We start from the raw sequence: 407427 nt of genomic DNA, 5'->3' as shown, positions 1-407427 counted from the left end.
ACCACCCCGAGAATCAGCGCCGAAAGGCTGACCGCCTTGATAATCGCAATCAGCGCATCATTGCCGAAGTAGCGCAGCACTGCTCGGTACATGCCGAAACGAATGAATAGAGGAACGGAAATTACGGGGGTCGCCAAAAAAAGCCATAGATGATCTGCAAGGGGATTGACCACCTCGTCAAGACCCAGGCGCACGACAAACGCCAACCACAGCGCGCCCCAAACCAACATGACGTCCGCAAGAATCTGAATCAGCCTTTTATGACGGCGCGGCAGCCCCAACAATAAGGTTCGCAACTTATCCATAAACCCTTCGAACACTTCACAGCTCCTGCACTCAAAATCGCCAACTTCACTGCAGCAAACAGAACATCTGACTAATGACATACATTCCGGGCAAATTGACCGCCAGGAATGTACGCCAAGTAGACTTTTGGCCGCAGGATGCCCCGTCAGATCAAGCGTGTGCTTGATATGCCAATTGCATTACTTCGCCAAGAACCGTGCAGGTCTTGTCCATTTCTGACGGTGTCAGCGTCGGATGCACAAGGAACATCAAGCTTGTTTCCCCGAGTTCCTGTGCCACGGAGAAGCGAACGTCGGGTCTCCAACCGGTATCGTCAAAGGCCTTCTCAAGGTAGACCTCGGAGCAAGAACCGGAGTAGCACGGAACACCACGGGCAGTAATTTCCGAAATAATGCGATCACGATTCCATTCAGCTTTCAGCTGCTGAGGCTCAACAAAGACATAACACTTGTAGGCCGCGTGAGTGCAGTATTCCGGAATGACTGGAACACGCAGCCCGCCCAGTTGGCGAGCACATGACCAAATGCGTTCCGCATGCTCAAGCCGACTTGCTTGCCACTGGGGCATTCGACGCAATTGGATACGCCCAATGACGGCCTGCACTTCCAGCATTCGCCAGTTAGTACCAAAACTTTCATGCAACCAGCGAAAGCCCGGCGCATGTTCGCGCTCATAGATCGCCTCCCAGCTCTTGCCATGGTCTTTGATAGACCACATTTTCAACCAGAGATCTCGGTCATTCGTGGTGACCATGCCACCTTCGCCGCCGGTGGTCATGATCTTGTCCTGGCAGAACGACCAAGCCCCCACATGGCCAATGGAGCCTACCGGGCGTCCTTTATAGAGCGCTCCATGTGCTTGAGCACAATCTTCAATAACCTTCAGATCGCGCTCAGCCGCCAGCGACATAATCGGGTCCATGTCGCAGGGCCATCCTGCGAGATGCACGCAAATCAATGCACGAGTACGCTCAGTCAGCACCGCACGGATGGTCTCGGCAGTGAAGTTCTGGGAGTCTGGGTCAACTTCGGCAAATACGGGAATAGCACCTGCGTTGACAATGCTGGACACAGAGGCCAGGAATGTACGCGGAGTAACAATGACCTCATCTCCAGCGCCAATTCCCAGCGCCTGCAATGCGAGGTCCAGAGCGACCGTTCCGTTGGCAAGGGCGATTGCGTGCTTTGTATCTGCCCAGACAGCAAATTCCTTTTCAAACTCCCGACACTCTTGTCCCGTCCAATAGTTGACTTTATTGGAGAGAATCACATCGCGAACTGCATCAGCCTCATCAACAGTGAAAGAGGGCCAAGGAGAAAATGGTGTATTCAACACAGCCAGTACCCATAGATTAAAAATAAAGGATCTTGCAAAGCATCCATTCAAATACGCCGTATCAAGCTCAACGATCGCCCTATACGACGCAGGTCAAGTCCTGAAAATCACCTTTGCCGGAACACCAAGCACCGTAACCGAATCTTCTACATCGCTTACCGCAACGGCCCCCGCACCAACGGTTACTCCTGCACCTATCCGAATCAATTGCCTGACACTTGCGCCGATGCCAATCCAGCTCAGATTGCCGACCTGAACACCGCCCGCCAGTCTAGCACCGGGGCTGACATGGACGCACTCACCCAAAACACAATCGTGATCGACGCTGCACCCGGTGTTCAGGATCGCCCCCTGACCTATCACCGCGTCAACATTCACCACCACACCCGCAAAGACTACCGACCCAAGGCCAACAGTTGCTCTTCGACTGACAGTGGCCGCCGGATGAACCAACGAAACCAGGGGAGCCCCCATCCGCGCAAGCTCATCAAGCTTGGCTTTGCGAATTGAATTGTGCCCTATCGCAACGACCACACCATCATAGTTCGAGAGCTGTTCTATCAACAACGAAGTGTCTCCAACGACACTCCAACTGCCGTTCGTTGTCTGCCCAGGCCAGCCGTCCGCAAAGAAATCTACACACTCCCATCCACAGCATTCGGCGGTATCGGCGACCACCTTACCGTGCCCACCCGCCCCGAGAATGGCCAACCTTTTCATGGTTTGTTACCAGTGAATTTCGACATAGTGACCTCCCCGTCAGCGCTGATCCCTTCGCGAACTACAACCTTTTTGAGGGTTAATAGAATGATTTTTATATCCAGCTTTAGAGACTGATTATCAACGTACCAGACATCCAGATTGAATTTTTCATTCCAACTCAATGCATTACGCCCATTGATTTGCGCCCATCCAGTCACTCCTGGGCGTGCCTCATGGCGTCTAAATTGCTCCGGACTGTAAAGGGGAAGATATTCCATCAACAGTGGCCGCGGCCCTACAAGACTCATCTCTCCCTTCAGAACATTCCACAACTCAGGCAGCTCATCCAAACTACTGGAGCGCAAAAAAGCCCCAAATGGCGTCATACGCTCAGCATCTGGAAGAGGTTCGCCTTTTGCGTCATAAGCGTCCTTCATCGTGCGAAATTTAACCATCTCAAAAGGTTTGCCGTTGAGACCCGGCCTAACTTGGCGAAACAAAACGGGTCCACCGAGCTTGCGGCGAATTTGAAATGCCACAATCAAAATAGCGGGAGACAACAACAGCAGGCCAAAAAAAGAAGCCAGAATATCAAAAAGCCGTTTCAACATTTTATGTTCCTAAATTGCATATCAAGGCGAGTTTCAATTTCGACCTGAAACATAATGTTATTTGCGTTTTGAAAGGCGCTTGAAAATATCGGCAAATCGTCGCACACCTTCGCTTAGCGAGAGATTATCACGATAATAAACCCGACCCTTTTCAGCTATCTCATTTCGACTCTGATCGCCAGTCAGATGCAGAGTTTGGACAGCAGCAGCCAGCGACTCTGGATTTTCCGACTCAGCGACGAGTCCGCAGCCACTCAGCCGTACCAAGTCGGCTGCATCCCCATCGACTGCCATTAATAACGGTTTACCAACAGCCATATATGCCTGTGTTTTAGAAGGGATGGTCACCGTAAACAAGGGATCTTTTTTCAGATGAACCAGCAACGCGTCGGCATTCGCAAGATAGCTGCCCACATCACTCATAGGGACGGGAGGTAAAAACACAACATTACGCAGACCACTCGCTTCAGCCTTCTGCTTCAAGCGCTCAACTTCAACTCCTCCACCCAAAAAGATGAATACCAATTCGATATTCCGCTCTTGAAGAAGATTGGCTGCGTCGAGCACTGAGTCCAGCGCTTGAGCCTTCCCCATATTCCCGGCAAACAAAACGCGAAAACTTGAGGCGTTTGGAAAGTTGCTTGGCAACTTATTATCAGAGGACACCAAAAGATCCTCTGCGCACCAGTTATAAATAATCTCAATTTTGTTTTCCGGTACGCCACGCTCAACCAGCAGGCGCTTGAAACCGGGTGAAAGCACTACAAGTTGATCGACGTTTCTATAGACGTAATCACAGACCTTTGATACCAGATTTAGCGCCCTTTCATTAGCGAACATACCTGTTGCTCGCAACGTGTCAGGCCATAGATCCTGAATATCATAAACAACCGGTACGCGCCGAAAGAAACGAATAATCGTCGCTACAATACCTACAGTCAAAGGAGGGTGATAAGCATATATCACATCAGCACGTTTACTGAAGAACAACCCATAGAAAAGGCTTGTTGCTGCAAAACTGATATAATTGATTATGCGCCCAACCCCGCTCTGACCGTGGCTTGGGTAAAGAGGCAGCCGCGTTACGCTTACGCCGTCGATCAACTCGCGCTGAATCAGTCGCATTTTAAAGCCAGGATAAATCTTGCCACCGGGATAGTTGGGAAATCCCGTAATCACCTCGACTTCAAATCCTTGCCTAACAAGCTCCCGCGCAAAAACCAGACCTTTGAAAGTCGGTTCAGGATCAAACCATTGGGTAATCAATAACACACGAACTGTCATATTACTTAGAACCTTTTCCAAACAACGCGCATAACATAATCACGATAGCTATGAATGATCCTGACTACCTTCTCCGCAACGTTTGGCATGCTGTAATCCTGAACCAATCGCAGAGTCCTTTCCTCTCCACGACTTTGCGTTTCCAAGAGTTGCAAACCTTGCATCACTCGTCCAACCTCAAGTCCGACCATCATGACAGCAGCCTCTTCCATTCCTTCTGGACGTTCGTGTGCTTCCCGAATATTCAACGCAGGGAAATTGAGAATCGAGGACTCTTCATTGATCGTGCCGCTGTCGGAAAGAACCGCCTTGGATTCAAGCTGAAGCTTATTATAGTCTTTGAAACCCAGTGGCTTGAGCAAGCGCACATTCTCGTGAAACTGCACACCCATTACATCCACACGCTTCTGCGTCCGAGGGTGTGTAGAAACAATAACTGGCAGCCCATAATTCTCGGCCGTTGTATTTAGAACATCTACCAATTTTAGGAAATTTTTATCGGAATCGATATTTTCTTCGCGGTGCGCGCTGACGACAAAGAACTTACCTGGCTCAAGGCCCAACCGTTCGAGAACATCAGAAGCCTCAATACCCTCACGATAATAGTTGAGGACTTCAAACATAGGGCTTCCGGTTTTGATCACCATGTCTGGTGACAAACCTTCACGCAGCAGATAATCCCGAGCAATAGTGCTATAGGTCAGATTAATGTCCGCGGTGTGATCGACAATTCGACGATTGATCTCTTCCGGCACTCGCATATCGAAACAACGATTACCAGCCTCCATATGGAAGGTCGGAATCTTGCGACGCTTGGCAGGAATAACCGCCATGCAACTATTGGTGTCGCCGAGCACCAGTAAGGCCTCTGGCTGAACCTCCGCCAGTACACGATCTACGCTAATGATCACGTTACCGATGGTTTCTGCACCCGTAGCACCGGCCGCGTTCAGGAAGTGGTCAGGCTTGCGAATACCTAGATCCTGAAAGAAAATTTCGTTCAGTTCGTAGTCGTAATTTTGCCCGGTATGAACAAGTACATGATCACAATACTGATCCAGAGCAGCCATTACGCGCGACAGACGAATAATTTCCGGGCGGGTTCCCACCACGGTCACGACTTTTAGTTTTTTCATTTTTTAAGCGTCACATTTCAAAAAGTGATAGACAAACAATCAGTAATACTCGCCTGCTGCTCCAAACAAACCGAAGCGACTACTCGATCGTCGCCAAGCTGCTGTCGGCTTTGGCGCAGCGCGCAGAGCCTGCTTATCGCTGCCGAGCAAGCGACGAATGTCGCGGTACATAATGACACATTGAGTCGTTTTTTTTGCGCCTCAGTTCAGCCAGTGTCTGCTTTTTCGCTCCCGGAGGCTTGCCAGCATCCATGACAACAGGTGCGGCGCTAGGGGGGTGTAGGCAAAATAAACTAAACTTATCACTCCTTCTGCCTGGATAGCCTTGAAGTCATGCCTTGAACCGGACGCCCACCCGCGATTGTCGCAGAGCAGTACCCAATGCTAGTCAACCTTGCACAAGCCCATCCCTTCTCCAGTCATGCTGAATTAGCGGATGCATTCCACGCTGAAACGGGTATCACCGCTCATCCCGACACGTTTGCAAAAGCCTTGAAGCTGGCGGGGATTACACGCACAAAGCAGCGCGCCAAGGGCAGTCTTATGTCACCCGAACCTCGCAAGTCCTATGGCTACAACGAAACGTACCGACGCCAGTTGCCAGAGCAACGATATCCCAGTTGCTTGACTGATGCTGAATAGGCACTGGTCGCCGATCTGTTTGAAAACCAGGGCGGTCGTGGTGTACCACCGCGTCATTCTCGACGGACGCTGCTCGAAGCCTGCAGCCATGTAGTACGTACTGGGTGCTCATGGTGCATGCAACCTCGCGTAGGCTCCTCACTGGGAAAATGCCTACAAGACCTTTCGCCGGTGGAGTACGCAGGGCAAATTTGAGCAGATGCATGATCGCTTGCGCGTACAATGGCGGGACAGGGAAGATCGCGATGACGCCCCGTCAGCGGCTATCTTGGATTCCCAATCGACTTGCAGTTTCCCTCAAGGCGAGGACAGTGGCTTCAACACTGGCAAGAAAATAAAGGGGCGCAAGCGAAGTCTGATAGTCGATACGCTGGGCCTGCTTCTGGCCGTGAGTATCAGCGCAGCAAGTGTGCAGGATCGCGACGCAGCGGATGACGCAGTGGCTTACTCGAAAGAAAAATACCCTTCATTGAATACGCTCTTCGTCGATAGTGCATATGCGGGAAAATGGGCTCAACGCATGCATCAAACGTATCCGTCCGGCCAAGTCATCTCCCCAGCCCCGCAAAGCCAAGACATGGTGTGCACTTAAATTTAAGTGGGCACCAGTTCTAGCCTTTTAAGCGGGCATTTTATGCAGCCACAACGCCGTTCCTACTCCAAGTCCTTCAAGGCCCAGGTGATTCAAGAGTGCGCCCAGCCCGGCGCTTCGATTGCCAGTATCGCACTCAGCCATAGCCTCAATGCAAACCTCGTCCACAAATGGATTCGGGTGCACGCGCAGAAAAACACGACGCTGCAACCTGCAATTATTCCGTTACCCATATAACTGGCCGGAGCCAACTCGCGAGCTGCATCATCGAATATCTGCATTGAGATCCAGCACTCGCGCGACACTGTCAAAGTGAACTGGCCAATTGAAAGTGCTGGTGCATGACGGCTTCGGGATCTGGCTGGCGGCTCGCCGGTTGAACCAAGGTAAGTTCCGCTGGCCAAGCATTCGCCATGGCTCTGAAATAGAGTTGGATGCCGCGCAACTCCAGGCCTTGGTGTTTGGGCCTGCCATGGCAGCGCGCGGGTTCCGGCGGCGCGATCACACTGCTTTAAGGGTTGCCATTAGCCCATCGGTCTATCGCCGCGAACTGCCTGCTCTGGCAAGATCGACACCATGACTCTTCCCAATTTTGACCACCTGAATCCTGAACAACTGCGCGCGCTCGCGGCGCAGCTGATACAGCGTGTCGAGACGCTCGACCAGCAAGTCGAGACCATGGGCAAGAAGATCAACCGCGACCAAACGGTGATCGAGAAACTGACCCACGAGATCGCGCAGCTCAAGCGATTCAAGTTTGCCAAGCGCAGCGAGCAGATGAATCCTGAACACGCCAGCTTGCTCAATGACCTGATCGACACCGATATCGCGTGGATCTGCGATGACTGCGAAACGCTGATCCAGGCACCGGTTCCGGCGCAGATCATCGACAAGGGCATCCCGACTGCCTGGCTACTTGCCCATTGATAATAACTGGTGCGAGGTACGACACGAAGTCGCTTAAAGAAGTTGTTCCCACTTGGAGGGAACCACCCGTGTCACCGGGTGAATCTAGAAGGCTGAATCAAGAGCGCCTTTGACAATGTGACGAGGCACCGCAAGGTGCGGGGTACTAATCGTGAGAGACGTACTCTTCTGGCAGCCATGGCCGGACAAGGGCTAGATAGTCGGTACGGTGAACACATGTGAATCTGCGCAAAGATCGTTAAGTTGAACGAGCGGAAATGGCTTATACGCTCGAACCAAAAGGTAACGGAGGTGGGAGCAGCGTTTTTTGCACGCGCGTTCGTGACCCACATGCCTCCCGGTCGATAGCAGGCACCTAACCCGACGTACTTCTGTAAGTGGAACGTGGAAATCCCGTATCGCTCCCGTCAGGGAAAGCCGTTTGCAAAAACTGCCCATGGCGGTGCGGGCGAAGGAACGAGGAAAAAGCGAACGCCATCCTGTAACGGGCTGGATAGAGGTTGAAACATCACTTCACGCGAAAGCGGGCAGACGTCCTCATGGTCTCTCTTCACAAGAGAGTAGGTAGAACCCTTTCAACGGAAGGAGAGCAAATGAACGCAGCAGCATTGGCGTGTGCACCTTTCGGCACGTCGTGGGACGGCATCAACTGGGCCGACGCTCAACGTCGAGTAAGAGGGCTGCAAGCGCGTATTGTGAAGGCTGTACAAGACGGCAGGCATAACAAGGCGAAGGCCCTGCAATGGCTGCTGACTCACTCGTTTAGCGGCAAAGCATCGGCCGTGAAACGTGTGTCTGAAAACAAAGGCAAAAATACCCCCGGTGTGGACAAGGTCACGTGGAATACACCTGGGGTCAAGATCAGTGCGATAACGTCATTGAAGCGGCGAGGCAACTCGCCGCTTCCGCTTCGGAGAGTGCTTATTCCGAAGAAAAACGGCAAGACGAGACCTCTCGGAATCCCCGCCATGAAATTCCGGGCCATGCAGGCGCTCCATCTGCTGGCTCTGGAACCGATAGCGGAGACCACCGCCGATCCGAACTCTTATGGGTTCAGGCCGGAACGCTCAACTGCGGATGCCGCCGCACAGTGCTTTGGTGTGCTGTCACGAAAAGCAAACGCGGAGTGGGTTTTAGAGGGCGACATCCAAGGCTGTTTTGACAATATCAGCCATGACTGGTTGATCGCCAACATCCCCATGGATAAGGTGATTTTGCAGAAATGGCTCAAGGCCGGTTATGTCTACCAGAATCAGCTATTCCCCAGCCACGCCGGAACCCCGCAGGGAGGCATCATATCCCCGGTGTTGGCGAACATGACGCTGGATGGGTTGGAGGCGATGCTGGCGAAGAGGTTTCCCAATGCAAAGTGGACAGCCCGAAAAATGCAGATGGTGCGTTATGCAGATGATTTCATCATCACTGGCTGTTCGAAAGAATGGCTGGAGAATGAAGTCAGGCCCGCTGTGGTTGAGTTCCTGGCAGAGCGTGGACTTGTCCTCTCTCCGGAAAAAACCAAAATAACGCACATAGGGGACGGGTTCGACTTCCTCGGATGGAACTTGCGTAAGTACAACGGCAAGCTCCTGATCAAGCCATCGAAAGCGAACATCAGGGCTCACCTCGCCAAGCTCCGGGAAGTGATCAAGACCAACAAGACGATCAAACAGGTCAATTTGATAGGGTTGCTCAACCCGATTTTACGGGGATGGGCGAACTACCATAGCCACGTGGTCGCCAAAAAAGTCTTCAATCAGGTAGATAGCGAAGTCTGGACAATGCTCTGGCGCTGGGCGGTGAGACGGCATCCGCGCAAAGGAACACGGTGGGTCAAGGACAGGTATTTCAAAGTCCGAGGATCGCGCCGGTGGGTGTTCCTCAGCGTTGAAAAATACGCAGACGGTAAGGCAAGGGAATACACATTACTGAAGGAATCGGACACGCCGATAGTGCGGCACATCAAGATCAAGGCTGCTGCTAACCCGCATGACCCCAATTGGGATGAGTATTTCGAATTCCGCTGGGGCAAGAAAATGCTCAAATCAACGAAGGGACGAGCGAAGCTATATCACGTCTGACGACAGCAAGGCGGCCTGTGTTCTGTTTGTCATAAGCCCGTTACCAAAGATACGCCGTGGCATAGTCGCCATATCGTAAAGTTGGCTGACGGCGGAACGGACGCCGCAGTCAATCTTGAGATCTACCATCTGCGTTGCCCCAGAGATCAGCAGTACGCCAATGTCAAAGAGGTATAGCCGGGTACTTAATAGTGCCTTTTCAGAGGCTTGAGCCGTGTGCTGGGAAACTCGCATGCACGGTTCTTAGGGGGTTGGACGCGGGTAACCGCGTCTGACTACCCGACAGCCAGATCCGACCATCGGCTCTTGGACGCAAGAACTGGCTCTTCGCAAGGTCGCTACGGAGCGGAAAACGGGCGGCGGCGATCATGGGTTTGATCCAGTCGGCGCGGCTCAACGGGCATGATCCTTATGCTTATCTGAAAGACCTTCTCACGCGCCTGCCGACGCAGCGGGCGAGTGAAATCGATCAGTTGCTGCCGCATAAGTGGCACCGGTTTAATCACGCTGGCCGTCATTGTTATGGAGTTACCGATGTTCAAATCCCCAATGCTACCAGTCGACCGAGATGGGTTTCGCAGCCGCATTCACTCGGGTGTGATGGAATTACCAGTGCATTACATGAGAGGTGGCACTTCGACAGGTGTAGTGATTTGGGAGCCTTTGTTGCCACGTGACAAGTTGTTGCGAGCAGAGCTGTTGCACCACCTCATGGGAGTCCCTCTTGCAGGACATCAGCCCGGGAATCGTCAGATAACCGGGCTCGGAAGGGGGCCTGCCACCAGCAACAAAGTGTTTTTGGCACGGGTTGAGGACACTCCGACTGGACGCCAGATCGTCAGTACGCTCGCCCAGTTGGCCAGTGATCATAGCGATATAGACTGGAGCGTGAATTGCGGCAATATGTCTTCTGCTCTGCTGCTATGGGCTATTGACACTGGGCTGATCGAGGCGCCTGCAGCTGGAAGCTTTGAGGCCGAAATAAAGAACACCAACACAGGCGTCCTCACTGTTGCGCGGATGTCGCGCGATGCCTTTGGCCGATTTGTGAACGCCGAGATTCCAGGTGTTCCAGGCGCGTTTCCCCGCGTTGATTTGTTTCTTCAATCTCCTGTGGGCAACAAGACCGTAAGCGATCCATCACCGACACATTCAAAGTCGCCAATTGAAGCCCGATGCTGTGCTCCCGATCTTTTTCAGGAGCCAGCCACCATGATGCGTCCCGACGCCAAAGTTGAAAAAGCCTACCTCTACCCCAAGCCGGTGGATTTCCGAAAATCCATCGACGGCCTCGCCGCCCTGGTCGAACTGGATATCAAGGTCGCGGTGTTCGACCCCGTGCTTTTTGTTTTCCTCAATAAGACGCGCACGCGGGTCAAGATTTTGTACTGGGAGCGCAACGGTTTTTGTCTATGGCTCAAGCGCCTGGAGTCAGAGCGGTTCAAAACATCGCCCGATGCGAGTGATGAAGCCATTGTCCTGACGGTTCAGGAGCTGAACTGGTTACTCGACGGTTTTGATCTGTGGCGCAACCGCCCGCATCAGGTTTTGACGCCGCGATTTGTCGCATAGTTGGGTATAATCCGGGCCATGATTGCCATGCCCGATAACCTCCCCGATGATCCGGTTCTGCTCAAGCAAGTGCTTGTGCAAATATTCAGTGAGCGTCAGCTGGACAAAGACCAGATTGTTGACCTGAAAGAACAGATCAAGCTATGGCGTCAACGTTTTTTCGGGCGCAAATCAGAACAAACCGTCGATCCGCAGACGCCGCAGCTCGCGCTCTTTAATGAACCCGAAAGCCTCGCGGTGCCGGTCTCCGATGAGTCTGACGAAGAAGTCGTTGCCCCCACTCAACGCCGAGGCAAACGCAAACCTCTGTCAGCCGATCTACCGCGCATCGAAGTCATTCACGAACTGCCCGAACATGAACTGACCTGCGCGTGCGGCTGCCGCAAACACACCATCGGTGAAGAAACCAGCGAACAGCTGGAGATCGTGCCGATGCAAATCCGGGTGATCAAACACATCCGCAAGGTCTACGGCTGCCGCGGATGTGAAGCGGCGCCGGTCACTGCCGACAAACCGGCACAACTGATCGAAAAGAGCATGGCCAGCCCCAGCGTCCTGGCGATGCTGCTGACCACCAAGTACGTCGACGGTCTGCCACTGCACCGCTTCGAAAAAGTCCTCGGTCATCATGGCGTCGATATCCCGCGTCAAACCTTGGCGCGTTGGGTGATCCAGTGCAGTGAGCACTTTCAGCCGTTGTTGAATCTGATGCGTGATCGATTGCTGGAAAGTCCGGTGATCCACTGCGATGAAACGCGGGTGCAGGTTCTGAAGGAGCCGGATCGAGACCCGACCAGCCAGTCCTGGATGTGGGTCCAGGCCAGTGGCCCGCCTGAGCGGCCGGTTATCCTGTTTGACTACACCACCAGCCGCGCGCAGGAGGTGCCATTGCGTTTGCTCGCCGATTATCGCGGCTACCTGATGACCGACGATTACGCCGGTTATAACGCCGTGGGCGCGCAGCCGGGTGTCGAGCGTTTGGCCTGCATGGCTCATGTAAGACGCAAGTTTGTCGACGCGCAGAAAGTGCAGCCCAAGGGCAAGACGGGCCGTGCCGATGTCGCGCTGACGATGATTAACAAGTTGTACGGCATCGAGCGCGACCTCAAGGAGGTCAGCGATGAACAGCGCTTTGCTGTTTGTCAGGAACAGAGCCTGCCGGTGCTTGCCGAGTTAAAAAGCTGGCTGGAGAAAACCCAGCCGCAGGTGGCCTCGCAAAGTGCCTTGGGCAAAGCGGTCTATTATCTGGTCAGCAATTGGAGCCGTCTTGAGCGTTACGTGGAAGCCGGTTTTTTACCGATCGATAACAACAAGGCAGAGCGCGCAATAAAACCGTTTGTCATCGGTCGCAAGGCGTGGCTGTTCAGCGACACGCCCAAAGGCGCCACCACCAGTGCGCAGATCTACAGCTTGGTCGAAACCGCAAAAGCTAACGGCCAAGAGCCCTATACGTGGCTGCGCCACGTACTGGAGCGACTGCCGCAGGCGCAGTCGGTTGAGGACTATGAAGCGCTACTCCCCTGGAACTGGAGGCATCATGAGTATCAATATTGATCATCTGAGTGTCGATGAATTAGTGACGTTGAATCACCACATCATCGAACGCCTGAAGATGCTGGAGTCGTTGGACGCTCACAAATCGATGATGCAGTTCCCTCCGGGTGCACGGGTAAGCTTCGACTCACCACATAGTGGACGCCTGTCCGGTACCGTCATGAAGTTCAACCGCAAGACCGTGACAGTGGTAACCGATAACGGACAACGTTGGAATATCTCGCCGCACTTGCTGTCGCCGATCAAAGACGTACAGGTCGGAACCGTGGTGGATATCAGGCCACAGAAGACAAAGTAATACCGCATAGAATGGCCTACGCTCCACCCTGTCTTGATGCCACCCCCCGCGTTTTGTGGATATCACGCCTGCGCGCGCCGCCTGTTTTCGAATAGGTGGGGTTCATGGAGCGCTTACCTTACGAACACCGCGACCTTGATATCCAGTTCGACCAGGGCGGCGAGGCTGTCGAGGGATTTTCGGAAATCCACCGGCTTGGGGTAGAGGTAGGCTTTTTCAACTTTGGCGTCGGGACGCATCATGGTGGCTGGCTCCTGAAAAAGATCGGGAGCACAGCATCAGGCTTCAAAAAGAGTTTTTGAATGTGGGGCTCATGGAGTGCTTACGAAAGCCCTCCCGAAAAGTAAGGAAAGTATTAATATCTGACATAAGTACGCCGATTTGTTAGATGCGTTTGATCGCACAAACATCACCAATCAAATCGGCGTTCTCGCTTCTGTGCTTTCCGGGACTCCGTAAAGAACTTTTTTATTGCAATGCTCATTCCTAATGAGGTCAGGCTTGGGTGCCCACAGCCATGGTGTAAGTATCCGGAAGCTCACGATCAAAGATTTCGTTCGCCCAAAGCATGACGATCATTTCGTCTTCACCAACGTTGGTGATGTCATGGCTCCAACCTGGTACCGTCTCTACGATTTCCGGCAACTCACCGACTGTGAACAACTCATAGAAGTCACCCGACACTATGTGGCGGAATCGGAAACAGGCTTTGCCTTTGATAACCAGAAATTTTTCAGTTTTCGTATGATGGTAATGACCGCCTCGAGTGATACCGGGATGCGCTGTAAAATACGAAAACTGGCCTGAATCCTTGGTCTTGAGCATCTCAACGAAAACACCGCGAGCATCTCCGTATTTCGGAACTTCGTAAGTAAACTCTTCAGGCGGTAGGTAGCTGAGATAGGTAGAGTACAGTGCGCGTACAAGACCAGTGCCGACGCGCTCTGTAATCATTGACTGCCGACTTTCTTTGAATGCATGCAGTTGCGCCGAAAGCTCACCTACCGTAGTAGAAAAATGTGGCTCAACTACAACGAACGGATTGCCAGATTGCTTTCCGTCCATAACCGCAACAAAACTTTTTATGACATCATCGATATAAACCAGCGAAATACTGGCATCAGGGTCATTTATACTGATGGGCAAACCACGCGCAATATTATGGCAAAACGTCGCTACGGCCGAATTGTAATTAGGCCGGGCCCATTTCCCAAACACATTAGGTAATCGGTATAAATGTACGTCAACACCCTGTTGAGTCGAAAGATTCAAGAGCACATCTTCGGCATCGCGCTTACTGGTGCCGTAAGCGTTGTCCAGTTCCGCCTGTATAGAAGACGTATAAAGTAAAGGGATATTACGACCACTGGCAGCGACTGCGTCGCACAGCGCCTGCGTCAAATTGGTGTTACCCGAAATGAACTCTTCGACATTTTGAGGACGATTGACACCGGCCAAGTGGAAAATAAAGTCCACGTTGGATACAAGCGAATGCAGACTGGCAATATCCTCTTCACGGCAGAATCGCAGCAACTCAATGTCTTTGCGCTCCTGCAAGTGAGCAACAAGGTTTTTACCGAGAAATCCATTGGCACCGGTGATCAATACTTTCATGCCTTATTCCTCAGGTGTCGCGTGTTCGCCACGCTGAATCGCACGCATAAAATCAAGTTTGAGCAGCAACTTTTGCATTCCCTCAACGTCCAGGCGCTCAGTGTTATGCGAGTTATAGTCCTCCATCGTGGAGATCTTTTCTTCGCCCTGCTCAACAAATTTACTGTAATTCAAATCACGAAGATCTGGCGGCACACGGAAGTAGTCTCCCATATCTTCTGCACAGGCCATTTCTTCTCGACTCAAGAGCGCCTCATACAGCTTCTCGCCATGGCGAGTCCCGATGATCTGGATCGGGTGCTCCGGCTGCCCCAACATCGATGTCAGCGCGCGGGCAAGGGTTTCTACCGTTGCTGCAGGTGCCTTCTGGACAAAAAGATCACCGTTGTTGCCATGTTCAAAGGCGTACAGAACCAAATCGACAGCATCCGCCAGCGTCATCATGAAGCGAGTCATGTTCGGATCAGTAATGGACAGCGACTTTCCTTCACGTATCTGCTCAATGAACAGAGGGATGACAGACCCCCTGGAAGCCATTACGTTTCCATAACGGGTACCGCAAATCACCGTCTTCTGTTCATCGACGTTTCGGGATTTGGCGACCATGACTTTTTCCATCATGGCCTTGGAAATGCCCATGGCATTGATTGGATAGACGGCCTTGTCTGTACTTAAGCAGACCACACGCTTCACACCATTGTTTATAGCGGCTTCAAGTACATTGTCCGTGCCGATCACGTTGGTCTTGACGGCCTCCATCGGATGGAACTCGCAAGATGGAACTTGCTTGAGCGCAGCGGCATGAAATATGTAGTCCACACCACGGGTAGCAGTTAAAACACTTTGATAGTCTCTTACATCACCGATATAGAACTTAAGCTTAGAGTTGGCATAGCGCTTGCGCATGTCATCTTGCTTTTTTTCATCTCGGCTGAAAATGCGAATCTCTGCAATATCACTGCTAAGAAAACGCTTGAGAACGGCATTCCCGAAGGAACCGGTGCCACCACTGATAAGCAATACCTTGTTAGAGAAATTTTCCACGCTAAACCTTCCCAAAAAATATGCGGAATTATACCATACCCATTCTGAAGTTTTTGGACAACAAACCCTTGTCACACCAAAATAGGCCGAAACGAGCCAAATTTTACATCACCAAGACAGCTCTCCAGCGCTTCCTAAGCACCATCTGCCCCCTCCCCCCCTCAAAATCAATGATCAATAAGCACCTGCGAAACCATCCCCAAACGATATTGCTTTAATCAAAAAATCAACTCCCTTATACGAAAAGTACAAAGAAGTCAGTACAACTGCAATATTTAGCCCTCTCTTACTTTGAAGGCCATAAAACATGAAAACGAAGTAAGAAAAAATAACGATTCGCTCGGCACCTACAAAATAGGCAGCCAACACCATAGGTAATGAAGCGAGTAAAGCTTCAATCCATCTGGCACGCGCATAATAAACAGACAGCAACATGAATACGAGAGGCTTCAAAATGGATCCCCATCCGCCCCATGCTTCAGTATAGAAGCCAATTTTTGATGCAATATGCTCTCTCAATACCACCAAAACCAGAGCCATTCCCACCATCAAAAAAAACAAGGACAAGAAACCATAACCCACTCGCCCTAGAGATAGTCTGTGCAAAATGAACAATACTCTTCTAGTTTGAGTAGCGACAAGCAACATCAAAGTCTGTACATGAGCAAGAATCGAAACAGCATAGAAACAATATCGAAAAAGACCTGTTAAAGCGTATCCCACCAAAAAAAACAATAAAGACAGCTTCAATCTTTCCGCGGAGAACGCGAGAACCAATAGATAAAAATTTAAATAAAAAGCAGGAAACAAAATACGGCTTACATCATTTCTAAGCATCCACAAAAAAACGTGATAGAAAAACAGGAAATTTACGGCAGAAAACAACAAATCCTTATGGACAAGTGGTGCAAACGTGTAGGAAAAGAAAAAATATCCAGGCTCACTAGTCCCGAGAGAATCCTTATAGAACTGAAAGGCTTCCGCAATGGGCAACCCTACAACCCCAGCATAAAAATTCCGATAAAATTCTTGATCACCCAAAACACAATAAGGAAAAACCAAAAGGCTTCCAATAAAAACTGGGATCGCCCAAAGGAATGCCTGTAACTTCACCGAGGAAACTTTCATAGCGTTATAAACATCAACAGTTCTCTTGACAACACAGCGCGCCCCTACACACAGCAACAGACTCAGGCCAAAGTACCTTGATCCCTTCTACTGATGAACTCTCTATCCCAGCCAAATTTATATTTAACAGCACAGTTTACAAAAGATGCGGCCGCAATGAAGTTATGATAACTTTCAGCTTTAAATAGACCAAGATCGATACTTTTATTTTCTATATCAATAAACCCATTTGCTGTATTCACAATAGAAAACGCTTGGGCCTTCGCTTTACATGAAAGCGCAGCAGTCTTCCACACATCACCACTCTGAATAATGGAAAGCAGTTTGTCCTTTATCAAACAAGATTCTTGATTGACGTTTAATTCATTATATGAAAAACCCTCAATATCGCTCAAAAAACCATATGTGATTGGGTCGGTTGTAGATTCGATTCCGATAATAGAAGGCACCCCTAAAGCCGAGGCTTCAATAATAGCTGTACCACTCCCGACAAAGGCCAGAGCCCCCTTGAGCACATTGGGAATCTCCTCGTAGGCTATAACCCCCTTGAACTTAACAGAGGATTCAAGACTCAATGAGGACACCAACTTCAAAAGTTCTGGCTCGTAAGACCCACTGCCATAAATCTCATAAACAAGATTAGGACGTACCTTTTTTAGCTCGGGAAGCAGACTAATCACATGCCGATTATAAGATTTAAAAACATGCAAGTTGCCAATTGACACTATACGATCCGATTCAGCATTACCGACCATTCCGACATCTTCACTCGGGATATCCACGCCTATTGGGACCAGCGTTGACCCCGTATAACTCTTCTCAAAGTAAAGCTCATATGACTCTCGATTCTTCTCATTAAAAAACACAATGCTTTCTGCCGGCAACAGCGAAAACAACTTCTTTGCCTTGACCGCAAAATAATAATCCACATCATCAAACATAATCTCATTTTGATGATATACACCAAACGAGAGTTTAAAATGCTGCTCGACACTCTTTAAATAACGCTTCACAAAAAGAAGCCCAAAAACCCCCATAACATGAACATGAAAGTTATATTTTTGCAAAAGCTCTTTTACTTTCGAGAAGTCAACAGGGACAAAGCCTCCGAGTTGTGACCGGAACGCTGGAGCAGAAACCCCACACGCAATATTTTTCAGATAAAAAATATCTGCGTACTGACGAATTTTATCCTCTAGCCCTTTATCAATAATATCAAATAGCACCAAGACGCCAAGGCGCTTATTCCGCTTCTTGAACTCTCGCGCCAACCTTAAAATAAATGTCGTACCACCATTGAGCTCTAACACATTAGCAATGAACAGCATCGGACCTCCCGCCCAAAGAAGTGAACCTCAAATAAATAGCGAAAACCACAATAACAACAAAAAAATAAGCAACGTACGAAATTGCGTAACCAATCATAACACCCTTGGTATCTGGGTATATTTTTAGCATCAACACTGAAAGCAAAAGAAATAATGCATTCTGTATGAGCTCCGCAGCAATGTAGACTTTTGTCGCAGCCTTTGCTACTGCGACAAACCCTATAACATACGAAAGAACTTTAAACAAGTCACCGACCAACTGATAGATTATGACATCATCAAGCGAACTGAAACTAGGCGACAGAATAAGAGGGATAAAAAAAGCACGCCATACATACAGCGTCCCCGCCCCAATGCAGAAAACAACCATCATCAACATAACAAATTTTAGTGTCAGAAAACCTATATCACGTTTAATTTCAATTCGCGAAACCATCGGCATAAAATAGTAAGCGAGAAATATTGAAAAAAAGCCGAGATAAGCACTGGACAATTTAACCGCCCCCTGCCATATGCCCGCCGCACTATAACCTGCCGAGTCAATCAGCATTTGACGAATAATAATTTCAACCACCGGAAATGTTACTGCGCTCGTCATTAACATCAGGGTATAGGATGATAAACGAATGAATTCGATTTTCTTCAATTTCACCAGAGACACTTTAGTCCTGAAGTTAGACTTCCAGAAATAATAAAGCGCCGGGATAAAAGTAATTGCATACATGACTATAATCGACAGCGTCGCCCCAACACTTCCATACTGGGAGATCAATCCCCATATGATAGGCAAAGCGCACAGGCTTCCAAATATCTGTATCTTGGAATAGACATTCGTTTGCATTAAACCATTACTGACACCCACCACCAGATTTACAAATGCAAACAGCACCTGAGCGGCAGCCAGTATTACGATAACCCAATACATACCTGAATCTTTGAAAACCAAACTTGCAATTTCTTTCGAAAACACCACCCCAAAACACATAACGACAAAACAAAATATCGCTGAGTATGTCGCCGACACCGAAATAAATCTTAGTAACTGCCTAGGTTGCCTGGCATATTCCGCAGCGTATTTTATGACTGCATTAATTACCCCTCCTCCTGCAATCATGTAGACCATTGTTGAGACACTCATAAAGTGCCCCAACGCCCCCATACCTTCGGCGCCAAGATAGTAAGCTATTATCTTAATAAGAATGAAGCCCATCACAATTCTTGATAAATGGGCACAGCTGGTTAAAATGGCGCCATTAAGTAGATTCATTTGCTGTTAGATTCTTTCCAACACATTTGAAACGGCTTCGGTCACACGCTGGCGCTCCAGAGCCTGCATGCCATACCAAATAGGTAAGCGAACCAACCGCTCACTTTCTTTAGTAGTGAATTTATCGTTCCCCGCCATCTCACCAAAGACCTTACCGCAAGGAGAGGAATGTAAAGGTACATAATGAAAAACTGTCATGACATTTTCTTTCTTCATTTCTTCAATGAATTTAGTACGGCACGCCAGGTCATCCAACTTCAAATAATACATATGGGCATTGTGCTGACAGTCTTGAGGAACGAATGGCAGCACTAACTTATCACTTAAACCGGAGAAGCAGCGATTATACTCATTCCAGGTATTTAGACGGTCTTTGTTTATATCTTCTGTAACCGTAAGCTGCCCATACAAATAGGCCGCCTGCAATTCAGACGGGAGGTAACTACTGCCAACATCAACCCACGTATACTTATCGACCATGCCTCGCCAAAACTGGCTTCTATTAGTGCCTTTTTCTCTAATTATCTCCGCCCTGCTTATAAATGATTCATCATTAATCAGTAGCAGACCACCCTCACCACCACTTGTATAGTTTTTTGTCTCATGAAAGCTATAAGCACCAAAGTGCCCTATCGTTCCTAGCGCCCTCCCCTTATAGGTGGACATCATGCCCTGCGCGGCATCCTCAATAACATAAAGTTTATATCGAGCTGCTATATCCATGATCACATCCATTTCGCATGCAATGCCTGCATAATGGACAGGTACAATAGCTTTAGTATTTTTTGTAATAGCCGCTTCAATAAGCGTTTCATCGAGATTCATCGTATCAGGCCGAATATCAACGAATACGATCTTTGCGCCTCTCAGGACGAATGCATTTGCGGTGCTGACAAAGGTGTAACTCGGCATGATTACTTCATCGCCGGGCTTGATATCTATAAGTAACGCCGCCATTTCCAGTGCTTGAGTGCACGACGGTGTTAATAATGCTTTCCTACAAGCTAACTTACTCTCGAACCAAGACTGACAGCGAATTGTAAAATCACCGTCACCTGACATTTTGGCGCTACGCATAGCAGCCATGACAAACTCGTCTTCATGGCCTGTATAAGGGGGTTTGTTAAAAGGAATCATGATTTTTGCTCATCCAGAAATTTTTGTTCCAACTCAAGGAGATCTTTCTTTCTATTTTTAACTCGTTTAGCCGGAACCCCGGTGTATATTCCCCATGATTCAGTACTTTTTGTTACCAGCGCCATTGCTCCAATGGAGCATCCCTCAGCGATACTGACACCAGGGAATATTATCGAACCGGCCCCAACGATTACATGACGCTGTAAATGCACTGATGCGAATTTTTCATTTTTGAATTTTTTCGGCACCAACGAATTCGTCAATGTTTCACCACTATAATCATCAGATTGCGAAAAAACCTTCACACCGTAAGCCAGAGTACAAAAATCTTCGAAGACAATACCAGGCGTTCCTCCGGCAACTAAACACATTGGTGTAATGTGATTATACCGACCAATTGTCACTCGCCCGGATACAACGCAAAAATCATCAACTCTAGAATAATCACCTATTTCAATTTGGTCAGCATTATAAATACTGGCCTTATCACTAATTTTTACTTCCTTACCCAGCTTTTTGAAACCAGCTTCTTTAAGCTGTACATCTGTTAAGTAGGCCATCTACTCACCAAAAAATATATGTCAGAATATAGAATTCTTAACCGTCAATCTATACGGTAATCTTCGACTCTTTAGCGATACTGATTAAGTATTGACCATAACTATTCTTACTCAATTCAGTCCCTATTTGTAGCAGCTGATCTGCTGTTAACCATCCATTGTTAAACGCTATTTCTTCTAGACATGCGACCTTATAGCCTTGTCTCTTTTCAATGGTTTCCACGAAATGAGCAGCTTCCAGAAGGCTTTCGTGAGTCCCCGTATCCAGCCAGGCAAAGCCGCGCCGCAAGAGCTCAACATGCAAGTCACCACGCTCCAGGTACGCTTGATTAATGCTGGTAATCTCCAGCTCACCGCGTTCGGAAGGTTTTACCTGCTTGGCGATTTCGATGACATCATTGTCATAAAAATAAAGACCGGTGACCGCAAAATTGGATTTAGGCTTGATCGGCTTCTCTTCAATAGTAATTGCGCGCTTGTTCTCGTCAAACTGAACCACGCCAAACCGCTCGGGATCCTTGACCTGATAACCGAATACGGTAGCCCCCTGCGCACGATCGACCGCGGCCCGAAGCATTGGAGTGAAACCCTGACCATAAAAAATATTATCGCCAAGGACCAGGCACACGCGATCCTTGCCAATAAATTCTTCGCCAATGAGAAATGCTTGCGCCAAGCCATCCGGATTTTCCTGAATAGCATAATTCAACGCGACACCAATTTGGCTACCGTCACCGAGCAACCGCTTGAACCCACTAACGTCCTCAGCAGTGGTAATGATCAGAATTTCGCGAATTCCTGCTAACATCAGCACTGAAAGTGGGTAAAAAATCATCGGTTTATCGTAGACCGGCAACAGTTGCTTCGAGACCCCCTTGGTAATTGGATATAACCGGGTCCCTGAACCACCAGCCAAAATGATGCCCTTCATGTTGTATCCTTATGCCCAAATCTAAGTTTTTTTACTCAACTACTCTCAGTTCAGCAAACGGCTGCACCGAAGCAATTGTACATCTGTTTGTAATCGATGTTTACGCTTAGCCTCGCTAAAATCGAGCAGACCCTACCATCGACATTTTACTGCAGGAGAGGTACGGAACTCAGTGTGAACAGTCCATACCATTAACGGTGATCACCAATAGAGCCGGAACCTCAACCCGAAAAACCTAATGCATTTACTCTATAACCAGAATATCTGAAGCAACCTTGCCTCCTCACACTTTAGCCCAGACACTACTTCCGTCAGAACACTGCACTGAAAAGACCTCGATTGACTGGAAATAGTCACTTCAGATTTTGAATTGGCGCCAACCACTTTACTGACGCTGAACGTCTTGAGATTCTTTCCCTTGACTTGCAAAAAAAATACGAATCAGCGCAATGACTACGCCCAATGCCAGACCCAACACCAACCCCAACAACAACGTAAGTGCCTTCTGCGGTTTCACAGGATGATCAGGACGTTCAACTACACCATCCACTCGAAACACAGCAACGTTCAAGATATTCGCTTCAAGTCCAGTATAGAAGTTATATTTAGCCTGCAAGACTCGCAGCCTATTTATAAACGGATCTTCCGATTTTCGATTTTCAAGATTAGAAATTTCAGCCTTTAAGGCCTTGGCACCACGCATATAAATAGGCAACCCTTCAAGACTGCCGGCAACTTCTTCTGCCGAATTACCGCTGATGATCGGTGGGCTTTCCAGGCCAATAGCCTCTGCTACGACCAACGCTTCGCGCAACCTGGTTATTGTGTCTTCACGCACTTTAAGCCCGACTTCTCGCACTGATGTAATTTGCTGATAAATATTTCTGGCGAGCACTCCGGATTCACCGGAGATATCTTTAATCATTTCTTTTTTTGCCAGTTCACTGGCCCGATTAATGTACTCATTAATCCATGCCACTGCTTGCTCAGGTTGTTCGCTGTCTACTGTCACCGAGTAACGATCTGGCGAGTCTTTTCCTACAACAGAAACTGCAACCTTCTTTAAAAAGTCGTCATACAACGTTCCCTGTATTTTTTTTCGTTCTACTTCTGGCAAAGCCGGCAGATAAACATTATTGAAGAAATCGCGCCGAAGTGATTCAGCCTGCAAATTTCGCAAAAAAATACTGTAAACATCCTTAACTGTAAAAGGGGTCAGCTCATTCTCGGACGTTCGACCGTAATTATAATTCGCAATATCATTTTGGGTAGGAGGAATAACAATGGCTTTTGCTTCATATATAGGCGTGCTTAAAAATGCATAGGCCGTTGCAAAAATTGTTACCACGACCACGCTTGCTACGATGACAACTCGCTGGCGCCAAAGGGCAGACATCAACACCCGCAAGTCGACCTCAGCAGCACTTGGGGAGGTAGTTGAATTATTCTGCATAAGCATTAACCCTCTCAAATCATTAAAAATGATTGCACTATCTCCGCGTAACAACCGATAGGCTTTCACAAGATGCATGAGCTTTCTTGTTTGCAATCAATACAGACCTTTCACGCACCTGAAACGAACCTTGCAAAGACTAGCTGATCACGATGCTTTGTAAATTCAGCCTCTTAAAATAGAGCCAAAATAGCTTGATTCATCAACACCCGCAAAGAGAGCCCTCTCCTTTTTTAACAAGCCCCTGGTTTACTTAAATTGGACGGCACACATTATCCCCAGGTTCCGCTCTAACCAACAATTTTAGGAGGACACTCTATGACGTGAATAGTTTCAATTTTTTACCGACATGGAACTGTAGTTCTTATCAATCCACTGCTGATAGCTACCGCTTTTCACGTGAGCAACCCATTCTGTATTTTCAAGGTACCACTCGACAGTCTTCCGTATTCCGGTATCGAAGGTTTCCTCAGGTAGCCAACCCAACTCGCGCTGAATTCTACTGGCATCAATCGCGTAGCGCTGATCGTGGCCAGGACGATCTTGAACATGGGTAATCAAGTTGGCGTGAGGGCGATGCGGTGAGTCTGGGCACATCTCATCAAGCAAAGTACAGAGGGTATGCACGACTTCGATGTTTTTCTTTTCGTTGTGACCGCCAATGTTGTAAGTCTCACCGACGACACCTTCAGTTACGACCTTGTACAGGGCACGGGCATGGTCTTCGACGTAGAGCCAATCACGAACCTGATCACCTTTGCCGTAAACCGGCAGAGGCTTTCCTTCCAGCGCGTTGAGAATGATCAGTGGGATCAACTTCTCGGGGAAGTGGTACGGGCCGTAGTTGTTAGAGCAGTTGGTGACCAGGGTTGGTAGACCGTAAGTGCGGCTCCAGGCACGGACCAGATGATCCGAACTGGCCTTGCTGGCCGAGTATGGCGAGCTTGGCTGGTAAGGCGTGGTTTCGGTGAAGAGATCTTCCGGACCTTCGAGGTCTCCGTAGACTTCGTCGGTCGATATATGGTGGAAGCGAAAATTGGTTTTGCGCACATCATCCAGGGCAACCCAATAGTGGCGTGCAGCCTCTAACAGGGTATAAGTACCGACAATATTGGTCTGGATAAATTCAGATGGGCCGAAAATCGAGCGGTCCACATGAGACTCAGCGGCCAAGTGCATGATGGCATCGGGCTGATGATCATGAAGAACGCGGTCGACCTGACCGCGGTCGCAGATGTCAACGTACTCGAACACATAGCGCGGGCTTTGATCCACTTCAGCCAACGACTCAAGGTTGCCAGCATAGGTCAGCTTATCCACGTTTACTACGGAGTTTGCAGTATTGGATATGATGTGACGAATGACTGCCGAGCCAATAAATCCTGCGCCGCCGGTTACTAAAATTTTCACGCGAAACCGTACCCTTGAGTTGCTGACAGGGCTGCCCACCGAGCGCTGTCTAATCCATGAATACAGAAGCCTTCGGTTTAGCATAGGCTTCTGACAGAGTCAGCCTGAACCGAGCGGGGAATGTACCGCCATTCGGACAGGCGGAGCATTTTACAGCTTAATGAAGGTTTTACTAATGGATATAGACAAGCCGTAAGACAAACCGATGTCCACCCCGTCATTGTCTCAATCAGACATGGTGCTTGCGTAGCGTTCTGGCTCTACGACTGAACCAGCCAAGGATCGGGCCAATCATCATTCCTAGCAGTAGCGCCAGAACCATAACGACCGATAACGGTAGATGCGGCCCAGCCCAGCCCAGGAACAGCAGCGAAACTGACTGCTGATTCTCCAGCACGAATGCCAAAACTGCCAGAACCAGCAATAAAACAAAGACTCCGAGGAGTACGCGCTTGAGGTTACGCATGAACCGCTCCTTGAATGACGACTGTCAAAGCCCCTCCTCCTCATCCTCATTCACCCGATCCCGGAGCTCTTTGCCCGGCTTGAAATGAGGAACGAATTTTCCGTCGAGGCTGACGGATTGACCGGTCTTTGGGTTACGACCGACGCGCGGCGCGCGATAGTGCAACGAGAAGCTGCCAAAGCCACGGATCTCGATCCGATCACCGGTCGCCAGGCACTGGGACATTTGTTCAAGCATGGTCTTGATGGCCAGCTCGACATCCTTGGATGAGAGCAGCCCCTGATGGGTGACAATTCGTTCGATCAACTCCGACTTCGTCATATTTTTCCCTTCTTTTTCAAGCAGCTAGATCAGCGCTTCAAAGGTTTTAGCACGCCCGAAGGAATTTGAACAGCCCAAGTATTGACTTATCCGTACAACCTCACAGACACCGCAAGATCTATGACACCGAGAGGTCTCGCGCCTAGACACCACACTCCCCTCATCTGCAGATGACCAGCATGGTGCGAGTGAAGTATCCAGCCGGATTCCACCCAAAAAAATAATCTTCAGCCTCCTCCTTGGCATCACTGGACTTGCCAATGACTCTGTACCCCTCCACCCCACACTCTCTTGCAGCACACTTGTAACACCTGTCCCAACCCGAGCCGAGCCCCGAACAATCGATCTCAATACCGCTAACGCCACGCACCACATGAGTTTTGGCGCTTGTCGTACACCCCACCAAGACCAGCACTGCCAATGTGACAACGAGCTTGTTCATTCCCCTCCTTATGCCAGGCATCACACCCAACCAATACTCGATTCAAGCTAAAGCCTAGCTCCGAGTAGACAATTGATACACCTGAACAACAGACCACCTTACACCCGCATTGTTTCCCTCTACGCCCTGGCAACCTCAAATTTCAGGCACAAAAAAGGGCGACCGAAGTCGCCCTTTTTCTATGGTCTGACAGAACTTAGTTCTGTTTTTCCATTTGTGCACGCAGCAGAGCACCAAGAGTGGTGTCAACTGGAGCATCCGTAGCAGCTGGCTTGTCGCGCAGGCTCTGGATAGCTTCTTTCTCGTCTTCAACGTCTTTCGACTTGATCGAGAGCTGGATTACGCGGCTCTTGCGGTCAACGCTGATGATCTTGGCTTCAACTTCTTCGCCTTCTTTCAGAACGTTGCGCGCATCTTCGATGCGGTCACGGCTGATTTCGGAGGCTTTCAGAGTAGCTTCGATATCGGTAGCCAAAGTGATGATGGCGCCTTTAGCGTCAACTTCTTTCACGATGCCTTTAACGATTGCGCCTTTGTCGTTCTCTTGAACGTACTCGGAGAACGGATCGCTTTCCAGTTGCTTGATACCCAGGGAGATACGCTCGCGCTCTGGGTCAACCGACAGGATAACGGTGTCCAGCTCGTCGCCCTTCTTGAAGCGACGTACGGCTTCTTCGCCCACTTCGTTCCAGGAGATGTCGGACAGGTGAACCAGACCGTCGATGCCGCCGTCCAGACCAATGAAGATACCGAAATCGGTGATCGACTTGATGGTGCCGGAGATTTTATCGCCCTTGTTGAACTGGCCAGAGAAATCTTCCCATGGGTTAGATTTGCACTGCTTGATGCCCAGGGAGATACGACGACGCTCTTCGTCGATGTCCAGAACCATAACTTCCACTTCGTCGCCGACTTGTACGACTTTCGAAGGGTGGATGTTCTTGTTGGTCCAGTCCATTTCGGAAACGTGTACCAGACCTTCAACGCCTTCTTCCAGCTCAGCGAAGCAGCCGTAGTCGGTCAGGTTGGTTACACGAGCGGTAACGCGAGTGCTTTCTGGGTAACGGGCTTTGATAGCAACCCATGGATCTTCGCCCAGTTGCTTGAGGCCCAGGGAAACACGATTGCGCTCGCGATCGTACTTCAGAACCTTGACATCGATCTCGTCGCCAACGTTGACGATTTCGGAAGGATGCTTGATACGTTTCCAAGCCATGTCGGTAATGTGCAGCAGGCCATCGACGCCACCCAGATCGACGAATGCGCCGTAATCGGTGAGGTTTTTGACGATACCTTTGACTTGTTGACCTTCCTGCAGGGATTCCAGCAGAGCTTCACGCTCAGCGGAGTTCTCGGCTTCGAGGACGCTACGACGGGAAACGACAACGTTGTTGCGTTTCTGGTCGAGCTTGATGACCTTGAATTCCAGCTCTTTGCCTTCCAGGTGCGTGGTGTCGCGCACAGGACGGACGTCAACCAGAGAACCAGGCAGGAACGCACGGATGCCGTTAACGTCGACAGTGAAGCCGCCTTTAACCTTACCGTTGATAACGCCCTTGACCACTTCTTCGGCTGCGAAGGCTGCTTCCAGAACGATCCAGCATTCAGCGCGCTTGGCTTTTTCACGGGACAGCTTGGTTTCACCAAAGCCGTCTTCAACCGAATCCAGCGCAACGTGAACTTCGTCACCGACGTTGATATTCAGTTCGCCAGCGTCGTTGTAGAACTGCTCAAGCGGGATGAGTGCTTCAGACTTCAGGCCAGCGTGAACGGTTACCCAGCGAGCCTGGTAATCGATATCAACGATAACACCGGTGATGATGGAGCCTGCCTGAAGGTTCAGGGTTTTTAGGCTTTCTTCAAAGAGTTCCGCAAAGCTTTCGCTCATTTTAATTCCTGTTGATAAGGGCGAAGAATACGCCCATCTGCCACATCCCAGACGATGTGGGTTACGTTTATATAAAAGAAAGACCGCAAGACTATGACTGGTCCCCTGCGGTATTTCTTGGTCACCCGGCGATATCGCGAATGGCGATCTCACTCATGATGCGTTCCAGCACCTGCTCGATGGACAACTCCGTGGAATCCAGCTGTATGGCGTCGACCGCCGGCTTGAGCGGGGCTACCGCTCGCTGGGTGTCGCGCTCATCGCGCACACGGATCTCATCTAGCAGACTCGACAGACTAACACCCTCGACTTTGCCCTTCAACTGCAAATAACGACGGCGTGCCCGTTCCTCGGCGCTGGCGGTCAGAAAAATCTTCAGCGGCGCGTCGGGAAATACAACGGTGCCCATGTCACGACCATCGGCCACCAGCCCCGGCGCTTCCTGAAATGCCCGCTGGCGCTGCAGCAAAGCGTCACGCACCGCAGGCAGTGCAGCCACTTGCGAGGCCCAGGCACCGACCTGCTCGTTGCGCAAATCGTCAGTGACATCGTCACCTTCAAGGATGATGCGCTGTGGATGACCTTCGGTCGCTCCGATGAACTGCACATCGAGATGAGCGGCCAGCAGCTTCAGCGACTCTTCATTGGTCAGGTCGACACCATGATTGCGCGCAGCGAATGCCAGCAAACGGTACAACGCACCGGAATCCAGCAAGCACCAGCCCAGGCGCTTGGCGAGGATCCCGGCGATGGTGCCCTTGCCCGAACCGCTCGGCCCATCGATGGTGATTACCGGAGCATGGCTGGTCACGACTGAGCCTCTTGAGCGACACGAATGCCGACTTGCGCGCACAACGCGAGGAAGTTCGGGAAGGAGGTCGCAACGTTGGCGCAGTCATGGATGCGGATCGGCGCGCTGGCACGCAACGACGCAACGCTGAACGCCATGGCAATCCGGTGATCGCCGTGGCCATGCACTTCGCCGCCGCCAATCTGGCTGCCGTCGATGATGATGCCGTCCGGGGTTGGCTCGCACTTGACGCCCAGCGCCAGCAAACCATCCGCCATCACCTGGATACGATCCGACTCCTTGACCCGCAACTCTTCCGCGCCACGCAGAATCGTCCGACCTTCGGCACAAGCCGCCGCCACGAACAACACCGGGAACTCGTCGATAGCCAGCGGAACCAGCGCTTCAGGAATTTCGATACCTTTAAGCTTAGCCGCTCGCACACGCAAGTCAGCCACCGGCTCGCCGCCGACTTCACGCTGGTTTTCCAGGGTGATATCGGCGCCCATCAGACGCAGGATATCGATCACGCCGGTACGGGTCGGGTTGATCCCCACATGCTCAAGCACCAGCTCCGAACCTTCGGCAATCGACGCTGCCACCAGGAAGAATGCTGACGAGGAGATATCACCCGGCACTTCAATGTGCGTCGCGGTCAACTTGTGGCCGGATTCGACCGACGCGGTGGCGCCGTTGACGGTAACCGGGTAACCGAAGCCACGCAGCATGCGCTCGGTGTGGTCGCGGGTTGGCGCAGGCTCGGTGACGGTGGTCTTGCCCTCGGCGTACAGCCCTGCCAACAGCAGGCAGGATTTAACCTGGGCACTGGCCATCGGCATGGTGTAAGTCAGGCCCTTGAGCTTGTTGCCGCCACGAATGGTCATCGGTGGACGACCTTCTGCAGCCGTCTCGATCACTGCGCCCATCTCGCGCAGCGGGTTGGCCACACGATTCATCGGACGCTTGGACAGCGATGCATCGCCCGTCAGGGTGCTGTCGAAGTTCTGCGCGGCCAGCAAGCCGGACAGCAGACGCATCGAAGTACCCGAGTTACCCAGATAAATCGGGCCAGGAGCCGGTTTCAAGCCATGCAGGCCGACACCATGAATGGTCACGCGACCATGGTGCGGACCTTCGATCACGACGCCCATGTCACGGAAGGCTTGCAAGGTCGCCAGGGCATCTTCGCCTTCAAGAAAACCTTCGACTTCAGTAACGCCTTCCGCGAGGGAGCCGAGCATGATTGAACGGTGGGAAATCGACTTGTCGCCTGGTACACGAATCCGCCCACTCAGGCGGCCACCAGGATTTGCCAGGAAAATCAGATCGTTGGAGTTCATAGCGTCCACATAGGCCCGGCGGGCCAGGATTTTACTGAAATGCTCGCGGGCAACCCGGGCGCGCGTAAAGACGCCCAACAGTTGGTGCCCGTCCCCTGCATCGACCGCGTCGCGCAAGGCGTCGAGATCGCTGCGAAATGTATCGAGTGTGCGCAGAACAGCTTCGCGATTGGCGAGGAAGATGTCGTGCCACATGACCGGGTCACTGCCGGCGATTCTCGTGAAATCGCGGAAACCGCCCGCAGCGTAACGGAAGATTTCCAGATTTTCACTGCGTTTGGCCAATGAATCGACCAAACCGAACGCCAGCAGGTGCGGCAAATGGCTGGTCGCCGCCAACACTTCGTCGTGACGCTCGACCTGCATGTGCTCGACATCGGCACCCAATTCGCGCCAGAGCCGGTCAACGACCGCCAGGGCAGTCGGATCGGTTTGATCGAGCGGCGTCAGAATCACTTTGTGCCGACGGAACAACTGAGCGTTGGAAGCCTCTACCCCGCTCTGCTCGGAACCGGCGATCGGATGCCCCGGAACGAAGCGCGCCGGCATGCCACCGAAGGCTTCGGTCGCTGCGCGCACCACATTGCCTTTGGCACTGCCGACATCGGTCAGAATCGCCGCCCCCAGGTCCATGCCAGCCAACAGCGCCAGCAGCTTCTCCATCGCCAGGATCGGCACCGCCAACTGAATCACGTCGGCACCGCGGCACGCGACAGCGAGGTCGTCTTCGCAACGATCCACCACGCCCAGCTCACCGGCGAGTTTTCGCGATAACGGATCGAGATCGACGCCGACCACTTCACGACACAACCCGCTTTCACGCAGGCCCTTGGCAAACGAACCGCCGATCAGCCCCAGACCGACCACCACCAGGCGACCGATCATAGGCACAGCAGGTTGCACGTCGATGACATCAACCACGGGCCAGAACCTTGGTCAGCGCCTCGAGGAAGCGACTGTTTTCAGCCGGCAGACCGATGGTGATGCGCAAGTGGTTCGGCATGCCGTAATTGGCCACCGGGCGCACGATCACGCCCTCATGCAGCAAGCCCTGGAATACCGGCGCCGCAACACGCCCCAGATCCACGCAAATGAAATTGCCCCTGGAAGGAATCCAGCTCAGCCCCAACTCACGGAAACCCGCTTCGAGTTGCTGCATGCCGGACTCGTTCAGGCGACGGCTTTCAGCCAGGTACTCATCGTCCTGCAGCGCCGCGCAGGCCGCAGCCAAGGCCAGACTGTTGACATTGAATGGCTGACGCACGCGGTTCAACACATCGGCAACCACCGCGGTCGACAAGCCGTAACCGATGCGCAATGCGGCCAGACCGTAAGCCTTGGAGAAGGTCCGGGAAACCAGCAGATTCGGGTATGCCGCAAGGAAATCCAGGCCATCCGGCAGATCGCTACCTTCGGCGTACTCGATGTACGCCTCATCCAGCACTACCAGCACATGCGCAGGCACGTCCTGCAGGAACTCATCCAGCGCCTCGGCGCCGAACCAGGTCCCGGTCGGGTTGTTCGGATTGGCGATGAACACCACGCGGGTATTGCTGTCGATGGCTGCGAGCATGGCCGGCAGGTCATGACCCCAGTCTTTGGCGGGGATCACTCGCGCTTGCGCACCGACAGCCTGCGTGACGATTGGGTAGACCGCGAATGCATGCTCACTGAACACCGCATTCAGGCCCGGCGCCAGGTAGGCACGCGCGACCAGCTCGAGAATGTCGTTGGAACCGTTGCCCAGCGTCACTTGATCGAGCTCGACCCGACACTGCTCAGCCAGCAGGGTTTTCAGCGCAAAACCGTTGCCGTCCGGATAGCGGGTCAGCTCGGCCAGCTCTTCGCGAATCGCCGCCAGCGCCTTGGGACTGGCGCCCAGCGGGTTTTCGTTGCTCGCCAGTTTGACGATTTTTGCCGGATCGATGTCCAGCTCGCGGGCCAGTTCGTCCACGGGCTTGCCCGGAACGTAAGGCGAAAGTTGTTGCACGCCCGGCTGTGCCAGAGCGAGGAAGTCGCCACTCATTGTTAACGCCTTTAGAGAACTGCTTTCGGGTAGGAACCCAACACTTTAAGTGCCACTGCTTCCTGACTGATTTTCTCCAGCACACCTTTTATCAGCGGGTCGCGGTGGTGGCCGACGAAATCAATGAAGAACACGTAGGTCCACTTACCGCTGCGCGACGGACGGGTTTCGATCCGCGTCAGGTCGATGCCATTGTCATGGAACGGCACCAGCAACTCGTGAAGCGCGCCGGGCTTGTTGCTCATCGAGACAATGATCGACGTTTTGTCGTCGCCGGTCGGTGGCACTTCCTGGCTGCCGATCATCAGGAATCGCGTGGAGTTGTCCGGGCGATCCTCGATTTTTTCGGCCAGACGAGTCAGACCGTACAAGCCTGCCGCCATGTCGCCGGCAATCGCCGCCGAGTTCCACTCACCCTTGACCCGCTTGGCCGCTTCGGCATTGCTCGATACCGCCACGCGCTCGACGTTCGGGTAGTGAGCATCCAGCCACTTACGGCACTGCGCCAGGGACTGGGCATGGGAGTAAATACGGCTGATGCTGTCAGTCTTGGTGTTTTCACCCACCAGCAAGTGGTGGTGAATGCGCAGCTCGACTTCGCCACAGATAACCATGTCGTGTTCGAGGAAGCTGTCGAGGGTGTGGTTGACCGCGCCTTCAGTGGAGTTTTCCACAGGCACCACGCCAAAGTTCACCGCACCCGCGGCCACTTCACGGAACACTTCGTCGATCGCCGCCATTGGCTTGCTGATCACTGCGTGACCGAAGTGCTTCATGGCCGCCGCTTGAGTGAAGGTTCCTTCAGGGCCGAGGTAGGCCACTTTCAGCGGCTGCTCGAGCGCCAGGCACGACGACATGATTTCACGGAACAACCGCGCCATCTCTTCGTTGCCCAACGGCCCCTGGTTACGCTCCATTACGCGCTTGAGCACCTGGGCTTCACGCTCAGGACGATAGAACACCGGCACTTCGCCTTCGGCCAGCGAGGCCATCTTTACTCGCGCGACTTCCTGGGCGCAGCGCGCACGCTCACTGATCAGCTCCAGGACTTTTTCGTCCAGGGCATCAATGCGCAGGCGCAGTGCCTTGAGTTCTTGCTCAGACATTAGCCGTGTTCCTTCTCGAACTCTGCCATGTACGAAACCAGCGCATTGATTGCGTTGATGTCGACGGCGTTGTAGATAGAGGCACGCATGCCGCCTACCGAACGGTGACCCTTGAGGTTCAGCAGACCGCGCGCCTCGGCACCGACCAGGAACGGCTTGTCGAGGCGATCGTCAGCCAGACGGAACGGCACGTTCATCCACGAGCGGTCAGCCTTGTTGATCGGGTTGCTGTACAAGCCGCTAGCATCGATGAAGCTGTACAGCGTGCGCTGCTTGACTTCATTGAGCTTGCCAATGGCCTCAACACCACCCTGCTCTTTCAGCCATTCGAACACAAGACCGGACAAGTACCAGGCCAGTGTTGGCGGGGTGTTGTACATCGAGCCGTTGTCGGCTGCGACCTTGTAGTCGAGCATGGTCGGGCAGAACGAACGGGCGCGACCCAGCAGGTCTTCACGCACGATGTTGACGACGATGCCGCTCGGGCCGATGTTTTTCTGGGCGCCGGCGTAGATCATGCCGAAACGCGAGACGTCCACGGGGCGCGAGAGAATGTCCGAAGACATGTCAGCAACCAGTGGCACATCACCGACTTCCGGGATCCACTGGAATTCCAGGCCGCCGATGGTTTCGTTCGGCGCGTAGTGCACGTAGGCCGCGTCTTGCGACAGCTTCCATTCGTTCTGACCGGGAATGGCGAAATAGTCGTAAGGCTTGGCGGTAGCGGCAACGTTGACGTGGCCGTAGCGCTGCGCTTCTTCAATGGCTTTCTGCGACCAGATACCGGTGTCGATATAGTCGGCTTTACCGTTTTCCGGCAACAGGTTCAGTGGAATCTGAGCAAATTGCTGGCTGGCGCCGCCTTGCAGAAACAGCACTTTATAGTTCGAGGGGATATTCAGCAGATCACGCAGATCCTGCTCGGCCTTGGTCGCAATGGACACAAACTCATCGCTGCGATGGCTCATTTCCATGACCGAGAGGCCCTTGCCATGCCAGTCGAGCAACTCCGACTGGGCACGCAACAGGACAGCTTCAGGCAGCGCAGCAGGACCTGCGCAGAAGTTATAGGCTCGTTTGCTCACATCCACTCTCGCTATGCATTCACGGTAGCGGACAGAGCAAACACTCTGCCCTGCTACGATTTGGTTAGTCTTGCGGCTCTTCTTCGTCAGCTGCGTCAGCCTGCTGGCTTTCGACAGTGTCGTCCGGCTCGGTGCCGGCATCGAGCACGACGCCTTCCAGCTCAACGCCTTCTTCGCCTTCCAGCTCTTCGCCTTCGACTTCCGATGGCTCCTGAACCCGCTCCAGACCGACCAGTGTTTCATCGCTGGCCAGTTTGATCAGGGTCACGCCCTGGGTGTTACGACCCAGACTGGATACTTCGTCAACACGAGTACGCACCAGGGTGCCCTGGTCGGAAATCAGCATGATTTCCTCACCATCGAGCACCTGGACTGCACCGACCAGACGGCCGTTACGCTCGTTGCTGACCATGGCGATAACGCCCTGACCGCCACGCTTGTACTCAGGGAACTCGGTGATGGCGGTACGCTTGCCGAAACCACGCGCCGAAGCGGTGAGGATCTGGCTGCCTTCTTCCGGGATCAGCATGGAAATCAGCTTCTGACCTTCCGGCAGGCGCATGCCGCGGACACCGCGAGCGGTACGGCCCATGGCGCGAACGTCGGACTCTTTGAAGCGAGTCACCTTGCCGCCATCGGAGAACAGCATGACTTCACGCTCGCCATCGGTGATGGCAGCGCTGATCAGTACGTCGCCTTCGTCCAGCTCCAGCGCGATCAAGCCCACGCTGCGCTGACGGCTGAAAGATTCCAGCGGGGTCTTCTTCACGGTGCCGTTGGCGGTAGCCATGAAGATGTAGTGACCTTCGGTGTATTCCTCGACCGGCAGCATGGTGGTGATGTATTCACCATCGTCCAGCGGCAGCAGGTTGACCAGCGGACGACCACGGGCAGCGCGGGATGCTTCAGGAATTTCGTAGGTTTTCAGCCAGTAAACCTTGCCCTTGCTGGAGAACAGCAACAGCGTGGTGTGGCTGTTGGCGACCAGCAGGTGAGCGATGTAGTCCTCATCCTTGACGCCGGTAGCCGATTTACCTTTACCGCCACGACGCTGAGCCTGGTACGCAGCCAATGGCTGGGTCTTGGCATAGCCACCGTGGGAAATGGTCACGACGCGCTCTTCTTCCGGGATCATGTCACCCAGAGTCAGGTCCAGACGCGCATCCAGAATCTCGGTGCGACGCACATCGCCGTACTCGGCACGAATGACTTCCAGCTCTTCGCGGATCACTTCCATCAAGCGCGTGGCGCTGTTGAGGATGCGGATCAGCTCGCCGATCTGGTTGAGGATCTCTTGATACTCGGCCAGCAGTTTTTCGTGCTCCAGGCCGGTCAGACGGTGCAGACGCAGCTCCAGAATGGCTTGCGCCTGTTCTGGCGACAGGAAGTACTTGCCGTCGCGCAGACCGTATTGCGGATCGAGGTTTTCCGGACGGCAGGAATCTGCACCGGCACGCTCGACCATCGCGACCACCGCGGTGGACTCCCAAGGCGTGCTGATCAGCGCTTCCTTGGCTTCCGACGGGGTTGGCGAAGCCTTGATCAGGGCGATGACCGGGTCGATGTTCGACAGCGCAACCGCCTGACCTTCGAGGATGTGACCACGTTCGCGGGCTTTACGCAGCTCGAACACGGTACGGCGGGTAACGACTTCGCGACGGTGACGAACGAAGGCTTCCAGCAGGTCCTTGAGGTTCAGGATCCGCGGACGGCCGTCGATCAGCGCAACGATGTTGATACCGAACACTGCTTGCAGCTGGGTCTGGGCGTAGAGGTTGTTGAGGATCACCTCAGGCACTTCGCCGCGACGCAGCTCGATCACCACGCGCATACCGTCTTTGTCGGACTCGTCGCGCAGTTCGGTGATGCCTTCCAGCTTCTTCTCTTTGACCAGCTCGGCGATCTTCTCGATCAGACGCGCCTTGTTCAGCTGGTAAGGAAGCTCGGTAATGACAATCTGCTGACGGCCACCGACCTTGTCGATGTCTTCAATCATCGAACGGGCACGCATGTAAATACGGCCACGACCGGTACGGTAGGCTTCGATGATGCCGGCGCGACCGTTGATGATCGCGGCGGTCGGGAAGTCCGGACCGGGGATGTATTGCATCAGCTCATCGATGGTCAACTCGGGGTTGTCGATGAGTGCCAGGCAACCGTCGATGACTTCACCGAGGTTGTGCGGCGGAATGTTGGTCGCCATGCCCACGGCGATACCGCTGGAGCCGTTGACCAGCAGGTTGGGAATACGGGTCGGCATGACCGCCGGGATCATTTCGGTGCCGTCGTAGTTCGGCACCCAGTCCACGGTTTCTTTATGCAGGTCAGCCAGCAGCTCGTGCGCCAGCTTGGTCATGCGCACTTCGGTGTATCGCATTGCCGCAGCGTTGTCGCCGTCGACCGAACCGAAGTTGCCCTGACCGTCTACCAGCAGGTAACGCAGCGAGAATGGCTGCGCCATACGAACGATGGTGTCGTACACCGCGGTATCACCGTGCGGGTGATACTTACCGATCACGTCACCGACAACACGGGCAGATTTCTTGTACGGCTTGTTGAAGTCGTTACCCAGTTCGCTCATCGCGAACAGCACACGCCGATGCACGGGCTTCAAGCCATCGCGCGCATCAGGCAGTGCCCGCCCGACAATTACGCTCATCGCGTAGTCGAGGTAGGACTGTTTCAGCTCGTCTTCGATATTGACCGGGAGGATTTCTTTGGCCAGTTCGCCCATGAGAAGCCTGATTCCTTTTTCTGGTGAAACTTCGTCACATCCATATGGGACGAACGAAGCTCGCCGCTGCAGGCTGAGTGCCAGCACCGACTTACGACAAATCAACGAGTTATGCCATGGATCTGCGCAGTAAAGGCAGCCACATCGGGCTACCTTGGAAACCGCCGGATGTTATCACAAGAGCCGCCACGCACCTATCCCCCAGATGCGCATGGAGCATAGTTAGTTGACCGGTGACAGGCGCAAAGGCGACGAGAGAGGCTTAGAGCTGCGATCAGCAGGCAATCACTGATCTTTTATTGAACTGAACACGATCTGTAGGAGCTGCCGCAGGCTGCGATCTTTTGATCTTTCCCGGCATATGCCGGTGGCAGTCCCAAAAGATCGCAGCCTTCGGCAGCTCCTACGCCAATTACGTCAGCCTTAGTGAAGACGCTTGCGGCACATCAACTGCGCCATCTTCGCGGTATCCGGCCGCTCGACGATGCCTTTTTCGGTGACGATGACGTCAATCAGATCAGCCGGCGTGACGTCGAACACCGGGTTAAAGGCATCGACATCCGCCCCCACCCGCTTGCCGCCGACTTCCAGCAACTCACGACCATCACGTTCTTCGATCGGGATGTCGTCGCCACTGGCCAGATTCATGTCGATGGTCGAACTCGGCGCCACCACCATGAAGCGCACGCCGTGGTGCATGGCGTTGACCGCCAGTTGATAGGTGCCAATTTTGTTCGCCACGTCGCCGTTGGCGGTAATTCGGTCCGCGCCAACGATCACCCAGGTCACGCCTTTGGTTTTCATGATGTGCGCTGCGGCCGAGTCGGCGTTCAGGGTCACCGGAATGCCTTCGTTCGCCAGTTCCCAGGCGGTCAAGCGCGAGCCTTGCAGCCAGGGCCGGGTTTCGTCGGCGTAAACCCGTTCGACCATGCCTTCCAGGAACGCCCCGCGAATCACCCCGAGCGCCGTACCAAAGCCGCCAGTGGCCAGTGCGCCAGTATTGCAGTGCGTCAAAATCGCCTGGGCATTGCCCTGATGCTTGCGGATCAGGTCTACACCCAGCTGCGCCATGGTCAGGTTGGCTTCGCGATCACTTTCATGGATCGCCAAGGCTTCCGCTTCCAGGGCTGCCAATGGATTGGGGTGATCCTTGAGCCGTTCCAGACGCTCACGCATGCGACCTAATGCCCAAAACAGGTTGACGGCGGTCGGCCGCGAATCCGCGAGCAAGGCAAAGTCTTCTTCCAGCGCCGCCTGCCAGTCACCGCCCGCAGCGAACCGGGCACGTGCCGCCAACACCACGCCATAGGCGGCACTGATGCCGATTGCCGGAGCACCACGCACCACCATCGAGCGAATAGCCTCAGCCACACCCACGGCACTGGTGTAGGCAATCCAGGTTTCTTCGAATGGCAAAATGCGCTGATCCAGCAGGTACAGGGCGCCATCCCGCCAATCGATGGCCTTCACCTTCTCCGCAGCCAACAGTCGATTGCGCATCCTTCACCCCGCACTCATGAACAAAAGCCGCCGATTATAGCGATCCCCCCGCGAAGACGCTCGGGTATACTTCGCCATCCTTCATAAAAGCACTGGACCGAACCCTCGATGCCGAATCCTGCCGCTGCGCTCGACTTACTCTTGCTGCCGACCTGGTTAGTACCTGTCGAACCCGCGGGCGTGGTCCTCAAAGAGCATGGCCTGGGCATCCGCGACGGGCGCATTGCCTTCATCGGCCCGCGCACCGAGGCCCTGAAGCTCAACGCCACGCAAGTCCGCGAGCTGCCGGGCATGCTGCTCAGCCCGGGCCTGATCAATGCCCACGGGCATGCGGCGATGACGCTGTTCCGTGGCCTGGCCGATGATTTGCCGCTGATGACCTGGCTCGAACAGCACATCTGGCCGGCCGAGGCCAAATGGGTCGATGAGGCCTTCGTCCGCGATGGTACTGATCTGGCCATTGCCGAGCAGATCAAGGGCGGCATCACGTGCTTTTCGGACATGTACTTTTTCCCGAAAGTTGCCAGCGAACGCGTGCACAACAGCGGCATTCGCGCGCAAATCGCCATCCCGATCCTCGATTTCCCGATTCCCGGCGCCAGTGATGCGGATGAAGCTATCCGTCAGGGTGTCGAACTGTTCAGCGACCTCAAGCATCACCCGCGCATCAAAATCACCTTCGGCCCTCATGCACCCTACACCGTCGGCGATGAAAACCTCGAAAAAATCCGGGTGATCGCCGAGGAGCTGGACGCTGCGATCCACATGCACGTCCACGAAACCGCCTTCGAAGTCCAGCAATCGGTCGAACAACGCGGCGAGCGGCCATTGGCCCGCCTGGGTCGCCTGGGCTTGCTCGGACCGCGTTTCCAGGCCGTTCACATGACGCAAGTCAGCGATGAAGACCTGGCGTTGCTGGTAGAAAGCAACAGCAGCGTCATTCATTGCCCGGAATCGAACCTGAAACTGGCCAGCGGCTTCTGCCCGGTGGAGCGCTTGTGGCAGGCTGGGGTCAATGTGGCGGTCGGCACCGATGGCGCGGCCAGCAACAATGACCTCGACCTGCTGGGTGAAACCCGCACCGCCGCCCTACTGGCCAAAGCCGTCGCTGGCTCGGCCACGGCGCTGGACGCTCATCGCGCCTTGCGCATGGCAACCCTCAACGGTGCCCGGGCGCTGGGGCTGGAAACCGAGGTGGGCTCGCTGGAAGTCGGCAAGGCCGCGGACCTGGTGGCCTTCGATCTGTCTGGCCTGGCCCAGCAACCGATTTACGACCCGGTTTCGCAGCTTATCTATGCCACTGGCCGGGACTGCGTAAAACACCTTTGGGTCGCCGGCAAGCAATTGCTCGACGACCGGCGCCTGACGCGCCTCGATGAACAACAGCTATGCGCCACCGCCACCGCCTGGGGTCAGCGCATCAGCGGACACGCCGAATAGAACGAACCCTTGAGCTGAACCTCAAGGCTGACAGCAGAATTTTTTAGATTCAGAGGATTACCCATGAGCAACGTCGACCACGCTGAAATCGCCAAATTCGAAGCCCTGGCTCATCGCTGGTGGGACCGCGAAAGCGAGTTCAAGCCACTGCACGACATCAACCCGCTGCGGGTCAACTGGATTGACGAACGCGTCAAACTGGCCGGCAAAAAGGTGCTGGATGTCGGATGTGGTGGCGGCATCCTCAGCGAATCCATGGCGCAACGCGGCGCCACCGTGATGGGCATCGACATGGGCGAAGCACCGTTGGCGGTCGCGCAGTTGCATCAGCTGGAATCCGGCGTCAGCGTCGAGTACCGGCAGATCACCGCCGAAGCCCTGGCGGAAGAAATGCCCGAGCAATTCGATGTGGTCACCTGCCTGGAAATGCTTGAGCACGTGCCGGATCCGTCGTCGGTCATTCGCGCCTGCTTCCGCATGGTAAAGCCGGGTGGCCAAGTGTTCTTCTCGACCATCAACCGCAATCCGAAGGCTTACCTGTTCGCCATCGTCGGCGCCGAATACATCATGAAGCTGCTGCCGCGCGGCACGCATGACTTCAAGAAATTCATCCGCCCGTCCGAACTCGGCGCCTGGAGCCGCCAGGCCGGCCTGAGCGTCAAGGACATCATTGGCCTGACGTACAACCCGCTGACCAAGCACTACAAGCTGGCCTCCGATGTTGACGTCAACTACATGATCCAGACCCTGCGCGAGGAATAAGCCCATGGTAATCAGAGCAGTTCTTTTCGACATGGACGGCACCCTGCTCGACACCGCGCCGGACTTCATCGCGATCTGCCAGAGCATGCGCGCCGATCGCGGCTTGCCACCCATGCCGGACAAACACATCCGCGACGAGATTTCCGGCGGGGCGAAAGCCATGGTGGCGGTGACCTTCTCGATGGACCCGGAATCGCCAGGCTTCGAGGCGTTGCGACTGGAATTCCTGGAGCGCTATCTCAAGGGTTGCGCGGTTCACAGCAAACTCTTCGATGGCATGGCAGAGCTGTTGGCCGACATCGAGAAATCCAATCTGATCTGGGGCGTGGTGACCAATAAACCGCTGCGCTTCGCTGAGCCGATCATGCAACAACTGGGGCTGGCCGAACGCTCGGCGCTGCTGATCTGCCCGGACCACGTGACGAACAGCAAGCCGGACCCGGAGCCGTTGATCCTTGCGTGCAAGATGCTCGACCTGGACCCGGCCAGCGTGCTGTTTGTGGGCGATGACCTGCGCGATATCGAGTCGGGCCGCGATGCCGGCACCAGGACCGCCGCAGTGACCTTTGGCTACATTCACCCGGATGACAATCCACGGAACTGGGGCGCGGATGTGGTGGTGGACCACCCTTCGGAGTTGCGCAAGGTTCTGGACGGCGCGTTGTGTAGCTGCTGATTCAGTCAAAAGATCGCAGCCTGCGGCAGCTCCTACAGGGGACCGAGATCAGCGTAGGAGCTGCCGCAGGCTGCGATCTTTTCAGCCCTTTTAATGGATTGTGTAGAGGTTTTTTATGTTTGATTATTCTGCCCGCCCTGAATTGCTCAAGGATCGGGTCATTCTGGTCACTGGCGCCGGTCGTGGAATCGGCGCTGCCGCGGCAAAAACCTATGCCGCTCACGGCGCTACCGTGCTGCTGCTGGGCAAGACCGAGGCCAATCTGACTCAGGTCTACGACGAAATCGAAGCGGCCGGTCATCCACAGCCAGCGGTAATTCCGTTCAACCTGGAAACTGCTCTGCCGCATCAGTACGACGAGTTGGCGGCAATGATCGAAACCGAATTCGGCCACCTTGATGGCTTGTTGCACAACGCCTCGATCATTGGCCCGCGTACGCCACTGGAGCAACTGTCCGGCGAAAACTTCATGCGCGTGATGCACGTCAACGTCAACGCCATGTTCATGCTGACCAGCACCCTGCTGCCGCTGCTCAAGCTGTCTCAGGACGCCTCGGTGATCTTCACTTCCAGCAGCGTCGGTCGAAAAGGTCGCGCGTACTGGGGCGCTTATGGCGTGTCGAAATTCGCCACCGAAGGCCTGATGCAAACCCTGGCCGACGAAGTCGACACCGTCGCGCCGATTCGCTCCAACAGCATCAACCCAGGCGCTACCCGCACCAGCATGCGCGCTCAAGCGTACCCGGGCGAAAACCCGGCCAACAACCCGACACCTGAAGAGATCATGCCGGTTTACCTGTACCTGATGGGACCGGACAGCACTGGCATCAATGGTCAGGCATTCGACGCTCAGTAAGCCCCTCGCCACACCCGCTACCGCGACGGCATACCGTCGCGGCACGCTCCTCACTGCCTTCAGGCGCCCGCCTTGAGTCAAACAAATGCCGCCGTGTCCACCACCACTAACAGCCATACAACCTAATAAATTGATTTAGAAGGAGTTTTATCCAGGTGAACCGAATGGCACGACTTTCGCTCTAACACTGTGTAAACACGCAGCGTGTTAGCGGTCGGGCAGCACCCTGTCGAGGCTTACTTTTGCTCGGCAAAGCAGACTAAACTTTGGCCACATGTCCTACGGGACTGATGGACCAGTATGACGCGCAGCCCAAAGCCGCTCTCACCCAGCCTGTAAGACAGCATTCCTGCTTAGGGGCTCACGCCATATGAAATCTCCAACCCAGACCAACGCAATTGACTTCGATAGCGCCAAATTGCAACGCCTGGGCTTTGGTCAATTGCCGCCCCTCCTGGAGCGTCCCGCCAGCCTCGGCCAATTGCGCCAGCACATGGGCCTGCAACTACAAACCAGCCTTGAGCCGCAGCGCATTCTGGGACTGTTTTTCCGCGAAGTTCAGCGCCTTGTCCCACTGGACGCCTTGCACTATGAGCACAAAACCAGTGATTTGCGCCTGGAGTTCGGTCAGCGTGGCCATCACTCGGTGAGCTACAGCCTGAGCCACGAAGGCGCACATCTGGGCGATCTGGTGTTCCGTCGCAATCAGCGCTTCAGCGAACAGGATCAGGGCAAACTCGAATCACTGCTGGCAGCCCTGCTCTTCCCGATGCGCAACGCCTTGCTCTATCGGGCTGCAACTCAAAGCGCACTGCGCGATCCACTGACAGGCACCGGCAACCGCATTGCCATGGATCAGACCCTGCAACGTGAGATCGACATGGCCCGGCGACATATGCAGCCGCTGTCGTTACTGATGCTCGATATCGATCACTTCAAACGGATCAACGACACCCATGGCCACAGTGCCGGCGATGACGTGCTCAAGGCTGTCGCAACCTCTATCAAAAACCAGTTGCGCAACGTAGACATGGTCTTCCGTTTTGGCGGCGAAGAATTTTTGATTCTGCTTTCCAACACCAGCCGCGAAGCTGCCGCGATGATTGGCGAACGCCTGCGTTATGCCGCGCAAGCCGAGGAGTATTGGGCCGATGGGACGCTGATCGGGTTGACAGTCAGCCTCGGGTGCTCGACGTTGCTGCCCGGAGAGTCCGCAGATAGCTTGTTACGGCGCGCCGACAGCGCGTTGTATGTGGCCAAACGCGAGGGGCGTAACCGGTTGGCGATGGCCGGTTGAATCGCCAGCAACACCCCAAGTCAAATGTGGGAGCGAGCTTGCTCGCAATGAACGATAACCCGGTTTTCCTGTTAAACCGGGTTGCCTGCATCGCGAGCAAGCTCGCTCCCACATTGGATCGTTGTTAAACCGAAGGATCAGCTTTCGACCAGCACCATCCGCTCACGGACTACCGGAGCCCTTTCCGAGTGTTCCAGTTGCATGCAGCGCTCCAGAAACAGGTACATATAGTCGTAGCTCTTGCAAACCGCGTCACGTAGTTCAGCTTGCAGGGATTTGCTGGGGTTCTGGCCCGCCAGCGTGCAGATTATTTCCAATGCCTCCCATGGATGGGCATCATCGTATTGAGCGTGCATTTTCAGCCACTTCATGGCGCGCTTGCGATCCTCCTCAGGGAACGATGCCGCATAAATCCCGCTGGAACATACCAGCGCCGACCACTCACCGGTCGCACCTTCAATCGCATAGTTGGTCGCTGCAATGGCAACAATCAGTGAATCCGCCGAACTGGTATGCCAGCACCAATGACTCAACGCATGAAGTTCAGGGGCAACCTGCTGCGCCTGCAAGTCCTCCAGACTGACGCCATGCGCTCGACTCCAGTGCACCCAGTAGTCGGCATGGTTAAGTTCAACCCGAATATTACGCATCAGCCAGCGACGTGCCATGTCCTCACCGGGGTGGCGGGCAAAGCGGGTTTTGGTCAGGTTTTGCGCCATGTACAACGCGAACTGTTCAACGACCGGCCAGCCACCAATGAGGTACTGGCGCATGGTCTTTGCACTGAGTTTGTTGTCACGCATCCGCTGATACAGTTCATGTTCGACAACCCGACGCTTGCTCTCGCTGCAATCCTGGATCAACTGCTGAGCCCAGGCTGGATAACTTGCGGCTTCCATAAGCGGGCCGGATCTGTTGAATGTATCGATCACTGTCGCACTCCTTTTGATTGTGATTGTACGGATCAGCAAGAGACTTCAACGGAATGTGCCAGGCGCCTTGAATAACAGAGGCCGCGGTCTGGTGGGCCGACATTGCAAGCTGTCACAGGTAAACAATTGCGGGCGTTCGATGACATACCCTTGAGCATAATCCACCCCGATTTCCAGCAATGCCTGCTCGATCTGGGGTGTTTCAACAAACTCGGCAATGGTGCGCTTACCCATGACATGACCGATGTGATTGATCACTTCGACCATTGCACGGTTAATCGGGTCGTCCAGCATATCCTTTACGAAACTCCCGTCGATCTTCAAGAAGTCTACAGGCAAATGTTTCAGATAAGCGAATGAGGACATACCGGCACAAAAGTCATCCAATGAAAAGTGGCAGCCTAACCCTTTGAGTTCATTAATAAATCTGATTGCGCTGCCTAAATTCGAAATTGCACTGGTTTCAGTGATTTCAAAACAAATCATTTCAGGCGGGATGGCATAGGCAATGAACTTCTCACGCAGGAAGTGTAGGAAAGCCTCATCACCGATCGTAATACCTGACAGATTTATCGCACACATGGCCAACGGCCCTTCGCGCTCTTGCGCGATGCCCTGAGCAATGATTTTGAAAACGTTCTCGACCACCCAACGATCCAGCGACGTCATCAACCCATAGCGCTCGGCGGCAGGAATGAAACTGTCCGGCAGGATCATCCGCCCGGCTTCGTCATGCAGACGCAGCAGGATTTCGATATGCCCACCACCCCGCTCGACATGCCCCAGCGCAGCGATTTCCTGTGAGTACAAGCAGAAGCGATTCTCTTCGAGCGCCATGTGCAAGCGCTGCACCCAAGCCATCTCGCCGAAACGCAAGGACAGCTCGGAATCGTCGGCATGATAGACCTGCACCCGATTGCGGCCCTTTTCCTTGGCCATGTAGCAGGCCATATCGGCAGCACGCAATGAAGCCTCAAGGGTGGCCGGAGCTTGAATGATGTGCACCAGGCCGATGCTGACGGTGGTCACGAACGGCCGGCCTTTCCAGACAAAATGCAGGTTTTGCACTGTCTGACGCAGGCCCTCGGCGATTTTCTCCGAAGCTTCCGGCGAACAGTTTTCCAACAGGATGCCGAACTCGTCACCGCCCAGCCGGGCCAGGGTGTCACCTTCGCGCAATCCCGACTGCAACAACGCACAGATATGCCGCAGCAACTCATCACCTGCGGCGTGTCCGCAGGTGTCGTTGACCAGTTTGAATTGATCCAGGTCGAGGAACATCAAGGCATGCCGGGCAGGTTGGCGCGTCAGGTTGTGCAGCGCCTGCTCCAGGCGATATTCGAATTCGCGACGGTTGGCCAGCCCGGTCAGGGCGTCGTGGGTGGCCTGCCAGGAAAGATTGGCGATGTACTGCCGCTCCTGGGTCATGTCATGCAGCACCAGCACTGTGCCGCTGACCTTGCCTGCATTGCGAATCGGCGAGCCCACCAGCGTCACGGAAACCGTGCTGCCGTCCAGCCGCTGAATCAGTTTGGAGTGCTCACTGCCACCACTGAGTTGACCGCTGAGAATGTGCTCGATCAGGGTAAAGCCGTCAGCCTGGGCATTTTCGTCCAGCAGATTGAACAAGGCCGCCAGCGGTAACCCGACCGCCTGTTCAGCTTTCCAGTGAGTCAACTCTTCGGCCGCCGGGTTCATGTAAGCGATGGCGCCTTCAACGTCGGTGGTGATCACGCCATCGCCAATCGATTGCAGGGTGATTTGCGCGCGTTCCTTTTCCAGCTGCAAGGCATTGGCAAACGCATGGCGCTGGGCCAGAAGCTTATGGGTTCGTAGCAACGCCAGGACAATCAACCCCAACGCCGTGGCCAGGTTGGTGAACAGCAACAACCGTAGAATCAGCCGCGACCCCTCGCCCAACGCGTCACTGAAGGCTTTGGCGGCGGGCGTCACCCCTTCGTTGATGGCAAATATCCGGGCTTTCCAGCGCTGGATGTCAGCGTCGGTCGCCTGGTTGCCGGCAATGCGCTGATGCATTTCACGGGCGACGCTATCGAGCTGCACCAGATAGGCATCACCTACGGTCCAGCGATCGATTGCAGTTTCCAGGTAGCTGAAATGCCGGAAGTTCAAATACAGCCAAATCAGACTGGAGACGTCATCGGGATGGTTACCACCCTTGAGGATTCCATGTCGGGCGGCCGCCAGATCGGGCGGCTGACTATCCAGTGCAACACGCAGTTCATGCCCGCCCTGAGGGACTGCAATAGTATTCTGGTACTTGAGGAAAATCGACTCGTCGCGACTGTCGGCGTAGAGATTGAGGTAATAGATGGCGTCTTTCTGGCCCTTGGACCACAGGCTTTCGCCGGCAACGTAGCCGCGAACCGCCGACAGAACGTACAGGCTCACGCCGCCCAACAGGGCCTGAAATAACACAACGGCGATAAATGGCCAGACGATGCCCAACAACCGTGGCGTTCCGAGAGTCCGCTTTTGCTTCATGAGGTCCCTTGCACTAGCACTGCCTGATGAACACCCGAGAGAATTCCACTCCTAACAGCACAGACTAGGCTAATTTTCAATTTTTCGAAGACATTAGGCTTCGATCAAGATCGTTTTAGGGACTACGTAACAATCAGAGGGTGCACAAGCCTGATTCCCCAAAAGGGCATCTGATCAATAAGCACAGAAATCCGGGCAAAACTCAAGGTTGCTAAAGCTGCTGCAAATGCCCATAAAGCTTGGCGTATAAACCACCATCGGCAATCAACTGCTGATGGTCGCCATCTTCGGCAATCTGGCCACCATCGAACACCAGCACGCGATCCGCCTGTTTTACCGCCGATAACCGGTGGGCAATGATCAGTGTCGTTCGACCGCTGAGAAACCGCGCCAGTGCTTGATGGAGGTTGTATTCGGTGGCGGCATCCAGCGCCGAGGTCGCTTCATCGAGGACCACGACCTTCGGCTCCGCCAGCACCATGCGCGCAATGGCCAGGCGTTGGCGTTGGCCACCGGACAAGCGCACACCGGAGCGGCCAACGATGCTGTCCAGCCCTTGCGGCAACGCCTTGACCGTAGCGTCGAGCTGGGCGATTTCCAGCGCCTGCCAGCAAGCTTCGTCGCTGCGTTCGCGGCCCATGCTCAGGTTGGCCCGGATGGTGTCGTTGAACAGTGCCGGATGCTGCAAAACCACCGCGACATTCTCGCGCACGGTTTCCAGGCCGACTTCCTCTTGAGTCGCGCCACCAAAACGGATGCAGCCCGCCTGCGGCGTATAGAGCCCCAACAGCAATTGCACCAGCGTGCTTTTACCGCCGCCGCTGGCGCCGACGATCGCGACTTTCTCACCAGGGGCGATGGACAGGTTCATCTTGTCCAGCACCAGCTCACCGCCGTAGCCGAAACTCAAGCCTTGCACCTCGATGCCCACCGTCTCGCGCCCCTTGAACGGGTCGACGCCACCTGGGTACTGCGGCTCATCGTCACGCGACAACAACTCGTTGATTCGCGTCAGCGCACCACCGGCCGCGTAATAAGCGTATTGCAGATTCAGCAGCTGCTCGACCGGCCCGATCATGAACCAGAGGTAGCTGAACACCGCAAGCATCTGGCCGATGGACAGGTCGGAGAACAGCACGGTGAGCATCGCAGCGGCGCGAAAGATATCGATGCCGAACTGGAACAACAAACCGCTGGCGCGGCTTGAAGCGTCGCTTTTCCACTGTGAGTTGATGGCGTAGTTGCGCACTTCTTGCGCCCGCATCCCCAGTCGTCCAAGGAAAAAACCCTGACGGTTGCCAGCGCGGATTTCCTGAATCGCATCCAGGGTTTCGGTCAGCGCCTGGGTGAACCGGGAGGTGCTGTCGTTCTCGAGCTTTTTCAGGTGTTTGACCCGCTTGCCCAATTGCACCGTGGCGTAGATCACCAGTGGATTGAACAGCAGAATCAGCAGCGCCAGTTTCCAGTGCATCCAGACCAGAATGCCCGCCGTGCCGACCAGCGTCAGCATCGCTACCAGAAAACGGCTGAGGGTTTCACCGACGAATTTATCGAGCGTGTCCAGGTCGGTGACCAGGTGCGTGGTCACCGTTCCGCTGCCCAGGCTTTCATATTCACCGAGGGAAATACGCTTGAGTCGCTCGATCAGTCGCACGCGAATGCGGTAGACGATGTCCTTGGCCAATCCGGCAAACAGGCGTGCCTGCAAGACGTTGAACATCAACGCACCGCAACGCAGGGTCAAGGTCACCAGCAACATCAAACCGATGTAGCCAGCGGCGCTTTGCCAGCCGGCCGGCAGCACGTGATTCATGACTTTCAGTGCCGCGTCGCCATGCCCCAGCAGCACTTCGTCCACCAGTAGCGGCAACAGCAAGGGAATCGGCACGCTGCACAGGGTCGCCAGTACAGCGACGCCGTTGGCGATCCACAGGGATTTTTTATGGTGAAGCGCCAGACGACGGATTTCCGCCCAACTCAGCCGATCGACCCGCTTGGGTTGCTGCACATCATCGGGCCGGTCATACACAGGCGGCGCGCTCCAGCCAGCGACCGAGCAACGGTGACAGCTCGCTGAGCGGTTGATAGCCATTGGTCAACAGTGCCAGTTGACCATTGCGCTCGGCCAGCAAGGTCGGGAACCCGGCGATGCCCAAATCCTGAACCCAGGTGAAGTCTGCCGCCGTGGCCGCGTGCTGATCGGCACGGTCGAAGGCTGCCGCGAACTCGATACGTGGCAAACCGGCTTGCTCGGCCAACTCCACCAACACGCTGGCGCGGGTGACGTCACGGCCCTCGGCATAAAAGGCGTGCTGAATGAGTTTAAGCAGTTTCCACGCGCAATCCGGCGCCAGACTGCGCGCTGTCACCAGTGCGCGGCAGGCAGGTTCAGTGTCGTAGACAAAACCATCGGGCAGCGCGCCTTCGAACTTGAACGGCTGGCCGGTGGCCTCGGTGACCGCCTGCCAGTGTTCGAGAATGTAGCGCCGAGTGGTGGGTTCCAGCGCCGCACCACTGCCTGTGCGCAAACCGCCGACCACCAGATGCACTTCAACGCCCGCGGCCTGCGCCTGCTCGACCAGGGCCTCGGCCACCGGAGCGAAGCCCCAGCACCAGGAACACATCGGATCCATTACATAGAGCAGGCGCGCGGACATGGTTCAGGCCTCGGTGTTGGATTGCTTGTAGTTGTAACCAATTGGGTGCGGCTGATTACGGGCCTTGGCCAGTTCGATCTGTTTCTGCCGGTCGATCGCACTGCGGCGGGTCTTCTCACTCAGCTTATCCCAGCAATGCGGGCAACTGATGCCAGCGACATAGTGCTCGGATGCACGGTCTTCGACGCTCACTGGCGTACGACAGGCATGACATTGATCGTAGTCGCCTTCGCTCAAGTCATGGCGAACGGTGACGCGGTTATCGAACACGAAGCAGTCGCCCTGCCATTTGGTTTCTTCCTTCGGCACCTCTTCGAGGTACTTCAGGATCCCGCCCTTGAGGTGGAAGACTTCATCGAAGCCCTGGCTGAGCATGTAGCTCGAAGCCTTTTCACAACGAATGCCGCCGGTGCAGAACATCGCGACTTTCTTGTGTTTGGCCGGGTCGAAGTTGGCTTTGATGTAGTCTGGGAATTCGCGAAAACTGGTGGTTTTCGGATCGATCGCACCCTCGAACGTGCCGATCGAAACTTCGTAGTCGTTGCGGGTATCGATCAGCAGCACTTCAGGATCGCTGATCAAGGCATTCCAGTTCTGCGGGTTAACGTAGGTGCCGACCTTCTTGTTCGGATCGACGCCTTCAACACCCAGGGTGACGATTTCTTTCTTGAGCTTGACCTTGGTGCGGTAGAACGGCTGCTCATCGCAGTACGACTCTTTGTGGTCGATGTCGTCCATGCGCGGGTCGTTCTTGAGCCAGGCCATCAGCCCGTCGATGCCTTCGCGGCTACCGGAAACCGTGCCGTTGATGCCTTCTTCGGCAATCAGCAAAGTGCCTTTGATGCCGTTGTCGACCATCGCCTGCAACAGTGGCTCGCGCAGGGCGACGTAATCTTCAAGGGTGACGAACTTATACAGTGCCGCCACGACAATCTGTTGTGTCATGGGTGATTCTCCAGGTGGCTACCCGCGTAAGGGGTGAACCGGATGCGAAAAAAAAACGCGCCGGCTAAGCGGCGCGTTGCGGATTCTAACAAAAAACCGAAGCTTAATGCTTGCTGCCGCCAGCGCAGGTCGGCGAGGCAGGTGCCGCGCCGGTCTTCGCCCATTCTTCAGGCGTGTACGTATGCAGCGCCAACGCATGGAACTCGCCCATCAGGTCACCCAACGTGGCGTAGACCTTCTGGTGGCGCTTGACGCTGTTGAGCCCGGCAAATTGCTCGCTGACCACCACGGCCTTGAAGTGGGTTTGCAACCCACGGCTGTGCATATGGCTTTCGTCCAGCACATCCAGATGCGCGGGCTGCAAAGCGTTCAGTGCCGATTCAATACGTTGTTGCATGGTCATTGCGGGGCTCCGCTCAAGGCTTTTTCTTGGCTGGAGCGGCGGCGTCTTTCGGCGTCAGCTCGGCAGTCATGTCAGACAGCAGCTTGTTGACCACAGGCACCGCGCTTTCCAGTTTGGCTTGAGTCATCTGGGCCGATTGCTGAGTCAGCTGAGGCATTTTTTCCAGGACTTTCTTGCCCAGTGGCGACTGGTAGAACGCGACCAGGTCCTTGAGCTCGGATTCGCTGAAGTTGGTGGTGTAGAGCTTGACCATGTCCGGCTTCAGCTTGTTCCAGCCAATGGCCGCGTCCAGAGCTGCGTTGGCCTTGGCCTGGTAGGTTTCCAGCAGGGCTCTTTTCGATTCCGGCGCTTTGGTTTGTTCAAAGCGCTGAGCGAACATTTGCTGCACTTGCATGTACACCGGAGTGCCCAGTTTGTCAGCGTGCGCCAGGGTCAGGAACGCTTCGGCACTGGCGTTGTGGCTGGCGGTATCGGCGAAAACCTGGCCGCTGGCACAGACCAGAGCAACCGCGGTACAGATGGCACGAAGACGAGTCATCGAGTTTCCTATTCTAGCAGGCGAGGTAAAACCCCAAGGGTGGCCATTCTGCGCCTAAAAAACTCATGCGCTCAACCCCTCCCCCTTGCCAGGCCTGATTTGCAGGGCCGAACGGTAGAAAAAACGACTGATGGAACCTCAAGCGCCAATCACGGCCTAAACTGCGCTATCAGACTAAAGGAAGGTGATCCATGAGCCGTATCGAAACCGACAGCCTTGGCCAGGTGGAAGTCCCGGATGAAGCCTACTGGGGCGCACAGACGCAGCGCTCGCTGATCAACTTTGCGATCGGTAACGAACGCATGCCGCTGGCTGTATTGCACGCCCTGGCGCTGATCAAGAAAGCTGCAGCACGGGTCAATGATCGCAACGGTGATCTGCCGGCCGACATTGCCCGACTGATCGAACAGGCGGCCGACGAAGTGCTCGATGGCCAGCATGATGACCAGTTCCCGCTGGTGGTCTGGCAGACCGGCAGCGGCACCCAAAGCAACATGAACGTCAACGAAGTGATCGCCGGTCGCGCCAACGAACTGGCCGGCAATCCCCGTGGCGGCAAGGTTCCGGTGCACCCCAACGATCACGTCAATCGCTCGCAGAGTTCCAACGACAGCTTCCCCACCGCCATGCACATCGCCACGGTGCAGGCCGTGCAACAGCATCTGTTGCCGGCGATCGCTGAACTCTCCGGAGGTTTGGCAGAGCTGGCCGCCCGACACATGAATCTGGTGAAGACCGGTCGCACGCACTTGATGGATGCCACGCCGATCACTTTCGGCCAGGAGCTTTCAGCCTTCATCGCGCAGCTCGACTACGCCGAACGAGCGATCCGCAGCGCCTTGCCGGCCGTCTGCGAGCTGGCTCAGGGCGGAACCGCAGTAGGCACCGGCCTCAATTCGCCGCATGGTTTTGGCGAGGCGATTGCGTCTGAACTGGCCGCCCTCTCCGGCCTGCCGTTTATCACCGCGCCGAACAAGTTTGCCGCGCTGGCCGGGCATGAGCCACTGACCACCCTGTCCGGCGCACTGAAAACCCTCGCCGTGACGCTGATGAAAATCGCCAACGACCTGCGCTTGCTGGGCTCCGGGCCACGGGCCGGTTTTGCCGAGGTCAAGCTGCCCGCCAACGAGCCCGGCAGTTCGATCATGCCCGGCAAGGTCAACCCGACTCAGTGCGAAGCGCTGTCGATGCTCGCCTGTCAGGTGCTGGGCAACGACGTGGCGATTGGTTTCGCGGCCAGCCAGGGTCACCTGCAACTGAACGTGTTCAAACCGGTGATCATTCACAACCTGCTGCAATCGATCCGCTTGCTGGGCGATGGCTGCAGCAACTTCCAGCAGCATTGCATCGCAGGCCTGGAGCCGGACGCCGAGCAGATGGCGGCGCATCTGGAACGCGGTTTGATGCTGGTGACAGCGCTGAACCCGCACATCGGTTACGACAAATCCGCCGAAATCGCCAAGAAAGCCTACGGCGAAGGGCTGACCCTGCGCGAGGCGGCGTTGCAGTTGGGTTATCTGACGGATGAGCAGTTCGATGCCTGGGTACGGCCGGAGAACATGCTGGAGGCTGGCAAGCAGGGGTGAATCTGAACGTTATTTAGCGCCCGGCAGTCAGTCATCGCGAGCAAGCTCGCTCCCACAGTAGTTTTGCATACACCACAATTCCAATGTGGGAGCGAGCTTGCTCGCGATGAACGATGACGCGGTCTATCGGCTGACCGCAGCCCGCATCCGCCGGGCCCTGAGCCCGGCAATCAGCGACGGCCCCAACGCGACCAGCGCCGAACCCAGCACCACCAGCACTGCCCCGCCGTACGCCAAACGGTTGATCTGTTCGGCCTGCACATAATCGGGCCATAACCAGGCGGCCAGCGCCACGGCGGCGAAGGTCACCAACGGGGTGATCGCCAGCGTCGCACTCACCCGCGACGCTTCCCAATGGGCCAGCGCCTCGGCAAAAGCGCCGTAGGCAATCAGTGTGTTCAGGCAGCACGCGAGCAGCAACCAACCTTGCAGCGGGCTCAATTGCAAAGCTTCCAGTGGATGCACCCACGGCGTCAGCAACAAGGCGCAAAACAGGTAGATCACCATCATCACCTGCAACGAGTTCCAGACCGTCAGCAGTTGCTTCTGGCCCAGCGCATAAAAGGTCCAGACGGTCGACGCCGCCAGCACCAGCAGCACGCCCGCGGTGTAATCACTCAATGACGTCAACAACTCGCTCAGCCGCTGATTGAAAAACAGCCCAAAGCCCAGCAACAGCACCAGCAGGCCAATCCCCTGCCCCAGGCTGAAACGCTCCTTGAACACAAACAGACTGGCGATGAGCAACAGGATCGGGCCCATCTGCACAACCAATTGCGCGGTCCCCGGGCTAAGCAGGTTCAGGCCCATCAGGTACAACACGTAATTGCCCACCAGCCCGAGTACCGCCATCAGCACCAACCAGCCACCTTTAGGGCCGAGTGCTCGTCGGCTCGGCAGACGTTTGGTCGCCGTCAGGTAAAGGAAAAGCAAACCGCCGGACACCATCAGTCGAAACCAGGTCACCGTGACCGGGTCCATCACCAGCAGCACTTGCTTGAGTTTGATCGGCAGGATTCCCCACAAAAACGCAGTCAGCAAGGCGAGGAACAGACCATATACCCAGCGACCGGACGAAATATGCATGGGAACCCCAAAGGCTGACAGCGAGAAAAGCCATTCTAGGCTGCCGTCGAGGCATCACACAGGGACAGTTGGGGAGAAGCCGTAAATGAGACTGTATCGGTCGTACCGATAAATTGACGGTCTGCCACTGATCGGATGGTCAGGCACCTCAAGTGATTCAGACATAAGCTGATTTTGTTTCGACCTTCAGGATCCACTCAAGGAGACCGCCATGTACGGCATGCGTGCCCAAGACACCGCCCCTGCCACGCACTTTCGCAGTGACCGGATGTGTCGGGTGAATGGTGATTTGTATTTCAGTACCCGGGAGAACACCCAGGAAGGACCGTTCACCAGCCATGCAGCGGCCGAGCGGGAAATTCATGCGTACATCGAGCGGGTGCAGCTAATGAGCCACGAACGTATTAGCTGAATATCTGCGCTGCCTTCATCGCGAGCAAGCTCGCTCCCACAGGTTTTGTGCGGTCCTTGTGGGAGCGAGCTGGCTCGCGATGGCGATTTAACAGGCGCTGCACATTCCAGGCTTAACGCACCGCTTCAAACAATCCCGTAGCGCCCATCCCGCCGCCCACGCACATGGTCACGATGCCGTAACGCACGTTACGCCGTTGCAGTTCGCGCACCAGATGGCCGACCTGACGCGAACCGGTCATGCCGAACGGGTGACCAATCGAAATCGAACCACCATTGACGTTGTATTTCTCGTTGTCGATTTCCAGGCGATTGCGGCTGTACAGGCACTGCGAAGCAAAGGCTTCGTTGAGCTCCCACAGATCGATATCCGCCACCTGCAAGCCTTTGGCCTTGAGTAGTTTTGGCACTGAAAACACCGGACCGATGCCCATTTCGTCCGGAGCGCAACCGGCAACGGTGAAACCACGGAAGAAGGCTTTCGGCTTCAGTCCCAGCTGTAGTGCTTTTTCCAGGCTCATCACCAGAGTCATCGAAGCGCCGTCAGACAGTTGCGAAGAGTTGCCGGCCGTGACCGAACCGTCTTCGGCAAACACCGGCTTCAGTCCCGCCAAGCTTTCGTAGGTGGTGTCCGGACGGTTGCAGTCATCGCGATCGACAATGCCTTCCAGGATCTGCACCTGACCGGTGTTTTTGTCCTCGACCTTGTACTTCACCGCCATCGGCACGATTTCATCGTTGAACAATCCCATGGCCTGCGCCTGGGCAGTGCGCAACTGGCTTTGCAGGGCGTAGCGGTCCTGCTCTTCGCGGCTGACGTTGTAGCGACGGGCGACGATTTCCGCGGTCTGGCCCATCGGGAAGTAGATGCCGGGCACCTGCTCCTTGAGCAACGGGTTGATCAGGTTGTCGGTGTTGACGCTTTTCATGGTCAGGCTGATCGACTCGACACCGCCGGCAACGATGATGTCGCTGCAACCCGAAGCAATCTGGTTGGCCGCGATGGCAATCGCCTGCAAGCCCGAGGAGCAGAAGCGGTTGAGGGTCATACCGCCGGTGCCGATGCCCAAATGCGAGAGCACCGCCACGTTGCGACCAATGTTGAACCCCTGGGCACCTTCGTTGGAGCCGGCGCCAACAATGCAATCCTCGACGCTGGCCGGGTCGATGTCGTTGCGCGCAAGCAACGCGTTGACGCAATGGGCTGCCATGTCGTCCGGACGCGTCTGGTTGAACTTGCCGCGAAAGGATTTGGCCAGTCCGGTTCTCACGCTATCGACGATCACTACTTCACGCATGGCATACCTCATTGTTGTTGTCGTTCAGGAAGTGGATCGAGCATAAATCCAGCTCCCGGCCGACCGCGACAATCATTCACCCCGCGTATGCAAACCCATCGGACTACTTCTTATCCTTTTTCGACTTCTTCTCCTGCTTGTCGGATTTCTCGAAAGCATCTTCCAGCGCGCGATTGAGGGTGCGCAGCACTTTGACCCGGGCCCAGCGCTTGTCGTTGGCTTCCACCAGGGTCCAGGGCGAAACCTCGGTGCTGGTGCGGTCGACCATATCGCCGACGGCAGTCCGGTAGTCATCCCACTTCTCGCGGTTGCGCCAGTCGTCTTCGGTGATTTTGAAGCGTTTGAAGGGAGTCGATTCACGCTCCTGAAAACGCTCCAACTGAGTTTGCTTGTCGATGGCCAGCCAGAACTTCACCACGATCACGCCGGAGGCACTGATCTGCTCCTCGAAGTCGTTGATTTCACCATAGGCACGCATCCAGTCCGCCGGGCTGCAAAAACCTTCGATGCGCTCCACCAGCACCCGGCCATACCAGGACCGGTCGAACACAGTGAATTTGCCCCGTGCCGGGATCTGTCGCCAGAAGCGCCACAGGTACGGCTGGGCGCGTTCATCCTCAGTCGGCGCGGCAATCGGCACAATGCTGTACTGGCGCGGATCGAGTGCCGCAGCCACACGCCGAATCGCCCCGCCCTTGCCCGCGGCGTCATTACCCTCGAACACCGCAATCAGTGCGTGTCGACGCATGCGTTTGTCACGCATCAGGCCGGATAACCGCGCCTGCTCGGTAATCAGTTGCTCCTCGTAATCGTTTTTTTCCAGTCGCTGGCTCATGTCCAGGCTGCCGAGCAGGCTCAGTTGATCGACGCTGGTCAGCAGCGGTGCAGCGTTGACTTTGTCCGGTTTGACCGCAGGCCGTTTGAGGGCGTTTTGCAGACCTTCGAGCAGGATCTTGCCCACGGTCAGACTGCGGTAATGCGCATCCACCCCTTCGATCACATGCCAGGGCGCATAGTCACGGCTGGTGCGGCGAATCACGCGCTCGCCGTACATCACGAACTTGTCGTAGGTGTGCGATTGCTGCCAGTCCAGCGGGCTGATGCGCCAGCTGTGCAGAGGGTCGTCCTGCAAGGCCTTGAGACGCGCCTTCATTTGTTTCTTGGACAGGTGAAACCAGAACTTGAAGATCAGCGCGCCTTCATCGCAGAGCATTTTCTCCATGCGTTCGCTCTGGTTGATCGCCTGGTCCAGCACCGCGTCCTTGAACAGACCATGGACCCGCCCCTGTAGCATCTGACTGTACCAGTTGCCGAAAAACACCCCCATCCGCCCCTTGGCCGGGAGCATCCGCCAATAGCGCCAGGCCGGTGGTCGCGCCAGTTCTTCATCGGTTTGCTGATCGAAGGTGCGCACTTCGATCAGTCGCGGGTCCATCCACTCATTGAGCAACTTGACCGTCTCGCCCTTGCCCGCGCCTTCGATGCCGTTGATCAGCACGATCACCGGAAAACGGGCCTGCTGCTGGAGATCGAACTGGGCTTCGAGCAATGCCTCACGCAGCGCCGGCACTTCGGCTTCGTAGGTTTCTTTATCGATCGCATGACCGATTTCGGCAGATTCGAACATGAGTGGCTCCCTTCCAAGATTGAGCAAGACTAGCGGATTGACCGAGTGTTTGTCCGGGCAATCCCATCCGGTTTGCCATGGATCAATCGCCTGTGTCGCGATCGGCTAGAATGGCCACCTTGCCTCGTCTGAGCCGACCATGAATCCTGAAATACTGCCGAACCCCGTACCGCATGCCCAGCTCGACTGGGACGACCAAGGTCGCCCGCGTTCGCGGGTGTTTGACGACGTGTATTTCTCCGACCAGTCGGGCCTCGATGAAACCCGTTACGTGTTCATCGAGCAAAACCGTCTGAGCGAACGGTTTGCCGAACTTCCGGCCAACGGCCGGTTGGTGATTGGCGAAACCGGTTTTGGTACCGGGTTGAATTTTCTCTGCGCCTGGCAGCTGTTCGAACAACAGGCAGTGGCCGGCGCCCGACTGCATTTCATCAGCGTCGAAAAATACCCGCTGAGCCCGCCCGACCTGCAACGCGCCCTGGCGTTATGGCCGGACCTCAAACCCTTTGCCGATCAGCTACTGGCGCAGTACGTCGCCATCCATCAGGGCTTTCAGCGGCTGGTGCTGGATAACGGCCGCGTGACGCTGACGCTGTTGATCGGCGACGCGCTGGAGCAACTGCCACAGCTGGACGCACAGATCGACGCGTGGTTTCTCGATGGTTTCGCCCCGGCGAAAAACCCCGACATGTGGACCGCCGAACTGTTTGCCGAACTGGCGCGTCTGGCGGCGCCCGGCTCGACCATCAGCACCTTCACCAGCACTGGCTGGGTACGCCGTCTGCTGAATGCGGCGGGATTCAAAATGCGCCGTACGCCGGGCATCGGCCACAAATGGGAAATCCTCCGGGGTGAGTTCGTCGGCTGGCCTGAAGAGACACCTGCCCCGGTAGTCGCCAAGCCATGGTTTGCTCGCCCGAATCAGGTTAACGGCGAACGCCGGGCGCTGGTGATCGGCGCCGGGCTCGCCGGTTGTGCCAGTGCCGCCAGCCTCGCCGCGCGCGGTTGGCAGGTAAGCCTGCTGGAACGGCATGCCGACCTGGCGCAAGAAGCCTCGGGCAACCCGCAGGGCGTGCTGTACCTGAAACTCTCGGCGCACGGCACGGCACTTTCGCAATTGATCGTCAGCGGTTTCGGGCATACCCGGCGCTTGCTCGAACACTTGCAGCGCGGTGTTGATTGGGACGACTGCGGAGTGCTGCAACTGGCGTTCAATGCCAAGGAAGCCGAACGTCAGGCGCAGTTGGCGGCGGCCTTTCCCGCCGATCTGCTGCACCTGCTGGACCAGCCGCACGCGCAGGCTCAGGCTGGAATCGGGCTCGCGCACGGCGGGTTGTTCTATCCAGAGGGTGGCTGGGTTCATCCACCAGCCCTGTGCCAATGGCAAGCGTCGCAACCCAATGTCCAACTACTGACGCACCGCGATGTTCTGGAACTGCGCAAGGTCGATGATCAGTGGCAAGCCTGGGACGGCGATACCCTGCTCGCCAGTGCGCCAGTGGTGGTACTGGCCGGCGCAGCGGAAATCAAACGTTTCGCGCAAAGTGCCGAGCTGCCGCTCAAACGCATTCGCGGGCAAATCACCCGATTGGCGCAAACCGCTGAAAGCCAGAGTCTGGCGACCGTGGTCTGCGCCGAAGGTTACGTCGCCCCCGCGCGTTTGGGTGAACATACCCTGGGCGCCAGCTTCGACTTCAAGAGCGACGACCTGACCCCGACCACCGCCGAACACCTCGGCAACCTGGAACTGCTGGAGGAAATCTCCAGCGATCTGGTCACCCGCCTGCACGCCCGACAGTTGGACCCGGAACAGCTTCAAGGTCGCGCCGCGTTCCGCTGCACCAGCCCCGACTACCTGCCGATCGTCGGCCCTTTGGCTGACAGCCAGGCATTCGCCCAGGCCTACGCCGCACTGAGCAAAGACGCTCGGCAAGTGCCAGACATCGCTTGCCCATGGCTCGATGGGTTGTACGTCAACAGCGGCCATGGCTCACGCGGTTTGATCACTGCGCCGCTGTCCGGTGAGTTGCTGGCGGCGTGGCTGGACAACGAACCGTTGCCGCTGCCCAGAAGCGTCGCCGAGGCCTGCCATCCGAACCGGTTCGCGTTGCGCAAGCTGATTCGCGGCAGCTGAATCGATTGCCGCGTTCCTCGTAGGAGCTGCCGCAGGCTGCGATCTTTTGATCTTCGGCGCCTTTGAGGACGCTAAAAGATCGCAGCCTGCGGCAGCTCCTGCTGGCCGTTAATGTTCATCCGCCGTAGGATCGCCGGATTGATGACCCGAGGTGCCTATGCTTATTCCCCACGACCAACTTGAAGTCGACACCCTGACCCGTCTGATCGAAGACTTCGTCACCCGTGACGGCACCGACAATGGCGACGAAACCCCGCTGGAAACCCGCGTGCTACGCGTCCGCCATGCATTGAGCAAAGGTCAGGCGCTGATTGTGTTCGATCCGGAAAGCCAGCAATGCCAGCTGATGCTCAAGCACGACGTGCCCAAGCACCTGTTTGACTGAGGGCTTCAGCTGCGTTTGCCGTGTACCCGTTTGGCCTGAATGCGCTCATAGACTTCGGCGCGATGCACATTGATGTTTTGCGGGGCCTCGATGCCGAACCGAACGTTGCTTCCGTTCACGGCGAGGATGCGCACAGAGATGTTGTCGCCAATGGAGATCAATTCGCCCACGACGCGGCTGAGTACGAGCATGGCTCTAGTCCTTGAGGTTACCGGGCCTTGAAGATGACCGGCTGACGCCAGGTCTTCAATGCAACGGCAGTAAAACAGTCCCGCCCTACGCAGCAGAACGATTCCCCTTACAGACCTTCCCTGCATCACAACGCCGATGGCTCAAGAGGTAGAGAATCGCGGGCCAAACAGAATGATGCTCGCGCCTAACACGCAGAGTGCAACACCTAGCCAATCCGAGCTCAGCGGTCGAATCCGCTCGACCACGCCAAGCCAGCCGATGGACGCAATGATGTAAATGCCGCCGTAGGCTGCATAAGCTCGGCCCGCGTAGGTCGATTCGACTTTGGTCAGCAAAATGGCGAACAGCATCAAACTGAGCAGCGCCGGTACGACCCACCAGGCGCTTTTGCCCTGCCGCAACCACATCCAGAAAGCGAAACAGCCGGCAATTTCGAACAGCGCGGCGAGGAAAAACCACAGGTAATTGAGCATGCACACATCTCGTCAGGGCTGCCAGATGCGGCAACCCTAACGACGCGGCCCGCTACTCGCAAGTTCCACTGGCGCTTTGCCTGGCCTTGGCGCGCATCTTGTCGGCCATCACGGTCATTTCGTTGTAGAGCAGTTGCGGGTTCTTCTGTTTGAGTGCCCAGGCCATACGGCCCTGCTCGTGGGGCAGGATCATGAACTCACCGGCGGCAACATGCTGGTAGATGTAATCGGCGATATCGCTGGCGGTAATCGGCGAGCTTTCCAGCAACTTGCCGACCTGGGCTTTCATGGCCGGGGTCGGGCCACGGAAGGAATCCAGCAGGTTGGTCTGGAAGAACGACGGGCAGACCACATGCACAGCGATTTCCTGCTGTGCCAGTTCAATCAACAGACTCTCGGACAGCGCCACAACGCCAGCCTTGGCCACGTTGTAGTTGCTCATGGCCGGGCCTTGCATCAACGCGGCCATCGAGGCGATGTTGATGATCTTGCCTTTGCTCTTTTCCAGCAGCGGCAGGAACGCCTTGCAGCCCTTGACCACGCCCATCAGGTTGATTGCGATCTGCCAGTCCCAGTCTTCCAGCGACAGCTCGCTGAAGAAGCCACCGGAGGCCACGCCGGCGTTGTTGACGATCACATCGATGCCGCCCAGCTTCTCTTCACAGGCTTGTGCGAAGGCGGTCAGTTGGCTGTAGTCACGCACATCGCAACGCTGAATGAAACCGTCACCACCGGCCTCGCGGACCCGCTTGAGGGTTTCCAGCAGACCAGGCTCGCTGACATCGGACAAGGCCAACTGCCAACCTTCACGAGCCCAGCGCAGAGCGATTTCGCGACCCAGGCCGGACCCGGCGCCAGTGATCATCATGCGATTTTGCATAGGGAGTTGCCTTGTTGTTCCGGGGAAGATGTTGCGCAGTGTAGCGAAGGATTTTCCTGCACCCATGACCATCAAATTGCTGAATATCCCAGGCAAACCGTAGCGGTTGCATGGCACAGAACTGCGTCAAGCCACCCGGGTTTTCGACAAGGTTTGACCACCGACTGATTCAGCAGACAAAAAAAAGGCCCTTGCGGGCCTTTTTTCTATTACTTGCATTACTTGTTCGGCGTGCTTTCGGTTACACCCGCGGTGTTATCCAGCAAGCTCTTGGTCGCGGTTTGCAGAAACGCTTCCAGCTTGAGCTTCAGCTCAGCGGTGCGCGGTGCATTCGGGACGACTTCGGCATGCGGGTTGGCACCCAGTTGGTACTGGTACATCTTCGGGTCCATTTCCTTTTCCTTCGGCAGAATCAGGATCTGGTCAGCCGTGACGATGGCCGTGGTCTGCTCGGTGCCCGATGGCTTGATCACGCCAAAACCGGTGTCGCCTTGCGGCAGGTTGAGCAGGTCGCGGCCCCAGCACTGTTGACGCACTTCGCCACCGAGGCGGCCCATGATGGTCGGCACGATGTCGATCTGAGTGCCCACAGTGTGGTCACGCTGACCGAACTTTTCCTGGATGCCCGGTGCAATCATCAGCATCGGCACGTTGAAGCGGCCCAGGTCCATTTCGGTGATTTGACGCTCGTTGCCAAAACCATGGTCGCCCACGATGACAAACAGGGTTTCCTTGAAGTACGGCTCTTTGCGGGCCTTTTCAAAGAACTGCCCCAACGCCCAGTCGGCGTAGCGCATGGCAGTCAAATGCTCGTTCAGGCTGCCACGATCAGTGACTTTCTCGACCGGCAATGGTGTCGGCAACGCATACGGCGTGTGGTTGGACAGGGTTTGTAGCAACGCGTAGAACGGCTTGCCTTCGCGCGCCTTGAGTTCCTGCAGGCCACGGTCAAACATGTCCTGGTCGGACACGCCCCATGTCGGGTCGGAGAACACCGGGTTTACGTAGTCGTTACGCCCGATGAAGTTGGTCATGCCCTGGTTGCTGAAGAAGCCCGACTGGTTGTCCCAGGCAAAATCGCCGTTGTAGACATACACATCGTCGTATTTACGGGCGCTGAGCAACTGCGGCAGGCCGGACAACTTGTGGCTGCCTTCCGGAGTCTGCATCAGGTATTCGAAGCCCGGCAGGTTAGGGAAGCAAGCCATGGTGGCGAACATACCCTGATGGGTGTGGGTGCCGTTGGAGAAGAAACGGTCGAACAGCAAACCCTCTTTCGACAATTTGTCGAGGTTTGGCGTGATGTTGCCCGGCGCGCCCAGAGCACCTACCGAGTGACCGGCCATGCTTTCCATCAGGATCACAACGACGTTCTTGATCGGCAGGGTCTTGTCGGCCGGTGGCGTGTAATCGCGGCGTACCGCAGCGATATCGGCGTCAACCAGCTTCTCGTCTGACAGCAACAGCATATCGCGGACGATTTTCTGGGCTTCAGACTGCTCCATGGTCGGCTTCCAGATGTTGTCGCGCTCTTCGGACATGCGGCTCTTCGCGGCCGCAACCAACTGCAGCGTGCCGTTCAGACCCAACTGGTTGGCGAAGTTCGAGTCGGTGGTGTAAACGTCACCCCAACGCAACGGTGGACCTTGACGCAGAGTGCCACGGGCGGCCACGACGCAAATCAACAGGCAGACCACGAACACCGCGATGCGCGCATACCAAGGGGCTACTTGACGGGTGCTGACGGCACCACCGCTGAACGGGCCGCGTGGGCGCGTTGCACGGTCGGCGCCCTTGAACGCCAGACTCAGCAGCCAGGTGCCAACGGCCCAGGCCAACAGATAACGGACTACGGGGAAGCCGTACCAGAGCATGCTCATGACGGTTTTCGGGTCTTCCTTCACATACTGGAAGACCAGGCCGTTGAGGCGCTGGTGGAACTCGCGGTAGAAGTCCATTTCCATCAGGCCGAGGAACAGCGCGATGCTCGAAGCAATGGTCAACCAGAAGCGAAACAGACCACGGGCTGCCATCGCCCGGACACTGAACAGCGCCAGCAACAACGGGATGCTGAGGTAGACCACCAGACGCAGGTCGAAACGCAGGCCGTTGGCGAAAGCTTCGAGGAAGGTCGAGGCTGGGGTGCTAAGGATCATCTCCCGGTTGTAAACCAGCAGCGCAAGGCGCAGCAGGGAGAGCATCACCATCATGACCAGGGCGCAAAGCAGCGTATAAGCCAGATGCGATTTGACGGTCGGTTGCAGCAAGCGATTCGAAGCTCGCTGCGAACTCAGGGCGTCAGGGTTTGCCATTTCGTTTTAGGACCCATTGGAAGTTGAAATTTCAAAGATGTTGCGGCGCCCAGCCCTCTCTTTGCCGTTGCTTGCAGGAAATGGCCGGGGGCTTGCGCGATGCGCAAATGTTGCACGATCACTCACGGCATTGCCATTCATTACTGGCAAGCCCCCCCCAAAGTCCGGCTTCCAGGGCTCTGGAACAAGAGTAAACAGAGGGTTGAGTGTTAAATCGGTGCGGGCGAATTGTCTTGGAGCACTTGTGAAAATTTCGTACAACGCATATCTGGAAACACAAAAAAGGGCCTCGCGGCCCTTTTTAGTCAGTTCCGCTTAATCATTACCTGGCTTGTTCACCGCTTGCAGCACGTACTGCGGAAGAGCGAATGCGCCAATATGGATTTCCGGGTTGTAGTAGCGCGTGATGATGCCGCTGCCGGCAAAACGCTGGCTCAGGGTTTCGCGCGACAGTTTGCGGTACGCGGTGTTGGTCGCGCCCCAGGCAAACGTCATGGCACCACCGATGTAAGTCGGCACCGCGGCCTGATAGAAGTGCCAGTCCGGGAACAAACTGCGCAGGCGCCCGGCGGTGGTTTTCACTTCTTCGATCTGCATGAACGGCGTGCCGTTCTGGGTCACCAGAATGCCGCCTTCGTTCAGGCAACGGCGGCAAGCCTGGTAGAAGTTCTCCGAGAACAGCACTTCACCCGGACCGATCGGGTCCGTGGAGTCGGAGATGATCACGTCGAATTTTTCCTGGGTGGTGGCGACGAAACGCATGCCGTCGTCGATCACCAGGTTCAGGCGTGGGTCATCAAACGCACCCTTGGAGTGGTTCGGCAGGAATTCCTTGCACATGTCGACCACGGTGCCGTCGATTTCGACCATGGTGATGTGTTCGATGCTGCGGTGCTTGGCCACTTCACGCAGCATGCCGCCGTCGCCACCGCCGATGATCAGCACGCGCTTGGCGCTGCCATGCGCCAGGATCGGCACGTGGGTGAGCATCTCGTGGTAGATGAACTCGTCGGCTTCGGTGGTCTGGATCACGCCGTCCAGCGCCATGACCCGGCCCATGCGCGGGTTTTCGAAAATCACCAGGTGCTGGTGCTCGGTGCGCACTTCGTGCAGCAGTTTTTCCATGCGAAAACGCTGACCGTAGCCTTCGTAGAGGGTTTCCAGGTACTCGCAGGTTGTGGTGGTGCTCATGGGAAGTCCCCCGGTGAAGGAAAGGCGCGCATTCTACGTCGCCGAACATGACAGGTCGAACCTTCGTCAGACCAAAAATGATTCAAGCACACAGTGAACCCTGTGGGAGCGAGCTTGCTCGCGATGACGACGGCACATCCAACATCAATCTGGCAGACAGACCGCAATCGTCGGATCGCCGCCCGGAGCAAGCTCGCTCCCACAGGGGAATGTGTTGGCTTTGAAGGCGGTGTCAGAGCCGCATGTTGCCTCTGGGACCCGCAATCGCCCAAATAACCAGGCCCAGCACCGGCAGCAGCAGGATCAGCAGCACCCAGATGATTTTCATCCCGGTTTCTGCGCCGCTTTTAAGCACGTTGATGATCGCCCAGATATCCAGCGCGAGGATGATCAGGCCAACCAGGCCATTGAAGGTGGAACCCATGGTGTCGCTCCCGGGAGAAGAATTTCCCCCTTAGGATAGTCGGGCCTGACGAGGGTCTGGTTTTATTACGTTTGGCGCAGTAACAACCTTAAACGTGGATCGCCACCTTCAGCGCTTCCAGCGATGGCGCCGCGGCAATCCCGACTTGCGCGCACAACTCCAGCACCCGTGGAACGTCGTTGCCATAGACCAGCACGGTCTGAATCTCGTCATCGAGCAGTTGGCTGAAATTCATCAGCGTGTAACCACCGTTTTCCGGGCTCATGCTGCCCATCTGAATCTGAATCCGGTTGAGCGCGGTCAACGCTTCAGTCTTGGCCAACTGCTTGGGTTTGATATTGAACGCCACGCCCGGGCCGAAGGACGCGACGATCTGCGCGAACAGGTCCATGTAGGTGTCGGCCTGAAACAGCACGGTTTCCGGCAGGCTGCCGACCACCACCCACTCACCCAACGAAATCGGGAAGGTGTCGTCGTAGTTGATGTCCGGATTAGCGGCCAGGAACGCTTCGGGATCGGCATAGGCCTGGGCGGCTTCATCGGCGATCTGCACAATTTCCGCCTCGCTCATGCAGCCGGAGCTGATTTTGCTGATGAGTTCGATGAGTGCGGCTTTCATGGGCGGATCCTGTAGCGAGGGTAATTTGAGGGCGCGAAGGATAGCGCATTCGCGAATGGATACCGAGCCCAGGAATCGGAACACAGACTTGTGGCGAGGGGACCCAGCCAGTACGCAATCCGTAGCAGCTGCCGAAGGCTGCGTTCGGCCGCGAAGCGGTCGCAAATTCGGCATCCACGGATTACTGGAAGACCGTAGCGTTTGATTTTACGACGGCTACGCCGCCGAACGCAGCCTTCGGCAGCTGCTACGGGTCATGCGGCGCGCGCCCCCTGCCTTGGGATCAGCCGAGCAGTTTCTGCAACTGCGCCGTGGTATCTGCCGCGCCCATGGTCTTGGCCGCGTCCAGTGCGCTGATGCCATTGGCGTCCTTGGCCTTGGGATCGGCACCTTTGCTGAGCAGATAGTCGACGATCGCGCTGCGATTGAACATCGCGGCCATCATCAGCGCGGTGCGGCCATCAAAGGACGAACCTTCAACCTCGGCGCCACCTTCGACCAGCGCGGTGACCACTGCCAGATCACCTTTGAACGCCGCGCCGGCAATCGGGCTTTGGCCATTGTCGTTGCGGATCTCTGGATCGGCCTTGTGCTCAAGCAGGACTTTCACCGCATCGACATGGCCGTGGTAAGCGGCAAGCATCAGCAAAGTGTCGCCCTTGTGATTACGCAGGTTCGGCGGCAAGCCTTTGCTCAGCAGCGCAGCGAGCATCGCCGCGTCGCCATCGCGGGCCTTGTTGAACACCTGCTCGGCAAACTCCGCGGCTTCTTCCGGGGTCATCTGGCGGGATTTGTCTGACATTGGGGACTCCACATTCGGTCAATCGCAAAGCCGCTAGTTTCCTTAAGCGACCTGACACCTGTCACCCCTTTTTTCTCTCGCCCGGCCATAGCCAGAATCAATAACGGAACTTGCCAGCGTGGATATCCGCCAGCACCCGTTCGGTGATCTGCACGTAAGTGTCCGAGCCCGGCAACCAGGCGTAGATCGGATCGTCGCCGGTTTTCCCCGGATCGAAGGCTTCATCCTTGAGGCGGGTCTTCTGGTACTTGAAGGTCCCGGTGGTTTCCATTTTCACCTTCACCCGCAAAAACAGCGGCACCGCATAGGCCGGCATGTGCTGGCGAGCGAAACCCAGCAATTCACTGAAGTCCAGAGTGGCCAGGGATTCGGCCGGGGTAATCGCCGCCATGCCGGCGCGGCCATTGGTGTTGCTGATCTCCACGCCATAGGCCACGGCCTCGGCAATATGAGGGTGCTGCAAAAGAATGTTCTCGACTTCGGTAGTCGAGACGTTCTCGCCCTTCCAGCGGTAGGTATCGCCGAGGCGGTCGACAAACTGTGCGTGACCGAAACCGATGTTGCGCAGCAAGTCGCCGGTATTGAAGTAGCGATCGCCCTTCTCGAAGACATCGTGGAGTACGACCTTCTCAGTCTTCTGCGGATCGGTGTAGCCATCGAGCGGCGCCTTGTCATCGATCTTTGCCAGCAACAGGCCTTGCCGGCCTTTGCCGACTTTTTGCATGAACCCCATGCTGTTGCGGATCGGCGCACAGCTGTCATGGGCGTACTCGACCAACTCCCAGGACATCAGCGAAAAGCCGATGGTGTTGTCGAAGTTGAGGATGTTGCTGAAACCGATATTGCCGTCGCTGGCGGCGTACAGCTCACAGATGTGATTGACCCCGAAGCGCCGCTTGAATTCGATCCAGACGCCGGGGCGCAAGCCGTTGCCGATCATCTTCACCACCGCATTATTACGGTCGTCGGCACTCGGCGGCTGATCGATCAAGTAACGGCACAACTCGCCAACATAGCCAATGGTGGTGGCCTGGTACTTGTGCACGTCGTTCCAGAATTGGCTGGCGCTGAACTTGCGCCGAATGGCAAAGCCCGACGCCCCGCAAATCGCCGAGCCCCAGCACACACACAGCCCCGTTGCATGGTAGAGCGGCAAAGTGCAATAGACGACATCGTCGGGGCGCATATCCAAAGCGATCAAGCCAAAACTGGCAGACGTGCGCATCCAGCGACCATGCTTGAACACCCCGGCCTTGGGCAACCCGGTCGTGCCGGAGGTGTAGATATAAAAACAAGGGTCGTCGAGATACACCTGTTGGCTGCTGCGCGGGTTGTCGGCCGGGTAATCGGCGCTGGCGCGCATCAGGTTGGTGAAGCCTGCGGGAGCTTCGCCGGGATCACGGAAGGTGTCCTGATCGGCCACCCACCAGGTTTTCGCGGCATTGATTGCAACCTGATCGCGGATAGCCGAAAACGCTTCGACCAACTCCCCGCCGACCACGATTGCCACGGGGCCGACCAGGTTCACGCTGTGCACCAGCACCTGTTGGGTTTGCGAGGTATTGAGCATCGCGCTGATCGCGCCAACCTTGGCCACCGCCAGCACCGTGACCAGCAGCTCCGGGCGGTTTTCGATGAAGATCCCGACCACATCACCTTTGCCGATACCCTGGGCAATCAAATAGTGAGCGATACGGTTGGCCCATTGGTTGACCTGTGCATAACTGAGTTTGACTGCACCTTGCAGCAGCGCCGGGCCATTGGGGTTGCGTTGCGTCGCCTGCTCGAAGCTCCAACCGAGGCCGCAGGGTTGATCCGGCTGTTTGACGTTGGCGACCTTGAGGCCCTTGACCACCCGTGGCAGGGCTTTGGCAATGGACGGCAACTTACGGAGCATCATGCCCCAGGTGATCATGTCGTTTGACGCGCTGCTCATGGTTGCTCCCGCTCGGCCCATGATTTCAGGCCTGTTTTGTTATTGTCGGGCGAACATGTAATCGGGGGTGTTCAGGCAACTTCATCCCTGTATGAGAGACGACAGATAACCTCTCGTTAGAGATTCAATAAAAGACCTGGAAAAGTTGCTGCAGGGCAAAAAGTACGCCCGCACTTATGTCGCTGTACACGCGGTTTTTGAAATGTTTTGTATCCGGGTCGATACTGCGGCGAGCGCGCAAAATGCAGGATGCACGATGGCCATTCATGCAGAATGCACGATGCCGAAAAAACGCATAATTTTTATGCCATTGATTTATAAGGTTTTTTATAAATAGTCGTACTGGCACAACCTGTGCACCTATCACTCCATGCTTGCCATTCAAGTGCAAACGGAGCTAATCGACATGAGCCTGATCCAGGAAAAATTTTCGTCCCTGTTCTCCAACTTCGACGTCACCACGCAGGCACGCCCTGACGGCGGCATTCTGCTGACGCTGAATAGCAGCGATGGCCGCGTGTTCAAACGCTCGATTTCCTACGCTCAATTACATGCCGGTGATCAACTGTCCTGGGTGATCAGTGCCATTCGCCGTGACATGGCCGAACAGGCCAGCGAACTGCCGCAGATTTCGATGCTGCAAAGTCAGCAGCGTTTCGCCCTGCCGACCTATCACACGTCGTAAGCACTCCATCGCCCAAACCTTTCAGGTCGTGCAAGCCTTGCGCTGCACGGCCTGAGTGCATTCCGAGCTCAGCTCAGCAAGCCCCGGTTGACTGCCTCGCCGACCGCTTGGGCGCGGTTGGTGACTTCGAGTTTGGAGTAGATATTGCCCAGATGGAACTTCACCGTCGCCTCGGAAATGTCCCGAATCACACTGATTTCCCACACCGTTTTCCCGGCCTTGGCCCAGCGCAAAATCTCCAGTTCCTTTTCGCTCAATGGTTTGCCCACCGGATCCGGACGCTGTCGTTTAGGTATTTTCAACACGGGCGCGCCGGCCCGGTCTGGTGTTTTCATCCTTACCCCTCTCGCCAAGAGTCCGCAGCATTGCCAAACACACAAGGCGTCTGGAGAAGCGAACAAACTTCAGGGCCGAAGAGTTACACAAGGACGAGATTAAACAAGTAAGGAAAACCACAAACAGGCATGGACGACTTATCAACAGGCAACTTCCTACACGTCCTACAGACGTACGTTGCCCGTGATGTTAGTCCCTGATGGAAAGATGGCTAACCGCACGTGTTGCAGTCAGCCGTTGTCACTCAGAAAGTAGCTGGATCGATCTGCGAGAAGCTGCTGACGCTCAGATGCCCGGCGAGCTCACCGCCTTCGCGTACCAGTCCGCAAGTGGCCATACCGGCCTCACGGGCGGCATCCAGCTCCTGAACGATGTCGGACAGAAACAGAATCTGCGCAGACTCGCAGCCAATCGCTTGAGTAATGCGCTGATAGGACTGCACCTCGCGCTTGGGCCCTGACGTGGTGTCGAAGTAACCGCTGAACAATGGCGTCAGGTCACCGGCCTCGGAGCAACCGAAGATCAGCTTTTGGGCCTGGATCGAACCGGACGAATAAACAAACAGTTGATAACCGGCCTGATGCCAGCGTTTCAGCGCGTCGACCGCGTCCGGGTAAACATGGCCCTTCAACTGCCCGGCCTGATAACCCTGCTCCCAGACCATCCCTTGCAGGGCCTTGAGCGGCGTGGCCTTGCGGTCTTCGGCAATCCAGCCCAGGAGGATTTCAATCACCCGTTCAACATCGGCGCCAGGCTCGGCGCTGTCCTGGCGAACCGCGTCAATCTGCCGGGCAACGTCGGCCCGTTGCGCCTGCTGACGGACAAAGTCCGGCAGATGTTGGGCGGCGTAGGGAAACAGCACGTCGAACACAAAACTCACCGCGCTGGTGGTGCCTTCAATGTCGGTGAGAATGGCTTTGATGGTCATGCCCTCAATCCTCAAGACGCGGGAAGCGGCTGGCGATGTCTTCGCCGGTGAAGTTGGCCACCCAGCCTTCGGGATTGTTGAACAGACGGATCGCCACAAAGTGTGGATGCTCCCCCATGTCAAACCAGTGTGCCGTACCCGCAGGCACCGAAATCAGGTCGTTTTTCTCGCAGAGCACGGCGTATACGTAGTCGTCGATGTGCAAGGTAAACAGGCCACGCCCAGCAACGAAAAATCGTACTTCGTCTTCAGCATGGCGGTGTTCATCGAGGAACTTGGCGCGTAATTCGGCTTTTTGCGGGTGATCGCTGTTGAGGCTGATCACGTCGACGGTGATGTAACCGCGCTCGGTCATCAACTGGTCGATCTGCACCTGATAAGCGGCAATCACTTCTTCCTGACTGGCGCCTGGCTGGATCTTCGCCGCCGCTTGCCAACGGTCGAAGCGCACACCTTTTTCGGCCAGGGTCGAGGCAATATCCTCGAAGTGGGTCAGGACCTTGTTTGGCAGGTCCGGGCTTGAAACGTGGTAAACGGACAGGCTGCTCATGTTGGCAATTCCTCGTTAGCGGCGGCGCCGTCCGGCTTTTACAGGCCGGTCAGGCAACGCGTTTCATCAGGCGGTTGGCGACTTCAGGTGAAGTAAGCCTTAACGGTTAATCAACGCGCGCATTTTCAGCTCGCATTCGAACAGGAACTCAAACGCTTCGATCTGCCGCAGTGCATCGCTCATCTTCGGGCCCCAGGTGTAGAGACCATGGCCACGAATCAGATAACCGACACAGTCAGGATGGCTGTCGAGCCATGGCTGCACTTTGGACGCCAGACGCTCGATGTCCTGATCGTTGTCGAAGATCGGTACCCGCACCTTGGACTCATGGGTCGAGATCCCGCTGAAGGCTTTTTGCAGTTCGTAGTCTTCGAACGTGACGACCGGACTCTGCAGCAGCCGCGACAACACCGTGGCATTCACCGAATGGGTGTGCAACACCGCACCGATGTCGGCTCGCCAATTATATAACTGGGTGTGCAGCAGGGTTTCGGCAGACGGCTTCTTGCCAGGCTCCAGGCTGTTGCCCGACATATCCGTGGCCAGCACGTCATCAATCCCCAACTGACCTTTGTGTTTACCGGAAACGGTCAACAAGGCTTCGGTGGCCGACAGTCGCGCCGAATAGTTGCTGCTGGTGGCGGGCGACCAGCCACGGCCATACAAAAAACGCCCTGCGTCGATGATTTGCTGGGCGAGCTGTTCACGGGTAAGGCTCATGGCCTGTCCTCTTGCATACGTGTGGCAATGATAACGGCTGCAGCAAAAGCTGCGAGGCTGGCAATACTAAAGGTCAATGTAGCGCCCAGGGCATTCCAGCTGTAGCCGGAATACAACGCGCCCAGCGCGCCGCCGGTGCCGGCCAGTGCTGCGTACAACGCCTGGCCCTGCCCTTGCTGGCGTGCGCCGAAGCTACGTTGCACGAAATGGATGGCAGCGGCGTGAAAGCTGCCGAAGGTCGCCGCGTGCAGAATCTGCGCGAACAGCAGCACCCACAGGAATTCGGCAAACGAGCCGAGCAGCAACCAGCGCAACGCTGCCAGCAGGAAACTCGCCATCAACACCCGGCGCACCGAGAAGCGCGCAAGGATCTTGCTCATGAGCAAAAACATCAGCACTTCAGCCACCACCCCCAGGGCCCAGAGCATGCCGATCACGCCGCGGCTATAACCCAGGCGCTCAAGGTGCAGGGTCAGAAAGGTGTAATACGGCCCATGGCTCATCTGCATCAGTGCCACGCAGGCGTAAAACGCCAATACCCCGGGACTGCGCAGTTGCTTGAGAAAGCCCTCGCCCGCCAGCCGATTGCCTTGCGCCGGCTGGGCGTTCGGCACCCAGAGACTGCTGATGACTATTCCGCCCATGATCACCACCAGCGTCACCGGGTAAATGTCCAGGCTCAACCATTCGAACAACCGCCCCAAGGCAACCACGGTGATGATGAAGCCGATCGATCCCCACAAGCGGATCTGGCTGTAGCGCGAAGTCTGACCCTGTAAATGCGCGAGGGTGATGACCTCGAACTGCGGTAACACCGCGTGCCAGAAAAACGCGTGCAGCGCCATGACCATCGCCAGCCAGGCGTAGCTTTTGCTGACGAAAATCAGCGAAAAGGTCAGCAGCGTGCAGATCGCGCCGAAGCGCACGATGGCCAGGCGCCGGCCGGTGTAGTCACCGAGCCAGCCCCAGATGTTCGGTGCGACACAGCGCATCAGCATCGGGATCGCCACCAGTTCGCCAATGCGCGCGCTGGAAAAACCCAGGTGATCGAAATACAGCGCCAGGAACGGCGCGGTCGAACCGAGCAAGGCGAAATAGAACAGATAGAAGCTGGATAACCGCCAGTACGGTAGCGCCGCCACGGCCGTCAGACCGCAGCGACGTCAGGGCATGACTTCACAGCTGGCCCAGCACCGGGGTGCTGACACGCACGTCGGCATTTTGCCCACGATTGCGCAGCAGATGATCCATCAACACGATGGCCATCATCGCCTCGGCAATCGGCGTGGCGCGGATGCCGACGCAAGGGTCGTGACGGCCCTTGGTGACGACATCCACCGGGTTGCCATGGATATCGATCGAACGGCCCGGCGTGGTGATGCTCGATGTCGGCTTGAGAGCGAGGTGCGCAATGATCGGCTGACCCGAGGAGATGCCGCCCAGAATGCCGCCAGCGTTGTTGCTGAGGAAACCTTCGGGGGTCATTTCGTCACGGTGCTCGGTACCGCGTTGGGCGACGCTGGCGAAACCGGCGCCGATTTCCACGCCTTTCACCGCGTTGATGCTCATCAGCGCATGGGCCAGTTCCGCATCAAGGCGGTCGAAGATCGGCTCGCCGAGACCCGGTTTCACGCCTTCGGCGACCACGGTGATCTTCGCGCCGACCGAATCCTGATCGCGACGCAGCTGATCCATGTAGGCCTCAAGCTCTGGCACTTTGTCCGGATCCGGGCTGAAGAAGGCGTTTTGCTCTACCGAGTCCCAAGTCTTGAACGGGATTTCGATAGGGCCAAGCTGGCTCATGTAACCGCGAATGACGATGCCCTGAGTGGCCAGGTACTTTTTCGCAATAGCCCCGGCCGCCACGCGCATGGCGGTCTCGCGCGCCGAGCTGCGACCACCGCCGCGGTAATCGCGCTCACCGTATTTGTGGTGATAGGTGTAATCGGCGTGGGCCGGGCGGAACAGGTCCTTGATCGCCGAGTAGTCCTTGGACTTCTGGTCGGTATTGCGGATCAGCAGACCAATCGCGCAACCGGTGGTGCGGCCTTCGAACACGCCCGAGAGGATTTCGACTTCGTCGGCTTCCTGACGCTGGGTGGTGTGGCGGCTGGTACCGGGCTTGCGGCGGTCCAGATCACGCTGCAAGTCTTCCAGAGACAGCTCAAGGCCCGGCGGGCAGCCGTCGACAATGGCGACCAACGCCGGACCATGGCTTTCGCCCGCGGTGGTGACAGTGAACAGCTTGCCGTAGGTATTGCCGGACATGCAGGGCGCTCCGTGAAATCGCTGAGTGACTCAACCTGAAAATGTAATGCGGCGAGTATACGCAGGCTATCCAACTAGTTCATCCTCGAACCTTATCGGTGCCTGCTAGTCCAACCGACACCTTGTGAATGATGGCGTGATGATGCTGCGAGTTATTGCCTTGAGCCTTACCCTATTTACCGGCCTGCTTTCGAATATGGTCCAGGCCTCTGTTCTGCAACGTCCGGTCAGTCTGGATACCGGCAGCGGCGAGCTTTTCGGCTCGATGTTGCTGCCAAAGTCCGACAGCCCGGTGCCGGTTGTGCTGATCATTTCTGGCTCGGGTCCTACGGATCGCAACGGCAATAACCCGGACGGCGGCAACAACGACAGCCTCAAGCGCCTGGCGTGGGTACTGGCCAAACACAACATCGCCAGCGTGCGTTACGACAAACGCGGCGTGGCGGCCAGCCTCGCGGCGACTCCGGATGAACGCAACCTGACCCTTGAGGCCTACGTTGCCGATGCGGTGGCCTGGGGCCAGAAGCTCAAATCCGACCCGCGTATGGGGCCATTGATTTTGCTCGGCCATAGCGAAGGTGCGCTGGTGGCTACGCTCGCCGCCCCGCAAGTCGATGCTGCCGCGGTGATTTCCCTGTCTGGCACCGCGCGCCCGGTGGATCAGGTCTTGCGTCAACAATTGAGCAATCGAATGCCACCCGATCTGCTGCTGCGCAGCAATGAGCTTCTGGACAGTCTCAAGGCCGGGCATGTCGACGAAAACGTCCCGACACCGTTGCAGGTGATCTTCCGTCCCAGCGTGCAGCCGTATCTGATTAGCCTGTTTCGCCAGGACCCGGCAGCGGCCTTCGCCAAACTGAAAATGCCGGCGCTGATCATCCAGGGCAGCAACGACATGCAGGTCGGTGTCGGTGATGCGCGGATGCTCAAAGCTGCGAAACCGGATGCCCAGTTGGCGCTGATCGAAGGCATGAACCACGTGATGCGCATCGTGCCCAACGACATCAAGCGTCAAATGGCCTCCTACAAAGACCCGCAACTGCCCCTCGCTGCTGAACTCGGTTCCAGGATACTGAGCTTTATTGACGGACTTAGCCCCAGTTAAGCCGGTTTTACCCTCCAGTCCTGGAAAAAACGGCCGATAAGCCTGTGTCGGCAGCCCATTGGCTGCCGCCAAGCAGGGCTTGGACAGGATCTCGCCGTTATGACTGATACCCAGAATTCACCCGACACCGCGCCAGAAACCACCGCCACAGAAGCGGTCGAGCTGCCGTGGGCGGACGTCACTGCCGAGCACCACAAGATGCTTCGCCTGGCGCCGCTGAAAACCGATCGAGCGACCGGTGGACGGCCATTGCGTTTTGTCGAGTTCGGCTATGCCGAGCGCAACAACAAAGAACGCAGCCTGCTACGCATGAGCATTTCGCTGCCCGGCCAACGGGTGCGCAAAGAACAGAACCACCTGGATGTCTGGGTCGACCATGAGACCCGTCGCGTGCACTTCGGACCCGACAGCGGTCTGCAGATTGAACCGATGAACCGTGGTATTGGCCGTTTTCTGGCCGCTCAAGGCATTACGTGGGCGAAGAAAAAGTGGTCGAGCTACACCGTCGACGGCGCGGACCTGAACAACAAGGACGCCCTCAACGAAGACACCCGCCTGCGCCGCGATCACTTCCTGCGGGTACATGGTTTTGATGTGGTCTACGCCGACGCCCAGCATTTGAAGGGCAGCGTCAAAGAAGTAAAGGTCGGCGATCTGCTGGGCGACTGGAACAGCGAAAAGCTGCAGTTCGTGGAAATCCTCGAAGCCGCGCAGATGCTGCAGCAAGCCGAGCAGAATCTGGCAGAGCAGGAAGTCAAACTGCAAAAGCAGGAAGAGAAAGTCAGCAAATACAAACGTGAGGATACGGGGCTACGCTTCACCATCAGTTGTCTGGTGGCGTTTGCGGTGTTCCAGGCGGGGCTGCTGATCTGGATCGCCACGCACCGCTGAGCAAAAAGATCGCAGGCTTCGCCAGCTCCTACGCGATTGCGTATTCCGCGTAGGAGCTGCCGCAGGCTGCGATCTTTTTTTGCATCGAATCAAACGCGCGAAGCGAACAACGCCTGATGCTGAAGGCATTGCTCGGCGCTCAGCATGAACACGCCGTGACCGCCGCGCTCGAACTCCAGCCAGGCGAAATCGACTTCCGGGTACAACGCCTCGACGTGCACCTGGCTGTTGCCGACTTCAATGATCAGCAAGCCCTTCTCGGTCAAGTGATCCGCAGCTTGCGCGAGCATCCGCCGAACCAGGTTCAAACCATCCTCTCCACAGGCCAGGCCCAGTTCCGGTTCATGCTGGTACTCGTCCGGCATGTCGGCAAAATCTTCGGCGTCCACGTAAGGCGGGTTGGACACGATCAAGTCGAAACGCTGCCCCGGCAAACCGTCGAAGCCATCGCCCTGAACGGTGAACACCCGCTCATCGACGCCATGGCGCTCGATGTTCTGATTGGCCACTTCCAGCGCTTCAAAGGACAGATCAGCCAACACTACCTCAGCGTTCTGGAACTCGTAGGCGCAGGCAATACCGATGCAACCGGAACCGGTGCACAGGTCGAGAATCCGTGCAGGCTCGGTGCCGAGCCACGGCGCGAAACGTTTTTCGATCAGTTCGCCAATCGGTGAGCGCGGGATCAATACACGCTCGTCAACGATGAACGACAGGCCACAAAACCAGGCTTCGCCCAACAGGTAAGCCGTCGGGATGCGCTCCTCGATTCGACGCTTGAGCAAGCGCTGCAAGTTCACCAGTTCGTCGTCTTCAAGGCGGCAGTCCAGGTAGCTATCAGCGATTTCCCACGGCAGGTGCAACGCCCCCAACACCAGTTGGCGGGCTTCGTCCCAGGCGTTGTCGGTCCCATGGCCGAAAAACAGATCCTCCCCATGAAAACGGCTGACAGCCCAACGAATGTGGTCGCGCAAGGTGCGCAGGCGGGAAGTGATCACGGGGCAAACTCCTGAAAAATCGACTGGCGATTCTAACAGCCTAAACCCGCCCCGACGACGCAAGAAAAATCACGGGACGAACGTAGGAATGATCCTGATTTTCAGCTTTTGATTGAACATCTGCTCAGCTCTTGACAGGCTGCAGGCCAGCAACGACGGTGCCTACGATGGTAGCGATTCACAGAAGCGCTCAGCCAGAGGACAATGTCGCAAAAGCCCCACTCGAAGGAGCCCCAGAATGTCCGTTCCAAAAACGATGTTTCAACTCAGCGGTCGTGGTTACGCGCCGGCCAATCTGGCCCATGCGACGCTGGTGATCATCGATGCCCAGAAAGAATACTTGAGCGGCCCCCTGGCCCTTTCCGGCATGGACGCCGCCATCGACAACATCAAGCAATTGCTCGCAGCTGCCCGCAAGGCGGGTCGGCCGATCGTCCATGTACGCCACCTCGGCACCGTCGGTGGCCTGTTCGACCCACAAGGCGAACGCGGTGAATTCATTCCGGGCCTTGAGCCACTGGCTGACGAAACCATCATTGGCAAATTGCTGCCCAGCGCTTTCCACGGCACCCCGCTGGAAAAACGCTTGCAAGACCTCGGCTCGCTGGACCTGATCGTCTGCGGTTTCATGAGTCACTCCAGCGTCAGCACCACCGTGCGCGCGGCCAAGAATCTGGGCTTTCGCTGCACCCTGGTCGAAGACGCCTGCGCCACGCGGGACCTGCCTTACAAAGGTGGAATCCTTAGCGCCGAACATGTCCAGCAGACTGAAATGGCGATCATGGCCGACAACTTCGCCACCCTCGCCCAGACCCAGGAACTGATCTGATCGAGCGTTTGATGAGCGGCCGATGCAGCCGCTCATCCGCAAAAACCTCTCATTCCCTGCAATTGCCTTAGCCTCAGGAACCACCCGGTCAACTCCCGGTCGAAGGGCCGATACCCATTGAGGAAGGTCGGAATGAAGATATCCGATGGTTTTGACGCTCGCCGCTTGCGGCCCAAAGGCCCGCGCAACTGGCGTTATCGCTTTGGCGCGGCATTTTCCGCGCTGCTGGCGGCCCTCGGCGTGCTGCTGGCAATGGCTGGTGCCGCCAGCCTGCTGGGCCACCCGCCGGCTCTCGGCGAGCTGAACGCCAGCCCGGCTGGCGCGGCAGTGGTTCTGGCGATTGGCCTGTTGCTGCTGTATGTCGGTGTTTCACTATGGCGTCGCTGCCGCCGCCGGATGCGCCAACCCCGCGAGCTGAACCTGGCTCCACATTTGATGAAAAAACATGACTGAGTGGCGCGCGTTGCGTTTTGACGCGCCTGATTCACCTCGACTTGGGTAAACTGGCCGCCCTTCGCGGAGGCTGACATGCAAGACGACGATTTTTCCCTGTTCAAAAGCGCGATCCAAGGCGTCAAGCCGATCAAGCACGATCGCGCTGAAACCGGCAAACCCAAAGCTGACCGCGCGCACATCGCCAAGCTGCGTCAGGCCGCCACCGTGCGCACCGATGCCACCACCGTTGATGGTCTGTCCGATCAGTTCGTGATCGATGTCGGTCCGGAAGACGAGTTGATGTGGGCGCGTGACGGTGTGCAGGAAAGCCAGATGCGCAAGCTGAAGATCGGGCAGATCCCGTTCGAAGGCAGCCTCGACCTGCACGGCATGAACGTCGAAAAAGCCCGCGAGACGCTGTGGGCTTTTCTCGCCGAAGCGACAAAATTCGAAATCCGCTGCGTACGCGTGACTCATGGCAAGGCTGTGCGCCTGGACGGCAAGCGGCCGATGATCAAGAGTCACGTCAACACCTGGCTGCGTCAGCATCCACAGGTGCTCGGCTTCACCTCGTGCCAGCCAAAACATGGCGGCGCCGGAGCGGTTTACGTGATGCTCAAACGGACCATGATGGAAGGTCGCGACGAGTAAAGCTGATGCGCTACGCTTGCAGCGCCGTGTCCGCCACCGTACCCTTGTCCTTTGCGTAAAATCCCACAGGTAGTTTCATGTCCCTGGAACAGAATTACACGGCGATCCTCGGCCAGCTTGGCGAAGACGCCACCCGCGAAGGTCTGCTCGACACGCCGAAGCGTGCCGCCAAAGCCATGCAGTACCTTTGCCGCGGTTATGAGCAGACGCTCGAAGAAGTCACCAACGGTGCCTTGTTCAGCTCCGACAACAGCGAAATGGTGCTGGTCAAGAACATCGAGCTCTACTCGTTGTGCGAACACCACTTGCTGCCATTCATCGGCAAGGCCCACGTTGCCTATATCCCGAGTGGCAAGGTGCTGGGCCTGTCGAAAGTCGCGCGGATCGTCGACATGTACGCCCGCCGCCTGCAGATCCAGGAAAACCTCAGTCGGCAGATCGCCGAGGCGGTCCAGCAAGTGACTGGCGCCCTGGGCGTGGCGGTGGTGATCGAAGCCCAGCACATGTGCATGATGATGCGCGGTGTAGAGAAACAGAACTCGTCGATGATCACCTCGGTGATGCTCGGTGAGTTCCGCGAAAACGCGGCAACCCGCAGCGAGTTTCTCAGCTTGATCAAGTAATCCGCGGTACGAAGAAAACCGGCATTCATCGCCGGTTTTTTTTCGCCTGCGAAAAATCAGGTAAGCTGCGCGCCTTTCTTCATTCGCCCGTGAGGCTTATACCGTGTTAGTAAAAGCGCTTCGTGTCGGCCTCGGCCAGCTGATCATCTTCATCGATTTCCTCACCCGCCCGAGCAAAAAGAAGCGCCCCGCCGCCGCTCAGGCCCAGGTCGAAAACGCAGCGAAAGGCCTGACGCTGTATCAGTTCCACGCCTGCCCGTTCTGCGTGAAAACCCGCCGCACCCTGCGCCGCCTGAATGTGCCCGTGGCCCTGCGTGATGCGAAGAACAGCGAACAGGATCGCCAAGCCCTGCTGGAGCAAGGCGGCAAAATCAAAGTGCCGTGCCTGCGCATCGAAGAGAATGGCCAGACCACCTGGATGTATGAGTCCAAGGTGATCATCGATTATCTGGACAAGCGCTTCGCTGCAGCCTGATGGTTTTGTGGTGTTCTGACTGAAGCCATCGCGAGCAAGCTCGCTCCCACAGTTGACCACATTCGCAAGATAGACGCAGTTCCATGTGGGAGCGAGCTTGCTCGCGAAGAGGCCCGCACAGCCACCACAAAACCCAGACAAAAATAAACCGGCCCATTCGCCGGTTTATTGGTTTTTACCCTTCCCTCACACCACCTTCGCTGCCCGAGCCTGACACACGACGCCGGCACACAGTTCGAGGAGTCGCTACGGCGTGAGCAGATGTCCGGGCGGCGATCCGCCGAATGCGTCTAAAACGGCGATATATCCCAATTGCCGATCCTTTCGTCCACAAAACCAAAAACATTATTTGCTTTATTTGTATACAAAAGCATAATTCGCTTCGTGCGAGTTCCTGACCAACCGGTCAACAAATTCGCAAGTACCTCAAAGAGCCGCTGCCCACCTCATGTGTCCGGCTCTGGAAATAACAATAAAACTCTTGAGGAGTACTCGCTGTGGAAAGCCGCAAATCCGAAGCCTCGACGCTGGAACTCTCGCCGCCATTACGCAATGGCTGGCTGGAGCGCATTTTTAAACTCAGCTTGCATGGCACCACGGTGAGGACCGAGCTGATTGCAGGTATTACAACCTTCATCACCATGGCCTACATCATCTTCGTCAACCCCAACATCATGGCGGACGCCGGGATCGATCACGGCGCAGCCTTCGTTGCGACCTGTATCGCCGCGGCACTCGGTTGCCTGTTGATGGGACTGTACGCCAACTGGCCGGTTGGCCTCGCGCCAGGCATGGGCCTGAACGCCTTCTTTACCTACACCGTGGTCGGCACCATGGGCTACCACTGGGAAGCAGCGCTGGGTGCGGTGTTCATTTCCGGTGTGCTGTTCATGTTCCTGACCCTGTCACGCGTTCGGGAATGGCTACTCAACAGCATTCCAGTGAGTTTGCGCTTCGCCATGGGTGCAGGCGTTGGCTTGTTCCTGGGGATCATCGGTCTGAAAACCGCCGGCATCATCGTCGCAAGCCCGGCCACGCTGATCAAACTGGGCAATCTGCGTGACCCTGGTCCGCTGTTGGCCGCCGTCTGCTTCCTGATGATTGCGGTGCTTAGTTACCACCGCGTGTTCGGCGCGATCCTGATCAGCATCATCACCGTGACCCTCGCCGGTTGGGGTCTGGGCCTGGTGCACTACAGCGGCATCATGTCGACACCGCCGAGCCTGGCGCCGACCTGGATGGCCATGGACATCGCCGGCGTGTTCAACATCAGCATGATCAGCGTGGTGCTGGCGTTCCTCTTCGTACACATGTTCGACACCGCCGGCACCCTGATGGGCGTGGCACAACGGGCGGGTCTGGTCGGCGAAGACGGGAAGATCGAAAACCTCTCCCGCGCGCTGAAAGCCGACAGTGCTTCGAGCGTATTCGGTGCGATGGTCGGTGTACCGCCCGTCACCAGTTATGTGGAAAGTGCTGCCGGCGTGGCCGCCGGCGGTCGTACCGGTCTTACCGCTGTGACCGTAGGTGTGCTATTTATTGCCGCGATGTTCTTCGCCCCGCTGGCTGGCATGATCCCCGCTTACGCCACTGCGGGTGCGCTGATTTATGTGGCCATGCTGATGATGAGCGGCCTGGAGCACATCAAGTGGAGTGAAGCCACTGACAGCATTCCGGCGATCGTCACGGCCATCATGATGCCGCTGACCTTCTCGGTTGCCGACGGCATTGCGCTGGGCTTTATCACCTACGTGGTGCTCAAGGCCGGTACGGGTAAACACAAGGAAATTTCCATCAGTCTTTGGGTGCTGTGCGCGATCTTTATCGCCAAGTTCATTTTCTTGTAAGCGATTCAAGCGTCAGCCAGCCTCACCCCGTCGGGTGGGGCTTTTGCACATTAGGAGGAAAGTGATGAGTCTGGAAACCTGGCTGCTGTTCAGCGGCGCTGCCCTGGTGGTAATCCTGATCCCGGGCCCCTTGTCGTTGTTGATGATCAGCAACAGCCTGAACTACGGCTTGCGCCGTTCGTACCCGGCGTTTCTCGGCGGAGTGACTGCCTCGATCTGCCTGTTGAGCGCTTCGGCACTGGGTCTGGGTGCGCTGCTGCTGGCTTCGGAGCAACTCTTCAGCGCGCTGAAGATTGTCGGCGCGCTGTATCTGTTCTATCTCGCCTGGCAAAGCTGGCAGCAATCGCGTCAGCCATCGGTAGGCGCCGAAGTGCCCCAGGCCGCGCCGGTACCACGCTTTCGTGCTCTGTTCGGGCGCGCGTTCGTTCTGGGTGCCAGTAACCCGAAAGACATTCTGTTCTTCGCCGCCTTCCTGCCGCAGTTTTTGAGCGCACAGCAACCCTTTCTGCCGCAGCTGCTGATCATGATCGCCACCTGGACCCTGCTCGACCTGTGCTGCAAGCTGGCTTACGGCCTCGGCGCGCATGGTGCCGCGCGTTACCTGCGCAGCGGCAAGGGCCAGAGCTGGTTCAACCGAATCAGCGCCGGGTTGTTCGGTGGCGCAGGGGCTGCCTCCCTGTTGAGCCGGTAAAGAGCAAAAGCATCGCGAGCAAGCTCGCTCCCACATTGGATTGTGGTGTTCATAAAACCTGTGGGAGCGAGCTTGCTCGCGATGGCGTCGGCACAGGCACCACATTTCTCAAGACGAAAAAAAGCCCGCAGTGTGAGCGGGCGAAAGACCAAAGAAGCTATATGCGCAGTCGCTTCTGAGAAAGATAGCTTGGGGGAGTCCTAGCTTCCTCTGTAGGTCGAATAGCTGTAAGGCGAAATCAACAACGGCACATGGTAGTGATCCTGCTCTGCCGAGATACCAAACCGCAGCACCACCACATCCAGAAAGGCCGGCTCCGGCAGCTGTACACCGCGCGCACGGTAGTAATCGCCGGCATGAAACTGCAGCTGATAAACCCCGGAACGGTAGTCATCGCCTTGCAACAAGGGCGCGTCGCAACGGCCGTCGTTGTTGGTCAGTGCACTGGCGACCAATTCCAGTTGCGAACCCTCAACGCGGTACAACTCGACCTTGATCGAGCTTCCCGGGCAACCGTGTGCTGCGTCCAAAACGTGTGTAGTCAAACGTCCCATTGATTCTGCGCGCCTGCCTGCGTTTGCAGCAGTCAGGCCTCGCGCCTCCTGGAGTCAGTTAAAAAGGAGACCGCACCTTTTCGGAGCACGAAAAGCGGCGGCGAGCGACTGATTAAGACACTTTTCAAAAAAATTGTACACAATAAAAACGACATTTTTACCACTGCCTCCACCATTCAGCGATTCTCGGCGAATCGTACGCCGAACCATAAGATCAGTGGACCTTCCATCCATTAGCTGACCACTCAGGCAGGTTTCTTGCAGTACCCTCGAAAGATGACAGTTGATGAAAAATGCAAAAAATCAGGCTTACAAAGTGAATATAAAGTTGTATACAATCAGTCCATCGCTGTGACGCCAGCCTGTCACCTCACCTTCAGGCCGCCACACCACCCTTATCGCGAATAAGTAACCCGAATAAGAAGGAAGACTGCAGTGAGCGCTGACTACCCACGCGACCTGATCGGTTACGGCAGTAACCCTCCCCACCCACACTGGCCGGGCAATGCCCGCATCGCCTTGTCCTTCGTGCTCAATTACGAGGAAGGCGGCGAGCGCAACATCCTGCACGGCGATAAAGAGTCGGAAGCCTTCCTCTCGGAAATGGTCTCGGCGCAGCCGCTGCAAGGCGAGCGCAACATGAGCATGGAATCGTTGTACGAGTATGGCAGCCGTGCCGGCGTCTGGCGGATCCTCAAGCTGTTCAAGGAATTCGACATTCCGCTGACCATCTTCGCCGTGGCCATGGCCGCCCAGCGCCATCCAGACGTGATCCGCGCCATGGTTGAAGCCGGCCACGAGATCTGCAGCCACGGTTATCGCTGGATCGACTACCAGCACATGGACGAAGCGCAAGAGCGCGAGCACATGCTCGAAGCCATCCGTATCCTCACCGAAATCAGCGGCGAGCGCCCACTGGGCTGGTACACCGGCCGCACCGGACCGAACACTCGTCGGCTGGTGATGGAAGAAGGCGGTTTCCTGTACGACTGCGACACCTACGACGACGACCTGCCGTACTGGGAACCGAACAACCCTACCGGCAAACCGCACCTGGTGATCCCGTACACTCTGGACACCAACGACATGCGTTTCACCCAGGTTCAGGGGTTCAACAAGGGCGACGATTTCTACCAGTACCTCAAGGACGCGTTCGACGTGCTCTACGCCGAAGGTGCCGAATCGCCAAAAATGCTTTCCATCGGTTTGCACTGCCGCCTGATCGGCCGCCCTGCCCGTCTGGCCGCATTGAAGCGCTTTATCGAATACGCCAAGAGCCATGAGCAGGTCTGGTTCAGCCGCCGGGTCGACATCGCCCGCCACTGGCATGAAACCCACCCATACCAAGGGGCGTCGAAATGACTACCTTCCAGACCTTGACGCCATCGATCTTGAGCCGCGACGCCTTCGTCAAAGCCTTTGCCGACATTTACGAACATTCGCCATGGGTCGCCGAAAAGGCTTTTGACCTGGGCCAGGACGCAGCGATCAATGAGATCGAAACCCTGCACCAGCGCATGAGCAACATCCTGTTGAGTGCCGATCACGCCAGCCAACTGGCCCTGATCAACGCTCACCCGGACCTGGCAGGCAAAGCCGCCGTCCAGGGCCAACTGACCGAAGCCAGCACGAATGAGCAGGCTGGCGCCGGTATTCACCAATGCTCGAGCGAAGAGTTTCAGCGCTTCACCGAGCTGAACGACGCCTACAAAGCCAAGTTCAAGTTTCCCTTCATCATGGCGGTAAAAGGCAGCGACCGGCATCAGATCCTCGCAGCGTTCGAAACGCGCATTCACAACTCGGTAGACACCGAATTCAAATGCGCGCTGGCGGAGATCAACAAGATCGCGTTGTTCCGATTACTGACTCTTTAGCGAACCTGGCTCGAGCGTAAATGAACGTAAAAAACGCCCTGGGCCCTGCAAGCATCCCAAGCCACTTTATTAAAGGCAGACTAGAAGAATGAAAGCTTACGCCGTACCTTTCGAGAAGTTCGTCAACCTGGCCGACGCCCGCCTGGGCACCAAAATCATCTCGGTCACCGATGACTGGTTCGCTGATGCCAACCGCCTGTTCCAGCCGACTCCGGCGGTCTGGAAAGAAGGCGTGTTCGATGACAACGGCAAGTGGATGGATGGCTGGGAGTCGCGTCGCAAGCGCTTCGAAGGTTACGACAGCGCGGTGATCCGCCTCGGCGTGCCGGGCTCGATCAAGGGCGTGGACATCGACACCTCATTCTTCACCGGCAACTTCCCGCCGTCCGCCTCCCTGGAAGCCTGCTTCCTGGCCTCCGGCGAGCCAACTGAAAACACCCAGTGGGTTGAAGTGCTGTCGGCCATCGAGCTGCAAGGCAACAGCCACCACTTCCACGAAATCAACAACGACCAGGCCTTCAGTCACCTGCGTTTCAACATCTACCCGGACGGCGGTGTCGCCCGTCTGCGCGTGTACGGTATTCCGTACCGCGACTGGTCGGCGGTTGGCGACAACGAGCAAATTGACCTGGCCGCAGCCCTGAACGGCGGTCGCGCCCTGGCCTGCTCCGACGAACACTTCGGTCGCATGAGCAACATCCTCAACCCGGGCCGTGGCATCAACATGGGCGACGGCTGGGAAACCGCACGTCGTCGCACCCCGGGCAATGACTGGGTGATCGTCGCGCTGGGGCATGCAGGCGAGGTCGAGAAAGTCATCGTCGACACCCTGCACTTCAAGGGCAACTACCCGGACACCTGCTCGATCCAGGGCGCGTTCGTCAAGGGCGGCACCGATAGCCAGATCGAAACCCAATCGCTGTTCTGGCGCGAATTGCTGCCGGCGCAGAAACTGGAAATGCACGCCGAACACACCTTCGCCGAGCAGATCAAAGCCCTGGGCCCGATCACCCACATCCGTCTGAACGTGTTCCCGGACGGTGGCGTGAGCCGCTTGCGTGTACTGGGCAAGGTCGCTAAATAAGCGGCGCGGCCAATCGCGAGCAAGCTCGCTCCCACATTGAATTGTGGCGTTCACAAAACCTGTGGGAGCGAGCTTGCTCGCGATAGCAATAGAACAGACAACAACGAATTCAAGGTAAGAAGACCAGCATGCGCACATTGACGATTGAACCGCTGACCAAAGAAGCCTTCGCCCCTTTCGGTGACGTGATCGAAACCGACGGCAGCGATCACTTCATGATCAACAACGGTTCGACCATGCGCTTTCACAAACTGGCGACGGTGGAAACCGCCACGCCAGAAGACAAGGCGATCATCAGCATCTTCCGCGCCGACGCGCAGGACATGCCGCTGACCGTCAGCATGCTGGAGCGCCATCCGCTGGGCAGCCAGGCTTTCATTCCGCTGCTCGGCAACCCCTTTCTGATCGTGGTCGCGCCACTTGGCGATGAACCTGTATCAGGCTTGGTCCGCGCCTTCGTCACCAACGGCAGGCAGGGCATTAATTACCATCGCGGCGTTTGGCACCACCCGGTGCTGACGATCGAAAAGCGGGATGACTTCCTGGTGGTTGATCGCAGTGGCACAGGCAATAACTGCGATGAGCATTTTTTCAAAGAGGATGAGCGTTTGATCCTCGCCCCCCACCAATAAGAGAAGGTCTGATCACTCGACAACAGAGTGACAGGCGAGAGGTAAAGACTGTGGAAGCACATCTGTTGGAATGGCTGAACCTGAGCGTGCGCTGGGTTCATATGATCACTGGCGTGGCCTGGATCGGCGCGTCGTTCTACTTTGTCTGGCTGGAAAACAACCTCAATCGGGTCAACCCGAAAAATGGTCTGGCGGGCGATCTCTGGGCGATTCACGGTGGCGGGATCTACCACCTGGAGAAATACAAACTGGCCCCACCGACCATGCCGGACAACCTGCACTGGTTCAAATGGGAAGCCTACTTCACCTGGATGTCGGGGATCGCGCTGCTGTGCGTGGTGTTCTATTCCAACCCGACGCTGTACCTGCTGGCACCTGGCAGCACCCTGAGCGGACCTGAAGGCGTGGCCATCGGCCTCGGCTCGCTGTTCATCGGCTGGTTCATCTACTCATTCCTGTGCGACTCGGCCCTGGGCAAACGCCCTGCCCTGCTCGGCGCAATCCTGTTCGTGCTGATCATCGGCGCCGCCTACGGCTTCAGCAAGGTGTTCAGCGGTCGTGGCGCTTACCTGCACGTGGGCGCCATCATCGGCACCATTATGGTCGGTAACGTGTTCCGCATCATCATGCCGGCCCAACGGGCACTGGTAGCGGCCATCGCCGAGAACCGCACGCCAGATCCGGCACTGCCAGCCAAAGGCTTGCTGCGTTCACGTCACAACAACTACTTCACCCTGCCGGTGCTGTTCATCATGATCAGCAACCACTTCCCGAGCACCTACGGCAGCCAGTACAACTGGTTGATCCTGGCCGGAATCGCGGTGCTGGCGGTGTTGGTGCGTCACTACTTCAACACCCGTCACGAAAGCCACAAGTTCGCCTGGACCCTGCCCGTCGCGGCAGTGGGCATGATCTGCCTGGCGTATGTCACCGGCCCTGCGCCGATGAACACCCCGGAAGTGGCCAAGGCTCCGGCGAAGATCGAGTACCAACCGTTGCCAGAAACCGCTCTCGGTGGTGGCGCCAAACCCGCTGAAGCAGCGCCTGCTGCACCAGCCGCCCCTGCTGCACCGGCGCAAGCCTCGACAGCCAGTGGTCCGGACTTCAGCAAGGTGCACAGCGTGATTCAGGAACGTTGCGCGGTCTGCCATTCGGCCAAACCGACCAGCCCCCTGTTCAGCGCAGCACCCGCCGGCGTGATGTTCGATACCCCGCAACAGATCCAGCAATTGGCCCCGCGGATTCAGGCCCAGGCCGTCGCCAGCCAGATCATGCCGCTGGGCAACATCACGCAGATGACCCAGCAGGAACGCGACCTGATCGGCGCCTGGATCAACCAGGGAGCCCGGACCAATTAAGTAGTTGAAAGCATCGTCGGAACGCCGCCCGGAGCAAGCTCGCTCCCACAGGATTTGTGTTGCCTGTGTGGGAGCGAGCTTGCTCGCGATCAACCGCGAAGCGGTTGCCTGATGTAAAAAATCACAAGAATAAAAAAGATCCGAGGTGTTGCATGTCCGTGTCATCCGAAGCACGCATCCCCGACGCACCCGCGATTCAACGACTGCCGCTGTTGCAACTGATTCTGGTCGGTCTGCAACACGTTCTGCTGATGTACGGCGGGGCCATCGCGGTACCGCTGATCATCGGACAGGCCGCCGGCCTGAGTCGTGAAGAAATCGCCTTCCTGATCAACGCCGACCTGCTGGTCGCCGGCATTGCAACCGTCGTGCAATCACTGGGCATCGGTCCCATGGGCATTCGCATGCCGGTGATGATGGGTGCCAGTTTCGCGGCGGTCGGCAGCATGGTGGCCATGGCTGGAATGCCCGGCATCGGCCTGCAAGGGATTTTCGGCGCGACCATCGCCGCCGGGTTCTTCGGCATGCTCATCGCGCCGTTCATGTCCAAGGTGGTGCGCTTCTTCCCACCGCTGGTGACCGGCACTGTCATCACCTCGATCGGCTTGTCGCTGTTCCCCGTGGCCGTGAACTGGGCCGGCGGTGGCAACGGCGCGGCACAATTCGGATCACCTGTTTACCTGACCATCGCCGCGCTGGTGCTCGGCACCATCCTGCTGATCCACCGCTTCATGCGCGGTTTCTGGGTCAATATTTCGGTGCTGATCGGCATGGGCCTGGGTTACATCCTCTGTGGCCTGATCGGCATGGTCGACCTCAGCGGCATGGCGCAGGCGCCGTGGGTGCAAATCGTCACCCCATTGCACTTCGGCATGCCGCAATTCCATCTCGCGCCGATCCTTTCAATGTGCCTGGTGGTGGTGATTATCTTCGTCGAGTCCACCGGAATGTTCCTGGCGCTGGGCAAGATCACCGGCCAGGAAGTCTGCCCACGGATGCTCCGTCGCGGTTTGTTGTGTGATGCCGGCGCATCGTTCTTCGCCGGGTTCTTCAACACGTTCACCCATTCCTCGTTTGCCCAGAACATCGGTCTGGTGCAGATGACCGGCGTGCGCTGCCGTTCAGTGACCATCGTTGCCGGCGGTTTACTGGTGGTGTTGAGCCTGCTGCCCAAAGCGGCCTTTTTGGTGGCCTCGATTCCGCCGGCGGTACTCGGCGGCGCGGCGATTGCCATGTTCGGGATGGTCGCGGCCACCGGGATCAAGATTCTCCAGGAAGCCGACATCGCCGACCGGCGCAACCAGTTGCTGGTAGCGGTGAGTATCGGCATGGGCCTGATTCCGGTGGTTCGTCCGGAATTTTTCGCCCACTTGCCGTTGTGGATGAGCCCTATCACCCACAGCGGCATTGCCATGGCGACCCTAAGCGCGCTCTCGTTGAACCTGCTGTTCAACATTCTCGGCGGCGCAGAACGGGCCGCCAACAATGACTGCCACGCTCATCAGCACTGACGGATAAGCGGACGGTCCGCCCGCCCTTTCATCGTTATCCGGTTTCACCGGTGACACGAAGTACCCGCATGACAGGCCGACCGGCGATACGACCGGTCGCTGTCAGCGGCTGTCTGCGCCTTAACAATAAGAACAATCGAGGAGCAATACGATGACAGACTTAATAACGGTGCCCCCTTGCGGGGCGCTTGAGCCATGGCGCGGGAGCCAGTATTCTCCGCGGCCGCCTGAATCGGGTCTAAAAAAAAGCCCGGATTTAATTCCTGACCAGACAGCCAACTTATCCCGGCTCTGGACGGTCACAAGGCACACCCCAATAAAAACCGAATGGACGCTTGATCGACTGTTTTCCAGCAGCCGAATGGGCGTTTTTTTGCTTTTTAAAAGCCTTGGTTCTGCTTGCTGGAGCTCGGAAACTGACCGGTTGGATGATTTTTACAGCAACGAAAAAAGGCGCCACACCAGAGCGCCGACTCAAAAAAAACGTGGAACCACTTACTTTGGGAGCAACCGAATGAAACGTACGTGCACTAGCCTGATGCTCGCTGGATCCTTGCTGGCGGGGGGCCAGGCAATGGCCGGCGATCTGCTGCAATGGCAGAACAACAGCCTGACCTACCTCTACGGCAAAGACTTTAAAGTCAACCCGAGCATCCAGCAAACCGTGACCTTCGAGCACGCCGATGCCTGGAAATATGGGGACAACTTCCTGTTCATCGACAAGACGTTCTACAACGGCAAACCTGACGCCTTCGTCGGCAATAACACTTACTACGGTGAATTCAGCCCGCGTCTGTCGTTCGGCAAGATCTTCGACCAGAAACTCGAATTCGGCCCGATCAAGGACGTCCTGCTGGCCATGACCTACGAGACTGGTGAAGGCGATGTCAACTCCTACCTGATCGGTCCGGGCTTCGACCTGGCCATTCCCGGTTTCGACTACTTCCAGCTGAACTTCTACAATCGCCACACCGACGACAAACGACCGGGTAACAACATCTGGCAGATCACTCCGGTCTGGTCCTACACCATCCCGGTGGGCAGCTCCAGCGTGCTGATCGACGGCTACATGGACTGGGTGGTCGACAACGACAAGAACAGCCAAGGCACCTACCACGCCAACCTGCACTTCAACCCACAGATCAAGTACGACTTGGGCAAAGCCTTGCATTGGGGCGAGAAGCAGTTGTACGTCGGTGTCGAGTACGATTACTGGAAGAACAAGTACGCCATCGAAGACACGCGGGAGTTCACCACCAATCAAAGCGCCACGAGCTTGCTGGTGAAGTACCACTTCTGATCCAAAGTCAAAAGATCGCAGCCTGCGGCAGCTCCTACGGGTGTACACAATCTCGGCGTAGGATCTGCAGGCTGCGATCCTTTGATCGTCAGCCAACACATCGAACATCCCGATAAAACCCCCGCAAAATTCGCAACCATTGATCAATCCGTCTGGCATAGCATGGCGCCATTCCACTCTGATCGAGGAGTTGCACCGATGACTCAATTTCGCAAAGTGCTGAGCCTGCATACCGGCCAACCCGCGTCCGATGGCGCCGGAGTCAAGCTGACCCGGGTATTTGGTGGCGCAGGTGTCGAACGCTTCGACCCGTTCCTGATGCTCGACGAGTTCGGTTCGGAAAATCCCGACGACTACATCGCCGGCTTCCCGCCCCACCCGCACCGTGGCTTCGAGACCGTGACCTACATGCTCGAAGGCCGCATGCGCCATGAAGACCATCTGGGTAACGTCGGTTTGCTGGAAGGCGGTGGCGTGCAATGGATGACCGCCGCCAAGGGCATCATCCACAGCGAGATGCCAGAGCAGGAAGAAGGCGTCATGCGCGGCTTCCAGCTGTGGCTGAACCTGCCGGGCAAGCACAAACTCGATCCGGCCAGTTATCGGGACATTCAGCCGGCAGACATTCCACGACTGAAAACCGCACAAGGCGTCGAGGTGGTGGTGATTGCCGGTTTATTCGATGACGGTGCGGTTAAACAGGTTGGCGCCGTGCAACGGCCGGATACCGAACCGCATTACTTTGATTTCCATCTTCCGGCCGGTACTAGCATCACGCCGATACTGCCGGACGGACATCGGGCACTGCTCTACGTGTATGACGGCAGCGTGGAGTTGCCGGGGCAGACCCAGAGCGTCGGCGTCAGCAAACTGGTCCGTCTGTCGGATGAAGGTGAGCTGCAACTGAGCAGCGAGTCCGGGGCCAGGGTGTTGTTGATCGCTGGTAAACCGCTGGGTGAGCCGATCGTGCAGTACGGGCCGTTCGTGATGAACACCCGGGAGGAGATCGAACAGGCATTGCGTGATTTTCGCGATGATCGGTTGACGGCGTAGTTATTTATCGCCTGAACGTACGCCATCGCGAGCAGGCTCGCTCCCACACTCGATTTGTGTAACGCCGCAAATAATCGGCACGACATAGATTAAATGTGGGAGCGAGCTTGCTCGCGATGGCCGCACTGCAGTCCTCAAGCCAGGACTGCAGGCTCCTCCAACCCCAGAAACCTGCACAACTCTTCGCGCTTGGCCAACGCATCGCGACGGCCAAGCTCGATCAACTCGCTGCAGTACCCCGCCTCGAACAGCAAATAACTCAACACCCCGGCACCGCTGGTCTTGGTCGCACCCGGCCCGCGCAGGAACAGTCTCAACGCTGCCGGCAGCTCTTGCCGATGCCGCGCGGCGATTTCGTCGATCGGCTGACTCGGCGCAATCACCAACACGTCCACTGGCGCCACGCCCAGGCTGCGGGCCATGGTACTGGCCGGCAACAAGTGACTGAACTGGTTCAAGCGTTGCAACAGCTCGATGTCGCTCTCCAGGCTGTCAATAAACGTACTGTTGAGCATGTGCCCGCCGATCTGGGCGAGCGACGGCTGCTGACCGGTGTAGGTGCGCTGCAAAGGGTTCTCGGGATCGACACCGCGCGGGTTGCCGCTGACGCCCACCACCAGCACCCGGCTCGCCCCCAGGTGCAGGGCCGGGCTGATCGGCGCTGACTGTCGCACTGCACCATCACCGAAGTACTCGTTGTCGATCTTCACCGGCGCAAACAACAGCGGTATCGCCGAACTGGCGAGCAAATGGTCGACCGTCAATTGAGTCGGCACGCCAATACGTCGATGGCGCAACCAGGCATCGATGCTGCGGCCGCCCTGATAGAAGGTCACGGCTTGCCCGGACTCATAACCGAATGCGGTGACGGCCACGGCGTGCAGTTGTTTTTGCGCAATGGCTTCATTGATTCCGGACAGGTGCAGCTTGTCGCTCAACAGATCGCGCAACGGTGAGCTGTTCAGCAGCGCCACCGGCACTTTTGCGCCAATCCCCAACAGGCTGTGGCTGACAAACCGAGTGGCCTGGCTAATGACTCCCGGCCAATCGCTGCGTAACACCAGGTCGCTGCGAAAGCCCTGCCAGAACGCGGTCAACCGCTGGATGGCGGCGGTAAAGTCCATCGCTCCGCTGGCCAGGCTCACCGCGTTGATCGCCCCGGCCGAGGTACCGACGATCACCGGAAACGGATTGGCAGAACCTGCCGGCAGCAGCTCGGCAATCGCCGCCAGTACCCCGACCTGATACGCCGCCCGAGCCCCGCCGCCGGAAAGAATCAAACCTGTAACCGGCTCAGCTGAACTCATCGCAACGCTCCATGGTGCTTGGGCCTTCAATCTAGTCTGACGAAATGGATTCAACCACGCTTGGGATACAATTTCGGCTCGCCGGGCGGACGGCTCTTGAAGCGGCGATGGGTCCAGAGGTACTGCTCAGGGCAATCGCGCACGCATTCTTCGACCCACTGGTTGATCCGCAGACAGTCAACCTCGTCGCTTTCACCCGGAAAATCGCTCAGCGGCGCATGGATCACCAGACGGTAGCCACTGCCATCGGCCAGGCGTTGCTGGGTGAACGGCACCACCAGCGCCTTGCCCAACTTGGCAAACTTGCTGGTAGCGGGCACGGTCGCGGCCAGAATGCCGAACAACGGCACGAAGATACTTTGCTTGGCGCCGTAGTCCTGATCCGGTGCGTACCAGATCGCCCGGCCTGCACGCAGCAACTTGAGCATGCCGCGTACGTCGTCGCGCTCCACCGCCAGCGAATCGAGGTTATGCCGCTCACGACCGCGCCGCTGTATGTAATCGAACAGCGGGTTTTTGTGTTCGCGGTACATGCCGTCGATGGTGTGCTGCTGGCCGAGCAACGCCGCGCCGATTTCCAGCGTGGTGAAGTGCAATGCCATCAGGATCACGCCCTTGCCGTCGCGCTGAGCCTGTTTGAGGTGCTCCAGCCCTTCGACATGGGCCAGGCGCGCCAGACGCGCCCGGGACCACCACCAGCTCATGGCCATCTCGAAGAAGGCAATACCGGTCGAGGCGAAGTTTTCCTTGAGCAGACGCTTGCGCTCGGCAGGCGTTTTTTCCGGAAAACACAATTCCAGGTTGCGCTTGGCAATGCGCCGACGGTCGGTGGCGACCCGATACATGCCGGCACCCAGCGCACGACCAATGCGCAGCAGCACCGGATACGGCAACTGAACGACCAGCCACAGCAGCCCTAGACCGCACCATAGCGGCCAAAACCGTGGAAGAAAAAATGCAGCTCTGAATTGCGGGCGATCCATTAACGATTCCGGACAGACAACAAGGCCGCGCATTCTACATCGGTTCGACCCGGCTTGCGGCTCGCGGGCGTTCTCGTTATAAGTCTCGGCACTTTTAGTGACAAGCCGTTTTATGCCGACCATGAGCCAAACCGAACCGCTAGACCAAGATCCCGTGTTCCAGTTGAAGGGCAGCATGCTCGCCATTACGGTGCTGGAACTGGCCCGCAACGACCTCGACAACCTCGACCGACAACTGGCTGCGAAGGTCGCCCTGGCACCTAATTTTTTCAGCAATGCACCGCTGGTGCTGGCCCTGGACAAACTTCCGGCTACTGAAGGCGCCGTCGACCTGCCTGCACTGATGCGCGTTTGCCGCCACCATGGCTTGCGCACGCTGGCCATCCGCGCCAGCCGCATCGAAGACATCGCCGCCGCTATTGCCGTCGATCTGCCGGTGCTGCCGCCTTCTGGCGCGCGTGAGCGGGCAATCGACCCACACGAAGGCGAAGTCAGGAAAAAACCGGAAAAACCGCCTGAACCGACCATCAAACCGACCCGGATAATCACTTCGCCCATTCGCGGTGGCCAGCAGATTTACGCCCAAGGTGGCGATTTGGTAGTAGTTTCCTCGGTCAGTCCGGGGGCGGAACTTCTCGCCGATGGCAACATCCATGTATACGGGCCGATGCGCGGTCGTGCGTTGGCCGGCGTAAAAGGTGACACCAAGGCACGGATTTTCTGTCAGCAATTGAGCGCTGAACTACTCTCCATCGCCGGTCATTACAAGGTTTCCGAAGATTTGCGCCGCGACCCACTGTGGGGTTCTGGCGTACAAGTCAGCCTGTCGGGCGACGTGTTGAACATCATTCGGCTTTAACGGATACTGCCGCATTTTCCAAGCATCTCTAAAACGTAGCGAAAACGGCTCAAACTGAAGTAGGAAAAAGGCACAAGGCAGTGTTTACCCGAGGTAAACCCCGCCCAAAGCCGGATTCCAGCCAAGGCTGTCCGACTGCAGTAGTTTTCAAGAGATGTTTTTCAGGGGCTAAAAGTCCTTTTTCCTTAGGGGTGAAACACCTTGGCCAAGATTCTCGTGGTTACATCCGGCAAGGGTGGTGTGGGTAAGACCACCACCAGCGCCGCTATCGGTACCGGCCTCGCTTTGCGCGGCCACAAAACAGTCATCGTCGACTTCGACGTCGGCCTGCGTAACCTCGACCTGATCATGGGTTGCGAGCGTCGCGTGGTGTATGACTTCGTCAACGTGGTCAACGGCGAAGCCAACCTGCAGCAAGCCCTGATCAAAGACAAGCGCCTGGAAAACCTCTACGTGCTGGCTGCCAGTCAGACGCGCGATAAAGACGCACTGACCGTAGAAGGCGTGGAAAAAGTGCTCATGGCACTTAAAGAAGACTTCGAGTTCGTGGTCTGCGATTCTCCGGCGGGCATCGAGAAAGGCGCTCACCTGGCCATGTATTTCGCTGACGAAGCGATCGTCGTGACCAACCCGGAAGTCTCCTCGGTACGTGACTCGGACCGCATGCTGGGCCTGCTGGCGAGCAAGTCGCGTCGCGCCGAAAACGGCGAAGACCCGATCAAGGAACACCTGCTGCTGACCCGCTACAACCCAGAGCGCGTAAGCAACGGCGAAATGCTCGGCGTCGAAGACGTCAAAGAGATTCTGGCGGTCACCCTGCTGGGCGTGATTCCGGAATCGCAAGCCGTACTCAAAGCTTCCAACCAAGGCGTACCAGTGATTCTCGACGACCAGAGCGACGCCGGTCAGGCGTACAGCGATGCCGTCGATCGTCTGCTGGGCAAAACCGTGCAGCACCGGTTCCTTGACGTTGAGAAGAAGGGATTCTTCGAGCGCCTGTTTGGAGGTAGATAATGAATCTTTTTGACTTCTTTCGTGCCAACAAAAAAGTAAGCACCGCGTCGGTAGCGAAAGAGCGTCTACAGATCATCGTGGCGCATGAACGCGGCCAGCGCAGTACCCCTGATTACCTGCCAGCCTTGCAGAAGGAACTGGTCGAGGTGATCCGCAAGTACGTCAATATCGGGTCCGATGACGTGCACGTAGCACTGGAAAACCAGGGCAGTTGCTCGATTCTGGAACTCAATATCACCCTGCCAGATCGCTGAGTCGATCCGGCTGGAGCCACGGCGGCTCAGGCTCTCCAATCTCCCTGTAGGAGCTGCCGCAGGCTGCGATCTTTTGATCTTCTCTTGATCTAAAACTCAAGATCAAAAGATCGCAGCCTGCGGCAGCTCCTACATTGGACATTGAGGGTTCTGAGCCGCCGTTGGCGTTTGTTACGAGGCTGTTTAATGCCGCTGTCGAATATCCGCATCATCCACCAGGACGCCGCCGTACTGGTGGTGGACAAGCCCACCCTGCTGCTCTCCGTGCCCGGTCGCGCCGATGACAACAAGGACTGCCTGATCACCCGGCTGCAAGAAAACGGCTACCCGGAGGCGCGCATCGTCCATCGACTGGACTGGGAAACCTCCGGGATCATCCTGCTGGCTCGCGACCCGGATACCCATCGCGAACTGTCTCGGCAGTTTCACGACCGCGAAACCGAAAAAGCCTACACCGCACTGTGCTGGGGCCAACCGGTACTGGACAGCGGCAGCATCGACTTACCGCTGCGCTACGACCCGCCGACCAAACCCCGCCACGTGGTGGACCATGAATTCGGCAAACATGCGCTGACCTTCTGGCGCGTACTGGAACGTTGCGGCGACTGGTGCCGGGTCGAACTGACACCGATCACCGGTCGCTCGCACCAGTTGCGCGTGCACATGTTGTCCATCGGTCATCCGCTGTTGGGCGACGGGCTTTACGCTCACCCGCAAGCCCTGGCCGCCTGGCCACGCTTGTGCCTGCACGCCAGCATGCTCAGCTTCACCCACCCGCAAAGTGGCGAACGCCTGCGCTTCGAGTGCCCGGCACCGTTTTGAACATTAGTCAGCAGCCCGTCGCGGCTGCCATCGAAAATCGTAAGGACATGGAACCCGATGACGCATAGAGTCCCCGGCTCAGCCGCCCTCGCAAAAGCGCCGCAGCAACTGCTGTACCTGGTGTATGGCAACCAGGATAATTACCGCAGAGAAGCCAAGTTCAGTATTCTGACTGCGTTGTCGCAGCTCAAGAAAGGCGAGTCCCTGTGCATCAGGATCTTTACCGACAGGCCTGAAGACTATGCCGGCTGGCCCGTTGAAACCCTGGCCCTGGATGAACAGACCTTATCCTTATGGCAAGGCGAGAACGGTTACCACCATCGCCGCAAGGCCTGTGCCATTGCTGCCGGGTTGAAGCTGGCCGAAAGAACCCTGTTCGTTGACACCGATACCCTGTTTCTCGAAAACCCCAATCGGATCCTCAAACGTATTCAACCTCAGCAGTATCTGATGGATCGTTTCGATTACGACTGGAGCTACGTCTGCAAACGCCCGTCTTATGTGAAGCTCGGCACTTGCCTGCAGGCTCATGGCATTAGCGCCGACAACAGCTTCAAGCTGTACAACAGTGGTCTGTGTGGCGTCACCGACAGCGATACACCGCTGCTTGAAAAGGCCATCACGCTGATCGATGAATGGACCCAAGGGTCCTTCGATATCCATACGATCGAGCAAATTGCCCTGTCATTCGCCATGCGCGACAAACCGGTGCAAGAAGCGCGGAAGTTCATCTATCACTACTTTGCCGAGAAAGGGTACTTTCATGCCATGCTGAAGCACTTCTTTGCCCAGCATGGCGAACAGTACCGCCCGCAATTACTGGTACTTTGCCGTGAGGTTCCTCGCAGCAAACCGTTCCCCTCTGCGTTGAAACGCCTGCGAATCAAATGGCAATTGCGCAATAAGCGCGGAAGCTTGAGGAAGGTCGGTCGCGATCTTCTGTACGGAAGTGCCGCGCCCGATCACCCGTATTACACGGTCTGCCGACATGAATGGTGGGAAAGCGCGTCTCGAGAAATTCGGCTCTGGGACGAAAGCCAAAGGAGCAAGCTCTTGCCCCTGAGTCAGGGACGCTGGCCAAAACAATTGCCCAAGCCCACAAAGCCTGGAGATAAGCAGGCAATCATTGCTTATCTGCAAAAGCGATTATCCGAAGCAAGCTAGCGGGCCTGCCTCGTGACAGTGCCATCAATGCACTTGCCCAATGCCCCGAGCCAATACGTTAAACTCGCGGCACTGCTGTCTGGAGCTACTTATGCGCGAAGAGTTGAACCAAGGCCTGATCGACTTCCTCAAGGCCTCCCCTACCCCATTTCATGCCACCGCCAGCCTAGTTCAGCGTCTGGAAGCGGCGGGTTATCAGCGCCTTGACGAGCGCGAGCCCTGGACCACCGAAGCCAACGGTCGCTACTACGTCACGCGCAACGACTCCTCGATCGTCGCCATCAAGATGGGGCGCAACTCCCCATTGCATGACGGCATCCGACTGGTCGGCGCCCATACCGACAGTCCGTGCCTGCGGGTCAAGCCGCAACCTGAACTGCAACGCCAGGGTTTCTGGCAGTTGGGCGTCGAAGTCTATGGCGGCGCACTGCTCGCCCCCTGGTTTGACCGTGACCTGTCGCTGGCGGGCCGCGTGACCTTCCGTCGCGACGGCAAGGTCGAAAGCCAACTGATCGACTTCAAGGCACCGATCGCCACCATTCCCAACCTGGCCATTCACCTCAACCGTGAGGCCAACATGGGCTGGGCGATCAACGCACAGACCGAACTGCCGCCGATCCTTGCGCAATTTGCCGGTGACGAGCGCGTGGACTTCCGCGCCGTGCTCACTGATCAGTTGGCCCGGGAACACGGCTTGAATGCCGACGTGGTACTCGATTACGAGTTGAGCTTCTACGACACCCAAAGCGCCGCCATCATCGGCCTGCACGGCGACTTCATTGCCGGTGCGCGCCTGGACAATCTGCTGTCATGCTACGCCGGCCTGCAAGCCTTGTTGACGGCTGAAACCGATGAGACGTGCGTGCTGGTGTGCAACGACCATGAAGAAGTCGGCTCCTGCTCGGCGTGCGGTGCCGACGGCCCGATGCTTGAACAGACCCTGCGTCGTCTGCTGCCTGAAGGTGACGAGTTCGTCCGCACCATTCAGAAGTCGCTGCTGGTCTCGGCCGACAACGCCCACGGCGTGCACCCCAACTACGCCGACAAGCACGACGCCAACCACGGCCCGAAACTCAATGCCGGCCCGGTGATCAAGGTCAACAGCAACCAGCGCTACGCCACCAACAGCGAAACCGCCGGGTTCTTCCGTCATCTGTGCATGGCCGAAGAAGTCCCGGTGCAAAGCTTTGTGGTGCGCAGCGACATGGGCTGTGGCTCGACCATCGGCCCGATCACTGCCAGCCATCTGGGCGTGCGCACCGTGGACATCGGTCTGCCAACATTTGCCATGCACTCGATCCGTGAACTGTGCGGCAGCCATGACCTGGCGCACCTGGTCAAAGTGTTGAGCGCGTTCTACGCCTGCCGCGAGTTGCCGTGACCCTGAATGTAGGAGCTGCCGAAGGCTGCGATCTTTTGATTTTGCTTTTAAGACAAGATCAAAAGATCGCAGCCTTCGGCAGCTCCTACACACATATCACCACCGGTCGCACAAAAGCCTCCTAGACTTACATCAACCCTCTCGACAAGGCTGTCGCCATGATCTCGATGTCGGTTTTCAACTCCATGCTCATTCCAATACTCTCGGGAATGATCCTGCTGGCCATCGGCTTCAACTTTCGCGACAAGAACGCCGGGGTGTTCTCGATGTGGATCGGCATGCTGCTGATCCTCGCCACCGTGATTTACAAAATCCTCGCAAAACTGAACGAATAAAAGCGCTGACTACGCTCGCATTGGTTTTGCCCCGCTCGTACACTCGCTCGACCTGCACCTGTTGAGGTTGACCGCCTAGTGTTCGCTCGTCTTTTCGCCCTGCCGTCTACGTTGTTCATCTGCCTGTTGATGCTGCTTCCCATGGTCCCTGCTCAGGCCGTCGGCCTGCCGAGCCTGCTCAACGGCTCATCAAAAGCCCAGCCGGAAGCGACCGAACCGCTGGGGCAATCGCTGGACGAAGTGATCAAATCGCTGGAAAACGATCAGCAACGAGGCAGGTTGCTGGCCGATCTGAAGAAACTGCGCGACGTCAGCAAAAAAGCCCAGACGCCCACCGAAGAAGGCGTGCTCGGCTTGATCGGCGGCGCCCTGGCCAGCCTCGAACAACAGTTTTCCGGTGTCGACAGTCCGCTCACTCGCTGGTCCGACGAGTTCGACCTGGCCAAGGACGAACTGCGCGCGCTGATGCTGCCGGTCAGCGAATGGCTGCCGATGCTCTTTGCCTTCGCCCTGATTCTGATGCTCTGGAGCCTGCTCGCCGCCGCGCTGATCTGGCTCGGTCATCGCGTACGAACACGCTTCGGCCTTACTGAAGAATTGCCGCAACACCCCAAGACCTGGGACATGTTGCGCTTTGCCCTGCGCAAACTCGGCCCCTGGCTGATCGCCCTGCTGATTACCGTCTACATGAGCTATGCCCTGCCGTCATCGCTGGGTAAATACCTGGCCATGGTGCTGGCTTATGCACTGGTGGTCGGCACCTGCTTCTCGGCGATCTGCGTGATCGCGTTTTCCGTGCTCGACGGCCCGCACCGGCATCGCGCCCTGTACATCCTGCGGCACCAGGCCTTCCGCCCGCTGTGGCTGATTGGCAGTTTTGCAGCCTTCGGCGAAGGCTTGAACGACCCACGGCTGGTCGCCAGTCTCGGCATTCACCTGGCCCACATCACCGCGACCATCGCCAATGTGCTGGCAGCGATTTTTACCGGCCTGTTCATCCTGCGATTCCGTCGGCCCATCGCCCACCTGATCCGCAACCAGCCATTGTCACGGCGTCTGACCCGTCGTGCACTGAGCGACACCATCGAAATTCTCGGGACCTTCTGGTACTTGCCGGCATTGGTGCTGGTAGCGATCTCGCTGTTCGCCACCTTCGTCTCCGCCGGCGACACCAGCACCGCACTGCGCCAATCGTTGATCTGCACCGTGCTGCTGGTGTTGTGCATGGTCATCAACGGACTGGTCCGCCGCCATGCACTCAAACCGCAACGCGGGGCAAAGCGTCACGCGCTGTATTCGGACCGCCTCAAGAGCTTCTTCTATACCCTTGCGCACCTGACGGTGTGGCTGGCGTTCATCGAGCTCGGCTTGCGGGTCTGGGGCATGTCGATGATCCGCTTCACCGAAGGCGAAGGCCATGAAGTCAGCGTCAAACTGTTCAGCCTGGGCGGTACGCTGATCTTCGCCTGGCTGATCTGGATCCTCAGCGACACCGCCGTGCACCACGCCCTCACCCGCTCACGCAAAGGCCTGGCCAACGCGCGCGCGCAGACCATGATGCCGCTTATCCGCAATGTGCTGTTCGTGGCGATTTTTATCATTGCGCTGATTGTCGCCCTGGCCAACATGGGCATGAACGTCACGCCGCTGCTGGCAGGTGCCGGCGTGATCGGTCTGGCCATCGGTTTCGGCGCACAGTCGCTGGTCTCCGACCTGATCACCGGACTGTTCATCATCATCGAAGACTCCCTGGCCATCGACGACTACGTGGATGTCGGCGGCCACCTGGGCACCGTCGAGGGCCTGACCATCCGCACCGTGCGGCTACGGGACATTGACGGCATCGTGCACACCATCCCGTTCAGTGAAATAAAAAGCATCAAGAACTACTCGCGGGAATTCGGCTACGCGATCTTCCGGGTGGCGGTGCCGTACAACATGGAAATCGATGACGCGATCAAACTGATGCGCGAAGTCGGCCAGAAAATGCGCACCGACCCAATCCAGCGCCGTAACATCTGGTCGCCGCTGGAAATCCAGGGTGTCGAGAGTTTCGAGTCCGGCAGCGCAATCCTTCGCGCCCGGTTCAAGACCGCACCGATCAAGCAATGGGAAGTCTCAAGAGCGTTCAACCTGTCGCTCAAGCGTCATCTGGATGAAGCCGGACTGGATCTGGCGACGCCGAGGATGAGTATTCAGGTGGTGACGGCAGGTGGTGGGTTGGAGAAGGAGTAATGGGGGGCGGCTTCGCCACCCAGCGGGAGCAAGCTCCCTCGCCACAAAAGCAGATCTACCTCGCCCACATCACCACTCAACAGGCCGAGCGTTAGCTCGCCTGCAGCCGTTGATCTTGACCCACCCGTCCCTTCGGGAGGCCGAGTGGAGGTGTTCATCAGGGGGTTGGCGCGCAGCGCCGTACGGCGAAGCCGGACACATCGAGAGGAGGTCGTCGCGCAGCAGACCGTAGGCGATGCCCCCTGATGGACACCGGAGCGAGGGAACGCCGAGCCTATGCGAGGGGCCGGACGCTTGGGGCGAAGACCTTTGCTTCCTTTGGGGCGTTTGCCAAAGGGAGTCGCCGTCAGGGCGAAACCGCCAGCAGCCGTTACCGCAGCAACGGATATGTACACCTGCAAGAGAATGGTCGGCTGTCAGGCCGCCATCGCGAGCAAGCTCGGCTCCCACAGTAGATCTTTGTACACCCCGCAAAAGACAGGCCGGCTGTCAGGCCGCCATCGCGAGCAAGCTCAGCGCCTACAAGACATCCACCCCGACATGAATCGCATCATGCCGCCAGAACTCCAGGTCACAATCGATCAACCGTTCGTGCTGATCATAATTGACCCGGGCAATCCGCAGGCCCGGGCTACCAACAGACACCCGTAAAGCCGCTGCCGCATCCACCGACAACGAAGTCGGCACAATCTCGAACCGCACCCGCCCGTAGTGCAAATCGTAATGCCGCGCATACAACTCGGTAATCGACTGATTGAGATCGAACTCCAGAATCCCCGGAAAAAACTGCGGATTCAAATAGTGCTCGACGTACAAAACCAACCGCCCATCGATGCGTCGCGAACGGCAGATCTGAATCACGCTCGACAACGCCGGCAACTGCAACCATGCGCAAACCGCCGCAGACGCAGGTTGCAACCGTGCCGAAATCACCTCGGTCGACGGCGCCCGCCCTTGCGCACTGACCATCGCGTGAAAGTGACTGCGCTGCATCAGGTTGTAGGCCAGGCGCGGTGGCGAGACGAACCAGCCGCGCCGCTCTTCGCGATAAATCTGCCCCTGGGCTTCGAGCTGCAACAACGCCTCACGCACGGTGATCCGTGTGGTATTGAACAACTCACTGAGTTTGCGCTCGGCCGGCAGCTTGCTCGCGGGCGTCAGCAGACCGTGCTCGATCTGCTCCTGCAGCACTTGACCAATGGCTGTCACCGCCTTGATTGCCTCATCGCGCATCAATGTTACCTATCTGGACTAGACCAGCACTGTTTCGGGGCAGGATCACGCCAAAAAACGCGTCCTGATACGTATTGCAAGCCTAGGCAATCCATATGACTGATCGATGACAAAGGCGCCGAACGGTTGATCCAGACCTTTGCAAATAAGCGGCCAAGTCCTTGCAAACCGGCCATCTGCCCATGGTCTACGCTTACCTCGCAGCCCTCACTACCGAGCGAAATAAATGCGAGCGCGCCTGATACCGACATCAAAGTGTCATCCAGCTCACCTAAATTGGCTCAGGTATTGCTGACCTAGACCAACCCAACCGCAAACGTAGATAAAAGCGCAGCGTTGAATACGCCCAAAGGAGCTTCGGATGAAACAGCTTTTCCTGGCATCACTGTTAGGCTCGACCATTGCCATGTGCACCGCAGCCATGGCGGCTGATACCGATTTAAAAGCCTTGGAAGCCGCTGCGAAAGCGGAAGGCGCCGTCAACAGCGTCGGCATGCCCGATGACTGGGCCAACTGGAAAGGTACCTGGGAAGACCTGGCCAAGAACTACGGCCTCAAGCACATTGACACCGACATGAGCTCGGCCCAGGAAGTGGCCAAGTTCGCCGCCGAAAAAGACAACGCCAGTGCTGATATCGGCGACGTCGGTGCCGCCTTCGGCCCGATCGCGGTCAAGCAAGGCGTGGTGCAACCGTACAAGCCAAGCACCTGGGCACAGGTTCCGGACTGGGCCAAGGACAAGGACGGCAACTGGGCACTGGCCTACACCGGCACCATCGCGTTCATCGTCAACAAGAAACTGCTGCACGGTTCCGAAGCCCCGACAAAGTGGGCTGACCTGAAAACCGGTAAATACAAGGTGTCCATCGGTGACGTGAGCACCGCCGCCCAAGCCGCCAACGGTGTATTGGCCGCCGCCATCGCCAACGGTGGTGATGAAAAGAACATTCAGCCAGCACTGCTGATGTTCGCCGAGATTGCCAAGCAAGGTCGCCTGTCGCTGGCCAACCCGACCATTTCCACCATGGAAAAGGGTGAAGTCGAAGTCGGTGTGGTCTGGGACTTCAACGGCCTGAGCTATAAGGCCAAGATGGCCAACCCGGATGACTACGTCGTGCTGATCCCGTCCGATGGTTCGGTGAAGTCCGGTTACACCACCATCATCAACAAATACGCCAAGCACCCGAACGCCGCCAAACTGGCCCGCGAGTACATCTTCAGCGATGCCGGCCAAATCAACCTGGCGCGCGGTAACGCCCGTCCGATTCGTGCTGAAACGGGTCTGAAACTGCCGGCTGATGTCGCGAAAAACCTGATCCCGGCAGCGCAATACGAAGCCGCCAAACCCAAACCGATCACAGATGCCGACGCGTGGGAAAAAACCTCCAAGGCTCTGCCGCAGAAGTGGCAGGAAGAAGTCATCATCAATATGCAATAACGCTGTAGCTCCCACATTGGATCTCTGATGGAAATCCCTGTGGGAGCGAGCTTGCTCGCGATAGCGCAAGGTCAATCAACATCACTGTTGAAGGTAAGTCCGCCATCGCGAGCAAGCTCGCTCCCACAATGGATCGAGTTAAGTTTGAGTTTTCTGAATTCCTGTTTTTCGGAGTCCCCTTCCCCATGAAGCACAACGTCATCCTTGTGGTGCTCGACGGCCTGAACTACGAGGTCGCGCGGCATGCCATGGGGCATTTGCAGGCCTACGCAAACGCAAAAAAAGCCGCACTCTACAAACTCGAATGCGAACTGCCGTCCCTGTCGCGCCCGCTCTACGAATGCATTTTGACCGGCGTAACGCCGATCGACAGCGGCATCGTCCACAACAACGTGTCGCGCCTGTCCAACCAGCGCAGCGTGTTCCACTACGCCACCGCCGCCGGGCTCAGCACCGCCGCTGCGGCCTACCATTGGGTCAGCGAGCTGTATAATCGTTCGCCGTTCATGGCTGCCCGCGACCGCCACACCGACAACACCGAACTACCGATCCAGCACGCGCACTTCTACTGGTCCGATCACTACCCCGACTCGCACCTGTTCGCCGACGCCGAGAACCTGCGTCTGCGCCATGCGCCGAACTTTCTGCTGGTTCACCCCATGAACATCGACGACGCCGGGCACAAGCACGGCCTCGACACTGCGCAATACCGCAACAGTGCCCGCTCGGCCGACATCATCCTCGCCGACTACCTGCAAAGCTGGCTCGACGCCGGGTATCAGGTGCTGGTGACCGCCGACCACGGCATGAACAACGACCGCTCCCACAACGGCCTGCTCGCCGAAGAGCGCGAAGTGCCGCTGTTCGTCATCGGCGATGCCTTCAGCTTCAATCCCGACGCGGCGCCCAAACAAACCGAACTGTGCGGCACAGTCTGCGAGTTGTTGGGTGTTGCCCACGACAAACCTGTGTGCCGGGAGCTGCTCAAGTGAATTCAATCACCCGTGGCAAATGGCTGGCGGCGTTGTGCCTGGTGCCCTTCGCCATTTTCTTCATCGTGTTTCAGATTGCCCCGCTGTGCTGGGTGCTGATCAACAGCGTGCAATCGGAAGAGTTCGGTTGGGGCCTGGCCAACTTCAACAAAATCTTCAGCTCGAAGTTTTATATGCAGGCGATCCAGTACAGCCTTGAGATCAGCTTCTGGTCCAGCGTGTTCGGCATCGTCATTGCGATCCTTGGCAGCTACTCGCTGCGCCGGGTCGACTCGAAGCTGCGCAACTTCGTCAACGCCTTCGCCAACATGACCAGCAACTTCGCCGGCGTACCGCTGGCCTTTGCGTTCATCATCCTGCTGGGGTTCAACGGCAGCTTCACTATCATGCTCAAGCAGGCCGGGATCATTCAGGACTTCAACCTGTACTCGAAAACCGGGCTGATCATCCTCTACACCTACTTCCAGATCCCCCTTGGCGTGCTGCTGCTTTACCCGGCATTCGACGCCCTGCGTGAAGACTGGCGCGAATCGGCGGCCCTGCTCGGCGCCAACGGCTGGCAGTTCTGGCGGCACATCGGCTTGCCGGTGCTGACTCCGGCCTTGCTCGGCACCTTTGTAATCCTGCTGGCCAACGCCCTCGGCGCCTACGCCACGGTCTATGCCCTGACCACCGGCAACTTCAACGTGCTGCCGATCCGCATCGCGGCGATGGTCTCGGGCGACATTTCCCTGGACCCGAACATGGCCAGCGCCCTGGCCGTTGTGCTGGTGGCGTTGATGACCCTGGTGACAGTGGTCCATCAGTTGCTGTTGAAGAGGAGCTACCATGTCTCGCGCTGAACTGGGTCCCACCGGTGTCTACCACCGGGTAGTGGTTTACCTGCTGTTTGCCATTCTGTTGCTGCCACTGGCCGGGACGCTGATCTATTCGATCGCCAGCAGCTGGTCGGCAACCGTTCTGCCCAGCGGATTTACCTTCAAGTGGTACATCCAGCTGTGGAGTGACCCGCGCTTTCTCGGCGCCTTTGGCCAGTCGCTGCTGGTCTGCGTCGGTGCGCTGATTTTATCGGTGGTGCTGATTCTGCCGCTGCTGTTCGTGGTGCATTACCACTTCCCGAAACTCGATGCGCTGATGAACATCCTGATCCTGCTGCCGTTCGCGGTGCCGCCCGTGGTGTCTTCCGTAGGGCTGTTGCAGCTCTATGGTTCGGGACCGTTCGCGATGGTCGGTACACCGTGGATTCTGGTCGGTTGCTACTTCACCGTGGCGCTGCCGTTCATGTACCGGGCGATCACCAACAACCTGCAGGCGATCAACCTGAGCGACCTGATGGACTCCGCCCAACTGCTCGGTGCCAGCACCTGGCAAGCGGCGTTCCTGGTGGTGCTGCCGAACCTGCGCAAGGGTTTGATGGTGGCGTTGCTGCTGTCGTTCTCGTTCCTCTTCGGTGAGTTCGTGTTCGCCAACATCCTTGTCGGCACGCGCTACGAAACCCTGCAGGTCTACCTCAACAACATGCGTAACAGCAGCGGTCACTTCACCAGCGCGCTGGTGATTTCCTACTTTTTCTTTGTGCTGGTTCTGACCTGGGCTGCCAATATCTTGAACAAGGACAAAAGCCAATGAGCTACGTCAGCGTCCAACACCTGCAAAAAAGCTACTCGCAAACAGGCTCCGCCGGCACCCCGGTGTTCAGCGACATCAACTGCGAAATCCAGAAAGGCGAGTTCGTCACCCTGCTCGGCCCGTCCGGTTGCGGCAAGTCCACACTGCTGCGCTGCATCGCCGGGCTGACGGCGGTGGATGCAGGCAAGATCCTGCTCGACGGCCAGGACCTGGTGCCGCTGAGCCCGCAAAAACGCGGGATCGGCATGGTATTCCAAAGCTACGCGCTGTTCCCCAACATGACCGTCGAACAGAACGTCGCCTTCGGTTTGCGCATGCAAAAGGTCAACGCCGACGACAGCCGCAAGCGCGTACTCGACGTGTTGCAACTGGTGGAACTGCACGACTTCGCCAGCCGTTACCCGCATCAACTGTCTGGCGGCCAATGCCAACGGGTTGCCCTCGCCCGCTCGCTGGTGACCCGACCGCGCCTGCTGCTGCTCGATGAACCGCTGTCGGCGCTGGACGCGCGGATCCGCAAACACCTGCGCGAGCAGATCCGGCAAATTCAGCGCGAGCTGGGGCTGACCACGATTTTCGTGACGCACGATCAGGAAGAAGCCCTGACCATGTCCGACCGGATCTTCCTGATGAACCAGGGCAGGATCGTCCAGAGCGGCGACGCTGAAACCCTCTACACCGCACCGGTCGATGTGTTTGCCGCCGGCTTCATCGGCAACTACAACCTGCTCGACGCGGTCAGTGCCAGCAAGCTGCTGCAACGGCCAATCAACGGTCGCATCGCGATTCGCCCGGAAGCCATCGAACTGAGCCGCAATGGCGAGCCGGATGCGCTGATCCGCAGCCACAGCCTGCTGGGCAACGTGATTCGCTATCGGGTCGAAGCTCGCGGCGTAGAACTGGTGGTGGACGTGCTGAACCGTTCGGCGGCTGACTTGCATGCCGATGGTCAACGTCTGGCACTTTCCATCGATCCGACAGCCCTGTGTGAGGTAGCCTGATGTTTTCGCTGTGCACACTGATGTTAAAGAGAGAGCTGCGCTGATGGCCTTGGCAATTTTTGATCTGGATGAAACCCTGATCCACGGCGACTGCGCCTCGCTGTGGAGCGAGCAGATGGTCCGCCTCGGTTGGGTCGATGGCGAATCCTTCCTGCGTCGCGACAAGGAATTGATGGATTCCTACGGCAGGGGCCACCTGGCCATGGAGGACTACATGGCCTTCAGCCTGGAGCCGATGGCCGGACGCACCCCGGAAGAAGTCGAGCACCTTGTGGCACCGTGGGTCGAGGACGTGATCGAACCGATCATCTTCAGCGATGCCTGCAAAGCCATCGCCGAGCATCGCAAGGCTGGCGACCGGATTCTGGTGATCTCCGCCTCCGGCACGCACCTGGTCAAACCCATCGCCGAACGCCTGGGCATCGATGAGATTCTTGGCATCGAGCTGGAAGTGAAGCATGGGGTTTATAGCGGCAATACGGTCGGTACCCTGACCTACCGCGAAGGCAAGATCACGCGCTTGCTGGAGTGGCTCGACGCCGAAGAGGAAAACCTTGAAGGCGCGAGTTTCTATTCGGACTCACGTAACGATTTGCCATTGCTGATCAAAGTCGACCATCCGCATGTGGTCAACCCGGATCCGGTACTGCGTGAACACGCCGAAAAGGCCGGCTGGCCGATTCACACCTGGAAGTAAAGCAAAAGATCGCAGCCTGCGGCAGCTCCTACGCGGACCACATTTCTTCTGTAGGAGCTGGCGAAGCCTGCGATCTCTTCAGGGGTCAAACCAGGCTTTCGTCGATCACCAGCACCAGCTTGCCCGACACCTGATTGGTCGCAAGCTCGGCAAACGCCGCTTCGGCGTCCTTGATCGGGAAGGTCCTGGCCAACTGCGGGCTCAGGCGTCCCTCTGCGAACAACGGCCAGACGTGTTGGCTCAGATCACTGAACAGATCGGCCTTGAACTGCTCGTCGCGACTGCGCAGGGTCGAACCCAGCAGCTGAATCCGCTTGGCCAGCATTTGCGCCAGATCCAACTGCGCCTCACGACCGCCCATCAGGCCGATCAACACCCAACGACCATCACGCGCCAGCAACTTCAGGTTCAACGCGGCATAGTTGGCGCCGACCGGATCGAGGATCACATCGAACGGTCCCAGGTCACTCAAACCGTCCAGCCCATCAGTGCGCACCACCCCGCCTTGCGCGCCCAGCGCCTCGCAATACGCCAGCCGGTCCGCCGAACCGACGCTGACCCAGCACGGGTTGCCGAACGCTTTACACAGCTGAATGGCGGCTGAACCCACTCCACTTGCCCCGGCGTGCAGGAGAACTTTCTCACCCGGTTTGAGCGCAGCCAGTTGAAACAAATTCAGCCAGGCGGTGCTGTAAACCTCGGGCAATGCTGCCGCTTCGACCAGCGACAAACCCTCTGGAACCGGCAACACATGCCGACCGTCGACCACCACCTCCTCAGCCATCCCGCCGCCGGCCAGCAACGCGCAAACGCGGTCGCCAATCTGCCAGGACGACCCCGCGCCGACCTCGCTGATCACACCTGAACACTCCAGACCCAGCACCTGACTGGCTCCCGGTGGCGGCGGATAGAGCCCTGCCTTTTGCAACAAATCGGCTCGATTGAGGCCCGCTGCCGCCACTCGAATGCGAACTTGTCCTACGTCACACGTCGGACGCTGCTCTTCAACCCACTCCACTTGACCTTCAACGCCTTGCAATGCTTTCACAGTGCCTCCATAGTGAGTCTGGACTGAGCCCGAAGCTGTAGAGCCGGGCTTTTTGCATTATGCGACCGGCCCTTGTGGAACCGGCGACTTCAAAGACGGCCTAATATGCGTTATCAATTGCCCCCGCGTCGAATCAGCATGAAGCATTTGTTCCCCAGCACCGCACTCGCTCTTTTCATTGGCCTGGGCAGCTTGTCGCTGTCGCCCACTACGTTCGCAGCCAATAGCTGGGACAACCTTCAGCCCGATCGTGACGAGGTGATTGCCAGCCTGAACGTCGTCGAGCTGCTCAAGCGCCACCATTACAGCAAGCCGCCGCTCGATGACGCGCGCTCCGCGATCATCTATGACAGCTACCTGAAGCTGCTGGACCCGGCGCGCAGTTATTTTCTGGCCAGCGACATTGCCGAATTCGACAAATGGAAAACCCAGTTTGACGACTTCCTCAAAAGCGGCGACCTGAACGCCGGGTTCACCATCTACAAGCGCTATCTGGACCGCGTCAAAGCGCGTCTGGACTTTGCCTTGGCCGAGCTGAACAAAGGCGTCGACAAGATGGACTTCACCACCAAGGAAACCTTGCTGATCGATCGCAAGGACGCCCCGTGGCTCAAGACCAGTGCCGAGCTGGATGACCTGTGGCGCAAACGCGTCAAGGACGAAGTGCTGCGCCTGAAGATCGCCGGCAAAGAACCCAAGGCCATTCAAGAGCTGCTGACCAAGCGCTACAAGAATCAGTTGTCGCGTCTGGACCAGACCCGTCCGGAAGACATTTTCCAGGCGTACATCAACAACTTCGCCATGTCCTACGACCCGCACACCAACTATCTGTCGCCGGATAGCGCGGAAAACTTCGACATCAACATGAGCCTGTCGCTGGAAGGCATCGGCGCCGTGTTGCAGAGCGATAACGACCAGGTAAAAGTCGTGCGTCTGGTGCCTGCAGGCCCGGCGGACAAGACCAAGCAGGTTGCACCGGCTGACAAGATCATCGGCGTTGCCCAAGGCAACAAAGAAATGGTCGACGTCGTCGGTTGGCGCCTGGACGAAGTGGTCAAGCTGATCCGTGGACCGAAAGGCACGGTGGTGCGCCTGGAAGTGATCCCGGCCAGCAATGCGCCAAACGACCAGACTACCAAGATCGTGCAGATCACCCGCGAAGCGGTGAAGCTTGAAGATCAGGCGGTGAAGAAGTCGATCCTCAACCTGAAACAGGACGGTAAGGACTACAAGCTCGGGGTGATTGAGATCCCGGCCTTCTACCTTGACTTCAAGGCCTTCCGCGCCGGTGATCCGGATTACAAGAGCACCACCCGCGACGTCAAGAAACTGCTGACCGAACTGCAAAAAGACAAGGTCGACGGCGTGGTCATCGACTTGCGCAACAACGGCGGCGGCTCCTTGCAGGAAGCCACCGAGCTGACCAGTCTGTTCATCGACAAAGGTCCGACCGTGCTGGTACGTAATGCCGACGGCCGGGTCGATGTACTGGAAGATGAAAGCCCGGGCGCCTTCTACAAAGGCCCGATGGCATTGCTGGTCAACCGCCTGTCTGCTTCGGCTTCGGAGATTTTTGCCGGCGCCATGCAGGACTACCACCGCGCATTGATCATCGGTGGCCAGACCTTCGGTAAAGGCACCGTGCAGACCATCCAGCCGCTGAACCATGGCGAGCTGAAACTGACGCTGGCCAAGTTCTACCGGGTTTCCGGGCAGAGCACCCAGCATCAGGGCGTGCTGCCGGATGTCGATTTCCCGTCGATCATCGACACCAAGGAAATCGGCGAGAGCGCCCTGCCGGAATCCATGCCGTGGGACACCATTCGCGCGGCCATCAAGCCGGCAGTCGACCCGTTCAAACCGTACCTGGCACAGCTCAAGTCCGAGCATGACGCCCGCTCGGCCAAAGACGCGGAATTTGTGTTCATTCGCGACAAACTGGCACTGGCCCAGAAGCTGATGGCGGAAAAAACCGTCAGCCTCAACGAAGCCGAACGTCGCGCACAACACGCCGACATCGACGCCAAGCAACTGGCGATGGAAAACATCCGCCGCAAGGCCAAGGGCGAAGACCCGCTCAAAGAGCTGAAGAAAGAAGACGAAGACGCCATCGCGGCCGAGCCAGAAAAGACCAAACCGGAAGACGATGCCTACCTGAGCGAAACCGGGCGGATTCTGCTGGATTACTTGAAGCTGAACACCGCGGTCGCCAGCAACAAAAAATGATGGCAATTTAATGCTGACGCTCCCCGGAGCGTCATCAAACAGTCATCATTCTGTCGTGAAATAAAGGACTGGGCGTGCTCTCTAACAAAGAGCGCGCCCAGTCCTTTTTTTATCGCCAGAGATCGCCATGACCACGACCGAACAGCTGAGTGCCTTGAGTTCAATCCTGGCTCAAAGTGGTTTGCACAGTCTGTTCCAGCCGATCGTTTCACTGTCCGAACGACGCATCCTCGGTTACGAAGCCCTCAGTCGCGGTCCCTCCAACAGCCCTCTGCACTCCCCCATCGCGTTGTTCGCCGTGGCCCGCCAGGCAGGCCGTCTCAGCGAACTGGAAATGGCTTGCCGGCACAGCGCCTGCCGTCGTTTCAATGAACAACAGTTACCGGGAAAACTCTTTCTCAACGTCTCCCCCGAATCACTGCTCGAAGCCGGCCACCAACCCGGTAGAACCCTGCAAATGCTTCAGGACTTCGGCATCCCGCCGAGTCAGGTGGTGATCGAGCTTACCGAGCAAACCCCGACCGACGATTTTCAGTTACTGCAAAACGCTCTGCATCACTATCGAGCCATGGGCTTTTCGATTGCATTGGATGACCTGGGTGCCGGTTATTCGAGCCTGCGACTCTGGTCGGAGTTGCGTCCGGACTACGTGAAGATCGACCGGCATTTCATCGACGGCATTCATCAGGACGCGCTCAAACGCGAATTCGTCGGCTCGATCCTGCAGATCGCCAAAGCCTCGCGTGCGCTAGTCATCGCCGAAGGTATCGAACTGCCGGAAGAACTCGCGGTGTTGACCGAGATGGGGGTCGACCTGGTGCAGGGTTATCTGTTGTGCCGTCCGCAAGAGCATCCGCCACGGGACGCCCGGACGATGATGCCCAAGCACGACAGCAGCGCAGTGGTGCTCAACGATGAAGGCAGTGACCTCAGCGCCCTGCTCAACGAACATCCGGCCGTGGACCGCGATACGCCTACCGCCGACGTGCTGGAAGCCTTCCGTCGTCAGGCCAACCTGAACTCGCTGGCGGTACTCGATGAGCTCGGCCATCCCTGCGGCATCGTCCATCGCCATTCACTGTCTGATGCGTTGCTCAAGCCGTTTGCCACCGACCTGTTCGCACGCAAGCCCATCAGCCGTCTGATGAGCGACAACTTCCTCGCCGTCGAGCTCAGCCAGTCACTGCAACAGGTCAGCCGGCTGATCACCAGCCGCGCCCGGCAACGCATCGAAGAAGATTTCATCATCACCCTCAACGGCGGCTATCTGGGCCTGGGTCGGGTGATCGATGTGCTGAAGCTGATCACCGAACTGAAAATCCAGCAGGCCCGCTACGCCAACCCGCTGACCCTGTTGCCAGGCAACGTACCGATCCAGCAGTGCCTGACCCGACTGTTGCAACAGAGCCGCGAGTCAGTGATCTGCTACGTCGACATCGACAGTTTCAAACCCTTCAACGATATCTACGGCTACGGTCGTGGTGACGAAGTCCTGCTGTGTCTGGCGCAATGCCTGAACGACCGCGTCGACCCCAGCCGTGACTTCGTCGGCCATATCGGTGGCGATGATTTCCTGCTGGTCCTCGGCCCGGAAGACTGGCGCAAGCGCCTGAACCAACTGCTCGAGGACTTTCACAGCCAATGCCGACGCTTCTACCGCAGCGAACACCTGGAAGCCGGCTGCTTCATCGCCCCCAACCGCCAGGGCGTCCGTCAGGAATTCCCGCTGCTGTCGCTGTCGATTGGTGTGGTGCATTTACACCCCGAGGCCTGTGGACAACTCGACGCCAGCCAACTCGCGGAAATGGCCTCACAGGCCAAGCATCATGCGAAGAATGTGCAGGGGCATAGTATTTATGTGATTGATAGTCTTAACTTGGCGCCTCAACTTCATATGCTGTAGGAGTAGGCGCGCCCATAATCGGGTGCGCAGCGACTTTAGACAAATAAATCCTCCCCCGACTTTTCTTTCGTTCCGACCCGCTACTCTTCCGAAATATCTGATTCAACCCAGCGCATATAAAAGTCTCTTTGCACATTTGGATCGTTCGTCAAATTTTCCTCTTCATAATCGAATATATTCACCAGATCACTTCTCGAAGCATACTTCCCCATTGTGAGCTCATATGCTTTCACCCCGAGCGACATCTGAGAAGACATACTAGATGGATGCACGTTTATTTTGGCGCCCTTACACAAAAACACCATATCAGAGTGTTCCTCCCTGACATGCCCAAAACATTCGTAAAAGTCTGTTCCAAAATAAGTTTTGCTATATCCATCCGCCATAACAAAATTAATAGTCAATTTTTTCGAGTCACAGAAAAGCTTAGCAAGCTCACGCCTGCCGTTTTTGACAACTACAATCTCTACACAGTCCATTCTCTACTCCTTGTTTGGATTCAAGATAGTGTAACGCGCGCTACGACCATCAGCACCAATAGGCGTAACGCCTAAAATATCCTTACTTTTAACACCACCTTGAATTGCTAGTTCTCGCTCACTTGAATACTTATATTTCTTCCCTAGCTCACTCTTCAAATCTCGACCTGGAATCATTCGTATCGTGTACAAAAAGCCGCTTCTCATATTGAATTTCGTCGCAAAATCTATTCCTACTTCTCTAACGGGAGAGGTACTAACGAAATTGCTCGGAGGCTTGTTACTGTCAAGCGAATGAAGCAGTAAATCATTGCTATCACCCTTAGGTTTAAAACCTTGCTCAAAAATCTCATTGGGATGGCGATCATCCCCACGATATAAATATTTTTCTTCCGGATATGTGGGAAGTTCAGCCTCACCCTCATCAACCCCCGCCTTCCCCGCCGGATCTTCCGCCTCCCCCGGTTTCTTGCACTTACCTGCACCCGGGCAGTCATTCAACCCCAACGGATCCACCCACCCCGTCGGGTTCCGGGTGTACTGATACCCGTTAATCCCACCGGCGAGCTTGCTCGGATCCGGCGTCAGGTACCGGCCAATATCCGGATTGTAGTAGCGATGCCGGTTGTAGTGCAGGCCTGATTCAGCATCGAAGTACTGCCCCTGAAACCGCAGCGGCTGCTCAAGCTGTTCTTCGCCAAACTGCTGGAGGCTGGCGAGCTTGCCGTAGGCCTTGTAGGTCGCGGACCAGACGATTTCGCCGCTGTAATCGGTGAGTTCCTGCGGGGTGCCGAGGTGATCGAGTTGGTAGTAGAACGGGCAAGCTTTGCGCGGGCCGTAGCCATCGAGCATGGCCAACGGGCGAAAGCTGCCGGGCTCGTAGACGTAGCTGCGGTGATGCTCGCGGCTGTTTTCGGCGATCAGTTGCTCGCCTTGCCAGAAAAACTCGGTTGTGTGGCTGGCGACGGTTTTCGCAGTGCGGCGGCCGAAGGCGTCGTAGCGGTAGGTTGCGCTGCTGCCGTCGGGCAGGGTCACAGCGATTAAGCGGTGCTGACAGTCGTAGCGGTATTCGGTGACCAGTTTCTGCGCAGTGCCGCGACGTTCGCGGATCAGGTTGCCGAAGGCGTCGTAGTCGTAGTGGCGGTCGCCTTGCAGCAGCAGGCGATTGCCTTTGATCGTTGCCAGGCCTGGGCGATCGTGCATTTGCAGGTTGCCGGCCGGGTCGTGGCCGAAGCTTTCCGGCTGTGGATCGCGTGAATGACGGACGCGAACCAGGCGGTTCAGCGGATCGTAGTGATAGTTGCGCTGGCCATGACGACTGTCGGCGATGAAGTCGAGGTTGCCGTTGGCGCTGTAGGCGTAATCGCGGCGATAGCGTGGTTGTTCAGCGTGGGAGACGGCGTGGGCGTGCAGACGGCCCTGTTCGTCGTAGTGGTATTGGCTGAGCAGTTGACCTTGTTGGCGCTGTTGTTCGCGCCCTGCGTCAAAGACGTGAGTGGTCAGCCGCGCGCCGTTGAGGTCGATGGCGGTCAGCGCGCCGCCTTTTGCGTGGTGGTAGTCGAGTTTGCTGTTGTCCGGCAGACGCAGGTGATTGAGCTGACCGCAAGCGTCGTAGCGATAACGCAAGGTGCCCCAGCCTTGATGCTCGGTGATCAGCCGGTCTTGCGCGTCGTATTCGAACTCCAGCGGCCAGTCATTGCCGTCGTCGACGCAGACCAGCCGGCCCAATGCGTCGTAGTGATAATTGACCTTGCTGCCATCGGCCAGGGTTTTGACCAACAGACGTCCGGCGGTATCGCGTTGATAACCGGTAATCAGCCGCGAACCGTCATCACCAAACTCGGTTTTTTCCAGCAGATGGCCGGTGAGGTCATAGGCGTACGCGGTGCGCCGGCCGTCGAAACCGGTCTCCTGACGGATCAACCCACTCGGGCCGTACTCCAGCTGATACTTCTCGCCAGATTCGTTTTCGATCTCGCTGAGCAGCAGCCGCACGTTGTCATAGCGATAGCGCAGCTGGGTGCCATCGGGGTTGATACGGCGGCTGACCAGGTGCAAGTCGTCGGCGTACTCGTAGCGCGTGACCTGCCCCAGTTCATCGCGTTCAGCGATGACCTTGCCATAGGCGTTGTAGCTGAAAGCGCGGGTCGCGCCGCTGGGCAACGTCGTTTGAATCAGCCGACCGACGACATCCCATTGATACTGGGTGAGCGCACCGTGTGCGTCCTGACGGCGGATTTGCCGGCCCAAGGCGTCGTAAGCGAAACACCGCCGACCACCGTCCGGCAACTGCTCCTCAGTGAGTTGCCCGAGGCTGTTCCAGGTGAGGACGTGACAGCTGTTATCCGGGTAGCGGATCGACAGCAGTCGACCCCGATCATCGTAGTGGTAATGGGTGATGTGGCCATCAGGATCGATCTGTTCGGTGATGTCGCCTTGAGTGTTTCGCTGGTACTTCCAACGCGCCCGGCCCCGACGCATCACCCGAACAAAACCGTTGTGATACTCGTAGTGGGTCGGTTCGTCCTCTGGCGGGATGACCGCAAGCAACCGCCCGGCTTCGTTATAGATGTATTGGGTGACGCCACCGAGGGGATCTTTCTCGGCCACCAACTGACCGTTATCGTCGTAAGCCTTCAGGTATACAGCACCGCCCGGCTCGACCTTGCGCACCAGGCGTGCCTGCTGGTCGTGGGCGTAAACCTCTTCGCTGCCATCGGCGTTATGCACCGTGACGCTGCCGTTATCGTCCCAGACGTAACGCGAATCCATCTGCGCGAAACTCGCCCAGTGGCGCACGCAGCGAGCGGCCTTGCCTTCGCGCTCCCACTCCCAGAAAAAACTCGCGCCACCGGCCAGTTGCCGCTGGAGAATCACCGCCTGACCGTCGTAATCGTAACGCTCGCTTTCGCCCGCCGCGTTGGTGGCTTCGATCAAGCGATTGCGTTCGTCATAGCGATAGGCGACCAGGATTTGCTCGGTCTGCCAGGCCTCATTGGAATTGGCGGTCGCGCGATAGACCTGATAGTCGACAGCGATCAGATGTCGTCGGTCATAACGCATCAGCAAGGCGTGACCGGCACCATTGTCGAGCCGTTTGATCCGGTCGGAACGGTCACGGCTGATGCGCAGACGGTTGTCGTACGCGTCACTGACGGCCGTGAGGTGGCCGTCGCGGAAGTGATAAAACCGTGGTGTTTCACCGGCCTGGGCGAGGATCAGCTCATCGGCGTCGTCGCCCAGATAAATCGCTGCACGGGACAGGCGGTTGTGAATGGCCGGACGTTCGGCGCTGGGCTTTGGAAAGCGCGTGCGGCGGTTTTCGTGGTCAATCCAGACGACGTCATCGCCGTCGATTTCCAGGCGATGCGCCAACGAGTGGCTCCAGCCAAACCCCAGCCCGCTATCGAGTTCCACCGCGCTGGTGCGGTACAACCGGGTGAAGGCAAATGGCAGCACGCCGCACAGTTCGCCGTCGGTGAGGGTCAGCAGTTCTTCGCCGGTGACCATCGACACCGGGCAGTTGTGGGTGGCGGTTTTGTCTGCCGTGTCGGCGCTGGCACCGTTGGGGTTTTTCGCCTGATCCGGGGCGTTGTCGTGATGCTCCTGTTTGCTCAGGCGGGTCTTGGGCCCAAACTTGTCACGGGCGATGGCCGCAGGATTTTTCAGGTAAAGGGTTGGCGCTTCACCGGGGGTAATCTTCAGCGGCCCTCGGGGTGTGGGCGCCAGCGACGCCTTCCGGGCGCTCATCATCAGTGGCTTGAGTGCACCGGCATGACTGCTGAATCGCTGGTTGCTCGATACTTGCGATAACCGGACGCTCAAGGCTGCCAGCCACTTTCGAGCCCGCTGCGACTTGACCTTCCCCAGCACTTTGGCACCCACGCCCGCCCCAAGGCCCATCGGCCCGGTCACGCAGGCCAGCAGCAATCCGATCAGCACGCCCGTGCGAATCTCGGACAACACTTCGGCTTCGTACTGCGGGGGCAGCATCCGCAGCCAACTGGTGATGGCCGACAGATAGATGAACAGCAACGGTTCATCGCTGAGCACCAGCAAGCCATTGGCAATCGCTTCTGCGGAAGCAGTGAGCAGGGTCTCGAGCTCGGCCTGAGTCAGGTATTTGAGGAGTTTTTCACTGTTGGCTTGCAGGTCGGCCAGCAGGTGATAGAACTGCTGAACGTCATCCCAAAGGTCGAGCAAGGCGCGTTCAACACCCCATTGATCCGCCTGCTGCAAGGCGTGGTAGCGCTCGACAAAGCCGCTTTGCGAAAAGCTCTCCCACAACGGCTGGAACTCGTTCGTCCACTCGCTTTGCAGCCAGTCTTCAAGCTCTGCAATCGTGGTTTGATAAGAGGTGTAGAGCGCCTTGACGTGGTCTTGAGAGACGTTGGGATAAAAGGTGATTCGGTGACGCTGGCCACGCCAGCATTTGGGGACTTCAAGGATGCCGCTGGGGCCGATAGTTGCGTGAATCGGCTCGCCGTCCACCTCATCCCCACCAGGCCCGTCGATCAATGCTTCGAGCATCACCGGGGTATTGCCGATCGGCACGAAACGCGCAGCCTCGAACATGTGCACCAGAGTCAGCGATCCACCGGCCGGACAGGACGCAACGGTGGCGCTGATCGGCGTGGTCGAGTTCTTCGGTGCGCTGAGGCTGACTTCGTTGCCGACCTTGAACACCTGCTCGACATCCAGTGCTGCGCCCGTCCAGAAACTTTCTGCCCAGGACTCGTAGTCACTGAGGCAATTGCGGAAATCATTGAAGACGGCCGCAATGTCCGGGCTTTTCGGGTTCAGCGCTGCGATGACCAGATGGCCGATGGCGGTGTTCAGGGCCTGAAGCTTTTCTGGATCGAGCATTCACAAATCTTCGCGCGGTCGTTGTGGGACGCGAGACTTTGCGGGGATTACGCGGGGAAAGAAGTCAGGACAATATGAGGATGATGTAGGGCGTTTCGTTAAAACGAAGGGAACGGATCAATCAATTAGAACGGGCACTGCTTCATGGGCGAATACTTCACAAACGCCTGTAGGAGAGTGGCTTACCCGCGATCGCGGGCAAACCGGATCAGCCAGTGCAAGAGCGGCCGTTAAGCGTTGCGCGACGCCAGCTCCTTGAGCTTGATCTCGGCCAACGGATGTCCGGCCTTGGCCGCCATTTGCCACCAGCGCGCCGCCTCCGCAGCGTCAGGGGCCTTGCTCGGCGTGCCGGAAAGGCTGATCACACCGACCTGATAGGCGGCTTTGCCGTCCCCCGCCAACGCTGCAAGACGCAACAAACGTACGCCCTCTTCGCGGGCACCGAGGCCTTGACCACGGAATGTCAGGATGTGGCCATAGAAGCTTTGTGCACCGACATCACCCAGGTTCGCCATTCGCGCAAACTGGCCTTCGAGCCAGCTCCAGCCGCGTGGCTGGCGGACCAACCATGACCAATGAAACAGCCGGCGTGCCAGCCAGTAACCGGCACGGGCTTTAAGTCGCCAGAGCATTCAGGCCTCCGCTGATTCGGGGTATTCGTACTCAAACACCCGCACCACTTCCGATGCATGCCACGACGCGGCGGCTACCCCATCGGATGGACCTGAGAATCGCCCCAGTCGCTCGACACATTCGAAGAACCCGGTGCGCGGCAAACGACTTGCCCCCTGACTGATCACCAACGAGCTGCGCAGCGGCTGTTCGGCCTTCGCGTCCAGCGCGGCCAGATGTTCAAGTGCAGCGGTCAGGGTTTGCATAGCCGGCGTAGGCAGCTGCAAACGCTCAAGCAAAGCGCGATAAGTCAGAAGATGGCGCTGGCGGCGGGCCTGATCCAGCTCGCCGAGTAAACCGTCCCAATGTTGACGACTGATGCGTACGCTCACGATTCATCCCTCCATCCCGGCACCGTCAATTCCCAGGCCAGACTGCGGCGAATCGCAGCGTCAGGTTGACGCTCGCCACTTTCGATCAAGGCCAGGTAAGACGGGCTGATGCCTACCGTGCGGGCCAGCGCCTCGATGGCGATACCCTTCCCTTCGCGCAAACTGCGTAGTTGATCCAGACCCGGCAGAACCTGGTCTGCTGCGGCCGCGTGACGGACTGTAGCTTCACGCGGTGGTTGTTCAGTGACGCCTGCTGCTTTCAATAACGCTTGATACTGAGCCCACGGCAAAACCGCATATTCGGGTTCCCCATCGCGTGCAATTATCTGAATATCCATGACTACCCCGTAGGACAACAACACTTAGCGAGTCGGCACTTTTCCTTAGAAGTGTAATCCTAACAGCCGCCAAGGTCGCGAGGGGCGATCAATCTGTGGAGGGACCTGAATCAACTCAGTTTTTTTTCGGGCCTTGCAGTTGCAATTGCTCTGGCGTATCGGGCAGACGCTCCACGACCGCGAGCTTTTCCGGAGGCTGACGGTCGCGCCAGGCACGGAAAGCGCTCAGTTCGTCATCGAGGGTTTTCATCACCCAGGCCAGCACCGCGATGTCATCGAGCATGCCAAATACCGGGATGAAATCCGGAATGGCGTCGAGCGGGCTGAGGAAGTACATCAACCCCGCCACCACCGTCAGCATCGATTTGCGACTGATGTCCCGATACTCGCCGCGCCAGTACGCCAGGCACAATGCCTGCAGCAATCGCAGGTCGTCTTTAAGCTTGCCCAAACGGTTGCCCTGGCTCGCACCTTTTCTGGCTACGGCGAACAACAGGGCCGGCAAACGCCCACGACTGATCAGCCTTCCTGCCAATGGCAGGAAACGAGCAAAATTCCAGGGTGCTTTCATTACTTCTCCCGCTGAAATGTTATCCACACAAATTGTGGATAACCTTGTGAACAGAGCCGCTTTTCACCCCTGAAAGCCCCGTTTTACAAGGGCTCAACTCAGATCGGGCGTTTTTTACTCACATAAAAAAACCCAATATTTCATTGACTTGGCAACGTACTGCGTTTTGCCGCGGCACCCTCAATGCTATGACTCTACTCCACGACGTCCGTTCGCTTGAATTGTCGGCCACTGAACGCCAGATGCAACAACGCCCCGTATGAACGGGGCGTTGTTTTTATAACAGACGCTGATTACTTGGCGGCGTCTTGTTTTGCCGGATCTTTGATCGCCAGCAGTTCCAGATCGAATACCAGCACCGAGTTGGCCGGGATTGCCGGGCTAGGGCTTTGCGCGCCGTAGGCCAGATCGCTAGGGATGTACAGTTTGTACTTCTCGCCTACGTGCATCAGTTGCAGACCTTCGACCCAACCCGGAATCACGCCGCTAACCGGCAGATCGATCGGGCTGCCGCGCTCGACGGAGCTGTCGAAAACGGTGCCGTTGGTCAGAGTGCCGGTGTAGTGAACAGTCACTACGTCGGTCGGCTTGGGCTGAGGGCCGTCGGCCTTCTTGATCACTTCGTACTGCAGGCCGGAAGCGGTGGTAGTGACACCGGCTTTCTTGGCGTTCTCTTCGAGGAATTTCTTGCCGGCAGCTGCCGACTCTTCGCTCATCTTGGCCAGACGCTCTTCAGCGCGCTTTTGCAGCGCAGCGAAAGCTTCGACCAGTTCGTCATCCTTCAGTTTCTGTTCTTTCTTGCCAACGGCATCTTCGATGCCTTGGGCTACGGCTTTGGAATCCAGGTCATCCATGCCTTCCTGAGCCAGGCTCTTGCCCATGTTCAGGCCGATACCGTAGGAAGCTTTTTGCGCCGGGGTTTTCAGCTCAACGCTGGTCTGCGAGTCACAACCCGCAAGTACCAGGCTAACCAGGGCCACCGCCGCCGCCAACCGATGCTGTTTCATGCTATTTCCTTGTTCATGCGCCTAAAGGGCAATCGAGTAAAGCCGCGAGCTTATCAGGCCGCCACGACCAATGGCTACCGGCATGAGAGCAGGAAAGATCTGATAAGTTCAGGTCTTTTAACGCATTTTGCGAGGGACGGTCGTGAAGCTTCTGTCAGCTTCTTCTCAGTACAGCAAACGCCAGTTCCTACAACGCCTGGCGTAATGGCCACTTGCCGCGCAGTTGAGGCTGAGGCATAACAAGGCTACAAATCGACAAGGATGTTTATCTTGCGCCTCTTGATCCGTGTTCTGTTGCTGATACTCGCCCTGCTGGCTGTCGCCCTGACGGTGGTCCTGTATTACATCGCCAACCCGAAACTGCCGGTCTATACGCCAGTCGAACAGGTGCATTACCTCGAGCAGTGGAACGCCGCCGACCGCCAGACCTACTACTTCACGCCACAGGGTACGCAGGTCAAAGGTCTGCGCTACGACTGGTTCACAGCACTTGAACTGCCGTTCTCGGAACAACGTTTTGCAGCACCCGAATACCTGGCACGTTTCGGCTTTCTGGTGGATCCCGCCCAGAAAGCCACGCAGAACAACCCAGGCAACCTGCCAGTGGGTTTCGCCCACCATCAGAATCCAGGCAGCAAAGAAGAGTTTCTGGATGTTACCTGTGCCGCCTGCCACACCGGCGAACTGCACTTTAAAGGCCAGGCTGTACGCATCGACGGCGGCGCGGCACAGCATGTATTGCCGTCCAGCGTACCGACTCTGCGCGGCGGCAGTTTCGGTCAGGCATTGGTCGCAAGCCTCGCCTCGACCTACTACAACCCCTGGAAATTCGAACGCTTCGCACGCAACGTGCTGGGTCAGGACTACGACGCCCAACACTCACAACTGCGCCAGGACTTCAAAACGTCGCTGGATACCTTCCTGCGCGTTGCCTGGAACGACACCCACCGCGGCCTCTATCCCACCGAAGAAGGTCCTGGCCGCACCGACGCTTTCGGACGCATCGCCAACGCCAGTTTCGGCGACGCCATTTCGCCGAATAACTACCGGGTGGCCAATGCGCCGGTGGACTACCCGCAGTTGTGGGATATCTGGACCTTCGACTGGGTGCAGTGGAACGGCTCAGCCCAGCAACCCATGGCGCGCAACATCGGTGAAGCCCTCGGCGTCGGCGCAACGCTGAACTTCTTCGATGCTGCCGGTCAGCCACTCAAGGGCGATGATCGTTACCCCTCCAGCGTTCGCGTACGTGACCTGCAACTGATCGAAGAGACCCTGCAGCGACTCAAGCCTCCGGCCTGGTCCGAAGCGCTGCTCGGCAACATCGACAAACCGCTGGCCGCCAAGGGTCGCACGCTGTTCGCCGAAAATTGCGCCGGTTGCCATGTACCGAACGTGACGACGGCCAACGGTCGGCCAGAGCAGAAATTGAAGATGTTACCGGTGGACGTCATTGGCACCGACCCGGGTGCCGCCAACAATATTGCCGACCACCGTTTCGACCTGAGCGCGCTCAAGTGGGATTTGGCCGAGTTGGAGAAACTTGACGTAAAACTGCACCCGACGCCTACGAAACCACTGGATCCGAGCAAGCTCTCGGTCGCCAAAGGACTGGCCTACGTGACCGCCTTCGTTGAGAACCGGGCGTACCGTGACGCCAATATCACACCTCAAGAGCGTTCCGGCATGGATGGATTTGGCCTGCCGATTGGCGTTCGCGAGCTACGCGCCTACAAGGCCCGTCCGCTGACAGGCGTCTGGGCGACACCACCCTTTCTGCACAATGGTTCAGTGCCGAACATCTACCAACTGCTCTCGCCGCAGGATGAGCGTGCGACCACCTTCTATAAAGGCACGTTCGAATACGATCCGCAGCACCTGGGTTATCGCACTGAAGCCTTCACCAACGGTTTTGTGTTCGACACGCGAATCACCGGCAATCACAACAGCGGCCACGAATTTCGTGCAGGCGAACGTGGCAATGGGGTCATCGGCCGCTTGCTACAGCCACAAGAGCGCTGGGCGTTACTCGAATACCTGAAGGTGCTCGGTGGCCCGCTGGAATCGCAACTGCCATGACCATCGCCCGCGCAAAAAGGACTCGAGCATGTTGATCACTCTTTGGCTGCGCATCGGCGTATTGCTCGGCAAGACCCTGCTGTTCCTGTTCGGTCTCGGCTTGCTGGGCTGGGCCGTAGCGACGGCCTGGTTCGCCTGGCATCACAGCGGACCGGTCTCTGCCAAAGAGCGCATCCCGGCCGATGAAGCGGCAATGACGCAGGACATCATCCAGACCGCCGTGCGCATCGTCGACCAACACCGCGAAAACACTCGCTACCTGCGCGATGCACATGCCAAGGCGCATGGCTGCGTAAAGGCAGAAGTTCAGGTGCTGGCCGATTTGGCGCCCGAACTGCGCCAAGGCGTTTTCGCCGAAGCAGGCAAGACCTGGCAAGCCACCGTGCGACTGTCCAACGGCAACGCTTATCCACAATTCGACAGCGTCCGCGATGCCCGAGGCATGGCGATCAAACTGCTTGATGTGCCGGGAACGCAATTACTCAAGGATCAGCAGAGTCGTGGCGAGCAGGATTTCGTGATGTTCAGCCATCCGAATTTCTTCGTCAGCAATGTCGCCGAGTACCGTCAGAACGTCGCTGCCCAGGCCGACGGCAAGCAGGTCATGGCGTTTTTCCCGAGTTGGGATCCACGTAGCTGGCAAGTTCGCCACCTGTTCATTGCCTTGGCGACCCTGGCGCCAGCACCGGCCAGCCCGACCCAGACCACTTACTTTTCCGTCTCGCCGTATAAGTTCGGTTCGGCCAACGCCAAGTTTCGCGTCGCGCCAGACCCAGACAGCTGCCCCAGCTACACCCTGCCTGCGCAGAATCAAGCACTGCCAAATTTCTTGCGCAGCGCACTCAATCAACAGCTGTCGACGGATCGGATACCGGCGTGTTTTGTCTTGCAGATCCAGCGCCAGGACCCGACCAGGTACATGCCGATCGAAGACACCAGCATCGAATGGCGTGAAAGCGATGCGCCATTCGAAACCGTGGCGCGAATCAAGATCCCCGCCCAGGACTTCGACACGCCAGCGCTGAACCTGCAATGCGACAACCAGTCCTTCAACCCCTGGTTTGGTCTGGAAGCTCATCGACCGATTGGCGGTATCAATCGTTTGCGCAAGGCAGTTTACGAAGCGGTGAGCGATTATCGGCACACCCGCAACGCCGAGTAATCGATACGAGACCGACAAGGGTGAACACTCAAAAGAATACGATTACTACGGTTTTGGCACTGCGAGATGCGTAGCCGACTTGGCATGTCTGGAATGCCAAGGAGAAGATATTTTGAACAGAATACATCGCCCCCATAAGCCAATGGCTTCATAGGTTACTGGGAAGTTATTTTGAGAACGGCACGCTGCATATGGGGAGTTGAGGATAGAATAACAAGCGGCGGCGCGTCCGACATACTGGACGTAACAACGACTCTGACAGCCCGGCAGAACGTTTTGGCTCCCCAATGGATCACAAAATGATGCGCTCAAGACCGCCATACGGACTGGTGAAGCGCGGTCAACTCACGCAACAGTTACACCCTTGAAAGGGAATTCGAATTAGATGCTCAACGAAATCGACTTCAGAATGGCCACCTTGGATGATGCAAATGCAATCAGTCAGCTAATTTTGAACCTGGCCGATTTTTTTTTGGTGAAGCCAAGGGATGAGCAAACCGAACCTTTTTTAGCGACGATGAACGAGGACTCTATTGCCAAGCTTATAACTACGCCCTCGTTCAGCTATTGGGTAGCGTTTGATCAGAGCGGGATCAAAGGAGTCATAGCTCTGCGGGATCACAGCCACGTCTATCACTTCTTCGTGTCTGAGGCCTATCAACGCCAAGGAATCGCACGTGAACTGTGGAAACGAGCAAAAGGACACGCCATGCTACAAGGAGGTTCAAGCCGATTCACTGTTAATTCTTCACTTTTTGCTGTTCCGGTCTATGAGGCTCTTTTGTTCCAAAAAGAAGGAGGAGCCGTCGAAAAAAACGGCATCGCCTTTGTTCCGATGAAACATGAAATCACTCCCCTCCCTTGAATCAGCCCCCATCAGAACAGTAGAAAAATGCCTGTAAAGACTTATCCTGAAGCGACTGGGCGAACTCGACTTTGACGATAGCCGTTTTCATCCTGCATCTGGATAAGTCTTTGGCAGTTCCCCCTATACAGCGGCAGCGTCGAGCACAAGCCACAATTAACCGTCAACGCACCCTTGGCTAACGTATGGCCTCCCCCGGCAACTCAAATAAGTCCGCTCCTGACAATCTCGTTAAGGAAATGATTGAGCCCAACATGAGCAGAAAGAGATATCCCATCGACGCTAGGAGTAGACTCGCCCGTAAATGCATCAATACCGCCAGCACTTACACACGCGCGTAACATTCGTTCTTCGTCTATTGCATTATGAAACAGACTTTGGTCATTCAATAAATAAGCCAGCATGGCAGCCAAGCCATACGCCCCCCAATTCGAACAGCTTGATACAATCAATGAATCGGTAGAAACGACCGAGGCGATTCCTTGATCACATGGACAAAGACAATGTGCTCCATACTGATGAATGTCATGAATCGCCGGCAAGATCCTGCCCATACCACACTCATTTCCAGCGTCGCCTATACCTACAGAATAAATACCCCTCTCTACAGCAGCAGTTACAACTTTATAGTATGCCCCTTCAATATCTGAATCTGGAACTGCCTTCCCTGAAGCGGAATGAACAATTCCGGCTGGGTTAGGTGCCATTGTTTCAATGGCGACGACTGCGCTCGGGCTATACGTATTCAAAATATCCTGAGAAGCCGACTCAGCCTTACCAATGTCCAATGGGAAATCGACAGCTATACCGCAGCCGGGCCGACGCATACCCGGACCTTCAAAAACAGGGATACCCAACGCCATGGAAGAGTGTTTAGTTGGAAGCAGATGCTGATTATTCAAGACAAAACAGGGAATCGCTCCCAGTCCTTTGCTGATCACCCGCGCCAATGCTGCTGCCCCTGGAGGCCCGTCGGTTTCGCTAAAAGGAACCCAAGGTGTCTGAGCCGCAACACAGGTTATCAATACATTATCACCCGGCTTTACATGATGTATAAGGCCTCTTGCAGCTTTAAGCACCATCGAAGTGCCCGCTTCCTCACGAGCCGCGTTACCCAGTAATTGTATGATGCCTCTGGGCCACTTTCTAGAGCGCATCTCTATCGTTATTGCCTGATCGATATTATTACCGATGATCTCTTGATCCGTCATAGAGCACCATGCCGAGTAGTTAAATTTACAAATTGCCCATAATTAAAAATAAAAAAGACGATTAAAAAATCGTGAACCTTGATCCGTAAACCCCACCTCCCTAATGTAGGGTCTACCGATTGACTGCAACACTCACTCTGTCCAAAAAAGCCAGCAGTGACTAGTCGACAGTCTCATACACGGAAACAATGTTTACAATTTTTTCGGGCACGAAGATAAATTTCTTTACCTCCTTGTTTTCCAGCCAGCGCTGTACCGTAGGCTCAGCCAATACTAAAACCCGGACTTCACCCTCAGTTAAATCTCGCCGAATCATCATTTTCAATCGAAGCTTACCATCGATAGAAACGGGACACTCAAACTCAGGCTCAATCAAAAAACGCTCATCTACAATAGGGTAATCTGTATTAAGTAGAAAGTCCGAATTATGAAGCATTCCAGACCATAGTTCTTCCGTAATGAATGGCGCATAGGGATGGAGTAACTTCAGGACAATCTCAAGCACTTCTTTCTTGTGGCATTTCAGTGAGGTTAGTTTATTAACACATATCATCAACGCCGCGATCGCTGTATTGTACGACATCTCGCCAGTCAGCCTACCAACTTTGGCAATTGCCGTATGCACAGCTTTTAGCTCATCGCCATTGGCAGGCCCGTCTTCCACCAAAGAGTTTCCGTTTTCGTCTTGAAAAAGTCGCCCTACTTTTTGCAAAAACTTATAGGGTCCATCGATGGATTGAGTCGACCAGGTAGCCGTCTGCTCGATAGGACCGAGGAACATTTCATGTAGCCGAAAAGTATCCGCGCCATAGCGCTCGACGAGATCGTCAGGTATCTCAACGTTGTGTTTGGATTTCGACATTTTCTCAGTCAGACGGTCGCATAAAAAGACACCTTCATTAAAAATGAAGTCGGCATCTTCATAGGATCTCCGCCAAGATCGAAGTGCATCTACATTCACTAGGTTGCTGTCATTCACAAATCGAATATCGATATACAGCGGCTGGACATCTCTCTCGCCCTTAATATCTGCAGAAACAAGCTGATGGGTGACCTTATCACGGTAGATGATGGCGGAGACCCCCAGAATCATGCCCTGGCAAAGAACTTTTTTGAAAGGCTCTTCGAAATCAATCAGCCCCCGATCCTTCAAAAAGTGCGTCCAGAACCGAGAGTACAAAAGATGGCCGGTGGCGTGTTCCGCGCCACCGACATAAAGATCCACCGATTGCCAGTATCTGATATTTTCGGGCGACACAGGCCGCGAATCGTTGCGAGGATCCATGTAACGCAGGAAATACCAACTCGAGCCGGCCCAGCCAGGCATTGTGGTTGTCTCATATTTCTGCCCATGGTAATTCCAGTTTTTTGCTCGATCCAGCGGGGGTTCGCCTTCGTTAGTAGGCAGGAACGCCTCGATGTCTGGCAACATCACGGGAAGGTCGTGGTCCGGTACCACATCAGGAATACCTTCGTGATCATAGAACACCGGGATAGGTTCACCCCAGTACCTCTGCCGGCCAAAGATGGCATCTCTAATCCGGAAGCTCACCGTTTGCACACCGCGACCTGTTTCCACAAGTTTCGCCATGATCACATCTTTTGCAGCATTGCTCGATAACCCGGTCGCCTCATTCGAATCAATCAAGTTCCCTGAGACGCACTCATAAGGAGCCTCTGACCCTTGTGCTCCTTCATAGATGTACTTAATCGGAAGATCAAAGGTTTTTGCAAATAGAAAATCCCGGGAGTCTGAACAAGGCACACACATAATTGCACCGGTCCCATAATCGGCAAGTACATAATCAGCAACCCATATCGGCAGGTATTCGCCTGTCAATGGGTGAATGCCATAGGCCCCTGTAAACTGACCAGTGCTTTGATCTACGCCCGTTAACCGATCGCGCTCAGAACGAAAAGATGTTTTCTCGAGGTAAGCTGCCACGTCTTCCTTGAACGCCTCGCTGGTGATTGACTCCACCAGTTCGTGCTCAGGCGCTAACACCAAAAAAGTACAGCCGTAAAGTGTTTCGGGATGACTAGTGAAAACCCTGACAGCCGAATTCGCGCCCGCCAATTGAAAAGAAATTTCAGCCCCCTGAGATTTCCCTATCCAGTGCCGCTGCATATCTTTCAGCGCGTCAGGCCAATCCAGCCCAGATAGACCGTCAAGCAGTCGGTCCGCATAAGCACCAATGCGTAGCATCCACTGCTTCATCTTCTTCTTATGAACCGGATGACCGCCCCGCTCAGAAAAGCCGTCCTTCACCTCATCGTTTGCCAATACCGTTCCTAATTCCGGACACCAGTTCACGTAGGAGTCCGCACGGTAAGCCAATCTATATTTCATTAAAAAATCGGATTGCTCATGTTTTGAATACTGACGCCACTGAAGCGCAGTAACAACGGGGGTATCCGCATCCGAACATGCAGCAATGAGCGTATTACCAGAAGCCTCCAGATGCGAAATCAGCTCAGTGATCGGTTTCGCTTTATTATCGACGATGTCATACCAGCTATTAAATAACTGAGAAAAAATCCACTGCGTCCAATGATAATAACCAGCATCTGAAGTCTTTATTTCGCGTTCTGAATCATAACAAAAACCCAACTTTCGCAACTGCGCTTTAAACGTGAAAATATTATTGTCGGTAGTGATTTTTGGATGTTGCCCTGTCTCAATTGCATATTGCTCAGCCGGCAAGCCAAACGAGTCGAACCCCATAGGATGCAAAACGTTATAGCCCGACATTCGTTTGTACCGACTGTAAATATCCGTGGCGATATAACCTCGCGGATGCCCAACGTGAAGACCCGCACCAGAAGGATAAGGAAACATGTCCAGGCAATAATATTTTGGCCGCGATAGATCAGAACTAACTGAATAAAGTCTTCCCTGCTCCCATCGAGCAAGCCATTTCTCTTCCATCGCCCTGGTATCATGTATCGTCATGAATAAACCCAAATAAAATAAAGTAAAATATATTATCTAAAGACAAACGTAGAATTATAACAACGGGTAACAGATCACAACTCCAAGCCCACCAAGTTTTCCGTTACCTCTATCGAAAAACCACAGCGTTTTATGCATCGATATAACTATCACTCGATATCCTACTGTTGGCCAATCCCGATTTCAGCGTGATATCCGAGGGAGACAATCCTCTCTCAACCATATCAATTAGAATGTCTAGATGAGCAACTTCTGCCGAAGGTGCCAACTGCCTTGACAATCCTTCCGCAGCGAGTCTAACGAGATGCCGTGTAGCCTCCTTGAATGTTCCAAGACCAGGACTACGTCCACTCAAGCCACATTTACTAGCCTCAAGATAGAGAAACTTCAATACATTGGCATCTTTGACATGCAAAAGATCCAATGCACTCTCAAGAGCCTCATCATCGTAAGCCAACCCCTTCCAAAACGCTGAAAGCGCCGCCACAAAGGGTGGAGAGCAGGTATCGGCGGAACGAAGTTCGACAACATTCTTCATACGCGCCTCTGGGTAGAGCGTACCAAGATGCATAACCCAATCCTGAGGTACCGCACGATATGATTGAAATCCGTGAGTGAGGAAGTCATGAAAAGTTAAACCATTCAGGTGAATCAACGTGTCATTGCGAGAGATGAACAAGACCGGTTTATGCAAAGCCCATTGTGTATAGCACTCAAATGCACGATCCGCAAAGGTTGGATCCAAAATGAACTCGGGAATGCCGGACCTCGCTTGGTCAAACATCGACCATACGTGCATCCGATAGCTTTTAAAGGGCGTGACCCCACTCTCGAAAAACGGAGAGTTTGCAAAAAGGGCTACGATATAAGGCTGACATTTCAACCCCAGTTGCAGCATCTGACCCGCGTGTCTTTCAGAGACAAAATCCAAAGATACTTGCATCGATGCCGTCATTTTCTGCCCTGCCGAGGACTGGGAGCTTCGTTCAAGAAGCGGCATCATCTCGAGGTAGCGTGTTCGGGGTACGGTCTGAACAGAGGATACCGTCCCGTACGGGCGATAACCGATGGGCAATATGGTTAATGCCAGCGAATCACAGACATCCAGTAGCTCCTTCAAGAATGTATGCAGCTCTAGCAACACATCAGCTATCAACCTTCTTGGGGAACTGGAAAACTCGATCTGCCCACCAGGCTCCAGGGTAACCATCGTACCGCTACGCTTTAACCCTACGAGCATACCTGCATCATAGATAGGCACATAGCCGAGCGGTAACAGCGTTAGCAAAATACGCGACAAACTACGCAAACCAAAAAACGGAACGCTGAGAAGCGTCATGCGGTCCACCAAAATCAACTCATACTCCAAGCCGATGAGACGCTGCTCCCGCGCTTTTTTACTGGCATGAAAAAACTGAATGCAGTCCTTCTCAGTGATAAATATCTCGCTTGAATTCCACGTCGCTTCGCCCGCCATATCAGTCCCCTACTTCCTTGTTAGGCCATCAACTTCTGGAGATCAGTCATTGCATTGACGAACCTGTCAATATCATCTTGAGTATTGTAAAGGTGCATGGACACACGCAGTCCGCCGTTCAGCCCACGATCTCTATACAAGGGTTGATTACATTGGAACCCTGAACTTATGGCGATATCATACTTATCGGATAATATCCGCGAGATAAAACCTACATCTACCCCGCCCTCGGGAACGAATGTAAATATAGGTAAGTGATGCTTGGACGTAGCAAATGGAAAATAGAGATGGGGCACGCTTTGGATTTTTTTTGAGAAGTAAGTTTCTAACGCGTGATCGTGCTGCTGAATTCTCTTATGACCGATGTCTGACAGGTAACCAAGCGCTGCTCCCAAACCGATAACCCCCTCTATATTAGGCGTACCCGCCTCAAACCGGGCGGGGCCTGTTTGGAAGGTCACCTCATTGCCGTCAACCTTATTGACCATCCCTCCCCCCTGACGATTGCATTGCATGCCGGACTGAACCTCTTTGCACGCAAACAGCACTCCAACCCCCGAGGGACCGAGCATTTTATGCCCTGAGAAAGCTAAAAAATCGCAACCTATTAATTCAACATCAACCGGAATGTGGCCAACGGTTTGCGCAGCATCGATCAGCGTCAGCGTTCTTCGACGCTTTGCAATTTTGCAAATATCCGCGACTGGCTGAATATTGCCAGTGATGTTCGATGCATGACAAACAGCAATTAGCTTCGCGGGTTTGGAAGCCAACAAGGAGTCAAGATAATCAAGATCAACCAACCCTTCCTCATCTAATCGAACAACACTGACATCACAAAATGCAAGCCATGGCAACAAGTTAGAATGGTGCTCCAGTGGAGAGATGACGACGTGATCACCGGGAACCAAAGACAACGTGTTTGCAGCCAGATTTATCGCATCCGTACAATTGGCCGTAAAAATAATTTCGTCCGTTGCGCAGTTCAAAAAATACGCTAACTCCAACCGGGTCGCCTCATAAAGCCCGGTCGCCGCTTCGGCGTAACGGTGGTTCGACCTGCCGACATTACTACCAGCATCACGATAATACCCGGTCAAGGCATTAATTACTTTCATGGGCTTTAGCGAGGTGGAAGAGTTATCTAAATAAACTCGTCGATTACCCTGTAAAAAAATAAAATCGTCGCGGGCAACCAGAGGGGCCATGCTCTCGAGTTCTAGAGTTTCCATAAACTTCTCCGTGTCAGAATGTAGGGCTACTGTGCCACAGAGGGAAGTTCTGACTTTACCAATCTAAACTTCCCGGAGCTTTCAGGCGGAATAAAGGAGACAGCAACCGTCTCTATGCGGTACTCGACACCGAACCAGCTTCTTAGCTCGCGCTCGATAGAGACCACTTCCTCCCCTGCCGAAGAAAGCGGTCCAGGAACATATTTAAAACTCACCACGTCCAACGTAATAATAAGTTGATACTGCTGGATGAATCCCCCCAGCCGACCCACCATATCGTCCAGGTCCGCTACCGTCTTAACTTCCCCCTGAGCAATGGAGAAAGAATCACTTAATCTTCCGTGCAGCTTCAACACCTCGACGTCGTCCGAGGGCAGGAAAATTTTCGCTGGGTCCGTATGAGCTGAAACCTCAATCAGATCCCCCGTCCGGTATCGAAGAAGTGGCATCAATTCATTTTTCCAGGATGTTACGATAAGCTCATAGATGTTTCGTTCGGGAATGAAAGGATGGAGTTCAAGTACAGTCTCATACCCACAACGCTTATAACTGCCCTTGCTATCCTGTAAAAACAGGACACCAAACTCAGTTGCCCCAAACATACTGAATACAGGTAGTTGATAAGCAGCCTCAAGCATACGGCGTGCCCCAACAGTCAAAAACTCGTAAGAGGAGGTTATGTACCGAGGACGGTACGTTGGTGCTCCTAGACCGAACACCACTCGTTTCGCAAGGAAAATCATTAAATAGGTGGGATCAACCTCCAGCAAACCAGGTCGAAACTGCGCAATCTCGGTATCAATACGTTGAATGTCATCTGTTGTCCATCGCGTCGGATCCGGATGAGTATTGAGGTTCAAAATGCTCCCCTGGATTCTCTGCTCATACACTGGATTATCCAGATAACAAGATGTCACAGAGCACACTGCGGTGGTCAGAAGCGCTTTTCTATCTTTGGTTATTGAATACCCTTCCATATCAGCGCAGTAGCTATAAGACCGCTCAAACTCACCAGACCACCAATTTTTGTAGCGAACCAGTTGTAATACTTGATTGCTGGAACCCGATGTATTGGCATACTCCACCGCCCGCACTTTAATCGCATGTTCAAGTGCTGGGGTCATGAAATTATTGGGAAAGCCAGAAATTATATGGCTCTTCGACAAGAGCGGAATACAATGATTCCTATCGCGATGAAAATAAGACTTGATTTCAGCATCCCAAGGCGAGTAAAGCGGTACTTTAAAGTAGGAAAAGAACATATCAAGAACTCCTTTGAATGACCGCTGAAACGAAGCCGTTCCAAATATCCATATTTTCGGGATGATTGATTAATGTTTTTTCAATATGCCCTTGCAACCCCAAGACAAAGTGTGAGTCACTATCCAGTTCAATACCTTCAATCAAGCCATCGCCAGAAGTAGCGCTAACCCTGAGCGACGCAGGTAGCCGATTAATACATTGATGATGCACAGAAGAAGCGCTTAAACTGAGCCTGTTAGTAATCCCATGAAGTCGTGTTCCTGTATTCACTTCAATCGGATGATAATTTATCCAACCATCAGGATCTATACAATGATCAACGCCGGAATACGGGATTTCCTGATGCAACGTCCCACCCTCAGCCACATTAATCAACTGCATGCCTCGGCAAATCCCCAAGACAGGTAACTTTCTTGATTTCGCTTCGTGATAGAGCGCCAGCTCCAATACATCTCGATCACAATCCGGCTGCAATATCAAAGGCCTGTTGAAAGGCTCACCTATACCCGCAACACCAGCATTGTACTGTACCTGACTTGCCTCTCCGTAAAAACTTGAACAAATATCCTGCCCTGAAGGTAACACCAGTCCATTGACCAGAGACATCAACGTTGTAATAGAGTCTGCCCCCACTCCTGGTGGTATGATCAATGGGGTACAACCGAGCGATGTAAGAATTTTTATATAACTGCTGTTGACTACTGTCATCGCGAGCGCAGCCGAGTGATTGACGGCTAAACGCTGATTCGCTGCACTGATCAATATTATCGGACGCATGTCGTTATTGGCCTGTGAACGTGCGCAGGCTAGCGCCTGCTACACGGTTCACAACGCCCCCTTTGAAATATATTGAGCATGTCTAGATAAAGGCAAATTATCGATGTAATTGACTATCGAGGCCAGCTTCAAGTTATCATAAGAATAAGCGGCATCGGGAAGTGTGTCCGGCATCTTCGTTCCGGCTCGCATCGCAGACTCCACGAAGATACCTAAGAGCGGGTTGACTTCTAGAACATAGAACTGGTCATCCACTCTGGATTTAACCATATCAATTATCGTCCCATTAACACCCAACACCTGCGCAGCCTTAAGTGCAATATCCACTTCATCGCCAAGCCGTCGCGGCATCATTTTTCCACCTGCTGAAATGTTAGTTTTGAAGCTGTGTTTTTTTTCTCGACTATACCCCCCCATCACTTCCCCATTGAAAATCTCCACCCGACAATCAACGTCACCAAAATCAATATATTGCTCAACATAATAGTCGTGAATAAAATGTTGTGTTGCCTGGATAAAGTCCAGGAATTGCTCAGCATCGCTGAATCGCATAACCCCTACTGCGCCGTGACCTGAGCGGGGTTTATAGACCAATTGCCCCCACTTTCTGAATAACCCATTGACGACATCAGCAACAACAGTAGGTCCCAGTAGCGCGGCCTCTGGGACCCTAACGCCGTGCTGACGCAATAATTGATTAGCCCTAAACTTATCGCGACACTTAAAAAAAGACTCACAATTATTGACAACATTGACGCCACTGTCCTGTAGCGCAAGAAGAATGTCAGCCTGGTAAGGCGACTGTTCGTCAGCGTTCATATGAAAAGCGACATCAAAATCGCTTAGACAGACACCGCAACCGCTATAAACTTTCCCGTCAACGACATAACATTCACGCATATCAAATTCTGAAAAAACCTTAAAACCCTTCTTCTCCAACAAATTACATAATGTACGCTTAGGAATAACGCCATTATCATTTTCGTACATCCATACGATAACCGAACGTGCAACATGACTCGACCGAATCATTCGACTGCCCCCATCTCACAATTAACTAAACAATCAGTTAGCTGGCGTTATGAACCATAACGCCAATTCAACTTACTGGATCATAGCCAACGGATTTTTATAGGAGGCACGCTGAGACAACGCGTGCCACCAGCGGCGGATATTGTCATGCGCGAAAACAACACTCTCACATTTAGCCTGGAGTAAATAGTCTGTGTATTGAACAAAAGCGAGATCCGCGAGTGTCAATTCTTCTCCTGCAAGAAACGAAGAGTTTTCCAGTGTCTTGTCCATGGCAGAATAAACCGCTTTCAGTTTCTCTTCGGCCTCTTGGATGATGCTCAGATCGGATTGCCCACCGAACATGGGTAGAAAAATCTTCTGGAAGACAACGCTGTAGGCTGGTGGCGTGAAATAGCAGGCATCAACACTTAACCATTGGTCCATCTTTGCCAGTGCAGCCAAATCCTTGGGGACAAGAGAAATACCAGGCAGTCGAGCGTCTAGATATCTGTTGATTGCTTGTGATTCGTAAATCTTTACTTCGCCATCCAACAAAACTGGAACTTTGCCAAAAGGATTCAATGCCAAGTGCTCGTCCGCTTTATGCGCCCCCGTTGACAAATCAACACTGATAAACTCAACAGGAGTATTTTTTTCAGCGAGAACCATCAATACGCTTCGGGTACAGGCACTGCTTTCATTACCAATAAGTATCATGATGATTTCCTTTATTGACCCATGCCCATTTGAGACCCCATATCCAGGGTGTTACCAAAGGTCCACCCCTTGCGAATTTTGTTATTTTCAAAATATGCAATGTCTAGGTTATCGACGTTAACAACCCGGTTTGATGCAGGGATACCTTTCAGAGGCCCTTTATGTGTCGCCGTAAAAATTCCTTGGTGAATGACAAAATCTCCCACCGACCAAAGGTTCGTCATATTGATACTGGCATCCGGAAATGCCTCCGCAAGCATCAAAAAGTCTTCTTTAGAGTGTTGCTTCCCTACGGCCAGGCCCGGCACCATCTGGTCATCCCATTCAATGTCATCACTCATGCATTCCAGCCAGGGTTCTAGCTGTTTAGTGAGCAGTAATTCATTGTAATGGCGCATTTTTTCAAGATTTTTATAATCAGGAGCGATGCTCTCATAATATGTTTGACAAGGTTTATCCAAATCAGGTACGTCACGACCGTCATCGCTTATCACGCCCAATTGAATGAGCAATGTATAGGGGTCTGCATAAGTATGCTCTTTGATAATCTTCCCTTCATCATTGGTCCAAATGAGACTGGCCGCAATTAACCCTACTTCTTTTCCCGAGGGTGGCACCCCCATGAATTCCTGCGTGTGAATAGCCTTCCATGCCCAAACTGCAATAATCATGCTGCCTTTGAAAAAAAGTAACTGGTCAGCGATTTGGGTCTGAGAGAACGTGGTTTGCCAGTTCTTATAGTGACTGACGATTTGCTCCACACCAATGCAATCGGGCTCGCCGGGCGCCTTTCTGATTGCATCAGGCGCGTAAGCCGTTTTCAACAGATCGTAATCTAAATTACGGAGTGCATTTATATAGTTCTTGCGGATTGATGATTGGCTCATTGAAACCTCACTTAGTAGATGACACATTGAAATTAAAGTTACACTCAAAAAGGACACTGGGCATTGGATCGTCACTGGGGTGTTCGAAATCAATACCAAAAATATCCTTATTCTCCTGTTTGATCCACTTATCAAAAGGATGCTGCGATGCCGCAAGTTCAGCAAATGCGCGAGTTATATCGTGGGCAGCAATGTAGCAAATAAATATATCCGCCCCCCCCGTAGACTGCAGATACCAGTTTTCTTCGACAGCATTCAAGCGCAACAAGAAATCCTTGAATTCCTCTTTTCTTTCAGTTGCCAACAGCTTGGAGAATCTTATAAGACTGTCTTTTTTATTCGCGGCAAGTGGCACAGCAAAAGCAATGGTTTGCATGGCAATATCATGTCCGTTTGATGAGTTCTAGTTTCAACCCTGGCTCGGACGTCATGAATAAACGCGCCTTGAGCTGAGGCTCAGAGCCGGAGGTAACATTTAAGCTATAGCGTTGAGCAATACGAACCAGAATGGTTCTTCCTTCGGCCTCGGCCAAGTGAACGCCAATACACTTGCGAGCGCCGGCTCCGAAGGGCAAATAAGCATATTTATGAACTGCTTTTATCCTGTCTGCAGTGAAGCGATCAGGATCAAACTTCAAAGGATCTTCCCAATAATTTTGATTCCGATGAAGCCCCCACTGAGCGATTATAAAATCCGAGCCTTTGGGAAATACATAGTTCTTATATCGATAGTCTTCTAGGGCAACCCTGCTCATTCCCCAGGAAGATGGGTATAAACGCAAAGACTCCTTGAAAACCCTTTCGGTGTATTCAAGACCTTTCAAGTCTTCAAGCGTGCAGATTTTACCTTTGAGTCGCTCGTCTACTTCAGCACTTAATTTTTCTTGTTCCGCGGCGTGAGTCGCCAATAGATAGAGAGCGAAAGCAACACCATTGGCGGTTGTCTCATGACCGGCCAAGAAGAGGTTCATAACCTCATGGCGTAGCTGCACGTCGGACATTCCCTCTCCGGTGTCGTCATAGATCGCCGACATGTACATCCCGAGGAGATCCTGATGTTCAGTAGCCGGAGCAGCACGCCGGTCATGAATAATTTGATAGATAATGGTATCGATACTTTCTTTCGCGTTTTCATAAGCCCTCTCATCGGAGTCGCTCAATGTCTGCGGCGACCAGAGCTTCATCATCGAATACTCTTGTAGCACCTCAAGTGCTGAAGTAACGCTATCTGAAAATCGAGAGATATCGGTAGAGAAAAGACATTTTATGACAATCCTCAAGGTCAGTTTTTTCATTTCTAGAGTGATGTCGAGAACGCGCTCATTGCGTTCTTCCCATTCGGCAAACATCTCATCAATGCACTCATGGAATACGTAACTAAAGCCATCGACGCTGCGCTTGGTAAACGAGGGGTTCGCAATTTTTCTCTGACGTTTCCATTGATCGCCTATCAGCGTAGAAAGACCACTCCCGATGGCCGGGCTAATTTTTTCCATTGTTTCTGCACTTTTTGAAAAAAAGCGCTCATTGCCGATTAGCATGTCTTCAATAAAAGCCGCATCCGCGACCAGATAGCCATCAATACCGCGAAGATAAACAATATCTCCATATTTTTCCAACGCCTTGGTTGTAAGTCCAAGAGGGTCCTTGAACATATATGCAGGGTCATTAAACTCTGGAGAGGTATCTCTTAGCCCAGGTACATCCTCAACAGGGGGGAGCACGCTATCACCCAAAGAAACAGCCGACATCGGTAATGTACTCATCAACAACTCTGAATCATTCATACTCTATTCCTTTGCCTATACATTTCAAATTTATGACAGCACGCAAGGAGCTTGATTTACAGCAAAAAAATTCAATGACCATGACACTTCAATATTATGAACGTGATGCCACCAACCGGCTGGCAAGTAGAGAAGGTCACCCGCTCCGAGTTCACAATCCACATAACGTGCTCGAGAAAAAAGTGGAAAATCAGAGCCTTCATAATTATCAGGATCGACCATGCTTGGCTCGTACAGGGCGTTGCTTCCAATGACAACGGGGTATAAGAATCCGGTCTCACTCGGTGCATAAAGCCGAATTCGCTTTCGGCCTTTCAGTTGGCACAAAAAATTATCAACAAGGTCCCTATGCAAACGTAACCCTGAACCTGCAGGCCCAATCCACCAGCGAGGAGTATTAAATGCAGCGCGAGAAAACACCTCAGGGTAAAGATAAGTATCCTTCAACTGCTGAGGGACGCTATTGGCTGCCATGTAGCCACTCACCTCCCCTTTATCGCTATACAGGGCATTCACATAATCAAAAAAACTCGACTTCTCATAGCTCGGAGGTTGTTTTTTAACAAAGTCATGTTCCTTTACCAACAGACTTACCTCGAGCTCTCCAAGCACATCGAAAATTTCCGAAAGTGTCATTTTGAATAACGGCCACTTGCAGCAAACTTCCGTGATAATGAAAGGCTCACCTCGACGAAAATAGCCTTCAATATTTTCACTCTCGCCCCGAACATCGCATCGTTTGAAGTCGGCACCCTGAACGCTTTTAAATTCAATTTCCGATCGACGCGCCCCATCCAGAGAAGTGTTATTGAATATGAGATTCAACAACCTCATCCCTTCTTTTTCCCCGTCCTTACTGGAATTAGCCAAGGCGCGAATTCTTAATTTTCCGGTATTTATCAACGTAAGAGGATCGATTGTTTTACTTGCAAGATCAGCAATCACACCTTCCGCTAATGAAATCTCCGTACCACACTCTCCGACACTGACACCAGTGTTAGAATATATGCGCGTATCAACGCTCATCACAAATAGAGGTTGCCCGCTCAGCGTGTTCCATACGTAGTTACCCCGTAGTCCTTCGAGTGAAGACGGCGAAACAGCTTTACTCAGCCTTTCAATCTCTTGAATCGCAACGATAGTATTTTTCATTGTGGTCAATATACCGTGACTGTACATATCAAAAGTCAAAGAGCAGTCCTTTGTAGTCATCTCTAAACTGCAGATTTATAAGAAACACTAAGTAACTCATATAAAACACCGCATAACCGTCTCTTTTTAAATCAAGCCGCGCTGCGGTTTCCAGCCATTCTTCCTTGACCGAAAATATTCTATAAAAAGCGAAGGTCAATACATACTCACTTGCCCTCAATTCAGCGTTTATAAAATGCTCCGCACCGAGCAATTCAATAACGGGTCGAACGGCTGCTTCATGTTCTGCAAATAACTTCATAAGCCATTTATGAATAATGGACTCTTTTTCCTGTCGGGCTTCAGCGTCTAATTGATCAAGGAATATTTGAACTGTCTTAGCGCAAGGTACAGCGGAGGAATCACACTCCAACAATTGACAAATCACCTGCCAATGCGAGGAATGATCGCTTATATAAGTACCCATGCTGGCTGCCAGAAAGGTACTGAAGTATTTACTTTTTCTGTGCGCCTTCGACATTAGCGTACCGGAAACATAGTCGAAAAATTTATAAATCTCCTCTCGAGTCCCTAGTGCATTAACGAGAAACCCTGGGAAATGAAAAGTAGGTGACTTCGTGTCCGTGGCAATTACACCCTGAGGCCCGAATGAATACGTCGTGCCGGTATCCACAAATTCCCGGGTTCGACCAATGGCGAACACCCGTGTACTTGGTATTACATATCCTCCGCTATAGTGGCCTGTCAAACCGTTCGCCTCAAGGGCCGCTAATGTGCGCGCAATTGTTTTTTTATTTGCATGAGCATTACCCCAAAAAAAAGATACAAGATTTACATACTCTAACGGGGTGCTTGCCGTATACTTTGCTTCGTTTGCGTTATCTTTTTCTTCTTCCACCAGCTCTTTGCGGATGGAAGAAAGGTTTTTCAGGAAGCTAACTGCCTGGTCTTTTTTGTAGGGTACAGTTGCCTTTCGCAAGTTCTCATCATCCAAGGACAATATGTCATTCATCGCCCCCGTGTAACCCGCACGCATCATCGCTTTCAATTCGTCATGCCCCAGCGAAGGTAACGAGTAACCTGACCATTTTATTTTGCGCCTTGGGTACTTCTCGTTTAGCCGAATTACCCGTTCCGCCAACTCCAAAGCGAATCCTGCTCCGCCGATATTGAGCTCTGAGCAAATAAACCAAAAATCATAAAGATCATTTTTCAATAAAAACTCAAGTTCAGCTTCGACAACGTCGATATTCCGCTTATCGATCCGTTTCCCTTTTACATCTGGTTCAACACAAAAGTAACATTGGAAGGGGCATCCCCGAGATACCTCTACAGCAATCGTCGGGGGGGTTTTCGAATGTAATGCGGAACCGTAGAAGTTTTTTATCTCGCTAACGATTTCATCGTGGTATTCAGTATTTTCAGCAGGCTTGTAAAAACCAACATCGTTGTAAATGTAATCATTGCCGTTTTTGTGTATCAGTCCCGGAACCTGTTTCAGGTTACGCCCGGACAATGTGTCATTAAAGGCGTTAAAAAAGCCATCTGGACAACCCTGTAGGCCAAGATCGATTTCGAGATACTGCGCTAATTTTCTCGCATGCGTTGTAAATCCAAAACCGCCCATAATGATTGGGGCATCAGTCAACCTGCGAATCAATTGAATTAGTTTTTTACTGTCTTCAATTGGAAAATAGGTTCTGAAAAATTTTCCTGGTTGAGCCTCTACCGCATCGTAATTGGAAAGGTCTAGCGAGTCCCCTTGACGCAGGTGAATACCTACCATCTTCGGACGTTGCGTTGTAATTACGCGTCTCAGGTATTCATACCAGTTTTCGACATACAACAAATCAATACGCTTTACTCTGATATCATTGCGCTTTGCAATTTCACTGATTTGTACAAACGCATAAGGGTAGATTGGCCTCCATGGCAGGTTGCAGCAATTGAGCAATAAGAAATCAATTTCTTCGCCTTTCATATGTAACGTCCCTTTACCCTAGCGAATGCAAACTTTAACTCACCGGCTCAAAAACATTGGTAATTTCAGTACTGCTTTTCTGGAGTTGCAACCTTTGCAAATATCCATATTCCCAAGTAGCTTTACCCTACTCTTGACAATTTCTTTCAAACGGTCATTTTCCACATGACCAATATTGGAAACATGACCAAAGTCTTGGAAGCATCCAAGAATATCCCCTTTATAACTTATGCTAAGACTCCCATCACCGACAGCGCAAAAATTTGAATTTACCCAGGTCCCCATCAAAGCATTCAACATAAACTTAACTTTTCCCATTCCTGTTTTGTACTCACTTTCAGACAGGTTAAGATTCAGTTCACTGACTAATTTTTTTCGATATTCCCCTTCGAGCTTTGCATTGATATCCCCTCCTCTGTTCCACAATGGGAATAGATAAATTCTCTTGAATCCCAACAGACGAAGGTGCGCAACTGTTTCGGCCAACGTACTGTAAATGACCGGGCCACCGGTCAAATGAACAATCACCTTGTCTGCCGCCGCCTCAGCCAGAGCCGCTATGTTGCGCCAAATTTTCTCATGATTTAGACCAACATGTACTTTGTCGAAAATCTCCTTGCGAATAGAACTTACCGAAAGCCGAATAACATCCACATTGTCAACGCAAGCGTCAATATTTCTCTGATTGAATGTCACTGCGGTAGTGGTGACATCCGTCAAGACTCCAGACTTACGCATCATCTTCAGTAGTTCATGAAACTCAGGGTGTATGGTTGGCTCTCCTCTGCCGGCGAGGTCCAGCTCCCATACATAGGATGGGTCTATCTGAGAAACAATTTTGTCCATCGTTTCCAATGTGATGAAGCCATAATCCTTGATTACAGAGCGCGGGCACATGCTGCAGGAAGCAGGACATGACGGTGTCGCCTCTACATTGACAAGTATTTTCTTGATCACCTGCTCCACCTTCTTTTATTCAATTTGCGCCCGATTCGATAAATCAACCGCGTAAATCGTGGGTTTCGCTTCAGCTCGATTGATAGCTTTCTAATCTAAAGGAGTGTTCCCCCAACCGTAACTACCGAATCAGGTAGGTTGCGCACTCTGATATTTTTTGTCTGAATGTCAGACAATTCCCATGCGCGGCCTCCCTAGCGCCCGAGACGGTAAGCAGGCTGCTTTATATACATCAAAGGAGCACAGCGGATGGATCAAGCACAAGACATCTATAGACCTGGGCCAATAAAGGCCATAACAATCATGATCAGAACTTTTTAACCAATGAGCTGCGTTAGGAGGCAGCAGGGTGAACATGTACGTTATACCTTTTCAAACTTCCCGCCAAAAACAGTTAGCGCATTATTGAAATTACGTCGCCTACCGCATATAAAACAATACTCTACAACCGCGCAGAAAAATCGCTCCCGCCTAACCCAAGGCGTAGCCTTTTAGCATGGTGAACTATAGACTTTCTATGAAACAAATGCCCTTCACCAATACCGAGCACACAGGGAAATGCATGCCGGTTCGCCGCGGGCGCTTCCTGATTAAAACAAAAACAACTATCACTTACCGCGCGTCTAGTCCACACGTTTTACTGCATAAACCTGTCGACCTTAATTAATTTATGATAAAGCATCGCACTGACTGGTCAAAAAAAACACAGCAGCTAAGCTGTGCACTCTTTTCATTAATTCACTGACCTTTATTGATACTTATATCCTTGATATTTGTAATAAAACTTGTCAGATTGCTGTCGATTGCGCTTTTTTCGAGCACGGCAATTTCAGCACTATATAAAGGAACTATAAGAATGAAAAGCTGGCAGGATGACTTACTTTCACTAACAACCCCAGGACTCTCTGAACAGCACGTATTTGATAAAATAAAAAAAGCCGCCCTTGCACTTGAATTTGAATATTGCGCCTATGGCATTCAAATTATTTTCCCAAAAGAAAAAGGTGGTGATGCTCAATAATTATCCCGCACGATGGAAAAGCCGATACGCATCAGCTAACTATATAACCACAGACCCTACTGTCGCTCACTGCAAGAGCTCACAAGCGCCGTTGATCTGGAAAGACTCCATTTACAAAAACACTCCGGCACTATGGGAGGAAGCGAGATCAGCCGGACTTAAACATGGTTGGGCACAATCCAGCCTGGATGCATTCGGTGTAGGTGGGATGCTTACGCTTAGCCGTTCTGCTCAGGCGCTCTCAAAAAAAGAAATCGAATATAGCGAAATAAGGATGCGTTGGCTCGTTAGTGTCGCCCATGTAAGTTTATCCAAGATCATCAATGAGCGATTTACCGACACACCGGAAATAAAGCTCACGACCCGTGAGAAAGAAGTACTGAAATGGACCGGCAACGGCAAAACATCATCTGAAATATCTTATCTCTTGGCTATCTCCGAAAACACGGTTAACTTCCATATAAAAAATACAATTCTTAAATTGAGTGCTGCCAATAAAACAGCCGCTGTTGTCCAGGCTTTTGCTATGGGGCTGCTAAACTAGAAACCCAGCATCTGTCATTTATTAGTCCGGACGCCATCGCGTTTTATCTATCACAGCCCCACGATGGGGCGTCCATTTCCGGTTAGCCTCTGGTCCCGACTTGTGATTTTTACACGTCAAGTTGGTACCAGGTGCCGATAATAAAAGCGCTTAAGCCTAACCACTCGCTTTCTCGCTTCAGCACTGACTTCAGAGTGCAGTCCTTAGGTAATACCTACCAATTCTAGTAGTTACCGACCTCAAACTTTTACCCTCTAATTGCAGCCTATCCAAACTGGAAGGTGACTGCCGTGCAGATCCGCAAAGGAAATCGTAGTGAGCTGGGCAAAGAACTGCTTACGGATATTTCACACTATCGTTATAAAGTTTTTGTCGAAAACCTTGGGTGGCCTCTGAATTGCCCTGATCAGCTCGAAACTGATCAATTTGATAGAGAGGACACGCTTTATGTGGCGGCCCAGAATGATGCGGGAGAAATCGTAGGAACAGCTCGACTGCTACCAACTACAAGACCTTATCTGCTGAGCCAGGTATTTCCTGATTTGCTAGGGGGACAGAGTGCGCCATCACTACAGCATGTCTGGGAACTTTCCAGGTTCGCCGCCATGGATCTGCGCTCCCAACACTTGACGAAACGGCAACAGGCCCCTTCCTCTTCCACGGCGTTATTGCTTCTGCTGGCAGCCATCAAATACGCTAAATCTCACGGAGCAATGAAGTTGCTCACCGTGTCACCTGTTGGGATCATAAGGCTCTTGCACAGGGAGAAATTCAAGGTGCGTCGATTGGGGCCTTCGAAAATATCAGAAGACCTTAAAATTCTTGCGCTGGAAATCGATATTTAGCATTCGGTTAACTCCACGCTAGGGCATTGGATCCCTGGCCCAGGAACCCCGCGGCGAATCCCCATGGTTTCTTGAATATGAATATTCCCCAACCTGGGCTTTTTACGCTTCCTTGCCTGACAAGCGCGGGGGGAGCTTGCTCTTACGTAGCTCAGTAACCTTCATATAATAAAGACTGGGCACAGCTACGGTCGCAGGCATCCAAAATCGCCATCCCCTCAAAACCGATTGCACCAACACGATGGAAAGGCATTTCAGCTCTCCTGCCCTTCATGCATTGATCAATTACTTAAAATCAATGAGCGTTTACTGTGCGGAGCTCAGCGCTGAAGGTATTTAAACCTCAACAAGATAGATCTCAGGTCCTGCGCGAAGAACAGCTATCAGTCTGATTCGGCCAGTAATCTGAAGAGTGATGGCACAGCGCCGCAAACACTAGGGCGCGTTCGCCATTTCTGCTGAACCAACGCAAAAGCTGATGGGCGAGGTGTCGTAAAAGGCGCTGCCAGCGGACCGCAGAAGGAGAAGGAGAAGGAGAAGGATTTTTATGGAATTCAGAAAACAAAAAAAGCGGCTCAAGGCCGCTTCTCTCGTAGCTTCAAGGCGTTCAGTGGGCCTTAGGGAAGCAAATATGGCGCAGCGGACGGGACTCGAACCCGCGACCCCCGGCGTGACAGGCCGGTATTCTAACCGACTGAACTACCGCTGCGCGTAGCGTTGAAAGTAAATGGTGGGTGATGACGGGATCGAACCGCCGACATTCTGCTTGTAAGGCAGACGCTCTCCCAGCTGAGCTAATCACCCTTTACCTTCGTTGCGGGGCGCATTGTGCCACAAAAATTCATAACGTGCTGATTTAATTAAGAAAATTATTAAAAAAGCTGAATTTCAATGAAACAGTGCACTTCGCATGGAACTCTTACAGCAAAAAGCCCGCGTTAGCGGGCTTTCTGTGGTGACCTGGCGTTCAGCGTTCCAGGTTACTGAATATGGCGCAGCGGACGGGACTCGAACCCGCGACCCCCGGCGTGACAGGCCGGTATTCTAACCGACTGAACTACCGCTGCGCGTAACACTGAATGCGAATGGTGGGTGATGACGGGATCGAACCGCCGACATTCTGCTTGTAAGGCAGACGCTCTCCCAGCTGAGCTAATCACCCTTCACGTTCGGTGTGGCGCGCATTCTACGGAGCAGCCCCACCTCTGGCAAGCACTTTTTAAAATAATTTTTTCAGGCCTTCCAAAGGCTTAGCTGAGGGTTGGCCTATGACGCTGCGCGGAGAATAATGCCCCCCTTTGTATAAAGGAGAGACTCACCCCATGTGGTTCAAAAACCTGCTTATCTATCGCCTGACCCAAGATCTGCCTTTTGATGCTGAGGCGTTGGAAACTGCACTGGCCACCAAACTGGCGCGCCCATGTGCAAGCCAGGAGTTGACCACCTACGGTTTCGTCGCGCCGTTTGGCAAAGGCGAAGATGCACCTCTGGTGCATGTCAGCGGAGATTTCCTGCTGATTGCCGCGCGCAAGGAAGAGCGCATTCTGCCGGGCAGCGTCGTGCGCGACGCGGTCAAGGAAAAGGTCGAAGAGATCGAAGCCGAACAGATGCGCAAGGTCTATAAGAAGGAACGTGATCAGATCAAGGATGAAATCATCCAGGCGTTCCTGCCGCGGGCCTTTATCCGTCGCTCGTCGACCTTTGCCGCTATCGCACCGAAACAGGGGCTGATCCTGGTCAACTCCGCCAGCCCGAAACGCGCCGAAGACCTGCTTTCCACTCTGCGTGAAGTGATTGGCACGCTGCCGGTACGTCCGCTGACTGTAAAAATGTCCCCGACCGCCACCATGACTGAGTGGGTCACCACCCAGAAAGCTGCAGACGACTTCTTTGTGCTGGATGAGTGCGAACTGCGTGATACCCACGAAGACGGCGGTATCGTCCGTTGCAAGCGTCAGGACCTGACCAGCGAAGAAATCCAGTTGCACCTGAGCACGGGCAAAGTGGTCACTCAGCTGTCCCTGGCCTGGCAAGACAAACTGTCTTTCGTCCTCGACGACAAGATGGTGGTCAAGCGCCTGAAGTTCGAAGACCTGCTGCAGGATCAGGCAGAACAGGACGGTGGCGACGAAGCCCTCGGCCAACTGGATGCCAGCTTCACACTGATGATGCTGACCTTCGGCGACTTCCTCCCGGCGCTGGTTGAGGCACTGGGCGGCGAAGAGACTCCGCAAGGGATCTGAACAGTCTGATACAGGTCGGTTAAAAAAGATCGCAGCCTTCGGCAGCTCCTACAGAACCTTTGCGTTCCTCCCGTAGGAGCTGCCGCAGGCTGCGATCTTTTCACATCCCCCTCTCAACAATAAGGAACAGGTCATGCGTGCACTGGCAGCACTGAGTCGCTTTGTCGGCAACACCTTCGCTTACTGGGTCTTGATCTTCGCCGTGGTGGCTTTCCTGCAACCTGCGTGGTTCATCGGCTTGAAAGGTGCGATCGTGCCGTTGCTGGGCCTGGTGATGTTCGGCATGGGCCTGACCCTCAAACTTGAAGACTTCGCTGAAGTTGCCCGCCATCCGTGGCGCGTGGCGTTGGGCGTAGTCGCACATTTCGTGATCATGCCCGGTGTGGCATGGTTGCTCTGCCAGGCGTTTCACCTGCCGCCAGAAATCGCCGTCGGGGTGATTCTGGTCGGTTGCTGCCCGAGCGGCACCTCGTCGAACGTAATGACTTGGCTGGCCCGCGGTGACCTGGCACTGTCAGTGGCGATTGCCGCCGTGACCACCCTGCTCGCCCCGTTGCTGACACCGGCCCTGATCTGGTTGCTGGCCTCGGCCTGGTTGCCGGTCTCGTTCATGGAGCTGTTCTGGTCGATCCTGCAAGTGGTGTTGCTGCCGATCGTGCTCGGCGTGGTCGCCCAGCGTTTGTTGGGAGATCGGGTTCGCCATGCGGTGGACGTGCTGCCACTGGTATCGGTGGTGAGTATCGTGATCATCGTCGCTGCCGTTGTCGCGGCGAGTCAGGCCAGGATTGCCGAGTCCGGCCTGCTGATCATGGCCGTGGTGATGCTGCATAACAGCTTTGGCTTCCTGCTGGGCTACTTCACCGGACGTGTGTTCAAGCTGCCATTGGCACAACGTAAATCACTAGCGCTGGAAGTCGGCATGCAGAACTCCGGTCTGGGCGCGGCGCTGGCCAGTGCCCACTTCTCGCCACTGGCGGCGGTGCCGAGCGCGCTGTTCAGCGTTTGGCACAACATTTCCGGGGCGTTGCTCTCGACGTATTTCCGCCGGATGAGCGAGAAACAGGACCGCGAACTGGCCGCCCAACAAGCAACCGACTGACCCTGCAACTTGATCCCCAGGTTATTAATGGGCACTATAGTGCGCATCGCGAGGACGACCTTGCGGCTCGATCGAGTTATTAATCTGGGGACGACCCCGTCTATCGATGGAGGTCTTCATGCCTTGGATCATTCTGTTTTTCGCGGGTCTGTTTGAAGTCGGCTGGGCCGTTGGCCTGAAATACACCGACGGCTTCAGCCGCCCTCTTCCCACCGTCCTGACTGTCGGCGCCATGGTGATCAGCCTGGGTCTGCTGGGACTGGCCATGAAGGATCTGCCGCTGGGCACTGCCTACGCAATCTGGACTGGCGTTGGCGCGGTGGGTACGGTCATCGCCGGGATCATCCTGTTTGGTGAATCCATGGCGCTGTTCCGGCTGGCCAGTGTCGCGCTGATCATTGCCGGATTGGTTGGGCTCAAAGTCAGCGCTTAGGCCTCTACCGTCATCGCGAGCAGGCACGCTCCCACATTGGTTCTGTGTCGTTCACAAATCAAGTGTGGGAGCGAGCTTGCTCCGGGCGGCGTTCCGACGATGAGGCCCGCCAAAACACCAACTATCTAACGGTGCCACGCAACTCGCCGACCAGCGCTTGCAACTGCGCCGGCTGCGCGACCTCAACCGCCACCGCAGGCCCCGCCACCAGGGTCACTCGCGACCAGAGGCGGTGGAACAAACCCTTGTCCGGATCGCGACTGAAGAAGCTGCCCCACAACCCCTGCAAGGCCAATGGAATCACCGGCACCGGTGTTTCTTCCAATATCCGCGTCAGCCCGCCCTTGAACTCATTGATCTCGCCATCGGCGGTCAACTTGCCTTCCGGGAAGATGCACACCAGTTCGCCATCCTTCAGGTACTGGGCGATTCGCTTGAAGGCCCTTTCGTAGATCTGGATGTCTTCCTGGCGTCCGGCAATCGGAATGGTCCCGGCGGTACGGAAGATGAAGTTCAGCACCGGCAGGTTGTAGATCTTGTAATACATCACAAAGCGAATCGGCCGACGCACTGCGCCACCAATCAGCAAGGCGTCGACGAACGACACGTGATTGCAGACCAACAGTGCCGCGCCTTCATCGGGAATCAGCTCAAGGTTGCGGTGCTGCACGCGGTACATGGAATGGCTGAGCAGCCAGATCATGAAGCGCATGCTGAACTCGGGCACGATGCTGAAGATGTAGGCGTTTACGCCGATGTTGAGCAGCGACACCACCAGGAACAGCTGGGGAATCGACAACTTGACGATGCTCAGCAGCACAATCGAGACAATCGCCGACACCACCATGAACAGTGCGTTGAGGATGTTGTTGGCTGCGATTACCCGCGCCCGCTCGTTTTCGGCGGTGCGCGACTGAATCAATGCGTACAGCGGCACGATGTAGAAGCCGCCGAAAATCCCCAGCCCGAGAATATCGAACAGCACCCACCACGTATGACCAAAGCCGAGCACTTCGATCCAGCCATGGCCTTCAAGACTTTCCGGGATACCGCCGGAGTGCCACCAGAGCAGCAAGCCGAACACCGTCAGGCCAAAGGAGCCAAACGGCACCAGGCCGATCTCGACTTTGCGTCCGGAGAGTTTCTCGCAGAGCATCGAACCCAGCGCGATACCGACCGAGAACACCGTCAGAATCAGCGTCACCACGGTCTCGTCGCCATGCATCCACTCTTTGGCATAGGCCGGGATCTGCGTCAGGTAAATCGCCCCGACGAACCAGAACCACGAGTTGCCGACAATCGAACGTGAGACTGCGGGCGTTTGCCCAAGGCCCAGACGCAAGGTCGCCCAGGACTGACTGAAGATGTTCCAGTTCAGCCGCAGCTCGGGGGTCGATGCCGCCGCGCGCGGAATGCCGCGACTGGCCAGATAACCGAGCACCGCGACACCGATGATCGCCGTGGAGACAATCGGTGCGTAGTGACTGGACGACATCATGATCCCGGCGCCAATGGTCCCCGCCAGAATCGCCAGGAAGGTGCCCATTTCCACCAGACCGTTACCACCCACCAGCTCTTCTTCGTGCAGCGCTTGGGGCAGAATCGAGTACTTCACCGGGCCGAACAGCGCCGAGTGAGTACCCATGGCGAACAGCGCCACCAGCATCAGCGACAGGTGATCGAACAGGAAACCGACTGCGCCGACCGCCATGATCGCGATTTCACCGAGCTTGATCAGACGGATCAGCGCGTCCTTGGCGAACTTTTCGCCGAACTGACCGGCCAGCGCCGAGAACAGAAAGAACGGCAGGATGAACAGCAACGCGCACAGGTTGACCCAGATCGAACGGTCACCCTCGATGGTCAGTTTGTACAAAATGGCAAGGATCAACGACTGCTTGAAGATGTTGTCGTTGAACGCCCCGAGGGACTGCGTAACAAAAAACGGCAGAAACCGCCGCTTGCGAAGCAAGGTGAACTGCGAAGGGTGACTCATCTTCCATGTCCCTGTGTGGCTTGAATGCTCTTATTGGAATGTCGTACAGCGATCCAGGCCACAACCTTACCTAAACTTTGCGAATTATTTCGCTAATCCGGCAATACACGGCGAAACAAACAACTCACCGCGCCAGGCACCTTGAACGGTGCGCTTGGAGACAATCAGCCACATGATCGCCAGCGCGACGACCAACACACTGCCAAAAATGCTGAAAAAGGCCAGGTTCAACGTGCTCGCCAGCTTCAATGTGGCCAGCGAGTAGACACCCAGCGGGAAGGTAAACCCCCACCAGCCGAGGTTGAAAGGAATCCCGCCGCGCAGGTAGCGCAGGGTGATCAACACCGCCATCAACATCCACCACAAGCCGAAGCCCCACAGCGTGATCCCGGCGACCAGACCCAGCCCGGCGGCAATTTCACCGATACCCGGCAAGCCGTTGGCGGCGAAAATCGCCGGTGCGTCGCTACCCAGCAGCAACATGCCCAGCGCCCCGGTGCCAATTGGTCCCAGCGCCAGCCAGCTCGACGCGGCCATGTTTTCGTGGGGCAGTTTGTGCAGGGCCATGCGCAGCAACAGGATGGTCAGGATGCTGAACGCCACCGGCAGCGAGAATGCCCACAACACATAGCTGGTTACCAACATCACCAATTGCGAGTGGGCGTCAGCCAGATGCGGTGCAAGCAAACCGCCACTGGCCGCCGCGACTTCCGCGGCCACTACTGGCAGCAGCCAGACAGCGGTCATCTGGTCGATGCTGTGTTCCTGACGGGTAAACATCATGTACGGAATCAACACGCCGCAGGCCAGCGACATGGCGACATCCAGCCACCACAGCACCTCGGCCACGTGCACAACACCCTCCCCCCAGCGCGGCAGACCGAACAGCAGGAAGCCATTGATGATGGTCGCCAGGCCCATGGGAATGGTGCCGAAAAACATCGAAACCGTGGAGTGGCCAAAAATCCGTCGCGCTTCATCGAAGAAAAACGCCCAGCGTGCGGCATACAACCCGCTGAACAACAGAAACAGGAAAATGTTGAACATCCACAGGCCTTCGGCGAAGGCATGCAAGCCTGGGATCGACACCGGCAATTGGGCGAGCGCCAAGGCCAGGACCCCGGTGCCCATGGTCGCAGCGAACCAGTTCGGGGTGAACTGGCGAATCGCTTCGCGCGGGTGCTGCAAGTGGCTCAAAGGCCGATTAACGGTTTTGTTGCTGTTGGGGCATTGCATCGTGAACTCCTGTCCTCGGGTGAGGTAGAGCTCATGGTAGAACCGAATCGAATATCTATATAACGGGTAATTTCTCTAACTGTTATCTGTTTTGTAGATATAGCCACTAAACACTGCCTTGCGTTTCAATCACCAACACCCGCGCCGCGCCTTGCGGATGGGCGACGTGTTCGGTGCCGACCGCCGCATAAAAGATGTCACCGACCTCCAACAGCGTAGCCTGCTCGACACCGTTCTCCCGATAGCGCATCTGCACCTGACCATCGAGCACGACAAACACTTCCTGGCCGTCGTTGACGTGCCATTTATAGGGCTGATCGGTCCAGTGCAAACGGGTGCTGATGCCGTTCATGTTGGCGATATCCAGCGCCGCCCAGGCGCGGTCACCGGTGAAAGATTTGCTGCGAATGATCTTCATGAGGGGGTCAATCCTTTGAGTAAAAACCAAGCGGTTACGCGTCAGGCGCCAAGGCTAACTCAAGCGCATAAGGACGTCTCTGCCGCACTAGGAATTGCCAGCGGCGGCGCAAACTTTTGCTGGTCGCTGACGCATCAACCCCAGCAACGCACCAAGCGAAAGCGCGATCAACACCACGCCATAGCCATCGGTGGTAGCGATCAGGCCAAAGGTCCGGGTCAGGTTCCCTGCCAACAGCGACGGCAGGCAGAACGCCAGGTAGCTCAGCACGTAGAACGCCGACATCAAACCTGCGCGCTCATGGGGCAAGGCCAGCGGAACCACGCTGCGCAAGGCACCGAGAAAACCGGCGCCAAAACCACTGCCAGCCACCAGGGTGGCGAAAAAAAACAGCGGCAGGCTGGCGCTGTGCACGGCCGTCAGGATCAGCGCGATGCCGATCGCCAACAAGCTCGCGCCCAAGCGCAGGACTTTGTCTGCCGGACGATTGCGCAACGAGAAGATCATCAGCGCGCCGCTGACCGTCAACACGGCCACCAGAGTTCCGCCGATCAGGTTCGAGGTCGAACCGGTCGCCGCACGAACCAGGGACGGTGCCAGCGACAGAAAGAACCCACCCACCGCCCAAACCGCCACATCCACCGGCAGCGCCAACCAAAGCGCCCGTCGCGCCTGAGGTGGCACATGCAAGGTGGGACGCAGCGACGCCCAGGCACCGGGTTGCCGACTGACGCTTTCGGGCAGACGCCAGACATACAGGGCTTGCAGCAGAAACAACCCGAACAGAATCCAATAAGCCAACTGCAGTGGTTGCGGCGCATATTCCGCCAGCAATCCGCTGCCCAATGCCCCGCACGCCATGCCCAACAGCGGTGCAACGCTGTTCACCAGCGGTCCTTGCTGCCGGTCAGTATCGAGCAATGCCGCGCCAAGTACGCTGGTGGCCATGCCGGTGGCGAAACCCTGAAGCACACGCGCGGCAATCAGCCAGGCCACACTGTCAGCGTTGATAAACAGCAGCATCGCCAGCATATCCAGCAGTAACGCAGCGAAGATCACCGGTTTGCGCCCCAGATGATCCGACAGCGAGCCAACCGTCAGCAGCGCCGCCAGCAGGCTCAAGGCATACACGCCGAAAATCAGCGTCAGGGTCGCCGGAGAAAACTGCAGCGCCTCCTGGTACAGATGATAAAGCGGTGTTGGCGCACTGGAAGCGGCGAGAAAACTCAACAAGGTGATCGCCAGGAACACCAGACTGGAACGGTTTGAGACAGAACTGGACATGGACACACTCCGCAAAAGCTAACTTTTTGCTTTTGCGGAGTGTGCGACTGGCTTCGGCTTAAAGCAAATTCTTTGTGTTAAGGTCCGCTGCATGGCTATTAAAGAAGCGTTACGCCCCGGCGGCCGAAGTGCCCGGGTCCAGGAATCAATTCACACGGCAGTGCGTGAACTCCTCGAAGAGCAGGAACGTTCAAGCGTGACCGTGCCGCAAATCGCCACCCGCGCAGGCGTTACACCGTCGACGATCTACCGACGTTGGGGCGATTTGTCGGCACTGCTGGCGGACGTCGCGCTGGCACGCATGCGTCCCGACAGCGAACCGACCAACACCGGCAGCCTGCGCGGCGATTTGCGCGCCTGGGCCGAGCAGTATCTGGACGAGATGAGTTCGGAGCCCGGCCGCAACATGATGCGCGACGTGCAATCGAGCGCCACGCCGGGGTATTGCGTGAGCATTCTCAGCGGTCAATTGCAGACAATTCTGGAGCGTTATCCGGATGAGCCGAAGCCGAGTGTCGACCGACTGATCAACATGCTGGTGGCGCCAACGGTGTTCCACATCCTGTTCGCGGCGGCGGCGCTTGAAGTGGAAGAGCTGCACCAATTGATCGACATCGCGCTGGCCCCGTAGGAGCTGCCGAAGGCTGCGATCTTTTGATCTTGCGGTTGCGACGAGCGCAAAGATCGCAGCCTTCGGCAGCTCCTACGGGGGGAGATTACGATCTACCGCGAAAACACGTGTGTATCCCCCTGCGACACCCCGCCACGCCACGACCTTGGTCGACGCTGACTAACCGTGAAGGTCATGCGAGACTGTCAGGCCGGGCTTGCGTCCCGGGTGTCTTTTGCCTGGAGTTCCCATGTCGCTGTCCAGCGGGCTGATTGCCGCCGTCGCCCTGGCCTATATGGCCGTCATGTTCGCCATCGCCTTTTACGGCGACCGCCGCAGCACGCCGCTGCCGCCGCGAATGCGTGCCTGGGTGTACAGCCTGTCGCTGGCGGTCTATTGCACCAGTTGGACATTCTTTGGCGCCGTAGGTCAGGCGGCCGAACAACTCTGGTCGTTTTTGCCGATTTATCTGGGACCGATCCTGCTGCTGGTGTGCGCGCCGTGGGTCCTGCAAAAAATGGTGATGATCAGCAAGCAGGAAAACATCACCTCGATTGCCGACTTCATCGCCGCCCGCTACGGCAAATCACAATCGCTGGCGGTTGTGGTGGCGCTGATCTGTCTGGTGGGTGTATTGCCCTACATCGCCTTGCAGCTTAAAGGCATCGTCCTCGGGGTAAACCTGTTGATCGGCGCAGGCCCCGACGCCATGGGCACCCGTGCCCAGGACACGGCGCTGATCGTGTCGCTGATTCTGGCGCTGTTCACCATCGTCTTCGGCACCCGCAACCTCGATGCCACCGAGCACCACCGTGGCATGGTGCTGGCGATTGCCTTCGAAGCGCTGGTCAAGCTGTTCGCCTTCCTCGCGGTCGGCGCCTTCGTCACGTATGGCTTGTACGACGGCTTCGACGACCTGTTCGATCAAGCCATGCTCGCACCACGCCTGGAGGAATACTGGAAAGAAACCATCAACTGGCCATCGATGGTGGTGCAGACCGGCGTGGCGATGATGGCGATCATCTGCCTGCCCCGGCAGTTCCATGTGACCGTGGTGGAGAACATCGAGCCGCAGGATTTGCGCCTGGCGAAATGGGTGTTCCCGGCTTATCTGGCATTGGCCGCACTGTTCGTGGTGCCGATTGCGCTGGCCGGGCAAATGATGCTGCCAAGCTCGGTACTGCCCGACTCCTTCGTGATTAGCCTGCCACTGGCCCAGGCCCATCCGGCACTGGCGCTACTGGCGTTTATCGGTGGCGCATCGGCCGCCACCGGGATGGTGATCGTCGCCAGCGTGGCGTTGTCGACCATGGTCTCCAACGACATGCTGCTGCCATGGTTGCTGCGCCGGAAAAACGCCGAGCGGCCGTTCGAGGTGTTCCGCTACTGGATGCTTTCGGTGCGTCGGGTGAGCATCGTGGCGATTCTGCTGCTGGCCTATGTTTCCTATCGCCTGCTCGGTTCGACCGCCAGTCTGGCCACCATCGGGCAGATCGCCTTCGCCGCCGTGACCCAATTGGCGCCGGCGATGCTCGGCGCGCTGTACTGGAAACAGGCCAACCGCCGCGGGGTGTTCGCCGGTCTCGCTGCCGGGACTTTTCTCTGGTTCTACACGTTGATTCTGCCGATCGCCGCCAACAGCCTGGGCTGGTCGCTGCACAGCTTCCCAGGGCTGGGCTGGCTGCACGGCAACCCGCTGAACCTGCCGATTTCTCCACTGACCCAGGGCGTGGTGCTGTCGCTGACCGGTAACTTCACCTTGTTCGCCTGGGTTTCGGTGCTGTCCCGTACACGGGTCTCGGAACACTGGCAGGCCGGGCGTTTCATTGGTCAGGAGATCAGCCCGCGGCCGAGCGCCCGCTCGATGCTGGCGGTGCAAATCGACGATCTGCTGCAACTTGCGGCGCGTTTTGTCGGTGAAGAACGGGCACGCCAGAGCTTCATCCGCTTCGCCTACCGCCAGGGCAAAGGCTTCAACCCGAACCAGAACGCCGACGGTGAATGGATCGCTCACACCGAACGCCTGCTCGCCGGTGTACTGGGCGCTTCTTCGACCCGCGCAGTAGTAAAAGCGGCCATTGAAGGTCGGGAAATGCAGCTTGAGGACGTGGTGCGAATCGCTGACGAAGCCTCGGAAGTGCTGCAATTCAACCGTGCGTTGCTGCAAGGCGCGATCGAGAACATCACCCAGGGCATCAGCGTGGTCGACCAGTCGCTGAAACTGGTGGCCTGGAACCGTCGTTACCTTGAACTGTTCAACTACCCGGACGGCCTGATCAGCGTCGGCCGGCCGATTGCCGACATCATTCGCTACAACGCCGAACGTGGCCTGTGCGGTCCCGGCGAAGCGGAAGTCCACGTTGCCCGGCGTCTGCACTGGATGCGTCAGGGACGCGCCCACACCTCGGAGCGCTTGTTCCCCAACGGCCGGGTGATCGAGCTGATCGGCAATCCGATGCCGGGTGGCGGGTTTGTCATGAGTTTCACCGACATCACTGCGTTCCGCGAGGCAGAGCAGGCGCTGACCGAGGCCAACGAGGGCCTGGAGCGACGCGTCACCGAACGTACCCATGAACTGTCGCAGTTGAACGTCGCGCTGACCGAAGCCAAAGGCACCGCCGAGTCGGCCAACCAGTCGAAAACCCGTTTCCTCGCGGCAGTCAGTCACGACCTGATGCAGCCGTTGAATGCCGCACGATTATTCTCCGCTGCCCTCTCCCACCGCGACGACGACCTTTCCAGCGAGACCCGGCAACTGGTGCAGCATCTGGACAGTTCATTGCGCTCGGCCGAGGACTTGATCAGCGACCTGCTCGACATCTCGCGCCTGGAAAACGGCAAGATCAACCCGGATCGCAAGCCGTTTGCGCTCAATGATTTGTTCGACGCCCTCGGCGCCGAATTCAAGGCTTTGGCGCAGGAGCAAGGGCTGAAATTTCGCCTTCGCGGCAGTCGCTTGCGGGTCGACAGCGATATCAAACTGCTGCGACGGATACTGCAAAACTTCCTGACCAACGCCTTTCGATATGCCAAAGGCCCGGTGCTGCTGGGTGCCCGGCGCAGGGGCGATCACCTGTGCCTGGAGGTCTGGGACCGTGGCCCGGGGATTGCGGAAGACAAACGCCAGGTTATTTTCGAAGAGTTCAAGCGCCTCGACAGCCACCAGACCCGTGCCGAAAAAGGCCTGGGTCTGGGCCTGGCGATTGCCGACGGCTTGTGCCGGGTGCTCGGGCATCAACTGCAAGTGCGTTCCTGGCCAGGCAAAGGCAGCGTGTTCAGCGTCAGCGTGCCACTGGCCCACGCTCAAACCTGCGCGCCGAGTAAAATTGCCAAGCTCAATGGCCGACTACCGACAGGCGCGCAGGTGCTGTGTATCGATAACGAAGACAGCATTCTGATTGGCATGAATAGCCTGCTCTCGCGCTGGGGGTGTCAGGTGTATACCGCACGCAATCGCGATGAGTGTGCGGCGCTGCTCAGCGACGGCATGCGCCCGCAACTGGCGCTGGTCGATTACCACCTCGACAATGGCGAAACCGGCACCGAGTTGATGGCCTGGCTACGCACCCAACTGGGTAAGCCGGTACCCGGCGTGGTGATCAGCGCTGACGGGCGGCCGGAGATGGTTGCCCAAGTGCATGCGGCAGGGCTGGAATACCTGCCGAAACCGGTGAAACCGGCGGCGTTGCGGGCGTTGTTGAGTCGGCATTTGCCGTTGTAAAGATCGCAGCCTTCGGCAGCTCCTACAAATCAGGCTGCGATCTTTTGATTTATTCCGGCAGCTCGGCCAACCCGTCGACATCGGTCATCGCCCGCTCCAGCAGATCCGCCGGCAAGCTCTTGCTGGCCCGTGCGCCGAGCAATTTGAGCTGTTCGCTGCGGCTGACCAGATTGCCGCGACCTTCCGTCAGCTTGTTGCGTGCGGCGCTGTAGGCTTTATCCAGTTGCTGCAAGCGATTACCGACCTCGTCCAGATCCTGAATAAACAGCACGAACTTGTCGTACAGCCAACCTGCGCGCTCGGCGATTTCCCGGGCGTTCTGGCTCTGACGCTCTTGCTTCCACAGGCTGTCGATGACGCGCAACGTGGCCAGCAAGGTGGTCGGGCTGACGATGACGATATGTCGGTCAAAGGCTTCCTGAAACAGATTCGGCTCGGCCTGCAATGCAGCGGAAAAAGCCGCCTCGATGGGCACGAAGAGCAAAACGAAATCCAGGCTGTGTAGACCGTCCAGCCGCTTATAGTCCTTATCGGACAGGCCTTTGACGTGATTGCGCAGCGACAGCACATGCTGTTTGAGCGCCGCCTGACCAATCGCGTCATCGTCAGCCGCCACGTATTGCTGATAGGCCGTCAGGCTGACCTTGGAGTCGACCACCACCTGCTTGTCGCCCGGCAGATAAATCAGCACGTCGGGCTGGAAGCGCTCGCCGTCCGGCCCCTTGAGGCTGACTTGAGTCTGGTACTCACGACCCTTCTCCAGGCCCGCGTGCTCCAGCACTCGCTCGAGAATCAACTCGCCCCAGTTGCCCTGGGTTTTCTGTCCCTTGAGCGCTCGTGTGAGGTTGGTCGCCTCGTCGCTCAGGCGCAGGTTCAGTTGTTGCAGACGCTCCAGCTCCTTTGCCAGCGAGAAGCGCTCGCGGGCTTCGGCCTGATAGCTTTCCTCGACGCGTTTCTCGAAGGATTGAATGCGTTCTTTTAACGGGTCGAGCAACTGCCCCAAACGCTGTTGACTGGTTTCGGCAAAGCGCTGCTCGCGCTCATCGAAAATTTTCCCGGCCAACTCGGCGAACTGCGCCCGCAGCTCATCCCGCGAGCCTTGCAGGTCGCTCAGACGTTGCTGATGGCTTTCCTGCTGCTCACGCAGCTCGGCATTCAGTGACGCGGCCTGAGCGTCCAGCCGTCGTAACTCGGCTTCTTTACCGCTGCGTTCGAGGTTCCAGGCATGGGCCGCGTCACGGGCGTTGTCGCGCTCGATCTGCAACAGCTCGACCTCACGGCGCACGGCAGCCAGATCGGCTTGCTTGGCAGCGTTGGCCTGGCTCAGGTCACTGATTTCATCGCGGCAGGCATCGAGCTGCGCATTCAGACCGTCCTGTGCCAATTGCGCAGTACTCAAGCGCTCTTCAAGCAGCGCCAGCTCGGACTGCGCGGTGCCATGGCGTCGCTGCAGTTGCCACGCCAGCACCAACAACGGCAGCGCAGCACCCGCAAGGCCGAGCAATACACTGGTCAAGTCCATAGCCATGACGATTCCTGCCGATGAATTAAAGCGCGAAGGTTAACCAAGCCGTTGGGGGTTGGACAGCTCAGTCTTCGATCTGACCGAGTTCGCGCTGGGCACGTCGGTCGCCGGCACGTGCGGCCTGGCGCAGCAGGTCCTGGCCAATACGACGATCGCGGGCATTACCGCATTCGCGGCACATCAATTGCCCCAGACGACTTTGCGCAGCCACTATCCCTTCACGGGCCGGAGCCTTGAGCAAACGTCCGGCGAAATGTTTGACGTTGGGGTTATTGCCCAGGCGAGGACTGTCGAGAAGCCATTCGGCGACTCGCATCGAAAAACGCTTGGGAGGAGTAACACCCGAGGGTGCAGAGGTAACGGAGGTTGATACTGAGCGAAACTTCATAAAGCACTGTGGGACAGATCGGAAGGCGCGCCACTCTACTCTTTTTTTCGTACGGGTAAAGTCGAAAAAAAGCCGGTACGCCCGTCCTAGAGCAAGCGCTCGGGACAATCCACAGAAGCTGTGGATAACTCAGTGGACAACCCGTCCTGAACTCGCCAGAAGCCCTGTGGAATGGGGCCCGCAGTCAAACTGACGATTTTTTCACCAGTAAAAAAAAGCGATGTTTTTCATTGACTTAAATTTCCACTACAGGCACCCACTGCGTTTGAAGGTGAAATGACAGGCGGGTGACAGTCCGCGCAACTAATGTGCACAAGTACCTTTGGGGTGGTTATATCACCGCCCTTTTTTCGTGCGCTTTGTAGGAATTCAATAGCAACCAGCCTCACTGCACCTGCGTTTCAAGGGAGATGATGGCTGACGCCACCGGGCACTTAGCGACCCAATTGTGTGCTTTACTGTTGCCGCGTCGTTTTCCCCTCGACTGCGAATGCGCCAGGTACGGCAAATTCCCGCCTGCGAGCAGAGCGGTTCAAGCCCCCACAGAAGTTTTTTTGCCTAACACACTTCCTTTCTTGAATTCAATCCGTTAGTATCCGCGGCGTTAGTACCAAGCTGAAAGTCAATTCTGGTCGAACAACTCCTGCGGTAACCTTCCCTAAAGAGAAGCCTTTACCGACATCACGGGACCGACCACCTCGATGGTTTCCAGGTAACGCTTGCGACAACACTGCCTTTGAATCGAATGCAAAGGGTGTTGCGAAGCTCACTTACTCTGACCGAACCAACCTGCAAATTGATCAGGATCTTCACCCCGGGCCCAGAACCTTTGCCCTTGATGTGCTGCCTGCCCTCCTAAGTACCTACCTGCCGGCCCAAGCGCGCAAAAATCATAGCGCTTCAACTGGCTGCTTTGTTCCAGTCGGGTTCTTCGTTCGATCAATGGTGATCGACGTTACTGGAACGTTTTAACGTTGCACGGTTCTTATCCGTGTCATTTGTAGGAACACCCAATAACCATGTCTACTCAAATCCATACTCAGGATGCCATTCGCACCCTAACCAACGCTTTTGCACCAATGAACTGCCTGATCATGGCTGCTCGCAAAGGCTGCTTCAGCTTCACTCTGGTCAATGAACACGGCATCGCTCGTCACAGCGAACGCCTGTACCCCGATCAATACTCCAGCGCCGAGCCGCTGCAGGCCGTGATCGAGCGTACCCGTCAGGCACTGGTTGCCTGATACGCCAGAAAAGCTGAAAACTTCGAAAGCCCTGCCCAAAAAGCAGGGCTTTTTATTGCCTGATATTTCTCCATTCGTTGTACCGGCTTAAGCACCAAGCGATATAACGGTTATAACTCGAAGCCAGAAATATTTTAAAAACAGAACTTTACAGCACGAATATGACACTACACTTCAACTCAAGCGGCTTGATCCGCTTCCGGCGATCCTGAACCGATCCACCGCTGCCAAGCCCCTGTCAGGAATCGCCGCCCACTTCACGTTTCGAGGGCCTTATGGGTATCGCCGCCAGCGAACTGTGCCGTTATGTGATCCGCCCGACATTGATTTACCTCGGACGCCACAGCACAACAGCCGAATCCCTGCTACTGGGTGTTGCCGCCAGTCAGTCTGCTCTCGGTTCCGCCCTGCATGACCGCCGCGGGCATGGCCTGTACCGGATTGCCGAACCTCGCCACCAGGCGCTTTGGGATCACTACCTGGCGCTGGACCCGGAACGCGCCAGCCTGGTTCGCGGACTCGCCAGCCAGCATGCATTTCTCAGCGGCCCGCACCTCGAACTGACCGTCAACCTGCGCTACGCCACCGCTATCGCCTGGCTATTAATAGAAGAACAAAACACCCCGCTTCCCGAAGCCGATGACCTGCTGGGCATGGCCCGAATCTGGCGCCAGACGTTCCAGCCGCAAGGTCGTCTTCGCGACTTCACCTGTGCCTGGCAAACCTGTGTATCACCGCTGAATCAGATCGCCTGTTAACCGGGCAATTTGCAAGATCGCGCATATAGACGCGAATTTGGTCTGATTGTCCTACAAAAGCGCTCTATCTCAAGCCATACAGCCTATGGCGCTGAAACGAAAATGTTGGTAATTTTCGCTCCGGTGATCACCAGGAGTTCTAATAATGAAAAAAGTAATACTCAAAACCACCCTTAGCCTCGCCGTTACCTTGGCATCCACCCAGATCTTCGCAAGTGGCTTCGCCCTCAACGAACAGAGCATCAGTGGGATGGGGACTGGTTTTGCGGGACGCTCTTCATCTGCCGATGATGCAAGTACTGTATTTGGCAACCCTGCCGGCATGTCGCGAATCAAGCGTCAGGAAGTCACTGGCGGGCTGGCAACCATCAATGCCTCGACTGATATCAAAGACGCCCAAGGCGCCCATCCGGGTACCAACAAAGGCGACATGGTGCCATTCACAGCCGTTCCTATGGGCTATTACGTCAAGCCGATAGATGATCACTGGGCATTCGGCCTTGGTGTCTACGCACCTTTTGGTCTGATTACCAACTATGAAAGTGGCTTCCAGGGTGGCGGCTTCGGCAGCAAGAGTGAAGTCAAGGTTGTGACCTTCCAACCTACCGTCAGCTATGCCTTCAACGACAGAGTATCGATCGGCTTCGGTCCGACCATTAACCGCATTGGCGGTACTCTCGAGTCGGATGTACCTCTTTTTGGCGATACCCACGTCAAGATCAAAGGGGACGATACCGCTCTGGGCTACAACTTCGGCGTTCTGGTACAAGCAACCGACACGACTCGCGTCGGCCTGACCTATCACTCGAAAGTGAAATACAATCTCGAAGGCCATACCGATATCACCGCAGGCGCCAATGCGCCTTCCGCCTTCCTGCAAAGCAATCGATACGACGCTTCGCTGAAGATCGAAACCCCTGAGTCGGTCGACTTCTCCGTAACACAACAGCTGACGGATGCCTGGACCCTGTATGCAGGTTCCACCTGGACTCGCTGGAGCCGCCTGAAAGACATTACCGTCAATAACGAAGGTGTCACTGCGGCACAAGGCGGCGTACTGTCCCCAGCCCTGTTCGGTACCATTACGGAAGAGCAGAACTGGCACAATACCTGGGCCTACGCCATCGGTACTTCCTACCAGTTGAACAAGCAGTGGGTATTGCGTACCGGCCTGACCTTTGACCAGTCGCCTACCAACAATACTGACCGTTCGCCACGTATTCCTACAGGTGACCGCACAATCTTCAGCCTTGGCGCTGGCTACAACGTCACCGATGATCTGACCATCGACGTCGCCTACTCCTACCTCAAGGAAGAAGCTGTCACGGTGAATCGTTCCAACGCAGTCGACAGTTACAGCGCCAAGTACGAAAACAGCGCCAATGGTTTTGGTGTCGGCGCGACCTACCGCTTCTGATTCACGGCGAGCCTGAACAGCTCACCCGTTGAATTGAAAAAGCCCCGCACTCTTGTATAGAGGCGGGGCTTTTTAGTGGGCGCTCAACAGGTCCCCATACCCAGTTGCATCAATGCCAGGCCACCCTGATGCCAGCCCCACCAGACCAGCGCCAACAGCAGCGCGCCAGCACCGGCTGCGGCGAGCCATGCTCCGACTCTGTTCATGCAGCACTCGCCTGAGCCTGCAACCGCGCTACCGGGCGCTCACGCACTGGCCAATTCAAGGCTGCCGCCAACAGACTCAGAAGAATCGCTACTTGCCAGATCAAGTCATAGCTTCCTGTTCGATCGTAAACCACTCCGCCCAACCAGCCGCCGAGGAACGAGCCCAACTGGTGAAAGAGGAAAACAATACCGCCCAGCATAGAGAGGTTTCGCACACCGAACAGCGTCGCTACCGTGCCGTTAGTCAAAGGCACCGTCGACAACCAGAGGAATCCCATGGCCATGCCGAACAAATAAGCACTGGCCTGCGTCACGGGAGCCCAGAGGAACAGGCCGATCACCACCGCACGCAGCAGGTAGAGGACGGTCAGAAGACGCGGTTTGGACATGCGCCCGCCGAGCCAGCCAGCAGTGTAAGTACCGAAGATATTGAACAGGCCGATCAACGCCAGCACGGTGGTGCCAACACTGGCGGGCAGGTGCTGATCGACCAGATAGGCCGGCAAATGCACACCGATGAATACCACTTGAAAACCGCAGACAAAAAAACCGAACGCCAATAGCCAGAACCCCGAGTGCGAACACGCCTCGTGCAGCGCCTCGGACAGGGTTTGCTCATGACCGAGCACGGGTAACGGTTTATCTTTGAGCATGCTCACCAGCGGCACAATCAGCGCCACCAGCATTCCCAGCACCAGCAATGCGGTCGACCAACCGAGCCAGCCGATCAACCCCAACGTGCCGGGCAACATCGCGAACTGGCCGAAGGAGCCGGCAGCACTGGCGATCCCCATGCCCATGCTGCGTTTCTCCGGCGGCACGGCGCGCCCCACCACGCCAAGAATCACCGAGAACGAGGTGCCGGACAGGCCAATACCGATCAACAACCCGGCACTCAGCGACAGCGACCAGGCCGAATCTGACAAGCCCATGAACACCAGCCCCACGGCGTACAACACGCCACCGACCAGCACCACTTTCGCCGCACCGAAGCGGTCCGCCAATGCACCGGTGAATGGCTGCGCCAGTCCCCAGATCAGGTTCTGCAAGGCAATAGCGAAGGCGAACACCTCGCGCCCCCAGCCGAACTGCGCGCTCATCGGCGGCAGAAACAACCCGAAGCCATGTCGCACGCCAAGCGACAGCGCAAGAATCAGTGCGCTCCCGAGTAGAACCCAACCGCTGGTACGCCACATCGATGTCATTCTTGTTCTCCGGTAGCGGGTATATACCCGCTTAAGTTCGGGCTTAAATTCGGGCTTACGTTTGGAAAGGCCCACCGCCTCAGGCGAGTTCATCCAGCAAGGCCAGCAGGGTTGCGCGTTTCTCTGCGCCCAGACGATCGATCAGCCGCTGTTGCGCCGCTTCCCAGGCCGGTAAGGCCGCTGCCAGGCGTTCACGCCCGGCTTCGGTCAGCTGCACGATGCGATTGCGCTGGTCTTCACCCTCAACCAGCATCACCAGCCCCTCCCCCTCCAGCACCCGCAGATTACGCCCCAAAGTGCTGCGATCCAGCCCCATGGCTTCCGCCAGAGTCGAAATGCTCGGTTGATCGAGACGCTGCAAATTGCACAGCAAGGAATACTGCGCAACGTTGATCCCGAATCCGTCCAGGGCGCCGTCGTAGTGCCTGCTGACGCCACGAGCGGCGCGACGCAGGTTGGTGCATAAACATTGAGAGGCTAGCATGGTGCGTGTATATACCCGCGATTGAGTTAAAGCAAGTTTGATTATCGAACAACTGTAGGAGCTGCCGAAGGCTGCGATCTCTTGATACTCAAAACAAAAAGATCGTCCGAACGCGGCCCGAGCCTTCGGCAGCTCCTACGCAATCCTTTTAGAGCAGCGCCAAACCTACCAGCACCGCCACTTCCAGCAGCTCCAGCAATGCCCCTGCCGTATCGCCAGTGGTCCCGCCCAGACGCCGCAGCATCACCTGACGCAACCAGAAAAACATCAGCGCCGCCAACACCAACGCAACCACACCGCTCCAGCCGCCGATCAGCAAGCAGGCCAACGTGCTGAGCAATAACACCTGCAGACCGGTCTTGCGCGGCAGATGGTCGGCCAGCGCCTGCCCCAGGCCGCCAGCGCGTACATACGGCGTGTTCAGAAACAACCCCAGCAACGCACTGCGACCGATCAACGGTGCGAGGATCAATCCGACCATCGAGTGCTGATCGATCAACGCCAGTAACGCCGTGAACTTGAGCAACAGCACCAACACCAATGTCACCACCGCGATCGGCCCACTGCGCGGGTCTTTCATGATGGTCAATGTGCGTTCGCGATCACCAAAACCGCCAAGCCAGGCATCGGCACTGTCGGCCAGACCATCAAGATGCAAACCGCCGCTGAGCACCACCCAGACACTCAACACCAACGCTGCATGCAGCAACGCCGGCGTACCGAGCAACAGCCAGTTCAGTGCCCACAATAACCCACCAAACAGCAGCCCCACCAACGGATAGAACAGCAGCGAGCGCCCAAGTTCTTGAGGCGCCGGCATGCCCGGCAGACGAATCGGCAAGCTGCTCAAAAATTGCACGGCGATCCAGAATGGCAGCATGTTCAGCCCTCTTCCCTGAGCATGGCATCCGCCTCGATGCGCAACGAAAACAGCGCGCCATGACCAACTTCAACGTTGAGCAATTGCTCACGCGGCAACCCTCGCGCCTGGGCCAGCAACAAACGCATGACCCCACCGTGACTGATCAGCAGCACTCGCTCGCCTGCGTAGGCCTGATTCAAACGCTCGACGGCCGCCAGCACCCGCTCGGAAAACGCAATCACCGGTTCACCGCCGGGAGGCGTGAACCCATAGGGATCAGCCCAGAACAGCCCCAGCGCCTCAGCGTCGGTCTCCATCAATGCCGCCGCGCTCTGCCCTTCCCAGACGCCGAAGTGCAGCTCTTGCAGGTTTTTGTCCAGCTCGACCGGCAAGCCCAACCGCTCGGCCAGCTCCTCGGCAAAGCGCGCACAACGTTGCAGCGGTGAGCTGACCAAGCGATCCCACGGACCTTGGTCAATCACCGCGGCGCGCATCTGCTCCCAACCTTTGGCGGTCAGCGCGTCATCCAGGCTACCGCGCAAACCGCCCCCGAGTTCGGTTTCGCCGTGGCGCAGCAGGTCCAGACGTAACGTCATGCCGGACGATCGGCTACAGCCGCTTCAGCGAAGGTCGCCATTTGCCCGTGCAGGTCGCAGGCCAGACGCAGCAACGGCACCGCCAGCGCCGCACCACTGCCCTCGCCCAGTCGCAAGCCGAGATCCAGCAAAGGCTCGGCATTCAAGGCTTCCAGAACATGCCGATGACCCGGCTCCGCCCCGCGATGACCAAACAGCAACCACTCGCGGCACGCCGGATTCAGGCGCACCGCGATCAGCGCCGCAACGCTGCAAATAAAGCCATCGACCAGCACCGCCAAACCTTCCTGGGCACAGGCCAGATAAGCACCGACCAACGCAGCGATTTCAAAACCGCCGAGGTTGAACAACGTCTGCAACACGTCGCCGCGCTGAGCGGCATGCAACGTCAGAGCGCGTTCAATCACCTGGGCTTTATGGCTGACACCTGCCGCGTCCAGACCGGTGCCCGGCCCGGTCAAATGCGCCACCGGGCAATCGAGCAGTGCACAGGCCACAGCACTGGCGGCGGTGGTATTGCCGATGCCCATCTCGCCACCGATAAACAGCTCGGAGCCTTCAGCGATCGCCCGCAGCACGCTGTCACGGCCGGCCTGCAAGGCTCGCTCGCCCTGAGCTTGGGTCATTGCCGGGCCGTGCACGAAGTTTGCGGTGCCCGGACCGATATGCAAATGACGTACGCCCCGCAGATTCAACGAAGGCGTGACAGTACCGAGGTCGACCACTTCCAGTCGTGCCTCAAGTTGCCGCGCCAACACGCTGATCGCCGCGCCACCGCTGACAAAGTTATGCAGCATCTGCCCGGTGACTTCCTGCGGGAACGCCGAAACCCCTTCGGCGACCACCCCGTGATCACCGGCAAAAATCGCAATCCACAGCTGATTCAAGCTCGGTTTGACCCGACCTTGCAGCCCCGCCAATTGCACCGCCGCCGACTCCAGCTGCCCGAGGGAGCCCGCCGGTTTGGTCAGTTGCTGCTGCCGAGCCGCCGCCTGCTCATGCGTTTGCGCATTGATCGGTTTGCACGGGTTCAACCACCAGGAATGAGTCATAACGCAGTACCTTTCAAAGTCAGGGGCAGGCCGGCGACGGTCAACACGACACGCTGACAGCGCTCAGCCAGGGCTTGATGCAGCCAACCGGCTTCATCGACATAGCGGCGAGTCAATTCGCCCAGCGGCACGACACCCAGACCGGTCTCGTTGCTGACAAAAACAATTTCCCCCGGCAGCGATGCCAGGCAATCCAACAAAGCTTCACGCTCACCTGCCAGACGCTCGGGATCTTCAAGCATCAGCAGATTGGTCAGCCACAGGGTCAGGCAATCCACCAGCAGACAACGCTCGGCGCTGGCGGTTTCGCGCAACACCCGGGCCAGTTCCAGTGGTTCTTCTATGAGTGCCCATTCAGGCGGACGGCGCTCGCGGTGATGAGCCACGCGAGCACTCATTTCGCCGTCCAGTGGCTGACTGGTGGCGATGTACGTCACCGCCAGGCCGCTTTCGCTGGCGAGTTTTTCAGCCAGACGGCTTTTACCGGAACGGGCGCCGCCGAGGATCAGTTGCAACATGGTTATAACCTTTTAATTGGCGGTGTAACGACAGGCCTCATCGCGAGCAAGCTCGCTCCCACAGGGGGAGTTGTATTGATCACAAAATGGAGCAACACCTCGCATCCAATGTGGGAGCGAGCTTGCTCGCGATGAGGCCAGCGCAGCCACCTCAAAAACCACAGAGCTCACGCAACAGCCCAGTGTCCAGATGCTTCTCCACCAAATCCGCCAAGCGCTCGATATCGCGCTCGCGCAAGGCGTGATAATCGACTTCCTGCACATTCTGCAAACCAGCCCAGCGCAACAGCGCACTGCACGCCGCCGGGGATTCGAACAGACCGTGCAAGTACGTGCCGAGCACCTGTCCGTCAGCACTTTGTGCGCCGTCGCTGCGACCGTCATCCAACAGCACCGCTGCCTGCTCCAGAGCAACGCCGGTGGTGACCCCGGCGTGAATTTCATAACCGCTGACTTCGGCGTTTTCCAGGGTCAGACGTCCGCGCACATTGCGCAGCTGTTTCTCTTCTTCAAGCACGGTTTCGAACGCCAGCAAACCGAGGCCGGTACTGGAGCCCGCCGCACCTTCCAGCCCCAGCGGATCATGCAATTGCTCGCCGAGCATTTGCAGACCGCCGCAAATGCCGAGCAGCTTGCCGCCGTAACGCAAGTGGCGGGTAATGGCCGTGTCCCAGCCGTTGCTGCGCAGGTAGACCAGATCGCTGCGCACGCTTTTCGAGCCCGGCAGAATGATCAGGTCGGCAGGCGGAATCGGCTGCCCCGGACCAACGAACTGCAGATCGACCTGCGGATGCAGGCGCAGTGGATCGAAATCGGTGTGGTTGCTGATACGCGGCAGCACCGGCACCACCACTTTGAGCACCTGCTCGGCCTTATCGGTCTGGCGTTGATCGATGCCGTCTTCGGCTTCCAGGTGCAGGTCGATGACATACGGCAGCACGCCGATTACCGGTTTGCCGGTACGTTCCTCCAGCCAGTCGAGGCCTGGTTGCAGCAAGGCGATGTCGCCGCGAAAACGGTTGATGATGAAGCCTTTGACCCGCGCCTGCTCAGTGGCTGACAGCAGTTCCAGCGTACCCACCAAGTGCGCGAATACCCCGCCGCGATTGATGTCGGCGATCAGCACTACCGGGCAATCCACGGCTTCGGCGAAGCCCATGTTGGCAATGTCGCCGGCGCGCAAATTGATCTCGGCGGGTGAACCCGCGCCTTCGACCATCACCACCGGATAGGCAGCACTCAAGCGTTCATGGGAGGCCAACACCGCTTGCATCGCGATGGCTTTGTAGTCGTGATAGGCGACCGCGTTCATGGTGGTCACGGCGCGTCCGTGAATGATCACTTGCGCGCCGGTATCGCTGTTGGGTTTGAGCAGCACCGGGTTCATGTCGGTGTGCGGCTCAAGGTTGGCCGCTTGGGCCTGCACGGCTTGAGCGCGACCGATTTCGCCGCCGTCAGCGGTCACCGCGCTGTTGAGTGCCATGTTCTGCGGCTTGAAAGGAACCACGCTGACGCCCTGACGGGTCAGCCAGCGGCATAGCGCAGTTACCAGGGTACTTTTGCCGGCGTCCGAGGTGGTGCCTTGCACCATCAGCGTGGTCATGGGGTTTCCTTGGCGTAGGCTTCGAAAGCGTGCTCGAGACGCAGCCAATCGGCCTCATCGGCCGGCAAACCAAAACGCAGGCTGCTGTTGTGAGTGAACAGCCGCAGCAAGATGCCCTGCCGAGCCATGAATTCATGCAGGTGTTCAGCGCGCTCGGTGATCAACCACTGAAACAGGGCGCAACCACCTTGTGGCTTGAAGCCGTGGCGCTCGAGGACTTCAGCCAGACGCTGACTTGCCTCTTCACTGCGCAAGCGTTGGAGCGCGTGCCCTTGGGTGTCACGCAAACAGACCTGACCCAATACCCGAGTCGGTCCGCTGACCGCCCAAGGCCCGACCTGTTCGGCAAGCAGCTTGAGCAACTTGCGCTCAGCCAGCACGAAGCCCAATCGCACCCCGGCCAAACCGAAAAATTTGCCGAACGAACGCAAGACGATCAAACCAACCTGATTGGCATACGACGACAGGCTCAACTGCGGGGTGTTGTCCATGAACGCTTCGTCGACCACCAACCAGCCGCCGCGCTGTGCCAGTCGGGCATGCCAATCGAGCAAGCGTTCCGGGGTCAGGCTCAGGCCCGTGGGATTGTTCGGGTTAACCACCACCAGCACGTCGAGGCTATCGAGAAAGAAGTCGACTTCCTGCTCCAGCACTTCACGCACGATATAGCCGTTGCGCCGCCAGGCCTCGGCGTGCTCGGCATAACACGGCGAGAGCACGCCGACTTTGCCGGCACGGCGCAGGCGCGGTAGCAGCTGGATAGCCGCCTGCGAGCCGGCGACCGGCAGCACCTGTGTGGCGCCGTAGTACTCGCGTGCGGCCTGTTCCAGGCCGTCATCGGTTTCCGGCAAACGCGCCCAGGCCCGCAACGGTATGTCCGGAATAGCCCACGGCCAAGGTGCCAGACCGCTGGACAAGTCGAGCCAATCGGCTTCGGCGATGCCGTACTGCAACGCCGCCTTGCGCAAGCGGCCACCGTGCTCAAGCATAAAACTCAGCCCCCACACAGAGAATCAGCAACCACAACCACACCCCGCGCTGAACCAGTTGCCAGCCGCGGTCGATGGAGTTTGCATCTGCCGGCACACCTTCGCCCAACTGTGGACGCTGATGCAGCTCACCATGATAGATCGCCGCACCGCCCAACTCGACCCCAAGGGCGCCGGCGCCAGCGGCCATCACCGGCCCGGCGTTCGGGCTGTCCCAGGTCGGCCCCTGGGTGCGCCAGCATTTGAGTGCCAGGCGGGTCTTGCCCAGCAGCGCGTAGGTCAACGCCACCAGACGCGCCGGGATGTAGTTGAGCACATCGTCGATTTTCGCCGCCGCCCAGCCGAAGCGTTCAAAGCGTTCGTTGCGATACCCCCACATGGCGTCCAGGGTATTGCTCAGACGATAGAGCACCACCCCCGGCGCACCGGCGACGGCAAACCAGAACAGTGCGGCGAACACCGCGTCACTGCCGTTTTCCAACACTGATTCGGTAGCGGCGCGGGCCACTTCAGTGGAGTCCAGCTCACTGGTCTGTCGGCTGACCAGATAGCCGACACGCTGGCGCGCTTCATCCAGATCGTCGCTGCGCAGAGCCTGAGCCACTGGCTCGACATGTTCGCCGAGGCTGCGCAGGCCAAGGGCGCAATACAACGCCAGGATCTCGACGATCCAGCCAACGTAGGGCAGCCAGGAAAACGCCGTCACCAACAGGGTCAGCGGCAACACCGCCATCACCCAGGCGGTGACGCCATGACTGCGCCAGCCACGGCCGGCGGAGTTGAAACGTTGCTCGATACGATCGGCAAAACGGCCGAACGCCACCAGCGGATGCCAGCGTTTGGGTTCGCCCAGCAGCGCGTCCAGCGCTACCCCGGCGACACTCAGCAACGCCACACTCATTGACTCACTCCCCAAAAATTTTCGTACAACAGTTCACTTAGCGGACGCGCCTGCGCCCAGCCTTCAAGGACCAACATCGGCGCCGGGTAAAATTCCTTGACCGGTCCCAGGCACAACACCGCCAGCGGTTTGGCCCCCGGCGGCAGGCCGAGCAGATCCGCCAATGCCTGCGGCTCGAACAACGAGACCCAGCCCATGCCCAGACCTTCGGCACGGGACGCCAGCCAAAGATTCTGGATCGCGCAGGACAACGACGCCATGTCCATTTCCGGCAAGGTCCGACGGCCAAAAATATGCCGCTCGCGATCATCCATCAGCGCGGCGACCAGCACTTCGGCGCAGTCGTTGATGCCTTCGACTTTCAGCTTCATGAACTCGTCGGAGCGTTCGCCCAGCGCCTCGGCGGTGCGTACCCGCTCCTCTTCCACCAGTTGCTGGATCTGGCCGCGTAACGCCCGGTCGCTGATGCGGATGAACCGCCAGGGCTGCATCAAGCCGACACTCGGGGCCCGATGCGCCGCTTCGAGCAAACGCCGGAGCAGCTCGGGTTCGACGCTGCCACTGCTGAAGTGACGCATGTCACGACGTTCGGCAATCGCGCGATAAACCGCTTCGCGCTCGGCCTCGGAAAATGCGTTGTCTGTCATAGCCTCTTCGCGGGCAAGCCCGCCCCCACAGGGTTCAGGTCTGGCGCAAACAGCGCGGCGATCGCCGATGGATTGGAAGGGAAATAGAAGTGCACATAAGACGCCGTCATCCGCCCTTCACGGTAAACCGCTTCGGCGCCGCGCCCACCGTTAGGGCTCAGACCACGGGCGATCGGCTCAAGCTCGGTGCTGGTCAACGAATGGTGGTATGTGTGGCCACGCAGCGCGCCTTCCGGCAGTTCGACGGCTTGCAGGGCCAACGCGGCCAGACGCTTTTGCATCACCGCATCACCCGCCAACAGCCCCACCAACTCAGCACGCGTACCGTCGACATCAGTCAGTGAGCCGAGCAAATACAGCATGCCGCCGCATTCGGCCAGCAACGGCTTGCCGGCCGCGTGGTGAGCGCGAATCGCATCGAGCATTGTGCTGTTTTCAGCCAACGCCACATGGTGCAATTCAGGATAACCGCCAGGCAGATACAGGCTGTCAGCTTCTGGCAGTTCACGGTCATGGATCGGCGAGAAGAATCGCAACTCGGCGCCCATCGCCCGCAGCAAGTCGAGGCTCGCGCCATACGTGAAGGCGAACGCTTCGTCACGAGCCACGGCAATTCGCACACCCGCCAGCAACGGCTCGGCAGCGATCACGTCAGGCGCGGCGAACTCGACAGCGGGCGGTAACGCCACTTCGCAGCTGCTGGCCAAGGCTTCGGCGGCGGCATCAAGACGCAGATCAAGGTCGTTCAACTCACTGGCTTGCACCAATCCAAGATGACGGCTCGGCAGTTCGATCCCGGTTTCCCGGGACAAGGCGCCATACCAGCGCAGGCCTTCGGTGAGGCTGCCTTCGAGCAGTTGCGCGTGACGCAAGGTGCCGACGCGGTTGGCCAATACACCGGCGAACGGCAAGTCCGGCTGATAACGCGCCAACCCCAACGCCAGCGCGCCGAAGGTCTGGGCCATGGCGGTGCCATCGATCACGCCCAGCACCGGCACGCCGAAGTGCCGCGCCAGATCGGCGCTGGATGGCGTGCCATCGAACAGGCCCATGACGCCTTCGATCAAGATAAGGTCAGCCTCAGCGGCCGCGTCCCACAACAACCGACGACTTTCCTGTTCGCCGACCATCCACATGTCCAGCTGATACACCGGCGCACCGCTGGCGCGCTCGAGAATCATCGGATCGAGAAAGTCCGGGCCGCATTTGAATACCCGAACCTTGCGCCCCTGATTGCGATGCAAACGGGCCAGCGCGGCGGTGACGGTGGTCTTGCCCTGACCGGAAGCCGGTGCGGCAATCAATACCGCCGGGCAATAACGACTGCTATTCATATAAAGAGGCTCACAGCTCAACGCCTTTCTGCGCTTTGATCCCGGCCTGGAAGGCATGCTTGATCATGCCCATTTCAGTGACCGTGTCGGCCAGTTCGATCATTTCCGGCTTGGCACCGCGACCGGTGACCACCACATGCTGCATCGGCGGACGCGCCTGCAAATCGCTGAGCACCTGGTCAAGGTCCAGGTAACCGTGCTTGAGGGCAATGTTCAGCTCATCGAGCACCACCAGGCCAATGTCCGGGTCACGTAGCAGTTCACGGGATACTTCCCACGCGGCCTCGGCGGCGGCGATATCGCGCTGGCGATCCTGGGTTTCCCAGGTAAAACCTTCGCCCATCACATGGAAGCGCACTTGTTCCGGGAAGCGGCGGAAGAACAACTCCTCGCCGGTACTGCTGCGCCCCTTGATGAACTGCACTACGCCGCACTGCATGCCGTGGCCCATCGCCCGGGCGAGCATGCCGAACGCTGAACTGCTTTTGCCCTTGCCGTTGCCGGACAGAACCAGCAGCAAACCGCATTCGTTCGGCGAATTGGCAATGCGCTCATCGATCACGGCTTTCTTGCGCAGCATGCGCGCCAGATGGCGTTCGTCACGATCAGGGGAATCAGTCATGGGGGAGCTCTCCGTTGAGGCTGGATAACGGCGGGCAGGCATAGAAATAGACGGCAAGAAGCCTGGCATCGCCCACCGTGATGCCGCTGGATGGATCAGGCCGGTCTCCGGGCTCATGAGCGGCGGGATGGCCGAACTGCGCGCCTTCCCATGTCGACCTTCGACACAGTGGCTCAAAGCGCAGTTTTTACTCATTTACCGTTGCGGGGGCAGCGCCGGGATCGTCGCCCGCTCTGTCAAAGAACGCGCCCTCACCGGCTTCCCTGTTTCACTCGGTCGACCACTGGGTCACAGAGCACCTGAAACAAGTCGCGAAGGTTAGAGGGTTGGGGGTGGAGCGTCAATTAAAGCCGGGGACTCATCGATAGATAGAAACCGACCTCAATCAATAAACTGGCGCCAATCTTGTGCCACACTGAAAGCAGTGATATCAAAGAGCCACAACCTTACACCACAAGAACAAAGGGTGAGCAGCATGCAAGGCATGATCATCAGTAATCCCAAGCTGGAATTCCTGCGTCCGGTGCTGGAGCGCTGGTTCGAGTGTATCGACCGCTACAACGCGGTACGCGGCGATAATGAAAGTCCTTACTGGTTTGACGAACGCGCCAACCTGAGCCTGCTTTCGGCAGCGGCATGGATGGCAGAAATGGTCACCCTTGAACAGACTCCGACGAAAAAGCAGATCGAGGAAGGCGAGCGCAATGGCCGCGCCGATCTGTTTATCGCCAGTGGAGAAGAGCGCGCCTATCTTCAGGCCACCCAACGCTGGCCACGGGTCAACAACCTGAACCTCACCCAGGCCCTGCTTGATACCGTGAGCGATGCGAAAAAAATCAGCTATGCCAGCGACCTGAAGCTAGGCTGCCTGTTCGTCGCCCCACAAAAGACCCAGCACAGCCCTACGCCGGAAGAACTCCAGGACATGGTCGACGACCTGCAAAAGGAGCACACCTGCGCCGTGGCCTGGTACTTCCCCTACGCCTACCGCAAATTGCACAACGAAGCCGGCAACTACCATCCGGGCATCGCACTTTTGCTCAAAGAGGCACGCGGCTGATAACACGAGGAACAAAACGTCAAAAGATCGCAGCCTGCGGCAGCTCCTGCGAGGTGCGAATTATCCAATGTAGGAGCTGCCGCAGGCTGCGATCTTTTCCATCAACCCATTACTTTTTGCGACAAAGCGTCAGACCATCACCCAAAGGCAGCAACGACAGATCAACACGCGAATCATCCTTCAAGGCACGATTAAGTGCCTGGATGGCTCGGGTGTCTTCGCTCGCGGGATTTTCTTCCAGTACTCGCCCACTCCACAGCGTGTTGTCGAAAACCGCCAACCCACCGTTTCGCAGCAGCCGCAAAGCACTTTCCAGATAAGCCGGATAGTTGGCCTTGTCGGCATCGATGAAGATCAGATCGAAGCAACCGCCCTGCCCTTGCTGCTCAAGTTGAGCAAGGGTTTGCAACGCGGGCGCCAAACGCAAATCGATGCACTCAGCAAGGCCTGCCTCCTGCCAGTAACGGCGCGCCGTGGCGTTGTACTCTCCGGGAATGTCACAGCAGATCAGCGAACCGTCATCCGGCAAGGCGGCCGCCATGCACAAAGCGCTGTAGCCGGTGAAAGTGCCTACTTCAAGCAAACGCCTGGCGCCCGTAAGCTTGACCAGCAAAGCGAGAAACTGCCCCTGCTCGGGCGCTACCTGCCAGCGCGCCATCGGCAGCGCCTGGGTTTCGTCACGCAAACGGCGCAGCAGCGGCGTTTCGCGCAAGGAAACGTCGAGCAGGTAGTTATAGAGGGAATCGTCGAGATTGAGTGTGCGAGCGGTCATGACAACCTCTGCAGGCTACGGATTATGCGCTAGATGTTCTGGTTGAATAACACGCTTGGCGCTCAGGTAGGCTCTCTGCCAATAGGCCTTGGACAAGCTGTCCAGCTTCACTGTACCGCCGGTGGCTGGCGCATGCACGAAGCGGCCTTCGCCGACGTAGATCCCGGCGTGGCTGACGTGCGAACCGCCATTGGTGGCAAAGAAGATCAGGTCACCGGTTTGCAACGCCTCTTGGCCGATTTCCGGCGCTTGCATGCCGATCATCTCGCTAGTCGAACGCGGCAGGGAAATACCCGCGGCATCACGGTAGACGTAGCCAATCAGACCACTGCAATCGAAACCCGAGTCCGGCGTATTGCCGCCCCAACGATAAGGCGTGCCGACCAGACCCAACGCGCGAATCAGCACGTCTTCAGCGGCAGGCGAGAAAGATTGAGCGGGAGCAAAAACCGGAGCGCGAACGACTTTGACAGGCGGCGGAATACGACTGGCGCAGGCGCTGAGCAGCGCTGCGAAGAAGATAAGTGCGAGGCGGGCCGACATCGTCATGTACAGAACATCCTGATCTGGCTGCGGCTTTCTCTGCCGAGAGGCTGAAAACAAAACCGCGTAAGCAGGGCTTACGCGGTTAGTTAGTCAACAATAGATCAGGATTCTAGCGGCTACGCGCCAAACTTCAAGTAAGACTTTAAGTTAGCCTTACAAAAAGTCCGCTTACTTGCGTGCCGTGACTGTCGTTGGCGCCATGGCGAGTGCTCGCTTGGCTTCAATGAAGGTCTTGCTCCAGTAGCTGTCGCCCAGGTTATCGACCCGGACACCACCGCTGCGGCGGCTGCTGGAATGGATGAACTGGTCATCACCCAGGTAGATCCCGGCGTGACTGACGCGACCGCGACGACCATTGGTAGCGAAGAACAGCAAGTCGCCAGGCTTAAGGTTGTTGCGAGAAACCAACGGGGCATCCACGTTGATCATTTCGCGAGTGGAGCGTGGCAAGTTCATGCCAGCCTCTTCACGAAACAGATAACCGATGAAACCGCTGCAATCGAAACCGGCTTCAGAGGTACCGCCCATACGGTAACGGGTACCAACCAGGGACAGACCACGTTCGAGGATGCTGTCGGCCAGAACTGGAAGCTGGTAAGGCTTGCGGCCAGCGAAATCGGCCAGTTCTTTTTCGGTCGCCAGTTCTTCCTGGTAAATAACGGAAGACTGGGCAGTCGCTGAATTTTTAATCTGCTGATCGTTTTGTTGCGAGACCGGGGAATGAACCGCGCAACCAAAAAGCAGGGTGACAAGTGCGAGAGGCACGAGGGGTGCGAAGCGATTTAGCATGGGCACGACCGTGGCTGAAGTTGTAAAGAAGGCGAGACTATGCCTTCTATCGCCCTCATTTGCAAATTCAATCGATCCAAATGTGACTTATCGGCTTCTCGTTAACATCTAAGCGCTTAAGCCCATTTTAAATCTGCACGCGCCGTGAATACCTTTCCGGAAGCGGGTTTTCTGACGTCTGAAATATGCCAAAACGCGCTGCAGGCCGCAGTTTTACCAGCCCAGGGTTTCTTTGAGGAAGGGGATCGTCAGCTTGCGCTGAGCCTGCAAAGAGGCCTGATCGAGGCGCTCAAGCAGCTCGAACAAAGCGCTCATGCTGCGAGTACCGCGAGTCAAAATAAAATGCCCGACTTCGTCGGTCAGGTGCAGACCGCGACGCGACGCGCGCAATTGCAATGCACGCAACTTGTCTTCATCGGACAGGGGCCGCATCTGAAAAATCAGCGCCAGGGTCAAGCGGGATTTGAGGTCAGCGAGTTTTACCGGCAACTCGCGTGGCGAGGTTGAAGCGGCGATCAGCAGGCGCCGACCACTGTCACGCAGGCGATTGAACAGGTGGAACAACGCCTCTTCCCAATCAGCCCGCCCCGCCACTGCCTGCAAGTCATCCAGGCAGACCAGTTCGTACTGTTCAAGGTTGTCGAGGATCTCGATACCGCGATCCAGCAACTCGGCCAACGGCAGGTACACCGCCGGCTCCCCCAACTGCTCAAAGCGCAAGCACGCGGCTTGCAGCAAATGCGTACGCCCTACACCGTCCTTGCCCCAGAGATAGATCAGGCTTTCGGTCCAGCCGGCGTCGGCTTCGCACAGCCGCTCGACATAGCCGAGTGCAGCGGCATTGGCGCCGGGGTAGTAGTTGATAAAGGTAGCGTCATCACGCAGACGCACACCTAGGGGCAGCTGAATCGGTTTCATGCTGACTGAACAGTTCCAAACGAACCGTTAGTGGCCTCTGTGTAAAGTTTGCAAAGTTTATACCCGTGACGCCGGCCGCACAATGCAGCAGACCATAAGCAAAATCAAAGGTTTGCGTTAACTTGCGGGTATCGGCGGGGTTTGTTTGACGGCGTATGTGACAGCCAGGAGTGCTCTACAGGCCTGCCCGGCAACGCGCCGGGCAACCTTGAGCGCTTAATCGACGGCACTGATCAATCAGAATCTTCCGCACCGCTGTACATTCCAGAATCCTTATACAAATCATGCACATGGCGCACCAGCACCATAATCACCGCAGCCACCGGCAATGCCAGCAAGATCCCGGTAAAGCCAAACAACTCACCGCCCGCCAGGATCGCAAAGATCACCGCCACCGGATGCAGGCCAATTCGGTCTCCCACCAACAACGGCGTCAGCACCATACCTTCCAATGCCTGACCGACCATGAACACCGCAACAATCCCGATCATCGGATACAGATCGCCACCAAACTGAAACAACCCGGCGATCAATGCCGCGCCGATCCCGATCACAAACCCCATGTACGGCACGATCGCTGCCAGACCGGCAATCAAACCAATCAACAGCCCCAGCTCCAACCCGACCAGCATCAGACCGGCCGCGTAGATCACACCCAACGCCAGCATCACCAGCAACTGCCCACGAACAAATGCGCCAAGCACCTCGTGACACTCGTCCGCCAGCGATACCACTTGCTCTTCGCGATTACGTGGCAACAGGCTGCGCAGCTTCGCCATCATCAGGTCCCAGTCGCGCAACAGGTAAAAGCTCACCACCGGGATCAGCACCAGATTGGCCAGCCAGCCGATCAACGCCAGACCTGACGCCGTGGCGTGGCTGAGCACAATACCGACGATGTCCGTGGTCTGCCCCATATGTTCGCTGATCGCGGCCTTGACCTTGTCGAACTTCCAGAAGCCGTCCGCCAACCCGAGTTTCGACTGCGCCCAAGGCATCGCCGTGTGCTGCAACCAGTCGAGCATCTGTGGCGCCAGTTCATACAAGCGAAACAGCTGTTTTGCGAGCATCGGCACCAACACCAGCAGCAGCGTCATGACGACCAAGGTGAACAGCGCGAACACCGCGACCACCCCCCAGGTGCGCGACAGGCCGAGTTTCTCCAGGCGATCCACCAGCGGGTCGAACAGATAGGCCAGCAACAACGCCACCAGGAATGGCGTGAGGATCGGATGCAACAGGTAGACAAACGCGCACAGCAGGGCCACCCCACCAAGCCAAACCCAACGCCGTGTATCGGCCATGAACCACTCCTGCTTTTATATAAGGAAAGAAAAACCTACCAGCGAAAACTCAGCTGCGCTTTTGGCGCGGGTGCCGGGGCGACCGCAGGTGTCGAACCGCCAACCGCAGGCTGAACCGGCGCAGGCGCAGGCGCAGCACCCGCTGACACTTCTTGCAACTTCGCCAGACTCAACTGCGCTCGCAGTTGATCGGCACTGCCGTTGACTCGATACACGATCCGGTCACCCTCGACACTTTGCAGGCGCGCACCAAATGGCTCCAGCAAATGCCCCAGCGCCGCGTAACGCTCCAGGTTCATGCCTTGCACCTCAAGCAGCTGTTCAGTGGACGCCCCCGGCTTGGCAACAAAACGCGGCGCCAGACGCTGACTCACTGCCAGCAATACCGCATCGGCCAAGGCCGCCGTGTCAGCCCCTTGCGCGCTGCCTTGCTCACGCTGGTCACCCAGCCACAAATGCCACTTGGCCTGCCACTGACCGCCCTCTTCATGCGCATGCACGGCCAGCAAAGCATCCGCACCGTAGCGTTCGGAAATCCCATGCAACGGCGCCGGATCGTTGCCTTCAAGATGCGGCGCAGTGGCGACGATCTGCTCGTTCAGGTCACCCAGCGGCAAACGCAATGGCAGACCGCGATGCTGAGCCGCACGCCGCAACGGCGCGGCACTGGCCTGACCGTCGCCAACCAGACTTGAGCCTTCAGCCGAATCGTTCAGCCACCAACCGAGAATCGACGGTCGATTGGCGCCCCACAAGGCGAGCCCGGCCTGACGCAGCGCCCGATCGGTACTCACCGGGTCGAAGTCGACTTGCAGGCTTTCCGGCGGTCCGGCGTCGTAGCCATATCGGCTGATAATCTGCTGCGGGTCCTTGCGAATCGCCGCCAACCCCGGGTTTTGTGCTGCCTTGGCGTCACCGGTCAGGCGCAGCACCAGGGTTTCCAGCGCACGCTGGGTAGCCTGATCGCGCTCTTCCGGGGCCTGACTGCTGACCGGCTCGCGCACTTGATAGAGACCGTTAACGGTTTGGGCATGACCCGCCAGGCTGACCAACGACAAACAGCCTGCAAACAGAAATTTACACAAACGCATAGAGGATTCCCGACGACAAAAAGCGGCTGGAACAGACCGCATGAACAGACTTGAGCAAGGCTGTGACCACCGGCCTGCGCAAAACATTCACGTGATCGATGGAAGTTTTCACCCTGTCATAACGATAGCCGGTTAACGGCTATACCTTATACAGCCACGAGCGACGTCACCAGCATGGGCATTTTCGGTTTTTTTTAACGCGATATGCCCCTGCCCGTCGGCCCGAGGATGGCCGCTGCCCCTCAAGCCTGATAAAATCGCGCGCCTTCGTAGACCGGCAACGGCTGGGAACTCTGAAATGCTTGCGCGGCAATCGCGCCACACGTATTTCAGCGTACTCGCCGAACTCGGTCGTTACCCCTGAATCCCCCCTAAAGGCCTGGATCATGAGCAAGCAACCCTCCCTGAGCTACAAGGACGCCGGTGTAGACATCGACGCCGGTGAAGCATTGGTCGAACGCATCAAGAGCGTCGCCAAGCGCACTGCGCGCCCGGAAGTCATGGGCGGCCTGGGCGGTTTCGGCGCCCTCTGCGAAATCCCGGCTGGCTACAAGCAGCCTGTGCTGGTTTCCGGCACCGACGGCGTCGGCACCAAACTGCGCCTGGCTCTGAACCTGAACAAGCACGACAGCATCGGCATCGACCTGGTTGCCATGTGCGTCAACGATCTGGTGGTCTGCGGTGCCGAGCCGTTGTTCTTCCTCGACTACTACGCCACCGGCAAACTGAACGTCGACACCGCCGCCCAAGTGGTTACCGGCATCGGTGCTGGCTGCGAACTGTCCGGCTGCTCGCTGGTTGGCGGCGAAACCGCTGAAATGCCTGGCATGTACGAAGGCGAAGACTACGACCTGGCCGGCTTCTGCGTGGGCGTGGTCGAGAAATCGGAAATCATCGACGGTTCGAAAGTCGCTGCTGGCGATGCCCTGCTCGCCCTGCCGTCTTCCGGCCCGCACTCCAACGGCTACTCGCTGATCCGCAAGATCATCGAAGTGTCCGGTGCAGACATCGAAAACATCCAGCTCGACGGCAAGCCGCTGACCGAACTGCTGATGGCGCCGACCCGTATCTACGTCAAGCCGTTGCTCAAGCTGATCAAAGACACTGGCGCAGTCAAGGCCATGGCCCACATCACCGGTGGCGGCCTGCTCGACAACATTCCTCGCGTCCTGCCAAAAGGCGCTCAGGCCGTGGTTGACGTAGCGAGCTGGACCCGTCCGGCGGTGTTCGACTGGCTGCAAGAGAAAGGCAACGTCGACGAAACCGAAATGCACCGCGTGCTGAACTGCGGCGTCGGCATGGTGATCTGCGTTGGCCAGGAGCACGTTGAAGCTGCGCTGAACGTACTGCGTGAAGCCGGCGAACAGCCTTGGGTCATCGGTCAGATCGCTACCGCTGCCGAAGGTGCGGCACAAGTTGAGCTGAAGAACCTCAAGGCGCATTGATGCAAGAGCAGATGCCCGCAACCTGTGATGTTGTGGTGCTGTTGTCCGGCACCGGCAGTAACTTGCAGGCCTTGATCGACGACGCGCAGAACGCGGACAACCCTGCGCGCATTCGCGCGGTGATCTCGAACCGCGCTGATGCCTACGGCCTTCAGCGCGCCAGGGACGCGGGTATCGACACCCGCACTCTGGATCACAAGGCTTTCGAAGGTCGCGAGGCCTTCGATGCCGCCTTGATCGAATTGATCGACGCCTTCCAACCCAAGCTTGTGGTACTGGCCGGATTCATGCGTATTCTCAGCGCTGATTTCGTCCGTCACTATCAGGGTCGCCTGCTCAATATCCATCCTTCGCTGCTACCCAAATACAAAGGGTTACACACTCATCAGCGAGCGCTGGAAGCTGGCGACACTGAACATGGCTGCAGCGTGCACTTCGTCACCGAGGAACTCGATGGCGGACCACTGGTCGTACAGGCAGTAATACCGGTAGAGTTGCACGATACGCCGCAGAGTCTGGCGCAACGGGTTCACACCCGCGAACACCAGATTTACCCGATGGCCGTACGCTGGTTTGCCGAGGGCCGACTGAGCCTTGGCGAGCAGGGTGCTTTACTGGATGGTCAGTTACTCGCGGCCAGCGGTCACTTGATTCGAAACTAGGAGATTTTATGCGTCGCGCCCTGCTCTTCGCTTGTGCTCTGTTCGCCCTGCCCCTCGCGCAGGCGGCAGATCTTCAACCGTTCTCCGCCAGCTACACCGCCGACTGGAAGCAGCTTCCGATGAGCGGCTCGGCCGAACGCAGCCTGTCGAAAAATGCCAACGGCTCCTGGACCTTGAATTTCAAGGCCTCCATGCTGGTTGCCAGCCTGACCGAGGAAAGCACCCTGAAGCTGGACAAGGACGCCTTGCTGCCCCAGTCCTATCGCTTCGAACGCGGCGGGCTGGGTAAAGCCAAGAAGGTCAATCTCGACTTCGACTGGACCACCAAGATGGTCACCGGTACCGATCGCGGTGATCCGGTCAAGGTACCACTCAACACCGGCATGCTGGACAAGTCCACTTACCAACTGGCCTTGCAGCGCGATGTAGCAGCCGGCAAAAAAAGCATGAGCTATCAAGTGGTCGAAGGTGAAGACACAGACACCTACGATTTCCGCGTGATCGGCCCAGAGAAAGTCCAGACCAAGGCCGGCTCGGTCGATGCGATCAAGGTCGAACGTGTCCGCGACCCGACACAGAACAAGCGCATCACCGAAATGTGGTTCGCCAAGGATTGGGGCTACATCCTGGTAGCCCTGCGTCAGGTCGAGACCGACGGCAAGGAGTACAACATCATGCTCCAGGACGGTACGGTCGACGGCAAGGCTGTCAAAGGCAGCTAAGCGGATCGAAATGAAGAAGCCTCGCGAATGCGGGGCTTTTTTTTGCCTTTGAATTGAAAAGATCGCAGCCTGCGGCAGCTCCTACAGAAGAAGGTGCATTACCGCAGGCTGCGATCCTTTGATCTCAAAACATGAATCTTTTGTCATGAAACTCAACGCCCTGCGACCGAATGTCACGGCCTGCAAGGGCTGCGGGATTTTTTCAATTTCTGCAAAAGATCATTACCGACCGTAGGCATTTACTTAGCAAGCTATCAAAATATATAACAAAGGCCTGCACACGCCTTGCTGCAGATCAATTGAGATTGGAGCCAGCAGATGACTGTAAAAGTAACTGAACGCGACGATTCACATATGTCCCACGAAGGCGTAGCCGCCGGTATCCGGATCTGGGACGTACATCAACAAGACATGCTGGTGGGGATGTTCCACTCCGAGAGTGATGCCCACAGCTATAAGGCCGAACTGGAAAATCTGGAACAGCAACGAGACGCCCGTTCCGTGTAATGACAGCATTGAAAACGACAAACCCCGCCAATGAGCGCGGGGTTTGTCGTTGTTGCAACCTCTAAAGGCTTACCACATCAGATCGTCAGGGATCTGATAGGCCGCGTACGGATCGTCCGCATCGACTTCTTCGGTCTGGGTGTTCAGCTGCACAATGCGCTGTGGATCGCGCTCCTGGATCTTCAGTGCCGCCTCACGAGGAATCACTTCGTAGCCGCCAGCGTGATGCACGATCGCCAGGGAACCGCTGCTGAGCTTGTTGCGCATCAGGGTGTTGACAGAGATGCGCTTGACCTTCTTGTCGTCAACGAAGTTGTAGTAGTCCTCGGTGGTCAGCTTCGGCAGGCGCGAGACTTCGATCAATTGCTTGACCTGAGCGGCGCGGGCCTTCTGCTCGGCCTTTTCCTGCTGCTGGCGATTGAGCTCCTGGTCGCGCTTGACCTTCTCGGCCATGGCCTCCTGGGCCGCACGCTGCTGGGAGTCATCGAGTTCGATCTGACCTTTATGGACCAGACGTTGCTGCTTCTGTTTTTCTTTGCCGACCTGTTTGGCCTGCTTTTGGTTGACCAGCCCTGCTTTGAGCAACTGGTCGCGAAGGGAAAGGCTCATGGTGCTTACTCACTTAGGCAACAGCTCAGCCGCAGCTGGGCAAATTCTTTTCCTGACGTTTGGCTTCGCCCCACAAGGCGTCCAACTCTTCGAGGGTGCAATCTTCTATGGGACGACCGGTATCGCGCAATGCCTGTTCGATAAATCGGAAGCGTCTTTCAAACTTGCTGTTGGCGCCGCGCAATGCGGTTTCCGGATCGACCTTCAGGTGACGCGCCAGGTTGACCACGGAAAACAGCAGATCGCCGACCTCATCACTGATGGCCGCCGAGTCGTTATCCGCCATGGCTTCGAGCACTTCATCGAGCTCCTCGCGGACCTTATCAAGCACCGGCAACGCGTCCGGCCAGTCGAAACCCACCTGCCCCGCACGCTTTTGCAGCTTGGCCGAACGGGACAATGCAGGCAGCGCCGCTGGCACATCATCCAGCAAGGACAACTGCTCCGGTGCCTGGGACTTCTCGGCCCGTTCCTCGGCCTTGATCTCTTCCCAACGTTGTTTAACCTGCTCCTCACTGAGCCGCGGGATATCCAGCGGCGCGTACAGATCACCGGTCGGGAATACGTGGGGGTGACGACGAATCAGTTTGCGGGTGATGCTATCGACCACACCGCCGAACTCGAAACGCCCCTCCTCCCGCGCCAGTTGGCTGTAATACACCACCTGGAACAGCAGATCACCCAACTCACCCTGCAAATGCTCGAAGTCGCCGCGCTCGATGGCGTCGGCCACTTCGTACGCTTCTTCCAGGGTGTGCGGGACGATAGTCTGCCAGGTTTGCTTGATATCCCACGGGCAGCCGAACTGCGGATCCCGCAGCCGGTTCATCAGGTGAAGCAAGTCTTCAAGTGAATACATCTATCAATCTCTTCACAAAACCCATGTGGGAGCGAGCTTGCTCGCGATAGGGCCGGCACATCCAGCATAACTGTTGACTGGACAACCGCCATCGTCGGATCGCCGCCCGGAGCAAGCTCGCTCCCACATAAAGCAGCCCCCACATTGATCACCGTCACGGGGTGCGGTTACGCCGGGTTTCGATGATGTTCGGCAACTGGGAAATACGCCCCAACAACCGCCCCAAGGCGTCCAGACCCGGAATCTCGATGGTCAGGGACATCAACGCAGTGTTGTCCTCTTTGTTCGAGCGGGTGTTGACCGCCAGCACGTTGATCCGCTCGTTGAGCAGCACTTGCGAAACGTCACGCAGCAAACCGGAACGGTCGTAGGCACGAATGATGATGTCCACCGGATAGGTGAGCACCGGCACCGGCCCCCAGCTGACCTGAATGATCCGCTCAGGCTCGCGCCCGGCCAGTTGCAGCACCGAGGCGCAGTCCTGACGGTGAATGCTGACACCACGGCCCTGGGTGATGTAACCGACGATCGCGTCGCCCGGCAACGGCTGGCAGCAGCCGGCCATCTGGGTCATCAGGTTACCGACGCCCTGGATCTGGATGTCGCCGCGCTTGCCTGGCTTGTAGCCGGTGGCTTTGCGCGGAATCAGTTCCAGCTGTTCGTTGCCGCGTTCCGGCTCGACCAGTTGCTGTGCCAGGTTGACCAGTTGCGCCAGGCGTAAATCGCCGGCACCCAATGCGGCAAACATGTCCTCGGCGGTTTTCATGTTGGCCTTGTCGGCCAGCTTTTCGAAATCCACCTGCGGCAGACCGAGGCGATTGAGTTCGCGTTCGAGCAGGGTTTTGCCGGCTGCGACGTTCTGGTCGCGCGCCTGCAATTTGAACCAGTGAACGATTTTCGCCCGTGCCCGCGAGGTGGTGATGTAGCCCAGGTTCGGGTTCAGCCAGTCACGGCTCGGCGTGCCGTGTTTGCTGGTGATGATCTCGACCTGTTCACCGGTTTGCAGGCTGTAGTTGAGCGGGACGATCCGCCCGTTGATCTTCGCACCACGGCAGTTGTGACCGATTTCGGTATGCACGCGGTAGGCGAAGTCCAGTGGCGTCGCACCTTTTGGCAAGTCGATGGCGTGACCGTCGGGGGTGAAGATGTACACCCGATCCGGTTCGATATCGACCCGCAACTGCTCCGCCAGACCACCGATATCGCCCAGCTCTTCGTGCCACTCGAGCACCTGACGCAGCCAGGAGATTTTCTCTTCGTAGTGATTGGAACCGGATTTGACGTCGGTACCCTTGTAGCGCCAGTGCGCGCAAACGCCCAGCTCGGCCTCTTCGTGCATCGCGTGGGTGCGGATCTGCACTTCCAGCACCTTGCCTTCAGGACCGATGACCGCGGTGTGCAACGAGCGGTAGCCGTTCTCTTTCGGGTTGGCGATGTAGTCGTCGAACTCTTTCGGAATGTGCCGCCACAGGGTGTGGACGATACCCAGCGCGGTGTAGCAGTCGCGCATTTCCGGCACCAGCACGCGCACCGCACGCACGTCGTAGATCTGGCTGAATTCCAGACCCTTGCGCTGCATTTTGCGCCAGATCGAATAGATGTGTTTGGCCCGGCCGCTGATGTCGGCATCGACGCCGGTGGCCTGCAGTTCGCTCTGCAACTGGTTCATTACATCGCTGATGAAGCGCTCGCGATCAAGGCGCCGCTCGTGCAGCAACTTGGCGATCTGCTTGTACTGGTCCGGCTCCAGGTAACGGAAGGACAAGTCCTCCAGTTCCCATTTGATATGACCGATGCCGAGACGGTGAGCCAGCGGTGCGTAGATATCGAAGACTTCCCGGGCGACCCGGTTGCGTTTTTCGTCATCGGCGGTTTTCACCGCACGGATCGCGCAGGTGCGCTCGGCCAGTTTGATCAGCGCGACGCGGACGTCGTCGACCATGGCCACGAGCATCTTGCGCAGGTTTTCCACCTGGCCCTGAGTGCCCAGCACCAACGACTGGCGCGGGCTCAGACTGGCGCTGATCGCGGCCATGCGCTGCACGCCATCGATCAGTTTGGCGACCACCGGACCGAAGCGCTGGCTGACAGCCGGCAGCTGGATATGACCTTCGCGTACGCCACGGTAAAGAATCGCCGCGACCAGCGAATCCTGATCGAGCTTGAGGTCGGCGAGAATCTCCGCGATCTCAAGGCCTGTACGAAAACTCGACGTACCTTCAGCCCAGAGATTCTTCGCCGCATTGTCTTGCTGTTCGGCCTGACGAGCGAACTCGCAGGCTTCTTTCAAGGCTTCGCGATCCAGTGCCGGATCGACACTGACCGCATGATCGAGCCAAGCCTCGAGATTGATACTGCCGTCGGTATTGATCGGCTGGTGCGCTCTCACCTGTACCATCTTGCTTACCTTCCCTACGACGCAGATTCAATGCGTCAAATCGCTGACCTTCGTTGCCCATGCGCCCTCGCTGGGCTGACGCGGCTGATGCATGGGCGGTCTAGTCGGACCAGACGAGCCATCCTAGCTCGCTTCAAATAACGCCATGGCCTCGACATGTGCCGTCTGAGGAAACATATCGAGGATCCCGGCACGTTTTAACCGGTAGCCCTGCTTGATCAATTCGACCGTGTCGCGGGCCAAAGTTGCCGGGTTGCACGACACATAGACCAACCGCTTGGCGCCCAGCGATGCGAGTCTGCGCACCACCTCGAAAGCACCGTCGCGCGGTGGGTCCAAGAGTACCGCAGAAAAGCCCTCGCTGGCCCATTTGGCATCAGCCAAAGGCTGGGATAAATCGGCCTGAAAAAACTTCGCGTTATGCAGATTGTTGCTAGCGGCATTCGCAGCGGCGCGCTCGACCATGGTCTGCACGCCCTCCACCGCCACCACTTCACGGACCTTCTGCGCCAGCGGCAAGGCAAAGTTACCCAAACCACAGAACAGATCGAGCACGCGCTCGTCAGCCGCAGGCTTCAGCCATTCCAGTGCCTGAGCGACCATCGCTTCGTTGACCCCGGCGTTCACCTGAATGAAGTCGCCCGGGCGATACGCCAGTTCAAGATTCCATTGTTCAAGTCGGTAACCCAACGCCTGATCGGCATCGACCGGTTGCGGTTCGCCTTCGCCATGCAGCCACAATTGGGCGTCATGGAATGCGCAGAATTCCTTGAGGATGCTCAGATCACTTTCAGACAGTGGCGCCATGTGCCGCAGCAACAGTGCCAGGGATGAACCGGCGAACAATTCCACATGACCCAACGCCTGAGGCTTGCTCAACCGCCGAAGCATTTCCGGCAAGCGGCTCATGATCGGCTGCAAGGGCTGTACCAGCACCGGGCAATCATTGATGCCGACGATGTCCTGGCTGCCGGCGGCGCGAAAGCCGACTTCGAGCTTTTTCGTCTTCACGTCCCAGCGCACGGCGACCCGGGCACGACGTCGGTAGGCGAATTCAGGACCGCTTAACGGTGCGGCCCACTGCTCGGGCTCGACACCGGCCACTCGCGACAATTGTTCAGCGAGCATGCGCTGTTTCAGGGCGAGTTGTTCGTTGTGGGGCAGATGCTGCACGCTGCAACCACCGCAGCGCCCGGCATGGGCGCACGGCGCCGGGCGACGCAATTGATTGGCGACGAAGACGCGCTCGGTGCGCGCTTCGACAACTTTGCCGTGGGCGCCCAGCACTCGCGCCTCGACGTCTTCACCGGCCAAAGCGCCGATAACGAACCAGGTGCGACCTTCGAAAAATGCGATACCGCGACCGTCATTGGCCAGGCGCTCGATGGTCAAGCGCTGCTTTTTGCCGGTCGGGACTTGCGGGGCCTTGCTGCCGCCAGTGGGTTGGAAGCGCAGGCCTCTCTCTTGCTTGGCCATCAGTTGGGCGCGTCGAAAATGCCGGTCGACAAATAACGGTCGCCGCGGTCACAAATGATCGCGACCATCACCGCATTTTCAACTTCTTTGGACAGGCGCAGCATCGCTGCCACCGCACCACCCGAGGACACGCCACAGAAGATGCCTTCTTCGCGCGCCAGACGACGGGTCACGTCTTCGGCTTCGCTTTGGGCCATGTCGACGATCCGGTCAACCCGGTCGGCTTGATAGATCTTTGGCAGGTATTCCTGCGGCCAGCGACGGATACCCGGAATCGCCGAGCCTTCCATCGGCTGCAAACCAACGATCTGTACGGCCGGATTCTGTTCTTTCAGGTAACGCGAGACACCCATGATGGTGCCCGTGGTGCCCATGGAGCTGATGAAATGGGTGATGCTGCCCTGAGTCTGACGCCAGATTTCCGGGCCGGTACCGGTGTAGTGCGCCTGCGGGTTATCGCCGTTGGCAAACTGATCGAGCACCTTGCCACGGCCGTCGGCCTGCATCCGCTCGGCGAGGTCGCGAGCACCTTCCATGCCCTCTTCCTGGCTGACCAGAATCAGCTCGGCGCCATAAGCGGTCATCGCGGCCTTGCGTTCGGCACTGGAGTTGTCGGGCATGATCAGGATCATCTTGTAACCCTTGATCGCCGCGGCCATGGCCAGGGCAATCCCGGTATTGCCGGAGGTCGCCTCGATCAGCGTATCGCCGGCATGGATCTGCCCACGCAACTCGGCACGGGTAATCATCGACAGCGCCGGACGGTCCTTGACCGAACCCGCCGGGTTATTACCCTCGAGCTTGAGCAGCAGGGTGTTGCTGGTGGCGCCAGGCAGGCGCTGCAAACGAACCAGCGGAGTGTTGCCGACGCAATCGGCGATGGTTGGGTACTGCAAGGTCATGGCGTATTCGCAATCCAGACTGCGGGGGCGCCCATCATACCGGCAAACGCGCGCAGGCCATATCACGCAAAGTATGGGGCTTATGGCTTATGGGAATAAGCGCTGGTTTTGTGGTGGCTTGTAGATTGCCATCGCGAGCAAGCTCGCTCCCACATTGGATCTGTGTCGCTCATAAATCCCCTGTGGGAGCGAGCTTGCTCGCGATGGCGTCGGCACTGACGCCATCAACGTGAGCCAACAACCGCATATTAAGCCGCAACCCCTGCCTGGCATTTTCCGCCCACAAGCGTCCGCCCTGACGCTGCACCGCGTTGCGCGCGATGCTCAGGCCCAGGCCAAAGCCGCCATTGCCGGGGCGTGAGCCGTCGAGTCGGGTGAACGGGTCGAAGATAGGCTCCAGGTCGCATTCGGCGACTCCGCCGCCCTGGTCTTCGAGCCACAGATGCCAATAGTCACCGTCGCGCTGGCCGTCGAGGCGCACCCAGCCGCCGGTCGGAGAATGACGAATGGCATTGCGCAGGATGTTTTCCAGCGCCTGGGCCAGGGTATTCAGATTGCCGCGAACCCAGCATGAAGCATCCACCGCGCAGTGCAGTTGCTCGGCAGGCCAGCCGCTTTCATAGCAGGCGTTTTCCGTGAGCATTTCCCAAAGGGCCTGAATCTGGATCGCCTCATCCGGTAATGGCGAGCGTTCCATGTCGAGCCAGGCCAGTTGCAGGGTGTCCTCCACTAGCCGCTGCATGGCATCGACTTCACGACCGATTCGCTCGCGCAGTTGCAGCAGGTCCTCTTCGCTTTCACTGGCCACCCGCAGACGGCTTAACGGTGTGCGCAGTTCATGAGACAAGTCGCGTAGCAGTTGCTGCTGCAGGGCCACGGAGCCTTGCAGGCGTTCGGACATTTGATCGAAGGTGCGGGTCTGTTCACCCACGCGGTTCAACGGTACCAGCCGATCAGATCTGTTCATCAAACGCACTCAATACATAACCCTTGCCCCAGACCGTGCGCACTTCACGCTCGCTGTAGCCGACAGCCTTGAGTTTGCGGCGGATCTGGCTGATGTGCATGTCCAGGCTGCGGTCGTGGGGAGCGTAGCCGCGCTGTAATACGTGCTGATAAAGGAAGGCCTTGCCGAGCACTTCATCGCCATTGCGATTCAGGGTTTCCAGCAGCCGATATTCGCTGCGGGTCAGTCCGGCCCACTGCTCGCCATAATGAACATCACACAGTTCATCGTCGAAACGCAGGCTGTGAACGTCGCTGTTGACCGGTGGCGACCCATGCCGACGGTCCAGGGCCACCCGCCGCAGGATGGCTTCGATGCGCACCCGCAACTCGGCCATGCTGAAAGGCTTGGGCAGGTAGTCGTCGGCGCCCAGACGAAAACCGCTGATGCGATCCGCTTCGGCGCCCAATGCCGACATCAGCAGCACCGGAGTGGAATCACTGGTCCGCAGGTCGGTCAGTACCGCCAGCCCGTCCATGCCCGGCAGCAAAATATCCATCAGTACGACATCGAAGGTTTGCTTACGGGCAATCGCCAACCCTTCCTTGCCGTTCTGGCACCAGGTCACCTGAAAACCACAACGTCCCAGATGTTCATGGACATAAGCCCCCAGCACGAGGTCGTCTTCAATCGCCAGGATACGAGGGGGGCCAACGGATACGGGAGTCATTAGCTTCTGCAAGTCATTCTCAATCACTGATTATTCAAGATTGCCCGGCAGTGAGCAACCCGCGACTTTCGTAGCAGGCTCCCGAGACCTTCAAACCGTCACAAAGCTCTGGGTAATTTGCCGAGATTGCCCGCCTGCAAATCGCTACACTGCGCGGGTAGCGCGTGCCGGATGCACGCATGGATCATCTATAAACAGCGTGATAGCAGGAGAGTGACGTGCTGAAGAAACTGGGGATCAAAGGTCGCGTAATGTTGTTGACCTTGTTGCCGACCAGCCTGATGGCCTTGGTTCTGGGCGGCTATTTCACCTGGATGCAGCAGTCCGATCTGCAAACCCAACTTCTGCAACGCGGCGAAATGATCGCCGAACAATTGGCACCTCTGGTCGCCCCGGCCATGGGCCACAGCAATGACGACCTGCTGGAGCGCATCGCGACCCAATCACTGGAGCAACCGGACGTACGCGCCGTATCGTTCCTGGCGCCAGACCGCACGCAACTGGCGCACGCCGGCCCGCTGATGCTCAACCAGCCGCCCACAGGCGACAGCACGCACATGCTGCAACGCACCGGCAGCGACGCCACCCGTTACCTGTTGCCGGTGTTCGGCAAACATCGCAACCTGGCCGGCGAGCTGATCCCCGATGAGTCCGATCGTTTGCTGGGTTGGGTCGAACTGGAACTCTCCCACAATGGCATGTTGCTGCGTGGTTACCGCAGCCTGTTCGCCAGCGTGCTGTTAATCGCCGCAGGTCTGGTCGGCACCGCGCTGCTGGCATTGCGTATGGGCCGCACCATCAATACACCGCTCAACCTGATCAAACAGGCCGTGGCACAACTCAAGGACGGTCATCTCGAAACCCGCCTGCCACCGCTCGGCAGTCAAGAGCTGGACGAGTTGGCCTCGGGTATCAACCGCATGGCCAGCACCCTGCAAAACGCCCAGGAAGAACTGCAGCACAGCATCGATCAGGCTACTGAAGACGTCCGGCAAAACCTCGAAACCATCGAGATCCAGAACATCGAGCTGGACCTGGCGCGCAAGGAAGCCCTGGAAGCGAGCCGGATCAAGTCCGAGTTCCTCGCCAACATGAGCCACGAGATTCGTACTCCGCTCAATGGCATCCTCGGCTTCACCCACTTGCTGCAAAAAAGCGAACTGACGCCGCGTCAGCTCGACTACCTGGGCACCATCGAAAAGTCCGCCGACAGCCTGCTGGGGATCATCAACGAGATTCTCGACTTCTCGAAAATCGAGGCCGGCAAACTGGTGCTCGACAGCATTCCGTTCAACCTGCGCGATCTGCTGCAAGATACCCTGACCATCCTCGCCCCGGCCGCCCACGCCAAACAGCTGGAACTGGTCAGCCTGGTTTACCGCGACACCCCGCTGTCGTTGGTCGGTGACCCGCTGCGGCTCAAGCAGATCCTCACCAACCTTGTGAGTAACGCGATCAAGTTCACCCGCGAAGGCACCATCGTCGCCCGCGCCATGCTTGAAGAAGAACACGAAGACAGCGTGCAACTGCGTATCAGCATTCAGGACACCGGCATCGGCCTGTCGAATCAGGACGTGCGCGCACTGTTTCAGGCCTTCAGTCAGGCCGACAACTCGTTGTCCCGGCAACCCGGTGGCACGGGTCTGGGGCTGGTGATTTCCAAGCGTCTGATCGAGCAGATGGGCGGCGAGATTGGTGTCGACAGCACACCAGGGGAAGGCTCGGAATTCTGGGTCAGCCTGAGCCTGCCGAAAACCCGCGACGATGCCGAAGACTTGCCGGCACCACCGTTGCTCGGACGGCGCGTTGCGGTGATGGAGAACCACGAACTGGCACGCCAGGCCTTGCAGCATCAACTGGAAGACTGTGGCCTTGAAGTGACACCGTTCAACACCCTGGAAAGTCTGACCAACGGTGTTACCGGTGCGCATCAGACCGAGCAGGCGATCGACCTCGCCGTGCTCGGCATCACCTCCAACGACATGCCGCCGGAGCGACTCAACCAGCACATCTGGGACCTCGAACACCTGGGTTGCAAAGTGCTGGTGCTGTGCCCGACCACCGAGCAGACGCTGTTCCATCTCTCGGTGCCCAACCCCCACAGCCAATTGCAGGCCAAACCGGCCTGCACTCGCAAATTGCGCCGGGCGCTGTCGGATCTGGTCAACCCGCGTCAGTTGCGCAACGAACCGGGCGAGCCGGTTTCCAGCCGCGCGCCGAAAGTACTCTGCGCCGACGACAACCCGGCCAACCTGCTGCTGGTGCAAACGCTGCTCGAAGACATGGGCGCCAAGGTGCTGGCGGTCGAAAGCGGGTACGCGGCGATCAAGGCGGTGCAGACCGAAGCCTTCGATCTGGTGCTGATGGACGTACAGATGCCGGGCATGGATGGACGCCAGAGCACCGAAGCGATTCGCCAGTGGGAAAGCGAACGGCATTGCACACCGCTGCCGATCGTCGCCCTCACCGCGCACGCCATGGCCAACGAAAAACGCGCCTTGCTGCAAAGCGGCATGGACGATTACCTGACCAAGCCCATCAGCGAACGCCAACTGGCGCAGGTGGTATTGAAATGGACCGGGCTGGCCCTGCGTAACCACGGGCCGGAGCGGGCCGACGCCTACGGCAGCACCAGCGACCTGCTGGTGCTCGACCCGGATGAAGGCCTGCGCCTGGCAGCTGGCAAAGCCGATCTGGCGGCTGACATGCTGGCGATGTTGCTGGCCTCGCTTGAAGCCGACCGCGAGGCGATTCGCGTCGCCCGTGAAAGCAATGACCAGAATGCCCTGATCGAACGCGTCCACCGCCTGCATGGCGCGACGCGCTATTGCGGCGTTCCGCAGCTGCGCGCGGCCTGTCAGCGCAGCGAAACCCTGCTCAAGCAACAAGACCCCAAAGCGCAGGCGGCGCTGGAAGAACTTGAACGGGCGATCAACCGTCTGGCCTCGCAAGCGCGTATTGGCGCCTGACCCAGATCAATATCACCGGGCGCCACAAAGGCTAATGTAGCAGCTGGCGAAGGCTGCGTTCGGCGGCGCAGCCGTCGTAAACCCGGCATACGCGGTTTACCTGAAAGACCGAAGTAGCTGATTTCACGACGGCTGCGCCGCCGAACGCAGGCTTCGCCAGCTGCTACGGGGACGGGGACGGGGGGAGATTTCCAGGAGGACACGATGCGCACGATTCTCTTCAGCAGCCAGACTTACGACCGTGACAGCTTTCTCGCTGCCAGGCTGCCCGCCGGTATCGAGTTGCACTTTCAATCCGCGCGCCTGAGCCTGGACACCGCGGCGTTGGCCGAGCAGCATGAAGTGGTCTGTGCCTTTATCAATGACGACCTCGGCGCGCCAGTGCTTGAACAACTGGCCGCCGGCGGCACGCGACTGATCGCCCTGCGCTCGGCCGGTTACAACCACGTTGACCTGCCCGCAGCGAAACGCCTTGGTTTGAGCATCGTGCGCGTGCCGGCCTACTCGCCCCACGCCGTGGCCGAACACGCGGTGGCCTTGATCCTGGCGCTGAACCGCCGTCTGCACCGCGCCTATAACCGCACCCGCGAAGGTGATTTCAGCCTGCACGGGCTGACCGGTTTCGACCTGTGCGGCAAGACCGTCGGCGTGGTCGGTACCGGACAAATCGGTGCCGTCTTCGCGAAAATCATGGCCGGGTTTGGCTGCAAGCTGCTGGCCTATGACCCCTTCCCCAATCCTGAGGCCCAGGCCCTCGGCGCCCGTTACCTGGCGTTACCGGAGCTGTTGGCCGAAGCGCAGATCATCAGCCTGCATTGCCCGCTGACCGCCGAAAGCAAACACCTGATCAACAGCCAGTCACTGGCACACCTGCAACCCGGTGCCATGCTGATCAACACCGGGCGTGGCGGGCTCGTGGACACACCAGCGCTGATCGAAGCACTGAAAAGCGGTCAATTGGGCTATCTGGGGCTGGATGTCTATGAAGAAGAAGCACAGTTGTTCTTCGAGGACCGCTCCGACCTGCCATTGCAGGACGATGTGTTGGCGCGCCTGCTGACCTTCCCCAACGTCATCGTCACCGCGCACCAGGCCTTCCTGACCCGCGAAGCATTGGCCGCAATCGCCACGACCACCCTGCAAAACATCACCGATTGGGCCGCTGGAACACCACGGAATCGGGTCGAAGGCTGATTTGGCCTGATCGAAGGTCGCATCCATGGGCCATGCCTGATTCTTTCGCGTGCTAGCATATCGCGCATATTTGGAGGACCCATGGTCGAACACGATTTCCGCTACAGCCTGATGAACCCGCAACACACGCTGACCGAATGCCGCGCGCTGACGCCGGGGCGTTATCAAGTCACCGGCAACGGCGGCTCGATCCGCGCCGATGACGTGCTGTTGGTCACCCTCAAAGGCAGCAAGGACTTGTCCATGCGTCTGACCGTTGAGAACGTTCGCCACCTGCTCAAGCCCATGGGCCAGTGGGTTGCCGTGGCCAGTGGTCCGGTGTTTGGTGAACTGGCGATCCACAACTGGCAAGTGAACTGCGACAGCTGCGCCAAAGAGTTGAAGTTCGAGTTCGCGGTCGACGCCAAGCTGGGCAACAAGGCCGAAAAACCGGCCGCCACTGCACGGATTGCCGAACTGGGCTGGACCACCGCCAGCGAGAAGCACCTGTGCCCGAAATGCCAGGAGCCCGTGTAATGAAACACCTCGTTCTGGCCGCGATGGCGGGTGCCAGCCTGCTGGGTTGCGCCGCTGAGCCGGTGCAACTGCAGCAGGATCGCAGCTATGTGCTGGAGTGGATCGGCGAACGCCCGCTGATCGACTACAGCCACCTGACCATCACCCTCGGTGAAGACGGTCGGGCTTATGGCAATGGCGGCTGCAACCACTGGTTCGCGCCCTACACGCTGGACGGCGACAAGCTGAGTTTCGGCAAAGTCGGCAGCACCCGCAAAATGTGCGCCCCGGCCTTGATGGAACAGGAAAAACGCTTCCTGCAAGCACTGGAAACCGTGCAGCGCTGGGACATCTCGCCCATCGAGCAAATGCGCTTCTGGCCCGCCGAAGGCAAGCCGCTGCGCTGGTGGCTTGAAGAGGGTTAAACCCCCTCGGCGAACACCGTCCCTGTGGGAGCGAGCCTGCTCGCGATGACGGCATTACATTCAACATTAATGTTGACTGACCCACCGCTATCGCGAGCAGGCTCGCTCCCACATGGATTGCCCTTGACTGACTGGCATTGGGGCTTGCCCCCCCTCGCCACAGGTGGGCGCTCGGCCCGCCGTCAATTCATCGTCTGCAACGCCTTAAGCTTCGCCATCACCCCCACCGCCGTCTGCTCTCCCATCAATTGCTCACGCACCTTGCCTTTGTCATCGATGATATAGGTCACCGGCAACGCCTCGCTGTGCGGCAAGTCGAAGCGGTCGGCCGGATCCTGGGCCAGCACCGTGAACGTGATCCCGAGTTTTTCACTGGCACTCTTGAGGTCTTCGCCCTGCACATTGTCGAAGTTGACTCCAAACACGCCAATCTTCTGACCTTTGAGCTGTTCAGACAAAGCGTTCAATTGTGGAATCTCGGTACGGCACGGGCCACACCACTCGGCCCAATAATTGAGCACAAACCATTGGCCGTCGAGGCGCCCGGACGCCACTTTCTGTCCCAGTTGATCAGTGCCGTAGTCATAGCCACAGCCGCCAAGCAGCAAGGTTGCGAAGAGGGCCAATGCTGCTGTCAGTCGCCTTGTCATGGGTAATGATCCTTACACAAAAAATAGGTTCTGCTGCAACCCATCGCCTTCCAAGGTTCAGGACTGCTCGCCGCACAGGTAGAATAGCCGCCACCTTACGCAAGATGCGAACCGCACATGACCGATCTGACGCTTTATCACAACCCGCGCTGCTCGAAATCCCGCGGTGCGCTGGAACTGCTGGAAGCCCGTGGCCTGGCGCCAACCGTGGTCCGCTACCTGGAAACCCCGCTGAACGCCGCGCAACTGCAAGGCCTGCTGGGTAAACTCGGGATCAGCGCCCGGCAACTGCTGCGCACCGGCGAAGATGAATATAAAACCCTGAACCTGGCTGACAGCAGCTTGAGCGAGGCGCAATTGATCGCCGCCATCGCCGAGCATCCGAAGCTCATGGAGCGACCGATTCTTGAAGTCGGTGACAAAGCCATCATCGGCCGTCCGCCAGAAAATGTGCTGGAGATTCTGCCGTGACTGCGCCGTACATTCTGGTTCTGTATTACAGCCGCAGTGGCTCGACCAATGAAATGGCCCGGCAGATTGCCCGCGGCGTTGAGCAGGCCGGAATGGAAGCACGCCTGCGCACGGTGCCGGCGATCTCCAGCGAATGCGAGGCGGTGTCGCCAGACATTCCCGACGAAGGCGCGCTGTACGCCAGCCTCGACGACCTGAAAAACTGCGCGGGCCTGGCCCTCGGCAGCCCGACCCGTTTCGGCAACATGGCGGCACCGCTGAAGTACTTCCTTGATGGCACCAGCAACCTGTGGCTGACCGGCGCACTGGTGGGCAAACCGGCCGGGGTCTTTACTTCGACGGCCAGCCTGCACGGCGGCCAGGAAACCACCTTGCTGTCGATGATGCTGCCATTGCTGCACCACGGCATGCTGATCACCGGCCTGCCCTACAGCGAATCGGCACTGCTGGAAACCCGCGGCGGCGGTACGCCTTACGGCGCCAGCCATCATGCCGGCGCTGACGGCAAAAGCGGCTTGAACGAGCACGAAGTCGCGCTGTGCCGGGCCTTGGGCCTGCGTCTGGCGAAAACCGCCCTGAAACTGGAGCGCTAACGTGGCCAGGAAGCCGAAGGTTCTGCCCTCCATCGAATGGCTCGAACCACGAGTTCGGGCGATGCGCGTCATCAGCCTGCTGTGCTTTTTCGGCCTGCTGGGTTTGCTCTGCGCCTACTACCTGGTGATCGCCGACCTGCATGGTGCACGGCCGTGGGTGATCCTGCTGATTGAACTGGTGCCGTTGTTGTTGCTGGCACCGGGCATGATCAGCGGCAGCGCGCGCGGGCATTCATGGATGTGCTTTGTGGTGAACCTGTATTTCATCAAGGGCGCGATTGCCGCGTTCGACCCGAATCGACAGGTGTTTGGTCTGCTGGAGATGGTCGCGAGCCTGGCGGTGTTCTGTTCGGCGCTGCTGTATGTGCGCTGGCGGTTTCAGCTCAATCGCAAGCTGGCCGGCGAAGGCGAGATCTCTGTCGCCTGATATGACGCCATCGCGAGCAGGCTCGCTCCCACAGGGGATTTGTGAACGACGCAGATCCAATGTGGGAGCAGCCGGTCGACGCTCGATTGCTCGCGATGGAGGCGACACGGTCTCAATGATTCACTGTGTAAGCCAGCATCATCGAAATCTGACACATCGGCCGGCCGCTCTCGGCGTGCCACTGGTTGAAGGCGTTCTGCACCGTCGCCAGATCGCGCAAACTGGTCGGTACCTTGTCGATGATCTCTTGCGCATTCAGCGCCGCGACTACGTCATAACTCGGCACGAACGTGTCCTTGCCGATCATCCGCAGAAACCGCGGTGCCGACAACCCGCCCAACTGATGCCCGTGTTTGGCGAGGTACTTCCATAGGCCAACGATGTCGGTCACCGGCCACTCGGCGATCAATTCGCCGAAGCTGCCCTTCTCTTTCGCCACGTCCAGCACGAACTGCGCATTGCGCGGCACGCTCTTGAGCTTGCCCAGGTGGCGGATGATCCGTGTGTCCTGCATCAGTCGCTCAAGGTGCTCGGCGCCCATCAGCACGACCTTTTCCGGATCGAACCTGAAGAACACTTCTTCGAACGCCGGCCATTTGGCGTCCACCAGGCTGTGCTTGAGGCCTGCGCGAAACACCCGCAACGCCAGGGTCGACAGGTAGCGATCGTCACTGATCTTGCGCAGTTGTGCCGGGGTCTTGGGCACGGGCAGATGGGCTTCCAGTTCGGCTGCAGAACCAAAACGGTTCAGACAGTATTCGTGCAGCCACTTGTAATCGCGCATGCCCTCTCCTGAGCAATAAAATAAAAACGGCCTGCCATAAGAACCTGTGGGAGCGAGCTTGCTCGCGATTGCGTCCTGTCAGTCGACAACAATACCGGCTGACATACCGCCATCGTCGGATCGCCGCCCGGAGCAAGCTCGCTCCCACATTTTATTCAGAGGTTGACGACGTTGACGAAGCGCGACGCAGCGGTTTCGTCGATACGCAGGTTGGTGAAGTCGAACAGGTTACGGTCCGCCAGCTGCGACGGAATGACGTTCTGCAAACCACGGAAAATGCTTTCGGTACGGCCCGGCGTCTTGCGCTCCCATTCCTGAAGCATTTCCTTGACCACCTGACGTTGCAGGTTTTCCTGAGAACCGCAGAGGTTGCACGGGATGATCGGGAATTGCTTGAAGTCCGAGTAGGCCTGAATGTCTTTCTCGTTGCAGTAGGCCAGCGGGCGGATCACTACGTTACGGCCATCGTCGGCGCGCAACTTCGGCGGCATGGCCTTGAGCGAGCCGTTGTAGAACATGTTGAGGAAGAACGTTTCGACGATGTCGTCGCGGTGATGACCCAGGGCCATTTTGGTCGCGCCGATTTCGTCGGCGAACGTGTAAAGCGTACCGCGCCGCAGGCGTGAGCACAGAGAGCAGGTGGTCTTGCCTTCCGGCACCAGCTCCTTGACCACCGAGTAGGTGTCTTTTTCGACGATGTGGTATTCCACGCCCAGCTCTTTCAGGTAGGCCGGCAGCACATGCTCAGGGAAACCCGGCTGCTTCTGGTCCATGTTCACCGCGACGATCTCGAACTTGATCGGCGCCACCTTCTGCAGGTGCATCAGTACGTCGAGCATGGTGTAGCTGTCCTTGCCGCCGGACAGGCAGACCATGACCTTGTCACCCTCTTCGATCATGTTGTAATCGGCGACGGCCTCACCGGCCAGCCGGCGTAGACGTTTCTGCAGTTTGTTCTGGTTGACCGTAAGAGTGCCCATGGCGCTTGAAATCCGCGAGGTGTGACGAAAGGCCGACATTTTACGCAAAAACGCTGACCGGGCGAAGAGCTGAAAAGATCGCAGCCTGCGGCAGCTCCTACGGAACCGGTGTAGGAGCTGCCGAAGGCTGCGATCTTTTGATCTCAAGACACAACAGCAATTAACCCCAGGGTTTACAGCGCGATTTGCTCTAAAGCCCCCCACCTGTGACAGCAAGTCCTTTCTATACTGCGACATAAGGTCGCACACATTTCAGACCTCTACTTACTTGGCCGCTGGCCCGTAGGCGCTCCGCTGGGGGGCGATAGCAATCACGAAGGAGTGACTGACTATGATCCATCACGTCGTGGGGCTTTTCACCCACCCTGATCAAGAATGGAAAGAAATCCGTGGCGACCAAGAGGAAAGCATCAGCCACATGTACCTCACCCACACGCTGATCCTGGCGGCAATACCGGCTATTTCGGCGTTTATCGGCACCACCAAGGTCGGCTGGGTCATCGGTAGCCGCGCGCCGGTCATGCTGACCCAGGAAAGCGCGCTCTGGATGACCATCATGTCGTACCTGGCGATGCTCGGCGGGGTCGCGGTGATGGGGGCGTTCATTCACTGGATGGCTCGCACCTATGACGCCAGCCCGAGCCTGGCGCGCTGTGTCGCGTTTGCCACCTATACCGCTACGCCACTGTTCATCGGCGGTCTGGCGGCGCTGTACCCACATATGTGGCTGGGCATGGTCGTCGGCACCGCAGCCATCTGCTACACCGTGTACCTGCTGTATGTGGGGCTGCCGACCTTCATGAACATTCCGTCCGATGAGGGTTTTCTATTCTCAAGTTCAGTGCTCGCCGTAGGGCTGGTGGTGCTGGTTGCGATCATGGCATTCACCGTCATTGTCTGGGGCCTGGGCGTCGGCCCGGTCTATACCAATTAGAACGGGCAACTAATAAAAGGGGCAATTGAAGCCTGAAACTCGAGCCGCTGAAGCGAGCAAAGGACGCCGCCAACAAAACAAACAAGGATCTGTCAACACAGGCCGCCGCAAGGCGGCCTTCTAACTTCTGAATTGTGCGACGACCATTCGGCGCCTGAGCGATTCGCAATGAACAGGGTTTGCAGCATACTCGACGCCTCTGGAGATCCGTTAAGCATGCCTCAGCAACTCAATACCCGCGTCGAAGACTGTTTCCAACAAGCCGAATCCTTTTTCAAACGATCCTTCAAACGCCCGGTGGTCAGCCTCAAGTTGCGCGGCCAGAAGGCCGGCGTTGCACACCTGCATGAAAACCTGCTGCGCTTCAATCCGCAGTTGTACCGGGAAAATACCGAAGACTTCCTCAAGCAGACCGTGGCCCACGAAGTCGCGCACCTGATCGCCCACCAGCTGTTTGGCGAGCGCATCCAGCCGCACGGCGAAGAATGGCAATTGATCATGCGCGGCGTGTACGAACTGCCGCCCAACCGTTGCCACACCTACGCAATCAAGCGCCGCAGCGTGACCCGCTACATCTACCGCTGCCCCTGCGCCAACAGCGATTTCCCGTTCTCGGCCCAGCGCCATAGCCTGGTGCGACAAGGGCGACGGTATTTGTGTCGGCGTTGCCGCAGCACCTTGGTGTTCAGTGGGGAAATGCGGGTCGAGTAGTGAGATTTCCGGTGTTCATTCGGACGCCATCGCGAGCAAGCTCGCTCCCACATTGGATCTGCGTCGTTCACAAATCCCCTGTGGGAGCGAGCTTGCTCGCGATGAGGCCCTCAAAACCCCTACAAAACCACCTTGTTACGCCGCAATTCCTCGATGCGCTGAGCGCTATACCCCAGCCCACCCAACACCTGATCGGTATGCGCACCCAACGCCGCGCCGATATTTCGTGGCTGAGGCAAGCCGTCCGAAAACTTCAAGGGACAGGCCATCTGCGCCTGAGTGGTGCCGTCGTTGCGCGGCACCTGGGTGACCAGTTCACGAGCCTTCAGCTGCGGGTGATCGACCGCCTCGGCCAGGCTCAACACCGGCTCAACGCACGCATCGAGCCCGGCAAACAGTTTGCAGAGCTCGCTAAAGTCATGCTTTTCGAACTCGATCTGAAACGCCAGTTTGAGCGCCTTTTGCTGCTCGGGACTGGGCGACAATCCCAGCACTGCCAGCTCCGGTTGACCCAGCGCCGTGCACAGTTGCTGCATGAAGTCCGGCTCCAGGCTGCCCACTGACATCCAGCGACCATCGCGGGTGCGGTAGTAGTCGTAGAAGCTGCCACCATTGAGCATTTGATCTTCGCGCCCCGGCGTCACACCGCAGGCCAGAAAACCCGCGCCGGCCATGGCGTTCAGGCTGAATGCGCAGTCGGTCATGCTCACGTCCAGATGTTGCCCCTGGCCACTGTGCTGACGGGCGATCACCGCCGCCAGCAAACCGATCACCCCATGCAGCGAACCGCCGGCGATGTCCGCGACCTGAATTCCCAACGGCAATGGCCCGCTGTCCTCGCGCCCGGTGTAGCTGGCCACGCCTGCCAGCGCCAGGTAGTTGATGTCGTGGCCGGCGCGATCCTTGTAGGGGCCCGTCTGGCCGTAACCACTGATCGACACGTAAATCAGTCGCGGGTTGATCGCCTTCAGCGTTTCATAGCCCAGGCCCAGACGCTCCATCACCCCAGGACGAAACTGCTCGATGAGGATGTCGTGGTTTTGCAGCAGTTGTTTGACCACCTCCAGCGCTGCTGGCTGCTTGAGGTCCAGCGCCAGGCTGCGCTTGTTGCGATTGAGGTAGGCGTGGCTGGCAGAAGTACCCTGATCATGGGGCGGCAGGACCCGCAGCAGGTCCATGCGCGTCGGCGACTCGATGCGCAACACCTCGGCCCCCATGTCCGCGAGCAACAGCGAGGCGAACGGCCCTGGCAACAGCGTCGAGAAATCCAGAACCTTGAGTGATGCCAGTGGGCCTTGCATGGGCGTTCTCCTTAAGCGATACCTGAAGCCTAGGCAGCCGATGGCCTGGCAGCAATCACCTTAACCATCAGCCGGACTGACCTTTGCGCTCAAACCGCAGGACAAAAAAAACCCGCCGAAGCGGGTTTTTCATCAACTCGATGAATTACTTCAACGAAGTCGGAGTTTGGCCTTCAGCCACCTGCAGATCGTCTTCGCCATGGGTATTGGTGATTGTGCGACCACCGGAAGCCAGTTCCGTGTGCATCTGGTCGACGTCCAGTTCCTTGACCCACTTGGCCACGACCAGAGTCGCAACCGCGTTACCCACCAGATTGGTCAGGGCGCGGGCTTCGGACATGAAGCGGTCGATACCCAGGATCAGCGCCAGGCCGGCAACCGGCAGATGACCGACCGCAGACAAGGTCGCGGCCAGTACGATGAAGCCGCTACCGGTCACACCGGCAGCACCTTTGGAGGACAGCAGCAGCACGATCAGCAAAGTGATCTGGTGCGTGATGTCCATATGGGTGTCGGTCGCCTGAGCGATGAACACCGCGGCCATGGTCAGGTAGATCGCAGTACCGTCCAGGTTGAACGAGTAACCGGTCGGGATCACCAGACCTACGACGGATTTCTTCGCGCCCAGACGCTCCATTTTGATCAGCATGCGTGGCAGCACCGACTCCGAAGAGGAAGTACCCAGCACGATCAGCAGCTCTTCACGGATGTAGCGAATCACTTTCAGCACGCTGAAACCATGAGCGCGGGCGATGCCGCCCAGCACGACCAGAACGAACACGATGCAAGTGATGTAGAAGCACGCCATCAACTGACCCAGTTGCACCAGCGAGCCAACGCCATAGGCACCAATGGTGAAGGCCATGGCGCCCAGAGCACCGATTGGCGCGAGTTTCATGATCATGTTGATGATGTTGAACATCACGTGGGCGAAGCGATCGATGAAGTCCAGGATCGGCTTGCCGTACGAACCCAGGCGATGCAGGGCGAAACCGAAGATCACCGAGAACATCAGCACTTGCAGGATATCGCCGTTGGCGAACGCGCCGACGATGGTGGCCGGGATGATGTTCAGGATGAAGCCAACGACGCTTTGATCAGCACCGGCAGCGACATAAGCAGCCACTTTGGAAGCATCCAGGGTGCTGACATCGATGTGCATGCCGTTACCTGGCTGCACGATGTTGACCACCACCAGACCCACCAGCAATGCGATGGTCGAAACGATTTCGAAGTACAGCAGCGCGTAACCGCCGGTCTTGCCGACCGATTTCATGTTCTGCATGCCCGCGATACCGCTGACGACGGTGCAGAAGATGATCGGTGCAATGACCATTTTGATCAGTTTGATGAACCCGTCACCCAGTGGCTTGAGTGCCACGGCGGTCTGCGGGTAGTAGTGACCGAGCAGAATGCCGATAGCGATGGCAACGATCACCTGGAAATACAGGGATTTGTACAGTGGCTGACGAGTCGTCATTGCAAAGTTCCTCAAGAGCACCGCGCTGCAATCATCCATCTGACGCATGCGACACCTAAAGTGCGAACCCTCCTGCGTTGGAGGGATTTGTTTTGTCGAGCTGTTGCCCTTATCGCAAAGCCCGTGCCACCTTGCCAAAATCCCCCAAAAGCCTTTTGCCATCAGGGCTGCAGAACGTTCCTTGCCTCTGACTTGCCCGATCCAGGTGGCGGATTCCCGCCCATCAACCGGATCTCGTCCTGCAATTTGGCGGATATCCGCCTTGTCCCGCCACGAGGCCGTGGCTAAGATCCGCCACTCAATGGACGGACCAGACCCCAATGCGCGAACGTACCATCGCCAGTCATTTTGCTCGTGCGGCCCTCCGTGGCGCACGCCGGCGCGGCTATGACTACTCGGACCTGCTGCAGCAATTGGGGATCAGCGCCGAATTGCTCGACGAGCCCCGCGCAAGGATCGCGCCGGAACAATTCACCAGCCTGCTGCAAGGGCTCTGGCAAGCGCTGGATGACGAATACCTGGGCTTTGCCCATGGCCCAAGCAAGCGCGGCACCTTCGCCATGATGTGCCATGCCTTGATTCACTGCCGCACGCTCGAGAAAGCACTCAGTCGCGGCTTATTATTTTATAGCCTATTCCCCGATGCTCCGCGCCTGACCCTGAGCCGCGAGGGCGAAATGGTCCGTTTGAGCCTGGACGATTCGCAGTTGTGGGACCCGGATCACTTTTTCAGCGAATGTCAGTTGGTGATCTGGCATCGACTGGGCAGTTGGCTGATCGGTCAGCGCATTCGTTTGGAACAGGCCTGTTTCAGCTACCCGAAACCCGAGCACGGCGCCGAGTACGACCTGCTGTTCCCCTGCCCTATGGTGTTCTCGGCCGAACAGAGCAGCCTGCTGTTTCACAGCCGATACCTGCACATGCCGTTGCTGCAGGACGAACGGACCCTCAAGCATTTCCTCGAACGCTCACCCGCCGATCTGCTGTCGCGCCCGGATGACGGCGATAGCCTCAGCAGCCAGCTACGGCGCCTGCTCAGCAGCGACAGTGCGCGCTGGCCAGACCTGGAAACAGTCGCCGCGCAGCTGCACATCAGCCCGCAGACCTTGCGTCGGCACTTGCGTGAAGAGGGTTCGAGTTTTCAGGAATTGAAAGACCATCTGCGCCGCGACATCGCGATTTATCACCTGAGCCGTGCCGATCTGTCGTTGCAACAGATCGCCGAACAGCTGGGCTTTTCAGAACCGTCGGCGTTTCACCGGGCGTTCAAGAAGTGGACTGGATTGACGCCAGGCGCCTATCGCGCGCAAGAGAACTGAGTTTCAGGGCTAATATTCTGGATGTTCCCACTGACCCCATCGCGAGCAAGCTCGCTCCCACATTGGATCTGCGTCGTTCACAAATCCCCTGTGGGAGCGAGCTTGCTCGCGATGGGGCCCCAAAAGCATTCCGCACCTTCCGGTCACACCACCGGGAAATGAATCCGGAATGCCGCGCCGCCAAGGGCTGAATCTCCCAGGGTCAACTGTGCGCCGTAGCTCTCGATGATGTCCTTGACCACCGCCAGGCCGATACCCTGCCCCGGATGCTGGCGGTCCAGACGTTCGCCGCGCTGAAGAATCCGCGCACGCTGATCCGGTGGCACGCCCGGGCCGTCATCTTCGATACACAGCTCAACGCCACTCATGGTCTGCCGCAGGCTGACACGCACTTCACTCAGGCACAGGCGATAGGCGTTTTCCAGCAAGTTGCCGAGCATTTCCAGCAAGGCACCCTGCTCGATCGGCACGTAGCACGGGTCCGGCAGGTCGACAGAGGTCCGTACCTGCTTGTCGCGATAGACCTTGTCCAAGGTATCGCAAAGGCTTTGCAGCACCGGTCGCAACCGCACCTGATGGCGCACCAGACCGCTTTTACGCAAGCTCGCGCGTTGCAACTGATAGCTGATCTGCTGACTCATGCGCTCGATCTGCGATTGCAGCACCCACGCTTGCTCACGATTTTCCGGTCGCTGAGCCATGTCCTCACTGACCCCTTGCAAGACCGCCAACGGGGTTTTCAGGCTGTGGGCCAGGTCATCCAGAGAGTCGCGGTAGCGACTGCGCTGTTCACGCTCGCTGCGCAACAAACGGTTCAGGGAACCGGTCAGGCGCAACAGTTCGCGGGGGTGTTCTTCGCTGAGGCTTTCAAGCGCGCCGCTCTCGATCTGGTCCAGCTCCTGGCTCAAGCGTTTCAAGGCCTGCAAGCCCCAGGTCAGGCCGATCCACAGCAGCGAAAGCAACACCAGCAACGCGGCGCCAAAACCCAGATAGAGATTTTCCCGCAGGCCTTCGAGTGTCTCCTGGTACTCACGCACCGGCTGCAGCGCGACGATACTGAACGCTGCATTTTTACCGCCGAGCAGTTTGACCTCGACGTCATAGACGAAAAATTCCTGGCCGTTGGCCTCACGAATCCGTGCGAACTGATTGCCGTGCCCGTCGTAACGCGGCTTGTAGTTGATGTCCTCTTCCTGAGTCGCCCTCGAGCGCCAGACCAGATGACCTTCGCGATCATAGATGTAGCCCAGCAAGCGACTGTCGGTAAGGTTGAAGCGCTCATCCGGCATCTGCGTAGGCATCACCAGACGGTTGTTTTCAACCCGTGCTGCGGAAATCAGCGTGGTGACATCCGAGGCCAGACGCTGCTGGATCGAGTCCTGCAACGCCAGGCTGAACGCGCCCTGCATGGCCGGCAACAACGCCAGCATGAACAGCACCGCCAGTGTCGTAGCGGCGAGCATCAAGCGCAGGCGTAGCGAACGAATCACCGGCAGCGCTCATTGAACAGGTAGCCCAGACCACGCACGGTATCGATCGGTTTGAAACCGGCCGGCCCTTCGAGCTTGCGCCGCAGACGGCCGACCAGCACTTCGATCACGTTCGGATCGCGCTCGTCGTCGTCCGGGTAGAGCTGTTCCATCAAACGGTCCTTGGCGACCACCTGCTGGTGATGACGCATCAGGTATTCGAGGATCCGGTACTCATAAGCGGTCAACGCCAACGGTTGCTCGTCAAGGGTCGCTTGCTTGCGATTGAGGTCCAGCAGCAACGGCCCGGCGATGATGGTCGACTGGGTAAAACCGCTGGAGCGGCGCAGCAAGGCATTCAGGCGCGCGTCCAGCTCTTCGAACTGGAACGGCTTGACCACGTAATCGTCGGCGCCGGCGGCCAGGCCTTCGACCTTGTCCTGCCAGTTGCCGCGTGCGGTCAGAATCAGGATCGGAAAGGTCTTGCCTTGCGCACGCAGTTGACGAATCAGGTCCAGCCCACCCATGCCCGGCAGACCGAGGTCGATCACTGCCAGGTCATGGTTGAATTGCCCGGTCTGGTACAAGGCCTCTTCGGCGTTGGCCACGGACTCGACCACGTGGCCATTGTCGGTCAGGCGGGTTTGCAGGTGATGACGCAGCAGCGCCTCGTCTTCGACGACCAGCAGTTTCATAACGCTCTCCCAGGCAAAATCAACGTCTCCACAGGTATCTCGCACCTCGATTGCTAATACGCCAGTAACGGTAACCCGGTTCAACCAAGGTGTTTGGCGAAACCTGCTGCATCATCCCGGCCAACCCTGACGAAGTAACCGATACCACAGTTGTGACTGTAGGTTAACCACAACCCGCTGAACTCGGACTGAACAGGATCGACTAGGCTGTCTGCACATCTTTTAAAGGAGCATCAACCATGCGCGTATTTATCGCACTCGTTTTCCTGGCCTTGAGCGGCCTCAGCCAGGCGGCAATCAAGACCCAGGAGATCCCTTACAAGAGTGCCGACGGGACTGAGTTGATCGGCTACTACGCCTATGACGACAGCATTCAAGGGGCTCGCCCGGGCGTGGTGGTGGTCCATGAGTTCTGGGGTCTCAACGACTACGCCAAGCGCCGGGCCCGCGACCTCGCCGGGCTGGGCTACAGCGCGCTGGCAATCGATATGTATGGCGACGGTAAAAACACCGAGCACCCGAACGACGCCATGGCGTTCATGGAAGCGGCGCTTAAAAACAGCGCGACGGCCAGTGCTCGTTTCAATGCCGGGCTTGATTTGCTCAAGAAGCAACCACAGACAAACCCGAACAAACTCGCGGCCATCGGCTACTGCTTCGGCGGCAAGATCGTTCTCGATGCGGCACGCCAAGGGGCACCGCTGGCGGGTGTGGTGAGTTTCCACGGCGCATTGGCAACCAGCACCCCGGCGACACCCGGCAGCGTCAAGGCCAAGCTTTTGGTAGAGCACGGCGCTCTGGACAGCATGGTCACTGCGGACCAAGTGGCAGCGTTCAAAACCGAGATGGACAAGGCCGGTGCCGACTATAAGTTCGTCAGCCTGAAAGGTGCCAAGCATGGTTTCAGCAACCCGGACGCTGATCGCCTGAGCCACGGCGAGCACGGCGGCCCGGATATCGGCTACAACAAAGCCGCCGATGAAAGCTCGTGGGCGGATATGAAAGCGTTCTTCAAGAAAATATTTGGCTGATAATCGGCCCTGCATATCGTAGGAGCTGCCGCAGGCTGCGATCTTTTCAGCAGATCAAAAGATCGCAGCCTGCGGCAGCTCCTACGATGTGCAGGTTTAAGCAAGGCTATCCAGCTCCTGGGCAACCCGGCAAAATGCCGGGATGAACCCGCTCCCCGCTCTTCCCGCCTGCTGCACGCCGCTCGACGCCCACTGGCCGTTGCCTGACGTGCTGCCTGACACGGTGCTGCTCAGCACTCGTTTCGATCCGTCATTGCTGGCGTTCGACGACTTCCAGCGCAGCACGATCGAACCGCCCCCCAGCATCCAGCGCTCGGTCGCCAAACGTCAGGCCGAGTTTCTCGCAGGGCGAGTGTGCGCCCGGGCCGCGTTGCAGCAACTGGAAGGTCTGGACTGCATTCCGGCGATTGGCGAGGATCGCGCGCCCGTATGGCCGGCGCATATCTGTGGCTCGATCACTCACAGCACCGGCCGGGCCGCGGCCATCGTTGCACACAAGACACATTGGCGCGGCTTGGGCATGGACCTGGAAAACCTGCTCAACACCGAACGTGCCGAGCGTCTGGCCGGCGAGATCCTCACCCCGCCCGAGCTTGAACGCATGGCCGCCAGCCCTCGTGATCAGCTGGCACTGTGGGTGACCCTGACCTTTTCGGCCAAGGAAAGCCTGTTCAAGGCGCTCTACCCCATCGTGCAGAAACGCTTCTATTTCGAACATGCCGAGGTGCTGGAGTGGACCGACAGCGGGCACGTGCGCCTGCGCTTGTTGACCGACCTCTCCAGCGAATGGCACTACGGCGCGGAACTGGACGCACAGTTTGGTGTGCGCGATGGACAGTTGTTGAGCCTGGTCAGCATCAAGGCCTGAAAACTTTCAGCGCCTGTTCGGCCGTCATCGCGAGCAAGCTCGCTCCCACATTGGATCTCCAGTGTTCGCAAATTATGTGTTCACTGCAAAATAAATGTGGGAGCGAGCTTGCTCGCGATGAGGCCCTTACAGAAGGTAAAGATCTCAGGGCTTCTCCTGATTGCGTGGCCAGCTCAGACTGAAACATGCCCCACCCAGGTTTTTACTCTTGCTGATCAACGCCCGGCCGCCATGCCAGTGAACGATCCGACGCACGATAGACAATCCCAGACCGTGCCCGCCGGACGCCCGGGTGCGGCTGTCATCCAGACGCAAAAACGGCGTGAAAATCTTTTCCCAGGCACTTTCCGGCACACCCGGCCCATCGTCTTCGACATCGACGCGACAACGCTGCTGCCCCACCTGATAACTGATCGACACCTGGGACTGGGCATGACGCATGGCGTTGCTCACCAGATTCTGCAACGCCCGATGCAGGTAACGCGGCTCGGCCTCGACCCAGGCGTCATCGCAATCGGCAGCCGACAGACACAGGCCGCGTTGAACCGTCACGTTGGCGCGTAACGGCGCCAGTTCGCCGATGACCTGATTGACCAAGGCATCCAGATCGACGCGCTGGAAGTTCAGCGCCGGCGAACCCTGCTCCAGCCGCGCATACGTGAGCATCTCGTCCACCAGGCCGTCGAGGTCCTGAATATCGTGGTCCATGCCCTCCAGGTATTTCTCCCGCGCCTGTGGCGTGTTCGCCGTGCTGATCATCTCCAGGCCAAAACGCAACCGCGCGACAGGCGTGCGCAGCTCATGGGACACCGCACGCACCAGTTCACGCTGAATCGCCAGCAATTGCTGCAAGTGCTCGGCCATGCCGTTGAACGCCGCGGCCAATCGCCCCACCGAGTCCGCACCACGTGCCGGCACACGGGTTTCCAGGCTGCCTTTGGCGATCCGCGTGGCGGCCGACTCCAGACCTCTCAAGCGGCGTTCCAACTGGCGCACCAGCAAATAGACGATCAACCCGATCAGGCTCAGGCCCAGCGCCGCAATCAACACCAACCACTCCGGCGGGTACGGGTTCATCTGATACAGCGGGCCAATTTCCAGTACCCAGGGCGTACCGACCATCCCGGCAAACACCCGGATCGAATCGCCCCCCTTGCCCAGCGCCATCACCGTGTCGCCTTCAGAGACCCGACGGCTCTGGTCCTCGTCCATGTCCGCCTGGTCGACCGTAATCAGTTGCAAATCGAAGCCGAAGCCTTTGTCCTTCTTTAGCGCCTCAAGACGCTTGGGCTGCTCGGCCACCGGATAACGCACCAACTCATCGGCCAACAGATAAATCGTCGCCCGCGCCAGTTGCTCGCTGATCTGCTGCACTTCCCCGGTGAGCATCAGTTGCTCTTTATCGCTGACCAAGCGGTAGACCTTTGCCGCGTGCGGGCCGGTCTGCTCCACCAACGCCTGGCCGTGCAGCACCCGTGTGCGCTGGCTCAGGTCGAGGTCGGTTTGGGCGAAGGTTTGCAAGGTCAAGGGAATGCCCAGCAAACGCTCCCACACCAGCAACGCGCGATGACGTTCGGTCTCGTTCATTGGTTGCAGATTGTCGGCCATCAAGGAAAACGTACCATGGGCCAGGCGTTCGCGGTATTGCTCGCTGCGCACCTGATTAAGCAAGTTCAAGGCCAGTACGCCAAGCACCGCCACCAGAATCAGCGCGGCGCACATGCCGCCATAAATGCGCAGGAAGATCGAGTTCACAGGGGCAGGTCTACACAGGCTTCAGGAACGAACAGGTAACCCTTGCTGCGAATGGTCTTGATCAGCCGCGGATGGATCGGGTCATCACCGATCTTCGGCCGGATCCGTGAAATGCGTACATCGATCGAGCGGTCCTGACCGTCGTAACCGATGCCTCGCAGCGCAGTGAAGATTTCTTCTCGGGACAGAATCCGCCCGGCGTTGGCTACCAGCAGCCAGAGCAGATCGAACTCGGCACTGGTCAATTCGATGCCGTTGTCATGCAGCCACGCTTCACGCAGGGCGTTGTCGACGACCAGCGGGCCGAACTGCAAACGACGGAGTTTTTCCGGTGCCGCAGGCTCTGGTACTTCGCTACGTCGCAACAAGGCCTGGATCCGCGCCAGCAACAAACGCGGGCGCACCGGTTTGCACACGTAGTCGTCGGCGCCCATGTCCAGACCCTGGATCTGGTCCATGTCGTCAGTGCGCGCGGTGAGCATCAGGATCGGCCCGTCGTAGCGATCACGAACCTTGCGGCAAATCGTCAGGCCGTCTTCACCGGGGAGCATCAGGTCAAGGATCACCAGGTCCGGTTGTTCGGTGATAATCCGCGCCGCCGCCAGCGCTCCATTGCCTTCTATGGTGACCCGCAGACCGTTGCTTTCCAGGTACTCACGGGTCAACTCGGCCAAGCGCTGGTCATCCTCGACAATCAATACCTGCCAGGCTTCTTGCTCCACGGGTGACCTCTTTGCCGAACATTATTAAAGGAAGGATCCACTGGTCTTTTTGTAATGATTAAAGTGGATAAGACTGTGTATGCAGTGACCGATTGTAGCAATGCCTCCCCTTGAGAACACAAGCTGGCAAATGCGCTCGGTAACCGCGTTTTTTTGTGATAGGGTTCGCGCCCGCAAAAATCCGCCCCAGGCTATTTTTCAGGGCGAAATTCTATGACAAACGGTCTACCCCAGCAGGGTCGCGGCCTACACGATGATTGGCAGTTTCATACACATTTTACGCACAGCTTTATCCACAGGTAGTACGTTGCAATCACCCCCCAAAACGCATTATCTTGTAGCTCGCGTTCAAAAAAACCCTACATGTAGGGTTTTGCACGAAAAACCAAACACAAATCAGACAAGAAACTCAAGTGCTTTTCTTGCATGTTTTTGGTTGAACCAAACGCATTTTCAGAAGCCCAAACCGCACCTGCGGGTGGCTACTGTTTTTCAGCTCCAACGGCGAAAACGGTACGGGTGTTGCAGTCAATAACTGTCGCCCAAACGGAATTCGGTTTTCGGCCCCAGGCTTGAGACCAAAGACTTCGGCAAGGAAGCGGCGCTCAACAGCCCCCTTCCTGACTGTCCCGAAGTTGTTATGCCCGGCGCTTGCCGGTTGTAGTGCTTCAGGACGGAACGGTGGGCACCTTCATGGTGCCCAAACAAACATAGAGAACGTGGAGACACCCATGCAAACCGACACAACTCGCGAGAACCCGCAGGGCACCGCGCCGATGGCCGCTGATTCGAATTCGGATCTGTCCGCCACCGCGCCAGGCCAACTGCGCGTGATCAAGCGTAACGGCACTGTCGTTCCTTACACCGATGACAAAATCACCGTCGCCATCACCAAAGCGTTTCTCGCAGTTGAGGGCGGCACTGCTGCTGCCTCGTCGCGAATCCACGACACCGTTGCCCGCCTGACCGAACAAGTCACCGCGACCTTCAAGCGTCGCATGCCATCGGGCGGCACCATCCACATCGAAGAAATCCAGGACCAGGTCGAGCTGGCCCTGATGCGTGCCGGCGAGCAAAAAGTAGCGCGCGACTACGTGATCTACCGTGACGGTCGCTCCAAGGAACGCGCCACCCGCGCGCCTGCCGAGGAAGCCGTACAGGCTCACCCGTCGATCCGTATCACCCGCGCCGATGGCACCTTTGCTCCACTGGACATGGGCCGCCTGAACACCATCGTCACCGAAGCCTGCGAAGGCCTGGAAGAAGTCGACGGTGACCTGATCCAGCGCGAAACCCTGAAGAACCTCTATGACGGCGTGGCCCTGACCGACGTCAACACCGCACTGGTGATGACCGCCCGTACGCTGGTTGAACGTGAGCCGAACTACTCGTTCGTCACCGCGCGCCTGCTGATGGACACCCTGCGCGCCGAAGGCCTGAGCTTCCTGGAAGTCGCCGAAAGCGCGACTCACCACGAAATGGTCGACCTGTACGCCAAGGCCCTGCCTGCCTACATCGCCAAGGGTATCGAATTCGAATTGCTGAACCCGGTCCTGGCCACCTTTGACCTGGAAAAACTCGGCAAGGCGATCAACCACGAGCGCGACCAGCAGTTCACCTACCTGGGTCTGCAAACCCTGTACGACCGTTACTTCATCCACAAGGATGGCGTACGTTTCGAACTGCCACAGATCTTCTTCATGCGCGTGGCCATGGGTCTGGCGATCGAAGAGAAGAACAAGGAAGACCGTGCGATCGAGTTCTACAACCTGTTGTCGTCCTTCGACTACATGTCCTCGACCCCGACCCTGTTCAACGCCGGCACCCTGCGTCCACAGCTGTCGAGCTGCTACCTGACCACCGTGCCGGATGACCTGTCGGGCATCTACCACGCGATTCACGACAACGCCATGTTGTCGAAATTCGCTGGCGGCCTGGGCAACGACTGGACTCCGGTTCGCGCATTGGGCTCGTACATCAAGGGCACCAACGGCAAATCCCAGGGCGTTGTACCGTTCCTGAAAGTGGTGAACGACACCGCTGTCGCCGTTAACCAGGGTGGCAAGCGCAAAGGCGCTGTCTGCGCTTACCTGGAAACCTGGCACATGGACATCGAGGAGTTCATCGAGCTCCGCAAGAACACCGGTGATGACCGTCGTCGTACCCACGACATGAACACCGCCAACTGGATCCCTGACCTGTTCATGAAGCGCGTCTTCGATGACGGCAAGTGGACCTTGTTCTCGCCGTCCGAAGTTCCAGACCTGCACGACCTGACCGGCAAGGCCTTCGAAGAGCGTTACGAGTACTACGAAGCCCTGACCGAGTACCCGGGCAAGGTCAAGCTGTTCAAGACCATCCAGGCCAAAGACCTGTGGCGCAAAATGCTCTCCATGCTGTTTGAAACCGGCCACCCATGGCTGACGTTCAAAGACCCATGCAACCTGCGCAGCCCACAGCAGCACGTTGGCGTGGTTCACAGCTCGAACCTGTGCACCGAGATCACCTTGAACACCAACAAGGACGAGATCGCCGTTTGCAACCTGGGCTCGATCAACCTGCCGAACCACATCGTCAACGGCAAGCTGGACACCGCCAAGCTTGAACGCACCGTGAACACCGCCGTTCGCATGCTCGATAACGTTATCGACATCAACTACTACTCGGTGCCACAAGCGAAGAACTCCAACTTCAAGCACCGTCCGGTCGGTCTGGGCATCATGGGCTTCCAGGACGCTTTGTACCTGCAGCACATCCCTTACGGTTCCGATGCAGCCGTCGAGTTCGCCGACAAATCGATGGAGGCGGTCAGCTACTACGCGATCCAGGCTTCCTGCGACCTGGCTGACGAGCGTGGCGCTTACGAGACGTTCCAGGGTTCGCTGTGGTCCAAAGGCATCCTGCCGCTGGATTCGCAACAGATCCTGATCGATCAGCGTGGCCAGAAGTACATCGACGTTGACCTGAACGAATCCCTGGACTGGGCACCGGTGCGTGCTCGCGTACAGAAAGGTATTCGTAACTCCAACATCATGGCCATTGCACCGACCGCGACCATCGCCAACATCACCGGCGTATCGCAGTCGATCGAACCGACCTACCAGAACCTCTATGTGAAATCGAACCTGTCGGGCGAATTCACCGTGATCAACCCGTACCTGGTTCGCGACCTCAAGGCTCGCGGTCTGTGGGACTCGGTCATGATCAACGACCTGAAGTACTACGACGGTTCCGTGCAGCAGATCGAACGCATCCCGCAAGAACTCAAAGAGCTCTACGCGACCGCGTTCGAAGTGGACACCAAGTGGATCGTTGACGCGGCCAGCCGTCGTCAGAAGTGGATCGACCAGGCCCAGTCGCTGAACCTGTACATCGCCGGTGCATCGGGCAAGAAGCTCGACGTGACCTACCGCATGGCTTGGTACCGTGGCCTGAAAACCACTTACTACCTCCGTGCCCTGGCCGCGACCAGCACCGAGAAGTCGACCATCAACACCGGTAAGCTGAACGCTGTTTCCAGCGGCGGCAACCACGGTGACGACTCGGTTCTGGCCGCTCCGGCAGGTCCTGCTCCAGTGCCGAAGGCGTGCGCCATCGACGAGCCGGATTGCGAAGCTTGCCAATAAGCTGAGCCAGTAAGCGCCGCAAGGCGCTTACCTGAAACCCCCGATGAGTCCTCTGGATTGATCGGGGGTTTTCTTTTGCCTCTAGGAAAGCGGTGACCGTACTGACGCCATCGCGAGCAAGCTCGCTCCCACATTGGATCGCATTTCCCTGAGGGAACTCGATCACCTGTGGGAGCGAGCTTGCTCGCGATGGGGCCAGCACAGGCAACCAGAACCTCAGCTCCTGACAAAAATCCCGGCCACAAAAAAGCCCCTCTTGCGAGGGGCTTTCTGTGAAACGGTATCAACCAACCAACATCAGGTCATCTGAATGATGGTCTGCATGATGGTACTTTGGGTCGAGATGGTCTTGGCGTTGGCCTGGTAGTTACTCTGCGCCTTGATCAGGTTGACCAGCTCGTTGGTCAGGTTGACGTTGGACTCTTCCAGGGAGTTGGACTGAATCGAACCCAGCGTACCGGTGGTTGGCGCGTCATAACCCGGGATACCCGAGGCGAACGTCTCTTTCCAGCTGGTGCCGCCTACAGCTTGCAGGCCTTGCTCGTTGGTGAAGCTGGCCAGGGCAACCTGGCCGATCGCCTTGCTCTGGTTGTTGCTGAAGTTGGCGAACAGGGTGCCAGTGCCGTCGACGGTCAGGTTGGTAATCTGGCCGGTGGCGTAACCGTCCTGAGCCGGGATCGAACGCGCAGAGTCGGCATTGAACTGCGTGGTGTTGTTCATCGAAATGGTCATGCCCGCGGCACTGGCAGTTGTACCGTTAGCTGTCCACACACCGTTGGTCACGGTGCCGGGTACCCAGCCAGCCAATGTCAGGTTGTTACCGACGTTAGGCGCTGCCGGTGTTGCAGGTGGTGTCGCTACCGAGACCAGTTTGCCGGCCGAATCGAACGTCATGATCGAAGCAATCGGGGCGGTGACCTTCGGGTCGCTGCCGGTGGCATCCGGGTTACGACCGTCTACCAGGGTGTAGGTCTTCCAGGTGTTGGCGCCGGTCTTCACCATATATTGATCCATGACGTGCGAGTTGCCCTGGCTGTCATAGATCGGCGTACTGAACGATTTGCTGTAGGTGGCGAGGGTGCCCGGGTCGAATTTGTTGGCCGGGAGAGTGTCGTCAATCACCGGAGAGGTGGAGTTCAGGTTGATCGTCGAGGACACCGTCGAAGTCGGTTTTGGCGCCAGGTTCGAGGTGTCGATCTTCAGGTCGGTCAACACACCGTTGATGATCTTGCCATTGGCGTCCGTGCCGTAACCCTGCAGACGGGAGGTTTGATCGGTATTGGTGATGAAACCATCCTTGTCGACCTTGAACGTACCGGCACGGGTGTAGGTCGTCGAACCGTTATTGCTCAGGGTGAAGAAACCCGAGCCATTGATGCCCATATCCAGCACGTTACCGGTGTTGTTGATATCACCCTGGGTGAACTGCTGGGATACGTTGGCCAGGCTTACGCCGCTGCCGACGACTTTACTACCACTACCCAGCTTGGTTGCCGAGTAGACATCCGCGAACTCGGCGCGCGAAGACTTGAAACCGGTGGTCGCAACGTTGGCGATGTTGTTGCCGGTCACGTCCAGTTGTTTGTTGGCTGCATAGAGACCGCTAAGGCCGATATTGAAAGACATATTCCACTCCTTTGTGCCGCGTTAGCCGGCTCTATATACCAATGGTTTGAACTTTGGACAGGGCGATAGAGCCCAGACCTGCAAGGTTGAGCATCAACTCGCCGCCGGTTTGACTCAGCGTCACGCTGTTGACCGTTGCTGGCAGGTAAGTAGCCAGATCGGTCGCCGTGCCGTTGACCGGAGCATTGGCCTTGACGGTGTACGTGCCCGCCGGAACCAAGGCGCCGCTGCTGTCCTTGCCGTCCCACGTGAAGCTGGCACTGCCCGCAGGCTGGCTGCCCAGATTGAGGGTTCTCACGACATTTCCGCTTGCATCGCTGATCTTCACCGTGCCATCGGAGATCGACGATGTCAGGTTGACCGTACCGGTCAGACCCTTGCTTGCATCGCTGATCTGGGCAGTGCCGGTTTGCGCAATCACCGAACGGCCAACCAGGGAGGAAGCCTGCAAGGCCTGGGAAGAGTTGAAATTACTGGCCAGGGAACTCACGGTCGTATTGAGGGAAGTGATCCCTTCAAGGCTGCTGAACTGTGCCAGTTGAGCAACGAACGCGCCGTTGTCCTGCGGCGAAAGCGGATTCTGGTTCTTCAGCTGCGTCACCAGCAACTGCAGAAACGCGTCCTTGCCCAACGCCTGACTGCCGGTGGCACTTTTCGTGGCGGCGGCAAGGCCATTCGCAGCCGTACCGGTGCTCTTGACCGAAGAGTTCGCCAGGAGATCGGTCATGCTCAGGCCGCCGGTGGAATCGGTAACGCTCATAAAAATCGCCCCTTATCACTGACCGAGGGTCAGGACCTTCTGCATCATGGTTTTAGCGGTATTCATCATTTCCGCGTTGGTCTGGAACGAACGACTGGCGGAAATCATGTCAGCCATTTCCTCAACCACATTGACGTTGGGGTAATAGACGTAACCCTTGGCGTCAGCCGCTGGATGGTTCGGCTCGTAGCGTGCCTCGAGGTTGCTTTGATCTTCCACCACGCCAAGTACCTGCACGCCCTGACCCGCAGCATCCTGGTTCTGGAACAGCGAATCGCTGCCACCGGACTGGCCGCCCTGGAACATGGTGGCGAACACCGGGTGACGGGCACGGTAGGTCTGATCGATGCTCGAAGAGACGGTCTCGGCGTTGGCGATGTTACTGGCGACGGTGTTCAAGCGAGTGGTTTGAGCACTCATGCCGCTACCGGCAATGTTGAAAACACTGGACAGAGACATGGGTTACTCCCCGCGCAGGGCTGATACCAACCCTTTGAATTTGCTGTTGAGCAGCGTGAAGCTGGCCTGGAAGTTGACCGCGTTTTCCGCGTAGTTCGACTGTTCCAGTTGGGCGTCCACGGTGTTTTGGTCAATCGACGGTTGCATCGGCGTGCGATACAGCAACGACTCGTCACCACTGCTCAGGCCTTGGGCTTCGATATGACGGCTATTGGTCATGTTCAAAGCGAAAGTGCCGTTCTTGTTCTTGTCGTTCTGGGCCGCCAGAACCGACGAGAAGTCCAGATCCCGAGCCTTGTAGTTCGGGGTATCGGCGTTGGCAATGTTGTTGGCCAGGACTTCGGCACGCTGAGCGCGGAAGCCCAGGGCTTGTTCGTGGATACCGAGCGCTTTATCGAAGCTGATGCTCATGTCGGAAACCTTTGGGTGACCTGATTTTTCGTAACAGGGATATAGCAAGCCCCGTGCCAGCTTATAAAACCCCATGAACCGGGGCTTTGCGGGTGGCGGCAAAGCGGCAATGCCAGAAAAGCGGCAACGGATTTCCGGCGCCTGCCGCTTTTCTGCCGCTCAGGATGCCGAGATGCACGCAATCCGTAGCAGCTGCCGAAGGCGGCGTTCGGCCGCGAAGCGGTCGTAAAATCAGACGCTGCGGTCTTCCAGTAATCCGTGGATACCGAATTTGCGACGGCTACGCCGCCGAACGCAGGCTGCGCCAGCTGCTACGGGGGATTGTGTTGTTGTGCAAAAAAAACGGGAGCCCCTGAGGACTCCCGTCTTTTATGCAGCACCGACTACCGGCCAATCACTTCGCCTGGTAGATGATCCCCGGGCTGCACTGGACCATCTGATAATGATCCGGCAAACCGTTCAGTGCTTCGGAAGCCCCCAGGAACAAATAACCGCCCGGCTTCAACGTGCTGTGAATACGCATCAGGATGTCTTTCTTCACTTCAGCAGAGAAGTAGATCAACACGTTGCGACAAAACACGATGTCGAACTTGCCGAGACTGGCGTAGCTGTCCAGCAGGTTGAACGAGCGGAACTCTACCCGGCTCTTGATCGGCGCCTTGATTGCCCAACGCCCCGGCCCTTTCGGATCGAAGTAACGCTGCAAGCGCTCCGGCGAAAGACCGCGACCGATCGCCAGGCTGTCGTACTCGCCGGTCTTGCAGTTGGTCAACATGGTCCCGGACAGGTCGGTGGCAACGATCTGCACCCCCATCTTCAACTGACCCATATTGACCCGCTCGAACTCGTCGATCGACATCGACAGCGAATACGGTTCCTGTCCGGACGAGCAAGCCGCCGACCAGATCCGCAGACGCTGCCCGGGACTGGCCTTGATGGACTCAGGCAGCACTTTGTTCTTCAGGACTTCAAACGGATAGGTGTCGCGAAACCAGAGGGTTTCGTTCGTCGTCATCGCGTCCACCACCATCTCGCGCAAACCACTGCGCGGCTGGGTCTGAATGCGCTGAACCAACTCTCCCAAGGACTTGATGCCTTGCTGTTCCATCAGTTTGTTGAGACGGCTCGACACCAGATACTGCTTGTTTTCACCGAGCAAAATGCCACAGGCTTTTTCCAGGAAGACCCGGAACTGTTCGAAATCCAAATTACCCGTAGACAATGATGCCGCCTCTTAAATCGTGTTGAACGCCAGGAGCGAAGGCCACTAGCTGTTGTCTGCTGCTTTGATCCGGTCGACTACCCGGGATGCCAGGTCATCAGGACGGAATTTGGCAAGGAAGTCATCAGCTCCGACTTTCTTCACCATCGCCTGATTGAACACACCTGACAACGAAGTATGCAGGATGATATGGAGCTTTTGCATGCGAGGGTCGCTGCGGATCTCGCTGGTAAGGGTGTAACCGTCCATTTCGGGCATTTCGATGTCGGAAATCATCATCAAAAACTCTTCTTCCGGCTTCTTGCCCTCGTCGACCAGTTTGCGCAGGTAATCCAGCGCTTGCCGACCGTCGTTCAACGCAACGACTTCAACCCCCACTGTCTGCAGGCATCGCGAGACCTGCTTGCGCGCCACCGACGAGTCATCGACCGTCAGCACTCGCAAGGAAATCGCCTTGTGCTGGGTTTCGGCATCGATCACTCCAGCCGAAATCACATCCGACGTCGGCGCAACTTCCGCCAGGACCTTTTCCACGTCGATGATTTCGACTAACTGATTGTCGACTCGAGTCACAGCGGTCAGGTAATGATCGCGACCCGTGCCCTTGGGCGGTGGATGGATCTCTTCCCAGTTCATGTTGACGATCCGTTCGACCGACCGCACCAAAAACCCCTGGGTCTTGGTGTTGTACTCCGTGATGATGACGAAGGGATTGCTTTGATCCTGCAACCCGCCTGAGCCGGTCGCCATTGCCAGATCCAGAATCGGAATGGTTGCCCCCCGAATATTCGCCACGCCGCACACGACAGGACTGGACTTGGGCATCAGGGTCAGTTTGGGGCATTGCAGCACCTCCCGAACCTTGAACACGTTGATCCCGTAAAGCTGCTGGCCGTCGAGACGGAACAACAACAGCTCCAGGCGATTCTGCCCTACCAGTTGCGTGCGCTGGTTTACCGAATCCATTACACCAGCCATGCCCAGACTCCTACACCAACGCTAAGTGTGTTGCGACGCACATTCATCACTAAACGGCACGGCGCTTGCTTTTTAACTGCTATGAACGCAAAAACGACATTTTCCCGACGCCTGACATCAATGTGCCGCAAATTCTTCGGCGCTTTGTCAGCCGTATGCCTGTTGAACGCTGGCAGCCCTGCCTTTGCTGACCCGGTTACCTTGCCTGATCTACTTATCGGCGTCACTCAGGGCTTTCTTGAATTCACCGTAGAAGACTACCTGGCCACCAGTCAAACCGAAGGGCGCTACGAAATCCAGGTCAGCCAGCTGGATCCGCGCCTGCGCATGCCCCCGTGCGACAAGGAATTGACAGCGACCCTGGAGAGTCCAGCCAGGCCCATAGGACGGGTTATCGTGAAGGTCCGTTGCGACGGCGCCTCCCCCTGGACCGTCTTCGTACCCGCTCAAGTCCGCCTGTTTCGCGAGGTCGTCACGACCTCTCGCCCCCTCAAGCGAGCCGGGATCATCGAGCCTTCAGACGTGGCGCTGCGCGAACGCGATATCAGCCTGATCAATCAGGGGTATCTGACGAACGTCGATCAAGCCATCGGACAAAAACTTGTCCGACCAATGGTCAGCGACCAGGTCATTACCCTCGTTCATCTGGAGCAGGCAGAAGTCGTGCGCAAGGGTGATCAGGTGGTCATCACCGCCCGCAGCGGCACGCTCAGTGTGCGGATGCCGGGTGAAGCGCTGTCCAATGGCGGTATGAGCGAGCAGATTCGGGTCAAAAACCTCAACTCCCAGCGGGTCATCAAGGCGCAAGTCATGGCCCCGGGCCAGGTTGAAGTCTCCATGTAGATTACTGGCGCACAACCGTCCTGTTCCCTAAACTGTGCCTCACGCAGGGCAAATACCGACGCGCCCGAGCTCATCACTTATTGAGCCTAAAGTTTTTCCGGGTATGGCCGAAAACATGGCAAGCGTCCAAATTCCCAGAGGTTTTTTTATCATGGTCATCGATTTCAGCCGTTTAAACAGCTCCCCCACGCTCACAAGCAGCACGCGTACCAGCGCCAACAAGGAAACCGGTGATGCCGGCAAATCCGCGCCGCCGAGTACCTCGACCGAACAAGTCAGTGCCGCCAAAAGCGGGGAATCGGTACACCTCAGCAATGAGGCTCAGCAGTTGCAGAAGATCACTGACAAGCTGCGCGATCAGCCTGCCGTCGACAACGCCCGCGTGGCCGAGTTGAAAGCAGCGATTGCCGATGGCAGCTATAAGGTCGACAGCAACCGTGTAGCCAGCAAACTGCTCAACTTCGAAGCCCAGCGCTAGCCAAAGGCCTGCGCCAGGCTTTTGGACGCTTAAAACCCAAGGCCAGCCATGCACGACACTAATTTACTGCAACTGATCACCGATGACTTTGCTCCAGCTCAACAGTTGCTGGAGCTGCTGAAGACTGAATCCCTCGCCTTGCACGGCCGTGACATGCCGCTGCTCGAAGACATTCTGGCGCAGAAACAGGCACTGATCATTCTGCTGGAACAGCATGGCCGCAAACGCAGCGAAATTCTCGCGAGCCTGAACCTTCCTGCCAACCGCGCAGGTCTGGAGCAGTTCGCCGCTCACTCAAGTATTGGCGATCAGTTGCTGACCCAAAGCGATGCTCTGACCCAACTTCTTGCAGATTGCCAAGCCGCCAACGAGCTCAATGGCCGCTCGATCCAGGTGCAACAAGCCACCACCGCCAATCAGCTGAAAATCCTCAACGGTGGCGAGCCTCCGACCCTTTATGACGCTCGCGGATCAACCGCCATGCTGGTGAAGCCGCGCGCGCTCAGTCAGGCTTGAACTCATAAATAAGCGCGCTCTATCAAGCCGCGAAACATGCTGGCAGAATGCTGGCTCTTGCGTGTGATCGTATTCTGTCTGGAGATTGATAAACCGTGTTCAACGCCTTAAGCGCGGAAGATGCTCCGCAGCCACCCAAGGTGCTCAGCACCCCGTTGGAAATCACCGGCAACCTGCGGATGCTGCAAGAGAGCCATGATCCCCTGATCATCACGTTCCACGAACGCAGCCAGCGCTTTCAGAGCTACCTGATCGATATCGATCGCGACAGCAACATGATCGCCCTCGACGAAATGATCCCTCGCGATGGCGAACGCTTCCTCCTTGCCGGCGAAGCTTTTCGGGTTGAAGGCTTTCATGATGGCGTACGCATTGCCTGGGAAAGCAACGGCACACTGACCATCGACGAGTCCAACGGTGGCCGCTGCTACCGTGGCACGCTGCCCGATGAAGTGGTTTATCACCAGCGTCGCAACGCGTTTCGCGCAGCGTTGAAACTGGCGCAACTGGTGAACATCGAACTCGGTGGCGAAAAGCTCAAGACGCCCGTCAAAGGCAAACTGCTGGACATCTCGGCGACGGGTTGCAAACTGCGCTTTGAGGGCGACATTACCAGCGGGCTTCAACTGGGTCAGGTCTATGAACGTTTCATTGCCGCCCTGCCCTTCGGCAGCATGACGGCACCGGTCGAGCTCCGTTATCTGCATCACGAAGAGAAAATCGACACCACCTTTGCCGGTGTACGCTTTCACAACATGAGCGGACTGGTGCAGCGTCAGGTCGAGCGTTTCGTCTATCAGTTGCAACGCGAAGCACGCCGCTTCGACAAAGACGATCTCTGATCCACACGCTTGAAAAAACGGGCAGTCCCTTTCGGTGACTGCCCGTTTTTTTGCCTCTAAGGTCTGGCCTCGGTAAAACTTTTTGGATGCTCCGGCCCAGGATCGTCAGGTTTTTCACCAGAGTCCCTGGCGTCCTCGGCATCTGCCCTTGCGTCCCGCTCGGGATCCGGATCAGGGCTCACGCCATTTTGCATTTGATCATGAACGACCTGCTCATCGACCCTCGGATCGAGGGCTGCCACCAATGGCGAGCTCGACATGCTGTCTGGCATGGCCACGTGATGCAGCGGCGCGTCATCAACCTGATGCAGATTCGTCACCGCTTTCGGCCTGATGCGCCATACCAGCACCAATGCGAAGAAACTGAAAAACGCATACAGCATCTGACTGCCGAACAACTTCATCAGCACACCCGCCACCAGCGGTCCAATACTGGCTCCAACACCGTAAGTCACCAGCAGCATGGCCGTCAGCGATACCCGCCGATCGCCCTCGACGTGGTCGTTGGAAAATGCCACCGCCAACGGGTACAGACAGAACTGCACCAATGAGCAGGCGAAGCCAGCGGCAAACAGCACCTCAAGCGGCACCTGCGGCATGATCGCCAACGGCAACGCCGCCAACGCCAGGCAAAAGGCAAAACTGCGAATCAGCACCGCCCGATCATAACGATCCGACAACCAGCCCAACGGCCACTGCACCACCAACCCTGCAAAGATGCAGCTCCCCATGAACAGACCGACCTGTTCAGTGGAAAGCCCTTGCTGGGATGCATACAACGGCGCAAGACCATAGAACGAACCGACGATCAGCCCAGCGCCGAGCACCGTACTGAGGGACTGCGGAACCCGCTTCATGAAGAAGCGCGGCTCCATCGGCGCCGGGTGCAGAGGCGCCGGGTGAATGCGTCGGGTCAGGGCGACCGGCACCAGGCACAGCGCAAAACACAGCGCCACCAGCATCAGCAGCTCCAGCCCCAGAGACGGGTGCATGACCAGAATCAACTGACCCAACACCAGCCCCAGGTACGAAGCGATCATGTAGCCGCTGAACACCACCCCGCGCTGCTTGGCTTCAGCCTGCTCGTTCAACCAGCTCTCGATGACCATGTACTGGCACATCATGCCCAGACCGACGATCATCCGCAGCACCAGCCAGGCCGGCAGCCAGTCGATCAGCCCATGCCCCAGTACTGCCGCGCCGACGATCCCGGCACAGGCCGAGTAGGCTCGAATATGGCCGACCCGGGCGATCAACCGGTGGCCGATTTTCCCACCCAGCACCAGGCCGAAGTAGTTGGCCGCCATCAGCGCACCGACCCACAGACTGTCGACATGGTCCGCTGCCAGGCGCAAGCCCAGGTAAGTACTGAGGAGGCCCGAGCCGATCAACATCATCAGCGAGGCGAAATAAAGCGCTCGAAAGGATTTCCAGATTTGGCGCATCGGCGTTCCGAGCGGCTCCTTGCAGTGAGTATCGGGCTACCGTCAACGATAGCCCGACGGCGACGGATCGGTTAGGCCTGGGCTGCTAAAACGCGCCGCTCCCAGGGAGTGATTTCATCAAGGAAACTGGTCAACTCCATGGTCTTCGAAGCAATGTAGCCTTCGATGAATTCCTTGCCGAACAGTTCCTTCGCCAATTGGCTACGTTTCAGACGCTCAAGAGCCGCATGCAAGGTACAAGGCAACGACAAACTTTCCGGCACTTCAAACTCGCCCTGAATGGCCGGCGTCGGTTCCAGTTCGTTTTCGATGCCATGCAGCCCGGCCGCCAGGCTTGCGGCAATCGCCAGATACGGGTTGGCGTCGGCGCCTGGCAGACGGTTCTCGACCCTGCGCGCCTGCGGTGAACTGGCTGGAATCCGCAAACCTGCTGCCCGGTTGTCATGAGACCAGCAGGCGTTATTCGGCGATGCGTAAGGATGGCACAGACGCTGATAGGAGTTCACGTTCGGCGCAAACAACGCAGTGAAATCCGCCATGCCGGCCTGCTGACCACCGATGAAGTGACGGAAGATTGCGCTCGGCTGTCCAGCGTCATCGCTGAACACATTCCGCCCCGTGCCGATCTCGACGATGCTCTGGTGAATGTGCATCGAGCTGCCCGGCGTATGCGTCAGTGGCTTGGCCATACACACCACGGTCAGATGGTGCTTGAGTGCCACTTCCTTGAGCAGGTGCTTGAACAGGAAAGTCTGGTCGGCCAGCAGCAGCGGATCGCCGTGCAGCAGATTGATCTCGAACTGACTGATACCCATCTCGTGCATGAAGGTATCGCGCGGCAAGCCGAGGGCTGCCATGCATTCATAGACCTCATTGAAGAACGGACGCAAACCGTTGTTGGAGCTGACACTGAATGCCGAATGACCTTCCTCGCGACGTCCATCCAGTCCAACCGGCGGCTGGAATGGCTGGGTCGGGTCGGTGTTCGGCGCAAAAACAAAGAACTCCATCTCGGTCGCCACCACCGGCGCCAGACCGAGCGCCGCATAACGGGCGATCACCGCTTTCAACTGGCCACGCGTCGAGAGACGCGAGCTTTCCCCGGTCAACTCATCAGCATCGCAAATGGCCAACGCGCGCGGCTGCTTGCTCCAGGGCAGACGGTGAATCTGTTTCGGATCGGCATTGAGCGCCAGGTCGCCGTCGTCACTGCCGTAAAACCGCGCAGGCGGATAACCGCCCATAATGCATTGCAGCAGTACGCCACGCGCCATCTGCAAGCGCCGCCCCTCGAGAAAACCCTCGGCGGTCATTACCTTGCCGCGTGGCACGCCATTGAGATCCGGAGTGACACATTCAATCTCATCAATGCCCGTCAATCGCTGCGCGAGTGAACGCTGGCCATCGGTCGTCATGACTCTATCCTTGTAGTGCGCAAGCCGCGAACGGCGACGTGTACAAAATAGGCACCAGCCGTTCGGAATATCAAGCACCGCCTTACAAAAATGTAGGAGCTGCCGAAGGCTGCGATCTTTTGATCTTCCGGCGTCATCAAGGACGCAAAAATCAAAAGATCGCAGCCTTCGGCAGCTCCTACAGAAGTTGTGCTCGATTAGGGCAGATAAAGACTGAACAATCCGCCGCCCAATGGGCCGCCATTTCGGATTTCGGTACGCCCGTGCTCACCGTTGCGCTGGTGCAGTTGTGCAATGCGCGCGGCGAAATACAGGCCAAGGCCGGTGCTGCCACTGGCCGGGTTAATGCCCTGCACGTAATCCGCCTGACGCTCGATCATCGGGGCCGGGAACCCATCGCCGTCGTCATTGATCGCCATTACCAACTGCCCGGTTTCTTCACCCACGCTGATCAACAGCGAATGCCGGGCATGACGAATGGCGTTGTTGATCGCGTTGGCCAGCACCGTTCCAATCAGCTCCCGATCGAAGAACCCGAGAGGGCTCAGGGGATCGACCTCATAAGTCACCAGAATGCCGCGACTCTTGAACACGTCCTGATGAGCCGCCAACTGCGCTTCGATGAAATCGTCCAGTTCGTGATAGTCCGGGCGCAACGGCAACTGGTTGACGCCGAGCTTGTAGAGCCCCAGCAACTGCACCAGCATGCCGTTGAGGTGAGCGAACTCATAGTCGATCACACCCTGCTCGGCGGTTTGCTGCTGAGCATCAGGCAAACGTGCAAGCCACTGTCCGTGGGCTTGCATGAGCATGGCCAGGGAATTCTTCATGTCGTGCACGGTGGAGGCAATCACCGTGGAAAAGTCGAGCCCCTCATCCGTACTATTCATTCGCCAAACGCCTTGCTTCGCAGCTTCTGATAACGCGGATAACGCGCGTCGCTCTCGGGCATCATGCCCACCATTTTCAGGCACGTGCGGCACTCTTCCAGCAGCGCTGCGTCGAGGTTCGCATCGGCCCCATGTAACAGCGATTGCGCCATGTTGAGCGCAATACTGATGTTCTTCGGCTGCAACAACAGTGCGCCGCGGAAAAGCTCCCGCGCCTCGGGGAGCGCGCCCGCCTTGTAACTGCGAACACCCTGGCGGTTGAGATCTGCCGCCGCATTGCCGGAGTTGAGAATCGCCGGGTCGTCGGTCTGCTTGGCGATGCCCTGCATTACCACCGGATCGTCACCGTAAATCTCTGCGCAGTTTTTCAACATCGAATTGCCGGCGTCTGCCTGCCCCAGCATCTTCAACTGCTTGGCGACCAGCAGCGCCGCTTCGGCGCTCATGAACTGCTCCATGCCATCCAGACGGGTCAGTGCCTGCTCCGTCAGCTTCTCGGCGGTTTCGGCATCGTTGAGCAGCAGGCTGGTGGCTTTCATCAAACGCGCCCGAATCTGCAACCCCGGATCGTTGATGTTTTCCTTGGCAACCGCGCTCAGGGTCTGGTTGATCTCCAGTCGAGTGCGGGTATCCAGACCTTTTTCGCTACCTTTGCTGATGAGTGCATGCGCCAGACCCAGATTGCTTTCCGGGTCCTTGAAGCGTGACTGTGCTCCTTGCGAGACCGCCTGACGATAGGCTTTCGCCGCGCCTTCGAAGTCTTCGTTGGTCATCGCCAACTTGCCCAGCAACGACTGCCTGCGCACCGCCAATGGCGACAACCGAACGGCTTCTTCGAGCACGTTCTGTGCAGCCTTGGTGTCGCCTTCAGCGACCAGCACTTCGGCCAGGCCGTCATACAGCGCCGGCATCATCGGGAAAGCCTTCAGCGCCTTTTCGTACACGGCTTTTGCCTGAGCAATCTGGCCACGCTTGAACATCAATCGCCCCAGACCGACATAGGCCCAAGGCAACGGGCGATCCGCCAGAATGCTGTTGTACAAGCGCTCCAGCGCCTCATTCTGATTCATGTCGCGCAGCGCATCGGCACGGTAGCGCAGGCACAGCGGCGAATAACGCGGGTCTTGCTTGCACAGTGCAATGCAGGCATTCAGCACTTCAACAGGATTGCCCCGATCCAGCGCCTGCAGGATCGGTTTGAGCAACGTCTTGCGCTGCTCCAGTCGCTCCAACCGCTGGGCCAGACCGGCGCGGTTGAAAGGCTTGGTCAGATAAGCATCCGGCTCATGCTCGAGCGCACTGAGCACCATCGCCTGACTGCTCTCGGCAGTGACCATCAGAAACACGCTTTCGTGGCTGATCAGCTTCTCGACCATCAGGTCTTCGAGCACCTGCTGACCGTTCTTCTTGCCATCGCCAAGGTGATAATCCTGCAGGATGAAGTCGTAGCGCTTCTGCGCACACATGCGCAGCGCCACCTCGCCCGTGTCGGCAGTGTCGACATCCTTGACACCCAACTCACGCAGCATCGACCTGACCGAACTACGGAAATCCGAGAAATCATCGACGATCAAAAAGCTCTTTTGGTGGTACGCCAGCATCGAAGATTCCAGGCAATTAAGAAGGTGAACCCAAAGACAAATGCAGGGACCAGCTCAAACTCGCTGCCCATTGAGGCGTCGCGCAGGACAACGGCCCATCGGGTTATCGGCCGTTTGTGGCGTTCCCTTATAGGTGTCGGCAAACAATTGTGGGTTTACCTGGATGCCCTTCAAAAAAAACCTCAAAAAGCCCTGGGTATGACTGACCCGCTTCAATCTCTTCCCCGCCCTGTTGCAACTGCTAAGCTACGAGTTGGCAGCGCTCAAGCCGATCCATGGGCGGCCGTTGAACGTGGCTAGCGACAGCCGGCAAGCTGCAGGGAGGCAGGCCGAAGGTGATCAAGCGCATTGGCAATTCGAGTTTGGAGACTGTGCCCGAGCCTCTCGGCCGGGAAGAGGTGGAGCAGGTGCTGAGGCGTCTACTGACCAGTCCGTTGTTTGCCAAGTCGAGCCGGATGGGCAGCCTGCTGCGGTTCCTGGTCGAGCACGACCTCCAATGCTCGGACATCCCTCTCACCGAGCATGCCATAGGCATCGCGGTGTTTCGTCGCGACCCGGCGGTCTACTGCACCAGTGACGATCCGGTGGTGCGGGTGCAGGTCGGCCGGTTGCGACGCAAGCTCACCAGCCATTACGCCACCCTTGGCCAGCAGGATCCGGTACGCCTGAGTGTGCCGCCCGGTTGTTATCGGCTGGCGTACGAGCGACTCAGGCCCAGGAGGACCGTCACACGCCACCCTGTCCTGCAGATCCTGCCGTTTACCTGTATCACCCGCCATGGCGACGACTTTACCCGGGGCTTGTACGAAGAATTGAGCTGCAGGCTGTTCGAGTCGTTCGAACAGATGCTGCCCCGTGCGAACCATGTGCTGATGAATGTGCCACGCAGTAGCGTAAAAGCACCACCCCAGGGACGGGCGGGACGAGGCAGCTACTCCCTGGAGGGCAGCGTGCGAGTGGAAGCCGCTCGCGTCCGGGCCTCGGTACGCCTGATCGATGTCGCTCAGGGCCACATTCGTTGGTCAGCGCAGTTCGATCGCAATAGACCCTATGGCATCGCCACCCAGGAAGATCTGGCCGAGTCCATCTGTCGGTCGCTGACAGGCTACTTCGCCCAAGGTGGCAGTGACGATTCCTGAGCAGAAGGGGCAACCGCAAGATTGCCCCCGATGCGGCGGCTACGCCGTGACCTCAACTCACCAGGACATCAGCCCAGACAAAGTTCCAGCTGGTTCGCTTGCCTTTGGCGATCTGGATCAGCTTGTTCTCATACACCGTGTGATTGACCGTGCCGGTATAAGTCAGGGTTCGGCTGGCGTTGTTTCCAGTCACCACGCCCGGCGTACCGCCGGACTCGACCATGGCTTTTTTCAGGTCGGCTTCCGACGGGGCGCTGCTCTGGTTTTTTTCAACGGTTACGAAACTCATGGTGTCACCTCTTCCGTGATTAGGGGATCAGTGGACAACAGGGCCCACACGCACTCGCGCCCCTGCAAACACACTGATGGCACTACTTTATTGGCCTGTAGAACGTTGCAGAAGTGACAACACGCCCGGGAAGGTAACAGTCTGGATTCGACCTGTATCAGGCAACGTAACCGATACGTATCAGCCAGTCGCGAGTCGACTTGGCGCAAACGCCCAGGATGATGATGGCGAGCTGTATCTGTCAGCCCCTTAAATAGAATAAAAAAGCCCCGCCCGGTTATCGCCCGGCGGGGCTTTTTTGACCTTCTGCTGCCACCCTGCTGCCACGGAGAAAATGATCTGCCAGGAAAGTGGTTGAAGAGGCCCGATTTATATTGGTGTCCCAGGGCAGGTTCGAACTGCCAACCTTCCCCTTAGGAGGGGGATGCTCTATCCAATTGAGCTACTGAGACACAGGCCGGCCGCAAGGACATGCGGCGCGATGGACGGCGTGCATGTTAACGGGCAAGCCCGGTTTTGTCATGTCGTCTGTAGGCTTATTAAGTGTAGGCAAGCGCCGGCTTCGATCACAGATTCGGATTCGATCCGTTTTTTGCGCTGACACCCTCCCGCGTCAGTAGAGTCAGCAAGTTATCGACCGCAGTGGAAAGCTCGCCAGAATTATCCAGCTGAAAAATCCCCTCTGCGCGATCCTGGGCAGCATCCGTTGAAAACTGTGCATTGCGCTCAAGTCGGGCTTCGATTTCCTCAGCGCTCTCGCGCCCTCGCCGCTGAAGACGTTTGCGCAGGGCATCGGTTTTGACCGTCAGCAATATAGGCAACAGCGTCGGATAACGCGCCATAGCTGCAGGGAGATGACCTCTTGAGCCGTTGATCAGTACATGGCGGCCTTCACTCAACCACTGGTCGATCTCTGCGGGAATGCCGTAATCGAGCCCATTGGCATGCCAGCACAGCGCAAAACCGCCCTCGCGCCTCATCTGAGCAAATTGCGCCGTAGAAACACCCAAAGCGTCTTCGCCGACCGACTCGGCCGACCGGGTAATCACCCTGCGCGCCACAATGCAATTGAGGTGAAGCAGAGAATCGCGGGCGGCATCGATCAGGCTGTCCTTGCCGGAGCCGGACGGCCCCATCACGTAAATAAGTCTGCCGCGCGTCCCGATATCATCTCGCATTACATGTTCGCCCTAGTAAATCGGCCATTTGCCACTATTCTGTATCAGGTAAGGAACGAAGATCGTATCCGCATAGCATGCACGTTCAGGGGCGCTCAAGCACCCACCTGACGGCAAAGAGGACGCGGTCAGATGTACGGGCCCGGTAACTGTTTTCAAACCAGTCCGCATTTCTGATAATTGGTGCTGGCATAACGCCTGCTTCCAGTTCAATATTTGTCACAGAATTGACGCCAATGATCTGGCAACTTTGAGGCATGATGCGGGCCTCTTATCAATTCAGGTTGAACATTTGGTCACGAAGCTTGTCCTACATGACATCCTGCGGCCAATTCCGAGAACCGCTCCCCTGAACTAACCGGTTAAATATATGCGCCCATTGAAACAGGCAATTTATTCCAGCCGTACGGCTGACAAGTTCGTCGTACGTCTGCCAGACGGGATGCGTGAACGCATTGCCGAGGTGGCTCGCAATCATCATCGCAGCATGAATTCCGAGATCATCGCGCGCCTGGAGCAGAGTCTTATTCAGGAAGGCGCGCTGGGCGAAGAATTGAGCATGCGCCTGGACAGCCCCGAACTGTCACTGCACGAACGCGAACTGCTTCAACGCTTCCGCCAACTCTCCCACCGCCAGCAAAATGCACTGGTTTCGCTGATTGCCCATGACGCCGAAATGGCCGCAGACGCTTCCTGATTACATCCCGAAAGTTCAAGCCAGCCATGTGCTGGCTTTTTTTTACCTGAAATTCAGGCAATCACTTTCTCGACAGCACGTCCAGCTGCCATCGAGATTACGCTAATAGATTGAAAAATGAAGGTGCGCGGCCTGCTGGTTTGAGCAGAACCGCGCAATAGAAACTCAGAGCAGGAAGATTGTCGCCAGCCCCAGGAAGATGAAGAAGCCGCCGCTGTCGGTCATGGCCGTGATCATGACGCTCGCCCCCATTGCAGGGTCGCGTCCAAAGCGCGCCAGGGTCATCGGAATCAAGACCCCCATCAACGCTGCCAGCAACAGATTCAAGGTCATGGCAGCAGTCATCACCACGCCCAGCGACCAACTGCCGTACAGCAGGTAGGCCACCACGCCGATTACCCCGCCCCAGACCAGGCCATTGATCAAACCAACCGCCAGCTCCTTGCGCATGAGGCGCGAGGTGTTACCAGTACTGACCTGATCGAGCGCCATGGCACGAACGATCATGGTGATCGTCTGGTTGCCGGAGTTACCGCCAATACCGGCAACGATCGGCATCAACGCTGCCAGGGCCACCAGCTTCTCGATAGAACCCTCAAACAGCCCGATCACCCGCGATGCAACAAACGCGGTAATCAGGTTGATCGCCAGCCAGGCCCAGCGGTTGCGCAGGGACTTCCAGACTGACGCGAAAATATCTTCCTCTTCACGCAGACCCGCCATGTTGAGAACTTCGTTTTCGCTCTCTTCACGAATCAGGTCGACCATTTCATCGATGGTCAAACGACCAATGAGCTTGTCGTTCTTGTCGACCACCGGGGCCGAAATCAAGTCATAACGCTCAAAAGCCTGTGCAGCATCGTAGGCGTCTTCATCCGGGTGAAAACTCACCGGGTCGCTGGCCATGACTTCCGAGACTTGCTTGTCTGGATCGTTGACCAACAGTCGCTTGATTGGCAGCACACCTTTGAGCACACCGTCGTAGTCAACCACGAACAATTTGTCGGTATGACCTGGCAGCTCTTTGAGGCGACGCAAGTAACGCAGAACCACTTCCAGACTGACATCCTCGCGGATCGTCACCATCTCGAAGTCCATCAATGCACCGACCTGCTCCTCGTCATAGGACAACGCGGAGCGAACGCGCTCACGCTGTTGGCCATCAAGGGTTTCCATCAGCTCGTGGACGACGTCTCGCGGCAGCTCGGGGGCCAGGTCAGCAAGTTCGTCGGCATCCATCTCCTTGGCCGCAGCCAGGAGTTCCTGATCATCCATGTCGGCGATCAGGGTTTCACGAACCGAGTCGGATACTTCGAGCAGGATGTCGCCGTCACGTTCGGCCTTGACCAACTGCCAGACAGTCAGACGCTCGGCGAGCGGCAAGGCTTCAAGGATGTAAGCAACGTCGGCGGAGTGCAGATCATCGAGTTTGCGTTGCAGCTCGACGAGGTTTTGCCGGTGGACGAGGTTCTCGACCAGATCGTGATGATGACCTTCCTGGCGATGAGTCAGGTCTTCGACTACCCGCTGGCGCTGCAGCAGCTCAACGACTTGAGCAAGGCGGTCTTGCAAGCTTTCTTGCGTTTTCTTTACTTCAACTTCAGTCATAGGCGAACTCCACTCCCAGCAGCGGGGCACGCCGGAAGGATCAATCAGTCAATTCATGATTGGTAAAACGGGATACTGAGTAACTACTGGGTAAGTCCATGGAGGTATTCCACAAGCCCCGGCGGGGCTGACGGGCGCAATCATACACCGCTTGAGGGTTTTAAACGTTAAAAAATCCTGCCTGAAACAAGCGCTTGCGAGACAAACCTGAGCACTGTCCACATCCGTGAACCTGCGACGAATCATCCTGAAAAGAAAACACACCACCGCTGAAAAATGCAGTGACTATCCTTGATCGCGACCGTCATGGAGGACGCCCAATGCCCAGGAATAAACTCGCAACCCTGTTGATCACCCTGCTCTACCTACCCCTACAAGCCACTGCAACGACCGTACATCGATGCGAAGACGCCAAGGGCCGCATCACCTACACGACGCTGAGCTGCCCTCCCGGAGAGGCGCTGTCACGGCAGAACATTTACAACCCAAGCCTTTTCAAATTCGAGGCAATGCTCCCCGGCGCCAATCACCAGGAAACATCAGGCATTAAAAGCACACAGAGAGATCCGACCGTTGTCGGCCAAATCAATGACAAATGCGGAAACATACTCAGTGCCAAGGAGCGTCGCGAAGCAATCATCAATCAGCGGATCATTCCAGGCATGAGCCAGCAGGACGTTGAAAGCGCACTCGGCAAACCAGACAAGATCAGCATTCGGAACGCGACAACGAATTATCGCTACGACAGCAAGAAAGGTCGTAGCGCGCAAATCGTGTTCGATGAGAAGGGATGTGTAAAAGGCAAATCCCAGACAGCAAAAAGCCCGCGTTAGACGCAGGCTTTTTGGTGTTTGGTGCACTCGACAGGATTCGAACCTGTGACCGCTCGGTTCGTAGCCGAGTACTCTATCCAGCTGAGCTACGAGTGCAATTTGTGTTTTTAGACCAGATCACAACTGGTTGAAGCCAGGTTACCTGCATTACTGCAAACAACCCTTAAATGGTGCACTCGACAGGATTCGAACCTGTGACCGCTCGGTTCGTAGCCGAGTACTCTATCCAGCTGAGCTACGAGTGCATTTGTTGCCGCGCATTATAGGCCGTTGAATCTTTTTGTAAAGCGCTTTTTTCTAGTAATTTCAACAACTTACCGAAGAAGCCAGATTACAACGTACTAAACAAATAATGGCGGAGAACGGGGGATTCGAACCCCCGACACCCTTTTGAGGTGTACTCCCTTAGCAGGGGAGCGCCTTCGGCCACTCGGCCAGCTCTCCGCAACACGGGGCGTATCTTAACCAACCTTTTCCCCGTTTGCAAACATAAAAAACGATAAAAATTAATGGCTTGGTTCGTCGTCCTTCTCTTTCTTGATCCGCAGGTAGATTTCCTCACGGTGAACAGCCACCTCTTTAGGCGCGTTAACGCCAATACGCACTTGATTTCCTTTGACGCCGAGCACGGTCACGGTGATTTCGCCATCACCAATAATCAGGCTTTCTGCGCACCGACGAGTCAGAATCAGCATACCTTTCTCCTCACGCATTTCATTTCAGGGACAACAGTCTGCAAAAAAAAGGCGCTCGACCTACAACCAGAACGATCGCAGCCCTACACGCCTAAGTATTGACCAGCACGAACAAAAGAACAGACTTCTATCGCACCACTCAAGAAAACAAAGGGCGCGGTCAGACCGCGCCCTTCGGGCAACGCATCACTCGCCCTGTCGGGCCGGAGCGTCCAGTTCGAAAGCCGTGTGCAGCGCGCGCACAGCCAATTCCAGGTACTTCTCTTCGATCACTACGGAAACCTTGATTTCCGAAGTCGAGATCATCTGGATGTTGATGGTTTCTTTAGCCAGGGCCTCGAACATGCGACTGGCAACGCCTGCGTGAGAACGCATGCCGACGCCGACGATCGACACCTTGGCGATCTTGGTGTCGCCAACGACTTCACGGGCACCGATCTCGCGAGCGGTGTTTTCCAGCACGGCCTGGGCCGCCTGGTAGTCATTGCGGTGCACAGTGAAGGTGAAGTCGGTGGTGTTATCGTGCGCAACGTTCTGCACGATCATGTCGACTTCGATGTTCGCGGCGCTGATCGGGCCGAGAATCTTGAAGGCCACGCCCGGGGTGTCTGGCACGCCACGGATGGTCAGCTTGGCTTCATCGCGGTTGAAAGCGATGCCGGAAATGATCGGCTGTTCCATGGATTCCTCTTCATCAATAGTAATGAGGGTGCCCGGACCCTCCTTGAAGCTGTGCAGTACGCGCAGCGGAACGTTGTACTTACCGGCGAACTCGACCGCGCGGATCTGCAACACCTTGGAACCGAGGCTGGCCATTTCCAGCATCTCTTCAAACGTGATCTTGTCCAGGCGCTGAGCCACGGACACCACGCGGGGGTCGGTGGTGTAGACGCCGTCGACATCGGTGTAGATCTGGCATTCATCAGCCTTCAGGGCCGCTGCCAGCGCCACGCCGGTGGTGTCGGAACCGCCACGACCGAGGGTGGTGATGTTGCCGTGCTCGTCGACGCCCTGGAAACCGGCAACGACAACCACGCGACCAGCCTTCAGGTCACCGCGAATCTTCTGGTCGTCAATCTGCAAGATACGCGCTTTATTGTGCGCGCTGTCCGTCAGAATCCGTACCTGGTTACCGGTGTACGACACCGCCGGTACGCCGCGCTTGATCAGCGCCATGGCCAGCAGTGCAATCGTCACCTGCTCACCGGTGGAGACGATGACATCCAGCTCACGCGGAACCGGTTGATCGTCGCCACTGATTTGCTTGGCCAGATCGATCAGACGGTTGGTCTCGCCGCTCATTGCAGACAGCACAACCACCAGGTCATCGCCGGCATCGCGGAATTTCTTAACCTTGTCGGCGACCTGCTCGATTCTCTCGACAGTGCCGACTGAGGTGCCTCCAAATTTCTGTACGATCAAAGCCATTTCAAAGCCGCCTCTGCCCATGAAGGGCGCCCAATAATCACTCAAACAGCTGCAGGCCCGTCACTAGACGACGGGCTCGGCACTCTGCCTTAAATACCCTGCTCTACAAACGGCACGGTCAGGGCCAATGCAGCGTCCAGCGCGCCAGCGTCAGTACCGCCGCCTTGCGCCATGTCTGGACGACCACCGCCCTTCCCGCCCACTGCCGCAGCGGCTTGCTTCATCAAATCACCGGCTTTGAGTTGGCCAGTCAGGTCCTTGGTCACACCCGCAACCAACACGACCTTTTCCTCATGGACACTGCCGAGCAGGATCACTGCGCGGCCGAGTTTGTTCTTCAGTTGATCGACCAGCGCCAGCAGCGCCTTGCCGTCCTGACCGTCGAGACGCACGGCCAGTACTTTCACGCCTTTGACGTCCTGGGCCGAAGCCGACAGGTCATCGCCCGCCGCACTGGCGGCCTTGGCTTGCAACTGCTCGAGTTGCTTTTCCAGCAGACGGTTGCGCTCAAGCACAGCCGACAGCTTGTCGATCAGGTTGTCGCGGCTGCCCTTGACCAGGTTGGCCGCTTCCTTGAGTTGCTCTTCTGCAGCGTTCAGGTAAGCCAGTGCTGCAGCGCCTGTCACCGCTTCGATACGACGTACGCCAGAAGCCACGCCGCCTTCGCTGATGATTTTCAGCAGGCCGATGTCGCCAGTGCGATTAGCGTGAATACCACCGCACAGCTCGACGGAGAAGTCACCCATGCTCAGTACGCGCACGCTATCGCCGTACTTCTCGCCGAACAGCGCCATGGCGCCTTTTTGCTTGGCGGTGTCGATATCGGTTTCTTCGGTTTCAACCTCGGAGTTCTTGCGAATTTCGGCGTTGACGATTTCTTCCAGTGCTTTCAGCTGTTCAGGCTTGATCGCTTCAAAGTGGCTGAAGTCAAAGCGTAGACGCTGACTGTCGACCAACGAACCTTTCTGCTGAACGTGCTCGCCCAGCACCTGGCGCAATGCCGCGTGCAGCAAGTGAGTCGCGGAGTGGTTCAGCGAAGTGGCGTGACGTACGTCAGCGTCCACCTGGGCCTGAACGGGCGAGCCAACGATCAGGCTGCCCGAATCCAGCACACCGTGGTGCAGGAACGCGCCGCCGGTCTTGGTGGTGTCGCGCACGTCGAAACGCGCAGTGCCAGCCTGGAGGAAGCCGCAATCACCAATCTGACCACCGGACTCCGCATAGAACGGCGTCTGATCGAGAACGACCACGCCCTCTTCGCCTTCGCTCAACACGTCGACCGATTGCCCGTCTTTATACAGAGCAACGATTTTTGCTGAACCGCTGTGAGCGGTGTAACCGGTGAACTCGGTGGCCACATCAACCTTGACCAGGCTGTTGTAGTCCATGCCGAAGGAGCTGGCCGAACGTGCACGGACGCGCTGGGCTTCCATTTCGCGCTCGAAGCCTGCTTCGTCGATGGTCAGGCTGCGCTCGCGAGCGATGTCGCCGGTCAGGTCCATCGGGAAGCCGTAGGTGTCATACAACTTGAACACCACGTCGCCTGGCACGACATCGCCTTTGAGCTCGGCCAGATCCTGCTCGAGGATCTTCAGGCCCTGCTCCAGGGTTTTGGCAAACTGCTCTTCTTCAGCTTTCAGTACGCGTTCGATGTGCGCCTGCTGGGATTTCAGCTCAGGGAAGGCTTCGCCCATCTCGGCAACCAGTGCGCCAACGATCTGATAGAAGAAGCTGCCCTTGGCACCCAGCTTGTTACCGTGACGGCAAGCGCGACGAATGATCCGGCGCAGCACGTAGCCGCGACCTTCGTTGGACGGCAGCACGCCGTCGGCGATCAGGAAACCGCAGGAACGAATGTGGTCAGCAACGACTTTCAGCGAAGCCTGGTTGTCGTTGGTGCAACCGATGGCCTTGGCCGAAGCGCTCAGCAGGCTCTGGAACAGGTCGATTTCATAGTTCGAGTGAACGTGCTGCAGCACGGCACTGATCCGCTCCAGGCCCATGCCGGTATCCACCGACGGCGCTGGCAACGGATGCAACACGCCATCGGCGGTGCGGTTGAACTGCATGAAGACGTTGTTCCAGATTTCGATGTAACGGTCGCCGTCTTCCTCTGGCGAACCCGGCGGGCCACCCCAGATATCGGCGCCGTGATCGTAGAAAATCTCGGTGCAAGGACCGCACGGGCCGGTATCGCCCATGGTCCAGAAGTTGTCGGACGCGTATGGCGCGCCTTTGTTGTCGCCGATACGCACCATGCGCTCGGCCGGAACCCCGACTTCCTTGGTCCAGATGTCATACGCCTCGTCATCGCTGGCGTAGACCGTGACCCAGAGTTTTTCCTTCGGCAGGTTCAGCCACTTGTCGGAGGTCAGGAAGGTCCAGGCGTAGGTGATCGCATCACGCTTGAAGTAGTCGCCGAAGCTGAAGTTACCCAGCATTTCGAAGAAGGTGTGGTGACGGGCGGTATAACCGACGTTTTCCAGGTCGTTGTGCTTGCCACCGGCGCGAACGCACTTCTGGCTGCTGACGGCGCGGGTATAGGCGCGCTTTTCCTGGCCCAGAAAGCAGTCCTTGAACTGGTTCATCCCCGCGTTAGTGAACAGCAGGGTTGGGTCGTTGCCCGGAATCAAAGAGCTGGAGGCTACACGGGTGTGGCCTTGCTCTTCGAAGAAGCGAAGGAAGGCTTCACGGATTTCTGCGCTTTTCATTAGGTTCTTCCACGGAGGCTGCGGCCAAAGGCCTGTGCGAATCGTCAACGGACGAAGCGACGGCAAAGGGCCGCATTATATCGGCGTTAGTGACCAGGTACAGTGTGTTTGTACGATACAAACAGTCAATTGGACGGCTAACACCTTCAGTTTTGCGAAAACTCGACGAAAGACGCGATCACCTGCTCGATCTGCGCCCGGCTGACGTCCATGTGAGTGACCATGCGCAAGCGCGGGGCGGCGCTAAGCTTGATCCCGCGCTCACCGGCAAACACCTTGATCGCGTCGCACTTGTCGCCCATCTGTACGTAAACCATGTTGGTCTGTACAGGCTCGACTGTATACCCCGCCGCGCGCAGGCCTTCAGCCAGAAACTGCGCGTTGTCGTGGTCATCTGCCAGGCGTTGCACGTTGTGATCCAGCGCATACAAGCCGGCCGCCGCGAGAATGCCGGCCTGGCGCATGCCGCCGCCGACCATCTTGCGCAGACGTCGGGCCTTGCCTATCAACTCGACCGAACCGCAGAGTACCGAACCGATCGGCGCGCCAAGTCCTTTGGACAGGCACACCGACACCGAATCGAAGTGCTGAGTGATTTCCCGTGCATCAACGCCCAGCTTGACCGCTGCGTTGTACAACCGCGCGCCGTCCAGGTGCAGCGACAAACCGTGTTCATGGGTAAAGCGGCGAGCTCGCGCCAGGTACTCCAGCGGCAACACCTTGCCTTGCATGGTGTTTTCCAGCGCCAGCAGACGGGTCCGGGCGAAGTGGAAGTCGTCCGGCTTGATCGCCGCCGCGACCTGAGCCAGGTCCAGCGAACCGTCGGCCTGAACTTCCAGCGGCTGCGGCTGGATCGAGCCCAGCACCGCTGCCCCACCACCTTCGTACTTATAAGTGTGCGCCTGCTGACCGACGATGTACTCGTCACCGCGCTCGCAGTGGGCCATCAGCCCCAGCAAGTTGCTCATGGTGCCCGTCGGCACGAACAGCGCTGCGGCAAACCCCAGGCGCCTGGCCAGTTCGGCCTCAAGGAGATTGACGGTCGGATCTTCGCCGTAGACATCATCTCCGGTGGCTGCCCTGGCCATTGCGTCGAGCATCCCTGCGGTCGGTTGGGTGACGGTGTCGCTACGAAGATCGATAACACTCATGAATCAGGCCTCGGAATAGGACGCTAACGTCGCTGCTGATAAGGAAAATCTGTTTCGAAGAGGATTACTGCGGCCAACGCCGCGATTAATCAAGGCCTGAGCCAGGAAAAGGCGGCTCAAGCCAACGGAAAAACCGATGTATATCATCAGAAAGCAGCGATGCGCAGCCCACAAATATGTGTTAAAAACTCTCCGCCGCCAGAAAATCTGGCAGCAAAACGTTCTCAGGGCGGGGTGCAACTCCCCACCGGCGGTAATTGCGCGCAATGCGCATAGCCCGCGAGCGCTTGGTGTCACCGATGCTTCGGCAGCAGATGACGGCAAGGTCAGCAGACCCGGTGTGATCCCGGGGCCGACGGTCATAGTCCGGATGAAGAGAGAACGGGATTGGCACCAAAGGGCCGTCCGTGGGCAGCGCGCATACACTGCACGCTTGACCTGCACGCACCCTTAAATCCCATTCGATTCATAACGCCCTGTTTTTCACACAAACAGGAGTCAGAACAGATGCAACCCACCGCAATCGATAGCAAAAGCAAAAACCATCCGGTTGAGCGCGTAGCGTTTATCCAGGCATGCTGGCACAAGGAAATCGTTGACCAAAGCCGTAAGGGCTTCGTCAGCGAGATGGTCGCTCAGGGCTATCAGGAATCGGATATCGACTTTTTTGAAGTCGGCGGCGCCTTTGAAATTCCACTGCACGCCAAGCTGCTGGCCAAGTCCGGCCGTTACGCCGGCATCGTCGCCGCAGGTTTAGTGGTTGACGGCGGTATCTACCGTCACGAGTTCGTCGCCCAGTCGGTAATCAGCGGCCTGATGCAGGTTCAGCTGGAAACCGAAGTGCCGGTATTCTCGGTCGTGCTGACCCCGCATCACTTCCATGCAGGCGAAGAGCACCAGAAGTTCTTCTTCGAGCACTTCGTGCACAAGGGTCAGGAAGCGGCGAAGACCTGCGCCGATACGCTGCACAAGATGCGCGCGCTGCGTCGCACTGAACACCGCGCGGTAGCCGTCTAAGCCTCCCACCCGCTCCCTGGGATAATGCAATACCTGTGGGAGCGAGCTTGCTCGCGACGGCGGTTTAACATTCAACGATGATGTTGACTGTTAGTTCGCCATCGCGAGCAAGCTCGCTCCCACAAGGGTTCTATGTCGCGATCGAGATCCCGGTCAGACCAGGTTTTCGCCGGTGGTCGGCACAATCAAAATGCCGGCGCGCAGGCCGTTCTTGACCTTCGGGTTCGGGAAGATGATTCGCGCACCCTCCTCCTCGACGATCCAGCGGGTCTGGGCGATGTCCTCGGCCAGCAGATAACCCTTTTTCAGCTCCGAGAAGTTCTCGATGTCCGCCGGCAGGTTCAAGTGGAAGCTGTCGCTGTGCTTGATGATTTCCCGCGCCACGCTGAACAGTTGCAAACCATCCAGGCTCTGTTCTGCCAACTCCGGCTCGGTGCCTTCGATGATCTGCTTCAACAGGGTTTCAAGACGCGAGACGTTAACCCCGTCGTTCTGCCCGAACGGCCGGGCCTTGCCCAACTCAAGGGTGAAAGACTCGGCATCGAGCTTGTCGTAGGTGTACGAGCTGAAAACGATGGACGGCTTGTTCTGCAACAGCACCGCTTCCATGCCGGCAGCGCGCAAGCGGGCCAGTTCGTGGCGGGAATGCTGGCGACCTTCTTTCCAGGGGTACAGTGCGAACTGCTCGATTTTTGAACCACGGATCGCGGTGTGCAGGTCGTAGTGCAAACGGGAACGGTCCGGCAGGCTGAAGAAACTCGCCGCCAGGCGCTCAAGCTCACAGGCACGCAGCGCTTCAGAGCCACTGCTGAGTTCGTGACGGCCATTGAACAGCCGATTGACGTCCTGCTCGATAAAACGCTCGCCGCGGCGCATGGCCTCGGGGTTGCCGAACAGGAACAGAATACGTGCGCGCGGCTTCAATTCACCGCGGGCGATGTCATGCAACAGGCGATCGAGCAACTCGATCGGCGCTGTTTCATTACCGTGGATGCCAGCCGACAACAGCAAGTCCAGGCCATTGTCGCGAGCCTCCGGTGGCCGGACTTCCAGCGCACCTTCGCTCAGCCAGCGCATCCGCACGCCTTCGACAGTCAGTTGAGTCTTCTCCGCCGGTTCACGGCCGGCGAGGGTCAGTTCAAGCAGTTTGCCGAGGGCGAGCATAGAACGAATTCCTTAGTGATCGTGTTTGCAATCCGGGCCGTGCACGTGGTCTTCGTCACCGATTTCAGCCGGTTCCATTTCCAGTTGCAGACTTACCAGATTAGTCGCCAATGGGCGCAGCAGCAGGTTGGCGTATTCAGCATCGCCTTCTTCGACGTCAACGCCGATCAGCAACTGGCCACGGCCGTCTTGCTGGATCCACAACTCTTTGCCTTGCCACATGACCGCAACGCGGGTGCAGGAAGTTTCCAGTTGAGTGCCGTCGGTGTCTTCAAGAATCAGCTGCAGGGTATCGCTCATTATTACGTTCTCATCTGGAGATAAAGCAACGCGTCCGACTCTTCATGAGCAGGACGCGGGCTTTCAATTGATCTGGAATGGATAAACCGCGCCCAGTTTAAGGATTTGCGTCAGTTCATCCAGTGCCGTCCGGCACTCAAGCAACAATTGTGGGTCCGCCAGATCGTTTTCGGTCATGCGGTCACGGTAGTGCTTGTCGACCCACTGGGTCAGCGTGCCATACAACGGCGCAGTCATGATAACCCCTGGGTTGACCGCCGCCAGCTCGGTTTCATTCAGTGCGACACGCAACCGCAGGCACGCCGGGCCACCGCCGTTCTGCATGCTTTGCTTGAGATCGAAGACTTTCACTTCGCGAATCAGGCCGCCGGAGCTGGTCAGCTCTTGCAGGTACTGCCAGACGCGCGGGTTGTTCTGGCACTCTTGCGGCACGATCAGCAGCATCGAACCGTCAGCGCGCGACAGCAACTGGCTGTTGAACAGGTAAGAACGCACGGCGTCTTCGACCGACACCTGGGAGCGCGGTACGCAGATCGCCTTGAACTGGCCGCCACGCTTGGCAAGCTTGGCCGACAGCTCGGCGAGCATCTGCTCGGTGTCGAGGAAAGCATCCTCGTGATAGAACAGCGCTTCGCCGTTACCGACCGCGATCACGTCGTTGTGGAACACGCCCTGGTCGATCACCGCAGGATTCTGCTGGGCGTACACCACGCCGTCATCACTCAAGCCGTGCAGACGAGCAACTGCTTGCGAAGCTTCGAGGGTCTGACGCGCCGGGTACTTCTGCGGTTCCGGGTAGCGAGTATCGAACGCGCTGCGACCGAACACGAAGAACTCGACACCGGCTTCGCCGTATTCACGGCAGAAACGCGTGTGGTTGGCTGCGCCTTCGTCACCGAACTGCGCCACGGCAGGCAATGCTGCGTGGTGAGCGAAGTGTTTCTGGTCAGCGAACATCGCCCCCAGCACGCGGCTGGTGGTCGGGTGTTCGATGCTGCGGTGGTATTTGCAGTTGAGGTTGGCGGCGGTGAAATGCACGCGACCGTCAGCGGTATCAGCACTCGGGCTGACCGTGGCGGCGTTGGCCACCCACATGCTCGACGCCGAGCAGTTGGCAACCAGCAATGGCATCGCCTGCCTGGCGGCCTGCTCGATCACTTGAGCGTCGGTGCCGCTGAAACCCAGGCGGCGCAGCGCACCGACATCCGGACGTTCTTGCGGCGCGAGTACGCCTTGCTGAAAGCCCATTTCCATCAGCGCTTTCATTTTCGCCAGGCCTTGCAGCGCCGCTTCCTTCGGATTGGAAGACTGCTGGCTGTTGCTCTGGGACGCAACGTTGCCGTAAGACAGACCGCCGTAGTTATGGGTCGGCCCCACTAGACCGTCAAAATTGACTTCATAGGATTTCATCAGCGAGGCTCCACGAGAATCTGTTGTTATAGGCTTCAGTAACTAACTGTTCAGTGCGACCGAGTCGCGGCCATCGCGAGCAAGCTCGCTCCCACAGGGATTTCATCGCCCTTGTGGGAGCGAGCTTGCTCGCGATTGGGCATCACGCCATTTTCACGCCAGGGGTCAGGGCGGCCGGTAGTGTCAGGCTTGGGGTTTCCAGCGAGGCCACCGGGTACGCGCAGTAATCCGCTGCGTAATAGGCGCTGGCGCGATGGTTGCCCGAGGCTCCCACACCGCCGAATGGCGCGCTGCTCGCGGCACCGGTCAGCTGCTTGTTCCAGTTGACGATACCGGCGCGGCTTTCCAGCCAGAACTGCTGATAACGCGCTTCGGAATCCGACAGCAAACCTGCGGCCAAGCCGTATTGGGTGTCGTTGGCTTCAGCGATCGCCGCCTCGAAATCAGCGTAGCGGATCACTTGCAGCAACGGGCCGAACAGCTCTTCGTCAGGACGATCGGCAACCGCGCTGACATCAAGAATGCCCGGGGTCAGCAGCGCGGCGTTAGCCTGAGGCTGAGTCATTTCCAGCAGCGACACGGCGCCATTGGCCAGCAAGTGTTCTTGCGCATCCATCAGTGCTTTGGCAGCGGCCAGAGAAACCACCGAGCCCATGAACGGTGCCGGTTGCTGATCGAATGCGCCGACGTCAATGGTCGCGCTGACCGCCACCAGACGCGCCAGCAGCGTGTCGCCCCAGGCGCCTTGCGGTACCAGCAAGCGACGGGCGCAGGTGCAACGCTGACCGGCAGAAATGAACGCCGACTGAATAATGGTGTACACCGCGGCATCAAGGTCTGCGACCTGATCGACCACCAGCGGGTTGTTGCCGCCCATCTCCAGCGCGAGGATCTTGTCCGGACGCCCGGAGAACTGCGCATGCAGGTGGTTGCCGGTACGGCTGGAGCCGGTGAAGAACAGACCGTCGATGCCTGAATTGGCCGCCAGAGCGATCCCGGTTTCACGCGCGCCTTGCAGCAGGTTCAGCACGCCAGCCGGCAGACCGGCTTCGATCCAGCACTTGACCGTCAGCTCGGCGACTTTCGGGGTCAGCTCGCTTGGCTTGAACAGCACGCTGTTACCGGCCAGCAGCGCCGGAACGATGTGACCGTTCGGCAAATGCCCAGGGAAGTTGTAAGGACCAAACACCGCCACCACACCGTGAGGCTTGTGGCGCAACACGGCGGTGGCGTCGCCCAGCGGGCCGCTCTTCTCGCCGGTACGTTCGCGGTAGCTCTGCACCGAAATGGCGATCTTGTTGACCATGCTGGTCACTTCAGTCGCGGCTTCCCACAGCGGTTTACCGGTTTCTTCGCCGATGCAGTGGGCCAGTTCGTCAGCGTGTTTTTTCAGGCTGGCGGCAAAGGCTTCCAGCACGCCGATGCGGTCTTCCAGGGAGCGTTTGGCCCAGGCCGGGAACGCCTGACGCGCAGCTTGCACCGCGCTTTCGACCTGAGCAGCACTCGCGCCCTGCCCCGACCACAATACGTGCTGGGTCACCGGGTTCAGCGATTCGAAGGTGTCACCCTGGCCAGCCAGCCATTCACCGGCGATATAAAGCGAATTCATTATTTCGACTCCCGAGCAGCAGACAACGGCACGGCACGTACTTGATCGCCGGCATTGAGTTGAAGACGTTTGGCGGTCAGTTGGTCGACCACCAGGGTACCGGCGGCAAAGCGTGCTGGAGCGGCAGTGATCCGGCAGTCTTCGCGTTTACGGTTGTGAATCAAAAATGGCGTGGCGTCGTCACCCGGGGTGCCGATGGCCAGCACCAGTGCCTGGCTGTCGCGGACCGCGCGGATCTTGCCGGTTTCGCATTCAACGGCAGGACCGGCGTCGAAGATGTCGACGTAACCCTGGTAACTGAAACCTTCGCTCTTGAGCATCGCCAGCGCTGGCTCGGTGTCAGGGTGAACCTGGCCGATCACATTGCGCGCGTCTTCAGAGAGGAAGCAGGTGTACAGCGGGAACTTCGGCATCAGCTCGGCGATGAACGCCTTGTTGCCCACGCCCGTCAGGTAATCAGCCTGGCTGAATTCCATTTTGAAGAAGTGTCGCCCCAGGCTTTCCCAGAACGGCGAACGGCCGGCTTCATCGGACACACCGCGCATCTCGGCAATGATCTTGTTGCCGAACAGCTGCGGGAATTCGGCGATGAACAGCATCCGCGCCTTGGCCAGCATGCGGCCGTTGAGGCCGGAACGGTAATCGGCGTGCAGGAACAACGAGCACAGCTCGGAGTTACCGGTCAGGTCGTTGGCCAGGAACAGCGTCGGGATTTCGCGGTAGATGTTCAGCTCTTGCGAAGCGCTGACAGTCAGACCGACCCGGAAGTTGTACCAAGGCTCACGCAGGCCGACGGCGCCGGCAATCGCGGAAATACCGACCACGCGACCGTTATCGTCTTCGAGCACGAACAGGTAGTCCGCGTCGCCGCGCCCCGCTTCGCCGCGAAAGGTCTTTTCAGCCCAGCCAACCCGATGAGACAGACGCTCTTCGTTGGCCGGCAAGGTGGTCAGGCCGGTGCCGGTGCTGCGGGCCAGGTCGATCAGAGCGGGTAAATCGCTGCTGCGTACGGGACGAACGATCATGCTATCTCCTCAAACGGGCCGCTATTGCCACCCGTGAAACTCGCTGCTCTCAAGCCTTGAATCAGGCATGCTTCTCTAGGTGTCAGACCGCCACCAGGCGCACGCTGGCACCTTCACCGACGCCCAGGGCTTCGGCGGCTTCAAGATCCAGGGTTACCGGTTTGCCCGGCGCATAATCCAGCTCGAGCAATACCGCGCGGTAATCCTGCAACTGGGCGTTGGCCACCAGGTACTGACGACCGGCACCTTTGACCGGCTCACCGATTTTCACCGGCACCACACGGCTCTGGGCGATCGAACGGATCCCCGAAACACGTGCGTGCAGCGTTGGGCCACCGTCGAAAATGTCGATGTAATGATCGGTCTCGAAGCCTTCGCGCATCAGTATGTCGAAGGTGATCTGCGCACGCGGATGCACCTGACCCATGGCCTCTTGGGCGGAGTCCGGCAGTAGCGGCACGTAGATCGGGTAATGCGGCATCAATTCAGCGAGGAAGGTCCGGCTCTTGAGCCCGCACAGACGCTCGGCGGCGGCGTAGTTCAAGTCGAAGAAGTTGCGACCGATGGCATCCCAGAATGGCGAGTCGCCATTTTCGTCGCTGTAACCGACGATCTCGGTGACGACCGAATCAGCGAAACGCTCCGGGTGACTGGCAACGAACAGCAGGCGACCGCGAGAGTTGAGTTCCGACCAGGCCGACCCCACCAGCTCCGGCAGCACGTAGAAACTGGTCAGCAGACTGTTGCCGGTCAGGTCGTGGCACTGGGAGAGCACGTGGATCTTGTTATGAATCTTCAGCTCGCGGGAGGCGTGCACGAAGGTTTCATTACGGAAGCTGTAGAACGGCTCGGAATAACCGGCCGACGCGACGATGGCCGAGCAACCGGCCAGTTTGCCGGTGGCGGTGTCTTCGAGGACGAAGAAATAGCTCTCTTCACCGTTGAAGCTGACTTCGGCAGCGAACGACGCTTCGCTTGCGGCAATCTTGTCGCTCAGACGTTCGACATCATCCGGCAAGGAAGTGACACCAATCGGGCTGTCCGCAGCCAGACGCTGTACCTCGCCCAGATCAGCCATTTGCGCGGGGCGCATCACCAGCATGGTGTCACTCCTTTCTCGAAAAAACACACAGAGGAAAAAAGGCCGGGCCGGCCTTTGAGACACCTGTGGGAGCGAGCTTGCTCGCGATTGCGTCCTGTCAGGCAACAAAGATGTTGGCTGTAAGGCCCTCATCGCGAGCAAGCTCGCTCCCACATAAAGCGGGCCCGGCATAAAATTGGGTTCGACGCCTGAATGATCAGGCGTCGAAGGGTCGATCAGGCTTGAGTCAGTTTGGCCACGGCGCGCTCGAAGCGCTCCAGACCTTGCTCGATGTCCGCGTCTTCAACCACCAGGCTTGGCGCGAAACGAATCACGTCAGGGCCGGCTTGCAGAATCATCAGGCCTTCTTTTTCAGCGGCGTTGAAGATGTCCTTGGCCTTGCCTTTCCAGGCCTCGCTCAACACGCAACCGAGCAGCAGTCCCAGGCCACGCACTTGAGTGAACAGGCCGTACTTGGCGCCGATCTGCTCCAGGCGAGACTTGAACAGATCGTGCTTGGCTTTGACGCCGTTCAACACTTCAGGGGTGTTGACCACATCGATCACCGCTTCAGCCACGGCGCACGCCAACGGGTTGCCGCCGTAAGTGGTGCCGTGAGTGCCGACCACCAGATGTTTGGCCAGGGCTTCGCTGGTCAGCATCGCCGCGATCGGGAAACCACCGCCCAGGCTCTTGGCGCTGGTCAGGATGTCCGGTGTCACGCCGTAATGCTGGTAAGCGAACAGCTCACCGCTGCGGCCCATGCCGGTTTGTACTTCGTCGAAAATCAGCAGCGCGTTGTGTGCGGTGCAGAGTTCGCGAGCGCCTTGCAGGTACGAAAGTTCAGCCGGCAATACACCGCCCTCGCCCTGGATCGGCTCCAGTACTACCGCGCAGGTCTTGTCGGAAATAGCCGCTTTGAGCGCTTCCAGATCGTTGAACTTGACGTGAGTGATGCCGGTGATCTTCGGACCGAAACCGTCGGAGTACTTCGACTGGCCACCAACGTTCACGGTGAACAGCGTACGACCGTGGAAGCTGTTGAGCGCGGCGATGATTTCGTACTTCTCTGGACCGAAACGATCGTGAGCGACACGACGGGCCAGCTTGAAGGCGGCCTCGTTGGCTTCGGCGCCGGAGTTGCAGAAGAACACGCGCTCGGCGAAAGTCGCATCGATCAGCTTATGCGCCAGGCGCAGGGCCGGCTCATTGGTGAACACGTTGGACACGTGCCACAGCTTGTTCGCTTGCTCGGTCAACGCACCGACCAGTGCCGGGTGCGCATGGCCCAATACGTTAACCGCAATCCCGCCGGCGAAGTCGATCAGCTCGCGGCCAGACTGGTCCCAAACGCGGGAACCGGCGCCACGTACCGGAATGAAAGCGGCAGGCGCGTAGTTGGGAACCATTACCTGGTCAAAATCGGCGCGTTGTACCGCAGCGTGCTCAACGGACATCGGAGTCTCCTGATGAGAAACACCCGCCTGAAACTGGCGAGCGATGAGGGGATTGTAAGGACAGTTTTCAGCCCGGCCTTGCCGCCAAGCGACAACTTCTTATAGCGCAAACCCCGGATTTCTCCGGGTTTACGGCAATGCGACAAATAGCGTCGCAAAGGCGCAGTTTAAACTGCTGGCGCGGATTTGCGGCAGGCTTGGCGAGAGATGAATGCCTGCGTGCCTAAATATGTACCGCACCGTGAACGGCGCATCTTGTTTCCCTTGACGCTCTTTGAGCGTTAATGGACCAGCAAGATGCAATTACCCGATGAGCAAACGCGAACAGCCCTGGCTGACGCAACGTATATCGCACACACCGACACTCACTATCCGCCTCTCACCCAGACGATTCCCCACTGGCTCGGGAACGCATCATCCGTCAGGCGCCTGGCGCTGAAGGAGGCACGTCCGTTACTGGCGAATCGTCTGCGCGCGGCACCGGCTCCGCAACACGCCGAACTCGGGCGACTGAATGCCGCGCACTGGACGGCACAAAACCATGTCGACCGCGCGCTGGAAAACCTGCAAGACGCCTACGCTTTTGCCGAGCCACTGCTAAAAAACGCCCTGAAAGCACGATTCGGCGTGGATCTGGACGTTAAAGGCACGTTCTTGCGCCTGTACATTCCCGCGACCATTCCCTGGTTCCCGATCAAGTCAGGCGCCGCTCGCACCTGGACGGTTTCGCTGCTGAATGCGGCGCTGCACAACTTTGAAGAACAGGAAACCCACAAGGATGCCTACGAACCCGACTCGACGTTCATCACTGAGCCTTCTTCGACCGGACAGTTCGACACCCTGCCGGCGCTCAACCAGACGATCACAGTCCAGGCCTTTACCCGGTTATGCCGCGAGCTGGACATCGGCGGCCAGTACCGCGCCTACCTTGAGGAGAATCTGGGCATCTCCAATCCGCTGGTCGCGACCGTGCTGCGCACCAGGATCGAGGCCAGCCAGAAAGCAGCACTGAAGGCGGCGCTGCAACTGGCTCGCATGAACGGCGACATTCAGGACGACTTCTTTCAGCTGATCCTGGGACTGGCTGAAGGCTCGTACAGCATCAAGCTCGGCAACGAACCCTTGCTGTGCCACGACCTGACAATCATGTCCGCCAAGCTGACCGGCATCGTGGTGTTTGCGCCGAACCTGGAACGCTCACGCAATACTGCACGAATCGCGGTCTACATCCCCGATGACCCGGAGCACCCGATCAAGGAATACACCTCGACGGCCGAGCTGATGCAAACCCTCACTCGCCAGCTGCGCACCCCGGATTACCAACAATTTTTCAGCCGCTTTGTGGCTCACGAAGACCGCGGGCATTTCTTTGGCAACCTGGCCGATCGCCTGAGTCAGGTGACCTGGCATCAACGCCCTTACAGTGACCCGCTGCCGTCATGGCGTGAAACGCCGGTAGAGCGGCCCAATCTGCAATTTTCTGTCACGCCGATCCATCGCGGCCCATGGCCCCATCTCTACCGGGAACAACTGAACAAAATCCTCAACGACGCCCGGGTCATCGCGGTTTCCACCGCAATGGCGGACCAAAAAGCTCGCTGGGCACTCTGGGACTCCTTTACCGGCGTGGCATCAGCCATTGTTCAGCTCGCCGCTTTCGTCGCCCTGCCCTTTGTGCCGTTTCTGGGGGAGTTGATGCTGGCCTACATGGCTTATCAACTGGTCAACGATGCATTCGAAGGGATCATCGACTGGGCGCAGGGGCAGACCGTCGAAGCGTTCGAGCACCTGATGACGGTGGTAGAGACTCTGATCCAGTTGGGGGCCTTCGCCGCAGGCGGCGTCATTGCCGCAGGAGAGTTTCGCAAGGCACTGCCCGCAGAGGTCGTCGCCTTCATTGACCGGTTCAAACCGGTGCAGGCGGCCAACGGCAAAACCCTTTACTGGAAACCCGACCTGAGCCCCTACGAACATACCGCGACCTTGCCACGGCACTCGATTCCCAACGCATCAGGACTGCATCACCACAACGGCAAAACCATCGTCCCCATCGAGGGCAAGCGCTTCGCGGTCAGACAAGACCCGACCGACGACTACCACATTGAGCACCCCACCCGGCCCGACGCTTACAGCCCCGCGCTCAAACACAACGGCAGCGGCGCCTGGCAGACCGAGCTCGACCGACCGCTGGAATGGGACAAACGCACGCTATTGCAGCGCCTGGGCCCTCTGAGCGAAAAGCTCTCTCCCGTCGAACGCGAGCATGCACTCAAGGCCAGCGGGTTGCACGAGAACACCCTGCGCAAAATGCATGTCGAGCATGAGCCGATGCCGTCCCTGCTGGCCGATACTCTCAAACGCCTCAACATTGACAAAGACCTGCAAACCTTTATCGACCGCCTCGGCAGCGAGCATCACGAACAGTATTCAAAGGCCGACTCTCAAACCCAACTCCAGCTGCTCACCGAACACTTCTTGTGGCCCGACAGTACAGGCCTCAGCCTGCTCGATGCACAGGGAAACATTGCCTGGGAAACCACCAGCCTTGCACGGTCGGGCATTGAGGTTCAGGAAGGTCGATTGACCGACGGCGACCTGCTCAAAACCCTGCTTGCCCACCTGAGTGAAACCGAGCAGAAAACCCTTCTTGAAGAAGACCGGGGCTCGCCGCCTCTCTCGCTGAGCGCACGCGCCGCAACCCTGAGACAAAAACTCGCACAGACCGCCGCCCGACAAAGAACATCACTGTTCGACAGCCGGTACCGGGCACTTGAACGCACCCACAACGCCACGCTTCAAAAACTGCTCGACACCACGACGGGGCTGCCACTCAGCGTGGCGACCGAACTGATGGATACCGCCACGAGTTCCGAGCTGCGGCTTCTGCAAACCGGCGAAGTACCGAAACGCCTCAAGGACCTTGCTCGCTGGGCGATGCAAGAAGTACGGCTGACGCGAGCCTACGAGGGGCTTGACCTGCCATCGCTGGAAAACCCGGACACCGATCTGCTGCGACTCCATTCACTTGAGCGTCTGCCAGGCTGGACATCCGACGTCCGGATCGACGTTCAGGACTATTCATACAACGGTCATACCCGCACCCGCATCGGCAAACAAGACTCCCCCATCCGCAAAGTGCTGGTACGGCGCGAGGATGGTCGATACGAAGCCTATGACGACGAAGGCTTGAATCTGAGCGGCGCGACCGACCTCAGCCAGGCGCTTCTTCTTGCCCTGCCCGACGCCGAACGCAACGCACTGAAGATCAATACCCATCAAGGGGAAAAACTCCAACAAGCACTGCGCGAGCATCCGCTGGAGCGCGCTGAACTACGCAACATTCTGGAGCAGAATCCGATACTGAAACCGGCCTATGACCCGACCACCCTGCGCCTGCTCGGAGGCGCCGACGGCTATGATCAACTCCCGCCGGGCCAACCGGATCTGGTGCAGAGGGTTCGCCAGCTCTACCCGGCACTCAACCCGGAAGAAGTGCTGGAGGTCATCGAACACCTGCACACCCACCCCACCGGTGCTCATGCCGAACTTGCCCGCCTGCAAGGCGAGTACACCCAACTGAACCATGACCTGCACACTTGGACCAATCAGGCACCCCACCTCGATCCTCAAACCGGTAACAGGTTCAGCGTCGCGCAGATGATGGAAAACAGGGGGCTCCGCATCGCGTTCAGGGCGGAGATGCTCCGTGGCTGGCGTCGGCAAATCACCGCCAGCATTACCGACGACGCCCTTGACGGGGTCGAGTACCTGTTGAGTTTTTTCAAACCGTTCGTGGGAGAACTGCCGACCATAACGGCAGACTTCAGCCGTATTTCGACGCTATCGATGACGAACAGCGGCACCCCGCAAGGCATCATGGGCTTCCTGCAACACTTCAGCGGGCTGACCCGCCTCGAGCTCAGAAGTGTTGCCCTGGGCGAACTCCCGCCTGCCCTGTCCAACATGCCGAAGCTCAATCAACTGCTGCTGACCGACTGTGGCATCGTGCTGACCCCGGATACGCAAGCAACGCTTTCCTCCTTCAGCAACCTGGTGACGCTGGACCTCTACAACAACCCGTTAGGTCTCTCCCCCTCCCTGCAGGGAATGCCTGAACTCAACTTCATCGACTTTTCCAATACAGGCATCAGCAGCATGCCGGAGGGTCTGCTGGGTCATCAAAGTCTGCGCACTGCGATTCTCAATGACAACCAGATAACCGATCTGGCCCCAGCCTTTTTCAATCTCCCCGCCCGCATCAGCAAAGGCATGGACTTTGGCAACAATCCACTCTCGCTGGCGAGCCGCGAACAGATCAAGCGCTACTTTAAACGAACCCGCCAGGACTTCGGCGTCATGGCCGCCCCGGCTGAAATTGATCGTGCCCAAGCGCTATACCCGCTTCTGGACAGAGAGGAAGCCAGCGACTTCATCTACCTGCTACCCGGAAACCTGGAGGTCGGCAGAGCCGAACTGACACGCCTGGAGACCGAGTACACGACGCTGCGCAACGATCTGGCCGCATGGACCTCCGACCTTCCTGCCGTGCATCCGCAAACAGGTCAGCCGTTCACCAACGCGCAGCTGACAGAAGAGCACTTCGCCCGCGACGCGTTCAAAGAAACCGTAGAGCAGTGCTGGCGTCGCGAATCCGATCAAGAAGGGGTCAATGCGGCAGGTGAGCCGCTTTATGAGCTCTACACCGATGAGGTCATCAATGGCGACTTGCCTCAACTGACGGCGGACTTCGGCCATGTCTCACGACTGCATATGGACGGCGAAGACCAGGTGACATCGAGTCTCGATGGCTTTTTACGCTGCTTTCCCAACCTGCGGAATCTGACCATCAGCGACTATGCACTGAGCACGATTCCCGAGCCAGTATTCAACATGGGCGAGCTGACGACATTGGTGCTTACCGATTGCCTGATCACGCTGACCTCGCAGACGCAGGCCGCACTGGCGGGCCTGGAGAATATCGAGCATCTGGTACTGGGCGGCAACCCACTGAACTTACCCGCCGACATCAGCCAGATGCCTCGACTCAAGACCCTCATGCTGTATGACACAGGCATCAGCGAGATCCCGCCGGGCCTGTTGAGTCGTACAACATTGCAGGTGGCGAATCTTACCGATAACGCGATCAGCGAAATCCCCAGCGATATTCTGGAACTGCCTGTCGATGTCGCCAGGCGGATCAAGCTAAGCGGGAACCCATTTTCCGAAGAAAGCCTGCAACGATTCATCGCTTACTTCCAGCGAACCGGCGAATACTTCGGTATCGACGAAGTCATCAACCGTGCGCAAGTGGAGGCTTCGAATTCCGAGAGCAGTGAAGTCGACGAGTAACAGGGGGCTGACGCTCAGAAAAATCCCCCACGCCGAACTGAAAGCGTCAACCGCGCTCTGAGGGCGCCGACGACAATTCGAACGGGCTGCTGCTGCGCCGCTGGTTGCGATCTTCCCGCGGCGTGGCGCCGAAGAAATTGCGGTAGGCGCTGGAGAAGTGTGGCCCCGAAGAGAAACCACACGACAAACCGATCTGGATGATCGACTTGCTGGTTTGCATCAACATCTGCCGGGCCTTGTTCAGGCGCAGTTCCAGGTAGTACTGGCTCGGCACACGGTTGAGGTACTGCTTGAAAATCCGCTCCAGCTGCCGACGGGACACGCACACGTGCTGGGCGATTTCGTCGGTGGTCAGCGGCTCTTCAATGTTGGCTTCCATCAGCAACACGGCTTGCGTGAGCTTTGGATGGCTGGAGCCGAGGCGATTCTGCAATGGGATGCGCTGACGCTCACCGCCTTCACGAATACGTTCGACCACCAGTTCTTCGGACACCGCACCGGCCAGTTCAGCGCCGTGATCACGGGCCAGCACCGCCAGCAACAAATCAAGCACTGACATCCCGCCGCATGCGGTCAGGCGATCGCGATCCCAATCGAACAGATGGCTGGTAGCGATGACCTTGGGGAAGCGCTCGGCGAAATCATCCTGCCAGCGCCAGTGCACCGCGGCACGATAGCCATCGAGCAAACCGAGTTGGGCCAGTGGATAAACACCTGCCGACAGACCGCCAATCACACAACCGGCACGCACCAGTTGCTTGAGCGCGCTGCTGAGCGCGGGCGCCAGCGCGGTCGGCGGTTCATCCGCCAGCAGAAACAGCTTCTGGAAATTTTCCAGCTTGCCGGTCCAGGGCTCACCCGGCAATTGCCAGGCCCCTTCTGCAGGCGTTTCGGCCTGCAGAAACGAGAGTTCGTAAACAACCTCCGGATGCACGCGCTGAGCAACACGCAAGGCCTCCTCGGCCAGCGCCAGCGTCAAGGCTTTAGTGCTGGGCCAAATCAGGAAACCAATTCGATGGGCAGTCATGGCGGGCAATCCGAAACGAAAACAGTGTTAAAGCCGAAGGCGGCTGCAACCAAATTAGACCATCTGGCGCGCGGTGCGCAGCATGACCTAATTTGGTGCGTAACGGGAGCGATTACTTCAGGCTGCCCGAGAGGAATTGTTGCAAACGTTCGGACTGTGGATTGACCAGCACTTCACGTGGGTTGCCGCTTTCTTCAACCACACCTTTGTGCAGGAATACCAACTGGTTCGACACTTCACGGGCAAAGCCCATTTCGTGCGTCACCACGACCATGGTCCGGCCTTCCTGGGCCAGCGCCTGCATGACTTTCAACACGTCGCCCACCAGTTCCGGGTCGAGCGCCGAGGTCGGTTCGTCGAACAGCATCACCTCGGGTTCCATCGCCAACGCACGAGCGATCGCCACACGTTGTTGCTCACCACCGGACATATGGCCAGGGTATGCATCTTTACGATGAGACACGCCAACCTTGGCCAGATACATCTCGGCCTTTTCACGGGCTTCGGCCTTGGACATGCCGAGCACGTGAACCGGCGCTTCCATGATGTTTTCCATCGCGGTCATGTGCGACCACAGATTGAAATGCTGGAACACCATCGACAACCGCGAACGCATGCGTTGCAGTTGTTTCGGGTCGGCGGCTTTCAGCGCGCCGTCCTTGTTCGCCACCAGTTTCAGCTCTTCGTTGTTCAGCAGAATCTTGCCGGCGTGCGGTTGCTCAAGCAGGTTGATGCAACGCAGGAAGGTACTTTTGCCGGAGCCACTGGAGCCGATGATGCTGATCACATCGCCGGCTGCCGCTTTCAGGGACACGCCCTTGAGCACTTCGTGACTGCCGTAGCGTTTATGCAGGTCTTGGACTTCAAGTTTGTACATGCTGTCGGTTCTCACAAAAACAGTCAGTCAGTGGTTTCAGTGCTTGCGCGGGGCCAGATAGCCCAGCCAGCGGTGCTCGGCCATCTTGAACAGACGCACCAGAATGAACGTCATGCACAGGTAGAACACGCCTGCGGTGATGTAGGCCTCGAACGGCAAGTAGTACTGAGCGTTCACGGTACGCGCGGCACCGGTGATGTCGATCAGGGTCACGATGGACGCCAGACTGGTGGTCTGCAGCATCATGATCACTTCGTTGCTGTACTGCGGTAGCGCCCGGCGCAACGCCGACGGCAGCAGAATGCGCTTGTACATTTTGAAGCGCGACATGCCCATGGCCTTGGCCGCTTCGATCTCACCGTTCGGCGTGGCCCGCAGGCTGCCGGCAATGATTTCAGCGGTGTAGGCACTGGTGTTGATCGCGAAGGCCAGGCACGCGCAGAACGTCGCGCTGGACAGCCACGGCCAAAGGAAGCTTTCACGTACCGCTTCGAACTGCGCCAGACCGTAGTAGATCAAGAACAGTTGCACCAACATCGGCGTGCCGCGAATCACGTAGGTGAAAAGCCAGGCACTCATGTTGACGATCGGCTGCTTGGAGACGCGCATCAAGCCCAACGGCAATGCGGCCAGCAAACCGAACAGCAACGACAGCGCGAGCAGTTTGAGGGTGGTCACCAGGCCGCCGAAGTACAGCGGCAAGGCCTCCCAAATGACGTTGTAGTCGAAGATCATAGATCAGCCGCCCTTACGCCTACCGAGTAGCGCTTCTCAAGGTGACGCAATGCCAGCAACGAGACACTGGTGATCACCAGGTACATCGCGGCTACTGCGAGGAAGAAGGTGAAAGGCTCGCGGGTGGCATCTGCCGCCTGCTTGGCCTTGAACATCATGTCTTGCAGACCGACCACCGAAATCAGCGCAGTCGCCTTGGTCAATACCAGCCAGTTATTGGTGAAGCCCGGAATCGCCAGGCGAATCATCTGCGGCACCAATACCCGAAAAAACACCTGAAAACTGCTCATGCCGTACGCCGCACCAGCCTCTGCCTGACCTTTCGGGATCGCCATGAAGGCCCCACGGAAGGTTTCCGACAGGTACGCACCGAAGATGAAACCCAGGGTGCCGATACCGGCGATCAACGGGTTCAGGTCGATGTAGTCGTCATAGCCGAGCAACGGTGCAACACGGTTGAGCAAGTCCTGACCGCCGTAGAAAATCAGCAGGATCAGCACCAGATCGGGAATCCCGCGGATCACCGTGGAATACAGATCGCCCAGCCAGGCCAGCCAGCGTACCGGCGACAGGCGCAATGCGACCCCGATCAGACCCAGAACAATGGCCAAGGCCATGGACGACAAGGCGAGCTGAAGCGTCAGCCATGCGCCATCGAGGATGACAGCCCCGTAGCCTTTCAACATGATTCAGGTCCTCGAAAGTTGGGATGAAAAAATGGCGCAAACCTCAGAGATCCTGTTGCTTGCGCCATTTCGGACTGACAGCTGCGACTATTTACTTACCGTAAATATCGAAGTTGAAGTACTTGTCCTGGATTTGCTTGTACTTGCCATTCGCACGAATGGCGACGATGGCGGCGTTGATCTTGTCCAGCTCAGCCTTGTCGCCTTTACGCACGGCAATACCAATGCCGTCGCCGAAGTATTTCTCGTCGGTGAAGGCCGGACCGACAAACGCGAAGCCCTTGCCCGAGTCGGTTTTCAGGAAGCCGTCATCCAGCAGGGTAGCGTCAGCCACGGTGCCATCGAGGCGACCGGCAGCCACGTCCAGGTAGATTTCGTTCTGCGAGCCGTACGGCTTGATTTCAGCACCCAGCGGCTTCAGGACTTCTTCAGCGAAACGGTTGTGAATCGAACCGCGTTGTACGCCAATTTTCTTGCCCTTGAGCTCGGCCAGGTTGTCGCTGACCTGAGTACCGGCCTTCATCACCAGACGTGCCGGGGTGTTGTAGTACTTGTTGGTGAAGTCCACGGACTTCTTGCGATCGTCGGTGATCGACATGGACGACAGGATCGCGTCGATCTTGCGCACTTTGAGTGCCGGGATCAGACCGTCGAACTCTTGCTCGACCCAAACGCACTTGACCTTCATCTCTTCGCACAGGGCGTTGCCGATGTCGTAGTCGAAACCGACGATGCTGCCGTCCGGCGCCTTGGACGCGAACGGAGGGTAAGCCGCCTCGATACCAATTTTCAGAGGCTTTTCATCGGCGAACGTTGGCAGGGACAGCACGGACAGTGCCAGGGCGCCAAGAAGCACGAGTTTCTTCATCTTAGGACTCCATCGGTATAGGGCGAAAACGGCAGAGTGAGCGACAGCCCAATATGCGAATGGGTGGATCTGGAAAGCTGCGCTGCGTCGTAGGATTGTTGCGTTGAGTTCAGCTCTGATTTCAACGCAGGCAACGGCGAGCGAGTGATCGGCATTCTAACGACAGGCCCGAAGCCGATATTTCTTCAATGCGACAACAAATTACAGAAGCACCGAGAAACCCGACCAAGCACATTGACAGCCCTGCAAATTCATGCAAGAGCAAAAGACAGTGAACCGATCTATGTTGCAAATTGCGGGCCTATTATTCGCAAACCCTTCTAATCCGGCAAGCGCAGCGTTGTGTCTTATTTTTCAGGTGGTCTGAAGAGGCCCTGGAACGGGGCTTTGCGTTTCCCAATGCCTCGTTATTGGGCGAGCGGTTACACATTTAGTTACTTGAGACGGGCCGGGTAACAGTGGGAATTGGCCGACAGATGAAGTCGATAATTATTGGCCGTGGCTACTCAGATGGTGATGCGGCGTCTGACAGACCGCCATCGCGAGCAAGCTCGCTCCCACAGGGGATTTGTGGGGTAACTCGATCAAATGTGGGAGCGAGCTTGCTCGCGATGAGGCCAACCCAAGCAATAAAAAATCCAGACCTGATCACATAAAAAAGCCCCACCAGGCTCAACACCGGGCGGGGCTTTCGATGACACAAGAACGGCTATTAAGCGGCGTTCATGGTCTTGTGCGTATCAATCAAATGCTGCACCACACCCGGATCGGCCAAGGTGGAGATATCCCCCAACCCGTCATATTCAGCGGTAGCAATCTTACGCAGGATCCGGCGCATAATTTTCCCCGAACGGGTTTTCGGCAGGCCTGGCGCCCACTGAATGACATCCGGCGAGGCAATCGGACCGATCTCTTTGCGCACCCAGTTTTTCAGTTCCAGGCGCAGCGCTTCGCTCGGCTCTTCGCCACCGTTGAGGGTGACGTAGACATAAATGCCCTGCCCTTTAATGTCATGCGGCACACCGACCACCGCCGCTTCGGCGACTTTCGGGTGCGCGACCATCGCACTTTCGATCTCGGCAGTGCCCATCCGGTGACCGGAAACGTTGAGCACGTCATCCACGCGCCCGGTGATCCACCAGTAGCCGTCTGCATCGCGACGCGCGCCGTCACCGGTGAAGTACATGCCACGGAAGGTCTTGAAGTAGGTGTCGACGAAACGGTCGTGGTCGCCATACAGCGTACGTGCCTGACCAGGCCACGAATCGAGAATCACCAGATTGCCCTCGGCAACGCCCTCGATGATGTTGCCCAGGTTGTCCACCAACGCCGGCACCACCCCGAAGAACGGCCGTGCCGCAGAACCCGGCTTAAGCGCATGCGCGCCCGGCAGCGGGCTCATCAAGGTTGCGCCGGTTTCGGTCTGCCACCAGGTATCGACGATCGGGCAACGGGATTGGCCGACGTTCTTGTAGTACCAGTCCCACGCTTCCGGGTTGATCGGCTCACCGACCGAACCCAGCAGACGCAGGCTGCTGCCATCCGCACCTTCAACGGCCGCCGTACCCGAGGCCATCATGGCGCGGATCGCGGTCGGCGCGGTGTAGAGGATGTTGACCTTGTGCTTGTCGACGATCTTCGCCACCCGAGTGATGTCCGGGTAGTTCGGCACGCCTTCGAACAGCAAGGTGGTCGCGCCATTGGCCAGCGGGCCGTAGACGATATAGGTGTGGCCGGTGACCCAGCCGACATCGGCGGTGCACCAGTAGATTTCGCCCGGACGGTAGTCGAACACGCGCTCGTGGGTCAGCGCGGCGTACAACAGATAGCCGCCGGTGGTGTGCTGCACGCCCTTCGGCTTGCCGGTGGAGCCAGAGGTATAAAGGATGAACAGCGCTTCTTCAGCGCCCATCTCTTTCGGCGCGCACACGGTGCCCGCGACTTTCATCAGGTCTTCGTACCAGATGTCGCGGTGCTGGTTCCACTTGATGTTGCCACCGGTGCGCTTGCACACGATGACCTTCTGGATGCTGCTGGTTTCCGGGTTGGTCAGCGCGTCATCGACGTTGGCCTTGAGCGGGATTTTCTTGCCGGCACGCAGGCCTTCGTCAGCAGTGATCACCACTTTCGATTTGCAGTCGATGATTCGACCGGCCAGGGCTTCCGGCGAGAAGCCGCCGAACACCACCGAGTGAATCGCACCGATCCGGGTGCAGGCCAGCATGGCGACCACGGCTTCGGGAATCATCGGCATATAGATAGTCACCACGTCGCCGCGATGCACATCCTGGCCGCGCAAGGCGTTGGCGAACTTGCAGACTTCTTCGTGCAGCTCGCGGTAGGTGATGTTTCGGCTCTCGGCAGGGTCATCGCCCTCCCAGATGATCGCGATCTGATCGCCACGTTCGGCGAGATGGCGGTCCAGACAGTTGTAGGAAACGTTCAGAGTACCGTCGGCGAACCATTTGATGTCGACATGGTGATCGTCGAAGGAAGTCTGCTTCACCGTGGTGAAAGGCTTGATCCAGTCGAGGCGCTTGGCTTGCTCGCGCCAGAAGCCGTCCGGGTTGACGACCGACTGCTGGTACATGGCCTTGTAGGTCGCCTCGTCAGTCAGCGTGTTGGCCGCAACCTCGGGACGAACGGGATACAGAGAAGCCGCACTCATCTTTCTTACCTCGGTGGAATAGTTGTTTTTGTATGGCCCCGTTGTAGCCGGGCCGGGCCTATAGAACCATTCGACGATGGTAGTAACAAGCCCCTACAAAACGTCTTGATACCACCCAATCCGGGGCTCCCCAGCCCCTTCTTCCCCGTAGGAGCTGCCGCAGGCTGCGATCTTTTGATCTCCTCCCACAAAAAACAAACCTCAAAAGATCGCAGCCTGCGGCAGCTCCTACGCGTTTATTTCAGGATTATTGCAAGATATGCCAAAAGTCTTTATCAAAAGCACACCTATATACGCGCAACTCGCACGCCTAAAATCAGCCTCGCCAACCAGGCAAACGTGATTAACCCAGTTGCAGCCCCCACGAAGGCAGTTAATCCAACACTCAGTCATCAAGTTCCACACGCAACCCCAAAAAGGTTGCGTGACCCCCTTCGACCTCAGAAAGGTAAAATTGAAATGAAAGCTTTATTGGTTCTGGCCCTCAGCAGTCTGTGCGTAACCGCCATGGCAGACGAGATCCCGACTGATGTTGCCAACAACACCGTACCGGTAGAGGAATACACTTACTCGACTCACCTGGACATCGCCAAAGTTATCTCCATGAGCGAAGTTCCAAGCGTTTGCGAAGTGGTACCAGCCCGCATGGAATATGAAGACTCGAACGGTCAACGGCATATTCTGCGTTACAGCGTGATGGGTAACGGCTGCTCTAACGGCTGATCATCAACGCTGAGGTCTTGCTCATTGCCGGACCCGACATCACCGCCCGACCTTCGTCGGGCGTCGTTGTGTCTGGAGCCACAGAAACCCGAACCAAAACACTACATGTAGTGTAAAAAGCCATTTCTGGTTGTTTTTCGAACAGAAAACCCCATAAACAATTGCCACCCGAAACTGGACACAATCCAGCCCATCAAAACACCCCATCTCCCCTGCAAGTCCCATCCCATCGGGCTTGTGGCGCTTTAACAGCAAACACCGACGTCTAGACCGCTCTCACGTCGCCAAAAATCCTCAAAAAAAATCTTGATCGGCCAAAGCCCTGTAAACCCTTGCTCCGCCTTGATTACGCGGCCTGCCGAGGGTTCTCTGAGCCATTTCGTCGCACCACAACCGTGAAAAAACACCTATAATGCGCCCGTAAATCGGGCCTGCAACATCCCCTTACAGGAGGATGCAGGACGCTGAGACTACCGCAGGAGCTGACGACGTCATCTCCGCCCTTAGCGACTTCAGGACACCCGTACACATTTCTGTTTTTTGCCTGCGTACTGCTGCAACAAACGATTCCTTTTAGAGACAACGCGGCCACCGAGCCGTGTGAAAAACCGACCATCAGAGTTTTCACACGGGCGACTGGCCCTCACGCAGGAGACGACACGTCATGCTGAGCTGGGACGAATTCGACAAAGAAGACGGCGAAGTTGTCGCCAAAGGCGCCAATGCTGGCCACGCAACCGAAGCCAACATGGACCGCCTCGACAGCGCCGGTGGTGCCGCAGCCCTTGAAGCTCGCGCCGTAACCGCCACCGACTCGGCTGCGATCATCCGCGCCAAGGCCGCCCTCGACAAACTCGACGTCGCCGAAGGCCTGGCCGAACTCGAAGGCGCTTCCGCCCGCGTTGCGGTCGACGAAAAGCGCATGATCAACTGCCGCGCCGACCTCAACCAACTCGTCCCGTTCAAGTACGACTGGGCCTGGCAGAAGTACCTGGACGGCTGCGCAAACCACTGGATGCCGCAAGAAGTCAACATGACCGCCGACATCGCCCTCTGGAAAAACCCGGAAGGCCTGACCGACGACGAGCGCCGCATCGTAATGCGCAACCTCGGCTTCTTCTCCACCGCCGACTCCCTGGTTGCCAACAACCTGGTGCTGGCCGTGTACCGCCTGATCACCAACCCGGAATGCCGCCAGTACATCCTGCGCCAGGCGTTCGAAGAGGCGATCCACACCCACGCCTACCAGTACTGCATCGAATCGTTGGCCATGGATGAAGGCGAGATCTTCAACATGTACCACGAGATCCCATCGGTCGCGAAAAAAGCCACCTGGGGCCTGAAATACACCCGTTCGATCTCCGATCCGAAGTTCGAAACCGGCACCGTCGAAACCGACAAAGAACTGCTGCGCAACCTGATCGCCTACTACTGCGTTCTGGAAGGCATCTTCTTCTACTGCGGCTTCACCCAGATCCTCTCCATGGGCCGTCGCAACAAAATGACCGGCGTCGCCGAGCAGTTCCAGTACATCCTGCGCGACGAATCCATGCACCTGAACTTCGGCATCGACGTGATCAACCAGATCAAAATCGAAAACCCACATTTGTGGGATGCTGAAATGAAGGAAGAAGCGACCCAGATGATTCTGCAGGGTACGCAGCTGGAGATTGAATACGCTCGTGACACCATGCCTCGTGGGGTTTTGGGCATGAATGCGGCGATGATGGAGGATTATCTGAAGTTCATTGCTAACCGTCGTTTGTCGCAGATTGGTCTGAAAGAGGAATATCCAGGGACGACTAACCCGTTCCCTTGGATGAGCGAGATTATGGACTTGAAGAAAGAGAAAAATTTCTTTGAGACTCGGGTTATTGAGTATCAGACTGGTGGGGCGTTGAGCTGGGATTGATGGCTCGGGGTTGAACTTGTTGTAGTGAAAAAGCCAGGCGGCGCGAGCTTCCTGGCTTTTTTTGCTTACCTGCAATGTACAAACCAGAGGCATGGCTGACAGGTTTACGAACACATGGTTGATTTTTGGTAAGACCCACCTGCCGATAACTCACCACTTCTTGGAACGCAAGCAGCCAGTACCGACCAGCTACGTGCCTCCAATCGTAATGAACAAGTCGGCAGCGGTAGTAGGCAGGAGTTGAGGTCAACCCCCTGACTAACTCATGAGCTAGTCAGGGGCTACAGCGGAAGAATCAATGAAGGGCGCTTCAATCTCACCTCATTATCAAAAAACTGTCTGAAAGTGATGACGTTATCGAAGCCATCGTAAGCTGATTCTTTAGCTTTCTTCAAAGACTCCGGCACAACCAGCGAAATCGAGTTCCTACCCATCTCATCAATGGCCTCACCCGACACTCGGTCATCAACAGTAGCAAGAAAAATTGCTCCAAGCGGCTTCTCTAAAGCCAACTGCTTCCATCGTTCGCGCAGGGTTGTCTTCAAGGAAACAATAACCGCATCTCCCTTCATGTTGAGCTCTTTGACGTCAGGTAAGACAAAATCCGGGCGCCGGCCACCGAAGACAGCCTGCGCTTCGTGACGAATTCGACCATCCTTGAAAAGCCTCGCTACATGATGCTCAAACGAAAGCCCAGCTCTGCTTTTTCTGGTTTGCGCCGCGCTGAGGAATATCGAGTCGAGCTCAGAGAATGCCCGAACAAGATTACCAACAGGATCACCTCCCCCGTGAAGGAGAATTCGGGCGACTTGAGCTGCACGGAAGCGAAGTTCTGCCTGCTTGTAGATGGAATACTCGATGTCCCTGCTGATGCGCATGACCGCGTCTCCAGGCCGGGAGACGGAGTACGGGTTCATGTCGCAGAAGCCGTTCTCATTAAGCCACTTGCCCTGCGCTTTTCCCGCCAATGTCTCTGGAGATGGAAGAGTCTGCTTCTTAATAAATTGCTCCAAGGTTCCATCCTTGATCGCCTGCGACAGCTCGGCTATGAGCTGGTCGGTTTCGGAAGCAGGCTCAACAAGCGAAGCAGGATCGAACAGGCCGTAGTGGAAATCGGCACCCAGCTCGAATGCGGTCTCGATAATTTCCGCTTCTTCGCTTACCGAATCAACGACGATGAACCAATAGCTGGAACCAAACCTCACTTGCTTGAGTTTTCCGATAACGAGTAGCGAGGCTGGGGAAAGTGCCTGGAATTGCTCCTTGGGCATTCCCGTGTGCTGCCACTCGTACCTTGGCTTTGCTTTCTCTTTGTTGGTTGGATTGCGCATCGAAAAATATTTGATCGTCGATGTCTTTATCTCGCCAGAGGCTGGCCAGAACGTTGGATATTCGACATCGTAAATGTGCGGTTTTTCCGGGTTGGAATTCTTCAGTTTTGGAAAGAAGTCAGACTCAGCAACAGGGCGAGGGATAAAAAAACCGTTCTGGTGCCCATTCTTGGGACTATCTGCCCAAGATGTGTCATTGCGTGACAGTTTCTTGATGAAGAGACTCTCACTCTGATTGATCAAAGTGGAAATATCATTCCATTCCGGATGGAAGCCCATCGTTGTTCCTTATTTCTGATATTCGGGCGAGTCTTTACAGACTCGAAAAATTCAACGGAACTCGCTGGTAGCCACGCCCACCGTGACAAGCCTGTATTCCACGCGAACAACGCTGTCTCTGCTTCGCGTATCCAATGGGTTCTGGAGCGTTTGACGGACAAGGACTTCAACGCTGGTGCGTTCTTCGTCTGCGAAGTTGTCGTCGAAAATACTTGCCCCCTCTCCTCCCCCCCCCCCGAGGTTTCGTTCGGATTGAGCCGGCGGAACTACCAATGAGCCACAATCACCTATCCCTATTGTGAGGACCTGCATCCTAGTTCCAACGCGTCTTCGTCGATCTGGAAATATTCCGATCCATTTATCAGCCAGCTCGCTATCAGGTCAACAAGCAATGGGGATTTATCTTTTTTCATCGACCGTACAGCACACTCCCACACGACAAGTACCCTCCACCCCATTGCTTTAAGGGCGTCTTTCTGAAGGCTGTCACGAGTCTGATTTTTTCCGATTTTCTCTAACCAGAACTCAGGACGAGTTTGGGGAACCTTAAAGTACCTGCATGCATGCCCATGCCAAAAACAGCCATGGATGAAGACAAGTGCACGGTATTTCGGTAACACCAGATCGGGCTTACCGGGAAGGTCTTTGACATGTAAACGGAAGCGAAACCCCCGTGCGTGCAGGGCTTTGCGGATTAGAAGTTCAGGCTTGGTGTTTTTACCCTGAATTCCAGCCATCATTCTGGAGCGTGTAGCCACATCCACGACATCAGTCAAATAGCCTCCATACCGGAGCGCTGGACGCTCCGGAGCTAAGGCCGACGCGGCTACCTAATCAGGCTGGAAGGGCGAATTCCAACTGAGGCTGCTCGGTGTCGGCCATTTTCTCTTTCGCTTTCAGGATACGGTCCTTCATCAATCGAGCTACCGCCTCGAAAACCGGTACGGCAACAGAGTTGCCAAACTGACGATAAGCCTGTGTGTCAGAAACTGGAATGATGAAGGTGCTCTCACCAGGCTTATCAAATCCCATCAAGCGTGAACACTCATGAGGCGTCAATCGACGTGGTCGATTAATCTGGTTCAATTCGCTATTGAAATCCAGAGCGTCGACAAAGCCTCGGTCAACAAGGATTTCAGAGCCGTCCTTGTGATACCTCGCTGACAGCGTACGCGCCACGTCATTAGGCCGAGTCAACCCAAAACCGAAGCCATTACCTTTCTCACGATGTTTCGCAGCATAGCGGTACAGGTAATCCCAGAGCTTTGGCGTCAGGATGTATTTACTGTCTACTTCTTTATCGAGCAAATCGCCAAACGTCGGTTTTTGCTTCGGAATGAGCTTGCTGATTTCACTTAGGGTGAAGCCTTGATGAACATTCAAATCGCGGCGGAAGCCTACCAGCACAATCCGCTCACGGTGCTGGGGAAGGAAGTTTTTGGCATCGATAACTTTCGGATCTGTACCCTTCGGGGCATTTACGTCTGCAACCTCATACCCAAGCTCATCAAGCGCTTCGCAGATGATTCTGAACGTGTTGCCTTTGTCATGACTCTTGAGATTTTTCACGTTCTCCAGCAGGAAAGCAGCTGGACGTTTAGCGGCAATGATCCGTGCCACGTCAAAAAAGAGAGTGCCCTGGGTTTCGCACTCAAAGCCGTGTTTACGGCCTAGCGAGTTTTTCTTGGAGACACCAGCCAGCGAAAACGGCTGGCAAGGGAAGCCGGCAAGCAATACGTCATGATCCGGGATTTTGCGATCAATGTTCAAATAGGCTTCGTCTTCACTTACCTCTGGCTTGTCGGACAGAGTTACCGAGCGGATATCCAGATTGAAGCTGTGCCGAGCAGGATCACAGTAGTGATTCGCCTTGTAGGTTTTAACGGCGTATTTGTTCCACTCGGAAGTGAACAGGCACTCACCACCAATTGCTTCAAATCCCTTTCGAATACCTCCGATCCCTGCGAACAGATCGATGAACGTAAAAGAAGGTTTATGATTCAACCGCTTAGGGAGTAGAGACTCCAGATGAGTGTACTCAGCGTGGGTCAGCTTCGGAGACGCTTTACCCTTCACCCAGCGGTTGACCGTTTCGCGACAGTGAGGCGAACCAATCTCACTGAGCTTTTCGGCCAGCTGGCCTTGGTCGTAGATCTCAAGCAGCTTATTCAGAAGTGCCAGGTCTTGAGCCGGATGAGGATCCGGCTGAAATGAATGCGGGCTCGTCTCGTCGGCTTGTGTAAATGCGGTTTCAAAAAAGTTCATGAGCCCTGCTTTCCTCTGGGTCAAATCTGTGACGAATGATCACTATTCTAGCCCTTGAGACCTCAAAGTAAATGAAATTTCTTGGGTTCCCAAACATTTGGGTTAATGACGTACGACGGGGTTAGGGATAGAAATTTGCAAATGCAAAATACTGTACGTTTAACCAGTGTAATTCACTCTTCGTCGTTGTCCAGCGATCCTTGTGCACAGAAATTTATGAAACGAACTGTGGGTTGACGGAGCCAACTGATCCTCCTACCCTCGGTCCCGAGCCTAAGAAACTCTACAAACCAGAGCGGTCCTCCGCACCCGACAGCCATGCGGCTTTTTTTCGCCAGCGGTTTTTCGACGCCTGTGAAAAAATCCCCGTTATGTCGGGAGTGGGCGAATACAAGACCCGAAAGGGGAATATGTCCGGCCCGTCTCTGGTGGGTTTCTTAGCTCCCGACACCCATAACGAATGCCCTAAGAAAGCAGCCAGAGGTAACGGATATGCCTAAGCATCTGACCTTCATGATGAAGGTGAACCACCGTATTCACGCAGTCTCCCTGACGCTTCCAGATCTGGAGGCCTGTCATGTCTGAACCACTCATCCCCACCCTTTTTACCCGTCACAATATTCACCTTCATGCCCTTCTCGTGGAGAACCAAGCCTGGTTCTGTGCTCATGATCTGGGGCGTTTGATGGGCAAGTACCTCGACGAGCGCATGTCGCGCAAGCTTGATGCAGACCAGCGACAAATGATGCTGGTGTACGCCCATGGCGCAGCGGAAGAGCGACTGATGTTGAGCGAGTCAGGTGTGTACGCTCTGTTGGTTTATCACTACTGCCCGGATTATCGACTGCTACGCGAATGGTTGACGCATCAGGTGGTGCCTACGTTGCGTGATGCGCACTCTTCGCGGGCGGTCGAGCGGCCGACCTTGAGTGTGCTGGACTGGCCGAAGATGTCGCTCTGCATGCTGCACTGGCAGGATGAGCCGTGGATTCGGTTGCGGGACATGCCTTGCGTGCTTGTGGATGATCCGTTCAATCAACGTCAATCCTGGTGGCGGAAGGCGTCACGGGTTCTGCGAGGGTTTTGATTGTTCGTTGCTGAAATAAAGAAATCCGCTACCTGAAGTTCAGGTGGCGGATTTTGTTTGTGCGGCATATTTACCGACGCCATCGCGAGCAGGCTCGCTCCCACAGGGGATCGGCGGCGGGTTTGGGAAGATCAGTGACCCGCCCGCCATCACAACCGCGCCGAAACCACCCGCCCCCATACAGAGGAATAATCCCGTCAGCGCCTCATAGACAGCCTTCGAATCCATCGATAATGTCCTTGGGCGTCTTGTCAAAATTCGCAGATATTCGGATTTCCCCCTTCAACCGCCCAGGCTTGCGCACCCGAGGCGTATCGACATGGGGCAGCAGATCCAGATAAGGCTTGCCGGCCTTGGCGATCACAACTTTGTCACCATGCCATGCACGTTCAGCAAGTTGGGAGAGCTGGGATTTTGCTTCGTGCATGTTTACTTGCACCAGTTCATTCATTTGGCACCTCCATAGAGTTAGCTAAGCTAGCCTAAGCCGGAGATTTTCTATAGGCAAGGTGTTGAGCTGACCGCCTGTCAAAAATGACCTTTCAAGCCCCTGACTGCCGATGAAGCAATCCGATCGCCATCGCGAGCAAGCTCGCTCCCACAGGGGATCGGCGGTGGGTTTGAGATTCGGTGTTATTAGGGCCGCAGGATTATCCTGCGGCCCTTTTCTTTGGGCGTAACTGCGGCTACGGGGTCATTTCCCCAACCCACTAATCTTCCACGGGCACACCGCTTCCCTCACCCCGCTCGGCCCAACAATCTCCGGTGTCTGCCCCAACGATCTCGCGCTCAGCACTTTGCCCACCTGTGCAATCAACTGATCAAACCCTAACGTCGCGTTTTCCTGCTGCAGCTTGCGCAGTTGCTCGACCACGGCGTAGGTGAAGGCGCCGTAGCTGCTGGAGCCCACCTCATACTCGTTGGCTTTTTCGTTTTCTCTGGCGGCGTAGAGCATCAGGGGCATGTAGGGGCCGTGGTGGCCGTAGAGTTTGCCTTGGCGCTGTAGTTGGGCCTTTTTCTCGGGGCGCAGGCCGGTGGCGGCGCCTTGGGTGCTGCGGGTGCGGGTGAGTCCGCGGGATGTGTGGTCGTGCTCGCTGAAGTCGCGGCCGTCGCTGTCGGCGGCGTACACCCGGCGGTCCCAGTCGCCGGCGTAGGGGTCCCAGCGCAGCATGCGGTGGCGGATGTCGCTGGGTGGGGTGATGCCGCGTACGCGGCCGGTGCCGCGGGTCATGCCGCCGGCGTAGCAGCAGTCGAACATGACGGTGAGTTTGGCGCCGTGGCCATTCGGGTCGAACGGCAGGTGGCTGTAGAACTGGCGGAACAGTTTGTCGGTGAAGTGGGTGTTTTCGTCGTCCCAGTCGAAGTCGTAGAGCACCAGGGTTTCGTCCATGCGGTCGGCTTCACCGCTGCTGCTGTAAGCCGGCAGTTGGGTGCCGTGGCCGGAGTAGAACAGCACGCGCTCGTCGCCGGCGCGGGCGCCTTCCACCAGCCACTCGAGGCGCTCGACGAAGTTCGCCCGCGTCGCTCGGGCGTCGTGTAGCAAACGAATGTCGCCGGCGTCGTAGCCGCTTTCCTGGAGCATGCGGCTGATCAGGTAGGTGTCGTTGATGCAGCCATCGAGGCGTGCGCCCGGTTCGGGGTAATCGTTGATGCCAACCACCAGGGCGCGGCGCTTGCGTTGGCCGCTGCGGGACAGGAACGCCGGCACTTCCAGAACGCCTGCCGCCACCACGTCGCGGGCCAGTTGTGGCCAGAGGCCGGTCTGGCTGGTGGCGGACGACAAGTAAGCTTGCGCTGCGTGATTGAGGTCGAGCAGGTCATCACGCAGCGGCACGCTGAACTCGGTTTGCAGGTCGACGCGCGCCGAGTCTGGCGAGGTGATCGGCCGGGTCAGCAAGCCGTCGTTGGGGTTGTAGAGGTGGAACCAACGGCGAATGCCTCGGCCGTTTTCACTCAGGCGCATGACTCGCCCGCCCCACACTTCGCGCATCACCAATGGCAGCGCGATCGGCGAGCCGAAGCTGACGAACACCCGGCCATCGATGAGTTTCAGCGCCGGGCCTTTCTTGGCCACCGAACGGCGCAAGGCGTCGTAGCCGATCAGGCTGCCCAGCCCTTGGGCGAAGATGATCTGCGGGGCGAACGCGTCGATTTTGTCCAGTAGATACCGGGTCAGTGCAGTGCGCAATTCGGCGTCTTCAATCCATTGCACGATGGCGCCCACGCTGGTGCGCAGCATCTGATTGACCGGCAGGCCCCAACTGCCGAAATCCTCGTCGGCCTTGCCCCTGGCGTCGTCCCGCAGCATGGCCAGGCCGCGGGTGATCTGGGCGAAGTCCGGCCCATCCTTGAGTTGGTCATCGAAAGATAGAAAGTCGATGTCCTGGTCATCGATGACGCGACCGTTCTGCGCCAGTTGGTTGCGGATCAGCGTGCGCCATTGCTCCTGCCAGTTCGCATCGGTGCCACCCTGCCCGCTGGCAGGCTGTGTGAATCCCACACCGGGCAGGCACAAGACCCGCAGTTGCGCGGGCACAACACCCGGCGCTGCCCCAGCCAGCAAGGCTTTGGTGGCTGGCGCCGCAACGGGAGAAACGGTTTGACCGTGGGCGGTGGCCATCAAATCCTGCAGACGCCGCAGTTTCGCTTCCAGGCTGTCCGCACTGGGCGCAGCGGACGTGAGGGCGGCCTGACCGGGATCAACCAGTGCACGGGTGCGGCTGTCGAGGAAACTGCTGACACCTTGAGCGCTGTTTTTCCAGATCTGCTCCGGATCAAGGCCGTCGAGGTAACCGGTGGCGCTGTCCACCACCTGCCGGCTTTGGGTCGCCAGTTGGGACTCGATCAATGGCAGCCCGGCGCGGCTTGGCACGGCGGTGGCTGCCAGTTTCGGCGCCGGAGCAACGCTTGCGGCAGTGCGCCAGATTGGCGCACTGCCGAAGTGCTGGGCCGCCACCACCCGTGGGCCAAGAGCGCTGCGCGGCAGTTGAAAATGATCGCAGAGAAAGGCCAGCAAACTGGTGTGATCGTAATGTTGCGCCTGGAGGCTGTCGGTCCACGGAATCAGACCCGGATTGAGCCAAGGCGAAGCGAGGATCGCCGGCACACGAATACCCAGTCGGGTGAAAGGATTGGGCCAGTCGACATCAACCGTTGTACCCGTCGCCACGCAAGTCGGTGGCACCACATGGTCATGGAAGCCGCCGTGCTCGTCGTACAGCAGTACGAACAGGGTTTTGCTCCAGAGGTCGGTGTTGGCCGACAAGGCATTGAACACCTCGCCGACAAACTGATCGCCAAAGCGCAGGTCTTCCGGTGGATGGTGCGACACGTTAGGCCCGAGCTTGCCGTTGAGCAGGCCATAACTCGGCTCGATCCAGGACAGCTCGGGGAGTTTGTTACCAGCGACATCCGACTTGAAGTCGTCGATGCTCATGTGCTGCAAACCACCTTTGACCAGCGCCGCCAACGGGATGGCGCCGTCGGAATAAATGCGTACATCGTGGCCCTTGTCGCGCAGCAGCGAAAAAATGCTGTCGCCGCCGAACTGCGCAATCAGGCTTTTGATCCCGGCCAGCACGGTGCCCGTGGACGGCATCAGCAAGTGGCCATTACAACTGCCGAGCATGGCGAAAAAGCGGTTTGGCCAGGTCGGGCCCGGCACCGAGGCAAACCAGCGGTCGCACACGGTGAAGTTGCGCGCCAGCCCCTGGATCGCCGGCAGCGGATCAGCGGCGGGGGTGGCGCCAAACGGGATGTAGTTCATCGCTCGCTGCGCCATGGATTGCGAGTAAGTTTTGTACACCTTCAGATCGTTGCGGGCCTTGTCGTAGGCGTCTTGCGCAAAGCCGTCGAGCTTGGGGGCGGTCAGGCTGGTCTTGAGTGACACGTCCAACTGCTTCACCACATCGACGAACTCGTGACCGAGGTCGAAACCTTCGCTGTCCTTGGCCGGTAACGTCGGTGGCGAAGGCGCGGGCGGCGCCCACAGGGCAAAGTAGTCAGGTGTTTCCGCCGTTTGAGTGATCACCGCTGAGTTGCCACTGGCGTCCTTCAGCGGGTTGGTGCTGGGCGCTTTACGGTTGATGCCGTCGCACGCAGGATTGATGCTGGTGTAATCCCCCAGCAGATGATCGAACGAGCGGTTTTCCATCATCAGCACAACGACGTGCTTAATCTCGTCGGGCCAGTTGTTCGACATGCTGCTCTCCCTGAGTTGTTGTGCCCGATCGCGCTCAGGGCTTGGGCTGTGGGACCGTTTTGCTGCCCGTCAGGCGAATCATCTGGCTCAACATCTTGAACCAGAAGTCGCCGCCCAACGAGGCAGCCAGCGCCGCCGTCATGACCCCAAGCAACCAGTAGCCGAACCAGGCGGTTTTGTTGTTCTGATCGTGATGCAAAAACGCCGGCTGGTTATTCCAGCCGATAGCGCCCTGAGGCAGCGCCTGCAAACCGCTCAATGCCGACTCAAACTGGCACTGGGCCTTGTCGTCCCGATTCGCACAGAGCTGATCGAGCGCCGCAGACGAGTTGTTGGTCACCAGATTGTTGGCCATCTGCATGCCCGCCGCTCGCAACGTGTCATTGCGCACCAGGCCTTGCATGAGGTCGAACGCGTTGACGTTGAGCACCAGGCAAATCACCAGCGAACAGCTCAGCGACACGACTTTGGCATTACGCCGCATCCAGCCTTCGGCGCGGTCCATGACCGCATTGATCCAGTGCTCCAGCCGGATCTTGAACGAGCACAGCAGATCCTGAGCCGTGGTGACCTTGGCCTGGGCCGCCGCAAGCAACGTCGACAGTGCGCGACGCAAGTGCTCGGAGGGCACCTGCGCAATGCCCTTGGTCAAAGCTGCATTGAGTTCTTCGAGGGGAATATCGAGGGTCGCGGTGTCGTCTTTGTGCAGCAACAGCGTGATCACCACCTGCGCCAGCATCGCCGGGTCAAGGTAACTGGGGCGTTGGCCCGGTGGCGCCATGGACTGGATCACCGGGTGATCGAGTACCTGCTGGAAGAACGCCAGGTCGCTGGTGCTCAGCCCCTTCAATTTTCCGGTGAACAACAATTTCAAGGCGTCATAAAGGTACTTCGCCCGGACCTTCTGGAAGAATGATTGAATGATTTCAGTGAGGGTGGTGACGAAAATACCCAGCAGCGTGAACAGCGCCAACATCCCGAGAATCGCGTCCAGAACGACCGAACCAAACATCTGACCTCCCTGTAGATGCAACTGACTGCCAGCTCGGAGCGGCGCCTCAGCATGAGGCATGGAGCAATGCGATCCGTCTCACAACGCTAGTCAGGCTATGGGGTCTTGTCCAATGGCGCAGGACGTTGATGCGACGAACGTGAATCAACAGGTGCGCCATCACGCGCCACCCGCTATTAATACGCCACCCACCTCTCAAGGACCAGAGCGCCCATGAAATTCGACACCGCCTACTGCATCAGCCTCGACGACAAACTGTCGATCTATGACGTGCGCGATCTGAACTTCGACGAAACCATGGACTTCGACTCGGCCAAGGAACGCTTCCAGTGCCCTAACGATGGCTGTCGGGCGGCGTTCGATGCGGCGAACGGGCTGGGGACGTTCAATGCCAAGAACGTCAATTACATCCGCACGCCGCACTTCAAGAATCTGCCCGGCACCCGGCATATCGAGGGCTGTCCTTATGTCAGCCTCAGAACGCCAGGGTCAGAAAGCGCCGAGGTGGATGACGGGCCAGAGGAGCATTTTCCGTCAGAGCTGCTGCTGACCCGGCGTCAGTATGTGCGCAAGCCGTCCACCCCAGTGCCGGATGTCGATGCGCCTCGGGATCAGCCGAAACCATCTGCCACGACCAGCACCACCGAGCACCCGCCCCGCGAATCGGCACCGGACAAAACCAGCGTCTTCGCTCACCCGGTGGAGTGCTTCGTGTCGAATTTCGATGACAAGGACCTGCTCAAACGCATGCCGCTGAAGATTGGCGAACACACTGCGTCTTACAGCGCGTTCTTCAAGAAAATCGAATACCTGCAAGACAACAAGGGGCTGATTTACTGGGGCAAGATCAAAGCGATCAAGGACTACAAAACCAGCTTCCGCATCGATTTCGAGAAGAAGGTCTGGCTCGACAAGAAGCCCTACTCGGTGAACGTCTACCTGAGCAAAAACCTGATCGAGAACTACCGCAAGCGCAAAGCCTTCCTGGAGGAAATCAAGGGCACCATCGGCAGCGAGCGGGAGCTTTATTGCTTTTTCTACGGCGTGACGCCGGAGTTGAAACAAGTGCCGAGCAAGAAAAACCCCGAGCAGACGTTCGGGGTGTTCAGTGGCGATATCGAGAATCTGGATCACTTCATTATTCGGGAGGTGCCTGGGTTGGAGGCGAAGTAGAACCAATCAAAAAATTGAGTTTGATCCGGGCTGAAAACAACTGTACAAAAACACAGTACTTATTGAATAACCCATTTCGAACCCGGAGAAAACCATGGCCTCTCTTGCGATGAAAATCACCCTGGAACGTATCGCCCTTTTTCAATTCACCCCTGAACACAGCGCGCTGGCACGTGCGATGTTGGGCTGGTCTCTGGAGGAGTTTTCCAGGGAATCGGGGGTTACGGTTGAAGCCATCCGACGGTTCGAGGCTGGCGGTGAATTGCTCGATGTCACCCGCCTGGCCCTCGCCTATCGGCTTGAAGCCGAAGGTCTGGTGTTCTTTCCAGGCTTTGCACCGGGCAGAGGCATGAGCGTCAAAGGCTCTACGCCTGACCCGGTGGGACGGGCCGATTACGCGATGATTGAGTGATCTGATTCCTCTGCTTGACGATTATTCCCATATAGGTATATTTTCACATGAGTACACGGAAGCCACTCTTGTGGGTCAGCAGTAGTAAAAAAGACCTCAAACAGATGCCAAAGGACGTTCAAGACGTTTTCGGATTCGCCCTCCACTTGGCACAGGACGGTACAAAACACCCGCAAGCTAAACCATTGAAGGGCTTTGGTGGTGCTGGCGTTCTTGAGGTGGTTGACGACCTAAACACAAATACCTATCGAGCTGTTTATACCGTTCGTTTTAGTGCCGCAATCTATGTGCTTCACTGCTTTCAGAAGAAATCGACCAAGGGCATCGAAACCACACAGAGCGATATCGAACTGATCAAAAAAAGGCTGCTGGCGGCTCAGGATCACGCAAAAGGATCAGGACATGATTGAAATCGAAGAAAGCACGGGCAACGTGTACGAAGACCTTGAAAGCGCTAATGCCAACGAGATGCGGGTTAAAGCCCAACTCGCGGCAAAGATCGGCGAAATCATAAAGGCCCGTCACCTGACCCAAGTTCAGGCTTCCGAGATCCTGGGGTTATCACAGCCCAAACTCTCCGAAATGCTTCGCGGAAAATTTCGGGGCATCAGTGAAGCCAAGATGATGGAGTGTCTCTCACGGCTCGGACGCGATGTACAGATCATCGTCAAACCAGCGCCGAGATCGAGGCGCGAAGGTCGGATTGAAGTGGTTTTTTCCTGATAAGGGGTTCCCTCCCCCCAGCACTGGCAGAGTCTGCCGTACCAGCATCTGCGCAGAACAATCCGTGAAATAGACGCACGCCCTAGCTGTTAACGACCAACTGATCTGTCGTCTCTTCAACCTCCAGCCACCAAGCCTGTCCACACTGTGGTTGGCTGAGGCTGAACGCTTCGCCCATTTGCGGCGTGGTGATGGACACGTTGCGCTCCCAGGCCAAGGCCAGGATACGGTCAAAGGGTTCGTGCCAGGCGTGCATCGCCAAGTCGAAGGTGCCGTTGTGAATCGGCAGCAGCCAATGGCCCTTGAGGTCGATGTGTGCTTGCAGGGTTTGTTCGGGTTGCATGTGAACGTGCGGCCAGTCGACGTTGTACGCGCCGGTTTCCATCAGTGTTAGATCGAAGGGACCGAACTGTTCGCCGATCGCTTTAAAACCGTCGAAGTAGCCGGTGTCGCCGCTGAAGAAAATCCGTTTGTCCCCGTCGATCATTACCCACGAGGCCCAGAGCGTGCTGTTGCCATCGAACAACCCGCGCCCGGAAAAGTGCTGCGAAGGCGTCGCGATAAAATGAATGCCGCTGACCTGAGTACCCTCCCACCAATCCAGTTGACGCACTTTGCTCGCATCGACACCCCACTTGATCAGCGTTTCACCTACGCCCAGCGGTGCAAGGAAGTGCTTGGTTTTGTCTGCCAGCTTGAGGATCGACTGATGGTCGAGGTGATCGTAATGGTTGTGGGACAAAATTACCGCCTCGATCGGAGGCAGCTCCTCAAGGCTGATCGGTGGCTGATGAAAGCGCTTGGGGCCGGCCCATTGCACCGGCGATGCGCGTTCGGCGAAGACCGGGTCCGTCAGCCAGAATTTATCGCGCAGTTTCAGCAGCACAGTGGAATGGCCCAGGCGAAAAACACTGTGATTCGGCGCGCTGAGCAATTGTTCGCGAGTCAGCGCTTGAACCGGAATCACACCAGCCGGTCGTGTGTTACGCGGTTTGTGGAAAAGCATGTTCCAGAAAATTCGTAAGGTCTTGCGAAAACCTTCTCGCGGTACGGTCGAATGATTGCTGTAGTGCCCCTGTTCCTGCCGGGACGTTTTCGGTTCAGTGGCGCTATCAGCTTGGGAAGAGAAAGTGGCCATGTTCAAGTGACTCCAGAAAAACCGACAAGGTACGGTTTTTCTTTTTCGGACGATAAATGGCCAATGCACGCACGCGTCAGCCGCAAACTCTATTTTTTAACTGCACAAACTACACTGCACAGTGTAGTTTCAAGATTGCAACAAAGCCGGGAATAAGTAAACTGCCAAGTGTAATTCCCCCCTTTTCTCTGCCGAAGCGTATTTATGACAGCTCCACAGCGCCTCACCGACCGTAAACGCGAAGCCATCGTTCAGGCGGCGATTGCCGAATTCCGTGCCAACGGTTTCGACATCACCAGCATGGACACGATTGCCGCCACCGCGGGCGTGTCGAAGCGCACGGTGTACAACCACTTCCCCAGTAAAGAAGAGCTGTTCGCCGAAATCCTGAAAAGATTGTGGACCAACGTCACCGCGCAACAGGACAACTGCTATCGCACAGACCAGCCGCTGCGCGAACAGCTCGGCCAGTTGCTGCGCAGTAAATTGCAGCTATTGGGTGACAACAACTTCCTCGATCTGGCACGGGTGGCCATCGCCGCCACCATTCATTCGCCAGAACGGGTTCAGGACATGGTCGTGCGTATTGGTGAACATGAAGAAGGGCTGACCACCTGGATTCGCGCGGCTCAGGCTGATGGCCGGCTCAAGCCTGTAGATCCTGGCTTCGCTGCCCAGCAGGTGCAGGGAATGCTCAAGGCATTTGCCTTCTGGCCGCAGATATCCCTGAACCTGCCGCCGTTGTCGCCCGAAATGCAGACCACTGTCGTAGAGTCGACGCTGGACATGTTTCTGGCCTGCTATCAACGGTAGGCATTAAATGGCTTTGAAGGGCACGGATAAGTACATGTGGAATAAATGACACTATTCACGTGTTTTACCCGATGGACGGAAGCTCTGAATAAAACACAACAAAGTGTTTCAAGGCGTATCCGGTACCAGGATCGGCGCAAAAAAGTGATCGCGTCAGCCAAGGGCATGCCGGGCTATAGTGAGCCTCAGTCCCATGGCATTGCAGAGAGCATCATGAATTCAACCAAACCCGAAGAAAAAGCCCCCGTCGACCACTTGCGCTTCCATCGGCCGCACGCCCATTTGGCGTCGACCTTCGGCAATGACACCTTTGCATTGAAGGCCGAAGCCTTTGCGCGCTTCTTCGGCACCCCGACCTTTCTCGGTGCGCAAACCCTCATCGTCGCGGTCTGGATTATTCTGAACGTCACCGGGATAACGACCTTCGACGTCTACCCGTTCATCCTGCTCAACCTCGCGTTCAGCCTGCAAGCGGCCTACGCCGCACCGCTGATTTTGCTCGCGCAAACCCGTCAGGCCGCTCGCGACAAAGCCCAATCCGAAGCCGACGCGCTACACCGCGAGACCTTGGCGATTGCCAACAGCGAACGGCAAGCGCAAGCCGCGCAGACCTCCGCGCAGTTACTGGCGTTGCTTGAACAAAACACCCGACTGACCGAGATGACCAAAGAGCTGACCGAGCGCATCGAGAACCTGACGTTGCAGATGCATCAACACGTTCTGAAGGATCAGCAACGTTCCTGATCAGGCAATCGCACCCAGCGCGATAACTCGTCGAACAGCGTCACCACCGAGCGCAATGCGCGACAGTCCGGACGGGTCAGCAGCCACAGGCTGGTGTCGTAATCGAGCAGGGCTTCGCTCAATGGGCGCAGCCCCTGCGCTGGTTCGACCAGAAAGTCCGGCAACGCGGCAACGCCAAGCCCGGCACGCACCAACTCGGTGACCGAGTGCATGCTGTTGCAGCGATAGCTCGGCAGCACACCGGGAAATTGCTGACGACGCCAGATGACCGTCGGATGGTCAGGCAGGAAGTCATCCGGAGCGATCCAGCTCAGCCGCGTCAGATCACTTGAGTCGACCGAATTCAGATACGTCGTACTGGCGCAAACCCGGTACGACACCGTGCCCAATCGCCGCCCCACCAGATGTTCCGGAGGTGAGCGGGTCAAGCGCAAGGCAATATCGGCATCGCGGCGGCTGAGGTTGGCGAAATCGTTGGAGGTGCTCAGCTCCAACGTCAGCGCCGGATACGTCGGCATGAACTGCGCCAGCGCCGGCAACAGCAGCGCATGCAAAACCGAGTCGGTGCAGGTCAGGCGTACGGTACCGCTGATGATTTCACCGCCCTGCTCCACGCCGATCCGCGCCGCTTCCAGCGCCTGTTCGGCGCGCTCGGCTTGCTCGGCAAGGGTTCGGGCCAGGGTGGTCGGCAAGTAACCGGCGCGACTTTTCTCGAACAGCGCCTGGCCCAACGCAGCTTCCAGGCGCCGAACCGCACGAAACACCGTCGACACATCGACCTTCAACAATCCCGCTGCACGGGCCAGAGAGCCGCCGCGCACCAGAGCGAGAATCAAGGCGAGGTCCGGGTAATCCAGCCGATAGTGCGTCGGTGCATTGAACACTTGGGTAAACGCCAATATTGGTTGCGTGAACGCCAATCTATAGTGGGTTCCAGGAATCAACAAGTCTTGGGAGACCCCATGGAAACAAGCCCTCAACTACGTATTGCACTGATCGGTGACTACGACCCCCAGGTCACCGCCCATCAGGCAATTCCCCTGGCGCTGAACATGGCGGCACAACACGCTGAACTTGATGTGCAATTCCAGTGGTTGGCCACCGACAGTATTGATGCAAGCACTCAACTCGCGGGTTTCGACGGCTTCTGGTGCGTGCCTGCCAGCCCGTACCGCAACATGGACGGTGCGCTGTTGGCGATCCGCTTTGCTCGCGAACAGCAGCGACCGTTCCTCGGCACCTGCGGTGGTTTTCAACACGCGGTGCTCGAATACGCGCGCAACGTCCTGGGCTGGGCCGATGCCGAACACGGGGAAACCTCGCCAGACGCCGCCCGCGCATTGCTCACGCCACTTGTCTGTTCGTTGGTCGAGACGGTAGACCGCATCCGGTTGATGGAAGGATCGCTGATCGCCAATGCCTACGCAGCCAAAGAAATTGAAGAAGGCTACCACTGCCGCTACGGGGTCAATCCCGAGTTCGAAGCGCAACTTCTGACACACAACCTCAACGCCAGCGGCCACGATTCGGCAGGAGATCTACGGGCCGTAGAACTCAGCGATCATCCGTTCTTTGTCGCCACCTTGTTTCAACCTGAACGTGCAGCGCTCGCCGGCACCCCGCCACCTTTGGTCAACGCCTTTATCAAGGCCTGCGCGAGGAACCGCAGATGATCGCCAACACACCCTCGCCGCCTTACTACGCGGTAATTTTCACGTCACTGCGCACAACCGTGGACCAGGGTTACGAGCAAGCAGCGCAACGCATGGTCGAACTCGCCCGCGACCAACCAGGGTTTCTCGGGGTGGAGTCGGCCCGAGGTGAAGACGGGCTCGGCATCACCGTTTCATACTGGTCCAGCGAAGAGGCGATTCTCGCCTGGAAACAGCACGCCGAGCACAGCGCGACCCGCGAGCGTGGGCGCTCGACCTGGTATGAAACGTTTCAGACAAGGGTGTGCAAGGTCGAACGCGCTTATGCCTTCGAGCGTCAGCCGGCCTGAACCGGACTGCGCAGCGCGGTGATCTCCGGCAAGTCCTCACGCCGCATGTAGACCCGCAGCGGTTCGGTGATGTTGATCCGGTCGTCGATGTTCTGCTCCAGCAGTAACCGGATCAGCTCGCGCTTGAGGATCATGGTCTGGCCCTGCGCCGGTGCCCAGACGAACTCGCTGGCGGGAATGATTGCGTCGTCGGCGACGTCCATGCCAAAGGAGTCTTCGCTGAAGCGGACGATGTAGTGAGCAGTCTTGCGATTAAAACCGACGAAGCCTTTGAGTTGGTCGGCGGCCTGGCAGATGAACTCGGACGTGATGCGCATGGTAAACCTCATGGATGCGTCCCGAAGGACAGCTGAACGATGGTTTACACGCAGGGCGGGATGACGAATGTTCCGGGATTTCCCTCTGACGGGGAAACTGCCGAGGCCGATCGTACTGCAAAGGGCTGCACAAAAGCGCGGAAAAAACACGCCTCACACACGTTTATGTCGGTTTGCCGATAGCACATCCGGCGCTCAATTGTTAAAAGGTAGTTCTTTGAAATCGCTTCTTACGAAAGGACCTCGACTATGCCTGTTACCTACACCAAAAGTGCCCTGTTGCTGAGCCTGATGCTCGGCCTTGGCCAGGCACAGGCTTCCAGCCAACAGAGCCCGAGCGCTCTGGCCACCGCCACCGGGATCCCGCACCCGGCGGTAATCGCCCACCGTGGCGCCTCTTTCGATGCCCCCGAATCCACCGCCGCCTCCTACAAACTGGCGCGTGACCTGGGTGCCGACTACCTGGAAATGGACCTTCAACGCAGCAAGGACGGCGTGCTGTTCGCCCTGCATGACAACAACCTGCAACGCACCACCGATGTTGCAACCAAATTTCCTGAGCGCAAGGACAGCCCGGCCAACGCGTTCACCCTCGCGGAACTTAAAACCCTCGACGCCGGCAGCTGGTTCAACACCGCCCACCCGGATCGCGCACGCCCCGCTTACGCCGGCCTGAAAATCCTGACCCTGGACGAAATCATCGATATCGCCCAGGGCAACCCGCTGCACAAACCTGGCCTGTACATCGAAACCAAAGAACCAAAGCAGTTTCCCGGCATTGAGCGTGATCTCAAGGACAAGCTTCAGGACCGCGGCTGGCTGAGCCCGGCCGGTTCCAAGCTGGCCAAAAGTGAGCTGAGCGTCGGCCAGGGTAAAGGCAAAGTGATCCTGCAAACCTTCGAGAGGAGCAGCCTCGAACTGCTGCAAAAAGAAATGCCGCAAGTGCCGAAGATTCTTCTGCTGTGGGTGGGCGAAGGCAGTATCGAGCCCAAGTCGAAGGTGACCTTCGCCGAATCCGGCGACAAGGATAAAGCTACTTACTACGCCAAGCAGGAACCCAAGGACAAAGCCGAATTCGAGCAATGGGTCAACTACGCCAAGGCTCAGGGCGCCATCGGCACCGGCCCTTCGGCGGCGCTGACCAACGGCGGCGATCAAAGCTATTCCGACCTGGTGCAGCCGTGGATGAACCAGTACACCCACGACAAAGGCATGCTGGTGCACGCCTACACCGTCGACGATGTCGTGGACTACAAGAAGGTGATGGACGCCGGTGTCGATGGCATCTTCACCAATCGCGCCAGCGAACTGCTCAAGTATTACAAGCGCCCGGCAGCAGCCAGCGTTGCACAGTTGCTTGAGAACAACGGCTTCTAGGTAGGAGCTGGCGCAGCCTGCGATCTTTTGATTTTGTGTATCAAGGTCAAAAGATCGCAGCCTCCGGCAGCTCCTACGCCGGCATCGCATTTTGATCCTTAAGGATTGCATTGGGCTCAAGTGAGTTTTAAGGGTGAATTAAGTTGCGCTGGTTAACCTGACGCCACTTGAACAGCTCACCCAAGGAATGACCCCATGAAAACGCTGACTGCCCTTTTCACTGCCGCTGCCCTGACCCTGACGGCCGGTTTCGCCATGGCCGATGTGCGCCCGGACCTGATCCCGGGTCTGCTCAAGGACGGCACCGTGATGGACATGGAGAAGCTCAATCAGGCCGCACTCGCCGAGCACCCAGGCAACACCGCTGCGAACATCACCGACACCGAACTGGAGCACAAGACCAAGACCGGTACTTATGAATACAAGGTCGAAATCCGCGACGCCAAAAACGTTGAGTGGAACGTGAAGCTGGACGCCAAAACCGGCCAGGTGTTGAGCAACAAACAAGAGAAGTAAATCGAACAGACACAGAAGCCGCACAACCTTGAGGTTGTGCGGCTTTTTTGCGTCTGATTGGTGTAACAGCCAGCACCTGCGCGCCGTTACGCCGACGTACTGACCAACGACCCCGACGTACTGCTGCCTGACGCTTGCAGCGCTTGCGTCAACGCCGCCGTAGCGGTCTGCAATGAGCCCGAGGTAGTTGCGATCTGCGACTGGGCGGCCGCGACTTTCGCCGCTTTGGCATCCGCGCTTTCCTGACTGGCCTGAGCGGCTTGCAGTTGTTGCATTTGCTCCTGCAATTGCTTTTGCAATTCGGCGATCTGCTTGCGCAGCGTTTTTACCGCATCCGACTCACTACTGCTGCTCGAACTGCTGTCACCTGACGCAGGCGCACCACTGGCTGCGACTTTGCCACTGTCGGCGGTCGAACTGCCCGTCGCGGTGGTGCTTTGAGTGGTGTCGGTGCTGTCACTGATGGCAGTCTTGCTAGTGGTAGTGGACAGAGTCTGATTGATCGAGACCGAAGTGATGCTAACCATGGGCGTTTCCTTCAATGCGGTTCAGGGATAGCCCCATCATCGACGCGCAACGCCCACACTTGAGAGGGATCGTGTACCGACACGGTTAGCGTGCCGATACACGGTTTGTTGCCTAGGCGCTCAGGCGCGCCGTCACCGCACTCAATTGCCCCGACAAACCGTGCAGGTTGTTGCTCGCGGCTTCAGTGCGCTGCACGTTGTCCAGATTGGTACTGGCGATGCTGGTGATCTCGGTCAGGTTGCGCGAAATGTCCTCGGCCACCGAGGTCTGCTCTTCGGCTGCCGTGGCGATCTGGCGGTTCATATCGCGAATCGCCTCCACCGAGGCGGTGATGCGCTCAAGCATGGCCCCGGCCTGGGTGACCTGCTCGACACTCTCCTCGCTGCACGACTGGCCGCTTTCGATGGCCTGCGCCGCGTCCACCGCACCGGTCTGCACGCTCTGGATGATCTGGTTGATTTCGATGATCGACGCCGCCGTGCGCTGTGCCAGGCTGCGTACTTCATCGGCCACCACGGCAAACCCGCGCCCGGCTTCACCGGCTCGAGCGGCTTCGATGGCGGCGTTCAGCGCCAGCAAGTTGGTTTGCTCGGCGATACCGCGAATCACTTCCAGCACCTTGCCGATACGTCCGCTGTCGGTTTCCAGTTGGCGGATGACCGTAGCGGTGTTGGCGATTTCGCCGCGCATCCGGGTGATGGTGTGAATCGTGCCCTGCATGACCTTCTCGCCCTGTTGTGCCGACTGATCGGCATCATCGGCGGCCCGCGCCGCGTCGGCCGCATGACGAGCGACTTCCTGGGCGGTGGCGGACATTTCATTCATTGCCGTGGCGACTTGATCGGTACGATTGAATTGCTCGTTGGTGCCATGGGCCATCAACGTCGCAATCGAGTTCAGCTCACCGCTGGCGCTGTCCAGATCCGACGCGCTGCGCTGCAAACGACTGAAGGTTTCTGCAAGGAAATCGCGCAGCGTGTTGGCCGCGACCGCCAGCTTGCCCAACTCATCCTGACGATCGCTCGCCACCCGCTCAGCGAAACGGCCCTGGCTCAATTGCGCAACGTATTCAATCAACTTGCGGATGGGTTCCACCAGATTGCGGTTGACCAGCCACAGGCTGAACAAGCCAATCAACAGACCCGAAGCCAGCATCACCAGGATTCCCAGCAACACCGTGCGATCGGCACTGGCGCTGATCAATGTCGACTGCTCGCGACCCTGCTTGCGCAATTCGTTGACCAACTCGCTCATCTGTTCACTGGTGGCGCGGTCCACGCCTTTGACGGCATTATCGCCCGCCGTAGGGTCAGCACCAGCCGCCAGGAAAGCCTCCCGCCCCTTTTGATAAGCGCCTCCAAGAGCACGGTGCGCATCGCGCAGGCTTTCAAGGCGAGCCTTGAGCGACGCTTCGATGCCCGGTTGGCGGGTCAGCTCACCGAGAATGTTCTGTACGTCTCCCTGACGATCCTCGAACTGCTTCCAGTATTTGTCCAGGTCAGCCGGTTGCTTGCCGCGCAACAGGACGTTTTTCCATTCCTGCACCTGAGCCTTGAATTGCAGATTGGCTTCATCGATCAGTTGCGAGGTATGCAGCGGGCCTTCGATCAGGTTGCGATAGTTCTGCACCCCGCTGGAGAGAAAGTGAAAACAGGCCAAGGCGATCAGCAACATCGCGATCAGGCTGCCGCTCAGCAGTGCGAGGATTTGCGCTCTCAGGGATTTTTGCAAAAACATCGAGTGATACTCATGACAGGGATAAGACACGCACCGAAGGGGCACGCAGGATGTCCGGACCTCCCTGTCAACAACATGCGGGCCAGGCACCAAAGTGCCTGATCCTGCCTAGGCGTCATCGGCGCACGTCATGGTTTCTTGAAACCGACCCGACCGCCGGTAGAAGCCCCGGTTACAAGCCGAATCAAATTGTCACAAAACCGTCAAACAGCGTTGCCATGATGCCGCTCATGTGAGCCTGTGAAACGTACGACAGGCGCCTCCCTTCAGCGAGACTCCATGAACCACAGCATCGACCAACGCCACCGCGATTCCGACCTGTTCGGCCTGCTCTACGGTTTCAGCTTTCGCCCCGGCGAACGCGGTCGCGAGATCGACTCGGCCAAGGCGCTGCAACTGCTGCAACAACCGGGCGCTGAGGACGAGTTCCTCTGGCTGCACCTGAACCTCGCCCACGCCGCGTGCGAGCGCTGGATGAAAGCGCATCTGGAGTTACCGGAAGAATTCTTCGAAGCCTTGCACGAAGGCTCGCGTTCGACCCGTATTGAACACGTCGACTCGGCGCTGCTGGCGGTGGTCAACGACGTGGTGTTCAACCTCAGCAGTATGGTTTCTTCGGACGTCTCGACCCTCTGGGTCTGCGCCCGCAATCGGTTGATCATCAGCGCGCGCCTGCAACCTCTGCACTCGGTGGACAAGCTGCGTTCCTCGGTCAAGGCTGGCGAATGCTTTCGCTCGCCACTGGAACTGCTCGTGCACTTGCTGCGCGACCAGGGTGAAGTGCTGACGCAGATCGTGCGCAAGACCAGCCAGAGCGTCGACCAGATCGAGGATGAGTTACTGTCATCGCGACTGTCCACCAACCGCGCCGAACTGGGCGCCAATCGTCGAGTGCTGGTGCGCTTGCAACGGCTGCTGGCACTCGAGCCGGGTTCGTTGCTGCGTCTGCTCAATCGTCCGCCGCAGTGGTTGCAGAAAGAGGACGTCAAGGAACTGCGCAAATCCACCGAGGAGTTCGCGCTGATCATCAACGATCTCACGGCGCTGGGTGAGCGGATCAAACTGTTGCAGGAAGAAATTGCCGCCAACCTCAACGAACAGAGCAACCGCACGCTGTTCACCCTGACCGTGGTCACGGTGCTGGCGTTGCCGATCAACATCATTGCCGGTTTCTTCGGCATGAACGTCGGCGGGATACCGCTTTCCGGCGACCCCGAAGGGTTCTGGATTCTGGTGGCACTGGTCGCGACGTTCACCGTACTGGCCGGGCGCTGGGCGTTTCGCAAGCGGGTGGATTATTAAGATCAAAAGATCGCAGCCTGCGGCAGCTCCTGCATTGGATTGCGTACATCTGTAGGAACTCGCCTCAGGCATTTCGTCGCAAAATCAGTGGATTAAGCACTATTTGGTTCAGCACCCGCTGGATCGGGCTTCAGTTTGTTACCTTGGTGCCGACTCTTAAGAGACCCGATGCATTCAGGAGGGGGAACCGTGAATCTGTACATCAATCAGCTTCAGAAGAAAGCTGACTTCAAAAGCGCCATCTACGCTGGCGATATCTTCCTGAACACCCAGCTCAATGCAGCAAAAGAACTCTGTGCTTTTGCTCAGGAAAGCATCACCGCCGCGTTTGACGGCGAGACTGACCACCAGGCCCTGCACCGCCTGATGCCGGTGGAAGAGTTCGTGGTGCTGGTGACCCGGCTCAAAGGCCAGTTCACCAATAGCCTGCGGGCCAAAGAGTTGATCCGTGGTTTCACCGAAGAAATCGGTGCAGCCCCCGAAGAGTTCATCTTCGACGTGCCGCGGATTCGCGTTGTGCCCAACTACGATTACCTGCACGCCGGCGTCAGCTACGCGTACAAACCTCATCGCGACACCTGGTACGGCGGCGTCGACTGCCAGATCAACACCTGGATGCCGGTCTATACGATCCAGCCGGACCAGACCATGATGATCAACCCGGCGTACTTCGATAAGCCGGTGAAGAACACTTCGGCACAGTGGAGCCTCTCCGACTGGATCGGTGTGCAACGCCAGCGCGCCAAGGACAACGTCAAGGAAGAAGCCCGTCAGCACCCGGTACCGACCGAGGACATCGACGCGGCGTCCGAGATCCGCATTGCCGGCAACACCGCCGAAATGCTGATTTTCTCCGGTTCACACCTGCACGGCACGGTTCCCAATTACACCGAACAAACCCGCTTCAGCGTGGATTTCCGCCTGATGCACCTAGGCGACCTGAAGCACAAGCGCGGCGCGATCAACGTCGACAGCGCGTGCCCGGATGTCGGCGCCGGCTTCAAAGACTATTTCCACGCCCACGACTTCTCGAATTTCCAAGGAATCCAATCATGACCAAGCGTCGCATTACGCCTGCCGAGGCCCAATACAACGAAACCCGCGCGGGTGTCCTCAAGCGCGTCGACGCCGAGTACGTGGCCGATGCGCCCTTCGTGTTCGCCAACCGCATCGGCGTGACCGCTGCGTTGTCGCGCATGGAGCTGTTCAAGAAGGTCGCCGAAATCCCGGGCGCGATCGTCGAGTGCGGCGTGTACAAGGGCAACTCGCTGATGCTCTACATGCACCTGTCGATGATCCTGGAGCCCTACGCGATCAACCGTTCGATTGTTGGCTTCGACACCTTCGAAGGCTTCCAGAGCATCAACAAGAACGAAGACCCGGCCGACGTCAACGAGACCATGTTCTCCGACACCGACCAGTCGCTGATCCAGGACATGATCGACGCCAACGACCTGCTGCGTCCGGTCAACCGCATCCCGCGTTGCGAGCTGGTCAAGGGCGACATCTGCAAGACCGCGCCTGAATGGGTCAAGACCCGTCCGGACCTGGTCGTAGCGATGCTGATCCTCGACACCGACCTGTATGAGTCGACCAAGGTCGCGCTGGAAACCTTCCTGCCGTACATGCCAAAAGGCGCCATCGTGGTGCTGGACGAAGTCGCCTACCGCAACTTCCCGGGCGAAACCAAAGCCCTGCGCGAAGTCTTCGACCTGAACAAGATCGAACTCAAGCGCCTGCCGTTCGACTCCTGCGTGGGTTACTTCCACGTCTGACACATTACCTCCTGTGGGAGCGAGCTTGCTCGCGATGGCGGCAGAACAGTCGACATAGATGTCGGATGTTATGGCCTCATCGCGAGCAAGCTCGCTCCCACAGGGGGATTTGTCGTTCTTCAGGCCACGGGCTGGATCACCTGTCCCAGCCAATCCATGAACGCCCGCACTCGCAATGGCAAATGCCGTTGCCGGGCGTAAAGCAGCGAGACTTCCATGGCGGGAGCGTTGAACTGCGGCAAGACCGCCACCAATTCACCACTGAGCAGGTACGGCTGCATCCCCATCAGCGGTGCCTGAATCACCCCGAAACCACCCAGACATGCTGACTCGTAAGCATCGGTATTATTAACCGTCACACTGCCGGTCATCGGCATTCGATGCAGCTTGCCCTCCTCCTCGTACAAAAAACCTTCCGACCGTGAACCCAGTACGCCGACATAATGAACCAGCCGATGCTGCGCCAGGTCTTCCAGCCGTTGCGGCACACCATAGCGCTGCAGATAGGCAGGACTAGCGCAGTTGACCATGGCAAAGTCACACAGGTGACGAGCGACCACCGATTGATCCGGTTGCGCGCCGACCCGTACCACGCAATCAAATCCTTCACTGAGCAAATCGACCCGCCGATCGGTGCTGCTGATTTCCAGCGCCAGGTTGGGGTGCAGCGCCATGAATTCCGGCAGGCGCGGCATCACCACCCGCCGGGCCAGAATGTTCGGCATGTCGATCCGAATACGCCCGGTCAGCGAGGCTTCGTCCTGGCGAAACAGTCCTTCGATTTCATCCATGTGCGACAGCAAGTCCTTGCTGCGCTCGTATAACACCAGACCGTCCTGAGTTGCCTGAACCTTGCGCGTGGTGCGTTGCAGCAGGCGTGTGCCAAGCAGGGTTTCCAGGGCCTGGACGTGCTCGGAAACGGTGGAACGGGGCAAGCCGAGACTTTCGCCCGCGAGGGTGAAACTCGACATTTCGCTGACCCGGACGAAGGTGCGCAACAGTTCCAGTTTGTTCATGAGGCCGACTCTTTATTGTTCGGGTTATCCGACCAGTGATTCCGATTTCAGCCTGTTTATCACCTAAAGGCGGATAAATAAACTTTCTCCCATCATCACTCACTGCTCTGGAGAACGTCCCATGAACCGCAAAATCGCATTGATCACCGGCGCCAGCCGTGGCCTCGGCAAAAGTACCGCCCTGCATCTGGCAGCTCAGGGCATCGACATTATCGGCACCTACAACAGCCGCGCCGACGAAGCCCAGGCGCTAGTCACGCAAATCGAAAGCCTTGGCGGTCGCGCCGCCATGCTGCAACTCGACGTCGGTCAGAGCGAAGGTTTCGGCGCCTTCACCACAGAGGTCGGGAATGTCCTGAAAAACCACTTCGACCGCCAGCACTTCGACTTTCTGATCAACAACGCCGGGGTCGGCGTGCATGCGAACTTCGCCGACACCACCGTCGCCCAGTTCGATTTGCTGATGAACGTCCATCTGAAGGGGCCGTTTTTCCTCACCCAAAACCTGTTGCCGCTGCTGAATGACGGTGGCCGGATCATCAATATCTCCAGCGGTCTGGCCCGTTTCAGCCTGCCGGGGTACGGCGCCTATGCAGCGATGAAGGGGGCGATGGAAGTGCTGACCCGCTACCAGGCCAAGGAACTTGGGGCACGGAATATTGCGGTGAATATCCTCGCACCGGGCGCCATCGAAACCGACTTTGGCGGCGGTACGGTGCGTGATAACGCGGAGGTGAACCAACTGGTGGCAAGCAATACGGCGCTGGGGCGCACCGGCAAACCCGACGACATTGGCGCCGCCATTGCGCTGTTGCTGGCGCCGGGCAGTCAGTGGATCAATGGGCAGCGTATCGAAGCTTCGGGGGGAATGTTTTTGTAATCAAGATCAAAAGATCGCAGCCTTCGGCAGCTCCTACGCCGATCGAGTACAGTCACAATTTTTGCGGATGTATTCAACCTGCGTAGGAGCTGCCGCAGGCTGCGATCTTTGCTTTTATCCCTCGCAAGACTGGCGCATCACCCACCGCTCACGCACCACGTCATAACCCCAGTGGTAGACGTAGGTGTACGGCAGGAAAAACAGCAACACGCCGATGTCCAGAATCAACGCCTGCATCAGGCTGACGTTCAGCCACCAGGCAATCAGCGGCACACTGACCGCCACCAGCCCCCCTTCAAACAGCAAGGCGTGCAAGACCCGGGTTGCGGCACTCGGGACAAGCGCCAGGCGCTTGAGCAGACGGTCGAACAGACCGTTGAACAGCACGTTCCAGACCAAGGCGATCAGACCGATGGCAATGGTCACGGCGCCCATCTCGAGCATCGGTTTGTCCATCAGCCACGCCAGCAACGGTGTACACAGCATGACCGCCAACAGTTCGAAACCAATGGCCTGAAAAACCCGTTCGATAAAGGATTTATTGGTGCTCATCATCAAGCTCCCTGGGTGAATGTGGTTGCCATCATCTACCACCACACCGATACTTCATAACCATTAACCATCGATCAAGGCGATAGTTCATGGCCTCACATGAAGTGCTGCTGGCGTTCGTCCAGGCGGCGACCCAAGGCTCGTTTTCCGCAGCGGCACGCAAACTCGGCAAGAGCCAGTCGACCATCAGCGCGGCCGTCGCGAGCCTTGAAATCGACCTGAACGTGATGCTCTTCGATCGCAGCAGTCGCAAGCCCAGCCTGACCTCGGCCGGGCATGTCATGCTGCAACGCGCCGAGGACATTCTGGCCGCCATCAGCCGTCTGGAAATGACCGCCGCGCAGCTATCCCAGGGCGTTGAGGCAAAACTGACGGTGGCGATTTCCGACACCTGGCAGTCCGACCGATTTGAAGCCGCGTTGAGCGACTTCGAGCAGCGTTATCCCGATCTGGAACTCGAATGCCTGATTGCCGAGTGCGACGATTTGATCGCGTTGGTGCAACGCGGTCGCGCGAATATTGCCTTCGCCGAAATGCAGGCTGACTACCCGGCAGACCTGAACAGCGCGACGCTCGACGAGCGCACGGAAATTGCCTTGTTCGTGTCGCGCGAACATCCGCTGGCGACACTGCAAAAGGTCGACAAAAACATCCTGCAGCAGCACCGCGAGTTGCGTCTGGCGACGATCATCAATCCGTACGAAACCCGCGCCCAAGGCCGGGTCTGGTCGGCGCCCAGTTATCTGATGCTGCTGGAAATGGCCCAAGGCGGTTTTGGTTGGGCGCCCTTGCCGCGCTGGCTGGTCGGGCGCTTTGGTGCGGGTTCGTTGCAGGAGCTCAACGTCCGCGGTTGGCCGAAACCGGTGGCGGTCGACGCGCTCTGGTCACGGCTACATCCGCCGGGGCCGGCGGGGAGCTGGTTGCTGGCCAAGATGCTGGAGTGATGCTCGTACCTCATTCCTCATTCCTCATTCCTCATCCATACCCATACCCATACCCATACCCATATCCGTATCCGTATCCGTAGCAGCTGCCGAGCCCGCGAGGCTGCGTTCGGCCGCGAAGCGGTCGTGAAATCAGGCAGCGCGTTCTTCCAGGCAAACCGCGTGCACAGGATTTGCGAGGACTTCGTCCTCGAACGCAGCCTCGCGGGCTCGGCAGCTGCTACGGATACGGACGGGTACGGGTACGGATGAGGTATGAGGTGCGGCAATCAATTGAGCTCACTCAACCGCCGCTCGATGAACCGTCGTTCCGGCACTTGCCGAGTCAGCTCAAGGGCACGTAAATAAGCCGCCCTCGCCTCTTCAACACGCCCCAGTTGCCGGCAAAACTCTGCGCGTGCCGAATGGGCCAGGTGATAGTCGAGCAGCTCGCCTCGCTGCAGAATCCCTTCAATCAGTGTCAGCCCCGCCAGCGGTCCATCGCGCCTGGACAATGCCGCCGCGCGATTGAGCTCAATCACCGGCGAAGGCTGCACCTGCAGCAACACGTCATACAGCCCGACAATCTGCGGCCAGTCGGTTTGCTCGGGCGTCGAGGCTTCGGCATGCACCGCCGAGATCGCTGCTTGCAGGCAATACGGTCCGAAGCCGCGAGTGCTCAGCGCCTGCTCGATCAATGCGCAACCTTCGGCAATCATCCGGGCATCCCACAGCGAACGGTCCTGTTCATCGAGAACGATCAACTCGCCCGACGCCGAGGTTCTGGCCGGGCGCCGCGATTCATTGAGCAGCATCAGCGCCAACAGCCCCATCACCTCGGGCTCCGGCAACAGTTCCATCAGCAAACGACCGAGACGGATCGCTTCGCGGGTCAGGTCTTCGCGAGTCAGCTCGCTGCCGACCGACGCCGAATACCCTTCGTTGAACACCAGATAAATCACCCGTAACACGCTGTCCAGACGCTCCGGTAACTCGGCAATGGAAGGCACTTGATAAGGGATTTTTGCGTCACGGATTTTGCTTTTGGCACGCACGATGCGCTGAGCGATAGTGGACGGTGCAACGAGAAAGGCCCGGGCGATTTCCTCAGTGGTCAGGTCGCAGACTTCGCGCAGCGTCAACGGTACCTGCGCGTCCGCCGCCAGGGCCGGGTGGCAACAGGTGAAGATCAGCCGCAAGCGATCGTCTTCCACATCTTCAGCACTCCAGTCGGCCTCTTCGAGTTCTTCCAGCTGTGCGACCAATGCCGCTTGCGAGGCGGCAAATCGTGCCCGACGGCGCAAACCGTCGATGGCCTTGAAGCGCCCGGTCGACACCAGCCAGGCGCGCGGATTGTCAGGCACGCCATCGCGCTGCCAGCGTTCGACCGCGATGAAGAAGGCTTCATGCAACGCCTCTTCGGCGAGGTCGAAATCGCCCAGCAGGCGAATCAATGTAGCGAGGATGCGCCGCGATTCACTGCGGTAAACCGTCTCGACCAGCGCCTTGACCGACTCGCCCGGCATCAGTCCGACATGCCCGTGGTCACCAGGGTCACCAACCGGTCCAGGCTCTGCCCCCAGCCGTCATGAAACCCCATGGCTTCATGGCTCTCTCGATCCTCTTCGGACCAGTGCATGGCGCGGGCGGTGTAGAGCGTTTTGCCGTCGACCTCATCGAACGTCACTTCGGCGGTCATGAACGGTTTGCCCGAGGGGATCCAGCCAGGTTTGAAGGCATCGGTGAAGACAATCCGCTGCGGTGCTACGATTTCCAGGTACACCCCCGACGTCGGGTACTCGCTGCCATCCGGTGCGCGCATCAGCGTGCGGAATTGACCACCGACCCACAGGTCCATTTCACACTCCGGCGTGGTCATGCCGTGAGGCCCCCACCACTGGGCGAGCAACTGCGGCTCGGTCCAGGCACGGAACACCTTGCTGCGTGGCGCATCAATCAAGCGACTGATGCACAACTGGTATTCGGCAGGCTGACCGCCTGCTTCGGGAATGCTCATGGAAAACTCCTGTTTTTGATTGTTATCAGGGATTCAACTCACGTACAGGACGCACTTCAATGCTGCCGACCCGGGCCGCCGGGATATTGCCGGCGACCTGAATGGCTTCGTTCAGGTCCTTCGCATCGATCAGATAGAAGCCGGCCAATTGCTCCTTGGTTTCGGCGAACGGGCCGTCGGTGATCGACAACTTGCCACCGCGCATACGCACCGTGGTAGCGGTCTGAACAGATTCCAGCGCCTCGGCGGCGAGCATCCGGCCGCTGCCCTGAACCGACTCGGCGTAGGCCATGCATTCGGCATCTTGCGGGCTGTCGGACGAGGCATGCAGAACCTGTTCGTCGCTGTAGACCAGACATAGGTATTTCATAAGGCTCTCCATCATCGGGCTGATCAACTATGGCTGCAGATCGAGCATTTGGCGAACATCCCGACGATCAGGGTTGCAGCTCGAATAACGTGGTGCCGCGACGGTATCGACGTGATGCATTCATGAGGGTTCTCCAAGCGTTTTTTGTGAGAAGACACCCTTAGTCGTCTGGCAAAAAGCCAATTCGACAGCTCAAATAAAATAAATTTCGAAGAGGTAAACTGGCTAGAATCCCGGCTTTGAATTTGTCGCAACACGGACACCGCCAGTGACTACCCAACTTGTTCCCTACGAACAGCTGACAACCGTTCAGCGCCAGCAACTGGAAGCCATCGAGATCCCTGCGCAGCAGCAGCAATTCTCTGGCGATATTGATATGGCCTTGCATACGTTGTTGTCCGAACCGGGCGACGGCATCAAAGGTTTCGCCCTGCTGGCTGACGAGACTCCCGTGGCTTTCCTGCTGCTCAAGCGCCCGCCGTTCCTGCCGCACTGGGCCAATGGCGACACCGCAACCGTGCACGCGCTACAGGTCGATCACCGCCACCAGGGCAAGGGTTTCGGCAAAGCCTGCCTGCAAGCCCTGCCACAGGTAGCGCGTCAGGCCTGGCCGGAAATCAAAGGTCTGGAGCTTTCGGTGGATGCGCACAACGAATCGGCGCTCGGGCTCTACCTCAAGCAAGGCTGGGTCGACAGCGGCAACGCCTACAAAGGCCGGATCGGCTATGAGCGGCGCATGGCCCTGGCTTTCTGAACACCCGACAACCTGTCATGGATGATATGAACAATGCTGACGACTATCGAACAACTTGAGGCGATTTATGGCCTGCCCCACGACCGCGCCGTGCGCAAGGAAATCCCCTTTCTCAATCTCGATTACCAGGCGATGGTGCGCGCCTCGCCGCTGGTCATCGTAAGCTCGGTCGGCCCCGACGGCATGGATGGTTCGCCTCGCGGCGATACACCGGGTTTTGTGCGGATTATCGATGAGCGAACGCTGGCGATTCCCGACCGCCCGGGCAATAACCGCATCGACACCTTGCGCAATATCGTCCTTGATTCGCGTATCTCGTTGCTATTCATCATTCCGGGGATTGGCGAGACATTGCGGGTCAATGGCCGCGCGCGGATCAGCGCCGAGCCCGAGTTGCTGGAAAGCTTTTCGGTAAACGGCAAACCGGCGCGCACGGTGATTCTGGTGAAGGTCGAAGCGGCGTATTTCCACTGCTCCAAGGCGATCGTCCGTTCGGATTTGTGGAACCCGGAAAAGTACCTGGACCGCTCGGCCCTGCCCACCGCAGGTGCCTTTCACAAGCGTTTGAACGATGGCCAGTTCGATGCCGAAACGTACGATCGGGAAGCGCCCGCTCGGGTACTCAACAGCCTCTACTGACCACCCCATTGCCTGACAGCCCGTAGCAGCTGTCGAGCCTGCGAGGCTGCGTTCGAGGATGAAGTCCTCGCAAATCCTGCGTACGCAGATTGTCTGAAAGAACGCGTTGCCTGATTTTACGACCGCTTCGCGGCCGGACGCAGCCTCGCAGGCTCGACAGCTGCTACGGGGGTAGTCATACAACGTATTTCAACGTTGGGTAACCGCTACAAATCCAGCGCCATTTCATGCCAGGCCATGCCGCCGTGGTCGGACGCGGACGCCTTGAGGTAGGCGAAACCAAACCCGGCATATAGCGGAATGTGCCGCTCCTTGCACATCAGGTTGATGCGGATTTTGCCCAAATCACGCACGCGAACAATGAACTCGCGCATCAAACGCTTCGCCAGCCCCAGCCCTTGAAAGTCCGGGTGCACCACCACCGACATGATCACCACCTGCGGGCCATCCGGGTCATGGCCGATCATCTCCTTGAAGGCCTCATCTGCCATTTCCACCTGATACGCCGCCCCCGAATTGATAAACCCGGCGACGACACCGTCGACCTCGGCCACGATAAAACCTTGCGGCCAGGTGGCAATCCGTGTGGCGATTTTCTCGTGAGTGGCCGCTTCATCCCCCTCATACGCTTCGATTTCGATGGCGAAGCAGCGGTCAAGATCAGCCGGCGTGACCTGGCGAATGACAGTCGTGGGTGAGTTCATGGCGTGGCCCGGTCAGCGAAAAAGAGGGAGCGAATCATAAATTAATAAGGACCGCATATCGATCATCTGCAAGCCCGTAAAGCCTTCGTATAGCGGCTTTCATTCGCTTAAGGTTCGGACTATTTGTTGTCCCTGTCACTGACCATAAATAGGGAAACTCACCATGAGTAGCGTTCAGATCGGTCTGCTTATGCTGTTCACCATCAGCGCCTTTGGCTTTATCACGCTGTCGATCGACGTGCTGCGAGCGCGCCGAATCAGCAAAGGCAAATAGTGCAGACGTGAAGAGGCGGACAGCGCGAACCTGCGCCGCCTCTCAACCCATTCAGGCAGTTTTGAGCGGCACCCAGATTTCCAGCACACCGGTGTTGAGCTTCGGGTTGAAGTCGTCGCTGTAGCGCTCGAACTCCGGAGCATCGGCAGCCTCATGACCCGACTGCGGCAACCAGGTTTTCCAGATGTACTGAAAGGTTTGTGGCAAGGTGTCCAGCGCACCTTCGTGCTTGAACACCGCATAGTGCTGCGGCTGTATTTCGATCCAGCGGTAGAGTTCTGGCAGATCATCGAGCTTGCTGATCTCGACACCGGCGATGTACTCAAAACCACCTTTGCCATCCGGGTTGCAGCAGATGCCGTAGGTTACTTCACCTATTTGCCCTGGAACATTGCCGATATGCGGTTCGAATTTCTTCCAGAGTTTGGGAATGCCTTCGGTGGTGTCCGCGCTAAACCGCCCGCCCAGCCCGGCGATCAGCAAAAAATGCCCCGTTTCGAAGCGCGGCTCAGCGACCACGCCCTTTTTTGGATCGTCCATGAATCAACTCCTGCAACTGAAGATGGGTTTGGCATCAAGTATAGAAGCCAAACCGGATTCCCCCAGTCAAAGGCCCGGAAGTTCTGCAACAGCCGCCGAGACGATAAATTCCTGATAACCAGAAACGATCACGTAGACTGCGAAATAACAGAAGATCGCCGCAGATGCCAGGTAAGAGTAGCGCAGCAGCTTGTCCCCCAAGAGCTTGCCGCCCTGGGTCGCCGCCAGACACAGGGCGACGCACCAGAGCAGCCCGGCGCAAAAGAACCCTGCCAGAAACAGTCCGGCACTGGTCACGCTGCCGCCCCCGGAACGGGCAATCAGCGTACCGCCCACCGCAGCGAACCAGAGAATCGCACTGGGCGACGACATCGCCAGGAATATCCCACGGAAGAACTCCCGGCGATGGGAACCCGCACTGACCTCACCCGCCTCTGCCAACACGGCACTGTGATGAATGGCCGAGTAAATCATCTTCGCCGCGAAGTACAGCAGCAACGCCGAGCCACCGATCCACAGCGCCCAGCGCACGGCCGAATACTGCAACAGCACCGTCATGCCCGCCAGCGCCAGCACCGCGTAAACCAGGTCGCCGACACAGGTGCCAAGCCCCAGCGCAAAGCCCTGAAAATACCCGCGTTGCATGGCCAGTGTGATCATCGCAATGTTGGCTACGCCGATATCCAGGCACAGTGAAAGACTCAGCAAAAAGCCGCTGGAAAACTCCATTTTTCATCCCGTCTGGTGGTGTTTTTTGAGTGAGTATCGTCTTTTGCAAGAAGCGTGCGCGCACAGCCGCACGGCAAAAACGTGCCTGCTCGATCAGCAGTGTCATCGAAAATAGTTGAACCTCGCCACTAGACAATCGGCCGTCAACGCCCTTATCTTCCGCCACAGGCCACCGCAGTGGCCAGCGTCGCTCGGACGGTTCCGGGCGCTTACGTTATTCGAGGCAACAATGGCCGAACAAGGTTCGCCGCGCCGCTTTGCGCGCATAGATCGACTCCCCCCTTACGTATTCAACATCACTGCCGAGCTGAAGATGGCCGCCCGTCGTCGTGGCGAAGACATCATCGACTTGAGCATGGGCAACCCCGACGGCCCCACTCCGCCGCACATCGTCGAAAAACTGGTGACCGTTGCACAGCGCGAAGACACCCACGGCTACTCCACGTCCAAGGGTATTCCGCGCCTGCGCCGGGCGATTTCCAATTGGTATAAGGATCGCTACGAAGTCGACATCGACCCGGAAAGCGAAGCCATCGTCACTATCGGTTCCAAGGAAGGCCTGGCGCACTTGATGCTCGCCACCCTCGATCAGGGCGACACGGTATTGGTGCCCAACCCGAGCTACCCGATCCACATCTACGGTGCCGTGATTGCCGGCGCCCAAGTGCGCTCGGTGCCGCTGATTCCGGACGTGGACTTTTTCGCGGAGCTGGAACGAGCCATTCGCGGTTCGATCCCGAAGCCGAAAATGATGATCCTCGGCTTCCCGTCCAACCCGACCGCGCAGTGCGTCGAGCTGGATTTCTTCGAACGGGTGATCGCCCTCGCCAAGCAATACGACGTACTGGTGGTGCACGACCTGGCCTACGCCGACATCGTCTACGACGGCTGGAAAGCCCCGTCGATCATGCAGGTGCCGGGCGCCAAGGACATTGCGGTGGAGTTTTTCACCCTGTCCAAGAGCTACAACATGGCTGGCTGGCGGATCGGTTTCATGGTCGGCAACCCGGAACTGGTCAACGCCCTCGCGCGGATCAAGAGCTACCACGACTACGGCACTTTCACCCCGCTGCAAGTGGCGGCCATCGCCGCGCTGGAAGGTGATCAGCAGTGCGTCAAAGACATCGCCGAGCAGTACCGACAGCGTCGCAACGTGCTGGTCAAAGGCCTGCATGAACTGGGCTGGATGGTCGAAAACCCGAAAGCCTCGATGTACGTCTGGGCCAAGATCCCTGAAGCCTACGCGCACCTCGGTTCGCTGGAGTTCGCCAAGAAACTGCTGGCCGAAGCCAAGGTCTGTGTCTCGCCGGGGGTGGGGTTTGGTGAATACGGCGACGACCACGTGCGCTTCGCACTGATCGAAAACCAGGACCGGATTCGTCAGGCGGTACGCGGCATTCGCGGGATGTTCCGGGCGGATGGGCTGGCACAGAAAACCAGCGCCACGTAAGCCGCTACCCCGTAGGAGCTGGCGTAGCCTGCGATCTTTTGATTTTCACGATTAGTGATGCAAGATCGCAGCCTTCGGCAGCTCCTACGAGGTATGAATTCAAACCACCAGCGACAACAACATGATGAAGCCCAGCGCAACGACGGAAAGAATGGTTTCCATCGCGGTCCAGGTCTTGAAGGTTTCGGCCACGGTCATGTTGAAGTACTGCTTGACCAGCCAGAAGCCTGCGTCGTTGACGTGAGACAGGATTAACGAACCCGCGCCGGTGGCCAGCACCAGCAACTCACGGTTCACGCCCGGAATCATCCCCACCACCGGCACCACGATGCCCGCGCCGGTAATGGTCGCCACGGTCGCCGAACCAGTCGCCACGCGAATCACCGCCGCGACCAGCCAGGCCAGCAGAATCGGTGAAATCTGCGCGCTCACCGCCATGTGGCCGATCACATCGCCCACACCGCTGGTCACCAGCATCTGCTTGAAGCCACCGCCGGCACCGATGATCAGAATGATCGCAGCGGTCGGCGCCAGGCTGGCATCGAGCAGTTTGAGGATCCGCTTGGAATCTATGCCCTGACGATGGCCAAAAGTGTACAGCGACAGCAGCAATGCCAGCAGCAAGGCCGAGATCGGGTGACCGATCATGTCCATCCAGGTGCGGAAGAAATGCCCGTCCGGCAGCGCGATGTCGGCAAAGGTTTTAAGCAGCATCAGGAACACCGGCAACAGCACGGTGATCAAAGTAATGCTGAAGCTCGGCAAGGTGCTGGACTGTGGTTCACGAGCCAGTTGATCCACCAGTTCCTGGTTAGGATGGCCGGGGATGTATTTGGCAATGAACGTACCGTAGATCGGACCGGCAATAATGGCCGTCGGCAGCGCAACAATCAGACCGTAGAGGATGGTTTTACCGATGTCGGCACCGAACACGCCAATGGCCAGCAACGGACCAGGATGGGGTGGAACCAGACCGTGCACGGCAGAAAGGCCGGCCAGCAACGGGATACCGATCTTGATGATTGAAACGCCGGTGCGCCGAGCAACGATGAACACCAGCGGAATCAGCAGCACAAAGCCGATTTCGAAGAACAACGGAATGCCGACCAGGAAGGCCGCAAACATCATGGCCCACTGCACGCGCTCTTTACCGAACGCGCGAATCAGGGTCTGGGCGATCTGATCCGCTCCCCCCGATTCAGCCATCATTTTGCCAAGCATGGTGCCCAGCGCGAGGATGATCCCGACAAACCCGAGTACCCCACCGAAGCCGTCCTGGAACGCCTTGATGATGGTGCCAATCGGCATGCCCGAGGTCAGCCCGAGAAAAGCGGCGGCGATGATCAGTGCAATGAAGGGGTGAAGCTTGAACTTGGTGATCAGGACGATCAATCCGATCACGGTGATCACTGCATCAAGCAGCAAAAACGACTCGTGGGACATGCCAAACATGGGGGGGTATCTCCTGTTTGTTGTTGTTATTAAAGCGGGTTTAAACCGTCTGCGAATAGGACAGCGCTATCTCTTGGAACAAAACTCAAACCCGGCGTTTCAACCCGTGTTCGATCCACCAGCCATTGGCCTGTTCGGCCAGCTGTTCGACAGTCTGCGTGGAAGCGTCGAGCACCAGGGTCAGTGGCTCGCCCACTGGTGATTCAAGGGTGGCAAACTGGCTGGCAATCAAGGTCGAAGGCATGAAATGACCCGGACGATGGGCCACACGATCGGCGGCGACTTCAGGGGTCAACTCAAGGAACACGAAACCCAGGCCCGGCAAGGCGCTGCGCAAGCGTTCGCGGTAACTGTGCTTGAGCGCCGAGCAGGTCAGCACCGGGCGCTGGCCCGTGACATCGACGCGACGCAACTCATCGCACAGGCTGTCGAGCCAGCCGGCACGGTCGTCGTCGTTCAGGGGAATGCCCGCGCTCATCTTTTCGATATTGGCGGCAGGGTGAAAGGTATCGCCTTCAATGCCAGTCGCGCCGCTGAGCAGGCACAAAGCCTCGCTGACGCTGGACTTGCCGCAGCCGGCCACGCCCATGATGACCAGGGCGGTGATTGGTTGACTCATGTAACACCTCAGCGCGCAGACAGCGCTACCTTTGCCAGGTAAAACTCTAGTGCAAAAGCAGGCATTGCCGACGCCTTCTTGTCATTTTTATGGGTTGCAGCACGTTCTTTCCCAACGCCAAAAAGCAGGGATCAGGCAAACCCTGCTCAAGCATTTGCAGCCGCATCGAGACAGCGCTACCTTAGTGCCTTGAATTTTGTTTGGCAAGCTGCCCGATGACCTCGACTAAAAACGATAAAAATACTCGCACCACTGGCCGCCCTACCCTCAACGAAGTCGCCCGTCTGGCGGGCGTCAGTCCGATCACCGCGTCCAGAGCCTTGCGCGGTATCAGCACGGTTGCCACCGAACTGGTGGAAAAGGTTCAGCAGGCCGCGCTCGAACTGAACTACGTGGTCAACCCGGCCGCCCGCGCCCTGGCCTCGGCCCAGAGCCATTCGGTGGTGGTATTGGTGCCATCGCTGTCGAACCTGCTGTTTATCGAAACCCTCGAAGCCATCCATCAGGTGCTGCGCCCCAAAGGCTTCGAAGTGCTGATCGGCAACTATCACTATTCCCGCGATGAAGAAGAAAACCTGCTGCGCAACTACATGGCCTATCAGCCTCGCGGCCTGCTGCTGACCGGTTTTGATCGCACCGAAAGTGCCCGCCGGATGATCGAAGCCAGCAACATCCCCTGCGTCTACATGATGGACCTGGACCCGGGCGCCGGCCTGAACTGCGTCGGTTTCTCGCAATTGAGCGCTGGCGAAACCGCCGCACAACACTTGATCTCTCGCGGCCGTCGGCACCTGGCCTACATCGGCGCACAACTCGACCAACGCACGTTATTGCGTGGCGAAGGCTTCAGGCGTGCCTTGCAGCAAGCGGGTCTGTACGACCCGGACCTTGAATTGCTGACACCGCGCCCGTCATCGGTGGGCCTTGGCGGCGAACTGTTTCTGCAGATGATGACGAGCCACCCGCAGGTCGACGCGATCTTCTTCGGCAACGACGACCTGGCCCAGGGCGCCCTGCTCGAAGCCCTGCGCCACGGGATCAAGATCCCCGAGCAAGTCGCCATCCTCGGCTTCAACGACCTGCCAGCCTCGGCGCACATGGTGCCGCGCCTGAGCAGCATCAGCACCCCGCGTGAAGCCATTGGCCGCCGCGCTGCCGAGCACATGCTGACCTTGATGGCCGGCAATTCGATCGCCAAACCTGTGGTCGACATGGGTTTTGAGTTGAAGGTGCGCGAAAGCACGTAGGTGTCGGGATAAAGATCGCAGCCTGCGGCAGCTCCTACGCCCTCGAATCCTGCTCTCGGACCTTCCCGCCATCACCATAGGATGCGTCTTACACACTTGACGGAAATGCTTGCCATCATTTTTTTTGCGCCTGCCGTAGGCTTTTTGGAGCTGCTTTTAATCGCCCCAAGGAGTCGTATGTCATGCACACGGACCCGCAAAAACAGCAATGGTTACTCTCACGCTGGAGCGAAGCCCTGGCGACCGAGGCGTTCAAGTCTCGCCGGATAAACCTCGGCCATCTGGCCGATACGCTCGAGTTCAGCGCCCGCACAAGCTTTCAGCGCTTGTTGCAGGCGCTGCTACGCGAAGGCCTGCTGAATCCAAAAAACCTGCACGCCGAAGGTTCGGTGTATTGGCTTACGCTGCTCGATGGTGCCCGGCTGTGTTTCGAAGGGCTCATCCCGGCGCGGATGAACAGCTGGGACATACAGGGCGACATCACGTTGCATCGCTCTGAATGCCCAGCACAAAAACTGCTGTTTCCTTCGCAGTTGCTAAACCTGCTCTGCGCGCAACTTGAGCCTTTAGCATCGCCCGAAGTGCTCGATCGTCTGACTGAAGAGCTCGATGACAGCTTCTGCAACGCCACCTTGTGTCAGGCCTTTCACCACGGCTGGAGCCGACAACTGCGTGAACAGTTCAAACTCGCCGATGACGATAATCTGTTGACCTGGCTCAAGGGCACCCCCTCCCGGCAGAACCCGACATCGGTGCTTGAACAGTGGGGCACGCTGGGCCATCCCTGGCACCCGAACTACAAAACCAAGCTTGGCTTGAGCACTACTGAGGTCATTGCTTTATCACCGGAATTCGAAGCCTGCGTGCCAGTCGTCCTGTGCGCTTTGCATCGGCAATGGGCTCACGTCGAATCGTTGAACGAACCTGAGCATTACCGCGACTGGTGGCAAGGGCATTTCCCGCTTGCGGCCGAACAACTGATCCAGCACCTTCTGGCCAAAGGTCTGGACCCGGATGACTACCTGCCCATCCCCGTCCATCCGTGGCAAGCCGCTGAGGAACTACCGCGCTCGTTTGCTCGCGAGATTGCCGACCGCCTGCTGATTATGACCACCATCATTGCGTTCAACGGCCAGCCCACCATGTCGTTTCGCACCGTGGTGCCCGATGCGGACCGCTGTTCACCGATGGTCAAACTTCCGGTGGCGCTGCGACTGACCAGCGTGCAACGCACCCTTTCGCCACGCTCGGCGCGCATGGGGCCAAGGGTCAGCGGTTTATTGCTGCGAATGCTCAAGCAGGAGCCGCAGATTCGTGCCGTGTTGAACATCGTGCCGGAACGTATCGGCGTGCATTTCGCGCCGCAACCGGCGGATGACCAACGCTCCCGGCATCTGGCGGTGCTTTACCGGGACAACCCGTCGAGCTTGTTGCTGCCGGGCGAAATGGCCGTGCCCGTTGGCAGCCTGTTCGCCCTCGATGAACACGGACAACCTTTGCTGCGCCAGTGGGTCAGGTTGGCTCAAGGGGACGACAGCAGACCGGATCTGCTGCGCTTTTTCCGTGACTATCTATCGATCGCCGTTCCCGGATTGCTCGGTCTGTACCTGATCTACGGCGTCGCCTTCGAGGCGCATCAGCAAAACAGCTTCATGGTCATGAATGCCGAGGGACACTTGAGCCGACTGATGGTGCGCGACTTCGGTGACATCCGGATTCACCGCCAGACCTTGCACCGGCAAAGCCTCGACCTTCATCTGCATGACCCGCAGATGACGCTGTATGACGATGCGGACTTCGTGCGCGAGAAGCTCTTGCACACCACCTTCATGTGCCATCTCGGTGAACTGACTCTGCTCTGCGCCCGGCATTGGAAAATGCCAGAAAATGCGCTTTGGAATGAGTTGGCCATTCACGTCAGCGACTGCTTTGACAACCTGCGTGACCGGGTCGAACCACAGCGCTGGGTAATCGAGCGTTCGGCCTTGCTGGAACAGGACTGGCCGGCCAAATCCTTCATGCGTATGCGCTTGCTCGACAGCGCGCTCGATATCGTGGGTCGTCTGAGCAACCCGCTTCGCGTGCACTCGTAAACTACTCGCTAGAGCAGCCAAAAGGACTCTCGATCAAGTAACAGTACTTGATCGAAAACCCTTTTAGTTGCACGACGTTTTAATTAAGTTGCAACGTCGAGTTGAACTGACTGATCGCATCCACCACATGCCGTGAGCCCTGTTGAATTTCCAGGATCACCTCGCCCGCTTCATTGGCCAGTTCCACGCCAAGTCCAGTACGGCTCAAACTTGATTGCATACTCGACACTGCACTCAAGGACAAGTCGTGGTTCTTGCGCACCACATCGACAATTTCCACTGTCGCCTGGCTGGTACGTGCCGCCAGACTGCGCACCTCGTCGGCAACGACCGCAAATCCTCGCCCATGTTCGCCGGCCCGCGCAGCCTCGATAGCGGCGTTGAGCGCCAGCAGATTGGTCTGATCGGCGATGCCGCGAATGGTCTGAACAATGGTGCCGATGATGTCGGACTGCTTGCTCACCGCATCGATGCTGAGGGCCGCTTCGTTGAGATCCCTGGAGATCTCTTCGATGATCTGTACGGTCTGCTGTACCACCTGCGAACCTTTCTGGGCGCAAGCATCGTTTTGCACCGAGGTTGAATGAGCCGACTCGGCGGCGGTCTGCAACGTCGTCACTTGCTGAGTGATGTCGCTGGCGAATTTGACCACCTTATACAAGCGGCCCTTGGCGTCGAAGATCGGGTTGTACGAAGCTTCGAGAAAGACCATACGACCGTGTTTGTCGACCCGTTCAAACCGACGCGAATGGAACTCGCCCCGGTTGAGCGAAGCCCAGAACGCCTTGTAGGCCGCAGACTCGCTCTCCGCTCGGTGACAGAACAGGCTGTGGTGCTGACCCACTACTTCGTTAAGCGAATAGTGCATGGTCTGCAAGAAGTTATCGTTGGCGGTAATCACCCTGCCGTCAGGGGAAAATTCGATCACCGCCATGGCGCGCCCCAGGGCATTCACCAGGCTCTGGCTTTCATGCTCCTGGTTGATCCGGGCCGTGATGTCCGCCGCCACCTTGATCACGCTTCGAACGTGCCGATCCGCTCCGATCACCGGCATGTAGCTGGCCTCAAGCCAGACTTCCTTGCCGGCCTTGTTCAAGCGTAAAAATGTTCCGCTGTCAGGTTCGCCACGGCCCAGCTCGCGCCAGAACCGCTGGTAGTCTTCGCTGTTGGCGTAAGCCTCTTCACAAAAAATCCGGTGATGCTTGCCGCGAATCTCCTCGATGGAGTAGCCGACGGCTTTGCAGAAGTTCTCGTTGGCCTCGAGGATCACGCCAGTGGAATCAAACTCGATCATTGCCATAGAGCGGCTGATCGCCGCCAACTTGGCATTGGCTTCAGTCAACGCGCAGCTCAATCGTTCTATCTCAAGCACGTCAGATTTATGGTGTAGGTTAAACATGGTGGTATCACCTTCAGCGCTGTCTTTTGATTAACGGAAGTTCCTAGTCTTTCACTGGACTTACGACAACTTTCCACAGAACAGGCAAACGCATCCTCACACGAAGGATAAGAGTCAGGTGATCAATGATGTTCAATCGGAGTGTCCGTAACGCAACGCTCTTATCAAGCCATCCGTTTCTTGATGCCCCGCACGCGGGGCCAACCCAACATTCACAAGTAACTCCCTCTAAGAAACACTCCCTTTCGCAACGGTGCCTTTAATTGCGCACTCTTACCGACGGTTCACGGTTCAACTGACTGCCGGCCACAAAGCGCTGACTCAAGCACAATCAGCCTGAGGCATTGACACGCTCACGCTTTATATTTTGACCGACATGCATAGTCACGAGTGAGCATAGACAGCAACGCCACGGATGCAAGGCCATCAATAGGCCATCTTTTTACCGAGGGTCAGAGAGCAGCAGGATGGAGCATCGCCAGCAGCGCCTGCACCGCCGCCGAGGGTTCCCTGAGCGGTGTGGCGACCAGCGCAAACTCTCGATGAACGGGCACCGCCAACGGCAGCACACGCAACCCCTTGCGATGGGTCGGTAAGGTCATTTCCGGAACCAGCGTCACCCCGACGTTTTCCCGAACCAGTGTGAATGCACTGCCCCACTCTCGAACTTCAACCCGTACATCAAGCAGCGCAAGACCTGCATCCGCTGCCAGGCTGCGAGCATTGACGCTGCAACCGCCAGTGGCCAGCACGAACGGTTGCTCGACCAGCTCCGCCAGCATCAACCCGTGCTCGTGGGGTCGGCGGGCCAATGGATGGGCAATCGGCAACACCGCAACCCAGGTATCTCGGCCCAACAATCCGGCATTGCGTTCAGGTGGCGGATTGAGCACCACGCCCAGATCAACCAGGCCAGCGCCGAGTAACGCTTCGACTTCGTTGTCGCTGACCTCCAGCGCTACCACCTGAATACCGGGATAAAGTTGTTTGAACTGACGCAACAGTGGCGGCAGAAACGTCGCGAGCACCATCGGGAAACTGGCCAGGCGGATGGTCCCACGCTGAATATCCCGAGCCACATCGGTGGTGGCCCGGATGGTCTCAAGGGCCAGGAGCATCACCCGCGCCTGTTCGATCACTTGCGCTCCAACGGCGGTCGGCAAGGTCTGACGGTTTTCCCGGACACTGGAACAACAGGACTATCTGCTCGGCGAGCGCTTCAGCATCGCTGATGCTTATCTGTTCACTGTGCTGCGCTGGACTTCCTTGTTCGATATCGACCTGAAGCAATGGCCGCCGCTGGAACGTTTTCAGTCGAAAATTGGCGCACGGCCGGCGGTGAGCGAGGCGCTGGCGGCGGAAGTGGCGCACGCCTGACGACCCAGCGCCTACTCACAACCGCGCTACAAACTGCTGCTGACTTTCGTTGCAACCTGCGCCGGCACCCAGCCCTGCCACACTTGCGGTTGCTCACGCAGGAAGGCTTGTGCGACTTCGCGCGGTTTTTGGCGTTTTTCGCTCATCTGGCCGAGGGTCTGGTTCAGCAAATCGATCGGTACATCAACCTTCTCGAAGAACGCAACCAAGTCCGGGTATTGGGCCTTGAACGGTGCCGAGACGCCGATGGCCAGGTTGGCCGGCATCGAGCGCGTCCCTTTCGGGTGCGGGTTGTTGACGTCGGCCAGGGTCTTCCAGGCTTCGGCGTCGAAGGCCGGTTCGTCGAGTTTTACCAGTTTGAAACGCCCCAACAACGGCGTTGGTGACCAGTAGTAGAAGAGCACCGGTTTGCCACGACGAATCGACGAACTGACCTCGGCATCCAGCGCCGCGCCCAAGCCGGTGCGGAAGTTGACGAAGCTATCAGTCAACGCGTAGGCCTTGAGTTTCTGGCTGTTGACGATCTCCGAGGTCCAGCCGGTGGGACTGTTGAGGAAACGACCGCGAGTCGGGTCTTCCGGATCACGGAACAGGTCCTTGTAGCGCGCCAGATCGGCCACCGATTTCAGCTCCGGCGCCAGTGGTTTGATCCCGCGTTCGGGGTCACCCTTGATCACATATTCCGGCACCCACCACCCTTCGGTGGCGCCCTTGACCGTATCACCCAGGCCGAACACTTTGCCCTCGGCCTGAGCCTTGATCCAGGCCGGACTGCGCCCCGCCCACTCCTCGCCGATGACCTGAATATCATCTTTGGCCAGGGCGGCTTCAAGGCTGACGGTGCTGCCCGGCAGCGTGTCGGTCGGGTAGCCGTAACCTTTCTCGACGATCAACCGCAGGATCTCGGTGATCAGGCTGCCGCTTTCCCAGGTGATGTCGCCAAAGTGAATGGGCGCGACTTTTTCCGTCGCCGGGGCCTGTGTCGCCACAAGGCTGAAGACCAGCAGCGAACTGCCGAGCCAGGTTTTGATTGATCTCATGCGGACCTCTGCAAGGTGGGGTGTGTGAGCAAGGGTTGATTGGCGCTGCGCTGGCAAAGCGCCTGACAGCGGGTCATGTAGACACTGACCGAACGCTGGGAGATGCCCAGTTCGGCGGCAATTTGCGGGTAAGTCAGGCCTTCAAGCCGCGACAACAGAAACGTCGCCCTGACCTTGCCCGGCAAGCGCTCAAGCGCCTGATCGAGCACGCTCAAGGTCTGCCACTGCTGCGTCAGAAATTCCGGTGACGGCCCAAAACCTGGCTGAATGTGCTGCAACTGATCGAGGTGTTCGCGCTCGCGGTCCCGCCGGTACCAGAGGCGATAAGTCACCCGCTGAGCAAGGGTAGTCAGCAAGGCGCGGGGCTGTTGGATCGACGTCAGGTTCGGCGAGTCGAGGAGCTGCGCAAAGGTCTCGGCGGCGACATCTTCGGCGCTGATGCCAGCATCGAGGTAGCCGCGCAAGCGATTGCACAACCAAACATAATGACTGCGGAACAATCCGCCCACGTATTCGCTGTGAGAAAGGTCGGTGCCGGACATGAAGGCTCCAGTTAATAGGGTTGCGCTGGATGTCCGGTGGTCCGGTGCAGCGATCCTAGCAAGGAGCCTTATTCTTTAATAATACTTAAAATCTATTTTTATATATTTATTGGGAATATAAACAATCACATTGTCCGGCAAGCGTTTCAACCCTCAACGCAAGCGTCCAAACCCCAGTTCTTCGGCCTCCTGCTGGTAATCGAGGATGATTTGATAGTCGCTTTCAGTGGCCGGCAAAACCTCGTTTAGCCCCTGGGTCTCAGCCACGTCAGGCAGCTCACTCAATGCCTGATTCATCACCTCGCGTAGGTGCTCGACTTGAGCATCCGTCAGGCTGGCGACACCGATATACGGCAAGGTCGGGCTGAACGCGCTGCGCGCCACCACTTGCAAACCTTCGACTTCCTGCGGCGCATGGCGCGCCAGATAGGCAAAGGTCACGCTGTCGATGGCCGCCAGATCCGCGCGCCCGTCGCGCAGCCAGCACAGGCTTTCACGGTGGCTGCCGCTGACCTCGACGCTGGAGAAAAACTGACCATTGCGTTGCAACGGGGCGATGCGGTGGCGCAGCAGATTCATCCCGCTGTTGGAGTCCTCGCCATTGATCACTGCTCGACAACCCAGCAGCGCCGGCAAGGTACGACGCGGTTCATCGGCACGGGTCAGCAGCACACTGCAATGGCTGCCAGCGCTGCTGTCGGGCAGCTCATAGCGCGGTCGACCGATCACCCGCACCTGCCCGCGCAACGCCGTCATCAGTGGATAGCCGCAGGTCTGAGTGAGCAGCAATTGCGGGGCCAGCCAAAGCTCCCTCAACGACAGATCTTCAGCGCTCAAACGGGTGGCGCCGAGCCGCTCGACGATGCGTTCCAGCCATCGCTCATTAGCCAGGCGTATGGGCTCGGGGGCGACGTACATCAACAGCTCTGCAAAGCCTGAAGTCATGCTCGGTTCTCAACTGAAGGGGTGCCGTGGACTGTCCACGGGACTGAGCCCGTGCTGACGCAACAACTCACCATAGCCGCGTACCAGAAACCCGCCACTGCGTGCCTGCCATTGCTCGCGTCGTGCGCGATAAACCTGCGGCAAATAGAACCACGGCAAACCTGGCAGATCGTGATGCACCAGGTGCAGGTTCAGGTTGAGGAACAACCAGCGCCAAGGCCAGGCGGCCTCGTTGAGCACCGTGCGCTTTTCCGGGTCCGGGTGTGGGCGATGTTCATAGTAGGAACGGATCGTCCCTACCGACAACGCCGGTACGCTGATCAAGAACAGGTAATGCCAGACGGCAACAACACTGTAACGAGCGATGAAGGTCAGCATCAGCACGGTCAGCGCACCATGGGTCAGCCACATCAACCAGGCCTGGCGATTGCCTTGACGTAAACGCTGGAATTCTTCCCTGGCCAGCGCCAGCAAGGCCAGCGGCGCACCGACGGCGAAGCGCCCCAGCACGGTTTTGTTCAGCCAGTGCAGGCTGCGCTCGAACACTGAACTGCCCTGCCACTGCTGTGCGCTCACATAGCGACTTTCCGGATCGCGGCCGGGTAACGTCAGGTCCTCGTCACGGTGATGCACAAGGTGGCTGTCGCGGTACAGGGTGTAGGGATACCAGACGGCAAAAGGTGCGTAACCGAGGAGTTTGTTCAACGTGGTAAAGCGCGTCGGGTGTCCGTGCAACAGCTCATGCTGGACCGACATCCACAGCACCACGATCGGTATCAGCAGCAGCGTACTCAGCCACAGCCCCAGCCAGGCACTGGCCAGCAGCACGCCAAACCAGGCAGCGTAGACGCCAATCAACAGCAGCCAGGTCGGCCATTCGCTGCGACCGGCAAACGTTCGGCGCAGAGCTTCGATTTCTTCACGCAGGTTTTGATCAAGGTAATGGGGCATGGCTCGGCTCAGAACAGGACAAGCAGACAAATGTCGGCCTTATCCCCTTCTGTGCAACGACGCAGGGAAATCTTGCAGATCGATGGGTAATTTACCTGGAAGTGAACGCGGAGCCCGATTGCCGGGCTCCGTCAAAGCGGGCTCAGTGCCCGAACACACCGACCTTTTTGGCCTTTTTGTCAGCGCGTTTTTCAACGGCGGTCTTGGTCGGTTTCTTTTTCGCCGCTTTCTTCGAATCCATGCCTTTGCTCATGATGCACGCTCCACCAACTGGGAATATGGGATCAGGTATACACCTATCTCGCAGCGTTGGTTCTTTTATAATAGGCCCATTTTGCGCAGCGACCCTCTTGCACATGCCCAGCACCCAGTACACCCAGCTTGCCGAGCCACTGTGGCCTTTGTTGAACAAGTTCTACCGCCGTCACCAGTCATCGATGAAAGCCGTTCGCGACGCTCAACTGTGGGTTGGCAAGCGTGACGAGATCATCGCCGGGCTCTGTTTGCGACCGATGGCGGAGGGGTTTTGGCTGACAGGGTTATTTGTCGACCCAGCCCTTCGGGGGCAAGGTATTGCAGCGGCATTGATGGCCCAGGCGCTATTGCAGATCAAAGCGCCGGTGTGGCTGTTCTGCCACCCGGACTTGCGCGGTTTTTATGAGCGTAATGGCTTCACCGCCGGCCCACTGCTGCCCTATGCACTGGCCGAGCGTCTGGCTCGCTACAACCGCAGCAAGCCGATGATTGCCATGGGCCTGGAGTTCGGCAAGTAAACAGCGAAGATCAAAAGATCGCAGCCTTCGGCAGCTCCTACGCCGAGAGCATTCCCCTGTAGGAGCTGCCGAAGGCTGCGATCTTTTAGCGCTTTAGTCATCAACCGCCGGGTCAAGATCCGGAAACATCACCTCGGTAAACCCGAACTTGCGAAAGTCCGAGATCCGCGACGGGTACAACCGGCCGATCAGGTGATCGCATTCGTGTTGCACCACTCGAGCGTGGAAACCCGAGGCGATGCGCACAATCGGCTCGCCCTTGGGATCAAATCCCTCATAGCGAATGTGCTGATAACGCTCCACCGCCCCCCGCAGTCCTGGCACCGACAGGCAACCTTCGAAGCCCTCCTCCAGCGTCGGATCAAGTGGCGTAATCAACGGGTTGATCAGGATCGTCTGCGGTACGGCGTCAGCGTCCGGGTAACGTTCGCTGTGTTCAAAGCCGAAGATCACCAGTTGCAGGTCGACACCGATCTGCGGGGCAGCCAGGCCAACGCCGCCGACGCTTTCCATGGTCTGGAACATGTCGTCGATCAACTGCCACAGCTCGGGGCTGTCGAACATTTCGGCCGGTACCGGCGGAGCGATACGCAGCAGGCGCTCATCGCCCATTTTGAGGATTTCACGGATCATCGTCAGGCTTCGTCAGTGGTCGGGTTGAGCGAGTGGTCCCGGCCCAGTCCCGAAACATGTTGTTTTTCGTCGTGTTCGCCGAAGCCCTTTTCGCCAGGGTGCTTGCCTTCGGTCGACATGTGATCGATCACCGCATTCATCTCCGCACCGAGCAATAGCACCGCAGCGGAAATGTAGAAGTACAGCAACAGCACGATGATCGCGCCGATACTGCCATACATGGCATTGTAGTTGGCGAAGGTTTTGACGTAATAACCAAAGCCCAGCGAAGCGACGATCCACACCACCACCGCCAGCACCGAGCCTGGCGTGATGAAGCGAAACTTCTGCTTCACATCAGGCATCACGTAGTACATCAACGCGACCGCGACCATCAGCAAAATAACGATTACCGGCCAGCGCAGTATCGTCCACAACGTGACAATGAACTCTTCCATGCCGATTTGCGACGCAATCCATTCCATTACCTGCGGACCGAGCACCATCAATGCCGCCGCGACCAGCAACATTCCGGCAACGCCAACGGTGTAGAAGATCGACAGTGGGAAGCGCTTCCAGATCGGCCGGCCTTCGACCACATCGTAGGCGGCGTTCATCGCGCTCATCATCAGCCGCACACCCGCCGAGGCGGTCCACAGGGCAATGACGATACCCACCGAGAGCAATCCACCCTTGGATTGCTGGAGCTGGTCGATCACCGGGTTCACTTGCTCCAGCGCTTGCGGCGGCAATACCAGTTCTGACTGAAGGCGCAGCCAGGAAAAGAAATCCGGCAGGTGCAGGAAACCGATCAGGGCTATCAGAAACAGAATGAAGGGAAACAGCGAGAACAGCATCTGATAGGCCAGCGCCGAGGCATACGTCGACATCTCGTCATTGATGAACTCGGTGACCGTGCGCATCATCACGCGGTGCAAGGGCAAGCCTTTCAACTCCGGGAAAATCATAGCGTCTCCTTTCGCCGCAAAAAAAGGTTGAAGTCGGGGGCGACTCAGGGGCTGTTTTCTACATCAAAGTAACCTACTTGGCGACTTTGAAACAATTTCGGGGGGGTTAAATACAGTAACCGACATAAAAACGGCCATCCGAGGATGGCCGTCACACTGCGCTCACGCAGGTTATTGGGTCAGGCTTTATCGATGGTTTTCTTGATCGCGTCTTTAGCCTTGCCGAGCGCTTGCTGGGCTTCGCCTTTCTTTTCCTGAATCTTGCCTTCGGCTCGCAGTTTGGGGTTGTCGGTGGCTTTACCCACACCTTGCTTGACGTTGCCGACCGCTTCGTTGGCCAGGCCTTTAACTTTATCGCCAGTGCTGCTCATGGTATTTCTCCTGTGAACATTCAAAGGTCAGTGTCGTTACCTAGTGGTTGACTGGTGGGCGTTGCACAGAGTTTCATTTATTTTCATCGGGTCATTTCATCTGCAAATGCAGGTTGGGCTTTATGTTTGCCAGCCAACCCCCGAGAATGCGCAACGTATTCAGGCCGTGGCGCTGAAGATCCAATCCCGTAGGAACGTTATGAAACTCGATAAAAAGCAGGCCATTGCCCGCAGAAACCAGGAACTCGGCGGTGCAGTGCTTGGCGTCAACAATTGCCATTTCACCGAATTGAACCGCAACCGCAACATCTGGTGGTTTGATATCCCGGTTGCGCGTCTGGCCATTGGTCAATACGAGTGGGTTCACCTGCTGATGCACACGCCAGCCACCGACGAACTGCTGCACCTGAAAGTGCCGACGGTGTTCCTGCGCGAGAAGCTCGAAGGCCTGGTGGTACGCAACGAAGGCAAGCGCAAGGCAGCCCTGAGCCTGGAACTGAGCGCCGACAAGGACTCGTACCTTCAGGACATGCGCCCAGCCGGTACCAACGTCAATTTCGCGCAGTTCCGCCTCTGACAGCAAAAGATCGCAGCCTGCGGCAGCTCCTACATTGGATTGATATACATCCCGTAGGAGCTGCCGCAGGCTGCGATCTTTTGATCTTCAACAAAGCCCCGCTCATAAAGACCGGGGCTTTTTGTTTTACGCGCCGACCTTCTTCAAGCCGAGCTTCTTCAGCTCTTCATCGCGCAGTTCGCGACGCAGGATCTTGCCCACGTTGGTGGTCGGCAGCGCATCGCGGAACTCGATGGCTTTCGGCACTTTATAGCCGGTAACGTTGGCACGCATGTGCGTCATCACCTGCTCTTTGGTCAGGGTTACCCCCGGTTTGGCGACGATGAAAATCTTGATCGCCTCGCCCGACTTCTCGTCCGGCACGCCAATGGCCGCGCATTGCAACACGCCTGGCAAGGTGGCCAGCACGTCTTCGAGTTCGTTCGGGTACACGTTGAAACCGGAGACCAGAATCATGTCTTTCTTGCGATCGACAATGCGCATGTAGCCGTCTGGCTGGATCAGCGCGATGTCGCCGGTCTTCAACCAGCCTTCGCTGTCGAGGATCTCGTCGGTGGCTTCCTGGCGCTGCCAGTAGCCCTTCATCACTTGCGGACCTTTCACGCAGAGTTCACCGATTTCGCCCAGCGGCTGTTCAACGCCGGCGTCATCGATAACTTTGCACAGGGTCGACGGAACCGGAATACCGATCGTGCCTACCTGAATGTTCTGGTTTGGATTGACGGTGGCCACCGGGCTGGTTTCGGTCATGCCGTAGCCTTCGCAGATGGCACAACCGGTCACGGCTTTCCAGCGTTCGGCAGCAGCCAGTTGCAGGGCCATGCCACCGGACAAGGTGATTTTCAGGCCTGAGAAGTCCAGCTTGCGGAACGCTTCGTTGTTGCACAGCGCCACAAACAAGGTGTTCAGGCCGACAAAACCGCTGAACTTCCACTTCGACAGTTCCTTGACCATCGCCGGCAGGTCGCGCGGGTTGCTGATCAGGATGTTGTGGTTGCCGATCAGCATCATCGCCATGCAATGAAAGGTGAAGGCATAGATGTGGTACAGCGGCAGCGGCGTGATGAGGATTTCGCAACCTTCATTCAGGTTGGAACCCATCAGCGCCCTGCACTGCATCATGTTCGCCACCAGGTTGCGGTGGGTCAGCATTGCCCCCTTGGCCACGCCGGTGGTGCCGCCGGTGTATTGCAGCACGGCAACGTCGCTGCTGGCCGGGTTGGCTTCGGTCACGGGTTGGCCGAGGCCCTTGCTCAACACGTCATTGAACTTGATGGCCTTGGGCAGATGGAACGCCGGGACCATCTTCTTCACGTACTTGATGACACTGTTGATCAGCAGGCGCTTGAGCGGTGGCAGCAGGTCGGCCACTTCGGTGACGATAACGTGCTTGACGCCCGTCTTGGGCACCACGGCCTCGGCCAGGTGCGCCATGTTCGCCAGGCAAACCAGCGCCTTGGCGCCGGAATCGTTGAATTGGTGTTCCATTTCCCGCGCGGTGTACAGCGGGTTGGTGTTGACCACGATCAAGCCGGCGCGGATGGCACCAAACACGGCGACCGGGTACTGCAGCAGGTTTGGCAGTTGTACTGCGATTCGATCGCCCGGCTGCAAATCGGTATGCTGTTGCAGGTAAGCGGCAAAAGCACCCGACAATTCGTACAGCTCACCGTAGGTGAGTGTCTTGCCCAGGTTACTAAAGGCCGGTTTGTTGGCGAAGCGTTGGCAGGATTGCTTTAACACTGCCTGAATATTCGGATACTCGTCTGGATTGATCTCGGCAGCAATTCCAGCTGGGTACTTATCCTTCCAAAAGTCTTCGATCATGGAAGCCCACTCCTCAGCAACGCGAATTCTTCAGCGCATTTTGCGATTATTATTGGTGTGTGTTTTTTATGGGTGTCTTTTTGTTGGCGAGTCCGGCTTTTACCTAGGCCGAGAAGTCACAAAGCGCGCCGAGAGTAGCAGCTTTGCCAAGGCCCTACTAGAGCCAAATAGAGCCTCTACAGTCACTTTAATGACTCAAGAATAGCAAGCAGTCATTTTAGAGCAAAAATTCTATAACGCTTTGAAAGCCCCGTAAAATGGGCCTTAAAAGCAAAAGATCGCAGCCTTCGGCAGCTCCTAGGCGTATGCATCGCCCGTAGGAGCTGCCGAAGGCTGCGATCTTTTGGCAGCACTTCGATCTATAACCGATCAGGCGATATCGCGCAGCTCCCTTCGCAATATCTTGCCCACCGGTGTCATCGGCAGCGACTCGCGCAGCACAATGTGTTTGGGCACCTTGTAGGCGGTGAAGTTTTCCTTGCAGTAGGCCTTCAGCTCTTCAAGGCTGATTCCTGCTTCACGTGCCACCACGAAGAGCTTCACCGCTTCCCCGGAACGTTCGTCCGGCACGCCGATCACCGCACAGTTCGCGACCTTCGGGTGCGCCATGACCACGTCCTCGATCTCGTTCGGGTATACGTTGAAACCCGAGACGATGATCATGTCTTTCTTGCGGTCGACAATCCGCACAAACCCGTCCGGGTCGATCACCGCGATGTCGCCGGACTTGAACCAGCCCTCGGCATCCAGCACTTCGGCGGTGGCTTCAGGTTTCTGCCAATAGCCCTTCATGATTTGCGGGCCCTTGATGCAAAGCTCGCCGCGCTCGCCCAAGGGCTGTTCGACACCGTCATCATTGATGACTTTCAGCGTAGTGCCCGGCACCGGCAGGCCGACCGTGCCAATGCGCGACTTGTCGCCATACGGGTTGGTGCAGGCCACCGGCGAGGTTTCGGTCAAGCCGTAGCCTTCGGTGATCCGGCAACCGGTCAGTTGCTCCCAACGCTCGGCGGTGGCCTTGACCAGCGCGGTGCCACCAGAGTTGGTGAGTTTGAGGCTGGAGAAGTCCAGGGTTTTGAAGTCCGGATGATCCATCAGCGCGACGAACAGCGTGTTGAGCCCCAGCAGCGCCGAGAACCGCCAGTTTTTCAGCTCTTTGATAAAGCCGGCGATGTCCCGTGGATTGGTGATCAGCACGTTGTGGTTGCCGGTGACCATCATGCACATGCAGTTCGCCGTGAAGGCGTAGATGTGGTACAGCGGCAGCGGCGCGATCATCACTTCCTGACCTTCACGCAGCAGCGGTTTGCCATCGCTGCCGAACTGGCCGAGACAGGCGCGGGCCTGCTGCATGTTGGCAACCAGGTTGCCATGGGTCAGCATCGCGCCCTTGGCCAGCCCGGTGGTGCCGCCGGTGTATTGCAGCACGGCGACATCGTCGAGGCTGACTTTCAATGGCTTGATGCTCTGACCGCGGCCCAGGCGTAACGCGCTCTTGAAGGAAATCGCCTGCGGCAAGTCGTAGGTCGGCACCATCTTCTTGACCTTGTCGACCACGGTGTTGATCAGCCAGCCCTTGGCGGTCGACATCAGGTCGCCCATCTTTGCTTCGATCAGGTACTGAATCTCGGTGTCGGGCAGTACTTCCTGGACCTTCTGCCCGAACATGTTCAGGTACACCAGCGCCCGGGCACCGGAGTCCTTGAACTGGTGACGCATCTCACGCGCGGTGTACAGCGGGTTGGTGTTGACCACAACCAGCCCGGCACGCAGCGCGCCGAACACGGCGATCGGGTAATGCAGGACGTTGGGCATCTGCACCGCGATGCGATCGCCGGGCAGCAGATCGGTCTGCGCTTGCAGGTAGCCGGCGAAAGCCGCGCTGTAGCGTTCCAGCTCCGCATAAGTGAGCGTCACGCCCATGTTACTGAACGCCGGACGGTCAGCGAATTTCTTGCAGGAACGCTCGAACACCTCGATCACCGACTTGTAGGCACCCGGATCGATATCATTGGGTACGCCGGCCGGGCGTTTGTCATTCCAGAAATCAGGTTGCATTGTTCTTGTCCTCTTTACCTGAGCGAATCCGGGCCGCATCTCTGTGACGCTGAAAAGCGGGGCTTCTGGGACACTAGCAGTTATGGTGATTCAGGCAAATATACGCACCCGCTTCATTGATAGTGTGAATCTTGCTGCTGAGGGACACCCACATCGCACGTCCTGTGGATGATGAGCTATACAATGCAACGACGCCGCGCCTAAACAACACCGTGCAAAGGAATCGCCATGATCCACGACACTTTCTGGTTGACCGCGAGTGACCACAGTCAGCTTTTCGTCAACCAGTGGCTGCCCGAGGGCCCGCTCAAGGCGGTGATCCTGCTGTCCCACGGCATGGCTGAACACAGCGGCCGTTATGCGCGGCTGGCGCAGGCTTTATGTGCCGAGGGTTACGGCGTCTATGCGCTGGATCAGCGCGGCCACGGCAAAACCGCCGAAAACGGCGCGCTCGGGCATTTCGCGGACAAGGACGGCTGGCGCAAAGTGGTCGGCGACCTGGCCAGCCTCAACCAGCACATCGGTCAGCACCATCCGGGCATCCCGATCGTGCTACTTGGCCACAGCATGGGCAGCTACATCGCCCAGGCCTACCTGTTGCACCACAGCGCCAGCCTGTACGGCGCTGTGCTCAGCGGCTCGAACTTCCAGCCAACCGCGCTCTACCGCGTGGCACGCCTGATTGCGCGCTTCGAACGCTGGCGCCAGGGTGCTACCGGGCGCAGCGCGTTGATCGAGTGGTTGTCGTTCGGCTCATTCAACAAGCCTTTCAAACCCCATCGCACTCGGTTCGACTGGCTCAGCCGCGACCCGGCCGAAGTCGACAAGTACGTCCACGACCCGCTTTGCGGCTACCGTTGCACCAATCAACTGTGGATCGACCTGCTCGGCGGCTTGCAGCAGATCAGCAAAGCGTCCAATCTCGCGCAGATCGATCCGGGCCTGCCGCTGCTGGTGATCGGCGGTGAATGTGATCCGGTGAGCGAAGGCAAACGTCTCAAGACTCTGGCCGACGCGCTGCGCGGGGCGGGTAGCCAGTGCATGCAACTGAACATTTACCCGCAAGCCCGGCACGAACTGTTCAACGAGAGCAACCGCGATGAAGTGACCGCGGACCTGCTCAAATGGCTGGCCGAGGCGCTGAGCCATCGCCGACCACCCAGAACCGAATAATGTTTGGTTATTTCACTTAACTCGTCACAGGATTCAAGACACATGACCCAGGTTACCAATACCCCTTACGAAGCCCTCGAAGTCGGCCAGACCGCCAGCTACAGCAAGACCGTCGAAGAACGCGACATTCAGCTGTTCGCGGCGATGTCCGGCGACCACAACCCGGTGCACCTGGACGCCGAGTTTGCGGCGGCGAGCATGTTCAAGGAACGCATCGCCCACGGCATGTTCAGCGGTGCACTGATCAGCGCCGCCGTCGCCTGCGAGCTGCCTGGGCCGGGGACTATTTATATCGGTCAGCAAATGAGCTTTCAGAAGCCAGTGAAGATCGGCGACACCCTGACGGTACGCCTGGAAATCCTCGAGAAGCTGCCGAAGTTCCGCGTGCGCATCGCCACTCGGGTATTCAACCAGCGCGATGAGCTGGTTGTGGATGGCGAGGCCGAAATTCTGGCACCGCGCAAACAGCAAACCGTGACACTGCCAACACTGCCCGCGATCAGCATCGGCTGACAACAAAGATCGCAGCCTGCGGGGTTTTGAATACTTCTGTAGAAGCTGCCGCAGGCTGCGATCTTTTGATCTTCTTACGAACGAGCACGCGCCAGGTTACGCAAGGCTTTGACCTGATCGTGATTGCGTTGCGCGCCGTGATACTGACGTTCGACCAGATCACGAATCCCCACCAGATTGTGTTTGTCGATCTTCTCGATCGCTGCTTTGTAAGCCTTCAGGGCATGGTCCTCGCCGCGCTCGGCTTCGTTGAGCACCGCTTCTTCGTCCTTGCCGGTGAGCAACGATTTGAGGTCAACCCAACGACGATGCAAATCACCGCTGACACTGGTTTTGGTCTCGGGATCGCCGCCCATCGAACGCACCGTGCCTTGAAGTTCGGCAGCGGCGGTGGCGCAGTCGGCAGCGCGTTTGACAAACAGCGCTTTGAGTTCAGGATGCTTGATGTCTTGCGCACAAGTCTTGAAACCTTCCTGACCGTCCTTACTGGTCTCGATCAGGTCGTTCAGGACTGAAATCGCTTCTTTATTGATATCGGTCATTTTTCAATTCCTCGTGGGTTGAGAGAGTGCATAAGGTGTTGCACCTCGTATGCCAGCTCTTGAATTGAAATTTTCACTTTATATTTCAACACGTTAACTTTTTACAAAAAATCTGTACCCGAGTTATTTGCATGATCTGTCAATTGGCCTGCATGCAGAATGCCTGTATTTTCCAGACTGTTTGAATCAAGACGACCGATCGATGAATCCCGAAAAGCTTGAACTGCTGATCACCCGCGAAATGCCCTTTGGCAAGTACAAGGGGCGCATCATTGCCGACCTGCCCGGCCAATACCTGAACTGGTTCGCCCGCGAGGGTTTCCCCCACGGTGAACTGGGTGGCTTGTTGGCCCTGATGCAGGAAATCGATCACAACGGTCTGTCCGACTTGCTCGACCCGCTGCGCGCCAAACATGGCAAACCCAAACCTCGCCACTGACCCACGGAACGAGTCGCCCCTATGCCCGAAAATACTCGCCGCGCCCTTGATGAAGCTTTTTGGCAGACGTTTGCCGACCGCTACGAAGTCCAGCCGGGTCCGATCAACCTGGAAAACGGTTACTTCGGCCGCATGTCGCGCACCGTGATCGAGGAATACCAGCGCAACATCGAACTCATCAACCGCAGCAACTCGGTGCATGTGCGCCAGCGCTTCGAAAAGCTCGAAAGCGTGGAGATACGCGGACAGCTGGCCGAGCTCTTACGGGTGCCCGCCGAAGCGGTTGCCCTGACCCGTAGCGCTTCGGACGCGCTGCAATCACTGATTCGCAACTACAACGGTTTGCAGCCGGGCGATCAGGTACTGCTCTGCGATCTGGAATACGACACGGTCAAAAGTGCGATGCGCTGGCTGGCACGCCATCGCGGTGTCGAAGTGATCGAGATCGAACACGCCCATCCCGCCAGCTTCGAGTCATTGGTGGCGAGCTACCGCGAGGCGTTCGTCCGCTATCCAAGGCTCAAGCTGATGGCGTTGACCCACGTCACCCATCGCACCGGTCTGGTGATGCCGGTCAAGGCGATTGCCGAGGCGGCTAAAGAGCACGGGATCGATGTGATCCTCGACGGTGCCCACGCCCTCGGCCAGATCGAATTCAACCTCGATGAACTGGGTATCTCCTTTGCCGGCTACAACCTGCACAAATGGATCGGCGCGCCGCTGACCCTGGGTTTTATCTACATAGCGCCACAGCGCCTGGCCGATATTGATCCCGACATGGGCGAGTTTCATTTCCCGGTCACCGACATCCGCTCGCGCACCCCGTACAGCACACCCAACATCCCGGCGCTGCTGACGTTGCCGCTGGTGTTCGAAGAGCATCACGCCATCGGTGGCGCGGCGGCCAAAGGCGCGCGGCTCAATTACCTGCGCAATCTGTGGGTCGAGGCCGTACGCGACGTGCCGGGCATTGAAATCATGACCCCGGATGATCCGCGACTGTATTGCGGCATCACCTCGATGCGTTTCACCCGGCATGCCGACCAGCAAGCGATGGTCGACCGCCTGCTCAGCGAGTACAACCTGTTCACCGTGGCCCGCAGCGGTTCGGCGTGCGGCAGCTGTATTCGCATTACACCGGGCCTGACCAACACCGCACGGGACATGCATCGACTGGCTCAGGCCCTGATCGAACTGAGTTGATGCAATGAACACCAGGGATTGACCACTCCCCTGGTGTTCACACGGTATAGATGTCGAAGTCTTCGGGCTTGATCTGCGCGGACATCGCGCGCTTGTCGATACCAATGGTCAACTGCCCGAAATATCCGTCTTCCCAGGAGTCACGGGCAATCGTGTGGATTTTCAGTATCGAGTCTTGCCCATGCATTTGGGTAAAGAGCTCATCCTGATCGTTACGCAGCGGCGAAATACTCCGCCCGCTGTAGTCTTTGGCATTCAATACCGAACGTGACGCCACCTCTGGAAGGTACAGTTGGCCAACCCAGGCAACGTGCCGCGCGTCCAGGTAATTACTGCCGGAAACGATTCGCACGGCAACGTGAATATGCACGCTGCGCCCCGCATAAAACCCCGGATAAATCGTGGTAAACCTGACGGCGCCTTTGCGATCGGTGAATTGCCCACCGCGTAAATAAGTGTCGTCATCGGTACGCGGAACCGAGCCGATATCACCGACATCGACCTCTTTATCCGGATCGATCTTGCTCCAGCCCGAATAGGCCCCTCGCGCATTGCATTGCCAGATGTCCACCAGGGCATCCGTTACCGGCTCACAGCTGCTGACGTCGACAATGCTCAATTTGAGTAGCATGGGAATGCCGCTGGCGCCTTCACTGATGTTTCTTCGAATCAACCTGGGGTTTCTGAAGTACGGGCCGGCAATCTGTTCGGGAGCCAATAAACAGACTGGCTCGGTTGCCGAGCTGGTTGCGTGTTCTTCCATGAGTCGCTCTCCTCCATAAGTTGCTCGAAGGATAAGGAGATCTCTGGGGTGGGTTGCGGTAACTATGTATGCCTTTACAGGCATTCCCCCCGTAGCAGCTGTCGAGCCTGCGAGGCTGCGTTAGAGGCGGACCGCGTTCGGGCGAAGTCCTCGCAAATCCTGCATACGCGGTTTGCCTGAAAGAGCGCGTTGCCTGATTTAACGACCGCTTTGCGGCCGGACGCAGCCTCGCAGGCTCGACAGCTGCTACGGGGAAGCCACTTTTCTGCAGGCAAAAAAAAACGGCGCACTGACCAAGTGCGCCGTAAAGCCGTAGAACACAACTACAACGATTCTGCGTAAAAAACCGCCGGTAAAACCAATCAGTCCAGCAGGGCCAGCGCCTCGGCGGTGCACTCCTGGATACGTGCCCAGTCGCCGTTCTTGATCCACTCCGGATCGAGCATCCAGCTGCCGCCGACGCACATCACGTTTTTCAGCGCCATGTAGCTCTTGATGTTGGCTGGACCAACGCCGCCAGTCGGGCAGAAGCGCACTTCGCCGAACGGGCCGCCAAGGGCCTTGATCGCCGCCACACCACCGCTGACTTCCGCCGGGAACAGCTTGAAGCGGCGATAGCCCAGAGCGTAGCCCTCCATGATCCCGGAAGCGTTGCTGATACCCGGCAACAATGGAATCGGGCTGGCAACGCTGGCTTCCAGCAGGTCACGGGTAATGCCTGGCGTCACGATGAACTGCGAACCGGCGGCTTCGGCGGCGGCCAGCATGTTGCGATCGAGCACAGTGCCGGCACCGGTGACCAGCTCCGGGCGCTGCTCACGCAGGACCTGGATGGCCTTGAGGCCGAATTGCGAACGCAGGGTCACTTCCAGGGCCGTCAACCCGCCTGCGGCAAGGGCATCGGCCAGCGGCAGAATGTCTTGCTCGCGGGCAATGGTGATCACCGGCAGAATTCGCGCCTTGACGCAAAGGCTGTCGATCAGGGCAACTTTGTCCGCCATGGAAACGGTCGGTTGAGTGTTTGTCATAGCGGCTGATCCTTGGCTCATGGGCACCAGTAAATCTCTAACGTGGGTTGCAGAAACGCACGAATCGGCATTGCGGCGACATCGTCACCGGCCAGTGCGGCACTCAAGGTGGTCAGTTTGGACTGACCGGATATCGATAGAACGGTGAACCGTGCCGAGGCCAGCAGCGCACGACTCATGGTCAGGCGCTGATGCGGCACGGTCGGCGCCAGCATCGGCCAGCAACGGCGCGTGCCGTCGACCTGCAAGGCGTCGCCAAGATTCGGGCTGTTGGGGAACAGCGAGGCGGTATGACCGTCATCGCCCATCCCCAGCACCAGCGCGTCGATTGCCGGCAACTCGGCGAGCAAGCGGTCGGCCTGCTCGGCAGCCTGCTCAAGGTTGGCAGTGGCGCTGTAGAGGCTGAGGAACTTCGCCTTGGCCGCCGGGCCTTGCAACAAGTAACGCTTGAGCAGACCGGCATTGCTGTCGGCGTGCTCCACCGGTACCCAGCGCTCGTCTGCCAGGGTCACCACGACCTTGGACCAGTCCAGCGCCTGTTTGGCCAGGTGCTGGAAAAACGCCACCGGGCTGCGTCCGCCGGACACTACCAGCGTCGCGGTGCCGCGGGCATCGATCGCGTCGCTGAGTTGCTTGGCCACCGTCAGTGCCAGGCCTTCGGCCAGCAACACGGGGCTGCGAAACTCATGAGCACTGACGCCCTGAGGCAGTTTGAATTCAGATATCGCCATACCACGACCTCCCGTCCCGCGTGATCAGTGCAATGGAGCTCATCGGTCCCCAGGACCCGGCCGCATACGGCTTGGGCGCATCACCGGACTTCTTCCACCCGGCGATCAACTGGTCACACCACTTCCACGCGGCTTCGATTTCATCTTTACGGACAAACAGGTTCTGATTGCCACGCATCACTTCCAGCAACAACCGCTCGTAGGCATCGGGGATCCGTGCGCTGCGATAGGTATCGGAAAAATTCAGCTGCAACGGACCGCTGCGCAGCTGCATGCCCTTGTCCAGGCCTTGTTCTTTGGTCATCACCCGCAAGGAAATGCCTTCGTCCGGTTGCAGACGGATGATCAGCTTGTTGCTGATCTGCAAGCGCTGCTCGGGGGCGAAGATGTAGTGCGACGGCTCCTTGAAGTGGATGACGATCTGCGACAGCTTCTGCGGCATGCGCTTACCGGTACGCAGGTAAAACGGTACGCCGGCCCAACGCCAGTTGCGGATGTCGGCACGCAGGGCGACGAAGGTTTCGGTATCGCTCTGGGTGTTGGAGTTCTCTTCCTCCAGGTAACCCGGCACCGACTTGCCTTCGCTGTGACCGGCGATGTACTGGCCACGCACCACCTGGGTAGTCAGGCCTTCCGGGCTGATCGGCGCCAGCGCCTTGAGTACTTTGACTTTCTCGTCACGGATGCTGTCAGCCGAAAGATCCGCTGGCGGGTCCATGGCGATCAGGCACAGCAGCTGCAACAGGTGGTTCTGAATCATGTCCCGCAGCTGGCCGGCCTTGTCGAAGTAGCCCCAGCGGCCCTCGATCCCGACCTTCTCGGCAACGGTGATTTCCACGTGGGAAATGTAGTTCTGGTTCCACTGGGTTTCGAACAGGCTGTTGGCGAAACGCAGCGCGATCAGGTTCTGCACCGTCTCTTTGCCCAGGTAGTGGTCGATGCGGTAGGTGCGGTTTTCCGGGAAGTACCGCGCCACCGCGTCGTTGACCTTGCGCGACGACTCAAGATCCGAACCGATCGGCTTTTCCAGCACCACACGGGTGTTTTCAGTCAGGCCGACTTTCGCCAGGTTCTCGCAAATCGCGCCGTACACTGCAGCCGGCGTCGCGAAGTAGGCAATCATCCGCTGCGCCGTGCCGGCCAGTTCGGCCAGGGCGACGTAGTCGTCAGACTTGAGGAAGTCGACATGCAGGTACGTCAGGCGTGCCAGGAAGCGTTCGACCACGGCTTCGTCGAGCTCCTTGGCATCGACGTAATGGCGCAGCTCACTGGCAATAAGGGCCAGATGCTCTTGCTCGGTGCCCGGTTCACGGGCCAGTGCGATAATGCGCGTGTCCTCATGCAGCAGGTCGGCGCCATCGAGTTGGTACAAGGCAGGAAACAGCTTGCGCAGGGCCAGATCGCCGAGGGCGCCGAACAAGGCAAAGGTGCACGGTTCAACCGTAATCGAAGGCATGATGTTTGTTCTTTTATCAAGTTAAGCTACAAATACCTTTTTTTAAGGCATCGCTCAAGGAAAAATGTAGTAATAACCACAACATTTTTCCAAAATATACATTCCAAGTGGTGGTCGGTCGGGGCCACCAGTAGGATAGGCCACCATTATGGGCCGCTACACGGGCCCAATCTGCATAGCCGACCTAAGGAACATGAATGGACCGCGTGCGAAATTTACTGGAACAGATCCAGAATCGCCTTGCAGACCTGAACAAGGCCGAGCGCAAGGTCGCCGAAGTCATCCTGCTCAACCCACAGCAGGCCACTCGCTTCAGTATTGCCGCCCTCGCCCAGGCCGCGTCAGTCAGCGAGCCGACGGTCAACCGTTTCTGCCGTTCGTTCGGTGTCAGCGGCTATCCGGAACTCAAACTGCAACTGGCCCAAAGCCTGGCCAGCGGCGCGGCGTATGTCAGCCGCGCAGTGGAAGCCGACGACAACCCTGAAGCCTACACCCAGAAAATCTTTGGCAGCGCCATTGCATCGCTGGACAGCGCCTGCCAGGCACTGGACCCGAACCTGATCAGCCGCGCCGTGGATTTGCTGATCCAGGCCCGGCAGATCCACTTCTTCGGCCTCGGCGCGTCAGCCCCGGTGGCGCTGGATGCGCAGCACAAATTCTTCCGCTTCAACCTGGCGGTTACCGCCCATGCGGACGTGCTGATGCAGCGGATGATTGCCTCGGTGGCCCACACGGGCGAATTGTTCGTGATCATTTCCTACACCGGACGCACCCGCGAACTGGTGGAAGTGGCACGCATTGCCCGGGAGAACGGTGCCTCGGTGCTGGGTCTGACGGCCGAGGGTTCGCCACTGGCCAAGGCCAGCACCTTGAGCCTGAACATTCCGCTGCCGGAAGACACCGACATCTACATGCCGATGACGTCGAGGATCATCCAGCTGACGGTGCTCGATGTGCTCGCCACCGGCATGACCCTGCGCCGCGGCGTCGACTTCCAGCCGCACTTGCGCAAGATCAAGGAAAGCCTCAACGCCAGCCGGTATCCGATCGGGGATGAGTTCAACTAAGGTCGGCAAGTGGGATAAGGCGCAGAACCTGTGGGAGCGAGCTTGCTCGCGATGAGGCCATCACATTCAAGATCAATCTTGACTGTCAGGCCGCCATCGCGAGCAAGCTCGCTCCCACAGGGTTTTGCGTTACTTCGGGGTATCGGGCTGATTCGCCGGATGGGCTTTGACGAAGGCCGGATGCTGCACCGCCAGTGCCGCGACCCGGCGAATCCGCGGATAAGCCTCAAGGGAAATGTTGAAACGCTCGGCTGCATACAGCTGTGGAATCAGATAGACATCCGCCAACCCGGGCGCGCTGCCGAAACAGTAACCGTCGTCACCAATCAAGTGCTCGACTGCCGCCAGCCCCTGAGTGATCCAGTGGCCGATCCAGTGCACCACCTGCGGCTCATCATGACCAAGTTGGCGCAGCTGATTGAGCACACTGACGTTGTGCAGCGGATGAATGTCGCAACCGATCAACGCCGCCACCGCTCGCTCGTGCGCGCGTTTGGCCAGGTCCCTGGACAATAGCGGTACCTGCGGATAACGCTCCTCCAGGTACTCGATGATCGCCGGGGACTGAATCAGCAACTCGCCTTCATCGGTGCGCAAGGCCGGCACCCGGCCTTGCGGGTTGATCCGCAGATAAGCCGGTTGCTGATGTTCGCCACCTTGCGGCGCGATCAGATTGATCGGCAGCGCCTGGTAATCCAGCCCTTTGAGTGCCAGGGCAATGCGCACCCGAAAGGACGACGTCGAACGGTAGTAGGTAAAGAGTTCCATAGCCTGAACCTCTTAGCGTGCTGGCAGGATTTTGCCACGGCATTCGCCGAAACCAATGGAGGCGAAACCGTCACGGCTGCAACGTGCGCGGAGGATGATTTCGTCGCCGTCTTCAAGGAACTTGCGCACTTCGCCCGAAGCCAGTTCGATCGGCTTCTTACCGCCTTCGGTGATTTCCAGCAGGCTGCCGAACTGACCGTTTTCCGGCCCCGACAAGGTGCCCGAACCGAACAGGTCACCGGCCTGCAACTGGCAACCGTTGACGCTGTGGTGCGCAACCAGTTGCGCCACGGTCCAGTACATGTGTTGGGTGTTGCTCAGGGTCAGGCGATGGGCCGGCAGGTTCTGTTCGCGCATGGCGTCGGTGAGCAGCAGCACTTCCAGTTCGATATCGAAGGCACCAGCGGCCTGATCGCGTTTGTCGAACAGGTACGGCAGCGGCTGCGGATCGCCCTCGGGACGCGCCGGCTGGGCACGGCGGAACGGCTCCAGGGCTTCAGCAGTGACGACCCAAGGCGAGATGCTGGTGATGAAGCTTTTCGACAGGAACGGGCCCAGCGGCTGGTATTCCCAGGCCTGAATGTCCCGCGCCGACCAGTCGTTGAGCAGGCAGAAACCGGCAATATGTTCGGCGGCGTCGCCGATGGCAATCGAGTCGCCCAGCTCATTGCCCTGGCCGATCCAGATGCCCAGTTCCAGCTCATAGTCCAGGCGCGCACACGGGCCGAAGGTTGGCTCGGTCTGACCGGCGGGCAAGGTCTGGCCTTTCGGGCGGCGCACGTCGGTGCCGGACGGGCGAATGGTCGACGCACGGCCGTGGTAGCCGATCGGCACGTACTTGTAGTTCGGCAACAGCGGGTTGTCCGGGCGGAACAATTTGCCGACGTTCTGCGCGTGCTCGATGCCGACGTAAAAGTCGGTGTAGTCATTGATCTTCGCAGGCAGGTGCATCTGGCAATCGGCGGCCAATGGCAGCAGTTTCGCGCCTTGGGCTTCGATCTTGCCGTGCAGGGTGCTGCCTTCAGCGAACAGTTCCAGCAGACGCTCACGCAGGGCAACGCGGGCACCACGACCGAGGTCGAAGAAAGCGTTCAGTTGACCGCCACGAGTGGCTTCGACTGCCGTGCGCGCAGCACCGTCAAACAGACCGGCGTCGAGCGCCGCTTGCAGATCGAAAATATGCTCGCCGATCGCCACACCGCTGCGCGGCACCGAACCCTGGGTGCTGAACACACCCAGTGGCAGGTTTTGCAACGGGAAGTCGGCGTGGCCATTGGCGGAGGCAACCCAGCTACGAGTGGGGGTGGTCTGAGTCATGGGTTATCTCCGATTCGGGTTGAAAGTGGCGGGCAGCGAGGCCCAGCAAGCATCGTAGGTGTTTTGCAGTTGCGGGCAATCGAGGGCAAAACGGCTTGGGCGCAATACCTGGCTGGTCTCGAACATGAAGGCCATGGTGTTGTCGATTTTGCTCGGCGCAAGCTCGGCATTGATCGCCTTGGTGCAGGTTTCACCGTCCGGCCCGTGAGCGCTCATGCAGCTGTGCAACGACGCGCCACCCGGCAGGAAACCTTCGGCCTTGGCGTCGTAGGTGCCCTGGATCAGCCCCATGAATTCGTTCATCAGGTTGCGGTGGAACCACGGCGGACGGAAGGTGTTCTCGGCAACCATCCAGCGCGGCGGGAAGATCACGAAATCGAGGTTGGCCAGGCCGTGAACGCTGGTCGGCGACGTCAGAACCGTGAAGATCGACGGGTCCGGATGATCGAAGCTGACGGTGCCGATGGTGTTGAAGCGGCGCAGGTCATATTTGTACGGCACATTATTACCGTGCCAGGCGACCACATTCAGCGGCGAATGGTCGAGCTCGCAGCCCCACAACTCGCCGAGGAATTTCTGCACCAGGGTGGTCGGCTGCTTGAGATCTTCGTAATGCGCGACCGGCGTCAGGAAGTCCCGTGGATTGGCCAGACCGTTGCTGCCAATCGGTCCGAGGTCCGGTAGACGCAGTGGCGCGCCGTGGTTCTCGGCCAGGTAGCCACGAGCTTGCGGGTCGAGCAGTTCGATGCGGAACTTCAGGCCGCGTGGCAGCACGGCGATTTCCAGCGGCTCCAGCTCCAGCACGCCGAGCTCGGTGGCGATGCGCAACCGACCCGACTCCGGCACCAGCAACCACTCGCCATCGGCGTTGAAAAACACCCGCTCCATCGAGCGATTGGCGCGGTAGTGATAAATGCTGATCCCGGTCGGTTTTTCCGAACCCGAATTGGCCGCCATGCGCACAAGACCGTCGATGAAGTCGGTCGGTTCGGCCGGAATGTCCAGCGGGTTCCAGCGCAGACGATTGGGCGTCACTTCGCCCAGCGAACCGCCGGCCAGCTGTCGATCAAGCTTAACGAACGCCGGGTGATTGGCCGACGGCTGAATACGGTACATCCAGGTGCGTCGCGCTTCACTGCGCGCCATGGTGAACGCAGTTCCGGAGAACAGTTCGGTGTAGAGACCGTAAGGGGCTTTTTGCGGGGAGTTCTGGCCGACGGGCAGTGCGCCGGGCAACGCTTCACTGCTGAATTCATTGCCGAAGCCTGACTGGTAAACCAGCGCTGGCGCCGTTGAATCGAGGTTCATGGAGCCTCCTGAACAGGGAGTAGGTCGTGGCCCATGGCTCCTTTTCAGAAGTCTCGGCACGCCCGGGTTGTTTTTATCGTAATTAGATTACGCTTAACGTAATTTGATTGGTATTGACCGTCAAGCTATAAAGACGCCCATTCGTCCCGGGATCACACCGCCTCCATGGAAAAGCCGCGCAACACCGCCGATAACAACAGCAAACAGAAAGTCCGCTCGGCCGAGGTCGGCACCGACATCCTCAAGGCCTTGGCCGAATTGTCGCCGTCGACATCTTTGTCGCGTCTGGCCGAACACGTGCAGATGCCGGCGAGCAAAGTTCACCGCTATTTGCAGGCGTTGATCGCCAGCGGGTTTGCCGAACAAAACACCGCCACCAACCATTACGGCCTCGGCCGCGAAGCCTTGCGCGTTGGCCTGGCCGCGTTAAACAGTATGAACGTGCTGAAAGTCGCCGCCCTGCCACTGGCCGAGTTGCGCGATGACCTGAACGAAACCTGTTTCCTCGCGGTATGGGGCAACCAGGGCGCGACCGTGGTGCATATCGAGCCGGCGGTGCGGGCGGTGACGGTGGTGACGCAACTGGGTTCGGTGCTGCCGCTGCTCAGTTCATCCACCGGCCTGGTGTTCAGCGCGTATTTGCCGAACCGTGAAACCGTTGAGTTACGGGAACTGGAATTGCTGGCAACGGCTGCCCACCCGCTGGCTGATGACCAGACCTACACAACCTTGTGTGAACAGATCCGCGAACGCGGCCTGCATCATGTGCATGGTTTGCTGATGCCGGGAGTCGATGCACTCTCGGCACCGGTGTTTAACGCTGTCGGCCAAGTAGCGGCGGTGCTGACCATCGTCGGCCCGACCTCGTTGTTTCACGCCGACGAAAACGGCCCGGCGGCGCAGCGACTGCTGGCGGCGACCCGGGCCGTGAGTTGGCGGATGGGCTATGAGCCCGTCGCCGCTGGTTAAATCGTTTGGCACTGAACGCCAGTACTTACACCAGGATTGTCCGCTCGCTGGACTCTGGCTCCTCGAGCGCCTCCTTCATCAAGGCGGTCATCACCGCCAGATCCACTGTTGTTCCACTGCACGCGGAGACAACGCTCATGCAGGTATTCGTATCGCCCGCTGCCCCACATAGAATGTATGGCGAGCGTTGACGAAAATCTTATCCGGGTCGATAAGTTCGTTGGTTTCAGCCCTGACAAACTCCTGGGCATGGAAATTCACGAAAGCCTTGAGGGATTTTGTTTCTCTCAACCGTTCATCCAGCGCTTGCTCTTTTTCTGTCAGGGACTGTTCAGCGTCCAGGTAATACTGGCGATCTTCCTCACTCGCACGCTGCAGCCCATCAGGAATTAGATGACGTTGTTCAGTCATTGATCGCTTCGACGGGCGTAAAAGTTCTTCCTAAACCTTATCGCCTGCAACTTTCGTTAAAACATCAATACCCACACACTCTTCCTTTTGGTGTTTTATAGAACAGCAAATTACCACCCACCGACCCAACGACTCCGCGTTGAACAAAACTACCAAATAGCTTTGCCTCAGCAACAGCCTGAGAGACTGAGTTCTGCCTCCCCCACCCCTCTCATTCATCCGTCGCGCATGGATTTTTATCGAATGTAACAGTATGAACCTGCTCTTAATCAGCGAAGAACTTTTCTTTCCTGAACTCAATAACAATCCCATGACAGATCCTATTAAGCTCCCTGACATCCAGCACACGTGGATCCACACGATATTTCAGATCCATGCTCCATCGAATAGAAAAAATACCGGCGGACTTTTCATCGAATGACGGAAGCTCATCGTGCTGCACTTTCTCCATGACAGCCCACGTCAGAGACTCTGAGTAAGAGACAACTTCCTGTTTTAGATCATTGATAACCCAACCAGAAAGAAAGGTGTCATCGGGATCCAGACCATAACCACGCTCCTTGAAAATATGATTCAGTTTAATACGAGTTTTTTCGAGAAGAACATCAGACATCATAAAGCCCCTATAAATAAATTACCCATTGAACGACACCAGAAAGCAAAACACCAACTGGCCGCCCAATCATTTATAGACACTTACAACATCAAGCACACTCACAAACTTGTTTAAATTCGTAAAAACAACAATTGAAACAACCCACAATCACGTCAAACGCCCAACCATTACAGCAAAATCGGCCTATTCTTTCCGCACACTAACTACAGACACATTCAACTATTAAACCACCCCCCCTAACATAATGGCCTTAGCCACTGCTTGCGTCCTGCGCTGGACCCCAAACTTGCTGTGTATCCGTCGCGCATGGGTTTTCACCGTGTGCAGCGAAATGAACAGTTGCTCCGCGATCTGTTGATTGGAACACCCCAACGCTATCAACTTGAGCACTTCCATTTCACGCAGACTCAGAGGGTTTTCTTTGAGACCTGACCCAACACTCTCGAACTGCGTTTGTGTCTCTTCCAGGACTGCGATCAGGTTCGGCTGACGCAAACGCAGTTCGCGTAACGCCTGCTCACCATGACAGCGTTTCACCCATTCCTGGCCCACTTTCAGGGCTTGCTTGGCCAGGGCTCGATTACCTGTCAGATAAGCCACCTCAGCCGATACGAGATGGAGTTCCGTTTCCAGACTGTGCATACCACGTTCGTGCGCTTGCTCCAGCAATACCTTGAGTTTTACCTGCGAATCATTCGTCCGTTGCAAGTGCACATCGGCCAGTATCAGCAAGTACTCGATACCCGGGATCAGCTCCAGCGTCGCCGGCGGAGCCTGACGCGCGTCGGGCCCGTGATAGTGGCGCAGCACCCGGGTCAAGGCTTCGTGGGCCAACTCCGGGCGTCCCTGCTGCAACCAGAAGTGGCTGCTGACTTGCAGCAGGACACCGCGATAAACGGTATCGGGAATGTGCTGGCGCTGCATCATTCGCTCTGCATCTCGCAAACGGACGAAGGCCTGAGCGTAATCACCCTGATTGGCGGCCACTTGGGCCAACCCCAAAAAGCCGTACAACACGCGCTTGTCCTGACTGCGCAAACACAGTTGAAGTCCTGACTCGAAAAACTCGGCAGCTTGCCCGTCATGCCCCTGACACAGAGCCAATCGCCCCCGACGCAGGGCAATCCGCCCCAGCAATGGCGTGGCATGTCTGGCTTGCTCGCACAGCAACTGATTGATACTGCACAACAGGCTTTCGGCGCGATGAGGTGCACCGCGCTGCTCCAGCAGTTGCGCGTGATCGAGCTCCAGCAAGCCCTCGAACAGCAACGCCCCTTGCGCCCGCGCCAGACACAGCGCCTGGCGATTGAACGCCTGAGCCACGTCGAGTTCACCCTTGAGCAAGGCTTGCTGAGTCAACCCGGACAAACACAGCAAACGTGCCGGCCAGGCCAAGGCTGAAAGCTCGGTCAACGCATCGAGAAAATGCTCACGGGCAGGTTCCATGCGCCCTTGCAAATGCAACAACCAACCTTGCTGAGCCTGCCAGCGCGCCACCAGTTGACGCTGCAACGTGGCCGACGGTTGCGGGGCGAATCGGGCCATTTGCTCGATACAGACGCCCGCCTGTTCGAAGCGTCCGGCGAACAACAATGCAGCGGTGATCAACCCGACCAACTGCGGGCTGCCAAACATCAGGTCGGCACCTTGCTGTTCATGCAGACGCAGCAGCAACAGCACATTCTGATGCTGGAACAAATGCTCGAAGCTGAAATGCTGCAACAGGCTGACCGCGACCTCAAACTCTTCGGCCAATAGCGCCTGCTCGAACGCCACTTGCCAGTCTTGCTGTGCAATGAACCACTGACAGGCCCGACGATGCCACGAGCGACCGGCCTCCCATTCATCATCGCGTACCAGTTTCGCCAGCGGCGGGAACACCTGCAGCCAGTCTGCCGAGTCTTCCCAGGGCTCGATGAAGCAGCCGAGCTCCTGCAAGGTTCGTAACCAGTGGCCACCCTCGCCCGCGCCGAACAGATGTTCGCAGAGCCCGATGTTGAAACACGGTAGATGAGCCAGCACTCGCCAGGCTTCGGAGAGTTCCGGTGACAAGGTGCTGAACAGCTCGTGATCCAGGTAATCGAGCAACGTCGCCGAACGCCCCTGCTTGAGTTCACTGACACTGCTCCCGTTGCCATCGAGCAAGGCTACTCGCACGCAGGCGCACCAACCACCGCTGCGCTGAAAGATCCGTTCGCTCGCATTCGCACACAGCGAATGGGGAAGCTTTTCGATCAACTGCTGGATTTCTTCGCGGTTGAATACCAGCTCGGCACTGGCGCACTCGTACAGATCGTCATCGAGCAACAACCGCGGCCAGTTGCAATGCGGACGTCGACGCCCGCCCAGCCACCACGTCAGGGCCGGGCTGCTGACGGCCAGCACGCGATCAAGCAGCGCGTCGAGCTCTGGTGCCGGAACGCGGCAATAGTCATCGAGAAACAACCAGGTGGGTGCCTGCAAATGCGCCAGATACGCCAACAGACTCGGCTCGTCTTGCACCGCAAGCCCTAACGCCTGCGCCAACGTCCGACAAAATTCAGCGCGGCTTTGCAGCGCGCCGTTCAAGGGCAACCAATAAACCGTGCACGGCGGCGGTGCCTGCAACAGGCACTCGGCGAACAGCGCGCTTTTACCGCTGCCAGCCGGTGCGCAGAGCAATTTCACCCGCGCAGTCGATGCCAGTAACGGTTGCGCCAGGCGCTCGCGGGGCAGGTGCTGGGAAGACAAACGGGGCAGGAATCCTGGACGGTCCAGACACTGAGTCATGGCGGTCATTGCGGCGTGCCTTTTTATAGTTGTGGCGCAACCCTAACCCTCTCCCGGCGCCGTGTTGAGAAACATTCAGGACGCTGATTGGCGCCCATAAAAAAGGTGACCGGCGGGTCTGATTACCCCAAAAGATCGCAGCCTGCGGCAGCTCCTACAGAGGGTCGGCGTAGGAGCTGCCGCAGGCTGCGATCCTGGTGATCTCGTGTCAAAACCCTTACCGAACGCCCTCTGCACGCAAGGCTGCCGGGGTGTAGTCGGCCGCCTTGGCGTCGAAGCCGAACTCGAAGCTGTGCTTCTCTTCGTTCTTCATCCCCAAGGCGATGTAACGGCCGGCGATGATGTCGTAGAGCGCTTCCAGGGTGTAAGCCGGTGTCTGGTGATCGTAGTAGTACTGGGCATGACCTTCGGCCACGCGCCAGAGTTGGCCGCGACCGTCGTAGTGGTCCACCAGCGCGACTTGCCAGCTGTCTTCGTCGAGGAACATGTGGCGTTTGGCGTAGATGTGCCGCTCGCTCGGTTTGACCGTGCCGACAATTTCCCAGACCCGGTGCAGTTCATAGCGGGTCAAGTCCTGGTTGATGTGCCCGGCCTTGATCACATCGTCGTACTTCAGGCTCGGCGAATCGAGCTTGTAGCTGTTGTACGGAATGTACATTTCCTTCTTGCCGATCAGCTTCCAGTCATAGCGATCCGGCGCACCGGAAAACATGTCGAAGTTGTCCGAGGTCCGCAGGCCGTCGGCGGCGGTGCCTGGTCCGTCGTAGGCCACTTGCGGAGCACGGCGTACGCGACGTTGACCGGCGTTGTAGATCCACGCCAGGCGCGGCTCTTTCACCTGATCGAGGGTTTCGTGAACCAGCAGGACGTTACCGGCCAAACGTGCTGGCGCGGTCACCGACTGCTTGAAGAAGGTCAGCACGTTGGCGGCTTTTTCCGGATCGATGTCCTTGATCAGGTGCGGTACGGCGATCTCTTCCTCGAAGCGAATCGGCGTGTAGGCGCCGTTGGTCTGCGGGGTCACCTGAGTGATGATGCGTTTGAGATTGCCGCCGTGATAACGGGTGATGTGGTTCCACAGCACCTCGACGCCATTCTTCGGAATCGGGAAGGCGTAGTAACGGTTACCGGTGAAGTTGGCCAAACCGTTACCGTCGTTGATGCTGGTGACGTTCAGCGCGCTGCGCTTGGCCGACTCATAGATGTCCGGCGGCACGGCCACTGTGCGGTGGGTCGGGTAGACCGGGATCTTGTAGGTGTCCGGGTAGCGTTTGAACATCGCCACCTGCCCGTCCGAGAGCTTGTCCTTGTATTTGTCGACCGTGGCCGTGGTGATGGTGAACAGCGGTTTTTCACTGGCGAACGGGTCCGCCAAAAAGCCTTTGCTGTCCACCGCACCGGCGTTTTTCGGGATGCCACCGGTCCAGGCCGGAATCGAACCGTCGGCGTTCCCGGCCTTCTCGGCACCCAGCGGCGTCAGGCTGGTGCCCAGTTTTCCAGCTTCTTCGGGCGATACCGCCGCCATCACGTTGGCTGCCAGCAAGCTCAGGGCCAGGGCACCGCATTGCAGAATAATCTTGCGCATAAAATCATCCTTCTCAGACAAATCAGAAGTTCACGCCGACACTCAAGGCGAGGAAGTCGCGGTCAGTCAGGGTGTTGTAACGGCCACCGAAGAAGTCGGTGTAACTGAGGCTTGCGGTGTAGGTGTTGCGGTAGTCGGCATCGACCCCAAGGCTCACGGCCTTGGCACCCTGGTTGAACAATCCGTTGGGCCCGTAACCACTGACGTCATGCGACCAGGAGAGGTTGGGCTTGAGGTTGACCCCGCCGATCACGTTGGCGTAATCGAGGATCGCCCGCGCGCGGTAACCCCAGGACATCGAGGTGACAAAGCCGCCGGTGTCACCACCGAAACCGTACTGGCCGTAGACCGAGTCACGGCCGTAACGCAGTTGGCTGCGCGGCTCCAGACCTCCGACCCGCACCACCGCCGCCTCGCCAACAACGGTCAAGCGCTCCGCGCCGAGTACCTGGTCGAAGAAGTGCGTCAGGGTGCTTTGCACTTGGGTCACTTCCTTGCGCCGGTAGCCGCTGTTATCCGCGCCCGGCGAGGTCTTGATCGGCGACGCGGCACCGCCGGCAATCGGATTGAGCAGCGCCAGCGTCAGGTCATTGGTGTTGACCTGTATCGGCGCGTTCGGCCGATAGCTGATTTCCCCGGTCCACGCAGTGCCTGTGGGCAAGGTGGTCGCAAAGCTTGCGCCGTACAGGCGAATGTCCTCCGGGTATTCGAGGAAATACTGGCCGCGTCCGAGCATCACGCTTTGCGCCAGAGCAGAGCCGGTTCCCGGAGCAATCGCGTTGGCGGTGCCGACAATCCCCGGGAGCGCCGACAGCGTCGAGCGGCCCGCGGTGATGGTGCCGACGATCGGCGTGCGACTGTGGTAGTTCATGAAGTAAAGGCCGTACTCGGTATCGTCGCCCAGCCAGCGCAAGGCGGTCCCCCACTGCCCGGAATTACGCGCATCGCGGTCGCTGGCGCGCTGGACGATCACCCCTTCGCGGCTGACTTCGAAACCCTGGCCAAACGCCGCGGCAATCGGCTGCAACGGTGCAATCGCCGGGCTGCCGACGGTGTAACCCTTGGTGCAACCTTCAGCCGCCACGTCGACGCCGAAGAAGGTGCCGCAGTTATCCAGAACGGTCTCGTCCCACTGCAACTGGTAGAAACCTTCCACCGTCAGTTGGTCGGTAAGCCCTTGGGAGGCAAACAGCATGTTGACCGGAATCAGGCCTTCCTTGATTTCCGCACCGGGACGGCGGAACGCTGAGACGTCGATTGGGTTGATACTGTTGATCGAGTTGCCGATAAAGGTACTTTCACCCCAACTCACCACCTGCTTACCGGCACGCACGGTGCCCGGCAGGTCGGCGATGGAATAGTTGTGATAGACGAACGCATCGAGAATCTCCCCACCGGAGGATTTGGCGCCTTCCTTACGGTCGTCGTTGCTGACGTTCTTGAACTCCAGGTCGCGGTTTTGCAGCGCAAAGTCGTACCAGTATTTACCCCGCACGAAGACCCCGCTATCGCCGTACTTCAGTTCGAGGTCATGGATGCCCTTGAAGATTTCCGAATAAGCTTGCCCTTTCTTGAAGTTCAAACGCCCATCGTCACCGGTCGATGACTGGCCCGTGCCGCCATTGACGACGCCCACCAGCGACTTGTCGGCATCGCGCATGCCCCAGCTCGCGCCGATCGACAGCGAAGAGTCGAACGTGCCCTCGATTTCCCCGATATTGAAATCGACAGCCTGCGCCTGGGCACAGCAACCCAAGGCGACCGCGACGGCGAGCGTCTGCGGCGTGAAGATGGCGCGCATTGTTGTTTTTGTCATGCGTCTTCCCCGGTGAGTGACAGAAGGCCCCACCCTACTGCCGCCCTATGGGCGCGATAAGCGCACCAAGGAGGTATTCGCGTTGTACCTCCAAAGGATGAATGCCCGCATGGGCCGGGGCTTTGCGCCGGGCATGGATGGGCTGGATGAAGGGCTATCAGTCACGCGCATGACGCGGAGCAGACGCAGATCCCGTAGCAGCTGGCGAAGCCTGCGTTCGGCGGCGCAGCCGTCGTAAAACATGCAACCTCATTCGTCCAGATTCACCGCGCTCGCTGGATTCACGACGGCTTCGCCGCCGAACGCAGGCTTCGCCAACTGCTACGGTGTATATGTGTGTGCGGATGGATGTGGCAGCGACTGTTGCCGAGGCTGTAACAGTCATTGTCCCGAATCGCTATTTTTCCTTTGACGATAAGGACTTATCCTTGCCTGGCTTTCACGGCAATGGGCCCGAAAGCACGATGTACCGAGGTGTGACCCTCCCGCCTCACTGGCGACAGAATCCAGATGAGTTGAAACCTTTTCAGTTTATCGCCCCGTGTTCACTGACGTTGATTTGTAGCTCCTTGATCCAACGTCTTACCTTGGCCGCTGCGTTTGCAGCGGCCTTTTTTATGCGCGAAAAAAAAAGAACCCCGTGAGCACGGGGTTCGATGTGGGGTGTTCAGAAGCGAAGGTGATTGAGGGCTGGCCGCTAATAAACTTCGGGTTTACAGCGAATACTTCTGCAAATTCGCCATCATTTCCTTCAGCGCCTCAATGTTGTCCTTGGGATGCGCTGCACCTTCGAAGTCGCAAATCTGCTCCCAGTGAGCCGCAACATCTTCCGGTGAGAACCCCTCACGCGGATCAAACCCGGCGCCGAGGCTGCGCTCCCAGCGCACCTTGCCCATCCAGCCACCGCCAACTTCGAACAGGCCAGAGGTTTCCTGGCAGTTTTCGCTGCCCAGGTACACCACCAGCGGGCTGACCAGTTCCGGTTTCAGCTGTTCGAAGACTTGCGGCGGGATCAGGCCTTCGGTCATGCGCGTGCCGCCCGTCGGTGCGATGGCGTTGACCAGGATGTTGTTCTTGCGGCCTTCGATGGCCAGGGTTCGGGTCAGGCCATAGAGGCCGAGTTTGGCCATACCGTAGTTGGACTGACCGAAATTGCCATAGATGCCCGACGTCGAGGCAGTGAAGATCACTCGACCGTAGTTTTGCTCACGCATGTGCGGCCACGCGGCGCGGGTGACTTTATAGGCACCTTCGACATGGACGCGGTAAACCAGGTCCCAATCGCCGTCTTCCATTTTGTGGAAGGTCTTGTCACGCAGAATCCCTGCGTTGTTGACCACCACGTCGACACGCCCGAAGGCATCAAGCGCGTTCTGCACAATTTTGTCGCCGTCGGTGACGGAGTCGTGGTTGGCCTCGGCAATACCGCCCGCTTCGCGAATTTCCGCGACTACACGGTCTGCCGCTGAAGCGTTGGCGCCTTCACCTTGAGCCGAGCCTCCGAGATCGTTGACCAGCACCCTGGCGCCCTGCCTGGCGAATAACAGTGCATGAGCCCGTCCGAGGCCGCCGCCTGCACCCGTGATGATCACGACTTTATCTTCGAAGCGAACAGACTCTTTCATTACCAAACTCCAGCGGACCAGGGACAGTGAGTCCGAGTGTCAGGCACGGCGCGAGTGCTCACAATCAACAGGGCTGAGGCTGAATGGTGCGCGATAAGGCAGGAGGATGATGAGCGCACGATGCGCTTACGCCGATCCGTGAATCAGGAGCAGGCGGTTTTCAGTGCGGGGGGATCCACCTGGTCACGAAACGCCAGGTAATGTTTGAGCACCTGAACCGGCGCTTCGATTTGCGGGTAATGACCAATCCCCGGCAGCAACACCGTGTCCGGATTGGGGATCAGTTGCCGGTAACGTTCAACCATGTGGCCGCCGGAAACCGGATCGACTTCGCCATCGATCACCCGAAGCGGGACGGTGCTCGCTTGCATGGCCCTGACCCAGCGATCCCGCTGCATGCGGCGCTGTGGAATATAATTGATCAGCCGGTGCATGATCCGTGTGCCGCGATTGTTGTCGATCAGACTCCAGAAATCATCCAGCTCGCTTTCACTCGGACGGGTCTGGGGGCCAAAGATATGTCGGAAACTCTTGACCAGCCCATCCCGGCTAAACGCCCGCCCGATCATCCAGCCCAACGGGCTGAGCAACAGTTTCTGCATCAACACCGGCCGATGAGTCTCGGGAAACAGGCCACCGTTGAGGAACACACAACTGCCAATCTCGATGCGCGCTTCAGCATGCCGCGCCAGTAACTCCTGAGCCACGCTGTCCCCGTAATCATGCGCCAGGAGATGTACGGGCTGCCGGACGCCCAAATGTTCCAGCAGTGCCTGCTGCAAATCGGCTTGCTCCAACAGGCAATATTCATGGTCCAGCGGCTTGGCCGAGTCGCCAAAACCGAGCATGTCGCAAGCAATCACCCGATACCGCTGGGCCAATGGCTGCCACAGATAATGCCAATCCCAGCTGGCAGTGGGGAAACCGTGGATCAGCAGCAGCGGGTCACCCTGTCCGGCCACCCAGTAGCGGATGGTCTGGCCACGGAACACGAAGCTCTGGCCGCGTTTGCGCCAGACGCACAGAGGGATCTCGGCGAGTGGCATTAGAGTCTGAAACCCGGGGCTTGTTGATCGAGTTTGCGCAGCAACGCCGGCCAGGCCAGTGCGCCGCCCATCCCTTGAGCACTTTTGGTCACGCCGGCAATCATCGCCTTGGCGCCTGCGAGGATCTGCGGTTCGATGGCAATCAGTTCAGCCCCGCCGTTCTGCGCCAGCACCTGGATATCGCAAGCGCGCTGGAAGGTGAACATCATCAAAAAGGTGTCGGCAATGCTGCTGCCGCAGGTCAGTAGTCCGTGGTTGTGTAGCATCAGGAAGTTGTTTTCACCAAGGTCAGCTTGCAGGCGCACCTTTTCCTCATGGTTGAGGGCGACGCCTTCATAGGCGTGATACCCCAGGCTGGACAGCACAAACAGCGATTGCTGGCTGATGGGCAACACGCCCTGCTTCTGCGCGGAAACCGCCACACCGGCGGCCGTGTGGGTATGCAGCACACACACCACGTCATGACGCACTTCGTGCACGGCGCTGTGAATGGTGTAACCGGCGGGGTTGATCTCGTAGGGGCTGTCCATCAGCTTGTTGCCGGCCTGATCGACTTTGACCAGGCTCGAAGCGGTGATTTCGTGAAACATCATTCCGAACGGATTGATCAAAAAATCTTCCGTGCCCGGCACCTTGGCCGAGATGTGGGTGAAAATCAGATCGTCCCAACCCTGTAGGGCCACCAGCCGATAGCAGGCCGCCAGATCAACACGGGTTTGCCACTCGGCGGCACTGACCTGATCTTTCACATCGGGTGTCGATTGAACGGGGGTTACGCTCACGGCAAGGACCTCTGTTTCTTATTATTTTGTGGGTGTGAATGCAGTCTAGTCAGCTGTCGGGATTCGTGTAGTTGCATTGGCAGCCAGCTTACTGACCTACCGGGTCAGCAAGCTTTCGGCCGCTAAATGACGTGAGCACTGTCACAACACCCGGGCCAACAGCGGCGCGGCAAACAGGTTCAACAACCCGGTCAGTCGCGCAGAGCGCTGATCAGTTCTGCCAGCCAAGGTTCGGCGTCGGTTTCCGGGGTCACGCTTTCGCTGGCGTCCAGGCGCAGCATCGGCAGCACTTCACGCACGCCCAACTCACCGAACAGCTCGCGCATTTGTTCGCCGCCACCGCAGAAGGTATCGCCGTAGCTGGCATCCCCCAGACCAATCACTGCACCAGGCAAACCGCGCCAGGCCGCGGGCAGTTGATCGCGAATCATCGAATACAGCGGTTGCAGGTTGTCCGGCAACTCGCCCATGCCAGTGGTCGAGGTCACGGCCAGAAAGGCCTCCGGGCCAAATGCCTGAATATCCGCCAGGGTTGCACGCGGGTTGTGCCAGGTTTCAAAACCCGCAGCCTTGAGAAGGTTGGCCGCGTGCCGGGCGACTTCTTCAGCCGTGCCGTACACCGAGCCGGAAAGGATGGCGACTTTCATCAATATGATCCTGAAGCTGAATAAAAGACCGGAATATTAACAGCTGACGCCAAAAAACTGCGATTGCCTCTCAATTAGCGCTGCCGGCCAGTGGACAGCCCACAGCCATGTCATAAAATGCAGCGCATTATTTAGCGCAGACAAGACTTTCTGATGATCAATGCCCAGTTGATACAACGGATTGCACAACGGGTAGTCCAACGGGCCGAAGTTCAAGCGGAACTGCACGCAGTCAAAGCGACAAACGGTCAAAACAAGCTGTCGAATTAATGGTCATTAACTACAATCACCAATGACTTTGTAATTATATCTTTCGAGCAAACCATGCATCGCGATGCCCTCCTGACTCAGGATGAACTGGATTTCATCCAGACCATGCAGCACAACCCGCAGTTCAACGTGCGCGATGCGACGTCGAGCCTGCTGGTTAATGGGGGTTCGCAAATCCGCGACTTGCTGACACGCCTGGCGGCCAATGAGCAGGTCACCATCCAGGCACACTTCGAAAATCAGCAAATGACCTTTCCACTGCACCTGGTGGAGGATGAGTTTCATGCGCTGCATTTGCGCCTGGGCGTACCGAGCATTTACGAGGACGGCCCGATGGTTCGCCCTTGGCGCCTGGCGCTGGAGGAGCCCGTAGCCCTGGAGAATGCCAAAGGCCAGCCCGGTACGCTGTGGGTGCACGAAGTGTCATTCAAAGGGATTTTGCTGGAAGTCCGTAACCGGACCAAACCGCCAAAGAGCTTTGCGCTGTGGTTCAGCCCTTCGGGCTACGAACGCATTGCGTTACGCGGGACTTACGAACGAGAAACCGAACAGGGCTATTACGCCTATCGGCTCAGCCAAAGCGACAAGGATGAAACCGAACGCCTTCGTCAGTACATCCTTCAGCAGCATCGCCTGACACATCCTGCTTTGCACATCTGAGTATCAGGTATCGAGCGTTCCCGCGAGGAACTGCTGCAGACGCTGTTGCATCAACGCTCCTTCACTCCCCAGACAACCAATCGACGACCCGGCCAGGCTCTCCTGTGCCAGATCCGCCGAATCACCGGCCAGCATCAGGCGGCAATCCAGGCCCATCGCCAACCCATTCAGACGGCGGACAAAGTCAGGCGTCGGCACTTGATTGGAGAACAACACCAGCGCGTGCGGCTTGATCCTGTCACAGACCAGGGACAGTTCATCAAATGGTTGCCCCAGTGCCAGTAGCCTGATTCCCACCTCTGCACTGCCCATATACAAAGCCGCCAATAGCAACTCAAGCTTGCGGCACTGTCCATCAATCGCAGAAACGACCACCCGCAACGGCTGCGTACCTCGCAACAAAAACAGCCGCTGAAGAACTCTGGTACGTAGAAACCCGTCCAGCATCACCCACTCGCTGGTTTCTCCGAACAGGGTGTGATGCTGGAGTAACTGCGTCCACTGCGGCATCAAAATGTCCTGGAACACCACGGTCAGTGAATACGTGGAAAATACCTGGCCATAAATCCGCCCCAACTCCACATCGTCAAAATTGCCGAGCGCTGCTTTGATCTGAGTTTGCCACTGGGCATAGTCGGCCTGAACCAGCTCATCCGGGATAATGCTCGACTGCACCTGAACCGCACCGGTCTTCGCCAGAATCCTGCCCACCTTGCTGACCGCTACACCCCGACCGATCCAGCCAAGAATGCTCTGAACGCGCTCAATATCGGTCATGGAATACAGACGATGCCCGCTTTCGGTGCGTGTCGGCTGAATCAAACCGTAACGCCGCTCCCAGGCCCGCAGGGTCACCGGGTTGACGCCCGTCAGGCGTGCCACTTCACGGATCGGGAACATTTGTTCGAGCTTTTCCAGACGAGAAGGCTGCAAGATCCGGGAAGCTTCAGTGATAGCCACCATGTGGTTTGGGACGCTCGTATCAGATTGGATCCTACTTATCTCTCATCATCTTCCTACAATGCAAGAGGTATATATCCTACAAACTGTCTGGCGCATTTGGCAAACCCAGGAATAATCCTTGCTTGTTTTTAAACCCAGCCCTTTACCCCTGCGATTGCCTCATCAGCCCCGCCTCACACCTTGAGCTAAGCCCCCACCCGCGCCTGCAGACTCAAATGCGCCCGCTCTCCGGGCGCCAGGCTCAGGCTATCGGTGCCACCGCTGGCCGCCTCTACGCAGACAAACTCCGAGATCTCGTTCCAGCTCACGCCCAGCAGCGGTCGTGACCCGGGATGCCAGACCACCGTGTCGGCGCTGTCACCGGTATCGATGCACAACTGGCGCTGCCAGGCGTGATCCTTGAGCTGCAACTCGCCCTCCTGCTGGAACACCCGCTGACAGCCACCATCAACCCGCAACTCGCCTTTTTGCTCGCAAAACTCACGTTTGAGCAGGTCATAACCCTGCGCGCCATCGAGCCCAGACAGCGCTACCTCACCAACATCACCTATACGCCAATAGGCGTGCAATGCATGGCTCAGTTGGCACGGCAGGCTGTCCTGATGCTCGGTGCTCAGACGCAAATCCATACGCTCACCCAAGTACGCATGCAGGTCCACTTGCCAGTCGCACAACTGCAATTGCCAATGCAGACGTACGCCATCGTCAGCGGTGCTGCTGTCGATCAGTTTCCAGTCGATCAGCCGCGCCCAACCATGGGACGGCCAGGCATTTTCACTCGGATGACGGCCATACCATGGCCAGCAGACCGGCACGCCACCGCGAATCGCCCCGACATGCGGCCACTTCGCCGCGCACCAGAGCCAGGGCTTTTGGCCCTTGGGCTGGAAATGCAGCAACTGCGCGCCCTGACGACTGAACACCGCCTGACACAGCGGATGGTCGATCACCAGCACCTCGCGCTGCTGATAGCGCTCCCAGGCAAACACCGGACGCTCGCGCAGGGATTTGAAGAAGCGTTGTAGCGGATGCTCATGCATGTGCCGCGGTCCTGAAAATCATGTGTTCTACCTGAGAGGCTGCGCCACCCCAAAAAAAAGCGGACAGCCTTGGCCGTCCGCAAAATGCGCACATGGAGAGGAGCTTATCGCAGCTGCGTTAGAACACCGACTGAATTTTCAAACCGGCCACCAGCGCGTTGTCGACTTCATCCACACCGCCCGGGTGAGTGATGTATTGCAGGTTAGGACGCACAGTCAGCCAGTTGGTAACGTGGAAACCGTAGTTGATCTCGTAGTTGTACTCGGTGGAACGCAGTGGCGAGAACAGCGGGTTGTCGTAGTCGGTGACACCATTGGCGGCGTTGACCAACTCGGCGTTTTTCTTCACGTCATCGTTGACATGGATACGGGCAAAACCGATCCCGACGTCATCTTTTGGACGTGCGTCGAATGGGCCCTTGTACACAAACATCAGCGACTGATAGTTGTCGACGACGTTGGTGTCCTTGTCGTGGAAAGTGGCGTTGGCCGCAATGTTCAGACCGCGAGAAGCGTCACCGTTGTGGGTGGTGAGTTGTTGCTGCGCCACAAACCAGTAGCCGTGCTTGCTGTCATGGCTGCGGAAGGCGTTGCCTGTGGTCGCTGCATCATTGCCATTGTCGTCTTTACGGACGTCATTGGCGTCGGCAGTGCTCTTGTAGTAACCGACACGGTATTCGCCCGGCAGGTTGTTGACCTTCGGCGACCAGACCAGTTCGACCGGCAAGACGGTGCCCTTGGTACCACTGCCGCTGAGCTTGAAGCCGTTACCGTGCTCCAGTTGCGATGGGTTCTGGTTGTACGCGCCGATCTGCGCATAGAACTCAGGCGTGATGTTGTACTTCACGCGAACCGCCGCCTGCATGACCGGCCAGTTGAACCAGATACCGGTCGCCCAGTTACCCGCTTGGGAGCCGCAGAACGCCAGGTTCTGAAATTCGCAAGGGAAGGTGTTGAAGTCTTCACCTTCACCGAAATAACCGGCTTTGACGTCCAGTTTATTGTCGAGGAACTGATGCTGGACCCACAATTGGGTCAGACGGACCATATGGCCACGGCCGTAGACTTCCTGGGAGGAACTCAAGGTGCCGGCACGCGGGTCGCCGACTCGGTCATTGGAGATGTTCTGACCGTTACGGTTGGTGAGCTGGATCTTGGCCTGGGTGTTATCCCAGCCCCACAGCTTTTGCAGGTCCAGTGCCACGCCCAGGCCAAACTGGTCGGCATAACGCGCGGTCTTGTCGTGGTTGTAGCCGCCGTGGAGGTTGGCGCCCACTTCACCGACGTAATCCGCCTTGATGTCGATACCTTGTTCGATCAGCTTGGTCCGCTCGCCACCCCAGTCACCCGTCATCCACTTGGAGTCGGCGCTGAACGCGTCAGCCGCGTGTACATTACCGGCCATGATCAGCACCGCAACAGCTGACAATTGGCAGATAAGCTGAGCGTTGTTGTTCTTTTTCATCCCTACATCCTCGTCTTTATTGTTATTAACTGTTTTTATCTAACGCGGTTTACAGCGGTTGCGACGGGTGACAAACCACCCGCTGCATATCCCCCTGTGGGAGCGAGCTTGCTCGCGATAGCGGTGTTTCAGTCGACATCGATGTTGAATGTCAGATAGCCATCGCGAGCAAGCTCGCTCCCACCTTGATCTTCAGCGCCCTTTGAATTGAGCGACGTTGGCGCTGTGAGTCCCGGTTTGCGCTTGACCGGCCGTCCCCAGGCGTTCGCCCGTCCTGGCATCGAACAGCAGCACTTTCGATGGATCGAATTGCAAGGTCAGGGTCTCGCCCACGGCCGGCGCAACATCCGGCGCCAGGCGGCAGCAGACCTTGGTTTCGTTGAGATTGACGAACACCAGGGTGTCGGGACCCGTCGGCTCGGTGACCTGGACTTCGGCGCGAATGGTCGGCAAACCATTGGCCTCGCCGTTCGCCAGAACAATTTGTTCCGGACGCATGCCGAGGATCACTTCGCGGTCCTCAAGACCGGCGTCCTGCATGCCCAACGGCAGCTCGCAACGCGCCTGGCCGCTGTCGAGCAGCGCCAACAGACGGCCGTCCTTGCGTTGCAAACGCAGCGGGATGAAGTTCATCGGTGGCGAGCCGATGAAACTCGCCACGAACAGGTTGGCCGGGTCGTTGTAGATCTGCTTTGGCGTACCGAACTGCTGAATGATCCCGTCCTTCATCACCGCCACCTTGTCGCCCAGGGTCATGGCTTCGATCTGGTCGTGAGTCACGTAGACCGTGGTGGTTTTCAGGCGCTGGTGCATCAGCTTCATTTCGGTACGCATCTCGACCCGTAGCTTGGCGTCGAGGTTGGACAGCGGTTCGTCGAACAGATAAATCTTCGGCCGCCGCGCCAGCGCACGGCCCATCGCCACGCGCTGTTGCTGACCACCCGAGAGCTGGCCGGGCTTGCGGCCGAGCAGGTGTTCGATTTGCAGCAGCTTGGCCACCCGCGCCACTTCTTCGTCGATTTCGGCGGCCGGCATTTTGCGAATCTTCAGGCCGAAGGCGATGTTGTCGCGCACGCTCATGGTCGGGTACAGCGCGTAGGACTGGAACACCATGGCGATGTCGCGATCCTTGGGGCTCATGCCGCTGATGTCAGCGTCGTCCACCAGAATCGCCCCGCCGCTGATGTTTTCAAGTCCGGCGATGCAGTTCATCAAGGTCGACTTGCCGCAACCGGATGGGCCGACAAGGATCAGGAACTCACCGTCATCGATCTTCAGTTCGATGTTTTTCAGGGTGTCCGGCAAGCCGCTGCCGTAGGTTTTGTTGACGTTGCGTAATTCGAGAGTTGCCATGTTCTACCCCTTGACCGCGCCGGACGTCAGCCCACGCAGGAAATACTTGCCAGCGAATATGTAGACCAGCAGTGTCGGCAGCCCGGCGATCATCGCCGCCGCCATATCAACGTTGTATTCCTTGACCCCGGTGCTGGTGTTGACCAGGTTGTTCAGGGCCACGGTGATTGGCTGGGCATCGCCACTGGCGAAGACCACACCGAACAGGAAGTCATTCCAGATCTGGGTGAATTGCCAGATCAGGCAAACCATCACGATCGGGATCGACATCGGCAGCAGGATCTTCCCGAAGATCGTGAAGAAGCCCGCGCCATCGAGCCGCGCCGCTTTCACCAGCGCATCTGGAATGCTCACGTAGTAGTTACGGAAAAACAGCGTGGTGAACGCCAGCCCGTAGACGATGTGCACCAGCACCAGGCCCGTGGTGGTGTTGGCCAAACCAAGTTTGCCGACGGTGAACGAGGCTGGCAGCAGCACGGTCTGGAACGGCAGGAAGCAACCGAACAACAGCAGGCCGAAGAACAGTTGCGAACCACGGAAGCGCCACATCGACAGTACGTAGCCGTTCATCGCACCGATGAAGGTCGAGATCAGCACCGCCGGCACGGTGATTTTCACCGAGTTCCAGAAGTAGCCGCCCACGACGTCCCAGGCCTTGATCCAGCCAATACCGTCAATCACTTGCGGCCAGCTCAAGAGGTTGCCGGTGCGGATGTCTTCCGGGGATTTGAAGCTGGTCAGCAGCATCACCACCAACGGGATCAGGTAGATCGCAGCGGCCAGCAACAAGGTCGCGTAGATCGCTATGCGGCTAAAGCTGATGGCAGGTTTGCCAGGCTGATTACTCATGGCGCTTGCCTCGCAGTTCGGAGTACAGGTACGGCACCAGAATCGCCAGGATCGCGCCGAGCATCATCATTGCGCTCGCCGAACCGATGCCCATCTGGCCACGGCTGAAGGTGAAGGAATACATGAACATCGCCGGCAGGTCGGAGGAATAACCCGGACCGCCCGCGGTCATCGCCGCCACCAGGTCGAAGCTCTTGATCGCGATGTGCGCGAGGATCATGAAGGCACTGAAAAACACCGGACGCAGGCTCGGCAGGACGATCTTCAAATAGATGGTCGGCAGGCTCGCACCGTCGACTTGAGCGGCACGGATGATCGACTGATCAACACCGCGCAGGCCCGCCAGGAACATCGCCATCACAAACCCGGAGGCTTGCCACACGGCGGCGATCACCAGGCAATAAACCACGCGATCCTGATCCACCAGCCAGTCCAGGCGGAAGCCTTCCCAGCCCCAGTCACGCAGCATCTTGTCCAGACCCAGGCCCGGGTTGAGCAGCCATTTCCAGGCGGTACCGGTGACGATCATCGACAGCGCCATCGGGTACAGGTAGATGGTGCGGATGAAGCCTTCCTTGCGAATGCGCTGATCCAGCAGCACCGCCAGAAACACCCCGAGCACCAGGCTGATGCCGATGAACATGCCACCGAAGACCGCGAGGTTCTTGCTCGCGACCCACCAGCGGTCGTTTTCCATCAACCGGATGTACTGCTGCAGGCCGACCCACTTGTAGCTCGGCATGAAGCTGGAGTTGGTGAAGGACAAAACGAATGTCCAGATGATGTAACCGTAAAAGCCAACCAGGACGATCAGCATGCTCGGCGCCAAAACCAGTTTGGGAAGCCAGCGCTGCAATGCGTCGAACGGTGAGGCTTTGCTGAAAACCGCCACAGAGCTCATCGGGATAATCCAGGTGAAGAGAAGTGAATGCGCACAGTGACCCCTTGTGGGAGCGAGCCTGCTCGCGATAGCGGTAAAACAGTCGACATCTCTGTTGAATGTCAGTCAGCTATCGCGAGCAGGCTCGCTCCCACAGGGTCACGCGGCGTCAGGGATTACTGGGCGGCTTTGATGGCCGATGCCAGTTGGGCGCTGGCCTTGGCCGGGTCAGCGCTCTTGTCGTTCATGAAGTTGGTCACCACATCGAAGATCGCGCCCTGTACCGCCAGGGACGTGGCCATGTTGTGCGCCATGCTCGGTTGCAGGCCGCCGGTCTTCTCGTCAGCCAGGAAATCCTTGGCCGACGCCTGGGCGCAGGAGTCGAAACCCAGGGTGCTCATGTCATTGAGCATGTCGGTGCGAACCGGGATCGAACCCTTGTTGATGCTGAAGACCTTCTGGAAGTCTTTACCCAGCGCGACCTTGGCCAGGTCCTGTTGAGCAGCGATATCGCCGGTGCGATCGGCCTTGAGCTTGAACACCGCGAGGGAGTCGATGTTGTAGGTGAAGGCTTTTTCAGTGCCCGGGAACGGCACGCACTGATAGTCCTTGCCCGCTACCTTGTGCGCGGCGGTCCATTCGCTCTTGGCCCAGTCACCCATCATCTGCATGCCAGCCTTGCCGTTGATGACATCGGCGGCAGCGATGTTCCAGTCACGACCCGCGCGGTTGGGGTCCATGTAACCGGTGAGTTTTTTCAGCTCGGTGAAGGACTTGACCATTTCCGGGCCGGAAAGGGTTTTCTGGTCCAAATCGACCAGGGCTTTCTTGTAACCCTCAGCGCCCATGACCGAGAGCACCACGTCTTCAAACACGGTGCTGTCCTGCCAAGGCTGACCACCGTGGGCCAGGGCAATGAAGCCGGCAGCTTTCAGTTTGTCACCAGCGGCATAGAATTCTTCGAGGGTGGTCGGGGCTTTTTCGATACCGGCTTTCTTGAAGACTGCCGGGTTGATCCACAGCCAGTTGACGCGGTGAATGTTCACCGGAACCGCGACGTAATCACCTTCGTACTTGACGGTGTCGGAGACTTTCTTCGAGAGCAGGCCATCCCAGTTTTCAGCTTTGGAAACGCCTTTCAGGGCGTCGGTGCTAAGCAGGCCAGTGCTGCCCCACTCCTGAATGTCCGGGCCTTTGATTTGTGCAACACCCGGTGGGTTACCGGCCACGGCGCGGCTTTTGAGTACGGTCATGGCCGTAGCGCCACCGCCGCCGGCGACCGCACCGTCCTTCCAGGTGAAGCCGTCTTTTTCGACTTGAGCCTTGAGGACATCGACCGCTGCTTTTTCACCACCCGAAGTCCACCAGTGCACGACTTCCACGGAACCTTTGGAATCGGCGGCAAGAGCGCTGAGGGGAAACATTGAGGCAAGAGAAATGACAGTGGCGAGGCGAGAAATCGCATTCATCTGAAGTACCTTTCTTGTTGTTATGCATGCAAGTCTGGTGCTTGCGCTGCAAAGGAGTTTAAACAGCGTAGTCCGCCTCGCAGGTAACGAAGCGACGGCAAAATGTCACCGCATGGTTACACAAGTCCCGAGGTAGAGCCTTGAGCCAATGCACTGGCCATGCTCGGCGCCAGCGGCAAGCGTGGAATCAACACCGCTTGCCAGGCGTGATAGAGGTCTGGCTTGCCGCCCCAGATCTCGGCGCTCGGGCGGTTTTGCGGGTCAAGTTCGTGGTGCCAGCTGCCGTGGATTCGGTCAATCAGACAGCTGTCGCTGAACTCCCAGAAGCACCGATACCAGGTTTCGTACTGCGCCTCACCGGTGCGCTTGAGCAGTGCGCTGGCGGCAGCGCTGGCTTCGCAGTGAACCCAGTGCAAGCGCTGGCGCACAACGGGGCGATTGTCCCAGTCGAGGGTGTAGACAATGCCGGGCGCGCCATCGACGTCCCAACCGTGAAGGCAGTTGTGGGCGAAGAGTTGTTGCGCGTCGATCAGCAGCCAGCCAGGTGTCAGCATGCCGGCCTGCACGCGTGCTGCTTCGAGGTGCAACAGCAGCCGTGACCATTCGAAACCATGGCCCGGCGTGGTGCCGTAAGGTCGGAAACCGTCGGCCGGATTGGCCTGGTTGTAGCCGTGCAACGGTTGCCAGTGCAGATCGAAATGCTCGACCACCAAATACTGATTTTGCGCCGCATGCCCGTGAATCACCCGCTCGACAATCCGCAAGGCGCGGTTCAACCAACGGCTGTCCTGGGTGACATCGGCCAGCGCAAGAAAGGCTTCGGTGGCGTGCATGTTGCTGTTGGCGCCGCGATAGCGTTCCTCTTCGCTCCAGTCGCGGTTGAAGGATTCGCGCATCGCGCCCTCCTCTTCGCTCCAGAAATGCTGTTCGATGATCGCGATGGCATCACTCAGCAAGGCTTGTGCACCGGGCCTTTGGGCGACCACCGCAGAACTCGCCGCGAGTGCCACGAAAGCATGCAGGTAAGCGGCCTTGCCGGTATCGCCATCACGGTGATCGGGCGCCGCAAACCAGCCACCGAATTCGGCGTCACGCAGCGGGCCATTGAGGGCGTCGATGCCGTGATCCACCAGCTCGGCAAATCCCGGCAAGCCCTGAATGTGCGCCATGGCGAAGCTGTGAGTCATGCGTGCGGTGTTCATGGTGTGTGCCTGGGCGTTGGCCGGCAGGCGACCGTATTCATCCAGATTGCCGAAGCCTTCGGGCAGCTTCGATGCCTTGGCGAAAGCCAGCAGGCGCAGGCCTTCGTCAGCCAGCCATTGCTGATGGGCAGGCGCGTTCAGCCAACTGCTGAAGGCAGTAGGGGTGGTGTTCATGGGGTGCCTTTTTTGTTGTTATGACTGCAGATGAGTCTAAACAACGTGTGGGAAGGCGCAGGTAACGAAGCCGGCTGGGTATGTCACTGACTTGTGACATTGGCCTTGAGGAATGTGTTGAAGGGACTGACGCCATCGCGAGCAAGCTCGCTCCCACATTGGATTTGTGTACGACGCGGAACCACTGTGGGAGCGAGCTTGCTCGCGATGAACGATAACGCGGTCTTTTTAATCAACACTGCGCGGCAACTGCAACGTCACCCTTAACCCACCCTCGCGCAAATTCTGCAAACTCACTTCACCACCATGACTATGGGCAATGTTGCGCGCGATGCCCAACCCCAGCCCATAACCCTGCTGCTGCCCGGCCAAACGAAAGTGCGGTTCGAACACCTGCTCCAGTCGCTGCTCAGGCACTCCCGGCCCTTCGTCATCGACGTGCAGGATGAACGCAGCGTCATCGTCGTCGATGTGCAAATGCGCGTACTGCCCATACTTGAGGGCGTTGTCGATCAGGTTGCCGATGCAGCGTTTGAGCGCCAACGGCTTACCGGGATACGGCGCCAGCGCCCGCCCCTGCTGGGTCACGCGGCCATTGCCATTGGGTGCCAGGTAAGGCTCGACCAGGCAATCGAGCACATGGTTGAGGTCCACCGGCTCGATGTTTTCGTGGATGTCGGTGTCCTTGACGCATTGCAGCGCGCCTTTGACCAACAGCTCCAGCTCATCCAGATCACGCCCGAACTTGGCTTGCAGCCGCTCATCCTCCAGCAGCTCGACCCGCAGTCGCAGACGAGTGATGGGGGTGCGCAAGTCATGGGAAATCGCACTGAACAACTGGCTGCGCTCAGTCAGGTAGCGGCTGATGCGCGCGCGCATAGCGTTGAAGGCGCGGCCGACTTCGACCACCTCACTGCCGCCGCCCTCGGCCACCGGTTCCACTTCGGCGCCCAGCGACATGTCCCGCGCCGCCCGTGCCAGGCGCTTGAGTGGCCGGCTCTGCCAGTGCACCAACAGACCAATGAACAACAACAGAAATCCACTGGTGAGCACGATGAACCAGACCTGCTGCGAAGGCAGCCCCTGTTCTTCAAGGCTGGTATAGGGCTCGGGCAACAGCGAGGCGATGTACAGCCATTCGCCCTGGGCCAGTTTGATCTGGGTGACCAGCACCGGCGGATTGACCGGTTCCAGGGTCAGTGCGTAGTGCGCCCAAGAGCGCGGCAATTCATCGAGTTTCAAACCGCCATTGAAGATCCGCAGATCGTCCGGGCTGACGAATTGCACCGAGATATCGGTGTCTGCGCCCAGCGATTGCCGCAGCACTTCATCCACTGCCGCCAGCACCGCTTCTTTGCGCGGGGTCGGCGGTAACAACTGCATTTCCAGCGGTTTGTCGTTGAGCGTCACCACGAAACGGGTACCGCCCATGCTGCGCAACTGGTCGAGAACCAACGGTCGATACGCTACCGGCAAGGAACGAAAGTAACTGACGCTGGCAGTCATCGAATGCGCCAGGCTGCGGGCGGCGGTAACCAGCCCTTCCAACTGCGTGGCACGCAATTGCGAGACCCAGATCACGCTCGACAGCGTCTGCGCGAACAATACTGCCAGCAGGGTCAAGAGCAACATCCGCCCGAGCAGCGAACGCGGCACCGGCATCCGCCGTATCAGGCGCGTGAAGAACTCAGTGACCATTGCTGGCGACCACATTGGCGGCCAGTTGATAGCCGCTGCCGCGCACGGTGCGGATCAAGCGTGGAGGTTTTTCGGTATCGCGCAATCGCTGACGCAAACGGCTGACGGCCATGTCGACGATGCGATCGAGCGGCATCAGGTCACGGCCACGGGTGGCATTGCCGATGGTGTCGCGGTCGAGAATTTCCTGCGGGTGATCGAGGAAGAGTTTCAGTAGCGCGAAATCGGCTCCAGAGAGAATCACCTCTTCGCCGTCGGTGTGGAACAGCCGATGGCTGACCATGTCCAGCCGCCATTCATCGAAGGCCAGCACCTCACCCCCGGAACGCTCCTGACCGAACTGAGCACGCCGTAGCAAGGCTTTGATTCGTGCCTGCAATTCACGGGGACTGAAGGGTTTGCCAAGGTAATCGTCAGCGCCGAGCTCCAGGCCAATGACCCGGTCGGCTTCGTCGGAACTGGCGGTGAGCATGATGATCGGCACCTGGGCCTGACGCGGGTGCTGGCGAATCCAGCGACACAGGCTGAAGCCGTCTTCGTCCGGCAGCATCACATCAAGGATCACCAGATCACTCGGCGCCTCGTTCAGCGCCTGGCGAAACCCGGCGCCATCAGGCGTGGTCCGCACCTGAAAGCCTGCGCGGCTGAGGTAGGTGTCCAGCAACTCGCGTATCTCTTGATCGTCATCGACCAACAAAATCGACTTGTTGACTGAGCTCACGGGGCGGCGTCCTTGTTGTTAGTGTTGGGGCGGATTATGCCTGATCGTTCATGGATCTATGTTGCCTGTCAGGGCCTCATCGCGAGCAAGCTCGCTCCCACAGGGTTACTTGCATACATTCAAAATGTGTACATAACCCTTGTGGGAGCGAGCTTGCTCGCGATGAAGTCGACGCGGTCTCAAGCCTGGTCGAGTGCCACACCCGCACCAGTCAACCCGGAATACGGTGCGGTCACCAGCCAGACCGGAATGCCGTTGAAGTACTCGCTCATGCAACCCTTGTCGGCGAAGCAACGAGCAAAACCACTTTTGAGAAAGAAATCGGCAAACCGTGGAATCACCCCACCGACGATGTACACACCGCCACGTCCACCGGTGGTCAGCACGTTGTTGCCGGCCACCCGGCCGAGCCAGCAGCAGAACTGCTCGAGCACTTCCAGGGCAATCGGGTCGCCAGCAAGGCCTGCGGCGGTGATGGCTTCCGGGGTATCGAGCACAGGTTCATGCCCGTCCACGGCACAGATCGCCCGATAGACGCGCGGCAAACCGCTGCCGCTCAACGCTGTTTCGGCGCTGACGTGACCGATCTCGCTGTAGATGTGCTGCCAGAGTTGGGTTTCTCGCGGACTGCTCAGCGGCAAGTCGACATGCCCACCCTCCCCCGGCAATGCGGCCCAACGGCCTTCGCCAAGATCAAGCAAGGTACCAACACCGAGGCCGGTTCCGGGACCGATCACCACCGCCGGGCGCAACGGCTCCGGCGTGCCTTCGCAGACCACCCGAAACTCACCCGGTTGCAGGCGCGTCATGCCCAGTGCCATGGCCGAGAAGTCGTTGACCAGCAATAGCTGATCGACCTGCAAGGTCTGACAAAAGGCCTTGCGACTCAGCCGCCAATGGTTGTTGGTGAAGCGAAACTCATCACCGCTGACCGGACCGGCCACCGACAGGCACACCGCGCCAATCGAACCGGGCGCCAGGCCGAGGCCGTTCAGGTAGACGCCGATGGCGTCTTCCGGGCAGGCATAGTCGGCTGTCGCCAGCACCTGGATCGACTCCAGCTGCTGGTTTTTCCACAACGCAAAACGCGCATTGGTTCCACCAATGTCACCGACCAGCGCTAGTTTCACTTAAGGGTCTCCAGGGCAGAGGTAAAGGCGCTGGCGCCCTGCTCTGCCGAGCTGAAGGCCATGCGCATGAAGCCAAACAACTCACGACCGCAGCCAATGCCGTTGTCCAGCAGGCCTTTAGCCGGTGTGCGAGCGGCAAATTCATCGGCATCCACCATAAGCTGCAAGGTGCCGTGGACGCCATCGACGCGGATGATATCGCCCTCTTGCACGCGTGCCAAAGCACCGCCGACATAGGCTTCCGGGCTGACGTGAATGGCCGCCGGGATTTTCCCCGACGCACCGGACATCCGCCCATCAGTGACCAGCGCGACCTTGAAGCCACGGTCCTGCAGCACCCCGAGGAACGGCGTCATTTTGTGCAGTTCCGGCATGCCGTTGGAGCGTGGGCCCTGGAAGCGCATCACCGCGACAAAGTCCTTCTCCAGCAGACCTGCCTTGAACGCATCGGCCAGGTCTTGCTGATCCTGGAAAACCATTGCCGGCGCTTCGACCACTTGATGCTCCGGCGCCACGGCCGAGACTTTCATCACCCCACGACCGAGGTTGCCTTCCATCACCCGCAGGCCGCCTTCTGGCGAGAATGCACGGGCGACTGGGCGCAGAATGTTTTCATCAAGGCTTTCGATCGGGCCTTCTCGCCATACCAGCTCACCGTTTTCCAGGAACGGTTCCTGGGTGTAGCGACTCAGGCCATGCCCGGCCACGGTGTTGACGTTTTCGTGGAGCAGACCGGCTTCCAGCAGTTCGCGGATCAGGAACGACATGCCGCCCGCGGCCTGGAAGTGGTTGATGTCAGCCTTGCCGTTCGGGTAGACGTGGCTCAGGGTCGGCACCACCTCGGAGAGGTCGGCCATGTCCTGCCAGGTCAGTTGAATACCGGCTGCCATGGCGATGGCCGGCATGTGCAGAGTGTGGTTGGTCGAGCCGCCCGTGGCGTGCAGCGCAACAATCGAGTTGACCAGCGAACGCTCGTCGACGATTTCGCCGATCGGCATGAAGTTGCCGCTTTGCTTGGTCAGACGGGTGATCTGGTGTGCGGCTTCACGGGTCAGGGCGTCGCGCAACGGCGTGTTCGGGTTGACGAAAGAGGCGCCCGGCAAGTGCAGGCCCATGACTTCCATCAGCAACTGGTTGGTGTTGGCGGTACCGTAAAAGGTGCAGGTACCAGGGCTGTGGTAGGACTTCATTTCCGATTCCAGCAGCTCTTCACGGCTGGCCTTGCCCTCGGCGTAACGCTGACGGACGTCGGCTTTTTCCTTGTTGGAAATCCCCGACACCATCGGTCCGCCCGGAACGAAAATAGTCGGCAGATGACCAAAACGCAGCGCGCCCATCATCAGGCCCGGCACGATCTTGTCGCAGATGCCGAGCATCATCGCCGCATCGAACATGTTGTGGGACAGCGCCACGGCGGTCGACATCGCGATCACCTCGCGGCTGGCGATGCCCAGTTCCATGCCCGGCTCGCCCTGAGTCACACCGTCACACATCGCTGGCACGCCGCCGGCGAACTGGCCGACCGAACCGATCTCGCGCAGCGCGTGTTTGATTTGTTCCGGGTAGTGCTCGTACGGCTGATGCGCCGAGAGCATGTCGTTATATGACGAAACAATTGCCACGTTGGCGGCGTTCATCATCCGCAAGCTTTGCTTGTCTTCGGTGCCGCACCCGGCCACGCCGTGGGCGAAGTTGGCGCATTGCAGCTTGCCGCGCATCGGGCCATCGCTGGCGGCGCCGCGAATCAATGCAAGGTAGGCCTCACGGGTAGCGCGGCTACGGGTGACAAGCCGTTCAGTGACCTCAAGTACGCGGGGATGCATGTGTAGAACTCCAGGCTAACGGATGTGGCGACCTGTTCGTGTCTATGCTGATCAAGAGGCGTCAACGCGTGCAGCGCTGACGGTTTTCTTGACCACTCGGACCAGTTGATTCAGGTCACTCGTTGTAGATAAAACAAAATATTGCCACTAAAAAGGCTTGTTTTCTATTTTTTTGCGAATAATCTTGTAATTCCAACAACAAAACGACGGCGGCGCTTTACAAATGACTCTACGAATTGCAATCAATGGTTTTGGCCGTATTGGCCGTAATGTCCTTCGCGCACTGTATACCCAAGGCTACCGTCAGGATTTGCAGATCGTCGCCATCAACGATTTGGGCGACAGTTCGATGAACGCCCACCTGCTCAAGTACGACACCGTGCACGGCACCTTCGATGCCGACGTGCAGCACGATCAGGAAAGCCTGACCGTCAACGGTGACCGGATTTCGGTCAGCGCCATTCGCAACCCGGCCGAATTGCCATGGGCTGCCGAGAAGGTTGATGTCGTGTTCGAATGCACCGGTCTGTTCACCGACCGCGCCAAAGCCGCCGCCCATATTAGCGCCGGCGCGCGCAAAGTGATTATCTCGGCCCCGGCCAAAGGTGCCGATGCCACCGTGGTGTACGGGGTCAACCACGATATCCTGCGCCAATCGCACCAGATCATTTCCAACGCTTCGTGCACCACTAACTGCCTGGCCCCGGTGGCTCAGGTGTTGCACCGCGAGCTGGGTATCGAGAGCGGTCTGATGACCACCATCCACGCCTACACCAACGACCAGCACCTGACCGATGTCTACCACGTCGACCCGTACCGTGCGCGTTCGGCCACCCAGAACATGATCCCGAGCAAGACCGGCGCCGCTGAAGCGGTGGGCCTGGTGCTGCCGGAACTGGCCGGCAAGCTGACCGGCATGTCGGTGCGCGTGCCGGTGATCAACGTGTCGCTGGTAGACCTGACCGTGCAGCTGAAACGAGAAGCGAGCGCGGATGAAGTCAACGCACTGCTCAAAGAAGCCAGTCAGCATTCGAAGATCCTCGGCTACAACACCCTGCCGCTGGTCTCCAGCGACTTCAACCACAATCCGCTGTCGTCGATTTTCGATGCCAACCACACCAAGTCCAGCGGCAAGCTGCTCAAGGTGCTGGCCTGGTACGACAACGAATGGGGTTTCTCCAACCGCATGCTCGATAACTGCCTCGCCCTGTGCAACGCCGAATAAGCTAACCCTGCCTCGTCGTAGGAGCTGGCGAAGCCTGCGATCTTTTGATCTGTTAACCGCCAAAAGATCGCAGCCTGCGGCAGCTCCTACGGTGAGCATTTTCGCTGGAGCAGTAGTCGATGATCGGTATCAGCTTTACCACCAAAACCATGGCGGCGCGCAAACGCATCGCCCTGGTTGCCCATGACCACTGCAAAGTGTTCTTGCTGGATTGGGCCGAGCGGCAGAAGGACAAGCTCGCACAACACGAGCTTGTGGCCACCGGCACCACCGGCATGCTGTTGAGCAAACGCCTGGGTCTACCCGTCGAAAGCATGATCAGCGGCCCCTTGGGTGGCGATCAGCAACTCGGCGCGCGAATCGCCGAGCAGCGGGTCGACATGCTGGTGTTCTTCTGGGACCCGTTCGAGCCGCAACCTCACGATCCGGATATCAAGGCGTTGCTGCGGGTCGCGGCGGTCTGGAACATTCCAGTGGCCTGCAATGAATGCAGCGCCGACTACCTGCTCAGCAGCCCGTTGATGGATCAGCCGCACGAGTACCGGATCCCCGATTACCCGGCGTATCTGCAAGACCGCAAATAATTCTCACCGGTAGCGCTTGACCTTTCATACAGATGATAAGCATTATCATTAACTCGAAATGGATCAGGTCCTATTGTGAGTCAATCGCGCTTCAACCATGTCTTCCTCGCTCAGCGAGTCTCGCTGCTGCGGACCCTGGAGCGGATGGTCAACAATCACAGCACCGCCGAGGACCTCTTGCAGGAAACCTACCTGCGAGTGGCCCGCGCGTTGAGTGAACGGGCCATCGATCACCTCGAACCTTTCGTGTTTCAAACCGCCCGCAACCTGGCGCTGGACCATCTGCGCGCACGGCGCATTCAGTCCCGCACGATGCTCGAAGACGTTCCGCTGGACGTCGTGCAAAGCATCGCCGCGCCGCTCAGCAGTGCCGAGGACGCCGCCCATGCCGAACAGATGCTCGAACGCTTGAACATCAGCCTCAGCCAACTCACCCCGCGCCAACAACAGATTTTCATCCTCAGCCGCCTGCACGGGCACAGCTATCTGGAGATCGCCGAGCAGCTCAGCGTGTCCTTGAGCACCGTGCAAAAAGACCTGAAGCTGATCATGGCGATCTGCGTCGGTGTCGCTGATCGCCTCAACGAATAAGAGCAGCCGCAAGTTGTAAGCTTCAAGCTGCAAGAAAATCCCGAACCGCAATACTTGCCGCTTGAAGCTTGAAGCTTGAAGCTTGAAGCTTGAAGCTTGAAGCTTGAAACTGCCGGTCTGCAGACTCAGCCGAGGAACACCCGTGACGGACAGCCCACACTCCCACCCGCCAACCCCGGCGCGGGACCCAGTCAGCAGCACCATGGATCAGGCGCTGGACTGGTTGATCGTGCTGGACAGTCCGAGCGAGCAACAAACCCGCGAATTCCACGACTGGCTCGCCGCCGCCCCGCACAATGCCGAGGCATTCGCCAAGGCCAAGGCGATCTGGAACGGGCCGCAGGTCGCTCAGTGTGCACAGAGTTTGAACACCTCCAGGCACAAGGTCTCGCTGCCCGGGCGCCTGCGCCGGCACTGGAAACCGCTGGCCATGGCGGCCGTGCTGATACTTGGGCTGTTCAGTTTCAGCAACCTGCCGATGCGGATTCAGGCAGATCATCTGACCGTGGTCGGCGAGCGTCAGCACCTGCAACTGGAGGACGGTTCAAAAGTCCTGCTCAACACCAACTCGGCGTTTTCCAGCACCATCAACGACCAGCAACGCATCGCCCGCCTGTATCAGGGCGAGGCTTATTTCGAGGTCGCGGCCAATCGCGGTCTGCCACTGGAAATCGACGCCGGCCCGGTCACCGCCAGCGTGCGCGACACCACCTTCGCCGTGCGTTATCTGGACGGTATCGCCCAGGTTCGCGTGCAGCGTGGCGATGTCGATTTGCGCTCCAACCGCAACGACGCCCGTGTGCGCCTGAGCGCGGGCGAAAGTATCCGCATCGGCCCCAATGGCTTCGATCAACCGGTCAGGCTCGACCCGGCAACCGATCTGGCCTGGGTCCAGGGCCGACTGGTGTTCGAAAACTGCCCATTGAGCCAGGTGCTGGCCGAACTGCGCCGCTATTACCCTGGCTGGATCATCAATAACAACGAGCAGTTGGCCAACGTGGCGGTGACCGGTAATTACCGTCTCGACCAACCGCTGGACGTGGTCCGCTCGCTGGCTCACGTCACCTCGGCCAGGCTTCAGGAATTCCCGGCGCTGGTGATCCTGAACTAAATGAGAATTATTTTTACTCGATAGCGCTTCATCGTTCGTCTCGTTATAGCCAATGCAATTGATTCGCATCTTAGATGTGGATCTGCACCTATACGATTCGTGCGACACGGAGCGCTATCGATGTCCTCTCGCCTTACCCGCCGGTCCTCTTCACCTTCCGCTCGCGTGCAGAACTGCACGTTGTCCTTGCTGACTGCCGCCATCCTGTTGGCCGGTGCCCAGGCCGCGCCAGTGATGGCCGCCACCGCGAGCCAACAGCCAAGTCGCAACATGGGCGACTACACCTTCGCCATCGCCCAACAACCGCTGGTATCGGCACTCAATGCCTTCACCACCGTCACCGGTTGGCAAGTCGGCTTGCCGGCAGAACTCGCTGAAGGCGTCGCCTCGCCGGGTGTACACGGCGCGCTGACACCGGAAAAAGCCCTCGATCGCCTGTTGGTGGGGACCAACCTGAGCTATCGCAAACTGGGCAATAACAACATCGTGCTGGAAAAACGCAGTGCCGGCGGGACACTCGCCCTGCAGCAGATGACCATCAGTGCCACCCGTCAGGAACAAAGCGTCGACAGCGTGCCGAGCACCGTGACCGTGCACACGCGCGATGAACTGGACCGCAACAACGTCAACACCATCAAGGAACTGGTGCGCTACGAACCGGGTGTTTCGGTTGGCGGCACCGGTACCCGTGGCGGTATCAGCGGCTACAACATTCGCGGCATCGACGGTGACCGGATCCTGACGCAAGTCGATGGCGTCGAGGTGCCCAACGGTTTCTTCAACGGTCCGTACGCCAAGACCCAGCGCAACTACGTCGACCCGGAAATCATCAAGCGCGTGGAAATCCTCCGCGGCCCGGCTTCGGTACTCTACGGCAGCAACGCCATCGGCGGCGCGGTCAGCTACTTCACCCTCGACCCGGACGACATCATCAAGCCCGGCAAAGACGTCGGCGCTCGCCTGAAGACCGGCTACAACTCCGCCGACGACAGCTGGCTGAAATCCGCCACCGTCGCCGGGCGCGCCGAGCAGTTCGACGGCTTGCTGCATTTCAGCCAGCGCGATGGTCATGAAACCGAATCCTTCGGCAGCAACAACGGCACGGGGCTCAATCGCACCGCCGCCAACCCGGAGGACGTACGCACCACCAACGTGCTGGCCAAAGCCGGCTGGAACTACGCCGATGACGCGCGCCTGGGCCTGACCTACGAGAAGTACAAGGACGACCGCGACACCAACCAGAAAAGCGCCGTCGGTGGCCCGTTCAACAATGGCCAGCCAATGGGCATGTACCGCTCGCGCACCGGCAACGACACCATCACCCGCGAACGCTTCGGCCTGGAAAACAATTTCGCCCTCGATAGCCTGCTGGTCGACCAAGTCAAATGGAGCCTGAACTACCAGATCGCCAAGACCGATCAGAGCACCCTGGAAAACTACTTCCCGTTCAGCCGCAACGTGATGCGCAGCCGCGAAACCCTCTATGAAGAACAGCAGTGGGTATTCGACGCACAGCTGGACAAGGCCTTCAGCCTTGGTGAAACCGACCATTTGTTGACCTACGGCACCACCATCAAGCAAGAGAAAGTCAGCGGCTCGCGTAGCGGTAGCGGAACATGCCTGACGGTGTTCGGCAGTTGCCGAAAAATCGGCGCGATCAGCCCTGCTGACGTGTTGAAGAAATCCAGTGACTTCCCGGACCCGACCATCAACACCTACAGTCTGTTCGCCCAGGATCAGATCAGCTGGAACAAATGGACCTTCCTGCCGGGCCTGCGCTACGACTACACCCAGCTCAAGCCGCACATCACCCAGGAATTCCTCAACACCGTGGCCGCCGACGGCAAAGGCACGGTCAGCGACGAGAACAAGACCTGGCATCGCGTGTCGCCCAAGTTCGGCCTGACCTACGCCCTGACCGACAACTACACCTGGTACGGTCAGTACGCCGAAGGCTTCCGCACCCCGACCGCCAAGGCGCTGTACGGCCGTTTCGAGAACACCACCACCGGCTACCGAGTGGAACCGAACCCGAATCTGGGGCCGGAGAAAAGCCAGAGCTACGAGACCGGCCTGCGCGGCAACTTCGAGTCCGGCCACTTCGATGTGGCGGTGTTCTATAACAAGTACCGCGACTTCATCAACGAAGACGCCGTCACTCCGGGCTACAACGAGCTGACGTTCCAGAGCAACAACATCAAGCACGCGACCATCAAGGGCGTGGAGCTCAAAGGTCGCCTGAACCTCGACACCTTCGGCGCACCGCAAGGTCTCTACACCCAGGGCTCGGTGGCCTATGCCCACGGTCGCAACAACGACACCGGCGAACCGCTCAATGCGGTCAACCCACTGACTGGCGTATTCGGTCTGGGTTACGACCAGGACAACTACGGCGCCTTGCTCAGCTGGACCCTGGTGCAGAAGAAAAACCTCGTCGACAGCAGCAGCTTCAAGTCGCCGGACGGCGTCAGCAGCCAGTTCAAGACACCGGGCTATGGCGTGGTTGACCTGAGCGGTTTCTACAAAGTGACCGACGACGTGACTGTCAGCGCTGGCGTCTACAACCTGGCCGACAAGAAATACTGGCAGTGGGACAACGTGCGCGGTTACGACAGCGTCGGCGAAGCCGCCGTACTCAGCCCGGCCAACCTCGACCGCCTGACCGAGCCAGGCCGCAATTTCGCGATCAACCTGATCTGGGACATCTGATCCAGACGGGCCTCACTGCGCTTTTCAGATCAAAGCGCAGTGAGGATTTTTTACTCTGTCGCGTCTTCTGGTTCGTCTAGTTACAACGCGCCTTTCATTCTCAAGGACTTCTTCATGACCGCCGCCCAAACCTCTGAACGCCCGAGCCTGCGCTCGCAACGCTTGAACCAGATAACAAACGAGCCGCACAGCAAGCTCGACGCACTGGTGAAAGCTCACGCACCGTTCGAAACCCAAGCCAACTTCGCCCGTTTCGTGGTTGCCCAGTACCTGTTTCAGTCGGAACTGGTGTCGCTGTACAACGATGCCGAACTGATCGCCATCGTCCCGGACCTGCCGCAGCGTTGCCGCGCCGAAGCCGCCAAGGCTGACCTGGCCGACCTGGAAACCGACGTTCCGGCCCCGGTGGCCGGCGCCGTGAAAAACCCGAACAAGGCGCAAGCACTGGGCTGGATCTTCGTCTCCGAAGGGTCGAAACTCGGTGCCGCGTTCCTGATCAAGCGTGCCGTTGGCCTGGGCCTGAGCGAAACCTTTGGTGCCCGTCACCTGGGTGAGCCAGCGGGTGGTCGCGCCGAAGGCTGGAAAAGCTTCGTCAAAACCCTCGACGGGCTTGAGTTCAGTGCCGAAGAAGAAGCGGCGGTCGAGAAAGGTGCGATTGATGCGTTCAACCGCTTCACCGTCCTGCTGGAACAGGCTTACGCCACCGAACTCGCCTGACGGAACGCAATCCCCTGTGGGAGCGAGCTTGCTCGCGATAGCGATGGGTCAGTCAACATTGATATCGAATGTACTACCGTCATCGCGAGCAAGCTCGCTCCCACAAGGGACTGAGTATTTCAGCAACACTCCATCAAGCCGCGCAGTCATCTTCCAACCCATGCCCGCCCCTGCCTCCTCGAAACTCGCACGCCTGCTCTTCGGCCTGCTCGCCTACGCCAGTCTGGCGTTGGGTCTGATCGCCATCGTCGTGCCGGGTTTGCCCACCACCGAATTCATCCTGCTGGCCGCCTGGGCCGCCACCAAAAGCTCGCCGCGCCTGAGTGCCTGGCTGGAAAACCATCGTTTGTTCGGACCAATCCTCAACAACTGGCGCAACGGCAAGATCATCGCCCGCCGGGCCAAAATCAGCGCCACCGTCAGCATGCTGCTGTGCGCCGGATTGATGCTGGTGATGCTCGATCATGGCTGGCCGATTTACCTGGCCATCACCGGCATGAGCCTGGGCAATGTGTGGATCTGGTCGCGGCCCGAGTCCCTGCCGCAACTTTCCTGAACACCGGATCCCAGCTGAACTCGCTAGCCACGCACCAGATGAAATTGATGGATCAGTTCCGGGTGTAAGCCTAAAAAGATCGCAGCCTGCGGCAGCTCCTACGGTGTACGAGATCCCGTAGGAGCTGCCGCAGGCTGCGATCTTTGTTCTATGATCAACCCTCTCTTCCGGAGGGCCTTCGATGACTGATTTCCTCACGTCCATTCAAGCCGCGCTCGGCTTGCCCGCTACCGCCATCGCCTTTACCTCGAACGGCGCCCTGCCCTCGGCGTTTGCCGTGACGGACCTCGCCAGCGCCAGCATCGCGGCGGCCGGCCAGGCTGCCAGCGAATTGCTAAAACAACAGACCGGTCGTTTACCAACCCTTGAAGTCGACCGTCGTCTCGCCTCCTTCTGGTTCGCCACCTCGATCCGTCCGATGGGCTGGAGCGTGCCACCGCTGTGGGACCCCATCGCGGGCGACTATGCAACCCACGACGGCTGGATTCGCCTGCACACCAACGCCCCTCATCACCGCAGCGCCGCCGAACAGGTGCTGGGACACTGCTTCGATCGCGCGGCGATGGCCGCGAAAGTCGCTCGATGGGCCAAAAGCGATCTGGAACACGCGGTAGTCGAGGCCGGCGGTTGCGCCGCCGAAATGCGCTCATGGCCACAATGGCAGTCCCATCCTCAAGGCTTGGCCGTCAACGCCGAGCCACTGATTCAGTTTTCCGCCGGAAACAGCGAGCGCTCAAACGCCTGGCAAGGCTCGGTCGCGCAACCGCTGGCGGGCGTCAAGGTGCTGGACCTGACTCGCGTACTCGCCGGTCCCGTTGCCAGTCGCTTTCTCGCCGGCTTGGGCGCCGATGTGCTGCGCATCGATCCACCGCAGTGGAACGAACCCGGTGTGGTTCCGGAAGTCACCCTGGGTAAACGTTGCGCCCGCCTGGACCTGCACAACAACAGCGATCGTTTGGTATTTGAAAACCTGCTCAAGGACGCTGACATCCTGCTTCACGGTTACCGCGCCGACGCCCTGGAACGCCTCGGCTACGGCACCGCCGAACGGCAAAAACTTGCTCCCGGGCTGATCGACATTTGCCTGAATGCCTACGGCTGGAGCGGCCCTTGGCAAAACCGCCGTGGCTTCGACAGCCTGGTGCAAATGAGCAGCGGCATCGCCGAGGCGGGGATGGGTTGGAAGCACGCGGACAAACCCACGCCGTTGCCGGTTCAAGCACTCGATCACGCCACCGGGTATTTGATGGCGGCCAGTGCGATCAAGGCGTTGACTGAGCGGTTGAGGAGCGGGCACGGCAGCTCGGCGCGATTATCGCTGGCGCGCACGGCGAAGTTGCTGGTTGAACAGGGAGCGGGGGCGGATGAGGCGTTGCAGGCGGAAGATGATAACGATCAGGGAATGTTGGTTGAGCAAACAGTCTGGGGCCCGGCGCATCGATTGCATGTACCACTGAAGATCACCGGCACGCCGTTGCAGTGGGTCATTCCGGCCGGGGAATTGGGTTCGCATCGGCCGCAATGGCGGTGACTCTCAGATAGCTTTCGCGAGCAAGCTCGCTCCCACATAGGTCTGATGTGGACACACCATTTGTGATCACCACACATCAAAGGTGGGAGCGAGCCTGCTCGGCCGGGGAATTGGGTTCACATCGTGCACAGTGGTGGTAATTGTGAAATAGCTATCGCGAGCAGGCTCGCTCCCACAAAGGTCTGATGTGAGCACACCATTTGTGATCACCACACATCAAAGGTGGGAGCGAGCCTGCTCGGCCGGGGAATTGGGCTCCCACCGCGCACAGTGGTGGTGATTGTGAAGTAGCTATCGAGAGCAGGCTCGCTCCCACATAGGTCTGATGTGGACACACCATTTGTGATCACCACACATCAAAGGTGGGAGCGAGCCTGCTCGGCTGGGGAATTGGGTTCCCACCGCGCACAGTGGTGGTAATTGTGAAATAGCTATCGCGAGCAGGCTCGCTCCCACATAGGTCTGATGTGGGCACACCATTTGTGATCACCACACATCAAAGGTGGGAGCGAGCTTGCTCGCGATGACGACCGAACAGTCAACGCAACTATCGGATCAGCTTCAGTCCGAACGACTCAACGACGTCCAAAGCACCTGTGCCGCATAGGCTCGACACGGTCGCCAGGCCTCGGCGCGGGCCAACAATTCACGCGCTGTAACCGGCCCGCCTTCCAGCGCCGCCAGCGCATTGATCAGCCCCACATCCCCCGACGGAAACGCGTCCGGCTCGCGCAATTGACGCAAAGCGATGTACTGCGCCGTCCAGTCGCCAATCCCCCACAATGCCAACAATCGCGCAACGCCGCCGTCCCGATTCGATTCAAACAACAAGGGATCGTCAAGCAACGCCTGCGCCACGCCAGACAGCGTCCGCCCACGGCTTTTCGGCATTCCCAAGGTCGCCAGATCCGCCTTCGCCAACACCGCCGCTTCAGGAAACACATGGGTCAATCCAGACAACGGCGAAGACAACGCTTCGCCATACTGCGCAACCAGCTTGCCCGCCAGCTTGATCGCCGCACTCACCGTGATCTGCTGCCCCAACACCGCGCGAATCGCCAGTTCCAGCCCGTCCCACGCCCCCGGCACCCGTAGACCGGGACGCTCGGCAATCAACCTTGCCATCAACGGATCAACCGCCAGTTGCTGATGGATGCGCGGCAGATCCGCGTCCAGATCGAACATCCGCCGCAATCGCGCAATGATCTCAGGCGCAGCTGACGCATCAGGAAAATCCAGTCTCACTTCAAACGCCTCAACGGCCGCAGGCGTAATCGAAAACGTACCGTGCGCACCGTTCAGGCTGATGCTGCGCGAATACACGCCATCGACCACGCTCTCCAACCCGGTAATCGCCCGCGCCGACAAGAAGCCGAGCATCGCTGGCCAGTCATACGGCGGCTGATAGTCGAGCAACACCTTCACAGTGACATCCTTATCTCTCATCTCAAATCGACTGTTTGTCATGTTTTGAAACCATAACAAATGTTAATTCCATTAAATATGCAACGTGGCATGACGTTAATCAGATAACGGCAAAAATAATGCTTATTTAGAACTTCTTCACCTATGCCACACAGGCATTTTGCCAGTTTTGTGCGTTATCCCAGACAAATCAATTCTGTACTGAAAACAGATGCACAAAATTTGCACATTCTGAAAAGCCAACTAGCTTCATGTCTCGCAACAATCAGGATCCATCCCTGCTTTATTTATGCCGATGCCTCTGGAGCGGGCCTGTAGCGGCACATGCGCGCAATTTCTGAAGTATTCACACGTCATCAATCAACAATGGAATGTGACCATGAGCTGATCCAGATCAGCTGTTCTATCAGTGAGCGGATTTATTCTGTGGTCTCTCTTCTCCGGCAATGGAGTCATGCAATGTCTGAATCTCCCGGAAAACTACGACTCGGCGCGTTAGTCGCTCTGGTAGTGGGTTCCATGATTGGTGGCGGAATATTCTCTTTGCCGCAAAACATGGCCGCCAGTGCCGACGTCGGGGCTGTTTTGATTGGTTGGGCCATCACCGCCGTCGGCATGTTGACCCTGGCGTTTGTCTTCCAGACCCTCGCCAACCGCAAGCCTGACCTCGATGGCGGTGTCTACGCCTACGCCAAGGCCGGTTTCGGCGACTACATGGGTTTTTCGTCCGCCTGGGGTTACTGGATCAGCGCCTGGCTGGGTAACGTCGGCTACTTCGTTCTGCTGTTCAGCACCTTGGGTTACTTCTTCCCGATCTTCGGCGAAGGCAACACCGTGGCTGCGGTGATCGGTGCTTCGGTGCTGCTGTGGGCCGTGCACTTTCTGGTGCTGCGCGGGATCAAGGAAGCAGCGTTCATCAACCTGGTGACCACCGTCGCCAAGATCGTGCCATTGCTGCTGTTCGTCTTGATCGCGATCTTCGCGTTCAAACTGGAGATCTTCACCGCCGACATCTGGGGCATCAAAAACCCTGACCTGGGCAGCGTGATGAACCAGGTGCGCAACATGATGCTGGTCACCGTCTGGGTGTTCATCGGCATCGAAGGCGCGAGCATCTTCTCGGCCCGAGCCGAAAAACGCTCGGATGTCGGTAAAGCCACCGTGATCGGCTTCATCACCGTGCTGCTGTTCCTGGTGCTGGTGAACGTGCTGTCGCTGGGCATCATGACTCAACCAGCGTTGGCCAAGCTGCAGAACCCGTCGATGGCCGCCGTGCTGGAGCATGTAGTCGGTCACTGGGGCGCGGTGCTGATCAGCGTCGGCCTGATCATTTCCTTGCTCGGTGCGCTGCTGTCGTGGGTGCTGCTGTGTGCGGAGATCATGTTCGCCGCCGCCAAGGACCACACCATGCCGGAGTTCTTGCGCAAGGAGAACGCCAACCATGTGCCGGTCAACGCCCTGTGGCTGACCAACGCGATGGTCCAGGTGTTCCTGATCATCACCCTGTTCTCGGCCAGTACTTACCTGTCGCTGATCTACCTCGCCACCTCGATGATTCTGGTGCCTTACCTGTGGTCGGCGGCCTATGCGCTGCTGTTGGCGGTACGCGGCGAGAGCTATGAAAACGCCCTGGCCGAACGCAAGAAAGACCTGATCATCGGCGGCATCGCACTGATCTACGCGATCTGGCTGCTGTATGCCGGCGGCATCAAATACCTGCTGCTGTCCGCCCTGCTCTATGCCCCCGGCGCGATCCTGTTCGCCAAGGCCAAGCGCGAGTTGGGCAAACCGGTTTTCACCAACGTCGAGAAGCTGATTTTCACCGCGGTAGTCATTGGTGCCCTGGTGGCGGCCTATGGGCTCTACGACGGCTTCCTGACCCTGTAGCACCCGCTTGTAACACTCGACCGTTTTGTTATCTGGAGGATCTGTAATGACCACGGAAAAAGTTAAGTACGGCGTACATTCCGAAGCCGGCAAACTGCGCAAAGTCATGGTGTGCTCCCCCGGCCTGGCTCACCAGCGGCTGACCCCGAACAACTGCGACGAACTGCTTTTCGATGATGTGCTGTGGGTTGCCCAGGCCAAGCGTGACCATTTCGACTTCGTCACCAAGATGCGTGAGCGCGATATCGATGTGCTGGAAATGCACAACCTGCTGACCGACATCGTCGCCAACCCAGAAGCCCTGGACTGGATCCTGGAGCGCAAGATCACCGCCAATCAGGTCGGCCTCGGCCTGGTCAACGAAGTCAGCTCCTGGCTGCGCAGCCTGGAACCGCGCAAGGTCGCCGAGTTCCTGATTGGCGGCGTGTCGGCCGATGACCTGCCAAGCAGCTTCGGTGGCAAGACCATCGAAATGTTCCGCGACTTCCTCGGCCACTCCAGCTTCATTCTGCCGCCGCTGCCAAACACCCAGTTCACCCGCGACACCACGTGCTGGATCTATGGCGGCGTCACACTGAACCCGATGTACTGGCCAGCACGCCGTCAGGAAACCCTGCTGGCCAGCGCCATCTACAAGTTCCACCCCGAGTTCACCAACGCCGACTTCCAGGTCTGGTACGGCGACCCGGATCAGCAGCACGGCAACGCCACGCTGGAAGGCGGCGACGTGATGCCGATCGGTAACGGCGTAGTGTTGATCGGCATGGGCGAACGCTCGTCCCGTCAGGCCATCGGCCAGTTGGCACTGAACCTGTTCAAGCACAAAGCGGTCGAGCGGGTGATCGTTGCCGGCCTGCCGAAATCCCGCGCGGCGATGCACCTGGACACCGTGTTCAGCTTCTGCGACCGCGACCTGGTGACGATTTTCCCGGAAGTGGTGAACCAGATCGTGGCCTTCACCCTGCGCCCTGACGAAAGCAAACCGGGCGGCATCGATATCCGTCGCGAAGAAACCAGCTTCCTCGACACCGTGGCCGCCGCACTCAACCTCAAGGCCCTGCGCGTCGTCGAAACCGGCGGCAACAGCTTCGCCGCCGAACGCGAACAGTGGGACGACGGCAACAACGTGGTCGCCGTGGAGCCCGGCGTGGTGATCGGTTACGACCGCAACACCTACACCAACACCCTGCTGCGCAAGGCCGGTATCGAGGTCATCACCATCAGCGCCGGCGAACTCGGTCGCGGTCGTGGCGGCGGCCACTGCATGACCTGCCCGATCATCCGCGACCCAATCGACTATTAACTTTCAAACCTTGGCCGAGGCTTACAGAGTCCGACCAAGGGGATAACCGAAACCAAAGGAGATCCACATCATGGCTTTTAACATGCGCAACCGCAGCCTGCTCTCGCTGATGCACCACACCAATCGCGAGCTGCACTACCTGCTGGACCTGTCCCGCGACCTGAAACGCGCCAAGTACACCGGCACCGAACAGCCGCACCTCAAAGGCAAGAACATCGCGCTGATCTTCGAAAAAACCTCGACCCGCACCCGTTGCGCCTTCGAAGTCGCGGCCCATGACCAAGGTGCTCATGTCACCTACATCGACCCGGTGTCGTCGCAAATCGGCCACAAGGAAAGCATGAAAGACACCGCCCGCGTTCTCGGTCGGATGTTCGATGCGATCGAGTACCGTGGCTTCGAACAGGAAATCGTCGAAGAGCTGGCCAAGTTCGCTGGCGTGCCGGTGTTCAACGGCCTGACCGCCGAGTTCCACCCGACCCAAATGATCGCCGACACCCTGACCATGCGCGAACACAGCGACAAGCCGTTGCATGACATCAGCTACGCCTACCTCGGTGACGCCCGCTACAACATGGGCAACTCGCTGCTGATGATCGGCGCCAAACTCGGCATGGACGTGCGCATCGGCGCACCGAAAGCGCTGTGGCCACATCAGGACTTCATCGATCAGTGCAAAGCCTTCGCCGAAGAAAGCGGTGCCCGTATCACCATCACCGAAGACCCAAAAGAAGCGGTCAAGGGCGTGGACTTCATCCACACCGACATCTGGGTGTCGATGGGTGAACCGGTCGAAGCCTGGGACGAGCGTATCGAGCAACTGCTGCCGTACCAGGTCAACGCCAAAATGATGAAAGCCTCGGGCAACCCCCGGGTGAAGTTCATGCACTGCCTGCCGGCGTTCCACAACAGTGAAACCAAGGTCGGCAAGGACATCGCGGCGCGTTATCCGAACCTGGCCAACGGCGTTGAAGTGACCGAGGAAGTCTTCGAGTCGCCCGCCAACATCGCCTTCGAGCAAGCGGAAAACCGCATGCACACCATCAAGGCGATCCTGGTCTCGGCGCTGGCGGATATCTAAAGACCCACCCGGTTTGCTCTTTGTGGGAGCGAGCTTGCTCGCGATAGCGGTGTGACAGGCAACATTGACGTCGACTGACACCGCGCCATCGCGAGCAAGCTCGCTCCCACAGGAGACCGAGTCGCCTGCTACCTCTCTGTTTAGAAGGATTGCATTATGCGTATCGTCGTTGCACTGGGCGGTAACGCCCTGCTCCGCCGTGGTGAGCCCATGACCGCGGACAATCAACGTGCCAACATCCGGATCGCCACCGAACAGATCGCCAAAATCCACCCCGGCAATCAACTGGTGATCGCTCATGGCAATGGCCCGCAAGTCGGTCTGCTGTCGCTGCAAGCGGCGGCCTACACCCAGGTTTCCCCTTACCCGCTGGACGTGCTCGGTGCCGAAACCGAAGGCATGATTGGCTATATCATCGAACAGGAACTGGGCAACCTGCTGGACTTCGAAGTGCCGTTCGCAACCCTGCTGACCCAGGTTGAAGTCGACGCCAGGGACCCGGCCTTCCAGAACCCGAGCAAGCCTATCGGCCCGGTCTACTCCAAGGCCGAAGCCGAGGCGCTGGCCGCTGAAAAAGGTTGGGCGATTGCCCCGGACGGTGACAAGTTCCGCCGCGTGGTGGCCAGTCCGAAACCCAAACGCATCTTCGAAATCCGCCCGATCAAGTGGCTGCTGGACAAAGGCAGCATCGTGATCTGCGCGGGCGGTGGCGGCATTCCGACGATGTACGACGAGAACCGCAAGCTCAAGGGCGTGGAAGCGGTGATCGACAAGGACCTGTGCTCGGCACTGCTGGCCGAACAGCTTGAAAGTGATTTGCTGGTGATCGCCACCGACGTCAACGCCGCGTTTGTCGATTTCGGCAAGCCAACCCAGAAAGCTATCGCCCAGGCCCACCCCGACGACATCGAAAAACTCGGCTTCGCCGCCGGCTCCATGGGCCCGAAAGTCCAGGCAGCCTGCGAGTTCGCCCGCAACACTGGCAAAGTCGCGGTGATCGGTTCACTCTCGGACATCGAATCCATCGTCCAGGGCAAGGCCGGCACCCGTATCAGCACGGCTAAACTTGGTATCGCCTACCGATAAAAAACAGCCGGGGCAGACCTCATGCCTGCCCCGCTTCAATGCCTTTGAAGGAGACGCCCATGGCCACATTCGAGCCCGGTCACTTGCACATCGAGCGCCACGCCCTGAACAAGGACGACTTCAGCTACAACCTGTGCATTGACTATGAGGTCGCAACAGATCCCAAGGAAGGCACAGGCATGCTCTTCAAGCTGCATGGCTCGGTCGAAGGCAAGGACCTGAATGAAGAATTCTTCCTGCCCAAGGACCAGGCCTTCGACTTTGCCCGACACGCCACGCGCATCGCACAGAAATACGGCATGCCTAAAACCGCCAGCATCGGCTCGCTGCACAAGTATTACGACGAGATGTTCGAAGACGTACGCGCGCAACTGCACGTCAAATCCGGGGATCCGGTGAAGCCTGAACATCTGGAATAACCCCACTCACCCTGTGGGAGCGAGCTTGCTCGCGATGACGGATTGACATTCACCATGGATGTCGACTGAAAGACCGCTATCGCGAGCAAGCTCGCTCCCACATTGGTTCAGTGTTGACGTGAAGTCCTGCGCAGGATTTCACCATTAGCCCGCCCCAAGGCATACTTGCCACCCTCCGCACTCCAGAACACTGAACCGCCCCATGCGTATCCACGTCAGCTTCATCGACCGCGTCGGCATCACCCAGGAAGTCCTGGCCTTGCTCGGTGGGCGCAATCTCAATCTGGATGCGGTGGAAATGGTTCCACCGAACGTTTACATCGATGCGCCGACCCTCAGCCCGCAAGTGCTTGAAGAACTGCGCGATGCGCTGTTCAGCGTGCGCGGCGTGCAGGCGGTGACGGTGGTCGACATCCTTCCCGGTCAGCGTCGGCACCTGCAACTCGACGCGCTGCTGGCGGCGATGACCGACCCGGTGCTGGCGCTCGATAGCGCCGGCAAGGTGTTGCTGGCCAACCCGGCACTGATCGCTTTGTACGGCCGTGAACCGGCCGGGGAAAGCGTCGCCGAGCTGTTCACTGATCCCACGCTGCTGGAAACGCTGCTGGAACACGGCTTCCGTCTGCCGTTGCGCGAGATCACCGTCAACGGCCAGACCTTGCTGCTGGACGCCACGCCCATCACCGATGCCGGCGCCCTGCTGACCTTGTATCAACCCAACCGCATCGGCGAACAACTGTCGGCGTTGCACCACGATCACGCCGAAGGTTTCGATGCTCTGCTCGGTGAATCCCCGGCGATTCGTACCCTCAAGGCGCGTGCGCAACGCGTGGCGGCGCTCGATGCTCCGCTGCTGATTCAGGGGGAAACCGGCACCGGTAAAGAACTGGTGGCCCGTGCCTGCCATGCGATCAGCGCCCGGCACAGCGCGCCTTTTCTGGCGTTGAACTGCGCGGCTTTGCCGGAGAACCTCGCCGAAAGCGAGCTGTTCGGTTACGCCCCCGGCGCCTTCACCGGCGCCCAGCGTGGCGGCAAGCCAGGCCTGATGGAACTGGCCAACCAGGGCACGGTATTTCTCGACGAGATCGGCGAAATGTCACCGTACTTGCAGGCCAAATTGCTGCGGTTCCTCAACGATGGCAGCTTCCGCCGCGTGGGTGGCGATCGTGAGGTCAAGGTCAACGTGCGGATCCTCAGCGCGACCCACCGTGACCTGGAAAAAATGGTCAGCGAAGGCGCATTCCGCGAGGATCTGTTCTACCGCCTCAACGTGCTCAACGTCGAAGTCCCACCGCTGCGCGAGCGCGGTCAGGACATTCTGCTACTGGCGCGCTACTTCATGCAGCAGGCCTGCGCGCAGATCCAGCGCCCGGTTTGTCGCCTCGCTCCTGGAACCTATCCAGCCCTGCTCGGCAACCGCTGGCCGGGCAACGTGCGGCAACTGCAGAACGTGATCTTCCGCGCCGCGGCCATTTGCGAAAGCAGCCTGGTGGACATCGGCGACCTGGACATCGCCGGCACCTCCGTGGCGCGCCAAAGCGACACCGAAGTCGACAGCCTTGAACAGGCCGTGGAAGCGTTCGAGAAAACCCTGCTGGAAAAACTCTACGTCAACTACCCCTCGACCCGCCAACTGGCCAGCCGCCTGCAAACCTCCCACACCGCCATCGCCCATCGATTGCGCAAGTACGGGATTCCGGGCAAGCCCTGAAATCGCCATCGCGAGCAAGCTCGCTCCCACAGGGGATTTTTGGTGTTCACATAATGTGTAACCGACACAAACCAGTGTGGGAGCGAGCTTGCTCGCGATGAGTCCCTCGGCAGCACCACAAAATTCTACCAATGCATCAAAAACGACCTCCATCTGTACTGAATGCGCTACAGCGGAACGATTTCGCTACACCCTCGATTAAACTACGCTACGCAAGGCTTTGATCCCCATAGGCTTTTTTCCACGCCTCAAGCTGTAGCGATTTCGCTACAGTCGGGTTTTTCGTCTCGTCTGAAACAAACCGTAACCTATTGATTTGTAACAAATAAAAAACTTTGGCCGCGTTCTTGCTTTGCATCTGGCCATTCAGCTCTGCGCTGCACGAGCATTCAATCGCGTCCACCAGACGAGTCTGGCCCCTGAGGAGTTTCCATGAGCGAGTTGCGTTTTACTGAAGATCACGAATGGCTGCGCACCGAAGCTGACGGCACTGTCACTGTCGGCATCACCGCTTTCGCACAGAACGCCTTGGGCGACGTGGTTTTCGTACAACTGCCTGAGCTGCAGTCCTACGACAAAGGCGCTGAAGCTGCCACCGTGGAATCGGTAAAAGCCGCCAGCGGCGTGTACATGCCACTGGACGGTGAAGTACTGGAAGTGAACCCGGCGCTGGACAGCAGCCCTGAACTGGTCAACGAAGATCCGCTGGGTGAAGGCTGGTTCTTCCGCTTCAAACCTACCGACGCCTCGGCTGTCGCCAAACTGCTGGATCAAGACGCTTACGACCGTCTGATCAAAGCCAACGCCGAAGCCTGAGGAGCCGCCATGACTATCAATCCAAGCACCGCCAACGAATTCATCGCGCGCCATATCGGCCCGCGCGCAGGCGATGAGCAAGCCATGCTCAACAGCCTCGGTTTTGACTCGCTGGAAGCCCTGAGCGCCAGCGTCATCCCCGACAGCATCAAAGGCACCAGCGTGCTCGATCTGGGCGACGGTCAAAGCGAAGCCGAGGCACTGGCCTCGATCAAAGCCATTGCCGCCAAGAACCAACTGTTCAAGACCTACATCGGCCAGGGCTACTACGGCACCCACACGCCGTCGCCGATCCTGCGCAACCTGCTGGAAAACCCGGCCTGGTACACCGCGTACACCCCGTACCAGCCAGAAATTTCCCAGGGTCGTCTGGAAGCGCTGCTGAACTTCCAGACCCTGATCAGCGACCTGACCGGCCTGCCGATCGCCAACGCATCCTTGCTCGACGAAGCCACCGCTGCTGCCGAAGCCATGACCTTCTGCAAACGCCTGAGCAAGAACAAGGGCAGCCACGCCTTCTTCGCCTCGAGCCACTGCCACCCGCAAACCCTCGACGTGCTGCGCACCCGGGCCGAGCCGCTGGGCATTGACGTGGTGGTCGGCGACGAACGCGAACTGAGCGATGTCAGCACGTTCTTCGGCGCTCTGCTGCAATACCCGGCCAGCAACGGCGACCTGTTCGACTACCGCGAACTGACCGAACGGTTCCACGCCGCTAACGCGCTGGTCGCGGTCGCCGCTGACCTGCTGGCCCTGACCGTGCTGACCCCGCCAGGCGAGTTCGGTGCCGACGTCGCCATCGGCAGCGCGCAACGCTTCGGCGTGCCGCTGGGCTTCGGTGGCCCGCACGCGGCCTACTTCTCCACCCGCGATGCGTTCAAACGCGACATGCCGGGCCGTCTGGTCGGTGTCTCGGTGGACCGTTTCGGCAAGCCGGCGCTGCGCCTGGCCATGCAGACCCGCGAGCAACATATCCGCCGCGAGAAAGCCACCAGCAACATCTGCACCGCCCAAGTGCTGCTGGCCAACATCGCCAGCATGTACGCCGTGTATCACGGCCCTAAAGGCCTGAAGCAGATCGCCAACCGCATCCATCACCTGACCGCGATCCTCGCCAAAGGCTTGAGCGCGCTGGGTCTCGCCGTTGAACAAGAAAACTTCTTCGACACCCTGACCCTGAACACCGGCGCCAACACCGCCGCTCTGCACGACAAGGCTCGCGCCCAGCGCATCAACCTGCGTGTCGTCGATGGCGAGCGTCTGGGTCTGTCTCTGGACGAAACCACCAGCCAGGCCGACATCGAGACCCTGTGGGGCCTGCTGGCCGACGGCAAAGCCCTCCCGGACTTCGCGGCACTGGCCGCCAGCGTCGACAGCCGCATCCCCGCTGAACTGGTACGCCAGTCGGCGATCCTCAGCCACCCGGTATTCAACCGTTATCACTCGGAAACCGAGCTGATGCGCTACCTGCGCAAGCTCGCCGACAAGGACCTGGCGCTGGATCGCACCATGATCCCGCTGGGTTCGTGCACCATGAAACTCAACGCCGCCAGCGAAATGATCCCGGTGACCTGGGCCGAGTTCGGCGCCCTACACCCGTTCGCCCCGGCCGAACAAAGCGCCGGCTACCAGCAACTGACCGATGAACTGGAAGCAATGCTCTGCGCCGCCACCGGTTACGACGCGATTTCGCTGCAACCGAACGCTGGTTCCCAAGGTGAATACGCCGGCTTGTTGGCAATCCGTGCCTACCACCAGAGCCGTGGCGAAGAACGCCGCGACATCTGCCTGATCCCGTCGTCGGCCCATGGCACCAACCCGGCCACCGCCAACATGGCCGGCATGCGCGTGGTCGTGACCGCGTGCGATGCCCGCGGCAACGTCGACATCGAAGACCTGCGCGCCAAAGCCATCGAGCACCGCGAGCACCTCGCCGCGCTGATGATCACCTACCCGTCAACCCACGGCGTGTTCGAAGAAGGCATCCGCGAAATCTGCGGGATCATTCATGACAACGGCGGCCAGGTGTACATCGACGGCGCCAACATGAACGCCATGGTCGGCCTCTGCGCACCGGGCAAGTTCGGCGGCGACGTGTCGCACCTGAACCTGCACAAAACCTTCTGCATCCCGCACGGCGGTGGCGGCCCGGGCGTCGGCCCGATTGGCGTGAAATCGCACCTGACGCCGTTCCTGCCGGGGCACGCGGCCATGGAGCGCAAGGAAGGTGCGGTCTGCGCCGCACCGTTTGGTAGCGCGAGTATTCTGCCGATCACCTGGATGTACATCCGCATGATGGGCGGCGCCGGCCTCAAGCGTGCTTCGCAATTGGCAATCCTCAACGCCAACTACATTTCCCGTCGCCTCGAAGAACACTACCCAGTGCTCTACACCGGCAGCAACGGCCTGGTCGCCCACGAATGCATCCTCGACCTGCGCCCGTTGAAAGACAGCAGCGGCATCAGCGTCGATGACGTCGCCAAGCGCCTGATCGACTTCGGCTTCCACGCCCCGACCATGTCGTTCCCGGTGGCCGGCACGCTGATGATCGAGCCGACCGAAAGCGAATCCAAGGAAGAGCTGGACCGTTTCTGCGACGCCATGATCCGCATCCGCGAAGAAATCCGCGCGGTGGAAAACGGCACGCTGGACAAGGACGACAACCCGTTGAAAAACGCACCGCACACGGCCGCGGAAATCGTCGGCGAGTGGACGCATCCGTACAGCCGTGAGCAGGCGGTGTATCCGGTAGCGTCGTTGATCGAAGGCAAGTACTGGCCACCGGTCGGCCGGGTCGACAACGTGTTTGGCGACCGCAACCTGATCTGCGCCTGCCCGTCGATCGAAAGCTACGCTTGATGTATGTGGGGAGCGGATTCACCCGCTCCCCGCAAGAACACCACTTGACCCTGTGGGAGCGAGCTTGCTCGCGATGGGGCCGTGTCAGTCGACATCAATGCTGCCTGTCACACCGCCATCGCGAGCAAGCTCGCTCCCACAAGGATCTGTGCCAACCGTCATAACCTGCCGACCCTCATAACAAGAAACCGGAGAACAACCATGTCGTTAAGCGTGTTCGACCTGTTCAAGATTGGCATCGGCCCCTCCAGTTCCCACACCGTTGGCCCGATGCGCGCCGCTGCGCGCTTCGTCGAAGGCCTGCGTCGTGAAAACCTGTTGGCGGCAACCACCTGCGTCAAAGTCGAGCTCTACGGCTCGCTCGGCGCCACCGGCAAAGGCCATGGCAGCGACAAGGCTGTGCTGCTGGGCCTGGAAGGTGAACACCCGGACACTGTAAACACCGAGAACATCGCCGCCCGCCTGCATGAGATTCGCAGCAGCGGTCGCTTGAACCTGCTCGGTGAACACGTCATCGAATTCAACGAAAAACTCCACCTGGCGATGATCCGCAAGCCACTGGCTTATCACCCCAACGGCATGATCTTTCGTGCTTTTGACGCCGCCGGAATACAGATCCGCAGCCGCGAGTATTACTCGGTCGGTGGCGGCTTTGTGGTCGACGAAGACGCCGCCGGTGCTGACCGTATCGTCGAGGATGCAACGCCGCTGACCTTCCCGTTCAAAAGCGCCAAGGACCTGCTTGGCCATTGCAGCACTTACGGGCTGTCCATCAGCCAGGTGATGCTGACCAACGAAAGCGCCTGGCGCCCGGAAGCGGAAACCCGCGCCGGCCTGCTGAAGATCTGGCAAGTGATGCAGGACTGCGTCGCCGCCGGCTGCCGCAACGAAGGGATTCTACCCGGCGGTTTGAAGGTCAAACGCCGTGCGGCGGCGCTGCATCGGCAATTGTGCAAGAACCCGGAATCGTCGCTGCGCGATCCGTTGTCGGTGCTCGACTGGGTCAATTTGTATGCGCTGGCAGTGAACGAAGAAAACGCCAACGGCGGACGCGTGGTCACGGCACCGACCAATGGTGCAGCCGGCATTGTCCCGGCGGTATTGCATTACTACATGCGCTTCATCCCTGGCGCCAACGAAGACGGCGTGGTGCGATTTCTGCTCACCGCTGCCGCCATCGGCATTCTCTACAAGGAAAATGCTTCGATCTCCGGCGCCGAAGTCGGTTGTCAGGGCGAGGTCGGCGTGGCCTGTTCTATGGCTGCCGGTGCGCTCTGCGAAGTACTGGGCGGCACCGTACAGCAAGTGGAAAACGCTGCCGAAATCGGCATGGAACACAACCTCGGCCTGACCTGCGACCCAATTGGCGGGCTGGTGCAAGTACCGTGCATCGAGCGCAACGCCATGGGCTCGGTCAAAGCCATCAATGCAGTGCGCATGGCCTTGCGCGGCGACGGTCAGCACTTCGTCTCCCTCGACAAGGTCATCCGTACCATGCGCCAGACCGGCGCCGACATGAAAAGCAAATACAAGGAAACCGCCCGTGGCGGTTTGGCGGTCAACATTATCGAGTGCTGATGCGAACGCATCTGCATCAGTGCAATTTACAGGAGCTGCATATGTCCACCGAACACCTGTTGAAAACCCCGCTGCACGCGCTGCACATCGAACTCGGTGCGCGCATGGTGCCTTTCGCCGGCTACGACATGCCGGTGCAGTACCCGCTGGGCGTGATGAAAGAGCACCAGCACACCCGTGATCAGGCCGGGCTGTTCGATGTCTCGCATATGGGCCAGATCCGCCTGACCGGTGCCAACGCCGCCAAGGCCCTGGAAACCCTGGTGCCGGTGGACATCATCGACCTGCCAGTGGGCATGCAGCGCTATGCGATGTTCACCAACCAGACCGGTGGCATCCTCGACGACCTGATGGTCGCCAACCTGGGTAACGACGAGTTGTTCCTGGTGGTCAACGCCGCGTGCAAGGACCAGGACCTGGCGCACCTGCGCCAGCACATCGGCGATCAGTGCAACATCGAGCCGTTATTCGAAGAACGCGCCCTGCTCGCCCTGCAAGGCCCAGCCGCAGTGACCGTGCTCGCGCGTCTGGCCCCTGAAGTGGCGAAGATGACATTCATGCAGTTCACCCGCGTGAGCTTGCTCGGCGTCGATTGCTTCGTCAGCCGTTCGGGCTACACCGGTGAAGACGGTTTCGAAATCTCCGTGCCTGCCGCCAATGCCGAAACCCTGGCTCGTGCCTTGCTGGCCGAACCGGAAGTCGCGGCCATCGGCCTTGGCGCCCGTGACTCGCTGCGCCTGGAAGCCGGCCTGTGCCTCTATGGCCACGACATGAACACCGAGACTACACCGATCGAAGCCAGCCTGCTGTGGGCCATCTCCAAGCCACGGCGTGCCGAGGGTGCGCGTGCCGGTGGCTTCCCGGGGGCCGAAACCGTATTCGCCCAGCAACAAAACGGTGTCGGCCGTAAACGCGTCGGCCTGCTGCCTCAGGAGCGCACTCCGGTGCGCGAAGGTGCGGAAATCGTCAACGAAGCGGGCGAAATCATCGGCAGCGTCTGCAGCGGCGGCTTCGGGCCAACCCTGGGCGGTCCTTTGGCGATGGGTTACCTCGACAGTGCTTACATCGCACTCGATACCCAAGTGTGGGCGATTGTACGTGGGAAAAAGGTGCCTTTGCTTGTAAGCAAAATGCCATTTGTTCCACAACGCTACTATCGTGGTTGATTGACTGTTCCTATAAGTAACGCGGTTGCGTAACAGTGCACTAATCTGTAACGCAGCCGCCATAAAACAGTGCATGCGCCGATCAGGCACTTCGTTTCTGAACTTGGCTTATAACAATCGAAAACAATTGAACAACGCTAGCGAATAAGCCCACTAGCAATCATGCGAAACAGCCATCAAGCCAAGCAATACAAGGCTTCCACGGGGCTTGTTTTTTCTCCCGTAGTTGGCGTAGAGTTTGTTCACTGTGTTTGCATGGGTCGCTTGGAATCGTGACCTGGGCAGTAGCCTACAAGTTAGCTACATCCCGTTCGACGTCTCTTACTCTCCTGCAACCAGCTCCAGTACTCTTTCATGAGAAAGAGGCTGTCATCAATTTTTGCGTCAAAGGAAATAAGAAATGTCCCAACGTCAGAGCGGCACCGTCAAGTGGTTTAACGACGAGAAAGGTTTTGGTTTTATCACTCCAGAAAGCGGTCCGGATCTGTTCGTGCATTTCCGTGCCATTCAGGGCAACGGCTTCAAGAGCCTGAAAGAAGGCCAGAAAGTCACCTTCGTCGCTGTGCAGGGCCAAAAAGGCATGCAAGCTGACGAAGTACAAGCAGAAGGCTGATCTTCTGTAACGAAAAAGCCCCTGATGCTGACATCAGGGGCTTTTTTGTGTGCGTAATTCCGTAAAATGGCTTCTTTTTTCAGCCGAGAGCCACCCCATGTCGAAACACCTGCTAAGCCCCCAGGGTGAATTCCCCATCGCCGGCCTGGGCCGTCGCCTGGCAGCGATGTTCTACGACTTCTTGCTGTGCACCGCCCTGCTGATCGTCACGGGCGGTATCTACAAGATGGTGCAGATGGCAATCCTTGGCGAAGAGAAAATGCGCGCACTGACCGAAGCCGGCGCGCTGGACGGTGATCCGCTGTTCTCGACCATTCTGCTGTTCGTGCTGTTTGGCTTCTTCGCCAAGTTCTGGACCTGGTCCGGTCAGACCCTTGGCATGCAGGTCTGGTGCATCCGCGTGCAGAACGCCGACGGCTCGGCGATCAGCCTGTGGCAGGCGCTGTTGCGCTTTGTGGTGTCGATCGCGTCCTTGCTGTGCGCAGGCCTGGGGTTCTTCTGGGTGCTCTTCGACAAGCAGCAGCGCAGTTGGCACGACATGTACTCCAACAGTCAGCTGGTGCGGATCCCGAAGAAGAAAAAATAACCCACAAAAAAGATCGCAGCCTTCGGCAGCTCCTACGTAAACCGCGTAGGAGCTGCCGCAGGCTGCGATCTTTTGATCTATCGAATGTCAGGCATTGCCCGCCAGCTTCATCCGCGCTGCCGCCGTGAAGTCGAGCATGCGCTTGAGCGGGCGAATCGCCTGCGGGATCAGCGCCGGCTCGACGAAGATCTCGTTGGAGCCCTCACGCAGGCACTGTAGCGTGCGCTCAAGGGTGTTCATCGCCATCCACGGGCAATGCGCGCAACTGCGGCATGCCGCGCCGTTGCCGGCCGTAGGCGCCTCGATAAAGACCTTGTCCGGGCACAACTGCTGCATCTTGTAGAAAATGCCGCGGTCGGTGGCGACGATCAGGGTCTTGTTCGGCAGCCTTTGCGCAGCGGCGATCAGCTGACTGGTGGAACCCACCGCATCGGCCAACTCGATCACCGCCGTCGGCGACTCCGGATGCACCAGGATAGCGGCGTCCGGATACAGCGCTTTCATGTCTTCCAGCTGTTTGGCCTTGAACTCTTCGTGAACGATGCAGGCACCGTCCCACAGCAGCATGTCGGCGCCGGTCTGGCGCTGAATGTAGGTGCCCAGGTGCTTGTCTGGCCCCCAGATGATCGTCTCGCCGTTATCCATCAGGCTTTCGACAATCTCCAGCGCACAACTGGATGTCACCACCCAGTCCGCCCGCGCCTTCACTGCCGCCGAGGTGTTGGCATAGACCACCACCGTGCGCTCCGGGTGCTGATCGCAAAACGCCGAGAACTCGTCGACCGGGCAACCCAGGTCCAGCGAGCAGGTCGCTTCCAGGGTCGGCATCAGTACACGTTTTTCCGGGTTGAGGATTTTTGCGGTTTCCCCCATGAACTTCACACCGGCAACCACCACGGTCTTGGCCGGGTGAGCGTTGCCGAAGCGGGCCATTTCCAGAGAGTCGGAAACACAGCCACCGGTTTCTTCGGCCAGCGCCTGAATGATCGGATCGCAATAGAAGTGAGCAACCAGCACCGCGTCCTGAGCCTTGAGCTCGGCGGCGATGGCGGCGCGGTAATAAGCTTGCTCTTCGGCGCTCAGCGGTTTCGGCTGTTTGGCGTCGAGGTGGGCTTGTACCAGAAGGCGTTCGGAAATTTGCGTCATGATCGCAAGACCTGCGGGCGCTTTCGCGCGAAAGTCGAGTATACACCCGGCTCCGGACCACAGAAGGTACCGCCGGGAGAGTGAGTATTCATCAGGCACGGACAGCATTGAAGCTGCGCAAGGCTACAGAATATCCCCGAGATGCAAAAGATCATTCTGACCTGCGTCACGCGGTGTAACACCCGGATTGAGTCAGGCTTGAATCGCGGGCAAAAAAAAACCCGGAAATCCTCACTTACGTGGGCCTTCCAGATTTTTTAAAGTGGTGGGTCGTGTGGGATTCGAACCTACGACCAATTGGTTAAAAGCCAACTGCTCTACCAACTGAGCTAACGACCCGCTGTGTGGTGGCGCGTATAATACTGATTTTTAAGGACTATTCAACACCTAATTTGAAATAAATCAAAAATAAGCGGTTGGGTCGCTGATTCCGGCCGCCAGGAAGCCCTCTGCACGCAGACGGCAGCTGTCGCATTTACCGCATGCACGGCCATTATCGTCTGCCTGATAGCAGGACACTGTCAGCGCATAGTCGACGCCGAGCTTCACGCCAGCCTGGACGATTTGCGCCTTGCTGAGGTTTTGCAGCGGTGCCTGGATACGGAAGCCGTTCCCCTCTACTCCGGCCTTGGTCGCCAGATTGGCCATGCGCTCGAAGGCTTCGATGAACTCGGGACGGCAATCCGGGTAACCGGAATAGTCCACCGCATTCACACCAATGAAAATGTCGCGCGCGCCGAGCACTTCGGCCCAGCCCAATGCCAGAGACAGGAACACCGTATTGCGGGCCGGCACGTAAGTGATCGGGATACCTTCGCTCGGCGCCTCAGGCACATCGATGGAGCTGTCGGTCAGTGCCGAGCCACCAATGCCGTTCAGGTTCAGGCCAATCACCTTATGCTCGATCACGCCCAGATCACGCGCTACACGCTCGGCAGCGTGCAACTCGGCGCGGTGACGCTGGCCGTAGTCGAAGCTCATGGTGTAACAGCTATAACCGTCAGCACGAGCCATGGCGACTACGGTCGCCGAGTCCAGACCGCCGGACAACAGGATGACCGCACGTTTTTCAGTAGTGTTCAGTTGTTCAGTCATTTCAGCGCCCCGGCTCGTCGTTCCAAAGATATTTATGCAACTGCAATTGCAGGCGCACCGGCAAGTTGTCCGCAACAATCCAGTCAGCCAGATCGCGCGCGCTCAAGTCATGGTGACTCGGCGAGAACAGGACTTCACCGGCACGCTGATCGAGACCGTACTGAATCAGCTTGGACACCGCCCAGTCGTAGTCTTCGCGAGAACAGATCACGAACTTGACCTGATCGTTGGCCGTCAGTAACTCGATATTCTCGTAGAGGTTGCGGTGCGCTTCTTTCGACCCCGGTGTTTTCAGGTCGAGCACTCGGCTGACCCGCGGATCGACCGCGCTGATGTCCAGGGCGCCGCTGGTTTCCAGCGACACCTCGTAACCGGCGTCACACAGCTGCTTGAGCAAAGGGATGGCGTTAGGTTGCGCCAGGGGTTCGCCACCGGTAACGCAAACGTAACGCGGGCGAAAGCCCGCAACCTGCTCGAGGATATCGTCGAGGGTTCTGATCGTACCGCCGCTGAACGCGTAGGCGCTGTCGCAGTACTGGCAACGCAAAGGGCAACCGGTCAGCCGCACAAATACAGTGGGCAGCCCGGCAGTCCGCGTTTCACCCTGCAACGAGTAAAAAACTTCGGTAATTCTCAATGTGTCTTGCATAGTCGCCACGGGCGTAACAGCTAAACAGGCTGTCCGCCTCCGTCAGGCACTTAAAGGAACCCCGCCAACGCGCAGATCCCCAAAAGCGGTGTTTCATAAAAAGGGCGTGAATTCTAACGAAAAAACCCGCGGCAAGCGCGGGTTTCTTGTAAACGGGTCAAACAGCCTTACATGCGCTGCAGATCGCGTTGGGCCAGCTGAGCGGCGGAAGTGCCCGGATATTGAGCAACCACCTGCTGCAGAATGCCTTTGACCTTGTCGGTATGACCCAGTCGGCGCTCTACATCAGCGAGCTTGTACAGCGAGTCAGGCACTTTGGCGTGCTTGGGGTACAGCTGCGAAACCTTGGCAAAAGCCTGACCTGCACCTTGCAAATCACCCTTGGCCAGGTTCACTTCGCCCAACCAGTACTGGGCATTACCCGCATACTGACTGTTCGGGTATTTGCGCAGGAATGCCGCAAACGCCTGGCTGGCCTTGTCGAAATCCTTGGCTTTGATCAGGTCGAAGGCAGCGTCGTAATAGAGCTTTTCCTTCGCCGGATCACCCGGTTCGCTGCTGGCCGCGGGTGCTTGAGTGGCAGCACTCGCACCTGCAGCTGCACCGGCGGCATTCATATCGCCACCGGCTGGAGAATTCTGAGGAGCCGCAGCGGGTGCACCGCCGGTTCCGATACGCCGATCAAGATCCTGGTATCGCTCCAGGTTTTCCTGCTTCATGCGCGCTACATCATTTTGCAGAACTTCGATTGCACCCTGTTGACGTGCAATTTGTTCCTGCATTTGTTGCAGTTGGTTGAACAGCACACCCTGTGCCGAGGCAGGGGCCGAAACCCCTCCCCCGGCATAGGCGCCGTTCGTACCGTAACCCGCAGGCGGATAACTACTCCCGCTATTGTTATAACCGGAGTTGTCATCGACCACAGGAACCGCAGCCCACACCGCAAGCGGCGCGAGGCTGAGAGCCAAAACAGTTACAGCACGACGGCACGTTCGCATGACGAATTACTTACGCAGTTCGACGCGACGGTTTTGAGCCCAGGACTGCTCGTCGTTGCCGGTAGCAACTGGACGCTCTTCGCCGTAGGAAACCAGTTCCAGCTGAGCTGGGGAAACACCTTGCAGTACCAGGTAGCGTTGAACGGCTTTCGCACGACGCTCGCCCAGTGCCATGTTGTACTCACGAGTACCACGTTCGTCGGTGTTGCCTTCCAGAACAACGCGAGCGCCGTTTGCTTTCAGGTCTTTGGCGTGAACGTCCAGAGCGCGCATGGCTTCTGGCTTCAGGTCCGAGCTGTCGTATTCGAAGTAGAAGGTGGTGATTGCGCGCAGAGCAGCTTCTTCGCTCAGGGAGCCGTCAACAGCACCAGTGTTAGCGCCGTAACCAGCGTTTGGATCAACAGCGCCTGCACCGGCGTTGTCGCCGCCTTTGGACGAGCAACCTACAGCTACAGCCATGGCCAGGGCCAGCGCAGCAAACTTACCAAACTTCAGCATTTCCATCGTGAAACTCCTAATGAACCCCAATGTGTTAAGTAAAACGTGTAGCGCCGCGTCAGTTCAGGTAAGGGGACCAGGAAGGTTCTCTGACTTCGCCTTGAGCGGTAGGAAGCGGGAGCCTTACGCGTCCATTAATGGACACGAGCATCAAGACTCCCCGGCCCTGCTGGCGGGTGGCGTAGATTACCATGGTGCCGTTGGGCGCAACAGTAGGCGACTCGTCTAGAGTGCTATCTGTCAGGATTTTTACGCTACCGCGCTGCAAATCCTGAGCCGCCACCTTGAAATTGGTGAAGCCATCCTGACGGTGAATCATGACAAGCGTCTTCTCGTCAGCTGACAATTTCGGGTTGGCGTTGTAGTTACCGATAAAGGTCACGCGCTCAGCACCGCCGCCACTTGCGCTGGTTTTGTAAACCTGTGGTTTGCCGCCACGGTCGGAGGTGAAGTAGATGGTCGAACCATCTTTACCCCAGAACGGTTCGGTGTTGATGCCAGGACCTGCAGTCACGCGGTTGATCTGGCGCGAAGCCAGGTTCATCACGTAAATATCCGGGTTACCGTCCTTGGACAGCACGAAAGCCAGGCGAGAACCATCCGGCGACCAGGCTGGAGCACCGTTCAGGCCTTCGAAGTTAGTGATCTGCTCACGGCGACCGGTGTCGATGTTCTGCATGAAAATGCGCGGACGCTTCTGCTCGAACGACACATAGGCGATGCGCTTGCCATCGGGTGCGAAACGCGGCGACAGGATCGGCTCGCGCGATTGCAGCAGGGTCACTGCGCGGGCGCCGTCATAGTCGGAACGTTGCAGCGTGTAACGAGTGTTTTTCTCGGAGAAACGCTCAGCCGTCACGTACAGCAGGCGCGTGGAGAACGCACCCTTGATGCCGGTGAGTTTTTCGAACGACTGGTCGGCAATGTAGTGCGCCATGTCGCGCAGTTGATCGACGCCGCCCGACACGCTACCGGTCAGCACTTGCTGCTCGGTGGCGACGTTGAACAGGGCGTATTGCACCTGCAGGCGACCGCCCGCCGGAACGATGCTGCCGACCATGATGTACTGGGCGCCCAGGGCCTTCCAGTCGCGGTAGATGACTTCGCTGGCCTGAGTCGGCTGGCTGATCATGTTCTGCTTGGGAATCGGCGAGTAGTAACCCGAGTTACGCAGGTCGTTACCGATGATTTCCGCCATGTCGTCCGGCAGGACGCTACCGCCCTGCAAGCCGAACGGTACGACGGCAATCGGGGTTGCCTGGGAGCTACCACTGCTGACCAGGATATTTTTTTCATCCGCTGTAGCCAGTCCTGCAAAGCAGAACATGACGACAAGCAGTCCTCGAAGAAGGTTTCTCACAAGGCTAGATCCTCAGGTGTGAATGTCATCTTGAATGAACGATAGGGAGCGAAATCACTTGGTTTCAGACCCTGCATTTCGGTCAAACGACCAATATTTTTTACTGCCGCTACCGCAGAACTGTCGAACGGCACATCACCACTGGAATGAGCTACCGAAACTCCGGAGATCGTTCCATCAGGCAACATGTTGATCTGCAAGATCACTTTCATGCCCTTGCGTGCCGACGGCGGCTGCGCCCAACCTTCAGAGGCTCGCGAACGAATCAGATCATCGAAGTTGCCCGCAGTTTCATCACCCTGCTCATCCGCCAAGGCCTGTTGACGCTGCGGCTTGTCGGAAAGCAAATCAGCCAGGGCCTGAGCCTTTTTCTCTTCGACAGATTTACGCGCGGCTTCCTGCGACTTTTTCTTCGCAGCATCGGCAGCAGCTTTCTTCTTCGCATCCTCGGCGACTTTCTTCTTCGCCTCGTCCGCTTCAGCTACCTTCTTGGCGTCTTCCGCGGCTTTCTTCTTCGCGTCTTCGACTATCTTTTTCTTCGCTGCTTCAGCGGCCGCTTTCTTGGCCTCTGCTTCAGCGGCTTCCTTGGCCTCTTCTTCGGCCTTCTTCTTGGCTATATCAGCCAATTGTTTCTGTTCGGCCTTTTTGGCTTCGGCGGTCTTCTTCGCTTCATCGGCTTTCTTGGCTTCATCAGCCTTTTTCGCCTCGTCCGCTTTTTTCGACTCGTCGGCCTTCTTGGCTTCCTCGGCTTTTTGAGCAGCCTCTTCTTTCTTTTGTTCCGCAGCCTTCACCGCTTCCTGCTCGACCTTTTTCTGTTCCATCTGTTCGACTTCGGTCTGGCGCGCAGCAGATTTCTGCGCTTCACCCGCAATCTTCTGATTGGTCTGGGTGGTCGCCCGACTTTTCGATTTCAGCTGGTACAGGGTCGCCTGGACAATCGGCTTGGCCGGCGGCAGTTCCGGGGTCATGGCAAAACTGACGAACAGCATGCCAAACACCAGCACGTGCAGGCCAATCGCCCAGACACTAGGCCAGAAGTAGCTTTCCGAGGCTGTCGGCTCTCGCTGTTGCTGCATCAGGGCGCCTCGGTAATCAAGCCAACATTACCGACCCCGGCTTTCTGCAATCCACCCATGGCGCCCATGACGGAGCCGTAGTCGACGGTCTTGTCACCGCGAATGAAGACCTGAGTACGCTTGCCGTTATCGTTGCCAACACGAATGATCTTGGTCACCGCGTCAGTCATCTGCGGCAGGGTCATGGCCCTGTCCTGCTGCTTCTCGGTGTCGACTTCGCTGCCAAGGTTCCAGTAATAGGTCTTGTCAGACTTGATCGAAATGGTCAGGACCTGGGTGTTGTTGTCTTGCGGCAAGGCTTCGCTGGAAACCTTGGGCAGATCAACTTTCACGCCCTGATTGAGCATCGGTGCGGTCACCATGAAGATGACCAGCAGTACCAGCATCACGTCGATGTAAGGCACCACGTTCATCTCGGCAACCGGCTTGCGCTTTTTGCGAGCTCGAGCGATTAAAGCCATTGGGAATTACCTGCTTATTCTTCGCTGGTGTGCACTTTGCGGTGCAGGATCGCCTGGAACTCATCGGCGAAGGTGTAGTAACGGCCGAGCAAGGTTTCGCTGCGAGCGGCGAAACGGTTGTAAGCGATTACCGCTGGAATGGCTGCGAACAGACCGATAGCGGTCGCGACCAGTGCTTCGGCGATACCTGGAGCCACGGTGGCCAGGGTCGCTTGCTGGGCAGCCGCCAGACCACGGAAGGAGTTCATGATGCCCCAGACCGTACCGAACAGACCGATGTACGGGCTGACGGAGCCGACGGTGGCAAGGAACGGCAGGCTCTGTTCGAGCTTTTCTTCTTCGCGGGAAATGGCCACGCGCATGGCGCGCGCCACACCTTCCATGACCGCTTCCGGATCAACGCCGGACTGCTGACGCAGACGGGAGAACTCCTTGAAACCGGCGCGGAAGATCTGCTCTACACCAGAATCCGGGTCAGGGTTGCTACCGGCCTGGCGGTAGAGTTTGGACAAGTCGATACCCGACCAGAAGCGCTCTTCAAAGCTCTCCAGGGCACGGCGACCGGCGCGCAGCAGGTTGCTGCGCTGAAAAATCATGATCCACGAGGTCACCGATGCGGCTACCAGGATCAGCATTACCAACTGCACCACAACGCTGGCATTGCTGACCAGGCTCCACATGGAGGTATGGTCGACGACGTTAGCTTCCACGCTTTATCTCCTGCTCTGAGTGTGTACCCGCGCCGCTCTCGTCGGCAAAGGCCGCACGTAGAGCTTCGGGAATGGCCCGGGGTTTCAAACTATGGGTGCGCACACAGGCCACCAAAAACTGCCCTTCGCAGAGCAGTACGTTATCCGCGGCTCGCCTGACCTGCTGTTTAAAGCGCAGGCTGACACGGTTCAATTCGATTACTTCAGCACTTACCAGAAGCTCGTCGTCCAGTCGCGCCGGCGCGTGATAGCGCGCTTCGCTGGAATGCACGACGAACAACAGGTCCTCCCCTGCCAGCTGCGATTGGGCAAAGCCCAGTTCTCGTAGCCGCTCGGTTCGAGCCCGCTCCATAAACTTGAGGTAATTAACGTAATACACGATGCCGCCGGCATCGGTGTCCTCGTAATAAACGCGACAACGATGTGCGAACGACTCCAGCCCGTTTTGCGCGCGCATACTCTAGTGCTTACTCCTCAGGTTGCCAATCCGGCCAGGCAACTGTTTTTCATTCTCGAACGACTTTCGTGCGAAAGATCGGCAATTGCAGTCCCCTAGGACCACACAAAGCCGAAATAAATCAGCACACAGAGGTCGTCATTCGTCTGTTGCATCAAGAAACTCGTCTACCACGGGCATCTCACCCAATCGCGACGGTATATTCAAACCAAAATGCAGGTACGCATGCCGGGTCACTACCCGTCCACGCGGGGTCCGCATGATATAGCCTTGCTGAATCAGATAGGGTTCAAGCACGTCCTCGATGGTGTGTCGCTCCTCGCTGATCGCTGCCGCCAGACTGTCCACCCCGACCGGACCGCCATCGAACTTCTCGATCATGGTCAACAGCAGACGCCGGTCCTGGTGATCGAAGCCACGCTCATCAACGTCCAGCAGGTTCAGCGCCAGATCGGCGATAGGTTTAGTGATATGCCCCTTTGCCCGGACTTCGGCAAAATCGCGCACCCGACGCAACAAACGGTTGGCAATACGCGGCGTACCACGGGCTCGACGAGCGATTTCAAAGGCGCCCTCCGGGTCCAGCGGCAAACCGAGAATGGTCGCCGAACGGCTGACGATGGTCGCCAGATCCGCGGTGTTGTAGAACTCCAGGCGCTGAACGATACCGAAGCGGTCACGCAACGGGTTGGTCAGCATCCCGGCGCGGGTGGTAGCACCAACCAGCGTGAAAGGTGGCAGGTCGAGCTTGATCGAACGCGCCGCCGGCCCTTCACCGATCATGATGTCGAGCTGGAAGTCTTCCATGGCCGGGTACAGCACTTCTTCGACAATCGGTGACAGCCGGTGGATTTCATCGATGAACAGCACATCATGAGGTTCGAGGTTGGTCAGCAGCGCCGCCAAGTCACCCGGACGCTCAAGGACCGGCCCCGAGGTGCTTTTGATCGACACACCCATTTCCTGGGCAATGATGTTGGCCAAGGTGGTTTTACCCAGCCCCGGCGGACCGAAGATCAGCGTGTGATCGAGGGACTCGTTGCGTCCACGGGCAGCCTGGATGAACAACTCCATCTGCTCGCGAACGGTCGGCTGGCCGATGTATTCGGCCAGGCTGACGGGACGAATCGCGCGGTCCTGGACTTCTTCGCGGTCACGGGGGCCACCCGTGGCGGCGATCAGACGATCAGCGTCAATCACTTAAATCATTCCCTTCAGGGCGCGACGAATCAGGTCTTCACTGCTCAAACCTTTCTCCTTGATGGCAGAAATCGCCTTGCTGGCCTCTTGCGGCTTATAGCCAAGGGAAATCAGCGCGCTCACCGCATCGTTTTCGGCGGTGACCACCGGCATCGGTGCATCCGGCTGGTTCGGTACCAATGCGAACATACTTGGCACGGTTTCCCAGGCCTTGAAGCGATCCTTGAGTTCCACCAACAAACGCTCGGCAGTCTTCTTGCCGACGCCCGGCACCTTGGTCAGCGCCGAGGTGTCCTGCGCCTGCACGCAGCGCACCAGTTCATCGACTTCAAGGCTCGACATCAAGGCCAACGCCAGCTTGGGGCCCACGCCATTGAGGCGGATCAGCTCACGGAAAAAATCGCGATCACGCTTGCCAATGAAACCGTAGAGCAACTGGGCGTCTTCGCGCACGACCAAATGGGTGTGCAAGGCGATCGTCTCTCCGACCGACGGCAGTCGATAGAGCGTGGTCATCGGCACTTCCAGCTCATAGCCCAGGCCGTTTACATCCAGAATCAGGTGCGGCGGCTGTTTCTCAGCCAAGGTGCCGCGCAAACGTCCAATCACGTTTCAAATCCTTAAGCGTTGGCCAGAACTGGCTGACGAGTACCAAAGTGAGCGTGGCTGCCGACAAAACAGGCGCAAAACGCTCAACGGACAAAATGAGTGGGCTGATGCTATCAGATCAGAGGCGAAGGCGACCGCCGCGACTGCGAGCCGTGCCCAGACCATGGGGTAACAGACTGGAACGGGTGTGAGCATGACAAATGGCGATTGCCAGGGCGTCCGAGGCATCGATTTGCGGCTTGCTGGTCAGTTTCAGCATGTGCATGACCATCATCTGCACCTGCTCTTTATTTGCCGCACCGGTTCCGGTCACTGCCTGTTTGACCTGGGTTGCGGTGTATTCGGCAATTTCCAGGCTTTCTTCGGCACCGGCGACGATGGCGGCGCCGCGAGCCTGACCGAGCTTCAGGGCCGAGTCGGCATTGCGGGCCATAAAGACCTTTTCGATCCCCATGGTGACCGGACCGTAGGTCTGAATGACTTCGCGCACACCGCGATAAACAATTTGCAAGCGCTCAGGTAACTCGCCGCTGCCGGTACGAATACAGCCCGAGGCCACGTACACGCAGCCACGGCCGGTATCGCGTACCACGCCATAACCGGTAATGCGTGAACCGGGGTCGATACCAAGAATTAAAGTCATAACGCCTGCGGGTTTAGAGAGTGAGGCCAGCATGGAACAGGCTGTGTCGGGCGCACATTTTGTAGCCCTACAGAGAACCCTGTGGGAGCCGGGCTTGCCCGCGATAGCGGTAGAACATTCAACATCAATGTCGAGCCTGCCGACGTCATCGCGGGCAAGCCCGGCTCCCACACTAGATCTGCGTCGCCCTTCAACCGAGCTGTTGGGCCACCGATTCCGGAATGTCCGCGTTGGAATAAACGTTCTGCACGTCATCCAGGTCTTCGAGCATGTCGATCAGCTTGAGGACTTTCTCCGCGCCTTCCAGGTCCAGTTCGGCACTGGTGGTCGGCAGCATGACGATTTCTGCGTCATGACCTTTGAACCCGGCCGCTTCCAGGGCATTACGCACCGAGTAGAAGCCAGCGAACGAGGTGAACACGTCAATCGAACCGTCTTCGTGGGTGACCACGTCATCGGCGTCGGCTTCCATGGCCGCTTCCATCAGCGCGTCTTCGTCGACGCCCGGCGCGAAGGAAATCTGCCCCTTGCGCTCGAACAGGTAGGCCACCGAACCGTCGGTCCCCAGGTTGCCGCCACATTTGCTGAACGCGTGACGGACAGCTGCTGCGGTGCGATTGCGGTTATCGGTCATGCACTCGACCATCACCGCTACGCCGCCCGGGCCATAGCCTTCGTAGCTCAACTCGACCATGTCATCGGTGTCGGCAGCGCCGGCGCCACGGGCCACAGCGCGATCGATGATGTCACGGCTCATGTTGGCGCCAAGGGCTTTGTCCAACGCCAGACGCAAACGCGGGTTGGAACCCGGATCACCGCCACCCTGACGGGCCGCGACGGTCAGCTCACGAATCCACTTGGTGAAAATCTTGCCCTTCTTGGCATCCTGACGTTCTTTGCGGTGCTTGATGTTCGCCCACTTGGAATGACCCGCCATAACTCGCTCCGAATTCTCTTTAAAACAACTCTCTTTAAAACAATGCCCGCACACCCATGAAGGCGAGCGGGCAACACAATCTGGATCTGACGCCCTGGCGCATCGAACGATGCGCCAAGGTGCTCAGTCTTACTCAGCCTTAGGCTGTTCGCGCAGACGAATGTGCAGCTCGCGCAGCGCCTTGGCATCGACCAGGCCAGGTGCCTGAGTCATGACGCAGGCAGCGCTCTGGGTTTTCGGGAAGGCGATCACTTCACGAATCGACTGGGCGCCAGTCATCAGCATCACCAGACGGTCCAGACCGAAGGCCAGGCCACCGTGCGGCGGTGCGCCGTATTTCAGGGCGTCGAGCAGGAAGCCGAATTTCTCTTCCTGTTCCGCTTCGCTGATACCCAGCAGACGGAAGACCGATTGCTGCATTTCCTTGCGGTGGATACGGATCGAACCGCCACCCAGCTCGGTGCCGTTCAGCACCATGTCGTAGGCACGGGACAGAGCGGTCGCCGGGTTGGCTTCGAGCTCTTCTGGCGTGCACTTCGGTGCGGTGAACGGGTGGTGCAAGGCGGTGAAGCTGCCGTCGTCGTTCTCTTCGAACATCGGGAAGTCGACAACCCACATCGGTGCCCACTCGCAAGTCAGCAGGTTCAGGTCGTGACCGACCTTGATCCGCAGTGCGCCCAGCGCTTCGCTGACGATCTTGGCCTTGTCGGCGCCGAAGAACACGATGTCGCCATCAACCGCGCCAACGCGATCGAGGATCACATTGAGGTTGGCTTCAGGGATATTTTTGACGATAGGCGATTGCAGCCCCTCGACGCCCTTCGCGCGCTCGTTGACCTTGATGTACGCCAGGCCCTTGGCACCGTAGATGCCGACGAACTTGGTGTAGTCGTCGATCTTGCTGCGCGGCATGCTCGCCCCGCCCGGAACGCGCAGAGCGGCGATACGGCTTTTCGGGTCGTTGGCCGGGCCACTGAAGACCTTGAAGTCGACTTCCTTGAGCTGGTCGGCAACGTCAACCAGTTCCAGCGGGTTACGCAGGTCCGGCTTGTCGGAACCGTAACGACGCATGGCTTCGTCCCAGGTCATGTGCGGGAACTCACCGAACTCCAGACCCAGCACTTCCTTGAACAGGTTGCGGATCATGCCTTCGGTCAGGCCCATGATCTCGGCTTCGTTGAGGAAGCTGGTCTCGATGTCGATCTGGGTGAATTCCGGCTGACGGTCGGCACGCAGGTCTTCGTCACGGAAGCACTTGGCGATCTGGTAGTAACGATCGAAGCCGGCAACCATCAGCAGCTGCTTGAACAGCTGCGGCGATTGCGGCAAGGCGAAGAAGCTGCCGGCGTGAGTACGGCTCGGCACCAGATAGTCACGCGCACCTTCCGGGGTAGCGCGGGTCAGAATCGGTGTCTCGACGTCGAGGAAGCCGTTCTCGTCCAGGTAGCGACGGATGCTGGTGGTCATGCGCGAACGCAGACGCAGCTTCTCGAGCATTTCCGGACGACGCAGGTCGATGAAGCGATAACGCAGGCGGGTTTCTTCGCCAACGTCGGAGAACTCGTTGAGCGGGAACGGCGGGGTTTCCGCTTCGTTCAATACTTCCAGCTCGTAGCCCAGTACTTCGATCATGCCCGAAGTCATGTTGGCGTTCCCGGCGCCGGCCGGACGCAGACGCACCTTACCGGTGATCTTGACCACGTATTCGCTGCGCACACGGTCGGCGGCGGCGAAGGTTTCGGCGCGATCCGGATCGAACACCACCTGGGCCAGGCCTTCACGATCACGGATATCGAGGAAAATCACCCCGCCGTGGTCACGACGACGGTGGACCCATCCGCAAAGGGTAACTTCCTGACCTTCCAGGCTTTCGTTCAGTTGGCCGCAATAATGGCTGCGCATCATGGTAGTGGTTTCACTTCTCGTAATTCGAAATTCGTTTGGAGGCCTTGCGCAGATGATGCAAGAGCTCACGCGTGTCGTTCAACTTAGTCAGCTTTGTCGCCGCCGGCCAGATTCTTCTTCGAACCGGTTTTGAAGTCGGTCTCGTACCAGCCGGTGCCGCTGAGGCGGAAACCTGGCATGGACAGCATTTTTTTCAGCTCGGGTGCCTGGCAGGCAGGGCAGTCGACCAACGGTGCTGCGCTGATCTTCTGAATGGCTTCCAACTGATGACCACAGGAAGCACATTGATAGTCGTACATCGGCATGGGGTTGTCTCGGCAATCAGATTATTACCGCGCAAACGTTGGGTTTCGCGGCAAAGGGCGGGATTATATCCATTAAATCGAGCCTGTGCAGCCGTAACACGGCACAGGCGCGTACTCATCCAGATCCGTTGACGACACGACACCCGATCACACCCGCCATCGCGCTGACGCACTGCGCGTCATTCAGCGCTACCAGCGCCCTCGCTCAAGCTGTGTACAACACACACCACCCGGACCAGCCCGCTGAAATTCTTTACCCCGCCGTGTCGCAGATGGACCTCTCTATCGACATAGGAAAGCAAAGCGCTCACCGAACAACAATTGATTTTCGCCATCTTGGCCAGAATGTCCCAATAGACCTGCTCAAGCCGTAAACAGGTGGCGAAACCATTCAAACGCACTGACCGGGACAATGGGCGCGCCAACCCCATATCAAACTCCCGAACAAAAGGATCTATTTTTACATCTGGAAACCTGGCGGCCTCCCGAACGCCCTGCACTATTTCTTGAACCATACCGTTGACACTCCTTTGTCATACTTGATTTCAATAAGAGCAACCCTCTATTTCCTTATAGAAACGCAAGCGGATGGTGATTATCCAGATGACTTTATGACCATCAACGTAGGACAAGCCAACAACAGCAGGGAGACCATTAACACGGTCCTACAGACATCTATAAAGCAGGATTCCAGCGCAGGAAAAGTCAAAACCTCAGCGCGAAAGAAGCCGCAAAAGGCTCGGACATCGCCCCATCAGAGGAGCCTTGCGCTCCAAGGATGGGGAACGCGCTGATGGCGCCGTCCGGAAACCATCAGCATGGACAGCATTACTGAGGCCCACCTCGCAGCCTGGGATCACGCAAGCACCTGCGACAAATTGTGTCCGACGCCCATAACCCCCACGAAATCAAGACGCCTCGTTTGCCCGCGACAGGCTCTGGATCGGGCCTTCGGGTGACACCTGCGGACAACGTCACGCAAACCATCGATCCGTCCCTTCCCGCGCTGCCTGCGCTTGATTTGAGAAGGTCTGGGCTTTGCTGTTAAATAGAGAGCGTGTCGCTGCCTCTATTTCCCTGGGCGCAGCGCATAGGCTGATACCGGGTACGTGTCCAGCGCCTCCCATTGTTCAGAAGCGAACCGTGCTCAATCAGCTCTTCCTTGTGATCCGTCTTAACGTGAGTTAATCAAAATGTTGAAAATCGTCCACCTGCTAACGGGCGCAGCGGCTCTGCTGCTGTCCTTCATCCCTAGCTTGCGAACCGAAGCCGTACCTTACCTGCAACAACCTGACGCGCTGTACCTGGCGTTCTTCGGCTTGCTCAACCTGACCCTCGCTCCCGTGATTCCTTACTGGAACAAAGGTCCTCGTCACCAACTGCAAAATCTGGTCAGCGCCTTGCTGGTGCTTGCCGTTGTCCTGCAAACCCTGACACTCCTCGCTCCGATGCCGGTCATTGGTGGTCAGCCTGCAGTTCTGCTTAGCCTCGTCGTCGCCCTGATTGCCGTCGCTCTGCACCTGGCAATCAGCTTCTATAAATCCTCTCCTGCCGCCGCTACGCAAAATTACGACATGACCAATCGTGATACCGGCACCGTCAAGTGGTTCAACACCTCCAAAGGTTTCGGCTTCATTTCCCGTGACTCCGGAGACGATATTTTCGTGCACTTCCGTGCAATCCGTGGCGAAGGTCACCGCGTACTGGTCGAAGGCCAGCGCGTGGAGTTCTCCGTCATGAACCGAGACAAGGGCCTGCAAGCTGAAGATGTGATCGCGGCTTTGCCGCGTCGCTGATTTCAGTAGCGCAATAAAAAAACCGCGATGCAGCCAAAGCGCATCGCGGTTTTTTATTGCCTGTCGAATCGTTGCCGCAACCAGTACTCAGTAATGCGGTGGCGGAGCCTCTTCTTCGAAAGACTCGAACTGACCGACCATCTCCTCCTGGCGCTTGAGTAACGCGGCCATTTGCAACTGCAAGCGTTCGACCACTCGCTGCTGCGTCACCAGCACATCATTCATTGCTTCAATAGTGTCATCCTGAAACGCCAGACGACTTTCCAGCTCGGTAACGCGTTCTTCCAGGCTCATGATTCAGCCCTCCAGAAACGTGAAGTCATCGGTCAAAACCAAACGCAGCCGTTCGCGAATTACTGCCACTTCTTCGGCACTGTAAGGTTTGGCCGGGTGTTTGCCCCAGACCGGGGCTGGCCAGGCGGCATCATCGCGCTTGCGCACAATGACATGCATGTGCAACTGACTAACCACATTACCCAGGGTCGCGACATTCAACTTGTCGGCGTCGAACGAATCCTTGAGCGTTTCAGCCAACTCTGTTGTTTCCCGCCACAATTGCAACTGGTCGGTGACATCCAGTTGAAACAACTCGCTGACATCCTCACGACGCGGCACCAGGATGAACCAGGGGTAATTCGAATCATTGGACAGCAACAACCGGCTTAGAGGGAAATCCCCAATCGGCAGGGTGTCTTGTTCAAGTCGTGGATCTAAAGCGAACACCGCACACACTCCCGTACCGTTCATAAGATTCAGTTTAGCGCCCAGCCCCGAAGGCTGATCGCCAGCAACATACCAGCAGCATACCCGCGAACGCCCCACGGATCACGGCGAAAAAACCTGCTGTACACCCTGAGCCTGGCGACCAGAAAAAACGTTCAACACGCGAACGCCCTGACACCGAACATTTTTTTCATCGCCGCACCAAATCAGAACTGGAGCCATGGACTTCGTCAAAAAATCAACGACCTATCCGCGAATGCGGACCTGCTTTCGAGGCGTCACTGTATAAATTTCGTACAGCCTTGAAAAAGTTTTGCACCAAATCGGCACAGTGCGTCTACGCTAAAACCGTCGAGCATCCGCCGTCTACTCACTCGCGAGGGTGAACCAGTAACATTTTTGTGCTGCTACCCATGCTCCTTCGTGGTGCAACACCAGAAGAACCATGGAGTCAAGTCCAAACAAATCGACCTTGAAAGCCCCGGTTTCATGCGGTTTCGGTAATCAATACCGGGGATTTTGAAAAAAACGGCAACAAATAGCCGATTTGTGCACGCTTGTTGCATTCATTCACACATCGTCTATAAGGCATCCGCGGGAAGTGGGGAACCTTAAGGCTCATAACAATAGCGGCATGGCTGCCCAGGGAGATTCAAGTGTACGACAGGGATTTCTTTTTTCTGATGCTGAAGCCTTGGAAAACAACGCTGAAGTAGTCAGTCCGAATGGATAAAAATTGTTGATTTGCGACCTCTAACGCGCATTTTGCGACAGGGCCGTAAAGAAGCTGAAAGGTTAGATACGCAAGTATCGCCAACATTGTCGGCGTGATATAAGTTTGCGCCGACACAAAAAGAAAGAGCCGCCCAGATAATAAATCAGGTGGGACGGCAGTACTCTTCTAAAAACCAAAGGAGCAAATCACGATGCGCGTGATGAAGTGGAGCATGATCGCCCTGGCTGTTACTGCAGCTACCGGCACCCAAGTCGCTATGGCCGACCCGTTTGTAACCGACCAGGCTGACGCAAAAGGTTTCGTTGAAGGCGCCTCGGCTGGCGTGGTTCTGAAGAACTACTACTTCAACCGTGACAACAAAGGCGGCAATGACCAGATCGACTGGACCCAAGGCGTACTGGGCAAATTCAGTTCCGGCTACACCCAAGGTACTGTTGGTGTTCGTGTCGAAGGCTTCGGCGATGCCGGCTTTAAACTGGACGGTTCAGACGGGCATGCTGGCACGGGTAACATGAGCTACTCCGTGGACAGCGCCAATAATAAACACGTCAACGACAGCATGGGTAAAGCAGGCGCGGCAGTAGCTGTTCGCATCTCCAAAACCGAGCTGAAATTTGGTGACCAGACGCCTACCACTGCTCCAGTATTCGCTCTCGGTGGCAGCCGCCTGTTCCAGCAGACCGCTCGTGGTTTCCAACTGCAGAGCAGCGAAGTCAAAGACCTCGATCTCGAAGCCGGTCACTTCTATGCTGGTAGCAGCCAGGACCAGATGACGATGCAGGGCAATCTCCGGACTGCATATGCGGGCACCACCGTAGAGTCCGCCGATTATCTGGGTGGCAAATACGGCATCAATGAGAACCTGAGCGTTTCCCTCTACGGTGCCAAGCTCAAGGACACCTGGAATCAGTACTACGCCAACACGAACTACACCCTTCCGTTGGCGACTGACCAGTCCCTGAACTTCGACGTCAACGTCTATCACACAACTGACACCGGCGCAGCGAAAGCAGGCAAGATCGACAACACTGCCTACTCGCTGGCGGCTGCCTACTCTTTCCTGAAGGCGCACACCTTTACCCTGGCATTCCAACAGGTACACGGTGATACACCATTCGACTACATCGGTGTGGGCGATCGCCAAGACCGTGGTGGCGATTCGATCTTCCTGGCCAACTCCATCCAGTATTCTGACTTTAACGGTCCTGGTGAGAAATCCGTCCAGGCACGTTATGACCTGAAAATGGCTGAATACGGCGTACCAGGCCTGAGCTTCATGGCTCGTTATGTCCACGGCCAAGGCATCGACGGTACTCATGCTGATCCTGACGGCCAGTATGTTGGTCAGTACGGCAAAGATGGCAAGCACTTCGAAACCAACCTGGAAGCCAAGTACGTTGTTCAGGCCGGTCCTCTCAAAGACCTGTCCTTCCGTGCACGCCAAGCCTGGCACAGAGCTAACAATGACGACTCGGGCGAAGGCAGCATCAACGAGTTCCGCCTGATCACCGAGTACCCGCTGAACATCCTGTAATCGCTACGACTACAGTTGTTCGCTTGATATAAAAAAGGCCCATCACTGATGTAATGCTGTTCACTTAAGCATTTGAGTCCACGCCGGGCTTCCTAGAAAATC

The 407427-nt window shown here is 57.6% G+C and carries 374 protein-coding genes, 9 tRNA genes, 10 pseudogenes and 2 riboswitches; of the genes and pseudogenes, 150 read left to right on the top strand and 243 right to left on the bottom strand.

Features of this window, described 5'->3' with window-relative positions:
- From BK659_RS21710 to wecB, 6 genes and pseudogenes are all read right to left on the bottom strand, one after another.
- Positions 1-305: pseudogene (locus BK659_RS21710) on the bottom strand (polysaccharide biosynthesis protein); the annotation flags it as partial.
- Positions 306-456: 151 nt separating this feature from the next.
- Complete coding sequence (locus BK659_RS21705) at positions 457-1641, bottom strand: DegT/DnrJ/EryC1/StrS family aminotransferase (protein WP_123426973.1); 1185 nt, start codon at positions 1639-1641, stop codon at positions 457-459.
- A 93-nt stretch (positions 1642-1734) separates the two neighbouring features.
- Complete coding sequence (locus tag BK659_RS21700; protein ID WP_123426972.1) at positions 1735-2361, bottom strand: acetyltransferase; 627 nt, start codon at positions 2359-2361, stop codon at positions 1735-1737.
- Positions 2358-2954: a sugar transferase gene (locus BK659_RS21695; protein ID WP_123426971.1), complete on the bottom strand. Its 597-nt coding sequence runs from the start codon at positions 2952-2954 to the stop codon at positions 2358-2360. Before BK659_RS21695 ends, BK659_RS21700 begins: the two co-directional genes overlap by 4 nt.
- Before the next feature lie 57 nt (positions 2955-3011).
- On the bottom strand, positions 3012-4238 hold the full coding sequence (locus BK659_RS21690; protein ID WP_123426970.1) for a glycosyltransferase family 4 protein: 1227 nt from the start codon (positions 4236-4238) through the stop codon (positions 3012-3014).
- Between the two features lie 5 nt (positions 4239-4243).
- Complete coding sequence (gene wecB, locus BK659_RS21685) at positions 4244-5374, bottom strand: non-hydrolyzing UDP-N-acetylglucosamine 2-epimerase (protein WP_123426969.1); 1131 nt, start codon at positions 5372-5374, stop codon at positions 4244-4246.
- Between the two features lie 381 nt (positions 5375-5755).
- On the opposite strand from wecB, the pseudogene BK659_RS21680 reads away from it, so the two are divergent.
- The 10 genes and pseudogenes from BK659_RS21680 to BK659_RS21630 form a co-directional block, all read left to right on the top strand.
- A pseudogene (locus BK659_RS21680) lies at positions 5756-6551 on the top strand (IS5 family transposase); the annotation flags it as partial.
- A gap of 99 nt (positions 6552-6650) precedes the next feature.
- On the top strand, positions 6651-6845 hold the full coding sequence (locus tag BK659_RS21670) for a transposase (RefSeq protein ID WP_123426968.1): 195 nt from the start codon (positions 6651-6653) through the stop codon (positions 6843-6845).
- 94 nt (positions 6846-6939) lie between these two features.
- Positions 6940-7188, top strand: a complete 249-nt coding sequence (gene tnpB / locus BK659_RS28365) for an IS66 family insertion sequence element accessory protein TnpB (protein ID WP_404942543.1) — start codon at positions 6940-6942, stop codon at positions 7186-7188.
- Positions 7185-7532: pseudogene (locus BK659_RS21660) on the top strand (transposase domain-containing protein); the annotation flags it as partial. The gene tnpB (BK659_RS28365) and the pseudogene BK659_RS21660, both read left to right, overlap by 4 nt.
- A 596-nt stretch (positions 7533-8128) precedes the next feature.
- The gene (gene ltrA / locus BK659_RS21655) at positions 8129-9613 is read left to right on the top strand and encodes a group II intron reverse transcriptase/maturase (RefSeq protein ID WP_259740292.1); all 1485 of its coding nucleotides are present in this window, start codon (positions 8129-8131) and stop codon (positions 9611-9613) included.
- 15 nt (positions 9614-9628) lie between these two features.
- Positions 9629-9790, top strand: a complete 162-nt coding sequence (locus tag BK659_RS28460; RefSeq protein ID WP_259740295.1) for an HNH endonuclease — start codon at positions 9629-9631, stop codon at positions 9788-9790.
- 104 nt (positions 9791-9894) lie between these two features.
- Positions 9895-10104, top strand: a pseudogene (locus tag BK659_RS21650) (transposase domain-containing protein); the annotation flags it as partial.
- A gap of 43 nt (positions 10105-10147) precedes the next feature.
- Positions 10148-11185, top strand: coding sequence for an IS66 family insertion sequence element accessory protein TnpB (gene tnpB, locus BK659_RS28095; protein WP_259740291.1), 1038 nt, complete (start codon positions 10148-10150; stop codon positions 11183-11185).
- 18 nt (positions 11186-11203) lie between these two features.
- Positions 11204-12739, top strand: a complete 1536-nt coding sequence (gene tnpC, locus BK659_RS21635) for an IS66 family transposase (RefSeq protein ID WP_123426967.1) — start codon at positions 11204-11206, stop codon at positions 12737-12739.
- Complete coding sequence (locus tag BK659_RS21630; RefSeq protein WP_123426966.1) at positions 12723-13037, top strand: hypothetical protein; 315 nt, start codon at positions 12723-12725, stop codon at positions 13035-13037. Before tnpC ends, BK659_RS21630 begins: the two co-directional genes overlap by 17 nt.
- 113 nt (positions 13038-13150) lie before the next feature.
- Here BK659_RS21630 and BK659_RS21625 read toward each other — a convergent pair whose 3' ends face one another.
- The 22 genes from BK659_RS21625 to mtnA all read right to left on the bottom strand — a co-directional run bounded on the left by BK659_RS21625 (position 13151) and on the right by mtnA (position 38607).
- Positions 13151-13279, bottom strand: coding sequence for a hypothetical protein (locus BK659_RS21625; protein ID WP_259740290.1), 129 nt, complete (start codon positions 13277-13279; stop codon positions 13151-13153).
- A gap of 253 nt (positions 13280-13532) precedes the next feature.
- Positions 13533-14651 carry a UDP-2-acetamido-2,6-beta-L-arabino-hexul-4-ose reductase gene (wbjC, locus tag BK659_RS21620; RefSeq protein ID WP_123426965.1) on the bottom strand — a complete coding sequence of 373 codons (1119 nt, stop codon included), beginning with the start codon at positions 14649-14651 and terminating at the stop codon, positions 13533-13535.
- A gap of 3 nt (positions 14652-14654) precedes the next feature.
- Positions 14655-15695: a polysaccharide biosynthesis protein gene (locus BK659_RS21615; protein ID WP_123426964.1), complete on the bottom strand. Its 1041-nt coding sequence runs from the start codon at positions 15693-15695 to the stop codon at positions 14655-14657.
- A 174-nt stretch (positions 15696-15869) separates the two neighbouring features.
- On the bottom strand, positions 15870-16808 hold the full coding sequence (locus BK659_RS21610) for a hypothetical protein (RefSeq protein WP_148050445.1): 939 nt from the start codon (positions 16806-16808) through the stop codon (positions 15870-15872).
- Between the two features lie 77 nt (positions 16809-16885).
- Complete coding sequence (locus BK659_RS21605; RefSeq protein WP_123426962.1) at positions 16886-18151, bottom strand: glycosyltransferase; 1266 nt, start codon at positions 18149-18151, stop codon at positions 16886-16888.
- The gene (locus tag BK659_RS21600; RefSeq protein WP_123426961.1) at positions 18135-19418 is read right to left on the bottom strand and encodes an O-antigen translocase; all 1284 of its coding nucleotides are present in this window, start codon (positions 19416-19418) and stop codon (positions 18135-18137) included. Before BK659_RS21600 ends, BK659_RS21605 begins: the two co-directional genes overlap by 17 nt.
- A 6-nt stretch (positions 19419-19424) precedes the next feature.
- Positions 19425-20555, bottom strand: a complete 1131-nt coding sequence (rffA, locus tag BK659_RS21595; RefSeq protein ID WP_123426960.1) for a dTDP-4-amino-4,6-dideoxygalactose transaminase — start codon at positions 20553-20555, stop codon at positions 19425-19427.
- Complete coding sequence (locus tag BK659_RS21590; protein WP_123426959.1) at positions 20552-21115, bottom strand: acyltransferase; 564 nt, start codon at positions 21113-21115, stop codon at positions 20552-20554. Before BK659_RS21590 ends, rffA begins: the two co-directional genes overlap by 4 nt.
- 49 nt (positions 21116-21164) lie before the next feature.
- A complete protein-coding gene (gene rfbA / locus BK659_RS21585) occupies positions 21165-22046 on the bottom strand; it encodes a glucose-1-phosphate thymidylyltransferase RfbA (RefSeq protein ID WP_123426958.1) in 882 nt (293 codons plus the stop codon).
- 385 nt (positions 22047-22431) lie between these two features.
- Entirely contained in the window at positions 22432-23577 is a 1146-nt protein-coding gene (locus BK659_RS21580) for a Wzz/FepE/Etk N-terminal domain-containing protein (protein ID WP_259740289.1), read from the bottom strand.
- 255 nt (positions 23578-23832) lie between these two features.
- Positions 23833-24909 carry a dTDP-glucose 4,6-dehydratase gene (gene rfbB, locus BK659_RS21575; RefSeq protein ID WP_123426957.1) on the bottom strand — a complete coding sequence of 359 codons (1077 nt, stop codon included), beginning with the start codon at positions 24907-24909 and terminating at the stop codon, positions 23833-23835.
- A gap of 229 nt (positions 24910-25138) precedes the next feature.
- Positions 25139-25375 carry a LapA family protein gene (locus tag BK659_RS21570; protein WP_123426956.1) on the bottom strand — a complete coding sequence of 79 codons (237 nt, stop codon included), beginning with the start codon at positions 25373-25375 and terminating at the stop codon, positions 25139-25141.
- A 24-nt stretch (positions 25376-25399) separates the two neighbouring features.
- Complete coding sequence (ihfB, locus tag BK659_RS21565; RefSeq protein ID WP_003369729.1) at positions 25400-25696, bottom strand: integration host factor subunit beta; 297 nt, start codon at positions 25694-25696, stop codon at positions 25400-25402.
- A 160-nt stretch (positions 25697-25856) separates the two neighbouring features.
- Positions 25857-26138: a hypothetical protein gene (locus BK659_RS28090; RefSeq protein WP_123426955.1), complete on the bottom strand. Its 282-nt coding sequence runs from the start codon at positions 26136-26138 to the stop codon at positions 25857-25859.
- Between the two features lie 196 nt (positions 26139-26334).
- Positions 26335-28026, bottom strand: coding sequence for a 30S ribosomal protein S1 (gene rpsA / locus BK659_RS21555; protein ID WP_123426954.1), 1692 nt, complete (start codon positions 28024-28026; stop codon positions 26335-26337).
- A gap of 121 nt (positions 28027-28147) precedes the next feature.
- On the bottom strand, positions 28148-28837 hold the full coding sequence (cmk, locus tag BK659_RS21550; protein WP_054593462.1) for a (d)CMP kinase: 690 nt from the start codon (positions 28835-28837) through the stop codon (positions 28148-28150).
- The gene (locus tag BK659_RS21545) at positions 28834-31041 is read right to left on the bottom strand and encodes a bifunctional prephenate dehydrogenase/3-phosphoshikimate 1-carboxyvinyltransferase (RefSeq protein ID WP_123426983.1); all 2208 of its coding nucleotides are present in this window, start codon (positions 31039-31041) and stop codon (positions 28834-28836) included. The genes cmk and BK659_RS21545 overlap by 4 nt, the downstream gene beginning before the upstream one ends.
- A 28-nt stretch (positions 31042-31069) precedes the next feature.
- Positions 31070-32182: a histidinol-phosphate transaminase gene (hisC, locus tag BK659_RS21540; RefSeq protein WP_123426953.1), complete on the bottom strand. Its 1113-nt coding sequence runs from the start codon at positions 32180-32182 to the stop codon at positions 31070-31072.
- Positions 32183-32193: 11 nt separating this feature from the next.
- Complete coding sequence (pheA, locus tag BK659_RS21535) at positions 32194-33288, bottom strand: prephenate dehydratase (RefSeq protein ID WP_030128742.1); 1095 nt, start codon at positions 33286-33288, stop codon at positions 32194-32196.
- Positions 33288-34373, bottom strand: a complete 1086-nt coding sequence (serC, locus tag BK659_RS21530; protein WP_123426982.1) for a 3-phosphoserine/phosphohydroxythreonine transaminase — start codon at positions 34371-34373, stop codon at positions 33288-33290. The genes pheA and serC overlap by 1 nt, the downstream gene beginning before the upstream one ends.
- A gap of 64 nt (positions 34374-34437) precedes the next feature.
- On the bottom strand, positions 34438-37107 hold the full coding sequence (gene gyrA / locus BK659_RS21525; protein ID WP_123426952.1) for a DNA gyrase subunit A: 2670 nt from the start codon (positions 37105-37107) through the stop codon (positions 34438-34440).
- Positions 37108-37530: 423 nt separating this feature from the next.
- Positions 37531-38607, bottom strand: coding sequence for an S-methyl-5-thioribose-1-phosphate isomerase (mtnA, locus tag BK659_RS21520; RefSeq protein WP_123426951.1), 1077 nt, complete (start codon positions 38605-38607; stop codon positions 37531-37533).
- Between the two features lie 108 nt (positions 38608-38715).
- Here mtnA and BK659_RS21515 point away from each other — a divergent pair, with 108 nt between their 5' ends.
- The 5 genes from BK659_RS21515 to BK659_RS21495 all read left to right on the top strand — a co-directional run bounded on the left by BK659_RS21515 (position 38716) and on the right by BK659_RS21495 (position 43638).
- Positions 38716-40047: a TRZ/ATZ family hydrolase gene (locus BK659_RS21515; RefSeq protein WP_123426950.1), complete on the top strand. Its 1332-nt coding sequence runs from the start codon at positions 38716-38718 to the stop codon at positions 40045-40047.
- A 63-nt stretch (positions 40048-40110) separates the two neighbouring features.
- Positions 40111-40809, top strand: a complete 699-nt coding sequence (ubiG, locus tag BK659_RS21510; RefSeq protein ID WP_123426949.1) for a bifunctional 2-polyprenyl-6-hydroxyphenol methylase/3-demethylubiquinol 3-O-methyltransferase UbiG — start codon at positions 40111-40113, stop codon at positions 40807-40809.
- A gap of 4 nt (positions 40810-40813) precedes the next feature.
- Positions 40814-41485, top strand: a complete 672-nt coding sequence (mupP, locus tag BK659_RS21505) for an N-acetylmuramic acid 6-phosphate phosphatase MupP (protein ID WP_123426948.1) — start codon at positions 40814-40816, stop codon at positions 41483-41485.
- Between the two features lie 115 nt (positions 41486-41600).
- On the top strand, positions 41601-42341 hold the full coding sequence (locus BK659_RS21500; RefSeq protein ID WP_123426947.1) for a YciK family oxidoreductase: 741 nt from the start codon (positions 41601-41603) through the stop codon (positions 42339-42341).
- Positions 42342-42711: 370 nt separating this feature from the next.
- Positions 42712-43638, top strand: coding sequence for a GGDEF domain-containing protein (locus BK659_RS21495; RefSeq protein ID WP_123426946.1), 927 nt, complete (start codon positions 42712-42714; stop codon positions 43636-43638).
- 137 nt (positions 43639-43775) lie between these two features.
- Here the strand turns inward: BK659_RS21495 and BK659_RS21490 are convergent, their stop codons facing one another.
- The 7 genes from BK659_RS21490 to BK659_RS21460 form a co-directional block, all read right to left on the bottom strand.
- Positions 43776-44537 carry an iron-containing redox enzyme family protein gene (locus tag BK659_RS21490; RefSeq protein WP_404942542.1) on the bottom strand — a complete coding sequence of 254 codons (762 nt, stop codon included), beginning with the start codon at positions 44535-44537 and terminating at the stop codon, positions 43776-43778.
- Between the two features lie 78 nt (positions 44538-44615).
- A complete protein-coding gene (locus BK659_RS21485; protein ID WP_123426944.1) occupies positions 44616-47075 on the bottom strand; it encodes an EAL domain-containing protein in 2460 nt (819 codons plus the stop codon).
- 211 nt (positions 47076-47286) lie between these two features.
- On the bottom strand, positions 47287-49104 hold the full coding sequence (locus BK659_RS21480; RefSeq protein ID WP_123426943.1) for an ABC transporter ATP-binding protein: 1818 nt from the start codon (positions 49102-49104) through the stop codon (positions 47287-47289).
- The gene (locus tag BK659_RS21475; RefSeq protein WP_185015437.1) at positions 49097-49699 is read right to left on the bottom strand and encodes a DsbA family protein; all 603 of its coding nucleotides are present in this window, start codon (positions 49697-49699) and stop codon (positions 49097-49099) included. The genes BK659_RS21480 and BK659_RS21475 overlap by 8 nt, the downstream gene beginning before the upstream one ends.
- 36 nt (positions 49700-49735) lie before the next feature.
- Complete coding sequence (gene trhO, locus BK659_RS21470) at positions 49736-50677, bottom strand: oxygen-dependent tRNA uridine(34) hydroxylase TrhO (protein WP_123426941.1); 942 nt, start codon at positions 50675-50677, stop codon at positions 49736-49738.
- Positions 50678-50780: 103 nt separating this feature from the next.
- Positions 50781-51080 (bottom strand): BolA family protein, encoded by a 300-nt coding sequence (locus BK659_RS21465; protein WP_123426940.1) that lies wholly within the window; start codon positions 51078-51080, stop codon positions 50781-50783.
- Positions 51081-51093: 13 nt separating this feature from the next.
- A complete protein-coding gene (locus BK659_RS21460; protein WP_123426939.1) occupies positions 51094-51618 on the bottom strand; it encodes a DUF2059 domain-containing protein in 525 nt (174 codons plus the stop codon).
- A gap of 191 nt (positions 51619-51809) precedes the next feature.
- Between BK659_RS21460 and BK659_RS21455 the strand changes: the two genes are divergently transcribed.
- Positions 51810-53204 (top strand): class II fumarate hydratase, encoded by a 1395-nt coding sequence (locus tag BK659_RS21455; RefSeq protein WP_123426938.1) that lies wholly within the window; start codon positions 51810-51812, stop codon positions 53202-53204.
- Between the two features lie 123 nt (positions 53205-53327).
- On the opposite strand, the gene BK659_RS21450 is transcribed toward BK659_RS21455, so the two are convergent.
- On the bottom strand, positions 53328-54290 hold the full coding sequence (locus BK659_RS21450; RefSeq protein WP_123426937.1) for a DMT family transporter: 963 nt from the start codon (positions 54288-54290) through the stop codon (positions 53328-53330).
- 211 nt (positions 54291-54501) lie between these two features.
- On the opposite strand from BK659_RS21450, the gene BK659_RS21445 reads away from it, so the two are divergent.
- Positions 54502-54702 carry a DUF6316 family protein gene (locus BK659_RS21445; RefSeq protein ID WP_123426936.1) on the top strand — a complete coding sequence of 67 codons (201 nt, stop codon included), beginning with the start codon at positions 54502-54504 and terminating at the stop codon, positions 54700-54702.
- A 112-nt stretch (positions 54703-54814) separates the two neighbouring features.
- Here the strand turns inward: BK659_RS21445 and BK659_RS21440 are convergent, their stop codons facing one another.
- Both BK659_RS21440 and pap read right to left on the bottom strand, forming a co-directional pair.
- Positions 54815-55999, bottom strand: coding sequence for a thiolase family protein (locus BK659_RS21440; RefSeq protein ID WP_123426935.1), 1185 nt, complete (start codon positions 55997-55999; stop codon positions 54815-54817).
- Positions 56000-56102: 103 nt separating this feature from the next.
- Positions 56103-57626 (bottom strand): polyphosphate:AMP phosphotransferase, encoded by a 1524-nt coding sequence (gene pap / locus BK659_RS21435; protein WP_123426934.1) that lies wholly within the window; start codon positions 57624-57626, stop codon positions 56103-56105.
- A 139-nt stretch (positions 57627-57765) separates the two neighbouring features.
- Between pap and mnmC the strand changes: the two genes are divergently transcribed.
- Together mnmC and BK659_RS21425 are read left to right on the top strand one after the other, a co-directional pair.
- Positions 57766-59760 carry a bifunctional tRNA (5-methylaminomethyl-2-thiouridine)(34)-methyltransferase MnmC2/FAD-dependent 5-carboxymethylaminomethyl-2-thiouridine(34) oxidoreductase MnmC1 gene (gene mnmC / locus BK659_RS21430; RefSeq protein WP_404942539.1) on the top strand — a complete coding sequence of 665 codons (1995 nt, stop codon included), beginning with the start codon at positions 57766-57768 and terminating at the stop codon, positions 59758-59760.
- A 157-nt stretch (positions 59761-59917) separates the two neighbouring features.
- Positions 59918-60145, top strand: a complete 228-nt coding sequence (locus BK659_RS21425; protein ID WP_019693006.1) for a YheU family protein — start codon at positions 59918-59920, stop codon at positions 60143-60145.
- Positions 60146-60150: 5 nt separating this feature from the next.
- On the opposite strand, the gene csrA (BK659_RS21420) is transcribed toward BK659_RS21425, so the two are convergent.
- The 9 genes from csrA (BK659_RS21420) to BK659_RS21380 all read right to left on the bottom strand — a co-directional run bounded on the left by csrA (BK659_RS21420) (position 60151) and on the right by BK659_RS21380 (position 68974).
- Entirely contained in the window at positions 60151-60336 is a 186-nt protein-coding gene (gene csrA, locus BK659_RS21420; protein WP_123426933.1) for a carbon storage regulator CsrA, read from the bottom strand.
- 141 nt (positions 60337-60477) lie between these two features.
- A complete protein-coding gene (locus tag BK659_RS21415) occupies positions 60478-60810 on the bottom strand; it encodes a YnfA family protein (protein WP_123426932.1) in 333 nt (110 codons plus the stop codon).
- 52 nt (positions 60811-60862) lie between these two features.
- A complete protein-coding gene (locus tag BK659_RS21410) occupies positions 60863-61690 on the bottom strand; it encodes an SDR family oxidoreductase (RefSeq protein WP_123426931.1) in 828 nt (275 codons plus the stop codon).
- Positions 61691-61908: 218 nt separating this feature from the next.
- Entirely contained in the window at positions 61909-64002 is a 2094-nt protein-coding gene (locus tag BK659_RS21405; RefSeq protein WP_123426930.1) for an LTA synthase family protein, read from the bottom strand.
- A gap of 315 nt (positions 64003-64317) precedes the next feature.
- Positions 64318-65193, bottom strand: a complete 876-nt coding sequence (gene speE, locus BK659_RS21400; protein ID WP_123426929.1) for a polyamine aminopropyltransferase — start codon at positions 65191-65193, stop codon at positions 64318-64320.
- A gap of 232 nt (positions 65194-65425) precedes the next feature.
- Positions 65426-65617: a PLDc N-terminal domain-containing protein gene (locus BK659_RS21395; protein ID WP_123426928.1), complete on the bottom strand. Its 192-nt coding sequence runs from the start codon at positions 65615-65617 to the stop codon at positions 65426-65428.
- 88 nt (positions 65618-65705) lie between these two features.
- Positions 65706-66236: a hypothetical protein gene (locus BK659_RS21390; protein WP_123426927.1), complete on the bottom strand. Its 531-nt coding sequence runs from the start codon at positions 66234-66236 to the stop codon at positions 65706-65708.
- Positions 66237-66519: 283 nt separating this feature from the next.
- Positions 66520-67038, bottom strand: coding sequence for an ankyrin repeat domain-containing protein (locus BK659_RS21385; protein ID WP_123426926.1), 519 nt, complete (start codon positions 67036-67038; stop codon positions 66520-66522).
- A gap of 97 nt (positions 67039-67135) precedes the next feature.
- Positions 67136-68974, bottom strand: a complete 1839-nt coding sequence (locus BK659_RS21380; protein ID WP_123426925.1) for a long-chain-acyl-CoA synthetase — start codon at positions 68972-68974, stop codon at positions 67136-67138.
- 406 nt (positions 68975-69380) lie between these two features.
- On the opposite strand from BK659_RS21380, the gene BK659_RS21375 reads away from it, so the two are divergent.
- Positions 69381-69659, top strand: coding sequence for a DUF3509 domain-containing protein (locus tag BK659_RS21375; protein ID WP_123426924.1), 279 nt, complete (start codon positions 69381-69383; stop codon positions 69657-69659).
- 68 nt (positions 69660-69727) lie between these two features.
- On the opposite strand, the gene BK659_RS21370 is transcribed toward BK659_RS21375, so the two are convergent.
- From BK659_RS21370 to aroC, 6 genes are all read right to left on the bottom strand, one after another.
- Positions 69728-69994 carry a helix-turn-helix domain-containing protein gene (locus tag BK659_RS21370; protein WP_123426923.1) on the bottom strand — a complete coding sequence of 89 codons (267 nt, stop codon included), beginning with the start codon at positions 69992-69994 and terminating at the stop codon, positions 69728-69730.
- A 245-nt stretch (positions 69995-70239) separates the two neighbouring features.
- Positions 70240-70923 (bottom strand): acireductone synthase, encoded by a 684-nt coding sequence (mtnC, locus tag BK659_RS21365; protein WP_123426922.1) that lies wholly within the window; start codon positions 70921-70923, stop codon positions 70240-70242.
- Between the two features lie 4 nt (positions 70924-70927).
- Positions 70928-71473, bottom strand: coding sequence for a 1,2-dihydroxy-3-keto-5-methylthiopentene dioxygenase (locus BK659_RS21360; RefSeq protein WP_123426921.1), 546 nt, complete (start codon positions 71471-71473; stop codon positions 70928-70930).
- A gap of 99 nt (positions 71474-71572) precedes the next feature.
- Positions 71573-72193 (bottom strand): methylthioribulose 1-phosphate dehydratase, encoded by a 621-nt coding sequence (locus tag BK659_RS21355; protein ID WP_123426920.1) that lies wholly within the window; start codon positions 72191-72193, stop codon positions 71573-71575.
- Positions 72190-73335, bottom strand: coding sequence for an MFS transporter (locus BK659_RS21350; protein WP_123426919.1), 1146 nt, complete (start codon positions 73333-73335; stop codon positions 72190-72192). The genes BK659_RS21355 and BK659_RS21350 overlap by 4 nt, the downstream gene beginning before the upstream one ends.
- Positions 73336-73369: 34 nt before the next feature.
- Positions 73370-74461, bottom strand: a complete 1092-nt coding sequence (aroC, locus tag BK659_RS21345) for a chorismate synthase (protein ID WP_123426918.1) — start codon at positions 74459-74461, stop codon at positions 73370-73372.
- Between the two features lie 139 nt (positions 74462-74600).
- On the opposite strand from aroC, the gene BK659_RS21340 reads away from it, so the two are divergent.
- A complete protein-coding gene (locus BK659_RS21340) occupies positions 74601-75566 on the top strand; it encodes an alpha/beta hydrolase (RefSeq protein ID WP_123426917.1) in 966 nt (321 codons plus the stop codon).
- 99 nt (positions 75567-75665) lie between these two features.
- The gene (locus BK659_RS21335; RefSeq protein WP_123426916.1) at positions 75666-76457 is read left to right on the top strand and encodes a hypothetical protein; all 792 of its coding nucleotides are present in this window, start codon (positions 75666-75668) and stop codon (positions 76455-76457) included.
- A gap of 89 nt (positions 76458-76546) precedes the next feature.
- On the opposite strand, the gene prmB is transcribed toward BK659_RS21335, so the two are convergent.
- Complete coding sequence (gene prmB / locus BK659_RS21330) at positions 76547-77455, bottom strand: 50S ribosomal protein L3 N(5)-glutamine methyltransferase (RefSeq protein WP_123426915.1); 909 nt, start codon at positions 77453-77455, stop codon at positions 76547-76549.
- Between the two features lie 238 nt (positions 77456-77693).
- Here prmB and BK659_RS21325 point away from each other — a divergent pair, with 238 nt between their 5' ends.
- From BK659_RS21325 to BK659_RS21290, 7 genes are all read left to right on the top strand, one after another.
- Entirely contained in the window at positions 77694-78284 is a 591-nt protein-coding gene (locus BK659_RS21325; RefSeq protein ID WP_123426914.1) for a cysteine hydrolase family protein, read from the top strand.
- A gap of 132 nt (positions 78285-78416) precedes the next feature.
- Positions 78417-78737 (top strand): hypothetical protein, encoded by a 321-nt coding sequence (locus tag BK659_RS21320; RefSeq protein ID WP_123426913.1) that lies wholly within the window; start codon positions 78417-78419, stop codon positions 78735-78737.
- A gap of 75 nt (positions 78738-78812) precedes the next feature.
- Positions 78813-79370 carry a Smr/MutS family protein gene (locus BK659_RS21315; RefSeq protein ID WP_123426912.1) on the top strand — a complete coding sequence of 186 codons (558 nt, stop codon included), beginning with the start codon at positions 78813-78815 and terminating at the stop codon, positions 79368-79370.
- A 77-nt stretch (positions 79371-79447) separates the two neighbouring features.
- On the top strand, positions 79448-79993 hold the full coding sequence (gene folE / locus BK659_RS21310; protein ID WP_019693029.1) for a GTP cyclohydrolase I FolE: 546 nt from the start codon (positions 79448-79450) through the stop codon (positions 79991-79993).
- A gap of 103 nt (positions 79994-80096) precedes the next feature.
- The gene (locus BK659_RS21305; protein WP_123426911.1) at positions 80097-80468 is read left to right on the top strand and encodes a glutathione S-transferase N-terminal domain-containing protein; all 372 of its coding nucleotides are present in this window, start codon (positions 80097-80099) and stop codon (positions 80466-80468) included.
- Between the two features lie 497 nt (positions 80469-80965).
- Positions 80966-82315: an NCS2 family permease gene (locus BK659_RS21295; protein ID WP_123426909.1), complete on the top strand. Its 1350-nt coding sequence runs from the start codon at positions 80966-80968 to the stop codon at positions 82313-82315.
- Between the two features lie 64 nt (positions 82316-82379).
- Complete coding sequence (locus tag BK659_RS21290) at positions 82380-83006, top strand: LysE family translocator (RefSeq protein ID WP_123426908.1); 627 nt, start codon at positions 82380-82382, stop codon at positions 83004-83006.
- Between the two features lie 200 nt (positions 83007-83206).
- Here the strand turns inward: BK659_RS21290 and uraH are convergent, their stop codons facing one another.
- On the bottom strand, positions 83207-83560 hold the full coding sequence (uraH, locus tag BK659_RS21285) for a hydroxyisourate hydrolase (protein WP_123426907.1): 354 nt from the start codon (positions 83558-83560) through the stop codon (positions 83207-83209).
- Positions 83561-83995: 435 nt separating this feature from the next.
- Between uraH and puuE the strand changes: the two genes are divergently transcribed.
- The 9 genes from puuE to BK659_RS21245 all read left to right on the top strand — a co-directional run bounded on the left by puuE (position 83996) and on the right by BK659_RS21245 (position 92372).
- Positions 83996-84922 (top strand): allantoinase PuuE, encoded by a 927-nt coding sequence (gene puuE, locus BK659_RS21280; RefSeq protein ID WP_123426906.1) that lies wholly within the window; start codon positions 83996-83998, stop codon positions 84920-84922.
- The gene (uraD, locus tag BK659_RS21275; protein WP_123426905.1) at positions 84919-85434 is read left to right on the top strand and encodes a 2-oxo-4-hydroxy-4-carboxy-5-ureidoimidazoline decarboxylase; all 516 of its coding nucleotides are present in this window, start codon (positions 84919-84921) and stop codon (positions 85432-85434) included. The genes puuE and uraD overlap by 4 nt, the downstream gene beginning before the upstream one ends.
- Before the next feature lie 88 nt (positions 85435-85522).
- The gene (alc, locus tag BK659_RS21270; protein ID WP_123426904.1) at positions 85523-86518 is read left to right on the top strand and encodes an allantoicase; all 996 of its coding nucleotides are present in this window, start codon (positions 85523-85525) and stop codon (positions 86516-86518) included.
- A 128-nt stretch (positions 86519-86646) separates the two neighbouring features.
- Positions 86647-87150 carry an ureidoglycolate lyase gene (locus BK659_RS21265; RefSeq protein WP_007988150.1) on the top strand — a complete coding sequence of 168 codons (504 nt, stop codon included), beginning with the start codon at positions 86647-86649 and terminating at the stop codon, positions 87148-87150.
- A 50-nt stretch (positions 87151-87200) separates the two neighbouring features.
- Positions 87201-88508: a urate hydroxylase PuuD gene (locus BK659_RS21260; protein ID WP_123426903.1), complete on the top strand. Its 1308-nt coding sequence runs from the start codon at positions 87201-87203 to the stop codon at positions 88506-88508.
- A 152-nt stretch (positions 88509-88660) separates the two neighbouring features.
- Positions 88661-90019 (top strand): nucleobase:cation symporter-2 family protein, encoded by a 1359-nt coding sequence (locus BK659_RS21255; protein ID WP_123426902.1) that lies wholly within the window; start codon positions 88661-88663, stop codon positions 90017-90019.
- Positions 90020-90354: 335 nt separating this feature from the next.
- A complete protein-coding gene (locus BK659_RS27665) occupies positions 90355-90537 on the top strand; it encodes a hypothetical protein (RefSeq protein ID WP_148050444.1) in 183 nt (60 codons plus the stop codon).
- On the top strand, positions 90534-91319 hold the full coding sequence (locus tag BK659_RS21250) for an outer membrane protein OmpK (RefSeq protein WP_123426901.1): 786 nt from the start codon (positions 90534-90536) through the stop codon (positions 91317-91319). The genes BK659_RS27665 and BK659_RS21250 overlap by 4 nt, the downstream gene beginning before the upstream one ends.
- 198 nt (positions 91320-91517) lie before the next feature.
- The gene (locus tag BK659_RS21245; protein WP_123426900.1) at positions 91518-92372 is read left to right on the top strand and encodes a pirin family protein; all 855 of its coding nucleotides are present in this window, start codon (positions 91518-91520) and stop codon (positions 92370-92372) included.
- Between the two features lie 134 nt (positions 92373-92506).
- On the opposite strand, the gene BK659_RS21240 is transcribed toward BK659_RS21245, so the two are convergent.
- Positions 92507-93679: a patatin-like phospholipase family protein gene (locus BK659_RS21240; RefSeq protein WP_123426899.1), complete on the bottom strand. Its 1173-nt coding sequence runs from the start codon at positions 93677-93679 to the stop codon at positions 92507-92509.
- Between the two features lie 50 nt (positions 93680-93729).
- Entirely contained in the window at positions 93730-94662 is a 933-nt protein-coding gene (locus BK659_RS21235; protein ID WP_123426898.1) for a lipid A biosynthesis lauroyl acyltransferase, read from the bottom strand.
- A gap of 121 nt (positions 94663-94783) precedes the next feature.
- Here BK659_RS21235 and minC point away from each other — a divergent pair, with 121 nt between their 5' ends.
- The 8 genes from minC (at position 94784) to BK659_RS21200 (ending at position 102726) form a co-directional block, all read left to right on the top strand.
- Positions 94784-95521, top strand: a complete 738-nt coding sequence (gene minC / locus BK659_RS21230) for a septum site-determining protein MinC (RefSeq protein ID WP_123426980.1) — start codon at positions 94784-94786, stop codon at positions 95519-95521.
- 201 nt (positions 95522-95722) lie between these two features.
- A complete protein-coding gene (gene minD, locus BK659_RS21225) occupies positions 95723-96535 on the top strand; it encodes a septum site-determining protein MinD (protein WP_054593514.1) in 813 nt (270 codons plus the stop codon).
- On the top strand, positions 96535-96789 hold the full coding sequence (minE, locus tag BK659_RS21220) for a cell division topological specificity factor MinE (RefSeq protein ID WP_019693048.1): 255 nt from the start codon (positions 96535-96537) through the stop codon (positions 96787-96789). Before minD ends, minE begins: the two co-directional genes overlap by 1 nt.
- Positions 96790-96975: 186 nt before the next feature.
- A complete protein-coding gene (locus BK659_RS21215) occupies positions 96976-97611 on the top strand; it encodes an RluA family pseudouridine synthase (protein ID WP_123426897.1) in 636 nt (211 codons plus the stop codon).
- A 57-nt stretch (positions 97612-97668) separates the two neighbouring features.
- A complete protein-coding gene (locus BK659_RS21210; protein ID WP_123426896.1) occupies positions 97669-98775 on the top strand; it encodes a hypothetical protein in 1107 nt (368 codons plus the stop codon).
- Positions 98776-98866: 91 nt separating this feature from the next.
- Complete coding sequence (locus tag BK659_RS21205) at positions 98867-100156, top strand: M18 family aminopeptidase (protein WP_123426895.1); 1290 nt, start codon at positions 98867-98869, stop codon at positions 100154-100156.
- 185 nt (positions 100157-100341) lie between these two features.
- Complete coding sequence (locus BK659_RS27790; protein ID WP_185015439.1) at positions 100342-100491, top strand: hypothetical protein; 150 nt, start codon at positions 100342-100344, stop codon at positions 100489-100491.
- A gap of 78 nt (positions 100492-100569) precedes the next feature.
- Positions 100570-102726 carry a mechanosensitive ion channel family protein gene (locus BK659_RS21200; protein ID WP_123426894.1) on the top strand — a complete coding sequence of 719 codons (2157 nt, stop codon included), beginning with the start codon at positions 100570-100572 and terminating at the stop codon, positions 102724-102726.
- A gap of 519 nt (positions 102727-103245) precedes the next feature.
- Here BK659_RS21200 and phnR read toward each other — a convergent pair.
- Positions 103246-103959 carry a phosphonate utilization transcriptional regulator PhnR gene (gene phnR, locus BK659_RS21195; RefSeq protein ID WP_123426893.1) on the bottom strand — a complete coding sequence of 238 codons (714 nt, stop codon included), beginning with the start codon at positions 103957-103959 and terminating at the stop codon, positions 103246-103248.
- A 361-nt stretch (positions 103960-104320) separates the two neighbouring features.
- On the opposite strand from phnR, the gene BK659_RS21190 reads away from it, so the two are divergent.
- From BK659_RS21190 to BK659_RS21165, 6 genes are all read left to right on the top strand, one after another.
- Entirely contained in the window at positions 104321-105397 is a 1077-nt protein-coding gene (locus tag BK659_RS21190) for an ABC transporter substrate-binding protein (RefSeq protein ID WP_123426892.1), read from the top strand.
- A 185-nt stretch (positions 105398-105582) separates the two neighbouring features.
- The gene (locus tag BK659_RS21185; RefSeq protein WP_123426891.1) at positions 105583-106389 is read left to right on the top strand and encodes an alkaline phosphatase family protein; all 807 of its coding nucleotides are present in this window, start codon (positions 105583-105585) and stop codon (positions 106387-106389) included.
- On the top strand, positions 106386-107231 hold the full coding sequence (locus BK659_RS21180) for an ABC transporter permease (protein WP_071553975.1): 846 nt from the start codon (positions 106386-106388) through the stop codon (positions 107229-107231). Before BK659_RS21185 ends, BK659_RS21180 begins: the two co-directional genes overlap by 4 nt.
- Positions 107218-108018 (top strand): ABC transporter permease, encoded by an 801-nt coding sequence (locus BK659_RS21175; RefSeq protein WP_123426890.1) that lies wholly within the window; start codon positions 107218-107220, stop codon positions 108016-108018. The genes BK659_RS21180 and BK659_RS21175 overlap by 14 nt, the downstream gene beginning before the upstream one ends.
- A complete protein-coding gene (locus tag BK659_RS21170) occupies positions 108015-109019 on the top strand; it encodes an ABC transporter ATP-binding protein (protein ID WP_123426889.1) in 1005 nt (334 codons plus the stop codon). The genes BK659_RS21175 and BK659_RS21170 overlap by 4 nt, the downstream gene beginning before the upstream one ends.
- Positions 109020-109062: 43 nt before the next feature.
- Positions 109063-109716: an HAD family hydrolase gene (locus BK659_RS21165; RefSeq protein WP_123426888.1), complete on the top strand. Its 654-nt coding sequence runs from the start codon at positions 109063-109065 to the stop codon at positions 109714-109716.
- Positions 109717-109801: 85 nt separating this feature from the next.
- Here BK659_RS21165 and BK659_RS21160 read toward each other — a convergent pair whose 3' ends face one another.
- Entirely contained in the window at positions 109802-110764 is a 963-nt protein-coding gene (locus BK659_RS21160) for a zinc-binding dehydrogenase (RefSeq protein WP_123426887.1), read from the bottom strand.
- Between the two features lie 138 nt (positions 110765-110902).
- Here BK659_RS21160 and BK659_RS21155 point away from each other — a divergent pair, with 138 nt between their 5' ends.
- A complete protein-coding gene (locus BK659_RS21155) occupies positions 110903-112990 on the top strand; it encodes a carboxy terminal-processing peptidase (RefSeq protein WP_185015428.1) in 2088 nt (695 codons plus the stop codon).
- 127 nt (positions 112991-113117) lie between these two features.
- Positions 113118-114893 carry a bifunctional diguanylate cyclase/phosphodiesterase gene (locus BK659_RS21150; protein WP_123426885.1) on the top strand — a complete coding sequence of 592 codons (1776 nt, stop codon included), beginning with the start codon at positions 113118-113120 and terminating at the stop codon, positions 114891-114893.
- 80 nt (positions 114894-114973) lie between these two features.
- Here BK659_RS21150 and BK659_RS21145 read toward each other — a convergent pair whose 3' ends face one another.
- From BK659_RS21145 to BK659_RS21115, 7 genes are all read right to left on the bottom strand, one after another.
- Positions 114974-115372, bottom strand: coding sequence for a hypothetical protein (locus BK659_RS21145; protein ID WP_123426884.1), 399 nt, complete (start codon positions 115370-115372; stop codon positions 114974-114976).
- A gap of 3 nt (positions 115373-115375) precedes the next feature.
- Positions 115376-120238 carry an RHS repeat-associated core domain-containing protein gene (locus BK659_RS21140; protein WP_123426883.1) on the bottom strand — a complete coding sequence of 1621 codons (4863 nt, stop codon included), beginning with the start codon at positions 120236-120238 and terminating at the stop codon, positions 115376-115378.
- 230 nt (positions 120239-120468) lie between these two features.
- Entirely contained in the window at positions 120469-120870 is a 402-nt protein-coding gene (locus tag BK659_RS21135; protein WP_123426882.1) for an SEL1-like repeat protein, read from the bottom strand.
- Entirely contained in the window at positions 120871-121242 is a 372-nt protein-coding gene (locus BK659_RS21130) for a hypothetical protein (protein ID WP_003223109.1), read from the bottom strand.
- Positions 121239-121580 (bottom strand): helix-turn-helix domain-containing protein, encoded by a 342-nt coding sequence (locus BK659_RS21125; RefSeq protein ID WP_019693067.1) that lies wholly within the window; start codon positions 121578-121580, stop codon positions 121239-121241. The genes BK659_RS21130 and BK659_RS21125 overlap by 4 nt, the downstream gene beginning before the upstream one ends.
- Positions 121581-121695: 115 nt before the next feature.
- Positions 121696-122151: a YkvA family protein gene (locus BK659_RS21120; protein WP_123426881.1), complete on the bottom strand. Its 456-nt coding sequence runs from the start codon at positions 122149-122151 to the stop codon at positions 121696-121698.
- Positions 122152-122444: 293 nt separating this feature from the next.
- The gene (locus BK659_RS21115; protein ID WP_123426880.1) at positions 122445-123158 is read right to left on the bottom strand and encodes a BamJ family beta-barrel-assembly machinery protein; all 714 of its coding nucleotides are present in this window, start codon (positions 123156-123158) and stop codon (positions 122445-122447) included.
- A gap of 270 nt (positions 123159-123428) precedes the next feature.
- On the opposite strand from BK659_RS21115, the gene BK659_RS21110 reads away from it, so the two are divergent.
- From BK659_RS21110 to BK659_RS21100, 3 genes are all read left to right on the top strand, one after another.
- Complete coding sequence (locus BK659_RS21110; protein ID WP_123426879.1) at positions 123429-125237, top strand: di-heme-cytochrome C peroxidase; 1809 nt, start codon at positions 123429-123431, stop codon at positions 125235-125237.
- Positions 125238-125265: 28 nt separating this feature from the next.
- A complete protein-coding gene (locus tag BK659_RS21105; protein ID WP_123426878.1) occupies positions 125266-126399 on the top strand; it encodes a catalase family protein in 1134 nt (377 codons plus the stop codon).
- Positions 126400-126784: 385 nt separating this feature from the next.
- Positions 126785-127264, top strand: coding sequence for a GNAT family N-acetyltransferase (locus BK659_RS21100; protein WP_123426877.1), 480 nt, complete (start codon positions 126785-126787; stop codon positions 127262-127264).
- A 203-nt stretch (positions 127265-127467) separates the two neighbouring features.
- Here BK659_RS21100 and BK659_RS21095 read toward each other — a convergent pair whose 3' ends face one another.
- The 14 genes from BK659_RS21095 to BK659_RS21030 all read right to left on the bottom strand — a co-directional run bounded on the left by BK659_RS21095 (position 127468) and on the right by BK659_RS21030 (position 144672).
- The gene (locus BK659_RS21095; RefSeq protein WP_123426876.1) at positions 127468-128475 is read right to left on the bottom strand and encodes a glutamate cyclase domain-containing protein; all 1008 of its coding nucleotides are present in this window, start codon (positions 128473-128475) and stop codon (positions 127468-127470) included.
- A 160-nt stretch (positions 128476-128635) separates the two neighbouring features.
- Positions 128636-131404, bottom strand: coding sequence for a leucine--tRNA ligase (leuS, locus tag BK659_RS21090; RefSeq protein ID WP_221178166.1), 2769 nt, complete (start codon positions 131402-131404; stop codon positions 128636-128638).
- A gap of 154 nt (positions 131405-131558) precedes the next feature.
- Entirely contained in the window at positions 131559-132905 is a 1347-nt protein-coding gene (locus BK659_RS21085; protein ID WP_123426874.1) for a glutamate-cysteine ligase family protein, read from the bottom strand.
- A gap of 20 nt (positions 132906-132925) precedes the next feature.
- On the bottom strand, positions 132926-134137 hold the full coding sequence (locus BK659_RS21080; protein ID WP_123426873.1) for a cysteine desulfurase: 1212 nt from the start codon (positions 134135-134137) through the stop codon (positions 132926-132928).
- A 26-nt stretch (positions 134138-134163) separates the two neighbouring features.
- Positions 134164-135399 (bottom strand): phenylacetate--CoA ligase family protein, encoded by a 1236-nt coding sequence (locus BK659_RS21075; RefSeq protein ID WP_123426872.1) that lies wholly within the window; start codon positions 135397-135399, stop codon positions 134164-134166.
- Between the two features lies 1 nt (position 135400).
- On the bottom strand, positions 135401-136177 hold the full coding sequence (locus tag BK659_RS21070; protein WP_123426871.1) for a gamma-glutamyl-gamma-aminobutyrate hydrolase family protein: 777 nt from the start codon (positions 136175-136177) through the stop codon (positions 135401-135403).
- A gap of 48 nt (positions 136178-136225) precedes the next feature.
- Complete coding sequence (locus BK659_RS21065) at positions 136226-137209, bottom strand: ATP-grasp domain-containing protein (RefSeq protein ID WP_123426870.1); 984 nt, start codon at positions 137207-137209, stop codon at positions 136226-136228.
- Positions 137210-137281: 72 nt separating this feature from the next.
- Positions 137282-137908: a glutathione S-transferase family protein gene (locus BK659_RS21060; protein WP_123426869.1), complete on the bottom strand. Its 627-nt coding sequence runs from the start codon at positions 137906-137908 to the stop codon at positions 137282-137284.
- An 11-nt stretch (positions 137909-137919) separates the two neighbouring features.
- Positions 137920-138795 carry an ester cyclase gene (locus BK659_RS21055; protein ID WP_185015426.1) on the bottom strand — a complete coding sequence of 292 codons (876 nt, stop codon included), beginning with the start codon at positions 138793-138795 and terminating at the stop codon, positions 137920-137922.
- 7 nt (positions 138796-138802) lie between these two features.
- The gene (locus BK659_RS21050; RefSeq protein ID WP_123426867.1) at positions 138803-139171 is read right to left on the bottom strand and encodes a hypothetical protein; all 369 of its coding nucleotides are present in this window, start codon (positions 139169-139171) and stop codon (positions 138803-138805) included.
- Between the two features lie 7 nt (positions 139172-139178).
- Complete coding sequence (locus BK659_RS21045; protein WP_123426866.1) at positions 139179-140582, bottom strand: cytochrome P450; 1404 nt, start codon at positions 140580-140582, stop codon at positions 139179-139181.
- Between the two features lie 30 nt (positions 140583-140612).
- Entirely contained in the window at positions 140613-141773 is a 1161-nt protein-coding gene (locus tag BK659_RS21040) for a cupin-like domain-containing protein (RefSeq protein WP_185015425.1), read from the bottom strand.
- Positions 141763-143715 carry a B12-binding domain-containing radical SAM protein gene (locus tag BK659_RS21035; protein ID WP_123426864.1) on the bottom strand — a complete coding sequence of 651 codons (1953 nt, stop codon included), beginning with the start codon at positions 143713-143715 and terminating at the stop codon, positions 141763-141765. The genes BK659_RS21040 and BK659_RS21035 overlap by 11 nt, the downstream gene beginning before the upstream one ends.
- 39 nt (positions 143716-143754) lie before the next feature.
- The gene (locus BK659_RS21030) at positions 143755-144672 is read right to left on the bottom strand and encodes a radical SAM protein (protein ID WP_221178165.1); all 918 of its coding nucleotides are present in this window, start codon (positions 144670-144672) and stop codon (positions 143755-143757) included.
- An 856-nt stretch (positions 144673-145528) separates the two neighbouring features.
- On the opposite strand from BK659_RS21030, the gene BK659_RS27855 reads away from it, so the two are divergent.
- From BK659_RS27855 to BK659_RS21020, 3 genes are all read left to right on the top strand, one after another.
- Positions 145529-145693 (top strand): hypothetical protein, encoded by a 165-nt coding sequence (locus tag BK659_RS27855; RefSeq protein ID WP_221178164.1) that lies wholly within the window; start codon positions 145529-145531, stop codon positions 145691-145693.
- Positions 145644-146237 carry an autoinducer binding domain-containing protein gene (locus BK659_RS21025; protein ID WP_221178163.1) on the top strand — a complete coding sequence of 198 codons (594 nt, stop codon included), beginning with the start codon at positions 145644-145646 and terminating at the stop codon, positions 146235-146237. Before BK659_RS27855 ends, BK659_RS21025 begins: the two co-directional genes overlap by 50 nt.
- 290 nt (positions 146238-146527) lie before the next feature.
- Positions 146528-147082 carry an acyl-homoserine-lactone synthase gene (locus tag BK659_RS21020; RefSeq protein ID WP_123426863.1) on the top strand — a complete coding sequence of 185 codons (555 nt, stop codon included), beginning with the start codon at positions 146528-146530 and terminating at the stop codon, positions 147080-147082.
- A gap of 632 nt (positions 147083-147714) precedes the next feature.
- Here the strand turns inward: BK659_RS21020 and BK659_RS21015 are convergent.
- From BK659_RS21015 to BK659_RS21000, 4 genes are all read right to left on the bottom strand, one after another.
- Positions 147715-147791, bottom strand: a tRNA-Asp gene (locus BK659_RS21015).
- 19 nt (positions 147792-147810) lie between these two features.
- Positions 147811-147886 (bottom strand) — tRNA-Val (locus BK659_RS21010).
- Between the two features lie 186 nt (positions 147887-148072).
- Positions 148073-148149: transfer RNA gene (locus BK659_RS21005), tRNA-Asp, on the bottom strand.
- Positions 148150-148168: 19 nt separating this feature from the next.
- Positions 148169-148244 (bottom strand) — tRNA-Val (locus BK659_RS21000).
- Between the two features lie 160 nt (positions 148245-148404).
- Between BK659_RS21000 and rdgC the strand changes: the two genes are divergently transcribed.
- The 3 genes from rdgC to sugE all read left to right on the top strand — a co-directional run bounded on the left by rdgC (position 148405) and on the right by sugE (position 150857).
- Positions 148405-149325, top strand: coding sequence for a recombination-associated protein RdgC (gene rdgC / locus BK659_RS20995; protein WP_095147961.1), 921 nt, complete (start codon positions 148405-148407; stop codon positions 149323-149325).
- Between the two features lie 133 nt (positions 149326-149458).
- Positions 149459-150424 (top strand): bile acid:sodium symporter family protein, encoded by a 966-nt coding sequence (locus tag BK659_RS20990; RefSeq protein ID WP_123426862.1) that lies wholly within the window; start codon positions 149459-149461, stop codon positions 150422-150424.
- Positions 150425-150542: 118 nt separating this feature from the next.
- Positions 150543-150857: a quaternary ammonium compound efflux SMR transporter SugE gene (gene sugE / locus BK659_RS20985; protein ID WP_123426861.1), complete on the top strand. Its 315-nt coding sequence runs from the start codon at positions 150543-150545 to the stop codon at positions 150855-150857.
- Positions 150858-150978: 121 nt separating this feature from the next.
- On the opposite strand, the gene BK659_RS20980 is transcribed toward sugE, so the two are convergent.
- From BK659_RS20980 to BK659_RS20965, 4 genes are all read right to left on the bottom strand, one after another.
- Positions 150979-152853 (bottom strand): MFS transporter, encoded by a 1875-nt coding sequence (locus BK659_RS20980; protein ID WP_123426860.1) that lies wholly within the window; start codon positions 152851-152853, stop codon positions 150979-150981.
- Between the two features lie 84 nt (positions 152854-152937).
- Positions 152938-154089 (bottom strand): TDT family transporter, encoded by a 1152-nt coding sequence (locus tag BK659_RS20975; RefSeq protein ID WP_123426859.1) that lies wholly within the window; start codon positions 154087-154089, stop codon positions 152938-152940.
- Positions 154090-154195: 106 nt separating this feature from the next.
- Positions 154196-154507 (bottom strand): cupin domain-containing protein, encoded by a 312-nt coding sequence (locus tag BK659_RS20970; protein WP_123426858.1) that lies wholly within the window; start codon positions 154505-154507, stop codon positions 154196-154198.
- A gap of 87 nt (positions 154508-154594) precedes the next feature.
- On the bottom strand, positions 154595-155791 hold the full coding sequence (locus BK659_RS20965; protein ID WP_123426857.1) for an MFS transporter: 1197 nt from the start codon (positions 155789-155791) through the stop codon (positions 154595-154597).
- A gap of 91 nt (positions 155792-155882) precedes the next feature.
- Between BK659_RS20965 and BK659_RS20960 the strand changes: the two genes are divergently transcribed.
- Positions 155883-156422: a TetR/AcrR family transcriptional regulator gene (locus BK659_RS20960; protein WP_123426856.1), complete on the top strand. Its 540-nt coding sequence runs from the start codon at positions 155883-155885 to the stop codon at positions 156420-156422.
- A 229-nt stretch (positions 156423-156651) separates the two neighbouring features.
- Positions 156652-160122: a hybrid sensor histidine kinase/response regulator gene (locus tag BK659_RS20955; RefSeq protein ID WP_123426855.1), complete on the top strand. Its 3471-nt coding sequence runs from the start codon at positions 156652-156654 to the stop codon at positions 160120-160122.
- A 49-nt stretch (positions 160123-160171) separates the two neighbouring features.
- On the opposite strand, the gene BK659_RS20950 is transcribed toward BK659_RS20955, so the two are convergent.
- Positions 160172-161536, bottom strand: coding sequence for a DNA recombination protein RmuC (locus BK659_RS20950; protein ID WP_185015435.1), 1365 nt, complete (start codon positions 161534-161536; stop codon positions 160172-160174).
- Between the two features lie 175 nt (positions 161537-161711).
- Positions 161712-162035 (bottom strand): SEL1-like repeat protein, encoded by a 324-nt coding sequence (locus BK659_RS20945; RefSeq protein ID WP_123426853.1) that lies wholly within the window; start codon positions 162033-162035, stop codon positions 161712-161714.
- 1019 nt (positions 162036-163054) lie between these two features.
- Here BK659_RS20945 and BK659_RS20935 point away from each other — a divergent pair.
- From BK659_RS20935 to BK659_RS20925, 3 genes are all read left to right on the top strand, one after another.
- Positions 163055-163279 carry a hypothetical protein gene (locus tag BK659_RS20935; protein WP_007898912.1) on the top strand — a complete coding sequence of 75 codons (225 nt, stop codon included), beginning with the start codon at positions 163055-163057 and terminating at the stop codon, positions 163277-163279.
- Between the two features lie 275 nt (positions 163280-163554).
- The gene (locus BK659_RS20930; protein WP_071553927.1) at positions 163555-164037 is read left to right on the top strand and encodes a hypothetical protein; all 483 of its coding nucleotides are present in this window, start codon (positions 163555-163557) and stop codon (positions 164035-164037) included.
- 145 nt (positions 164038-164182) lie between these two features.
- A complete protein-coding gene (locus BK659_RS20925) occupies positions 164183-165454 on the top strand; it encodes an OmpP1/FadL family transporter (RefSeq protein ID WP_123426852.1) in 1272 nt (423 codons plus the stop codon).
- Positions 165455-165537: 83 nt separating this feature from the next.
- Here BK659_RS20925 and BK659_RS28085 read toward each other — a convergent pair whose 3' ends face one another.
- The 13 genes from BK659_RS28085 to cobO form a co-directional block, all read right to left on the bottom strand.
- Positions 165538-165660: a hypothetical protein gene (locus tag BK659_RS28085; RefSeq protein ID WP_259740288.1), complete on the bottom strand. Its 123-nt coding sequence runs from the start codon at positions 165658-165660 to the stop codon at positions 165538-165540.
- The gene (locus tag BK659_RS20920) at positions 165657-166865 is read right to left on the bottom strand and encodes an MFS transporter (protein ID WP_123426851.1); all 1209 of its coding nucleotides are present in this window, start codon (positions 166863-166865) and stop codon (positions 165657-165659) included. Before BK659_RS20920 ends, BK659_RS28085 begins: the two co-directional genes overlap by 4 nt.
- Positions 166866-166944: 79 nt before the next feature.
- The gene (locus tag BK659_RS20915) at positions 166945-167349 is read right to left on the bottom strand and encodes a MarR family winged helix-turn-helix transcriptional regulator (protein ID WP_123426850.1); all 405 of its coding nucleotides are present in this window, start codon (positions 167347-167349) and stop codon (positions 166945-166947) included.
- Positions 167350-167497: 148 nt separating this feature from the next.
- Complete coding sequence (locus BK659_RS20910) at positions 167498-168229, bottom strand: adenosylcobinamide-GDP ribazoletransferase (protein ID WP_123426849.1); 732 nt, start codon at positions 168227-168229, stop codon at positions 167498-167500.
- Positions 168230-168231: 2 nt separating this feature from the next.
- Positions 168232-168807, bottom strand: coding sequence for an alpha-ribazole phosphatase family protein (cobC, locus tag BK659_RS20905; protein ID WP_123426848.1), 576 nt, complete (start codon positions 168805-168807; stop codon positions 168232-168234).
- Positions 168804-169859 carry a nicotinate-nucleotide--dimethylbenzimidazole phosphoribosyltransferase gene (gene cobT / locus BK659_RS20900; protein ID WP_123426847.1) on the bottom strand — a complete coding sequence of 352 codons (1056 nt, stop codon included), beginning with the start codon at positions 169857-169859 and terminating at the stop codon, positions 168804-168806. The genes cobC and cobT overlap by 4 nt, the downstream gene beginning before the upstream one ends.
- On the bottom strand, positions 169856-170377 hold the full coding sequence (gene cobU / locus BK659_RS20895) for a bifunctional adenosylcobinamide kinase/adenosylcobinamide-phosphate guanylyltransferase (protein WP_123426846.1): 522 nt from the start codon (positions 170375-170377) through the stop codon (positions 169856-169858). Before cobU ends, cobT begins: the two co-directional genes overlap by 4 nt.
- Before the next feature lie 151 nt (positions 170378-170528).
- The gene (locus tag BK659_RS20890; RefSeq protein ID WP_123426845.1) at positions 170529-171980 is read right to left on the bottom strand and encodes a cobyric acid synthase; all 1452 of its coding nucleotides are present in this window, start codon (positions 171978-171980) and stop codon (positions 170529-170531) included.
- On the bottom strand, positions 171977-172969 hold the full coding sequence (gene cobD / locus BK659_RS20885; RefSeq protein ID WP_123426844.1) for a threonine-phosphate decarboxylase CobD: 993 nt from the start codon (positions 172967-172969) through the stop codon (positions 171977-171979). Before cobD ends, BK659_RS20890 begins: the two co-directional genes overlap by 4 nt.
- Positions 172962-173870 (bottom strand): adenosylcobinamide-phosphate synthase CbiB, encoded by a 909-nt coding sequence (gene cbiB / locus BK659_RS20880; RefSeq protein ID WP_123426843.1) that lies wholly within the window; start codon positions 173868-173870, stop codon positions 172962-172964. Before cbiB ends, cobD begins: the two co-directional genes overlap by 8 nt.
- Complete coding sequence (gene bluB, locus BK659_RS20875; RefSeq protein WP_123426842.1) at positions 173867-174517, bottom strand: 5,6-dimethylbenzimidazole synthase; 651 nt, start codon at positions 174515-174517, stop codon at positions 173867-173869. The genes cbiB and bluB overlap by 4 nt, the downstream gene beginning before the upstream one ends.
- On the bottom strand, positions 174514-175851 hold the full coding sequence (locus BK659_RS20870) for a cobyrinic acid a,c-diamide synthase CobB (RefSeq protein WP_123426841.1): 1338 nt from the start codon (positions 175849-175851) through the stop codon (positions 174514-174516). Before BK659_RS20870 ends, bluB begins: the two co-directional genes overlap by 4 nt.
- A gap of 10 nt (positions 175852-175861) precedes the next feature.
- On the bottom strand, positions 175862-176473 hold the full coding sequence (gene cobO / locus BK659_RS20865) for a cob(I)yrinic acid a,c-diamide adenosyltransferase (protein WP_123426840.1): 612 nt from the start codon (positions 176471-176473) through the stop codon (positions 175862-175864).
- Positions 176474-176554: 81 nt separating this feature from the next.
- A riboswitch (cobalamin riboswitch) is annotated at positions 176555-176791 on the bottom strand.
- A gap of 157 nt (positions 176792-176948) precedes the next feature.
- Here cobO and BK659_RS20860 point away from each other — a divergent pair.
- On the top strand, positions 176949-177533 hold the full coding sequence (locus BK659_RS20860; protein WP_123426978.1) for a hypothetical protein: 585 nt from the start codon (positions 176949-176951) through the stop codon (positions 177531-177533).
- 109 nt (positions 177534-177642) lie between these two features.
- Here the strand turns inward: BK659_RS20860 and BK659_RS20855 are convergent, their stop codons facing one another.
- The 6 genes from BK659_RS20855 to BK659_RS20830 all read right to left on the bottom strand — a co-directional run bounded on the left by BK659_RS20855 (position 177643) and on the right by BK659_RS20830 (position 182953).
- Positions 177643-178305, bottom strand: coding sequence for a class I SAM-dependent methyltransferase (locus BK659_RS20855; RefSeq protein ID WP_123426839.1), 663 nt, complete (start codon positions 178303-178305; stop codon positions 177643-177645).
- A 15-nt stretch (positions 178306-178320) separates the two neighbouring features.
- Positions 178321-178854, bottom strand: a complete 534-nt coding sequence (locus tag BK659_RS20850) for a C40 family peptidase (protein WP_123426838.1) — start codon at positions 178852-178854, stop codon at positions 178321-178323.
- A 165-nt stretch (positions 178855-179019) separates the two neighbouring features.
- Positions 179020-179640: a C40 family peptidase gene (locus BK659_RS20845; protein ID WP_123426837.1), complete on the bottom strand. Its 621-nt coding sequence runs from the start codon at positions 179638-179640 to the stop codon at positions 179020-179022.
- A gap of 213 nt (positions 179641-179853) precedes the next feature.
- Positions 179854-180558: a DnaA regulatory inactivator Hda gene (gene hda, locus BK659_RS20840; RefSeq protein ID WP_008033543.1), complete on the bottom strand. Its 705-nt coding sequence runs from the start codon at positions 180556-180558 to the stop codon at positions 179854-179856.
- Positions 180559-180791: 233 nt separating this feature from the next.
- Positions 180792-181862: an AI-2E family transporter gene (locus BK659_RS20835; RefSeq protein WP_123426836.1), complete on the bottom strand. Its 1071-nt coding sequence runs from the start codon at positions 181860-181862 to the stop codon at positions 180792-180794.
- 35 nt (positions 181863-181897) lie between these two features.
- On the bottom strand, positions 181898-182953 hold the full coding sequence (locus tag BK659_RS20830; RefSeq protein WP_185015423.1) for a DUF2066 domain-containing protein: 1056 nt from the start codon (positions 182951-182953) through the stop codon (positions 181898-181900).
- A 386-nt stretch (positions 182954-183339) separates the two neighbouring features.
- Between BK659_RS20830 and purM the strand changes: the two genes are divergently transcribed.
- The 4 genes from purM (at position 183340) to BK659_RS20810 (ending at position 186289) form a co-directional block, all read left to right on the top strand.
- Positions 183340-184398, top strand: coding sequence for a phosphoribosylformylglycinamidine cyclo-ligase (gene purM, locus BK659_RS20825; protein WP_123426834.1), 1059 nt, complete (start codon positions 183340-183342; stop codon positions 184396-184398).
- A gap of 11 nt (positions 184399-184409) precedes the next feature.
- A complete protein-coding gene (gene purN, locus BK659_RS20820; protein ID WP_123426977.1) occupies positions 184410-185060 on the top strand; it encodes a phosphoribosylglycinamide formyltransferase in 651 nt (216 codons plus the stop codon).
- Between the two features lie 8 nt (positions 185061-185068).
- Positions 185069-185782, top strand: a complete 714-nt coding sequence (locus BK659_RS20815) for a DUF3108 domain-containing protein (RefSeq protein WP_123426833.1) — start codon at positions 185069-185071, stop codon at positions 185780-185782.
- 318 nt (positions 185783-186100) lie between these two features.
- Positions 186101-186289: a hypothetical protein gene (locus BK659_RS20810; RefSeq protein ID WP_123426832.1), complete on the top strand. Its 189-nt coding sequence runs from the start codon at positions 186101-186103 to the stop codon at positions 186287-186289.
- A gap of 69 nt (positions 186290-186358) precedes the next feature.
- On the opposite strand, the gene BK659_RS20805 is transcribed toward BK659_RS20810, so the two are convergent.
- From BK659_RS20805 to BK659_RS20775, 7 genes and pseudogenes are all read right to left on the bottom strand, one after another.
- Entirely contained in the window at positions 186359-186898 is a 540-nt protein-coding gene (locus BK659_RS20805) for a DUF2058 domain-containing protein (protein ID WP_123426831.1), read from the bottom strand.
- Positions 186899-186923: 25 nt separating this feature from the next.
- Positions 186924-187757, bottom strand: coding sequence for a nucleoside triphosphate pyrophosphohydrolase (gene mazG, locus BK659_RS20800; RefSeq protein WP_123426830.1), 834 nt, complete (start codon positions 187755-187757; stop codon positions 186924-186926).
- Between the two features lie 154 nt (positions 187758-187911).
- Complete coding sequence (gene relA / locus BK659_RS20795; RefSeq protein ID WP_123426829.1) at positions 187912-190155, bottom strand: GTP diphosphokinase; 2244 nt, start codon at positions 190153-190155, stop codon at positions 187912-187914.
- A gap of 123 nt (positions 190156-190278) precedes the next feature.
- A complete protein-coding gene (gene rlmD / locus BK659_RS20790; RefSeq protein WP_123426828.1) occupies positions 190279-191631 on the bottom strand; it encodes a 23S rRNA (uracil(1939)-C(5))-methyltransferase RlmD in 1353 nt (450 codons plus the stop codon).
- Complete coding sequence (cysM, locus tag BK659_RS20785) at positions 191631-192533, bottom strand: cysteine synthase CysM (protein ID WP_123426827.1); 903 nt, start codon at positions 192531-192533, stop codon at positions 191631-191633. Before cysM ends, rlmD begins: the two co-directional genes overlap by 1 nt.
- A 169-nt stretch (positions 192534-192702) precedes the next feature.
- Positions 192703-193461 (bottom strand): annotated as a pseudogene (locus tag BK659_RS20780) (sensor histidine kinase); the annotation flags it as partial.
- Between the two features lie 25 nt (positions 193462-193486).
- Positions 193487-194209, bottom strand: a complete 723-nt coding sequence (locus BK659_RS20775) for a response regulator transcription factor (protein WP_123426825.1) — start codon at positions 194207-194209, stop codon at positions 193487-193489.
- A 218-nt stretch (positions 194210-194427) separates the two neighbouring features.
- Between BK659_RS20775 and BK659_RS20770 the strand changes: the two genes are divergently transcribed.
- The 4 genes from BK659_RS20770 to BK659_RS20755 all read left to right on the top strand — a co-directional run bounded on the left by BK659_RS20770 (position 194428) and on the right by BK659_RS20755 (position 199292).
- On the top strand, positions 194428-197178 hold the full coding sequence (locus BK659_RS20770; RefSeq protein WP_123426824.1) for a response regulator: 2751 nt from the start codon (positions 194428-194430) through the stop codon (positions 197176-197178).
- 204 nt (positions 197179-197382) lie between these two features.
- On the top strand, positions 197383-198372 hold the full coding sequence (locus tag BK659_RS20765) for a 2-hydroxyacid dehydrogenase (protein ID WP_123426823.1): 990 nt from the start codon (positions 197383-197385) through the stop codon (positions 198370-198372).
- A gap of 81 nt (positions 198373-198453) precedes the next feature.
- Complete coding sequence (locus tag BK659_RS20760; protein ID WP_054593574.1) at positions 198454-198888, top strand: hypothetical protein; 435 nt, start codon at positions 198454-198456, stop codon at positions 198886-198888.
- Positions 198888-199292: an META domain-containing protein gene (locus BK659_RS20755; RefSeq protein ID WP_054593575.1), complete on the top strand. Its 405-nt coding sequence runs from the start codon at positions 198888-198890 to the stop codon at positions 199290-199292. Before BK659_RS20760 ends, BK659_RS20755 begins: the two co-directional genes overlap by 1 nt.
- A 182-nt stretch (positions 199293-199474) precedes the next feature.
- Here the strand turns inward: BK659_RS20755 and BK659_RS20750 are convergent, their stop codons facing one another.
- Positions 199475-199942, bottom strand: coding sequence for a TlpA disulfide reductase family protein (locus BK659_RS20750; RefSeq protein WP_123426822.1), 468 nt, complete (start codon positions 199940-199942; stop codon positions 199475-199477).
- Positions 199943-200059: 117 nt separating this feature from the next.
- On the opposite strand from BK659_RS20750, the gene arsC reads away from it, so the two are divergent.
- The 3 genes from arsC to BK659_RS20735 are packed head-to-tail and all read left to right on the top strand — an operon-like array spanning position 200060 to position 201433.
- The gene (gene arsC, locus BK659_RS20745) at positions 200060-200413 is read left to right on the top strand and encodes an arsenate reductase (glutaredoxin) (protein WP_123426821.1); all 354 of its coding nucleotides are present in this window, start codon (positions 200060-200062) and stop codon (positions 200411-200413) included.
- Positions 200410-201006, top strand: a complete 597-nt coding sequence (gene wrbA / locus BK659_RS20740) for an NAD(P)H:quinone oxidoreductase (RefSeq protein ID WP_123426820.1) — start codon at positions 200410-200412, stop codon at positions 201004-201006. Before arsC ends, wrbA begins: the two co-directional genes overlap by 4 nt.
- Before the next feature lies 1 nt (position 201007).
- Entirely contained in the window at positions 201008-201433 is a 426-nt protein-coding gene (locus BK659_RS20735) for a DUF2069 domain-containing protein (protein WP_123426819.1), read from the top strand.
- 112 nt (positions 201434-201545) lie between these two features.
- On the opposite strand, the gene BK659_RS20730 is transcribed toward BK659_RS20735, so the two are convergent.
- Both BK659_RS20730 and ttcA read right to left on the bottom strand, forming a co-directional pair.
- The gene (locus tag BK659_RS20730) at positions 201546-202217 is read right to left on the bottom strand and encodes a DNA-3-methyladenine glycosylase I (protein WP_123426818.1); all 672 of its coding nucleotides are present in this window, start codon (positions 202215-202217) and stop codon (positions 201546-201548) included.
- Positions 202218-202372: 155 nt separating this feature from the next.
- Complete coding sequence (gene ttcA, locus BK659_RS20725) at positions 202373-203197, bottom strand: tRNA 2-thiocytidine(32) synthetase TtcA (RefSeq protein WP_123426817.1); 825 nt, start codon at positions 203195-203197, stop codon at positions 202373-202375.
- Between the two features lie 331 nt (positions 203198-203528).
- Here ttcA and BK659_RS20720 point away from each other — a divergent pair, with 331 nt between their 5' ends.
- Together BK659_RS20720 and BK659_RS20715 are read left to right on the top strand one after the other, a co-directional pair.
- Entirely contained in the window at positions 203529-204131 is a 603-nt protein-coding gene (locus BK659_RS20720) for a Yip1 family protein (RefSeq protein WP_054593582.1), read from the top strand.
- A 216-nt stretch (positions 204132-204347) separates the two neighbouring features.
- Entirely contained in the window at positions 204348-204842 is a 495-nt protein-coding gene (locus tag BK659_RS20715; RefSeq protein ID WP_123426816.1) for a SprT family zinc-dependent metalloprotease, read from the top strand.
- Between the two features lie 119 nt (positions 204843-204961).
- On the opposite strand, the gene BK659_RS20705 is transcribed toward BK659_RS20715, so the two are convergent.
- Positions 204962-206143, bottom strand: a complete 1182-nt coding sequence (locus BK659_RS20705; protein WP_123426815.1) for a CaiB/BaiF CoA transferase family protein — start codon at positions 206141-206143, stop codon at positions 204962-204964.
- A gap of 145 nt (positions 206144-206288) precedes the next feature.
- Complete coding sequence (locus tag BK659_RS20700) at positions 206289-207623, bottom strand: dicarboxylate/amino acid:cation symporter (protein ID WP_123426814.1); 1335 nt, start codon at positions 207621-207623, stop codon at positions 206289-206291.
- A gap of 320 nt (positions 207624-207943) precedes the next feature.
- On the opposite strand from BK659_RS20700, the gene BK659_RS20695 reads away from it, so the two are divergent.
- Complete coding sequence (locus tag BK659_RS20695; protein ID WP_123426813.1) at positions 207944-208942, top strand: AraC family transcriptional regulator; 999 nt, start codon at positions 207944-207946, stop codon at positions 208940-208942.
- Between the two features lie 143 nt (positions 208943-209085).
- Here the strand turns inward: BK659_RS20695 and BK659_RS20685 are convergent, their stop codons facing one another.
- Both BK659_RS20685 and BK659_RS20680 read right to left on the bottom strand, forming a co-directional pair.
- A complete protein-coding gene (locus BK659_RS20685; RefSeq protein ID WP_123426811.1) occupies positions 209086-210432 on the bottom strand; it encodes an ATP-binding protein in 1347 nt (448 codons plus the stop codon).
- Positions 210429-211106, bottom strand: a complete 678-nt coding sequence (locus tag BK659_RS20680; RefSeq protein WP_123426810.1) for a response regulator — start codon at positions 211104-211106, stop codon at positions 210429-210431. The genes BK659_RS20685 and BK659_RS20680 overlap by 4 nt, the downstream gene beginning before the upstream one ends.
- A 239-nt stretch (positions 211107-211345) precedes the next feature.
- Here BK659_RS20680 and BK659_RS20675 point away from each other — a divergent pair, with 239 nt between their 5' ends.
- Positions 211346-212137 carry a dienelactone hydrolase family protein gene (locus BK659_RS20675; RefSeq protein ID WP_123426809.1) on the top strand — a complete coding sequence of 264 codons (792 nt, stop codon included), beginning with the start codon at positions 211346-211348 and terminating at the stop codon, positions 212135-212137.
- A gap of 142 nt (positions 212138-212279) precedes the next feature.
- Complete coding sequence (locus BK659_RS20670; RefSeq protein WP_123426808.1) at positions 212280-213005, top strand: 4'-phosphopantetheinyl transferase family protein; 726 nt, start codon at positions 212280-212282, stop codon at positions 213003-213005.
- Between the two features lie 144 nt (positions 213006-213149).
- Here BK659_RS20670 and BK659_RS20665 read toward each other — a convergent pair whose 3' ends face one another.
- Together BK659_RS20665 and BK659_RS20660 are read right to left on the bottom strand one after the other, a co-directional pair.
- Positions 213150-214760, bottom strand: a complete 1611-nt coding sequence (locus tag BK659_RS20665; RefSeq protein WP_123426807.1) for an ATP-binding protein — start codon at positions 214758-214760, stop codon at positions 213150-213152.
- Positions 214757-215482, bottom strand: coding sequence for a response regulator (locus BK659_RS20660; RefSeq protein WP_123426806.1), 726 nt, complete (start codon positions 215480-215482; stop codon positions 214757-214759). The genes BK659_RS20665 and BK659_RS20660 overlap by 4 nt, the downstream gene beginning before the upstream one ends.
- Before the next feature lie 731 nt (positions 215483-216213).
- Here BK659_RS20660 and BK659_RS20655 point away from each other — a divergent pair.
- On the top strand, positions 216214-219108 hold the full coding sequence (locus BK659_RS20655) for a ribonucleoside-diphosphate reductase subunit alpha (protein ID WP_123426805.1): 2895 nt from the start codon (positions 216214-216216) through the stop codon (positions 219106-219108).
- A gap of 297 nt (positions 219109-219405) precedes the next feature.
- On the opposite strand, the gene flgE is transcribed toward BK659_RS20655, so the two are convergent.
- From flgE to BK659_RS20625, 6 genes are all read right to left on the bottom strand, one after another.
- Entirely contained in the window at positions 219406-220734 is a 1329-nt protein-coding gene (flgE, locus tag BK659_RS20650) for a flagellar hook protein FlgE (RefSeq protein ID WP_123426804.1), read from the bottom strand.
- A gap of 31 nt (positions 220735-220765) precedes the next feature.
- Positions 220766-221494, bottom strand: coding sequence for a flagellar hook assembly protein FlgD (gene flgD, locus BK659_RS20645; protein WP_123426803.1), 729 nt, complete (start codon positions 221492-221494; stop codon positions 220766-220768).
- A gap of 15 nt (positions 221495-221509) precedes the next feature.
- Positions 221510-221953, bottom strand: a complete 444-nt coding sequence (flgC, locus tag BK659_RS20640; protein ID WP_007937507.1) for a flagellar basal body rod protein FlgC — start codon at positions 221951-221953, stop codon at positions 221510-221512.
- A 3-nt stretch (positions 221954-221956) separates the two neighbouring features.
- Positions 221957-222364 carry a flagellar basal body rod protein FlgB gene (flgB, locus tag BK659_RS20635; RefSeq protein ID WP_123426802.1) on the bottom strand — a complete coding sequence of 136 codons (408 nt, stop codon included), beginning with the start codon at positions 222362-222364 and terminating at the stop codon, positions 221957-221959.
- A 394-nt stretch (positions 222365-222758) separates the two neighbouring features.
- Positions 222759-223586: a protein-glutamate O-methyltransferase CheR gene (cheR, locus tag BK659_RS20630; RefSeq protein WP_123426801.1), complete on the bottom strand. Its 828-nt coding sequence runs from the start codon at positions 223584-223586 to the stop codon at positions 222759-222761.
- Between the two features lie 45 nt (positions 223587-223631).
- A complete protein-coding gene (locus BK659_RS20625; protein WP_123426800.1) occupies positions 223632-224564 on the bottom strand; it encodes a chemotaxis protein CheV in 933 nt (310 codons plus the stop codon).
- A gap of 81 nt (positions 224565-224645) precedes the next feature.
- Between BK659_RS20625 and flgA the strand changes: the two genes are divergently transcribed.
- The 4 genes from flgA to BK659_RS20605 all read left to right on the top strand — a co-directional run bounded on the left by flgA (position 224646) and on the right by BK659_RS20605 (position 227243).
- Positions 224646-225407 carry a flagellar basal body P-ring formation chaperone FlgA gene (gene flgA, locus BK659_RS20620; RefSeq protein WP_123426799.1) on the top strand — a complete coding sequence of 254 codons (762 nt, stop codon included), beginning with the start codon at positions 224646-224648 and terminating at the stop codon, positions 225405-225407.
- Positions 225408-225558: 151 nt separating this feature from the next.
- The gene (gene flgM / locus BK659_RS20615; RefSeq protein ID WP_123426976.1) at positions 225559-225885 is read left to right on the top strand and encodes a flagellar biosynthesis anti-sigma factor FlgM; all 327 of its coding nucleotides are present in this window, start codon (positions 225559-225561) and stop codon (positions 225883-225885) included.
- Between the two features lie 48 nt (positions 225886-225933).
- Positions 225934-226401 (top strand): flagella synthesis protein FlgN, encoded by a 468-nt coding sequence (locus BK659_RS20610; protein WP_123426798.1) that lies wholly within the window; start codon positions 225934-225936, stop codon positions 226399-226401.
- 95 nt (positions 226402-226496) lie between these two features.
- The gene (locus tag BK659_RS20605; protein ID WP_123426797.1) at positions 226497-227243 is read left to right on the top strand and encodes a flagellar brake protein; all 747 of its coding nucleotides are present in this window, start codon (positions 226497-226499) and stop codon (positions 227241-227243) included.
- Positions 227244-227299: 56 nt separating this feature from the next.
- Here the strand turns inward: BK659_RS20605 and BK659_RS20600 are convergent, their stop codons facing one another.
- The 4 genes from BK659_RS20600 to BK659_RS20585 form a co-directional block, all read right to left on the bottom strand.
- Positions 227300-228688, bottom strand: a complete 1389-nt coding sequence (locus BK659_RS20600) for an MFS transporter (protein WP_123426796.1) — start codon at positions 228686-228688, stop codon at positions 227300-227302.
- Positions 228689-228759: 71 nt separating this feature from the next.
- The gene (locus BK659_RS20595; RefSeq protein ID WP_185015433.1) at positions 228760-230001 is read right to left on the bottom strand and encodes a glutamine synthetase family protein; all 1242 of its coding nucleotides are present in this window, start codon (positions 229999-230001) and stop codon (positions 228760-228762) included.
- Between the two features lie 299 nt (positions 230002-230300).
- A complete protein-coding gene (locus tag BK659_RS20590; RefSeq protein ID WP_123426794.1) occupies positions 230301-230993 on the bottom strand; it encodes a sensor histidine kinase in 693 nt (230 codons plus the stop codon).
- On the bottom strand, positions 230990-232594 hold the full coding sequence (locus BK659_RS20585; protein ID WP_123426793.1) for a tetratricopeptide repeat-containing response regulator: 1605 nt from the start codon (positions 232592-232594) through the stop codon (positions 230990-230992). The genes BK659_RS20590 and BK659_RS20585 overlap by 4 nt, the downstream gene beginning before the upstream one ends.
- Positions 232595-233001: 407 nt before the next feature.
- Between BK659_RS20585 and BK659_RS20580 the strand changes: the two genes are divergently transcribed.
- Positions 233002-233733, top strand: a complete 732-nt coding sequence (locus BK659_RS20580) for a hypothetical protein (RefSeq protein ID WP_259740287.1) — start codon at positions 233002-233004, stop codon at positions 233731-233733.
- Between the two features lie 52 nt (positions 233734-233785).
- Here BK659_RS20580 and BK659_RS20575 read toward each other — a convergent pair whose 3' ends face one another.
- From BK659_RS20575 to phnN, 3 genes are all read right to left on the bottom strand, one after another.
- Entirely contained in the window at positions 233786-234022 is a 237-nt protein-coding gene (locus BK659_RS20575; protein WP_123426791.1) for a hypothetical protein, read from the bottom strand.
- 375 nt (positions 234023-234397) lie between these two features.
- A tRNA-Arg gene (locus BK659_RS20570) sits at positions 234398-234474 on the bottom strand.
- A gap of 114 nt (positions 234475-234588) precedes the next feature.
- The gene (gene phnN, locus BK659_RS20565) at positions 234589-235200 is read right to left on the bottom strand and encodes a phosphonate metabolism protein/1,5-bisphosphokinase (PRPP-forming) PhnN (RefSeq protein ID WP_123426790.1); all 612 of its coding nucleotides are present in this window, start codon (positions 235198-235200) and stop codon (positions 234589-234591) included.
- A gap of 370 nt (positions 235201-235570) precedes the next feature.
- Here phnN and BK659_RS20560 point away from each other — a divergent pair, with 370 nt between their 5' ends.
- Positions 235571-235897 (top strand): Arc family DNA-binding protein, encoded by a 327-nt coding sequence (locus BK659_RS20560; RefSeq protein ID WP_003178899.1) that lies wholly within the window; start codon positions 235571-235573, stop codon positions 235895-235897.
- 165 nt (positions 235898-236062) lie between these two features.
- On the opposite strand, the gene mgtE is transcribed toward BK659_RS20560, so the two are convergent.
- The gene (mgtE, locus tag BK659_RS20555) at positions 236063-237505 is read right to left on the bottom strand and encodes a magnesium transporter (protein ID WP_123426789.1); all 1443 of its coding nucleotides are present in this window, start codon (positions 237503-237505) and stop codon (positions 236063-236065) included.
- Between the two features lie 320 nt (positions 237506-237825).
- Between mgtE and BK659_RS20550 the strand changes: the two genes are divergently transcribed.
- A complete protein-coding gene (locus BK659_RS20550; RefSeq protein WP_123426788.1) occupies positions 237826-238338 on the top strand; it encodes a DUF4124 domain-containing protein in 513 nt (170 codons plus the stop codon).
- Positions 238339-238357: 19 nt separating this feature from the next.
- Here BK659_RS20550 and BK659_RS20545 read toward each other — a convergent pair.
- The 7 genes from BK659_RS20545 to ltaE form a co-directional block, all read right to left on the bottom strand.
- Positions 238358-238434: transfer RNA gene (locus BK659_RS20545), tRNA-Arg, on the bottom strand.
- Between the two features lie 72 nt (positions 238435-238506).
- A tRNA-Arg gene (locus BK659_RS20540) sits at positions 238507-238583 on the bottom strand.
- A 108-nt stretch (positions 238584-238691) separates the two neighbouring features.
- Positions 238692-238782, bottom strand: a tRNA-Ser gene (locus tag BK659_RS20535).
- Between the two features lie 62 nt (positions 238783-238844).
- Entirely contained in the window at positions 238845-239033 is a 189-nt protein-coding gene (csrA, locus tag BK659_RS20530) for a carbon storage regulator CsrA (protein WP_003178872.1), read from the bottom strand.
- Between the two features lie 186 nt (positions 239034-239219).
- Positions 239220-240461 carry an aspartate kinase gene (locus BK659_RS20525; protein WP_123426787.1) on the bottom strand — a complete coding sequence of 414 codons (1242 nt, stop codon included), beginning with the start codon at positions 240459-240461 and terminating at the stop codon, positions 239220-239222.
- Positions 240462-240550: 89 nt separating this feature from the next.
- The gene (alaS, locus tag BK659_RS20520; RefSeq protein WP_123426786.1) at positions 240551-243172 is read right to left on the bottom strand and encodes an alanine--tRNA ligase; all 2622 of its coding nucleotides are present in this window, start codon (positions 243170-243172) and stop codon (positions 240551-240553) included.
- A 146-nt stretch (positions 243173-243318) separates the two neighbouring features.
- Entirely contained in the window at positions 243319-244323 is a 1005-nt protein-coding gene (gene ltaE / locus BK659_RS20515) for a low-specificity L-threonine aldolase (RefSeq protein ID WP_123426785.1), read from the bottom strand.
- Positions 244324-244539: 216 nt separating this feature from the next.
- A riboswitch (FMN riboswitch) is annotated at positions 244540-244710 on the top strand.
- A gap of 120 nt (positions 244711-244830) precedes the next feature.
- Between ltaE and BK659_RS20510 the strand changes: the two genes are divergently transcribed.
- Positions 244831-245340, top strand: a complete 510-nt coding sequence (locus BK659_RS20510) for a 6,7-dimethyl-8-ribityllumazine synthase (RefSeq protein WP_123426784.1) — start codon at positions 244831-244833, stop codon at positions 245338-245340.
- Between the two features lie 153 nt (positions 245341-245493).
- Here the strand turns inward: BK659_RS20510 and astE are convergent, their stop codons facing one another.
- The 7 genes from astE to BK659_RS20470 form a co-directional block, all read right to left on the bottom strand.
- On the bottom strand, positions 245494-246504 hold the full coding sequence (gene astE / locus BK659_RS20505) for a succinylglutamate desuccinylase (protein WP_123426783.1): 1011 nt from the start codon (positions 246502-246504) through the stop codon (positions 245494-245496).
- A 12-nt stretch (positions 246505-246516) separates the two neighbouring features.
- Complete coding sequence (locus tag BK659_RS20500) at positions 246517-246804, bottom strand: topoisomerase II (RefSeq protein ID WP_123426782.1); 288 nt, start codon at positions 246802-246804, stop codon at positions 246517-246519.
- 63 nt (positions 246805-246867) lie between these two features.
- A complete protein-coding gene (gene astB / locus BK659_RS20495) occupies positions 246868-248214 on the bottom strand; it encodes an N-succinylarginine dihydrolase (RefSeq protein WP_123426781.1) in 1347 nt (448 codons plus the stop codon).
- Between the two features lie 142 nt (positions 248215-248356).
- Complete coding sequence (astD, locus tag BK659_RS20490; protein ID WP_185015431.1) at positions 248357-249826, bottom strand: succinylglutamate-semialdehyde dehydrogenase; 1470 nt, start codon at positions 249824-249826, stop codon at positions 248357-248359.
- Entirely contained in the window at positions 249823-250848 is a 1026-nt protein-coding gene (gene astA, locus BK659_RS20485) for an arginine N-succinyltransferase (RefSeq protein WP_123426779.1), read from the bottom strand. The genes astD and astA overlap by 4 nt, the downstream gene beginning before the upstream one ends.
- An 82-nt stretch (positions 250849-250930) precedes the next feature.
- Positions 250931-251950 (bottom strand): arginine/ornithine succinyltransferase subunit alpha, encoded by a 1020-nt coding sequence (gene aruF, locus BK659_RS20480; protein WP_123426778.1) that lies wholly within the window; start codon positions 251948-251950, stop codon positions 250931-250933.
- A 215-nt stretch (positions 251951-252165) separates the two neighbouring features.
- On the bottom strand, positions 252166-253386 hold the full coding sequence (locus tag BK659_RS20470; protein ID WP_123426777.1) for an aspartate aminotransferase family protein: 1221 nt from the start codon (positions 253384-253386) through the stop codon (positions 252166-252168).
- A gap of 297 nt (positions 253387-253683) precedes the next feature.
- Here BK659_RS20470 and BK659_RS20465 point away from each other — a divergent pair, with 297 nt between their 5' ends.
- The gene (locus BK659_RS20465; protein ID WP_259740286.1) at positions 253684-258735 is read left to right on the top strand and encodes a dermonecrotic toxin domain-containing protein; all 5052 of its coding nucleotides are present in this window, start codon (positions 253684-253686) and stop codon (positions 258733-258735) included.
- A gap of 46 nt (positions 258736-258781) precedes the next feature.
- Here the strand turns inward: BK659_RS20465 and argR are convergent, their stop codons facing one another.
- The 6 genes from argR to acs all read right to left on the bottom strand — a co-directional run bounded on the left by argR (position 258782) and on the right by acs (position 265596).
- Positions 258782-259762 (bottom strand): transcriptional regulator ArgR, encoded by a 981-nt coding sequence (gene argR / locus BK659_RS20460; protein ID WP_123426776.1) that lies wholly within the window; start codon positions 259760-259762, stop codon positions 258782-258784.
- A gap of 112 nt (positions 259763-259874) precedes the next feature.
- Positions 259875-260639 carry an ABC transporter ATP-binding protein gene (locus BK659_RS20455; RefSeq protein WP_123426775.1) on the bottom strand — a complete coding sequence of 255 codons (765 nt, stop codon included), beginning with the start codon at positions 260637-260639 and terminating at the stop codon, positions 259875-259877.
- Between the two features lie 36 nt (positions 260640-260675).
- Positions 260676-261374, bottom strand: a complete 699-nt coding sequence (locus BK659_RS20450; RefSeq protein ID WP_123426774.1) for an ABC transporter permease — start codon at positions 261372-261374, stop codon at positions 260676-260678.
- Entirely contained in the window at positions 261371-262060 is a 690-nt protein-coding gene (locus BK659_RS20445) for an ABC transporter permease (RefSeq protein WP_123426773.1), read from the bottom strand. The genes BK659_RS20450 and BK659_RS20445 overlap by 4 nt, the downstream gene beginning before the upstream one ends.
- Positions 262061-262151: 91 nt before the next feature.
- Positions 262152-262928, bottom strand: coding sequence for an ABC transporter substrate-binding protein (locus BK659_RS20440; RefSeq protein WP_054593623.1), 777 nt, complete (start codon positions 262926-262928; stop codon positions 262152-262154).
- 712 nt (positions 262929-263640) lie between these two features.
- Complete coding sequence (gene acs / locus BK659_RS20435; protein WP_123426772.1) at positions 263641-265596, bottom strand: acetate--CoA ligase; 1956 nt, start codon at positions 265594-265596, stop codon at positions 263641-263643.
- 459 nt (positions 265597-266055) lie between these two features.
- On the opposite strand from acs, the gene BK659_RS20430 reads away from it, so the two are divergent.
- Positions 266056-266319, top strand: coding sequence for a DUF2790 domain-containing protein (locus tag BK659_RS20430; protein ID WP_123426771.1), 264 nt, complete (start codon positions 266056-266058; stop codon positions 266317-266319).
- Between the two features lie 664 nt (positions 266320-266983).
- Positions 266984-268231, top strand: coding sequence for a ribonucleotide-diphosphate reductase subunit beta (locus tag BK659_RS20425; protein WP_019693172.1), 1248 nt, complete (start codon positions 266984-266986; stop codon positions 268229-268231).
- A gap of 281 nt (positions 268232-268512) precedes the next feature.
- Here the strand turns inward: BK659_RS20425 and BK659_RS20420 are convergent, their stop codons facing one another.
- The 3 genes from BK659_RS20420 to dcm all read right to left on the bottom strand — a co-directional run bounded on the left by BK659_RS20420 (position 268513) and on the right by dcm (position 272106).
- Positions 268513-269841, bottom strand: a complete 1329-nt coding sequence (locus BK659_RS20420) for a type II restriction endonuclease (protein WP_123426770.1) — start codon at positions 269839-269841, stop codon at positions 268513-268515.
- Between the two features lie 293 nt (positions 269842-270134).
- On the bottom strand, positions 270135-270617 hold the full coding sequence (locus BK659_RS20410) for a very short patch repair endonuclease (protein ID WP_123426768.1): 483 nt from the start codon (positions 270615-270617) through the stop codon (positions 270135-270137).
- A 58-nt stretch (positions 270618-270675) separates the two neighbouring features.
- Positions 270676-272106: a DNA (cytosine-5-)-methyltransferase gene (gene dcm / locus BK659_RS20405; protein WP_123426767.1), complete on the bottom strand. Its 1431-nt coding sequence runs from the start codon at positions 272104-272106 to the stop codon at positions 270676-270678.
- 577 nt (positions 272107-272683) lie between these two features.
- Here dcm and BK659_RS20400 point away from each other — a divergent pair.
- The gene (locus BK659_RS20400; RefSeq protein ID WP_123426766.1) at positions 272684-273193 is read left to right on the top strand and encodes a BRO-N domain-containing protein; all 510 of its coding nucleotides are present in this window, start codon (positions 272684-272686) and stop codon (positions 273191-273193) included.
- 205 nt (positions 273194-273398) lie between these two features.
- Here BK659_RS20400 and BK659_RS20395 read toward each other — a convergent pair whose 3' ends face one another.
- From BK659_RS20395 to BK659_RS20385, 3 genes are all read right to left on the bottom strand, one after another.
- Entirely contained in the window at positions 273399-273644 is a 246-nt protein-coding gene (locus tag BK659_RS20395; RefSeq protein ID WP_123426765.1) for a type II toxin-antitoxin system Phd/YefM family antitoxin, read from the bottom strand.
- A gap of 243 nt (positions 273645-273887) precedes the next feature.
- Positions 273888-277394 (bottom strand): alkaline phosphatase family protein, encoded by a 3507-nt coding sequence (locus tag BK659_RS20390; RefSeq protein WP_123426764.1) that lies wholly within the window; start codon positions 277392-277394, stop codon positions 273888-273890.
- Between the two features lie 34 nt (positions 277395-277428).
- Positions 277429-278406 carry a hypothetical protein gene (locus tag BK659_RS20385; RefSeq protein WP_123426763.1) on the bottom strand — a complete coding sequence of 326 codons (978 nt, stop codon included), beginning with the start codon at positions 278404-278406 and terminating at the stop codon, positions 277429-277431.
- A 213-nt stretch (positions 278407-278619) separates the two neighbouring features.
- Here BK659_RS20385 and BK659_RS20380 point away from each other — a divergent pair, with 213 nt between their 5' ends.
- From BK659_RS20380 to BK659_RS20365, 4 genes are all read left to right on the top strand, one after another.
- Complete coding sequence (locus BK659_RS20380; RefSeq protein ID WP_123426762.1) at positions 278620-279579, top strand: hypothetical protein; 960 nt, start codon at positions 278620-278622, stop codon at positions 279577-279579.
- A 94-nt stretch (positions 279580-279673) separates the two neighbouring features.
- Positions 279674-279991: a helix-turn-helix domain-containing protein gene (locus BK659_RS20375; protein WP_123426761.1), complete on the top strand. Its 318-nt coding sequence runs from the start codon at positions 279674-279676 to the stop codon at positions 279989-279991.
- A 47-nt stretch (positions 279992-280038) separates the two neighbouring features.
- Positions 280039-280401: a type II toxin-antitoxin system RelE/ParE family toxin gene (locus BK659_RS20370; protein ID WP_123426760.1), complete on the top strand. Its 363-nt coding sequence runs from the start codon at positions 280039-280041 to the stop codon at positions 280399-280401.
- Entirely contained in the window at positions 280394-280714 is a 321-nt protein-coding gene (locus tag BK659_RS20365; RefSeq protein WP_123426759.1) for a helix-turn-helix domain-containing protein, read from the top strand. The genes BK659_RS20370 and BK659_RS20365 overlap by 8 nt, the downstream gene beginning before the upstream one ends.
- 82 nt (positions 280715-280796) lie before the next feature.
- On the opposite strand, the gene BK659_RS20360 is transcribed toward BK659_RS20365, so the two are convergent.
- Positions 280797-281852, bottom strand: coding sequence for an MBL fold metallo-hydrolase (locus BK659_RS20360; RefSeq protein WP_123426758.1), 1056 nt, complete (start codon positions 281850-281852; stop codon positions 280797-280799).
- Between the two features lie 204 nt (positions 281853-282056).
- On the opposite strand from BK659_RS20360, the gene BK659_RS20355 reads away from it, so the two are divergent.
- Both BK659_RS20355 and BK659_RS20350 read left to right on the top strand, forming a co-directional pair.
- The gene (locus BK659_RS20355) at positions 282057-282665 is read left to right on the top strand and encodes a TetR/AcrR family transcriptional regulator (protein ID WP_123426757.1); all 609 of its coding nucleotides are present in this window, start codon (positions 282057-282059) and stop codon (positions 282663-282665) included.
- 213 nt (positions 282666-282878) lie between these two features.
- Positions 282879-283409: a DUF1003 domain-containing protein gene (locus BK659_RS20350; protein ID WP_123426974.1), complete on the top strand. Its 531-nt coding sequence runs from the start codon at positions 282879-282881 to the stop codon at positions 283407-283409.
- On the opposite strand, the gene BK659_RS20345 is transcribed toward BK659_RS20350, so the two are convergent.
- On the bottom strand, positions 283394-284356 hold the full coding sequence (locus BK659_RS20345; protein ID WP_123426756.1) for a LysR family transcriptional regulator: 963 nt from the start codon (positions 284354-284356) through the stop codon (positions 283394-283396). The genes BK659_RS20350 and BK659_RS20345 overlap by 16 nt on opposite strands.
- Before the next feature lie 15 nt (positions 284357-284371).
- Here BK659_RS20345 and BK659_RS20340 point away from each other — a divergent pair, with 15 nt between their 5' ends.
- Together BK659_RS20340 and BK659_RS20335 are read left to right on the top strand one after the other, a co-directional pair.
- Complete coding sequence (locus BK659_RS20340; RefSeq protein ID WP_123426755.1) at positions 284372-285082, top strand: CTP synthase C-terminal region-related (seleno)protein; 711 nt, start codon at positions 284372-284374, stop codon at positions 285080-285082.
- Complete coding sequence (locus tag BK659_RS20335) at positions 285079-285411, top strand: antibiotic biosynthesis monooxygenase family protein (protein ID WP_123426754.1); 333 nt, start codon at positions 285079-285081, stop codon at positions 285409-285411. The genes BK659_RS20340 and BK659_RS20335 overlap by 4 nt, the downstream gene beginning before the upstream one ends.
- Here BK659_RS20335 and BK659_RS20330 read toward each other — a convergent pair.
- The gene (locus tag BK659_RS20330) at positions 285399-285728 is read right to left on the bottom strand and encodes a DUF2025 family protein (RefSeq protein WP_123426753.1); all 330 of its coding nucleotides are present in this window, start codon (positions 285726-285728) and stop codon (positions 285399-285401) included. The two genes, BK659_RS20335 and BK659_RS20330, sit on opposite strands and share 13 nt — an antisense overlap.
- Positions 285729-285977: 249 nt before the next feature.
- Between BK659_RS20330 and BK659_RS20325 the strand changes: the two genes are divergently transcribed.
- Together BK659_RS20325 and BK659_RS20320 are read left to right on the top strand one after the other, a co-directional pair.
- On the top strand, positions 285978-287105 hold the full coding sequence (locus BK659_RS20325; RefSeq protein WP_123426752.1) for a glycerophosphodiester phosphodiesterase: 1128 nt from the start codon (positions 285978-285980) through the stop codon (positions 287103-287105).
- A gap of 195 nt (positions 287106-287300) precedes the next feature.
- Positions 287301-287621, top strand: coding sequence for a PepSY domain-containing protein (locus BK659_RS20320; protein ID WP_123426751.1), 321 nt, complete (start codon positions 287301-287303; stop codon positions 287619-287621).
- 86 nt (positions 287622-287707) lie between these two features.
- Here the strand turns inward: BK659_RS20320 and BK659_RS20315 are convergent, their stop codons facing one another.
- From BK659_RS20315 to BK659_RS28355, 3 genes and pseudogenes are all read right to left on the bottom strand, one after another.
- Positions 287708-288148 (bottom strand): hypothetical protein, encoded by a 441-nt coding sequence (locus tag BK659_RS20315; protein WP_123426750.1) that lies wholly within the window; start codon positions 288146-288148, stop codon positions 287708-287710.
- Positions 288149-288260: 112 nt separating this feature from the next.
- Complete coding sequence (locus BK659_RS28360) at positions 288261-288965, bottom strand: methyl-accepting chemotaxis protein (protein WP_404942541.1); 705 nt, start codon at positions 288963-288965, stop codon at positions 288261-288263.
- A 228-nt stretch (positions 288966-289193) separates the two neighbouring features.
- Positions 289194-289304: pseudogene (locus tag BK659_RS28355) on the bottom strand (hypothetical protein); the annotation flags it as partial.
- Between the two features lie 861 nt (positions 289305-290165).
- On the opposite strand from BK659_RS28355, the gene BK659_RS20305 reads away from it, so the two are divergent.
- From BK659_RS20305 to BK659_RS20295, 3 genes are all read left to right on the top strand, one after another.
- Positions 290166-291188, top strand: coding sequence for a transporter (locus BK659_RS20305; protein WP_123426748.1), 1023 nt, complete (start codon positions 290166-290168; stop codon positions 291186-291188).
- A gap of 189 nt (positions 291189-291377) precedes the next feature.
- Positions 291378-292244, top strand: coding sequence for a hypothetical protein (locus tag BK659_RS20300; protein WP_123426747.1), 867 nt, complete (start codon positions 291378-291380; stop codon positions 292242-292244).
- The gene (locus BK659_RS20295; RefSeq protein ID WP_123426746.1) at positions 292241-292963 is read left to right on the top strand and encodes a TylF/MycF/NovP-related O-methyltransferase; all 723 of its coding nucleotides are present in this window, start codon (positions 292241-292243) and stop codon (positions 292961-292963) included. Before BK659_RS20300 ends, BK659_RS20295 begins: the two co-directional genes overlap by 4 nt.
- Positions 292964-293082: 119 nt before the next feature.
- Here the strand turns inward: BK659_RS20295 and BK659_RS20285 are convergent, their stop codons facing one another.
- Positions 293083-293979: a LysR family transcriptional regulator gene (locus BK659_RS20285; RefSeq protein WP_123426745.1), complete on the bottom strand. Its 897-nt coding sequence runs from the start codon at positions 293977-293979 to the stop codon at positions 293083-293085.
- A 121-nt stretch (positions 293980-294100) separates the two neighbouring features.
- Between BK659_RS20285 and BK659_RS20280 the strand changes: the two genes are divergently transcribed.
- A complete protein-coding gene (locus BK659_RS20280) occupies positions 294101-294859 on the top strand; it encodes an SDR family NAD(P)-dependent oxidoreductase (RefSeq protein WP_123426744.1) in 759 nt (252 codons plus the stop codon).
- Positions 294860-294973: 114 nt separating this feature from the next.
- On the opposite strand, the gene BK659_RS20275 is transcribed toward BK659_RS20280, so the two are convergent.
- Complete coding sequence (locus BK659_RS20275) at positions 294974-295411, bottom strand: multidrug/biocide efflux PACE transporter (RefSeq protein WP_123426743.1); 438 nt, start codon at positions 295409-295411, stop codon at positions 294974-294976.
- Positions 295412-295500: 89 nt separating this feature from the next.
- On the opposite strand from BK659_RS20275, the gene BK659_RS20270 reads away from it, so the two are divergent.
- Positions 295501-296355 carry a LysR family transcriptional regulator gene (locus tag BK659_RS20270; protein WP_123426742.1) on the top strand — a complete coding sequence of 285 codons (855 nt, stop codon included), beginning with the start codon at positions 295501-295503 and terminating at the stop codon, positions 296353-296355.
- Positions 296356-296624: 269 nt separating this feature from the next.
- Here the strand turns inward: BK659_RS20270 and BK659_RS20265 are convergent, their stop codons facing one another.
- The 3 genes from BK659_RS20265 to BK659_RS20255 are packed head-to-tail and all read right to left on the bottom strand — an operon-like array spanning position 296625 to position 298721.
- Positions 296625-297860, bottom strand: coding sequence for an RNA polymerase sigma factor (locus BK659_RS20265; RefSeq protein ID WP_123426741.1), 1236 nt, complete (start codon positions 297858-297860; stop codon positions 296625-296627).
- On the bottom strand, positions 297860-298351 hold the full coding sequence (locus BK659_RS20260) for an SRPBCC family protein (protein ID WP_123426740.1): 492 nt from the start codon (positions 298349-298351) through the stop codon (positions 297860-297862). The genes BK659_RS20265 and BK659_RS20260 overlap by 1 nt, the downstream gene beginning before the upstream one ends.
- 25 nt (positions 298352-298376) lie before the next feature.
- Positions 298377-298721, bottom strand: a complete 345-nt coding sequence (locus tag BK659_RS20255) for a YciI family protein (RefSeq protein WP_123426739.1) — start codon at positions 298719-298721, stop codon at positions 298377-298379.
- A 268-nt stretch (positions 298722-298989) separates the two neighbouring features.
- Here BK659_RS20255 and BK659_RS20250 point away from each other — a divergent pair, with 268 nt between their 5' ends.
- Both BK659_RS20250 and BK659_RS20245 read left to right on the top strand, forming a co-directional pair.
- Positions 298990-299475: a GNAT family N-acetyltransferase gene (locus tag BK659_RS20250; protein ID WP_123426738.1), complete on the top strand. Its 486-nt coding sequence runs from the start codon at positions 298990-298992 to the stop codon at positions 299473-299475.
- A gap of 33 nt (positions 299476-299508) precedes the next feature.
- Entirely contained in the window at positions 299509-300114 is a 606-nt protein-coding gene (locus tag BK659_RS20245) for a pyridoxamine 5'-phosphate oxidase family protein (RefSeq protein ID WP_123426737.1), read from the top strand.
- A gap of 206 nt (positions 300115-300320) precedes the next feature.
- On the opposite strand, the gene BK659_RS20240 is transcribed toward BK659_RS20245, so the two are convergent.
- From BK659_RS20240 to BK659_RS20230, 3 genes are all read right to left on the bottom strand, one after another.
- Positions 300321-300818 carry a GNAT family N-acetyltransferase gene (locus tag BK659_RS20240; protein WP_123426736.1) on the bottom strand — a complete coding sequence of 166 codons (498 nt, stop codon included), beginning with the start codon at positions 300816-300818 and terminating at the stop codon, positions 300321-300323.
- 325 nt (positions 300819-301143) lie between these two features.
- Positions 301144-301632 (bottom strand): GyrI-like domain-containing protein, encoded by a 489-nt coding sequence (locus tag BK659_RS20235; protein WP_123426735.1) that lies wholly within the window; start codon positions 301630-301632, stop codon positions 301144-301146.
- 66 nt (positions 301633-301698) lie between these two features.
- Complete coding sequence (locus tag BK659_RS20230; protein WP_123426734.1) at positions 301699-302361, bottom strand: LysE family translocator; 663 nt, start codon at positions 302359-302361, stop codon at positions 301699-301701.
- A gap of 229 nt (positions 302362-302590) precedes the next feature.
- Here BK659_RS20230 and alaC point away from each other — a divergent pair, with 229 nt between their 5' ends.
- The gene (gene alaC / locus BK659_RS20225) at positions 302591-303811 is read left to right on the top strand and encodes an alanine transaminase (protein ID WP_123426733.1); all 1221 of its coding nucleotides are present in this window, start codon (positions 302591-302593) and stop codon (positions 303809-303811) included.
- A gap of 99 nt (positions 303812-303910) precedes the next feature.
- On the opposite strand, the gene BK659_RS20220 is transcribed toward alaC, so the two are convergent.
- Both BK659_RS20220 and BK659_RS20215 read right to left on the bottom strand, forming a co-directional pair.
- Positions 303911-305263 carry a GntP family permease gene (locus BK659_RS20220; RefSeq protein WP_123426732.1) on the bottom strand — a complete coding sequence of 451 codons (1353 nt, stop codon included), beginning with the start codon at positions 305261-305263 and terminating at the stop codon, positions 303911-303913.
- 85 nt (positions 305264-305348) lie between these two features.
- Entirely contained in the window at positions 305349-305882 is a 534-nt protein-coding gene (locus tag BK659_RS20215; protein ID WP_123426731.1) for a gluconokinase, read from the bottom strand.
- A gap of 215 nt (positions 305883-306097) precedes the next feature.
- Between BK659_RS20215 and gntR the strand changes: the two genes are divergently transcribed.
- A complete protein-coding gene (gene gntR / locus BK659_RS20210; RefSeq protein WP_123426730.1) occupies positions 306098-307129 on the top strand; it encodes an HTH-type transcriptional regulator GntR in 1032 nt (343 codons plus the stop codon).
- Between the two features lie 182 nt (positions 307130-307311).
- On the top strand, positions 307312-309222 hold the full coding sequence (locus BK659_RS20205; RefSeq protein WP_123426729.1) for an IucA/IucC family protein: 1911 nt from the start codon (positions 307312-307314) through the stop codon (positions 309220-309222).
- A gap of 79 nt (positions 309223-309301) precedes the next feature.
- Here BK659_RS20205 and BK659_RS28350 read toward each other — a convergent pair.
- The 3 pseudogenes from BK659_RS28350 to BK659_RS20195 all read right to left on the bottom strand — a co-directional run.
- Positions 309302-309733 (bottom strand): annotated as a pseudogene (locus BK659_RS28350) (methyl-accepting chemotaxis protein); the annotation flags it as partial.
- A gap of 111 nt (positions 309734-309844) precedes the next feature.
- Positions 309845-310621 (bottom strand): annotated as a pseudogene (locus BK659_RS28345) (PAS domain-containing protein); the annotation flags it as partial.
- Positions 310622-311073: 452 nt separating this feature from the next.
- Positions 311074-311802, bottom strand: a pseudogene (locus tag BK659_RS20195) (LysR family transcriptional regulator substrate-binding protein); the annotation flags it as partial.
- On the opposite strand from BK659_RS20195, the pseudogene BK659_RS20190 reads away from it, so the two are divergent.
- Positions 311801-311998, top strand: a pseudogene (locus BK659_RS20190) (glutathione binding-like protein); the annotation flags it as partial. The pseudogenes BK659_RS20195 and BK659_RS20190 sit on opposite strands and share 2 nt — an antisense overlap.
- 26 nt (positions 311999-312024) lie before the next feature.
- Here BK659_RS20190 and BK659_RS20185 read toward each other — a convergent pair.
- The 4 genes from BK659_RS20185 to BK659_RS20170 form a co-directional block, all read right to left on the bottom strand.
- Positions 312025-313038 carry an ABC transporter substrate-binding protein gene (locus BK659_RS20185; RefSeq protein ID WP_123426727.1) on the bottom strand — a complete coding sequence of 338 codons (1014 nt, stop codon included), beginning with the start codon at positions 313036-313038 and terminating at the stop codon, positions 312025-312027.
- Positions 313035-313580, bottom strand: coding sequence for a sigma-70 family RNA polymerase sigma factor (locus BK659_RS20180; protein WP_123426726.1), 546 nt, complete (start codon positions 313578-313580; stop codon positions 313035-313037). Before BK659_RS20180 ends, BK659_RS20185 begins: the two co-directional genes overlap by 4 nt.
- A 153-nt stretch (positions 313581-313733) precedes the next feature.
- Positions 313734-314525 (bottom strand): phosphate/phosphite/phosphonate ABC transporter substrate-binding protein, encoded by a 792-nt coding sequence (locus tag BK659_RS20175; RefSeq protein WP_123426725.1) that lies wholly within the window; start codon positions 314523-314525, stop codon positions 313734-313736.
- A gap of 9 nt (positions 314526-314534) precedes the next feature.
- On the bottom strand, positions 314535-315476 hold the full coding sequence (locus tag BK659_RS20170) for a fatty acid desaturase (protein WP_123426724.1): 942 nt from the start codon (positions 315474-315476) through the stop codon (positions 314535-314537).
- Positions 315477-315832: 356 nt separating this feature from the next.
- Here BK659_RS20170 and BK659_RS20165 point away from each other — a divergent pair, with 356 nt between their 5' ends.
- Entirely contained in the window at positions 315833-316249 is a 417-nt protein-coding gene (locus BK659_RS20165) for a GNAT family N-acetyltransferase (protein WP_123426723.1), read from the top strand.
- A 93-nt stretch (positions 316250-316342) separates the two neighbouring features.
- Here BK659_RS20165 and def read toward each other — a convergent pair whose 3' ends face one another.
- The 3 genes from def to BK659_RS20150 form a co-directional block, all read right to left on the bottom strand.
- Positions 316343-316882, bottom strand: coding sequence for a peptide deformylase (def, locus tag BK659_RS20160; protein WP_123426722.1), 540 nt, complete (start codon positions 316880-316882; stop codon positions 316343-316345).
- A 2-nt stretch (positions 316883-316884) separates the two neighbouring features.
- Complete coding sequence (locus BK659_RS20155; protein ID WP_123426721.1) at positions 316885-317829, bottom strand: YihY/virulence factor BrkB family protein; 945 nt, start codon at positions 317827-317829, stop codon at positions 316885-316887.
- Between the two features lie 179 nt (positions 317830-318008).
- Positions 318009-318200: a CsbD family protein gene (locus BK659_RS20150; RefSeq protein ID WP_123426720.1), complete on the bottom strand. Its 192-nt coding sequence runs from the start codon at positions 318198-318200 to the stop codon at positions 318009-318011.
- 199 nt (positions 318201-318399) lie between these two features.
- On the opposite strand from BK659_RS20150, the gene BK659_RS20145 reads away from it, so the two are divergent.
- Positions 318400-318777, top strand: a complete 378-nt coding sequence (locus tag BK659_RS20145) for a hypothetical protein (RefSeq protein WP_071553721.1) — start codon at positions 318400-318402, stop codon at positions 318775-318777.
- A 126-nt stretch (positions 318778-318903) separates the two neighbouring features.
- Here BK659_RS20145 and fadD1 read toward each other — a convergent pair whose 3' ends face one another.
- Entirely contained in the window at positions 318904-320604 is a 1701-nt protein-coding gene (gene fadD1, locus BK659_RS20140; RefSeq protein ID WP_123426719.1) for a long-chain-fatty-acid--CoA ligase FadD1, read from the bottom strand.
- A 369-nt stretch (positions 320605-320973) separates the two neighbouring features.
- Complete coding sequence (gene fadD2, locus BK659_RS20135; RefSeq protein ID WP_123426718.1) at positions 320974-322662, bottom strand: long-chain-fatty-acid--CoA ligase FadD2; 1689 nt, start codon at positions 322660-322662, stop codon at positions 320974-320976.
- A 228-nt stretch (positions 322663-322890) separates the two neighbouring features.
- Here fadD2 and BK659_RS20130 point away from each other — a divergent pair, with 228 nt between their 5' ends.
- Together BK659_RS20130 and BK659_RS20125 are read left to right on the top strand one after the other, a co-directional pair.
- Complete coding sequence (locus tag BK659_RS20130; RefSeq protein WP_123426717.1) at positions 322891-323835, top strand: alpha/beta hydrolase; 945 nt, start codon at positions 322891-322893, stop codon at positions 323833-323835.
- Between the two features lie 42 nt (positions 323836-323877).
- Entirely contained in the window at positions 323878-324348 is a 471-nt protein-coding gene (locus tag BK659_RS20125; RefSeq protein WP_071553717.1) for a MaoC family dehydratase, read from the top strand.
- 74 nt (positions 324349-324422) lie between these two features.
- Here BK659_RS20125 and BK659_RS20120 read toward each other — a convergent pair whose 3' ends face one another.
- Entirely contained in the window at positions 324423-324890 is a 468-nt protein-coding gene (locus BK659_RS20120; RefSeq protein WP_123426716.1) for a PA2169 family four-helix-bundle protein, read from the bottom strand.
- Positions 324891-325092: 202 nt separating this feature from the next.
- Here BK659_RS20120 and BK659_RS20115 point away from each other — a divergent pair, with 202 nt between their 5' ends.
- Positions 325093-325329 (top strand): DUF3820 family protein, encoded by a 237-nt coding sequence (locus BK659_RS20115; RefSeq protein ID WP_071555809.1) that lies wholly within the window; start codon positions 325093-325095, stop codon positions 325327-325329.
- A 21-nt stretch (positions 325330-325350) separates the two neighbouring features.
- Positions 325351-326532 (top strand): aminotransferase class V-fold PLP-dependent enzyme, encoded by a 1182-nt coding sequence (locus tag BK659_RS20110; RefSeq protein WP_123426715.1) that lies wholly within the window; start codon positions 325351-325353, stop codon positions 326530-326532.
- A gap of 37 nt (positions 326533-326569) precedes the next feature.
- Here the strand turns inward: BK659_RS20110 and BK659_RS20105 are convergent, their stop codons facing one another.
- The 4 genes from BK659_RS20105 to zwf all read right to left on the bottom strand — a co-directional run bounded on the left by BK659_RS20105 (position 326570) and on the right by zwf (position 330510).
- A complete protein-coding gene (locus BK659_RS20105) occupies positions 326570-327295 on the bottom strand; it encodes an intradiol ring-cleavage dioxygenase (RefSeq protein WP_123426714.1) in 726 nt (241 codons plus the stop codon).
- A gap of 362 nt (positions 327296-327657) precedes the next feature.
- Positions 327658-328323 (bottom strand): bifunctional 4-hydroxy-2-oxoglutarate aldolase/2-dehydro-3-deoxy-phosphogluconate aldolase, encoded by a 666-nt coding sequence (locus tag BK659_RS20100; RefSeq protein WP_024264889.1) that lies wholly within the window; start codon positions 328321-328323, stop codon positions 327658-327660.
- Between the two features lie 17 nt (positions 328324-328340).
- Positions 328341-329054 carry a 6-phosphogluconolactonase gene (gene pgl, locus BK659_RS20095; RefSeq protein ID WP_123426713.1) on the bottom strand — a complete coding sequence of 238 codons (714 nt, stop codon included), beginning with the start codon at positions 329052-329054 and terminating at the stop codon, positions 328341-328343.
- Positions 329041-330510 carry a glucose-6-phosphate dehydrogenase gene (gene zwf, locus BK659_RS20090; protein ID WP_123426712.1) on the bottom strand — a complete coding sequence of 490 codons (1470 nt, stop codon included), beginning with the start codon at positions 330508-330510 and terminating at the stop codon, positions 329041-329043. Before zwf ends, pgl begins: the two co-directional genes overlap by 14 nt.
- 206 nt (positions 330511-330716) lie before the next feature.
- Between zwf and BK659_RS20085 the strand changes: the two genes are divergently transcribed.
- Positions 330717-331577 (top strand): MurR/RpiR family transcriptional regulator, encoded by an 861-nt coding sequence (locus BK659_RS20085; RefSeq protein WP_178098709.1) that lies wholly within the window; start codon positions 330717-330719, stop codon positions 331575-331577.
- Positions 331578-331706: 129 nt separating this feature from the next.
- Here the strand turns inward: BK659_RS20085 and maiA are convergent, their stop codons facing one another.
- From maiA to hmgA, 3 genes are read right to left on the bottom strand one after another with little or no spacing between them, the layout of a single operon-like run.
- On the bottom strand, positions 331707-332345 hold the full coding sequence (gene maiA / locus BK659_RS20080) for a maleylacetoacetate isomerase (protein ID WP_123426710.1): 639 nt from the start codon (positions 332343-332345) through the stop codon (positions 331707-331709).
- A 12-nt stretch (positions 332346-332357) separates the two neighbouring features.
- Positions 332358-333662: a fumarylacetoacetase gene (fahA, locus tag BK659_RS20075; RefSeq protein ID WP_123426709.1), complete on the bottom strand. Its 1305-nt coding sequence runs from the start codon at positions 333660-333662 to the stop codon at positions 332358-332360.
- A gap of 3 nt (positions 333663-333665) precedes the next feature.
- The gene (hmgA, locus tag BK659_RS20070) at positions 333666-334970 is read right to left on the bottom strand and encodes a homogentisate 1,2-dioxygenase (RefSeq protein ID WP_123426708.1); all 1305 of its coding nucleotides are present in this window, start codon (positions 334968-334970) and stop codon (positions 333666-333668) included.
- Between the two features lie 165 nt (positions 334971-335135).
- Between hmgA and BK659_RS20065 the strand changes: the two genes are divergently transcribed.
- The gene (locus tag BK659_RS20065; RefSeq protein WP_123426707.1) at positions 335136-335939 is read left to right on the top strand and encodes an IclR family transcriptional regulator; all 804 of its coding nucleotides are present in this window, start codon (positions 335136-335138) and stop codon (positions 335937-335939) included.
- A gap of 135 nt (positions 335940-336074) precedes the next feature.
- Here the strand turns inward: BK659_RS20065 and BK659_RS20060 are convergent, their stop codons facing one another.
- From BK659_RS20060 to BK659_RS20020, 9 genes are all read right to left on the bottom strand, one after another.
- Complete coding sequence (locus BK659_RS20060; protein WP_185015421.1) at positions 336075-336350, bottom strand: hypothetical protein; 276 nt, start codon at positions 336348-336350, stop codon at positions 336075-336077.
- Between the two features lie 265 nt (positions 336351-336615).
- Positions 336616-336963, bottom strand: coding sequence for a hypothetical protein (locus BK659_RS20055; protein ID WP_123426706.1), 348 nt, complete (start codon positions 336961-336963; stop codon positions 336616-336618).
- A 225-nt stretch (positions 336964-337188) separates the two neighbouring features.
- On the bottom strand, positions 337189-339744 hold the full coding sequence (locus BK659_RS20050; protein WP_123426705.1) for a LuxR C-terminal-related transcriptional regulator: 2556 nt from the start codon (positions 339742-339744) through the stop codon (positions 337189-337191).
- A 208-nt stretch (positions 339745-339952) separates the two neighbouring features.
- On the bottom strand, positions 339953-341320 hold the full coding sequence (locus BK659_RS20045) for a DUF1329 domain-containing protein (protein ID WP_123426704.1): 1368 nt from the start codon (positions 341318-341320) through the stop codon (positions 339953-339955).
- Positions 341321-341342: 22 nt separating this feature from the next.
- On the bottom strand, positions 341343-343136 hold the full coding sequence (locus tag BK659_RS20040; protein ID WP_123426703.1) for a DUF1302 domain-containing protein: 1794 nt from the start codon (positions 343134-343136) through the stop codon (positions 341343-341345).
- Between the two features lie 713 nt (positions 343137-343849).
- Positions 343850-344761, bottom strand: a complete 912-nt coding sequence (locus BK659_RS20035) for an SDR family oxidoreductase (protein ID WP_123426702.1) — start codon at positions 344759-344761, stop codon at positions 343850-343852.
- A gap of 143 nt (positions 344762-344904) precedes the next feature.
- A complete protein-coding gene (locus BK659_RS20030; RefSeq protein ID WP_123426701.1) occupies positions 344905-345807 on the bottom strand; it encodes an alpha/beta fold hydrolase in 903 nt (300 codons plus the stop codon).
- Entirely contained in the window at positions 345807-346589 is a 783-nt protein-coding gene (locus tag BK659_RS20025; protein ID WP_123426700.1) for a class II aldolase/adducin family protein, read from the bottom strand. Before BK659_RS20025 ends, BK659_RS20030 begins: the two co-directional genes overlap by 1 nt.
- Before the next feature lie 191 nt (positions 346590-346780).
- On the bottom strand, positions 346781-347236 hold the full coding sequence (locus BK659_RS20020; RefSeq protein ID WP_123426699.1) for a flavodoxin: 456 nt from the start codon (positions 347234-347236) through the stop codon (positions 346781-346783).
- A 324-nt stretch (positions 347237-347560) separates the two neighbouring features.
- Between BK659_RS20020 and BK659_RS20015 the strand changes: the two genes are divergently transcribed.
- Positions 347561-348166 carry a hypothetical protein gene (locus tag BK659_RS20015; protein ID WP_123426698.1) on the top strand — a complete coding sequence of 202 codons (606 nt, stop codon included), beginning with the start codon at positions 347561-347563 and terminating at the stop codon, positions 348164-348166.
- A gap of 3 nt (positions 348167-348169) precedes the next feature.
- On the opposite strand, the gene BK659_RS20010 is transcribed toward BK659_RS20015, so the two are convergent.
- From BK659_RS20010 to edd, 12 genes are all read right to left on the bottom strand, one after another.
- Entirely contained in the window at positions 348170-349129 is a 960-nt protein-coding gene (locus BK659_RS20010; protein ID WP_123426697.1) for a MerR family transcriptional regulator, read from the bottom strand.
- Between the two features lie 185 nt (positions 349130-349314).
- Complete coding sequence (locus BK659_RS20005; RefSeq protein WP_123426696.1) at positions 349315-350169, bottom strand: D-hexose-6-phosphate mutarotase; 855 nt, start codon at positions 350167-350169, stop codon at positions 349315-349317.
- 118 nt (positions 350170-350287) lie between these two features.
- Positions 350288-351634, bottom strand: coding sequence for a carbohydrate porin (locus BK659_RS20000; protein WP_123426695.1), 1347 nt, complete (start codon positions 351632-351634; stop codon positions 350288-350290).
- Positions 351635-351826: 192 nt separating this feature from the next.
- The gene (locus BK659_RS19995) at positions 351827-352987 is read right to left on the bottom strand and encodes an ABC transporter ATP-binding protein (protein WP_123426694.1); all 1161 of its coding nucleotides are present in this window, start codon (positions 352985-352987) and stop codon (positions 351827-351829) included.
- A gap of 3 nt (positions 352988-352990) precedes the next feature.
- A complete protein-coding gene (locus BK659_RS19990) occupies positions 352991-353836 on the bottom strand; it encodes a carbohydrate ABC transporter permease (protein WP_123426693.1) in 846 nt (281 codons plus the stop codon).
- On the bottom strand, positions 353829-354737 hold the full coding sequence (locus BK659_RS19985) for a carbohydrate ABC transporter permease (RefSeq protein ID WP_123426692.1): 909 nt from the start codon (positions 354735-354737) through the stop codon (positions 353829-353831). The genes BK659_RS19990 and BK659_RS19985 overlap by 8 nt, the downstream gene beginning before the upstream one ends.
- 155 nt (positions 354738-354892) lie before the next feature.
- On the bottom strand, positions 354893-356185 hold the full coding sequence (locus BK659_RS19980; protein WP_123426691.1) for an ABC transporter substrate-binding protein: 1293 nt from the start codon (positions 356183-356185) through the stop codon (positions 354893-354895).
- Positions 356186-356301: 116 nt separating this feature from the next.
- A complete protein-coding gene (locus BK659_RS19975; RefSeq protein WP_123426690.1) occupies positions 356302-357561 on the bottom strand; it encodes a D-mannose isomerase in 1260 nt (419 codons plus the stop codon).
- 228 nt (positions 357562-357789) lie between these two features.
- On the bottom strand, positions 357790-359217 hold the full coding sequence (locus tag BK659_RS19970) for an ATP-binding protein (RefSeq protein WP_404942540.1): 1428 nt from the start codon (positions 359215-359217) through the stop codon (positions 357790-357792).
- Positions 359218-359248: 31 nt separating this feature from the next.
- Positions 359249-359980, bottom strand: a complete 732-nt coding sequence (locus BK659_RS19965; RefSeq protein ID WP_019693222.1) for a response regulator — start codon at positions 359978-359980, stop codon at positions 359249-359251.
- A gap of 179 nt (positions 359981-360159) precedes the next feature.
- The gene (locus BK659_RS19960) at positions 360160-361110 is read right to left on the bottom strand and encodes a glucokinase (RefSeq protein ID WP_123426688.1); all 951 of its coding nucleotides are present in this window, start codon (positions 361108-361110) and stop codon (positions 360160-360162) included.
- A complete protein-coding gene (gene edd, locus BK659_RS19955; RefSeq protein ID WP_123426687.1) occupies positions 361107-362933 on the bottom strand; it encodes a phosphogluconate dehydratase in 1827 nt (608 codons plus the stop codon). The genes BK659_RS19960 and edd overlap by 4 nt, the downstream gene beginning before the upstream one ends.
- A gap of 223 nt (positions 362934-363156) precedes the next feature.
- Between edd and gap the strand changes: the two genes are divergently transcribed.
- The 8 genes from gap (at position 363157) to BK659_RS19915 (ending at position 371957) form a co-directional block, all read left to right on the top strand.
- Positions 363157-364158 (top strand): type I glyceraldehyde-3-phosphate dehydrogenase, encoded by a 1002-nt coding sequence (gene gap / locus BK659_RS19950; RefSeq protein ID WP_123426686.1) that lies wholly within the window; start codon positions 363157-363159, stop codon positions 364156-364158.
- Between the two features lie 119 nt (positions 364159-364277).
- Positions 364278-364742 (top strand): methylglyoxal synthase, encoded by a 465-nt coding sequence (locus BK659_RS19945; RefSeq protein WP_123426685.1) that lies wholly within the window; start codon positions 364278-364280, stop codon positions 364740-364742.
- A gap of 75 nt (positions 364743-364817) precedes the next feature.
- Complete coding sequence (locus BK659_RS19940; protein WP_123426684.1) at positions 364818-365333, top strand: RNA polymerase sigma factor; 516 nt, start codon at positions 364818-364820, stop codon at positions 365331-365333.
- Positions 365334-365475: 142 nt separating this feature from the next.
- On the top strand, positions 365476-366444 hold the full coding sequence (locus tag BK659_RS19935) for a FecR family protein (protein ID WP_123426683.1): 969 nt from the start codon (positions 365476-365478) through the stop codon (positions 366442-366444).
- Between the two features lie 120 nt (positions 366445-366564).
- Complete coding sequence (locus BK659_RS19930; RefSeq protein WP_123426682.1) at positions 366565-369153, top strand: TonB-dependent receptor; 2589 nt, start codon at positions 366565-366567, stop codon at positions 369151-369153.
- A gap of 114 nt (positions 369154-369267) precedes the next feature.
- Positions 369268-369870 carry a biliverdin-producing heme oxygenase gene (locus BK659_RS19925; protein WP_123426681.1) on the top strand — a complete coding sequence of 201 codons (603 nt, stop codon included), beginning with the start codon at positions 369268-369270 and terminating at the stop codon, positions 369868-369870.
- Positions 369871-370030: 160 nt separating this feature from the next.
- Complete coding sequence (locus BK659_RS19920) at positions 370031-370426, top strand: YbaN family protein (protein WP_123426680.1); 396 nt, start codon at positions 370031-370033, stop codon at positions 370424-370426.
- A gap of 181 nt (positions 370427-370607) precedes the next feature.
- Complete coding sequence (locus tag BK659_RS19915) at positions 370608-371957, top strand: CoA transferase (protein WP_123426679.1); 1350 nt, start codon at positions 370608-370610, stop codon at positions 371955-371957.
- A gap of 561 nt (positions 371958-372518) precedes the next feature.
- Here BK659_RS19915 and BK659_RS19910 read toward each other — a convergent pair.
- On the bottom strand, positions 372519-373382 hold the full coding sequence (locus BK659_RS19910) for a DNA-3-methyladenine glycosylase family protein (RefSeq protein WP_123426678.1): 864 nt from the start codon (positions 373380-373382) through the stop codon (positions 372519-372521).
- A gap of 459 nt (positions 373383-373841) precedes the next feature.
- On the opposite strand from BK659_RS19910, the gene arcD reads away from it, so the two are divergent.
- From arcD to BK659_RS19835, 12 genes are all read left to right on the top strand, one after another.
- Positions 373842-375269: an arginine-ornithine antiporter gene (gene arcD / locus BK659_RS19905; protein ID WP_123426677.1), complete on the top strand. Its 1428-nt coding sequence runs from the start codon at positions 373842-373844 to the stop codon at positions 375267-375269.
- Positions 375270-375315: 46 nt separating this feature from the next.
- Entirely contained in the window at positions 375316-376572 is a 1257-nt protein-coding gene (gene arcA, locus BK659_RS19900) for an arginine deiminase (protein WP_123426676.1), read from the top strand.
- Positions 376573-376642: 70 nt separating this feature from the next.
- The gene (locus BK659_RS19895; protein WP_071553691.1) at positions 376643-377653 is read left to right on the top strand and encodes an ornithine carbamoyltransferase; all 1011 of its coding nucleotides are present in this window, start codon (positions 376643-376645) and stop codon (positions 377651-377653) included.
- Positions 377654-377809: 156 nt separating this feature from the next.
- Positions 377810-378739, top strand: coding sequence for a carbamate kinase (gene arcC / locus BK659_RS19885; protein ID WP_123426675.1), 930 nt, complete (start codon positions 377810-377812; stop codon positions 378737-378739).
- 59 nt (positions 378740-378798) lie between these two features.
- Entirely contained in the window at positions 378799-379158 is a 360-nt protein-coding gene (locus tag BK659_RS19880; RefSeq protein ID WP_123426674.1) for a DUF5064 family protein, read from the top strand.
- Between the two features lie 202 nt (positions 379159-379360).
- On the top strand, positions 379361-380869 hold the full coding sequence (locus BK659_RS19870) for a sigma-54-dependent transcriptional regulator (protein WP_123426672.1): 1509 nt from the start codon (positions 379361-379363) through the stop codon (positions 380867-380869).
- 432 nt (positions 380870-381301) lie between these two features.
- The gene (gene gcvH / locus BK659_RS19860) at positions 381302-381685 is read left to right on the top strand and encodes a glycine cleavage system protein GcvH (protein ID WP_123426670.1); all 384 of its coding nucleotides are present in this window, start codon (positions 381302-381304) and stop codon (positions 381683-381685) included.
- 9 nt (positions 381686-381694) lie between these two features.
- Positions 381695-384544: an aminomethyl-transferring glycine dehydrogenase gene (gene gcvP, locus BK659_RS19855; RefSeq protein WP_123426669.1), complete on the top strand. Its 2850-nt coding sequence runs from the start codon at positions 381695-381697 to the stop codon at positions 384542-384544.
- Positions 384545-384745: 201 nt separating this feature from the next.
- Complete coding sequence (locus BK659_RS19850) at positions 384746-386122, top strand: L-serine ammonia-lyase (RefSeq protein ID WP_123426668.1); 1377 nt, start codon at positions 384746-384748, stop codon at positions 386120-386122.
- Positions 386123-386163: 41 nt separating this feature from the next.
- Positions 386164-387288: a glycine cleavage system aminomethyltransferase GcvT gene (gene gcvT / locus BK659_RS19845; RefSeq protein WP_123426667.1), complete on the top strand. Its 1125-nt coding sequence runs from the start codon at positions 386164-386166 to the stop codon at positions 387286-387288.
- Positions 387289-387688: 400 nt separating this feature from the next.
- Positions 387689-387901, top strand: a complete 213-nt coding sequence (locus BK659_RS19840) for a cold-shock protein (RefSeq protein WP_007934683.1) — start codon at positions 387689-387691, stop codon at positions 387899-387901.
- A gap of 97 nt (positions 387902-387998) precedes the next feature.
- Positions 387999-388487, top strand: coding sequence for an RDD family protein (locus BK659_RS19835; protein ID WP_071553683.1), 489 nt, complete (start codon positions 387999-388001; stop codon positions 388485-388487).
- Between the two features lie 87 nt (positions 388488-388574).
- Here BK659_RS19835 and nadA read toward each other — a convergent pair whose 3' ends face one another.
- From nadA to BK659_RS19745, 18 genes are all read right to left on the bottom strand, one after another.
- Positions 388575-389633, bottom strand: coding sequence for a quinolinate synthase NadA (nadA, locus tag BK659_RS19830; protein WP_123426666.1), 1059 nt, complete (start codon positions 389631-389633; stop codon positions 388575-388577).
- Between the two features lie 263 nt (positions 389634-389896).
- A tRNA-Lys gene (locus BK659_RS19825) sits at positions 389897-389972 on the bottom strand.
- A 63-nt stretch (positions 389973-390035) separates the two neighbouring features.
- The gene (gene queC / locus BK659_RS19820; RefSeq protein ID WP_123426665.1) at positions 390036-390728 is read right to left on the bottom strand and encodes a 7-cyano-7-deazaguanine synthase QueC; all 693 of its coding nucleotides are present in this window, start codon (positions 390726-390728) and stop codon (positions 390036-390038) included.
- A 1-nt stretch (position 390729) separates the two neighbouring features.
- Complete coding sequence (queE, locus tag BK659_RS19815; protein WP_123426664.1) at positions 390730-391377, bottom strand: 7-carboxy-7-deazaguanine synthase QueE; 648 nt, start codon at positions 391375-391377, stop codon at positions 390730-390732.
- Between the two features lie 167 nt (positions 391378-391544).
- Positions 391545-392375 carry a tol-pal system protein YbgF gene (ybgF, locus tag BK659_RS19810; protein ID WP_123426663.1) on the bottom strand — a complete coding sequence of 277 codons (831 nt, stop codon included), beginning with the start codon at positions 392373-392375 and terminating at the stop codon, positions 391545-391547.
- Positions 392376-392381: 6 nt separating this feature from the next.
- On the bottom strand, positions 392382-392879 hold the full coding sequence (pal, locus tag BK659_RS19805) for a peptidoglycan-associated lipoprotein Pal (protein WP_123426662.1): 498 nt from the start codon (positions 392877-392879) through the stop codon (positions 392382-392384).
- Positions 392880-392931: 52 nt separating this feature from the next.
- Positions 392932-394200 (bottom strand): Tol-Pal system beta propeller repeat protein TolB, encoded by a 1269-nt coding sequence (gene tolB, locus BK659_RS19800; protein WP_221178162.1) that lies wholly within the window; start codon positions 394198-394200, stop codon positions 392932-392934.
- A 29-nt stretch (positions 394201-394229) separates the two neighbouring features.
- On the bottom strand, positions 394230-395309 hold the full coding sequence (gene tolA, locus BK659_RS19795; RefSeq protein ID WP_123426660.1) for a cell envelope integrity protein TolA: 1080 nt from the start codon (positions 395307-395309) through the stop codon (positions 394230-394232).
- The gene (gene tolR, locus BK659_RS19790; protein ID WP_185015429.1) at positions 395309-395761 is read right to left on the bottom strand and encodes a protein TolR; all 453 of its coding nucleotides are present in this window, start codon (positions 395759-395761) and stop codon (positions 395309-395311) included. The genes tolA and tolR overlap by 1 nt, the downstream gene beginning before the upstream one ends.
- A gap of 23 nt (positions 395762-395784) precedes the next feature.
- Positions 395785-396480, bottom strand: coding sequence for a protein TolQ (gene tolQ, locus BK659_RS19785; protein WP_123426658.1), 696 nt, complete (start codon positions 396478-396480; stop codon positions 395785-395787).
- On the bottom strand, positions 396470-396937 hold the full coding sequence (ybgC, locus tag BK659_RS19780; RefSeq protein WP_123426657.1) for a tol-pal system-associated acyl-CoA thioesterase: 468 nt from the start codon (positions 396935-396937) through the stop codon (positions 396470-396472). The genes tolQ and ybgC overlap by 11 nt, the downstream gene beginning before the upstream one ends.
- Before the next feature lie 138 nt (positions 396938-397075).
- Positions 397076-398137: a Holliday junction branch migration DNA helicase RuvB gene (ruvB, locus tag BK659_RS19775; protein ID WP_123426656.1), complete on the bottom strand. Its 1062-nt coding sequence runs from the start codon at positions 398135-398137 to the stop codon at positions 397076-397078.
- Positions 398138-398746, bottom strand: a complete 609-nt coding sequence (gene ruvA / locus BK659_RS19770; protein ID WP_123426655.1) for a Holliday junction branch migration protein RuvA — start codon at positions 398744-398746, stop codon at positions 398138-398140. It lies immediately after the preceding gene.
- Positions 398747-398864: 118 nt separating this feature from the next.
- On the bottom strand, positions 398865-399389 hold the full coding sequence (gene ruvC, locus BK659_RS19765; protein WP_123426654.1) for a crossover junction endodeoxyribonuclease RuvC: 525 nt from the start codon (positions 399387-399389) through the stop codon (positions 398865-398867).
- Positions 399390-399579: 190 nt separating this feature from the next.
- Positions 399580-400326 carry a YebC/PmpR family DNA-binding transcriptional regulator gene (locus tag BK659_RS19760; RefSeq protein ID WP_123426653.1) on the bottom strand — a complete coding sequence of 249 codons (747 nt, stop codon included), beginning with the start codon at positions 400324-400326 and terminating at the stop codon, positions 399580-399582.
- A 129-nt stretch (positions 400327-400455) separates the two neighbouring features.
- The gene (aspS, locus tag BK659_RS19755; RefSeq protein ID WP_071553664.1) at positions 400456-402231 is read right to left on the bottom strand and encodes an aspartate--tRNA ligase; all 1776 of its coding nucleotides are present in this window, start codon (positions 402229-402231) and stop codon (positions 400456-400458) included.
- 83 nt (positions 402232-402314) lie between these two features.
- Positions 402315-402536, bottom strand: coding sequence for an FmdB family zinc ribbon protein (locus tag BK659_RS19750; protein WP_010457489.1), 222 nt, complete (start codon positions 402534-402536; stop codon positions 402315-402317).
- A gap of 179 nt (positions 402537-402715) precedes the next feature.
- Positions 402716-403051: a ribbon-helix-helix domain-containing protein gene (locus BK659_RS19745; RefSeq protein ID WP_123426652.1), complete on the bottom strand. Its 336-nt coding sequence runs from the start codon at positions 403049-403051 to the stop codon at positions 402716-402718.
- A 678-nt stretch (positions 403052-403729) separates the two neighbouring features.
- Between BK659_RS19745 and BK659_RS28175 the strand changes: the two genes are divergently transcribed.
- Positions 403730-404332 carry a cold-shock protein gene (locus BK659_RS28175; RefSeq protein WP_123426651.1) on the top strand — a complete coding sequence of 201 codons (603 nt, stop codon included), beginning with the start codon at positions 403730-403732 and terminating at the stop codon, positions 404330-404332.
- Positions 404333-404419: 87 nt separating this feature from the next.
- Here BK659_RS28175 and BK659_RS19735 read toward each other — a convergent pair whose 3' ends face one another.
- Together BK659_RS19735 and BK659_RS19730 are read right to left on the bottom strand one after the other, a co-directional pair.
- Entirely contained in the window at positions 404420-404626 is a 207-nt protein-coding gene (locus tag BK659_RS19735; protein WP_123426650.1) for a SlyX family protein, read from the bottom strand.
- Positions 404627-404629: 3 nt separating this feature from the next.
- Positions 404630-405055, bottom strand: coding sequence for an HIT domain-containing protein (locus BK659_RS19730; protein ID WP_123426649.1), 426 nt, complete (start codon positions 405053-405055; stop codon positions 404630-404632).
- A 926-nt stretch (positions 405056-405981) separates the two neighbouring features.
- On the opposite strand from BK659_RS19730, the gene BK659_RS19725 reads away from it, so the two are divergent.
- Positions 405982-407325, top strand: a complete 1344-nt coding sequence (locus tag BK659_RS19725) for an OprD family porin (RefSeq protein WP_123426648.1) — start codon at positions 405982-405984, stop codon at positions 407323-407325.
- Positions 407326-407427 lie beyond the last annotated feature (102 nt).

Origin of the sequence: Pseudomonas brassicacearum, assembly GCF_003732225.1 — a bacterium.
GTDB lineage: Bacteria > Pseudomonadota > Gammaproteobacteria > Pseudomonadales > Pseudomonadaceae > Aquipseudomonas > Aquipseudomonas brassicacearum_E.
Note: the sequence above shows the minus strand (reverse complement) of the source record. Positions and strands in the feature narration are given on the sequence as shown.

Excerpts from the sequence above, each read along its gene's own strand:
- BK659_RS21700 (WP_123426972.1), bottom strand. The coding sequence starts at position 2,361 with ATGAAAAGGTTGGCCATTCTCGGGGCGGGTGGGCACGGTAAGGTGGTC.
- BK659_RS21695 (WP_123426971.1), bottom strand. The coding sequence starts at position 2,954 with ATGTTGAAACGGCTTTTTGATATTCTGGCTTCTTTTTTTGGCCTGCTG.
- BK659_RS21690 (WP_123426970.1), bottom strand. The coding sequence starts at position 4,238 with ATGACAGTTCGTGTGTTATTGATTACCCAATGGTTTGATCCTGAACCG.
- wecB (WP_123426969.1), bottom strand. The coding sequence starts at position 5,374 with ATGAAAAAACTAAAAGTCGTGACCGTGGTGGGAACCCGCCCGGAAATT.
- BK659_RS21670 (WP_123426968.1), top strand. The coding sequence starts at position 6,651 with ATGCAGCCACAACGCCGTTCCTACTCCAAGTCCTTCAAGGCCCAGGTG.
- ltrA (WP_259740292.1), top strand. The coding sequence starts at position 8,129 with ATGAACGCAGCAGCATTGGCGTGTGCACCTTTCGGCACGTCGTGGGAC.
- tnpB (WP_259740291.1), top strand. The coding sequence starts at position 10,148 with ATGTTCAAATCCCCAATGCTACCAGTCGACCGAGATGGGTTTCGCAGC.
- tnpC (WP_123426967.1), top strand. The coding sequence starts at position 11,204 with ATGATTGCCATGCCCGATAACCTCCCCGATGATCCGGTTCTGCTCAAG.
- BK659_RS21630 (WP_123426966.1), top strand. The coding sequence starts at position 12,723 with ATGAGTATCAATATTGATCATCTGAGTGTCGATGAATTAGTGACGTTG.
- BK659_RS21625 (WP_259740290.1), bottom strand. The coding sequence starts at position 13,279 with ATGATGCGTCCCGACGCCAAAGTTGAAAAAGCCTACCTCTACCCCAAG.
- wbjC (WP_123426965.1), bottom strand. The coding sequence starts at position 14,651 with ATGAAAGTATTGATCACCGGTGCCAATGGATTTCTCGGTAAAAACCTT.
- BK659_RS21605 (WP_123426962.1), bottom strand. The coding sequence starts at position 18,151 with ATGCTGTTCATTGCTAATGTGTTAGAGCTCAATGGTGGTACGACATTT.
- BK659_RS21600 (WP_123426961.1), bottom strand. The coding sequence starts at position 19,418 with ATGAATCTACTTAATGGCGCCATTTTAACCAGCTGTGCCCATTTATCA.
- rffA (WP_123426960.1), bottom strand. The coding sequence starts at position 20,555 with ATGATTCCTTTTAACAAACCCCCTTATACAGGCCATGAAGACGAGTTT.
- BK659_RS21590 (WP_123426959.1), bottom strand. The coding sequence starts at position 21,115 with ATGGCCTACTTAACAGATGTACAGCTTAAAGAAGCTGGTTTCAAAAAG.
- rfbA (WP_123426958.1), bottom strand. The coding sequence starts at position 22,046 with ATGAAGGGCATCATTTTGGCTGGTGGTTCAGGGACCCGGTTATATCCA.
- BK659_RS21580 (WP_259740289.1), bottom strand. The coding sequence starts at position 23,577 with ATGCATCTTGTGAAAGCCTATCGGTTGTTACGCGGAGATAGTGCAATC.
- BK659_RS21570 (WP_123426956.1), bottom strand. The coding sequence starts at position 25,375 with ATGCGTAACCTCAAGCGCGTACTCCTCGGAGTCTTTGTTTTATTGCTG.
- ihfB (WP_003369729.1), bottom strand. The coding sequence starts at position 25,696 with ATGACGAAGTCGGAGTTGATCGAACGAATTGTCACCCATCAGGGGCTG.
- BK659_RS28090 (WP_123426955.1), bottom strand. The coding sequence starts at position 26,138 with ATGAACAAGCTCGTTGTCACATTGGCAGTGCTGGTCTTGGTGGGGTGT.
- rpsA (WP_123426954.1), bottom strand. The coding sequence starts at position 28,026 with ATGAGCGAAAGCTTTGCGGAACTCTTTGAAGAAAGCCTAAAAACCCTG.
- BK659_RS21545 (WP_123426983.1), bottom strand. The coding sequence starts at position 31,041 with ATGATCGGTCGCCTGGTGGTGGTCGGTCTGGGGCTGATCGGCGGTTCG.
- hisC (WP_123426953.1), bottom strand. The coding sequence starts at position 32,182 with ATGAGTGGCGACTTCCTCGCTCTGGCACAGCCGGGCGTGCAACAACTT.
- pheA (WP_030128742.1), bottom strand. The coding sequence starts at position 33,288 with ATGTCTGAGCAAGAACTCAAGGCACTGCGCCTGCGCATTGATGCCCTG.
- gyrA (WP_123426952.1), bottom strand. The coding sequence starts at position 37,107 with ATGGGCGAACTGGCCAAAGAAATCCTCCCGGTCAATATCGAAGACGAG.
- mtnA (WP_123426951.1), bottom strand. The coding sequence starts at position 38,607 with ATGCGCAATCGACTGTTGGCTGCGGAGAAGGTGAAGGCCATCGATTGG.
- BK659_RS21515 (WP_123426950.1), top strand. The coding sequence starts at position 38,716 with ATGCCGAATCCTGCCGCTGCGCTCGACTTACTCTTGCTGCCGACCTGG.
- ubiG (WP_123426949.1), top strand. The coding sequence starts at position 40,111 with ATGAGCAACGTCGACCACGCTGAAATCGCCAAATTCGAAGCCCTGGCT.
- mupP (WP_123426948.1), top strand. The coding sequence starts at position 40,814 with ATGGTAATCAGAGCAGTTCTTTTCGACATGGACGGCACCCTGCTCGAC.
- BK659_RS21500 (WP_123426947.1), top strand. The coding sequence starts at position 41,601 with ATGTTTGATTATTCTGCCCGCCCTGAATTGCTCAAGGATCGGGTCATT.
- BK659_RS21495 (WP_123426946.1), top strand. The coding sequence starts at position 42,712 with ATGAAATCTCCAACCCAGACCAACGCAATTGACTTCGATAGCGCCAAA.
- BK659_RS21490 (WP_404942542.1), bottom strand. The coding sequence starts at position 44,537 with ATGGAAGCCGCAAGTTATCCAGCCTGGGCTCAGCAGTTGATCCAGGAT.
- BK659_RS21485 (WP_123426944.1), bottom strand. The coding sequence starts at position 47,075 with ATGAAGCAAAAGCGGACTCTCGGAACGCCACGGTTGTTGGGCATCGTC.
- BK659_RS21475 (WP_185015437.1), bottom strand. The coding sequence starts at position 49,699 with ATGTGTTCCTGGTGCTGGGGCTTCGCTCCGGTGGCCGAGGCCCTGGTC.
- trhO (WP_123426941.1), bottom strand. The coding sequence starts at position 50,677 with ATGACACAACAGATTGTCGTGGCGGCACTGTATAAGTTCGTCACCCTT.
- BK659_RS21465 (WP_123426940.1), bottom strand. The coding sequence starts at position 51,080 with ATGACCATGCAACAACGTATTGAATCGGCACTGAACGCTTTGCAGCCC.
- BK659_RS21460 (WP_123426939.1), bottom strand. The coding sequence starts at position 51,618 with ATGACTCGTCTTCGTGCCATCTGTACCGCGGTTGCTCTGGTCTGTGCC.
- BK659_RS21455 (WP_123426938.1), top strand. The coding sequence starts at position 51,810 with ATGAGCCGTATCGAAACCGACAGCCTTGGCCAGGTGGAAGTCCCGGAT.
- BK659_RS21450 (WP_123426937.1), bottom strand. The coding sequence starts at position 54,290 with ATGCATATTTCGTCCGGTCGCTGGGTATATGGTCTGTTCCTCGCCTTG.
- BK659_RS21445 (WP_123426936.1), top strand. The coding sequence starts at position 54,502 with ATGTACGGCATGCGTGCCCAAGACACCGCCCCTGCCACGCACTTTCGC.
- BK659_RS21440 (WP_123426935.1), bottom strand. The coding sequence starts at position 55,999 with ATGCGTGAAGTAGTGATCGTCGATAGCGTGAGAACCGGACTGGCCAAA.
- pap (WP_123426934.1), bottom strand. The coding sequence starts at position 57,626 with ATGTTCGAATCTGCCGAAATCGGTCATGCGATCGATAAAGAAACCTAC.
- mnmC (WP_404942539.1), top strand. The coding sequence starts at position 57,766 with ATGAATCCTGAAATACTGCCGAACCCCGTACCGCATGCCCAGCTCGAC.
- BK659_RS21425 (WP_019693006.1), top strand. The coding sequence starts at position 59,918 with ATGCTTATTCCCCACGACCAACTTGAAGTCGACACCCTGACCCGTCTG.
- csrA (WP_123426933.1), bottom strand. The coding sequence starts at position 60,336 with ATGCTCGTACTCAGCCGCGTCGTGGGCGAATTGATCTCCATTGGCGAC.
- BK659_RS21415 (WP_123426932.1), bottom strand. The coding sequence starts at position 60,810 with ATGCTCAATTACCTGTGGTTTTTCCTCGCCGCGCTGTTCGAAATTGCC.
- BK659_RS21410 (WP_123426931.1), bottom strand. The coding sequence starts at position 61,690 with ATGCAAAATCGCATGATGATCACTGGCGCCGGGTCCGGCCTGGGTCGC.
- BK659_RS21405 (WP_123426930.1), bottom strand. The coding sequence starts at position 64,002 with ATGGCAAACCCTGACGCCCTGAGTTCGCAGCGAGCTTCGAATCGCTTG.
- speE (WP_123426929.1), bottom strand. The coding sequence starts at position 65,193 with ATGAGCACCACCACAACCTGCGAGTACCTGGAAACCCTCTACGAAGGC.
- BK659_RS21395 (WP_123426928.1), bottom strand. The coding sequence starts at position 65,617 with ATGGGTTCCACCTTCAATGGCCTGGTTGGCCTGATCATCCTCGCGCTG.
- BK659_RS21390 (WP_123426927.1), bottom strand. The coding sequence starts at position 66,236 with ATGAAAGCCGCACTCATCGAACTCATCAGCAAAATCAGCTCCGGCTGC.
- BK659_RS21385 (WP_123426926.1), bottom strand. The coding sequence starts at position 67,038 with ATGTCAGACAAATCCCGCCAGATGACCCCGGAAGAAGCCGCGGAGTTT.
- BK659_RS21380 (WP_123426925.1), bottom strand. The coding sequence starts at position 68,974 with ATGAGCAGCGCGTCAAACGACATGATCACCTGGGGCATGATGCTCCGT.
- BK659_RS21375 (WP_123426924.1), top strand. The coding sequence starts at position 69,381 with ATGAGCCTGATCCAGGAAAAATTTTCGTCCCTGTTCTCCAACTTCGAC.
- BK659_RS21370 (WP_123426923.1), bottom strand. The coding sequence starts at position 69,994 with ATGAAAACACCAGACCGGGCCGGCGCGCCCGTGTTGAAAATACCTAAA.
- mtnC (WP_123426922.1), bottom strand. The coding sequence starts at position 70,923 with ATGACCATCAAAGCCATTCTCACCGACATTGAAGGCACCACCAGCGCG.
- BK659_RS21360 (WP_123426921.1), bottom strand. The coding sequence starts at position 71,473 with ATGAGCAGCCTGTCCGTTTACCACGTTTCAAGCCCGGACCTGCCAAAC.
- BK659_RS21355 (WP_123426920.1), bottom strand. The coding sequence starts at position 72,193 with ATGAGCCTTACCCGTGAACAGCTCGCCCAGCAAATCATCGACGCAGGG.
- aroC (WP_123426918.1), bottom strand. The coding sequence starts at position 74,461 with ATGTCCGGCAATACCTACGGCAAGCTGTTCACTGTCACCACCGCGGGC.
- BK659_RS21340 (WP_123426917.1), top strand. The coding sequence starts at position 74,601 with ATGATGCTGCGAGTTATTGCCTTGAGCCTTACCCTATTTACCGGCCTG.
- BK659_RS21335 (WP_123426916.1), top strand. The coding sequence starts at position 75,666 with ATGACTGATACCCAGAATTCACCCGACACCGCGCCAGAAACCACCGCC.
- BK659_RS21325 (WP_123426914.1), top strand. The coding sequence starts at position 77,694 with ATGTCCGTTCCAAAAACGATGTTTCAACTCAGCGGTCGTGGTTACGCG.
- BK659_RS21320 (WP_123426913.1), top strand. The coding sequence starts at position 78,417 with ATGAAGATATCCGATGGTTTTGACGCTCGCCGCTTGCGGCCCAAAGGC.
- BK659_RS21315 (WP_123426912.1), top strand. The coding sequence starts at position 78,813 with ATGCAAGACGACGATTTTTCCCTGTTCAAAAGCGCGATCCAAGGCGTC.
- folE (WP_019693029.1), top strand. The coding sequence starts at position 79,448 with ATGTCCCTGGAACAGAATTACACGGCGATCCTCGGCCAGCTTGGCGAA.
- BK659_RS21290 (WP_123426908.1), top strand. The coding sequence starts at position 82,380 with ATGAGTCTGGAAACCTGGCTGCTGTTCAGCGGCGCTGCCCTGGTGGTA.
- uraH (WP_123426907.1), bottom strand. The coding sequence starts at position 83,560 with ATGGGACGTTTGACTACACACGTTTTGGACGCAGCACACGGTTGCCCG.
- uraD (WP_123426905.1), top strand. The coding sequence starts at position 84,919 with ATGACTACCTTCCAGACCTTGACGCCATCGATCTTGAGCCGCGACGCC.
- alc (WP_123426904.1), top strand. The coding sequence starts at position 85,523 with ATGAAAGCTTACGCCGTACCTTTCGAGAAGTTCGTCAACCTGGCCGAC.
- BK659_RS21265 (WP_007988150.1), top strand. The coding sequence starts at position 86,647 with ATGCGCACATTGACGATTGAACCGCTGACCAAAGAAGCCTTCGCCCCT.
- BK659_RS21255 (WP_123426902.1), top strand. The coding sequence starts at position 88,661 with ATGTCCGTGTCATCCGAAGCACGCATCCCCGACGCACCCGCGATTCAA.
- BK659_RS21250 (WP_123426901.1), top strand. The coding sequence starts at position 90,534 with ATGAAACGTACGTGCACTAGCCTGATGCTCGCTGGATCCTTGCTGGCG.
- BK659_RS21245 (WP_123426900.1), top strand. The coding sequence starts at position 91,518 with ATGACTCAATTTCGCAAAGTGCTGAGCCTGCATACCGGCCAACCCGCG.
- BK659_RS21240 (WP_123426899.1), bottom strand. The coding sequence starts at position 93,679 with ATGAGTTCAGCTGAGCCGGTTACAGGTTTGATTCTTTCCGGCGGCGGG.
- BK659_RS21235 (WP_123426898.1), bottom strand. The coding sequence starts at position 94,662 with ATGGATCGCCCGCAATTCAGAGCTGCATTTTTTCTTCCACGGTTTTGG.
- minC (WP_123426980.1), top strand. The coding sequence starts at position 94,784 with ATGAGCCAAACCGAACCGCTAGACCAAGATCCCGTGTTCCAGTTGAAG.
- minE (WP_019693048.1), top strand. The coding sequence starts at position 96,535 with ATGAATCTTTTTGACTTCTTTCGTGCCAACAAAAAAGTAAGCACCGCG.
- BK659_RS21215 (WP_123426897.1), top strand. The coding sequence starts at position 96,976 with ATGCCGCTGTCGAATATCCGCATCATCCACCAGGACGCCGCCGTACTG.
- BK659_RS21210 (WP_123426896.1), top strand. The coding sequence starts at position 97,669 with ATGACGCATAGAGTCCCCGGCTCAGCCGCCCTCGCAAAAGCGCCGCAG.
- BK659_RS21205 (WP_123426895.1), top strand. The coding sequence starts at position 98,867 with ATGCGCGAAGAGTTGAACCAAGGCCTGATCGACTTCCTCAAGGCCTCC.
- BK659_RS27790 (WP_185015439.1), top strand. The coding sequence starts at position 100,342 with ATGCTCATTCCAATACTCTCGGGAATGATCCTGCTGGCCATCGGCTTC.
- phnR (WP_123426893.1), bottom strand. The coding sequence starts at position 103,959 with ATGCGCGATGAGGCAATCAAGGCGGTGACAGCCATTGGTCAAGTGCTG.
- BK659_RS21190 (WP_123426892.1), top strand. The coding sequence starts at position 104,321 with ATGAAACAGCTTTTCCTGGCATCACTGTTAGGCTCGACCATTGCCATG.
- BK659_RS21185 (WP_123426891.1), top strand. The coding sequence starts at position 105,583 with ATGAAGCACAACGTCATCCTTGTGGTGCTCGACGGCCTGAACTACGAG.
- BK659_RS21175 (WP_123426890.1), top strand. The coding sequence starts at position 107,218 with ATGTCTCGCGCTGAACTGGGTCCCACCGGTGTCTACCACCGGGTAGTG.
- BK659_RS21170 (WP_123426889.1), top strand. The coding sequence starts at position 108,015 with ATGAGCTACGTCAGCGTCCAACACCTGCAAAAAAGCTACTCGCAAACA.
- BK659_RS21165 (WP_123426888.1), top strand. The coding sequence starts at position 109,063 with ATGGCCTTGGCAATTTTTGATCTGGATGAAACCCTGATCCACGGCGAC.
- BK659_RS21155 (WP_185015428.1), top strand. The coding sequence starts at position 110,903 with ATGAAGCATTTGTTCCCCAGCACCGCACTCGCTCTTTTCATTGGCCTG.
- BK659_RS21150 (WP_123426885.1), top strand. The coding sequence starts at position 113,118 with ATGACCACGACCGAACAGCTGAGTGCCTTGAGTTCAATCCTGGCTCAA.
- BK659_RS21145 (WP_123426884.1), bottom strand. The coding sequence starts at position 115,372 with ATGGACTGTGTAGAGATTGTAGTTGTCAAAAACGGCAGGCGTGAGCTT.
- BK659_RS21140 (WP_123426883.1), bottom strand. The coding sequence starts at position 120,238 with ATGCTCGATCCAGAAAAGCTTCAGGCCCTGAACACCGCCATCGGCCAT.
- BK659_RS21135 (WP_123426882.1), bottom strand. The coding sequence starts at position 120,870 with ATGCTCTGGCGACTTAAAGCCCGTGCCGGTTACTGGCTGGCACGCCGG.
- BK659_RS21125 (WP_019693067.1), bottom strand. The coding sequence starts at position 121,580 with ATGGATATTCAGATAATTGCACGCGATGGGGAACCCGAATATGCGGTT.
- BK659_RS21120 (WP_123426881.1), bottom strand. The coding sequence starts at position 122,151 with ATGAAAGCACCCTGGAATTTTGCTCGTTTCCTGCCATTGGCAGGAAGG.
- BK659_RS21115 (WP_123426880.1), bottom strand. The coding sequence starts at position 123,158 with ATGAAACAGCATCGGTTGGCGGCGGCGGTGGCCCTGGTTAGCCTGGTA.
- BK659_RS21105 (WP_123426878.1), top strand. The coding sequence starts at position 125,266 with ATGTTGATCACTCTTTGGCTGCGCATCGGCGTATTGCTCGGCAAGACC.
- BK659_RS21100 (WP_123426877.1), top strand. The coding sequence starts at position 126,785 with ATGCTCAACGAAATCGACTTCAGAATGGCCACCTTGGATGATGCAAAT.
- BK659_RS21095 (WP_123426876.1), bottom strand. The coding sequence starts at position 128,475 with ATGACGGATCAAGAGATCATCGGTAATAATATCGATCAGGCAATAACG.
- leuS (WP_221178166.1), bottom strand. The coding sequence starts at position 131,404 with ATGGAAGAGAAATGGCTTGCTCGATGGGAGCAGGGAAGACTTTATTCA.
- BK659_RS21085 (WP_123426874.1), bottom strand. The coding sequence starts at position 132,905 with ATGGCGGGCGAAGCGACGTGGAATTCAAGCGAGATATTTATCACTGAG.
- BK659_RS21080 (WP_123426873.1), bottom strand. The coding sequence starts at position 134,137 with ATGGAAACTCTAGAACTCGAGAGCATGGCCCCTCTGGTTGCCCGCGAC.
- BK659_RS21075 (WP_123426872.1), bottom strand. The coding sequence starts at position 135,399 with ATGTTCTTTTCCTACTTTAAAGTACCGCTTTACTCGCCTTGGGATGCT.
- BK659_RS21070 (WP_123426871.1), bottom strand. The coding sequence starts at position 136,177 with ATGCGTCCGATAATATTGATCAGTGCAGCGAATCAGCGTTTAGCCGTC.
- BK659_RS21065 (WP_123426870.1), bottom strand. The coding sequence starts at position 137,209 with ATGATTCGGTCGAGTCATGTTGCACGTTCGGTTATCGTATGGATGTAC.
- BK659_RS21060 (WP_123426869.1), bottom strand. The coding sequence starts at position 137,908 with ATGATACTTATTGGTAATGAAAGCAGTGCCTGTACCCGAAGCGTATTG.
- BK659_RS21055 (WP_185015426.1), bottom strand. The coding sequence starts at position 138,795 with ATGAGCCAATCATCAATCCGCAAGAACTATATAAATGCACTCCGTAAT.
- BK659_RS21050 (WP_123426867.1), bottom strand. The coding sequence starts at position 139,171 with ATGCAAACCATTGCTTTTGCTGTGCCACTTGCCGCGAATAAAAAAGAC.
- BK659_RS21045 (WP_123426866.1), bottom strand. The coding sequence starts at position 140,582 with ATGAATGATTCAGAGTTGTTGATGAGTACATTACCGATGTCGGCTGTT.
- BK659_RS21035 (WP_123426864.1), bottom strand. The coding sequence starts at position 143,715 with ATGAAAGGCGAAGAAATTGATTTCTTATTGCTCAATTGCTGCAACCTG.
- BK659_RS27855 (WP_221178164.1), top strand. The coding sequence starts at position 145,529 with ATGAAAAGCTGGCAGGATGACTTACTTTCACTAACAACCCCAGGACTC.
- BK659_RS21025 (WP_221178163.1), top strand. The coding sequence starts at position 145,644 with ATGGCATTCAAATTATTTTCCCAAAAGAAAAAGGTGGTGATGCTCAAT.
- rdgC (WP_095147961.1), top strand. The coding sequence starts at position 148,405 with ATGTGGTTCAAAAACCTGCTTATCTATCGCCTGACCCAAGATCTGCCT.
- BK659_RS20990 (WP_123426862.1), top strand. The coding sequence starts at position 149,459 with ATGCGTGCACTGGCAGCACTGAGTCGCTTTGTCGGCAACACCTTCGCT.
- sugE (WP_123426861.1), top strand. The coding sequence starts at position 150,543 with ATGCCTTGGATCATTCTGTTTTTCGCGGGTCTGTTTGAAGTCGGCTGG.
- BK659_RS20980 (WP_123426860.1), bottom strand. The coding sequence starts at position 152,853 with ATGAGTCACCCTTCGCAGTTCACCTTGCTTCGCAAGCGGCGGTTTCTG.
- BK659_RS20975 (WP_123426859.1), bottom strand. The coding sequence starts at position 154,089 with ATGCAATGCCCCAACAGCAACAAAACCGTTAATCGGCCTTTGAGCCAC.
- BK659_RS20970 (WP_123426858.1), bottom strand. The coding sequence starts at position 154,507 with ATGAAGATCATTCGCAGCAAATCTTTCACCGGTGACCGCGCCTGGGCG.
- BK659_RS20965 (WP_123426857.1), bottom strand. The coding sequence starts at position 155,791 with ATGTCCAGTTCTGTCTCAAACCGTTCCAGTCTGGTGTTCCTGGCGATC.
- BK659_RS20960 (WP_123426856.1), top strand. The coding sequence starts at position 155,883 with ATGGCTATTAAAGAAGCGTTACGCCCCGGCGGCCGAAGTGCCCGGGTC.
- BK659_RS20955 (WP_123426855.1), top strand. The coding sequence starts at position 156,652 with ATGTCGCTGTCCAGCGGGCTGATTGCCGCCGTCGCCCTGGCCTATATG.
- BK659_RS20945 (WP_123426853.1), bottom strand. The coding sequence starts at position 162,035 with ATGAAGTTTCGCTCAGTATCAACCTCCGTTACCTCTGCACCCTCGGGT.
- BK659_RS20935 (WP_007898912.1), top strand. The coding sequence starts at position 163,055 with ATGTCTACTCAAATCCATACTCAGGATGCCATTCGCACCCTAACCAAC.
- BK659_RS20930 (WP_071553927.1), top strand. The coding sequence starts at position 163,555 with ATGGGTATCGCCGCCAGCGAACTGTGCCGTTATGTGATCCGCCCGACA.
- BK659_RS20925 (WP_123426852.1), top strand. The coding sequence starts at position 164,183 with ATGAAAAAAGTAATACTCAAAACCACCCTTAGCCTCGCCGTTACCTTG.
- BK659_RS28085 (WP_259740288.1), bottom strand. The coding sequence starts at position 165,660 with ATGAACAGAGTCGGAGCATGGCTCGCCGCAGCCGGTGCTGGCGCGCTG.
- BK659_RS20920 (WP_123426851.1), bottom strand. The coding sequence starts at position 166,865 with ATGACATCGATGTGGCGTACCAGCGGTTGGGTTCTACTCGGGAGCGCA.
- BK659_RS20915 (WP_123426850.1), bottom strand. The coding sequence starts at position 167,349 with ATGCTAGCCTCTCAATGTTTATGCACCAACCTGCGTCGCGCCGCTCGT.
- BK659_RS20910 (WP_123426849.1), bottom strand. The coding sequence starts at position 168,229 with ATGCTGCCATTCTGGATCGCCGTGCAATTTTTGAGCAGCTTGCCGATT.
- cobC (WP_123426848.1), bottom strand. The coding sequence starts at position 168,807 with ATGACGTTACGTCTGGACCTGCTGCGCCACGGCGAAACCGAACTCGGG.
- cobT (WP_123426847.1), bottom strand. The coding sequence starts at position 169,859 with ATGACTCATTCCTGGTGGTTGAACCCGTGCAAACCGATCAATGCGCAA.
- cobU (WP_123426846.1), bottom strand. The coding sequence starts at position 170,377 with ATGTTGCAACTGATCCTCGGCGGCGCCCGTTCCGGTAAAAGCCGTCTG.
- BK659_RS20890 (WP_123426845.1), bottom strand. The coding sequence starts at position 171,980 with ATGACCACGCTGATGGTGCAAGGCACCACCTCGGACGCCGGCAAAAGT.
- cobD (WP_123426844.1), bottom strand. The coding sequence starts at position 172,969 with ATGCTTGAGCACGGTGGCCGCTTGCGCAAGGCGGCGTTGCAGTACGGC.
- cbiB (WP_123426843.1), bottom strand. The coding sequence starts at position 173,870 with ATGAGTGTGGCGTTGCTGAGTGTCGCCGGGGTAGCGCTGGACGCGCTG.
- bluB (WP_123426842.1), bottom strand. The coding sequence starts at position 174,517 with ATGACAGACAACGCATTTTCCGAGGCCGAGCGCGAAGCGGTTTATCGC.
- BK659_RS20870 (WP_123426841.1), bottom strand. The coding sequence starts at position 175,851 with ATGAATAGCAGTCGTTATTGCCCGGCGGTATTGATTGCCGCACCGGCT.
- cobO (WP_123426840.1), bottom strand. The coding sequence starts at position 176,473 with ATGACTGATTCCCCTGATCGTGACGAACGCCATCTGGCGCGCATGCTG.
- BK659_RS20860 (WP_123426978.1), top strand. The coding sequence starts at position 176,949 with ATGCAAGGCATGATCATCAGTAATCCCAAGCTGGAATTCCTGCGTCCG.
- BK659_RS20855 (WP_123426839.1), bottom strand. The coding sequence starts at position 178,305 with ATGACCGCTCGCACACTCAATCTCGACGATTCCCTCTATAACTACCTG.
- BK659_RS20850 (WP_123426838.1), bottom strand. The coding sequence starts at position 178,854 with ATGACGATGTCGGCCCGCCTCGCACTTATCTTCTTCGCAGCGCTGCTC.
- BK659_RS20845 (WP_123426837.1), bottom strand. The coding sequence starts at position 179,640 with ATGCTAAATCGCTTCGCACCCCTCGTGCCTCTCGCACTTGTCACCCTG.
- hda (WP_008033543.1), bottom strand. The coding sequence starts at position 180,558 with ATGAAACCGATTCAGCTGCCCCTAGGTGTGCGTCTGCGTGATGACGCT.
- BK659_RS20835 (WP_123426836.1), bottom strand. The coding sequence starts at position 181,862 with ATGGCCGATACACGGCGTTGGGTTTGGCTTGGTGGGGTGGCCCTGCTG.
- BK659_RS20830 (WP_185015423.1), bottom strand. The coding sequence starts at position 182,953 with ATGCGTTTGTGTAAATTTCTGTTTGCAGGCTGTTTGTCGTTGGTCAGC.
- purM (WP_123426834.1), top strand. The coding sequence starts at position 183,340 with ATGAGCAAGCAACCCTCCCTGAGCTACAAGGACGCCGGTGTAGACATC.
- purN (WP_123426977.1), top strand. The coding sequence starts at position 184,410 with ATGCCCGCAACCTGTGATGTTGTGGTGCTGTTGTCCGGCACCGGCAGT.
- BK659_RS20815 (WP_123426833.1), top strand. The coding sequence starts at position 185,069 with ATGCGTCGCGCCCTGCTCTTCGCTTGTGCTCTGTTCGCCCTGCCCCTC.
- BK659_RS20810 (WP_123426832.1), top strand. The coding sequence starts at position 186,101 with ATGACTGTAAAAGTAACTGAACGCGACGATTCACATATGTCCCACGAA.
- BK659_RS20805 (WP_123426831.1), bottom strand. The coding sequence starts at position 186,898 with ATGAGCCTTTCCCTTCGCGACCAGTTGCTCAAAGCAGGGCTGGTCAAC.
- mazG (WP_123426830.1), bottom strand. The coding sequence starts at position 187,757 with ATGTATTCACTTGAAGACTTGCTTCACCTGATGAACCGGCTGCGGGAT.
- relA (WP_123426829.1), bottom strand. The coding sequence starts at position 190,155 with ATGGTACAGGTGAGAGCGCACCAGCCGATCAATACCGACGGCAGTATC.
- rlmD (WP_123426828.1), bottom strand. The coding sequence starts at position 191,631 with ATGGCCAAGCAAGAGAGAGGCCTGCGCTTCCAACCCACTGGCGGCAGC.
- cysM (WP_123426827.1), bottom strand. The coding sequence starts at position 192,533 with ATGACCTTGCAGTACCCAACCATCGCCGATTGCGTCGGCAACACTCCG.
- BK659_RS20775 (WP_123426825.1), bottom strand. The coding sequence starts at position 194,209 with ATGACTCCCGTATCCGTTGGCCCCCCTCGTATCCTGGCGATTGAAGAC.
- BK659_RS20765 (WP_123426823.1), top strand. The coding sequence starts at position 197,383 with ATGCGCACGATTCTCTTCAGCAGCCAGACTTACGACCGTGACAGCTTT.
- BK659_RS20760 (WP_054593574.1), top strand. The coding sequence starts at position 198,454 with ATGGTCGAACACGATTTCCGCTACAGCCTGATGAACCCGCAACACACG.
- BK659_RS20755 (WP_054593575.1), top strand. The coding sequence starts at position 198,888 with ATGAAACACCTCGTTCTGGCCGCGATGGCGGGTGCCAGCCTGCTGGGT.
- BK659_RS20750 (WP_123426822.1), bottom strand. The coding sequence starts at position 199,942 with ATGACAAGGCGACTGACAGCAGCATTGGCCCTCTTCGCAACCTTGCTG.
- arsC (WP_123426821.1), top strand. The coding sequence starts at position 200,060 with ATGACCGATCTGACGCTTTATCACAACCCGCGCTGCTCGAAATCCCGC.
- BK659_RS20730 (WP_123426818.1), bottom strand. The coding sequence starts at position 202,217 with ATGCGCGATTACAAGTGGCTGCACGAATACTGTCTGAACCGTTTTGGT.
- ttcA (WP_123426817.1), bottom strand. The coding sequence starts at position 203,197 with ATGGGCACTCTTACGGTCAACCAGAACAAACTGCAGAAACGTCTACGC.
- BK659_RS20720 (WP_054593582.1), top strand. The coding sequence starts at position 203,529 with ATGATCCATCACGTCGTGGGGCTTTTCACCCACCCTGATCAAGAATGG.
- BK659_RS20715 (WP_123426816.1), top strand. The coding sequence starts at position 204,348 with ATGCCTCAGCAACTCAATACCCGCGTCGAAGACTGTTTCCAACAAGCC.
- BK659_RS20705 (WP_123426815.1), bottom strand. The coding sequence starts at position 206,143 with ATGCAAGGCCCACTGGCATCACTCAAGGTTCTGGATTTCTCGACGCTG.
- BK659_RS20700 (WP_123426814.1), bottom strand. The coding sequence starts at position 207,623 with ATGACGACTCGTCAGCCACTGTACAAATCCCTGTATTTCCAGGTGATC.
- BK659_RS20695 (WP_123426813.1), top strand. The coding sequence starts at position 207,944 with ATGCGCGAACGTACCATCGCCAGTCATTTTGCTCGTGCGGCCCTCCGT.
- BK659_RS20680 (WP_123426810.1), bottom strand. The coding sequence starts at position 211,106 with ATGAAACTGCTGGTCGTCGAAGACGAGGCGCTGCTGCGTCATCACCTG.
- BK659_RS20675 (WP_123426809.1), top strand. The coding sequence starts at position 211,346 with ATGCGCGTATTTATCGCACTCGTTTTCCTGGCCTTGAGCGGCCTCAGC.
- BK659_RS20670 (WP_123426808.1), top strand. The coding sequence starts at position 212,280 with ATGAACCCGCTCCCCGCTCTTCCCGCCTGCTGCACGCCGCTCGACGCC.
- BK659_RS20655 (WP_123426805.1), top strand. The coding sequence starts at position 216,214 with ATGCAAACCGACACAACTCGCGAGAACCCGCAGGGCACCGCGCCGATG.
- flgE (WP_123426804.1), bottom strand. The coding sequence starts at position 220,734 with ATGTCTTTCAATATCGGCCTTAGCGGTCTCTATGCAGCCAACAAACAA.
- flgD (WP_123426803.1), bottom strand. The coding sequence starts at position 221,494 with ATGAGCGTTACCGATTCCACCGGCGGCCTGAGCATGACCGATCTCCTG.
- flgC (WP_007937507.1), bottom strand. The coding sequence starts at position 221,953 with ATGTCTCTGTCCAGTGTTTTCAACATTGCCGGTAGCGGCATGAGTGCT.
- flgB (WP_123426802.1), bottom strand. The coding sequence starts at position 222,364 with ATGAGCATCAGCTTCGATAAAGCGCTCGGTATCCACGAACAAGCCCTG.
- BK659_RS20625 (WP_123426800.1), bottom strand. The coding sequence starts at position 224,564 with ATGGCTGGTGTAATGGATTCGGTAAACCAGCGCACGCAACTGGTAGGG.
- flgA (WP_123426799.1), top strand. The coding sequence starts at position 224,646 with ATGAACGCAAAAACGACATTTTCCCGACGCCTGACATCAATGTGCCGC.
- flgM (WP_123426976.1), top strand. The coding sequence starts at position 225,559 with ATGGTCATCGATTTCAGCCGTTTAAACAGCTCCCCCACGCTCACAAGC.
- BK659_RS20610 (WP_123426798.1), top strand. The coding sequence starts at position 225,934 with ATGCACGACACTAATTTACTGCAACTGATCACCGATGACTTTGCTCCA.
- BK659_RS20600 (WP_123426796.1), bottom strand. The coding sequence starts at position 228,688 with ATGCGCCAAATCTGGAAATCCTTTCGAGCGCTTTATTTCGCCTCGCTG.
- BK659_RS20595 (WP_185015433.1), bottom strand. The coding sequence starts at position 230,001 with ATGACCGCCGAGGGTTTTCTCGAGGGGCGGCGCTTGCAGATGGCGCGT.
- BK659_RS20590 (WP_123426794.1), bottom strand. The coding sequence starts at position 230,993 with ATGAATAGTACGGATGAGGGGCTCGACTTTTCCACGGTGATTGCCTCC.
- BK659_RS20585 (WP_123426793.1), bottom strand. The coding sequence starts at position 232,594 with ATGCTGGCGTACCACCAAAAGAGCTTTTTGATCGTCGATGATTTCTCG.
- BK659_RS20575 (WP_123426791.1), bottom strand. The coding sequence starts at position 234,022 with ATGAGTTTCGTAACCGTTGAAAAAAACCAGAGCAGCGCCCCGTCGGAA.
- phnN (WP_123426790.1), bottom strand. The coding sequence starts at position 235,200 with ATGCGAGATGATATCGGGACGCGCGGCAGACTTATTTACGTGATGGGG.
- BK659_RS20560 (WP_003178899.1), top strand. The coding sequence starts at position 235,571 with ATGCGCCCATTGAAACAGGCAATTTATTCCAGCCGTACGGCTGACAAG.
- mgtE (WP_123426789.1), bottom strand. The coding sequence starts at position 237,505 with ATGACTGAAGTTGAAGTAAAGAAAACGCAAGAAAGCTTGCAAGACCGC.
- BK659_RS20550 (WP_123426788.1), top strand. The coding sequence starts at position 237,826 with ATGCCCAGGAATAAACTCGCAACCCTGTTGATCACCCTGCTCTACCTA.
- csrA (WP_003178872.1), bottom strand. The coding sequence starts at position 239,033 with ATGCTGATTCTGACTCGTCGGTGCGCAGAAAGCCTGATTATTGGTGAT.
- BK659_RS20525 (WP_123426787.1), bottom strand. The coding sequence starts at position 240,461 with ATGGCTTTGATCGTACAGAAATTTGGAGGCACCTCAGTCGGCACTGTC.
- alaS (WP_123426786.1), bottom strand. The coding sequence starts at position 243,172 with ATGAAAAGCGCAGAAATCCGTGAAGCCTTCCTTCGCTTCTTCGAAGAG.
- ltaE (WP_123426785.1), bottom strand. The coding sequence starts at position 244,323 with ATGAGTGTTATCGATCTTCGTAGCGACACCGTCACCCAACCGACCGCA.
- BK659_RS20510 (WP_123426784.1), top strand. The coding sequence starts at position 244,831 with ATGCAACCCACCGCAATCGATAGCAAAAGCAAAAACCATCCGGTTGAG.
- astE (WP_123426783.1), bottom strand. The coding sequence starts at position 246,504 with ATGCTCGCCCTCGGCAAACTGCTTGAACTGACCCTCGCCGGCCGTGAA.
- BK659_RS20500 (WP_123426782.1), bottom strand. The coding sequence starts at position 246,804 with ATGAGCGATACCCTGCAGCTGATTCTTGAAGACACCGACGGCACTCAA.
- astB (WP_123426781.1), bottom strand. The coding sequence starts at position 248,214 with ATGAAATCCTATGAAGTCAATTTTGACGGTCTAGTGGGGCCGACCCAT.
- astA (WP_123426779.1), bottom strand. The coding sequence starts at position 250,848 with ATGATCGTTCGTCCCGTACGCAGCAGCGATTTACCCGCTCTGATCGAC.
- aruF (WP_123426778.1), bottom strand. The coding sequence starts at position 251,950 with ATGCTGGTGATGCGCCCCGCGCAAATGGCTGATCTGGGCGAGGTACAG.
- BK659_RS20470 (WP_123426777.1), bottom strand. The coding sequence starts at position 253,386 with ATGTCCGTTGAGCACGCTGCGGTACAACGCGCCGATTTTGACCAGGTA.
- BK659_RS20465 (WP_259740286.1), top strand. The coding sequence starts at position 253,684 with ATGCAATTACCCGATGAGCAAACGCGAACAGCCCTGGCTGACGCAACG.
- argR (WP_123426776.1), bottom strand. The coding sequence starts at position 259,762 with ATGACTGCCCATCGAATTGGTTTCCTGATTTGGCCCAGCACTAAAGCC.
- BK659_RS20455 (WP_123426775.1), bottom strand. The coding sequence starts at position 260,639 with ATGTACAAACTTGAAGTCCAAGACCTGCATAAACGCTACGGCAGTCAC.
- BK659_RS20450 (WP_123426774.1), bottom strand. The coding sequence starts at position 261,374 with ATGATCTTCGACTACAACGTCATTTGGGAGGCCTTGCCGCTGTACTTC.
- BK659_RS20445 (WP_123426773.1), bottom strand. The coding sequence starts at position 262,060 with ATGTTGAAAGGCTACGGGGCTGTCATCCTCGATGGCGCATGGCTGACG.
- BK659_RS20440 (WP_054593623.1), bottom strand. The coding sequence starts at position 262,928 with ATGAAGAAACTCGTGCTTCTTGGCGCCCTGGCACTGTCCGTGCTGTCC.
- acs (WP_123426772.1), bottom strand. The coding sequence starts at position 265,596 with ATGAGTGCGGCTTCTCTGTATCCCGTTCGTCCCGAGGTTGCGGCCAAC.
- BK659_RS20430 (WP_123426771.1), top strand. The coding sequence starts at position 266,056 with ATGAAAGCTTTATTGGTTCTGGCCCTCAGCAGTCTGTGCGTAACCGCC.
- BK659_RS20425 (WP_019693172.1), top strand. The coding sequence starts at position 266,984 with ATGCTGAGCTGGGACGAATTCGACAAAGAAGACGGCGAAGTTGTCGCC.
- BK659_RS20420 (WP_123426770.1), bottom strand. The coding sequence starts at position 269,841 with ATGGGCTTCCATCCGGAATGGAATGATATTTCCACTTTGATCAATCAG.
- dcm (WP_123426767.1), bottom strand. The coding sequence starts at position 272,106 with ATGAACTTTTTTGAAACCGCATTTACACAAGCCGACGAGACGAGCCCG.
- BK659_RS20400 (WP_123426766.1), top strand. The coding sequence starts at position 272,684 with ATGTCTGAACCACTCATCCCCACCCTTTTTACCCGTCACAATATTCAC.
- BK659_RS20395 (WP_123426765.1), bottom strand. The coding sequence starts at position 273,644 with ATGAATGAACTGGTGCAAGTAAACATGCACGAAGCAAAATCCCAGCTC.
- BK659_RS20390 (WP_123426764.1), bottom strand. The coding sequence starts at position 277,394 with ATGTCGAACAACTGGCCCGACGAGATTAAGCACGTCGTTGTGCTGATG.
- BK659_RS20385 (WP_123426763.1), bottom strand. The coding sequence starts at position 278,406 with ATGTTTGGTTCGGTCGTTCTGGACGCGATTCTCGGGATGTTGGCGCTG.
- BK659_RS20380 (WP_123426762.1), top strand. The coding sequence starts at position 278,620 with ATGAAATTCGACACCGCCTACTGCATCAGCCTCGACGACAAACTGTCG.
- BK659_RS20375 (WP_123426761.1), top strand. The coding sequence starts at position 279,674 with ATGGCCTCTCTTGCGATGAAAATCACCCTGGAACGTATCGCCCTTTTT.
- BK659_RS20370 (WP_123426760.1), top strand. The coding sequence starts at position 280,039 with ATGAGTACACGGAAGCCACTCTTGTGGGTCAGCAGTAGTAAAAAAGAC.
- BK659_RS20365 (WP_123426759.1), top strand. The coding sequence starts at position 280,394 with ATGATTGAAATCGAAGAAAGCACGGGCAACGTGTACGAAGACCTTGAA.
- BK659_RS20360 (WP_123426758.1), bottom strand. The coding sequence starts at position 281,852 with ATGGCCACTTTCTCTTCCCAAGCTGATAGCGCCACTGAACCGAAAACG.
- BK659_RS20355 (WP_123426757.1), top strand. The coding sequence starts at position 282,057 with ATGACAGCTCCACAGCGCCTCACCGACCGTAAACGCGAAGCCATCGTT.
- BK659_RS20350 (WP_123426974.1), top strand. The coding sequence starts at position 282,879 with ATGAATTCAACCAAACCCGAAGAAAAAGCCCCCGTCGACCACTTGCGC.
- BK659_RS20340 (WP_123426755.1), top strand. The coding sequence starts at position 284,372 with ATGGAAACAAGCCCTCAACTACGTATTGCACTGATCGGTGACTACGAC.
- BK659_RS20335 (WP_123426754.1), top strand. The coding sequence starts at position 285,079 with ATGATCGCCAACACACCCTCGCCGCCTTACTACGCGGTAATTTTCACG.
- BK659_RS20330 (WP_123426753.1), bottom strand. The coding sequence starts at position 285,728 with ATGCGCATCACGTCCGAGTTCATCTGCCAGGCCGCCGACCAACTCAAA.
- BK659_RS20325 (WP_123426752.1), top strand. The coding sequence starts at position 285,978 with ATGCCTGTTACCTACACCAAAAGTGCCCTGTTGCTGAGCCTGATGCTC.
- BK659_RS20320 (WP_123426751.1), top strand. The coding sequence starts at position 287,301 with ATGAAAACGCTGACTGCCCTTTTCACTGCCGCTGCCCTGACCCTGACG.
- BK659_RS20315 (WP_123426750.1), bottom strand. The coding sequence starts at position 288,148 with ATGGTTAGCATCACTTCGGTCTCGATCAATCAGACTCTGTCCACTACC.
- BK659_RS28360 (WP_404942541.1), bottom strand. The coding sequence starts at position 288,965 with ATGTCCGCCACCGCCCAGGAAGTCGCTCGTCATGCGGCCGACGCGGCG.
- BK659_RS20305 (WP_123426748.1), top strand. The coding sequence starts at position 290,166 with ATGAACCACAGCATCGACCAACGCCACCGCGATTCCGACCTGTTCGGC.
- BK659_RS20295 (WP_123426746.1), top strand. The coding sequence starts at position 292,241 with ATGACCAAGCGTCGCATTACGCCTGCCGAGGCCCAATACAACGAAACC.
- BK659_RS20285 (WP_123426745.1), bottom strand. The coding sequence starts at position 293,979 with ATGAACAAACTGGAACTGTTGCGCACCTTCGTCCGGGTCAGCGAAATG.
- BK659_RS20280 (WP_123426744.1), top strand. The coding sequence starts at position 294,101 with ATGAACCGCAAAATCGCATTGATCACCGGCGCCAGCCGTGGCCTCGGC.
- BK659_RS20275 (WP_123426743.1), bottom strand. The coding sequence starts at position 295,411 with ATGAGCACCAATAAATCCTTTATCGAACGGGTTTTTCAGGCCATTGGT.
- BK659_RS20270 (WP_123426742.1), top strand. The coding sequence starts at position 295,501 with ATGGCCTCACATGAAGTGCTGCTGGCGTTCGTCCAGGCGGCGACCCAA.
- BK659_RS20265 (WP_123426741.1), bottom strand. The coding sequence starts at position 297,860 with ATGCCGGGCGAGTCGGTCAAGGCGCTGGTCGAGACGGTTTACCGCAGT.
- BK659_RS20260 (WP_123426740.1), bottom strand. The coding sequence starts at position 298,351 with ATGAGCATTCCCGAAGCAGGCGGTCAGCCTGCCGAATACCAGTTGTGC.
- BK659_RS20255 (WP_123426739.1), bottom strand. The coding sequence starts at position 298,721 with ATGAAATACCTATGTCTGGTCTACAGCGACGAACAGGTTCTGCATGCC.
- BK659_RS20245 (WP_123426737.1), top strand. The coding sequence starts at position 299,509 with ATGCTGACGACTATCGAACAACTTGAGGCGATTTATGGCCTGCCCCAC.
- BK659_RS20240 (WP_123426736.1), bottom strand. The coding sequence starts at position 300,818 with ATGAACTCACCCACGACTGTCATTCGCCAGGTCACGCCGGCTGATCTT.
- BK659_RS20235 (WP_123426735.1), bottom strand. The coding sequence starts at position 301,632 with ATGGACGATCCAAAAAAGGGCGTGGTCGCTGAGCCGCGCTTCGAAACG.
- BK659_RS20230 (WP_123426734.1), bottom strand. The coding sequence starts at position 302,361 with ATGGAGTTTTCCAGCGGCTTTTTGCTGAGTCTTTCACTGTGCCTGGAT.
- alaC (WP_123426733.1), top strand. The coding sequence starts at position 302,591 with ATGGCCGAACAAGGTTCGCCGCGCCGCTTTGCGCGCATAGATCGACTC.
- BK659_RS20220 (WP_123426732.1), bottom strand. The coding sequence starts at position 305,263 with ATGTTTGGCATGTCCCACGAGTCGTTTTTGCTGCTTGATGCAGTGATC.
- BK659_RS20215 (WP_123426731.1), bottom strand. The coding sequence starts at position 305,882 with ATGAGTCAACCAATCACCGCCCTGGTCATCATGGGCGTGGCCGGCTGC.
- gntR (WP_123426730.1), top strand. The coding sequence starts at position 306,098 with ATGACCTCGACTAAAAACGATAAAAATACTCGCACCACTGGCCGCCCT.
- BK659_RS20205 (WP_123426729.1), top strand. The coding sequence starts at position 307,312 with ATGCACACGGACCCGCAAAAACAGCAATGGTTACTCTCACGCTGGAGC.
- BK659_RS20185 (WP_123426727.1), bottom strand. The coding sequence starts at position 313,038 with ATGAGATCAATCAAAACCTGGCTCGGCAGTTCGCTGCTGGTCTTCAGC.
- BK659_RS20180 (WP_123426726.1), bottom strand. The coding sequence starts at position 313,580 with ATGTCCGGCACCGACCTTTCTCACAGCGAATACGTGGGCGGATTGTTC.
- BK659_RS20175 (WP_123426725.1), bottom strand. The coding sequence starts at position 314,525 with ATGACTTCAGGCTTTGCAGAGCTGTTGATGTACGTCGCCCCCGAGCCC.
- BK659_RS20170 (WP_123426724.1), bottom strand. The coding sequence starts at position 315,476 with ATGCCCCATTACCTTGATCAAAACCTGCGTGAAGAAATCGAAGCTCTG.
- BK659_RS20165 (WP_123426723.1), top strand. The coding sequence starts at position 315,833 with ATGCCCAGCACCCAGTACACCCAGCTTGCCGAGCCACTGTGGCCTTTG.
- def (WP_123426722.1), bottom strand. The coding sequence starts at position 316,882 with ATGATCCGTGAAATCCTCAAAATGGGCGATGAGCGCCTGCTGCGTATC.
- BK659_RS20155 (WP_123426721.1), bottom strand. The coding sequence starts at position 317,829 with ATGATTTTCCCGGAGTTGAAAGGCTTGCCCTTGCACCGCGTGATGATG.
- BK659_RS20150 (WP_123426720.1), bottom strand. The coding sequence starts at position 318,200 with ATGAGCAGCACTGGCGATAAAGTTAAAGGCCTGGCCAACGAAGCGGTC.
- BK659_RS20145 (WP_071553721.1), top strand. The coding sequence starts at position 318,400 with ATGAAACTCGATAAAAAGCAGGCCATTGCCCGCAGAAACCAGGAACTC.
- fadD1 (WP_123426719.1), bottom strand. The coding sequence starts at position 320,604 with ATGATCGAAGACTTTTGGAAGGATAAGTACCCAGCTGGAATTGCTGCC.
- fadD2 (WP_123426718.1), bottom strand. The coding sequence starts at position 322,662 with ATGCAACCTGATTTCTGGAATGACAAACGCCCGGCCGGCGTACCCAAT.
- BK659_RS20130 (WP_123426717.1), top strand. The coding sequence starts at position 322,891 with ATGATCCACGACACTTTCTGGTTGACCGCGAGTGACCACAGTCAGCTT.
- BK659_RS20125 (WP_071553717.1), top strand. The coding sequence starts at position 323,878 with ATGACCCAGGTTACCAATACCCCTTACGAAGCCCTCGAAGTCGGCCAG.
- BK659_RS20120 (WP_123426716.1), bottom strand. The coding sequence starts at position 324,890 with ATGACCGATATCAATAAAGAAGCGATTTCAGTCCTGAACGACCTGATC.
- BK659_RS20115 (WP_071555809.1), top strand. The coding sequence starts at position 325,093 with ATGAATCCCGAAAAGCTTGAACTGCTGATCACCCGCGAAATGCCCTTT.
- BK659_RS20110 (WP_123426715.1), top strand. The coding sequence starts at position 325,351 with ATGCCCGAAAATACTCGCCGCGCCCTTGATGAAGCTTTTTGGCAGACG.
- BK659_RS20105 (WP_123426714.1), bottom strand. The coding sequence starts at position 327,295 with ATGGAAGAACACGCAACCAGCTCGGCAACCGAGCCAGTCTGTTTATTG.
- BK659_RS20100 (WP_024264889.1), bottom strand. The coding sequence starts at position 328,323 with ATGACAAACACTCAACCGACCGTTTCCATGGCGGACAAAGTTGCCCTG.
- pgl (WP_123426713.1), bottom strand. The coding sequence starts at position 329,054 with ATGGCGATATCTGAATTCAAACTGCCTCAGGGCGTCAGTGCTCATGAG.
- zwf (WP_123426712.1), bottom strand. The coding sequence starts at position 330,510 with ATGCCTTCGATTACGGTTGAACCGTGCACCTTTGCCTTGTTCGGCGCC.
- maiA (WP_123426710.1), bottom strand. The coding sequence starts at position 332,345 with ATGGAACTCTTTACCTACTACCGTTCGACGTCGTCCTTTCGGGTGCGC.
- fahA (WP_123426709.1), bottom strand. The coding sequence starts at position 333,662 with ATGACTCAGACCACCCCCACTCGTAGCTGGGTTGCCTCCGCCAATGGC.
- hmgA (WP_123426708.1), bottom strand. The coding sequence starts at position 334,970 with ATGAACCTCGATTCAACGGCGCCAGCGCTGGTTTACCAGTCAGGCTTC.
- BK659_RS20065 (WP_123426707.1), top strand. The coding sequence starts at position 335,136 with ATGGAAAAGCCGCGCAACACCGCCGATAACAACAGCAAACAGAAAGTC.
- BK659_RS20060 (WP_185015421.1), bottom strand. The coding sequence starts at position 336,350 with ATGACTGAACAACGTCATCTAATTCCTGATGGGCTGCAGCGTGCGAGT.
- BK659_RS20055 (WP_123426706.1), bottom strand. The coding sequence starts at position 336,963 with ATGTCTGATGTTCTTCTCGAAAAAACTCGTATTAAACTGAATCATATT.
- BK659_RS20050 (WP_123426705.1), bottom strand. The coding sequence starts at position 339,744 with ATGACCGCCATGACTCAGTGTCTGGACCGTCCAGGATTCCTGCCCCGT.
- BK659_RS20045 (WP_123426704.1), bottom strand. The coding sequence starts at position 341,320 with ATGCGCAAGATTATTCTGCAATGCGGTGCCCTGGCCCTGAGCTTGCTG.
- BK659_RS20040 (WP_123426703.1), bottom strand. The coding sequence starts at position 343,136 with ATGACAAAAACAACAATGCGCGCCATCTTCACGCCGCAGACGCTCGCC.
- BK659_RS20035 (WP_123426702.1), bottom strand. The coding sequence starts at position 344,761 with ATGAAAGAGTCTGTTCGCTTCGAAGATAAAGTCGTGATCATCACGGGT.
- BK659_RS20030 (WP_123426701.1), bottom strand. The coding sequence starts at position 345,807 with ATGCCACTCGCCGAGATCCCTCTGTGCGTCTGGCGCAAACGCGGCCAG.
- BK659_RS20020 (WP_123426699.1), bottom strand. The coding sequence starts at position 347,236 with ATGAAAGTCGCCATCCTTTCCGGCTCGGTGTACGGCACGGCTGAAGAA.
- BK659_RS20015 (WP_123426698.1), top strand. The coding sequence starts at position 347,561 with ATGCATCGCGATGCCCTCCTGACTCAGGATGAACTGGATTTCATCCAG.
- BK659_RS20010 (WP_123426697.1), bottom strand. The coding sequence starts at position 349,129 with ATGGTGGCTATCACTGAAGCTTCCCGGATCTTGCAGCCTTCTCGTCTG.
- BK659_RS20005 (WP_123426696.1), bottom strand. The coding sequence starts at position 350,169 with ATGCATGAGCATCCGCTACAACGCTTCTTCAAATCCCTGCGCGAGCGT.
- BK659_RS20000 (WP_123426695.1), bottom strand. The coding sequence starts at position 351,634 with ATGAAAAAGAACAACAACGCTCAGCTTATCTGCCAATTGTCAGCTGTT.
- BK659_RS19995 (WP_123426694.1), bottom strand. The coding sequence starts at position 352,987 with ATGGCAACTCTCGAATTACGCAACGTCAACAAAACCTACGGCAGCGGC.
- BK659_RS19990 (WP_123426693.1), bottom strand. The coding sequence starts at position 353,836 with ATGAGTAATCAGCCTGGCAAACCTGCCATCAGCTTTAGCCGCATAGCG.
- BK659_RS19985 (WP_123426692.1), bottom strand. The coding sequence starts at position 354,737 with ATGAGCTCTGTGGCGGTTTTCAGCAAAGCCTCACCGTTCGACGCATTG.
- BK659_RS19980 (WP_123426691.1), bottom strand. The coding sequence starts at position 356,185 with ATGAATGCGATTTCTCGCCTCGCCACTGTCATTTCTCTTGCCTCAATG.
- BK659_RS19975 (WP_123426690.1), bottom strand. The coding sequence starts at position 357,561 with ATGAACACCACCCCTACTGCCTTCAGCAGTTGGCTGAACGCGCCTGCC.
- edd (WP_123426687.1), bottom strand. The coding sequence starts at position 362,933 with ATGCATCCCCGCGTACTTGAGGTCACTGAACGGCTTGTCACCCGTAGC.
- gap (WP_123426686.1), top strand. The coding sequence starts at position 363,157 with ATGACTCTACGAATTGCAATCAATGGTTTTGGCCGTATTGGCCGTAAT.
- BK659_RS19945 (WP_123426685.1), top strand. The coding sequence starts at position 364,278 with ATGATCGGTATCAGCTTTACCACCAAAACCATGGCGGCGCGCAAACGC.
- BK659_RS19930 (WP_123426682.1), top strand. The coding sequence starts at position 366,565 with ATGTCCTCTCGCCTTACCCGCCGGTCCTCTTCACCTTCCGCTCGCGTG.
- BK659_RS19925 (WP_123426681.1), top strand. The coding sequence starts at position 369,268 with ATGACCGCCGCCCAAACCTCTGAACGCCCGAGCCTGCGCTCGCAACGC.
- BK659_RS19920 (WP_123426680.1), top strand. The coding sequence starts at position 370,031 with ATGCCCGCCCCTGCCTCCTCGAAACTCGCACGCCTGCTCTTCGGCCTG.
- BK659_RS19915 (WP_123426679.1), top strand. The coding sequence starts at position 370,608 with ATGACTGATTTCCTCACGTCCATTCAAGCCGCGCTCGGCTTGCCCGCT.
- arcD (WP_123426677.1), top strand. The coding sequence starts at position 373,842 with ATGTCTGAATCTCCCGGAAAACTACGACTCGGCGCGTTAGTCGCTCTG.
- arcA (WP_123426676.1), top strand. The coding sequence starts at position 375,316 with ATGACCACGGAAAAAGTTAAGTACGGCGTACATTCCGAAGCCGGCAAA.
- BK659_RS19895 (WP_071553691.1), top strand. The coding sequence starts at position 376,643 with ATGGCTTTTAACATGCGCAACCGCAGCCTGCTCTCGCTGATGCACCAC.
- arcC (WP_123426675.1), top strand. The coding sequence starts at position 377,810 with ATGCGTATCGTCGTTGCACTGGGCGGTAACGCCCTGCTCCGCCGTGGT.
- BK659_RS19880 (WP_123426674.1), top strand. The coding sequence starts at position 378,799 with ATGGCCACATTCGAGCCCGGTCACTTGCACATCGAGCGCCACGCCCTG.
- BK659_RS19870 (WP_123426672.1), top strand. The coding sequence starts at position 379,361 with ATGCGTATCCACGTCAGCTTCATCGACCGCGTCGGCATCACCCAGGAA.
- gcvH (WP_123426670.1), top strand. The coding sequence starts at position 381,302 with ATGAGCGAGTTGCGTTTTACTGAAGATCACGAATGGCTGCGCACCGAA.
- gcvP (WP_123426669.1), top strand. The coding sequence starts at position 381,695 with ATGACTATCAATCCAAGCACCGCCAACGAATTCATCGCGCGCCATATC.
- BK659_RS19850 (WP_123426668.1), top strand. The coding sequence starts at position 384,746 with ATGTCGTTAAGCGTGTTCGACCTGTTCAAGATTGGCATCGGCCCCTCC.
- gcvT (WP_123426667.1), top strand. The coding sequence starts at position 386,164 with ATGTCCACCGAACACCTGTTGAAAACCCCGCTGCACGCGCTGCACATC.
- BK659_RS19840 (WP_007934683.1), top strand. The coding sequence starts at position 387,689 with ATGTCCCAACGTCAGAGCGGCACCGTCAAGTGGTTTAACGACGAGAAA.
- BK659_RS19835 (WP_071553683.1), top strand. The coding sequence starts at position 387,999 with ATGTCGAAACACCTGCTAAGCCCCCAGGGTGAATTCCCCATCGCCGGC.
- nadA (WP_123426666.1), bottom strand. The coding sequence starts at position 389,633 with ATGACGCAAATTTCCGAACGCCTTCTGGTACAAGCCCACCTCGACGCC.
- queC (WP_123426665.1), bottom strand. The coding sequence starts at position 390,728 with ATGACTGAACAACTGAACACTACTGAAAAACGTGCGGTCATCCTGTTG.
- queE (WP_123426664.1), bottom strand. The coding sequence starts at position 391,377 with ATGCAAGACACATTGAGAATTACCGAAGTTTTTTACTCGTTGCAGGGT.
- ybgF (WP_123426663.1), bottom strand. The coding sequence starts at position 392,375 with ATGCGAACGTGCCGTCGTGCTGTAACTGTTTTGGCTCTCAGCCTCGCG.
- pal (WP_123426662.1), bottom strand. The coding sequence starts at position 392,879 with ATGGAAATGCTGAAGTTTGGTAAGTTTGCTGCGCTGGCCCTGGCCATG.
- tolB (WP_221178162.1), bottom strand. The coding sequence starts at position 394,200 with ATGTTCTGCTTTGCAGGACTGGCTACAGCGGATGAAAAAAATATCCTG.
- tolA (WP_123426660.1), bottom strand. The coding sequence starts at position 395,309 with ATGCAGCAACAGCGAGAGCCGACAGCCTCGGAAAGCTACTTCTGGCCT.
- ybgC (WP_123426657.1), bottom strand. The coding sequence starts at position 396,937 with ATGCGCGCGCAAAACGGGCTGGAGTCGTTCGCACATCGTTGTCGCGTT.
- ruvC (WP_123426654.1), bottom strand. The coding sequence starts at position 399,389 with ATGACTTTAATTCTTGGTATCGACCCCGGTTCACGCATTACCGGTTAT.
- BK659_RS19760 (WP_123426653.1), bottom strand. The coding sequence starts at position 400,326 with ATGGCGGGTCATTCCAAGTGGGCGAACATCAAGCACCGCAAAGAACGT.
- aspS (WP_071553664.1), bottom strand. The coding sequence starts at position 402,231 with ATGATGCGCAGCCATTATTGCGGCCAACTGAACGAAAGCCTGGAAGGT.
- BK659_RS19750 (WP_010457489.1), bottom strand. The coding sequence starts at position 402,536 with ATGCCGATGTACGACTATCAATGTGCTTCCTGTGGTCATCAGTTGGAA.
- BK659_RS19745 (WP_123426652.1), bottom strand. The coding sequence starts at position 403,051 with ATGGTTCAAGAAATAGTGCAGGGCGTTCGGGAGGCCGCCAGGTTTCCA.
- BK659_RS28175 (WP_123426651.1), top strand. The coding sequence starts at position 403,730 with ATGTTGAAAATCGTCCACCTGCTAACGGGCGCAGCGGCTCTGCTGCTG.
- BK659_RS19735 (WP_123426650.1), bottom strand. The coding sequence starts at position 404,626 with ATGAGCCTGGAAGAACGCGTTACCGAGCTGGAAAGTCGTCTGGCGTTT.
- BK659_RS19725 (WP_123426648.1), top strand. The coding sequence starts at position 405,982 with ATGCGCGTGATGAAGTGGAGCATGATCGCCCTGGCTGTTACTGCAGCT.